Genomic DNA, 371,098 nt, shown 5'->3' on the forward strand with positions numbered 1-371,098 from the left:
CTCCGCACGCTCCAGCGCGTCGGCGACCAGGGCCATGTTGTCCGCGGCGGCGTCGGCCGCCGTGAACCCGTCGACCACCCGCCCCCACAGCGGCTCGCCGTCGAAGGAGACCTGACGCACACCCGCGTCGGACCGCAGCAGACCCTGCCGCTGCCGCGTGACCCGCAACAACCACGCCCGGCGCTTCTGCGCCTGCATCGCGCTCTTGGTGCGCGACTTCAGACTGCTTCCGATGCGGGTACGCACACTCACTTCAATCCCAAACCTTTCGGCGAGTCCCGACGTGGCCTACATGATGGAGGCATCAAGGCGACCAGCGGCAACGAGCGCTGTACCCCCATACGGCGCCACACGCGGAGCGCTCGAGGCTCCTCCAGGGTCAAGCCGCAGGGGGGAAGTTTACAGCAACGGTGTCACATTCCTGTTCGATGACATGGGCCGCCACGACGGACGGAGTTCACACCTTCGTTGCTCGCGTTTGCGACCGTCAATTCCGGCCCTTACATCTCCCGTAAGGGTATTCTTCGGACTTATCCGCTCCTCATGAGATTCCGACCGTTCACGGCCACCCGGCGATCATTTTCGTGACGTAGCACACACTCGCGTTTGAGCGCAGAGTGTTCGGGCGAGCATGCAGACTTACGGTCATGCGTGTACCTTCACTCCCCGAAGTCCGCCGCCTCACGGAAAAAGAGCGAGACGCCTGGTGGACCGTTCTCCTGGTCGATCCCGTCGCCACCCCTCTTGTCCGCTGGACCGCCATGTGGACACGGGTGACCCCGAACCAGATCACCTGGGCCGCCCTGGTGCTCGGCATCGGGGCCGCGGCCTGTTTCGCCCAGGGTGACTGGCAGTGGCTGGTGGCCGGAGCCGTCGTCTATCACGTCAGCTTCATCCTGGACTGCATGGACGGGAAGCTCGCCCGTCTGACGGGGAAGGGCTCGGCGTTCGGCGCCTGGCTCGACTACATCTTCGACCGCGTCCGCGTGCTGGTGTGCGCCATCGCCCTGATGGGCGGGCAGTACCAGCGGACGGAGGACGTCACCTACATATGGCTCGCCGTGGCCGTGGTGTTCCTCGACATGCTCCGCTACATGGACGCGCTGGAGATATGGAAGGTCCGCCTCAACATGCGGCGGCGCCAGCGTGAGCGTGCCGAGGAACTGGGCCTGATCGACACCTCCCAGGACAACGGCTCGGACGACGAGGCCGACGACACCCCGGTGAAGGGCACCGCCAAGGTCCCCGCCCAGCCGACGGCCGGCGACGCCTCCGCGGCCGCCTCCACGCCGCCGGCCGCCCCCGCGCACGTGGTGCCCCCGGCCAAGACCTTCATCACGCGCCTGCCCGGGTACGTGCGTCTGCGCGACTTCCTCGTCAGCCACCGGATCCGCATCCACCTGTTCAGCGGCATCGAGTTCCAGATGACGATCTTCATCGTCGCGCCGCTGCTCAACGCGATCTTCTGGCCGACGGTCGCCGCGGGCGCCCTGCTCCTCGCCTTCGAGGTGCTCGTCGTCTACCGCCTCCTCCTGGCCACCCGCGCCTTCCAGCGCACGATGGCCCGGTACGACCGCCTGGAGGCCGAGATGAGGTCCGAGACGTCCAGCCCGTCGGAGCAGGCCACGCTGGTCTGAGAGGGGGCGTCCCTCCCGGCGGACAGGATCCCGGTGCCGGAGTCCGTCCAGTCGCTCAACAGGTGTTCACCGAGCGGCTGGACGTGTTCCGGGACGGGACCTGCCCGCACTTCCCGGACAGTGTGAATTCCGTGGTGCGGGATCTCCTCGAGAAGGACACGGAATTCACCCGGAACATCTACGTCATTCTTCTCCGCGTGTCGCCCCGGCAGAGTGCGCCGACCCGGCACAGGATCTCACTTGTTACGACAATGCGACGGAAGATGCGACGGTTCCCTGCTCGGGCGGAGATACGCTCGGGCGTCAGACTCCGCGTCGATCATCCGGAGTCGGCTGGTCCCGGCGGCACCTGGCCCCGGACCGTGTCGCAGACTTCTCACGTCTCGCAGACGCTCCCCGAGCAAGGAGAATCCCCGAATTGTCCGCCCGCGATCTCGCGTCCCCACCGCGGCCGTCAGCAGATGGTGCCCCGTCCGTCCCCCACACGCGGGGCGGCTCGCCCGCACCGCCGTCCGGCGGCGGGCCCGCCCCCGCCGCGGGCGGCGCCGGACTGAGGCTGGACATCCAAGGACTGCGCGCCGTCGCGGTCACGCTCGTGGTGGTGGCCCACGCGGGTGTGTCGTCCCTGGCCGGCGGATTCGTCGGAGTGGACGTCTTCTTCGTCATCTCCGGCTTCCTCATCACCTCGCTGATGCTCCGCGAGTGGAAGCGCGAGGGCCGGATCGCGCTGGGCCGCTTCTACGCACGCCGGGCCATGCGCCTGCTGCCCGCCTCCACCCTGGTCGTCATGGCGACGCTGGCCGGGTCATGGCTGTTCCTGGGCCCGCTGCGGTTCGCGGACTACGCCAAGGACGCCATCGCCTCCGCCTGGTACGTCGTCAACTTCCGCCTGGCCGAGACGGGCACCGACTACTTCAACACGGACGTGCCGCCCTCGCCGTTCCAGCACTTCTGGTCGCTGGCGGTGGAGGAGCAGTTCTACCTGATCTGGCCCGTCCTGCTGATCGTCGCGCTGAAGATCTTCCGGCGCCGCGCCCTGCTGGCGATCCCGCTGCTGGCCCTCGCCGCCGCGTCGTTCGCTGTGAACCTGCACCTCACCGAGACGTCCCCGTCCTGGGCCTACTTCGGCTCGCAGGGCCGCATCTGGGAGCTCGCGGTGGGCGCCCTGCTGGCGCTGGTGGCGCACCGGCTGAACGACATCCCGCGCCCGGTCGCCGCGGTTCTCAGCTGGGCCGGCCTGGCCGCCATCGCCTACGCGGCGGTGGCGTTCGACGACCACACCGTCTTCCCCGGCCACAACGCCGTGATCCCCGTGCTCGGCGCGGCCGCCGTGCTGGCCGGCGGTGCGGCGGGCGGCCGGTACGGCGCGGGCCTGGTGCTGTCGCTGCGTCCCGCCGTGTGGGTCGGCGGCGTCTCGTACGCCTGGTACCTGTGGCACTGGCCGCTCATCGTCATCGTGCCCGCGGCCGCCGGGTTCGGCGAGCACGAGGGCCCGCTGCGGCTGATCGCCGCCCTGGGCGGCCTGGTGCTGGCCTGGCTGACGCTGAAGCTGGTCGAGGACCCGATGCGGTTCCACCGGGCGTTCAAGGCGCACGCGGCCCGTGGTCTGTCGCTGGGCCTCGGTCTGTCGGCGGTCGCGGCGGTGGCCGCGCTGGTCGCCGCGCAGTTCCCGCCGAGCCTGTCCTCCGGTGGCGCGCAGCAGAACACCAAGGAGGCGATCGCCCAGGCGCCCGACCCGCAGGCGGCGCTGACCCGGCTGCTGCAGGACCCGGCGGACAAGATGCCGTCCAACCTCTCGCCGAGCGTGCACGACGTGGCGTACAAGCGGACGGCCGTCTACAACGACGACTGCGCGCTGACCATGTCGGACGAGAAGCAGACACAGCCGTGCCTGTACGGCGACAAGGACGGCGACCGCAGCGTGGTGCTGTTCGGCGACTCGCACGTCGCGCAGTGGTTCCCGGCGTTCGACGCGATCGCCCGCGAGCACGGCTGGAAGCTGTACTCGTTCACCAAGAACGCCTGCAAGGTCGCCGACATCACCATCGCCTACAACAACGGCCCCTACTCGTCCTGCGACGACTGGCGTGAGGTGACCATCGACAAGATCCGCGCGATGCAGCCCGATCTGGTCGTCACCTCCAGCTCCAACTCGGCGAAGCTGTGGGGTGAGGGCGACACCGCCACCGAGTGGGGCGATGGCCAGGCGGAGACGTACCGGATCCTCCAGCGGGGCCGTACGCGCGTGCTCACGCTGCTGGACAACCCCTGGCCGAAGAACAACTCGGTGGACTGCGCGGTGGCCAACCCGGACGACCTGTCCACGTGCGCCAACAAGCTGTCCGAGTCCGACAAGCAGCCCTCGGTGACCAAGGCGATCCGCGAGGCGGCGGCCGCCGAGGACGTGGCGGTCATCGACCCCGCCCCCTGGGTATGCGCCCCCTCCGGCAACTGCCCGGTCGTGGTGGGCAACACGCTGGTGTACCGGGACTACGGCCACCTGGCGGACGCCTACGTCGAGGCTCTGACCCCGGTGGTGGAGGAGCGGCTGCTGCGGCTCTTCGGGGCGGACCTGAGCCGGACGCCCGGCAACTGAGCCACCGCACGCACGACACGCGAACCGAGAAGGGCCCGTTCCGTTCGGAACGGGCCCTTCTCGGTTCGCGTGTCGTGCGTGCGGTGCGCCGTGCGGACTAGAACGGCTCGAAGCCGTCGTACTCCCGCTCCGCCTCGTCCCGCTCGGCGTCGCGGTCGCGGCGGCGCTGGGCGGCCGGGCGGGGGGCCTCGAAGCGGTGGTCCTCACCGCGGCGGCCGAGCATCTCCGCGCCGGCGGTGACGGACGGCTCCCAGTCGAAGACCACGGCGTTGTCCTCGGGGCCGATGGCGACGGCGTCGCCGCCGCGGGCGCCCGCCTTCATCAGCTGCTCCTCGACACCGAGGCGGTTGAGCCGGTCGGCGAGGTAGCCGACCGCCTCGTCGTTGTTGAAGTCGGTCTGCCGCACCCAGCGTTCGGGCTTCTCGCCGCGCACCCGGAACACCAGCTCGCCGCCGGCCTCCTCGCGGGTGACGGTGAAGCCGCTGTCGTCGACCGCCTTGGGACGGATGACGATGCGGGTCGCCTCCTCCTTCGGCCGGGCCGCGCGCGCCTTGGCCACCAGGTCGGCGAGCGCGAAGGACAGCTCGCGCAGACCGGTGTGGGCCACGGCGGACACCTCGAAGACGCGGTAGCCGCGCTCCTCCAGGTCCGGGCGGACCATGTCGGCGAGGTCCTTGCCGTCGGGCACGTCGATCTTGTTGAGGACGACGAGCCGCGGCCGGTTGTCCAGGCCGCCGTACTGGCGCAGCTCCTCCTCGATGACGTCGAGGTCGGAGACGGGGTCGCGGTCGGACTCCAGGGTGGCGGTGTCCAGCACGTGCACCAGGACGCTGCACCGCTCGACGTGGCGCAGGAACTCCAGGCCCAGGCCCTTGCCCTGGCTGGCGCCGGGGATCAGGCCGGGGACGTCGGCGATGGTGTAGACGGTCGAACCGGCGGTCACCACACCGAGGTTGGGCACCAGGGTGGTGAACGGGTAGTCGGCGATCTTCGGCTTGGCGGCGCTGAGCACGGAGATCAGCGACGACTTGCCGGCGCTGGGGTAGCCCACGAGGGCCACGTCGGCGACGGTCTTCAGCTCCAGGACGACGTCGCGCAGGTCGCCCGGCTCGCCGAGGAGCGCGAACCCGGGCGCCTTGCGCCGCGCCGAGGCGAGGGCGGCGTTGCCGAGCCCGCCGCGGCCGCCCTGGGCGGCGACGTAGGAGGTCCCGTGGCCGACGAGGTCGGCGAGCACGTTGCCCGCCTTGTCGAGCACCACGGTGCCGTCCGGCACGGGCAGGACCAGGTCCTGGCCGTCCTTGCCGGAGCGGTTGCCGCCCTCGCCGGGCTTGCCGTTGGTGGCCTTGCGGTGCGGCGAGTGGTGGTAGTCGAGCAGGGTGGTCACGGACTGGTCGACGGTGAGGATCACATCGCCGCCGCGTCCGCCGTTGCCCCCGTCGGGGCCGCCGAGCGGCTTGAACTTCTCGCGATGGACGGAGGCACAGCCGTGACCTCCGTTACCCGCGGCGACATGCAGCTCGACGCGGTCCACGAAGGTGGTCATGGAATGTGCCTCCAGTTACTACGGGGTTGTCTCTTGGGTAACACGCGAAAGGCGGACCCGCTTCCCGTAGGGGAAGTGAGGTCCGCCTCGCGAAAGTGTCCGATCAGGCGACCGGAACGATGTTCACGACCTTGCGGCCACGAGCGGTGCCGAACTGCACCGAACCGGCCTGCAGCGCGAACAGCGTGTCGTCGCCGCCACGGCCGACGCCGGCGCCCGGGTGGAAGTGGGTGCCGCGCTGGCGGACCAGGATCTCGCCCGCGTTCACGACCTGACCGCCGAAGCGCTTCACGCCGAGGCGCTGAGCGTTGGAGTCACGACCGTTGCGGGTGGACGATGCGCCCTTCTTGTGTGCCATCTCTCCTCAGTCCCTTACTTCGCAGCCGCGGGGATCTCAGTGACCTTGATCGCCGTGTACTGCTGGCGGTGGCCCTGACGACGGCGGTAGCCGGTCTTGTTCTTGTAGCGCAGAATGTCGATCTTCTGGCCCTTGTGGTGGTCCACGACCTCGGCCTGGACCTTGATGCCGGCCAGCACCCACGGGTCGCTGGTCACGGCGTCGCCGTCGACGACGAGCAGGGTCGAGAGCTCGACCGTGTCGCCGACCTTGGCGGTGGAAATCTTGTCAACCTCGACGATGTCGCCGACAGCAACCTTGTGCTGGCGACCACCGCTGCGCACGATGGCGTACACGCGGATCTCACTCTCACTCGAAGAACGGCACCCCCGCAGGCCAGTCGCCCACGCACATACGCGGGCGACCTCTCCCGGTCGCGGCCCGCGTCCGGGAGGAAGAGGTTTACGGGGATGTGGCGGTCCCGATGGACACGCCGACGGTCAAGGTTACGGGGCCGGAGCCACGGGGGTCAAACCGGACCCCCGTGCGCCCGCGCCGCTCAGTGACCGGCGACGATCTTCCGTCCGCGGGCGAGGTCGTCGTGGTTGTCGATCTCGACCCACGGAACGTCGCCGATCGGCGCCACGTCGATCCGGAAGCCCCGGTTCACCAACTCCTGGTAGCCGTCCTCGTAGTACAGCTGCGGGTCCCGCTCGAACGTCGCCTTCAGCGCGTCCGCCAGCGCCTCCGCGGCCCCGCCCTCGATCAGCGTCACACCGATGTACTCACCGGTCGCCTCCGCCGGGTCCATCAGCTTCGTGATCCGCCGCATGCCCTTCTCCGGGTCGACGACGACCTTCATCTCCTCGTCGGCGAGCTTCTTCACCGTGTCCAGCGCCAGGATGATCTGCTTCCCGTCACCCCGCGCGTCCAGCAGCGTCCGCTCCACCGACACCGGGTGCACCGTGTCGCCGTTGGCCAGGATCACGCCGCCCTTCAGGGCGTCCCGCGCACACCACAGCGAGTAGGCGTTGTTCCACTCCTCCGCCTTGTCGTTGTCGATGAGCGTCAGCTTCAGCCCGTACTTCGCCTCCAGCGCCGCCTGCCGCTCGTACACGGCCTCCTTGCGGTAGCCGACCACGACACCGACCTCGGTCAGCCCGATCTCCGCGAAGTTGCCGAGCGTCAGGTCCAGGACGGTCGCGGCGTCCGGGTCGCCCTCCGCGCCCACCGGCACCAGGGCCTTGGGCAGCGTGTCGGTGTACGGGCGCAGACGCCGGCCGGCGCCGGCCGCGAGCACGAGGCCTATCATCGCGGTCGTTCTCCTTCGGGGACTGAAAAAGCGTGTGGTCCTGTCCCCCGCGGGGGACAGGACCACACAGCGTAGACGCTGGTCAGCTCTCGTCGGCCGCGGCCGTGACGGAGGAGGGCGCCTGCTGCTCGGCAGCGGCCGTCTTCTTCGTCGTGGCCTTCTTCGCCGTCGACTTCTTGGCGGTGGTCTTCTTCGCCGCCGTCGTCGTCTTCTTGGCTGCCGTCTTCTTGGCCGTCGTCGTCTTCTTCGTGGCGGCCTTCTTCGCCGTGGCCTTCTTGGCCGTCTTGCGGGCGGCCTTCTTGGCCGGAGCGGCCTCCTCGGCACCCTCGACGGGCTCGGCGGCCCGGTCGGCCTCCGGCTCGGCGGCGGGCTCCTCGGCGGGCTTCTGCTCGTCCGCCGGGGCGGACGGCAGGACCACGACGGCCGTGTCCTCGGACGCGGTCGAGGTGCTCGGCTTGCGCACCGCGCGACGCCGCGGACGGGCCGGGGCGGCCGCCTCGGGGGCGGCCTCCGGGGCGGCGGCCTCGGCCGGGGTCTCCTCGGCCTTCGGCGCCTCCTCCGTCCTCGCGGACTCGGCGACGGTCACCACCGCGGCCTCGGCGCCCGCCGGGGAACCGGCCGGGGCAGTCGCCTTGCGGGTGGCCCGGCGGCGGGTGCGGCCCTTGGGAGCGGCCTCCTCGGCCTGCGGCACCACGACGTCCTCGGCGGCGGCCGGCTCGGCCAGCGCCTCGGCGGCCGACTCGGGCTGCACGGGACGCCGCGCCTCCTCGGTGGCCGTCACGTCCTGCGCCGTGGGGACGGTCTGCGTCTCCTCGGCGGCGGGCTCCTCGGCGCGCTCCTCGGCCCGCTTGCGGCCGCCCTTGGCGCTGTCGTGCTGCGGGGAGCCCGCGGGCGCGGAGGCCCGACGGCTCGCCCGGCGGCGCGTACGGCCCCGGGACGCGGCGGCCTCCGCCTCGGCGGCGCTGCTGTACAGCTCCTCGTCCGGCGTGAACTCGGGCGCCGGCAGCGCGGCCGGCTCGGCCACCTCGGCGGCGACCTCGGCCGGCGTCTCCGACTCGGCCTCGGCCTCCTGCTCGGGCGTCTCCGCGGCGATCTCGTGCTCGTGCGGCTGGTCCGCCGCGCCGGCCCGGGCGCGCTTGCGGCGCTTGCCGCCGCCGGAGGAGGACGGCTGGTCGAGGTGGACGATGACACCGCGGCCGTTGCAGTGGACGCAGGTCTCGGAGAACGACTCCAGCAGGCCCTGGCCGACCCGCTTGCGGGTCATCTGGACCAGGCCCAGCGAGGTCACCTCGGCGACCTGGTGCTTGGTGCGGTCCCGGCCCAGGCACTCCAGCAGACGGCGCAGCACCAGGTCCCGGTTGGACTCCAGGACCATGTCGATGAAGTCGATGACGATGATGCCGCCGAGGTCGCGCAGCCGCAGCTGGCGCACGATCTCCTCCGCCGCCTCCAGGTTGTTCCTGGTGACCGTCTCCTCGAGGTTGCCGCCCTGGCCGGTGAACTTGCCGGTGTTGACGTCGATGACGACCATCGCCTCGGTCCGGTCGATCACCAGCGAACCGCCGCTGGGCAGCCAGACCTTGCGGTCCAGCGCCTTGGCGAGCTGCTCGTCGATCCGGTACGTGGCGAAGACGTCGACCTCGCTGGTCCACCGCTGCAGGCGGTCGGCCAGGTCGGGCGCGACGTGGGAGACGTAGCCGTGGATGGTCTCCCAGGCCTCGTCACCGCTGACGATGACCTTGGTGAAGTCCTCGTTGAAGATGTCCCGGACGACGCGGACGGTCATGTCCGGCTCGCCGTACAGCAGCGTCGGAGCGGTGCCGCCGTTCTTGGACCTCTTCTTGATCTCCTCCCACTGCCCCTGGAGCCGCTCGACGTCCCGGCGCAGTTCCTCCTCGCTCGCGCCCTCGGCCGCGGTGCGCACGATGACGCCCGCGTCCTCGGGGACGATCTTCTTGAGGATGGTCTTCAGCCGGGACCGCTCGGTGTCGGGCAGCTTGCGGCTGATGCCGGTCATCGAGCCCTCGGGGACGTACACGAGGTAGCGGCCCGGAAGGGAGACCTGGCTGGTGAGGCGGGCGCCCTTGTGGCCGATCGGGTCCTTGGTGACCTGGACGAGCACCGGCTGCCCGGACTTCAGGGCGGACTCGATGCGGCGCGGTCCGCCGGACATGCCGAGCGCTTCGAAGTTGACCTCTCCGGCGTAGAGCACGGCGTTGCGGCCCTTGCCGATGTCGATGAAGGCGGCCTCCATCGACGGCAGCACGTTCTGCACCTTGCCCAGGTACACGTTGCCGACGTACGAGGTGGCCTGCTCCTTGTTGACGTAGTGCTCGACGAGCACGCCGTCCTCCAGGACGCCGATCTGCGTGCGGTCGCCGTGCTGGCGGACCACCATGACGCGCTCGACGGCCTCGCGGCGGGCCAGGAACTCGGCCTCGGTGATGATCGGCACGCGCCGGCGGCCCTGCTCGCGGCCCTCGCGGCGGCGCTGCTTCTTGGCCTCCAGACGGGTGGAGCCCTTGATGGACTGCACCTCGTCGGACGGCTCGGCACCCTTTTCCCGCGGGGGACGGGGCTCGCGGACCTTGACGACGGTGCGCTCGGGGTCGTCGGCGGACGGCTCGGGCTCCCCGCCGCTGTCCCCGGCGCGGCGACGACGGCGGCGACGGCGACGGCTGCTGCTGGAACCGCCGTTGTCCTCGGGCTCCTCGCGCTCGTCGGCGTCCTCGTCGCCCTGCCCGTCGGTGTCCTCGGCGTCCTGCGCGGACTGCTCGCTTCCGGCCCGCTCGGCGGCTTCGGCGTCGCCGTCCTGCTGCTCGCCTCCGTCGGCGTCGGCGGAGTCGCCACGGCGGCGGCGACGGCCACCACGGCGACGGCGACGGCGCGAACCGGACGACTCGTGGTCGTCGTGGTCGTCACCCTCGTCGCTGTCGGCCTGGTCCTCCGCCTGATCGGGAGCTTCCTCGGCGTCGGCCTCGGGGGTCTCCTCGGCGGCTGCCGGAGCGGCGGCCTCGGGCTCGTCGGAGGCGCCCTTGCGGCGACGGCGACGACGGGAGGCGGTGGGCTGCTCCTCCGGGAGCTCCTCGGACTCCTCCTCCGGCTCCGCGGGCTCGGCGAGTCCTGCGGCGGCCTCGGCGGCGGCCCGCTCCGGCGTCTGGAAGCGGGGCTCGGTGAACACCGGCGGCTGGAACACGGCGACGGCGGGACGCGCGGGACGACGCGGGGCGTCGTCGCTGTCCTCGGCCTCGGCGCCGCGTGCGGGGCGCGCGGGCTCGGCGAACCCGGCGGCAGCCTTGCGGACGGCGCGCCGGCGGCGGCGCGGGCCGCCCTCCTCGGCGGGGGTCTGCGCGGCGGGGGTCTCGTCCTGCTTGTCGTTCTCCGTCACCGGGGCCTCCTCGGTGGTCGGGGCGGCCTGCTCGGTCTCGTCGTCGCCCTGTGCGGCGACGGCGTCGGCCGTCGCGTCGGCGGCGGGAGCACCGGCGGGCGCGGACGCGCGCCGAGAGGCACGGCGGCGGGCGCGGCGCGGGGCGGCGTCCTCGGTGTCGGCGGCGGGCTCCGGGGCCGGGGCGGTCTCTTCCGCCGCTTCCGCAGCGGGCTCCTCCGCCTTCGGCTCGGCGGGGGTCTCGGGCGCTGCCTCGGTCACCGGTGCGGTCACGGTGCGCGTGGCACGGCGCCGGGTACGGCGCGGAGCGGCGTCCTCCGTCGCAGCGGCGGCCGGCTCGGCCGGGGCGTCGGCGGTCTCGGGGGCCGCTGCGGGCTCGGGGGCCACGGCGGCCTCGTCGGCGGCCGGAGTACCCGCGGCCGGCTCCGGTGCGGTCACGGTGCGCGTGGCACGGCGCCGGGTACGGCGCGGAGCAGCGTCCTCCGTCACGGCGGCGACCGGCTCGGCCGGGGCGTCGGCGGGCTCGGGGGCCACGGCGGTCTCGTCGGCGGCCGGAGTACCGGCGGCCGGCTCCGGTGCGGTCACGGTGCGCGTGGCACGGCGCCGGGTACGGCGCGGAGCAGCGTCCTCTGTCGCAGCGGCGGCCGGCTCGGCCGGGGCGTCGGCGGTCTCGGACGCGGGCTGCGCGGCGGGGACGACGGTCTCGGCAGCCTCCGCGGACGCCGGTGCTCCGGCGGGCGCGGCCGCGCGGCGGACCACACGGCGACGCCGGGGCGCGGGGGCGGCCCCGGTCTCCTGCTGGATGTCGGTCGCGCCCTCGGCGGCCTGGGGCGTCTCCGCCGGTTCGGCGGGCGCCTCCGCGGCCGGTATGGCCGGCGTGACGGTCTCCGCCGTGCTGCCCTCCGCTGCGGCGGGCGGGCCCGCCGGGCGGGACGCGGCCCTGCGTCGCCGGCGGGGCGGCAGGGTGTCGCTGGGGGTGTTCGGTTCGGAGCCCTCGGTGGGCTCGTTCTCGGTCGGTTCGAGCATGCGGGCGTTTCTCCCGTCAGGCTCCCGGGCGCCGCGCCTGGTCCGGCGATGCCGGTGACGTCCGCGGCCCGCGCTGTGCGCGGTGGCCGCCGTCCGGGGCGCGGGCGCCGCTCGGGAGCTCTCTGTGTCCTGTCTCGCCGGTTCCGTACGCCGAATGCGTACGGCCTGGCGAAAGTCTTCTGGTCGGTGCGCTGCCCGACCCAGGTGGCTCCCGAGTTCGAGGGCGGCGCTTACGACGTCCGTCCCTACGCGGGACCTTCCTTACGCCGGCGCCGTCGCGGCGGCAGTGGCGGCGGCCGTGTGCGGCTCGGTCGCTGCTGCCTCGCGGTCGGGCGCGAGCGGGTCGGTCACCGTGCCGGTCTCTTCATCGAACAGCCCCTGCGCCAGCCTGGTCACCGCTACGGGGACCGGCGGCGCCAGGTCGGCCACGGCGCGGAGACCGGACAGGACGTCGTCGGGTCGTACGGCAGGCGTCACGTGCCGAACAACCAGCCGCAGTATCGCACAGGGCCGGTCGGTCGGCCTATCAGCCGGCGAGGAGTCCGTCGCGGCGTATTCCCCGACGGTTTCGAGGGAGGCGACCGCGGAACGGGCGTCGAAGGTGCGGATGCCGTTCTTCATGCGGCGCTGGACCTCGACGCTCCCGGCCGCCTCGAAGGCGTCCACCGCGCGGCGGGCGTCCTCGGGGGCGACGCCGTCCAGCCGCAGCTCCCACACCGAGGCCGTGAGCCGGTCGGCCAGCCCGGAGGTGCGGGCCTCGACGGCCTCGACGATGTCGAGCCCGGCGGGCATCGACTCGTCGAGCAGGGCCCTCAGAGGCTCGGGGTCCCGTGTCTCGGTGAGCGCGATCTCCAGGTATTCGGCCTCGCTGCCGGTGCCGGTGGGTGCGGCATTGGCGTACGACACCTTCGGGTGCGGCGTGAAACCGGCCGAGTACGCCATGGGCACGTCGGCGCGGCGCAGCGCGCGCTCGAAGGCACGCTGGAAGTCACGGTGGCTGGTGAACCGGAGGCGGCCGCGCTTGGTGTAGCGCAGTCGGATGCGCTGCACCGCGGGTGCGGGCGGCGGGCCTTCGGGCTGTCGCTTGCCCAGTGGATCTTCTCCTTGTCGCAAGGGGGCGCGGGGAGCGCCTTCCCCTTCCAGGGTACGGCCGTACGGGACGGCCCCGGCGGGCCCGGCCGGGCGCCGGGACCGTGTCCCCTTCAGGGTACGTGCCCGTGGGGACGCCGGTTCCCCGGCGTCACCAGCCGGCGGGACGCTCTCCCTGCCCGCCTGTACCCGCTCCGGTACCCCAGGCCGCACCGGGCATGCCGTCCTCATGCCGGGCGGCGGGAGCGTCGAAGGAGACGCACCCGCCGGAGCCCGCCGGAGCACCCTTCACCTCCCGACCGCCGCGTTTACCTGCCGTCCGGCGATCACCGAGAAGTGCCCGCCGGACGTCCTGGCGGACCTGACGGGCAGTCACACGGACGGAACGGAGGGTGTCCCGTGTGACGCGTCCCACGCTGCGCGCGGCGTTCGCGACCGGCCTCAGTACCGCGTCACGGACGGCGCGGCCGACGGGCGCGAGCACGGTCCGGTACACCCAGCGGGCCGGCTCCACGACCGTCCACCGGAAGACGGCGGCGATCGCCCGTCCCACGGCGAGCGAGACGTACCCCGCGACCCGCCAGGCGTGCCCGAGGGCCGCCCCGGCCTCCCGCGCGACGACGGACAGCACCCGGCCGACGGGCGCCAGCACCCAGCGCCACACGGCGTGGGCGGGCCACACCACCAGGACGCGGGCCGTCCAGTACAGGGCCGTGGCGATCCCGGCGACGATCAGCGAGGCCAGTGCGAAGAGCCCCCGGCCGCACCACGCCAGCGCGTGCCCGACAGGAGTGAGCACCCACCGGTACAGCCACACCGACGGCACGACCAGAAGCCGGTGCCCCAGCCGGACCAGGGCGTGCCCGACAGGCGTCAGCACCCTCCGGTACAGCCACCCGGCCGGGACGACGACCAGTACCGTGCCCAGCCACCGCAGCGCGGCCCCGAGCGGCACGAGCACCCAGCGCCAGAGCGCGACGAACGGCCACACGAACACCGCGCGCCCCACCCATGCCAGCGCGCGCCCCACCGGACGGAACACCCTGCGGTCGAGGAACCGCCCCGCGACCACCAGGGCGTCCCACACCATCCGCACCGGCACCACCAGCACGAGCACCACGATCCGCACCGGCATGCGCAGCGCGACGACGAGGCACCCCTCTCCGGCCTGCTGCTCCCGCGACTTCTCCAGATCCATACCTGCGAGGACGCCGGGGACGCCCGCGCGGATCCGAACACGCCCCGGCGGGCTCTTCATATGCTGAAAGGCCCATCGAAAAAAGGAAATTCGGAGCCTTCGACAAACCAATTGTCGCTATGGCCGTTCACTCATTCGCCGCGCATCCAAGTGAAAGTGCCGCCGTTAGTCGCTGTATGAAGGCAAGCAGGTCAGCTCCGCCCCAACTGCACTTCGCACAACCATTGTTGAGTGCTCCCGCCGGCCCGATGAATCAATCCTGACATGAATGATGAACGCTACGACCCGCTCTGGTACAACGCCGACGCAGCGGACCCGTTCACCGAAATGGGTACCGGCCGGCACCGGGCCGGAGCCGTCTACGCGGAGCCCGTCGAGCCCGCCGTGCCGCCCTGGGACCCGGCCGAGGAACTGGCCTATCTCCTCCAGGAGGCCCGCACCGACGAGTACGCCACCCCCACGGTGCCGCCGCCGCGCGAGGAGACCTCGGTCACCGCTCCCCCGGCCGGCAGCCCCATGGGCAATCTGCAGGAGATCACGGCCGAACTGCCGCCCCTGCGCTCCGCGCCGCGCGGCCACCGCAAGCCCCCGCGGCCCCGCCCCGACGCCCTGCGCGTCGCCAGCTACGCCATCGCCGCGATGGCGGCGGTCACCGTGTCGATGGTGAGCGTCTTCAGCGGCGTCGTCACGTACGAGCCGCTGCTCCTCGTCACCACGGCGCACAGCAGCGGCGACTCCTCGTCCTGGTGGCCGATCCTGGTGTACGGCCCCTGGCTGGCCGGCTCCCTCTCCATCCTCCGCGCGGCCCTCCACCAACGACGCGCCCTGCACTCCTGGTTCGTCGTCCTGCTCTTCTCCTCCGTCGCGGTCCTGCTGTGCGTGGCCCAGGCGCCCCGCACCGTGACGGACACGGCGGCCGCGGCCCTCCCGGGCGTCGCCGCCCTGGCCTGCTTCCAGCAGCTGGTCCGCCAGATCACCCTCACCCGCCCGCCCCGCCGCACGGTCAGCCCCCGCCACCGCGTCCGCCCGTTCAACGGCCGCCAGGTCCCGTGACCCGCATATCGCGCACCCATGCGAAACGGAGCAGCGGCCCCCGTGCGGGGCCGCTGCTCCGTTCCATGACTGCGCCCGGCCGTCCGGGCCGCGGTCAGTGCGCGTGACCGCTCGGCACCGGACCCGCGTTCTTGACCGTCAGCGGCAGCAGCTTCTTGCCCGTCGGGCCGATCTGGATCTCGGTGTCCATCTGCGGGCAGACCCCGCAATCGAAGCACGGGGTCCAGCGGCAGTCCTCGACCTCGGTCTCGTCGAGGGCGTCCTGCCAGTCCTCCCAGAGCCAGTCCTTGTCCAGGCCCGAGTCGAGGTGGTCCCAGGGGAGGACCTCCTCGTAGGTGCGCTCACGGGTGGTGTACCAGTCGACGTCCACGCCGAACTCGGCCAGCGCCTTGTCCGCGCACGCCATCCAGCGGTCGTAGGAGAAGTGCTCGCGCCAGCCGTCGAAGCGGCCGCCGTCCTCGTAGACCGCGCGGATGACCGAGCCGATGCGGCGGTCGCCACGGGAGAGCAGGCCCTCGACGATGCCGGGCTTGCCGTCGTGGTAGCGGAAGCCGATCGAGCGGCCGTACTTCTTGTCGCCGCGGATCTTGTCGCGGAGCTTGGCCAGCCGCTCGTCGGTCTCCTCGGCGGAGAGCTGCGGGGCCCACTGGAACGGCGTGTGCGGCTTGGGCACGAAGCCGCCGATGGACACCGTGCAGCGGATGTCGTTGGAGCCGGAGACCTCGCGGCCCTTCTGGATGACGCGCGTGGCCATGTCGGCGATCTGGAGCACGTCGTCGTCGGTCTCGGTGGGCAGGCCGCACATGAAGTACAGCTTCACCTGGCGCCAGCCGTTGCCGTAGGCGGTGGCGACGGTCCGGATCAGGTCCTCCTCCGAGACCATCTTGTTGATGACCTTGCGGATGCGCTCCGAGCCGCCTTCGGGCGCGAAGGTGAGACCGGAACGGCGGCCGTTGCGGGTCAGCTCGTTCGCCAGGTCGATGTTGAACGCGTCGACGCGGGTCGAGGGGAGGGAGAGCCCGATCTTGTCTTCCTCGTAGCGGTCGGCCAGGCCCTTGGCGATGTCACCGATCTCGCTGTGGTCCGCGGAGGACAGGGAGAGCAGGCCGACCTCTTCGAAGCCGGTCGCCTTCAGGCCCTTGTCGACCATGTCGCCGATGCCGGTGATGGACCGCTCGCGCACCGGTCGGGTGATCATGCCGGCCTGGCAGAAGCGGCAGCCGCGGGTGCAGCCGCGGAAGATCTCCACCGACATGCGCTCGTGGACCGTCTCCGCGAGCGGCACGAGGGGCTGCTTCGGGTAGGGCCACTCGTCGAGGTCCATGACGGTGTGCTTGGACACACGCCACGGCACGCCGGAGCGGTTCGGCACGACACGGGCGATCCGGCCGTCGGGGAGGTACTCGACGTCGTAGAAGCCGGGGACGTAGACCCCGCCGGTCTTGGACAGGCGCAGGAGGAGTTCCTCGCGGCCGCCGGGGCGGCCCTCCTCCTTCCATGCGCGGACGATCCGCGTGACCTCGAGGACGGCCTGCTCGCCGTCGCCGATGACGGCGCAGTCGATGAAGTCGGCGATCGGCTCCGGGTTGAACGCCGCGTGGCCGCCGGCCATGACGATCGGGTCGTCGAGGCCGCGGTCCTTGGCCTCCAGCGGGATGCCGGCCAGGTCGAGGGCGGCGAGCATGTTGGTGTAGCCGAGCTCCGTGGAGAAGCTCAGGCCGAACACGTCGAAGGCCTTGACCGGACGGTGGCTGTCGACGGTGAACTGCGGCACACGGTGCTCGCGCATCAGCGCCTCGAGGTCCGGCCAGACGCTGTAGGTGCGCTCGGCCAGGACGCCGTCCTGTTCGTTGAGGACCTCGTAGAGGATCATGACGCCCTGGTTGGGGAGTCCGACCTCGTACGCGTCCGGGTACATGAGGGCCCAGCGGACGTCGCAGGAGTCCCAGTCCTTGACCGTGGAGTTGAGCTCTCCGCCGACGTACTGGATCGGCTTCTGCACATGCGGGAGCAGAGCTTCGAGCTGCGGGAACACAGACTCGGCGGCTTCGGCAGGCATCTCGCGAACCTTCGTGTGGGGTGACTGCTGGTCCCCCGGGCCGGTGCCTCAGGGGCGGGTGACCATCCAGCCTAACCCGCCCGGAGGGGTCTCCCGTACGGCGCTCAGAACGGGAACGCCCGGCTGATCGAACTCCACGCCTCGGGCAGCGCCTCCTCGGCGACCCGGGCGCGGTGCGCCTCACCGGCGTGCAGCACCCCGTAAGTGAAGTCGCTCTCCCCCGCCGCGTGCGCCACGGCGGCCAGCTCGCGCAGGGTGCGGCGGGCCATGACGCTGTCCTGGTGGTCGCCGAGCAGGCCCTGCAGCGACTTCATGTCACGGACCGCGTCCTCGGCGGGTTCGCCGAGCGCGGGTGCGGCGGCCTCGGCGGCGTACCGGGTGCGCTTGGTCTTCTTGCGCGCCTCGTGCAGCGCCGTGTCGCGCTCGGTGCCAGGCGGCAGTTCCAGTGCCTGTTCGACGAGCGCTGTCAGCTTGCCGAAGTCCTTGCGTACGGACTTGGCGAGGACCTTCTCCGGGCGGGCGCCGGCCTTCTTGCGCAGGGGCGGGTCGGCGAGCAGGGCGTCCAGGGCATCGAGGAGGGCGAGGTGGCGGCGCGAGTCGAGGATGGCGACGAGCTCGTGGTGGGCGCCTTTGTGGCGGGCCTCGGACCAGGCGGCGAGGCGCTCGGTGACCGGCCCGTTGACCTGGTCGGCGGGGAGCCGGCCGAGGGCCTGGGTGAGGCGTTCGGCGAGGACCTCCTGGTCGCGGTCCTTGCCCAGCTCGGCGGCCAGCCACTTCAGGTCGGCGGCGACCGGTTCGGTGGCCGTGCGGTCGAGGACGGAGCGGAAGCTGCGGAAGGTGCTGCGCAGCCGGCGGGTGGCGACCCGCATGCGGTGCACGGCGTCGGGGACGTCCTGCCGCACGGCGGGGTCCAGCTCGACGAGGGCGTCGCGCTGGGCGCGGACGTAGGCGAGGACGTGGTCGCCCGCGGTGACGGGGGTGCCGTGCGGGCGGGGGCGGTGCTTGTGCCGGGGTGCGGCCTCGGGGGCGGTGGCGGGGGGTGTGCAGGCGGCGGCCTCCTGCGCGGGGGATCCGGCGGCCGGGGCGTTCTCGGTCTCGGCCAGGGCGCGGGCCAGTTTCGAGGAGGACGACGAGGGCCGTACGCCCGCCTTCCTCAGCCGTTTCTCCACCTTGTCGAGGAAGGCGGGGTCGCCGTCGTCGGCGAGTTCCACCTCGATCTCGGTCCAGCGTGCCTCTCCGCCCCCGCCGGTGAGGCGTTCGGCGTGCACGGTGTCGACGCTGACCTCGGCGAGCAGCCGGTCCTGGTCGTCGAGGAGGTGCCGGACGTCGCGGTCGGAGCGGAGGCGGACCACGGGCCGCAGTTCCCGGTCGCGGACGCGGGAGCGGACGAGGGCGGCGAGTTCGTCCGGGAGGGTGTCGGAGAGCGGGGCGCGGATCTCGTCGCGCACGCCGGGGGCCACGGGGAACTTGAGGTGCCATCCGGCGTCGGCGCCTCCGGTGCGTCGGCGGAGGGTGACGGAGGACGCGGCGAGACGCTGGTCGTCGGTGTCGTGGTAGGTGGCGTCGAGGTGGGTGACGCCCCGGCCGCGCACGGACGCGACGCCGGGGACGCGGGTCAGTTCGGGCAGAGCGGCGTCGTCGGACTCGTACTTCCGCTCGATCTCGCGCTTGGTGTCCGCCATGTACCGAATCTAGTCGCCCGGGGGGCGGAGCGGCAGTGGGCCGCTCCACCCCGGTGAGGCGGGGCCCGGTGTCAGGCGGACATGGGGCGCTGCATCCGGATCGACTGCAGCAGCCCTATCGCCAGCCATACCGCGAACATCGAGGAACCGCCGTAGGACACGAACGGCAGCGGCAGACCGGTGACCGGCATGATGCCCAGGGTCATGCCGATGTTCTCGAAGGTCTGGAAGGCGAACCAGGCGACGATGCCCGCTGCGACGATGGTGCCGTAGAGGTCGGTGGTGTCGCGGGCGATGCGGCAGGCGCGCCAGAGGATGATGCCGAGCAGGCCGATGATCAGCGCGCCGCCGACGAAGCCCAGTTCCTCGCCGGCGACCGTGAAGACGAAGTCGGTCTGCTGCTCGGGGACGAACTGGCCGGTGGTCTGCGAGCCCTGGAAGAGGCCGGAGCCGGTCAGTCCGCCGGAGCCGATGGCGATGCGGGCCTGGTTGGTGTTGTAGCCGACGCCGGCCGGGTCGAGCTCCGGGTTGGCGAACGCGGCGAAGCGGTTGATCTGGTACTCGTCGAGGATCCCGAGCTGCCAGACGGTGATCGCGCCGGCCGCGCCCGCGCCGAGCAGGCCGAAGATCCAGCGGTTGGAGGCCCCCGAGGCGAGCAGCACGCCGAGCACGATGATGACCATCACCATGACCGACCCGAGGTCGGGCATGAGCATCACGATCAGCATCGGCACGACGGCGAGGCCGAGCGCCTGCAGCACCGTGCGGTGGTCGGGGTAGGGCTTGTCGCCCGCGTCGACCCGTGCCGCCAGCAGCATCGCCATGCCCAGGATGATCGTGATCTTCACGAACTCCGAGGGCTGGAGGGAGAAGCCGCCGGGCAGCTTGATCCAGGAGTGGGCGCCGTTGATCGTGGAGCCCAGCGGGGTGAGCACCAGCAGGATCAGGAACACCGAGGCGCCGTACAGCAGGGGGACCGCCGTGCGCAGCCCGCGGTGGCCGAGCCAGATCGCGCCGATCATCAGGGCGACGCCGATGCCGGTGTTCAGCCAGTGCCGGACCAGGAAGTAGTACGGGTCGCCCTGGTTCAGCTCGGTGCGGTTGCGGGTGGCCGAGTAGACCAGCAGCGAACCCAGCAGGGACAGGGCGAGCGCCGCGAGCAGTATCGGCCAGTCCAGCCGGCGGGCCAGGCCGTCGCGGGCGAACACCCGTGTCCAGCCGGTCCGCTCGGGTCCGTATCCGGAGACCTGGAAGCTGTTGACGCCGCCGGTCATGACGCCGTCCTCTCCGGGCGTGCCGCGCGCGGCCGGGGGGCGCGGCGGCCCGGGCGTCCCCCGCCGCGGCCGGGGCCGCCGCCCCGGCGTCGTCCTCGGCGGGTGTCGCGGTTGGTGTTCTCCGGCGACGGGGTCGTGCCCGCCTGCTGCGGGTCGGCCGGGTCGTCGCCCTGCGGGGTGGTGGCCTCGGCGTCGGGCGAGGGCGAGGAGCGGAACTCCTTGGCGAAGTCCTTGGCGATCTTCGGAGAGGTGACGGTGCCGTCCGTGCGGACCTTGGGAAGGGTCTTCTGCGGCTCGGGCAGCAGCGCCTTCTTGTTGTCGATCTCGCCGTCCTCGGACACGCCGTAGAGGGCGTTGTAGATGTTGCGCACGGCGGGGCCCGAGGCGCCGGAACCGGTACCACCCTGGGAGATCGTCATCACGATCGAGTAGTCCTCGGTGTAGGTGGCGAACCACGAGGTGGTCTGCTTGCCGTACACCTCGGCCGTACCGGTCTTGGCGTGCATCGGGATCTTGTCCTGCGGCCAGCCCCCGAACCGCCACGCGGCCGTTCCGCGGGTGGCGACTCCCTCGAGGGCTTCGTCTATCTGCTTGAGCATCTTCTTCGACGTGGGCAGCTTGCCGTGCGCCTTGGGCTCGATCTCCCTGACGGTCTTGCCGTCGGGGCTGATGACGGCCTTGCCGACGGTCGGGTCGTACAGCGTGCCGCCGTTGGAGAGGGCCGCGTAGATGGTGGCCATCTGGATGGGCGTGACCATCGTGTCGCCCTGGCCGATGGAGTAGTTCACCGAGTCACCGGCGCGCAGGCGGTTGCCTTCGAGGCAGTTCTCGTAGGCGATCTGCTCGGCGTAGCTGCCGCCCTTCTTGCCGTACTTGCACCAGGCGTCCTTGTTGGCCTTCCAGTAGTCGGCCTTCCACTGGCGGTCGGGGACGCGGCCGGTGACCTCGTTGGGCAGGTCGATGCCGGTCTCCTTGCCGAGGCCGAACTGGTGGGCGGTCTTGTAGAACCAGTCGTTGGCGTCCTTCTTCGGCTTGTTGCCGCCGTCGCGCTTCCACTCCTCGTGGGAGAGGGAGTAGAAGACGGTGTCGCAGGAGACCTCGAGCGCCCGGCCGAGGCTGATCGGGCCGTGGTTCTGCGACTCGAAGTTCTTGAAGACCTGGCCGCCGATGGAGTACGAGCTGGAGCAGTTGTAGGGGCCCTCGAAGGAGTAGCCGGCCTTGATGGCGGCGGCCGTCGGGATCACCTTGAAGATGGAGCCGGGCGCCGACAGGCCCTGGATGGCGCGGTTCAGCAGCGGGTAGTTGGACTTCTTGCCCGTGAGCTGGGCGTAGTCCTTGGCGGAGATGCCGCCGACCCAGGCGTTGGGGTCGTAGGTCGGGTTGGAGGCCATGGCGACGACGCGGCCGGTCTTGGCCTCCATGACGACGACGGCGCCGGAGTCGGCCTCGTAGTTCCGACCGGTGTTGCGGTCGTGCTGCTTGCGGGCCTCCTTCATCGCCTCGTTCAGCTCGTACTCGGCGATGCGCTGCACGCGGGAGTCGATGCTGGTGACGAGGTTGGCGCCGGGCTCGGCGGGGTCGGCCTCGGCCTGGCCGAGGACGCGGCCGAGCTTGTCGACCTCGTAACGGGTGACGCCGGCCTTGCCGCGCAGCTGCTTGTCGTACTGCCGCTCCAGGCCGGAGCGGCCGACCATGTCGGAGCGCAGGTAGGGCGAGTCGGTGTCCTGGGCCTGCTGGATCTCCTCGTCGGTGACCGGCGAGAGGTAGCCGAGGACCTGGGCGGTGTTGGCCTTGCCGGGGCCCGGGTAGCGGCGCAGCGCCTGGGGCTCGGCGGTGATGCCGGGGAAGTCCTCGGCGCGCTCGCGGATCTGCAGGGCCTGCTTGGGCGTGGCCTCGTCGGTGATGGGGATCGGCTGGTACGGCGAGCCGTTCCAGCAGGGCTGGGGGGTCTCGGCGTTGCACAGCCGGACCTTCATCATGACGTCCTCGGGCTTCATGCCGAGGACGCCGGCCAGCTTGGTGAGGACCGCCTTGCCGTCGTCCTCCATCTTCATGAGGTCCGTGCGGGAGGCGGAGACGACCAGTCGCGTCTCGTTGTCCGCGAGGGGCACGCCGCGGGCGTCGAGGATGGAGCCGCGCACGGCGGGCTGGACGACCTGCTGCACGTGGTTGCCGGAGGCCTCCTTGGCGTACTGGTCGCCCTCGCGGATCTGGAGGTACCACAGCCGTCCGCCGAGGGTGCCGAGCAGGGAGATGACGAGGACCTGGATGACGACGAGCCGGACCTGGACGCGTGTGCTGCGGCCGGTCTCGGGGATGTTGGTCACGCTGCTTCCTCCCCTCTCAGAGCGCGTGCGTGCGGATGGTGACAAGTGGTGAACGACCGGCCGGTGGACGTGCGTTCCAGCAGCGTTCACCCGTACCGGTGAAGTTTCGGGAGGTCACAGGCGCTTGACCCCCTTGATGCGTCCGGCGCGGGCGGAGCGGGCGCGGGCGGCCTTGACCCGCAGGCCGTTGCGCTGGCCGCCGATGCGCAGGCCGGTGCCGCCGGACAGCCAGCCCGAGGAGATGTCGCCGGACCTGCCGGATCCGGTCTCGGCGAGCGGGTCGTTCTCGGCGCGCCGCGCGAGGGCCATCACGCCCGGCACCACGAAGGGCGCGAGCAGCAGGTCGTACAGGGCGGCGGTGAACAGCAGGCTGCTGAGGCCGACATGACGGGCCGCGGTGTCGCCGACGAGGGCGCCGACGCCGGCGTAGAGCAGGGTGGAGCCGACGGCGGCGGCGACCACCACGAGCATCGGTCCGGCCGCCGTCTTCACCTGCCCGCTCTCGGGTTTGACGAGTCCGGCGAGGTAGCCGATGACGCACAGGACTAGGGCGTAGCGCCCGGCGGCGTGGTCGGCGGGCGGCGCGAGGTCGGCGAGGAGGCCGGCGGCAAAGCCGACGAGGGCGCCGCCGACGTGGCCGTAGACCAGGGCGAGTCCGAGGACGACGAGCAGCAGCAAGTCGGGGACGGCGCCCGGGAGGTGGAGGCGGGCGAGGACGCTCACCTGGAGGACGAGGGCGACGACGATCAGCGAGCTGGAGAGCAGGATCCGGTTGACGCGCATGGGGTGACAGCTCCTACTGCTCTGGCTGGTCGGGACCGCCGGCGGGCGCCGAGGGCGTGACGGTGACGGTCACGGTCGGCGTCGGGGTCGGCTTGGGCTTCGCGGGCAGCACCGTGTCGCGGGGGTCCTTCTTCGGCGCCTGCACGACGACGCCGACCACGTCCAGCTTGCTGAAGTTGACGAACGGCGTGACGTACAGGGTGCGAGTCAGGTCGCCGCCGGAGGGGTCGACGCGGGAGACGACTCCTACGGGGACGCCCGGCACGAACGGCTTGTCGGCCTGCGAGCCGAAGGTGACCAGCCGGTCGCCCTTCTTGATCTCCGCCTTGCCGTTGAGCAGTTCGACGCGCAGCGGGCGGTCGCCCTGGCCCGAGGCGAAGCCGAGTTCGTCGCCCGCCTCCATGCGGGTGCCGACGGTGAAGTCGGGGTCGCTGGCGAGCAGCACGGTGGCGGTGCCCGGGCCGACGGTGGTGACGCGGCCGACCAGGCCGTCGCCGTTGAGGACGGTCATGTCGCGCTTGATGCCGTCCTCGGCGCCGGCGTCGATGGTGATGGTCCAGGAGAAGCCCTGGGCCGCTCCTATGGCGATGACCTGCGCGCCCTTGATGCCGTACTGGCCCTTGCCGGCGACGCCGAGCAGCTTGTCGAGCTGCTTGAGGCGGCTGCGGGTGCGGTCGTCGCTGCCGAGTTCGGCCTTGAGCGCCGCGTTCTCCCGTTCCAGCTGGGCGAGCCGGTCGTGGCGGTCGCCGGACTCGCGGACGGCGGTGACGGCGTTGCCGATCGGGTCGACCGCGCCGGACACGCCGTTCTCGATCGGGCCGAAGACCGACGCCGCCGCCTGGCGGGCACCGTCGACCGGCGAATCCTCCCCGCCGCGGATGTCCACCGTGATCAGCGCGAACGCGATGGCGATCAGCAGCACCAGGAGCAGCCGGCTCTCTTTCGTGTCCCTCACGTGCGGCGGCCGTGCCTTCCTCGTCGAGAACGGGTATGAGGTGGTTTCTGTTCAGGTGTCAGGTAGCGCGAGGGGTCTTCGGGACGTCACCGCCCGGACCGCCCCTCGACACCAGCGCTCCGCCGCACAGGAGGGAAGGTCCCGTGCGGCGGAGTCGTGGCGGTGAGTCATCGGCGGGGAGCAGCGTCCAGGACTTGCTGCAGCGCCTCGAACTCCTCGACGCACTTGCCGGAGCCGAGCGCCACACTGTCCAGCGGGTCCTCGGCGATGTGGATCGGCATGCCGGTCTCCCGGCGCAGCCGCTCGTCGAGGCCGCGCAGCAGGGCGCCGCCGCCGGTCAGCACGATGCCGCGGTCCATGATGTCGCCGGACAGCTCGGGCGGGCACTTGTCGAGGGTCGTCTTGACCGCGTCCACGATCGCGTTGACCGGTTCCTCGATCGCCTTGCGCACCTCGGCGGCGGAGACCACCACGGTCTTCGGCAGTCCGGAGACGAGGTCCCGGCCACGGATTTCGGTGTGCTCGTCGGTGTCGAGGTCGTACGCCGAACCGATCGTGATCTTGATCTGTTCCGCCGTCCGCTCACCCAGCAGGAGCGAGTACTCCTTCTTGATGTGCTGGATGATGGCGTTGTCCAGCTCGTCACCGGCGACGCGGATGGACTGGGCGGTGACGATGCCTCCGAGGGAGATGACCGCGACCTCCGTCGTGCCGCCGCCGATGTCCACCACCATGTTGCCGGTGGCCTCGTGGACCGGCAGTCCTGAGCCGATGGCGGCCGCCATGGGCTCCTCGATGATGTGCACCTGACGGGCGCCGGCCTGGGACGACGCCTCGATGACGGCGCGGCGCTCGACGCCCGTGATGCCGGAGGGCACGCAGACGACGACCCGCGGACGAGCCAGATACCGCCGCTTGTGGATCTTCAGGATGAAGTAGCGGAGCATCCGCTCGGTGATCTCGAAGTCGGCGATGACGCCGTCCTTCAGCGGGCGCACGGCGACGATGTTGCCCGGCGTGCGTCCGATCATCTTCTTCGCTTCGGCACCGACCGCGAGGATGCCACCGGTGTTGGTGTTGATCGCGACGACGGACGGCTCGTTGAGTACGATTCCGCGACCCCTGACGTACACCAGCGTGTTGGCGGTCCCGAGGTCGACAGCCATGTCACGGCCGATGAACGACATTGAGTTCCCCATCAGGATTCGTCTGGCCTTCCCACGAGCTTTTGAGGGCTTTTCAGGTCGGCGAGGTGGGTGCGGTGACGCGATGGCGTCCATGGTAGACGTGCCTTCGCGCACACTGTGCGAGGGTCTTCGCCATTGTCATCAGATGGCGCGTCGCCCTGCCTTTGGAGACGGGCCAACGGGGGCATCCGTTCCCCCGAACGCCGTGCATATGCCAGAAAAGGCCCGAGGTCAAAGCTCTCAGACCATGCGAGGTACGACAAACAACCGGGCCGTGTCCGCGACGTGATCGTTATGCGCGGATTTCGTCGCGGCGACACGCCCGCGCGCGGCGGATTCCCCGCGTGTCCGCACGGCCGCACCGGGTCACCGTCGGGGATCGCCCGGAAGGACGGGCACGCCGGTCACGGCCGCGACCGGCGCGCGTCGGGACGCTCAGGCGCGGCCCGGGAAGAAGATCTTGATCTCGCGCGCGGAGGACTCCTCCGAGTCGGACGCGTGGATCAGGTTCTCGCGGACGATGACGCCGAAGTCACCGCGGATGGAGCCCGGGGCGGCGGCGATCGGGTCGGTCGGTCCGGCCAGCCGGCGCAGGCCCTCGACGACCCGCTCGCCCTCGACGATCATCGCGACGACCGGACCGGACGCCATGAATTCCACCAGCGGCTCGTAGAAGGGCTTGCCCTTGTGCTCCCCGTAGTGCTGCTCCAGCGTGTCCTGGTCCAGGGTGCGCAGCTCCAGCGCGGTGATCTTCCAGCCGGCCTTGCGCTCGATGCGGCTGATGATCTCGCCGGTCAGGCCACGACGGACGGCGTCGGGCTTGAGGAGGACGAGGGTGCGCTGGCTCACTGCGGGCTCCTTGCGGGTCAAATGGTGCGGGGCACCGAGATTACCGGGCGTGTCGGACGGCCCGTCACGCAGTGTCGGGCTGTTCCGCCTGTGCGGCGAAACGGGCCTTCGCCTCGTCCACCTTTCGCCCGAAGTGCACCGACGCCCACCACAGCAGCGCGAACACCGCGCCAAGGAAGAACATCATCGGGACGAACACGCCGGAAGCGATGAGCGCGATCTGCAGCGCCCAGCCGAGTGCGACCCCGCCCGGCCTGCCGACCATCCCGCACAGCACGACGGACAGGAACATCGCGATGCCGCAGACCGTCCACACCGTGCCGGTCGACAGGTCGGGCTGCTTCATGGCGACGAGACCGGCGAACCCGATGACGAAGAACTCGCCGATCAGCGTCGAAGAACAGAGCGTACGCACGGGATGTCAGCCCTTCCCCAGGAGCAGCCGGGCCTCGCCGACCGTGATGACGGAACCGGTGACGAGCACACCGCCCCCGGCGAACTCGCCCTCCTCCTCGGCCAGCGTGATCGCGGCCTCCAGGGCGTCCGGCAGCCGCGGCTCGACCTGCACGCGATCCTCCCCGAACACCTCGACGGCGATCGCGGCGAGGGCGTCCGCTTCCATCGCGCGGTGGCTGGAGTTCTGGGTGACGACGATCTCGGCGAAGACCGGCTCGAACGCCTCCAGCAGTTCGCGCACGTTCTTGTCGCCGCTCGCGCCGACCACGCCGACGAGGTTGCTGAACTGGAAGGCCTCGCCGATCGCGGCGGCCGCGGCCCGCGCGCCCGCCGGGTTGTGCGCGGCGTCCAGCACGACGGTCGGCGAACGGCGCACGACCTCCATCCGGCCCGGCGAGGCGACGGAGGCGAAGGCCCGGCGCACGGTGTCGATGTCGAGCGGCTCGGCACGCTGGGCGCCGACGCCGAAGAACGCCTCGACGGCCGCGAGGGCGACCGCCGCGTTGTGCGCCTGGTGGGAGCCGTGCAGCGGCAGGAACACCTCGGTGTACTCGCCGCCCAGCCCGCGCAGCGTCATCAGCTGACCGCCGACGGCGACCTGCCGGTCCAGGACGCCGAACTCCAGGCCCTCGCGGGCCACGGTGGCGTCCAGTTCGACGGCCTTCTTCAGCAGCACCTGCGCCGCGTCCACCGGCTGCTGCGCCATGACGACCGTCGCCTGCGGCTTGATCACGCCGGCCTTCTCGCCGGCGATCTCGCCGGGCGAGCCGCCGAGCCGGTCGGTGTGGTCCAGGTCGATCGGCGTCACCACGGCGACGCCGGCGTCGATGACGTTCGTCGCGTCCCAGGTGCCGCCCATGCCGACCTCGACGACGGCCACGTCCACGGGCGCGTCGGCGAAGGCGGCGTACGCCATGCCGGTCAGCACCTCGAAGAAGGACAGCCGGTACTCCTGCGCGGCGTCGACCATCTCCACGTACGGCTTGACGTCCTGGTACGTCTCGACGAACCGCTCGGCGGAGACGGGCGCCCCGTCCAGGCTGATCCGCTCGGTGACCGACTGGACGTGCGGGGAGGTGTAGCGGCCGGTGCGCAGGTCGAAGGCGCCGAGCAGTGCCTCGATCATGCGGGCGGTGGAGGTCTTGCCGTTGGTGCCGGTGATGTGGATCGAGGGGTAGGTGCGCTGCGGCTCGCCCAGGACGTCCATCAGGGCGGCGATGCGGTCCACCGACGGCTCGAGCTTGGTCTCGCCCCAGCGGGTGGCGAGCTCCGCCTCCACCTCGCGCAGGGCCTTGTCGACCTCGGGGTCGTCGGGGCGAGCCGGGACGTCCGACTGCGGCGGGCCGCCCTGGGTGCGCAGCGTACGGCTGCCTGCCTCGATCACCGCGAGGTCGGGGTCGCGGCGGGTCTCCTCCTCCACGAGCTCCTCGAACTCGTCGAAGGCGTCGTCGGGGTCGGGACCTGCTGAATCTGGGCGCTCGCTCACGGTCCCCAGTCTACGGAGCGGCGCGGGTGGTCCCCCGCACACCCCGGCGCGGCGTCAGCCGAGCCACTTCCGCCGGCCGGGCCGCCGCCCCCACAGCAGGCTCACGGCGAAGGACAGCGTGGCCGCCGCCACCGCGGTCACGGCCAGCGCGGCCGGCGCCCAGGGACCGTCCGGCAGCCGCCCGGCGACCGGCGCCACCAGCAGCCGCACCAACAGCAGATGCACCAGGTACGTCCCGAACGACGCGTCCGACAGTCTCGCCACCAGCGGCCGCACCCGCTCCGGCACCCGCACCCCGGCCACCGTGCCGATCACCGCGAAGGTCAGGGCGGCGACGGCCACGCCCCCGTACGCGGCGGGGTGGCGCACCGTGAGCTGGTACACGGCGAGGGCGGCGAACGCGACGGCCGCGCCCGCGGCCCACAGCGCCCTCGGTCCGAGGCGCGGAGCGGTGAGCAGGACGGCGCCCGCCACCGCGTACACCACCGTGGACAGCGGCACCGACCAGCCCCAGTCGGGCGGGGCCCAGCCGGTGATCTCCCGCACGTCCCCGGCGAGCGCGGGCGCGACCGCGAGGACGACGAGCAGCGCCAGGGACCTGTGGGGCAGGGTGCGCCGGCGCACCACCAGCACCAGGACGCCGAGCAGCAGGAGCAGCGGGACGTAGGCGTACAGGTACCAGAGGTGGAAGGCCGCCTCGACGGAGCCGAGGAGCGCCCGCGCCGCCTCCTCGCCCGTGCCGGCGCCGGATGCGCCGGTGAGGTACGCGCACAGCAGGTAGAGGGCGGTCCACACGGCCATCGGGCGCAGGATCCGGCCGAGCCGGGACAGCAGGCGGGTCTCGTCGGCCACGGGAGCGCCGGACAGCGCGGCCCAGCCGGCCATGGCGAAGAACACCGGCACCGCGAACCGTCCGGCCGTGTCGCCGAGGATGCCGGTGGTGCGGTGGCCCGCGTCGATGAACTCGGCGGAGGCGTGCACCAGGACCACGGCGGCGGTGCACAGCACGCGCAGCAGGTCGATGTCGTGACGCCGTTCCCGGCCGGGGGTGCGGTCCGGCGTGTCCCGGGCGGCGGACGGCACGGCGGCGGGGGACGCGGGAGAGGGCATCGGCGGGGCGCTCCTGGCGGCGGGATCCTGCGGCGGGCGGTTCCGCAGGTTCCCTCTGCCGGGTTACGAGGTCCCCACCACGACGTGAACGGCCCCCGGCCGGTGGGTACCGGTCGGGGGCCGTTCGAGCCGCGAGCCCGTGATCAGGCCTGGGGCAGCCGCTCGAGCTGGGTGCGGATGCGGACGATGTCCTCCTCCGCCTTGGCGAGCCGCGTGCGGATCTTGTCGACGACGTGGTCCGGGGCCTTGGCCAGGAACGCCTCGTTGCCGAGCTTCGCCGTCGCCTGGGTCTTCTCCTTCTCGGCGGCGGCGAGGTCCTTGGCGAGCCGCTTGCGCTCGGCTGCGACGTCGATCACGCCGGACAGGTCCAGTGCGACCTCGACACCGGCGACGGGCAGGGTCGCGGTCGCCGTGAAGGAGTCGCCCTCGGGCTGGAGGCGCAGCAGCTGGCGGATGGCCGGCTCGTGCGCGGCGAGGGCGGTCCCGTCCAGGGTGAGCCGGGCCGGGACCCGCTGGCCGGGCTGGAGGCCCTGGTCGGCGCGGAACCGGCGGACCTCGGTGATCACCGACTGGAGCGTCCCGATCTCCCGCTCGGCGGCCTCGTCGCGGAAGCCGCTGTCGGCCGGCCAGTCGGCGATGACGACGGACTCGCCGCCGGTCAGCGTCGTCCACAGGGTCTCGGTGACGAACGGGACCACCGGGTGCAGCAGCCGCAGCGTGACGTCGAGGACCTCGCCGAGGACGCGCTTGCTGACCTCGGCCGGCTCGCCGCCCGCCTGGAACGTCGTCTTGGACAGCTCGACGTACCAGTCGAAGACCTCGTCCCAGGCGAAGTGGAACAGCGCGTCCGACAGCTTGGCGAACTGGTAGTCGTCGTAGTACGCGTCGACCTCGGCGACGACGGAGTTCAGCCGGGACAGGATCCAGCGGTCGGTGGGCGACATCTTCGACGCGTCCGGCAGCGGGCCCTCGACCGTGGCGCCGTTCATCAGCGCGAAGCGCGTGGCGTTCCAGATCTTGTTGGCGAAGTTCCGCGAGCCCTGGACCCAGTCCTCGCCGATCGGCACGTCGACGCCCGGGTTGGCGCCGCGCGCCAGGGTGAAGCGGAGCGCGTCGGAGCCGTACTTGTCCATCCAGTCCAGCGGGTTGACCACGTTCCCGAAGGACTTGGACATCTTCTTGCCGTTCTGGTCACGGACCATGCCGTGCAGGGCGATGGTGTGGAACGGCGGGGTGCCGTCCATCGCGTAGAGGCCGAACATCATCATCCGGGCGACCCAGAAGAAGAGGATGTCGTAGCCGGTGAGCAGGACGGAGTTCGGGTAGAACTTCGCGAGCGACTCGGTCTGCTCGGGCCAGCCCAGCGTGGAGAACGGCCACAGGCCGGAGGAGAACCAGGTGTCGAGGACGTCGGAGTCCTGGCGCCAGCCCTCGCCGCTCGGCGGCTCCTCGTCCGGTCCGACGCAGACGACCTCGCCGTCCGGCCCGTACCAGACGGGGATCCGGTGGCCCCACCACAACTGCCGCGAGATGCACCAGTCGTGGAGGTTGTCGACCCAGTCGAAGTAGCGCTTCTCCATCTCCTGCGGGTGGATCTTGACGCGGCCGTCGCGGACCGCGTCACCGGCGGCCTTGGCGAGCGGGCCGACCTTGACCCACCACTGCATGGACAGCCGCGGCTCGATGGTGGTGCTGCACCGCGAGCAGTGGCCGACGGAGTGGACGTAGGGGCGCTTCTCGGCGACGATCCGGCCCTCGGCGCGCAGCGCGGCGACGATGGCGGAGCGGGCCTCGAGGCGGTCCAGGCCCTGGAAGGGGCCGTGCGCGGTGATGACGGCGTGCTCGTCCATCACGGCGATGGACGGCAGGTCGTGGCGCTGGCCGATCTCGAAGTCGTTCGGGTCGTGGGCCGGGGTCACCTTGACGGCGCCGGTGCCGAACTCGGGGTCGACGTGCTCGTCGGCGACGACCGGGATGGAGCGGTCGGTCAGCGGCAGCTTGATCAGCTTGCCGACGAGGTGCCTGTAGCGCTCGTCCTCGGGATGGACGGCGACGGCCGTGTCGCCGAGCATCGTCTCCGCGCGGGTCGTGGCGACGACGATCGTCTCGTCGCCCTCGCCGTACTTCATGGAGACGAGCTCGCCGTCGTCGTCCTGGTAGTTGACCTCGATGTCGGAGATCGCGGTCAGACAGCGCGGGCACCAGTTGATGATGCGCTCGGCGCGGTAGATCAGCTCGTCGTCGTAGAGCCGCTTGAAGATGGTCTGGACGGCCTGGGACAGCCCCTCGTCCATGGTGAAACGCTCACGCGTCCAGGCGACGCCGTCGCCGAGGCGGCGCATCTGGCCGCCGATCTGGCCGCCGGACTCCGCCTTCCACTTCCAGACGCGCTCGACGAACGCCTCGCGGCCCAGGTCGTGGCGGGACTTGCCCTCCTTGGCGAGCTCCCGCTCGACCACGTTCTGCGTGGCGATGCCGGCGTGGTCCATGCCGGGCTGCCACAGCGTCTCGTACCCCTGCATGCGCTTGCGGCGCGTGAGGGCGTCGATCAGCGTGTGCTCGAAGGCGTGGCCCAGGTGCAGGCTGCCGGTGACGTTCGGCGGGGGGATGACGATGGTGTAGGGCGGCTTGTCGCTCTTCGCGTCCGCCTCGAAGTAACCCCGCTCCACCCAGCGCTCGTACAGCGGCCCCTCTACGTCGGCCGGCGCGTACTGGGTCGGCAGTTCGGTCGTGGGCGCTGGTGGCTGCTGCTGAGCGTTGTCGGTCACGCGCCCAGTTTAGAGGCGTCACGGTGGTGTCCCGAAACGCGTTTCGTTTGTAACGGTGCGACCCCCGCCGGTCTGGAGTCGTTGACTCTGAGCCAGGATGTCAGCAGAAGTTGAGCGTCTCGAGGGGAACCGAGTCATGAGTCACCAGCAGCCGGGGCCGTACGGCGGGCAGCCGCAGCAGCCCGGTCCGTACGGACAGCAGGGACCTTACGGCGGACAGCCGCAGAACCCGCAGCCCGGCTACGGCTACGGCTACCCCCAGCAGACGCCCCCGCCGGCCCAGCCCGGTTACGGCTACCCGCAGCAGACGCCCTCGCCCGGCTCACCCGGGTACGGCTACCCGCAGCAGCACCCCGGGGTGCCGCCGCAGCAGCCGCAGTACGGACAGCCGCAGTACGGACAGCAGCCCCCGCACGGGCAGCCCCAGTACGGCATGCCGCCCCAGCCCCCCGCCTCCGGCGGTGGCGGCGGCAAGGTGGCCGCGATCGTCGTGGGCGCCGTCGCGGTCGTCACGGCCATCGGCGTCGGCGCGTACCTCCTCATCGGTGGCGACGGCGGCAGCACCGCGTCGGGCCTGACGGACGACGGTCCGCACAAGCTGACCGTGCCGAAGACCGTGCTGGGCGACTACCAGCGGTTCGGTGACGGCTCCGAGGAGAGCGGCTCGAAGACCGCGAAGGACATGGAGAAGAGCGGGGTCAGGAACGGCACCGCCATCCTCGGCCAGTGGTCCACCGCCGACTTCGGGAACTACGACCCGGCCGACCCGAGCACCGCGGGCGACTTCCCCGACCAGTCGGAACTGCTGACCGCCAAGGGCATCACCATGGTGGGCGGTTACGGCGAGATCGCCGACCCCCAGAAGACGCTGGACAAGTTCTTCTCCAACATCCAGGAGCAGGTGGAGGAGAGCGCCGAGCAGAACACCGGGGGCACGGAGAACGCGGAGCTCGTCGGCGAGCCCGAGGTGGTCGAGATCGCCGGTACGGTGGCCAAGTGCCAGTCGACGAAGAGCACCAACGCGCTCACCAAGAAGGAGTCGACGGACTGGTTCTGCGCCTGGGCCGACCGCAGCACGGTCGGCATGGTCTCGCCCGGCGACAACGCCGGCACGGGGGTCGGCAAGGACACTGCGGTCGACCTCACCACCAAGCTCCGCGAGCAGATCCGCGTCAAGGTCTGACGGCACCGCAGCAGCGAACACGAGGGGGAACCCAGTCATGAGCTTCAACCAGCCGGGCCCGTACGGCGGGCAGCCCCAGCAGCCCGGACCGTACGGCCAGCAGCCGGGACCGTACGGCCAGCAGCCGCAGACCCCGCCCCAGCCGCAGCCCGGCTACGGGTACCCCCAGCAGCCCCCGCCCGGCCAGCCCGGTTACGGCTACCCGCAGCAGCCCGGCCAGCCGGGACACCCGGGCGTCCCGCCGCAGCAGCCGCCCTACGGCCAGCAGCCCCAGTACGGCATGCCGCCCCAGCCCCCCGCCTCCGGCGGTGGCGGGGGCAAGAAGGCCGGGATCATCGTCGGCGCCGTCGCGGTCGTCGCGGCCATCGGCGTGGGCGCCTACTTCCTGATCGGCGGCGGCGGGGGCGCCGGCGGCCTGGAGGACGACGGCCCGCACAAGCTGACCGCGCCCGCGTCGGTCCTCTCGGACAAGTACGACCGCCAGGGCCCGGCCCAGGAGGAGTCGGCCAGTTCCAGCGACGAGAAGGACCTGGCGAAGGCCGGGGTGAGCGACGCCACCTCGGTCGGCGCCGTCTACTCCACCACCGACCTCACGAAGCTGAACCCCGAGGACCCGGAGGACCTGGCGAAGCTGCAGAGCGCGGAGAACATCACGTACTTCGGCGTCTACGGCAAGGTCGAGGACCCGGAGAAGGCCCTCGACGTGATGTTCACGCAGATGCACAAGAACACCGACGACAAGAAGGTCAAGCTGGTCGGCGAGCCCGAGTCGGTGTCGCCCGACGGGCTGGACGGCGCCGTGATGAAGTGCCAGGAGGCCGAGACCACGCACCCGGTCACCAAGAAGGAGCAGACGACCTTCATGTGCGTGTGGGCCGACTACAGCACGCTCGCCGTGGTCGAGCCGACCGCCACCGGCAAGACCTACTCGCTCGACGAGTCCGCGGGCCTGGCCGCCGACGTGCGCAAGGACGTGCGGGTCGCCGAGTAGGCGCCTCCACGCATACGGAAAGGGCGTCCGGCGCAGTGCGCCGGACGCCCTTTCCGTGTGCCGGGGTTACGCCGTCTTCTGCTCGCCCGAGCCGCGGCCGCGGGAGTCGCGCGGGATGAGCGTCGGGTTGACGTTGGAGAGCACCACGTCGGCGGTGATGACCACGCGGGCGACGTCCTTGCGGGACGGCACCTCGTACATCACACCCTGGAGGACCTCCTCCATGATGGCGCGCAGGCCGCGGGCGCCGGTCTGGCGCAGGATCGCCTGGTCGGCGATCGCCTCCAGCGCCTCACGCTCGAAGTCAAGCTCCACACCGTCGAGTTCGAACAGGCGCTGGTACTGCTTCACCAGCGCGTTACGCGGCTCGACCAGGATCTGCAGCAGGGCCTCGCGGTCGAGGTTGTGCACGCTGGTGATGACGGGGAGCCGGCCGATGAACTCGGGGATCATGCCGAACTTGACCAGGTCCTCCGGCATGACCTCCTCGAACTGGTCCTTGGACTCCCGCTCCTGCTTGGAGATGATCGTCGCGCCGAAGCCGATGCCCTTGGCACCCGCCCGGCCCTCGATGATCTTCTCCAGGCCGGCGAAGGCGCCGCCCACGATGAACAGCACGTTCGTCGTGTCGATCTGGATGAACTCCTGGTGCGGGTGCTTGCGTCCGCCCTGCGGCGGCACGGAGGCCGTGGTGCCCTCGAGGATCTTCAGCAGCGCCTGCTGCACGCCCTCGCCGCTCACGTCCCGGGTGATCGACGGGTTTTCGCTCTTCCGGGCGACCTTGTCGATCTCGTCGATGTAGATGATCCCGGTCTCGGCCTTCTTGACGTCGTAGTCGGCCGCCTGGATCAGCTTGAGCAGGATGTTCTCGACGTCCTCGCCGACGTAGCCGGCCTCGGTGAGCGCCGTGGCGTCGGCGATCGCGAACGGGACGTTCAGCATGCGGGCGAGGGTCTGCGCCAGCAGGGTCTTGCCGGAGCCCGTGGGGCCCAGCAGCAGGATGTTGGACTTCGCCAGCTCGATGGCGTCGTCACGGCCCTGGGCGCCGCCGTTCTCCCCGGCCTGGACCCGCTTGTAGTGGTTGTAGACCGCGACGGAGAGCGCCTTCTTGGCCGCCTCCTGGCCCACCACGTAGCCCTCGAGGAACTCGTAGATCTCGCGGGGCTTGGGAAGCTCCTCCCAGCGCACCTCGCTGGTCTCGGCGAGCTCTTCCTCGATGATCTCGTTGCAGAGATCGATGCACTCGTCGCAGATGTACACACCGGGCCCTGCGATGAGCTTCTTGACCTGCTTCTGGCTCTTGCCGCAGAACGAGCACTTGAGCAGATCGCCGCCGTCACCGATGCGTGCCACGGTGTGCTTCCCCTTCGCCTGGGAGACGCCGGACATCAATGTCCGACGGCTCCTGGTGCTGCCTTATGTCCGACGGTACCTTGCCTGGCCCCCCGTCCGGGCCCCCCTTGGCACGGTTCACTTTGACGTGGACCGTGCCAAACCGTGCCAAGGGGCGGCAGACGTTACACCCCAGCCCCGCATCAGCGCAGGCTGGAGTTGTCCATCTTCCGGGTGGTGATGATCTGGTCGATCAGGCCGTACTCCAGCGCGTCCTCGGCCGTGAGGATCTTGTCGCGCTCGATGTCCTCGCGGATCTTCTCGAGCGGACGGGTGGAGTGCTTGGCCAGCATGTCCTCCAGCTGCGTGCGCATGCGGAGGATCTCGTTGGCGGCGATCTCCAGGTCGGAGACCTGACCGCGGCCGGTCTCGCTGTACGGCTGGTGGATCAGCACCCGGGCGTTCGGCAGCGCCATGCGCTTGCCGGGCGTGCCGGCGGCGAGCAGGACGGCGGCGGCGGAGGCCGCCTGGCCCATGCACACCGTCTGGATGTCCGGCTTCACGTACTGCATCGTGTCGTAGATCGCGGTGAGCGCGGTGAAGGAGCCGCCGGGGCTGTTGATGTAGACCGAGATGTCCCGGTCGGGGTCCATCGACTCCAGGCACAGCAGCTGCGCCATGACGTCGTTGGCGGAGGCGTCGTCGATCTGCACGCCGAGGAAGATCACACGCTCCTCGAAGAGCTTCGCGTACGGGTCGTACTCGCGGATGCCCTGGGAGGTGCGCTCGACGAAGCGCGGAATGACGTAACGGGACTCGGCCTGCGGACCGGTGTAGCGGCCCTGCGAGCCGGACATGTCCTGCACGGCCTGCATACGGTCGTAGATCCCGCTGCCGGGGAATGCGTTCACGGTGTCTCCTGAAAGGGGCTGAGGCGGTCGGCTGGGGCTGCTGGGGCCCCGGGCTCTGTCACGGGCCCGGGCGGGGTCCTACGGGGCTCGTGGAGCCTCGCAGCACCTCTCAGGCCCCGGTGCCGCCGCCGCCCGGCATGCCGGCGGCCGTGGCGATCACGTCGTCGATGAGGCCGTACTCCTTGGCCTCGAAGGCGTCGAACCAGCGGTCACGGTCCGAGTCACGGGTGATCTGCTCGACCGTCTGTCCCGTGTGCTGGGAGGTGAGCTCGGCCATGCGCCGCTTGGTGTGCAGCAGCCTCTCGGCGTGGATCTTGATGTCCGAGGCGGAGCCGGCGAGGCCTGCGGAAGGCTGGTGGATCAGGATCTCGGCGTTCGGCAGCGCGAAGCGCTTGCCGGGGGTGCCCGCGCTGAGCAGGAACTGCCCCATGGACGCCGCGAGACCCATGGCGATCGTCACCACGTCGTTCTTGATGTACTGCATGGTGTCGTAGATCGCCATGCCGGCCGTGATCGAACCGCCGGGGCTGTTGATGTAGAGGTAGATGTCCTTGTCGGGGTCCGAGGCAAGGAGCAGCAGCTGTGCGGTGATCTTGTTGGCGATGTCGTCGTCGACCGGCTGGCCGAGGAAGATGATCCGCTCGCCGAGCAGCCGGTTGTAGACCTGGTCGCCGAGGCCACCACCGATGGAAGGCTCGCCGGCGGCTGAAGGCATCAGATTCGTCACGTATCCACCTGCTCGTCTTACGACGGCGCCGGGCCGTCTCACGTGTTCCCTGCGGGGCGGGAGCCGTATCGGAGACTCCACTGCCCTGGTATTCATGGACCCTAACGCGCGGGTCCCTTCGGGGAATCCCGGAGATGGTGGTGTTCGCCGGGGGCGTAGTCGGGTGCGGGTGCGCCGTGCCTGCCCGCGCAGTCCCCCGCGCCCCCTGACGGCGTCCCGGCCCCCCCTGATGGCGAGAAGGCCCCGGGGGCACGCCCCGGGGCCTTCTCGGTCGATCACCGTGCCGGGGCTTAGCCCTCGGTCTTCTCCTCGGCCTTCTCGTCGGCCGCGGCCTCGGAGGTCTCGGCCTCGGCGGCCTCGTCCTCGTCGTCCTCGAGGTCGACGACCTCGCCGTTGGTGTCCTTGACCGTGGCCTTCTCGACCACGACGGCCAGCGCCTTGCCGCGGGCGACCTCGCCGACGAGCAGCGGGACCTGGCCCTGCTCCACCACGGCCTGCGCGAACTGGTCGGGGGACATGCCGGAGGAGGCCGCACGCCGCATGAGGTGCTCGGTGAGCTCCTCCTGGTTGACGTTGAGCTTCTCCTGCTTCACGAGCTCGTCGAGAACGAACTGGGTCTTGATGCCCTTGACCGCGGCCTCGCGGGTCTCGTTCTCGAACTCCTCCTCGGTCTTGCCCTGGATCTCCAGGTACTTCGCGAGGTCCAGGCCCATCTGGCCCAGCTGGTGGTGCTCGAGGTTGTGCTTACGGGTGTTGATCTCGTCCTCGAGCAGCTTCTCGGGGACGGGCACCTCGACCAGCTCGAGCAGCTTGTCCAGGACGCGCTCCTGGGCCTGCGTGGCCTGGTCGTACTGCTTCATGTTCTCGAGGCGCTTGCGGCTGTCGGCCTTGAGCTCCTCGAGGGTGTCGAACTCGGAGGCGAGCTGGGCGAAGTCGTCGTCCAGCTCGGGCAGCTCGCGCTTGGCGACCTGGGTGACCTTGACGGTGACCTCGGCCTCCTTGCCGGCCGCCGAGCCGCCCTTCAGCTCGGAGGTGAAGGTGGCCTCGCCACCGGCCTCCAGGCCCTTCACGGCGTCGTCGATACCGTCCAGCAGCTCACCGGAGCCGATCGTGTAGGAGACGCCGCTGGCGACGCCGTCCTCGAGGACCTCTCCGTCGACCTTGGCCTCGAGGTCGATGGTGACCACGTCGCCGTCCTCGGCGGCCCGCTCGACCGGGGTCGTGGAGGCGAAGCGCTCACGGAGCTGCTCCACCGACTTCTCCACGTCCTCGTCGGTGACCTCGACCGCGTCGACCTCGACCTCGATGCCGGAGTAGTCCGGGATCTCGATGGAGGGGCGGATGTCGACCTCGGCGGTGAAGTTCAGCGTCTCGCCGTCCTTCAGCTCCGTGATGTCGACCTCGGGCTGGCCGAGCGGGTTGAGGTCCGCCTCGTTCACCGCGTCGGTGTAGAACTTCGGGAGGGCGTCGTTGACGGCCTCCTCCAGAACCGCACCGCGGCCGAAGCGCTGGTCGATGACCCGGGCCGGGACCTTGCCCTTGCGGAAGCCCTTCACCGTGACCTGCTGGTTGATCTTCTTGTACGCCGCGTCGAGGCTGTCCTTGAGCTCCTCGAAGGGCACCTCGACAGTGAGCCGAACCCGGGTCGGGTTCAGGGTCTCCACGGCGCTCTTCACGGTTCGGTCTCCTTGTGGCTGACTTCTCGGGTTCTGCCGGGACCAGAGCGGTCCGGCCGATTCGCCGCCCGGAGGACTTTCAGAGACACACGGGCGTGCAGCTTGCATAGTAACGGCAGCGGCTGCGGCACCCAAAAGGCGATCACCGATGGTGAGCAGGTGGCTGGTCGGGGTGGCGGGATTTGAACCCACGGCCTTCCGCTCCCAAAGCGGACGCGCTACCAAGCTGCGCCACACCCCGTCTGGTGCGATCCGTAGGGTACATGCACGCGGGCGAAAGGTCCGCCGCCTTTACCGGCGCCGTGTCCGCACGGCGGCCTGCCGGACACGGGGTGTGCGACAAGGACGTACGACCCGCTACGATGCCTGTCAGTGCCGCGGTCACGGACGCGCGGCGCGCACCGTGCGGGCGTAGCTCAATGGTAGAGCCCCAGTCTTCCAAACTGGCTACGCGGGTTCGATTCCCGTCGCCCGCTCTGAACGGCCGAAGGCCCAGGTGAGAGGGTGTGTACCCGCTCCCTGGGCCTTCGTCGTACCCGGACCGGGGGCCTCAGCCGGCCCCGTGCCACCGGGCGAGGTCTCCCGCACCTCTTGTGCGTTCCGCCCCAGGAGCATCGTCCCGGCCTCGCACCCGTCGCGGAAGACGCGCAGCCGCGGGCCCTCGGCGAGCAGGCGCAGCTCCGGCAGCGGATGGCGCCACAGCAGGACGGCGCGCTTCGGTTCCCGGGCACGCCGCAGGGCCGGCCCGGGGTGCCCGGACCGGCCCTGCGGGGCGTCGGTGGGGGCCTCTGCCGCGGGACGGGTCAGAAGCTGATGGAGTTGATCATGTCGGCTATCGAGTCCAGGAAGCGCTGGATGTCGTCGGCCATGCCCGTCGAGGCGAGGAAGAAGCCGAAGAGGACGGCGACGACCGCCGGCCCGGCCTTGATGGAGCCACCTCTCAGCAGCACCACCAGGATGATCGCCAACAGCAGCACCACTGACAGTGAAATGGCCACAACTGATCACACCCTTGTCGGTTCGGCTTCGCCGGCCCGGGCGACGCATCCCCGCGCACCCCGCCAGAACCATCGTGCCACCAACAAGGCCCGCCTAACCGGCGCCTGACACATCGGCCGCACCTCGGTCCCGCCGCCGTCAGCGCCGCTCCGGACACCGAGAGGCAACACCTGTTTGTCGCACGGCAATTCGAAGGAACACCCGCACGGGGAATTGAGCGGCCTCATGGACGCTTACACGGGACTTACGAACGCCTTCTTCTCCGCGCCCTCACATGGTGTTCGCAGGTGATTCGAATAACCCCAATTCCGCCCCGCAGGGGGACATGTCACCGGAGTCGCCACCCGCCCCCATGACCGGACTGATCCCGAACAATCCTGACAAGAACGGCGTCGCGAACGGCAACACGCCACCTCTTCACTTGTGTTGCCCATCACGCCCACGCCATGCACGCATTGCTGAATCCGGGGTACTCGAACGCGATAACCAGGAATGACGTCGGGCGTTTTACGGATTCCCGAAGACGACGCTAGGGTGCCTGAGATGTTCCACGCTGCCTCGTCCCCCGCAAGCGCAGCGAGCTCCCCGATCGCCTCCCCGTTCCACCGCCGGGAGGGCCAGTGACGAACTCGCAGCGACCGTACGGCAACAGCAGGACGCCGCTCCCTCCGGTGCAGTCTCCGGCGGACGGAGTGCCGACCCCGCGCACCAGGACCCCGGAGGGCGCCCGGCCCGCCCCGGGAGGCAGACAGCGCGACGCGTTCTTCGACAACGCCAAGTACCTGGCGATCGTGCTGGTGGCCGTCGGCCACGCCTGGGGGCAGCTCCTGGACGACGGGGCGGTCGAGACGGCCTACCGGGTCGTCTACACCTTCCACATGCCGGCGTTCATCCTCGTCTCCGGCTACTTCTCCCGCAGCTTCGACCTGCGCCCCAGGCACGTCCAGCGCCTGATCACCGGAGTCGTCGTCCCCTACGTCGTCTTCGAGACCGCGTACTCCCTGTTCCAGCGCTACGGCAACGACGAGCCGGGGCACGGCATCACGCTGCTGGACCCCACGTACCACCTGTGGTTCCTGTGCGCGCTGTTCGTGTGGCGGATCACCACGCCGGTGTGGAAGGTGATCAAGCACCCGCTGCCGGTGTCGCTGGTCCTCGCCGCGCTCGGCTCGGTGTCCCCGCAGATCGGCGACGACCTGGAGCTCCAGCGGGTGCTGCAGTTCCTCCCCTTCTTCGTGCTGGGTCTGACCCTGCGCCCCGAGCACTTCCGGATGGTCAAGCGCCGCTCGGTGCGCCTGGCGTCCGTGCCGGTGTTCGTCGCGGCGGCGGTCACGGCCTGGGCGACGATGCCGTACATGCGGCTGGGCTGGCTCTACCACAGCGACTCCGCCCAGGAGTTGGGCACCGCCTGGTGGACCGGCCCGGTCATGGTGTGGGCCACGCTCGGCTGCTCGCTGGTGACGACCGTCTGCTTCCTCGCCTGGGTGCCGCGCCGCCGCATGTGGTTCACGTCCCTCGGCGCGGGCACCATCTACGGCTACCTGCTGCACGCCTTCCTGGTGCGCGCGGGCAACTACACGGACTTCTACGACCAGCCCGCGCTGCACGAGCCGCTCGGTGTGCTCGGACTCACCGTCTTCGCGGCCGCCGCCGTGACGCTGCTGTGCACCCGGCCGGTACAGCGGGCGCTGCGCTGCGTCGTGGAGCCGCGCATGGACTGGGCGTTCCGCCGGGACGCGGGCGAGGCGGCCCGGGTCCGTGAGCAGCCCCGGCCCGCCGAGGTGCGGGCGCCGGGCGAGAAGGTCTCCGTCTAGGTCCCCGCGTCCGGGCCCGAATCCGGGCCCGCGTCCGGACCCGCGTCCAGGCCCAGAAGGGCGCGCATCCGTGCGTACTTGGCGGTCAGCCGGGTGCGGGTGGCGTCGTCGAGGACGGCGAGGCGGGCCGGGTCGGCGTTGTGCGCCAGGTCCGCCTCCTTCACCAGCAGCGCGCCCGGGGTGGCCAGGACGCGGGCCGCGTACTCCTCGGGCGGCTCGCCGGACCGCTTGGTCACGGCGAGCACGATGTCCTTGGTGCGCCGCGTCAACGCCGCCTCGTCGAGCCACGCGCGGCTGAGCCTGTCGTCCTCCACGGCGTCGTGCAGCCAGGCCGCCGCGATCTGCTCGTCGTCGCCGCCCCGGAGCCGTACGCCCTCGGCGACCGCGTGCAGGTGCTCGGCGTAGGGGCGGCCCGCCTTGTCGGTCTGGCCGGTGTGCGCGGCGCGGGCGGTGGCCTCGACCTCGGCCAGGCCCATGATCGGTGTCCGGTTCACGCGACGCGTGTGCCCGGCGCGGCTCATCGTGCCGCGGCCGCGGTGGGGCCCTCGCGGCAGATCAGCAGCAGGGCCCGGTCGTCGTTGACGTCCTTGGCGACGGCCTCGATGAGGTGCCAGGCGGCGCCGTGGAAGCCGCCGGCGACATAGCGGTCGGCCTCGCCGGTGAGCCGGTCGATGCCCTCGACCATGTCCCGGTCGGAGGTCTCCACCAGGCCGTCGGTGAACAGCATCAGCACGTCGCCGGGGCGCAGCGAGCCCTTCACCGGGTCGAACTGGGCGCCGTCGTACACGCCGAGCAGGGGGCCGTCGGCGGCCTTCTCCTCCCAGCGGCCGCTGCCCGCGCTGAGCTGGAGGCCCGGCGGGTGTCCGGCGGAGTAGAGCTCGTAGTCGCCGGAATCCAGGTCGAGGACCAGGTGGATGGACGTGGCGAAGCCCTCGTCCCAGTCCTGGCGGAGCAGATAGCCGTTGGCGGCGGGCAGGAAGTCGTGCGGGGGCAGGCTGCCGAGCAGGCCACCGAAGGCGCCGGACAGCAGCAGGGCGCGCGAGCCGGCGTCCATGCCTTTGCCGGAGACGTCGGTGAGGACGACCTCCAGGGTGCGTCCCCCGTTGGTGCGGGCCGCGACCACGAAGTCGCCGGAGAAGGACTGGCCGCCCGCGGGACGGAGCGCCATCTCCCGGTGCCAGCCCGTCGGCAGCTTGGGCAGCTTGCTCTGCACCCGGATGCGTTCTCGCAGGTCGAACAGCATGGTGCCGCCGCGCCGCCAGGGCACGCCGACCCGGCTGCGGAACTGGGCGACGAGCAGCCCGAAGAAGCCGCAGGCCGCGACGACCAGGACCACGCCGGGTGTGACCCGTGCCACGCCCTCGGTGTAGGGGCCGAGTTGCACGGCCTCCACGATCAGCGCGGTCGCCGCCGCCGCGTAGAGCCCGAGCAGGCTGGCCGGGCGCAGCAGCAGGCCGCCCGCGACGATCGGGATGCACAGGGCGGCCGGCGAGCACCACACGGAGTTGGCGAGGGTGCCCGCGGCGATCAGCGGCACCATGAGGAGCAGGCCGGCGAGCGCGATCCAGTCCGAGCCGTCGCCGCGGAAGTAGTCGACGGCGGCCCGGCGCACGCCGACGCGGGCCCGGTGCCACTGCTTCTTCAACCGGGCCGTGAACGTCTCGGCCGCCGCGCGCCGCTCTCGTCCTGCTGCCATCAGTTCGGGACCCTATCCATCCAACCGGCCGCTTGGCACGGGAGGTCCAGCTTGTCCCCCTGACGGGGACCGGAATCACAGTGAACTTCACCGAGGGCCGTCCCGGGGCCCGCGCGGCGAAAATTGCCTCGCCCCGATTCCGCGGCCCTGGTAGGCATGGCGTCATGGTCGACGATCACATGGGCCCGGCGCCCGAACTGCGCAACCTCCAGCCGGACGAGTGGGACAGCGCCTACGGGAACCTGTTGCGTGCCTTCGGCGGGCTGCCCGAGGCCGACGAGGAGCGCCGACTGTGGCGAGAACTCACCGAGTTCGGCCGTTTCCTGGCCGCCTGGGACGGTGACCGGTGCGTGGCGTCCGGGGGCGCCTTCTCCTTCCGGCTGACCGTGCCCGGCGGGGCTTCGGTGCCCGCCGCGGGCGTGACGATGGTGAGCGTGGCCGCCACCCACCGGCGTCGCGGGCTGCTGACCGCGATGATGCGCCGGCAGCTGGACGACATCCGGTCCTGGGGCGAGCCGCTGGCGGTGCTGACGGCGTCGGAGCCGGCGATCTACGGCCGGTTCGGCTACGGAGCGGCCACCTTCCAGCTGGACGCGGAGATCGACACCCTGCGCGCCGGCCTGTCGGTGCCGGACGGTACGGATGACGTACAACTGCGGTACGCGGATCCGGCCGAGGTGCTGGACGCGTGCGAGGCGGTCTACGCACAGCTGGTGCCGGGGCGTCCCGGGATGCCGGCACGGCGGCCCGGCTGGGAGAAGGTGGGGTTGCTGGACCCGGAGAGCGAGCGGGGCGGGGCGTCTCCGCTGCAGTGCGTGGTCGCCGAGCGCGACGGTGCGACGGTCGGGTACGCGCGGTTCCGGGTGAAGCCGTCCTGGGGGCCGGGCGGGCCCGAGGGCCAGGTGGCGCTGAGCGCCCTGGACGCGCTGGACCCGGCGGCGGGAGCGGCATTGTGGCGGTTCCTGTTCGACCTGGACCTGACGTCGTCGCTGCTGGTGCGGGGGCGGCCGGTGGACGACGCCTGGCAGTACCTGGTGAAGGACGTGCGGCGCTGCCGTCCGACGCTGCGGGACGCGCTGTACCTGCGTCCGGTCGAGGTGGGTGCGGCGCTCGCGGCGCGCACGTACCGCACGCCGGTGGACGTGGTGCTGGAGGTGGAGGACGCCTTCTGCCCGTGGAACGCGGGGCGGTGGCGGCTGAGCGGGGACGCCAAGGGGGCGGTCTGCGAGCCCACCCGGGACGCGGCCGATCTCGCCCTGTCGGTGCGGGAGCTGGGCGCCGCCTACCTGGGCGGGGTGAGCCTGGGCGCGCTGGCCGCGGCAGGGCGGGTGCGGGAGCTGCGGGACGGCGCGCTGGCCGAGGCGTCCGCGGCGTTCGGCAGTGACCCGGCGCCGTGGCTGTCGCACGGCTTCTGACCTGCGGCTCGGGTCAGGCTCGCTGGCAGCCGGGGCACCAGAAGAGGTTGCGGGCGGCGAGATCGGCGGTGCGGATCTCGCCCCCGCAGATGTGGCAGGGCAGGTTAGCCCGGCGGTAGACGTAGACCTCGCCGCCGTGGTCGTCGACGCGCGGCGGGCGGCCCATGGCCTCGGGGGTGTGCTCGGGGCGGACGGTGTCGATGCGGTTGTTGCGGACGCCCTCGCGCATCAGGATCACCAGGTCGTCCCAGATCGCGTCCCACTCGGCGCGGGTGAGGCCCTTGCCGGTCCGGTAGGGGTCGATGCCGTGCCGGAAGAGCACCTCGGCGCGGTAGACGTTGCCGACGCCCGCGACGACCTTCTGGTCCATGAGGAGCGCGGCGATCGTCGTGCGGCTGCGGCTGATCCTGCGCCAGGCCTGTTCGGGGTCGGCGTCGGGCCGGAGCGGGTCCGGGCCGAGCCGGTCGTGTATCGCCCGCTTCTCGGGCTCCGTGATCAGGGCGCAGGTGGTGGGACCGCGCAGGTCCACGTGGGCGGTGCCGCCGGCCAGGCGCAGTCGCACGGTGTCGGTGGGCGGCGGCGCCGGGGCGGGCCCGAAGGTGACCTTGCCGAACAGGCCGAGGTGGATGTGCACCCACTCCGGGTGCCCGGGGTCGCCGAAGCCCAGGAAGAGGTGCTTGCCGTGGGCGTCGGTGGTGCGCAGCGGGGTGCGGTCGAGGAGGGCCGCGGCGTCGCTGAACTTGCCCTGGGGGCTGGTGACGCGCAGGGAGGAGTCCGCCCGGAAGGCCCTGGCGTAGTCCTCGGCCAGCCGGTGGATGGTGTGTCCCTCGGGCACGGTCCCCCTCGCTCGATCCGCTGTCCGTGTCGGGTCGTTACTGCTGCGGGTGGTGCGCCGGGATCGGTGGGAGGTCGCCGGTGGTCTCGTAACCGGAGAGCATGTCGATCCGGCGGATGTGGCGTTCGTCACCGGAGAACGGGGTGTTGAGGAAGATCTCGACGAACTTCGTCGCCTCCTCCTGGCTGTGCATGCGCGCGCCGACGGCCACCACGTTGGCGTCGTTGTGCTCGCGTCCCAGGGCGGCGGTCTGCTCGCTCCACGCCAGGGCGGCCCGTACGCCCTTGACCTTGTTGGCGGCGATCTGCTCGCCGTTGCCGGAGCCGCCGATCACGATGCCGAGGGAGCCGGGGTCCGCGGCGGTCCGCTCCGCGGCGCGGAGACAGAACGGCGGGTAGTCGTCCTGGGCGTCGTAGATGTGCGGGCCGCAGTCGACGGGTTCGTGCCCCGCCTCCTTGAGCCACTCGACGAGGTGGTTCTTCAGTTCGTAGCCCGCATGGTCGGAGCCGAGATACACGCGCATGCGTCGAGTGTGACACGGCCGCTCCGGGGAGGCGGCGCGGGGTGGACGGTGTGAAAAGTGTGAGCCAATCCACAGGACCCCAGGAAAAGCTCGGGTAAAGATTGGAAATCAAAGGTTCCTGTGAAAGTACGCCTCCGTTTCACTGGTTCAGCTCGTACACCGCTCGTACGGGTACCGCTCAACCGGCGCAAAGGAAGACCCCCACATGACTTCGCAGCCGACCCTCACCAAGGCCGGTGACGGCCCCGAGGGCTCCGGAGGCCCGCCCCAGGGCTCCGGACTCCAGGCCGGTCTCAAGAACCGGCATCTGTCGATGATCGCCATCGGCGGTGTCATCGGCGCCGGACTCTTCGTCGGATCCAGCACCGGCATCGCCACCACCGGTCCCGGCATCCTCCTGTCGTACGCGCTCGTCGGCACGCTCGTGGTGCTGGTGATGCGGATGCTCGGCGAGATGTCCGCGGCGAACCCGACCTCCGGCTCCTTCTCCGCGCACGCCGACCGGGCCCTCGGACCCTGGGCCGGCTTCACCATCGGCTGGCTGTACTGGTTCTTCTGGGTCGTCGTGCTCGCCGTGGAGGCGACCGCGGGCGCCGCCATCCTCGAGGGGTGGATACCCGCCGTCCCGCAGTGGGGCTGGGCGCTCATCGTGATGGTGGTGCTCACCGCGACGAACCTGGCCTCCGTCGGCTCGTACGGCGAGTTCGAGTTCTGGTTCGCCGGCATCAAGGTCGTCGCCATCGGCGCGTTCATCGTCGTCGGCGGGCTGGCCGTCTTCGGTGTGCTGCCCGGCGTCGACAGCGAACAGGCGGGCCTGTCCAACCTGACCGGCCACGGCGGCTTCCTGCCCAACGGCGCGGGCGCCATCCTCACCGGCATCCTGCTCGTGGTGTTCTCCTTCATGGGCAGCGAGATCGCCACCCTGGCGGCCGGCGAGTCGGAGGACCCGCAGCGGGCCGTCACCAAGGCGACCAACAGCATCATCTGGCGGATCGGCGTCTTCTACCTCGGCTCGATCCTCGTCGTGGTCTGCCTGCTCCCCTGGGACAGCGAGGCCATCGCCGAGGACGGCTCGTACGTCGCCGCGCTGGACTCGCTGGGCATCGCGCACGCGGGTCAGATCATGAACTTCATCGTGCTGACGTCCGTGCTGTCCTGTCTCAACTCCGGGCTCTACACGGCGTCCCGGATGGCGTACTCGCTCGGCGAGCGCGGGGACGCGCCGAAGGCGTTCGCCCGGACCAGCCACCGGGGCGTGCCGCGCGCCGCGATCCTCGTGTCGGTCGTGTTCGGCTTCGTCGCGGTCTTCTTCAACTACAAGTTCCCCGACTCCGTCTTCCTCTTCCTGGTCAACTCCTCCGGCGCGGTCGCGCTGTTCGTGTGGCTGGTGATCTGCTTCTCGCAGCTGCGGATGCGGAAGATCATCCAGGCGGAGGCGCCGGAGAAGCTGGTCGTGCGGATGTGGCTGTACCCGTACCTGACCTGGCTGAGCATCGCCTTCATCGTGTTCGTGCTGATCTACATGCTCACCGACACCGAGCACGACGGCCGGTCCACGATGCTGCTGACGATGCTGGTCGCTGCCGTGGTGCTGGCCGTCTCCCTGGTCCGGCACCGGATGGCCGGCCGGTCGGCGACCGCCGCCGCCCCGGAACGGGACGAGGCAGGGGTGAGCTGACCCGCACCCCCCGCACGCCGAAGGGCCCGGCGGACGCTCGCACAGCGTCCGCCGGGCCCTTCGGCGTGGGAGGGAGTCGTCAGCGCTTGTCGACGAGCTTCCAGGCGGTGGGCAGCAGACCCATGGCGAGCGCCGCCTTGAGCGCGTCACCGATGAGGAACGGGGTCAGGCCGGCCGCGATCGCGGCGGAGGCGGACATCCCGGTGGCCAGGGCCAGGTACGGCACGCCGACGGCGTAGATGACCGCCGAGCCGAGCAGCATCGTGCCGGCCGTGCGCCAGGCGGAGCGGTCGGCGCCGCGGCGGGCGAGCGCGCCCACGACGACGGACGCCAGCAGCATGCCGAGAATGTAGCCGAACGACGGCATGCCCATCCCGGACCTGCCCTCCGCGAACCACGGCACGCCCGCCATGCCCACCAGCGCGTACACCGCGAGCGAGGCGAAGCCGCGCCGGGCGCCGAGGGTGGTGCCGACGAGGAGCGCCGCGAAGGTCTGGCCGGTCACCGGCACCGGGGAGCCGGGCACGGGCACCGCGATCTGGGCGGCGAGACCGGTGAGCGCGGCGCCGCCGAGCACGAGGGCCGCGTCCCGGACACGGGAGGCGGGGACGAGGTCGGCGAGGACCTGTCCGGGCCGGGCGGAGGTGACGGTGGCGGTGCTCATGGGGACTCCCCGGGGTGAGGGCAAGTGGGAACACGGCGACGCTATACCGGCGCCCCCGCGCCGATCACCAGCAGCGCTCGACAAAGGCTCGATCAGGGACTTGGTGGGCTCCGGACAAAGGAAGGGGGCCACACCTCGTCAGAGGTGACACGGGTCACGGAGGTGACGTGGTGTCGCCGACACGCAGGGACACCGCGACGGCTGTAGGGATCCACCAACGCGGGCCGGTGCGGCCGGGCGGGCCGTCTCGCCCGTCGGTCACGGTCTGGGCAGTGGGCCGGGCCGTTTGCTAGCTTCGGGCCATGGTCGCCCAGTCCCGGAACTTCACCTCGCGTCGCCACGTCGATCTGCGACGCGTGGGCGCGGCTGCCTGTCGCCTCCTCTGACGAGGCGGACGGAGCGGATCCGGCGCGCCTCGACTCCCATACGACGGCGCAGTGTCGGACCCGTTCCCGAGGAAGTTCCCCATGCTTCGTACCGTGGCACCCCCGCCCCACTCCCCCGCCCGCCCGGCGCGTGCCGCCGACCCCGACCGGCGGCGCACCAGTGCCCGCACCGTGCTGCGGTGCGTGCTGGAGCACGGTCCGGTGGCGCGCAGCACCATCGCCCGGCTCACCGGTCTGTCGCCGGCCTCCGTGACCGACCACTGTGCCCGTCTGACGGAGCTCGGCCTGCTCCGGGAGGCCACGGCGCCACGCCGCTCGGGCGGGGTGGGGCGCCCGCATCTGCCGCTCGACCTGGACGGGTCGCGGCTGGTGGTCGGCGGGGTCCATGTGGCGGTGCCGTACACCACGGTGGCGCTGCTGGACCTGCGTGGCCGGGTGGTGGCCGAGCGGCGGCTGCCGCACCCGGACACCGAGCCGGTGCGGGTGCTGGAGCGGGCCGCCGACGCTCTCGCGGAGCTGCTGGAGCGGGTGCCGGAACGGCGGCCGCTCGGGGTCGGCTTCGCCTCCGGCGGCTGGGTGGACCGCGCGGCCGGCACGGTCGTCGACCATCCGCTGCTGGGCTGGCGGGAGGTCCCGGCGCGGGAGTCGCTGCGCGCCCGTACCGGGCTGCCGGTCCATGTGGACGGGCACGCACGGGCGTTGGCGGACGCGGAGCGCCTGTTCGGCCGGGCCGGCGGGAGCGCGCTGCACCTGTTCGCGGGGAACATCGTCGACGCGGCCTTCGCCACCCGTGACGAGGTGCACCACGGGCCGCGGTCCCAGGCGGGCGCGATCGCCCATCTCCCGCTGGCGGGCGGCACCGAGCGCTGCCCGTGCGGCCGGACCGGCTGTCTCCAGGCCGAGTTGAGCGAGCGCACCCTGTGCCGGCGGGCGCGGGAGGCGGGCGTCTGCGACGGGCGCAACCCGCTGCACGTGGTCGACGCGGCGGCGGCCGGGCATCCGGTGGCGACCCGGCTGCTGCGGGAGCGCGCCCGCATGGTGGGGCGCGCGGTCGGACTGCTGACGGACGTCCTCAACCCGGAGAGCGTCATCGTCACGGAGATCGGCGTCATCCACCGCCCGGACTGTCTCGCGGCGCTGCGCGGCGAACTGGACCCGGCGCGCGCGGCGACGGTGACGCCGACGAGTTTCCCGGAATCCGTGCTGGCCGTCGCGGGCGGAGCGGTCGCTCTCGACGTGCTCTACCGGGATCCGCTGAGCGCCTCACCAGAGCGCATTTAATTCAAAAACTCCGAATATTGACATCCCCCTTCGGGGACAAGGAACATGCTGGTCATGAGCTGTCGCACCCTCTGTTGCTGACACGTCGACGCGCGATCCACCGCGGCGTCCTCCTTTCTCGCGCACTTTCTTCTCACGGGCATTTCCGCCCGTGATTCCGCCTGCCTTTCCGTTCTGCGCACACGCTTGTGCGCATTTCCCCGTCCCCGGGAGCTCCCTCATGCCCGCACCACCGGTGGCCGGCCTCGACCGGCGTCTCTTCCTCACCACCCTGCTCGGCGTCACCGCCGCCGCTGCCGGACTGAGCGGCTGCGCGGAGGCCGGGGCCGCGGCCGACGAAGCCGCGCTGAAGGCCCCGCTGGCCGACGAGGTCCCGCCCGGCACCCGGCTGAAGATCTCCTCGTTCGAGAACTTCCAGCAGATCCAGCTGAAGCTCGCCGGCCTCGACGACCTGCCGTTCGAGGTGGCGGAGTGGCTGAACATCGGGGCCGGTCCTGACGTCATCAACGCCTTCCGCGCCAGGTCCCTGGACCTCGCCAACAACGCGGGGATCCCGCCCATCCAGGCCTACTACCAGGGCTTCGACGCCCGGATCGTCGCCGTCAACGTCACCCGCAAGCCCAACTACCTGTTCGCCACGAAGCCCGGCAGCGACATCCGCACGGTCGCCGACTTCAAGGGCAGGCGCCTGGCGTTCTCCCAGGGCCAGGCCCAGGGCGTGGTGCTGCTGCGCGCCCTCAAGGAGGCCGGCCTGGACCACGACGACGCCGAGCTGGTCCCGCTGACCAGCAACCAGTTCCTCACCGCCCTGCAGTCCGGGCAGGTGGACATCGCCCCGCTCGGCAACAGCCAGGCCCCGTCCTATCTGAAGCAGTACGGGCCGAAGGGCGCCCGCACCATCCCCACCGACGTGGTGGACCTGCTCAATCTGCTGTGGGCGCCGGCCGAGGTGCTCGCGGACCGGGCCAAGGCCGCCGCGGTCGCCGCGTACATCCCGTACTGGGCCAGGGGCGCGGTGTGGCAGTACGAGCACCCGGACGTGTGGAACCGGGAGTACTACGTCAAGACGCAGAACCTCACGCTCCCCCAGGCCGAGTCCATCACGGCCCTCGCCAACAAGCCTTACTTCCCGCCGCGCTGGGACGAGGCGATCGCGTGGGAGCAGGAGACCGCCGACCTGCTCGCGGAGGGCGGCTACGTGAAGAAGTTCAAGGTCGACGCCCTCTTCGACCGGCGCTTCGAGTCGCTCGCCGCGCGGGCCGTTCCCGCGGAGTACCGGAGGTGACCGCCGTGACCACGACCACGACCGCCCCCGCACCGCCCGCCGTCGTCGGGGAGGAGCACCAGGTACGGCGACGACGACGGCTCTCGCCCGGCAGACGGCTGCCCGCCACCCGTTTCACCGGTCCGCTGCTCGTGCTGGCGCTGTGGGCCGCCGCCTCCGCCGCCGGACAGCTGGACCCCGGCGCGGTCCCCGCGCCCTGGACCGTGGTGGAGACCGGGATCCGGCTGTGGACCGAGGGCACGCTGACCACCGACGTCCTCACCTCGCTGCGGCGGGCCGGGGCCGGCTTCGCGATCGGTCTGACGACGGGCATCGTGCTCGCCCTGGCCTCCGGTCTCAGCCGCGTCGGCGAGGCGCTGATCGACGGCAGCGTGCAGCTCAACCGCGCGGTGCCCACGCTGGGCCTGATCCCGCTGTTCATCCTCTGGCTGGGCATCGGCGAGACCTTCAAGATCGCGATCATCGCCATCGTCGTCTACATCCCGATCTACCTGAACACCCACGCCGCGCTGTCCGGCATCGACCACCGGTTCGTGGAGCTGGCCGAGGTGCAGGGGCTGTCCCGGTTCGACTTCGTCCGGCAGGTCGTCGTGCCGGGGGCGCTGCCCGGCTTCTTCGTCGGGCTGCGGCTCGGCGTCACCGGGTCCTGGCTGGGCCTGGTCGTCCTCGAGCAGATCAACGCCACCAGCGGACTCGGCTACATGATGTTCCAGGCGCAGAACTACGGCCAGACGGACGTCATCCTCGTCGGTCTCGTCGTCTACGGCCTCTTCGGCCTGGTCTCCGACACCGCCGTCCGCGCGATCGAACGGAGGGTGCTGTCATGGCGCCGCACACTGAGCAGCTGACCCGGCCGGCCGTGCGGCTGCGCGGCCTCACCCGGTCCTTCGAGGGGCGCACGGTGCTCGACGGCGTCGACCTGGACCTGCCCGCAGGGCAGTTCACCGCGCTGCTCGGGCACAGCGGCTCCGGCAAGAGCACCCTCCTCCGCGCGATCGCGGGCATCGACCACGGGGTGGCGGGCAGCGGCACGCTGACCGCGCCCGAGCGGGTGTCGGTGGTCTTCCAGGACTCCCGGCTGCTGCCCTGGCGCCGGGTCCTGCCCAACGTGCTCCTCGGGCTGGACGGCAAGGACGCCGAGGAGCGCGGCCGGACCGCGCTCGCCGAGGTCGGTCTCGGCGGCCGGGACCGCGCCTGGCCGAGCGAGCTGTCGGGCGGAGAGCAGCAGCGGGCCGCCCTGGCCCGGTCCCTGGTGCGGGAGCCGGAACTGCTGCTGGCGGACGAGCCGTTCGGAGCGCTGGACGCGCTGACCCGGATCAAGATGCACGCGCTGCTGCGGCAGCTGTGGGAGCGGCACCGGCCGTCGGTGCTGCTGGTCACGCACGACGTGGACGAGGCGATCGTCCTCGCGGACCGGGTGCTGGTGCTGGAGGACGGCCGCATCGGGCTCGACCTGACGGTCGACCGTGACGGCCCGCACGCCCACGGCGAGTACCGCACCCGGCTGCTGAAGGCGCTCGGCGTCACGGAGGACGCCCCGTGACCGCCCGCCCGCGCCGCCGCCCCTGAAGCACCCCGTCCTCACCACCCCCGCACCGCGAAGGGATCACCCATGCCCAGACAGCTCCATCTGAACGCCTTCCTCATGAACACCGGGCACCACGAGGCGTCGTGGCGGCTGCCCGAGAGCGATCCGTACGCCCACGTCGACCTGGACCACTACGTGCGCCTGGCGCGTATCGCCGAACGGGGCACTTTCGACTCGCTGTTCCTCGCCGACGGACCCCAGCTGTGGAACACGGTCGCCCAGCGTCCCGCCGGGGCGCTGGAGCCGCTCACCCTGCTCACCGCCCTGGCGACCGCGACCGAGCACATCGGGCTGATCGCGACGGCGTCCACGTCGTACAACTCGCCCTACAACCTGGCCCGCAAGTTCGCCTCGCTGGACGTCGTCAGCAAGGGGCGGGCCGGCTGGAACATCGTCACCACCGCCGGCGCCGAGGCGGCCCGCAACTTCGGTCTGGACGCCGAGCCCGCGCACGCCGAACGGTACGCGCGCGCCGCCGAGTTCCTGGACGTCGCGCGGCTGCTGTGGGACAGCTGGGAGGACGACACGGTCGTCGCCGACAAGGCGGCCGGGGTGTGGGGCGACGACGCGAAGATCCACCCGCCGCGCCACCGGGGGACGTACTTCCGGGTGGCGGGCGCACTCAACGTGCCGCGCACCCCGCAGGGGTATCCGCTGCTGGTGCAGGCCGGGTCGTCGGAGGACGGCAAGCGGTTCGCGGCGCGGTACGCGGAGGCCGTGTTCACCGCCCAGCAGACCCTGGCCGACGGCCAGTCCTTCTACGCCGACCTCAAGGCCCGTACGGCGGCGGCCGGCCGCGACCCGGACCACGTCAAAGTGCTGCCCGGCATCGTGCCCGTGGTCGGCTCCACCGAGGCGGAGGCGCGGCGTCTGGAGCAGGTGCTGGAGGAGCACATCGTGCACGAGCACGGCGTGCGCCGCCTGGAGGAGCTGCTGCGCCTCGCCCCGGGGACGCTCGACCTGGACGGCCCGCTGCCCGACGTCCTCCCCCCGGAGGACGAGATCCAGGGCGCCAAGAGCCGCTACACGCTGATCGTGGAGCTGGCGCGGCGCGAACGGCTCACCGTGCGGCAGCTGATCGGGCGGCTGGGCGGCGGGCGCGGGCATCTGACCTTCGCGGGCACGCCCGAGCAGGTCGCCGACACCATCGGCCGGTGGTTCGCCGAGGGCGCCGCCGACGGCTTCAACATCATGCCCGCCGTGCTGCCGTCCGGTCTGGAGACCTTCGTCGACCAGGTCGTCCCGATCCTGCGCGCCCGCGGCCTGTTCCGCGACGAGTACGGGCCCCGGCGGACCCTGCGCGAGCGCTACGGAGTGCCGCGCCCCGCCAACCAGCACGTCACCCCGCACGCCCCCGAGCCGGCTCCCGCGGCCGCGCTCGTCTGACCGCCCCCTGCAGAGAGGAACACCGCTCATGTCCGACCTCCGGATCACCAAGGTCACCGCGAACATCGGCGCCCGGGTCGCCGGCGTCGACCTTTCCCGCCCACTGGACGACGCCACCGTCACCGCGCTGCGGGACGCTCTGAACGAGCACAAGACGCTGCTCTTCGACGACGTCCGCCTCGACGACGCCGGGCAGCAGGCGTTCGTGCGGCACTTCGGCGAGATCACCGGCGCCCATCCGACCGTGCCCGCCGTCGACGGGGCGCCCAGTGTGCTGCCGGTCGACAGCGGGCGCGGGCGCGCGGCCAACAACTGGCACACGGACGTCACGTTCGTCCTCAACCCGCCGCAGGCGACCTCCCTGCGCAGCATCACGATCCCGCCGTACGGGGGCGAGACGCTGATCGCCAGCTCGGCCGCCGCCTACCGCGACCTGCCCGAACCGCTGCGCCGGCTGGCCGACACCCTGTGGGCCGAGCACACCAACGACTACGACTACGCCGTGCCGGAGGAGGCGGTCGACGAGGACGAGGCGGCGCGGCGCGCCCAGTTCACCTCCGTGAAGTACCGCACCGTCCACCCGGTGGTGCGGGTGCACCCCCTCACGGGTGAGCGCGGGCTGTTCATCGGGGGTTTCGCGCAGCGGATCGTGGGGCTGTCGAGGAGCGAGTCGCGCAAGGTGCTGGACCTGCTCCAGGCGTACGTCACCCGTCCGGAGAACGTGGTGCGCTGGCGCTGGGAGCCCAACCAGTTGGTGCTGTTCGACAACCGCATCACCCAGCACTACGCGATCGACAACTACGACGGTCTGCCCCGCCGCCTGCACCGGGTGACGGTCGCCGGTGACGTGCCGGTCGGCATCGACGGCAAGGAGTCGTATGCGATCGAGGGGGACGCCTCGCACTACACGAGCGTGGCGAGGGTACCGGCCGCCGCGTGACGATCACCCCGCAGTGAGCGGACTGTGACCCTCCGCTTGATGGGCGTCCACATGCTGGGCGGCCGCCCCGGGACCGCCGGGCGGCCGCCCAGACTGGGGGCGTTTTTGTCGTCTCCCCCCACATTGGACGAGCCGCGCCCATGCCCCTCACCACGGTCGAGACGCCCGCCGACAGCGACGGCGCCTCCCTCTCGCACGGCCTCAAACAGCGCCACCTGTCGATGATCGCCCTCGGCGGGGTGATCGGCGCCGGACTGTTCGTCGGCTCCGGCGCCGGCATCGCCGCCGCGGGCCCCTCCATCGTGATCGCCTACGCCCTCTCCGGCCTGCTGGTCATGCTGGTGATGCGGATGCTGGGCGAGATGTCGGCCGCGTATCCCTCCTCCGGGTCCTTCTCCTCGCACGCCGAGCGGGCCATCGGCCCCTGGGCCGGGTTCACCGCGGGCTGGGCGTTCTGGGTGCTGCTGTGCACCGCGGTCGGCCTGGAGGGCATCGGCGCCGCGCAGATCGTCCACGGCTGGCTGCCGGGCACGCCCGAGTGGGCGTGGGTGGCGCTGTTCATGGTCGTGTTCTGCGGGACCAATCTCGCGGCGGTGAAGAACTTCGGCGAGTTCGAGTTCTGGTTCGCCGCGCTGAAGGTCGGTGCGATCACCCTGTTCCTGGTGCTCGGCGTGCTGGCGCTCGCCGGCGTGCTGCCGGGCACCGACTCGCCGGGCGGCTCGAACCTCACTGAGCTGATGCCGAACGGCGGCGAGGGCCTGGTCATCGGCCTGCTCGCGTCCGTCTTCGCCTACGGCGGCCTGGAGACCGTGACCATCGCGGCCGCCGAGTCGCAGGACCCGGTGCGCGGCGTGGCGCGCGCGGTGCGCACCGCGATGTGGCGGATCGCCGTCTTCTACGTCGGCTCGATGGCGGTCATCGTCGCGCTCGTCCCCTGGGACTCCCCCGCGGTCGTGGAGAACGGCCCCTACGTCGCCGCCCTCGACCGGCTCGGCATCCCCGGCGCGGGCCAGCTGATGAACGTGGTCGTGCTGGTGGCGCTGCTGTCCGCGATGAACGCCAACATCTACGGCGCCTCCCGCATCGGCTACTCGCTGGTGGAGCGCGGCCAGGGCCCGAAGTGGCTGGGCCGGGTGTCGGGCGGGGTGCCGCGCGTCGCCGTGCTGGCGTCGTCCGTCTTCGGCTTCCTGTGCGTGCTGCTGAGCTACTGGCGGCCGGACGACGTCTTCGCCTGGCTGCTGAACATGATCGGCGCGGTGATCCTGGTCGTCTGGATCTTCATCGCCGTCTCCCAGCTGCGGCTGCGCCGCCGCCTGGAACGCGAGACGCCGGAGCGGCTGACCGTACGGATGTGGGCGTTCCCGTGGCTGACCTGGGTGGCGCTGGCCGGTATGGCGACGGTGTTCGTGCTCATGGCCCGCGAGCCGGACACCCGGGTGCAGCTGTACTCGACGGGTGCGATGACGCTGGCGCTGGCGGCGGCCGGCTACGCCTGGCAGCGGGCACGCGAGCGCCGCTGACACCCCGGACCTACCCGGAAGCCCCCGCGAGATCCCACTCGCGGGGGCTTCCGGTGTACGGCATTCCGGGTCATCGTTACGCAATGGCGACACCCAGAAGACGGACGCTGCTGTGCTCGACCTGCCGCGGCCCTCATCCTCACCGTCTGCTGAACCGGGAGGAGGAGGCTGCGGCCAAGCGACAGCTGGGGCTCCGGGCCGTGTACGACTTCTGGATCTGCGAGAACGTGGTGGACACGGACACCGGCGCACAGTGCCGCACACTGCGCCGGTGGGCCGCGACCAGACCGTTCCCCAAGCCGGTCAAGCTGCTCCCCCCTGACTGACGTCCGTCACAGGTTGCTGAAGTCGGGCCCCTTCGTACGGGTGCGCTTGATCTCGTAGAAGCCGGGGACCGAGGCGACCGCGAGGGTGCCGTCCCAGAGGCGGACTGCTTCCTCGCCCTGGGGGGCGGGGGTGACGACCGGGCCGAAGAAGGCGATCTCCTCGCCGCCGGGGCCGGGGACCGCGATCACCGGGGTGCCGACCTCCTGGCCGACCTTGTCGATGCCCTCCTTGTGGGAGGCGCGCAGCTGCGGCTCGTACGGCGTGGAGTCCCAGTGGTCCATGAGCGACTCGGGCAGGCCGACGTCCTTCAGGGCCGCCGCGACCGTCTCCTTGCCCGGCCCTTCGTCCTGGTTGTGGATGCGGGTGCCGAGCGCGGTGTAGAGGTCGCCGAGCACCTGCGGGCCGTGCTCCTCCTGCGCCGCGACGACCACGCGCACCGGGCCCCAGGCCTTCACCTCGAGCATCTCGCGGTACTCCGCGGGCAGCGTGTCCAGCTTGTCCTCGTTCAGGACGGCCAGGCTCATCAGGTGCCAGCGCACGTCCAGGTCCCGCTGCTTCTGCACCTCCAGCACCCACCGGGAGGTCATCCAGGCCCAGGGGCACAGCGGGTCGAACCAGAAGTCGACGGGCGTGGCGGGAGACTTGTCCGACATGTCGCTCCTCGTGAAGGCAGTGTTTCCCCGTGGCAACGCCGTGGCTCGCCCCGGCCATTCCCGGCTGACCCGCGTCAGGGGCGCATGGCAGGATCGGTCCTGTCCATCCCTGTCGACGACGCATGAGGAGTCCGCCCGTGCCCGGTGAGAACCTGACCCGTGACGAGGCCCGGGAGCGGGCAGCCCTGCTGTCCGTCGACGGGTACGAGGTGTCCCTGGACCTGAGGTCCGCGGTCGGCGAGCACGGCGGCGACGGCCCGCGCACCTTCCGGTCGGTCACCACCGTGCGGTTCCGCTGCGCCGAGCCGGGGGCGAGCAGCTTCGCCGACCTGATCGCGCCGGCCGTGACTGCGGTGTCGCTGAACGGCCGGGACCTCGACCCGGGCCAGGTCTTCGACGGCAGCCGCATCCTCCTGGAGGACCTGGCCGCCGAGAACGAGCTCGTGGTGGACGCGCAGTGCGCCTACTCCCGCACCGGCGAGGGCATGCACCGCTTCGTCGACCCCGAGGACGGCGAGGTGTACCTCTACACCCAGTACGAGCCGGCCGACGCCCGCCGGGTCTTCGCGAACTTCGAGCAGCCCGACCTCAAGGCCCCGTACCGCTTCGAGGTGCGGGCCCCCGAGGGCTGGACGGTGTGGAGCAACGGCTCGGGCGAACTCGCCGACGGCGTCTGGCGGTTCGCGGAGACCAAGCCGATCTCGACGTACATCACGTGTGTCGTCGCGGGTCCGTACCACTACGTCACCGACCGCTACGAGCGGGTCTTCGAGGACGGCACCCGGCTGGAGATCCCGCTGGGTGCGATGTGCCGCAAGGGCCTCGCCCCGCACTTCGACGCCGACGACGTCTTCCTGGTGACCAAGCAGGGCCTGGACTTCTTCCACGACCACTTCGACTACCCGTACCCGTTCGGGAAGTACGACCAGGCGTTCGTGCCGGAGTACAACCTCGGCGCGATGGAGAACCCGGGGATGGTGACCTTCCGCGAGGAGTTCATCTTCCGCGGCAAGGTGACGAGGGCCTCGTACGAGGGCCGGGCCAACGTGATCCTGCACGAGATGGCCCACATGTGGTTCGGCGACCTGGTCACCATGGAGTGGTGGGACGACCTGTGGCTGAAGGAGTCCTTCGCGGACTTCATGGGCGCCTTCTCCCTGGTCGGCGCGACCCGCTTCACCGACGGCTGGATCACCTTCGCCAACCGCCGCAAGGCGTGGGCCTACCGCGCGGACCAGCTGCCCTCCACGCACCCCATCACCGCCGACATCCGCGACCTGCAGGACGCCAAGCTCAACTTCGACGGCATCACCTACGCCAAGGGCGCCTCCGTGCTCAAGCAGCTCGTGGCGTACGTCGGGCAGGACGCGTTCCTGGAGGGCGCCCGCCGCTACTTCAAGCGCCACGCCTACGGCAACACGCGCCTCGGCGACCTGCTGTCCGTGCTGGAGGAGACGAGCGGGCGGGACATGGCCGCCTGGTCGCGGGCGTGGCTGGAGACGGCCGGGGTCAACTCCCTCACCCCGCAGGTGCTGCTGCGTGAGGACGGCACCGTGGACGAGCTGGCCGTCGTGCAGGAGGCCGCGGAGTCGCACCCCGAACTGCGTCCCCACCGGGTCGCGGTGGGCCTGTACCGGCGCACGGACTCGGGCACCCTGGAGCGGTACGCGCAGGCCGAGACGGACGTCGAGGGCCCGCGCACGGTCGTGGCGGAGCTGGCGGGCGCGGACGCGCCGGAGCTGGTGCTGGTCAACGACGACGACCTCACGTACTGCAAGACCCGCTTCGACGACACCTCCCTGGCCACGCTCCGGGAGGCCCTCGGCGACCTCACCGACCCGCTGGCCCGCGCGCTGTGCTGGTCCGCCTTGTGGAACATGACGCGCGACGCGCTGCTGCCGGCCCGGGACTTCATCGCCCTGGTGCTGCGGTTCGCGGGCCGGGAGACCGACATCGGCGTGCTGCAGATGCTGCACGCCTGGGCGGAGTCGGCGGCCGTGCACTACACCGCGCCGGAGCGGCGCGAGGAGGCGGGGCGACGGCTCGCCGAAGGCGCGGCGGAGCAGCTGCGCGCGGCCGGCGAGGGCAGCGAGCAGCAGCTGGCGTGGGCGCGGTTCGCCGCCCGCGTGGCGTGCACCGAGGCCGACTTCGAGCTGCTGGCGTCGCTGCTGGACGGCACGGTGACCCTGCCGGGGCTCGAGGTGGACCAGGAACTGCGCTGGGCGTTCCTGGAGCCGCTGGCCGCGCACGGCGCGGCCGACGAGAAGCGGCTGGACGAGGAGCTGGCGCGGGACGACACCGCGTCCGGCCGCCGTCACCACGTCCGCTGTCTGGCGGCCCGTCCGTCGGAGGCGGTCAAGGCGCAGTGCTGGGCGCAGGTCGTGGAGTCGGACGCGCTGTCCAACGCCCTGGTGGAGGCGACGATCGCGGGCTTCGCCCAGTCGTCCCAGCGGGAGCTGCTCGCGCCGTACGCGGAGAAGTACTTCGCGGTGATCGAGCGGGTGTGGACGGAGCGGTCGATCCAGATCGGCATGGACGTGGTCCGGGGCCTGTTCCCGTCCTACCAGGACTCGCAGGCCACGCTGGACGCGACGGACGCGTGGCTCGCTTCTCACGAGGACGCGGCGCCGGCGCTGCGGCGGCTGGTGCTGGAGGCGCGGGACGATCTGGCGCGTGCCCTGCGGGGGCAGGCGTGTGACGCGGCTGCGGGCTGACGGGGCCAGGGGGGCGTCAGCCCCCCTGCAACCACCGTTACCGAACGCGGGCATTCAGCCCGTAACCCCATCCCCTCACCCGAACGGACCAGCGGCTTTCGGTATCCGAACAGGCGTCCTTTAGTGCGGGCTTGTCCGGGTTCGTCGACGGGCGTGTAACAGGGGTTCGGAAGGCGGCCGGGGACGGGAAATTGCCGGTCATGAACCACAACACCCCTCTCTCCCCGCGCCCCTTGCACCACCTCGCCACCGGCACCGGACGCCGTGTGCTGACCCACACGCAACTGCGGGCACACGGCGTCTCCGCCGCGGAGGCCGGAGAGCAGTGCCGTCCCGGCGGGCCCTGGCAGCAGCTGCTGCCCGGTGTCGTCCTGCTCCACCCCGGACCGCCGACGAGCGAGGAGCGGCTGCACGCGGTGCTGCTGTACGCGGCCCGGGAGCGGACCGTGAGCGTGCCCGTGCAGCCGGGCCGGGACGAGCCGTCGGCCTCTCCCTACGGCGAGGCGATGATCACCGGCCTGGCCGCGCTGACCCTGCACGGCTTCACGTCCGCTCCCCCGCTGCCGTCGCAGGAGACGTTCGACGTGCTGGTGCCGCGCCTGCGCAGGCTGCGGTCGACGGGCTGCGCCCGGATCGTGCGGGCCGCCGCGCTGCCGGTCCCGGAGCAGGTCACGGGCCTGCCGGTGGCGCCGGTGCCGCGGGCGCTGGCCGACGCGGTGGCAGGTCTGAAGGACGCGGTCGTGGTGCGCCGGCTGCTGACGGAGGCGGTGCGCGGCGGGCACTGCGAACCGGCGGCGGTCGTACGGGAGCTGACGGCGGCGAAGCTGCTGCACCGCCCGTACGTGGTGGACGCGGTGGACTCCCTGCTGGCCGAGGGGCGGGCGCTCGCCGAGTCGCGGCTGTACCGGATGGTCCGCGAGTACGGCCTGCCGGACCCGTGCTGGAACGTGGATCTGCGTCTGCCCGGCGGCCCGCACCTGGGCGGCCTGGACGCGTACTGGCCGGAGCAGGCGGTGGCGGTGGAGCTGGACACCCGTGCGCCCCGGCCGGGCGGGCGGCCGGAGGACGACGCCGAGTGGGTGGAGCAGGCCCGCAAGCGCGAGCACCTGGAGCGTCTGGGCATCACGGTCGTGCACATCACCCCGCGCAAGCTGCGGGACGCGGCGGAGCAGCAGGCGGCGGTGGTCCGCACGGCCCTGATGGCGTCGGCGGACCGCGAGCCGGCCGCGTACGTCGTCGTGCTGCCCCGCTAGTGCGGCGGCCCGCCGCGCCGGGGAGGGGACGGCGGACCGCCGGGGACCGCGGTGTGCCCCGGCGGCCGCCCGCGGATCAGTCGCCGCAGTACTCCGCGTCGATCACCGCCTCGGTGTCCCCGCTCCAGTCGCCGTTGAAGTTGAACGCCAGGGAGTGGCGCCCGTCTCGGGTGGTGACGGCGTCGGAGGTGGACCCGTGGATGCCGCCGCCGTGGCCCCAGACGGTCACCCCGCAGCTGAGCTCGGTGCTCATCAGGCCCAGCCCGTAGCCGTGGGTGTCGTCCACCGTCACCGTGTCGGTCATCTTGTCCAGCTGCTTCTTCGGCAGCAGCCGGCCGGTGAGCAGAGCGCGGTAGAAGCGGTTGAGGTCCTCGGAGTCGGAGATCATCTCGCCCGCCGAGAAGGCCATCGACGGGTTGAGCCGGGTGACGTCGTGGACGGGTCCGCTGCCGTCCTCGGTGAGCTTGCCGTAGGCGCGGCTGCTGGGTCCGGGCACGCCGGTGCGGGTGCCGGGGACCGAGGTGCCGGCGAGGTGCAGCGGCGCGAGGACGCGGCGGCGGATCTCCTCGCCGTAGGGGCGGCCGGTGGCCTTCTCGATCACGAGGCCCGCCAGCACGTAGTTGGTGTTGGAGTAGTTCCACCCGGCGCCGGGCGCGAAGTCCGGCTCGTGGGCCGTCGCGATCCGCACCAGTTCCTCGGGCGCGAGGGTGTCGTAGCGGTGCCGGAGGAAGCCGTCCTTCAGGAAGTAGGTACGGCCGAAGTCCTCGTCGGCCGTGTAGTTGAAGATCCCGCTGGTGTGGTTGAGCAGCTGCCGCAGGGTGATCCGGGTGCCGTCGTGGCCGTTGCCGGTGACGAGGCCGGGCAGCCAGGAGTCGACGGTGTCGTCCAGCGACAGCCTGCCCTCGGCCTCCAGCTGGAGCAGCACCGTGGCCACGAAGGTCTTGGTGATGCTGCCGACCCGGTAGCGGTCGCGCGGGGAGCGCGGACGCTCCGTGCGCAGGTCACCCACCCCGGCGGTGGTCGTCCACACGCCGCGCCGGTCCTCCGCCCGCAGTGTCACGCCGGGAACCCCGCCCTGGACCGCGGCCCGCACGGTCCGGGCGGTCGCCTTGTGGTCGCCGGTGTCCCCGGTACGGTCCGCGCCGGGTCCCGCCGCGACCGCGGGGGCCGCGAGGGCCGCCGAGAGGGCCACCGCCACCGCTGCCACCGCCGTCGTCCGCATCCGCTTCCGCATGCTCGTGCCTCCCCTGTCCGTCGTGCCTGGTCGCGGGGAGGGACCGCGCCGAGGGGCGTCGGGGTTGCCGCGACTCGCGACGGTTGATCGGGTTTCGGCCGTTCCGCGCGCCCGCGTGGTCGTCACCTCGGGCCGGCTTCCAGGTGTCCCGACGCGGGGCGTTCGCGCCACAGCCGCAGGGCGGTGTCGACCAGGCGGATGCGGTCGAGGCGGGGGACGGCGTCGAGGGGCTGCCAGGCGGCGTGTTCGGTGGAGCCGCCGACCTCGTCGCGCAGCTCACCGCCGGTGACCCGGCCCTCGTAGAGCAGCCGCAGGCCGTGGTGGTCGGCCGGGCGGCGGAAGCGGCCGGGCAGGGTGCGGCGGCTGGAGTCGATCCCGAGGAGCCCGGTGACCTCGACGAGGTAGCCGGTCTCCTCCTCCAGTTCTCGACGCACGGTGTCGTAGGGGTCCTCGCCGTGTTCCATGCCGCCGCCCGGCAGCACCCACTCGGGGCGGCCGTCGTCGTCCCGCGCCTGTGCGAGCAGGAGCTGTCCTTCGCGCACCACCACGGCGTAGGCCGCCACCCTCAACGTCCGTCGCATCGCCGGACGGTAACCCGGACCGCCCGGGAGGCGCAGGGGAGTATTCGGGCGGGTCCGCACTGTGGACACCCACCCTGCATGAGCATGACGGACTTGTCCGCTTCCGGCGCGAACTCCCCTTACGTGTACCGGGGGTTTTCCCCACACCTCCACCGGCCTTCCGGTCAACCCTCGCCAAACATCAGCCCTTTACGCGAAGCTCATCGATCGTCCGGTAGTGCACTTCCGGACCCCCGCGACCAGGACCGATCACCCCTGGCCGCTCCCGATCGTTCGCTCCTTGCAAGGGATGCCGATGACCAACTCCCCGCAGCGCGCCCCCATATCGGGCACCAGACGCGCGGCCCGCATAGCCGTCGCCGCCGGTCTCGTCGCCGCGCTCTCCGCGGCCGGGCCGGTCCCGCTGGCCCTCGCGGCCGACAGCCCGGCCGCCGCCCCGGCCGACGCGGACGTCAAGTCCGCCCACGACAAGCTCGGCTCGCACGACGCGGAACTGCTCGCCGAGGCCAAGGCCGACGGCTCCAAGCACGTCACGATGATGATCGCGACCGCCCCCGGTAAGACCGCGCAGGTCACGGAGGAGATCGAGGCGCTCAAGGGCGCCTCGGTCGGCCGCTCGGACGACAAGCTCGGTTACGTCCGCGCCACCGTGCCCACCGGCAAGGCCGACGCGGCGATCGCCGCCGCCACCAAGCTCTCCTCCGTGCACGGCGTCGACCTGCGCGACGAGATCCCGCTCGACGACCCGACCCCGGCCGCCGACACCACGAAGGCCACCAAGGGCAAGGGCAAGAGCGCCAAGAGCTACCCGGCGCCCGACCGGAAGACGCCTGCGAAGAACCCGTACAACCCGTCCTTCGAGACGGGCGCCGTGGACTTCGTGAAGAAGAACCCCAAGGCGGACGGCCGCGGCGTCACCATCGGCATCCTCGACTCCGGCGTGGACCTCGGCCACCCGGCGCTGCAGAAGACCACCACCGGCGAGCGCAAGATCGTCGACTGGGTCACGGCGACCGACCCGATCGTGGACGGCGACCAGACCTGGCGCCCCATGGTCAACGCGGTCTCCGGCCCGACCTTCACCTACGGCGGCGCGACCTGGAAGGCCCCGCAGGGCAGCTACCAGATCAGCCTCTTCCGCGAGTCCTACACCGCGGGCGGCGACGCGGCCGGCGACGCCAACCGCGACGGCGACACCACCGACGTCTGGGGCGTGCTCTACGACCCGGCCAAGGGCACGGTCCGCGTCGACCTGAACAACAACCAGGACTTCTCGGACGACACCCCGATGAAGCCGTACAAGGACGGCTTCCAGATCGGCTACTTCGGCACCGACGACCCGAAGACCGACGTCGTCGAGCGCCAGCCGTTCGTCGTGGAGATCCGCAAGGACGTCCCGATGGACCCCTACGGCGGCGACTGGATCGGCCAGAAGGCCGACTTCGTCAACATCGGCGTCATCGAGGGCTCGCACGGCTCGCACGTGGCCGGCATCACCGCCGCCAACGGTCTGTTCGGCGGCAGGATGAACGGCGCCGCGCCCGGCGCCAAGTTGGTCTCCTCCCGCGCCTGCACCTGGTCCGGCGGCTGCACCAACGTCGCGCTCACCGAGGGCATGATCGACCTCGTCACCAAGCGCGGCGTCGACATCGTCAACATGTCCATCGGCGGCCTGCCCGCGCTGAACGACGGCAACAACGCCCGCGCCGAGCTGTACAACCGGCTGATCGACACCTACGGCGTCCAGCTGGTGATCTCCGCGGGCAACTCCGGCCCCGGCGCCAACACCATCGGCGACCCCGCCCTGGCCGACAAGGTCATCTCGGTCGGCGCGTCCGTCTCCAAGGAGACCTGGGCCGCCAACTACGGCTCGGAGGTGAAGACCAAGTACGCGATGATGCCGTTCTCCTCGCGCGGCCCGCGTGAGGACGGCGGCTTCACGCCGACCCTGACCGCGCCCGGCGCGGCGGTCAACACCATCCAGACCTGGCTGCCGGGCGCCCCGGTCGCCGAGGCGGGCTACTCCCTGCCGGCCGGCTACGGCATGCTCCAGGGCACCTCGATGGCCTCCCCGCAGGCCGCCGGCGCCTCCGCCCTGCTGCTGTCCGCCGCGAAGCAGCAGCGCATCGGCCTCACCCCGGCGACGCTGCGCACCGCCCTCACCTCCACCGCCAAGCACATCAAGGGTGTGCAGGCCTACGAGGAGGGCGCGGGCCTGATCGACGTCGTGGACGCCTGGAAGGCGATCCGCAAGGGCGCCACCGCGCACGAGTACACGGTGAAGGCGCCGGTCGACACCGCGATCGACCAGTTCCTGAAGACCCCCGGCTCCGGCACGGGTCTGTACGACCGTGAGGGCGGCCTGAAGGCCGGCCAGAAGAAGACGTACGACATCACGGTCACCCGTACGTCCGGCCCGGACCGCGCCGTGAGCCACAAGCTGGACCTGGCGAACAACGCGGACCGCACCTTCCGCATCGTCGGCGGCGACAAGGTCTCGCTGCCGCTGAACAAGCCGGTGACCGTCAAGGTCCAGGCCCAGTCCCGCACGGCCGGCATCAAGAGCGCGATCCTCGAGGTCGACGACCCGCGCACCGAGGGCGTGGACCGGCAGATCCTCACCACCGTGGTCGTCTCCACGCCGGTGAAGTACACCTACTCGGCGAAGGGCACGGTCCAGCGCAACAGCACGACCTCCTACTTCGTCACCGTGCCCGAGGGCGCGAAGACGCTGGAGGTCGCGATGAGCGGGCTGAAGGCGACGAGCCAGACCCGGTTCATCTCCATCCACCCGTACGGTGTGCCGGCCGACCCGACGTCGACGGTCAACTGCTACCCGAACTACAGCAACCCGGCGAACACCTGCCGCCCCGACGTGCGGTCGTACGCGGCCCCGCAGCCGGGCGTCTGGGAGATCGAGGTCGAGGCGCGCCGCACCTCGCCGCTGCTCGACAACCCGTACAAGCTGGACGTCGCGGTGCTCGGCGCGGCCTTCGACCCGGAGACCGTCACGGTGGCCGAGGCGAAGGTCGGCACCCCGGCCGCCGTCGAGTGGACGGTGACCAACGAGGCCGCCGCGATCGACGGCAAGCTGGTCGGAGGTCCGCTCGGCTCGTCGAAGACGGCCCGCCCGTCGATCGCCACGGGTGACGTCCACACCACCACGGTCGAGGTGCCGGAGGGCGCCGCGTCGCTGGACGTGTCGATCGGCAACGTCTCCGACACCGCCGCCGACCTGGACCTGGCCGTGTACGACGAGGCCGGGAACCGGGTCGCGCAGTCCGCGGACGGCGACTCGGAGGAGTCCGTCTCCATCGCCTCCCCGAAGGCCGGCACGTACACCGTCGAGGTGGACGGCTACTCGGTCCCGGCCGGCACGACGGAGTACGACTACCTGGACGTGTTCTTCTCCGCCACGCTCGGCACCGTCACCGTCGACGAGTCCGCGCCGGTGAAGCTGGGCACGGGCGCCGAGGCCGCCGTCTCGGGCGAGGTCACCGTCGCCGCCGCCGCTCCCGAGGGGCGCGCGTTCTTCGGCCGCGTGCAGCTGGTGAACGCGCGTGACACGGTCGCGGGCATCGGCAACGTGGCGATCGAGAGGGTCGTCGAGTAGTCGCGTACCGCATCGGACAGGAGGGGCGGGCGTCCGTACGGGCGCCCGCCCCTCCGCCGTGTCGCGCCCCGCTCAGTCGCAGCTCGCGGCGCGCGAGGCGGGGAGAGCGGCGGCGATCCCGGCCCGGACGGGGGCGATCTCCGCCTCGCCGACGACCGTCCGGTCCGGGTGGGTGAGGCCGGGGGACAGGCCGACCAGCACCTGGTCGCCCAGGCGCAGCGGGACGTCCGCCGCGTCGTTCCGGACGAAGGTCACCGGCCCGTCGCCCTTGTAGTACCGGCTCGCCGCCAGGGTGACCCGCTGGACGCCGCCGGCGCCCGGCACCTCCTCCAGCGCCGTGACCCTGCCCTCGGCGACGAGGCGGGCGCACGCCAGGTAGCGGGGGCCGAAGGCGGCGGAGCCGGTGTCCTCCTTGGCGTCCGAGGCGAACCCAGGGCTCGCCGAGTCGGCCGAGGAGCCGCCCTGGGCCACGAGCCAGCCCATGCCGAGGACCAGGCCGGCCGCCGCGGCGGCGGCGAGTCCGCCGAGCGCGAGCTTCAGCGGCCGGTACCGGGACCGTCGCCCGAGCGGTGTGGCGGGCGTGGTCCGTGCGGGGCTCGGCCCGGCCGCCCCGGCGTCCTCGGCCGGCCGCTCCCCGGCCGGAGCGGCCTCTTCTCGCCCCGCCAGCGCGTCCCCGATCAGCGTGAGCTGTTCCCGGAGCACCGCGAGGTCCGCGAGGGCGGCGTCCCGTTCCGCGCGGAACGCGGCGTCCTCCCGCAGGCCTTCGGGGAGCTCCTCCCCGAACAGGGCCACCGCGAGGGCGTCCGCCGGATGCCGCTCCCCCGCGTCCGGCCCGGGCGCCTCGTGACGGAGGGTCTCGTGCCCGGCGTCCGCACGGGCCGGCTCTCGGTCGCCGTTGTTGTCGTGGGCGGTCACGTCACACCACCTCGTCCTCGTGCAGGCGGGCGCGCAGGGCCCGTACGGCTGTGTGCAGCCTGCTCTTGACCGTGCCCTCCGGGACGCCGAGCTGCTCGGCTATGGAGCGCACCGGCAGATCGGCGTAGAAGCGCAGCACGACGACCTGGCGCTGCGCGTCGGGCAGCCGGTCCAGGCCCCGGGCGACGGCCAGCGACAGCACGCTGCTCTCCTCCCCGGAGGGCGCCTCGGCGGGCCGCAGCGCGGCCAGCCGCTCCCCCAGCCGCTCCTGCCGCCGCTTCGCCCGGTGCCAGTCCATGGCGAGGTTGGAGGCGACGACCGCCGCCCACGCCGATACGTCCCGCGGCGCCTCCCTGCCGCTCGCGGCGCGTTCCAGCAGCCGCAGACGGACCTGCTGCACCCCGTCCGGCAGGTCCGCCTGCGGCACTCCCCCGAGTGCGAGCACCGCCCGCACCCGGCGTTCCTGCGCCACGTCCAGCGGGTCGTCGTCGGCGACGTACAGCCCGCGGCCGCGTCGGGTTCTTCCGCGCAGCACCGCTCACCCCCTCACGCTGTTTCCCCTACGACGCGGCGGGCGCCCGGAACGTTCGGACGGATCCGGAGGGCGCGCCGAGGCGTACGTCACACCTTCGTGTGGACGGGGTGGGCCTGGGCAGGGGTCCTTGCGGCCGACGGCCCCCGAGGGGGGAATTTCTGCAGCTCAGGGGGGTTGACGCCGAAGGTCCGCAACCGGCGCCCCCAGCCGGTTCGTCCCACTGTGCGGGCGGTCGTGGCAAAGAATTGGACAGCCGGGGCGTGGTCGGCCGCATGATGGAAGCGCCCCGTCCAGGCACATCAGGTACGCGAGAGACGCAGTAGGGAGTCGCCGTGAGGGTCGGAATCGTCGGAGCCACCGGTCAGGTGGGCACGGTCATGCGCAGGATCCTCAAGGAGCGGAACTTCCCGGTCACGGAGCTGCGCCTGTTCGCCTCGGCCCGTTCCGCGGGCACGGAGCTGGACGGCGTGACGGTGGAGGACGCCTCCACCGCCGACTACACCGGCCTGGACATCGTGCTGTTCTCCGCGGGCGGCGCGACCTCCAGGGCGCTGGCCGAGAAGGTCGCCTCGCAGGGCCCCGTGGTGATCGACAACTCGTCGGCCTGGCGCAAGGACCCCGAGGTCCCCCTCGTCGTCTCCGAGGTCAACCCGCACGCGATCGCGAACCGTCCCAAGGGCATCATCGCGAACCCGAACTGCACGACCATGGCCGCGATGCCGGTGCTGCGTCCGCTGCACGCGGAGGCGGGCCTGGAGGCGCTGGTCGTCGCCACGTACCAGGCGGTGTCCGGTTCCGGTCTCGCGGGCGTCGCGGAGCTGCACGGCCAGACGCAGAAGGTGATCGACGAGGCCGACAAGCTGACGCACGACGGCGCGGCGGCCGACTTCCCCGAGCCCGGCGTCTACAAGCGCCCCATCGCCTTCAACGTGCTGCCCTTCGCGGGCAACCTCGTCGACGACGGTCTGAACGAGACCGACGAGGAGCAGAAGCTGCGCAACGAGTCGCGCAAGATCCTGGACATCCCGGAGCTGAAGGTCTCGGGCACCTGCGTGCGCGTCCCGGTCTTCTCCGGCCACTCGCTCCAGATCAACGCCCGGTTCGCCCGCCCGATCAGCCCGGAGCGCGCGACCGAGCTGCTGTCCGAGGCGCCCGGCGTGGTCCTCACGGACATCCCGACCCCGCTGCAGGCCGCCGGCCAGGACCCGTCGTACGTCGGCCGCATCCGCAGCGACGAGACGGTGGAGAACGGCCTGGCGCTGTTCGTCTCCAACGACAACCTCCGCAAGGGCGCGGCCCTGAACGCGGTGCAGATCGCGGAGCTGGTGGCGCAGGAACTGAGCGCCTGACGCCGCAGACACGACCGAGGGGGCGGGCCCGACGTGGGCCCGCCCCCTGACGCGTTCGGAGCGTCTGGCGCCGGCGCAGGGCCACGTCGATCCCGGCCATGCGCTGCCGGGGGGGACGGCGCCGACCCGATGCGGCAGCCGGTCGGGAGGAGCACCTTGCCTACCCGCACCCCGACGTGGCGGACCGCCGGTCGGGAGCCGTCCGGACGGCTCCCGACACAGGGGTATCCCCATGCCTGCGGTTTCGTCATCGCCTGATGCCGATCTCGCGTGGAAGGATGGCGCAACCCACACATATCGAGGAGATGACCGCGTGCCTGGCACAAACCTGACCCGCGAAGAGGCGCAGCAGCGGGCGAAGCTGCTGACCGTTGACTCGTACGAGATCGATCTCGATCTCTCCGGCGCGCAGGAGGGGGGCACTTACCGGTCCGTGACCACGGTGCGCTTCGACGTCGCCGAGGACGGCGCGGAGTCCTTCATCGACCTGGTGGCCCCGACCGTCCACGAGATCACCCTGAACGGTGACGCGCTGGACCCCGCCGAGGCCTTCGCCGACTCCCGGATCACCCTGCCCGGCCTGCTGAAGGGCCGCAACGTGCTGCGGGTGAGCGCCGACTGCGCGTACACCAACACGGGTGAGGGCCTGCACCGCTTCGTCGACCCGGTGGACGACCAGGCGTACCTGTACACGCAGTTCGAGGTGCCGGACGCCCGCCGGGTCTTCGCCAGCTTCGAGCAGCCGGACCTCAAGGCGACGTTCCAGTTCACGGTGAAGGCGCCGGAGGGCTGGACGGTCATCTCCAACTCGCCCACGCCGGAGCCCAAGGACAACGTGTGGGCCTTCGCGCCCACCCCGCGTCTGTCGTCGTACGTCACGGCGCTGATCGCGGGCCCGTACCACTCGGTGCACAGCGTGTACGAGAAGGACGGCCGGTCGGTGCCGCTCGGCATCTACTGCCGGCCCTCGCTCGCCGAGTACCTCGACGCGGACGCCATCTTCGAGGTGACCAGGCAGGGCTTCGACTGGTTCCAGGAGAAGTTCGACTACGCCTACCCGTTCGAGAAGTACGACCAGCTGTTCGTGCCCGAGTTCAACGCGGGCGCGATGGAGAACGCGGGCGCGGTCACCATCCGGGACCAGTACGTCTTCCGCTCGAAGGTGACGGACGCGGCGTACGAGGTGCGTGCGGCCACGATCCTGCACGAGCTGGCGCACATGTGGTTCGGCGACCTGGTCACCATGGAGTGGTGGAACGACCTGTGGCTGAACGAGTCGTTCGCCACCTTCGCCGAGGCCGCCTGCCAGGCCGACGCGCCCGGCTCCAAGTGGCCGCACTCGTGGACGACGTTCGCGAACCAGATGAAGACCTGGGCCTACCGCCAGGACCAGCTGCCGTCCACGCACCCGATCATGGCGGACATCCGCGACCTGGACGACGTCCTGGTCAACTTCGACGGCATCACGTACGCCAAGGGCGCCTCGGTGCTGAAGCAGCTCGTCGCCTACGTCGGCGAGGACGAGTTCTTCCGGGGCGTGCAGGCGTACTTCAAGCGCCACGCGTACGGCAACACGCGCCTGTCCGACCTGCTGGGAGCCCTGGAGGAGACCTCCGGCCGCGATCTGAAGACCTGGTCGAAGAAGTGGCTGGAGACGGCCGGCATCAACGTCCTGCGTCCCGAGATCGAGACGGACGACGCGGGCGTCATCACCTCCTTCGCCGTCCGCCAGGAGGCCCCGGCGCTCCCCGTCGGTGCGAAGGGCGAGCCGACCCTGCGCCCGCACCGCATCGCGATCGGCCTGTACGACCTGGACGAGGCGACCGGCAAGCTGGTCCGCGGGGACAGGGTCGAGCTGGACGTGGACGGCGAGCTGACCGCCGTGCCGCAGCTCGCGGGCAAGCGCCGCCCGGCGGTGATCCTGCTCAACGACGACGACCTGTCGTACGCCAAGGTCCGCCTGGACGAGCAGTCCCTCGCCGTCGTCACCGGACACCTGGGCGACTTCGAGTCGTCGCTGCCGCGGGCGCTGTGCTGGGCCTCCGCCTGGGACATGACCCGCGACGCGGAGCTGCCCGTGCGGGACTACCTGTCGCTGGTGCTGTCGGGCGTCGGCAAGGAGTCCGACATCGGTGTCGTGCAGTCGCTGCACCGGCAGGTGAAGCTGGCCCTCGACCTGTACGCCGACCCGGCCGCCCGCGAGGCGCTGCTGACCCGCTGGACCGACGCCACGCTGGCCCACCTGCGGTCCGCCGAGCCGGGCAGCGACCACCAGCTGGCGTGGGCGCGCGCGTTCGCGGCGACCGCCCGCACCCCGGAGCAGCTGGACCTGCTGGAGGCGCTGCTGGCCGGCACGCAGACCCTGGAGGGCCTGGCCGTCGACACCGAGCTGCGCTGGACGTTCGTGCAGCGGCTGGCGGCGGTGGGCCGGTTCGACGAGGCGGAGATCACCGCCGAGTACGAGCTGGACAGGACTGCCGCGGGCGAGCGGCACGCGGCCACCGCGCGGGCGGCCCGCCCGACGGAGGAGGCCAAGGCGGAGGCGTGGGCCTCGGTCGTCGAGTCCGACAAGCTGCCGAACGCGGTCCAGGAGGCCGTCATCGCCGGCTTCGTGCAGACCGACCAGCGCGAGCTGCTGGCGCCGTACACGGACAAGTACTTCGAGGCGCTGGCGGACGTGTGGGCGTCCCGCTCGCACGAGATGGCCCAGCAGATCGCCGTCGGCCTCTACCCGGGCATCCAGGTCACCGGTGAGACTCTCGACAGGACGGACGCCTGGCTGGCCTCCGCCGAGCCGGGCGCGGCCCTGCGCCGCCTGGTCTCGGAGTCCCGCGCGGGCGTGGAACGCGCCCTGCGCGCGCAGGCGGCGGACGCGGCGGCGACGTCGGCGTAACGCCGTCCCGACACCGAGAAGGGGCGCCCGGCTTCCCGGCCGGGCGCCCCTTCCGTCATGTGGCGGGCCCGGACGGCACGCCCGCCCCGGCGGCCTCCCAGGCCGCCTCGACCATCCGGAAGATCTCGTCCACCGCGGTCTCCGGGTCGTCCGCCTCCCGGGCCAGCGCGAAGGCGTCCACGACGAACCGGGCGACGGCCCGGCACGCGGTGGCGCCGCCCGGCGCGCCCGGTTCCGCGGCGAGGGCGGCCGCCAGGGTCTCCGCGTGCCGCAGCCGCATGGAGCTCTCGTACTCCCGCAGGGCGGGTGAGGCGTCGATCATCCGCCACACGGGGGCGGCCTCGTCGGCCAGGCAGTGGCGCACCAGGGCGAGCGTCTCCTCGCGCAGCGCGGGCACGAGCGGTGCGCCGGGCGCGCGGTCGGTCACCGCGCGGGCGAGACGCCGCTCGAAGTCCGCGTCCCGCTCGAACACCAGGGCCTCCTTGGAGGCGAAGTGGGAGAAGACGGTGGTGACGGCCACGTCGGCCTCGGCAGCCACGTCCCGGATGCCCACCGCGTCGTACCCGCGCTCCAGGAAGAGCCGCAGGGCGGTGTCGGCGATCTTCTGACGTGTGGCGGCCTTCTTGCGCTCTCGACGTCCGGACGGCGGCTGCTCGGGCATGAGCCGAACGCTAGCAGATACAAAACCCTAACGACTTCAATAAACTAACCGTTAGTGTTACGGTCGGCGGCATGAAGAAAGTGAGCTACGCCGAGTTCGGCGGCCCCGACGTCCTTCACCTCATCGACGCGGACGAGCCCCACGCGGGCCCGGGAGAGATACGCATCGCCGTGCGCGCGGCCGGGGTGAACCCCGTCGACTGGAGGATCCGGGAGGGCCAGATGCGTCCCGCTCTCCCGGCGTCACTGCCCGCGGGCGTCGGGCTGGACGCGGCGGGGGTGGTGGACGAGGTCGGCGAGGGCGTCACGGATGTGGCGGTCGGTGACCGCGTCTTCGGCGAAGGGACCGACACCTACGCGGAGTTCGCGGTACTGCACGCCTGGGCCCGGATGCCCGAAGGCCTCTCCTTCGAGGAGGCGGCCGGCTATCCGTCCGTCATGGAGACGGCCCTGCGCATCCTGGGCGAGTGCGGTGTCCGCCCCGGACAGACGCTGCTGGTCAGCGGCGCGTCGGGCGGGGTCGGCTCGGCGGTGCTGCAGATCGCCAGGGACCGCGGCATCACGGTGGTCGGCACGGCCGGGGCGGCCAACCTGGAGTACCTGCGCAGCCTGGGCGCGCACGCCACGACGTACGTCGAGGGCTGGCCGGAGCGGGTGCGGGCGTTCACCTCGGTCGACGCGGCCCTCGACCTGGCCGGCGCGGGCGTCCTGCGCGAGCTCGTGGAGCTCACCGGGGACCCGGCCACGGTGATCTCCATCGCGGACCGCGCCGCCCCCGAGCTGGGCGTCCGCTTCTCCGGCGTCGCGGGCAGCGTCCCGGACGCCCTGAAGGAGACGGTCCGCCTACTCGAACAGGGCGCGCTCCACATCCCGGTGGAGAAGGCCTACTCCCTCGCGGAGGCGGCCGCCGCCCACGCCGACAGCCGGGCGGGGCACACGAGGGGGCGGCGGGTGATCGTGATCTGACCGCACGCGGTGCGGTGGGCCGGGCGGCGCTACACCAGCCCGCCCGGCCGCTTCAGGGCGTCCACGAACGCGGCGAACGCCGGGGCAGGCACGGTGAGGGTGCCGCGGGCCGGCGACTTGGAGTCGCGTATGGCTGTCCAGGCAGGGAGCGACGCGACTTCTACGCAGGCGTTGCCCTCCCCGCCCCCGGAGTAGGACGACTTCTTCCACACGTCGGGCGTCGTCACCACGAACCTCAGAGCTCCTTCGCAAGCCGATGGATGAACGCGCGCGAACGCCCGGGGTCGAGCGCCACCGCCTCCAGCCTACGGAAGAGCGTTCGGTAGCGGAGCAGTTGAGCGGCGGCGTCGACGAACACGGTCCCGTGCGGGCCGTCTCGCACGACGGTGTCCAGCGCACGCACGGGGCCGCCCGCGTACACGACGGCGCCGTCGGCCCCGCCGAAGCCGTCCACGTCGAAGGGGATGACCCGCACGGTGATGTGATCCGCCTCCGACAGGCCGGTGACGCGCAGCAGTTGAGCCCGCGCCTGTGCCCGGTCTCCGACCCGGATGCGCAGCGCCGCTTCATGAACGACCGCCTCGTACGGGACCGGGTCGGCCCGCTCGAGGACGATCCGTCGCCTCATACGGTGCTCCACCCACCGGTCGATCTCCTGCTTCGGCAGTTCGGGGTTGACGTATGAGAACAAGGCCCGCGCATAGTCTTCGGTCTGCAACAGGCCCGGTACACGCAGGAAGTCGACGTCCCACCTGAAGACGGAGTGATGTTCCAGCTCGGCCAGGTCGAGGAACGCCGTCGGCAGCCGCCCTCGGTACTCCTCCCACCAGCCAGGTGTCCGATCGGTGGCCATCGCGACGAGCGCTGCGATCACCTCGTCGTCCTCGCACGCGTAGTGAGCGACCATCCGCCGAAGCCGGTCCTCGCTCACACCCGCCACTCCGGACTCGATCTGGCTGATCTGCACGGAGTTGACCCCGAGAAGGGCGGCCGCCTCCGTCGCCCTGTACCCGGCGGCCTCCCGCAGCTTGCGAAGCTCGGCGCCGAGGCGCTGCTGACGTGCCGTGGGCTGCCGTCTCGGCGGCATCGCCTACCCCTTTCAACGGCCGTGACTGCGTGACTCGTTCGGGGCAGATTACGCGACCCGCTTGCTGCGGCATAAATTTATGACGTACTTTCGGTGACGTACCGATCACTCTATGCACCTGGCCGCGGAAGCGCACCGCCCCGTCCTGCCCTGACGGGCGGCAATGACACCGCCGCCTCCCTCCCCACCGACGCGAGGAGTCCGCATGCCCGAAACCGAACCGTGGGAGTACTCCCTCCACGTCCCGAACGACCCCAGAGCCGTGCCCGTGTGCCGCCGCACGCTCCGCCTCATCCTCACGGTGCACGGCCTGATCGGCCTGGTCGACGTCGCCGAACTCCTCGCGGCGGAACTGGTGTCCAACGCCGTGCGGCACACCAAGAGCCCCGCGGCACTACGCGTACGTTGGTCGCGCACGGGTGTCCTGCGGATCGGGGCCTGGGACGCCGACCCCTCACCCCCCGAGCCTCCCCGGCCCTTCACGCCGGACCCCGACCGCGAGGACGGACGAGGGCTGGCACTGGTGCGGGCCTGCGCCGACGTATGGGGCTGGCAGCCGCTCACCAGGGAAGGCAACCGGGGCAAGGTCGTGTGGTGCGAGCTGGGTTCGCACCACGAAGGTGTCGGCGCGATCGGATACTGACGTCCTGTCGCCTTGCAGGAGGAACCGTGTCGCACCCCCAGCCCCTCACCCCTGAGGACCGACTCGACGCCGCCAAACGGGAGTCGGAGATCCCCCGTATCGTCGCCGTCTGCGGATCGACCCGCTTCATGGCCGAGATGGCCGAGGCCGACCTGCGGGAGACCGCGGCCGGACGGATCGTCGTCAAGCCGGGGTGCGACCTGAAGTCGCCGCACAAGCTCTGGGCCGACCCCGGTGACGCCGAGGCGCTGAAGGTACGGCTCGACGCGCTGCACCGGGCGAAGATCCGGCTCGCCGACGAGGTGCTCGTGGTGGGCGACTACATCGGGGACAGCACGCGCGCCGAGATCGCCTACGCCCGCTCGCTGGGCAGGCCCGTGCGCTTCACGCACCCCGAGGCCGACCCCGAGGGGTGACCCCCGGCCCGGACCGGGGCCGTCGGCGCCGTGCGTCGCGGCAGCTGGCCCGCCACCGTCGCACCGAAGGCCAGGGCCATCCCCGCGAGCTGGAGAGCCGTCAGGCTCTCACTCAGGACCGCCCAGCCGAGCACCGCCGCCGTCAGCGGGGACAGCGGTCCGAGGAGCGTGGCCTGGGTCGCGGTGAGGCGGCCGATGCCGCGGAACCACAGGCAGTACGCGACCGCCGTGTTGACCAGGGCCAGGTAGGCGTACCCTCCGGCCGCGCCGGCGTCCAGGGCGGGCGGGGCGCCCTCCACCAGGAAGGCGAGCGGGGCGATCAGCAGGCCGCCCGCGGTCAGTTGCCAGCCGGTGAGGGCGAGAGGGCCGACGCCCTCGGGCCGGCCCCACTTCTGCGTCAGTACCGTGCCCGCGGACATCGACGCCGTGGCGGTGAACGCCGCCGTCACGCCCAGCGCGTCCAGCGCCCCCGCCGCCTTCAGCACCACCATGCTCACGCCGAGGGCGGCGACGCTCCCGGCCACGACGTCCCGGGGTGCGGGCCGCCGCCCCAGCAGCAGCGCGGACAGGCCCAGCACCAGCAGGGGGCCCACGGAACCGACGACCGCCGCCAACCCGCCCGGCAGGCGGTACGCGGAGAGGAACAGCAGTGGGAAGAACGCGCCGATGTTCAGCGCGCCGAGCACCGCCGCCTTCCACCACCAGGCGCCGCGCGGCAGCACCCGGGCGACCGCGAGGAGCAGCAGACCGGCGGGCAGGGCCCGGACCAGGGCCGTGAACAGGGGGCGCTCCGGCGGCAGGAACTCGGTGGTGACCACGTAGGTGGTGCCCCAGGAGACAGGAGCGAGAGCGGTGAGAGCCGCGACGGCGGCGCGACGGCGCGCGAGCATGGGCACCCCTTTCCAGAAGGTCGGCCACAAGTAGCTTAGCGCTAAGCTACTTGTTCGCAAGCTACTTTCTTGCGGGCAACCCGTGCTCCGCGGATACTCCCCGTCATGAGTGCACGCCCCGAGCCGCGCCACGCGGACCCCGTCGACGCGATCATCGAGCAGTGGGCCCGGGTGCGGCCCGACCTGGACACCGCCGGGATGGAGGTCTTCGGGCGGGTCTACCGGCTCGCGCGCGCCATGGGCGACCGTCACGAGCAGGTGTACGCGCCGTTCGGGATCTCCCGGGGCGAGTTCGACGTCCTCGCCACCCTGCGCCGTGCCGGGGAGCCGTACACCCTCTCACCCCGGCAGCTCTCGGCCACCCTGATGCTCACCACCGGCGGGATGACGGGCCGCCTCGACAAACTGGAGCGCGCGGGACTGCTGCGCCGCTCCCCCGACCCGCACGACCGGCGCGGGCTCCAGGTGACGCTGACCGAGGAAGGGCTGCGGCTGATCGACGAGGCGGTGGTCGCGGGCGTCGCCGAGCAGTCGCGGGCGCTGGCCGCCCTGAGCCCGGAGCGGGCGGCACTCCTCGCGGACCTGCTGCGCGACCTGCTGCTCGCCACCGAGCGCTAGACCCTTCCGTCCGGCCCACCCCGGCGTCGCGGGGTCGGGCCGGCAGAGGACGCACCGCGCCCCACAGCCGGCCTGATCCGAACGAAGGGCCACCCGGCCCACACGCGAACACGCCGAAGGGCGCCGGCGAGGTGCCGGCGCCCTTCGGGAAAGCGCGTGGTGCGGCCGCTCGTACGGACGCGAGCGGCTGCGGGTTCAGGCCTTGGCGTCCGCCTTGGTCCTGACGTTGGAGCTCGTCGGGTCCTTCTTCTGGTGGGACTTGTCGAGAGCCATCACCAGACCGGCGATGACCACGAAGAGCCCGATCGGGGCCAGGACGTAGAGACCCAGCGTCTCGATGACGCTCAGGCCCGTGCCGGGGTCGTCGCCGTCGTCGCGGGTCAGGGCGAGCGCGGGGGACGACATGAGCAGCATCATCAGCGTCGTACCGGCTGCCAGGGCGCCGGCGCGCAGGGCGTTCTTCTTGTCCACGGTCCCCAAAGTATCGAACGCCGTCGGGGGCCGCGCGCCCGGGGTGCCGTACGGGCGCGCGGGCCGGTCAGCCGCCGGGCGGGGCGTCGGCACGGAGCACGTCGACCAGGGCCCGCAGCCGGGGGGACGCGGCCAGGTCCTCCAGGGTCACCGGGCGTCCCTCCGCGTCGGCGACGGGCAGCCGCCAGTTCGGGTACTGGTCCCAGGTGCCGGGCAGATTCTGCGGACGCCGGTCCCCGACGCCGTCCGGCAGCCACACGCCGACCATGCGGGCAGGGGTGCGCAGCAGATAGCGGTACACCGCCTGGATCCCGGCCTCCTCACGGGAGGCGTCGGAGCCGCCTCCGGCCGTCGCGGGCAGCAGCCCCAGGTCCGCCAGCCGCTCCAGCCACTCCCCCACGTCCGCCGCGGCCTCCGCCCGCTCCTCGGCGAGCGGCCGGGTCAGCAGGCCCAGCCGGTCGCGCAGCTCCACGTGCTCGCCGGTGAGGCGGGCCGCGGTGGACGGCAGGTCGTGGGTGGTGGCAGTGGCCAGGCAGTCGGCGCGCCAGCGCTCCGGCGGCAGCGGGCGGCGGTCGCCCTCCCAGTCCCGCTCGAACCACAGCACCGACGTGCCGTACACCCCTCGGTCGCGCAGCGCCTCGCGCACGCCGGGCTCGACCGTCCCGAGGTCCTCGCCGATCACCAGGGACCCTGCGCGGGACGCCTCCAGGACGAGCACGGCGAGCATGGCCTCGGCGTCGTAGCGGACGTACGTCCCCTCCGTGGGCGGGCGGCCCTCGGGCACCCACCAGAGCCGGAACAGGCCCATCACATGGTCGATGCGCAGGGCGCCCGCGTACCGGAAGAGGCCCCGCAGCAGGTCGCGGAAGGGCGCGTACCCGCTCTCGGCGAGGCGGTCGGGGCGCCAGGGCGGCAGTCCCCAGTCCTGGCCGCGCGCGTTGAACGCGTCCGGGGGCGCGCCGACGGACATGCCGGGCGCGAAGTGGTCCTGCTGCGCCCAGGCGTCCGCGCCGGTGGGATGCACGCCGACCGCCAGGTCGTGCACGATTCCGACGCCCATCCCGGCCTCCCGCGCGGCCCGCTGGGCGGCCGTGAGCTGGGCGTCGGTGAGCCAGACGAGCCAGGAGTGGAAGTCGACGCGGTCCCGCAGCTCCTCGCGGGCGCGGGCGGTCTCCGCCGAGCGGGGGTCGCGCAGTGCGGCGGGCCAGCGGCGCCAGTCGGGACCGTGCGCCTCGGCGAGCGCGTACCAGGTGGCGTGGTCCTCCAGGGCCTGGCCCTGCTCGGCGCGGAAGGCGCGCAGGGCGGCGGCGCGGCCGGGGCCGGGCGGGACCGTCCGCACCAGTTCGAGGGCCTCCCGCTTGGCCTCCCAGACGGCGTCCCGGTCGATCAGCTCGCCCTTGCCGAGCACCGCCTCGCGCAGCCGCGCCGCCCGCTCCAGCAGGGCGTGCAGCCGCTCGCGGTCCTCGACGTACGCGAACTCGGGCACGGCCTCGACCCGCAGGTGCACGGGGTCGGGGAAGCGGCGCGAGGAGGGACGGTACGGGGAGGGGTCGGTCGGGGGTCCGGGCACGGCCGCGTGCAGCGGGTTCACCTGCACGAACCCGGCGCCCAGCGCGCGCCCGGCCCACCCGGCCAGCTCACCGAGGTCGGCGAGGTCGCCCATGCCCCAGGAGCGGCGGGAGAGCAGCGAGTACAGCTGCACCAGCAGCCCGTACGAGCGGCTCTCGACCGCGGGCAGCCGGGGCGGCGCGACGATCAGGTGGGAGCGGGCCGTGCGGCCGTCGGGGGCGGTGGCGGTCAGCAGGTGCACGCCGGGCGGGAGGTCCTCGGCCGACGCGCGGGTGCCGCCGTCCTCGGTGCGGATCTCCAGCCGGGTGCCCTCGGGCAGTGCGGCGAGCGCCTCGGGCGGGCGGGCGCCCCGGCCGACGACGGTGGGCGGCAGCAGCCGCTCGGCGATCTCCTGTTCGCGCACGGCCAGGGCGGCGCGGGCGGCCTCCTCGGTGGACGCGTCGACGCCGAGGGCGGCCAGGGCGCGGGTGACGGCGGCGGCCGAGGCCGGGACCGTCGTGTCCGGTGAGGGGCTGTAGGAGGTGGCGACACCGTGCAGCGCGGCGAGCCGGGACAGCGCCTCGGAGGGGGTCCCGTCCGGCCGTGGCCCGGTCACGCTAGGGCTCCGGGCGGTACTGGGCCGGGAAGGAGTCGAGTCCCGCGGAGTCCGAGGAGTCGGAGAAGATGTCGGACTCGCTGGTCAGCGGGGTGGCGTCGGCGAGCGGCGGTTCGCTGGTGAGGGGTTCCGCGTCGGGCAGCGGGGGTTCGCTGGTCAGGGGCGCCTCGGCGCCGGTGCCCTCGGCGCCGAGGAAGCAGTCGTGCGGGTCGCAGCCGGAGTGCTCCGCCTCGGAAGCGGAGGGATCCGCCACGGGTTTGGACAGGACCGGGGGAAAGACGTATGCCGCTGTAGCCACCAAGGGCCTCCTCGTCGAGCCGGACGTGCGGGTCATCTCGCAGCCCTACCCAGTGGACGCGAGCGCAGACGCACAAAGTCGTTCAACGTGAACCTGGTCACATTCTCTTCCCCTACTCTCACTCCACAGGGGGACAAATGCGCCACAACACCCCCTCTGATTGACACGTTCACTCCAGGAGTGGTGGGCTCTGGGCGTCTCGGTAACGGAATGGACACGGCCGCCGGTCGTAGGCCGGCCGGTCCCGGGGGATCAGGAGGGGCCTCGTGCAGCTGTGGCGTGGCAGAACGGCGTCCGCGCGGAGGACCGCACTCGCACTCGCCGTGCTCGCCGGATCCCTGGCCGTCGCGCCCGCCGCCACGGCCCTGCCCGCACCCGATCCGGCCCGGTCGCCCGCCGCCGACCCGGCCGACACGGGCGTCCCCGCGGTCTGGCCGCGCCCGCACTCCCTGCGCGCGAACGGCGCCCCGGTCCGCGTGACCGAGGAGGTCGCCCTGGCCGTCTCGCGGAACGCGGATCCCTACGCCGTGGAGGCGCTGAAGAGCGTCCTGCGGGAAGCCGGCGCGCTCCGGTTCACCGACCCCGGCGCACCGGTGCCCGAGGGGGCGCTCGTAGTGCGCGCGGGCGGCGAACGCGCCTCTGCCGACCCCCGTCACGCCCTCCCGGCGGGCGGCTACACCCTCACCTCCGGCGACGGCTCCGTGACCCTGACCGGGGCGGACGGCGAGGGCCTCTTCCACGCCGTGCAGACGCTGCGCCGCCTGGTGCGCCCGGACGCCACGCTCGCCGCCGCCGTCGTGCGGGACTGGCCCGCCACCGCCGTGCGCGGCATCACCGAGGGCTTCTACGGCACACCCTGGACGCACCGGCAGCGGCTCGGCCAGCTCGACTTCATGGGCCGCGCCAAGCTGAACCGCTACCTGTACGCGCCCGGCGACGACCTGTACCGGCAGGCCCGCTGGCGCGAGCCCTACCCGTCCGAGCGGCGCGCGGAGTTCCGCGAACTGGCCGAGCGGGCCGCCCGCAACCACGTCACCCTCGGCTGGGCCGTCGCGCCCGGACAGGCGATGTGCCTCTCCTCCGACGACGACCTGCGTGCGCTGACCCGCAAGCTGGACGCGATGTGGGCGCTGGGCTTCCGCGCCTTCCAGGTGCAGTTCCAGGACGTCAGCTACAGCGAGTGGCACTGCGGGGCGGACGCCGAACGGTTCGGGTCCGGACCCGAGGCGGCCGCCCGCGCCCAGGCGCACGTGGCCAACGCGGTCGCCCGGCACCTGGAGCGGCGCCACCCGGACGCGCCCGCGCTGTCCCTGATGCCCACCGAGTACTACGAGGACGGCTCGACCGCGTACCGGCGGGCGCTCGCGCGGGAGCTGGACGACGGCGTCGAGGTGGCGTGGACCGGCGTCGGCGTGGTGCCCCGCACGATCACGGGCCGTCAGCTCTCCGAGGCCCGCGAGGTGTTCGCGCACCCGCTGGTGACGATGGACAACTACCCGGTCAACGACTACGCCCCCGGACGGCTCTTCCTCGGTCCCTACCAGGGCCGGGAGCCCGCCGTGGCCGCCGGGTCGGCCGCGCTGCTCGCCAACGCGATGGAACAGCCCGAGGCGTCGCGCATCCCCCTCTTCACGGCCGCCGACTTCGCCTGGAACCCGCGCGAGTACCGCCCCCAGGAGTCGTGGCGGGCGGCGATCACCGACCTGGCCGGCGGCGACGCCCGGCGCGAGAAGGCGCTGACCGCCCTCGCCCGCAACACCGCCTCCTCCGTGCTGGGCGGCGCGGACGCGGCGTACCTGCGGCCGCTGATCGAGGAGTTCTGGCGCACCCGGCCCGCCGCGCGCGGCGAGGGCGACACGACGGCCGCCGGGCGGCTGTGTGCCGCCTTCACCGAGCTGCGCGAGCTGCCCGGCCGGCTGTCCGGCACCTCCCTCTCCGACGAGATCACCCCCTGGACCGGGCACCTCGCCCGCTACGGCGAGGCGGGCACGGCCGCGCTGGACATGCTGCGCGCCCAGCAGACGGGCGACGCTGGGGACGCCTGGACCGCGTACCGGCGGCTGGAGGCGCTGCGCACGGAACTGGAGTCGGCGCGGGTCACGGCCGCCGAGGACGTGCTTGGCCCGTTCCTGAACCGGGCGCGCACCGCGTACCGGAGCTGGGCGGGCGTCGCCCAGGCGCCCGGCGGGAGTGACGGCGGCACGCTGCGGCTGGAGGGCGCCCGGGTGCTGGACACCGTGACCGTGCTGGCCGAACCGGGCACCACCGGCTCCGTCGAGGTGCGTACGGAGGACGGGTCCTGGCGGCGGATCGGTGCGCTGGCCGCGGCCGGTGCCACCGAACTGCGCGCCGGTGAGCGGCCGGTGGACGCAGTGCGGGTCGTGGACGCGGACCCGGAGCGGGTGCGGCACGTGGTGCCGTGGTTCGCCGACGTGCCGGACGCCGTGGTGGAACTGCCCGGCGACCGCGCCGACGCCGACATCGGCCGCACCCGCACGGTGACGGTCACCCTCGGCTCGGCCCGCCCCGAGGACGTGCGGGACCGGCTGACCGTGGACGCGCCCGAGGGCGTCGACGTGCGGGTCCCGAAGGAGCCGCTGTCCGTGCCGCGCGGAACGGAGGTGCGGGTGCCGGTCGAGGTGACCGTGCGGCCGGGCACGCCCACCCGGTCCTACGACGTCCGCCTCGGCTTCGGCGGCGCGGCCCGCACGCTGACCGTGGACGCGGTGCCGCCCGTCGGCGGCCCCGACGTGGCCCGTACCGGCCGCGCGGAGTCCTCGGCCGACGAGACGCCCGACTTCCCGGCGTCGGCGGCCAACGACGGGGATTCCGGCACCCGCTGGTCGTCGCCGGCCGAGGACGACGCGTGGTGGCAGGTGGAGCTGGACCGCCCGGTGCGGCTCGGCAAGGTCGACCTGCGCTGGCAGGAAGCGCACGCCTCGGCGTACCGCGTGGAGGTCTCCCGGGACGGCCGCGCCTGGCGCACGGCCGCGGAGGTCCGCGACAGCCGCGGCGGCCACGAGACGGTCCGCATGGACGAGCCGGACGTCCGCCACATCCGCGTCCAGGGCGAGGAGCGGGCCACGCGGTACGGGTACTCGCTGTGGTCGGTGGAGGCGTACGCGGTCGCGGACTGAGCGCGCGGGAGCCGGGGCGGGTGCGCCCCGGCTCCCTTTTCACTTCCGTCTGACCGTCGATTCTTCACGACCAACTATTCACTCAGTACATGTACTCAGTACATACTGAGCCCATGAGCACCCGTCACATCCTGCTGGGCCTGCTGGCCACGGGACCGAGCCACGGCTACGACCTGAAGCGGCGTCACGACGAACGCTTCCCGCAAGCCCGCCCGCTGGCCTACGGGCAGGTCTACACGACGCTCCAGCGTCTGGTCCGGGACGGTCTCGCCGAGGTCGAGGGCACCGACTCGGACGGCGGCCCGGAGCGGACCGTGTACCACGTCACGGAGGCGGGGGCGCGCGAACTGTCCGGCTGGGCGGCGGAGATCGCGCCGCCCGCGCCGTTCGTGACGAACGAGATCTTCGCGAAGGTCGTCGTGGCCATCCTGTCCGGCGGCGACCCGGCCGCGTACCTGCGGGCCCAGCGCGCCGCCCACATGCGGCGCATGCGCGAACTGACCACCGTGAAGTCGGACCCGGGCGCCGACCTGGCCACCGTGCTCTCGGCGGACTTCGCCCTCAACCACCTGGACGCCGACCTCCGCTGGATGACCACCACGGCGGCCCGGCTCACCACCCTGACCGCGGAGGTCGACGCAGCATGAAGAACACAGGCACGCCCGGGCCGCTCCTCGCGGCCCACGACCTGGTGAAGGCGCACGGCGCGACACCCGCGCTGCGCGGCGCGTCGCTGAGCCTGGGCGCCGGCGAGATCCTCGCGGTCACCGGCGCGAGCGGCAGCGGCAAGTCGACCCTGCTGCACTGCATGGCCGGCATCGTCCGCCCGCACGAGGGCTCGGTGACGTACGACGGGCAGCGGCTCGACCGGTTGCCGGAGAAACGGCTGAGCGAGCTGCGCCGCACCGGCTTCGGCGTGGTCTTCCAGTTCGGACAGCTCATCCCGGAACTCACGGCGCTGGACAACGTGGCGCTGCCCCTGTTGCTGGCCGGTACCTCCCGGCCGCGCGCCCACCAGCAGGCCCGTGACTGGCTGGAGCGGTTCGGGGCGCACGACCTGGCGGCCCTGCGGCCCGGACGGATGAGCGGCGGCCAGGCCCAGCGGACCGCCCTCGCGCGAGCGCTGGTGACCGGTCCGAAGGTGGTGTTCGCCGACGAGCCGACCGGGGCGCTGGACTCCCTGGCGGCCGAGCAGGTGATGACGGCGCTGGCGCACACGGCGCGCGAGGCGGGCACCGCGGTCCTGCTGGTCACGCACGACGCCAGGACCGCCGCGTACGCGGACCGGGAGGTGTCCCTGCTCGACGGCGTGGTCGTGGCGGAGGACCCCGCGCTGGAGGTGACCCCGTGACCGCGGACCTGCGACTGGCCTGGCACCTGGTGCGCGGCTCCGACCGGCACGAGTGGTGGCGGATCGCACTGACCGGCGTCGGGGCGCTGCTCGCCGCCGCGCTCGCGCAGGGCGCGGCGGTACTGGCGTCGGTGCGCGGGCACCACGACTTCCCCGTCGCGCACGGGCTGCTGGACGACCCCGGGGAGCGGTCGGGCGTGATCGCCGCGCTGTTGCTCCTGCTGATCCCCGTGCTCGGGTTCGTCGGGCAGAGCGCCCGGCTCGGCGCGGTCCACCGGGACCGGCGGCTGGCGGGGCTGCGGCTGGCGGGCGCCACGCCGTGGCAGGTGCGGCGGATCGCGGCGGCGGAGACCGGCCTGGCCTGTCTGGCCGGGTCGGCGGCGGCCGGCCTGCTCGCGGCCGTGGTGGTGGCCCGCATGGACGGGCACACCTCGGCGTGGACGTGGGCGGGGGTCGCGGCCGTCGTGCTGGGGATGCCCGTGCTGGGCGCGCTGACCGCCGTACTCGTCCTGCGCCGGGTGGTGGCCTCGCCGCTCGGCACGGTCCGCCGGGTACGGGCGGCCACACGCCCCAAGCCTGCTGCGTTCGGGCTGGTGGCGCTGTTCCTGATCGTCCTGTTCCTGTCGTACGTGGGCCTGGACGCGGGGCGGGGCGGCTTCTCCGCCGCGCCCGCGCTCATCGTCTGCGTCCTCGCCCTGACCGGGGCGGGCGCCGTGTGGCTGGTGGGCGCTTCGGCGCGGTTCACCGGCCGGCTGCTGGCCGCCCGTACGGGGAGCCCGGCGGTCCTCATCGCGGCGGAACGCCTGCGCGACGACCCGTGGGCGGCGGCCCGTACGCACACGGTGGTGCTGCTGGTGACGGTGGCGGGCACGGCCTACACCGGGATCCGGCGGACCCTGCTGGAGGCACTGGGCTCCGGCGGGAGCATGGCGGAGGACCTGGAGTTCTACACCACCGGGATCGACCTGACGGCCGCGGCCATCGGCGTCGGCCTCGTGATCACCCTGGCGGGGCTGGCCGTCGGCACGGCCGAGTCCGTCGCCACCCGCCGCCGTACCCTCGCGGCGCAGGCCGCGGCGGGCGTGCCGCGCGCGGTCCTCGGCCGGGCGCTGCTGCTGGAGACCGCCCTGCCGCTGGCTCCGGGCATGCTGCTCGCGGGCGTCGGCGGCGGCGCGATCGGTCTCCGGTACGCCGCGCTCGCCGAAGGGGGCGGCTGGTCGGCGTCCTGGACGCTCCTGCTGGTGCCGGCCGCCGTCTACACGGCGTCCCTCCTGGCGGCCGCCACCGCCCTCCCGCTGCTGCACCGCACGGTGCGGCCGTCGGAGCTGCGGTACGCCTGACCGGCGACGATCGCCCGGTCCGGGAGGGGCGGGGGGCTTTCCGGGCCGGGGCGGGGCGTAGCGACCGGGACGAGGCGACTCCGGACCGCGCTGCGGCTCCGCTCGTCCCGCCCGGCGTGCGGGCACTCCGGCGCCGGTCGGTCGTCGGCAGGGATTCCGTGCGGGTGTCACTGCGCCTGTACCCGCGCCGAGCCGGACCGGAAGGCCGGACGCCGGACGCGGGGCCCGCAGCGCGGCGCACGCCTCTCACAGCCGGGCGGAAGCGCCGCACGGGTGGCGGGAGCGACCCGCCGGCGCAGGCGGAGTCGCCGGCTGCCGCCCGCCGTCGGGCGACCGCCGGGCGGAGAGCGACGACGCCCCGGCGTCAGCCCTCACTCGTGGACGCCCGCCGTCAGGCGGAGATCCCGTCGATCCGTGCCAGCGCGTCGTCCGCGCCGTACGGCTGGAGGTACGGCAGCCAGCGCGGGTCGCGGTGGCCCGTGCCGATGATGCGCCAGGCCAGGCCCGTCGGCGGGGCGGGCTTGTGGCGCAGGCGCCAGCCCAGTTCGAAGAGGTGGCGGTCGGCCTTCACGTGGTTGCAGCGGCGGCAGGACGCCACCACGTTGTCCCAGACGTGCTTGCCCCCGCGGCTGCGCGGGATGACATGGTCGACGCTGGTGGCGACGCCACCGCAGTACATGCACCGGCCCCCGTCACGGGCGAACAGCGCCCTGCGGGTGAGTGGAACGGGCCCCCGGTAGGGAACCCGCACGAAACGCTTGAGCCGGACCACGCTGGGTGCGGGGACGGTGACGGTCGCGCTGTGCAGATAGGCGCCGGTCTCCTCGAGGCAGACTGCCTTGTTCTCGAGGACGAGCACGAGCGCGCGGCGGAGCGGTACGACACCGAGCGGCTCGTACGACGCGTTGAGGACCAGGACATGCGGCACGGACGGCCTCCTTGTACGCCGGCGGCGCGTGGCTCGCGCCGGGACGATCCGTAGTCAGTTTCCCCTCATGCCTGGTGAACGCGCCACCATGTGCCGGTAACGGGCTGGGAGTGTTTTCGACCACACCCCGGTACATCCCCAGGATCGTGGCCTGTTCAAGCGCAGGTGAGCGCGGTCTCTTCTTCACACATCCCGCCGATCCACTCACAATGCCCCGTTAGTGTGGTGGTTCTGTCCCCACCGGTGACCTGTTCGTGATCCGGCCGGTCTTGACGCCCGCACCGGGGACGGTCGTGCACCTGGAGGTACCCGCCGTGTCCTTGTCAGCCGCCCTGTCGGCAGCCGACCCCTCACCGACCCCCGCGGAGTCGGGGACCCCACGGGTCCCCTCGCTGCAGGACGCCCAGGAGAGCGCCACGAGCGCGGCCGGCTGGGTCGAGGAGAACTGGTCGACGTGGCTCGCCATCGGGCTGCGGGTGCTGCTCATCGTGGTGATCGCGGTGGTGCTGCGCGTGCTCGTGCGGCGGGCCATCACCAAGCTGGTCGACCGCATGTCCCGCTCCAACCAGACGCTGGAGGGCGGCGGCCTCGGAGGGCTCCTGGTCAACGCCGAGCGGCGCCGCCAGCGGTCCATGGCGATCGGCTCGGTGCTGCGCTCCGTGGCGTCGTTCCTGATCATGGGCACGGCCGCGCTGATGGTGCTGGGCACCTTCCAGATCAACCTCGCGCCCCTGCTGGCGTCGGCCGGTGTGGCCGGTGTGGCGATCGGTTTCGGCGCCCGCAACCTGGTCACGGACTTCCTCTCCGGCGTTTTCATGATCCTCGAGGACCAGTACGGCGTCGGCGACACGGTCGACGCGGGCGTGGCCACCGGCGAGGTGATCGAGGTCGGGCTGCGGGTGACGAAGCTGCGCGGCGCCGACGGCGAGATCTGGTACGTGCGCAACGGTGAGGTCAAGCGCATAGGGAACCTCTCTCAGGGCTGGGCGACCGCCAACGTGGACGTCACGGTCCGCGCCGACGAGGACCTGGACCGGGTGAAGGCCGTGCTGAGCGACGTCGCCGAGCGGACCAGCAAGGAGGAGCCCTGGAACGAGCTCCTGTGGAGCCCGGTCGAGGTCCTCGGCCTGGACTCGGTGCTGCTGGACTCGATGGTGGTCCGCGTCTCCGCGAAGACCATGCCCGGCAAGTCGCTCACCGTGGAGCGGGAGCTGCGCTGGCGCATCAAGCGCGCCTTCGACGCGAACGGCATCCGCATCGTCGGCGGGGCCACGGCCACGGAGGACGCCCCGGCCCCCGACCCGACGGCGGGGGTGGCCGCGCCGTCCGCGTACGCCAGCTCCGTGTCCCCGCAGTCGATGGCCGCGTCCCCGCTGCCGGGACCGAACACCGTCAAGTAGCCGCAGGACCACCGAGGGGCGGCGTCCGGATGTCCCGGACGCCGCCCCTTCGCCGTGCCCGGGGCCTGCTCTTGACGCCCGCTCCGCGCCGCGCCTACCGTCCCCTTCAAACAGGAAACTTTCCTAATAGTCGCCCGAGGGCGGCCCGCCCCAGGATGGACGTCCCTGCGGCTCGCTGAGAAGCTGTGCAGTCGACGAAGGGCAGGTGGCGCACCCCATGGCAGGAACAGCCGGCACACCGGGCACCCCGAGCGTCCTGCGCGCCATGAACGACCGTGCCGCCCTGGACCTCCTGCTGGAGCACGGCCCACTGTCGCGCACCCGGACAGGCAAGCTCACCGGCCTGTCCAAGCCGACCGCCTCCCAGCTCCTGGCCCGCCTGGAGGCGGCCGGGCTGGTCCTCGCCACCGGCACCACGGAGGGCCGTCCGGGCCCGGGCGCCCAGCTCTACGCCGTGAACCCGGCAGCCGCGTACGCCGCCGCGCTGGACGTGACCCCGCACCGGATCCGCGCGGCCGTCGCCGACATCACCGGCCGCACCGTCGGACACCACGAACTGCCCACCCCCGGCCGCCGCCCCGCCGTACCCGTCGTCCAGCAGGTCACCGACGCCCTGGACGGCGCGGTGAAGGCGGCCGGACTGACCCGCGGTGACATCCACCGGACGGTGATAGGCACCCCCGGCGCGTTCGACCCGAACACCGGCCGCCTGCGCTACGCCTCCCACCTGCCGGGCTGGCACTCCCCCACACTGCTGGACGAGCTGGCGGCCGCCCTGCCGATGCCGTGCGACTACGAGAACGACGTCAACCTGGCCGCCCTGGCCGAACAGCGGCTGGGCGCGGCCCGCGGCCACGGCGACTTCGTCCTTCTGTGGAACCAGGAGGGCCTGGGCGCCGCCCTGGTGCTGGGCGGCCGGCTGCACCGCGGCTTCACGGGCGGCGCCGGCGAGGTCGGCTTCCTGCCGGTGCCCGGCACCCCGCTGGTCCGCCAGGTCACCAGGGCCAACAGCGGCGGCTTCCAGGAGCTGTCCGGCGCCCAGGCCGTGCCCCGCCTGGCCCGCGAGCTGGGCGTCGAGGACATCCCCGACGGCCCGTACGCCGAGGTGGCGGCGGCTGTGCTGGAGCGCGCCGCGGCCCGCCCCGACGAGGAACCGCACCGCGCGCTGCTCCGCAGCTACGCCACCCGTCTGGCGACCGGCCTGGCCTCCCTGGTCGCCGTCCTCGACCCGGCGCTCGTCGTGCTGAGCGGCACCGCCCTCACCGCGGGCGGCGAGCCGCTGCGCGAGCTGGTCCAGGCCGAACTGGCGGAACTGGCGGCCTCCCGGCCGCGGCTCGTCCTCGCCGGCGTCCGTGAGCACCCCGTGCTGCGCGGCGCGCTGGAGAGCGCCCTCGCGACCACCCGCGACGAGGTCTTCGACACCTCGCGCCGGCCCTGATCCGCGCATCCAGCAGACGTTCGCCGAGGACATCGCCCTCACCGGAGACAAGGGACACCGCATGAAACTCACCGTGGTCGGCGGAGGCTCGACCTACACACCCGAACTCATCGACGGATTCGCACGGCTGAGGGACGTCCTGCCCGTCACGGAGCTGGTCCTCACCGACCCGGCGACGGACCGCCTGGACCTGATCGGCCCCCTCTCCCGGCGCATCTTCGCCCGCCTGGGCCACCCGGGCCGCGTCACCACGACCACCGACCTGGACGCGGCGGTCGAGGGCGCCGACGCGGTCCTCCTCCAACTGCGCGTGGGCGGCCAAGCGGCGCGCCTCCAGGACGAGAAGTGGCCCCTCGGATGCGGCTGCGTCGGCCAGGAGACGACCGGCGCGGGCGGTCTGGCCAAGGCGCTGCGCACGGTGCCGGTCGTGCTGGACATCGCCGACCGGGTCCGCCGCACCAACCCCGACGCGTGGATCATCGACTTCACCAACCCGGTGGGCATCGTGACCCGCGCCCTGCTCCGGGAGGGCCACAAGGCCCTGGGCCTGTGCAACGTGGCGATCGGCCTCCAGCGCAAGTTCGCCGCCCTGCTGGACGTGGCCCCCTCCGAGGTCCGCCTGGACCACGTGGGCCTGAACCACCTCACGTGGGAGACGGCGGTCCACGTGAACGACGAGAACGTCCTCCCGCGCCTCCTCTCCGACCACGGCGAGACGATCGCCGCGGACCTTCGCCTCCCCCTCCCCCTCCTCACCACCCTGGGCGTGATCCCCTCCTACTACCTCCGCTACTTCTACGCGCACGACGAAGTGGTGCAGGAAATGCGCAGCAAGCCCTCCCGTGCGGCCGAAGTGGCCCGCATGGAGCAGGAACTGCTCACCCTCTACGCCGACCCGGCCCTCGACGAGAAGCCGGCCCTGCTCGCGAAGCGGGGCGGGGCGTACTACTCGGAGGCGGCGGTGGACCTGGCGGCGGCGCTCCTCCGCAACGCGGGCTCGCAGCACCAGGTGGTGAACACCCTCAACAACGGCACGCTCCCCTTCCTGCCCGACGACGCGGTGATCGAGGTCCCGGCGACGGTCACCACCAAGGGCGCGGCACCCCTCCCCGTACAACGGCTCGACCCCCTCCTCTCCGGTCTGATGGCGAACGTGACGGCGTACGAGGACCTGGCTCTGGAGGCGGCCCTGCGCGGCGGGCGGGACCGGGTCTTCCGCGCCCTGCTCGCCCACCCCCTGATCGGCCAGTACGCGTACGCCGACCGCCTGACCGACGACCTGATCGCGCACAACCGGGAGCACCTCACGTGGGCCTGACCGCAGCCGTCCTCGCCGTCGACGCGGGCAACAGCAAGACGGACGTGGCGGTGATCGCCCCCGACGGCACGGTGCTGTCCACGGCCCGAGGAGGCGGCTTCCGCCCACCGGCGGACGGCCTGGACAAGGCGATGGAGACCCTCACCGCAGCCGTCACCGAGGCCCTGCGGGCGGCGGGCGCCCCCACGGCCGCCCACACCTCGGCCTGCCTGGCCAACGCGGACCTCCCGATCGAGGAGGAGGAACTCACCGAGGCCATCGCGTCCCGCCGCTGGTCCTCCACGGTCACGGTCCGCAACGACACGTTCGCCATCCTCCGCGCGGGAGTCCCCGAACCTCGGGGCGTCGCGGTGGTCTGCGGCGCGGGCATCAACTGCGTCGGCATGCGCCCCGACGGCCGTACGGCACGCTTCCCCGCCCTGGGCCGCTTCTCGGGCGACTGGGGCGGCGGCTGGGCCCTGGCCGAGGAGGCCCTGTACCACGCGGCGCGCGCGGACGACGGCCGCGGCGATCCCACCGCCCTGGCCACCACCCTCCCCGCCCACTACGGCGTCCCCGACATGCCCGCCCTGATCGAGGCCCTGCACCTCGGCCGCATCCCGCACCACCGCCGCCACGAGGCGACCCCGGTCCTCTTCGCCACGGCGGCCCGGGGCGACGCCGTGGCCCGCGGCGTCATCGACCGACAGGCGACCGAGATAGTCACGATGGCGACGGTGGCCCTCACCCGCCTGGACCTCCTCGACGAGGAGACGCCGGTCTGCCTGGGAGGCAGCGTCCTGGCGGCGGACCACCCCCTCCTCACGGAGGGCATCCGCACCAGACTCCAGGCAGCGGCCCCCAAAGCCGTATCCCACCTGGTGACGGCGCGCCCGGTCCTGGGAGCGGCCCTCCTCGGCCTGGACGACGTGGAGGCCCCACCGGAGGCACACGACCGCCTGCGCGCGCACTTCACGTAACGGGCCGGCCGCATACGGCGGGAGGGGGACGGGGCGGCGTTGCCCGCCCGCAGCGGCCGGCGCGTCCGCACCCTGAGCTGTCCAGGAAGCGCAGCCGCGCCGGACCGAGGACGGGCGGCCCCACCGCGGCCCCGGCCCCCCACCCCACCGTGGGCGCGACAGCAGCCCCACCGAACAGAACGATGCGCCGCAGGCCTCGGACCTCAGCCCCCCTCCCAGACAGGCGCCACGCACCCGCCCACGGGCACAACGTCCCGGAACCGAACGGATTTTCCGGGCGTGTTCCTGGGCAGGGTGGGGGGCGGCGGCCGGAACTTCCGGCCATCACGCTGCAATTGGATCAAGATCGGGCCAAGGCCGGTGCGGATGTCGCCCCCGACGGCGATACTTGCCGCGGAGGATGACCATGGGGGAGGTCAGATGACACACACACCCGATACGGGCGCGCCACCGACGCTGCCCGCGATCCCGCCCCAGCCGTCGTCCCTCCCGGCCCCCGGCAGCAGCACCGCCCCACCCCCCGCACCCGCCTCTCCGCCCACACCCCCCGCCCGCCGCCGCACGGCCTTCGCCGAGGGCGTCGACAAGCTCCGCCACGCCGCCACCACGGAACCCGGCCGCCTCCGCATCATCGGGGCGGTCCTCGCCGCCCTGGTCGTCGCGTTCGGGGCGGTGACGGCCTGGCAGATGACCGACCGGGCGGCGGCCGCGGACGCCGTCCTCACCAGCAGCCAGCCCCTCACTTCCGACGCCGCCGACATCTACCGCTCCCTCGCGGACGCGAACACCGCGGCGGGCAGCGGCTTCCTCGCGGGCGGCCAGGAGTCCGCGGCCACCCGTGACCGCTACGAACGCGACATCGCGACGGCCGCCTCGAAACTGGTGAACGCGGCGGCCAACGCGGCCCCGGGCTCCCCCTCCACGGCCACCATCACCGAGCTCAACCGCCTTCTCCCCGAGTACAAGGGCCTGGTCGAACGCGCCCGCACGTACAACCGCCAGGGATATCCCGTGGGCGGCGCCTACCTGCGCTACGCGAACGAGAAGATGCAGCAGGAGATGCTCCCGGCCGCCCAGGACCTCTACACGATGGAGAACGAACGCCTCCGCGCGGACTACGCGGACGCGACCCCGTACCCCTGGCCGGCGATCGCCCTGGGCCTGGCCACCCTCGCGGCCCTCGCCCGGGTGCAGCGCCGTACGTACCTCCGCACGAACCGCGTCCTCAACCACGGCCTCGTCGCGGCGACGACGGCGACCACCGTCGTGCTCCTCTGGCTCACCGCCGGTCACGCCCTCGCCCGCTCGCACCTCGACGACTCCTACGACCACGGCGTCCGGTCCCTCGCCGTCCTCCACGACGCCCGCATCGCCTCCCTCAAGGCCCGCGGCAACGAGAACCTGACCCTCGTCGCCCGCGGCGCGGAAACGGTGAAGGTCGGCGACACGACCCTCGACGCCTACGACCACGACTTCACCCGCGACATCGACGCCCTCGCCGAGGGTCTGGCCCACGCCCGGCGCCTCGCGGACGACGACACCGGCGCGAAGCCGGTGACCGCGGCCATGGGCAACATGACGGAGTGGAAGAAGCGTCACGCGGCCGCCCGCGAGCAGGACGAGAACGGCAACTACCAGCAGGCGCTGGACATGGTGATCGGCGCGAAGGGCGCGACGGGCGAGTGCTTCGACGCGGTCGACAAGAACCTGGCGACGGCGCTGAAGCACGAGGAGGCCGAGTTCGCGACGGCGGCCGGCGACGGCCGGGACGCGCTGACGGGCCTGCCGACGGGCGCGGCGGTCCTCGCCGTGCTGGGCGCGGCCGGCGCGGTGCTGGGCATCGGCCGCAGGCTCTCGGAGTACCGATGACGGAGCGACGGACGCGACGGACGACGAAGCCGAAGGGGGCCATGACGATGCACGCACGACACCTGCGGGCCCGCCTGAGGGGCTGGGGCGGGGTGGGCGCGATGGCGGCGGCCTGCGCCCTCGCCGTCGTGTTCGCCCTCGCCGTGACCTGCACGGGCTCGGTCGCCTCACAGGCGGGGGCACAGCCGGCGGGCCACCGCACGGCGAAGGCCCTCACCGTCGACGCCGCCCGCGCGGCCGACGACTGCGAGGCCCCCGAGAAACAGACCCTGCCGCCGTCCCGCGCCGACGGTCCCGCCATCACGGCCATCAAGAGCCGCCCGGGCGAGAAGCGCAAACTGGTCGTCGGCGTGGACCAGAACAGCTACCGCTGGGGCTACCGCGACCCGAACAGCGGTGAGAGCGGCCGTCTCGAAGGCTTCGACATCGACCTGGTGCACCGCATCGCCGAGGACATCCTCGGCGACCCCGACGCGGTGCAGTTCAAGGCGATCCCGACCGACCAGCGCATACCGGCGATCCAGGACGGCCGGGTGGACCTGGTGGTCCGCACGATGACGATCAACTGCGCGCGTCTGCAGGACGTGGCGTTCTCCGCGCCGTACTTCAGGACGGGACAGCAGGTGCTGGCGCCGAAGTCCTCCCCGGTCGAGGGCTACGACGAGACCCTCGCGAACCACAAGGTGTGCACGGCGAAGGGCTCGACGGCGTACGCGAAGCTGGAGGAGGACCGCAGGAGCGGCGATCTGCCGGCGTCGACGGACATCTCCACGACCGTGCCGAACCAGCTGGACTGCCTGGTGCGGCTCCAGCTCGGCGAGGTGGACGCGGTCGTCAACGACGGTGCGCTCGCCGCGAGTCAGGCCGCGCAGGATCCGACGGTGGAGCTCAAGGGCGAGGCGTTCACGACCGAGTACTACGGCGTGGCGATGAAGAAGGACGCGGACGACCTGGTCCGCCGGGTCAACCAGATCCTGGTGGACTTCCGGCAGGACACCGCGACCGGCTGGCAGGCGTCCTACCGGAAGTGGCTGTCCGCCACGATGGACGACGACCCGGCCGCGTCGAGGCCCCCGGCCCCGGAGTACCTGCGCCGCAGCTGACCGCACGCCCTGCCCGCCCCGGCCCCCGAGCGAACCGAGCCCGAGAACCGAACCCGAACCGAACCCGAAGCGAACCCCCGAATTCCCCCGCAGCGAGAGGTGATCGATGGCCGACACGGATCCCGCCGGGCCGGTGATGGACCGGGACGAGGTGGACCGTGCGCTGGCGCGGCTCGGCCAGGAGCACGAGGCGATCGAGACCTCGCTCCTCGCCCTGCAGGACCACGCGGGCCGACGACTGCTGGAGGGCGCCCGGCTGACGGGCGTCACCGCCGAGCGGTGGACGTCCACGGAGGCGGCGATCACGCTGCTGTGGACGTACTTCGACGCGTACACGGGCGTGTTGCGCACGGCGCGGGAGATCCGTGCACGGCGCCGCTGGTCCAGCCGCGAGGACCTGGCGGAGCTGACCGAGCTGCTGCGCGGCGAGCCGGTGACCGTGGCGGGGAGCGCCGCCGCGACGGCCAACGCGCCGACGCTGCACGGCGGTCAGGCCGGTCCGCGCGTGCTCGGCGAGCGCTGGTCCCTGTCCGCCCTCGTCGGGCGCATGAACGAGCTGTACGCGTCCTCACTGGACATGGTGGTCGCCGCGGACGCGGTCTGGTCCGCCCTGCCCGCCCGGATCGACCTGCTGTCGGCGGAGCTGCACCGCACGAGCAGACTGGCGCACTCGGTGGGCGTGCGCCCGGGCGAGCATCCGGCGGGCGACGACCTGGAGCGGATCACCCGCACGCTGAAGAAGCTGCGCGAGCGGGTCGTGTCGGACCCGCTGGCATTCTGGAAGCCGGCCGAGGGCAGTTCCGCCCCGGGCGGCGGAAAGCCCGACACCACCGTCTACGACCGTGAGGCCCGCGCCCTGGAGGACGTGCGCCGCGAGATCGACGCGGTGCTGACGGTCCGCCAGGACGCCGAGAAGCGCATCGTCCGCCTCCGCGACGTCCTCTCGCGCGCCGACCGCACGCTCGCCGAGGCGCGGACCGCGCGCGGCGAGGTGCTGGCGAAGATCGCGGCGACGGAGGTGCCGGTGGTCAGCGGCCCGCCGACGGCTCTCCAGGAGCAGCTGTCGACGGCCGCCGAGTACCGCCGGCACGCCCAGTGGCACCGGTTGTCCCCGCTGCTGGAGTCGCTGGAGCAGAAGGCGGAGGACGAACTGCTGCGCGCCCGCGAGTCGCTGACCGCCGTCACGGCGCCGCTCGCGGTGCGCGCGGAGCTGCGCGGACGGCTGGACGCGTACAAGGCGAAGGTGTCCCGGCACGGTCTGGCCGAGGACCCGCTGCTGGTGGAGCGGTACGAGAAGGCGCGCCGCATGCTGTGGAGCGCGCCGTGCGACCTGCGCGCGGCGGAGCAGGCGGTGCTGCGCTACCAGCAGGCGGTGGCGGAGCTGCTGGGCGCCGCGCCCGGGGTGCCGGGGCAGGGGTCAGGGCCGGACGAGCGGAGAGGGCCGGGCACATGAGCGAACCGGGAGAGCAGCGATCCGCGGCGCCCGTCGAGGAGCGGTCCGTCTGCCGGCGCCCCGAGTGCGACGGCACGTACGACGACGTCGGCGGGGGCGAGCTGTACTGCGGCACGTGCGGTCTGGCGCCCGTGGTGTCGCCGACGGGTCTGGTGGCCTCACCCCCGACGGGCATCACGGCGGGCGGGCGCGACTCGCAGGGGGCGCGCTCGGGGAGCGGGGGCACGGGCAGCGGCCGCAGCTCCCGTACGTCCTCGCAGTCGTCGAAGTCCCGCCGCTCCGTCTCCGGGCGGCTGTCCCGCGCCCTGTCCGGCCGGACGGCGGCGGCCCCCTCGGTGTCCGTGCGCAGTTCCGGCTCGGGCGGGCAAAGTTCGGGGCGGGGCCGGCTGGGTGCGGGGCTGGTGCAGGTGCCGCCGATCCCGCGGCCCGATCCGCGGCGGATGGTGCTGGACGACCCGGAGGTGCCGGAGCGCAAGCGGTTCTGCTCGCGCTCGGACTGCGGGGCGCCGGTCGGCCGCGCCCGCAACGGCCGGCCGGGCCGTACGGAGGGCTTCTGCACCAAGTGCGGCCACCCGTACTCGTTCGTGCCGAAGCTGCGTCCCGGCGACGTGGTGCACGGCCAGTACGAGGTCGTCGGCTGTCTGGCGCACGGCGGGCTCGGCTGGATCTACCTGGCCGTGGACCGGGCGGTGGCCGACCGCTGGGTGGTGCTGAAGGGCCTGCTGGACACGGGCGACCAGGACGCGATGGCGGCGGCCATCTCCGAGCGCCGCTTCCTCGCGGAGATCGAGCACGCCAACATCGTGCGGATCTACAACTTCGTCGAGCACCTCGACCAGCGCACCGGCTCCCTCGACGGCTACATCGTCATGGAGTACGTCGGCGGCAAGTCGCTGAAGGAGATCGCCAACGCCCGCCGCACGCCGGAGGGCAGACGCGACCCGCTGCCGGTGGAACAGGCGTGCGCGTACGGCATCGAGGCGCTGGAGGCGCTCGGGCATCTGCACAGCCGCAACCTGCTGTACTGCGACTTCAAGGTCGACAACGCCATCCAGACCGAGGACCAGCTGAAGCTGATCGACATGGGCGCGGTGCGGCGGACGGACGACGACGAGTCGGCCATCTACGGCACGGTCGGCTACCAGGCGCCGGAGGTCGCCGAAGTGGGCCCGTCGGTGGCGTCCGACCTGTACACGGTCGCCCGCACGCTGGCCGTTCTCACCTTCGATTTCCAGGGCTACACCAACGTCTACGCGGACTCGCTGCCGGACCCGGACACCATCGAGGTGTTCCGGCAGTACGAGTCCTTCTACCGGTTGCTCGTACGGGCCACGGACCCGGACCCGGCGCGCCGGTTCGCCTCCGCGCAGGAGATGGCGGAGCAGCTGACGGGCGTGCTGCGGGAGGTCGTCTCGCTCCAGTCGGGGCAGGCCCGCCCGGCGCTGTCGACGCTGTTCGGTCCGGAACTGCGGGTCACGGACGCGGAGTTGTTCCCGCCGCCGGACGGGGACGTGTCCCGGCTGGGCGCCCGCCGCACCCGGACCCGTAAGGGCGCGCCCGTCCCGGCGCCCGCGCTCCCCCCGTCCCCCGCCTCCCTGGTGCGGCCCGTGGACTGCCCCACGGCCGCCCTCGCGCTGCCCGTGCCGCACGTCCAGGCCACCGACCCCAACGCCGGTTTCCTCGCCGGTCTGCTGGCGTCCGCGCCCGGCGAGCTGATCCACGCGCTGGCCGCCGCGCCCGACCCGTCGGCCGAGACCCGGCTGCGCTCGGTACGGGCCCGGCTGGAGACGGGCGAGTGGGCGACCGCCCTGGAGGCGCTGGGCACGCTGGAGGCGGAGGACCCCGACGACTGGCGGGTGGTCTGGTACCGGGGTGTGGCCGCGCTCGTCACCGGCGATCACGAGGGCGCGGCGCTCGCCTTCGACGCGGTCTACGACGCGTTCCCGGGCGAGATCGCGCCGAAGCTGGCGCTGGGGCTGTGCGCGGAGGTGCTGGGGCAGCTGGACAACGCGGCCGAGTACTACCGGCTGGTGTGGTCCACCGACCCGAGCTACGTGAGCGCCGCGTTCGGGCTGGCCCGGGTGCAGCTGGCGGCCGGCGACCGGCACGGCGCCGTGCGGACGCTGGAGTCGGTTGCGGAGTCCTCCATCCACTACACCGCCGCCCGGGTCGCGGCGGTCCGGGCGCGGCTGCGGGGGCGCGCGGCCACCGCGGCCGACGCGCCGTTCCTGGACGACCTGGCCGCCGCCGCGGGGCAGGTCGAGGCCCTGGAGTCGTACGGTCTGGATCCGGCGCGCCGCGAGCTGTTGGCGGCGGAGGTCCTCGGTTGCGGACTGGACTGGGTACTCTCCGGGGGCCAGGGTTCCGCTCCTCCCGCCGGGGGGCGGACGCTGCTCGGCAGCGGCCTGGACGAGCGTGGACTGCGCTTCGGCCTGGAGCGCTCGTACCGCACGCTGGCCCGGCTGGCGCGCAGCGGCGAGGAAAGGATCGACCTGGTGGAACGTGCCAATCGTTACCGCCCCCGGACGTGGGTGTAGTTGATGTCGCAGATGCCCCAGCAGGCCGCGCTGTCGAAATGCCCGAGCTGCGAGGAACCCCTCGAGTCGGGTGATCGTTTCTGCGGCGCATGCGGATACGACTTGTCGGCCGTCCCGGCCCGGCCGTCGGACGACCCGACGATCGCACTGAACGGCACGGTGCCGTCCCAGTCACCCTGGCCCGCCCCCACCCCGGGCCAGGTCCCCCCACGTCCGACCGACCCGCCGCCTCCCGGCCCGCACGCGGCGGCCCCAGGGACCTCGGCACCCGGCACCCCGGCGGCGGACCCTGCCGGACACCCGGCAGCACCCGGAGCACACTTGACCGGACCGCACGCCGGACACCCGGCGTCCGCCGGCCACGCGACGGGCGCGGGCCCTTCGGGAGACGGAGCCGTCCACCAGGCCGTCCCCGGCCCGCACGCCGCGGTCCCGGTCGCCCCCGGGACCGGCGCTCCGGCGTACCCGGCAGCAGCCGACCCGCACCCTGCGGCGCCCGTCGCACGGGCCGCGCCTGCGGGCGACACCACGCCGGAAGACGCTCCCTCCCACCCGGCCGCGGCCGATCCGGCCGCCCTCTCCCCGGGCGCGCCCGCGCAGCAGGGCACCCCCGTGCAGGGACAGCCGGCCGCGTCCGGCACCGGGGTCCGGCTCGACCGGCGGGCGTCCGACGAGGACGGCGGCGGTGGGGACGACTACACCCTTCAGGCGCCCGACCCCCGCGTCGCGCCCGATCCGCACGCCGCCGTATGTGTGGCGTGCCGGGCGGGCCGGGTGGACGACGACGGATACTGCGAGAACTGCGGCCACGCCCAGCCGCGCGAACGGGACCACATGGAACAGGAATGCGGCCCCGTCGCCGCGGTCAGCGACCGCGGTCTGCGGCACCACCGCAACGAGGACGCCTTCGCCGTCGGCACGACCACGCTGCCCGACGGCGCCCCCGTGTCCGTGGCGGTCGTCTGCGACGGCGTCTCCTCGGCCACCCGCCCCGACGAGGCGTCACTCGCCGCCTCCCGCGCGGCGAACGCGTCCCTGCTCGACGCCCTGCCGCGCGGCACGCACCCGCAGCAGGCGATGCACGAGGCGATCCTCGCCGCCTCCGAGGCGGTCAACGCCCTGGTGGGCGAGCAGCCCGCGGAGGCAAGGGAGCACGCCCCGCAGCAGAACGCGCCCGCGTGCACGATCGTCGGCGCCGTGGTGACCGCGGGTCTGCTGGTCGTCGGCTGGGTCGGCGACAGCCGGGCGTACTGGATCCCGGTGGACCGTTCCGCCCCGGCGGCGCGGCTGACCGAGGACGACTCGTGGGCCGCGCAGATGGTCGCCGCGGGCCTGATGGGCGAGGCCGAGGCGTACGCCGACCACCGCGCGCACGCGATCACGGGCTGGCTCGGCGCCGACGCGTACGAACTGGAGCCCCACACCGCGGCGTTCAAGCCGGACCGCCCGGGTGTGGTCGTGGTCTGCACGGACGGCCTGTGGAACTACGCCGAGTCCGCGGACGACATGGCCGAGGCGGTACCCGTCGACGCCGCCGCACACCCCTTGCACGCCGCCCGCGTGCTGGTCGGTCACGCCCTCGACGGCGGCGGCCACGACAACGTAACAGTGGCGCTGGTGCCGTTCCCGGCCGTCCCGCAGGGGGCAGGATCGGCCTGAGGCCGCCCACCGCGCGCCGTACGCGGCACACGCACGCACGCGTGTGCCGCACCCGCGTGCCGCGTACGGCCGGCCTCGCACGGGGAAGCCTCAACGGACCGGAGGGGACCGGTCCGTGAGGACGTCGTCGCCCCGCGCCGTCGGGGCACCGGAGGGGGAGCGAACCAGGCATGGCCATTTTCTCGAAGTCGAACGTGCCGCAGTTCTCGGTGGACGTGTACCAGAACGAGTACCTGCCGGAGGGCGGCCGCGAGGTCAACGCGGTGGTGACGGTCACGGCGACCGGCGGCGGCACCATCGGCAGCGCGGTGGCGGCGCCGCACCTGTACTCGCCCGGCGAGGGCCCGTCGGCGGCGGTGGTGCTGATGGTCGACTGCTCGGGCTCGATGGACTACCCGCCCACGAAGATGCGCAACGCGCGGGACGCCACGGCCGCCGCGATCGACACCCTGCGCGACGGCGTGCACTTCGCGGTGGTCGCCGGCACCCATCTCGCGCGGGAGGTGTACCCGGGCGACGGCCGGCTCGCGGTGGCCGGGCCGGACACCCGGGAACAGGCCAAGCAGGCGCTGCGGAAGCTGAGCGCGGGCGGCGGCACGGCGATCGGGACGTGGCTGCGCCGCGCCGACCGGCTGCTGGCGTCGGCGGACGTGGCGATCCGGCACGGCATCCTGCTCACCGACGGCCGCAACGAGCACGAGTCGCCGGAGGACCTGAAGGCGGCGCTGGACGCCTGCGCCGGCCGGTTCACCTGTGACGCCCGCGGCGTGGGCACCGACTGGGAAGTGAAAGAAGTCACAGGCATCGCCTCTGCCCTGCTCGGCACCGCCGACATCGTCGCCGACCCGGCCGGACTCGCCGCCGACTTCACGCGGATGATGGAGACGGCGATGGGCAAGGAGGTCGCGGACGTCTCGCTGCGTCTGTGGACCCCGGCCGGCGCCACCGTCACGTTCGTCAAGCAGGTCGCGCCGACGGTGGAGGAGCTGACCGGCCGGCGCACCGAGGCGGGCCCCCGCGCGGGCGACTACCCGCTCGGTTCCTGGGGCGACGAGTCCCGTGACTACCACCTCTGCGTGGCGGTTCCGCCCGCCGCCGTGGGCCGGGAGATGCTCGCGGCGCGCGTCTCGCTGGTCATCCCGCACCCCGGGGGCAGCGTGCAGAACCTGGGCGCGCAGGGGCTGGTGCGGGCCGTGTGGACGGACGACCTGGCCGCGTCGACGTCGATCAACCCCCAGGTCGCCCACTACACGGGTCAGGCCGAACTGGCCGAAGTCATCCAAGAGGGGCTGGACCTGCGCAAAGTGGGAGATACGGACGGAGCAACGGCCAAGCTGGGCCGTGCCGTTCAGCTCGCGAACGCCTCCGGCAACGCCGATACTGCGAAACTGCTTGCGAAGGTGGTGGACGTCGTCGACGCCGCGACCGGTACTGTGCGACTGAAGACGAAGGTCGAGGAGGCCGACGAGATGACACTCGAGACACGGTCGACCAAGACTGTTCGTGTAAAGAAATGATCTGCAAGTAAACGAGCCTGACCCCTCGGGGTTGGAGAAACCCGGTCGGAAACGACCGGAAAAGGAGAGGGGGAAGCGCCGACATGCCGACCTGCCCGAACGGACACCAGTCGGGTTCCGACGACTGGTGCGAGGTGTGCGGTCACCGCATGGCGGGTGCCGCGCCTCCACCCCCTCCCCCGCCGCCGGCGCCCGGTGGCGGCTACGGCTTCCCGCCGCCCGGCGGCCCCGGCGGCGCTCCGGGCGGCTACGGCGGCCCCGGCGGTGCTCCGAACGGTCCCGGCGGCCCGGGCGGCTACGGCGGCCCCGGTGCGCAGCCGGAGCTGTGCCCGCAGTGCCGCACGCCGCGTGAGGGCGGTGCGCCGTTCTGCGAGGAGTGCCGGTGGAACTTCCTCACCAACACGGCGACCTCCTACACCCCCGCCGCCCCGCGCCCGCCGGCCCCCGGCCCGGGCGGTCCCGGCGGCCAGGGCGGCCCCGGCGGCCCGTTCGGGCAGCAGCCGCCCCCTCCGTCGTACGGCGGCGGTGACGGGTTCGACTACCAGGGCTCGCGTCCCTCGCAGGTGAACCGGCCCGCCGAGCCGATCCCGCCGGGGCCGCCCGGCTTCGGCGGCGAGCCCTCGCGCCCGGTCCCGCCACCGCCCGGCCCCGGCAACCCGGGCGGCCCCGGCGGACCTAACGGCCCCGGCGCCCCGCAGGCGTTCCACTCCGGCCCCCCGGCGCCTCCCGGCTTCCCGCAGGAGACCGGCCGCCCGCCGCAGGGCGGCGGCCCCTCGTACGGCGGCGGTGACGACGACTGGGTGATTCCCCCGCCGACCGGCGGCCCCGGCGGCGGGCACGGCGGTCCGGGCGGGCACGGCGGTCCGAACGGACCTGGTGGTCCGAACGGCCCCGGCGGGCACGGCGGTTACGGCTACCCGCAGCAGGGCGGCACCCAGGCGCCTCCTGGCCCCGGCGGCTTCCCGCAGCAGCCGCGGCAGCAGCAGGGCCCGGTCACCTGGACGGCGACCATCGGTCCTGACCGTGAGTACTTCATGGCGATGATGCAGCGCTCCGGCCCCGAGGCCGCGGGCCTGAACCTGCCCGCGTACTCGCCCGAGCAGCAGCGCACGCTCACCGGCAACCAGATCACCATCGGCCGCCGCCGGCACTCCACCGGCGACACCCCCGACATCGACCTGTCCACCCCGCCGGAGGACCCGGGCGTCTCGCACCAGCACGCGGTGCTGGTGCAGCAGCCGGACGGCAGCTGGGCGGTCGTCGACCAGAACTCGACGAACGGCACGACGGTCAACGGCTCCGAGGAGCCCATCCAGCCGTTCGTCCCGGTCCCGCTCCAGGACGGCGACCGGGTCCACGTGGGCGCGTGGACGACGATCACCGTCCGCCGGGGCTGAGCACCGCGCGACGGCCGGACGCACCTCGCCGCGAGGCCGTCCGGCCGGGCCCGGCCGCCCCCGCGCAGGGGGCGGTCCTAGGCCTTGAGTCCTATGCCGTGGTGTCTGAGACCATGGACGGCGTGACAGAGATTCGGCGCGGCACGCTTCAGGAGCAGACCTTCTACGAGCAGGTCGGCGGGGAGGAGACCTTCCGCCGGCTCGTCCACCGTTTCTACCAAGGGGTGGCCGAGGACCCGCTGCTGCGGCCCATGTATCCCGAGGAGGACCTGGGCCCGGCGGAGGAGCGCCTCGCGCTGTTCCTCATGCAGTACTGGGGCGGCCCGACCACCTACAGCCAGAACCGGGGCCATCCGCGTCTGCGGATGCGGCACGTCCCGTTCAAGGTGGACCGGGCGGCGCACGACGCGTGGCTCAAGCACATGCGCGACGCCGTGGACGAGCTGGGCCTGTGCGAGGAGCACGAGCAGACCCTGTGGAAGTACCTGACCTACGCGGCCGCCTCCATGATCAATTCCCCGGACTGAAACACCCCCGCCCTGCCGTGGTCACACAGCCGTCACATACCGAACACCCGGCTCCGCATTCCGATCACGATCAGGTCAAAAGCAGTCTCGAACAGGTGCTTCCCGCTCTACCCCTCTGACACGATCCCCGACAGGTCTGGACAACACGGGGGGTAGCGGTGGACGCCGCTGGGGGATCGGCGAGATTCGTGCTCGCGCGCGCTCGGGCGCACCGTCCGCTGCTCGCCGCCGCGCTGCTCACCGTCCTGCTGACCACGGCCGTCCTGGCCACGCTGACCGCCTACTCCACGACGATCGGCGACGCGTCCCTGCGGCACGCGCTGGCGAACCCCCGCGACGCCGCCGGGACCACGCTGCTCGTCAAGGCCGAGTCGCTGCCCGAGGGCGCCCGGCCCGCAGCCGACGCCGCCGTCCGCGGCGCGGCCGAACGTGCCTACGACGGCCTGCCGGTGACGCTGCGCACCCTCGCCCGGTCCGGCCCGTACGGCCTGCCGCCCTCCCTGCGCCCGGCCGACCGGCCCGCCGGGGGCGAGGAGCCCGACCTCACGCACTTCGCGGCGCTCGACCGGACCCAGGTGCGCCTCACCGAGGGCCGCATGCCCTCCGCACGCCCCGCCGGGCCGGAGACCGAGGTCGCCGTCCCCGTCGTCGCCGCCCGTGAGCTGGGCCTGCGGCCGGGCGCCCGGATCACCCTGGACAACAGGATGGAGGGCCCCGCGGCACGGGTGCTCGTCACCGGCCTCTACCGCCCCGCCGACACCTCCGCGCCCTACTGGCAGCTCGACGAACTCGCCGGCCGCGGCATCGTCACCGTCCACTTCACCACCTACGGCCCGCTGCTCACCGACCCCGCCGTGCTGGCCGCGGGGCGGGTGAGCGCGGGGCCCGTGGGCTGGCTGGCGTCGGCCGACTTCTCCGGGATGACCACCGGCCGCATCGACGCGCTGCGCACCGCCATGAAGGAGGGCGTAGCCGCGCTGCCCTCCACCCCGGCCCTGCACGGCTCGGCGACCGCCGCCGGGGACCTGCCCGCCACCCTCGACCGCGTCGAGCGGGCCCTGTTCGTCTCCCGCTCCACACTGCTGGTCGTCGTCCTCCAGCTCGCCCTGCTCGCCGCGTGCGCCCTGCTGCTGGTGGCCCGGCTGCTGACCGCCGACCGCGCGGCGGAGACCCGGCTGCTGCGGGCCCGCGGCGCCTCCCGCTCCCGGGTGGCACGGCTCGCCGCGCTGGAGGCGCTGCTGCTGGCCGTGCCCGCGGCACTGTGCGCGCCGCTGCTGGCGGGCCCGCTCACCCGGCTGCTCGCCGGACGGGGCGCGCTGGCCCGCATCGGGCTCCACCTGGACGCCTCCGTCACGTCGGTCGCCGCGCAGGGCACGGTGTGGCTGGTGTCGGTGAGCGTGGCGCTGGGCTGCGCGCTCGCCGTCACGCTCCCCGCGCTCGCCACCCCGTACGCCCCCGGCCGCGCCAAGCCGCTCCCCGGTCTTGTGCGGGCGGGTGGGGACCTGGGGCTGCTGGCGGTGGCCGGGGTGGCGTACTGGCAGCTGAGCCGCCGCTCGTCCGGGGCCGTCGGCGAGGACCTCGGCGTCGATCCGCTGCTGGTGGCCGCGCCGGCGCTGGCACTGCTCGCCGGCACGGTGCTGACGCTGCGACTGCTGCCCCTGCCCGCCCGGCTCGCCGAACTGCGGGCGGCCCGCAGCAGAGGGCTGTCGGGGGCGCTGGCCGGTTGGCAGCTCGCCCGCCGTCCGATGCGCGGGGCGGGTCCTGTGCTGCTGCTGGTGCTCGCCGTGGCGCTGGGCATGCTCGCGGTCGGCCAGGGCTCCTCGTGGGAGCGTTCGCAGGCCGACCAGGCGGACTTCCGGGCCGGCACGCAGGTGCGCGTGCTGTCCAACGGCACCGAGGGCCCGGGACGCGGCGCCGCCTACGCGGCCGTCCCCGGCGTCCGCTCGGCCACCCCCGCGTCCCGTACGACCGTGTCGCTTTCCGGCGGACGGCAGGCGACGGTGCTGGCGCTGGCCACCGAGGACACCGCCGGCACCCTGCTGATGCGCCCCGACCTGGCGGACGTGCCGGTGCGCACGGCGCTGTCCGGGCTCGCGCCGAAGGGCGCCACGGCGGGCGTGCGCATACCGGCGGGCACCGCGCGGCTGAAGCTGACCGCGTCCCTGCGCGGCGCGGACGCCGCCGCCGACGTGACCGCCACCGTGGAGGACGCGCACGGCACCCCGTACCCGCTCACGTTCGGCGAGCTGCCCCTGGACGGACGGCCGCACGACCTGGTGGTCGATCTGCAGGCCGTCACCGGGGGCCCCGCGGGACCGCTGATCCTGACCGGCTTCCACCTGGGTCTGCCGCAGCCGGTGGGGCCTCCCGAGCGGAGCCGGCTCGCACTCACCGCGCTGACCGCCACGGACACCGCGGGCCGGGACCGCGCGCTGCCGCTGGCGGCCCGCTGGCGGCCGTCGCTCGACGGCGACGGCCCGGACACGGCCGACGACGGTGCCGCTCCGCCGCGGATGGCCGCCGGCGCCCCCGCCACCGTCGACTTCACCGCGACACCACTCCCGCCCGACATGGCCTGGCTGCCCACGGCGGCCCTCTCACTCGACCTGCGCGTCCCGCAGCCGACGGCGCCCGTGGTCGAGGGCGTGGCGACCGACCGGTACCTGGAGTCCGCCGGCGCCCGGGTCGGGCAACGGCTGAGCGTGCAGTTCGGCGGGGGCAGCGTCCCCGTGCGCATCGCCCGCGCGGTGCGGGCGCTGCCCACCACCCCGTCGGACGGGGCGGACGACGACGGCGGTGCCCTGCTGCTCGACCTGGCGTCCGTCAACCGCGCGCTCCAGGCCGCCAAGGGCGAGGCCGTGCTGCCCAACGAGTGGTGGCTCTCCACCGGGCCGGGCGCGTCCTCACAGGTCGCGGCGGCGCTGCGGCAGCGGCCCGACATCGACCCGTCCCGGGTGGTGGTGCGCGACGAGACGGCGGAGCAGTTGCGCGACGACCCGTTCGGCGCCGGCCCCGGCAACGCCTTCACTGCGTCGGCCTTCGCCGCGGCGGCCCTGACGGCGGTCGGGTTCGCGGTGAGCGCGGCCGGGTCGCTGCGGGAGCGGTCCGCCGAGTTCGGGGTGCTCCGCGCCCTTGGCGCCTCCCGGCGACGGCTGGCCCGGGTGGTGCTCGTCGAGCACGCGGTGCTGGTGGGGACGGCGCTCGCGGTGGGCGTGCTGCTCGGAGCGGTGCTGGCCCGCGCGGTGATCCCGCTCGTCATGCTGACCGCCGAGGCCACCCGCCCGCTTCCCGGGGTGCTGGTGGTGCTGCCGCCGCTGCGGGTGGCGGCGCTGCTGGCCGCCGTGGCGGCCGTCCCGCTCGTGATCACGGCCGTCCTGGCCCTGCGCAGGGTCGACGCGGTGTCCTCGCTGCGCGACCGGGGAGGTGAGTGAGGTGACCGAACGGCCCTCCGGACGGCAGCGGGCGGCCGCCTCACGGGTGACCGTGCCCTGGACGCGCACCCGGCTGCGGACCGCGCCGGGCGCAGCGGCGGCGCTCGCGCTGCTGGTGGCGGTGACCGCGTTCCTCGCCGCCGCGCTGCCGCCCGCACTGGACCGGTACGAAGAGGAGGGCATGCGCGGCGCCCTGGAGGCCGCGGGGCCCGCCCGCACCAGCGTCCATGTCCAGACCTCGGACGCCGACATGTATCTGAGCGACGGGCCGTGGGAGGACCTGTTGTCCCAGGAGGCGGTGGAGGGCCCGTTCGCGAAGTTGCTCGCGCTGCCGGGCCGTGCGCTGCCGCTGGACGAGGACCGGTCGTCGGCCGGGGTGCGCACCACCCGGCTCCTGAAGGCCCCGGACCCGTACCTGTCCCAGCCGGACGGCGTCGCCCCGGTGTTCCGCCTCGTCGCCCAGGGCGGCGTCGCCGAGCACTCCCGGCTCGCGCAGGGCCGGCTGCCGAAGGCCCCGGCGCAACCCGGTCCCGGGGTCGCCGCCCTGGAGGCCGCCGTCACCACCGGGACGGCCGAGAAGCTGAACATCCGGGTGGGGTCGGTCGTCCACCTCCCCCGGGCGGAGGGTGACCCGCTCGCCGTGCGCGTCACCGGCCTGGTCGCTCCCCGCGAACCGGACGAGGCCTACTGGTCGGCGCTGCCCGAACTGGGCCGGCCGCACCTCATGGTCACCCAGGGCCCCGTGCCCAGCCAGTACTGGGCCGGCGCCCTGCTGCTGGCGCCGGACGCGGGCCCGGCGCTGCTGGCGACGCCGGGAGCGCCCGCACGGTACTGGACGCTGGCCCCCGACCTCTCGGCCCTCCACGGCCGCGACCTGGAAGCCCTGACGTCGGCCGTCGCCTCCCTGGAGGGCGGGCCGCTGCTGGAGCGGATCACCGCGACCGTCTCACCGAACCTTGACGTGTCCACCGACCTCGACGACGTGCTCGGCGGCTACCGGGGTCTGTGGTCGGCCATCGGTCCTCTCGTCGCGGTCGCCGCCTTCGGCACCGGCACGGTCGCGGTCGTGGTCCTGTGCATGGCGGGCGGGCTGGCCGCCGAGCGGCGCCGCGCCGAACTCACCCTGTTGCGCGCCCGCGGCGCCTCGCTCCGCGGTCTGGCGGGCCGGCTGTTCGCGGAGACCTCCGTGGTCGCCGTGCCCGCCGCCGCCCTCGGTCTGCTGGCCGCCCGGCTCACCGTCGGCACCGGCCGGCCCGCTCAGTCCGCGGTCGCGGCGGGCGCCGTCGCCCTGGTCGCCGCCCTCGCGCTGCCGGTGCGTGCCGTGGCCGTCCACCGTGCGGTGGGGGTGCACACCGGCCGCGAGGACGTGGTCCGGGCCCGTCCGTCCAAGCGGCGCCTGGTCGCCGAGGTGACGCTGCTGGCCGTGGCGGCGGGCGCGGTCCTGACCCTGCGGGCGCGCGGGACGTCCGCCGACGGCGACCCCACGGGCGACGAACTGGTGTCGCTGGCCCCCGTGCTGGTGGCGGTGATCGCCGCCCTGGTGCTGGTGCGCCTGTACCCCCTGCCGCTGCGCGGCCTGGCCCGCCCGGCGCGGGCGATGCGGGGCGTCGTCGGCCCGCTGTCGCTGGCCCGGGCGGGACGCGCCGGCGGCTCCACGGTGCTGCCGCTGCTCGCGCTGCTGACCGCGCTGACCACCGCCGCGTTCGGCGGCTCCGTCCTCACCGGGGTGACCGACGCCCGGGACCGCGCCGCGGTGTTCGCCGTCGGCGCCGACGCCCGCGTCGACAACCTCGCCGAGGGGGCGACGGACGTCGAGGAACGGGTACGGCGCACCCCCGGCGTCGAGGACGTCACCCCCGTGAAGGTCTCCTACACCGCGCTCGCCGGGGACCGGCGGGTGTCGCTGGCCGGGGTCGAACCGGACGCGTACGCGGCGGTGAGCGGCCGCCTGGACGACGGCGCCTTCGACCCGGGAACGTTGAAGGCGGACGGCGAGGACGGTGAGGACGGTGAGGACACGGTTCCCGCCCTGGGGTCCCCCGCGCTGGCGGAGCGGTTCGGCGACGACCCGTTCCCGGTGATCCTGGACGACGGCGACTCGTTCACCGCGCGGGTCGTGGCGGTCCGCACCTGGACGCCGGCGCTCGGCGCGGACGACTTCCTCGTCGTGGACGGCTCCGCCCTGCGCGCCGGCCTCGAACCGCCCACCAGCCTGCTGGTCACCGGCGACGCCCCGGACGCGGCGGCGCTGCGTGAGGCCGCCGGGGACGACGCGCAGGTCCGGCTCCGGTCGGACGTGGTCGCCGCCACCGTCGAGTCGCCCCTGCAGACCGGCGCCGAGCGCGTCTACGCGGCCGCAGTGGCGGCGGGCACCGCCTACGCCGCGCTCGCCCTGCTGCTGACCCTGCTGCGCGCCGCACCGGAACGCGCCGCGCTGCTGGCCCGGCTGCGCACCATGGGCCTCACCCGCGCCCAGGGCAGACGGCTGCTGATCCTGGAGTCGCTGCCGCAGGCGGTGCTCGCCGCGGTGGGCGGCGCCCTCACCGCGTGGGCGGCGATCCGGCTGCTGGCGCCGGGCGTCGACCTGACGACCGTGGCCGTCGCCTCGGGCGCGCCCGCCGCGGGACGTGCCCTGCTGCGCGCCGACCAGCTGTCCCTGCTGGTGCCGGCGCTGGCGGTGGTGGCCCTGACCGTCGGCGTCGCGGCGGCCCAGGCCTGGTGGTCGGGGCGCAGGGGCGCGGTGCGCGAACTCCGGGCGGGTGACGCGCGATGACCCCGCCCGGCTCCGTGTTTCTCCCCGCAGGAGGCTCCCGATGACCTCGGACCCGACCCTCGCCGACCTCACCGAGCGTGTCGCGGCCCGCCGCGACCGGCCCGCGTACGGCCATGACGCGCTCATCACCTGCGACCGTCTGGTCCGCGTGTTCACCGCGGACGGCGTGGAGGTGCAGGCGCTCCAGGGGCTCGACCTGCTGGTGCGGGAGGGCGAGCTGATGGCGCTGGTGGGGTCGTCCGGCAGCGGCAAGTCGACCCTGATGAACATCCTGGCCGGCCTGGACACCCCCACGGCCGGCGCGGCCCGGGTGGCTGGCCGCGACCTGCTGACGATGTCCGCGCGGGAGCGGCTCGCCTACCGCCGTGAGGTCGTCGGCTTCGTGTGGCAGCAGACCTCCCGCAATCTGCTGCCGTATCTGACGTCGGCGCAGAACGTGGCGCTGCCGATGCAGCTCTCCGGCCGTCCCGGCGGACGCTCCCGGTCCGCGCGCCGGGCCCGTGTCGAACGCGCCCTGGAACTGCTGGAGATGCTGGAAGTGGCGGACTGCCGGGACCGGCGCCCGCACGAGATGTCCGGCGGCCAGCAGCAGCGGGTCGCCATCGCGGTGGCCCTGGCGGGCGACCCGGCGGTGCTGCTCGCGGACGAACCGACCGGCGAGCTGGACTCCCACACCGGCGAGCAGATCTTCGCCGCGTTCCGCACGGCCAACGAGCGGCTCGGCACGACCGTCGTGATCGTCACCCACGACCAGGCGGTGGCGAACGAGGTCAGCCGCACGGTCGCCATCCGCGACGGCCGCACCTCGACGGAGGTGCTGCGCCGCAGCGAGGTGGACGAGGCCACCGGTGACGAGAGGGTGGTCGCCCGCGAGTACGCGATGCTGGACCGCGCGGGCCGCCTCCAGCTCCCTGCCGAGTACACCGGCGCACTCGGCATGCGCGACCGTGTGGCCCTGGAACTGGAACCGGACCACATCGCGGTCCGCCCGGACGACAGCGGGCGGGAGGAGCGGTGAGGCGGACGCCGGGCGTCAGCGAACGCTGAGTCCGAGGGCGCCCACGCCCGCCCGCCGCACCGCGACGGACCCGTAGGGCGTCCGCAGCCGCAGCCACGACCCGGACGAGAACAGGGCCTGGTCGTCGCCCCGCAGGAAGCGGAGCGACTGGGCGGCGTGCACGGCGCGCACCGGCAGGCCGGTGTCCGCGACCGTGCGGGACCATATCTCCCGCCCGATGCGGTCGAGTTCGGCGCGCGTGCGCTGCTCCGGCGCCAGCTGCTCGGTGCGGGAGCGGAATTCCGCGACCGAGGCGGCGACGAGCCGACGCAGCCGCTCGGGCTCGGGAAGGCCGGGTTCCGGCTTCCAGCCGCCACGCGGCGGGAGCACCCCGGCCCACGGCGGCCCGGTGACCGCCGCCGGCACGGCCGCGGTGGCGGCGGACTCGTCCACCGACTCCAGCAGCTCACCGGCGGACACGGTCACGTCCAGGGTGACGTCGAGCCCGTTCTCGTACGGCTTGGCCAGCCGCACGGCGCGGATCGCCAGCACCTCGAACGAGGGGGGACGGCCGAAGACCGCGAGCGCCGTGCCGGCCGCCTGGAGGCGGACGGCGGCGCCGCGGTCGTAGTGCAGCAGCCGGGACAGGAAGGCCGCGAGATCCGCGGCCTCCCCCTCGTCGGCGAGGTGGAGGACCGTCATGCGGCGACGGCCTCCTCCTTGTCACCGGCGACGGCGTCGTCCGTGTACTCCCGGAGGAACTCGCGCTCCTCCGCGGTGAGCCGCCGGGGACGCTGTGCCTCGAAGTCGAACGGCACGATCACCGTCGACGCGCGGACGTAGACCAAATCGTCGTCCTTCACCTCGTAGGTGAGGGTGAAGGACGCCGCCCTGATCTCCGTGACCCACAGCTCGATGTCGACCGGGTGGTGCCGGTGCACGAGCTGCCGCTTGTAGTCGATCTCGTGGCGCGCCACCACGGACCCCTGCTTGAAGTCCTTCTCCGGGCGGAACAGGAAGTCGATACGGGCCTCCTCCAGGTAGCGGAGGAACACCACGTTGTTGACGTGGCCGTACGCGTCCATGTCCGCCCAGCGCAGCGGGCAGCGGTAGATGTGCCGCAAGAGATCAGCCCCGGGTCAGCTTCTTGTAGGTGGCACGGTGCGGACGGGCGGCGTCCGGGCCGAGCCGCTCGATCTTGTTCTTCTCGTACGACTCGAAGTTGCCCTCGAACCAGAACCACTTGGAGTCGCCCTCGTAGGCCAGGATGTGCGTGGCCACGCGGTCGAGGAACCACCGGTCGTGGGAGACGACCACGGCACAGCCGGGGAACTCCAGCAGCGCGTTCTCCAGGGAGGAGAGGGTCTCGACGTCGAGGTCGTTGGTCGGCTCGTCGAGGAGCAGCAGGTTGCCGCCCTGCTTGAGCGTGAGCGCGAGGTTGAGGCGGTTGCGCTCACCGCCGGACAGGACACCCGCGGGCTTCTGCTGGTCGGGGCCCTTGAAACCGAACGCGGACACGTAGGCGCGGCTCGGCATCTCGACCTGGCCGACGTTGATGTAGTCCAGGCCGTCGGAGACGACCTCCCACAGCGTCTTCTTGGCCTCGATGTTCTCGCGGCTCTGGTCGACGTAGGAGATCTTGACCGTGTCGCCGACCTTGATCGTGCCGGAGTCGGGCTGCTCGATGCCCTGGATCATCTTGAACAGCGTGGTCTTGCCGGCGCCGTTCGGGCCGATGATGCCCACGATGCCGTTGCGCGGGAGGGTGAAGCTGAGGTCGTCGATGAGCAGCTTGTCGCCGAAGCCCTTGGTGAGGTTGCTGACCTCGACCACGACGTTGCCCAGGCGCGGGCCCGGCGGGATCTGGATCTCCTCGAAGTCCAGCTTCCGCATCTTGTCGGCCTCGGCGGCCATCTCCTCGTAACGGGCCAGACGCGCCTTGGACTTGGCCTGACGCCCCTTGGCGTTGGAGCGCACCCACTCCAGCTCTTCCTTGAGGCGCTTCTGCCGCTTGGCGTCCTTCTGCCCCTCGACCTTGAGGCGGGCGGCCTTGGTCTCGAGGTACTTGGAGTAGTTGCCCTCGTAGCCGTGCAGGCGGCCGCGGTCGACCTCGCAGATCCAGCCGGCGACGTTGTCCAGGAAGTACCGGTCGTGGGTGACGGCCACGACGGTGCCCTCGTACTTGGCAAGGTGCTGCTCCAGCCAGTTCACCGACTCGGCGTCGAGGTGGTTGGTGGGCTCGTCGAGCAGCAGCAGGTCGGGCGCCTCGAGCAGCAGCTTGCACAGCGCGACGCGGCGCTTCTCACCACCGGAGAGGTTGACGACCGGCCAGTCGCCGGGCGGGCAGCCCAGGGCGTCCATGGCCTGCTCGAGCTGCGCGTCGAGGTCCCAGGCGTTGGCGTGGTCCAGCTCCTCCTGCAGCTTGCCCATCTCTTCGAGCAGCGCGTCGGAGTAGTCGGTCGCCATCTGCTCGGCGATCTCGTTGAACCGGTCGAGCTTGCCCTTGACCTCGGCGACACCGTCCTGCACGTTCTCCAGGACCGTCTTCGACTCGTCCAGCGGCGGCTCCTGGAGCAGGATGCCCACGGTGTACCCGGGCGTGAGGAAGGCGTCACCGTTGGACGGCTGCTCGAGGCCCGCCATGATCTTCAGAACGGTCGACTTACCGGCGCCGTTCGGGCCGACGACACCGATCTTCGCCCCTGGCAGGAAGCTCAGGGTGACGTCGTCGAGGATCACCTTGTCGCCGTGCGCTTTGCGCGCCTTGCGCATGGTGTAAATGAACTCAGCCAAGAGAAACCGTCCGGCAACTTGAAATCTGGCAGTGGGCAGATACACCCCATCTTGCCCGACCGCTACCCCTGGGGGGAAACCCGTTCCGCCGGACGCCCCTGACCTGCGGGTTCGCGGCTGCCGGGCGCGGCTCGCCTGTCACTGTCGGTCATCAGCGGTCGGCCCGGGGAGCGCCCCTGAAGTGTGGTGACGTCTGCCGCCGGGACGTCACGGCCGCCTGGCGGGACACACACCGGTCGCGTCGGTCACGGCACCCGACAGCTCCCGTACCGTGCGTGCGCATGACCGACACCGAGATCGAGATCACCGCGGACCTCGTCCGCGACCTGTTGCGGGAACAGCATCCGGACCTGGCGGACCTCGGCATCCGCGAGGTGGCGGGCGGCTGGGGCAACCAGATGTGGCGCCTCGGGGACGAACTGGCGGTGCGCATGCAGCGCATGGACCCCACCCCGGAGCTCCAGCTCAACGAGCGGCGGTGGCTGCCCGTGCTGGCCCCGCGCCTGCCGCTCCCGGTGCCCACCCCGGTGCGGTCCGGCGAACCGTCCGCGCGCTTCCCCAAGCACTGGACCGTGATGACGTGGGTGCCCGGCACTCCGCTCGACCGCTCCTCGATCAGCCGCGGCGACCACGCGGCCGACGCCCTGGCGGGTTTCCTCAGGGCACTCCACGTGCAGGCTCCCGCCGACGCACCCGTCAGCGGTGACCGCGGTGGCCATCCCAAGGAGTGCACGGACGGCTTCGACCGGTTCTTCCACGCCGTCGTCCCCGACGACCTCGCCGACGACGTCCGCGCCGTCTGGGACGACGCCGTCGTGGCGCCCGAGTGGGAGGGGCCGCCCCTGTGGGTGCACGGCGACCTCCATCCGGCCAACGTGGTCGTCTCGGACGGGACGCTCACGGGCGTGGTCGACTTCGGCGACGTCTCCGCCGGCGATCCGGCGTGGGACCTCGCGGCCGCCTGGGTCGTCCTTCCCGCGGGCGCCGCCTCCCGCTTCTTCGACGCGTACGAGCGAGCGGACGCGGGAACGATCCGGCGCGCCCGTGGGCTGGCCGCGATGAAGAGCCTGTTCCTCATGCTGATGGGCAGGAACGGGGACCTGGGTCTTCCCGGAGGCAAGCCGGCGTGGGGACCTGCGGGCCGGGCGGCGCTCGAACGCGTACTGAGGTGGTGACGTGGGCGGGGCGACGGCGGCTGCGCGCTCGGACACCGTCCACAACGCCGCCGACGCCCTGACCGCCGTCCCGCTGGGCATGGCCTCTCTCTCCTCGGCCGGCGCGCGGCCGACCGCCGCCACACCTACGGCTACGGCCGTGCCGAGGATCCCCGACACCCGCCCACTCCTCGGACCGATCGCGCGGCACGGATGCGGCGACCACGCGTGCCACGATCACCCTGACCGTCTCTTCGGCATTTCCGGTAGCGCCCTCCCCCTCGCCACGAGAGGATCACCCCCATGGTTTCGACGGTGGCGAACACGGCGATCGACTGCGCGGACGCGTACCAACTCGCCCTCTTCTGGAGCGAGGTGACCGGGCAGCCGGTCGATCCGGAGGACGGGCCGGCTGACGCCGAAACCGGGATCACGCTGCCCAACGGCACGGCCCTGTTCTTCAACCAGGTGCCGGAGCCGAAGACCACCAAGAACCGGCTCCACCTGTGTCTGCGCCCCGACACCTCACGGGACGCGGAGGTCGAACGGCTGCTGGCGCTGGGCGCCTCCCCGGTCGCCGATCACCGGCGGGCCGACGGATGGGGGTGGGTCGTGCTCGCCGATCCCGAGGGCAACGAGTTCTGCATCCTCCTCGCGGAAGCCGAACGGGCCGCGCTGCCCCCGGTGTCCGCATAGCCTGCACCCCCGCACGAGTGCCCGCATGAGTGCCGCGGCGGAGCGCCCCTTCCTCTTCCTCGACATCGACGGTCCCCTGATCCCGTTCGGATCGGTGCAGCCCTCCCTCACGGAAGCGGCGCCCGGCCACGGCAACCCCCTGCTCGCCCGGCTGGACCCCGGCGTCGGCGCCCGCCTGCTCGCCCTGGGCTGCTCGCTCGTCTGGGCCACGACGTGGATGGAGGAGGCGAACGAGGTCGTCGCCCCGCGCCTCGGGCTGCCGCGGCTGCCCGTGCTGGACCTGCCGGAGGCCGACGAACCGGGCCTTCGCGGCCTGCACTGGAAGACCCGCCCCCTCGTCGAGTGGGCCGGCGGCCGGCCGTTCGTCTGGGTCGACGACGAGATCGGCGCCGTCGACCGTCAGTGGGTCGCCGCCGCCCACCCCGGGCCGGCGCTCCTGCACCGCGTCGACCCGGCCCGGGGTCTCCAGGACTCCGACTTCCGCGCCCTCGGCGACTGGCTCGCCGCCCTCGGCCGCCCGTCGTGAGGCACCGCGGGGCGCGTGCCCCGTGTCCGTCCTCCGTCAGCCGTTGTCGCCGGAGGCGCCCTGCCGTTGGCGGGTGAGGACGAGGCCCGCACCGCCGAGGACGACCAGCGCGATGGCGGTGCCGGTGATCCACGGAGTGACGCTGGACGCGCCGGTCTCGGCGAGGTTGGTGTCCGTGTCCGGGGCGGCGACCGGGGTCGGCGTCGGACCCGAGAGGGTCTGTGTCGTCGTCCCCACCTCGGCGGCCCGCGTACGGCAGTCGAGCATCCCGGTGAAGCGCTGCTGGAAGCCGTCCGGCCCCTCGACGGTGAAGTCGTACGGCTGGTCCTCGTTCAGCGGGACCGTCACCGTGTGGGAGCTGCCGGCCTCCACCGTGTACTCGGCGCCCGCCAGCTTGAAGGGGAACGCGGCGTCGCCCTGGTTGGCGACCGTGACGTCCACCGCGCCCGCGGCGCAGTTCTCGCGGGCCGACACGGCGGGTATCGCGCCCTCCGCGGCCCAGCTGGCGCTCGCCGTCGCGGAGACGGTCGACTCGCTGGACCCGGCCAGGATCTGCGTCTGGCTCCGGCTCTCGGAGACGAGGGCACGGCCGACCGGCACGCTCGTCGCCGCCTGCACGGTCAGCTGGGCGGTGCCCGTCTCCGCGCCCTCCGGGACCTCGACGTACAGCTTGCTGCCGTTGCCGGCGGTGGTGACGGGCTCGCCCTTGGCGTCCACGACGCGTATGCCGGAGGTGGCCGCGTCCGCGGGCGGGGAGACCGTGACGCTGCGCGCGTCGGTGCGGACGGTGACCGGTCCGAGCCGCTCGCCCGGACGGCCGGCGACGACCGGCGGGTCCAGGGTCAGCGACGCCCGCGGCTCCGCCACCTTCCGCGCCTTCTTCTCCAGGTAGTCGGCGAGCTGCTCGGCCTGCGGGTCGAGCGCGTCGACGTCCACGCCGTCGGAGTAGCGCCATATCGCCACCTGGGTGCCGGCCGCGGCGTCCTGCTCGGTGAGCTGGCCCCGGACGCCCGCCTTCTTCGCGAGCGCCGCCAGGTCGTTCACCTGCGGGTAGGAGTGCTCGAGGATCCAGAGGATGCGGCCGGCGTCCTTGTTGGTGCCGAGCGAGGTGCCGCTCCAGGCGGTCTCGTGGTACTTGGCGTCCTGCTGGGTGGGGGTGTGGATGTCGACGCAGTAGGTGTGCAGCATGCCGCCGCCCTCGACGGACATCTCGAACAGACCCGCCGACACCTGCGTGTCACCGGCGGCCCCGTGGATGACGGCCCCGCCGTACGTCTTGAGTCCGTCGATCGTCGCGGCTGCTCCGTTGTGCCGGGGCATCGTCCCGGGGTCGCCCGCGGAGGCCGTACCGGCGCCGGCGAGCACGGTGGCGGCGACGATCCCCGACACCAGCGTCCCCGCCATGAGGCGGGCCGACCCACGTCCGCGCAGACGCCGCGCGGAGAACGAAACAGACACCGATTTCCCTTCCGAGCAGGACCCGTGACGTGGGGGGCGGTCCCACCAGCAGAATCTCCGGCCCCGAGAACCCCCGGAGCCATGCCCGGCATCCTAAGGAGCCCTCGGACAGCGCTTGCCGGTGATCGCGTCGGAGCGATGATCCGAATCGGAATCGTTATCGCCGGGACACGGCTGAACAGGGCTTATCGACAAATCCCCGCAGGACGGTTCGGCATCGATCAGCCGATAAGCCTCGGTTCGGACGGCCACCGTGACGGCTCCCGTCACCGCTGATTTCACGTCACCATGGCTTCTTTCGGCCGGAGTTCACCTGTCGCCTCATCGTTGTCGGCGTCCGGCGCCCTGCCCGTCGCCGACCCGTCGGCCGGCGGTGACGGTGCCGGATCCGTCTCCCAGGCGGGTTCCGGGCGGTCCGACGACGGGTTCGACTCCGGGCGCGGGGCGCGGCGGAAGGCGGTCGTGCCGCGGGTGAGGTCGTGCCCGACGGAGACCGCGTCGATGTCCGCCGACATCCAGTCGGGCTGGCCCTCCCGCGTCTCCGTACGCACCTTCAGCCGTCCCTGCACGATGACCGGTTCACCCACCGACAGGGATGCCGCCGCGTTGGTGGCCAGCTGGCGGTTGGCCCACACCGTGAAGAAGTTGGTGTGTCCGTCGGCCCAGTTGTTCTTCTCCCGGTCCCAGTAGCGCGCGGTGACCGCGATCCGGAACCTCGCGGAGGGTCCGGAGACCGTCTCCCGGTACACGGGCCGCGTCGCCACGTTGCCCACCACGCACACCATCGTCTCGTTCATCGCGTTTCCCTCCCTGGCCCGGACCCCGCCGGCTCCCTCACCGGCGCCGGGCGGATACGCGTACGGGTCCGTCCCGTACGGCTGCCGTCTGGCGCGGTGGCCTCGGAGCACCTCGCGCTCCGTGGTCACCTCGCAGTCAGACTGCCTCCGCCGGGCCGGACCCGCCGAGCCGTGTGGACCGCTCCCACCCTGTGGAAAACTCCGCCACCCGGAAGAGTGGCGTGACGTCCTCGCAGCGGCCGGGCGACGCGACGAACACACCGCGAGGACGAGACCGCCTCAGCGTCCCCCTCCCCCCGTCCCCACTCCCGTTACACGCCCGTACTGCTCCCGCACTTCCCGGTACCGCAGCAGCTCCGCCGCCACCGGATCCAGCACGCGGGCGCGCCCGCACCCCGCCGCCGCCTCCCGCAGCCGTCTCTCCGCCTCCAGCCCGTACCGCCGGGCCGGCCCCCGTGCGGCCATCCGGCAGCTCCACTCGACGAGCGGCCCGCCCACGATCCCGATGACCATCAGCAGCACCGGCACGCCCAGGTTCGGCGCCATGACGCCGATGATCTGCCCGAGCAGCCACAGCCCGCCCACGAACTGGAGGATCGTCATGGACGCCTGGGCGAGCACGGCCACCGGCCACCATCCCGGCCGCGGCGGCCTCCCCGGCGGCAGCCCGGCCCGCACGGCCAGTTCGTCCAGGGCTTCCGGCAGCCCCTGCGACCCGCGCACCGCCGCCTCCCGCACCGCCTGTGCCCAGGCCGTGGGCAGTCCGGTGGAGGCACGGTCGGCGACCGTGCGGACCGCCTGTTCCACGCGCTGCCGTGCCGTGACCTCCTCGTCGGGCCGGCCGCCCAGCGGGACCCTGCCGGTGGTCGGCTCGCGCCGCGCCTGACACCACCGCCACAGCCGCAGCCAGGGGGTGCCGCAGGCGCGGTTGGCGTTGCGCAGCCAGGCCCGTTCGGCCGCCTCGCCCGCCGCGGTGGCGCCCACGGCGTCCGCGAGCCGGTCGGAGAACTCCTCCCGCGCCTCCTCGCTCAGCCCGGTGCGGCGGCGCGTCGCGTACGCGGGCCACAGACGGGCGGCGGTGATGTCGACGTCGGCGGAGATCCGGCGGGCGGGCGCCCCGCGCTCGGCCACGAACCGGGCGAGGGCCTCCCGCAGATCGCCCACCCCGTCCCCGGTGAGCGCCGACAGGGCGAGCACGGTCGTGCCGGGCTCGCCGTACTCCCCCAGCACGATGCCGTCCTCGTCCAGGAGCCGCCGCAGGTCGTCGAGGACCTGTTCGGCGGCCTCGCCGGGCAGCCGGTCGACCTGGTTGAGGACGACGAACATGACCTCGGCGTGCGCCGCCATGGGCCGCAGGTAGCGCTCGTGCAGCATGGCGTCGGCGTACTTCTCCGGGTCGACGACCCAGATCACCGCGTCGACCAGCCCCAGCACCCGGTCCACCTGCTCACGGTGCTCCACGGCCGCCGAGTCGTGGTCGGGCAGGTCGACGAGGACGAGTCCGCGCAGCCGTTCGTCGGCGTCGGTCATGGCCTGGAGGGGGCGGCGGCGCAGCCGGGGCGGGATGCCGAGGCGTTCGATGAGGCTCGCCGCGCCGTCGCTCCAGCTGCACGCGATGGGGGCGGCGGTGGTGGGGCGCCGTACGCCGGTCTCGGAGATCGGCACCCCGGCCAACGTGTTGAACAGCTGCGACTTGCCGCTGCCGGTGGCGCCCGCGATGGCGACGACGGTGTGCTGCCCGGAGAGGCGGCGCCGCGCGGCGGCCTCGTCGAGCACGCGTCCCGCCTGGGAGAGCGTGTGGTTGTCGAGGCGTGCGCGGCTCAGCCCCACCAGCTCGCGCAGCGCGTCCAGACGGGAGGCGAGCTGCGGGTCGTACGACAGGGGGATCACCTTCTGCGGTGTGGAGGCGCGGGGTTCCGCCACGGCGGGCCGTTCCGCCGGAGAGGTCCCGGCGGCGCCGCCCGTGGTGCCGTTCACCCGGCGGGCGATCAGCCCGTCGTCCCAGGCGCCGGCGCCGTCCGCGCGGGAGGGGCGCTCGGGGTGCTCGGTGTGCTCGGAAGCTTCACTGTGCTCGGGGTGCTCGGTGTGGTCCTGGTCAGTGACGGCGGTCACCGGTCACCTCTCCTTCTGCAGTACGGACAACGCGGCGATGAGTTCCGGCTGGGGTTCCGCGTGCACCTCGAGCGTGTCGATCGGGGCGAGCCGGCGTTCGCGTTCGGCGTGCATGATCCGGTCCACGTGGGCGACGAGGAGCCGCCCGCCGCGGTCACGCAGACGCAGCGCGCCATGGGCGCCGATCCGCTCGGCGAGGGTCTCACCGGCGGTCCGGGCGCGGCGGCCGCCGAGCAGGACCGTGGCGACGAGGGCGGTGACCGTCTCCGGCTCGGGCGCGACGCCGCGTTCCAGCTCGCCCACCTCCTCCTCGGCGAGTTCCTCCAGCTCGCGCCGCCAGCGCCGCACGGCGAGGCCGATGCGGTGTTCGACGCTCTCGGGGGCGCTGTCGCGGGCGGCGAGCTCGGGCGCCTCGGCGGCGGGCTCGCGCCGCCACGCCTCGTCGACGCGTTCGTCGGCGGCGGCGACGGCGCACAGCAGGAGCGCGCTGAGGCTCTCCACGAGCGTGTCGAGCAGTTCGCCGGGGGTGCAGTCGAGGGGGAAGGCGCGCCACCTCTTGAGGGCGTCCCCGGCGAGCACGGCCCCGGCCTGCAGCCGCCCCCGCACCCGCGAGTGCTCGCTGTCGTACGCGGTCTCCACCGCGGAGGTGAGGCGCAGTGCGGCGGCGTACTGGGCGGCGGCGGCGCCGGCCAGCTCGGGGAGCCGGGAGTTGAGCGAGTCGAGGATGCCGTAGGCGGTGCGGGCCATGACGTGCTGGCGGGCGGCCGGGTCGAGCGTCTGATGGACGAGCCAGGTGCGCAGCGCGGCGACGGCGGTGCCGGGCAGCAGCCCGCCGCCCCAGGCGGACTCGGGCAGCTCGGGCACGGTGAACCGGGGTACGTCGCCGAGCCCGGCCTTGGTGAGGAGGGCGCCGTACTGCCGTGACACCTCGGAGACCACCTGGTGCGGCACCCGGTCGAGCACCGTGACCAGGCTGACGTCGTACTCCTTGGCGGTGCGCAGCATGTGCCAGGGGACGGCGTCGGCGTAGCGGGCGGCGGTGGTGACCATGATCCAGATGTCGGCGGCGTTGATCAGCTCGGCGGCGAGGATCCGGTTGTCGGAGACCAGGGAGTCGATGTCGGGCGCGTCGAGGAGGGCGAGGCCGGGCGGCAGGGTGTCGGCGGTCTCGACGCGCAGGACGCGCGCGGGGTCCTCGCCGGGCAGCAGCAGGTCGTCGGCGGGGTCCTGGTGGTGGGGCACCCAGACGCGGGTGAGGTCGGGCAGTACGCGCATTCCGCTGAACCAGTGGTGGTCCTCCGGATGGCAGACGAGCACCGGCGTCCGTGTCGTCGGCCGCAGCACCCCGGCCTCGCTGACGCGCCGGCCCACGAGCGAGTTCACCAGCGTGGACTTCCCCGCTCCGGTGGATCCCCCGACGACGGCCAGCAGCGGCGCCCCGGGGTCTCTCAGCCGCGGCACCAGGTAGTCGTCCAGCTGGGCGAGCAGTTCGTCGCGGTTGGCACGCGCGCGGGCGGCCCCGGCGAGGGGCAGCGGGAAGCGTGCGGCGGCGACACGGTCGCGCAGGGCGGAGAGTGCGTCGAGCAGCTGAGGCCGTACGTCCAAGGTCACCACATGCGAAGAATGCCCAATTTCGGGGTAATTCTGAAGCATATGAGCACGCCTGCGCGCCGACAGGACACAAGCGGATGGAAGGGACGTCTGCGGCGCGTGCACAGCCAAGGCATAACGAGTGCACAACACCCGATGCGCCAGAGGCCAAAACGAGTGCACGATTCGTACCTGCCTGCGATCATCAGGACCGCTTCACCGAACCTCCACATCGAGCCACGGAGGCGAGGCGACAGGGACAAGGATGCGGGAGCCCTATCCTTGTCTCCGGCAACGTCACGGACAGGCCCCCACCAGGGCACCACGACGACAGGCCACCACACCCGGCCCCCGTAGCTCAGTGGATAGAGCAGGCGCCTTCTAAGCGCTTGGCCGCAGGTTCGAGTCCTGCCGGGGGCGCAACCCGCCACCAGCCAGAACGCCCCAGAGGGGATCTCCCCTCCAGGGCGCTTCGTGGTTCCGACGGCAACGGCACCGTCGCGACGGGCGGCCGGCGGCGCGGTCACTGATCGAGCTGCGCCGCCAGGAACACCGCGGCCACCGAGGGGCGGACCGCGTACGTCGCCCCCCCAGCCCCCTCGGGAGCCTCCCACCAGTGGAACGGGTAGCGCCGGTCACTGTTGCCGCGCGCCTTGCTCACACCGGCCAGCACGCCTGCCACACGCCGTGCAGGGTCGCCCTCGTCCGGCCCGCCCAGGACGTTGTCGGCCCGCACAAGCAACGATCAGGCCATGCGGATCCGCGGATCCGCGGGTCGGCCCGGGTCGGTACCCTCCCCCGCATGGGGCTCGACATCACCGTGTTGATCGCCGACCGCGCATGGCTGGTGCGGGTCCCGCCCCGGGAGCGGCTGCCACGGCTGAGAAGCGCCTGGTACGCCGACGAGACGGGGTTGTGGGAGCACGACGCTCCGACGGGCGACGAGGGGTGGGCGTGGCCGCAGGAGCCGAACGGCTCCGTCTTCGCCGTGTACGAGTTCCTGCGCACCTCCGGCTCCTTCAAGCCGCACTTCTGGACCGGTCAGCGGTGGGAACGCGTCCGAGGCCACGTGGACCCCCCGCTGCGCGCCGCCCTGGACGCGTTGCTCAGCGGCCTCTTCTGGGACGGTCCGGGCGGTGACGCCGAGCACACCGACACCGCCCTCTTCGGCGATGACGGCCACGGCGTGCTGCTCGCACGGTCGCCGGAGAGCGTGCGGGAACTGGCCGCGGCCTGGGACCTCGCACGACCTCACCTCGCCCGGGTGCGCCGCCCCTTCGCCGAGCGTGCCGCCGTCCCGGACGGCTGGGTCCCCGACTTCGACGCGTTCGTGGACCTGCTGACGCAGTGGGGAGACGTCCTGGCCGAAGCGGGCCGGCGAGGGTGGTGCGTCGTGGGACTGGGCGAGTAGCCCGACTGCGGCCCTGCCGGAAGGGTGCCCGTTGATCGAATCGTTGCCGCCGCGCGCACAACCCCGCACCGCGCCCCTCTGTCCCCTAATCAGCCGCTGAACACCAGCGGGCCACAGGGGAAAGGGAGGGCACTTGAGGACGAGAAGGGCCATGGGGAGCGCGTTGGTGGCCGGCGGGGCCGCGATCGCCTTCACGGCGGTCTCCGCGGTGCCGGCGGGCGCGGCCGAGGGAGGGGTCTCCTTCAGCCACGTCAAGGTGAACGGCGGGAAGCCGATCGTGATCGGGGTCAAGGAGGAGGTCGTGGTGCGCGCGACCTTCCGGATGACGACCAAGCTCAAGCACGACCCGGGGGTGGTCGTGTTCCCCTACCGCGGCGGGCTCGAGTCCGGCGACCAGCTGTGGAACACGATCGAGAACTCCGACTGCAAGGTGGTGAACCGGGCGAAGGGGATCTGCGACTACGAGGAGTTGCTGTACATCGACCCGCGCCATTACGACTTCGGCAACGAGGACGCGGGCGCGTGGAAGACCGCCGGCCGCGTCTGGCTCGCCGGTGACAAGCACGACATCGACGACGTGAAGGTCCCGCTGCAGGTCAAGCGGGCCACCCGTGTCACCGTCAACGCCTCGCCGGAGCCGGTCCGGAAGGGCAGGACGCTCACCGTGACCGGGAAGGTCACCCGGGCCAACTGGGACACGCACAAGTACCAGGCCTACGCGGGCCGCACCGTGAGCCTTCAGTTCAAGGCAGCGGGCGCCAAGGCGTACACCACCGTCAGGAAGGTGAAGTCCAACAAGACCGGCGTGCTCAGGACCACGGTGAAGGCCACCAGGTCCGGCACCTGGCGCTGGGTGTACTACGGCAACTCCACCTCCGGCGCGAAGGCGTCGGCCGGAGACCACGTGGTCGTCCGTTAGACCACGGCCTTCGGCCCGGTCGCCGCAGGGGGGCGCTCGCGCGCGGATGCGCTCCCCCACGCGGGCTCCTACCACCCTGCCCCGGCGGGCGAACACCTGTACCGAGCTGGCGTTTTAGCCGGGATCGCCCACAATTGGGTGGTTAAGCCTGAATAGTGAGTTCACTGGTAAGGATGGAACGGTTCACCACCGTTCCGTTCCGCCCTTCCCGGAGCCGCTCATGCGCACTGCCGTCGTCGCCGCCCAGGCCCCACCCCGTGCGGAGGGACCCCGGCCCGTCCCCTCAGCGCCCGAGCAAGCGGAGGAGCGCGAGCTGACGTTCGGGGGGTTCCGGTACACCTGCCGGATCGTCCGGCAGGGCACGCCGCGGACGGCGCCGTTGCTGCTGCTGGGCGGCTCGTCGCAGGACCGGTACTCCTGGCAGAGTCACGAGAAGTGGCTGGCGCCGCTGTGCACGCTGATCACGGTGGACCTTCCCGGCTACGGCAGTTCGGACTTCCTCCCGGCCTCCTACGACATCGACTTCCTCGGGGACGCCGTGCAGCACACGCTGACGGAGATCGGCGTGCCCGAGGTGAATCTCTTCGGCGGCTGCTTCGGCGAGGTCGTGGGTCTGCGGTTCGCGCAGCGCCATCCGGATTCGGTCCGGCGCATCGTCTTCGGCGCCGCGGCGAACCGGCTCCCCGAGCTCTACAGCGAGGCCGTGCCGCGGCTGACGCAGACGCTGGAGCGGGGTGACATCGAGGGGGCCGCGGAAGGGCTGGTGCGCCTGTTCATGTCGAACCCGGAGGCCGGGAAGGTTCGCCGGCACGCGGCCGTGGCACGGTTGCTCCAGCGGCAGTTCGTGAACCAGACGCAGGACGAGATCAGGAAGGCCGTCGAGCACAACATCCGGTTGGTGACGCACGGCTGCTACGAGCCGCTGCCGGTGCCGAGGGTGCCGACGCTGGTGTTCACCGGGGAGTACGACACGCTGTGCACGCCGGACATGGGGCGGGAGTTCGCAGCGACGATGCCGGGGGCGCTGTTCACCACGGTGAAGGAGGCGGACCACCTCGTCACGGTCGAGCGCCGGGAGGAGTCGGCGGACCTGATCGCCCGCTTCTGCACGGACCGTTCCGTCGAGAGGCTGCCGTACTGCACCGAGGTCGAGGTTCCCTGCCCCGACCACTCCCTTGCCCAGGTGTGACCCCCGAGGCTCCTCACGCTGCAGGCACGGGGATGGGCCGGGACCCCCCGTAGGGTCCCGGCCCATCCCCGTGCCTGGAGACGAACGTCAGAGCTTCTGCCCGTCGACGGTGAGGCTGGTCCCGCAGGAGACGTCGGCGTGCTCACCGGAGCAGCTCTGCCGCACGTCGTTGACCATGCGGACCTTCCCGTACGTCTCGCTGGTGAACTCGCGCTCACCGGTGTCCCTGCACAGGACGTTGCCCTGGCCGTCGTCGGAGCACGCCACCGGGCTCTCTGCGGCGACGGCCTGGCCGCCGCCGAGGCCGAGGAGGACGACGCCTCCGAGCACCGCGGCCACCGCTGACATCTTCTTGGACTTGAACATCTACCTGTTCCTCAACTCGGCGCCGCCTGGACCGACGGCGACGCCGCTTGTCGACACCTTGAACGCCTGACTCGACATGGGATATCCGGCTCGCCCAACGAACCGGGCAGGCTCCGGAGTCCGCGTCGCCCGATGGACGACAGGACCCCGGAGCCTGCCCGGATCACCTCGCAGTGATCACTCGCCGCCGACGGCGAAGCTGCTGGCGCACTCGATGGAGTTCGTCTCGCTGTTCTCGGCGAGGCCCAGACCCAGGATGCCGACGGCCAGGTTGATGTCATCGATCACGATGAGCCCCTTGGCCGAGTTGTCCTGGGGGCAGGCGGTCGACTGCTTGTTGTTCAGCTCCACGGCCGGGTCGTCGCCGGCGTGGCTGACGCCCGCACCGAGGAAGCCGACGCTGCCGAGCATGGCCACAACGACCGCAGCCTTCTGGAACTTGCGCATTGCCTCTCCATTCTTCGATTGACACGGCCCGAACGGACCGGCCAGTGACGGTCGCCACATCTGGCACGACCCTTGCGGAAATTGATAGCAAAACACCGAACGGTGTTGGAAAATGGAAAATTCACTCTGTACCGCTGCCGCCCGCTCAATGGATCCGAACACCGAATTCATGAGCGGCCACGAGATCACCGGCACAGCGTGCTGCGTCGGGCGTTCAGCTCACGGCAAGGTCGCTGGCACAGGTGAGCTCACCCTTGCCGGAACAGCTCTGCGACGTCTTGTTGACAATACGGACGCGGCCGTCCGTCTCCGTGACGCGGTATTCACTCACCTGGACGCAACGAACTTGCCCGTTCTCGTCCTCCGTGCACGTGCCGGGGTTTTCAGCACCCACGGCCTGCACCGCGCCGAATGCGAACAGCGCGACGCCGCCCAGAACACCCATCGCCGCCGCGATCTTCTTCGACTTCACCATGCACCTTTTCTTCGACGGTCCTGGAACAACGGCCGGGCCGGGCAGGCCCGGGTCTCGAACCACGAAAGGGCGAGACTCGGGACCTGCCCTCAGCCACCCGACGGTGGTCAGCGACCGCCCAGAGCCACGCTGGAGGCACACGCGATCGAGTTGGTCTCGGTGTTCTCCGCGAGGCCGAGGCCGAGGAGGGCGCCGACGCCGGCGTTGACGTCGTCGATCGCGACCAGGCCCAGGGTCGAGTTGTCCTGGGGGCAGACCGTGGTCTGCTCGTTGTTGAACTCGAACTCCGGGCCCTCACCGGCGTAGCTGACGCCGGAACCGGCGAACCCAACGGTGCCGAGCATGGCCACGACGACCGCAGCCTTCTGGAACTTACGCATTACCTCTCCGTTTCTCGAGTGGACACAGTCCGTAGCGGACCAGTCACGGAACGCTGTTAACGTAAGCGACGTTTGCGACTTTTGATAGCTGAAACGCCCAGATGCGCATCTTTTCCGCAAACACGCAGGTCAGAGGGGTGTCTAATGACATCAGACGGGCGAACGACACGGCGTGCCTGACGTGCCATCAGGAACAAACGCGCATCAAAGAGTGATCTCTGGACATTCACCGTGACCCGGGCCGCCGTCCCGCGTTGAGCGGTGCGTGCGGCGCTAGTCGTGCTGCCGCGCTTAACCAGTCAGTAAGGAGAACGTGATGTCTCACATCGCGAAGGTCGGCGCAATCGCTCTCGGCACCGGTGCCGTGGTTCTGGGCAGCGCCGGTCTGGCCTCGGCCCACTCGGGCGCCGAGGGTGCGGCGGTCCACTCGCCCGGCGTCGTGTCGGGCAACGTGATTCAGGCTCCGATCCACATCCCCGTGAACGTCTGCGGTAACACCGTGAACGTCATCGGCGCCCTGAACCCCGCCTTCGGCAACTACTGCGTCAACAAGTAACGTCGCGGCGGTCCACGAGTACACGGACGCCCGTCGGAGCACCCAGGAGCCCCGGAGGCCTCGAGCCCCGGGGCTCCTGCACGTTTTCGTTCCGGTGTACGCGAGCTGAACTGTCGACCACGGGTGCGCAAAAGAAATGCGGCCCCCGGTGCCTAGCACCGGGGCCCGCATTTCTTCGCCGTGGCGTCAGGCGTGCAGTCCCACGTCGCCGCGGACCGGCTTGACCTCGTCCACGAGGCCGGCCGCCTCCTTCGCCGTGCCCATCACCGATTCCTGGTCGGTCTCGAGCGTCTTCGAGTCCTGCAGCGGCATCAGCTCGAAGGGAACCGCGGTGCGCAGGCCCGTGTCGAGGCCGGTGGACGCCAGGTCGGTGGAGCCGGCGTACGCGGGCGCGGCGACACCGGCGGCGATCAGGGACCCGGCAAGGACGGCGGCAGCCTTCAGGGACTTCATCGTGTTCCTTTCTTCGGCAACGCAAGTCGCCGGAGTGATTCTGTCGCCGTGCACAACGATCCCCGGCCGGAGCGGAAACCGTGAAATCGAAGATTGCCGAGTCCTCATATGAATTCTATGAACTGATGGAGTGTCCGACGCTCCGGTCGTATGTCAGGAATTCGGCGTCAGGAGTGAGGTGAGCGCGGGCAGCATGCCCGGTGCCGCGGCGGGCTCGGCGGGGGTCGCCGCATCCGAGGGGGCCGCCGGGGCCGCGGGAGCGGGCAGCGTCGTGGCGGTCGGCGTGTCGGTGCCGGCCAGCGCGGCGAGGAGTTCGTCCACCCGCGTCAGCAGCGCGTCGACCGACGTCAGTGCCACATCGACCGGCTCGTCGACGGTGACGCCGTCCACCGACTCCGCGGTGTCCGTGGTCCCTGTGGTGTCCGTGGTGTCCGTGGTGTCCGTGGCGGTGCTCGTGTCGTCCGTCTCCGTCGTCGACGTGCCGCTGGGCTCGGTGGTCGCGGTCGACGCGCTGTCCGCTGCGGCCGGGTCGGACTTCGGCAGCAGCAGGTCCAGGAGTGCGTCCAGGGCTTCCCGTACCGCGCCGAGGCCGTCGGCCGTGGTGCCGTCGGCCTCCTCGGCCGTGGGCAGCAGGACGCCCGTCGTCGGTGTCGTGGTGCCGGGGAGGGCCGGCGCGGCGGGAGTCACGGAGGTGTCGGTGACCGACGTGGCCGACGGGTCGTCGGCCGCCGCCCGGGCGACCGCCTCGCGTGCCGCCGCCGCGAGCCGCTGGGCCTCCGCCATGGGGAGTTGGCCGCCGGGGGCGGACAGGACCGCGTGGAGCAGGTCGGTGACCGGGGTCAGGTCGGTCCGGGCCGTGTCGGACTGCGGCAGCCGTTCGACGAGCGATGCCGCCGGGTCCTGTCCTGGGTGGGAGCCGGCCGCGAGGGCGGCCGGGCCGGTGGTGGTGACCAGGAGGGCGGCGCAGAGGGCGCCGAGTGCGATGCGCCGGGCCGGCAGAGCGCGCATGGAGAGTCCTTTCGCGGGGCTTCGGATCTTGGACCCACCGTCGAAGCGCCCGCGACGCCCCGCAACCGGGCGTACGCCTTTCGGTCCGGGCCGCCGTCACCCTGCTGCGCGTTCCGGCAGATGAGCCGGGGTGCGGGGACCAGGACACGGCAAACCCGGCTTCACGATTCCAACACACTTGCCACCCTTAGGCGATTTTCACCGTGTTTGTCCGTTTCGTGACTAGAGTTGCGGTGCTCCGACGCACCTTCCTTGGGCGGCCGCATCGCACTCGTCCCCGCTGCCCTGCCGCCGCCACCCTTTTGCGAAAGGCTCCGAACGGTCATGCGCCAAACCCTGGGTCAGCTGCTTCGCCGTGCGACGGTGGGCGTCCTCGCCCTGACCGCGCTCTGGGCGCCCTGCGGCCCCACCGCCGTCGCCGCGACCGCCGCGCCCTCAGCGCCGGCTCCGGAGGCGGAGGCACTCCCCTTCGGCGAGCGCTACCGGGCCCTTCAGCACGGCGGCATCGTGCGCGCGGCCAACTCCTCCGCCACCTGCCGAGCCTCGGCGTCCTCCTGCCGCTCGGTGCAGAGCGGCACACGGCCGGGGGTGAACGGCGACTTCGACATGCATTACATCGACATCGACGACGACCCCAACACGTACAACTCCTCGCAGGGAGAGGTGCGGCTGCCCAAGGGGTCGCGGGTGACGTACGCGAGGTTGTACTGGGGCGGCAACCTGCTCGTCGGCGAGCAGAAGCCCACCGAGGACAACGAGCGCGTACTGATCGCCGAGCCCGGCGGCAACTACAAGGAGTTGCTGGCCGACACCGTCGTCGGGCATCGCGTGGCCGGCGGTATGGACGCCTTCCAGGCCTCCGCCGACGTGACGCGGCTGGTGCGGGACAGCGGGTCCGGGCTCTACACGATCGCGCAGATCAACGTGGCCGGCGGACGCTCGACGGCCGGCGCCTGGGGCGGCTGGACGCTGGTGGTGGCGTACGAGAACGCCGCCGAGCCGCTGCGGCACCTGTCCGTGTGGGACGGCTTCGCCCCGCTGAGCGGTGACTCCGGCGCGACGTTCGCGCTGCGGAACCTGCCGTACCCGGCCGACGCCGGGGGCCGGGTGGGCATGGTGGCCTACAACGGCGACCGCGGCACCGCCGGCGACTCCCTCGTCCTGAGCGCGGGGGACACCGCGACCGCGCTCGGCAACGGCGCCAACCCGGCCGACGACGTGCTGAACTCCACCGTCTCCAACCCGGCGAGCGCGCCCTCCTCGCGCGTGCCCGCGTACGCCAACACCCTCGGCTACGACTCGGACGTGTTCGACCTCGGCGGTCTCCTCACGCGCGCAGGCGACCAGGCGTCCTTCCGCCTCACCTCCCAGCGGGACGCCGCGTGGGCCGGCGTGCTCTTCGCCGCAGTCGACGCCCGGCCGTGACTCCGCCGCCCCACCTTCCGACCACCTGCGTCAGTGAGGAAGCCGTGTCCACGGATCCGACACCGCCCGGCCGCCGGCCGCGGGTCGTGCACCTCACCCAGCCCGTGGACGGAGGCGTCGCCCGGGTCGTGACCGACCTGGTGCGGGCTCAGCTGGCGGACGGCATGGACGTCGCCGCCGTCTGCCCGGACAGCCCGCTCGCCGCCGGGCTGCGCTCCCTCGGCGCGCACGTCCACACCTGGGAGGCGACCCGCTCGCCGGGACCCTCGCTGGTGCGGGAGGTGCGGCAACTCACCGACGTCCTGGACGACTTGCGTCCAGACCTGGTGCATGCGCACAGCGCGAAGGCGGGGCTGGCCGGGCGGCTCGCCGTACGCGGGCGCACCCCGACGGTGTTCCAGCCGCACGCCTGGTCCTTCGAGGCCGTCGGCGGGAGCACGGCCGCGCTCGCGCTGCGCTGGGAGCGGTGGGCGGCGCGCTGGGCCTCCCGGGTGATCTGCGTGAGCGAGGCGGAGCGGGACACCGGGGTGGACGCCGGGATCCGCGGCCGGTGGACCGTCGTGCCCAACGGCATCGACCCCGAGCGCTTCCGGCCCGCGGAGGACACGGGCCCGGTCAGGGCCCAACTGGCCGCCCGGCACGGCATGGACGCGGACGCGCCGCTCGTCGTGTGCGTGGGGCGGCTGTGCCGGCAGAAGGGGCAGGACGTCCTGCTGCGCGCCTGGGACGCCGTACGGCGTCGGGTGCCCGGGGCGCGGCTCGTGCTGGTCGGCGACGGCCCCGACGGCGAACGGCTGCGGGCCGCCGCGCCGCGCTCCGTGGTGTTCGCCGGACCCGTGGCGGACGCGGCGGCCTGGTACCAGGCCGCCGATCTCGTCGTGCTGCCGTCCCGTTGGGAGGGAATGGCGCTGGCGCCGCTGGAGGCGATGGCCTGTGCGCGGCCCGTGGTGGTCACGGACGTCGACGGGGCCCGCGAGAGCCTGCCGCCGTCGCTGGCCGGCCAGTGCCTGGTGCCGCCGGAGGACCCGCGGGCGCTCGCCCGGACCGTGACCGCGCTGCTGCTCGACCCGCCGTTGCGCGCCTCCCTCGGCGACCGGGCCCGCCGCCATGTGCTGTCCCTCCACGACGTGCGGCACACCGCGAAGGCGGTCGCCGGCGTCTACCGCGATCTGCTCGGCGCCCGGCCGGCCGGAGCCGGGGCGCACGCGCTCCCGCCCGCCGCCGACGGCGCCGAGGCCGCCCGGACGACACAGCGCGTCGAGCACTCAGAGCACAGGGAGTCCATCCACTCGTGACCGCAGAACGTACCGTGACCTCCCCCGGTGTCGCACCGCGGGAGCACGGATCCTCCCCCGTGTCCGTCATGCCCCCGCGCGGCTCCGGCACCGCTTCCCGGCTGCCCGCAGCCCGGCCACCCGACCGTCCCGCCTCCCCTGTCCCCCTGCTCCTCGCCGACGGTGCGGCGGCCCTGCTCGCCTGGTGGGCGGCAGCCGGGCACTCCTCGTTGCTCCTCGCCCTGCTGGCCGGGGCGTCACTGCTGCTGCGTCCGCGCGACGGGCGGTCGCCGGTGCCGGCGCTGCTGGAGGAACTGCCCTCCCTGTGCGGGCGGGTGGCTGTGGCCTGGCTGGCCGCCGCCGCACTGTGGGCGGCGCTGCATCCGCGGGACGTGCTGTCCGTGGCCGCCGTGCTGACCGGGTTCGCCGTGCAGGTGACGGCGGCCGGCGCACTGCGCGCGCTGGTGCACGGGCGGCGGCGCGCCGCGCTGCTGCGCCACCCCCGCGCGGCGCTCGTCATCGGTCCGGCGGCGACCGCGCAGCGCGTGGCCGCCGCCGTGCTGCGCCATCCGCGCAGCGGGGTGCGGCCGGTGGGGGTGGTCGCCACACAGGGGGACGGTGCCGAGGGGGGCGTTCCCGTGCTGCGGACCGACCAGGAGGTCGAGCGGGCGGTCATCCAGAACGGGGTGCGGGCGGTGCTCGCCGTCGGACCGTCGGTGCGGACCGAACAGGCGGCGCGGCTGCGGTCGTTGGCCTCGTCGGGGTGCGTGGTGTGGGAGGTCGACGCCGACGTGGCTCCGTACCCGGCGCGTGAGCGGGTGGCCGGGTTCGCCTGCCGACGGCTGGATTTCGCGCCGGTGCGGGCCGGCGGCGCGGGCAAGCGGCTGCTCGACATCCTGGTCTCGGGGGCGCTGTTGCTGCTGGTCAGCCCGCTGCTGCTGGTGTGCGCGGTGACGCTGCGGCTCACCGACGGGCCCGGGGTGGTGTTCCGTCAGGAGCGCATCGGGCGGGACGGCAGGCCGTTCACGCTGCTGAAGTTCCGCACGCACCGGCCGGTCGACGAGCACGAGTCGGCGACCCGGTGGAGCGTGGCCAACGAGCACGAGATGCGCCGCTTCTGCCGGATGCTGCGCCGCACCTCGCTGGACGAGCTGCTCCAGCTGTGGAACGTGCTGCGCGGCGACATGAGCCTGGTCGGGCCCCGCCCCGAACGTCCCTTCTTCGTGGCTCAGTTCAGCGAGACGTACCCGGGTTACGCGGCCCGGCACCGGATGAGGACCGGCATCACCGGGCTCGCGCAGATCCACGGGCTGCGCGGGGACACCTCGATCGAGGACCGCGCCCGCTTCGACAACGCGTACATCGACGACTGGTCGCTGTGGCAGGACGTCTGCATCCTGCTGCGCACGGCGGCCACGCTGGTCCGTCCGACGGGGAGCTGACGTCAGGTGAGCCACGTCCCCCTGCTGCCCCTGCCGCGCCGGGCGGCCTGGTTCGCGCCCGTGCTGCCCCTGGTGGCGGTGGTCGCGCTGCTGGGCCTGCCGGTCGCGGACGGCCGCGCGCAGCCCGCCGACGCGGTGTCCGCGCTGGTGGTGGGGTACTGCGTGATCCTGCTGCTGCGGGAGCGGCGGCGTCCGCTGTCGCCGCGCGCGGCGGTGGTGCTGGGACTGCCCGTGGCGGGACTCGCGGTCGCCGCCATGGGCGCGGCCTCGCCGGCGGCGGGGCTCGGCGGGATGGCCCGCTACCTGCAGGTGTTCGTGCTGGTCCCGGCGGCCGTGCTGGTGCTGCTGCGGGGGCGGGCCGACTTCCGAGTGCTGGCCTGGTCGTTCGTGGGCCTGGCGCTGTGGCAGGGGGCCGTCGGCGTGCACCAGTACGTCACCGGGACCGGCGCCTCCTACCAGGGCGAGACGGTCCGGGCGGTCGGCACCTTCGGGGCGCAGGACGTGATGGGCATGGCCACGGCGGTGGCGCTCGGCGTGGTCTGCGCGACCGGGCTGGCACTGGGCCGCACCCCGTCGTGGCAGCGGGCGGCGGCGGCCGGGTGCGCGGTGGCGCTGCTGGTGCCGCTGGCGGTGTCCTTCAGCCGGGGCGCCTGGATCGCGACCGTCCTGACCTGCGCGGTGCAGCTCGCACTGGCAGGGCTGCGGCGGGCGCTGAAGGCGGGGGCGGCCGTGGTGGCGGCGGGGGTGGTCCTCGTGGGCGGCTTCGGGGTGGGTACGGCGATGCTGCAGGAGCGGATCGACAGCATCACGCAGGTCGCCGACGCGCCCGACCAGTCCGTGGTCGACCGGTACACGCTGTGGGCGTCCGCCCTCGGCATGTGGCGCGAACAGCCGCTGACCGGGGTGGGGCTGAAGAACTTCCCCGAGTACCGCGACGGGCACGCCACGCTCGCGCTGTCCTCGGGCAGCGACATCGAGGGCGCCGGGGAGACCTACCACAAGCAGGCGCTGCTCTCCCCGCACAGCATGTACCTGCTGGTGCTCAGCGAGCAGGGGCTGCTCGGCTTCTGCGCGCTCGTGGGGAGCTGGCTGGCGCTGCTGGTGTGCGCGGTGCGCGCGCTCGGGCGGGCCCGGCGGGACGGGTCCGGCCTCGACTGCGCGCTGATCGCCTGCGGCCTGCTGCTGTGGCAGCTCGTCGACTACGTGTACGGCGACATCGGCGGTCCGTCGACCGTCCTGACCGGCGTCGCCCTCGGCCTGACGGCGTGGTGGGGGCTGACGGAACGGACCGCCACGGACGCGGCCCGCCGGGACACTCTCCCCGGCCGGGTGGAAGAGGCGGTGGCCCGATGACGTCCTTCCCCTCCCAGGCCACGGGAACCGCGCCCGGTCCTCGCACGGAGAGCGTGCCGTCCCGCGCGAAGGCCCGCACGGCCGGACCGGCCCGCCCCCAGGGCGACCGGCCCTCCCCCGGTGCGCAAGGCCAGGGCGAGCCGAACCCCTCCCGGCGTTTCCTCGCCCGTGCCGCGCTGGTCACCGCCGCCCTGTCCATCGCCGGGTCGCTGCTCGGGCTGGTCCGGGACCAGTCGCTGGCGCGGCTGTTCGGGGCCGGGAGCGACACCGACGCGTTCCTCGTGGCGTGGACCGTGCCGGAGATGGCGGCGACGCTGCTGATCGAGGACGGGCTGGCGATCGCGCTGATCCCGGCGTTCAGCATGGCGCTGGCCCGGCGCGCGCGGGGCGTCCCCGGTGACCCGGTGCGCGATCTGGTGCGGGCCACGCTGCCGCGGCTGAGCCTGGCCTTCACCGCGGTGGCCGCGCTGGTCGCCGCGGGGGCGCCGTACCTGGTGGCCGTGCTCGCGCCCGGGCTGCCGGACCCGCAGCTCGCCGTGGACTGCACCCGGCTCACCGCGCTGAGCCTGCTGGCCTTCGGGCTCGCCGGGTACTGCAGCGCCGCGCTGCGGGCGCACCGCCGCTTCCTCGCCCCGGCGGCGATCTACGTCGCCTACAACGCGGGGATCATCGCGACGATGTTCGCCTTCGGCGGCGAGTGGGGGGTGCGGGCGGCAGCGGCCGGGGTCGCGGTGGGCGGCTGTCTGATGGTGGCGGTGCAACTGCCGTCGCTGTGGCGGCAGATCACCTCCCGTACGCCCGCGCGGGAATCCGCCGTCGACGGTCCCGCGGACGAGGAGCGGCCGGTGCGGCTGGCGCTGATCGCCGCCGTGCTGCTGTTCGCGCTGTGCCGCCAGTCGCAGGTGCTGGTCGAGCGGTTCCTGGCGTCGTCGCTGCCCGCGGGCGCGATCTCGCACCTCAACTACGCGCAGAAGGTCGCGCAGATCCCGATGACGCTGTCGCTGATGGTGTGCACGGTGACCTTCCCGGTGGTGGCGCGGGCGCTCGCCGACGGGGACACCGCGCGGGCACGGGCCCGGGTCCAGCGGGACCTGGTCCTGGCGTCCTGCGTGGTGCTGCTGGGCATGTGCGCCGTGGTCGCCTGCGCCCCGCAGATGATCGAACTGCTTTTCCAGCAGGGGGCGTTCACCGCAGCCGACACCGCCGCGACGGCGGACGTGATGCGGGTGTACGCGCTCGGGCTGCTCGGCCAGACCCTGGTGGGCGCGCTGGTCCGCTGCTACTTCTCGGCGGGCCGCGCCCGCTGGTACCCGCTGGGCGTGATGGGTGTGGGCATCGTCGCCACGTCCCTGATCGGCGCGCTCGCCGTGGGCCGCTGGGGGGTCGCGGGGATCGCCGCGGCCAACGCCGCCGGCATCACCGTCACCGCCGCCCTGCTGCTGACCGGTCTGCGCGCAACCCCCTCCGACAGCGCGCCGGGCGTCACCGTCGGTGTCCGCCGGGTCCTCGCCGACCTGGGCCGGCCGGTCCTCGCCTCCGTCCTGGCCGTCACCGCCGGGGTGTTCGCCGCCGGCCGCTTCGACGCGCCCGTGGCGGCGCTCGCGGCCGGCTGCCTCGCCGTCACCGCCGTCTTCGTCCCGATCGCCCTGTCCGCCCTGGGCGTGGGCGCCGCCACCGTGCGGCACCGCGTCCGTACCGTCACACGAAGGCTCACACATGGCCGCACCCGTTGAATCCCCGCTCGCCGACCGGCACCCGGCGGCGCGCCGCCCGGCGCCCGTCCCCTGGGTGGCGATGTACCACTCGGTGGGCGACTGCTCCGACGACCCGTACCGCGTCACCGTCACGCCCGACCGGCTGGAGCACCAGCTGACCTGGCTGCGCCGGCGCGGGCTGCGGGGGGTGTCCGTGGCGGAACTGCTCGACGCGCGTGCCCGCGGTGAGGGCGGGGGCCTGGTCGGCCTGACCTTCGACGACGGCTACGCCGACTTCCTCACCGGCGCCCTGCCGCTGCTGCGGCGCTTCCGGTGCAACGCGACCCTGTTCGTGCTGCCGGGGCGGCTCGGCGGCCACAACGCCTGGGACCCGCTGGGCCCGCGCAAGCCGCTGCTGGACGCGGAGGGCATCCGGCGCGCCGCCGGGGAGGGCGTGGAGATCGGCTCGCACGGGCTGACGCACGTCGACCTCACCCGCGCCGACGACACGGTGCTCACGGCCGAGGTGACGGAGAGCCGCGCCCGGATCGCCGCGCTGACCGGCGTCGAGGCGGCGGGCTTCTGCTACCCGTACGGCACGGTCGACGCGCGGGCCGTCGAGGCCGTGCGGAAGGCCGGTTACCGGTACGCCTGCGCCATCGACCCGGGCCCGCTGACCGGCCCGCACGCCCTGCCGAGGGCGCACGTCGGGCAGAACGACACGGCGTGGCGGCTGCACCTGAAGCTGCGGCTGCACCGCTGGCGCCGCCGTCCGGTGGAGGGCGTGTGAGATGAGGGCGCTGCACATCATCACCGGTCTCGGCGTGGGCGGCGCCGAACAGCAGCTGCGGCTGCTGCTGCGTCATCTGCCCGTCGACTGCGACGTGGTGACGCTCACCAACCCGGGGCCGGTCGCCGAGGGCCTGCGCGCCGACGGGGTGCGGGTGCTGCACCTGGGCATGGCGGGCAACCGGGACGTGGGCGTACTGCCGCGCCTGGTCCGGGTGATCCGCTCCGGCGGCTACGACCTGGTCCACACCCACCTCTACCGGGCCTGCGTGTACGGCCGACTCGCCGCGCGCGTGGCGGGGGTGCGGGCGGTCGTGGCGACCGAGCACTCGCTGGGCGACTCCCAGATGGAGGGCCGCGCGCTCACGCAGGGCGTGCGGGCGCTGTACCTGGCGAGCGAACGGCTCGGCTCGGCGACGGTCGCCGTCTCCCCGACGGTGGCGGACCGGCTGAAGCGGTGGGGCGTGCCCGCTCCCCGGATCGAGGTCGTGCCGAACGGCATCGAACTGGACCGGTTCCGCTTCGACCCGGAGCGTCGGGAACGCACCCGCAGGCGGCTCGGGCTGCCGGACGGCGCGTTCGTCGTCGGCGGGGTGGGCCGGCTCGCCCGCGGCAAGAGGTTCGACGTGCTGGTGCGGGCGTTGGCGCGGCTTCCGGAGGACTGCTGGCTGCTGCTGGTGGGCGGCGGCCCCGAGGAGCACCTGCTGCGCCGCACCGCCCACGAGGCCGGTGTGTCCGGGCGGGTGCTGTTCACGGGGGAGCGGCCCGCCGTGCCCGACGGCTCCCCCGGGCCCGACCTCCCCTCGCTCACCTCGGCGATGGACCTGTTCGCCTCCCCGTCCACGGAGGAGGCGTTCGGTCTGGCGGCGGTGGAGGCCCTGGCCGCCGGGCTGCCCGTGCTGCACGGGTCGTGCCCGGCGATCGAGGACCTGCCGCCGGACGCCTCGGCCGGTGCGCGGCGGGTGCGCGGCGGCCCGGAGGAGTACGCCCGCGCGATCGCCGAGGTCCGCGCGGCGGGCCCGGCGCCGCGCACGGCAGCCGAGGCCGCCCGCCACTACAGCATCACCCGCAGCTCGGCCCGCCTGATGGACGTGTACGCGGCCACCGCGGCCGGCCCGTCCCCGTCCCTCAACGTCAAGGAAGCACCGTCGTCATGACCGACACCCCGACCCGTCTGCGTGTTCCGTCCCTGGACCGTGTCCGAAGACTGCCCGCCTGGTCCGCGCTGGTGGCGGGCACGCTCCTCGGCGGCCTGTCCGGCGGCGCGTACGGCCTGCTCACCCCGGCCGAGTACACGGCCACCAGTTACGTCGTGGCCGTCCCCACCGACCAGGCCGGCCCGGAGTCCGCGCGCGGTTTCGCGCAGGCGTACGGGCGGGTGGCCACCCAGCTCGCGGTGCTCGGGGACGCGCAGGTGTGGGCCGGTGTGCCGGTGCGCACCCTGCGGGACGGCGTGCGCACGGCGACCTCGCCGGACGCGCCGATGGTGTCCGTCACGGCCGTCTCCGAGCGTCCCGGTACGGCGGTCGACATGGCGAACGCGGTGGCGCGGGCGCTGACCCGGCACGCGGAGGACACCAAGGACAGCACCCGGGTGCGGCTGGTGCAGTTCTCCCGCGCGGTGAAGCCGTCCGCGCCCGCCTCCGCGTCGCCCGTGGTGACCGCCCTGGTCGGTGCGAGCGCGGGCGGGCTGCTGGGCGGTCTGGCGCTGCTGGCCCGGCCCCGCCGCGGCGGCCGCGACGGGGAACCGGCGCCCAGCGCCTCCGTGCCCGGTCCGGCCTCCGCCGCCGACGTGCCGCGGTGACGGCGGCGGGCCGGGCCGGGACGGCCCCGGCGTCACCCGGAGCGCGACCACCAGTCGAGGCGCAGGCACAGCTTGCCGCCGAGCCAGTGCTCCACCCAGCGTCCGAGGTCCAGCGGCGCGCAGTGGTCCGGCAGCTCCGGTCCCGCGGGCGGCTCGGTGGGCGACGGGGTCTGCGGGTCCTCGGGCGTGCGGCCGAAGAGGGCGTTGCGGAAGACGCGGGAGGCGTCCGGGTTGTCGTCGCACTGCCAGACGCCGTGCGGGCAGTAGTCGGTCACCGTGTGGTAGAGCGGCCGGTGCTGCTGCATCCAGGCGAGCATGCGGCGCATGTACTCGGGATTGTCGCCGTTGCGGAAAAGCCCCCACTCCGGATAGGCGATGGGCTTTCCGTGCGCCTTGGCGAAATCGACGTGCGCCTGAAGGCCGTACGGTTCTTTCACCTGTTCGTCGAAGGACATTCCGCGCGGCTGGTCGTAGGAGTCCATTCCGATGATGTCGACGGTGTCGTCGCCGGGATAGCACTCGGTCCACGGCACGGCGTCACGGCCCCGGTTGGGCGTGAACTCGAACCGGAATTTCTGGCCGGGGACGGAACGCATCGTGGTGACGATGCGGTTCCAGTACTTCTTCCAGTTCGCCGGGTCGGGCCCGCAGCGGTGGGTGTAGGTGATGCCGTTCATCTCCCAGCCGAGGACCAGGACCGTGTCGGGGATCTTCAGCTCGACGAGCCGCTCGGCGAGGGTGCGGAAGTGGTGGTCGAACTCGCCGGCCGCGCCGCGTCGCAGCAGTTCGCGGACCTCGCTGTCGGGCACGCCCGCCTCGTTGCGTTCCTGGAGCGGGACGTTGAGGACGAGCATCCGTTTGTCGTCGGCGTTGCGCCAGCGCGCCCAGTCCTCGAGGAAGCCGACGTCGCCCTCGATGTCCTTCCAGTGGTTGCCGGGCAGGTAGGTGTGGCCGACGCGCAGTTCGGCGCCGCCGAGCCAGCGGCTGAGCTGCTCCATCCGCTGCACGCCGCGCGCGTCGGACGCGAGGAAGGCGCCGAACGGCGGCACGCCCTTCGCCGGGGTGGGCACGGAGGGCGGCCGCACCTCCGGGACGGGCGGAAGCTCGGGCACGGACACGGCGGGAACGTCGACGTCGGGTGTGGGGAAGGCCGACGCGGCGGGCTCGGCGCCCGGCGCGGGCCGGGCGCCCGCGGCGGGTGTGGGGCGCTCGGTGGGGCCCGGCAGCGCGGCCCCCGCGTCGTCCATGGGCGCCGCGCCGGCCACGGGGCCCGCCGCCAGGGCGGCCGACACGGCGACCGCCGCCGCGCCCACGGCCAGGGCCCGGGCCCGGACCCGCCTGTGGTGTGGGGCCATTGGCTGCTCCTCTTCTCGCTCGCGTCCGCCTGCTGCCTGATGCCTCGCTGTTGACGAACAGTCATATGAAGTCAGCCATACGAAATACGACAGTGCCACTGCCACTGCGGCTTTCGAGTGCCGTTCTCGCCCGTGTGGGTGAGACGACGCCAGAAGAAAGTGAGAATGCGTGTCCTTGCTTGACACCCGGGTTCCCGCGGTCGTGCTGCGGATCGACCGGAATCCCTTTCACCACGGCACCCTGGGCGCGGTCCGGTCGCTCGGCCGGGCGGGGGTGGACGTCCATGTCGTCGCCGACTGCGCGGGAAGTCCCGTGGCCCGTTCGCGCTTTGTGCGCCGGCTGCACGCCCCGCCGCCCCCGGACGCGTCCGCGGACGAGGTCCTCGCCGTGCTGCGCCGGGTCGCCGCCCAGGTGGGGCGTCCGGCGGTGCTGGTGCCGATGGACGACGCCACCGCGATCACCACGGCGCGGCTGCGCGAGGAGCTCACCGGCTCCTACCTGCTGCCGGTGATGCCGTCCGCGCTGCCCGAACGCGTCGCGGACAAGGCCGAACTGGCGTCCGTGTGCGCCTCCGTGGGCGTGCCGCATCCGCGCACGGAGGTCCCGGACACCCCGGCGCGGGCCGCCGAGGACGCGCTGCGGCTCGGGCTGCCGGTGGTCGCCAAGTGGAGCCGCCCCTGGCTGCTACCGGCGGGCTCCGGGCTGCGCAGCACCCAGGTGCTGCACACCGCCCGCGAGGCGCGGGAGCTGCACGCGCGCACCGCGGAGGCGGGCAGCCCGCTGCTGCTCCAGGCGTTTCTTCCGCCCGGCACGGACCGGGACTGGTTCTTCCACGGCTACGCCGACCGCACGGGCACGGTGCGGGCCGGCGGGCCGGGCCGCAAGCACCTGTCCTGGCCGCGCGGCGCGGGACTGACCGCGGTGGGCCGCTGGACGCCCAACTCGGAGGTGATCGCGCTGGCCGAGCGCATCACCGGCGAGCTGGGCTACCGCGGGATCTTCGACCTGGACTTCCGCCGCTGCGGCGCCACCGGCCGCTACCACCTCCTCGACTTCAACCCGCGCCCCGGCGCCCAGTTCCGGCTGTTCACCGACAGCGCCGGCCTGGACGTCGTACGGGCGCTGCACGCGGACCTGACGGGGCGTCCGCTGCCGGACGGGGATCCGGTGACCGGCAGGGCGTTCGTGGTGGAGAACTACGCGCCCTTCGCCGCGCTGCGTCCCGGGCCCGGCGGACGCGAACTGGCCTGGTGGGCGGGCGACGACCGCGCCCCGGGCCTCGCGATGTGGGCCCTGTGGGCCCGTCATGTGTCCGGCCGGCTGCGCCGGCGGCTGGGCGCCGCGACCGAGGTGCCGGCGCAGCGCCCGGCGCCCCGGGCGGTCACGCCCTCCCTGACGACCGACAACGAGAAAGCGAGCAGCTGATGATGTACGACCTCCTGGTGGTGGGCGCGGGTCCGTACGGTCTGTCGATCGCGTCGCACGCGGCGGCCGCCGGACTGAACCTGCGTGTCTTCGGCCGGCCCATGGCGTCCTGGCGGGACAACATGCCGGCCGGGATGTTCCTGAAGTCGGAGCCGTGGGCGTCCAACCTGTCCGACCCGTCAGGACGCTGGCGGCTCGACGCGTACTGCACCGAGCAGGGCCTGACCGCCCGTCACGCGCACCCGATCCCGGTGGAGGACTTCGCCTCGTACGGGCTGTGGTTCGCGCGCAACGCCGTGCCCGAGGTGGACGAGCGGACGATCGCGCGGGTGTCGTCGGGACCGGAGGGCTTCAGCGCGGTCGCCGAGGACGGGGAGGTGCTGCACGCGCGGACGGTGGCGCTCGCGGTCGGCGTGATGCCGTTCATCGAGGTGCCGTCGGCGCTGCGCGGGCTGCACCCGGCGCTGGTGACGCACAGCAGCCACCACAGCGACCTGGGCCCCTTCCAGGGCAAGGACGTCACCGTCATCGGCGGGGGCCAGGCGGCGCTGGAGACGGCGGCGCTGCTCGCCGAGCAGGGCACGCGGGTGCGGGTGCTGGCGCGGGCGGAGCGACTGCGCTGGAACGACGTTCCGCCGCCGTGGGAGCGGCCGTGGTGGCAGTCGGCGCGCTCCCCGCACAGCGGTCTGGGTCCGGGCTGGCGGAACTGGTTCTACTCGGAGCGGCCGGGGCTGTTCCGGCGGCTGCCGGAGGCGACCCGGACGCGGATCGCGGCGACGGCGCTGGGTCCGGCGGGCGCCTGGTGGGTGCGGGAGCGGGTGGAGCGCGCGGTGGACCTGCTGCCGGGGCACGAGGTGACGGCGGCAGCCGCGGTGCCGGGCGGGCTGCGGCTGGAGCTGGCCGATCTGTCGGGCGCGCGGCGCACGATGGAGACGGAGCACGTGATCGCCGCCACCGGGTTCAAGGCTCACCGTGACCGGCTGGGGCTGCTGTCGGCGGAGCTGCGCGGTGCGATGACGGCACTGCCCGACGGGTCGCCGGTGCTGGACCGGGGCTTCGAGTCGTCCTACCCCGGGCTGTTCCTCGCGGGTCTGGTGTCGGCGTCCGGGTTCGGTCCGGCGATGCGGTTCGTGCACGGTGCGACGTTCACGGCGTCGACGCTGGTGCAGGGGGTTCGCAGGCGGCTGCGCGCGGCCCCGGTCCGCGGGAGCGTGCCGGTGCCGGCGGGCGCGGGCCGCGGCGGCACGCCGGCCCCGGTGCGCGGCTGACGGCGGCCCACGACGAAGTGTCCCCCGGACCGGTGGTCCGGGGGACGCTTCGTGCCGGGGGCGCGGGCTCCGGGTGGGGTCGGCCCGGTGTCCGCGGGACCGTCAGCGGCGGGCGCCGACGCGGCCGCGGCGGTACAGCATGGCCCCGCCGGTGAGCAGCACGGCGCCGGCGGCGGACGCGGCCATCAGGCCGTCGGTGCCGGTCTCGGCGAGGTGCGGCGGGCCGTCCGGGGTGTGGACGGCCGGCGGCTCGACCGGGGTCGGCGGCGTCTTGACCGTGGGCGGCTCGGGCTTGTCCTTCTCGGGCGTCTTCTCCGGCTCCTTCTCCTCGTGGCCGGACTCGTTGACGCAGGTGTTGTCGCTCGCCGCGTTGAACAGCCCCACGACGTTGACGCTGTTGCCGCAGGCGTTCACCGGCACGTGGATCGGCGCCTGGATGAGGTTGCCGGACAGCAGGCCGGGCGAGCCCTTGGCGGCGCCGACCGCGTGGGCCCCGCCGCTCTCGGAGTGCGAGACGCCCGAGGAGGCCTCGTGGTGGGAGTGCGCCGAGCGGTCCGAGGACTTCTTCTCGCCGTGCGAGCCCTCGGAGACGTTGGCGCAGGTGTTGCCGGAGGCGCTGTTGCCCACGCCGCCGACGGTGACGTCGTTGCCGCACGCGTTCACGGGGGCGTGGACGGGCGCCTGCACGTTGTTCCCGGAGAGCACGCCGGGCGAGCCCTCGGCGCCGCCGGCCGCGGTGGCGCCGCCGGCCTTCTCACCGTGGCCGCCGGACTCGTTGACGCAGGTGTTGTCGGACGCGCTGTTGAAGGCGCCCACGGCGGTGACGGTGTTGCCGCACGCGTTCACCGGCACGTGGACCGGCGCCTGCACGTTGTTCCCGGACAGCACACCGGGAGAATCCTCGGCACCGCCCCCCGCGAACGAGTCGGCGAGGGCGGGGGTTCCGTACAGGGACAGAATGCCCGTGGCGGCAGCGGCCGCCGTGAACACTCCCCTGCTCAGGGTCTGTCGCAATGTGGTTGTCTTCCTGCTTGAAGATGGGAGGCCGGCCCCGGCATGGAGAGAGGCGGCCGAGGCCGCGCGTCACGGCCCCGGCTGTCCTGTGGCCTGTCTCCCTCTCCAACCCTGCTGCGCGGGATCGGTTGCGCAGGTTCACCCGGTCGGCCGCGTGCCCGTCACGCGGCCCGGGGCGTCAGGACACCACGTCCTTGCGCGCGAACCCGCGGAAGGCCAGCGCGAACAGCACGAGCGCGTACGTCACGGACACCGACGCGCCCTGGATCATGCCCGACCATTCCGGGGTGGGCTGGACGGCGTCCGCCCAGGCGAACTGCCAGTGGGCGGGCAGGAAGTGCCGCCAGTCACCGAGGGCGGTGACGGCGTCCAGGACGTTGCCGACGATGGTCAGGCCGACGGCTCCGCCGACCGCGCCCAGCGGGGCGTCGGTGCGGGTGGACAGCCAGAACGCCAGTGCGGCGGTGACCAGTTGCGACACGAACAGGTACGCGACGATCACCACGAGCCGCCCGGCCGCGGTGCCCGGGTCGAGCGTGCCGCCGGTGGGGATGTGCAGCGGGCCCCAGCCGTAGGCGACGGTGCCGACGGCGAGCGCCACCACCGGCAGCAGGATCATCGCGGCGAGGCTCAGGCCCAGTCCGACGATCAGCTTGGACCACAGCAGCCGCATCCGGGGCACGGGCGCGGCGAGCAGGTAGCGCAGGGAGGACCAGCCGGCCTCCGAGGCGACGGTGTCCCCGCAGAACAGGGCGACCGGGATGACCAGCAGGAATCCCGCCGACACGAACAGGCTGACGGCGGCGAAGTTGGCGCCGGACGCGGTGGCCGTGTCCATCAGGTTGATCCGGCTGTTGCGGCCCTCCGGTTCGCCGCCGACCGCGAAGGCGATCACCAGCACGAAGGGCAGCGCGGCGAGGACCGCGCCCATGACGAGGGTGCGCCGCCGCTTGAGCTGGCGGATCAGCTCGACCCGCAGCGGCAGGGTGCGGCCGGCGCGGTAGCCGACGGCGGTCTCCGCGGGGGCGGCCGGCCCGGGAGCCGTGGACTCCTCGGCCCGCTCGGTGAGCGCGCTCATGCGGATCCTCCGATCAGGGTGAGGAAGGCGTCCTCGAGGCGGCGGTGGGGGCCCACGGACGTCACGGGCACCTCCAGCCGGACCAGTTCCGCGATCAGCGCGGGGGCGCTGCCGTCGGCGCCGAGCCGCACCAGCAGCCCTTCGTCGGTGCGGACGGCGGACTCCACTCCGGGCAGCGCGGCGACCTTCTCGGCGAGTGGCTCCTCGACGGGCGTGACGGTGCCGACGAGGAGGGTGTCGCCGGAGCCGACGATGTCGTGGACCGGTCCGGCCTGGACCAGCCGGCCGCGGTCCATGACGACGAGGTGGGTGCAGGACTGCTCGACCTCCGCCAGCAGATGGCTGGAGACGATCACCGTGCGTCCGGCGGCCGCGTACCGGATCATCACCTCGCGCATCTCGCGGATCTGCGGCGGGTCGAGGCCGTTGGTCGGTTCGTCGAGGATCAGCAGGTCGGGCAGGCCGAGCATGGCCTGGGCGATGGCGAGGCGCTGGCGCATGCCCTGCGAGTAGGTGCGCACGGCGCGGGCGAGGGCGTCGCCGAGGCCGGCGATCTCCAGGGCCTCGTCGAGGTGGGCGTCCTCGGGCGGGCGGCCGGTGGCGGCCCAGTACAGCTCGAGGTTCTCCCGGCCGGACAGGTGCGGCAGGAAGCCGGCGCCCTCGACGAAGGCGCCGACCCGGGACAGCACGGGCGAGCCGGGGCGCACCGCGTGGCCGAACACGCGGATCTCGCCGTCGTCGGGCTTGATGAGGCCCATCAGCATGCGCAGGGTGGTGGTCTTGCCGGCCCCGTTGGGTCCGAGCAGGCCGAGCACCTGGCCCTTCTCCACCCGGAACGACAGGTCCCGTACGGCGTACCGGTCGGCGGAGCGTGCGTACCGCTTGCTCAGGCCGGTGATCTGGAGGGGGACGTCGGCCAGATCGGGGTCCGGGGCCGGGGCCGTGGTACGGCGGCGGGCGGTGAGGAGCAGCGCGAGGGCGGTCACGGCGCCGGCGACGGGCAGCCACACCACCCAGGCGGGCAGCGGGGCCGCGGCGGTGGTGACGCCGGGTGCGGTGGGCACGGTGAGGTCGCTCCTCAGCGCCACGGTGTACGTGGCCGGGGCGGCCGGGGAGGCGTAGGCGAGGTCGGTGGAGGCGAGGACGAGCCGCAGCCGGTGGCCCTTGCGGACCTCGTGGTCGACGGCCGGGAGGGTGAGCTCCACGTCCTTGCCGGAGCGGGCGCCCTCGACGCGGACGGGGGTGACGAGCTGGGAGGGCAGTACCTGCTGCCGGCCGTCCGGGCCGACGTCGTAGAGCTTGGCGAAGAGGACGGCGTCGTCGCTGGTGGACCTGACCCGCGCGGTGACGGTCGGGGAGCCGGTGACGTGCAGGTCGCGGGTGACGGGGGCGGACTCGAAGCGGGCGTGCTGGCCCGGGAAGTCGAGGGAGACGCCGATGCCGAGGGAGGAGAGCTGGGAGAGGCCGCCGGAGCCGCCGATGCCGGGCAGGGCGGACACGGCGGGCGGGTTGGCGCCGGCCGGGTTGGCGAAGCGCTGCTCACGGCCCGTCAGCCGCACGGCCCGCTCGCCGCTGTGCAGGCCCGGGTAGGCGTCGGCGCTCGCGCCGCGCAACTGGGCCCGTCCGTCGGTGGAGTCGACGCCTCCGGTGCGGGTGACGCGGAAGGCGGGACCCGTGTCGGCGCCCTTCTCGCCCTTGAGGTAGCGGTCGAACCAGGCGCGGACGCGTGCCTGCAGGCGGTCGGTCTCGGGGTCGCCGCCGTCGTGGCCGCCCGCCAGCCAGTCGACCTTGACGGGGGCGCCGTTGGCGCGGATCGCACGGGCTGCGGCGTCGGCGTGGCCGAGCGGGAACAGGGAGTCGGTCTGCCCCTGCATCAGCAGCGTGGGCACGTCGATGCGGTCGGCGACGGCGGCCGGGGAACGCGCCTCGAGGAGCGCGCGGGCCTGTGCGTCGGGGACGCCGGACTCGGCGACCCGCTCGTACATGGCGCACAGCTCGGGCTCGAAGCGGGCACAGCCGCCGCCGGACGTGACGAAGGCCCCGGCCCACAGCTTCTTGAACACGCCGTCGGGGAAGAGGGCTTCGGCGAGGTCGAAGTAGGTGATGGCGGGGGCCACGGCGTCGACGCGGTCGTCGTACCCGGCGCCGAGGAGGGCGATCGCCCCGCCGTAGGAGTTGCCGGCCATGCCGACGCGGGGGTCGCCGTCCTTGTCGAGCTGGATCTCGGGCTGTTCGGCCAGCCAGTCGAGCAGCCGGGAGACGTCGGCGACCTCGCCCCGGGGGTCGTTCAGCCCGATCTTCCCGGTGGACCTGCCGAAGCCGCGCGCGGACCAGGTGAGGACGGCGTACCCGTCGCGGGCGAGGTCCTCGGCCTGTGCGCGGACGTCCTCCTTGCTGCCGCCGAAGCCGTGCCCGAGCAGCACGGCGGGACGGCCGCCCTCGGGGCCCGCGGTGAAGTAGGAGGTGTCGATGCGCACCCCGTCGTCCGTTGCCATGACGCGGTCGGCCCGGCGCACCCGGGGCTCGTCGTCGGAGGCGACGGCGGTCCAGGTGCCGGCCCCGGCGAGCACGACGACGGCGGCCGCGGCGGCGAGGGCACGCCGGGGCCACGGCCGCCGGAGGCGGGGCAGTCGAAGATCCATGCGTCAACCGTACGGGGTCCACCTGTCGGTCCGTTGTCGACCGGAGACCGAACCTGGGGACCTCCCGGGGGTGTACGCGGCTGCGGCCGTGTACCGCGGTCGCGGTACACGGGCCCGAGGGTTCCGTCAGCCGACGCGGCGCTCCCGGACCCCGTCCGCCTCGAAGTCGTAGATCCGGTCGTTGATGCGCAGGCCGTCGACGGCCCCGATCCACATGTGGTCACGTCCCTTGCCGACGGCGGCGGTGAGGACGGTCGCCTCCTCGCCCCCGTCGTCGAGCGACTCCTTCAAGGCGGCGAAGGTGCACGGGGTCGCCTGGGTGCACTCCGTCTCGTTGCCCGTCAGGTACCAGTGTCCGGTGGTCGTGGCGTTCAGGAACGGGCTCCAGCGGTTGGTCTGGGTGACCGCGTCCGGGACCCACACCATGGTCGAGTAGTCGTCCTGGAGGTCACTCAGGTTCGGATCGATCTCGAACCTGATGTTCGGCAGGTTCCTCGGGCCGCCGTAGGTGACGTTCTCACCGGTCTGGAAGACATGGAAGCCCAGCTCCCGCAGGTCGCGGACCCGGTCGCCGAAGAAGTCGACCTCGTTGCCGAAGTCGGCCTTCTCGCTGGGCGGGGTCAGCGTGGTGGAGTTGTCCGCCACCTCGATGCCCAGGCTGCCCTGCCCGTAGGGCGGTCCGGCTTCCGCTACCGGCACGCCGAACGAGCCGAACGGGCCGTTCCTGAGCGCGGCGACGGGCGAGCCGATCGTGTTGCGGGTGATCACCCCCCAGTGGTCCGCGCCGCTCCCGTTGCCGTGCCCGTCGCCGTCGCCCTTCGGGCTGCCGTCCGCCGAAGCGGGGGCCGTTCCCAGCAGGGCCGCTGCGGCGACCGCGGCGACGGCCGCGGCCACCAGCGTCCCGCCCCGCGTCTTCGCAAAGCGCATCTTCACGCTCACTCCTTGCCTGTGGCTGACGACCGGGCGCTCGCCCGGTCGCGGTCCGGCGGGGTCCCGGCATCCGGTCGGGTCGCCGCCCGCTACAGCGTCCACGTGAAGAAACGGTGAAGGCGCGCCGTCAGGCCCCTTGTTTCGCCCATTCGGTCCGATCAACACGCGAATGGACGCGCCATGGCCGCGCGGAGGAGGCGCACGGAACGCCCCGCGGGCCGGAGCCGTGTGCGGTGAGCACGGCTCCGGCCCGCGGGTGCCGGTCCGGACGGACGGTCAGTGGTTGCGCGGGAAGCCCAGGTCGACGCCGGAGGGGGCGTCCGCCGGGTCGGGCCAGCGGGTCGTGACGACCTTTCCGCGGGTGTAGAAGTGCGTGCCGTCGTTGCCGTAGATGTGGTGGTCGCCGAAGAGGGAGTCCTTCCAGCCGCCGAAGGAGTGGTAGCCCACGGGGACCGGGATCGGGACGTTGACGCCGACCATGCCGGCCTCGACCTCGAGCTGGAAGCGGCGGGCGGCGCCGCCGTCGCGGGTGAAGATGGCCGTGCCGTTGCCGAACGGCGAGGCGTTGATGAGGTCCAGGGCCTCCTCGTACGTGTCGGCGCGCAGCACGCACAGGACGGGGCCGAAGATCTCGTCCTGGTAGGCCTTGGCGGTGGTCGGCACCTTGTCGAGCAGGGAGATGCCGATCCAGTGGCCGTTCTCGTGGCCGTCGACGGTGTAGCCGGTGCCGTCGAGGACGACCTCGGCGCCCTCGTCGGCCGCGCCGGCGACGTAGGAGGCGACCTTGTCGCGGTGGGTCGCGGTGATCAGCGGGCCCATCTCGGAGGCGGGGTCGTCGCCGGGGCCGATCTTGATCTTCTCGGCGCGCTCGCGGATCTTCTCCACCAGCTCGTCGCCGATCGCGCCGACGGCGACGACCGCGGAGATCGCCATGCAGCGCTCGCCGGCCGAGCCGTAGGCGGCGGACACGGCCGCGTCGGCGGCCGCGTCGAGGTCGGCGTCGGGCAGCACCAGCATGTGGTTCTTGGCGCCGCCGAGGGCCTGGACGCGCTTGCCGTTGGCGGAGGCGGTGGTGTGGATGTAGCGGGCGATGGGCGTGGAGCCGACGAAGGACACGGCCTTGACGTCCGGGTGCTCGAGGAGGCGGTCGACGGCCACCTTGTCGCCGTGCACGACGTTGAACACGCCCTCGGGCAGTCCGGCCTCGGCGAGCAGCTCGGCGAGGCGGACGGAGGCGGACGGGTCCTTCTCACTGGGCTTCAGCACGAAGGTGTTGCCGCAGGCGATGGCGACGGGGAACATCCACATCGGCACCATCGCCGGGAAGTTGAACGGGGTGATGCCGGCGACCACGCCGAGCGGCTGGCGGATGGACGCCACGTCCACGCGGCTGGCGACCTGGGTGGACAGCTCGCCCTTGAGCTGGACGTTGATGCCGCAGGCCAGGTCGACGATCTCCAGGCCGCGTGCGACCTCGCCGAGGGCGTCGGAGTGCACCTTGCCGTGCTCGGCGGTGATCAGCTCGGCGATCTCGTCGCGGTGGGCGTCGAGCAGGGCGCGGAACTTGAAGAGGATCGAGGTGCGCTGCGCGAGGGAGGACTGGCCCCAGGTGCGGAACGCCTCCTTGGCGGCGGCGACCGCGGCGTCGACCTCCTCGACGGAGGCGAAGGCGACCTTGGTGGTGACCTCGCCGGTCGCCGGGTTCGTCACCGGGCCGTAGGTTCCCGAGGCGCCTTCGGCGGTCTTGCCGCCGATCCAGTGGTTGACGATCTTCGTCATGACCGAGAACTCCTTCGCAGATGGCGGCGTCGGGTGGAGACGTGCCGTTCGTACAGCTCGTGCGGTGGTGCCGCGGGCGGGCGCGCCGCGGCGGCGGCCACGGGTCCATCCCACCAGGGCCGGGGTGCCGGGCGGGCCCGACACTGTGTCGGCCGTTCGGGTCCCCGAGTGGACACATGGGTCCCGGGGGCGGGCGTCCGGGACGGTCGTACCTCCGGCGCGGGGCCGCGGCGGGCGGGGAGTCGTCGCTCGCACCTCGCTCCTGCCAAAGCGAGGCGGCCTCCCGCGCCGGAGGCGATCTGTGACGGGGCGACGCCGTGGACGCCCCGACGGCCGGGAAGCGCCCGGCGACGGTGGAGGCTCGCCATGACGCTCCCTTCGGACGTCTCGTCCGCCCTGCGGGGTCCGAGGGCTCTCCCCGGTTCTAGCCCCGTCCATGAAGCCCTGTCAATGTTTTGTCCGGACATTCGGACGAGAACGCGTAAGTGGGGGTACGGAAGGGAGCGCCGGTACGGGTCGGAACGTCCCGGAGTCAATGCGCCCCGCCGGTGTGCCGGTGTGCGCCTGTGCGTCACTCCTGTCACAAACGCTCCCGTCGCGTCACGGATGTCACACGCGGGCGGCCCTTCCGTCACACCCGCGCACGAGCCCTCTCCGTGAGCGGAACGGCTCGTTCTCCCGCACGACGCTTGTCGATCGCCAGCGCACGCCCGGCTCCCCCTGACGGCCACCCCCGGCCGCCGCCGTGGCGGGCGCGGGGAGGTGCACACATGACCGAGCTGTGGTCGTACAAGGACATCGCGGCCCACATCAAGGTGCGGCCGGACACTGTCCGTTCCTACCGCAAGCACGGCCTGCTGCCGCCGCCGGACCGGGTGGAGCACGGGAAGCCCTACTGGTACCCCGACACGGTCCGCCGCTGGGTCGCCGCCCGTCCCGGCAACCGCCGGGGCTGACCTCCGCACCACGACGCCGTGCCCCCCGACCACACGGGGGCACGGCGTCCGTGCACGCGCTCAGCGCCAGGGCTCGACCACCGTCACCCCGGCCGCCGGGGCGGCGCCCAGCCCCCCGACCACACCCGGACACAGCGTCCGCACGCCCTCAGCGCCAAGGCTCGACCACCGTCACCCCGGCCGCCGGGGCGGCGCCCATCGCCGCCAGCGCCGCGGGCACCGCGTCCAGGCCGATCACCGAGGTCACCAGCAGGTCGGGGCGGAGCACCCCGGCGCGCACCAGGTCCAGCATCGGCGGGTAGGCGTGGGCGGCCATGCCGTGGCTGCCGAGGATCTCCAGCTCCAGGGCGACTGCGCGGGCCATGGGCACGGGCGTGGTGCCCGTCTCCGAGGGGAGCAGGCCCACCTGGACGTGCCTGCCCCGCCTGCGCAGGCCGTTCACCGAGGCGGCGCAGGTGACGGGAGCGCCCAGGGCGTCCAGGGAGAGGTGGGCGCCGCCGCCGGCCAGCTCACGGACCGCGGCTGCGGGGTCGTCCACGGCGGAGGCGTCCACGCACTCCGCCGCGCCGAACCGCCGGGCCAGCTCGAGGGCGCCCGGTGACACGTCGACCGCGACGACGCGTGCGCCGGCCGCCGCCGCGATCATCACCGCGGACAGGCCGACGCCCCCGCAGCCGTGCACCGCCACCCACTCCCCCGCCGCGACCCGGCCCTGCTGGACCACGGCCCGGTAGGCGGTGGCGAAGCGGCAGCCGAGGGAGGCGGCGGTGGCGTACGCCATGCCGTCGGGGACGGCGACCAGGTTCACGTCGGCGTGGTCGAGGGCCACGTACTGGGCGAAGGAGCCCCAGTGGGTGAAGCCGGGCTGGGTCTGGCGCTCGCACACCTGCTGGTCGCCGGCCGCGCAGGCGGGGCAGGAGCCGCAGGCGCAGACGAACGGCACGGTGACCCGGTCCCCGGCGCGCCAGCGGGTGACCCGGGGGCCCGCCGCCTCGACGACCCCGGCGAGTTCGTGGCCGGGAACGTGCGGGAGGGCGACGTCCGGGTCGTGGCCCTGCCATGCGTGCCAGTCACTGCGGCACAGGCCGGTCGCCTCCACGCGGACCACCACCCCGTGCTCCGCCGGCTCCGGGTCCGCGACCTCGCGTACCTCGGCCGGTTCCCCGTACCGCTCGAACACCACCGCTCGCATGCCAGGTCCCGCCTTCCGGTGATCGCCGCTGTCGGCGGAACGGTATCCCCGGGCCGGCGCGCACCGGTCCCCGGGCCGTCCGGTACCCGCGTTCGCCCGTCCTGGATTCATACCCCCTAGGGGTATAGTGTTGACATGGAGGGTCCTCATGGACCCCTCCGCCCCCCTGCACACCCCACAAGCCCCGACGAGGAGAACGACATGACCTCCCAGACCGACACCCAGGGTTCCGTCACCACCGTCTACAAGGTGACCGGGATGAGCTGCGGGCACTGCGAGGGCGCCGTCTCCGGCGAGATCTCCCAGCTCCCCGGCGTCAGCTCGGTGACGGCCGTCGCCTCCTCCGGCGAGGTGACCGTGGTCTCCGCGGCACCGCTCGACGAGGAGGCCGTGCGCGCCGCCGTAGACGAGGCGGGCTTCGAGCTGGCCGGAACGGTCTGATCCGGAGCCGTACGCCTTCGACAGCACCCCGCGCGGCGTGAACCGGGCCGCACCGGCCACCCGGCAACCGGCACCCCCGGCCGCCCTGGCCCCAACGGCCCTTCCGGCCCGGCGCGCCGCCGCCCGCATCCCGGACGTCCCAGGAGCACGGACATGACCAGCACCACCGCCCCCGAGGCTCCGGCCGCCGCCGGGCAGCCGGCCTTCTCGGAGGTCGAGCTGCTCATCGGCGGGATGACCTGCGCCTCCTGCGCGGCCCGCGTCGAGAAGAAGCTCAACCGCATGGACGGCGTCACCGCCACGGTGAACTACGCGACCGAGAAGGCCCGGATCACCTGTCCGCCGGGCGTCGAGGTCGCCGATCTGATCACCACGGTGGTGAAGACCGGCTACACCGCGGAGGAGCCGGCGCCCCCACGGCGGGACGACAAGGAGGGCACCGCCCCGGGGACCGACCCGGAGACGGCCGCCCTGCGTACCCGGCTGATCGTCTCCGCGCTGCTCGCGCTGCCGGTCGTCCTGCTCGCCATGATCTCCCCGCTCCAGTTCGACAACTGGCAGTGGCTCTCCCTGACCCTCGCCGCGCCGGTCGTGGTGTGGGGCGCCGCGCCCTTCCACCGGGCCGCCTGGACCAATCTGCGGCACGGAGCGGCCACCATGGACACCCTGGTGTCGGTGGGCACGCTGGCCGCGTTCGGCTGGTCGCTGTGGGCGCTGTTCCTGGGCGACGCGGGCGAGCCGGGCATGCGGCACCCCTTCGAGCTGACCGTGTCCCGCACCGACGGCGCCTCCATGATCTACCTGGAGGTCGCCGCCGGGGTCACCGCGTTCCTCCTGCTCGGCCGCTATCTGGAGGCCCGCTCCAAGCGGCAGGCGGGCGCCGCGCTGCGGGCGCTGATGGAGCTGGGCGCCAAGGACGTCACCGTCCTGCGACACGAGGACGGCGAGCGCCGAGCGCCCTCGGCCGAGGGCGGCGCCGGGAGACGGGCTGGCGTACGCGAAGTGCGGGTGCCGGCCGAGAGGCTGTCCGTGGGCGACCGCTTCGTGGTGCGCCCCGGGGAGAAGATCGCCACCGACGGCACGGTCGTGGAGGGCTCCTCCGCCGTGGACGCGTCCATGCTCACCGGCGAGTCCGTGCCGGTGGACGTGACCGTGGGCGACACCGTCACCGGCGCGACCGTCAACGCGGGCGGCCGGCTGGTGGTCGAGGCCACCCGGATCGGCGCGGACACCCAGCTCGCGCGGATGGCGAAGCTGGTGGAGGACGCGCAGACCGGCAAGGCGCAGGTGCAGCGGCTCGCCGACCGGATCGCCGGGGTTTTCGTGCCGGTGGTGCTGCTGATCGCGGCCGGCACCTTCGGGCTCTGGCTGGGCAACACCGGAGACACGGTCGCCGCGTTCACCGCGGCCGTCGCCGTACTGATCATCGCCTGCCCCTGCGCCCTCGGCCTCGCCACGCCGACCGCGCTGATGGTCGGCACCGGGCGGGGCGCCCAGCTCGGCATCCTCATCAAGGGCCCCGAGGTGCTGGAGTCCACCCGGCGCGTGGACACGGTCGTCCTGGACAAGACGGGCACCGTCACCACCGGCCGGATGTCCCTGCGCACGGTGCACGCCGCCGAGGGCACCGACGAGCGGGAGCTGCTGCGGCTCGCGGGCGCCCTGGAGCACGCCTCCGAGCACCCCGTGGCCCGCGCGGTCGCCGCGGGCGCGGAGGAGCGCGTGGGCACGCTGCCCGAGGTGGAGCGGTTCGAGAACGTCCCCGGCCGGGGCGTGCGCGGGCGTGTGGACGGCCGCGAGGTGGCCGTGGGGCGGCTGACCGAGGTGTTCGGGGAGCTGCCGCCGGAGCTGGCGCGGGCCAAGGAGGACGCCGAGCGCGCCGGGCACACCGCGGTGGTGGCCGGCTGGGACGGGGTGGCACGCGGCGTCCTCGCCGTCGCCGACACGGTGAAGGAGACCAGCGCCGAGGCGGTCCGCGAACTGCGGGCGCTGGGCCTCACGCCGGTGCTGCTGACCGGCGACAACCGGGCGGTGGCCGAGGCGGTCGCACGCACCGTCGGCATCGACGAGGACCGGGTGATCGCCGAGGTGCTGCCCGCGGACAAGGCCGACGTGGTGAGACGTCTCCAGAAGGAGGGGCGAAGCGTCGCCATGGTCGGCGACGGCGTCAACGACGCGGCCGCGCTGGCCGTCGCCGATCTGGGTCTGGCCCTGGGCACCGGGACGGACGCGGCGATCGAGGCGGGCGACCTGACCCTGGTCCGCGGCGATCTGAGGGTGGCCGCGGACGCGATACGGCTGTCGCGTCGCACCCTGTCCACGATCAAGGGCAACCTCGTGTGGGCCTTCGGCTACAACGTGGCCGCGCTGCCGCTGGCCGCCGCCGGACTGCTGAACCCGATGATCGCCGGGGCGGCCATGGCCTTCTCGTCGGTCTTCGTGGTGACCAACAGTCTGCGGCTCCGGTCATTTCATTGAGGTCTCAAGTGGGCAGTACCCCTGGAGTCCGGTAAGACCCTCACATAAGCTCTTCACAAGCCTCGCGCATCTTCCTTACGCTTGGGTCTCGTGAGAGGTTTGCGGCCTCCTGCGCAGTGTGGGGACATGTGCAAGAGACGCAGATCACAGTGATCTGAACGTAACCATCGAAGGGGTTCGAAGGTCTAAGTTGGCGATGTCGGGCAGCGTCTTGGGGGGCGCTACCTGGCATCTGGAGATGTCTTGGGGGACTTCTCCAGAGATTGCGTTGCCGGGGCACGTGCCCAGGGAAGCTTTGAGCGGCCCTCCCGACGTGCGTTGTCCCGGCAGACCGCACACCGACGAGTGCGGGCGGGTTCAGGTCCGTCCGTGCTCACACAGCGATTCAGGCGCTGTCCTCACAAGCGCCCGGCCGGATCCCGTGGGGGGAATCCGCACCGGGACATGGGAAGGCGCCCTGGTACGTCGGCCCGTGGGGGGACCGGCGGCCGGGGCGCCTTTTCCTTTGCGGTTGCGGTTGCGGCAAGCCCCCGAAGAGGCGCGTGCAGCACGCCGAAGGGGCGGGGGGAACACGCCGAAGGGGCGCGGGGAACTGCGCGACCAGCCACAGCCGGCCTGCAGTCGCCCACGCCCCTCAGGACACGAACGCTTACGCGCCCGACACCCGCACCGGCAGGTGTCAGCGCTCCTCGACGGGAACGAAGTCCCGCTCGACGACACCCGTGTAGATCTGGCGCGGACGCCCGATCCGCGAGCCCGGCTCCTTGATCATCTCGTGCCACTGGGCGATCCAGCCCGGCAGGCGGCCGAGGGCGAACAGGACCGTGAACATCTCGGTCGGGAAGCCCATGGCCCGGTAGATCAGACCGGTGTAGAAGTCCACGTTCGGGTAGAGGCTGCGCGAGACGAAGTAGTCGTCGGAGAGCGCGTGCTCCTCCAGCTTGAGCGCGATGTCCAGCAGCTCGTCGGACTTGCCGAGGGCGGACAGCACGTCGTGCGCGGCGGCCTTGATGATCTTGGCGCGGGGGTCGAAGTTCTTGTAGACCCGGTGGCCGAAGCCCATCAGGCGGACGCCGTCCTCCTTGTTCTTCACCTTGCGGATGAAGGAGTCGACATCGCCGCCGTCGGCCTTGATGCCCTCGAGCATCTCCAGCACCGACTGGTTGGCGCCACCGTGCAGCGGGCCCCACAGGGCGGAGATGCCGGCGGAGATCGAGGCGAACATGTTCGCCTGCGAGGAGCCGACCAGACGCACGGTGGAGGTCGAGCAGTTCTGCTCGTGGTCCGCGTGCAGGATGAGCAGCTTGTCCAGGGCCGCCACGACGACGGGGTCGAGCTCGTAGTCCTGGGCGGGGACCGAGAACGTCATGCGCAGGAAGTTCTCGACGTAGCCGAGGTCGTTGCGCGGATAGACGAACGGGTGGCCGACCGACTTCTTGTACGCGTAGGCCGCGATCGTCGGAAGCTTGGCGAGCAGACGGATCGTGGAGAGGTTCCGCTGCTGCTCGTCGAACGGGTTGTGGCTGTCCTGGTAGAACGTGGACAGCGCGGACACCACCGAGGACAGCATGGCCATCGGGTGGGCGTCGCGCGGGAAGCCCCGGTAGAAGTTCTTGACGTCCTCGTGCAGCAGGGTGTGCTGCGTGATGTCGTCCTTGAACCCCGCCAGCTGGTCGACGGTCGGCAGCTCACCGTTGATCAGCAGGTAGGCGACCTCCAGGAAGGTGGAGCGCTCGGCCAGCTGCTCGATCGGGTAGCCGCGGTACCGGAGGATGCCGGCCTCGCCGTCGAGATAGGTGATCGCGGATTTGTAGGCGGCGGTGTTGCCGTAGCCGCTGTCCAGCGTCACCAGACCGGTCTGGGCGCGGAGCTTCCCGATGTCGAAGCCCTTGTCACCGACGGTGCTGTCGATCACCGGGTAGGTGTACTCGCTGCCGTCGTACCGCAGTACTACAGAGTTGTCGCTCACGTCTTCCCTCACCGACGTTGTGCCTCATCTTCGAGGTGCCCTGACTGTCTCTACCATCCCCCACTCGGCTCAGGAGAGTGCACTCGGGGTCGACCATCGGGCCTATTGGCGGCACTGAGTGCCGCCAACTTGCCCATCCTGCCCCCTGTGTTCCCCATCCGGAAGCCCTCTGTGACCTTCACGACTCATTTGATCGATCATTTTTTGATGACGGGGCGCTCACAGCGGCCTCGGCCCTCGCCGGGAGGCGGTGTTCTCCGGGTCCCCCGCGCGACGATGCGGAACCGGCGGAACGGGGGCCCGCCCCGGCCGCTCCCCCACCGGCGAGCCGCATGTCGAGGGCCGTGCACCGGCGTCCGGCGGACAGCGTGCGCACCGCCTGGCCGATGGCCTTGCGGGAACCGACCAGGACGACCAGTTTCCGGGCCCGGGTCACCGCCGTGTAGAGCAGGTTGCGCTGGAGCATCATCCACGCGCCCGTGGTGACGGGGATGACGACAGCCGGGTACTCGCTGCCCTGGGACCGGTGGATCGTCACGGCGTAGGCGTGCGCCAGTTCGTCCAGCTCGTCGAAGTCGTACGGCACCTCCTCGTCCTCGTCGGTCAGCACGGTCAGGCGCTGGTCGACCGGGTCGAGCGAGGTGACGACGCCGACGGTGCCGTTGAAGACGCCGTTGGCGCCCTTCTCGTAGTTGTTGCGGATCTGGGTGACCTTGTCGCCGACGCGGAACACCCGCCCGCCGAACCGCCTCTCCGGCAGGTCGGGGCGGGCGGGGGTGACGGCCTGCTGCAGCAGGCCGTTGAGGGTGCCCGCGCCGGCCGGGCCGCGGTGCATGGGCGCGAGGACCTGCACGTCACGGCGCGGGTCGAGGCCGAACTTGGCGGGGATCCGCCGGGCCGCCACGTCGACGGTGAGCCGCCCGGCCTCCTCGGTGTCCTCCTCGACGAAGAGGAAGAAGTCCTTCATGCCGTCGGTGACGGGGTGCTTGCCCGCGTTGATCCGGTGGGCGTTGGTGACCACGCCGGACTGCTGGGCCTGACGGAACACCCGGGTGAGCCGGACGGCGGGGACCGGGCTGCCGTCGGCGAGGAGGTCCCTGAGCACCTCGCCCGCGCCGACGCTGGGCAGCTGGTCGACGTCCCCGACGAACAGCAGGTGGGCGCCCGGCGGCACGGCCTTGACCAGCTTGTTCGCCAGCAGCAGGTCCAGCATGGACGCCTCGTCGACCACCACGAGGTCCGCGTCCAGCGGCCGGTCCCGGTCGTACGCCGCGTCCCCGCCGGGCTTGAGCTCCAGCAGCCGGTGCACGGTGGACGCCTCCGCGCCGGTCAGCTCGGCGAGCCGCTTGGCGGCGCGGCCGGTCGGCGCGGCGAGCACCACCTTGGCCTTCTTGGCGCGGGCCAGCTCCACGATCGACCGTACGGTGAAGGACTTGCCGCAGCCGGGTCCACCGGTCAGCACGGCCACCTTCTCGGTCAACGCCAGCTTGACCGCGGCCTCCTGTTCGGGCGCCAGGTCCGTGCCCGTACGGCCGCGCAGCCAGCCGAGCGCCTTGTCCCAGGCCACGTCCTTGAACGCGGGCATCCGGTCCTGGTCGGTGCGGAGCAGCCGCATCAGCTGGGAGGCGAGGGCGACTTCGGCGCGGTGGAACGGCACCAGGTAGACGGCGGTGACGGGGTCGCCGCCGTCCGGGTCGGGCACCTTCTCCCTCACGACACCGGGGTCCTCGCCGGGGTCCTCCGGCTCGGCGGCGAGTTCGGCGAGGCACTCGATGACCAGGCCGGTGTCCACCTGGAGCAGTTTCACCGCGTCGGCGATCAGCTTCTCCTCGGGGAGGTAGCAGTGGCCCTGGTCGGTGGCCTGCGACAGCGCGTACTGCAGGCCCGCCTTGACCCGGTCCGGGCTGTCGTGCGGGATGCCGACGGACCGGGCGATCCTGTCGGCGGTGAGGAAGCCGATGCCCCAGACGTCGGAGGCGAGCCGGTAGGGCTGGTTCTTCACCACGGAGATGGAGGCGTCGCCGTACTTCTTGTAGATGCGCACGGCGATGGAGGTGGAGACCTCCACGGTCTGGAGGAAGAGCATGACCTCCTTGATCGCCTTCTGCTCCTCCCAGGCGTCGGCGATCTTCCTGGTCCGCTTGGGCCCGAGCCCGGGGACCTCGATGAGCCGCTTGGGCTCCTCCTCGATGACGCGGAGGGTGTCCGTGCCGAAGTGCTGGGTGATGCGGTCGGCGAAGACCGGGCCGATGCCCTTGACCAGCCCCGAGCCGAGGTAGCGGCGGATGCCCTGCACGGTGGCCGGCAGCACGGTCGTGTAGTTCTCGACGTGGAACTGCTTGCCGTACTGGGGGTGCGAGCCCCACCGCCCCTCCATCCGCAGCGACTCCCCCACCTGCGCGCCGAGCAGCGCGCCGACGACGGTGAGCAGGTCGTTCCCACCGCGGCCGGTGTCGACGCGGGCGACGGTGTAGCCGTTCTCCTCGTTGGCGTAGGTGATGCGCTCCAACACGCCTTCGAGCGTGGCGAACCGGCGTTCGCCGGCGGGCGGGGCGGAGGGCTGGGTGGGCATGGCTCGACCGTACCGGGGGGCTGTGACAGGGGTCTCGGGGTTCAGGACTCCTCGTCCCGGTGGGGGTGGACGGGGCGGTGGTGTGCGGCGAGGACGGTGAGCAGGCGGGTGAGTTCGTCGCGCTCGCCGGGGGCCAGGGGGGCGAGGAGTTCGTCCTGCGCCTCGCGGATGAGCGCGTCGAGCCGTTCGAGGCGGCGGCCGCCCGCGGGGGTGAGGGTGATGACGTTGCGGCGGCGGTCGGCGGGGTCGGGGTCGCGGCGGACGCAGTCCGCGTCGGCCAGTTCGTTGAGGACCGCGACCATGTCGCTGCGGTGGATGCCGGTGCGGCGGCTGAGCTCGGCCTGGCTGGCGGGGCCGGCCTCGGCGAGTGTCAGCAGCACCGCGAAGTGCCACTTGTGGGCACCCTCGGCGGCCAGACGCTCACCGACGAGCCGGTCGGCCACCAGTGCGGACCCGGCCAGCAGGCGGCTGGGGACGGCGCGCAGACGGGCGGGCGCGGGTTCCTCCGGTGCCGGGGTCGCACTGGGGCTCATGAGCGGTCCTCCGCGTCTTGTGTTGGTGGGACCAACAGTCTACTTTCGTTGGCAAGACAAACATTGGTGTCACTAACGATTTTCGGAGGCGACCATGATCACGCCGTTCCGCATCGACATCCCGCAGGCCGACCTCGACGATCTCGCCGACCGTCTCGCACGCACCCGCTGGCCCGACGAGATACCCGGGGCCGGGTGGGACTACGGCTTCCCGCTGGCCCGGCTGAAGCAGCTCGCCGAGCACTGGCGCACCCGCTACGACTGGCGGGCGCACGAGGCCCGGCTCAACGAACTGCCGCACCACGTCACGGAGATCGACGGCCAGAACGTGCACTTCATCCATGTACGGTGTGCCCGGCCGGACGCGCTCGCGCTGATCCTCACCCATGGCTGGCCGGGCTCGTTCCTGGAGTTCCTCGAGGTGATCGAACCACTGTCCCGGGACTTCCATCTCGTCATCCCGTCCATCCCCGGATACGGCTTCTCGGGGCCGACCCGGGAGCGCGGCTGGGATGTCGTCCGCGTGGCCCGCGCCTGGGCGGAGCTGATGCGGCGCCTCGGCTACGAGCGGTACGGCGCGCAGGGCGGCGACTTCGGCTCGGGCATCTCCCTGGCGCTGGGTGCGGTGGAACCCGAGCGGGTCGTCGGGGTACACGTCAACTACCTGCCCACCCGGCCCGACCCGGACGCCGATGTCGCCCTGAGCCCTTCGGACGAGGCCCGGCTGGACAAGGTGCGGCAGCTGATGGCGAGCCGCCCGCCGTACCAGGCCCTGCAGGCCACGACCCCGCAGACGCTGGGCTACGCGCTGACCGACTCGCCGGTGGGCCAGCTGGCGTGGATCGCGGAACGGTTCGCGCAGTGGACGGACCCCCGCTCGCCGGTGGACGACGAAAGGATCCTGACGGACGTCTCCCTGTACTGGCTGACCGCCACCGCGGCGTCCTCGGCCCGCCTGCACCGCGAGTCGGCGCGACGGAGCGAGCGGTGCCCGGTCCCGGTGGGTGTGGCGGTGTTCGCCCACGACATCACCCGGCCGGTACGGCCCCTGGCGGAACGGCTGTACGACATCCGCCACTGGTCGGAGTTCGACCGGGGCGGCCACTTCGCGGCGATGGAGGTGCCGGAGGTGTTCGCGGAGGACGTACGGACGCTTTTCCTGGGGTCGGGTGTCGGGGCGGACGAATCCGTCACTTCGCGCGCTGCCCGATCAGGGAGTTGAGAAGGGCCGCTCCCCGTTCGGCGTCGTCGACGCTGACCGCGAAGTCCTTGCCCTTGACCGTGCGGATCACGAGGCATTCGCCGCCGCGCAGCATGACGGTGGTGCCGAGGCCGCTCAGGCGGTAGCCCCAGCCGCCGACCTGCATGGCGGTGCGGTTCTCGGCCCAGGCGGAGGCGATGGCGTCGGCGGTCCAGCGCCGGGTCGGCCAGCCCAGAGGACCGAGGGCGACCTCGAGCCCCTTCTCGGTCACCCGCGCCTGGACGGAGGCGCAGGCGAGCAGTGCGACGGTGGCGAGGGCGAAGGCCGCGGCCGACCACACGGCGTGCAGCCCGGCCAGGCCGCCCATCGCCGCCACCGTCGCCGCGGCCGTGACGATCCCGCACGCGGCCGCCATGAGGTGGAGCCAGCGGTTGGAGGCCCGCGACAGCCACACGAACCGCTGCCCCTCGGGTATCTCCAGCGCCGGCCCGGCCACCGGCGGCACCGTCACCCGCGCCCGGCGGCCGATCAGCAGGGCCACCACGCCCACGGCGACCGCGCCGGCCAGGGTCACGACCACCCAGACCGTCACCGATCCGGCGTCGCGCCAGTCCGTACGGTCCAGATTCGCCCGCACGATGGAAGCCTGAGCGCCGAGGAGCGTCACGCCGGTGAAACCGAGGGTCACACCAGCCCACGAGGGTGCCGCCACCCCGCCAGGGGTTCGGCGGGCGCGCCACAGCATCAGCAGGACGGCGACCGCCAGGGCCAGCCAGAGCAGCGCCGGGAAGAAGGCCGCGGCCCAGAACGGCATCGAGGAGTCCGGATCACCACTCGTCCCCCAGTGGGTCGCCAACCGGTCCGGCAGCCGGTCCCTGGCGGCCAGAGGAAAGGCCACCAGGAGCGCCAGGACTCCTGCGCCCCAGGCGCCGGCCCCCCACAACGTTCCGTTCCCGCGTTCCGTCCGCTCGGTCACGTGACCCCCCTGATCATGTCGATGACGTCGTCCTTGCCGTACCCGAGACGCTCCGCGTCGGCCAGAACCTCACGGATGCGGTCCAACAGCGCCGAGCGGTCGTCAGCCCCCTGAGCCACGGTCACCCCGCGCCCTCTGCGGAACTCCAGCACTCCTTCGTCGCGCAGTGCGCGCAGCCCGCGGAGCACCGTGTTGACGTTCACGCCCAGCGCCTGCGACAGGTCCCGCGCCGGGGGCAGCCGGTCGCCCGGCGCGCACTCCCCTTCGGCGATGGCCCGCCGGATCGCACCGGCCACCTGCTCGTGCAGGGGGCGGTGATCGGCGACGTTCAGTCTCAGCAGCATGGTGCTAATGACGATAGCACCATGTGCGTACTCCGTGCCCGCCTGGTTCTGGCCGCAGCCGTGCACCTCGAAGCGGGAGGGAGCGACGCGGGCCGGCGACGTCCGGCTCGGTCGTCATGCGTGGGCGTCCGGCTCGGGCGGCGTGAGAAGGTGCCGTTCTGCGGCGGATGACGCGGTGCGCGCGTACGCGGAGGAGGCCGGTCTTCCCGTCGAGGACGGGCGGGTTCGGATCGGCTACGTGTAACTGACCACCTTCTTCCCGTCCCTCATGGACCCGCGCTTCGTGTGCATGAGCTTCTGGGCCGCGACGTCCAGGATGAGCAGGCTGTTCGCGGCCCTCGGCCGCGGTCAGGGAAGTGTTCACCGACCTCGCGGCCGGGGCGGACGCGGTGTGCTGCCTCTTCGACACGGAAGACGGCGCACCCGAGCGGGCGTTCTACGGCGACGACGGGACAGCGGACGATGCGCAGGGCAGCGTCCGCTTCCCGGACGAGCACCTCCTGCGGGGGCGTGGCCCGTTCCCGGCCGCTGAACAGCGGTGTCCCGCTCAGGCGGGCCTGTCCTCGGACTTCTTCAGTGCGCTGACGAAGAGGGCGAAGGCCCCGGCGGGGAAGGTGAGAGTGCCCTGGGAAGGGGTCTTGGAGTCGCGGACGGCTATCTGAGTGGGGGAGGGCGCGACCTCCACGCACTCGTTGCCGTCACCAGGGCCCGAGTAGGACGACTTTCGCCAGTTGTGCATGGTTTCCCTACAGCTCCTTAGCCAGGCCGTGGATGAAGTCACGCGACTGTCGCGGGTCGAGCGACGCCGCCTCCACCTTACGGAAACCGGTTCGATAGGTGGTGAGTTGCGCTGCCGAATCGATGAACACCGTGCCGTGCAACGCGTCGCGGACCACCGTGTCCAACCTGGCCAGAGGGCCGCCCACGTATGTCATCGTGCTGGAGGCATGAGGGAAGTCGTCGAGTTCGAGAGGGATCACGCGCAGAGTAATGCGCTCTGCTTCGGACAGTTCCAGCAGTCGCGCCATCTGAGCCCGCGAGGTGGTGCGGTCTGCGACCCTGATCCGTAGGGCGGCCTCATGGATCAGGGCTTCGTACGGGGCAGTGAAGCGTTGCCTCTCCTTACGGTGCCGGATACGCAACTCCAGTTCCTCACCGGTCAGTTCCGGAAGCCTTGCCGAGAAGACGGCACGCGAGTAGTCCTCGGTCTGGAGCAGGCCCGGCACGTAGAGAATCGCCACGTGCCGCAGGAACCGCGCGTGGTGCTCCAGCTCTGACAAGTCGAGGAACGACGTCGGGAGCAGCCCTCGGTACTCCTCCCACCAGCCCTGGGTCCGGTCGGTGGCCATGGCCACCAGGGCGTCGACGAACTCCGCGTCTTCACAGGCGTAGTGGGAAGCCATTCGGCGCACCCGCTGCTCGCTCACACCGGCGAGCGCCGACTCGATGTGCGTGATCTGGGCGGGCGCCACCCCGAGCAGTGCGGCAGCCTGCCGTGAGGTGAGGCCGGCCGCCTCGCGGAGTCTGCGCAGCTCTGTGGCCAGTCTCATCTGACGTGCCGTGGGGTCGCGCCTCTTCACCATCGACCGGCCTTTCCCACTGCTGGGTTGATGCACCTCGTTCGGGGTCAGATTACGCGATCCACTTGCCGCGTCCCTAGATTTAGATCTACGTTCGGTGACGCGACGCACACCGTGCGACACCGGACCGCCGGAAGCGCACCGCTCCGTCCTGCCACAACGGCAGCGGCAACGACACCGGCCCCGCGATCCAACACCCCCCAGCCAGATCGGACTTCCGCATGCCCGAAAGCGACTCGTGGGAGTACTCCCGACACATCCCCAACGACGTCCGCGCCGTCACCGTCAGTCGCCGCACCCTGCGGCTGATCCTCACCGTGCACGGGCTGATCACCCTCGTCGACGTCGCCGAGTTGCTCGCGGCCGAGCTCGTCGCCAACGCCGTAAGGCACACCAAGGGGGCCGCCGCCCTGCGCGTGCGATGGTCGCCGCCGGGGACGCTGCGGATCGGGGCGCGGGACGCCGACCCCTCTCCCCCGGAGCCCCCGGAGTCGTTCGCGGCGGCGCTGGAGCGGGAGGACGGGCGAGGGCTCGCGCTGGTGCGGGCATGCGCCGACGTATGGGGCTGGCAGCCACTGGTCAGGGACGGCAACCGGGGGAAGTTCGTGTGGTGCGAGGTGGGCGCCGCGTAGGGGCGCATCCGGCACGCCACGGCGTGGCGCACCCGCTGCCCGCACCCCCGGCGCAGCCCGACCGGCACCCGGTCACGATTCGGTTGCGTACCCCTCCGCCCCCTTGCCCCCGCCCGATGTAATCGTTTCCAATCCTCCGTGTAATCGATTCCACGAGGAGGTGGGTCGGGCATGGCGGGTATCAAGGACGTCGCCGCCGAGGCGGGGCTGTCCGTGGCCACGGTGTCGCGGGTGCTCAACGGGCATCCGTCGGTCAGCGAGGACGCGCGGCGTCGGGTGACCGACGCCGTCGAGCGGCTCGGGTACCGGCCGAACGCCGTCGCCCGGTCCCTGCGCACCGACCAGACCCGCACCCTCGGGCTGGTCATCAGCGACGTGATGAACCCCTACTTCACCGAGCTGGCCCGCTCCGTGGAGGAGGAGGCCCGCGCGCTCGGGTACAGCGTGATCATCGGCAACGCCGACGAGCGGCCCGACCTCCAGGACCACCACGTCACCACCCTGCTGGACCGCCGTATCGACGGGCTGCTGGTCTCCCCCACCGACGGCGGGTCGCCGGGCATGCTCGGGGCCGCGCGGGCGGGGACGCCGATGGTGTTCGTCGACCGGTGGATCCCGGGCGTCGACGTGCCCGTGGTCAGGTCGGACGGGCGGGCCGCCGTACGCGACCTCGTCGCGCACCTGCACGCGCTCGGGCACCGGCGGCTCGCGATCATCGCCGGGCCCGCCGCCACCACGACCGGCCGGGAGCGCGTGGACGCCTTCCGTGAGGCCCTCGCGGCCCACAGCCTTGAGCTGCCCGACGCCTACATCGGACAGGGCGACTTCCAGGCCGGCAGCGGGCGCCGGGTCACCGAGGGGTTCCTCGACCTGGCCGAACCCCCCGAGGTCGTCTTCGCCGCCGACAACCTGATGGCGCTCGGCGCGCTGGACGCGATCCGCGCACGCGGGCTGCGGGTGCCGGACGACATCGGACTCGCCGCGTTCGACGACATTCCCTGGTTCGTGCACACGGACCCGCCGGTGACCGCGATCGCCCAGCCGACCCGTGAGCTGGGGCGGGCCGCCGTGCGCGCCCTGGTCGACCGGATCGAGGGCAGACCCGGGGCCTCCGTCACCCTCCCCGCCCGGCTCGTCGTACGCCGCTCCTGCGGCGAGAGCGAACCCGGGATCGAGCCTTCCCCCTCCCCCGTACGAAGGAGTACGCCGTGAGCAGCCGCAGTCCTGACGAGTTGCTGCGCATCGAGGGCATCCGTAAGACCTTCCCCGGCGTGGTCGCGCTCGACGGCGTGGACTTCGATCTGCGCCGTGGCGAGGTGCACGTGCTGCTGGGCGAGAACGGCGCCGGCAAGAGCACGCTGATCAAGATGCTCTCCGGCGCCTACACGCCCGACGCCGGACGGATCACCGTCGGCGGCGAGGAGGTGCGCATCAACGGTGCGCAGGACTCCGAGCGGCTCGGGATCGCCACGATCTACCAGGAGTTCAACCTGGTCCCCGACCTGACGGTCGCGGAGAACATCTTCCTCGGGCGGCAGCCGCGCCGGCTCGGGATGATCGACCGGAAGCGGATGGACGCGGACGCCGAGGTGCTGCTGAAGCGCGTCGGGGTCGACGTGTCACCGCGTGCGCGGGTGCGGGAACTGGGCATCGCCCGGCTCCAGATGGTCGAGATCGCCAAGGCGCTCAGCCTGAATGCGCGCGTCCTGATCATGGACGAGCCGACCGCCGTGCTGACCTCCGACGAGGTCGAGAAGCTGTTCTCGATCGTGCGGCGGCTGCGTGAGGACGGGGTCGGGATCGTCTTCATCACCCACCACCTGGAGGAGATCGCCGCCCTGGGAGACAGGGTCACGGTCATCCGGGACGGCAGGAGCGTCGGGCAGGTGCCCGCCTCCACGCCCGAGGACGAGCTCGTACGGCTCATGGTGGGGCGGTCCATCGACCAGCAGTACCCGCGCGAGCGCGCCGACGCCGGCGACGGCGACGCCCTGCTCAAGGTCGAGGGGCTGACGCGCGACGGCGTGTTCCACGACGTCAGCTTCGAGGTGCGGGCCGGTGAGGTCGTCGGCATCGCCGGGCTGGTCGGCGCCGGGCGGACCGAGGTGGCCCGCGCGGTGTTCGGGGCCGACCCGTACGACGCCGGGACCGTGCACGTCGCGGGGGCCCCGCTGCGCCGCCACGACGTGAACGCCGCCATGGCGGCCGGGATCGGGCTCGTGCCCGAGGACCGCAAGGGCCAGGGACTCGTCCTCGACGCCTCCGTCGAGGAGAACCTCGGCCTGGTCACCCTCCGCTCCTCCTCCCGCGCGGGCCTCGTCGACCTCAAGGGGCAGCACGAGGCCGCGGCCCGCATCGCCGGGCAGCTCGGGGTGCGGATGGCCGGTCTCGGCCAGCACGTGCGCACCCTGTCCGGCGGCAACCAGCAGAAGGTCGTCATCGGCAAGTGGCTGCTGGCGAACACCAAGGTGCTCATCCTCGACGAGCCGACGCGCGGTATCGACGTAGGCGCGAAGGTCGAGATCTACCAGCTGATCAACGAGCTGACGGCGGCCGGAGCCGCGGTCCTCATGATCTCCAGCGACCTGCCCGAGGTGCTCGGCATGAGCGACCGGGTCCTGGTCATGGCGCAGGGCCGGCTCGCGGGCGAACTCGACGCCGCCGACGCCACCCAGGATGCCGTGATGGCCCTCGCCGTCGGCACCACTTCCCCCAGCAACGGAACGGAGGCCCCCGGTGGCCACTGACACGCTCAAGAGCAAGCCGGGCGCGCAGGGCGGCGCCACCGGCGGCCTGCGCCGGCTGCTCCTCGACAACGGCGCACTCACCGCGCTGATCGTCCTCGTGGTCGCCATGTCGGCGCTGTCCGGGGACTTCCTGACCGCCGACAACCTGCTCAACGTCGGCGTGCAGGCCGCCGTGACCGCGATCCTCGCCTTCGGCGTCACCTTCGTGATCGTCTCGGCGGGCATCGACCTGTCGGTCGGCTCGGTCGCCGCGCTGTCCGCGACCGTGCTGGCGTGGAGCGCGACGGAAGCCGGGATCCCGGTGGCCCTCGCGGTCGTCCTCGCCGTCGTCACCGGCATCGCCTGCGGCCTGGTCAACGGCTTCCTCGTCTCGTACGGCAAACTCCCGCCGTTCATCGCGACCTTGGCGATGCTGTCGGTGGCGCGCGGTCTGTCGCTGGTGATCTCGCAGGGCTCGCCCATCGCCTTCCCCGACTCCGTCTCCCACCTCGGCGACACGCTCGGCGGCTGGCTGCCGGTGCCGGTGCTCGTGATGATCGTCATGGGGCTGCTGACCGCGTTCGTCCTGGGGCGGACGTACATCGGCCGGTCCATGTACGCCATCGGCGGCAACGAGGAGGCCGCGCGCCTGTCCGGCCTGCGGGTCAAGAAGCAGAAGCTCGCGATCTACGCCTTCTCCGGCCTGTTCGCCGCCGCCGCGGGCATCGTGCTCGCCTCCCGGCTGGCGTCCGCCCAGCCGCAGGCCGCGCAGGGCTACGAGCTGGACGCGATCGCCGCCGTCGTCATCGGCGGCGCCTCCCTCGCGGGCGGCACCGGCAAGGCGTCCGGCACCCTGATCGGCGCGCTGATCCTCGCGGTGCTGCGCAACGGCCTCAACCTGCTGTCCGTCTCCGCGTTCTGGCAGCAGGTGGTCATCGGTGTGGTCATCGCGCTGGCGGTGCTGTTCGACACGCTGCGCCGCAAGGCGGGCGCGACCACCCCGGCGGCCGGCGCGTCCGGCGGGGGGAACCGGGGCAAGCAGGCACTGACGTACGTGATCGCGGCCGTCGTCGCCGTCGCGGTCGTCGGCGCCACCTCGCTGCTGCACGGCGGGTCCTCCCAGGCCGCCAAGCCGAAGGTCGGGCTGTCCCTGTCGACGCTCAACAACCCGTTCTTCGTGCAGATCCGGGACGGCGCCGAGGAGGAGGCGAAGAAGCTGGGCGTCGACCTCACCGTCACCGACGCCCAGAACGACGCCTCCCAGCAGGCCAACCAGCTGCAGAACTTCACCAGCGGCTCGCTGGACGCCGTCGTCGTCAACCCGGTGGACTCCGACGCGGCCGGCCCCTCGGTGCGCGGCGCGAACAAGGCGGACATCCCGGTGGTCGCCGTGGACCGCGGCGTCAACAAGGCGGACACCTCCGCGCTGGTCGCCTCCGACAACGTCGAGGGCGGCGCGCTCGGCGCCAAGGCGCTCGCCGAGAAGCTCGGCGGCAAGGGCACCATCGTCATCCTCCAGGGCCAGGCCGGCACCTCCGCCAGCCGTGAGCGCGGGGCGGGCTTCGCCGCGGGCCTGAAGGACTACCCGGGCATCAAGGTCGTCGCCAAGCAGCCCGCGGACTTCGACCGCACCAAGGGCCTGGACGTGATGACGAACCTGCTCCAGGCGCATCCCGACATCAACGGCGTCTTCGCCGAGAACGACGAGATGGCGCTCGGCGCGATCAAGGCGCTCGGCTCCAAGGCCGGGAAGTCGGTGCAGGTCGTCGGCTTCGACGGCACGCCGGACGGGCTGAAGGCGGTCGAGGCGGGCACGCTGTACGCCTCCGTCGCCCAGCAGCCCAGCGAACTCGGCAGGATCGCCGTGCGGAACGCGTTGCGGGCCGCCGAGGGCGAAAAGGTGGAGAAGATGGTGAAGGTACCGGTGAAGGTGGTCACGAAGGAGAACGTGGCCGGCTTCGAAGGCTGACGTCGGCACGGAGGCGCGGGAGCCGCACCGGCACCGGAGTCTCAGGGGCACACGGGCGGGCGGCCACCACGGCCGCCCGCCCTCCTCAGCGGATCGGGGAGCGATTCATGAACGACTACGACCTCCTGGTCGTCGGCTCGGCCAACGCCGACCTGGTGATCGGGGTGGAGCGGCGGCCGGGCGCCGGCGAGACGGTGCTCGGCTCCGACCTGGCCGTGCACCCGGGCGGCAAGGGCGCGAACCAGGCGGTCGCCGCCGCCCGGCTCGGCGCGCGCACCGCCCTGCTGGCGCGGGTCGGGGACGACGAGCACGGCCGGCTGCTGCTGCACTCGCTGCGCGAGGCCGGGGCGGACACGGTGGGCGTGCTGGTGGGCGGCGCGCCGACCGGCGTCGCGCTGATCACGGTGGACCCGTCGGGCGACAACAGCATCGTCGTCTCGCCGGGCGCCAACGGCCGGCTGACCCCGTCGGACGTACGGGCCGCGGCGAGCCTCTTCCACGCCTCGCGGGTGGTGTCGACGCAGCTGGAGATCCCGCTGGAGACGGTGCAGGAGGTGGTGCGGAGCCTGGCGCCGGACAGCCGCTTCGTCCTCAACCCTTCGCCGCCGCGGCCGCTGCCGTCGGAGGTGCTGGCGGCCTGCGACCCGCTGATCGTCAACGAGCACGAGGCGAAGGTGATCCTCGGCGACAGCGCCGCCGTGAGCGACGAACCGGAGGACTGGGCGCGGCTGTTGCTGGCGAAGGGCCCGCGGTCGGTGGTCGTGACGCTGGGCGGCGAGGGCGCGCTGGTCGCCTCCTCGGCGGGTGTCGTCCGCGTGGCGTCGGTGAAGGTGGAGGCCGTGGACACCACCGGCGCGGGCGACGCGTTCACGGCGGCTCTGGCCTGGCGGCTGGGCACGGGCGAGTCCCTCGCCGAGGCCGCCGCGTACGCGGCCCGGGTGGGTGCGGCGACGGTCACCAAGAGGGGCGCGCAGGTGTCCTTCCCGACGGCGGCGGAGGTCGCGGAGCTGTGAAGAAGCACGGGATCCTCAACCGGCACCTCTCCGGCGCCCTCGGTGAACTGGGCCACACCGACGGGGTGCTGGTGTGTGACGCGGGGATGCCGATCCCCGCGGGGCCGCGCGTGGTGGACCTGGCGTTCCGGGCGGGGGTGCCGTCGTTCGCGGAGGTGCTGGAGGGACTGCTCGGCGAGCTGGCCGTCGAGGGCGCGACGGCGGCGGAGGAGGTACGGGACGCGAACCCGGCGGCGGCGTCGCTGCTGGCCGGCCACTTCCCCGACCTGGCGTACGTCCCGCACGAGCGGCTGAAGGAACTGACGTCCGGGGCGCGGCTGGTGGTCCGCACGGGCGAGGCGAGTCCGTACGCGAACGTGCTGCTGCGGTGCGGGGTCTTCTTCTGACCCGCCCCGCCCTCCGGGACGCGTCCGCCTCCGGGACGCATGCGCACGAACTTCGAGGGGCCCGGTCCGTCGACCGGGCCCCTCGCTTCCCTCCCCCGCCAGGACCTCCCTGAAGCCCCCCCCGGGTCCCCACCCGGAAATCCTGACGCTACGTAGACAGGCGGGGTGGGGGGAGGGTTGTACGGTCCGGCGAGATTTTTTCGGACGGCCCGGAGGGGCTCGGCGGGGCGGGGGCTCAGACGTCGACGTTCTCCTCCCACCGCCGTGCCGTCTCCGCCAGGAGTTCGCGGCCGTCCCTCGCCCACAGCTCCTCGTTGAAGAGTTCGACCTCGATGGAGCCGCTGTAGCCGGCCGCTTCCACGTACCCCTGCCACTCGCGCATGTCGATCGATCCGTCGCCGATCTGGCCGCGGCCGTTGAGGACGCCCTCGGGGAGCGGGGTGATCCAGTCGGCGAGCTGGAAGGTGTGGATGCGGTGCTGGGCGCCGGCGCGGGCGATCGCCTCGGGGGCCGTGTCGTCCCACCAGACGTGGTACGTGTCCACGGTGACGCCGACCTGGTGGGCCGGGAAGCGTTCGGCCAGGTCGAGGGCCTGCGTGAGCGTGGAGACCACGCAGCGGTCGGACGCGAACATGGGGTGCAGCGGCTCGATCGCGAGCTTCACCCCGTGGTCCTCGGCGTAGGGGGCGAGTTCCGTCAGGGCGTCCGCGATGCGTTCGCGGGCCGCCCGCAGGTCCTTCGAGCCTGGCGGGAGGCCGCCCGAGACCAGGACGAGGGTGTCCGTGCCGAGCGTGGCCGCCTCGTCGACGGCGCGGCGGTTGTCGGCGAGGGCCGCCGCCCGCTCCTCCGCGTCGATCGCCGTGAGGAAGCCGCCTCGGCACAGCGTGGTGACCGCCAGGCCCGCATCCCGTACGAGCTCGGCCGCCGCCTCCACGCCGTACTCCTGGACGGGTGCGCGCCACAGGCCGACCGCCGGGACCCCCAGGTCGCGGCAGGCGGCGGCCAGTTCGGGGAGCGTGAGCTGTCTGACGGTCATCTGGTTGATGCTGAAGCGGGCCAGGTCGCTCACGGGGTCACCCCGTACAGGTGCAGCAGGGTCCTCATCCGGTCCTCGGCCAGCTTCGGGTCGGGGAACAGGCCGAGGCGGTCGGCGAGTTCGTAGGCGCGGGCGAGGTGGGGCAGGGAGCGTGCGGACTGGAGGCCGCCGACCATCGTGAAGTGCGACTGGTGGCCCGCGAGCCAGGCCAGGAACACCACGCCGGTCTTGTAGAAGCGGGTGGGCGGCTGGAAGAGGTGGCGGGACAGCTCCACGGTCGGGTCCAGGAGGGCACGGAAGCCGTCCGTGTCGCCGGTGTCGAGGACGCGGACCGCCTCGGCGGCGAGCGGGCCGAGCGGGTCGAAGATGCCGAGCAGGGCGTGGCTGAAGCCCTGCTCGTCGCCCGCGATGAGTTCGGGGTAGTGGAAGTCGTCGCCGGTGTAGCAGCGGACGCCCTTCGGGAGGCGGCGGCGCAGGTCGGTCTCGCGCCGGGCGTCCAGCAGGGAGACCTTGATGCCGTCGACCTTGTCGGAGTGGGCGGCGATGACGTCGAGGAAGGTGCCGGTGGCCGTGTCGAGGTCGGGTGAGCCCCAGTAGCCCTCCAGCGCGGGGTCGAACATCGGGCCCAGCCAGTGCAGGATCACCGGCTCCGCGGCCTGACGGAGGAGGTGGCCGTAGACGTCCAGGTAGTCCTCGGGGCCCCGGGCGGTGGCGGCGAGGGCGCGGGACGCCATGAGGATGGCCTGCGCGCCCGACTCCTCGACGACCGTGAGCTGTTCCTCGTAGGCCGCGCGGACCTCGGCGAGCGTCGCGGGGCCGCCGGGGAGCTGGTCGGTGCCGACGCCGCAGGCGATCCGGCCGCGGGCCGCCTTCGCCTCGGCGGCGGAGCGGCGGATCAGCTCGGCCGCGCCTGCCCAGTCCAGGCCCAAGCCGCGCTGCGCGGTGTCCATCGCCTCGGCGACCCCCAGCCCGTGCGCCCACAGGTGGCGGCGGAAGGCGAGGGTGGCGTCCCAGTCGACGGCGGCGGGCGAGTCGGGGGTGGTGTCCGCGTACGGGTCGGCGACGACGTGCGCCGCGGAGAAGACCGTACGGGAGGTGAACGGGGCGCCGGGGGTGAGGGCGAGGGGCTCGGTGCGGGGCTCGTAGGCGCGCAGGGCGCCGTGCGCGTCGGGGAGGTGGAGGGTCACAGGGCGATCTCCGGTACGTCGAGGCGGCGGCCCTCGGCGGAGGACCTGAGGCCGAGTTCGGCGAGCTGGACGCCTCGGGCGCCGGCCAGCAGGTCCCAGTGGTACGGGGCGTCGGCGTAGACGTGCTTGAGGAACAGCTCCCACTGGGCCTTGAAGCCGTTGTCGAACTCGCCGTTGTCCGGCACCTCCTGCCACTGGTCGCGGAACACCTCGGTGGCGGGGACGTCCGGGTTCCACACCGGCTTGGGGGTGGCGGAGCGGTGCTGGACGCGGCAGGTGCGCAGGCCGGCGACGGCGGAGCCCTCGGTGCCGTCGACCTGGAACTCGACCAGTTCGTCGCGGTGGACGCGGACCGCCCAGGAGGAGTTGATCTGGGCGATCGCGCCGCCCTCCAGCTCGAAGACGCCGTAGGCGGCGTCGTCGGCGGTGGCGTCGTAGGGTTTGCCGTCCTCGTCCCAGCGCTGCGGGATGTGGGTGGCGGTGAGCGCCTGCACGGACTTCACGCGGCCGAACAGCTCGTGCAGCACGTACTCCCAGTGCGGGAACATGTCGACGACGATGCCGCCGCCGTCCTCCGCGCGGTAGTTCCAGGACGGGCGCTGCGCCTCCTGCCAGTCGCCCTCGAAGACCCAGTAGCCGAACTCGCCGCGCACGGACAGGATGCGGCCGAAGAAGCCACCGTCGACGAGGCGCTTCAGCTTGAGCAGGCCGGGGAGGAAGAGCTTGTCCTGGACGACGCCGTGCCTGACGCCGGCCGCGTTCGCCAGGCGGGCGAGTTCGAGGGCGCCGTCGAGGCCGGTGGCGGTGGGCTTCTCGGTGTAGACGTGCTTGCCGGCGGCGATCGCCTTGCGGATCGCCTCCTCGCGGGCGGAGGTCACCTGGGCGTCGAAGTAGATGTCGACGCCGTCGTCGGCGAGGACCGCGTCCAGGTCGGTGGAGAGGTGTTCGAGGCCGTGGCGCTCGGCGAGCGCCTTCAGCGCGTGTTCGCGGCGGCCGACCAGCACCGGCTCGGGCCACAGCACGGTGCCGTCGCCCAGGTCGAGGCCGCCCTGCTCGCGCAGGGCCAGGATGGAGCGGACGAGGTGCTGGCGGTAGCCCATGCGCCCGGTCACACCGTTCATGGCGATACGCACCGTCTTGCGTGTCACGTCGTTCCCTTCGTACGCGGTCCGCGCGCCGCGTACGCAGCACCCGCCCCACGCGCCCCGGGAGGAGGCGGGAGGACTGGTGGACGTGGCAGCAAGCGCTTTCTATGTAGTCAGAAGCTAGCCTCTGGACCGCGTGTGGACAAGACCACTGCCGGCCCGGGCTTGTTCGAGGGGGCGAACAACGGCGCGGATGGCCTTAGGGTCTGGTCGGACAGCTCGGCCGGAACCACCGGCGTGGGCGCGGGTGTGTACGACGGCGTACGGCACGGGCGGACGGCGCGGCGGCGAGGCGGAGGACGACATGACGGTGACCCTGGCGGACGTGGCGGCGCGGGCGCAGGTCTCCCCCGCGACGGTGTCGCGCGTGCTGAACGGGAACTATCCCGTGGCCGCGTCCACGCGGGAACGCGTGCTGAAGGCCGTGGACGAACTCGACTATGTCCTCAACGGTCCCGCCAGCGCCCTCGCCGCCGCCACCTCCGACCTGGTCGGCATCCTCGTCAACGACATCGCCGACCCGTTCTTCGGGATCATGGCGAGCGCCATCCAGTCGGAGATCGGCGGTCCGGGCGGGCGGGCCGGCGGCGAAAGACTCGCGGTGGTGTGCAACACCGGGGGCTCCCCCGAGCGTGAACTGACCTACCTCACCCTGCTGCAACGGCAGCGCGCCGCGGCGGTGGTGCTGACCGGCGGGGCGATCGAGGACGCGCAGCACAAGGCTGCGATGGACGCCAAGCTGAGGAAGCTGGCGGACGCCGGGACGCGGGTGGTGCTGTGCGGGCGTCCGCAGGCGCCGGAGACCGGGGCGATCGCCCTCACCTTCGACAACCGGGGCGGCGGGCGGGAACTCACCGAGCACCTGATCGGGCTCGGGCACCGGCGGCTCGGCTACATCGCGGGCCCCGAGGAGCGCACCACGACCCGGGACCGCCTGGAGGGCCACCGGGACGCGCTGGCCGCGCACGGCATCGAGGAGGACCCGCGCTGGACCGTCCACGGACGCTACGACCGGCGGTCGGGCTACGAGGCCACGCGGGAACTCCTGCGCCGCGACCCCTCGTTGACCGCCGTGGTCGCGGCGAACGACTCCGTCGCGCTGGGCGCGTGCGCGGCGCTGCGGGAGTCGGGCCGGCGCATTCCGGACGACGTGTCGGTGGCCGGCTTCGACGACCTGCCGTTCAGCATCGACGCGGTGCCGGCGCTGACGACGGTCCGCCTGCCGCTGGCGGAGGCGGGGGCACGGGCGGGGCGGATCGCGATGGGGCGGGAGGAGGCGCCGCCCGGGGGGATCGCGTCGGTGCGGGGGGAGTTGATGGTGCGGGGGTCCACGGCGGGGCCGCGGGGCTGACCTTGCGAGGGGCTGGGGATGACGCCCCTCTGGGGCACGGGGAACTGCGCGACCGGCCCCCACCGGCCCGCACGTGCGTACGGGGCGCAACCACTGCTGTAGGGGCACAGGGAACTGCGCGCCCCCCATGTCCGGACGGCGCACAACCACCCCCGCAGGGGCGCGGGGAACTGCGCGCTCAACCCCTACGAACCCGCACATCCGGAGGCCGCGCAACCACCCCCCTGAAGGGGCACGGGGAACTGCGCGACCGGCCACCACCGGCCCGCATCAGGCGAACCGCCGAAGACACCTGCGGCACCGGAGTGACAGAAAGGAGTCGTCCCCGCGCCTCGGGGGTAGTCCCGTATCCATGAAACTGGCGTTCTCCACCCTCGGTGTCCCCGGCCTCCCCCTCTCCGAGGTGACGGCCCTGGCGACCGCGCACGGCTACCACGGCGTGGAGCTGCGCGCCCACCCCGAAGAGCCCGTCCACACGGGTCTCACCGCCGAGCAGCGGGCCGACGCGGCCGCCGCGTTCAAGGCGGCAGGGCTCGACATCCTGGGGGTCGCCGGGTACGCCCGCGTCGCCGCGCCCGGCGACGACGAACCCGTCTTCGCCGAGGTCCGCGCGCTGGTCGATCTCGCGCGGGACATCGGCGCGCCGTACGTACGGGTGTTCCCCGGCGGCGGTGAGGAGCAGAGCGCGGAGGAGGCCGACGCGACGGCCGCGCGGCGGCTGGGGGCAGCGGCGGAGTACGCGGCGGACCGGGGCGTACGGATCCTCATGGAGACGCACGACTCCCACCGCACCGGTGCGGACGCCATGCGGGTGCTGGGGCTGGTCGGGCACCGGCAGGTGGGCGCGCTGTGGGACGTGATGCACACGTGGCTCGGCGGCGAGCAGCCGGTGGACAGTTTCGCGGCGTTGTCGCCGCACCTGGGGTACGTGCAGGTGAAGGACATCGCCTCGGCGGAGGACACGACGCCTGTCGCTCTGGGGGCGGGGGTGCTGCCGTTGACCGACGTCGTCGAGGTGTTGTCGCGGAACGGCTGGGACGGGTGGCTGTGCTGGGAGTACGAGGCGCGGTGGTACCCGGCGGCGGAGCCGCTGCCCGGGTTGCTGGGGGCGGGGCGGGAGCATGTGGCCCGGCTGCTGAACGAGTCCGCCTGAGGGGCGGGGGGTGCGGATCGGGTGCGGGTGCGTTGTGGCTTGTCGCGCAGTTCCCCGCGCCCCTGGAGGGGTGGTTGCGCGCCGTCCGCACGTGCGGGTGCATGGGCGCTGAGCGCGCCGTTCCCCGCGCCCCTGGAGGGGTGGTTGCGCGCCGTCCGCACGTGCGGGTGCGTGGGCGCTGAGCGCGCCGTTCCCCGCGCCCCTGGAGGGGTGGTTGCGCGCCGTCCGCACGTGCGGGTGCGTGGGTGTTGAGCGCGCCGTTCCCCGCGCCCCTTATGGGGCCGGGGCCAGGCCCAGTCTGTGGGCGAGGACGACCGCCTGGACGCGGTCGCGCAGGTGGAGCTTCGCGAGGATGCGGGAGACGTACGTCTTGACCGTTTCCGGGGTGATGGTCAGCGCCGTGGCTATCTCCGCGTTGGAGAGGCCCTCGGCGATCAGCCGGAACACCTCCAGCTCGCGGGGCGTCAGCGTGTCCACCACGTTCTGGCGGGCCGGGCTCGTCGTGTCGCCGGGGCGTACCTGCTGGGCGAAGCGGCCGATGAGGCGGCGGGTGACGGCGGGGGCCAGAAGGGCCTCGCCGCGGGCGACGGTGCGGATGCCGTTGACCAGTTCCGCCGGGGGCGAGTCCTTGAGGAGGAAGCCGCTCGCCCCGGCACGCAGCGCGTCGTAGACGTAGGAGTCGACGTTGAACGTCGTGACCACCAGCACCTTGGGCGCGTCCTCCGTGTCCGGTCCGGCAAGTTCCCGCGTCGCCCGGATGCCGTCGAGCAGGGGCATCCGTACGTCCATGACGACCACGTCGGGCCGCAGCCGCCGCGCGGCCTCGACGGCCTCGTGGCCGTTCTCCGCCTCCCCGACGACCTCCATGTCGGGCTGCGCGGAGAAGATGGTGACGTAGCCGGTCCGCACCAGCGCCTGGTCGTCGCAGACGAGCACTCGGATCGGTGGCTTCGCATCGCTCAATGGGTCACTCCTGAACGGGCTGGGACGGGATCGTCGCGCGGACCTCGAACCCGCCCTCGGGCCGGGGACCGGCCTCCAGTTCACCATCGAGCATCCGCACCCGTGCACGCAGTCCGGCCAGTCCGCGCCCGCCCGTCAGGTCCGGCTTCCGGGGGGCCGGTACACCGGCCGGTCCGTCGGTGGTCACCTCGATGCCGAGGGTCTCCCCGCCGTGCCGGAGCACGACCCGGGTCGGTTCGCCCGTCGCGTACTTCAGGGCGTTCGTGAGGGCCTCCTGCACCACCCGGTACGCGGCCAGCTCCACGTCCACGCCGCGCGGCCGCCGCTCGCCGTGCTCGGCGAACTCGACCGGCTGGCCCGACCTGCGCGCCTGCTCGACGAGATCGCCCACCCGTCCCAGGGCGGGCGCCCGTTCGCCGCCCGTGCGTTCCAGGTCGGCGGACGCGGCCTCACCGGTCGCCTCCAGGACGCCGAGCAGGTACCGCAGTTCGGTCAGCGCCCGGCGGCCGGTGTCGCTGACGGCCGTCAGCCCCTCGCCGGCGCGTTCCGGCGCGGACGTCAGCAGGAACTGCGCGGCGTCGGCCTGGACCACCATGGCCGTCACATGGTGGGTGACCACGTCGTGCAGCTCGCGGGCGATCCGCGCGCGCTCCGCGGCCGACGCCGCCTCCGCCTCCAGCCTCCGCCGCTCGGCCTCCTCCGTACGCCGTCTGCGCATCGAGCTCCCCGCCAGCCGGACCGCGGCCAGGATCAAACCGAACGCGAGGTAGTCCGGTACGTCGTTGGGTGAGCCGAGGCGGTCCAGGACCGCGGCCAGTGCGGCGTAGCCCGCGCTCGCGGCGATGGCCAGACCTCGGCGGAAGCGGACCTGGTGGGCGCCGGCGGAGAACAGGGCCACGTACAGACCCACGCTCGCGAAGGTCGTCGCGTAGCCCAGCGTCTGGTGCGCGGCGAACGCGCCCGCGACGGCGACGAGGCAGGCCGCGGGCCATCGGCGGCGCGCCGCGAGCGGCAGGGTCTGCGCCAGAACCAGCGCGACGCCCAGCGCGTCCGGCGGGCGCTCGGGCAGGTCGCCGATCTGGGCGCCTACGCCGGACAGGGTCGGCACGAAGGCCAGCGCGGTGAGCGTCAGGGCGAGGACGCCGTCCTTGAGGACGGCCTCCTGCTCCTGCCAGCGGTCGAGTGCGGAACGGAGCCGGGGGTGGCTCCATGGAGCCTGCGGGAACGTCATGTCCGTCCTCTCCTACGGTCGGCCCGTGTCGGCGGCGCGTGCGTCGTGGCGGGTCCTGATACGGCCGCCTCGGCGGGCGAGGACGAGCATGGGGACGGCGAGGGCCGTACCGACCAGGACGGGCAGGAGTGACCCCTCCAAGCCGAAGGCGCCGCCGGTCAGGAGGGTGGAGCCGTGGACGTCGACGGTGAACAGGCCCTCGGGGGTGTGCCCGGAGACCGGGATGCCGAGCAGTTGCTCGGTGGTGTTCCAGGCGAAGTGCAGGCCCACGACGAACCAGATGCTACGCCGCCACAGGAACGCGGCACCGAGCAGGACGCCCGCCTCCACGGCGATCGCGACGCCGCTCCACAAGGTCGCGCCGTCGGCGCCGAGGTGGGCCACGCCGAAGAAGAGTGAGGTGACGGCGATGGCGGCCCGGCTGCCCCACAGCTGCTCCAGCGCTTGCAGGGCGAGGCCGCGGAACAGCAGTTCCTCGGTGACCGCAGCGCCGGCCTGGACCATGACGGCGGTCCATACGACCGATATGACGCCGTCGCCTGCCCAGGAGAACGAGTAGCCGCCGAGCGCCGTGATGCACAGGGCGGAGAAGAGGATGAAGCCCAGGCCGACGGCGGCGCCGCGCAGGGTCTCCCGGGCTGCGCCGGGGCGGGCGATCTCCGGGGTGGGACGGTGCGCCACGCGGCGCATGACGAGTGCGTACACGGCGATCGCGGCGGCCGCACCGAGGAGCGGCACGGGGCCGGGGCCGGTCGCCGTGAGGGCGGAGACCAGGCCTACGGCGGCCATTCCTATGAGCATCCAGCCGAGCGGGGCGCGGGTGATGCGGCCCGCGCGGCCGGGCGTGGTGGGTTGTTCCGTCGCTTCCATGGTGGCCTCCCCGGTAGTGGTCGCGCCTTCGGCGACCTGGGAACCACGCTAGGAATTCGGGGGTGGTGGCGGATCACCCCCGGATGGACAACTGCGGTAGCTCTCACGGGGGATGGGGTGGCTGCCCTCGTCGGCTGGGTGCGGGCGGAGTGAGGCGGGGCGCGCAGTCCCCCGCGCTCCTGCGGGGTGGTCACGCGCCGGTCGCCCGTGCGGGTGCGTCGTGGCTGGGCGCGCAGTTCCCCGCGCCCCTCGGAGGGTGGTCACGCGCCGTTCACTCGTGACCGTGCGTCGCGGTTGTGCGCGCAGTTCCCCGCGCCCCCGAGGGGGTCGTCACCGACGGCGTTCTCGATGGCGGGGCCAGGGACGTCAATGCCACCCCGCCCACCAGCAGCGCCGCCGCGCACCACCGTAGGGGGGTGATGGACTCGCCCAGGAACAGTGCCGCCGACGTCATCCCGAAGACCGGCACCAGGAGGGAGAACGGGGCCACCGTGGACGCGGGGTGGCGGTGGAGGAGCCAGCCCCAGGCGCCGAAGCCGAAGACCGTCGCGCCCCAGGCGACGTAGAGGACCGTGCCGGCGCCCGACCAGTCGAGGGAGCGCAGGGCCGCCAGGTCCGCCGACCAGCCCTCGAGCAGCAGGGAGAGGGCGAGCAGCGGGAGCACCGGGACCGTGCTGACCCAGATCATGAAGTTGAGGGCGTCGGGCGGGGACGCCTTGCGGGTGAGGATGTTGGAGACGCCCCAGCAGGCCGCCGCCGCGACGACGAGGGCGAAGCCGGTCAGCGGGCCCGAGGCGCCCTCGTCGACCGCCGCCACGCCGATGCCGGCCAGCGCCACCGCCATGCCCGCGACGCGGACGCGGGTGGGACGCTCACCGAGGAGCACGACGGCGAACAGGGCCGTGAACACCGCCTGGATCTGGAGGACCAGGGAGGACAGGCCGCCCGGCATGCCGACGTCCATGCCGATGAAGAGAAGGCCGAACTTGGCGACGCCCAGCACCAGTCCGACCCCGACGATCCACTTCCAGGCGACCTTCGGCGGGCCGACGAGGAACACCGCGGGCAGAGCCGCGACGAGGAACCGCAGCGCGGAGAAGAGCAGCGGCGGGAAGTGGCCGAGGCCGACCTCGATGACCGTGAAGTTCACACCCCACACGGCGGCGACGAGGACGGCGAGCAAGACATGTGCTGGTCGCATGCGTCGAGCATCACCGGTGACGACACTTCAGCACCAGCGACGATCCCTGCATGGTTGGATGAAGCATCGCTAACCGATCACAGGAGCGGTCATGCTCGACCTCCAGCGTCTGCGCGCCCTGCACGCCGTCTCCGTGCACGGCACCGTCGGCGCCGCCGCCTCGGCGCTCGGGTACACCTCGTCCGCCGTGTCGCAGCAGATCGCCAAGCTGGAGCGGGAGACGCGGACCGTGCTGCTGGAGCGCGAGGGCCGGGGTGTGCGGCTCACCGACGAGGCGCATCAACTGGTGCGCGCCGCACGGGAGCTGATTGCCATCGTGGAGCGCGCGGAGACGGAACTGGAGGAGCGGCGCGGGGTGCCGTCCGGGCGGCTGACCGTCGCCGCGTTCGCCTCCGCCGCGCGCGGGCTGATGCCGCCGGTGCTGGCCGACCTGGCCCGCCGGCATCCCTCGCTGGACACCCGGCTCACCGAGGTGGACCCGCATCTGTCGGTGGACCTCGTCGCCAAGGGAGCCGTCGACCTGGTGGTGGCGCACGACTGGGACATCGCGCCGCTGCCCGCCCCGGCGAACGTGGAGCAGACGGTGATCGGGGACGACCTGTGTGACCTGCTGGTGCCCGAGGACCACCGGTTCGCGGGGCGGACGGGCGTACGGAGGGAGGAACTGGCCGGGGAGCGGTGGATCTGCCAGCCGCCGGGGCGGGTCTGCCACGAGTGGCTGGTGCGGACCCTGCGGGCGGCCGGGCAGGAGCCGGAGATCGTGCACATGGCCGACGAGAACCCGACCCTGGTCGCCCTGGTCGCGGCCGGTCTGGGCATCGCGCTGATCCCCCGGCTGGGACGCGGCCCGCTGCCCGCCGGGGTCGTCGAGGTGCCGCTCGACCCGATGCCCGTACGGCGGCTGTACGCGTTGTGGCGCACGGGCGCGGCGCGCCGTCCGGCGATCGCGGAGACGGTCCGCACGCTGGTGGAGCACTGGCCGGCGGTCTCGGCGCACGGGCCCCGCTGACACGGACACACGGGAGACACAGAACGCCTCGGGAGGGCGGAACCCGTCGCCGCCCCCGTACGTCCCACCGCCGAGCTGCCGGTCCGGCCCGGCGCACGACGCCGTGCCGGAACCCCGCGCCGGCCAGGGCCGCCGTCCCCCCTCGGCGCCCCGCCCCGGCCGGCAGCCCGCCGTCGTCGGCGCCGCCCCCTCCCGCCGCGCCGACGACGGCCCCTCCGGATGCTGCACATGCCCTTGACTGGCAGAAACTTCCCGGATATTCGTGGCCTCCTGGCAGTTTCCTTCAGCGGATCCCCGGTCCCCCGCGGATCACCTTCCAAAGGAGCGCACGTGCCCGACAGCAGCCCCGGATCCACGGCAAGCACCGCCCGTCCGTCCAGACGTACCGTCCTCGCCGCGACGGCGGGCGTCACCTCCGTCCTGGCGGCCGGCGGCACGGTCCACGCGGCCACCGGCGCGCACCGTCCCGACGACCGCAAGCTGCGCGCCCTCATCTCCCGTATGACGCTGGAGGAGAAGGTCGGCCAGCTCTTCGTGATGCGGGTCTACGGCCACTCCGCCACCGACCCGGACCAGGCCGACGTCGACGCCAACCTGTCCGAGATCGGGGTGCGCACGGCGGCCGAGCTGGTCGCCAAGTACCGGGTCGGCGGCATCATCTACTTCGCCTGGGCGCACAACACCCGCGACCCGCACCAGATCGCCGACCTGTCCAACGGCATCCAGAAGGCGTCGCTCGGCCTGCCGCGCGGTTTGCCGGTGCTGATCTCCACCGACCAGGAGCACGGCATCGTGGCCCGCGTGGGCGAGCCGGCGACGCTCATGCCGGGCGCGATGAACGTCGGCGCGGGCGGCTCCCGCTCCGACGCGCGCAACCTGGGCCGGATCGCGGGCCGTGAGCTGCGCGCCCTGGGCATCCGTCAGAACTACTCCCCCGTCGCCGACGTGAACGTCAACCCGGCCAACCCGGTCATCGGCGTGCGCTCCTTCGGCTCCGACCCGGACGCGGTCGCCGGGTTGGTCGCGGCGGAGGTGAAGGGCTACGAGTCGTCCGGTGTCGCGGCCACCGCCAAGCACTTCCCCGGGCACGGCGACACGATCACGGACAGCCATGAGGACCTGCCGTGGATCCACCACACCCGCGAGCAGTGGGAGGAGCTGGACGCGCCGCCGTTCCGCGCGGCGATCGCCGCGGGCATCGACTCGATCATGACCGCGCACATCGTCGTCCCGGCGCTCGACGCGGCCGAGGACCCGGCCACGCTGTCCCACCCGATCCTCACCGGCATCCTGCGCGAGGAGCTCGGCTACGACGGCGTCGTGGTGACCGACTCGCTCGGCATGGAGGGCGTCCGCACCAAGTACGGCGACGACCGGGTGCCGGTCCTGGCGCTGAAGGCGGGCGTGGACCAGCTGCTCAACCCGCCGTCCCTGGACGTGGCGTGGAACGCGGTGCTCCAGGCGGTGCGGGACGGCGAGCTGACGGAGGCACGCCTCGACGAATCGATCCTGCGCGTGCTGCGCCTGAAGGCCCGTCTGGGCCTCTTCGACGACCCGTACGTCACTCAGGCGGGCGTGGACCGGGTCGTGGGCACCCGTTCGCACCTGGCCGCCGCCGACCGGATCGCCGAGCACGGCACGACCCTGCTGGTCAACGAGGGCGGACTGCTGCCGCTGTCCCGCCGCCGCACGCCCAAGGTGCTGGTGGTCGGCGCCGACCCGGCCTCCCCGTCCGGCACCACGGGCCCGCCCACCGGCGTGCTCGCGGACGCCCTGACGGAGCTGGGCTTCACCGCGACCGCCCTGTCCACGGGCACGGCGCCCTCCGCGGCGACGATCGACAAGGCCGTGGCCGCCGCCGGGGACGTGGACGCGGTGGTCGTGGGCACGTACAACGTCACCGCGTCCAGCAGCCAGAAGACGCTCGTCGAGCGGCTGCTGGCGACCGGGAAGCCGGTCGTCGCGGTGGCGATCCGCAACCCGTACGACGTGGCCCACCTGCCCGGCGTGAAGGCGTTCCTCGCGTCGTACTCCTGGACCGACGTCGAGGTGCGCGCGGCGGCACGCGCGATCGCCGGCAAGGTCCGCCCCCGCGGCACGCTCCCCGTCCCGGTCCAGCGCGCGGACGACCCGACGGCGGTCCTGTACCCGGTGGGGCACGGGCTGACGTACTGACACGCGGCTCGCCTCGTCCGGATCTGTGGCTTCTGGACGGTCCGGACGAGGCACCCTGGTCACCCGCGGTCCCGGCGTCTCCCCGGCCGGGCGTAACTCCCCTACGCCACCCGACCGACCCATCACACCCCATATGCGCAAACGACCCCACTTGTCTGGCGTGTCCGGCCGCCGGGCGGTCAGGCTGGGGCGGGGATCTTCCGGGGGGACGACGATGCGGGTGCGCGTATGGGGGCCGGGGGCCGTGGGGGCCCTGGCGGGGGCGGTGCTGCTCGTCGGGTGCCGGGAGGCGCCGCCGGACGCGGCGGGCGGGACGGCGGCCGTGGCGTCGCCCGTGCGGCCGACCGGGTACGGGGCCGTGTTCCTCGACGTCGGCGAGTGCAGTTCCTTCGGGCGCACCAGCTTCACCGAGGTGACCTGCCGCAGCGAGCGCGCGGCGGCCCGGGTGGTGGCCCGGCACGACGGCGCCACGCGCGACGGCCCGCCGTGCCCGCCCGCCACCGACTTCGTGCTGCACATCAGCGAGCGGTGGCCCGCCGCCGACGAGGACGGCGACGGGATGGTGCCGCGCGGCCACGCCTGCATGCGGAACCTCCAGCCGCCGCACCCGGGCGACCCGGGCGGCGGGGGCGGTCCACGCACCGTCGTCGGCGACTGCGTGTACGCCCTCGACGGCGGCAAGGTCAGGGAGACGGCCTGCGACGGAAGCGGGCCCGGGAGGCCGGAGTTCAAGGTGACGAAGGCCGTGGACGCCCGGTCGAAGTGCCCGGCGTCCACGGCCCTCTACGTCCGGCTGGGCGGGGCCTCACCGGTGGGCTGCGCCGTCCCGGTGTGACCCCGCCCCGGCATCACGGACGCAGCGCGTGCCGCGGTTCGACGTCCCGCTTGTCGAGCTTCGCGTCGAACTTCGCCAGCGGCTCGGCGGCCGCCGGGTTCGCCTGGACGGCGTTCGGGGCGACACCCGCCCACTCCAGGATGCGGGCCGTGGCCAGCGCCTTCTCCTTCTCGACCAGGCCGGCCACGTTCGCGCCGTGGTTCATGCCGGGCGCGGTGAGGACGTACGAGTCGCGCGCGCCCTTGCCGAGGCGGAACGGCTCGGCGCCCCACGGGTCGTTCTCGCCGTACACGAACAGCATCTGCCGGGCGTTGTGGCGGACCCAGGTGTCGACGTCGCGCATGGCGTTCGGCTGGAACTTCATGTCGATGGAGCGCGGCACGAAGTTCCGCGGCGGCTGGTAGCCGTAGCGGACGTACTTCTTCTCGATGTGCGGGAAGTGGATGGTCGGCGCGCCCAGCTGGGTGCCGGCCTGGTAGTAGTACGGCGTGTACGGGCTCAGGCCCTGGTCCGTGTAGAACGAGAAGCCGGAGATCGTGTCGACGGAGTTCCAGATCTCGTCGTCCGTCGCGTTCTTGGCGTCCGCCGGGATGTCCTGGCAGTCGGCGACGGTGCTGTACTGCCAGAAGCCCCAGACGTAGTCCAGGACGACCGCCTCGTAGGCGCGGTCCAGGCTGCCGATGGTGTCGAAGGTGTAGCCGTTCTCGGCGGCGTAGGCGGAGTACTTCTTCTCCAGCGGGGCGCGGCGCACCAGCGCCTCGCGCTGCACGCCGTTCAGCCGGTCGCGGCACTCCTTGGTGCCGACGGTGCGGAAGAAGCGGTCGTAGGCCGAGTCCTCCTTGTTCACCACGTCGTTGGGGGCGACGTAGGCGACGACGCCGTCCATGTCCTTCGGGTAGAAGCGCTCGTAGTAGGTGGCGGTCATGCCGCCCTTGGAGCCGCCCGTGGAGAGCCAGTTCTCGCTGTAGATCTTCTTCAGCGCGGTGAAGATGCGGTGCTGGTCGCTGGCGGCCTGCCAGATGTCCAGCTTGCTCCAGTCGGCCGGCTCGGGCCGGGACGGGGTGAAGAAGCGGTACTCCATGGAGACCTGGTTGCCGTCCACGATCTGGGTCGGCTCGGCGCGGCGGGGCGTCGTGGAGACGCTGTAGCCGCCGGTGTAGAAGACGGTGGGCCGCGCGGTGTCCTTGTGCAGCACGGTGATCCGCTGCTGGAACGTGCCCTTGGCGGGCCTGCGGTGGTCGACCGGCTGCGTGTAGTTCAGGACGAAGAAGCGGTACCCGGTGTACGGCTTCTCCTCGATGAGGCTCATGCCCGGGATCGCGAGCAGCCTCTCCTTGATGTCAGTGGTGCCGGTGGCGGCCGGCTCGGCGGCGGTGGCCGCCCCGGCCGTGCCCAGTGTGCCTATGAGCACCGTGAGCGCCAGCAGCCATCTGAGCGCCTTGCGCATGCGCACTCCCCTGTGAGACAGATGTGCGCCGGAAGCTACTCGACCAACTCGTCACCGCACCAGGGGACGTAGGGAAAACCCTGTGCGCGACCGCACAGTGGAGGGGTCAGCAGAGGATCCAGCCGGAACTGACGGAGTCCGCCGCGACCCGGCCGGTGACCCAGACGCAGCGGCGTCCGGCGTGCACGGTCACCGGGCCCGCGTGGTACGCGAACTGACCCTCGTCGACCACGGCCCGTCCGCCGCGCGCCCGCACGCTCACCGCCATCTTCCGCTTCACGCCCTGCTTCTTGGCAACGGTGACGGCGCACACGTATCCGCCGCGCTTGTAGACGAGCACCGACCCCGTGGAGAACGGCAGGGTCCGCACCTTGCGTCCGGGGCACAGCGCGGCCGCCTCCGCCTCCTGGGCCGGCGCCGCCACGGCGAGCAGCCCGGACGTGGTCAGCACCGCAAGACCCAGCGCGAGCCGCCGGTGTATCACTCCTGTGCGCACAGTCGTCCTCCCGTACCGCGCCCGCCGCGTAGGACGGCGTACGCGTGTACGGACGCAGGGCGCGGGTCGCACGGTTGCGCGAGCCGGGGTGCGCCGGCGGAGGTCGGCCGGATCAGGCCGGTGCGGGGACGTCCTCGCCGACGAACGTCCGCCACAACGCGGCGTAACGGCCGCCCTTGCGCAGCAGTTCCTCGTGGGTGCCGTCCTCGGCGACGCGGCCGTGGTCCATGACGATCACCCGGTCGGCGCGGGCCGCGGTGGTCAGCCGGTGGGCGACCACCAGCGTCGTACGGCGGCCGGCGATGCGGTCGGTGGCCGCGTTGACCTGCGCCTCGGTGGCGAGGTCGAGGGCGGCGGTGGCCTCGTCGAGCAGCAGCACGTCGGGGTCGACGAGTTCGGCGCGGGCGAGGGCGATCAGCTGGCGCTGGCCCGCCGACAGGTTGCGGCCGCGCTCGGCGACCTCGTGGAGGTAGCCGCCGTCGAGGGTGGCGATCATCTCGTGCGCGCCGACCGCGCGGGCCGCGGCCTCCACCTCGGCGTCGGTGGCGTCCGGGCGGCCGTAGGCGATGGCGTCGCGCACGGTGCCGGGGAAGAGGTACGCCTCCTGCGGCACGACGCCGAGCCGGTGCCGGTACGCGGTGAGGTCCAGGTCGCGCAGGTCCGTGCCGTCGACGGTGACCCGGCCGCCGGTGGGGTCGTAGAACCGGGCGACCAGCTTGACCAGGGTGGACTTGCCGGCACCGGTCTCGCCGACGAACGCGACGGTCTGCCCGGCGGGGATGCTCAGGTCGACGGCGGTGAGGGCCTCCTCGCCGTCGCCGTAGGAGAAGTGCACGTCCTCGAAGGCGATCTCGCCGCGCAGGGAGGTCACCGGGAGCGGCTTCTCGGGGGCCTTCGTCGAGGTCGGCTCGCGCAGCAGCTCCTGGATGCGGCCGAGGGAGACCGACGCCTGCTGGTAGCCGTCGAAGACCTGGGAGAGCTGCTGCACCGGCGCGAAGAACAGGTCGATGTAGAGCAGGTACGCGACCAGCGAGCCGATCGCCAGCGTGCCGTCGTCGACCCGGCCGCCGCCGACCACGAGCACCGCCGCCGCGGCGACCGAGGACAGCAGCTGCACGAACGGGAAGTACACCGAGATCAGCCACTGGCCGCGGATGCGGGCACTGCGGTAGTCGGCGCTGCGCTCGGCGAACCGGCGGGCGCCGTCCCCCTCGCGGCGGAAGGCCTGCACGATCCGCAGCCCGGCGACGGACTCCTGGAGGTCGGCGTTGACCACCGACACCCGCTCCCGCGCCAGCTCGTACGCCTTCACGCTGGCCCGGCGGAAGAAGTACGTGGCGACGACCAGGAGCGGCAGGGTGGCGAAGACGACGAGGGCGAGGCCGATGTCGAGCGCCAGCAGGGCGACCATGATGCCGAAGAAGGTGACCACCGAGACGAACGCGGTGACCAGGCCGGTCTGTAGGAACGTGGACAGCGCGTCCACGTCCGTGGTCATCCGGGTCATGATCCGGCCGGTCAGCTCGCGCTCGTAGAAGTCGAGGCCGAGCCGCTGGAGCTGGGCGAAGATCTTCAGCCGCAGCGTGTACAGGACGCGTTCGCCGGTGCGTCCGGTCATGCGGATCTCACCGGTCTGCGCCGCCCACTGGGTGAGCACGGTGAGCAGGCCCAGCAGGGCGGCGGCCCAGACCGCGGTCTGGGCGGCGCGGGTGACGCCCTCGTCGATGCCGTGCCGGATCAGGATCGGCAGCAGCAGGCCCATGCCGGCGTCCACGGCGACCAGGGCGAGGCTGATCAGCAGGGGCGTGCGGAAGCCCTGCAGCAGGCGGCGCAGGCCGTAGGAGTCCTCGGGGCGGACGGCGCGGGCCTCGTCGACGTCGGGCACGTCGTCTGCCGGGGGCAGCGCGGCGACCTGTTCGAGGAGTTCCGGGGTGGCCGGGGCGCCGTCCAGCGCGGTGTCCCTGGGCTCGCGGTCGCCGGTCCACAGGCGGGGGGTGACACCCCGCTCGGCGTCGAACTCGGCGTCCAGCTCGGCGCGGACGGAGATGTCCTCCTCGCGCGGCCCTGCGGGCGGGGTGTGGCCCGGGGAGACGGCGCCCAGCTCGTCGGGGTCGGTGAGCAGCCGCCGGTACAGCGGGGAGCGGCGCTGGAGCTCGTCGTGGGTGCCGATGGCGGCGAGGCGGCCGTTCTCGAGGACGGCGATGCGGTCGGCGAGGTTGAGGGTGGAGCGGCGGTGGGCGATCAGCAGGGTCGTGCGGCCGCGCATGACGCTCTTGAGCGCCTCGTGGATCTCGTGCTCGACGCGGGCGTCCACCGCGGACGTGGCGTCGTCGAGGACCAGCAGGCGCGGGTCGGTGAGGATCGCGCGGGCCAGGGCGACGCGCTGGCGCTGCCCGCCGGAGAGGGTCAGGCCGTGCTCGCCGACGGTGGTGTCGTAGCCGTCGGGCAGCTCGTCGATGAACCGGTCGGCCTGGGCGGCGCGGGCGGCGGCCCGGATCTGCTCGTCGGTGGCGTCGGGGCGGCCGTACGCGATGTTGTTGCGGACGGTGTCGGAGAACAGGAAGGAGTCTTCCGGGACCAGGCCGATGGCGGCGCGCAGCGACTCGGTGGTCAGCTCGCGCACGTCGTGCCCGCCGACCAGGACGGCGCCGCCGGTGACGTCGTAGAAGCGCGGCAGCAGCAGGGAGACGGTGGACTTGCCGGAGCCGGAGGAGCCGACCACGGCGAGCGTCTCGCCGGGGCGGATCTCGAAGGAAAGGCCGTCGAGGACCGGCCGCTCGGGGTCGTAGCCGAAGGCGACGTCGTCGAACTCGACGGTCGCCGGGGCGTCGGCGGGCAGTTCCTTCGTGCCGTCGGTGAGGGACGGCTCGGTGTCGATCAGGTCGAGGACGCGTTCGGTGCCGGCGCGGGCCTGCTGGGCGACGGTGAGGACGACGGCGAGCATCCGGACGGGGCCGACGAGCTGGGCGAGGTAGGTGGAGAAGGCGACGAAGGTGCCGAGCGTGATGTGGCCGCGCACCGCGAGCCAGCCGCCGAGGGCGAGCATCGCGACCTGTCCGAGGGCGGGCACGGACTGGAGGGCGGGGGTGTAGCGGGAGTTCAGCTTGATGGTGCGCAGGCGTCCGGCGAACAGGCGGCGGCCGACCTCGCGGAGCTTGCCGGTCTCCTGGTCCTCCTGGCCGAAGCCCTTGACCACGCGGACGCCGCTGACCGCGCCGTCGACCACCCCGGCGACGGCGCCCGCCTGCGCCTGGGCGTACCAGGTGGAGGGGTGCAGCCGGGTGCGGCTGCGCTTGGCGATCCACCACAGGGCGGGGGCGACGGCGAGCGCGATCGCGGTGAGCGGCAGGGACAGCGACGCCATGATGACCAGGGAGATCACGAACAGCAGCAGGTTGCCGATGGTCATCGGCAGCATGAAGAGCAGGCCCTGGATGAGCTGGAGGTCGCTGGTGGCGCGGCCGACGACCTGCCCGGTGGACAGCTCGTCCTGGCGTCTGCCGTCGAGCCGGGCGATCGACCCGAACATCTCGGTGCGCAGGTCGTGCTGGACGTCGAGGGCGAGCTTTCCCCCGTAGTAGCGGCGGATGTACGTCATGACGTAGACGGCGAGGGCGGCGCCGACCAGCAGGCCGGCCCAGGTGCCCATGTCCCGGGTCTTGTCGCCGATGACGTCGTCGATGATCACCTTGGTGATCAGCGGGACCAGGGCCATGACGGCCATGCCCGCGAGGGAGGAGCCGAGGGCCAGGACGACGTTCCTGGGGTGCCGCCACGCGTAGGCGGCCAGTCGTCGTGCCCATCCCCGTTGCGCTGTCACGCGGTGCCCTTCGCTCGTCCTGATCTTCCGGAAGGCTCCAACGCCGCCCGAAGCGGATTTCATCCCTCCGCAACAATTCCGCGGGCGCGCCTTCACGACGCGGCGCCGGATTCTCGTCACGCAATCGACACGCTGTCTCCACGCGCTTGACTGCATGTGCATGCCAGTCTCTCGGGTATCTCCCTTGTGCAACCCGCGTAGATCGGACACCCCACATGCCTGCTGTACGCATACGCCGCCGGAAGGCGGTCGCACTGGCGAGCGCCGCCGTCCTCGCCGGACTCGCCGTCCCCGCCCTGACCCCCGCCACCGCCGGCGCCTCGGCCCCCGCCCACGAGACACCCGCCGCCCAGGCCCGCGTGGCCGCGGTGGCCGACTACGCCGACTACTACGAGGGCGCCGAGGGCAAGACCGGCGAGGCCCTCAAGTCCGCCCTCAACTCGATCATCAGCGACCAGACGAAGCTGTCGTACTCGGCCGTCTGGGACGCCCTCAAGGAGACCGACGAGGACCCGTCGAACAGCGGGAACGTGATCCTGCTGTACTCCGGCGTCTCCCGCAGCAAGAGCGCGAACGGCGGGAACACCGGCGACTGGAACCGCGAGCACGTCTGGGCCAAGTCCCACGGCGACTTCGGCACCTCCACCGGCCCCGGCACCGACATCCACCACCTGCGCCCGTCGGACGTCCAGGTCAACAGCATCCGCGGCAACAAGGACTTCGACAACGGCGGCAGCGCCGTCGCGAACGGCGGGGGCAGCCTCACCGACTCCGACTCGTTCGAGCCGCGTGACGCGGTCAAGGGCGACGTGGCCCGCATGATCCTCTACATGGCGGTCCGCTACGAGGGCACCGACGGCTGGCCCGACCTGGAGCCGAACAACAGCGTGAGCAACGGCTCCGCGCCGTACATCGGCAAGCTCTCCGTACTCAAGGAGTGGCACGAGCAGGACCCGCCGGACTCCTTCGAGCAGCGCCGCAACGACGTGATCTTCGAGTCGTTCCAGCACAACCGCAACCCGTTCATCGACCACCCGGAGTGGGTCGAGTCGATCTGGTAGGCCTCACCGCGGCCGGCCTCCCCCGGACGAAGGGGGCGGCCGGCCCGCCCCAGCGGTGGGTCAGTTGCCCGGACCCCCTCCCGGGACGGCGTCAAGGTCCACCTCGTCACCGCGCGGCACGGAGAGACGCGCTCCCCTGCTGCGGGCGATGCGGTGCACGTCGTGGAGCGCCTCGGCCAGGCAGGCGGCGAGATAACGGAGCTGGGGCGCGGTGGCCCCGGTGTCGCCCAGGAGATCGACTGCGTGGCCGAGAAGGTCGTCGGCCATGCCGAGCTGGACGGCTTCGATCTCGTCGGCGAGGCGGGAGAGACGGCCGGTGCCGGTGTCGTCGGTGACGAGGTAGCAGGGGTTGCCGTCGAGGTTGGACCAGGGGAGGAGACGGGGCCGGGTGCCCGTGGTGGCGGCGACGTCTCGGCTCTCGTAGATCACGCGGCCGTCACCTCGTTGCCCCGCATTCGGCGGGAGCCGACGTCGACACCATGGATACGCCGTGGCCCTACGTCGATGCCGTGCACGGCGAGCCAGAGAGTCCGGCGTCGGGCGCGCTGCTGCCTGGCCTGCGCGCACCGTTCGTGGGCGAGGAGGTAGGGGCGGACGAGCCGGGAGTCCTCGCCGCGGAGGAGATCCTCGTGCGGGGAGGGGCGGCGGCCGGGTGCGACGGGGGCGGGCGCCGCTCCCTCGGCGCGGTGCCGGTTCCCGTGCCGGTGGCGCCCGGAGGCGGGCCACAGGAGCCGCAGCAGCGGCTCGAGGAGGTAGGCGATACGGTGCAACACGTCTTCAACTCCGTTGCGGTTGAGGGCCATGCCCCCGGGCCGTCGGTAGCGGTCGCGGGGGTCTTCCGTGCCCGAGGGCAGGTCGACGTGCATGGACATCGCTGCGTAGCGATCCACTCACAGAGTGAGACGGGCCGGGCTAGGCTCGCCAGAGGGTCGGATGTGACAACGCATCTGTCACACGGGAGGTGACGTTGAGCAACATCTATGGGGAGTGGTTGAAGACGCAGCGCGAGGCGGCGGGGCTGACACAGCAGGAGTTGGCGACAGCCGCCGTCATGACGCGTTCGCACATCGCACATATCGAGGCGGGCCGGCGCACCCCGTCCAAGGAGGACGCGAGACGCCTCGACAGGGCGCTGAACACGGGCGATGTGCTGAGCAGCTTCCTTCCGGACGACGACACCGCTGTCGCGGGATACTTCGAGGCGGCGCTTCAGCTCGAACAGCAGGCGACGATGATCAGGGAGTTCGCCCTGTCGTTCGTTCCCGGCATCCTCCAGACGGAAAGGTACGCACGTGCGGTTCTGAGCATGGCGTTCCCTCCGGCGAGTGAACAGGAACGTGACAGGCGCCTTGTCACACGCCTGGAGCGCGCGAAGATCCTTGCCGACCCAGTGACACCCGTAGTGTGGGCGCTCCTGGATGAAGCGGTGCTACGACGCCGGATCGGCGGCTCGGACGTCATGGCGGAGCAGATCAACCACCTCATCGGGCTCGCCGAGGCCGAGCGGATCCAGCTTCACCTTCTGCCCTTCACATTGGGCATGCATCCCCTGCTGAGCAACATGCTCACGCTGATGTGGTTCGAGGATCAGCCGCCCGTGGCCTACGGGGAGGGCCTGTACATGGGGAAGATCCACGACAGCCCATCAGTCGTTCAGGAGCTGCAGCATCGCTACGATTTCGCACTGGGCAACGCGCTGCCGCTCAAGGAATCACTGGCTCTGCTCAGGGCAACAGCAAGGGACTATGAACATCATGGCTGACCAGGCGATACCGAACGCAGGGGCGCTGAAGGGCTGGCGGAAGTCCTCCTACAGCAACGACCAGGGCGGCAGCTGCCTGGAAGTCCTGGACGGCCACCCGGCCGGCGTCCCTGTCCGCGACTCCAAGGTCCCTGAAGGGCCCGCGCTGGTCTTCCGGCCGGCCGGCTGGACGCCGTTCGTCGCCGCGGTCAAGGACGGAAGCCTCTCCGCCTGACCGATCCCCCGCGATCCTCTCCGTGCTCAGGGTCGACCGACCTCGGCGTGCCAGGCCCGGGCCGCGACCGTCTCGGGGTGGTCCTCGCCCAGGATCGCGGCCCGCTGCTCGGCCACCTCGCGCGCGCTGTCGGCGGCCTCGACCCGCTTGCCCTGTGCGTACTGGGCGCGGCTGAGCTGGATGAGCACGCCGAGGACCAGCGGATGGTCGTGGCCGTAGCCGGCCCGCTGTCCGGCGAGCACCCGGCGGAGGAGGTCCTCCGCCTCGGCTCCCCGGCCGGCGCGCAAGAGCCCCCGCGCCCATGCGTCGCGTGCCCACACGGTCACGAGGTGCTCAGGGCCGAGATGGCGCTCGCTGTCGGCCACCAGTTCCTCGGCGGTCGACAGGTAGTGGTCGAACTCACCTGAAGCGAGGCGTAGTTCCAGCGTCTCGCAGCGGGTCTTGAGGGTGGCGACGTGGTCGTCACCTAGTGCGTCGCGACGGCCGTCCAGCACCATCTCCAGCAGCGTCCGGGCCTCGTCCAGGTCGCCGAGGCGGTGCAGCACCCGCTGCAGTTCGTAGGCCGCGTCCAGCGTACGCGGGTCCCGGGGTCCGAGCGTGCGCAGCGCGTCCCGGTGGACCGGCCGCAGGAGGTCGGCGGCTTCGGCGTACCGGCCGAGCCGGAACAGGATGGGCCCCTGGCCGGTCCGCGCCTCGATGGTCGCCGGGTCCTCGTCCCCCAGGTGCTCCGCGGCGGTCTTCGCGGCCGTGTCGGCCAGGGACAGCGCGGCGGTCCAGTCCCCCGCCTCGTACACCAGCCGTGCGACGCGCGTCGCGGTCCGTACGGATTCCGCCGTCACCAGGCCGTGGCGGTGGGACCGGTGCAGCAGGCCGGTCACGTGCGGTGCCAGAAGCCGTACCTGGGAACGTCCGCGCGCGGACGCGGCGCCCTCGGGCGGCAGCGCCGCCAGCAGCAGCCGGACCGCCACGGTCGCGAGGAGTGCGCGCTGTGCGTCGGACACGCCCGCGGCGACGCTGTCCAGCAGGACCCCGTGGGCCTTCACGCAGCGGTGCCCGTCCGTCTCGACCAACTCGGCCAGCGAGTGGTCCAGGAGCGCGCGCAAGGCCGGCTCGACGCGGTCGGGGGGCAGCGGCGGATCCAGGTGCCCGGGACCGGCGACCGTGCCCTGTGCCGCGGGCATCAGCAGCGACAGCGGGACAGGATCCGCCGCCCAGAAGGACAGCAGCCGCAACAGGGTGGTCGCCTCCGGCAGACCGCTCTCGGCCAGGGTGTCCAGCGACAGCTGCCACGTACGGCTCACCAGGCGGCGGGACTGCCCCGCACCGGTGGCCTGCGCTCCCCGGTCCACCAGGCCCGTCGACTCCTCGCCCAGCCTGCGGTCGTACTCGTCCATGGTCCACGACTCCAGCAACTGGTGGGACAGGTGAGCCCCGGCCAGGGTCAGCGCCAGGGGCAGGCAGCCCAGTCGCCGGGCCACCTTCCGTGCCGACTCCGGTGTACCCGCGTCCGGGGCCAGGTCGCGCAGGACCTGGGTGGCGTCCTCCAGGGGCAGCACGCCGATCCGGTGACTGCTCACCGCCGGGGCGCGCCACAGCGGGGAGGTCGCGTGGCGGGTGGTCACCAGCACCGTCCCCGAAGGGCTCGCGCGCAACCAGGCGCCTTCCTCCAGGACGGCCGGGTCGTCGGCGTTGTCGAGGACCAGCAGCCAGGGTTCCGCCGAGTGGTCCAGGTAGTGCCAGACCAGGTCGGCCGCAGCGCGTCGGCCACCGGCCGCGGCGGCCAGTTCGCCGCCCGTGGCGCCGCGGTCGCCCGCGACGGCGAGCATGCCCGCGCGCAGCGACACCCTTTCGGATGCGTTGACCCACAGGCCGACCCGGCCGTGGTCCCGCACGGCCTCGGTGAACAGGGCGTGGGCCACCGCCGTCTTGCCGCAGCCGCCCATGCCGTGCAGGACCTGGATGTCGCCGCCGGGGCCGGCCACCACCGTTCGCAGGCGTTCCATGACGTCGGTGCGGTCCCGCAGGACGCCGGGTGCGCGGCCGACCAGGGGGAGGCGGACGGAGTCGGGAGCGGCCCGCCTGGGTTCGGCAGGGGGCACCACGTGGCGGCCGAACAGCGGGGCCGCGCCCGGGGCGTAGTGGTGCACGTGTTCTTCGATGTACTGGTCGCCGCCGGTCTGGTAGACCCGGGCGCTGTCCGACGCGTGGCCCTCCATCGGCGTCGGCACACTCATCGGTCGGTGATGTGCTGGTCTCGTCCGGCCTGGTAGATCCGGGCACTGCCCGACGCCCGGGCCTCCATGCGGATCTGCTCCGGCGCGGTGTCCCCGGGCAGCTGCGGGGTCAGCTCGTCCAGGACGCGCCGCAGTTCCTCGGCGGCCTCAGGCCGTGCGAGCAGGAACCGTCGTAGGCGGCCCTGCCATTCGACGGTCAGCTCGGCCTCCGAGTCGGCGTCACCGGCCTGGCGCGCGAGGAGCAGGTCCGCACGGCCCGCTTCCAGCTCCTCACCGATGCTCTCGGCTCGGGCGGGCTGGAAGCGGCGCCACAGGGCGACCATGCCGTCCCTCGCCGACTCCCAGGCGTTCGTCACCATCAACGTGACGACGGTCGTACCCGCCGTCCCTGCCAGTGCGGCGATCTCCGGATCCACGGTTCCCCCCTATGGCCGGCTCCCGATCCTAGGTCCCCGAACCGCACCCGGGGCGGGGTTTTCCGACCGAGGACCCACGTGGAGACCGAGGCGGGCTTCTGAGGCCCGCCTCGGTCTCCACGGTCCGGGCGCCTTCGGCGGGCGGATCGACGGGGTGGGCCCGGGCGCCTGCCGGCCCGGACCGGACACCACCGCCCTCCGCTTCCTCACGCCGGGTACGGCACCGTCTCCCGGGCCGTGCGGAGGGCGCCCGCCCACCAGGAGAGCTGGTCCAGCAGCTTCTTCGCGTAACCCGCGGACTCGGTGTCCTGGGGACGGCCGTCCGCCCACGCCACCCGGTTCAAGGGGAAGGCGAGACCGTCGCGGATCGTCACAGCGTGCAGCTCGCCCATCACGTTCTCCAGGTGCAGCACGGCGTGCCGGCCGCCCGCCCCGCCGCCGTAGCTGACGAAGGCGACGGGCTTGGCCGCCCACTGGGTGTAGTGCCAGTCGATCGCGGCCTTCAGGGAGGCCGGGTAGCTGTGGTTGTACTCGGGCGTGACCATGATGAAGGCGTCCGCGCCGTCCAGCGCCGCCGTGAGCGGGGCCATCGCGGCGGGGCGCGGGTAGGAGGCGCCGGCCACCGACGGGTAGGCGTCCGGCAGGGCCAGGGGGATGTCGTGCTCGGCCAGATCGACGACCTCGACGTCGAATCCGCCGTGCTCGCGGGCCTGCTCCGCGACCCAGGAGCCGACCACGGGACCGAACCGTCCCTCCCGGACGCTGCCGACGACGACCACGAGCTTGTGCGTGTTGATGTCCATGCCGTCCACCCTGGAACCGGCCGCGGGCGGCAGCCAGACCGCGCTCAGGCTGGCCCCCGCAGGGCCATGCTGAGCACTGCGCGCGGGCGGGCCGGCCGTCCTATCCTCGCGGTCATGGGGACACCACTGGGCGACTTCCTGCGGCTCAAGCGTGACAGCACCCAGCCGGAACAGCTGGGGCTCCCGGAGCACGGCCGCCGCCGCTCCCCCGGACTGCGCCGCGCGGACGTGGCGGCACGGGCCGGGGTGAGCGTCGAGTACCTGACCCGGATCGAGCAGGGCCGCGACCGCAACCCCTCGGTGGCCGTGCTGCACGCGCTGTGCGACGCGCTCGCGCTGTCCACGCCGGAGCGGGAGCACGTGCGGTACCTGGCGAAGATCACCGGTGACGAGTGCAGCGGTCACCTCGGGCGTGAGCCCGCCCGCCGTGAGGTCCGCCCGTCCGTGCGGGAGACCCTGCGGCTGCTGGAGCCGGGCGTCGCCGTGGTCACCAACCGGCTGGGCGACCTCCTCACCTGGACCTCCGCCTACGCGGCGGTCGCGGCCGGCACGGGACTGCTGGACGCGGACGAGCCGAACCTCACCCGGTACGTGTTCACCGACCCGCGCGCCCGGTCCCTCTTCCCCGACTGGGACGAGGTCGCCGACGAGCAGGTCTTCGACCTCTGGCTGGGGTCCAGGGCGGAGGACGCGGAATGGCTGGCGGCGGAGCTGGCGCCCGCCGCCGGCCCGGAGTTCACCCGCCGGATGAACCGCCACAAGGTCCCCGAGCGGGGCGTCCTGCGCCTGAGCCACCCCGACGCGGGCCGGCTGCGCCTGCGCCGCGAGTTCCTCGAACTCCCCTCGGACTCCCAGCTGCTGCTGGTCCTCCTGCCTGACGACCGGGCGACGTCGGAGGCGATCGCCCGCCTCCGCGACCGCACGGGGCACGGACGGCTGCGGGCGATCTCGTAGGCGCCCGTCTCTCAGCCCAGGTGCGTCGGCGCGAACATCCTCAGGACCGCCGGGAGGACGACCACCGAGGGGCCCGGGGTGGAGAGGGACTTGGCGAGGTCCTCCTCCAGGGTCTCCGGGCTGGTGCGCAGGCCCGGGACGCCGAAGGACTCGGCCAGGGCCACGTAGTCCGGGCGGGTCAGCTCGGTCGCCGTGGGCTCGCCGAAGGCGTCCGTCATGTACTCGCGCAGGATGCCGTAGCCGCCGTCGTCGACGATCAGCCAGGTGACGTCCAGGTCGTACTGGCGGGCCGTGGCCAGCTCGGCGATCGAGTACAGCGCGCCGCCGTCGCCGGAGACGGCCAGCACCGGGCGGGTCGGGTCGGCGACGGCCGCGCCGAGGGCGGCGGGGAAGCCGTAGCCGAGGCCGCCTGCGCCCTGCGCGGAGTGCACGTGGTTGGGGCCCATCGCGTCGAACGCGGACCACGCCCAGTAGGCGAGGATCGTCATGTCCCAGAAGGACGGCGAGCCGGTCGGCAGGGCGCGCCGCACGGCCGTCAGCACCTGCTGCTCGAGCGCCAGGTCCTGCCCGTCGATGCGGGCCCGCACCCGGTCCAGCAGCTCCCGCACCCGCGCGGGTGCGGTCTCGTCAGCGCGCGGCCCGACGGTCTCCAGGAGCGCCTGGAGGGCGAGGCGGGCGTCCGCGTGGATGCCGATGCCGGGGTGGTTGGACTCCAGCTTGCCGAGGTCGGCCTCGATCTGGATCACCCGGCCGCGGGGCTTGAACGTGTGGTAGTTCGAGGAGAGTTCGCCGAGTCCGGAGCCGACGACGAGCAGGACGTCCGCGTCCTCCAGGAAGTCGGTGGTGTGGCGGTCCTCCAGCCACGACTGGAGGGACAGCGGGTGGGTCCACGGGAAGGCGCCCTTGCCGCCGGGGGTGGTCACCACCGGCGCCTGGATCCGCTCGGCGAGCTGCCGCAGCTTCCCGGAGGCGTCCGAGCGGACGACACCGCCGCCGGCGATGATCGCGGGGCGTTCGGCGCCGGACAGCAGATGCGCGGCGAGCGCGGTGAGTTCGGGGCGCGGGGGCAGCTCGTCCGGGGTGGCGTCCATCGCCGTCACCACCGGCAGGATCGTCTCCGCGAGCAGCACGTCCTGCGGGATCTCCACCCACACCGGCCCGTGCGGGACGGTGAGCGCCGACTTCCACGCCTCGGCGATCGCCGACGGGATCTGGGAGGCCGTACGGACCGTGTGCACGGACTTGACCACCCCCCGGAACGAGGCGGACTGGTCCGGGAGTTCGTGCAGGTAGCCGTGGCGTCCGCCGCCGAGTCCCGCGGTCGGCACCTGGCTGCTGATCGCCAGCACGGGCGCGGACGCTGCCGCCGCCTCCTGCAACGCGGCCAGCGAGGTGAGGGCGCCGGGTCCGGTCGACAGCAGCAGCGGGGCCGCCTCGCCGGTGATGCGGCCGTACGCGTCCGCCGCGAAGCCCGCGTTGTTCTCCACGCGCAGGCCGATGTACCGCAGGTCGGAGCGGCGCAGCGCGTCGAACATGCCGAGCGCGTGCTGGCCGGGCAGGCCGAAGACGGTCGTCGCGCCCAGCCCGGCCAGGGTCTCCACGACCAGGTCTCCGCCGGTACGGCCCGTCATCACGTGGCGCGAAGCGCCCCCTTGAGGGGCGGTGGTCGGGCGACGGGAGGGCGGGTTCAGCGCGGCCTCCGTCTGGGCCGGCGTGGGGCGGAGCTCCAGGTCGTGGTCGTGCGTCACTTGGCGCGGGCCTCCGCGATCTGGCGGGACATGATCGTGGTCAGTTCGTACGCCGTGTGGGACGCGGCGACCGAGGTGATCTCGGCGTGGTCGTAGGCGGGGGCCACCTCGACGACGTCGGCGGAGACCAGGTTGCAGGAGGCGAGGCCGCGCAGGATCTCCAGCAGCTCGCGGGAGGTCATGCCGCCCGCCTCGGGCGTGCCGGTGCCCGGCGCGTGGGCCGGGTCGAGGCAGTCGATGTCGATGGAGATGTACAGCGGCCGGTCGCCGATGCGCTGCCGGAGCTGGTCGGCGACCTCGTCGGCGCCGCGGCGGTAGACGTCCGCGGAGGTGACGATGCCGAAGCCCATCTTCTCGTCGTCGGTGAGGTCCTGCTTGCCGTAGAGCGGGCCGCGGGTGCCGACGTGGGAGAGCGCCTCGGTGTCGAGGATGCCCTCCTCGACGGCCCGGCGGAACGGCGTGCCGTGGGTGTACTCGGCGCCGAAGTAGGTGTCCCAGGTGTCGAGGTGCGCGTCGAAGTGGAGCAGCGCGACCGGGCCGTGCTTCTTCGCGACGCTCCTGAGGAGCGGCAGGGCGATGGTGTGGTCGCCGCCGAGGGTCATCAGGCGGGCGCCGGTGCCGAGGAGGTCGTCCGCGGCGGCCTCTATGGTCTCCACGGCCTCGTTGATGTTGAACGGGTTGACGGCGATGTCGCCGCCGTCCGCGACCTGCGCGAGGGCGAAGGGGGAGGCGTCCTGCGCGGGGTTGTAGGGGCGCAGCAGCCGGGACGCCTCACGGATGGCGTTGCCGCCGAAGCGGGCGCCCGGCCGGTACGAGACGCCGGAGTCGAACGGCACGCCCACGACGGCGACGTCGGCGCGGCCCACCTCGTCGAGGCGGGGGAGCCGGGCGAAGGTCGCGGGGCCCGCGTAGCGCGGCACGCGGGAGGAGTCGACGGGGCCGCGGGGCGTCTCGTTGCTGCTCATGAAGGACTGCTCTCTTTCCTACGCTTCGTCGCGTATGTGCGGACTGCCCACGATGCTACTGGGCGGCCGGGACCTGTTCGGACACGGTTTCGGACACGGTGCCCGGCTCGGGGGCGCGTCCGGCGAGGCGCTCGCGCCAGGCGGCGAGGACGGCCGCGTCGGTCGGGCGGGTGGCGAGGGAGACGGCGACGTAGGCCGCGAGGGAGGCGAGGAGGCCGTAGTAGACGGGCTCGTTGGCGAGGATGCCGTAGGCCGCCATCAGGCCGATCACGGCGAGGCCGCCTACGGCGACGGCGGCGAGGGCGCCCTGCGCGGTGCCGCGCTTCCACAGCAGCCCGCCCAGGATGGGCACGAGCAGCCCGCCGACCAGCAGGTTGTACGCGACGGTCAGTGCCTGGACGACGTCGTTGAGGGCGATGGCGGTGCCGATCACGGCGACGCCCATCAGCAGGATGAACGCGCGGTTGCCCTTCACCTCGTCGTGCTGTTCGCCCTCCGGGCGGACGATGCCGCGCAGCCGCGCCCAGATGTCGTTGTTGGCGACGGTGGCGCAGGCGATCAGCGCGCCGGAGGACGTCGACATCACGGCGGCGAGGGCGGCGGCCAGCACCAGTCCGCGCACGCCGACCGGCAGCTCTTCCTTGACGATGGTGGCGAAGGCGTCGTCGGGGCCGGCGAGCTTCGGGTAGAGCACCTTGGCGGCCGTGCCGATGACGGCGCCCGCGACGGCGTAGGCGAGGCAGTAGGTGCCGGCGACGGTGCCGCCCCAGCGGGCGGTGCGGTCGCTGCGGGCGGTGAAGACGCGCTGCCAGATGTCCTGCCCGATGAGCATGCCGAAGGTGTAGATCAGCACGTAGGTGAAGATGGTCTCGCCGCCGATGCCCAGCGGGTCGAAGTACTCGGTGGGCAGCTGCGCCTTCATCTCGGCGAAGCCGCCCGCCTTGACCACGGCGATGGGCAGCAGCAGGAGCAGCACGCCGATCGTCTTCACGACGAACTGCACCATGTCGGTGAGCGTGATCGACCACATGCCGCCGAGCGTGGAGTACGCGACGACGATCGAGCCGCCGAGGACGATCGCGAGGGTGCGGTTCATGTCGAAGAGGACGTCGAAGATCGTGGCGTAGGCGATCGTCGACGTCACCGCGAGCATCAGGGTGTACGCCCACATGACGAGGCCGGAGATGACGCCGGCCCGGCCGCCGTAGCGCAGGTCGAGCATCTCGGAGACGGTGTAGACCTTCAGCCGGGCGATGCGGGCGGAGAAGAAGACGCTCAGCGCGAGCAGGCCGAGGCCGATGGTGAACACCATCCAGGCGCCGGACAGGCCGTACTGGTAGCCGAGGCCCACGCCGCCGATGGTGGAGGCGCCGCCGAGGACGATGGCGGCCATGGTGCCCGAGTACATGGCGGGGCCGAGCCGCCGGCCGGCCACCAGGAACTCGCTCTTGGACTTGGCGCGGCGCATGCCCCACCAGCCCATGGCCAGCATGCCGGCCAGATAGACGACGATGACCAGGTAGTCCACGGCCATGCGGGGGCCTCCTTCGCGCACTGTCGGTGGCGTGTCGTGCAGACGGATCGCGCTCACCGGCGGCCACGCGGGGACATCCGCCCGTACCCGCGGGGTGCCGGTGACCCGACCTTAGGTGGCCGAAAAGCGGCTGCGAAGTGTACGTTTCATCCAGATCGACAGCCTGGGCTGGAGGAAACGTCCACCATGCCGGACCCTACTGTTCCGCCCACCCCACCCGTCCCCCTGGACGCGCTGCTCACCCGCGCGGACCTGGGCCTGCGCCGGATCGCGGGCCCCGCGGACCCGGCAGTCGTGGTGCACTGGGCGCACACCTCCGAGATGGCCGACCCCTACCCGTACCTGCTGGGCGGCGAGCTGCTGCTGTCGGCGGGCGTGCACGTCCCGGACGGGGCGGGCGCGGGCTACTTCGACGCGTACGTGTCGCGGATCGTCGCGGCGGGCGGGGCGGCGCTCGGTTTCGGTGTCGCGCCGGTGCACGACACGGTGCCAGGGGCGCTGGTGGAGGCGTGCGAGATGCACGGCCTGCCGCTCGTCGAGGTCCCGCCCAGGACGACGTTCTCGGCGGTGGCGCGGGCGCTGTGGCAGCTGATGGCGCAGGCCCGCACGACCGAGCTGCGGCGGGTCACGGAGGCCCAGCAGAGCCTGGCCACCGCCGCCGCCCGCCCGGATCCGGTCCCCTCCGTCCTCCAGCAGCTCGCCCGCCGCCTGGGCGGCCGCGCGGTGCTGTACGGCCCCGAGGGCACACGGCTCGCGGGCGCGGGGCCGGAGCCGGGCGAGGAGGTGCGGACGGCGCTGGCGAAACTCGCGGAGGTCGTCCGGCCGTCGGGGCTGGAGCCCTCGGACGCCCGGCCCTCCTCCGCGTCCGACACGGTGGCCGGTGTGCGGCTGGTCGCGCACGCGCTGGGCAACGGGGAGGGGTTCGTGCTCGGGACGGCCGCCCCGCAGCGGGACGCGGGCGACCACACCATCGCGTCCGTCGCGGCCGTGCTGCTCTCCCTGCTCACCGGCGAACGGCACAGCGGCTCGGGCGCCGGCCGCTCCTTCGCGCTGGTCCGGCTGCTGCTGGGCGCGGCGCCCGTGGAGGTGGCGCCGCTGCTCGGCGGGGACCGGTGGCGGGTGGTGCACGGCAGGCCGGAGGGGCGGACCGCGCCGGACCCGGTGGCCGCGTCCGCGCTGGGCGCCGCCCTCGGCTCGTCCCTGGTGGACGTGGCGGGCGAGGTGGTGCGCGTGCTGGTGCCCGACGGGCGGGCGGTGGAGCGGGTGCCGGGCTGGACGCTCGGCGTCAGCGCGGCGGCGGCCCCCCGGGACTGGCCGGCCGCCGACACCCAGGCCGCCCGCGCCCTGGCCCGCGCCCGCGCCACCCGCACCCCGCTGCTCCGCCACGGCGACCGCCCGACGACGCTGACGGACCTGGTCCCCCCGGCCGAGGCGGAGGCCCACGCCCGCGCCCTCCTCGCGCCCATAAGGCGATCCCCGGCCCTGGTCGACACCCTGCGCACCTGGCTGTCCCTCCACGGCAGCTGGGACCGCACGGCGGTCGCCCTCGACGTGCACCGCAACACGGTCAGGCAGCGGATCGCCCGCTGCGCGGCCCTGCTGGACGCGGACCTGGACGACCCGGACGTCCGAATGGAGCTGTGGTTCGCGTTGCGGCGGACCTAGGGCCTTTCGTTTGGATCATCCCGGCGTCGCGGGGTCTGGCACGCGCATCTGCGGCGTTGTCGTCGTGCCGACTCCCCCACGCTCGGCTTCGCTCGCGCGGGAGGGACCCCCATCGCGTTGACGCCCTCCTCCGCCTTGCAGCTGCACGCACCACACCCCGCTCGGGCCGGACGAAGGCGCACCGCCCTCACAGCCAGGCTGATCCAAACGAAAGGCCCTAGGGCGGGAGGGGGGCCGCGGCGGCCGGTGCCCGGCCCGTCAGGCTCCGCCGGGCCGTCTCCGGTGACCGGCGGGGGCCGCCGGCAGGCCGCGGAGTGTCAGCGCGGCCGGCGGGGGCAGCGGTTCGCCGGCGGCCGGGTCCGCGCGGAACGAGCGGAGCAGGTGGGCCACCAAGCGGCGGGACGCGGCGCCGTCGTCCGGAAGGGCGGCCACGAGACCGCAGTGGGCCACCAGGGCCACGACGACGTCGGACGGGTGGACGTCGGGGCGCATCGCGCCCGAGGCCTGGGCCCTGCGCACCAGGGTCGCGAGGCTCCGCTCGGCCGCCCCCCGGACCCGTGCGTGTTCCGGCGCGGTGTCCGGGAAGGCCTTGAGGAACGCGGACGGGAACCCGCGCTCCTCCCGTTGCAGCGCGCAGACCGTCTCGACCAACTGCCGCAGGCCCGTCCAGGCGTCGTCGGCGGCCAGCGCGTCGGTGAGGGCCCGGCCGCACGTCTCCATCTGCCGTGCGAACGCTCCCCGCACCAGCGCGTCCCGGGTCGGGAAGTGCCGGTACAGCGTCGCCACGCCGACCCCGGCCCGACGGGCCACGGTCGCCATCGGGGCGTCGATCCCGTGCTCCGCGAAGACCGCGCGGGCCGCGGTGAGGAGACGCTCCCGGTTGCGCCGGGCGTCCGCCCGCACCGCGTCCCGGTCCGTCTTCCGAGAGGATTCCGTCGTCACTGTCTCTCGCTTCCGCCGCAAACGGACGATTGCGTCCGCTTACCAGCCTACGGTCGGTGGCGGAACCCGGAACACGACCACGGTGGCGAGGCCGAACGATGAACGACCGCATGATGAAGGCAGTGCTGTACGACCGCTACGGCGGCCCCGACGTGCTCTACGTGGGCCGCGTGCCCCGTCCCGAGCCGGCCCCCGGCGAGGTCCTGGTGAAGGTGCGCGCGTTCAGCGTCAACGGCGGTGAAGTGACCGCCCGTTCGGGTCGGCTGCGCCTCCTGCTCGGCCGGCGTTTCCCCAAGCGCGTGGGACTGGACCTCACCGGCGAGGTCGTCGCGGCGGGCGCCGGGGTCACCGGATTCACAGCCGGTGACCTCGTGTGGGGGGTGCTGGGGCGGACCGGGTTCGGCAGCGCCGCCGAGTACGTGACCGTGTCCGCGGATCGCGTCGGCCGGCTCCCCGACGGTCTCGACCCGGTGGAGGCCGCCGCGCTCCCCGTGGCCACCACGGCCGTCACCGCGCTGCGGCACAAGGCCGGGCTCCGCCCCGGCGAACGGCTGCTCGTCCGGGGCGCGGCGGGCGGTGTGGGCAGCGCCGCCGTCCAGCTCGGACGCGCGTACGGCGCCGAGGTCACGGCCCTCGCCCGCGCGGCCAACCTCGACTTCGTCCGCGGACTCGGCGCGCACGAGGCCGTCGACCACCGGGGGGTGCGGCCGGCGGAGCTGGGCCGCTTCGACGTGGTCCTGGACACCGTCGGGACCGACCTGCGGACCTTCCGGCACCTGCTGGCTCCCGGCGGGCGCATGGTCGCCATCGCCTTCGACCTGGGCAGGCCCCTCGCGTCGCTCGGGTACATCGCGGGCAGCGCGGTCCACGGGCGCGGCCGGGTGCGCTTCTTCAGCGGCGACCCCCGGCAGGCCGACTTCGAAGCCCTGGCCCGCCATGTGGCCGAGGGGGCGCTGCGCCCCGCGGCGGACACGGTCTTCTCCTCCCTGGAGGAGACGGCGGCGGCCCACCGTGCGCTGGAGGCGGGCGGTGTCCGGGGCAAGTACGTGGTCAGGGTGGCGTAGGGCCCGGGCGACCGCCGGAGGGCGCGGTGTGAGTAGCCGTACGCAGTCGTCTGAGTACGTGACGCACGTCCCAGCGCGCGATACGCCAGGGACGCCCCCTGTTCCCTGCCTCACAATGGACGCATGCCGATACCCGGGACCCCCAGCCGCGCCGAACTCGTCGAACACCTGGTCGCCACCCGCATCGCGGGCGAGGTCGCCACGCCCCGCGAGAACAACCTCTCCCACTACCGGAAGCTGGCGAACGGCGACCGGCACTACTGGCTCGGACTGGAGCTCGGCGAGCGCTGGACCGACGAGCAGGACGTGCTCGCGGTGATGGCCGAGCGGGTCGGCGTGAACGACGACCCGGAGCACCGGTACGGGCAGGACACCATCGACCCCGAGCTGACGGTCGACGGCCTGGAGCGGATGGCGGGGCGGCTGCGCAAGGCGGCGGAGGGACGCCAGCGGGTGCTCCTTGCGACCGGTCACCCGGGCGGTCTGCTGGACGTGCACCGGGCGACGGCCGCCGCGCTGCGGGCGGCCGGCTGCGACATCGTGGTGATCCCGGACGGGCTGACCACGGAGGAGGGCTACGTGATGCAGTTCGCCGACGTGGCGGTGCTGGAGCACGGGGCCACGCTGTGGCACACCCACTCCGGCGCGCCGATGAAGACCATCCTGACGGCGCTGGAGCGGGAGGGGAGACCGCTGCCCGACCTGGTGGTCGCCGACCACGGCTGGGCGGGCGCCGCCGGCCAGTACGGCGTGGACTCCGTCGGGTACGCCGACTGCAACGACCCGGCGCTGTTCCTCGCCGAGGCCGAGGGCACCGTCCAGGTCACGGTCCCGCTCGACGACCACGTGACGAGCCCGCGTCACTACGACCCGATGACGGCCTACCTGCTGGCGGAGGCGGGGCTGGCCTGAGCTCCGGCTGCCGGACGGCCGTCCACCACCCGGTCGAAGTACGGCCAGCCGTCCAGCCCGACGTCCCGGACGGCCGGGTGCCGTTCCAGGGCGGGTGCCGCCGCGTCCAGCAGGCGCCGGGCCGTCCCGGGCGCGTGCAGGTTGAGGTACTCGTGGCCGGGGAGCCGAATCACCGCGCCCGCCTCGAAGTAGTCGTTCGACACGATCCGGCGGTCCCCCGGGGCGAACACCAGGGTCAGCCTGCGTCCGGTCCCGGAGCGGTACCCCTCGGTGAAGAAGGACAGCGACAGCCGGCAGTCCTCGTAGGCGGGCAGCACCCGCTGGCGGACGGTCCAGTGCCAGGCCGTGCCGTCGACGACGAGGGTGCGCAGCCTGCGGTGTCTTCTCACCGGGGCAGCGTAGGCCTCCGCTCCGGTGGGGTCACCGGGGTTTCCGCCCGCGAGGTCACTCGTCGCGGGGGACGCGGACCACGCCCTCCTGGATGACCGAGACCGCGAGCCTGCCGTCCTGGGTGTAGATGCGGCCCTGGCCGAGTCCCCGGCCGCCGTGGGCCGACGGGGACTGCTGGTCGTACAGCAGCCACTCGTCCGCGCGGAACGGGCGGTGGAACCACATCGCGTGGTCCAGGGACGCCCCGACCACGTCGCCGACGGCCCAGCCGCCGCGCCCGTGGGCGAGCAGGATCGAGTCCAGCAGCGTCATGTCGGAGACGTACGTGGCGAGCACGACGTGCAGCAGCGGGTCGTCGCCCTCGACCTTGCCGTTGGTGCGGAACCAGACCTGCGAATGCGGGTCGCGCGGTGCGCCGAAGCGGCCGTAGGGCGGGTCGTCGACGTAGCGCATGTCGACGGCGGCGCGGGCGCCGAGATAGCGGTGCACCACGTCCGACGACAGGTGCGGGTAGCTCCGCAGCCGCTCCTCGGAGGTGGGAAGCGTCTCCGGGTCCGGGGACGTCGGCATCGGCTCCTGGTGGTCCAGGCCCTCCTCGTGCGTCTGGAAGGACGCGGAGAGGTGGAAGACCGGCTTGCCGTGCTGGACGGCCACCACCCGCCGGGTGGTGAAGGACCGGCCGTCGCGGATCCGGTCGACGGTGTAGACGATCGGCGCGCCCGGGTCGCCGATGCGCAGGAAGTACGCGTGCAGCGAGTGCGGCGGCCGGTCCGCGGGGACGGTGCGCCCCGCGGCGACCAGGGCCTGCGCCGCCACCTGTCCCCCGAAGACACGGGGGACGGCGGAGGCGCGGGACCGGCCGCGGAAGATGTTCTCCTCGATCTGCTCGAGGTCGAGCAGATCGAGGAGTTCCTGAAGAGCCTGACTCATGGAATCAGTTGTATACGGCAGGGATTTCCGGGACCTTACAGGCCCATGTCCTTGGCGATGATCGACTTCATGATCTCGCTGGTGCCGCCGTAGATGCGGTTGACCCGGTTGTCCGCGTACAGGCGGGCGATCGGGTACTCGTTCATGTAGCCGTAGCCGCCGTGCAGCTGGAGGCAGCGGTCGATGACGCGGTGGGCGACCTCGGTGCAGAACAGCTTGGCGCTGGCGGCCTCGGCGGGCGTGAGCTCGCCGGCGTCCAGGGCCTCGGTGGCGCGGTCGGCGACGGCCTCGGCGGCGTCCACCTCGGCCTGGCAGGCGGCCAGCTCGAACTTGGTGTTCTGGAAGTGGGCGACCGGCTTGCCGAAGACGGTGCGGTCCTGCACGTACTGCTTGGCGAACCGGACGGCGGCCTTGGCCTGGGCGTACGCGCCGAAGGCGATGCCCCAGCGCTCGGAGGCCAGGTTGTGGCCGAGGTAGTAGAAGCCCTTGTTCTCCTCGCCGAGGAGGTCCTCGACGGGGACCTTGACGTCGACGAACGCCAGCTCGGCGGTGTCGGAGGTCCTCAGGCCGAGCTTGTCGAGCTTGCGGCCGACCGAGTAGCCCTCGGACTTGGTGTCGACGGCGAACAGGGAGATGCCGTGACGGCGGTCCTCGGCGGTCGGGGCCGCGGTGCGGGCGCAGACGATCACCTTGTCGGCGTGCACACCGCCGGTGATGAAGGTCTTGGCGCCGTTGAGGACGTAGTGGGTGCCGTCCTCGCTCAGCTTGGCGGTGGTCTTCATGCCCGCGAGGTCGGAGCCGGTGCCCGGCTCGGTCATCGCGATGGCCCACATCTCCTCGCCGGTGACGAACTTCGGCAGGAAGCGCTTCTTCTGCTCGTCCGTGGCCAGCATCTTGAGGTAGGGCAGGGCGAGCAGCACGTGCACGCCGGAGCCGCCGAACTGGACGCCCGCGCGGGCCGTCTCCTCGTACAGGACGGCCTCGAACTTGTGGGTGTCCATGCCCGCGCCGCCGTACTCCTCCGGCACGCTGATGCCGAAGATGCCCAGCTCACCGAGCTTGTAGTAGAAGTCGCGGGGCGCCTGGCCCGCCGCGAACCACTCGTCGTAGACGGGGACGACCTCGGCCTCGATGAAGGCGCGGATGGTCTCCCGGAACGCCTCGTGATCCTCGTTGAAAACCGTACGGCGCACTGTCCGCCACCCCAATCCCTGCGCCTGAACCGGCGCCGCTCTCGCGTACCTGGTTGCTCGCCGTCGGGGTTCCTCAATTGATGGCTGCGGCCCGTTTGGCTAAGCGCTTGCTCAGAGTAAGGTACCGGCGAGTATCCACAGGCGTCCAGACCGGGCGCCCCGTAACGCTCGTCACTCCGCGAGAAGGGCCGCGCCCCTCAGGAGTCCGCCGCCGCCGCGAACGCCCCCCGGGCCATCCGGTGCAGCAGCTCCGCCGTGCCCGCGCGGTCCGGCAGGGAGCCCGGGCGGGTGAGGTGCGGGGTGGAGTTGAGGAGACCGAAGACCGAGTGGACCGCCGAACGGGCGGCGGGCTCGGCGAGGTCCGGGTAGAGGCGGCGCACCACGCCCACCCACAGCTCGACGTACTGCCGCTGGAGCTGGCGCACCAGCTTGCGGTCGGCGTCCCGGAGGCGGTCCAGCTCACGGTCGTGCAGGGTGATGAGCGGGCGGTCGTCGAGCGCGAAGTCGATGTGCCCCTCGATCAGCGAGTCGAGGACCGCCCCGGGAGCCACTCCCCCGGCTCCGTCCGCCTCGGCGAGCCGCCGCTTCGCACCCGTCAGCAGCGACTCGCTGATGCCGACCAGCAGCTCCGCCAGCATCGCGTCCTTGCCCGCGAAGTGCCGGTAGAGCCCGGGTCCGCTGATGCCGACCGCGGCGCCTATCTCGTCGACCCCGACGCCGTGGAAGCCGCGCTCGGCGAAGAGCCGGGCGGCCTCCCTGAGGATCTGCTCACGGCGGGTGGGGGCGTCGGTTCTGGTGGCCATGAAGACGATTCTAGACAGGGAGGTTAGCGGTCGTTAACCTGGAGGAAATGCGTTAACGCTCATTAACACGTGAGGGGACCCGCAGGATGCATGAGGCACCGGAGCTTCACAGCGCGGCAGATCCCGCGTCGGAGGCCTTTCGGGCCAACGAGGCGGCGCACCGCGCCCTCGTCGAGGAGCTGCGCGGCAAGCTGGCCGCGGCGGCTCTCGGCGGCGGCGAGCGGGCGCGCGCCCGCCACACCGCGCGCGGGAAGCTGCTCCCGCGCGACCGGGTGGACACCCTCCTCGACCCCGGCTCGCCCTTCCTGGAGCTGGCCCCGCTGGCCGCCGACGGGCTGTACGACGGGCAGGCGCCGGCGGCCGGGGTGATCGCCGGGATCGGCCGGGTCGCGGGCCGCGAGTGCGTGGTCGTCGCCAACGACGCCACCGTCAAGGGCGGCACCTACTACCCGATGACCGTGAAGAAGCACCTGCGCGCGCAGGAGGTGGCCCTGGACAACCGGCTGCCCTGCGTCTACCTGGTGGACTCCGGCGGCGCCTTCCTGCCGATGCAGGACGAGGTCTTCCCGGACCGGGACCACTTCGGCCGCATCTTCTACAACCAGGCCCGGATGTCCGGCGCCGGCATCCCGCAGATCGCGGCGGTGCTCGGCTCCTGCACGGCGGGCGGCGCGTACGTGCCCGCGATGAGCGACGAGGCGGTGATCGTGCGGGGCCAGGGCACGATCTTCCTCGGCGGTCCGCCGCTGGTGAAGGCGGCCACCGGCGAGGTGGTCACGGCTGAGGAGCTGGGCGGCGGCGAGGTGCACTCGCGGGTGTCCGGGGTCACCGACCACCTCGCCGAGGACGACGCGCACGCGCTGAGGATCGTGCGGCAGATCGTCTCCACGCTCCCCGCGCGCGGTCAGCTGCCCTGGCGGGTGGAGCCGGCCGTCGAGCCCAAGGTGGACCCGGCCGGGCTGTACGGCGCGGTGCCGGTCGACTCCCGCACCCCCTACGACGTCCGCGAGATCATCGCCCGGATCACCGACGGCTCCCGGTTCGCCGAGTTCAAGGCGGAGTACGGGCAGACCCTGGTCACCGGCTTCGCGCACATCCACGGCCACCCGGTGGGGATCGTCGCCAACAACGGCATCCTGTTCTCCGAGTCGGCCCAGAAGGGCGCCCACTTCATCGAGCTGTGCGACCAGCGCGGCATCCCGCTGCTGTTCCTGCAGAACATCTCGGGCTTCATGGTCGGCAAGGACTACGAGGCGGGCGGCATCGCCAAGCACGGCGCCAAGATGGTCACGGCCGTCGCCTGCACGCGCGTGCCGAAGCTGACCGTCGTGGTCGGCGGCTCCTACGGCGCGGGCAACTACTCGATGTGCGGCCGCGCCTACTCCCCCCGCTTCCTGTGGATGTGGCCGAACGCCAAGATCTCGGTGATGGGCGGCGAGCAGGCCGCCTCGGTGCTCGCGACCGTCAAGCGGGACCAGCTGGAGGCGCGCGGCGAGGAGTGGCCCGCGGACGAGGAAGAGGCCTTCAAGGACCCGGTCCGCGCCCAGTACGAGCGCCAGGGGAACGCCTACTACGCGACGGCCCGCCTCTGGGACGACGGCGTGATCGACCCGATGGACACCCGGCAGGTGCTGGGACTGGCCCTGACCGCGTGCGCCAACGCGCCCCTGGGTGATCCCCAGTTCGGCGTCTTCCGGATGTGAGGGGACCCCTGACGATGACTGATCAGATGTTCGACACGGTGCTGGTGGCGAACCGGGGCGAGATCGCCGTCCGCGTCGTCCGCACGCTGCGGTCGCTGGGCGTGCGCTCGGTGGCGGTGTACTCCGACGCGGACGCGGGCGCCCGGCACGTCCGGGAGGCGGACACGGCGGTGCGGATCGGGCCGGCGCCGGCCGCGGAGAGCTACCTGTCGGCGGACCGGCTGCTGGAGGCGGCCGCGCGCACCGGCGCGCGGGCGGTGCACCCGGGGTACGGCTTCCTCGCCGAGAACGCGGAGTTCGCGCGGGCCTGCGAGGCGGCGGGGCTCGCGTTCATCGGACCCCCGGCGGACGCCATCGCCCTGATGGGCGACAAGATCCGCGCGAAGGAGACGGTGAAGGCGGCCGGGGTGCCGGTGGTGCCCGGCTCCAGCGGCAGCGGGCTGACGGACGCGCAGCTCGTCGACGCGGCCCGGGAGATCGGCATGCCGGTGCTGCTGAAGCCGTCGGCGGGCGGCGGCGGCAAGGGCATGCGACTGGTGCGGGACGAGACGCGGCTGGCGGACGAGATCGCCGCCGCCCGGCGCGAGGCCCGCGCCTCCTTCGGCGACGACACGCTCCTGGTGGAGCGGTGGATCGACCGGCCCCGGCACATCGAGATCCAGGTGCTGGCCGACGGCCACGGCAACGTGGTGCACCTGGGCGAGCGCGAGTGCTCGCTCCAGCGGCGGCACCAGAAGATCGTCGAGGAGGCGCCCAGTGTGCTCCTCGACGAGAGGACGCGGGCCGCGATGGGTGAGGCGGCCGTGCAGGCGGCCCGCTCCTGCGGCTACCGGGGCGCGGGCACGGTGGAGTTCATCGTCCCGGGCGACGACCCGTCGGCGTACTACTTCATGGAGATGAACACCCGGCTCCAGGTGGAGCACCCGGTCACCGAGCTCGTCACCGGGCTCGACCTGGTGGAGTGGCAGCTGCGGGCGGCGGCGGGCGAACCGCTGGCGTTCGGGCAGGACGACGTCCGCCTCACGGGCCACGCGGTCGAGGCGCGCCTGTGCGCCGAGGACCCGGCGCGCGGATTCCTGCCCTCCGGCGGCACGGTGCTGCGGCTGCGCGAGCCGCAGGGCGACGGCGTGCGCACCGACTCCGGGCTCACCGAGGGCACCGAGGTCGGCAGCCTCTACGACCCGATGCTCTCCAAGGTCATCGCGTACGGCCCCGACCGGGCGACCGCTCTGCGCAAGCTGCGGGCGGCGCTCGCGGGGACGGTGACGCTGGGCGTGCAGACCAACGCGGGCTTCCTGCGGCGGCTGCTGGCGCACCCGGCGGTGGTCTCCGGCGAACTGGACACCGGGCTGGTCGAGCGCGAGGTGGACTCGCTGGTCGGCGGCGAGGTGCCGGCCGAGGTGTACGCGGCGGCGTCGCTGCTGCGCCAGGCCGCTCTCGAACCTGCCGCGGCGCCCGGCTGGCGTGACCCGTTCGACGCCGCCGACGGCTGGCGGATGGGCGGCGGCCGGGCCTGGACGGCGCACCATCTGCGGGCGGCGGGCCACGACCCGGTGACCGTGCGGGTGCGGGCCACCGCCGACGGCGGCACGGAGCTGCTGCTGCCCGGCGCGGACGCCCCGCTGCGGGCGTCCGCCGGGCCGCTCGACGGGCACCGGTTCACCTGCGCCCTGGACGGCGTCGCGCACACCTTCGCCGCCCTGCCCGACGGCACCTGGCTGGGCCGGGACGGCGACGCCTGGCAGGTGCGGGACCACGACCCGGTCGCCGCGTCCCTCACCCGGGCGGGTCAGGCGGGCGCCGACTCGCTGACCGCGCCGATGCCGGGCACGGTGACGGTGGTGAAGGTCGCCGTCGGCGACGAGGTGGACGCGGGACAGAGCCTGCTGGTGGTGGAGGCGATGAAGATGGAGCACGTCATCTCCGCCCCGCACGCCGGCACGGTCACCGAACTGGACGTGTCCCCGGGCGCGACGGTCGCCATGGACCAGGTCCTCGCGGTCATCGCGCCCGTGGACACCGCGGAACCGGCGGAAGGGGAGACGGCATGAACGCGAGCGAGCTGGGCCTGCCCATGGCCGTGCCGGCCGAAGGGCTGCCCGCGCGGGTGCGGATCCACGAGGTGGGCGCCCGCGACGGCCTGCAGAACGAGAAGGCGACCGTGCCGACGGCCGTGAAGGCGGAGTTCGTCCGCCGGCTGGCCGGCACGGGCCTGACCACGATCGAGGCGACGAGCTTCGTGCACCCCAAGTGGGTGCCGCAGCTCGCGGACGCCGAGGACCTGTACCCGGCGGTGTCCGGCCTGCCGGTCGAGCTGCCGGTGCTGGTGCCCAACGAGCGCGGCCTGGACCGCGCGCTGGCGCTGGGCGCCCGCCGGGTGGCGGTGTTCGCCAGCGCCACGGAGTCCTTCGCCAAGGCCAACCTCAACCGCACGGTGGACGAGGCGCTGGCCATGTTCCAGCCGGTGGTGGCCCGCGCGAAGGAGCAGGGCGTCCACGTGCGCGGCTACCTCTCCATGTGCTTCGGCGACCCCTGGGAGGGCGCGGTCCCGGTCCCCCAGGTGGTGCGGGTGTGCCGGGCGCTGCTCGACATGGGCTGCGACGAGCTGAGCCTCGGCGACACGATCGGGGTGGCCACCCCGGGTCATGTGTCCGCCCTGGTCCGCGCGCTCACCGAGGCGGGCGTGCCCGTCCCCGCGCTGGGCGTGCACTTCCACGACACCTACGGGCAGGCCCTGTCCAACACGCTGGCCGCGCTCCAGCAGGGCGTCACCACGGTCGACGCCTCGGCCGGCGGACTGGGCGGCTGCCCCTACGCCAAGTCCGCCACCGGCAATCTCGCCACCGAGGACCTCGTGTGGATGCTGCGAGGCCTCGGCATCGACACCGGGGTCGACCTCGGCCGTCTGGTCGCCACAAGCGTCTGGATGGCCGCCCATCTGGGCCGGCCCAGCCCGTCCCGCACCGTACGAGCCCTCTCCCACCAGGAGCAGTGACGACATGGACCACAAGCTCTCCCCCGAGCTCGAAGAACTCCGCCGCACGGTCGAGGAGTTCGCGCACGACGTGGTGGCGCCGAAGATCGGCGATTTCTACGAGCGGCACGAGTTCCCGTACGAGATCGTGCGGGAGATGGGCCGCATGGGCCTGTTCGGGCTGCCGTTCCCGGAGGAGTACGGCGGCATGGGCGGCGACTACTTCGCGCTCGGCGTGGCCCTGGAGGAACTGGCCCGGGTGGACTCCTCGGTGGCGATCACCCTGGAGGCGGGCGTCTCGCTGGGCGCGATGCCGCTGCACCTGTTCGGCACCGAGGAGCAGAAGCGCGAGTGGCTGCCCCGGCTGTGCTCGGGCGAGATACTCGGCGCGTTCGGCCTGACCGAGCCGGACGGCGGCAGCGACGCGGGCGCGACCCGGACGACGGCCCGGCTGGACGAGTCGACGAACGAGTGGGTGATCAACGGCACCAAGTGCTTCATCACCAACTCCGGCACGGACGTCACCGGTCTGGTCACGGTCACCGCCGTCACCGGCCGCAAGCCCGACGGCAAGCCCCTGATCTCGGCGATCATCGTGCCGTCCGGCACTCCCGGCTTCACGGTGGCCGCCCCGTACTCGAAGGTCGGCTGGAACGCCTCGGACACCCGTGAGCTGTCCTTCCAGGACGTCCGCGTCCCGGCGGCGAACCTGCTGGGCGAGGAGGGCCGCGGCTACGCGCAGTTCCTGCGCATCCTCGACGAGGGCCGCATCGCCATCGCCGCGCTCGGCACGGGGCTCGCACAGGGCTGTGTGGACGAGTCGGTGAAGTACGCCAGGGAACGGCACGCGTTCGGGCGTCCGATCGGCTCCAACCAGGCGATCCAGTTCAAGATCGCGGACATGGAGATGAAGGCGCACACGGCGCGCCTGGCGTGGCGGGACGCGGCGAGCCGGCTGGTCGCGGGCGAGCCGTTCAAGAAGGAGGCGGCGCTGGCCAAGCTGTACTCCTCGACGGTGGCCGTGGACAACGCCCGTGACGCCACGCAGATCCACGGCGGCTACGGCTTCATGAACGAGTACCCGGTGGCCCGCATGTGGCGCGACTCGAAGATCCTGGAGATCGGCGAGGGCACCAGCGAGGTCCAGCGGATGCTCATCGCCCGCGAGTTGGGCCTGACGGGCTGACCGCCCCCGCACCGCGAACGGCCCGCGCCGCCACTCGGCGCGGGCCGTTGCCGTGCTGCCGGGTGACCTGAATCACGGCGTTCGGCCGGCGTTTCCCGGGGGAGAACACCGGACACCCTCTGGACAGATCGTTTGGTTAGGCTAACCTAACGCTGTTTGTACATCGGTCCCGTACGCACGAAAGCAGACCCTTCCATGCCGAACGCCAGAACCGCACGCCTCTCCCGTCGTGGACTGCTCGCCGCCGGCGGCGCCCTGGGCCTCGGTGCCGTGCTCACCGCCTGCGGGGACGACGACGCGAAGGACGGCGGCGCGGACACGAAGGGCTCCGCCAAGTCCGGCCCCTGGAGCTTCAAGGACGACCGCGGCACCACGGTGAAGCTGGACGAGGCGCCGAAGAACATCGTCGCGTTCACGGGCGTGGCCGCCGCGCTGTACGACTACGGCATCGAGGTCAAGGGCGTGTTCGGCCCGACCACGACCAAGGACGGCAAGGCCGACGTCCAGGCCGGCGACATGGACGTCAGCAAGGTGACAGTCCTGGGCAACGTCTGGGACCAGTTCAACGTGGAGAAGTACGCGGCCCTCGCGCCCGACGTGCTCATCTCGACGATGTTCGACGACGCCGGCACCCTCTGGTACGTACCCGAGGCGTCCAAGGACAAGATCGCCAAGCTCGCGCCCAGCGTCGGCATCTCCGTTTTCGACCGTCAGCTCACCGGCCCGCTCCAGCGGATGTGGGAGCTGGCCGAGTCGCTCGGCGCCGACATGACGGCCGCGAAGGTCACGGACGCCAAGAAGCGGTTCGAGGCGGCCTCGGAGCGGCTGCGCAAGGCCGCCAAGGCCAAGCCCGAGATCAAGGTGCTGGTCGGCTCGGCGAGCCCCGAGCTGTTCTACGTCTCGGGCACCAACCTCTCCATCGACCTGGAGTACTTCAAGGCCCTCGGCGTGAACTTCGTGGAGCCGACGGAGGAGGCCAAGAAGGCCACCGGCGGCTGGTTCGAGAGCCTCAGCTGGGAGAACGTCGACAAGCACAAGGCCGACGTCATCATGATGGACGACCGCAGCTCGGCCATCCAGCCCGCCGACATCACCGAGGCGACCTGGAAGCAGCTGCCCGCCGTCAAGGCCGGCCAGGTCATCGCCCGTTCCACCGAGCCGATCCTGTCCTACGACAAGTGCGTGGCGCCGGTGGAGGCGCTCGCCGAGGCCATCGAGAAGGCCAAGAAGGTCAGCTGACCCCCGCGTAAGGTCCAGCCGCCCCCGACTCGCAGGAGTACGCCGTGACGACTGCCGTGGCCGCCCCGTTCCGTTTCTTCGCCCTCCAGGTCGCCGGGACGCGGCGGATCGGCCCGTCGCTGGTGCGGGTCACCTTCACCGGGCCGGAGCTGCGTGACTTCCGCTCCGACGGGCGTGACCAGTCCCTGTCGCTGTTCCTGCCCCATCCGGGGCAGGACGCGCCCGTCGTCCCGCTGGAGCTCGGGGACGGGTGGTGGCAGGGCTGGCGCGAACTGCCCGACGACGTAAGGGCGGTGATGCGTTCGTACACGCTGCGGGCGCTGCGCACGGACGCCCTGGGGCGGACCGCCGAGATCGACGTCGACTTCGTGCTGCACGGCGTCACCGCGGAGGCGGGCGCGTCCGCCGCGGCCGGCCCGGCCTCCCGCTGGGCCGCCCGCGCCGCCGTGGGCGACCGGGTGCTGCTGCTCGGCCCCGCGATCGCCGACAACCGCGCGATCCGCTTCCGCCCTCCCGAGGACGCCTCTACGGTGCTGATGTGGGCGGACGAGACCGCCCTGCCCGCGGCGGCCGCCGTCCTGGAGTCCCTCCCGGCGGGCATCCGAGCCCACGTCTGGCTGGAGGTGCCGCACGCCGGGGACGTCCAGGAGCTGCCTACCGCGGCGGACGCGGAGATCACCTGGTTCGTGCGGGTGGGCGCCGCCGCACCGGAGGGCCCGCTGGCCCTGGACGCCGTCGGGCAGACGGCCCTCCCCGACGCCGAGCGTGCCTACGTGTGGATCGCGGGGGAGTCCGGCCAGGTCAAGCAGCTGCGCCGGCACTTCGTCCGTGAGCGTGGAGTGGACCGCCGGCGAGTGACGTTCGTGGGCTACTGGCGGCGCGGCCTGACGGAGGAACAGCTCCGCGAACAGGCTTGACCCGTACGCGAGTTGAGGGTTTGCAGCGTCCGGCCATGGACGTGACGACGGTCACGACGGAAACGGGAATGACCGCGGAAAAGTTTGGTTAGGCTAACCTAAGTTGAACCGCACTGGACCTCTCCCCGCACCGGACCGTCCCCACCGGAGGACCCCCACATGCGCTCGCACCTGCTCAACGACACCACCACGGAGCACTACCGACGCTCCGTGACCGAAGGAGTCGAGCGGGTGGCCGCCAAACTCGCCGCCACCGACCGGCCGTTCACCGGCGTCACGGTCGACGACCTCGCCCCGCGCATCGACGCGATCGACCTCGACCAGCCGCTGCGCGACACGACCGCGGTGCTGGACGAGCTGGAGGACGTCTACCTCAGGGACGCGGTCTACTTCCACCACCCCCGCTACCTCGCCCATCTCAACTGCCCGGTCGTCATCCCGGCCGTGCTCGGCGAGGCGGTGCTGTCCGCCGTCAACTCCTCCCTGGACACCTGGGACCAGTCGGCCGGCGGCACCCTGATCGAGCGGAAACTGATCGACTGGACGGCCGCCCGCATCGGCCTCGGCCCCGCCGCCGACGGCGTCTTCACCTCCGGCGGCACCCAGTCCAACCTCCAGGCGCTGCTGCTGGCGCGGGAGGAGACCAAGACCCAGGATCTGGGGAAGCTGCGCGTCTTCGCCTCCGAGGTCAGCCACTTCAGCGTGCAGAAGTCCGCGAAACTGCTGGGCCTCGGGCCCGACGCCGTGGTCGTGGTCCCCGTCGACCACGACAAGCGGATGCAGACCCTCGCGCTCGCCCACGAGCTGGAGCGCTGCGCCGAGGCGGGGCTGATCCCGATGGCGGTCGTAGCCACCGCCGGCACCACCGACTTCGGCTCGATCGACCCGCTGCCGGAGATCGCGGGCCTGTGCGAGCAGTACGGCGCCTGGATGCACGTGGACGCCGCCTACGGCTGCGGACTGCTCGCCTCCCTCAAGTACCGGCACCGTCTCGACGGCATCGAGCGCGCCGACTCGGTCACCGTCGACTACCACAAGTCCTTCTTCCAGCCGGTGAGTTCCTCGGCCGTGCTGGTGCGCGACGCGGCCACGCTGCGCCACGCCACCTACCACGCCGAGTACCTCAACCCGCGCCGCATGGTGACCGAGCGCATCCCCAACCAGGTCGACAAGTCCCTCCAGACCACCCGCCGCTTCGACGCGCTCAAGCTCTGGACGACGCTGCGCGTGATGGGCGCCGACGGCATCGGCGCGCTCTTCGACGAGGTGTGCGACCTCGCCGCCGAAGGCTGGAAGCTGCTGGCCGCCGACCCCCGGTTCGACGTGGTGGTCGAGCCGAGCCTCTCCACCCTGGTCTTCCGCTACGTCCCGGCCGCCGTCACCGGCCCCGCCGAGATCGACCGGGCCAACCTCTACGCCCGCAAGGCCCTGTTCGCCTCCGGCGACGCGGTGGTCGCGGGCACCAAGGTGTCCGGGCGCCACTACCTGAAGTTCACCCTGCTCAACCCCGAGACCACGACGGCCGACATCACGGCCGTCCTCGACCTGATCGCCGGCCACGCCGAGCAGTACCTGGGAGAGTCCCTTGACCGCGCTTGCTGACACCACGGAACCGGCCTACGACTTCGTGGGCATCGGGCTGGGCCCGTTCAACCTGGGGCTGGCCTGCCTGACCGAGCCCGTCGACGAACTCACCGGGGTCTTCCTGGAGTCCAAGCCCGACTTCGAGTGGCACGCCGGGATGTTCCTCGACGGCGCCCATCTGCAGACGCCGTTCATGTCGGACCTGGTCACCCTCGCCGACCCGACCTCCCCCTACTCCTTCCTCAACTACCTGAAGGAGAAGGGCCGGCTGTACTCGTTCTACATCCGGGAGAACTTCTACCCGCTGCGCGTCGAGTACGACGACTACTGCCGCTGGGCCGCCGCACAGCTGAGCAGCATCCGCTTCGGCACCACGGTCACCGAGGTCACGTGGGACGACGCGGCCGAGGTGTACGTCGTGGCCACGTCCACCGGCACGACGTACCGGTGCCGGCACCTGGTCCTCGGCACCGGCACCGTGCCGTTCGTGCCCGAGGCGTGCCGCGGTCTGGAGGGCGGGCTCTTCCACAACGCGCAGTACATGCAGCGCAAGGCGGAGCTGCTGGAGAAGAGGTCGGTCACGATCGTGGGCAGCGGGCAGTCCGCCGCCGAGATCTACTACGAGCTGCTCTCCGGGATCGACGCCCACGGCTACCAGCTCAACTGGGTCACCCGCTCCCCGCGGTTCTTCCCGCTGGAGTACACCAAGCTGACCCTGGAGATGACGTCCCCGGACTACATCGACTACTTCCGCGCGCTGCCCGAGGACACCCGCTACCGGCTGGAGAAGCAGCAGAAGGGTCTGTTCAAAGGCATCAACTCGGACCTGATCGACGCGATCTTCGACCTGCTCTACCAGAAGAACGTGGAGAGCGGAGGGCGCGGCGTGCCCACCCGGCTGCTCACCAACTCCTCGCTCACCTCCGCCCGGTACCAGGACGGGACGTACACGCTCGGCTTCCGCCAGGACGAGCAGGGCAAGGACTTCGAGATCGCCACCGAGGGCCTGGTGCTGGCCACCGGCTACCACTACGAGCAGCCCGCCTTCCTGGAGCCGGTGCGCGACCGGCTGCGCTTCGACGGCCACGGCCGCTTCGACGTCGCCCGCAACTACGCCGTCGACGTCACCGGACGCGGCGTGTTCCTGCAGAACGCGGGCGTGCACACGCACAGCATCACCAGCCCCGACCTGGGCATGGGCGCCTACCGCAACGCCTCGATCATCCGCGAGCTGCTGGGCACCGAGTACTACCCGGTCGAGAAGAGCATCGCCTTCCAGGAGTTCGCCGTATGAGCACCATCGGTACGTTCACGATCCGCCCGCTGGACCCGGAGAAGGACGCGGAGCTGCTGCACCGCTGGGTGACGCATCCCAAGGCGGCGTTCTGGATGATGCAGGACGCGAGGCTCGAGGACGTCGAGCGCGAGTACATGCGCATCGCCGCCCACGAGCACCACCACGCCTACCTGGGCCTGCACGACGGCGAACCCGCCTTCCTGATGGAGAAGTACGACCCCCGGTACGTCGAACTCGTCGGGCTCTACGAGCCCGAGCCGGGTGACGTCGGCATGCACTTCCTGGTCGCCCCCACCGACCGCCCCGTCCACGGCTTCACCCGCGCCGTCATCACCGCCGTGATGGAGGAGCTGTTCGCCGATCCGGCCACCCGCCGGGTCGTTGTGGAGCCGGACGTCGGCAACAAGGCCGTGCACGCCCTGAACGAGGCCGTGGGCTTTGAACCCGAGCGCGAGATCGACAAGCCGGAGAAGCGCGCGCTGCTGAGCTTCTGCACGCGCGAACAGTTCGAGGCCGCCCGAGGAGCTTCCGCATGACCCTGTCCGACGCCGTGGCGCATCTGTCCCCCCACCGCTGGGCGCGGGCCAACCGGCTGCTGATCCGCAAGGCGCTCGCCGAGTTCGCGCACGAGCGTCTCGTCACGCCCGAGCCGGCAGGTGACGGCCGGTACGTCGTCCGCAGCGACGACGGCGGGACCCGTTACACGTTCACGGCCACACTGCGCGGCCTGGACCACTGGCAGGTCGACGCCGACTCGATCGTCCGCCACCGCGACGGCGCCGAGCTGGAGCCGGCGGCGCTGGACTTCTTCGTCGAGCTGCGGAAGTCCCTGGGGCTGAGCGACGAGATCCTGCCGGTGTACCTGGAGGAGATCTCCTCCACCCTCTCCGGCACCTGCTACAAGCTGACCAAGCCGCAGGTCACCTCCGCCGAGCTGGTCGACGCCGGTTTCCAGGCGATCGAGACCGGCATGACCGAGGGCCACCCCTGCTTCGTCGCCAACAACGGGCGGCTCGGTTTCGGCGTCCACGAGTACCGGCAGTACGCCCCGGAGGCCGCGAACCCGGTGCGGCTGGTGTGGCTGGCCGCCCACCGCTCACGGGCCGCCTTCACTGCGGGCGTGGGAATCGAGTACGAGTCGTTCGTCCGCCAGGAGCTGGGCGAGGAGACCGTCGAGGGCTTCCACGAGGTCCTGCGCGCACAGGACCTGGACCCCGCCGACTATCTGCTGATCCCCGTCCACCCCTGGCAGTGGTGGAACAAGCTGTCCGTCACCTTCGCCGCCGAGGTCGCCCGTCGGCACCTGGTGCTGCTGGGCGAGGGCGACGACGAGTACCTCGCGCAGCAGTCCATACGTACCTTCTTCAACCGCTCCCACCCGGAGAAGCACTACGTGAAGACGGCCCTGTCCGTCCTCAACATGGGCTTCATGCGGGGCCTGTCGGCCGCCTACATGGAGGCCACCCCGGCCATCAACGACTGGCTGGCCCGCCTGATCGACAACGACCCGGTGCTGCGGTCCACGGGACTGTCGATCATCCGGGAGCGCGCCGCCGTGGGCTACCGGCACCTGGAGTACGAGCAGGCCACCGACCGCTACTCGCCGTACCGCAAGATGCTGGCGGCGCTGTGGCGGGAGAGCCCGGTGGCGTCCCTGGAGGACGGCGAGTCGCTCGCCACCATGGCGTCCCTGGTCCACGTCGACCACGAGGGCCGGTCCTTCGCCTCCGCCCTGATCGAGCGCTCCGGGCTCACCCCGCAGGAGTGGCTGCGGCGCTACCTGCGGGCCTACTACGTCCCGCTGCTGCACAGCTTCTACGCCTACGACCTGGTGTACATGCCGCACGGCGAGAACGTCATCCTGGTGCTGGAGGACGGCGCCGTGAAGCGCGCGGTCTACAAGGACATCGCCGAGGAGATCGCGGTGATGGACCCGGACGCGGTACTGCCGCCGGAGGTGTCCAGGATCCGCGTCGAGGTCCCGGACGACACAAAGCTGCTGTCGATCTTCACCGACGTCTTCGACTGCTTCTTCCGCTTCCTCGCGGCGAACCTCGCCGAGGAGGGCGTCCTCGACGAGGACGGCTTCTGGCGGACGGTCGCGGAGGTCACCCGCGAGTACCAGGCGTCGGTGCCGGAGCTGGCGGACAAGTTCACCCGGTACGACATGTTCGCCCCGGAGTTCGCGCTGTCCTGCCTGAACCGCCTCCAGCTGCGCAACAACAAGCAGATGGTCGACCTGGCGGACCCCTCGGGCGCCCTCCAGCTCGTCGGCACCCTGAAGAACCCCTTGGCGGCCTTCTGACCGCATCGGACGGACGAGCCCTCGGAGTACGGTCCTCCGGGGGCTTCGTCACACCCTCGGTGCGGGCGCCCTTCAGGGACGCGGTGCTGTGCCGACTGCGGCTCCGCCGCCCGGGCGCGACCAGCCCCGTCCCCGGCCGGCCACCCACCCTCCCCAGCCTCCTCTCCTCCAACTCCCGCCCCGGCCGGGGAACGTGGCGATGAAACAATCCCCCCATGGCGGAAATCACCCAGAAGGACGGCACGTGGACGTTCGACGGCGAAACCTTGCGTCTGACCCCGGGCCGCGACAAGAACGTCGGCCTGCTCCGTCGCACGCTGGGTGAACTGGCGGTGCCGCTGGAGGCGCTGGCGGGCATCTCCCTGGAGCAGGGAAAGAAATCGGGCCGGCTGAGGCTCCGGCTGCGCGACGGCGCCGACCCCCTGCTGCACGCCACCGGCGGCCGCCTCGCCGAGCCGCACGACCCGTACCAGCTGACCGTCGAGTCCGACCGCTACGGCGTCGCCGAGTACTTCACGGAGGAGGTCCGCACCGCGCTGCTGCTGGAGCAGATCCCCTCAGGACCGGTGACCGCCTACCTGCTGCCCGGCCCGTCCCTGCCGCTGGCCGTCTCCGCCGGGGACGGCACGGTGAGTTTCGACGGGGAGCGGGTGCGCCTGGAGTGGAACTGGAAGACGGAGGACGCCAAGTCCGCCGCCGGTCCCCGCACCCTGGCGGTGCAGGACCTGGAGGGCGTGGAGTGGCAGCCGGCGGGCGGCCTGGAGAACGGCCACCTGCGCTTCCTGGTGCGCCACGCGCCCACCAAGGTCCCGGCCAAGTACGACCCGAACGCGGTGGAGCTGTGGGGCTTCAAGAAGGACCCGCTGATGGCGCTGGTCGCCGCCGCCGTCCAGGCCCGCCTGCCGCATCCGGCCGCCCCCTCCGCCCCGGCCCTGGCGGGCCCGGACGCCCCCGGGGCCGACCGGCCCGCACCGGCCGACCGCCCGGAGGACGACCACGACGCACTGCTGCGCCGGCTGCGGGAGCTGGGTGAGCTGCACCAGGCCGGGGTGCTCACGGACGAGGAGTTCACCGTCGCCAAACAGGCGGTCCTGAAGCGGATGTAACCGCCACCCACCGTTCCCTGCCCGAAATCGGGCACGTTTCTTGCGAAACGCTCTTCGGTGCTCCAGGATCATCGGGTGCACGACGAACTTGTCGATCATCTGACGCGGTCCACGCCCCTCAGCCGGGGCGAGGCGCTGCGTGTGATCCAGGACGTGCTCGCCTACTTCGACGAGACGACCGAGGAGTACGTCCGTCGCCGCCACCGCGAGCTCCAGGCCCAGGGCCTGGTGAACGCGACGATCTTCCAACGGATCGAGGCGGACCTGAGATACCGCGCGGTGGCGCCGCCCGAGCTCTCGCTCCGGCAGCTGCGCCGCATCGTCTACGGCTAGGAACATACCTGTATGTGCGGAATCGTCGGTTACATCGGCAGGCGTGAGGTCGCCCCCCTGCTGCTCGAGGGCCTCCAGCGTCTGGAGTACCGCGGCTACGACTCGGCGGGCATCGCCGTGACCTCCCCGAAGGCGGGGGCCCTGAAGACGGTCAAGGCCAAGGGCCGGGTGCGCGACCTGGAGGCGAAGGTCCCGGCGCGCTTCAAGGGCACCACCGGCATCGCCCACACCCGCTGGGCCACCCACGGCGCCCCGTCCGACGTGAACGCCCACCCGCACCTGGACGCCGAGGGCAAGGTCGCCGTCGTCCACAACGGCATCATCGACAACGCCGGCGACCTGCGCCGCAAGCTGGAGGCGGACGGCGTCGAGTTCCTCTCCGAGACCGACACCGAGGTCCTCGTCCACCTCATCGCCCGCTCGCAGGCCGAGAAGCTCGAGGACAAGGTCCGCGAGACGGTCCGTCTGATCGAGGGCACCTACGGCATCGCCGTGCTGCACGCCGACTTCCCGGACCGCATCGTCGTCGCCCGCAACGGCTCGCCGGTCGTCCTCGGCATCGGCGAGAAGGAGATGTTCGTCGCCTCGGACATCGCCGCGCTGGTCGCCCACACCCGCCAGATAGTCACCCTCGACGACGGCGAGATGGCCACCCTCAAGGCCGACGACTTCCGCACCTACACCACGGAGGGCACGCGGACCACCGCCGAGCCCACCACCGTGGAGTGGGAGGCCGCCTCCTACGACATGGGCGGCCACGACACGTACATGCACAAGGAGATCCACGAGCAGGCCGAGGCCGTGGACCGCGTGCTGCGCGGCCGGATCGACGACCGCTTCTCCACCGTGCACCTGGGCGGCCTCAACCTCGACGCCCGCGAGGCCCGCCGCATCCGCCGCGTGAAGATCCTCGGCTGCGGCACCTCGTACCACGCCGGCATGATCGGCGCGCAGATGATCGAGGAGCTCGCGCGCATCCCCGCCGACGCCGAGCCGGCCTCCGAGTTCCGCTACCGCAACGCGGTCGTCGACCCCGACACCCTGTACGTCGCGGTCTCCCAGTCCGGTGAGACGTACGACGTGCTGGCCGCCGTGCAGGAGCTGAAGCGCAAGGGCGCCCGGGTCCTCGGCGTGGTCAACGTGGTGGGCTCCGCGATCGCCCGCGAGGCCGACGGCGGCGTCTACGTGCACGCGGGCCCGGAGGTCTGCGTCGTCTCCACCAAGTGCTTCACCAACACCACGGTCGCCTTCGCGCTGCTCGCCCTGCACCTGGGCCGCACCCGTGACCTCTCCGTGCGCGACGGCAAGCGGATCATCGAGGGCCTGCGCCGCCTCCCCGCCCAGATCGCCGAGATGCTGGAGCAGGAGGAGGAGATCAAGAAGCTGGCGCTGGAGTACGCCGAGGCCCGCTCGATGCTCTTCATCGGCCGCGTCCGGGGCTACCCGGTGGCCCGTGAGGCCTCCCTGAAGCTCAAGGAGGTCTCCTACATCCACGCCGAGGCCTACCCGGCCTCCGAGCTGAAGCACGGCCCGCTGGCCCTGATCGAGCCGGCCCTCCCGACGGTCGCCATCGTCCCGGACGACGACCTGCTGGAGAAGAACCGCGCGGCCATGGAGGAGATCAAGGCACGCAGCGGCCGGATCGTCGCCGTGGCGCACCAGGAGCAGGAGAAGGCGGACCACACGATCGTGGTCCCCAAGAACGAGGACGAGCTGGACCCGATCCTCATGGGCATCCCCCTCCAGCTCCTCGCCTACCACACGGCCCTGGCCCTCGGCCGGGACATCGACAAGCCCCGCAACCTCGCCAAGTCGGTCACGGTCGAGTAATCACCCCCTGAGGGGCGCAGCTGCGCAAGGGCCGCGGGGCTGTGCCGACATGCGCCCCGAAGGGGCGCGGGGAACTGCGCGACCGGCCCCCACCCACCCGCACAGGCCGTGCGACAGGAACGGGCCCCTACGTGTTGCCACAACATGTAGGGGCCCGCCCACATCACCTCACGTCATGGAATGACGACGACAGGCCGCTGCGCCCGCTTCGCCAACCTCCCCGCGACCGACCCGAAAAGCCGCCCCACGAGCCCGTGGGTGGAACCCACGACGATCGCATCGGCCTCGTACTCCCGCCCCACCTCTTCGAGTTCGTGGCAGATGTCCCCGCCCCGCTCGACGAGGATCCACGGCACCTCGGCCAGATAGTCCGCACAGGCGAGCTCCAGCCCCAGCACCTCCGTGCGGTGGTCCGGGACGTCCACGAAGACCGGCGGCTCGCACCCCGCCCACACCGTGGTGGGCAGCCGGTTCGCCACATGGACGATGATCAGTCCGGACCCGGAGCGGCGCGCCATGCCGATGGCGTACGCGAGGGCTCGTTCACTGGACGTGGAACCGTCGAAACCGACCACCACCCCGTGCCGGAAGGCGGGGTCGCACGCATGGCGTGATTCCTCCGCCGCCAGGGGTTCGGACGCCGTCGGATCGGCGACCGGCCGCTTGCGGTCCGCGGGTTCGAAGAATTCGTGACCGGCCATGGCTGTCTCGGGGTTGTGATCCTTTTATGGGGACGACAGTGTGCGGCGGAGCTGTGTCCGGGAAGTATCTTCCCAACCCCATACCCCCAAGGGTACGGCGGCACGCCTCCTCGGCCCAGATCCCGCGCGAGCCGGGAGGCGGGTTCCCCGGAGCATGCACGAGGGTCCGCCCACGACGCAACGGTTGCTGGCCTGTACAGGCGGTTTGCGGGGCATTCGCTTGACACCTGAACCATCCGCACCGGACGCCCCGCACGTGACCGACGGGCGGCCCGCCCGTTGGAACGGTGGAACCCCGACGACTCCCCCGCGACAGGAAGCGCCCGATGCCCCGCCCCACCCACGCCCCCGTCCGGCCCCCGGAGGACGATCTCCTGCACTGGGCGGCGCTCGGGTGCCTCCTGGTCCCCGCGGTCCTCCTGTGGCGCGGCGCGCCCTTCCTCTCGGCGGCCGGCGTGGCCTGTGGCCTGGCGGCCGTCACCGCCGCGTCCCGCGTACTGATCCGCCGCTCCCGGCGCCCGGCCGCCACCCCGCCCCGCTCCCGGCACCTCGGCGCCGGCCCCGGCACTTCGACGCCGGCCCCCGCTCCCGGCGCGTCGGCGCCTCTCCCCACGCGCGGGCGCACGCCCCACGGGACGCCGTAGACTCACCGGCCGGTTGACCGGTTTCCGCGCCCCCGTCCGTCTCTTTTCAGCCAACTTCCGGTTCAGGCGCACCCGGTGCCGTAACCACCCCCCAACCCCCGTTCCACCTGCACGGAAAGCACCGCGCGGGTCCCGCGCACCCTACGTGCTTTGGCCACCACGACGAGGCGCACTTCCCTGCACGGCGCGCGAGTGCAACGCTTCGTGATCGAATGCTTCACGCCAAGTTGCCAAGTCGACAATGCACCGAGTGCCGAACTGGCCACCGGTGCGCGACGGGACACAGTAGATTCGATCTTGACTGTCTTACGGCGGGGGACTCGTGCAGGACCGAGGGGAAACGTGTTGGAGCGACAGACCCGAAGGGAACAGGGCGCCGCGACCACCGAGGGGGGCTTAGCCGGATGAGCCACGACTCCACTGCCGCGCCGGAAAACGCGGCCCGGAAACTCTCCGGGCGCCGCCGCAAGGAGATCGTCGCGGTGCTGCTGTTCAGCGGCGGCCCCATTTTCGAGAGTTCCATACCGCTGTCGGTGTTCGGGGTTGACCGCCAGGACGCCGGCGTGCCGCGCTACCGCCTGTTGGTGTGCGGCGGCGAAGAAGGCCCGCTGCGGACCACCGGGGGCCTGGAACTCACCGCGCCACACGGCCTGGAGGCGATATCCCGGGCGGGCACCGTCGTGGTGCCGGCCTGGCGATCGATCACCTCCCCGCCGCCGGACGACGCCCTGGACGCGCTGCGCCGGGCCCACGAGGAGGGCGCCCGCATCGTCGGGCTGTGCACCGGCGCCTTCGTCCTCGCGGCGGCGGGTCTGCTGGACGGCCGTCCGGCGACCACCCACTGGATGTACGCGCCGACGCTGGCCAAGCGCTATCCGTCGGTGCACGTCGATCCACGCGAGCTGTTCGTGGACGACGGCGACGTGCTGACGTCCGCGGGCACCGCGGCCGGCATCGACCTGTGTCTGCACATCGTGCGCACGGACCACGGCAACGAGGCGGCCGGCGCGCTCGCCCGCCGCCTGGTGGTCCCGCCGCGCCGCAGCGGCGGTCAGGAGCGCTATCTCGACCGGTCTTTACCGGAGGAGATCGGCGCCGACCCGCTCGCCGAGGTCGTCGCCTGGGCGCTGGAGCACCTCCACGAGCAGTTCGACGTGGAGACGCTCGCCGCCCGCGCGTACATGAGCCGCCGCACCTTCGACCGCCGGTTCCGCTCACTGACCGGCAGCGCGCCGCTTCAGTGGCTGATCACACAGCGGGTGCTCCAGGCGCAGCGCCTGCTGGAGACGTCGGACTACTCGGTCGACGAGGTGGCCGGACGTTGCGGCTTCCGCTCGCCGGTCGCGCTGCGCGGCCACTTCCGGCGCCAGCTCGGCTCGTCCCCGGCCGCCTACCGGGCCGCGTACCGGGCACGGCGACCGCAGGCCGAGCGGGGCCACGACGACGGAACCACGCACGGCGCCCAGTCGGGCGGCATCCCGGCCGGCCGGCCGGAGCCCGCGGGGCACTCGATGCCGCAGCAGCTGCACTCGGACGGAGGGGTCCCGCACCAGGCGCGCCGAACGGCGGCGGCCGGCGCACTGGGCTCGCCCCTGACCGCGTCGGCGCCGGGCGTCCCGGGACAGCGCAGCGCGCCCTGACGTGACCGTGACCGCCGTGAGAGCCGGAGGCCGTGTGCCTCCGGCCCTCACGGCTGCGCGGGGCGGCCTCACCGCCGACATCACCCGTGCGGAAGATCCCGGGAATCCCCGCTTCACCACCCGGTCACGCCCGGCGTCACGCACCGTAGGGTGAGACACATGAACGATCGCATGGTGTGGATCGACTGCGAGATGACCGGCCTCTCGCTGTCGGACGACGCGCTCATCGAGGTGGCCGCCCTCGTCACCGACTCCGACCTGAACGTGCTCGGCGAGGGCGTCGACATCGTCGTCCGCCCGCCGGAGCGGGCCCTGGAGACGATGCCGGAGGTGGTGCGCGCGATGCACACCACGTCGGGGCTGCTCGACGAACTGCCGAACGGCACGACGCTCGAGGACGCCGAGCAGCGGGTCCTCGCGTACATCAAGGAGCACGTCAAGGAGCCCGGCAAGGCGCCCCTGTGCGGGAACTCCGTCGGCACCGACCGCGGCTTCCTGCTGCGCGACATGCCGACCCTGGAGAGCTACCTCCACTACCGGATCGTCGACGTGTCCAGCGTCAAGGAGCTGGCCCGCCGCTGGTACCCGCGGGCGTACTTCAACAGCCCGGAGAAGAACGGCAACCACCGGGCGCTCGCCGACATCCGCGAGTCCATCGCGGAGCTGCGCTACTACCGCGAGGCCGTCTTCGTGCCGCAGCCGGGACCCGACTCCGACACCGCGAAGAAGATCGCGGCGAAGCACGTCCTGCCTGCTCACTAGGGCCGTCGAGAGGGCTCAGGGGGGCGGCGAGGAAAGGCGTGCGCGAGCACCCCTTCGGACCCTGTACACTTTTTCTCGGCCGGTCGGGGAAGTCACTGATCTCCCGGAACAGGCCGTGGTGGGTGTAGCTCAGCTGGTAGAGCACCTGGTTGTGGTCCAGGATGTCGCGGGTTCAAGTCCCGTCACTCACCCTCACCGCAGAAGCCGGTGACCTCGACGAGGTCACCGGCTTCCGGCGTTTCCGGCCGGGGCGCGGGCGGCGCCCCCCGCGCCCCGGCCGGACGGGCGCGCTCAGGACGACGCGCGCTCCACCAGTTCCGTCGCCAGCACCACCTGACGCCGCTCCAGCTCCCGCGTCACGGACGGGCGGCGGTCGGCGACCTCGGCGAGCAGCAGGTCGGTCATCGCCCGGCCCATCTCCTCGATCGGCTGGCGCACGCTGGTCAGCGGCGGCTCCATGTGGCGGGCGATCGCGGAGTCGTCGTACCCGACCAGCGCCACGTCGTCCGGGATGCGGCGGCCCGCCTCGCGCAGCGCCTGGCGGGCGCCGGCCGCCGTGACGTCGGAGGCGGCGAAGACCGCGTCCAGGTCGGGGCGGCGCTCCAGCAGGGCCTCCATGGCGCGGCGGCCGCCGCCCTCGGAGAAGTCGCCCGGCTCGATGAGCAGCTCGTCCACCTGGTGGCCCGCCTCGCGCAGCGCGTCCCGGTAACCGTCGACCCGGCGCTGGGCGCCGTAGACGTCCAGTCGGCCCGTGATGTGCGCGACGGTGCGCCGGCCCCGGGAGACGAGGTGCTCGACGGCCTGCCGGGCGCCGCCGTAGTTGTCGGAGTCCACCGAGGTGAGCGTCTCGTCCGCGGAGCGGGGACCGCTGATCACGGCCGGGATCTCCAGCTGGGACAGCATGTCGGGCAGCGGGTCGTCGGCGTGCACCGAGACCAGCAGCACGCCGTCCACGCGGTGCGCCGCCAGGTACTGGGCGAGCCGCTGCCGCTCCCGGTCGCTGCCCGCGAAGATCAGCAGGAGCTGCATCTGGGTGTCGGACAGCGCGGCGCCGACACCGCGGAGCATGTCGGAGAAGTAGGGCTCGGTGAAGAACCGGGTCTCGGGCTCGGGCACCACGAGCGCTATCGCGTCGGTGCGGTTGGCCGCGAGGGCGCGGGCCGCGGTGTTCGGGACGTAACCCAGCTCGGCGACGGCCGCCTCGACGGCGGCGCGTGTGGCTTCGCTCACTCGCGGGGAGCCGTTGATCACGCGCGAAACGGTGCCGCGGCCCACTCCGGCGCGCGCTGCCACCTCCTCGAGGGTGGGGCGGCCACCGCTCCGGCCCCGCACTCCGTGGCTTGCCATCCGCCCCCGCCTTCCTTGTGTGTCACCCTGGCCTGGAATGTAACAGCCCCGGTAGTGACGGTGACCACCCGCGAGGGCGTCCACGTGGGCCCCGGCGTTCCGAAGGGGCGGACCCCCGGGTCAAGTTAACGGGCAGATAACTGAACGCTCTTTGCGGCGTCTGTTCCCTTGACACCCCCGCCCGGACCCGCGACTCTTCAACACATCACTTGTGGGAGCGCTCCCACAGTACCTGACACATACACAACCCGCACGTTCCCCGCCCGAGCCGCAACGCGCAGAATACGGGTCAACAACGCCGTTGGCCGGGGGGTCGGCACGTCAGGGCAACAGGAGGACGCAATGCGAGCACGTACCCTGCCCCTCACCAGGCAGCGGTCGGGCGGGGGGAAGCCCTTCGCCCGCAGGGCGCTGGCGGTCGCGGCCGTCGTGTCGCTGGGCACCGGACTGCTGGCCGGCTGCGCCGACGACGGCGGAGACGACAGCTCCGGTGGTTCCTCGTCCGGCGAGGGCAAGACCACGATCACCATGGGCCTGTTCGGCACCATGGGCTTCAAGGAGGCCGGCCTCTACGCCGAGTACGAGAAGCTCAACCCGGACATCAAGATCCAGGAGAACGTGGTCGAGCGGAACGAGAACTACTACCCCGCTCTCGTCAACCACCTGACCACCAACAGCGGGCTGATGGACGTGCAGGCCATCGAGGTCGCCAACATCGCCGAGGTCGTGGGCACCCAGGCGGACAAGTTCACGGACATGTCCAAGGTCGAGGGTGTGAAGAAGGACGGCTGGCTGCCCTGGAAGTGGGAGCAGGCCACCGCCAAGGGCGGCGAGACCATCGCGCTCGGCACGGACGTCGGCCCGATGGCCATCTGCTACCGCAAGGACCTCTTCGAGAAGGCCGGGCTGCCGAGCGACCGCGCGGAGGTCGGCAAGCTGTGGGCGGGCGACTGGAACAAGTTCATCGCGACCGGTGAGAAGTACAAGAAGGCGGCCGGCAAGGACTCCGTCTTCATGGACTCCCCCGGCGGCCTGCTGAACGCCGTGCTCAGCAGTGAGAAGGAGAAGTTCTACGACGCCTCCGGCGAGGTCATCTACAAGACCAACCCCGCCGTGAAGGCCGCCTTCGACCTGACCGCCGAGGCCGCCGAGAAGGGCCTGGTCCAGTCGCAGACGCAGTTCCAGCCGGCCTGGGACACCACCATCGCCAACAGCAAGTTCGCCACCGTGGCCTGCCCGCCGTGGATGCTCGGCTACATCAAGGGCAAGTCGAAGCCCGACGCGGCCGGCAAGTGGGACGTCGCCGTGGCCCCCAAGTCCGGCAACTGGGGCGGCTCCTTCCTGGGCGTGCCGAAGAGCGGCAAGAACGTCGAGGAGGCGCAGAAGCTGGTCGCCTGGCTGACCGCGCCCGAGCAGCAGGCCAAGCTGTTCAAGGTCCAGGGTTCCTTCCCGAGCGCCCCGGCCGCGTACGACAGCCCGGAGGTGACCGGCGCCACCAACGAGATGACCGGTGACGCCCCGATCGGTGAGATCTTCTCCGCGGCCGCCGAGCAGATCCCGGTCCAGGTGATCGGCCCGAAGGACCAGATCATCCAGCAGGGTCTGACCGACAACGGCGTCATCCTCGTGACGAAGGGCAAGTCGGCCGAGGAGGCCTGGGAGACGGCCACCAAGACCATCGACAACAACCTGGACCAGTGACCCGCATGGCCACCCGCTCCGACATCGCCGCGTCCCCCGTCAAGGGGGGCGCGGCCCCGGGCCGTAAATCCGGCAGCCGCTCCGCGGACAAGGAAGGCCGGCGCAGGGCCAAGCTCTCGCGTCGCTGGCAGCGGGACGCCCGCTGGAGCCCGTACGCGTTCGTCGCCCCGTTCTTCCTGCTGTTCGCGGCCTTCGGCCTGTTCCCCCTGCTCTACACCGGCTGGGCCTCGCTGCACCAGGTCGAACTGACCGCGCCGACCGACATGAACTGGGTCGGTCTGAAGAACTACACGCGGATCTTCGACGACGACTTCTTCTGGAACGCGGCGCAGAACACGCTGACCATCGGCATCATCTCCACCGTTCCGCAGCTGATGATCGCCATGGGCATCGCCCACATCCTCAACTACAAGCTGAGGGCGTCCACGTTCTGGCGGGTCGCGATGCTCGCGCCGTACGCCACCTCGATCGCCGCCGCGACCCTGGTGTTCGTACTGCTCTTCGGCCGTGACTACGGCATGATCAACTGGGCGCTCGGGGCGGTGGGGATCGACCCGATCGGCTGGCAGGACGACAAGTGGCCCGGCCAGATAGCCGTCTCGACGATCATCATCTGGCGCTGGACCGGCTACAACGCGCTGATCTACCTGGCCGCGATGCAGGCGATCCCGCAGGACCTGTACGAGTCGGCGGCGCTGGACGGCGCCAGCCGCTGGCGGCAGTTCCTGCACGTGACGCTGCCCTCGCTGCGTCCGACGATCCTGTTCACCGTGGTCGTCTCGACGATCGGCGCCAGCCAGGTCTTCGGCGAGCCGCTGCTGTTCGACCCCAACAAGGGCGCGTCGGGCGGCGCGGAGCACCAGTTCCAGACGCTCGGCCTGTACCTGTACGAGCAGGGCTGGGTCAACCAGCACCTGGGCCGTGCCTCGGCGATCGCCTGGACCATGTTCGCGATCCTGATCGTCATCGGCCTCATCAACCAGCTCATCTCGCGCCGGCTGCGCGCCAGCAGTTAAGGAGTGTGGCCGTGACGACGACTGTGACGCCCCCCGAGACACCGATCGTCAAGGAGCAGAAGCGCTCGCGCCTGCCGAAGTCGGCGCGGGCCGGCGGGACCCTGCACGGCGGACCGCTCGCGTACGCGATCCTCGCCGTGTTCATGATCGTGTCGCTGTTCCCGCTGGTGTGGACCGCGATCGCCGCGTCCCGCGACAACCAGCGCCTGGCGGAGACCCCGCCGCCGTTCTGGTTCGGCTCCAACCTGTTCAAGAACCTGGAGATCGCCTGGAGCGACGCCAACCTCGGCGAGGCGTTCCTCAACACCACCATCGTGGCGGGCACCTCCGCCGTCACCATCGTGGTGCTGTCGACGATCGCCGGGTTCGCCTTCGCCAAGCTGCGCTTCAAGGGCCGCAACGCCCTGATGCTGGTGGTCATCGGCACGATGATGATCCCGCCGCAGCTCAGCATCATCCCGCTGTACATGATGGTCGCGAAGCTGGACTGGACCGACCAGCTCCAGGCGGTCATCTTCCCGTCGCTGGTGAGCGCGTTCGGCGTGTTCTTCATGCGGCAGTACCTGCTCCAGGCGCTGCCCGACGAGGTCATCGAGGCCGCGCGGGTGGACGGCGCGAGCAGCTGGCGCGTGGTGTGGCACGTGGTCTTCCCCGCCGCACGCCCGGCCATGGCCGTGCTGGGCATGCTGATGTTCGTGCAGGCGTGGAACGACTTCCTGTGGCCGTTCCTGGTGCTGACGCAGACCGGCAACCCGACCGTGCAGGTCGCCGTCGCGGGTCTCGGCCGCGGGTACACGCCCGACCAGTCCCTGATCATGGCGGGTGCGCTCCTCGGAACGCTGCCCCTGCTACTGGTCTTCGCGATCTTCGGCAAGCAGATCGTGGGCGGCATCATGCAGGGCGCGGTCAAGGGCTGACGCCCGCATCCGATTCCGGTGGGGCCGGGACGCCGCCGCCTCGGCCCCCTTCCTTCCTCTCAGGTATCCGTCGGTCTTCCACGACCCCTATGCGACCTATATGGGAGCGCTTCCATGTCTGACTCCGCCACGCCGGCGACCCCGGTGACCTTTCCTCCGGCCTTCCTCTGGGGCGCCGCGACCTCCGCGTACCAGATCGAGGGGGCGGTGCGGGAGGACGGACGTACCCCTTCCATCTGGGACACCTTCAGCCACACGCCGGGCAGGACGGCGGGCGGCGACACCGGTGACGTCGCCGTCGACCACTACCACCGCTACCGCGACGACGTGGCGCTGATGGCCGACCTCAACCTCCAGGCCTACCGCTTCTCCGTGTCCTGGTCCCGGGTGCAGCCCACCGGCCGCGGCCCGGCCGTGCAGCGCGGTCTGGACTTCTACCGCCGGCTGGTCGACGAGCTGCTGGAGAAGGGCATCAAGCCTGCCGTCACGCTCTACCACTGGGACCTGCCGCAGGAACTGGAGGACGCGGGCGGCTGGCCGGAGCGCGACACCGCCTACCGCTTCGCCGAGTACGCGCAGATCGTGGGCGAGGCGCTCGGCGACCGCGTCGAGACGTGGATGACGCTCAACGAGCCCTGGTGCGCCGCCTTCCTGGGCTACGCCTCCGGCGTGCACGCCCCCGGCCGCACCGAACCGGCCGCCGCGCTGAAGGCCGCCCACCACCTCAACCTGGCGCACGGCCTCGGCACCAAGGCGCTGCGCTCGGTGATGCCGGCCCGCAACCAGATCTCCCTCAGCCTCAACACCTCCGTGGTGCGCCCGCTGAACCCGCAGTCCCCTGCGGACCTGGTGGCGGCGCGGAAGATCGACGACCTGTCGGGCGGCATCTTCCACGGCCCGGTCCTGCACGGCGCCTACCCGGAGACGCTGCTGGAGGCGACCTCCTCGCTGACCGACTGGTCCTGCATCCAGGACGGCGACCTGGACACGATCCACCAGCCGATCGACGCGCTCGGCCTCAACTACTACACGCCGACCCTGGTGTCGGCCGCCGACCCCGACGACAAGGGCCCGCGCGCCGACGGTCACGGGGCGAGCGAGCACTCGCCGTGGCCCGCCGCCGACGACGTGGCGTTCCACCAGTCGCCGGGCGAGCAGACGGAGATGGGCTGGTCGGTCGACCCGACCGGGCTGCACGAGCTGATCATGCGCTACCACCGCGAGGCTCCCGGTCTGCCCCTCTACATCACGGAGAACGGCGCCGCCTACGACGACAAGCCGGACGCCGACGGCAAGGTCCACGACCCGGAGCGCGTGGCCTACCTGCACGGCCACCTCTCCGCGGTGCGCCGGGCCATCGACGACGGCGCCGAGGTGCGCGGCTACTTCCTGTGGTCGCTGCTGGACAACTTCGAGTGGGCGTACGGCTACGAGAAGCGCTTCGGCGCGGTGTACGTCGACTACGTCAGCCAGAAGCGGACGCCGAAGTCGAGCGCGCTGTGGTACGCGCGTGCGGCCAAGGCGGGTGAGCTTCCGGACCCCGAGGGCATCTGACCGGTCCTCGGAGTCCGGAGGGAACGGGGCGCGGGGCACGGGGGGCGGGGCGCGGTGGTTTCCGGGGAGTACCGCGCCCCGCTCGTGTGCGTCCGGGCCCTGCCACGCGGGCCCGCGGGCCTGCGGCCGGACGCACGGGTGCCCCGGCCGGGTGGGGGGGGGAAGGTCCGGCCGGGGCACGCGTTCCCCGTTGTCGCGGTGGCTCGTGACGCGTGCGGTCCGCGTCTCAGTTGTAGGCCGCGAACGCCTTCGAGAAGGCGAACTTGTCCTGGAGGACGGAGCTGCAGGTGGCGTCGGCGGCCGGCTTCTCGCCCTCGGGGCACTGCTGGTCGCGGGTGCCGGACCACATCGACAGCCGGCCGAGGCCCTTGGCCTCGGCGAACTCCACCAGCTGGGTGGCGTCCTCGACCGTGAAGATCTCGGTGACGACGTCGTTCACGCCGATCATCGGGTCACCGCGACCGTCTTCCACGCCTCGGCCTCGCCGAGCCCGAGGACGTCCCTGAGCTGTGCCTGGGTGGCGGTGGCGGCCTGCTCGGCGTAGGTGCCCATGTCGTCGCTGTACGCCGGGCCGTAGTCCATCGCCATGATGTTGACGGCGTCGACGCGCACGCCGTTCTCCTTGGCGTCGGCCAGGAGGTTCACGCCGTCCTGGGTGAGCCCCTCCGGCATCACCGGGAGGGTGAAGGAGACGTCCAGGTCCGGGTGGGACTTCTGCAGGGCGGCGATCGCCTGCGCACGGCGGGTGTTGGCCTCCGCGTTCGGCAGCGCGCCGCCCTCGACGTCGAAGTCGACCTTGGTGAGCCGATAGGTGTCGACGACCTCGGTGTAGGCGGCGGTGAGCGCCTCCACCGAACCGCAGGTGGTGCCGAGTTCGGAGCCGGCCGCGCCGCCGAAGGAGACACGGACGTCGCCGCCCGTCTCGCGCAGCGCGCCTATCTGCGCGGCCACCGGGTTGTCGCCGAGGCCGCCGGTGCCGCCCCACCTGGGGGTGCAGCCGCCGCCGTCGGTGACGAACGCGAGGGTGTACTCCTTGACGCCGGTCGCCTCGGCGGCCGCCGTCAGGTCGAACGCCGGGCTGAGGGAGGTGTCGACGTACGGGGCGAAGCCCGCGCCGGCCGCCTTCGTGGAATCGCCGGCCGTCTCGCCCGTGGCCAGTGCGGTGTTCGTGAACAGGAACGCTCCGCCGGCGGCGACGGCCGCGGCCGCCACCGCGCCGATCGCCTTGTTCCTGCCGCTGATCCTGCGCCGGTGCGTGCTCATCGCATGCCTGCCTTCGTTGCCGTTCGTGGGGGGAGGGTGCGGCAGCACGCTAGTGATCCGGAACCGGACAACCCGCCTGATCCGGACGGCGGCAGGGAACCTTAGGGTCCGCTTAAGGAAGGGATCGGGAGCGGTTAAAGGACAGGGCGCCGCGGCCCGTCCTGCGGCGGCGGACGCTCCCCCGGTGCCCGCGCCGACGCGGTGACCGGTCGCGGCCGTCGAGCTGGATCCAGATGCGCACCTCGGTCCCGCCGAGCACCGACCGTCCGATCCGCACATCGCCGCCGGTGGACTCGGCGAGGCGGCGCACGATGTCGAGGCCGAGCCCGGTGGAGCCGTCGGCGCCGGAGCCCCGGCCGCGCGCCATCGCCGCCTCGGGGTCGGCTATGCCGGGGCCCGCGTCGGACACGAGCACGATCACCGCGTCCTCGCCGTTGTGCACGTCGACCGCGAAGGCGGTGCCCTCGGGGGTGTGCCGGAAGACGTTGCCGAGCAGGGCGTCGAGAGCCGCGGCCAGGTCGGCGCGGGCCACGGGGATGCGCACCGGCCGGTCCGCCCCGGCCACCCGCCACTTGCGGCCCTCGTCCTCGGCGAGCGCCGACCAGAACGCCATCCGCTCGCGCACCACCTCGGCCGCGTCACAGCCCGCCCCGGGTCCGGCGGCGGCCGTCTGCGGCTTGGCGTCGCGGGCGGTGCGGATGATGGTGTCGACCTCGCGCTCCAGCTGCTCCACGGCGGCGCGGGTCTGCTCGGCGGCAGGACCCTCGCCCAGGGAGGCGGCGTTCAGGCGCAGCACGGTGAGCGGGGTGCGCAGCCGGTGGGACAGGTCGGCGGCCAGCTCCCGCTCGTTGGCGAGGAGCTGGACGACCTGGTCGGCCATGGAGTTGAACGCCACGGCGGCCAGCCGCAGTTCGGTCGGCCCCTCCTCGGGCACGCGGGCCCCGAGCTTGCCCTCGCCCAGTTCGTGCGCCCCCTCGACCAGCCGCTGGGCGGGCCGCACCATGCGCACGCCCAGCCGGTCCGCGACCGCGACCGAGCCGACGATCAGGGCGGCGCCGACGCCCGCGAGGACGGCCCAGGCCGTGCCGACGCCGTTGGTGACCGCGGACTCGGGGACGAACACCTCGACGACGGCGATCTCACCGGAGCTGAGCGCGACCGGCTGGAGCAGCGCCGAGCCGCCGGGCACGGTGGAGGTGGAGGCGCGGCCCAGCTTCCGCACGGCGGCGATGTCCTCGTCGGAGGCCCGCCGCCGCCCTACGTCCAGGGGCCGTTCGCTGCCGGCGGCCGGAAGGTGCACGGCCATGGCGGTGCCGGAGCCGGCCGAGGCGACGACCCGCTCCAGCTGGGCGCGGTCGGTGGTGATGGACAACGCGGGGGCGACGGCCGCCGCCTCCCGCTCGGCGCCGGCGAAGGCACGGTCGCGGGCCATCTCGCGGATGACCAGTCCGAGCGGGACGGCGAAGGCCACCACGACCATCGCGGTCACCGCCAGCGACACCTTCACCAGGGCCCATCTCATCGCGGTGGCTCCGCTCCGGACGCCTGCACGGATCCGGCCGCGTCGGCCGGGGGCTCCAGCTTCACGCCGACGCCCCGCAGGGTGTGCAGGTAGCGGGGGCGGGCGGCGGTCTCGCCGAGCTTCCGGCGCAGCCAGGACAGATGGACGTCGATGGTCTGGTCGTCGCCGTAGGACTGCTGCCAGACCTCGGCGAGCAGCTCACGCCGGGGCACGACCACGCCGGGCCGTCCGGCGAGGAAGGCGAGGAGGTCGAACTCGCGTCTGGTCAGGTCCAGTCGCGCGCCGTCCAGCTCGGCCTGGCGGCGCAGCGGGTCGACGGTGAGGCCGCCGACCCGGATCACCGGGGAGGGCACGGCCTCGCCGCCTCCGCCGCGGGCGCGGCGCAGCACGGCGGCCATCCGGGCGGAGAGGTGCTCCACCGAGAACGGCTTGATCAGATAGTCGTCCGCGCCGGCGTTGAGCAGCCGCACGATCTCCGTCTCGTCGTCGCGGGCGGTGGCGACGATGACCGGGACGTCGGTGATGCCGCGGAGCATCTTCAGGGCCTCGGAGCCGTCGAGATCCGGCAGTCCGAGGTCCAGGACGACCACGTCGAAGCGGAAATGGGCGACCTCGCGCAGCGCCTCCAGCGCGGTCCCGACGCTGCGCACGGTGTGCGAGGCGTCGGTCAACTGCCGTATCAGCGCCGAGCGTACGAACTGGTCGTCCTCGACCACGAGAACACTTGCCATGGGCGGCACCGTACGCCATGCCGGGCGGGGGCGGCCGGGGCCTGTGGACAACTCCGGACGAGCTTCTCGAAGGCCTGTGGACGGCCGGGTCCGGGCCGTCCGGGGGCGCGACACGGGTGGGGCGTGTGGGGCACTATGGGCCGACGATGCGCAGAGGACTCCTACACGTACTGGCCTGGCTGCTCGCCACGGGCGCGGCGGTCACGCTGTCGTGGTGGGGCGTCAGCACGGTGATGGAGGGCACGGCCTACGACCCGCCGCGTGCCCTGCCGATCCCGGCGGGCGAGGAGAAGGCGCAGGCGGTGTCGTCGTCCACGCGCCGCCCGTCCTCCGGGCCTTCGGAGGACGAGGACGCCGGCCGGACAGAGAAGTCCCGCGAGCCGTCGGGGGCCCCGGCCACCGGGTCCGCCCCGCCGGACCCGGCGCCCTCGCGCACCGCCTCACCGTCCAGGACACCGTCCGCGCCGGAGACGGCCGACGCCGCCGGCGAGGTCAAGAGCTACGACACCCGGGGCGGCCGGGCGGTGTTCGACATCGGGGAGGCGTCCGCGTCGCTGGTGTCGGCGACGCCGGGGGCCGGCTGGTCGATGCAGGTGTGGAAGACGGAGACGTGGATCCGGGTGGAGTTCGCCTCGGGCGCGGACCGGGTGACGGTGTTCTGCACCTGGCACGACGGCCCGCCGCGGGTGGAGGTCGCCACGTACTGAACGCCGTCCCGGGGCGCGTTCAGCGGAAGGCGTCGGCGGGCGGCGGCGGGGACGCGACCGCCTCGAGGTCGGTCACGGGGACCGCCCCGCCGGTGAAGTCGGTGAGGTCCCGGCCGTGCTGGACCCGGCCGGAGTGCGGGTCGGAGGCGGCCCTGCGGGTCAGTTCGGCGAGCGGAAGCGGTGCGTCGGAGGCGACCAGGACCGCGTTGCCGAACCGCTTGCCGCGCAGCACGGCCGGGTCGGCGATCAGCGCGATCTCCGCGAACCGGGCAGCGGCGGTGGCGATCTGGCCGCGCAGATGCGTGAGCGGCGGCCCGTCGGCGAGGTTGGCGGTGTAGATCCCGCCGGGGGCGAGCGCCCTGCGGACCTCGTCGAGGAACTCGGTGGAGGTCAGATGGGCCGGGGTGCGGGCGCCGCTGAAGACGTCGGCCACGACGAGTTCGGCCCAGCCGTCGGGCACCTTGGCGAGCCCTGCCCGGGCGTCCGCCGTGCGCACGCGGATCCGCGCCCTGGGGTCGAGGGGCAGCTCCCGCCGGACCAGTTGGACCAGCGCCCCGTCACGCTCGACGACCTGCTGGGTGGAGCGGGGGCGGGTGGCGGCGACGTACCGGGCGAGGGTCAGGGCGCCGCCGCCGAGGTGCACGGCCCGCAGCGGCTTCCCGGGGGGCGCGGCGAGGTCGACGACGTGCCCGAAGCGGCGCTGGTACTCGAAGGACAGGTGGGTGGGGTCGTCGAGGTCCACGTGCGACTGGGGGGCGTCGTCGATCAGCAGCGTCCAGGCGCGCGACCGGTCGCGGTCCGGGACGAGCCGGGCGGTCCCTCCGTCGACCTGCTCGGTGACGGCCTCGACGGCCGCCTGTCCCCGTCCGCTGTTCCTGCCCCGTGCCATGCGGCCATTGTCCCAGGCGGCGCGTCCGCACCCCGCCGGGGCCCGGCACCCGCCCGCCCGCGGCCCACACCCCCACCGAGGCCGGGAGCCCGCTCGCCCGCCACCGAGGCCCGAAGTCCACTCACCCGCCGAGGCGCCCACACCAGGCCGCCCGCGAGCCGGCTCACCCACCACCGCGCCCCGCCAGGGCGCGAAGTCCGCCCGCCCGCTGCCCACGCCCCCGCCGGCGCCCGCAGGAATGCGCGCCTATCGCCGTCGGCGCCCGGCCTCCCGATCGACCTCGCCGACGCCACCGGCACGCCACCGGCACCGGTGCCTCCACCAGCCCGGGATTCCGGAAGCCCGGAAGAACCGGAAGCCCGCTGCCCGAATCGTCCCCTCAGCTGCAGCTGTCCGCCGCGTCGATCATCCGCTGGGCCTGCCCCAGGGCCTCGCGCAGCACCGCGGGGTCGGTCGCCAGGTCGGCCTCGCCGGGCGGCACCAGCCAGTCGGAGCCCTCCGCCGGGCGGTCGGGCGTCAGGCAGATGCCGCGGCCGTCGGTCTCCGTGCAGACGCTGCCGGGGACGTCCCAGGCGGCCGCGGTGCCGGGCGGCACCAGGAAACCGAGGGTGTCGCACCCTCCGTCGTGCAGCACAGGGCCCACGGCGTCCCCGGCTCCGCGCCGCAGGATGTCCACCGCCTCCAGGCCCTGCCGGGCCGGGACGGTGACCACGTCACAGTCCGGGCCGGCGGGTTCGAGAGGGTCGTTCTTCCGGCTGGTCGTCATCATCCCGGCCTCCACCACACGGATCACGCTCGGACGAGGGGTCGGGAGTCGGGGGGCTCCCGGTCCACGGAGTTCAACGAGCCGCGCCGTCAAGGGCTACGCCGGAAGTCCGCCGCAAAGGATGGCACTTCATGGCAGATCGCGGATGACATATCCGGTATGTAGCCAAACTCAGCGTACCCAGCTCGTCACAGCAGGTACGTTCATGCCCGCCGGAAACAGGGTGGCACTCGGACAAGCCGTCCCGTTTCCGGCATGGTTCGACGGTTCGCAGAGAGGACCCGGCCATGGCGTCGTCAACGGTGCCCTCGTCCCAGCCAGCTCGGCCACCGCGGCCGAATCTCGTCTTCCGGCAACTGCGCGGACCGCGCTCGCCGGCCGAGTTCGCCGCGGCGGTACGGCGGGCCGCCCGCGAGATCGGCGAGCGGGTCAGCTGTGACGCGCGGTACGTGCACCGGGTGGAGGCGGGCGAGATCCGCTGCCCCAACTACGCCTACGAACGGGTGTTTCTGCACATGTTCCCCGGCCGCACGCTGACCGACCTGGGCTTCGCGCCCCGCTCGTCGGTGCGCGGACGCGGGGGCCGGGCCGTCGCGGACCGGCCCGCGGCCCTTCCCGGGAGCCCGGCGAACGCCACGAGTGAGACCAGTGGGGCGTCCGAGCCGTATGAGACGCACAACAGGTACGACCCGTACGACGAGTTCGACCCGCACGACCACGAGGAGAGCGACGTGCTGCGTCGCGCATTCATGACCGGCGGTGGCGCCACGGTGGCCGCCGTCCTGAGCCCGTACGGGCTCGCCCCGGAAGCTTCGGCGGCACAGCGCCCGGCGCGACGTGCGGGGACGTCGGACGCGTGCGCCCTGGAGGAGGCCGTACGCCGGATCCGGGTGCTCGACGACCGCCACGGGGCGGACGGGCTGTACCGCCGTGCGGCCGCCCCGCTGCGGGCCGCGTACGAACTGCTGGAGGCCGGGACGACCCGGCAGCGCACGGCGGACCGGCTGTACGCGGGCGCCGGGGAGCTGGCCATCTCGGTGGGCTGGCTGGCGCACGACTCGGGCCGCTTCGACGACGCGCGCTCGCACTACGCGGAGGCGCTGGCGACCGCCCGGGTGACGGGCGACGCGGCGCTGGAGGCGCACGCGTTCTGCAACACGGCGTTCCTCGCCCGGGACGCGGGCCGCCCCCGGGAGGCGGTGCGGGCGGCACAGGCGGCCCAGCGGGCGGCGCGGCCGCTCGGCTCGCCCCGGCTGATGTCGCTGCTGGCGCTGCGCGAGGCGGGCGGCTGGGCCGGGCTCGCCGACCGCACGGGGTGCGAGCAGGCGCTGGTGCGGGCCCAGGCGTACTTCGACCGCGGGCCCGCGGAGGCGGACCCCGAGTGGATGACCTTCTACGGGGAGGCCGAGCTGGAGGGCCTGAAGGCGCAGTGCTGGTCCACGCTGGGCGACTGGAGGCGCGCGGCGCGGCACGCCCGGCGGGCGGCGGAGCTCCAGAACCCGCACTTCACCCGCAACATCGCGCTGTACACGGCGGAGCTGGCCGACGACCTGGCCCGCGGCGGGCATCCCGACGAGGCGGCGCAGGCGGGGATGCGGGCCCTGGACCTGCTCGGCGAGGTCCAGTCCTCCCGCGTCCGCTCGATGCTGTCCGGCACCTCGCGCGTGCTGCTGCCGCACCGCCGCACGCCCGGCGTCTCGGAGTTCCTGGACCGCCACGCCTCACTGCCGCGCATGGTGTGACGTCACAGGCCGCGGGGCCCCGCCGGCGCAGGGGGAACGCCGGCGGGGCCCCGCGCCGTCCGGGCCGGGTCACGCACCCTTGGCGGCGCGGCCCAGGCGGAGGGCTGAGACGAGGAAGAACACGCCGCCGAGGAAGGCGTAGCCCGCCAGGGTCTTCAGGGAGGCGTCGGCGCCGCCGGCCTGCGCGGCGAAGGACACACCGGCGAGGGTGGAGATGCCGCCGCTCGCGATCATCGCCCACTGCCCGCCCATACGGCGCCGGGTGACGCCCACCACGAGCTGGACCAGACCGGCGGTGACCGCCCAGGCGCCCCAGACGCGCAGCACCGCGGGGATGCCGGAGGTCGCGGCGACGGCGAGGCCGACGGCGGTTGCGGCGCTGAGCGCGATGTTCAGGTACAGGTGCCGCACGGGACCGCCGTCCGCGGCGGCGGAGCGCACGTCGACGACGGCAGAGGCGACGTCGAACAGCGGATAGATCACCAGGAGCGTCGCGCTGAGCGGGCCGAGGGTGTCGGCGGTGGCGAACAGCAGGGCGGCCCAGACGGCGGCGAAGGCGAAGCGCACGAAGTAGAGCCTGCGCAGGGCCGCGGGAGCGGCGGTGGGTGCGGGGGCCGGGGCGGTGGTGACGAGGGTGTCCATGGGGGTGCCTCTCGATGGGCGGAGCCTGTGAGGGAGAACGTTCGGTCTCCTTCGATTGAAGACCACCGCCGCCCATCGGTCAAGACCGAACGTTCTCCCTCATGACTTTGGTACGCTCGCACCCATGAGTCGGGGCACACGAAACGGCAAGCCGTCCGAGGCGCGGACCAGGCTGCTCGGAACAGCCACGAAGGTCTTCTACGCCGAGGGGATCCACTCCGTGGGCGTCGACCGGATCATCGAGGAGGCCCAGGTCACCCGGGCCACGCTGTACCGGCACTTCACCGGCAAGGAGGACCTGGTCCTCGCCTACCTCGACCAGGCCGACCAGGGCATACGGGCGCAGATCACCGGCGCGCTGTCGCCGGACGCCTCGCCGGAGGACGACGTACGGGCGGCGGCGCGGGCCATCGCCGACGGCATCCGCTCCCCCGGCTTCCGCGGCTGCGCGTTCCTCAACGCGGTGGCGGAGTACCCCGACCCGGACCACCCGGTGCACCGGACCGTGCTGGCGCACCGGCAGTGGTTCCTGGAGACCGTCACCGAGCTGCTCGGCCGCGCGGGGCTCGAGCCCGCCGACGCGGCGGGACGGCACTTCGTGATGCTCAGGGACGGCGCGATGGCGGCCGGCTGCCTCTTCGACCCCGAGCTGGTCTGCGAGACCTTCCTGAGCGGCGTCGAGTCGTTGCTCACCAAGGGCGCCCCCGCGCCTCGCGCCTGACGCGCGCGAGGCGATCCGCGTCACGCGCGCACGGGCGCACCGTCAGGGGACGAGGTGCCCCACGTCGTTCCAGCTCTCCAGGGCCGGCTCGCCGTACGCCCACCCCAGGACCGACAGGGACGTCGGGTTGAGGCGGATACGGGCCGCGAAGTCCAGCGGCAGGCCCAGCCAGCGGGCGCCGATCGAGCGCAGGATGTGGCCGTGGGCGAAGACGAGCACGTCACGGTCGGCGGAGCGCGCCCAGGCGACCACCTCGTCCGCGCGGGCCGTCACCTCCGGGAGCGTCTCGCCCTCCGGGACGCCGTCCCGCCAGATGAGCCAGCCCGGGCGCACCGCCTGGATCTCCGCCGGCGTCATGCCCTCGTAGGCGCCGTAGTCCCACTCCAGGAGCGCGTCCCAGTGCCGGGCGCGGTCGCCGAAGCCGGCCAGTTCGCAGGTCTCCCGCGCGCGGGTGAGCGGGCTGGTGCGCACCTCGACGTCCGGCAGCCCGTCGTACGGCTGCCGGTGCAGGCGCTCGCCGAGCAGCTTCGCTCCCTGGCGGCCCTCCTCCAGCAACGGCACGTCGGTCCTGCCGGTGTGCTTTCCGGACAACGACCACGCGGTCTGTCCGTGCCGGGCCAGCAGGATGCGCGGAGCCATGGGGAACCTTCCGGGAATTCACAGGCGGGACCCGTCCATCATCGCTCACCCTGGTCGAGGGCAACCCGGGGGGCGATCTCCGCGTCTATCCGGTTCCGAAGGCATGTACGCGGGAAGACGCGCACACACCGTAGAGTGGCTGGCCGCCGACCAGGACAGCACGAGGACGAAGGGGGAGCGATCGGATGCCGCACGCCGAGACACCGGGCACCGAGGCGGTCCCGGCGACCCGGATGCGCTGGTGGACGGAGCTGCCGCTCATCCTCCTCGTGTACGCCTGCTACTCCGCGGGACGCCTCGTCGTCCGCGGCGACGTCTCCGACGCCGTCGACCACGGCCTGGCGCTGCTGCGGATCGAGAAGGCGTTGTACCTCAACGCCGAGCACCCGCTGAACCGCCTGTTCACCCGCGAACCGTGGATCGGGATACCCGCCGACTTCTGGTACGCCTCCCTGCACTACCTGGTCACCCCGGCGCTCCTGGTGTGGCTGTTCCGCTCCCGCGCCGTGCGCTACCGGGCGGCCAGGACCTGGCTGATGACGTCGACGTTCATCGGCCTGATCGGCTTCACCCTGCTGCCCACCTGCCCGCCCCGGCTGCTCGACCCCAGCCACGGCTTCGTCGACACGATGGCCCAATACAGCTCGTGGGGCTGGTGGGGCGGCGAGGCGAGCGCCCCGCGCGGCCTCGGCGGCATGACCAACCAGTACGCGGCGATGCCCAGCCTGCACGTGGGCTGGGCGCTGTGGTGCGGTGTGATCCTCTGGAAGTACGGGCGCGGACGCTGGGCCAGGACGGCCGCCGTCGTCTACCCGCTGGTCACCACGATCGTGGTGATGGGCACCGCCAACCACTACTTCCTGGACGCGCTCGCGGGCGCCGCAGTGATGGGCGCGGGCTACCTGCTGGCCCCGCACGTGATGCGGTACGCGGACGTGGTCAAGGCCCGCTTCCGCAGCGGTGCGACGGCCGCCCCTGCGGTCTCGTCCGGCACGGATGCCGTGATTGTCAGTGACGGATGCCAGACTTCCGCGGGTGAGCGAATTCCACGGCAGCGGCAGCCCGAGTCGCGGTACGGAGCCGAACCGGGTGCCTCCCCCACGGACGCCGGAGAAGGGGCTCGGGCACCGGCTCGCTGAGCTGCGCGGTCCCGAGGTGAAGGCCAAGGCGCTGGACGCCCGTGCCCTGGCCGCCCTCGCCGCCAACCCGGGCTGCAGACGGCGCGCGATCCTCGACGGCGCCGGGGTGGACAAGGGGAAGCTGGCGAGCGCGCTGGGCTCGCCGTCGGTCTTCGGCCAGTCGCAGTTCGCCTTCGTCCGGGGCAACGCCTTCGAGGCGAAGGTCAAGGCCGACGGCGGCACGGAGCTGCTGCGCCTCGCCGCCGAGAAGCTGGACCGTACGGCCGGGCCGCCCGTGGGCGCACGCCTGCCGGACCTGGGCGCCCAGGACTCCGAGGGCCGCGCGCGGCGCACGGAGGAGGCGCTGCGCGAGGCCGCCGCGGAGCGGGGCGCCTGGACGCTCCTCGACCACCCGATGCTCGCCCTCGACGTGGCGGGTTCCCCCGCGTTCCTGGAGCCGGACGCGGTGGTGGTGCACCCGGACGGCAGCTGGACGGTCGTCGAGATCAAGTCGTTCCCCATGCTGGACGGCGCCGCCGACCCGGCGAAGGTCGGCGCGGCCGCCCGCCAGGCCGCGGTGTACGTGCTGGCTCTGGAGCGGGTCGCGGAGCAGCTCGACCCTGCGCCCCGGGTGCGTCACCGTGTGCTGCTCGTGTGCCCGAAGGACTTCTCCAACCTGCCCACCGCCTCCGCCGTGGACGTGCGCAAGCAGCGCGCGGTGACCTCGCGCCAGCTGGCCCGGCTCACCCGCATCGAGGAGATCGCCGGGACGCTGCCCGACGGCGTGTGCTTCGCCCCGGAGCTGCCGCCCGAGCAGCTCGAGTGGTCCGTGGAGTCCGTCCCGGCGACGTACGCGCCCGAGTGCCTGTCCGCGTGCGAGCTGGCCTTCCACTGCCGTGACCGCTCCCGCGCGTCCGGCGCCGTGACCTCCCTGGGCCGCCCCGTGCGGGCGGAGCTGGGCGGTCTGACCACGGTCGGGGACGTGCTGGCGGCGGCCCGCGGCGAGGCGGGCGACCCCGACGATCCCGCGGTGGCCGCGCTGCGCCGGGCCGCCGCCCTGCGCGCGGAGGCGCTCGCGTCGGCCGCCGAGGGGGCGCGGGAGGTGGCCGGGTGTCGCTGATCTCCACCCTCGCCCGGCTCGAGGCGGTCGACACCGGCCGCGCACAGCCCGCCGCGACCGTCCGGCACCGGCATCTGTCCGAGCGGCCGCTGGTGTTCGTGCCGCTCGTCACCGCCGGTGAGGCGGGCGCCCCGCTCGGCGCGCTGGTGGGCACCGACCGGGACGCGCCGCGGCTGCTGGCGGTGCCGCAGCCGCGCGACCGCGAGCTGCGGTTCGCGTTCCTCGCCGAACTGGCGGACGTCGTCCTGCCGTACGTGGACGGGTTCGCGGACGCCGTGGAGGTGGCCGAGCGCTCGGAGACCGACCCGGAGAGCGGCAAGCGGGTCAAGGTCGAGGTGGATCTGTGCGCGGACGCGCCGCAGCTGGTCGTGCCCAGCCGGGCCGGCGTCGACCTGGTGCGGCTGCTGGGCCGGTCCATGCGGTTCCGGCGCACGGCGGAGCAGGACCCGGAGACGCCGTTCCCTGCGCCGCCCAGGGTGCCGCTGCTCGGGCGGTGGCTCACGCACTTCGGGGAGCGGGCCCGCGTGCCCGGATCCTGTCTCCTGCTCGCGATGACGGACGTGCTGGGACGGCACTGGGCGACCGGCCAGTCCACGCTGGAGGACCAGCACCTGGGGGCTCTGCTCGCCTGGATCGACCCGCCCGAGGGACGCTCCGGTGCGGAGGCCGCCCAGGAGGCGGAGCTGGCGCGGGACGACGACGGGCAGCTGATCTGCCCGCCCGCGGGCCCGGCCACCGACCCGGCGTTCGACAACAAGCTGCTCGCCCCGGCCATCGAGCGCTACGACCGCGCGCGGACGGCGCTCGCCGCCGCCGAGGACGGCGTGGAGGCCGACGACCGGCTGGGCGCGCTGACCGCCGCCGAGCGGGAGATCCGCGCCCTGGTGGAGAGCCGTACGCGGCCCACCTGGGATGCGGTGTGGCGGGGCCTGGACCTGCTGCGGGAGCTTCCGGAGGGCGCGCGCGTGGAGGAGCGCTGGACGCGCGACCGGTGGTCGTTCACCGCCCACCGTGACCGGGTGGCGGCCGGGGAGCCGCCGCAGCCGCGCCGGGACGACGCGGTGACGGCGGCGAACAAGCTGGCGGCCCGCGAGCGGGAGCAGGCGCGTCTCGAGGCGCAGGAGGCGCTCGACGACCCGCTGGTGATGGCGGCGCGGCGGCTCTCCGGTGAGGCGTTTGCCGGGGAGGTGGTCGACGTGGTGATGGCGTACAGCGAGAGCAAGCGGCCGAGCCCGCGCCCGCTGGTCACGGTCCGCACGGACGACCGGCCGCACCTGGGCGAGCGGGTGAAGGCGTACCGCTCGCTGGGCGGGAAGCCGCAGACGGCGGAGTTCGTGGAGTACGCGGCGGGCCCCGAGGACGGTCTGCTGGTGCTGCGGATCATGGACAAGATGGGGCGGGGCAAGGAGCCGGAGCCCGGTTCGGTGCCGGAGAAGGGCGACCGGCTGTGCTTCACGCTCTTCGAGCACGAGCCGCGCGGCGGCGCGAAGCTGCCCGACCCTGAGGAGACCCCGTGGACGCACGGCGGGCCGCCCGGTGAGGAACCCGCCCCCGAGCCCGCCGACCCGGTGACCGAGGAGGATGTGCTGTGACCGCCCCCGTCGAGGAGACGGTGTTCGACCCCGGCTCCGCGGCTGCCCGCGCCACGGACGCGATCCTCCACGACACGCTCCACGGCTCCGCGCGCGGTGTCGTCGTCGACTCCCCGCCCGGCGCCGGCAAGTCCACGCTGGTGGTGCGCGCGGCGCTGGAGCTGGCGGAGGCGGGCCGCCCGCTGATGGTGGTCGCGCAGACGAACGCGCAGGTGGACGACCTCGTCCTCCGCCTCGCCGAGAAGAATCCCGACCTGCCGGTGGGCCGCCTGCACAGCAGCGACTCCGACCCGTACGACAAGGCGCTGGACGGCCTGGAGCAGGTGCGCACGTCGGCGAAGGCGGCGGACCTCGCCGGGCTGCCGGTGGTGCTGTCGACGGCGGCGAAGTGGGCGCACGTGAAGAACGTGGAGCCGTGGCAGCACGCGATCGTCGACGAGGCGTACCAGATGCGCTCGGACGCGCTGCTCGCCGTGGCCGGGCTGTTCGAGCGGGCGCTGTTCGTGGGCGACCCGGGCCAGCTGGACCCGTTCTCGATCGTGGGCGCCGAGCAGTGGGCGGGGCTGTCGTACGACCCGTCGGGCTCGGCCGTCACCACGCTGCTCGCGCACAACCCGGACCTGCCGCAGCACCGCCTGCCGGTGTCCTGGCGGCTGCCCGCCTCGGCGGCGCCGCTGGTGTCCGACGCCTTCTACCCGTTCACGCCGTTCCGCAGCGGCACGAACCACGGTGACCGCGCCCTCACCCTCGCCGTCCCGTCGGACGGTTCGGGCCCGGACCGGGTGATCGACGAGGCGGCGGAGTCCGGCTGGGGCCTGCTGGAGCTGCCGGCCCGCCACACCCCGCGCACCGACCCGGAGGCGGTCGGGGCGGTGGCCCTGGTGGTCCGCCGACTGCTGGACCGGGGCGGCGCGGCGGTCTCCGAGCGCTCCTCCGACCCCACCCCGCTCACCGCGGACCGCGTCGCGGTCGGCACGGCCCACCGCGACCAGGCGGCGGCGATCCGCTCGGCGCTGGCGGACCTGGGCGTGAGCGACGTGACCGTCGACACCGCGAACCGGCTCCAGGGCCGGGAGTACGACGTGACGGTCGTCCTGCACCCGCTGTCCGGCCGCCCCGACGCGACGGCGTTCCACCTGGAGACGGGCCGCCTCTGCGTGCTGGCCTCCCGCCACCGGCACGCGTGCATCGTGGTCTGCCGCGAGGGAGTGACGGACCTCCTGGACGACTACCCGTCCACGGAACCGGTCCAGCTGGGGACGCTGGTGAAGTTCCCGGACGGCTGGGAGGCGAACCACGCGGTGCTGTCGCATCTGGCGGAGCACCGGGTGGCCTGGCGGCGGGCGCGCCACTGAGTGGCACGTTTTTCGAGGCCTCGCTCACGGTGGCGAACCCTCATGTCCGCAGGTGAAAGCGCCCGTGTGCTGGCCGTGTACCACCCGTCGAGGTCACACCGGGACCGCCGGTCGGATGAGGAGGTGAAGGCAATGAGCGTTGCCATCGACCACACCGGGCCCTGGACCGTCGCCGACGTCCTGGCCCTGCCGGAAGACCGCGCCGTCCGCTACGAACTGCTGGGGGAGTCCCTCATCAAGTCCCCCGCCCTCGGCTTCCGCCACCAGAGGGCCTCGTTCCGCCTCCACGAGGCGGTGCGTCGTTACCGCGGAGAGGTTCGAGCGGGAGTACGACCGTCGGAGGCGGCCCACAGGTTACGGGGTGTCGCAAGTCGGCGTACATGACAGGCCGCTTCCCCGGCGCTACGGCGGCAGCGCATGCCCGGGCTTCCCAAGGGGCCGGCTGGCTTCGGTGCCCGCTGGGCTGTGCCCGGGCGGCACTGTTGCAGGCAGAACTGGAGGTCGGACCAGCCGCGCACTACCGGACGCGCACCCCACAACTTCGCCCGACCGCTCCATACGGCTCCCCGATGTCACGTCCTGCCCCCGTTCGCACGGGGTGTACGTGCCCCAGAGCGGTCGAGCACGCATACGACACACCCCCGGCCGGGGGAATAACCGGGGACCACCCCCTGTTCCCCCCACCGCACATGCACCGAGTGCGAGGACGTCCGACAGGAGGCACCCACGTGACCGCAGGCGACGAGATCAGGGGCACGGCTCACGGCACCGCCCCCGTGCCGCTCTCCGTGCTGGACCTGGTGACGGTGGGGGCCGGGCGGACCGCGTCCGACGCCCTGCGTACCAGCGTGGACCTGGCGAAGCTCGCCGAGGCGCGCGGGTTCCACCGGTACTGGGTGGCCGAGCACCACTCCATGCCGGGCGTGGCCTCCTCCTCGCCTGCGGTGATCCTCGCGCACCTGGCCGCGTACACGGAGCGGATCCGGCTCGGGTCGGGCGGTGTGATGCTGCCCAACCACGCGCCCCTCGTGATCGCCGAGCAGTTCGGCACGCTGGAGGCCATGGCGCCGGGGCGGGTCGACCTGGGGCTCGGGCGGGCGCCCGGTACCGACGGCGCGACCGCCGCCGCCCTGCGCCGCACCGACCGGCTGAACGAGGGAGCCGACGACTTCCCGCAGCAGCTCGCCGAGCTGACCCGCTTCCTCGACGACGACTTCCCCGACGGGCACCCCTACCGGCGGATCCACGCCGTGCCCGGACCGGTGCAGGCCACCTCGCCCGGCGGGGTGCAGTCCCCGCACCGGCCGCCGGTGTGGCTGCTCGGCTCCTCCGGGTTCAGCGCCCGGCTGGCCGGCATGCTCGGCCTGCCGTTCGCCTTCGCGCACCACTTCTCCGCGCAGAACACGGTCCCCGCGCTCGACCTGTACCGGGAGAACTTCCGGCCGAGCGAGGTGCTCGACGCCCCCTACGCGCTGATCGGGGTCGCCGCGCTCGCCGCCGACGACGAGAAGGAGGCGCGCCGCCAGGTGCTGGCCGCCGCGCTGAACATGGTGCGGCTGCGCACCGGACGCCCGGGGCTCGTGCCGACGCCGGAGGAAGCGGAGGCGTACGACTTCAGCCCGATGGAGCGGGAGTTCGTGGAGTCGTGGAACGCCAACGTCGTCCACGGCACGGCGGACGAGGTCCGGGCCGGTCTGGACGACCTGCAGAAGCGTACCGGCGCCGACGAGCTGATGCTCACCGCCAACGCGCACGGCGGCGACGTCCGGGTGCGGTCGTACGAGCTGATCGCCGACGCCTACGGTTTGCCGACGCCCGCCTGAACCCCGGGTGTGCCGAGCAGTTCGGAGATGCGGTCGGCCGGGACGGGCCGTGAGTACAGCCAGCCCTGGCCGGTGTCGCAGCCGATCCTGCGCAGCCGGGTGGCCTGCGCGCTGGTCTCCACGCACTCCGCGGTGACGGTCAGCCCCAGACGGTGGGCGAGTTGCACCATCGCCTCGACGATGACCTCGTCCGCCGGGCTGGCCTTTGCGGCGCGGTCCTCGAGCTGGAAGCCGCGCACGAAGGAGCCGTCGAGCTTCAGCACCGACACCGGCAGTCTGCTGAGGTAGGCGAGATTCGAGTAGCCGGTGCCGAAGTCGTCGATGGCGATGCGCACGCCCATGTCGCTGAGGGCCTCGAGCGCCTGGAGGGGCCGGCCCGAGGAGCCCATCACCGCGGACTCGGTCAGCTCCAGCTGGAGCAGGTGCGGGGGCAGCCCGGTCTCCTCCAGGGTGTCGGCGACGTCCGCGACGAGGTCGGAGTCCCAGACCTGACGGACCGCCACGTTTACGCTGACGAAGATCGGCGGCCCGTCCGGGTGCTGGATCTGCCAGTCGCGCGCCTGACGGCAGGCGGTGCGCAGCACCCAGCGGCCGAGCGGCACGATCGAACCGTCCTCCTCCGCCAGGGAGATGAACCGATTCGGCGTGAGTGTGCCGAAGCGGGGGTGGTGCCAGCGGATCAGGGCCTCCACGCCGTGCACGCGGTCGTCGTCCATGCCGACCAGCGGCTGGTACTCCAGGGCGAACTCGCCGCGGTCGATGGCCGGGCGGAGGGAGGAGGCGAGGGCCTGCCGGGTGACGCGGGTGGCGTTGCGTTCGGGGTCGAACAGCGTCCAGCGGGCCTTGCCGTCGGCCTTCGCCCAGTACAGCGTGGTGTCGGCGGCCTGCATCAGCGCGGTGGGGGTGGTGCCGGCGGCGTGCCGCTCGACCACGCCGATGGAGGCGGACACCTTCAGGCGGCGTCCGGACAGGTCGAACGGCTCCTGGATCGCGTCGAGCAGCGACTCGGCGAGGTCGGCGAGCTGTTCGGTCCCGGTGGAATCCTCGACGAGCAGGGCGAACTCGTCGCCGCCGAGCCGGGCGACCAGCGGGATCCCGGCCCGGGCCCGGCCCGCGTCCTGCGCGCACCGGGTGAGCCGGTCGGCGACGGCGGCGAGCAGCTGGTCGCCGACGCGGTGGCCGAGGGTGTCGTTGACGGCCTTGAAGCCGTCCAGGTCGAGGTAGCAGAGCCCGATCCGGCCGGTGCCGCTCTCCGCGTACGACTCCGCCTCCAGGGCGGTGGTCAGGCGTTCGAAGAACAGGGTGCGGTTGGGCAGCCGGGTCACCGGGTCGTGCATACGGAGGTGGCGGAGCCGGGCCTGGAGGGCACGGTGGTCGCTGACGTCGGCGACGGACACCAGGACGCCGCCGTCGTCGGAGGGCAGCGGGGCGACCGTGACCCGCACCCACAGGGCGTGCCCCTCGGGGTGTTTCAGCCGGCGGGTGCAGCGCAGCCGGGCGCGACGGCCGCGCAGCAGTTCGCGGTAGGCGTGCCAGGTGCGGGCGTCGGAGGCGAGGTCGACCAGGTCGGCGGCGACGGCGCCGGTGAGGGTGTCCTGGGCGCGGCCCAGCAGGTCGGCGAGCGCGGCGTTGGCGCCGGTGACCGTGCCTTCGCGGTCGACGACGGCCATGGCGAGCGGGGCGGCGGTGAAGACGGAGCGGTAGGACGGGGGCGCGGGTGACCGCGAGGAGCCGGTCCCGGCCGGCTCCACCGGCTCCACCGGCTCGACCGGCTGGACGGGCTGGACGGGCTCGGCGAACTCGGCACCCGGGGACGCCGGAATCTGACTCTCCGTGACGACCGACCGATTGAGCTCAGTCGCGGGCGTCGGCCCTTCGGACGTTCCGCTCACCACTCGCTCCCGCAGTGCACTCGCTCGCTGTCGGGCAGGAAAACACCTTCCGCATCCGGAAAGTGTGCCGATCATAAAGGCCCGCGTCGGGCCCTTCCAGCCACTGTCCGGCCTCCCAGCCCGTTCCGCATCTCTGCCCGATCGTTTCTGCACGGGTGCGGACGGCTTCTGCCGAGGCTGCGACCAGTTGTGACGTTCCGTGAGTGCGGGCGGGGCGAAGTGCGCGCGGTCCCGCCCGTTCCGCCGCCGTTCTCACCCGACCGGTGCAGTTGAACAGGGCGCAGTACGACAAATCATCCCACTCTGGGTGCGGTGTCCCGCGAACCGTCTCCCGGAGGTCCCCGTGCCGCGTCAGCTCACTCCGGGAGGACTCGGTCGTGAGGCACTGCGACGGCGGCTGGGCCGTTCGGGTTTCCGGCCCCGGCTGCGGACCACGGCGGCGATGTGCACGACGATGTCGGCGCTCGCGGCGACGTCCTTGGTGAGCGTGCCGTCCGGGCCCGAGCCGTTCTCCGCGGAGCCGTGCGTGCTGACCCGGACCGACGCCCACCACTCGGAGGGCCTGGACACCTGGAACGCGGCCTACCCGCGTCCGGCCCGCCGGCTGGACGCGGTGATGGTGTTCCTGTCGTTCCCGGACTCGCACCCGATGACCTCGCCGGACGAGCTGGCCGCCGACCACTTCCCGATGACCAGCCGCTTCTTCGAGCGGTCCTCCTACGGGAAGTTCAGCCTGCGGTCCCATCCGGTGAAGCGGTGGATCCGTATGCCGCGCCCCTCGACGGCGTACGCCGTACAGCGCGACTGGCCGGTGGCGCACCGGGCGGCGTATCTGCGGGACGCGCTCGCCGCGTCCGATCCGCACGTCGACTACTCGGCCTACGACATCGTGTACTTCGTCGCCGATCCGGACGCGCCGGGGGTGGACTCGGACGCCACGAAGGTGGTCAACCTGGACCGGCCGATGCGGGCGGACGGCGCCGACATCCGTCGGGTCGTCACCGTCTTCGAGAACCACCCTCCGGACCGGCTGGTGCTCGCGCACGAGACGGGGCACGTCTTCGACCTGCCGGATCTGTACCACCGGCCGGTGGACGGCAAGGGCGACTGGGACACCCACGTCGGGGACTGGGACCTGATGGGCAGCCAGTTCGCGCTGGCGCCGGATCTCTTCGGCTGGCACAAGTGGAAGCTGGGCTGGCTGGAGCCGCGGCAGGTGCGGTGCGTGCAGGAGGGCGGACCGGTACGGCTGACGCTGGAGCCGCTGGGGGCGGGGCCCGGTACTCCCGTGACGGGCGCGGCCGGGGCGCCGTCGTTCGGGCTGGGGCGCGGCACCAAGCTGGCGGTGGTGCGCACGGGCGCGGACACAGCCCTGGCCTTCGAGGTGCGGGGTCCGTTCGGCAACGACCGCGAGGCGTGCCGGTCGGGGGTGCTGGTCTACCGGGTGTCCAGCGGCACCCGCTCGGGGCGCGGTCCGGTCGAGGTGATCGACGCCCACCCGCGCACCGAGGCGTGCTGGGCGGACTCGGTCTATCCCCCGCTGGCGGACGCGCCGGTCGCCCTGGGCGAGAGCTTCACGGTCCCCGGTGAGTCGGTCCGCGTCGAGGTGGAGGGCCGCACGCCGTCCGGTGCCTGGACGGTGAAGATCACCACGGGCGACCGCACGACGCGGGCGTCGTGAGCCAGGGTCCGCCCCGGCCGACGCCACGCACCCACCTGTCCGCGAAGGCGCGCCCACGGGCGCCCGGCCCGTGCACCCGGGCGGGCCCGCCCCTGGCATCCGCACCCCCGGCGGGCCCGCCCCGGCGTCGGCACCCCGGGCAGGGAGCGGCCCAGCACCCCGGGCGGGCCCTCCCCCGGCATCCGCACCCCGGGTAGGCCCCCGGCATCCGCACCCCCGGCGGGCCCGCCCCGGTATCCGCACCCCGGACCGGCCCGCTCCGACATCCGCGCGCCGACAGCCGAGTTCCGCGTCGCGCCGAGCCGGCGGCGTACGCTCGCCGGCCCTCGGCCCGCCGACCGTGTCGCGTACGTCGCGGGGTCCGCGTCGCCCTGCGTGCAGCGGACGCCCTCCGATCGCGGGTTCACGCGCCTGCGTGCAGCGGACGCCCTCCGATCGCGGATTCACGCGCCTGCGTGCAGCGGACGCCCTCCGATCGCGGATTCACGCGCCTGCGTGCAGCGGACGCCGTCCGCTCGCAGGACCACGGCCCGCCTGCGGCGGACGCCGTCCGCTCGCAGGATCACGGTCGCGAGGCGCCGGCCGCGCGGGACCACCCGCGGAACGGCGCACCGCGCACCCACGGGTCCCGCGGACGCGAAAAAGCCCCCCGCTTGCGCGAGGGGCCTTCCGTGTCGTGCGCCGCCAGGGACTCGAACCCCGGACCCGCTGATTAAGAGTCAGCTGCTCTAACCAACTGAGCTAGCGGCGCCTGCTGACGTCGTAGACATTAGCATCACGATCGGCGGGAGGAAAAATCGATATCCGCACGGCCGAGCGGGCCGCGCGCACCGCCGCCCAGAGCAGTACCTCCGGGCCCGGCAGCCAAGGGCTCCGGCTGTCGGGGGCGACCAGCCAGCGGGCATGGGAGGCCGCGTCGGGGCGTGCGGGTCCGGCCGGTCCGGGGACGGTCACCGCGTCGCCGGCTCCGTGGCACAGCAGGGGCGGGACGCCGTCCGTGCGGCTGCCGTGGGCGCCCCACTCCTCCCACCTCAGCAGGGCGGGCAGCCGCTGGGCCGTGCCCACGGCGCCGAACAGCAGCATCCGGCCCCGGTACTCCGCGACAGGGCCCGAGCCCGGCCCCTCCTCCCACAGGCGGTCCAGCATCCGGCGTCCGAAGATCGCGGGGACGCTCACCACGTCGAAGACGACGCCGCAGGGCAGGACCACCGGGGCGTCCGGCCGCTCGCCCCAGAGGGTGCGGGCGCCGCGCGGGGCGGTGCAGGCCGAGGCGAGCCAGGCCGCACCGTCCGGGGTGACACCGCTGACGTCCGAGACATTCGGTGTGCTGCTCATACAGGTATTTCTACGTGCCGTGAGGGAACGGTTCCGCAGAGTTGCCGGAATCCGGGACGGGAAGCCGGACGGGCGCGTACCCTGGCACCCGGCATATGCCACACCCGTTCGACGGGCCGGACGACCGGGGACCGGCGCGGCTCACACGGGGTCTGCGTGCCCCGGGCCCTCGCTGCCGCGCATCAGGTCGCGGCCGAACTCGACCATCTTCTTCGCGTAGTCCTCGGTCCACTCGGCGCGCTCGGCGATGTCCGCCGTCGACAGCCGGTCGAAGCGCCGGGGGTCGGCGAGCTGGGCCGCCGCGATCGCCTGGAACTCCGTCGCCCGGTCCCCGGCGGCCCGGAACGCGAGCGTCAGCTCCGTGGCCCGCTCCAGCAGCGCGCGCGGATCCTCGATCGACTCCAGGTCGAAGAAGTGCTCGGGGTCCGAGGCCGCCTGCGCGGGCTCGAACAGCAGGGGCGCGGGGCGTAGCCGCGGCTGGTCCGGGCGCGGCATGTGCTCCGCCATGACTTCTCCTTCGTACGTCGCGGTGTCCCCCGGGTGCCGGAGGGCCACCGTCCATTGTCCCGCGCCCCCGCAAGTGGGCGTCCGGCCCGCGGGGGCGCGGACGGGCCCGGCCGTGCGGGCGCGCCGACCGGTGACTACCCAGCTCGCGGGGCGCACAAAGACGGCGACGGGTACGCGCTCCGGGCGCGCGGAAGGACGTACGCCGGCGAAGGTGGTGTTCCTCACGTCCGTGCCGGACGGGCGCCTCCCGTCACACCTGGACGACCGGCTCCCGCGTGAAGAGCGCGCCCAGTTCGGGCGCGTTGACGCGGCGGTCGGCGAGGCGCAGGCCCTCCCAGACGGTGACCTGGTTGGCGGTGAGGACGGGCTTGCCCAGTTCCTTCTCCAGGGCGGGGATGTGGGCGACGGTGTGCAGGGCGGTGTCCGGCAGGAGCAGCGCCTCCGCGTCCGGGGAGTCGGCCGCGCGGGCCAGCGCGAACAGCTCCCGCTCGCCCCAGGTGCCGACCTCGGCCGCCGTGACGATCCCGGAGCTGCGCACCCCGGTGACCTCCGCTCCCCCGGCCCGCAGGAAGTCGGCGAACAGTTGGGCGACGTCGTCGGGGTAGGTCGCGCCGACGGCGACCCGGCGGACCTCGATCTCCCGGATCGCGTGCACGAAGGCGAAGGAGGTGGAGGAGGCGGGCATGCCCGCGGCGAGGGCCAGGCCTCGTACCTGCTGGTGGGCGCCGTCCCAGCCGTGCACGAAGCTGCCGCTGGTGCACGCCCACACCACGGCCTCGACGCCGGCCAGACGCAGCTCCGCCAGGCCGGCCTCCAGACGCTCGGGCGAGCCCATCTCACGCAGCGCGTCCACCCGGTGCGCGTCCTCGCCGATGTCGGTGTGCACCAGGTCCACGCGCACGTCGCTGCCCACCAACTGCTCGATGCGCGGATAGTCGTCCTCCGCGGAGTGTCCGGGGTAGAGGAATCCCAGTGCGGTCATGTCCAGCCTTCCTGCTGCTTCTCTCCTGGTGCGTCCGGCAGCACCGGACCGGGAGCCGCCTGGCCGGGCAGTACGGTCGGCGCCTGGCCCGGCGTGACGGTCCCGGGGCGTGCGGACGCGTCGATCAGCGCCTGATACGGTCCCACCGCCCGGGTACCCAATCGGCGCAGCGCCGCCCACATGGTCACCTGGTTGGCCGAGATGATCGGTATGCGCAGTTCCGCCTCCAGCTGCGGGATCACGTCGTACGTCGGCAGGTTGGTGCAGGAGAGGAACAGCGCGTCGGCCGTCCCGGGCCGGTCGCGGACCGCCTGCCGCGCCATGTCCACCACCTGGCGGTAGGTGACCTTCCAGATGTGCCGGGTCAGCCCCATGTACGCGCAGCCGGTGACGGTGACGCCCGCCCGCGCCACGTAGTGCTCCAGCACCCGGGTGACCGACACCGTGTACGGGGTGACCAGGGCGACCCGGCGCACGTCCAGCTCCACCAGCGCTTCGAGCAGCGCGCCCGAGGTGGTGACCGCGGGGACCGCGCCGGCCCGGCTCATCGCCTCGCACATGGCGCGTTCGCCCACGATCCCGCCGACGAAGCTGCCTGAGGTGCACGCGTAGGCGACGACCTCGGGGGCGACGGCGGTGAGGGTGCGCACCGCGTCGCCCAGCGTCTCGTGCTCGCTGATCAGCCGGGCCAGGTCCAGACCGACCTCGACCGGCACGTACGGGGTACGCGTCACGTGCAGGGAGACACCGTCCGGGATCCAGCGCCACAGCTCCCGGTCCAGCGCGAAGTCGAAGGGGGCCACCACCCCGAGCCCGCGCTGCGGGCTCGGGCCGCCGAGAAAGGAGACGTCCATGACAGGCACCGGCCTCACACTGGGAGACGAGCACACGAAGGAACGCGGAAGGACCCGTGTCGACGACGGTAGGTTCGGGTAGGGGCGCGGTCAATCCACCCGGGTCACCCCCCGGTCAACACCCGGTTAACTCGTCGTCACCGGCCCTCGCCGGGGCCGCCGGACCGCACCGAGCCACCTGGAGACGAGGCCCATGACCACGCCCACGCTGCTCGTCCTGGACGCCGAACCGCTCCCCCGCCTCGGCAGGCTCGCCGGGCGGGTGCGGATCGAGCACGCGGAGGAGTCGACGCTCGCCGAGCGGCTGCCGCACGCGGACGTGCTGCTGGTGTGGGACTTCACCTCGCACGCGGTGCGCCGGGCGTGGCCGGGCGAGGGTCCCCGGCCACGCTGGGTGCACACGGCGAGCGCCGGTGTGGACCATCTGCTCTGTCCTGAACTCGCCGCGTCCGACACGGTGGTCACCAATGCGCGCGGGGTCTTCGACGGGCCGATCGCCGAGTACGTCGCCGGTCTCGTCCTCGCGTTCGCCAAGGACCTGCCGCGGACGCTGCGGCTCCAGCGGGAGCGGACCTGGCTGCACCGGGAGACGCGCCGGGTGGCGGGGACGCGGGCGTGCGTGGTGGGGTCCGGGCCGATCGGCCGGGCGGTGGCCGGCACGCTGGAGGCGCTCGGCGTGAGGACCGCGCTGGTGGGCCGGACGGCGCGGGCCGGGGTGCACGGCCCGGAGGACCTGGACCGGCTGCTGGCGCGCGCCGACTGGGTGGTGGCCGCGGCGCCGCTGACCGAGGAGACGCGGGGGATGTTCGACGCCCGCCGGTTCGGGCTGATGCAGCCCTCCGCGCACTTCGTCAACGTGGGCCGGGGCGAGCTGGTGGTGGAGGACGCGCTGGTGCGGGCGGTGCGCGACCGGTGGATCGCGGGCGCGGCGCTGGACGTGTTCACGGGCGAGCCGCTGGCCGGCGGCAGCCCGCTGTGGGAGCTGGAGGGCGTGGTCGTCTCACCGCACATGAGCGGTGACACGGTCGGCTGGCGGGACGAACTCGCGGCGCAGTTCGTGGAGTTGTACGAGCAGTGGGAGGCGGGCCGGCCGCTGGAGAACGTGGTCGACAAGCGACGCGGGTATGTACCGGGTCACTGACGTCTTCCCAGGGAGTGTGGATGTCCGAGCTCACCGAACTGACCGCGACCCGGCTCCTCGACGGCTACCGCAAGGGCGAGTTCGGCCCCGTGGAGGTGACCCGCGCCGCGTTGCGCCGGGCCGAGGAGATCCAGCCCGAGGTGAACGCGTTCGTGCGGGTGCTCGCCGACGACGCCCTGGAACGGGCGGCAGCCTCCGAGGAGCGGTGGCGGCGGGGTGAGCAACTGGGGCCGCTGGACGGGGTGCCGGTCACGGTGAAGGACATCCTGCTGCTGCGCGGCGCGCCGACCCTGAAGGGGTCGCGGACGGTCGACCCGGCGGGGCGGTGGGACGAGGACGCCCCGTCGGTGGCCCGGCTGCGGGAGCGGGGCGCGGTGTTCCTCGGCAAGACGACGACGCCCGAGTTCGGCTGGAAGGGCGTGACGGACTCCCCGCTCAGCGGGGTCACCCGCAACCCGCACGACCCGACGCGGACGGCGGGCGGGTCCAGCGGGGGCGCGGCGGCGGCCGTGGCGCTGGGCGCAGGGCCGCTGGCGCTGGGCACGGACGGGGGCGGGAGCGTCCGTATCCCGGCGGCGTTCTGCGGCATCTTCGCGCTGAAGCCGACGTACGGGAGGGTGCCGCTGTATCCGGCGAGCGCCTTCGGGACGCTGGCGCACGTCGGTCCGATGACCCGGGACGCGGCGGACGCGGCGCTGCTGATGGACGCGATCACCGCGCCGGACTCCCGTGACTGGTCGGGGCTCCCGTCGGCGCCGGGGCCGTTCTCGGAGACGCTGGGCGGCGGGGTGCGCGGGCTGCGGGTGGCGTTCTCGCCGTCGCTGGGCGGGCAGGTGCGGGTGGATCCGGGTGTCGCGGCCGTGGTGCGGCGGGCGGTGGAGCGGCTCGCGGGACTCGGCGCGTACGTCGAGGAGACCGACCCGGACCTGGCCGACCCGGTGGAGGCCTTCCACGCCCTGTGGTTCGCGGGCGCGGCGAGGGTGACGCAAGCCCTGGGCCGGGAGCAGCGGGAGCGGCTCGACCCGGGACTGCGGGAGATCTGCCGGGAGGGGGGACGGCTGTCGGCGCTGGACTACCTGGCCGCGGTCGACGTCCGGATGGACCTGGGCCGGCGGATGGGGCGCTTCCACGACGCCTACGACCTGCTGGTCACCCCGACGCTGCCGGTCACGGCGTTCGAGGCGGGCGCGGAGGTGCCGCGCGGGTCCGGGCACCGGCGCTGGACCGGGTGGACACCCTTCACCTACCCCTTCAACATGACGCAGCAGCCCGCCGCCAGCGTGCCGGTGGGCCTGGCGGACGGGCTGCCGGTCGGGCTGCAGCTGGTGGCCGCCCGACACCGGGACGACCTGGTGCTGCGGGCTGCGCACGCGCTGTACGAGACGGGGGTCACGCTCTCCGGAAGCTGAGCGTCTCCCCGGCCGCGCCGGTACGCCACAGGTCGTTGCAGGCGTCGGCCAGGGCGTCCAGGCCCTCCACCACCTGACCCCAGACGATGCCGGGGACCCAGCCGACGTCGCCGTTGAGGAGCAGGTTGTTCCGTTCGTAGAAGAGCGCGAGGTCCACCACGGTGCTGCCGGGGCGGACCTCGCGGTCGTAGCCGTAGGACGTGGTGCCCAACTCGGCACCGGAGAAGGTGAAATAGCACAGGTCGCCCGGAATGGGGGTGACTGTGGGGTTTTCCAGGGGTGGCTCCCGGTCCGCGAAGGGCGGGAAGAGGGCGTAGACCTCGTTGCGCGCGTACTTGGCGTGGTAGACGTCGCCGGACAGCGGGAGAGATTTCCAGACGGCTTCGCAGGTGATCGGGGCACGGTCGTCGAGCAGTCGCGCGATGCCGGTGACGTCGCGCCTGACCAGGGAGATCTCGAGGAATCGGTCGGCCATGCACCCCATGGTCCCGTGCCGGTCAAGACCGCCCCACCGCTGAACGGGGCCGAAATTGGCCGGAATAACTCGCATCCGTTCGGGTAGCCGCGCCGCCATGGCTCCACCACTTCAACCACTGAGACGAATAACAGGGACCTCAGGGCCCTCGCGTCGGTCGCTGCTCGCGGGGGTCGCGGCGCTCGGCGCGCTGGGCGCGGCGGGGTGCTCGCGTGTGCCGACGGCGTCCACGACGGACGGAGGCGACCTGCTCGAGCGGCTCAGGGCGGCCGGCGTGGTCCGGCTGGGCATCGCCGGCGAGATCCCGTTCGGCTACATCGACAAGAACGGTGAGCTGACCGGCGAGGCGCCCGAGCTGGCCAAGGTCATCTTCAAACGGCTGGGGGTGGACCGGGTGCAGCCCGTGCCCACCGAGTTCGGCTCGCTCATACCCGGGCTGAACTCACAGCAGTTCGACGTCGTGGCCGCGGGCATGTACGTGAACCCCGAGCGCTGCGAGCAGGTCATCTTCTCCGACCCCGACTACCAGATGCTCGACTCGTTCATCGTCCGCAAGGGCAACCCGCTGGGGCTGCGCGACTACCAGGACGTCGTCGAGAAGAAGGCGAAGTTCGCCACCGGCACCGGTTACGCGGAGATCGCGTACGCGGTGGAGGCCGGCTACAAGGAGAGCGACATCCTGATCGTCCCCGATCAGGTGGCCGGCCTGAACGCCGTCGAGGCCGGGCGTGTCGACGTCTTCGCCGGTACCGCGCTCACCACCCGCGAGGTGGTCAAGAAGTCGGGCAAGGCCGAGGCGACCGAGCCGTTCAAGCCGCTCGTCGGCGGCGAGCCGCACGTCGACGGCGGGGCGTTCGCGTTCCGGCCGACCGAGACCAAGCTGCGGGACGCCTTCAACGTCGAGCTGGCGAAGCTGAAGAAGAGCGGCGAGCTGCTGCGCATCCTCAAGCCGTTCGGGTTCACCGAGGACGAGATGACCGATCTGACCGCGAAGGAGCTCTGCGGCGGATGACTTCCGGACTCTGGGAACGCGTACTCGACGGCGTCTGGGTCACGATCCAGCTGCTCGTGCTCAGCGCCCTGCTCGCCACCGCGGTGTCGTTCGTGGTCGGCATCGCCCGCACCCACCGGCTGTGGATCGTCCGCTTCCTCGCGGGCTTCTACACCGAGGTGTTCCGCGGCACCTCGGCGCTGGTGATGATCTTCTGGGTGTTCTTCGTACTGCCGCCGGCCTTCGGCTGGCAGCTCGTGCCGCTGTGGGCGGGCACCCTGGCGCTCGGCCTGACCTACGGGGCGTACGGCTCGGAGATCGTGCGCGGCGCGCTCGCCGCGGTCGACCCGGCCCAGCGTGAGGGCGGCATCGCCCTCAGCTTCACGCCCTGGCAGCGGATGAAGCTCATCCTGCTGCCGCAGGCGGTGCCCGAGATGATCCCGCCGTTCTCCAACCTGCTGATCGAGCTGCTCAAGGGCACCGCCCTGGTGTCGGTCATGGGCATGGGCGACCTGGCGTTCAGCGCCAACCTGGTCCGCCTGGCGCTGCAGGAGAGCGCGGAGATCTACACGTACATCCTGCTCATCTACTTCGTCATCGCCTTCCTGCTCACCCGGTCGATGCGCGGACTGGAGAAGAAGCTGAAGGCGGGCGTCGGCAAGGCGCCGAAGAAGAAGGCCGCCGCGGTGCGCGTGCCCGAGGGAAGTGGTGTCTCGTGACGTGGGACTGGGGCGCGGTCGCCGACTTCATGCCGTACTTCTGGGACGGTCTGTGGGTCACCCTGCAGATCCTGGTGTTCGGTTCGCTGATCTCCTTCGCGCTGGGCCTGGTGTGGGCGCTGCTGATGCGGACGCCGACGCGCTGGGTGACCTGGCCGGTCGGCGGCGTCACGGAGTTCATCCGCAACACCCCGCTGCTGGTGCAGCTGTTCTTCCTCTTCTACGTGCTGCCCGAGTGGGGGATCACCTTCTCGGCGATGACCACCGGCGTCTTCGCCATCGGGCTGCACTACTCGACATACACGATGCAGGTCTACCGCGCCGGTATCGAGGCCGTGCCGGTGGGCCAGTGGGAGGCGGCGACGGCGCTGAACCTGCCGTTGCGCCGGACGTGGACCGTGGTGATTTTGCCGCAGGCCGTGCGCCGGGTGGTGCCCGCGCTCGGCAACTACGTCATCTCGATGCTGAAGGACACCCCCCTGCTGATGGCCATCACCGTCCTGGAGATGCTCGGCCAGGCGCGGCTGTTCGCCCAGCAGAACTTCCAGTTCACCGAGCCCCTGACGGTGATCGGCGTGGCCTTCATCGTCATCTCCTACCTGGCCTCCCTTGCCCTGCGAGCCCTGGAGCGACGCCTTGTCCACTGACACCCACGCCCCGTTCGAAGAGAAGCCCGAGACCCCGCGCGCGACCGGTGAGCTCATCCGGCTGGAGCGGGTCACCAAGCGCTTCGGGGACCACACGGTCCTGGACAACCTGGACTTCTCGGTGGACGCCGGGAAGCACGTGACGCTGATCGGCCCGTCGGGGTCCGGCAAGACCACGATCCTGCGGCTGCTGATGACCCTGCTGAAGCCGGACGAGGGTGTCATCACCGTCGACGGGCAGCAGCTGTTCCCCGCGCCGGAGAAGCAGGTCCGCGAGGTCCGCAAGAAGATCGGCATGGTCTTCCAGCAGTTCAACCTGTTCCCGAACATGACCGTGCTGCGGAACATCACCGAGGCCCCGGTCACGGTGCTCGGCATGTCCAAGGACGCGGCCGAGGAGCGGGCGCGGGAGCTGCTGGAGATGGTCGGGCTGACCGACCACCTCGACAAGCACCCGGCCCAGCTGTCCGGCGGCCAGCAGCAGCGGGTGGCGATCGCCCGTGCGCTGGCGATGCGCCCGCAGGTGCTGCTGCTGGACGAGGTCACCTCGGCGCTCGACCCGGAGCTGGTGGCCGGCGTGCTGGACGTGCTGCGGGACATCGCCCGCTCCACCGACATCACCATGCTCTGCGTGACCCACGAGATGAACTTCGCGCGGGACATCTCGGACCAGGTGCTGATGTTCGACTCGGGCCGCGTCATCGAGGCGGGCTCGCCGGAGAAGATCTTCAACGAGCCCGAGCACGACCGGACGCGGGAATTCCTGAGCGCGGTCCTGTAGTCACGGAGCGCGCCGGGCGCATCACCCGAGGTCCACGGCCTGGGTCATACCTGTGGCATATGCCAGAGGATCGGCGCCGCAGTTCAGAGGGCCGCAATCTTGTCAACCCCCGCCTTGGAAAACGCCTTTGACGGCTATCGTGGAGGGGATTCGTTGACCGGATTGCGGCCCTACGAGCGAGCGCAGGGGGAAACCGTGGCGCTGAGGCACGAGCCGACCGCGTCGTACCACTCGGTCCAGGACGCGCTGCGCGTCCTGGAGACGGTGGCGCGGCGCGGCACAGGAATCAACGAGACCGAACTGGCCCGCGAGACCGGCATCGCCACGGAGCGGCTGACCACCCTCCTGCGCATGCTGCGCCGCGAGGCCTACGTCGAGCAGATCGCCGACGGCGCCTATGTCACCGGGGCGGCCTTCACCCGCCTCGGCTCCGCCGACGGGCACCGGCAGGCCCTTCGGGACACCCTCCAGCGCACCCTCGACCGGCTGCGCGACTCCGTGGGCGCCGCCGTCTACCTCAGCCGGTACGTCGACGGCGAGGTCCGGGTCACCCAGTACGCCGACTCCCCGGCCACCCCGAAGGTGAACGAGTGGGTGGACTTCCGTTACTCGGCGCACGCCACGGCGGTCGGCAAGAGCCTGCTCACCCAGCTGGACCACGAGGGCCGGCGCGACCACCTGGCCCGGCACCGCCCGGCCCGGCTCACCTCGCGCACCATCACCAGCGACCGCCTGCTGCTGTCGAAGCTCGCCGCGCAGCCGCCGACGGTGCCGGTCCTGGACCTCCAGGAGTACGCGGTCGGCACGGTCTGCGCGGCCGTCCCGCTCACCGCCGGGTCCACGGCGGGATGCCTGGCGCTGTCCCTGCCGCTGGAGCACGCCCACCGGCTGCGCCGGGCCGCCGACGCCCTCAACCGCAACGCCGCCCCGGTGCTGCTGTCGCTGGCGATCTGAGCCTGCGGTCCGGACCTCGGCGGGAGTGGCCCGAGCCTGCGGTCCGGACCTCGGCGGGAGTGGCCCGAGCCTGCGGTCCGGACCTCGGCGGGAGTGGTCGGGAGCACTCTCCCGGACCGGGTATTATTTTTCCCGTCGCCGACCGCGGAAGCGGACGGCGGGAGTCATGCGCCGCTAGCTCAGTTGGTTAGAGCAGCTGACTCTTAATCAGCGGGTCCGGGGTTCGAGTCCCTGGCGGCGCACCGAGAAGGGCCTCTCGTGGGAGCGAGAGGCCCTTTGACGTGCCCGGACATCCGGGGCGACGCCCCGGACCGCTCCTAGAAGGTCACGTCGGAGCAGGCGTAGAACGCGTTGCCCGTGTCGTGGACCGTCCACACCGCGAGGATCACGTGGTGGCCGCTGAGCCCGCTGGGCAGCCGGCCGCTGTGCGACAGGGTCTGCGGCGGACGCTGGCCGTTGTAGGGGACGGTCAGGAACGGCGTGAGGTTGAGGTCGGACCGGGACAGGTTGTGGTTCTCGTTCCAGCCCGGCTTGGTGACGTAGTACTTGAAGTCGGTGGTGGCGTGCATCGCCGTGAACTGCCACCGGAAGGTGTACTGCTGGCCGCCGCTCACCCGGGTGGTGGGCCAGGCGCCGCCGGACGGGGTGCGCGGTGCGTCGAGGGGGGAGAAGGACGCGTTGCCGGCCGAACAGAGCGTGCCGTCGGCGGGGCCTGCCGCCGGGAAGCCCTTCGGGCCCTCGACGCTCTGCGGCTCCCACTGAATGGCGCCGCAGTTGGAGACGCCGCCGTTCTGGCAGAGCTTCTGCCTGCTGACCGGCAGGTCGGTGTAGCCGTGGCCGCTGGCGCCGCCGGAGGAGAGCACGAGCGCTCCGGTCGTGGCCAGTCCCACCGCGGCCGCGTACAGCTTGGTCCGTTTACGCATGCTGCCGCTCCTGGAGTGTGGGGGAGGTGTCAGGGGTGCAGGTCTAGACCAAGTCTCAGGGTAGGGACGGTTGTTGAACATGTCCATACCAATCGCGGAGCCTGTTTTCCCCGGCGGTTCCCCGCCGTTCAGGCCCCGGTCTCGCCCCGGCCCGCGCAGAACGCCACCGTCAGGTCCTTCACCAGCACCTGGCGCTCGTCGTCGTCCAGGTCCAGCAGACCGCGCATGGTCAGCCGGGTCACGGTGTCCTCCACCGAGTCCACGACCGCGCCGATCGCACTCGCCCGGTGCCGGGCGTCCAGCGCCGCGAGCCGGCGCCGGTGCATCGCGGCCGCCACCTCCGGCGCGTACTCCACCCGCAGCGGACGCACCGCGCACACCTCCAGCCCCACCGGCCCGGCGTCCGCCGCCGCCAGCCGGGTCAGCGCGTCCTGCGTCGCCTGCACCGCGCCCCGCCCGGCGCCCGGCGCGGCCACCGGCACCCGCAACAACGCCGCCTCCACGCACGCCCGCAGATACCCCTCGTGGTCCTCGATGCCCAGGGTCGCCCGCGCGGTGTCCCGCACCCGCCACACGACCAGCACCGACACCCGCAGCGCGACCCCGCCCCGGTCCGCCGCCGGGAGCGGCTCGCCCCGCCAGTGCCTCAGCCGCACGTCGACCCGGCGGCGCAGCAGCAGCGGGTTCACCCACAGCAGTCCGGTCCCCCGCACGGTCCCCCGGTAGCGGCCGAACAGCTCCAGCACCCAGGCCCGCCCGGTCCGGCCACGGGCCAGACCGCCGAAGCCGAAGAGCCCGAGCGCCCCGGCCCCGGCGAACGCCGCCCACTGCGCGGGCCCCAGGCCGCCGGCCCCGGCGGACGGTCCGAACGCCTGCGCCGCGAACGGTGGCAGCACCCCCGCCCACCACGCGGTGACCGCGCAGCCCGCCGCGCCGCACAGCCCCGCGAGCACTCCGGCGATGCCCGGCAGCACCCGCGCGGGCCGCTCCTCGACGTCCGGGTCGACGCGGGGCGCGGACGCGCGGGCCCGTACGCCGATGTCCTGCGTGTCCCGGTCATCCTTCTCCGGCTTCTCCGGCTTCTCGGCCTTCTCGGGCGGGGGACGGTGGGCGACGACCGCGGGCCGCAGCTTCACCTCCGCGGGCGGCGCCGAGGGTTCCTCACGGAACAGCAGGTGGACGGGGATCTCGGTGGTGGACTCGGTGTGGATCAGCCGGGCCGGACGGGCGGCCGCGACGGCGGCGTCGGGCCCCTCGGACTCGGGGACGTGCTCGGGGATGTGGGATGTCGTGGTGGTCATGCGTGCCTCCAGCCTCCGCGCCAGATGCGTCACATCGATGGACTCGGGCGGGGCGGACGCCCGGCGCCCCGGTAGGTCGGGTCAGGCGAAGAGCCGGCGCCAGGTCTCCGGACCCGCGGCGCCGCCCGCCGCCCCGTGCGGTGCGGGCGCGGCGAGAAGGCCCACCGGGACAGAAGCGGAACCTCCGTTTGAGCCGTCCGGGACCTCGCCGGACCGTACGCCCGACAGCCCGGGAGCGCCGTCCGCGGCGACGCCCCGCCGCGCCGGCGCCACACCGGCCGCCCCCTCCCCGGCGTCCGTTCCGCCGGGAGCGTCCGGCACGGCGGACGCCGGCGCCCCGCCACCCGGCACGACGGCGTCCGCGCCCTCGGTGACGGGTGGGGAATCCGCCACCGGCGACCCGTCCGGAAGCGTCGGCGAGGCGGGCGCGGCGGTCTCCGGAGCGGCCCCCGCGGCCCCGTCGGTCACGCCCTTGTAGCGGTACGGCACATAGCGCGCCGAGTTGTTCCAGTAGGCGTACGGGGTCGTCATCTTCCGGGTGTGCGGCGGGGTCTGCTCGTAGGCGACGTACTGGGTGCGGGCGGTGTTCGCCCACCCGCCGAAAATGACGACGTGCGAACCGTTGTACGGGTCGGACGCATTGTGGAACAGGAGGATGTCGCCGGGCTGGAGTTCCGCCTTGGTGATTTTGTCGGCGTATTGCGCGAGGCTGCCCGTCCATTCGTTGCCGGGCAGTTTCCAGGCCATCGACACATAGCCGGAGCAGTCCTGCCGGTATCCGTCGGACCAGTAGGAGGACACGCTGTAGGGGACCTTCTGGCTGACCCAGGCGGCGGCCCGCTTGACGATGTCCGTCCGGCTGATCGCGGGGACCGTCCCGGGCGGCAGCGCGGGACCCGTGCGCCCGTCGGAGCCGAACAGCGGGCCCGGCGCACCCTGCCCGCCGCCGCTCCCCTGGTCCGCGGGGACGCCCTGACCCGCGGAGAGCCGGGTGTCCTGGACGGCGACCGCGGGGGCCGGGTGGGCGCCGAGCGCGACGGACGCGACCGCGGCCACCACGAGGGCGGTGTGCCGCGCCGGGGAGCGCCGCAGCCACCGCGCGCGCGGAAGCGGCCGCTCCCGCCCTTCACCCGCGCGGCCGAGGCACGCGCGGTCTCCGGCCGGACCGAATTCCTCGCCCACCGGAGACCCCATGCGATTCCCCTCACATTCCCGGAACGTTTCTCCGCCTCTGCGCACGAGCGTCAGTGTCGCAACGGTCTTTCCGGCGCGCACTTTGACGGTCCGAATGATGTAAAGCACCCCTCCACCGGACGCGCCGGGTGGCGGGGGGCGGGCCGGGGTGGTCACGGGCACCTTCCGGTGTCCTGTAGAGTTCTGCCGTCAGCAGGCGCCGCTAGCTCAGTTGGTTAGAGCAGCTGACTCTTAATCAGCGGGTCCGGGGTTCGAGTCCCTGGCGGCGCACCGACACGACGGGCTCCTCGTTCCACGAGGGGCCCGTCGGTTTTTGGCCGGAAACTCTCTCGCCCCCGTTGAGCGCCCCGCCCTCGCGCCCCGTACGGAACTGTGACATCACAGGACGTCCTCGGGCGTCACAATGACCCCTTATGCCCGGTCTGCACCGTGTTTCGCACCTTGCGATCATGAGGAGTGAACCGGGACCCTAGGTCCCTTCAACGATCCGCGCCGTCGCGGTCGTTGGGGGGACCGGGGGGAGCACCGGCCGTCGGCCGGAACGGGGTGGAGGGACCCCGTTCCCCCGCGCCGGCACCGAAGGGGGATCATGCAACCGGAAGGACACGAAGTCGTGTCTATAAGGTGTGCGTGACGTGGTGACCGCGGTCCGCCACTGACACGTCCGGAGGTCGAGGGGGACCGGCCCGGACGTAAGGAAGCGACGAAACACGCGCTCTTGCCGCGTGTGGGGGGAAGACTCATGACGTCGACGCCGACGGGCGCCCACCGGGACGACGACCCGTCCCAGACCACCCAGCTGCGGGTGCCCGGCCACCGGAACTGGAACACCGGTACGTTCCGCCGGATCAAGAAAGCGCTGCCCAGATACGACTACGAGCACTACAGCCGCCTCGCGGGTCCCCTCACCCAGCCCGATCCGAACAAGCCGTACAAGGTCCAGTACCGCTCGCTGATCTCGCAGGAGCCGCACCGCATCCGCATCGCGCTGATGCTGCTGGCGGCCCCCGTGCTGTCGCTGGTGCTGCTGGTGTGGCTGCTTCAGCCGTCGCACTGGACGGAGCGCGACCACCCGGCGTTCGAGTGGCTGCCCGCCCTCGACGTCGTGATGCTCGTGTCGATCGGTCTGATCGAGTTCTTCCGCTGCATGAACGTGGTGTCCAACGCGCACGCCACGCTCGTCGCCCGGGACCCGGTCCCGGTGGTGCCCGAGACCGGCACCCGGGTCGCCTTCCTCACCTCCTTCGTGCCCGGCAAGGAGCCGCTGGAGATGGTGACGAAGACCCTGGAGGCGGCCGTGAAGATCCGCCACCGGGGCCTGATGCACGTCTGGCTGCTCGACGAGGGCGACGACCCCGAGGTGAAGGCGGTCTGCGAGCGCCTCGGCGTGCACCACTTCTCCCGCAAGGGCGTCGCGAAGTGGAACCAGAAGAAGGGCCCGCACCGCGCCAAGACCAAGCACGGCAACTACAACGCCTGGCTGGACGCGCACGGCGACCACTACGACTTCTTCGCCTCCGTGGACACCGACCACGTGCCGCTGCCGAACTACCTGGAGCGGATGCTCGGCTTCTTCCGCGACCCGGACGTCGGCTTCGTCATCGGCCCGCAGGTCTACGGCAACTACGACAACTTCGTCACCAAGGCCGCCGAGTCCCAGCAGTTCCTCTTCCACGCGCTGATCCAGCGCGCCGGAAACCGCTACGGCTCGCCCATGTTCGTGGGCACCTCCAACGCCGTGCGCATCAAGGCGCTGAAGCAGATCGGCGGCCTGTACGACTCGATCACCGAGGACATGGCGACCGGGTTCGAGATGCACCGGGCGAAGAACCCGGAGACCGGACGGAAGTGGCGCTCGGTCTACACCCCGGACGTGCTCGCGGTCGGTGAGGGCCCCAACGCCTGGACCGACTTCTTCACCCAGCAGATGCGCTGGTCGCGCGGCACGTACGAGACGATCCTCAAGCAGTACTGGAAGGGCTGGTTCACGCTCCCGCCGAGCAAGCTCTTCAACTACACGATGATGATCATCTTCTATCCGATGTCCGCCCTGAACTGGATCCTCGCCGCGCTCAGCTGCGCGCTGTTCCTGGGCCTGGGCGCCTCGGGCGTGAACATCGACCCGGCCGTCTGGCTGATGCTCTACGGCAACGCCTCCGCGCTGCAGATCGGCCTGTACGTCTGGAACCGCCGGCACAACGTCTCCCCGCACGAGCCGGAGGGCTCCGGCGGTGTGGCCGGCATGGTGATGTCCGCGCTGTCGGCCCCGCTCTACGCGAAGGCGCTGATCGACTCGGTGCTGCGCCGCAAGAGCAAGTTCGTGGTCACCCCGAAGGGCGACTCGGCCAGCCCGGACACCTGGTTCGGCACCTTCCGTTACCACTGGTACTTCATTCTGATCTTCGGTGGCTCCATCGCCGCGGGCTTCGTCCTCGGACACTCCCACCCGGCGATGGTCATCTGGGCCACCTTCGCCCTGCTCATCACCGCGGCGCCGATGTTCGCCTGGCGTCACGGGATGCGGCAGGACCGGAAGAAGCCCGGTGCGCACGCGGCGGGGCACCGGCGCGAGGACGCGACCCCGGCCGACGGCGTGCGGATGCCCCAGCAGCAGCACGCCCCGCACCAGCCGCAGCCCCGGCCCCACTGGGCCGGCTCCCACGGCGCACCGGGCGGATCAGGGGGCCCCGAAGGGCCGGGAGGCCCCGGGGGCGGCAACCCCGGTGACGACCAGACCATGCAGATCGCCCTTGGTGGACTTGGGGGACGTAAGGAATGACTGACCGTGCAGGCCGCCGCCGCGCCCGTCGGGTCGCGATAGGCACGGCGGTGGTGCTCGCGCTGGCCGGGATGAACGGCCCGTGGCTCTACCGCTTCGGGTCGGAGAAATACCACCAGTACAAGATCGATCAGCCGGAGTACAAGGCCGCGAACGGCAAGTGGGAGATCGTCGAGTTTCCCGAGAAGTACCGGCAGAACACCATCCACGCGGCGCTGCTGCGCACCGGCAAGGTGCTGCTCGTCGCGGGATCGGGCAACAACCAGGACAACTTCGACGCAAAGAGGTACGACACCCGGATCTGGGACCCGGTCAAGGGCACCGTCAAGAAGGTGCCCACGCCGTCCGACCTGTTCTGCACCGGGCACACGCAGCTCGCCAACGGCAACCTGCTGATCGCGGGCGGCACCAAGCGGTACGAGAAGCTCAAGGGCGACGTGAAGAAGGCCGGCGGCCTGATGCTCGTCCAGAACGAGAACCCGGACAAGCCGATCACCCTCCCGGCGGGCACGAAGTTCACCGGCAAGGAGAACGGCAAGACCTTCGTCTCGAAGGACCCGGTGCTCGTGCCGCGCGCCGAGAAGAACTTCGACCCGGAGACGGGCGAGTTCCTCGGCAACACCCCGGGCGTGGGCCGTATCTACGTCGAGGCGCAGAAGGAGGGCGCCAAGTACGAGACCGGCACGCAGGACAACTACCGGGTGCAGGGGCTCACCGGCGACGACGCCCGCAACACCTACGGCATCGCCGAGAAGCTCGCCCTGGACAAGAAGGACTTCCAGGGGATCCGGGACGCCTACGAGTTCGACCCGGTCGCGGAGAAGTACATCAAGGTCGACCCGATGAAGGAGGCCCGCTGGTACCCGACGCTCACCACCCTGAGCGACGGGAAGATCCTCAGCGTCTCCGGCCTCGACGACATCGGCCAGCTCGTCCCGGGCAAGAACGAGATCTACGACCCGGAGACGAAGGAGTGGGAGTACACCGACAAGGAGCGTCAGTTCCCGACCTACCCGGCGCTGTTCCTGATGCAGAACGGCAAGATCTTCTACTCGGGTTCCAACGCGGGCTACGGGCCGGACGACGTCGGCCGCGAGCCGGGCGTCTGGGACGTGGAGACCAACAAGTTCAAGAAGATCCCCGGGCTGAGCGACCCCGACCTGATGGAGACGTCCGGCACGGTGCTGCTGCCGCCGGCCCAGGACGAGAAGTACATGGTCATCGGCGGCGGCGGGGTCGGCGAGTCCCCGCGGTCCAGTGAGAAGACCCGGATCGTCGACCTGAAGTCCGACGACCCCGAGTTCGTCGACGGGCCGTCACTCGACAAGGGCACCCGCTACCCGCAGGCGTCGGTCCTGCCGAACGACGAGGTGCTGATCTCCGGCGGCTCGGAGGACTACCGCGGCCGCAGCGACTCCAACATCCTCGAGGCGCGGATCTACGACACGGAGAAGAACGAGCTGCGGCGGGTCGCCGACCCGCTGGTGGGCCGCAACTACCACTCGGGCTCGATCCTGCTGCCCGACGGCCGCGTGATGTTCTTCGGCTCGGACTCGCTGTTCGCCGACAAGGCCAACACCAAGCCGGGCGAGTTCGAGCAGCGCATCGAGATCTACACCCCGCCGTACCTGTACGGCGACGAGGAGCAGCCCGATCTCTCCGGCGGGCCGCAGACCATCAAGCGCGGCGGGTCCGGCACGTTCACCTCGCAGGACGCGGCGTCCGTCAAGAAGGTCCGGCTGATCCGGCCGAGCGCCACCACCCACGTCACCGACGTGGACCAGCGCTCGATCGCCCTGGACTTCACGACCGACGGCGACCGGATCACGGTGACCGTGCCGAAGAACAAGAACCTGGTGCAGTCCGGCTGGTACATGCTGTTCGTCACCGACGGCGACGGCACGCCCAGCAAGGCCCAGTGGGTGCAGGTGCCGTAGCGCGCCCGCCGGTACGAGGGAGGGGCGCCGTGCGATCCGCACGGCGCCCCCTCTCGTGTTCCTCGCCGCCCGGCCGCTACGCCGTCGACGCGCGTGCCAGCCCCAGGGCGTACTCCTCCCACCACTCGCCGGCCTTCGGTCCGCCCTTGCACTCGCCGTCCGACTCCCCCGGGCGCTTGATCCACAGGTAGGCGTCGACGAGCGGGTCGGACGTGCGGGCCGTCGGGGTCTCGCCGAGCGCCCGGCCGGGCGGGTTGCACCAGCGTTCGTCCGGATCGCCCCCGGTGTAGGGGCCGTTGCCGTTGCGGCTGGTGTCGACGACGAAGTGCTTTCCGCCGACCTTGGCGGACAGCTCCTTGCCGTAGGCGATGGAGTCCTCGGTGGTGTAGAAGTTCGAGACGTTCACCGCGAAGCCGTCGGCCTGCTCGACCCCGGCCCGCTTCAGCGGCTCGTGGATCTGGTCGGGGTTGCCCCAGCCGGCGTTGCCCGCGTCCAGGTACACCTTGGTGTTCTTCAGGCCCTTGAGCTTGGTGACGGCGCCGTCGAGGAGGTCGTAGCGCTCCTCGTGGAACTCCTCCGGGGTGCAGCCGTCGACGAGGTGCAGCACCGCGTCCGGTTCCAGCACCACCGTCGCCGGGCGGTCCCCGATGCCCTCGGCCACCGCGTCGACGAAGTCCTGGTAGGCGTCGCCGTCGGCGGCGCCGCCCTGCGAGTACTGGCCGCAGTCGCGGTGCGGGATGTTGTAGAGGACCAGCACCGCGCGGCGGCCGGCCTTGTCGGCGCCCTCGGTGAACTCCCGCGCCTGCTCCTCGGCTTTCTGCGGGTCGATCCACTCCGCGACGGGCTGCTCGGCGATCTTCCTGAGCTGCTGCGCCTCGGCCTTCCTGCCGTCCCCCAGCAGCTCGCCGACCTCGCGCGCGGCGGCACCGTCCGGATTGACCCAGAAGGGGTCCGCCTCCTTCGGCTGCTGCGTGACGACGGCCGAGGCCGAGCCCTCCTTGCTGTCGTCGCCCCCGGAGGAACATCCCGCGAGCAGCAGTGCCGCCCCCAGCACCGCTGCGGACGCCCGCCCTCCGGCGAACGCCCCGACCCCCCTGCTGCCGTACATCCAACCCCCCTTGGGTGCACTTGTTCCAAGTGTTCCGAGCCCCAATCCTGGCATACCCCGCGGCCCGCCCGGACGGCCGAGTGCCGCTTGTCCACGGCCTGTTACAGCGGGCCGGGGACGCCGTGGCGCCGTCCGCGCGCGATGTGGCCGGATCCGCGCCCACCTGCGCCGATCACGGAATGCGACCGGTCCGGGACTTGACGTGCGCCGGCCACTGGGCCGGGCCCGGCTTTCCCTCTAGAGTCGTGTGCGCCGGCCGGCCGACCGCGGGCCGGTGCTCCCGCGTGCCATCCGCACACCTCCCGCGCGTCCCGCCGGGTCACCTCCCGCGGCCCGTGCCCCGCGCGGTCGAGGCGGCCCGGCCGACGGCCTCCGGGGAGCAGGCCGCCGGCCGGGCCGAGGGCTGCCGCTCCGCTCACGCGTCGGTGCGGGGCGCCGATGCGTCGGTGAGGTACGCGGAGACGACGACGTTCGCCTCGTAGGCGCCGGCCGCGGTGTCGAAGGCCCCGCCGCAGGTGATCAGGCGGAGCTCGGCGCGCCCGTCGTGGCGTGGGCCGTACGCCTCCCGGGCGTCGAAGCCGTCCCGGTCGAGCACGCGGACGTCCTCGACGGTGAACTCGGCGACCGTGCCGTCGCTGCGGGCCACCCGGATCTCCTGACCGGGCTCCAGCGTGTCCAGCCGGTGGAAGACGGCGGGCCGCGTCTCGGTGTCGACGTGCCCCACCATCACCGCGGCGCCCTCCGCGCCGGGGGCGGCGCCGGCCGCGTACCAGCCGACCTCGCCCGCGCGGTCCAGCGGCGGCGGGTCGGGGGCGCCGCGCTCGTCCAGCCCGCGGGCGACGACCGGGGCGCGCAGGTCCAGGCCGGGAATGTCGAGGGTGAGCGGGTCCGCGGACCTCAGCGGCCGGTGCACGGTGGGCAGGTCGGTCAGGGGCGGGCGTCCGGCCGCCGCCATGTCGCCGGTGGCGGGCCCGGCCGTCCCGGCGGGCACCTCGGTGAGTCCCTGCCCCCACAGCCACAGTCCGAGCAGCAGCGCCACCCAGACCGCGCCGGCGGGCAGCCGTTTCGTCAGGTCGCGCATGATGCCGGTCAACCCGTCCTCCGGCCGCGCCGCGTCTGACGGCGGGCCGCTCGGTGCACGGTGAAGGCGGCGGTCCCGGCCAGGGCGAGGGCGACCACCGTCTGCGCGGTGCCGGGTCCGTGCTGCTCGGGGCCGCCGGCGACGTCCCGCGCGGCGCCGCCCGCTCCGGCGTTCACGGGGGCGACGGGCGAGTGATGCGCGGAGGGCTCGGCGCCCGCGGCGGGCGTGTGCTTCCGGACGACCTCGACGGTGCCCCTGTGCTCCGTGCCGTCGCAGACGACGGTCACCGCGTACGTCCCGGCGGCGACCGTGGACCGCACCCGCCCGTCGCCCGCGAGGCCGTCACCGCCGTCGTCGGGGGTGAGGCGGGCGCCGGACACCAGCGCCGGGGACTGCGCGACCGCCTCACGGGCGTCGCACCCGGTCACTCTGAGGGCGATGTCGCCGCCGGGTGCGGGAGCCGCGGGGGCCACCGAGACGTCCCCGCCGGCCGCCGCGTACGCCGCACAGGCCGCCGGGCCGAACGCGGTGACGGCCAGGACTCCCGCGCAGAGTGCGAGTCGCCGCTTACCCATCGTGAACCTCCAGACACTCTGGAGGTTCCCCCGCCCGGTCCGGCCCCGCACCCTCTTACGCGCGGCACTGGACCGGGCGGGTGAACAAGGTACGGCGAAACGGCCGTACGACTATCGGACGAGGTCGACGATGTCGGCGATGGAGCCGACGACCTCGCTCGGCCGGTACGGGAAGTTCTCCACCTGCTCGGGTCGGGTCAGCCCGGTCAGCACCAGGTACGTCTTCATGCCGGCCTCGATGCCCGCCAGCACGTCGGTGTCCATCCGGTCGCCGATCATCGCGCTGCTCTCGGAGTGCGCCCCGATGGTGTTGAGCCCGGTGCGCATCATCAGCGGGTTCGGCTTGCCCGCGAAGTAGGGCTGCCGGCCGCTCGCCTTGGTGATGAGCGCGGCCACCGCGCCGGTCGCCGGGAGCGGGCCCTCGGTGGAGGGGCCGGTCTCGTCGGGGTTGGTGCAGATGAACCGGGCCCCGGCGTTGATCAGCCGCACCGCCTTGGTCATCGCCTCGAACGAGTACGTGCGGGTCTCGCCGAGGACCACGTAGTCGGGGTCGTGGTCGGTGAGGATGTAGCCGATGTCGTGCAGCGCGGTCGTCAGACCGGCCTCGCCGATGACGTACGCGGAGCCGCCGGGCCGCTGGTCGTCGAGGAACTTGGCGGTGGCCAGGGCGGACGTCCAGATGTTCTCGATCGGCACCTCGAGCCCCAGCCGGCGCAGCCGGGCGTGCAGGTCGCGCGGGGTGTAGATCGAGTTGTTCGTCAGCACCAGGAAAGGCCGCCCGGACTCGCGCAGCTTCTTGATGAAGGCGTCTGCCCCGGGAATCGGCACCCCTTCATGGATCAGCACCCCGTCCATGTCGGTGAGCCAGGACTCGATGGGCTTGCGGTCTGACATGTGCGCGCTCTCCTGCCGTCGTCGGGCCCTGTGGGCCTCAGCCTAAATCGTCCCGGGTGCGGGGCGTCCATGGCCGATCGCGCAGTTCCCCGCGCCCCTGAGGGTGCTTCCGTCGCCGTGCCGCTGACAGCAAAACCCCGCCGTCGCGGGCAGTCGTGCCGCCGCATTGCCGGGTGCGGGTCAGCCGAGGCTTGTCGCGCACTTCCCCGCGCCCCCGAGGGTGCCTCCGTCACGATGCCGCTGACAGCAAACCCCCGCCGTCGCGGGCAGTCGTGCCGCCGCATTGCCGGGTGCGGGTCAGCCGAGGCTCGTCGCGCACTTCCCCGCGCCCCCGAGGGTGCCTCCGTCACGATGCCGCTGACAGCAAACCCCCGCCGTCGCGGGGTCGTGCCGCCGCATTGCCGGGTGCGGGTCAGCCGTGGCCGATCGCGCAGTTCCCCGCGCCCCTGAGGGCGCCGCCGTTGCGGGCAGCCGTGCCGCTGGGGCGGTAGGGGGGGCGCGGCGGCACCCCGTAAGCGCCGGGTTGCGCGATACCCCCCGCCCGGCCCCCACACCGTGGACTGCTCACCCGTCCTGCCCGAACACCGGCGCCAAGACCAACTGCGCCGCCCCCTCGGCAACCCGCGACTCCCCGGACACCAGCCCCACGCCCACACACTCCTCCCCCGTCCGCCGCGCCCGCGCCTCAAGCACCCCCCGCACGCCGTCCAGGAACACCCCCGGCGCCCCCTCCACCGTCCGCCCGCCCACCAGCACCCGGTCGATGTCCAGCAACCCCACCAGATTCGCCGCCCCGGTCCCCAGCACCCGAGCCGCCTCCCCCGTCTCCCCCCGCGCCACCGCCGCCAGGCACAACGCCTCCACGCACCCCCGGTCCCCGCACCCGCACGGCGGCCCGTCCAGCTGCACCACCTGGTGCCCGAACTCCCCCGCCCCGGTCCGCGGCCCCCGGTGCACGCTGCCGCCGACCACCAGCCCGGCCCCCAGCCCCGTACCGAGGTGCAGATAGGCGAAGGACCCGCCCTCGCCCCCGACGGCCAGCCCGAGCGCCACGGCGTTGGTGTCCTTGTCCACCACCACGGGCACACCTCCCAGCCGCGCGGACAGCGCGTCCCGCAGCGGGAAGCCGTCCCACTCGGGGAACCCCGTCACCCGGTGCAGCACCCCCCGCCGATGGTCGAGCGGCCCGGGCAGCGCGACCCCCGCCCCCAGCAGCGACCGCACCCCCGCGGCCTCCGCGCCCAACTCCCCCACCACGGAGGCGACCCGCCCCAGCACCGCCTCCGCGCCCGCCCCCAGGTCCAGCGCCGCGTGCCGCCGCGCGACCACCGTGCCGTCGAGATCCGCCAGCACGGCCCGCAGCTCGTCCCGGTCCAGATGCACGCCCACCGCGTGCCCCGCCTCCGGCACCAGCCGCAGCACCGTGCGCGGCTTGCCGCCCGTCGACGCCCGTCGCCCTGCCTCCGCCACGAGGCCCTCCTCGCGCAGCCGGGCGGTTATCTTGCTGACCGCCTGCGGAGTGAGCCCGGTGCGCTCGGCGAGCTCCAGCCGGCTGATGCCCTCGGCCCCGGCCGTGCGCAGCAGTTCCAGCACCAGCGCGGTGTTGTGGCTGCGCAGGGCGAGCAGATTGGCCCCGCCGCCCGCGCCTCGCATGCCACCGCCGTACGTCCTGTTCACCTGCCCATTGTGTCGCGCCCTTGCACTTTGGCAACAGCGTTGCGAAAGTAGGACGCATGACTGGCACTCCCCTCCGCGTCGGCCTCGTGGGCTACGGCCTCGCGGGTTCCGTGTTCCACGCCCCGCTGATCGCCGCGACCCAGGGCCTCGCGCTCGACACGGTCGTCACCTCGAACCCCGAGCGGCAGGCGCAGGCCCGCGCCGAGTACCCGGACGTACGGGTCGCCGCCTCGGCGGACGAGCTGTGGGCGCGCGCGGACGAACTGGACCTGATCGTCGTCGCGTCGCCGAACAAGACGCACGTCCCGCTCGCCACCGCCGCACTGGAGGCCGGTCTGCCGGTCGTCGTGGACAAGCCCGTCGCGGGCACGGCGGCCGAGGCCCGGGCGCTGGCCGAGCTGGCCGAGAAGCGCGGCCTGCTGCTGTCGGTGTTCCAGAACCGCCGCTGGGACAACGACTTCCTCACCCTGCGCCGGCTGATCACCGACGGCGAGCTGGGCGAGGTGTACCGGTTCGAGTCACGCTTCGAGCGCTGGCGCCCGCAGCTCAAGGGCGGCTGGCGGGAGTCGGGCGACCCGGCGGAGATCGGCGGCCTGCTGTACGACCTCGGCAGCCATGTCGTCGACCAGGCGCTGGTCCTGTTCGGCCCCGTGACGTCGGTGTACGCCGAGGCGGACGTCCGTCGCGAGGGCGCGCAGGCCGACGACGACACCTTCGTCGCGCTCACCCACGAGAGCGGGGTCCGCTCCCACCTGTACGTCTCCGCGACCACCGCCCAGCTCGGCCCGCGCTTCCGCGTCCTCGGCTCGAAGGCCGGTTACGTCAAGCACGGCCTGGACCCGCAGGAGGCCGCGCTGCGCGACGGTTCCCGCCCGGGCGCGTCCGGTACCGGGTGGGGTGCCGAGCCCGAGGAGCTGTGGGGCCGTCTCGGCGCCGGGGAGTCCCCGGTGACCGGCGGCGGCAGCCTTGTCCCCACCCTGCCGGGCGACTACCCCGCCTACTACGCGGCCGTGGCGCGGGCGCTCCTCTCCGACGGCCCGAACCCGGTGACCGCGCAGGAGGCCGCCGCGGCGCTCGACGTCCTCGAAGCGGCGCGCCGTTCGGCCGCCGAGAAGGTGACGGTGACCCTGTGACCACCACCCCGAAGCCGGAGCTCACCCCGACGGTGGAGGACCTGGAGGCGCAGGAACGCCGCCTGGTCTTCCGGCAGTTCACCTACGACGACGCGTGGGCACTCGGCTCCCTGCTGGTGGGGCTGGCGCGTGAGCGGCAGGCGCCGGTCGCGATCGACATCCACCGCGCGGGCCAGCAGCTCTTCCACGCGGCGCTGCCGGGCTCCACGCCCGACAACGACGCGTGGATCGCCCGCAAGCGCCGGGTCGTGGAGCGGTACGGCTCCGCGTCCTACCTGGTGGGCGCGCGGTTCCGGGCGAAGGGCACGACGTTCGAGGAGTCGTCCCGCCTCGACCCGGACACGTACGCGGCGCACGGCGGCTCGTTCCCGATCACGGTCGAGGGCGTGGGCGTCGTCGGCGCGGTGACGGTCTCGGGCCTGCCCCAACTCCAGGACCACCGGCTGGTGGTGGAGGCGCTGGAGCACTTCTTGTCACGGGCCTGACCCGGGTCATCCGACGAGGAGCAGGACGACGAAGAGCAGGACGACGGCCCCCAGCACCGCCGCGAAGACCTTCGTCCTTCCCTCGTCCGAGAGCCGCGCGTGGATCTCCAGGTCTCCGGAGACGCCGCGAAAAAGGTGGTACTCCCGGTTCCCGCTGCCCCGCGGTGTCGCCCGGACGACGGTGAGCCGCTCGATGACGACCGTGCGGTCCTGCTCCCCTTCCTGCTGCCGCAGGTGTGGTGCGAGGACCGAGCGGTGGTCGGCGGAGAGGTCGTCGGGGAGCGGTTCGCCGGCGGCGAGCCGGTCCGTGCGCCAGGCTCCCGCTCCCAGGCCGGCGGCCACGCGCTGGGGCAACGGGTCGGGGTGGGTCACCGATTCGGTCCGTGAGGTCCAGGCGATCCGCCCGGCCGTCCAGGACGTCGTCCGCCCGTGACCGCGGCACGTCTCGCACCGGACGGTCCCGGTCGCGTCGCAGGCCCCGCACGGGATGCGCCCGGGTGTCTCGCACCTGTCGCATCTGACCCTCCCCCAGCCCCGGCATCCGGGGCATGCGCTGTCGGGGTTGTGGCAGGCGTCGCAGGTCACCCGCTGCTCGGGGTGCGCCGCCCGGTGCGCAGGAGAAAGCGCGTCCGGAGGCGGGCTGCCGGGGATACCGCCGTGCTTGAGGTACTGGCTGCACGGGGAGACCCCCGCGCACACGGGACACGGCTGGGACGGCTCGCAGGTGCGGTACGTCATGCCCTTGCAGTCGGCGCACTGCTGCCGGCCGTTCGCGCAGCCGCAGGACCGCACGTTCACCGTGCCGCGCCGGACCAGTTCCACCGGCTTCTCCAAGGGCTTGTCGCGCGGGCCGAGTTCGTAGTCCCGCAGCACGTCGTAGACGGGGCGGTCGGCGAGGCCGACGGAACCGGGTTCGTGCCGTGTCGCCTCGGTGCGCCGTTCGATGTGCCGGGTGACCGAGGCGCGGAGCAGGGGCAGCCGGGTCAGGGTGAAGTCCGCCGCGGTGTGACCGTTTCCTTTCCCCTTGCCACGAGCCAGATACGCGTCCAACCTCGCCCGCACCTCGTCCTCGGACGGATCCTCGGCCACCTTCACGCAGCTCACTCCCCCCTGTTAGGGCCCCGCCCCGCCCGCCGCGGGCGTGACCGGCGTCGGGCGGACCCAGTGTGGCGGGGCGGGGCACGCCGGGGAAGAGCGCGTACGACGGCCCTGCGGGGGAGCGCGGGGACGCCCGCGCTCCCCCGCCGCGGCTACGCCTGCGCCAGCACCTGCCGCTGCCGTCCCAGCCCCGTGACCTCCAGCTCGACCACGTCCCCCGCCCTCAGGTACGGCTTCGGTTCGGGGTGGCCCATCGCCACCCCAGCGGGGGTGCCGGTGTTGATGACGTCGCCCGGGTACAGGGTCATGAACCGGCTGACGTAGCGGACGACTTCCCCGACCGGGAAGATCTGTTCCGCCGTCGTGCCGTCCTGTTTCAGCTCGCCGTTGACCCACAGCCGCAGGGACAGGTTCTGCGGGTCGGGCACCTCGTCGGCGGTGACCAGCCAGGGGCCGAGGGGGTTGAACGTCTCGCAGTTCTTGCCCTTGTCCCAGGTGCCGCCGCGTTCGATCTGGAACTCCCGCTCGGAGACGTCGTGGGCGACGGCGTACCCGGCGACGTGCGCGAGTCCTTCCTCCGCCGAGTCCAGGTACCGCGCGGTCCGCCCGACCACGACGGCGAGTTCGACCTCCCAGTCGGTCTTCACCGAGCCGCGCGGGATCAGCACGGTGTCGTCGGGGCCGACGACGGTGTCCGGTGCCTTGAAGAAGACCACCGGCTCGGCGGGCGGCTCGGCGCCGGTCTCGCGGGCGTGGTCGTGGTAGTTCAGCCCGATGCACACGATCTTGCCGATCCTCGCGAGCGGCGGCCCGGTGCGCAGTCCCGTCGCGTCCAGCGCGGGCAGGTCGCCGGCGGCGGCCGCGCTCCTGATCCGGCCGAGGGCGTCCTCGTCGGCGAGGAGCGTCCCGTCGATGTCCGCGACGAGTCCGGACAGGTCCCGGAGGGTCCCGTCGGGGTCGAGCAGCGCGGGCCGTTCCCGTCCCGCCGTACCGACGCGCAGCAGCTTCATGGTCGTGTCTCCCTCGCTCGCGGGCGCCCGCCCGACGGGGACGACCGGTGCGGCGGGCGCGGCCGTCGGAGGACCGGCCGATCCTCCAGGCCGGGCCCTCCACTCCGCAAGACCCCGTTCACGTGCTGGACCGTGCCCTCCGCCGGCTCACCGGTACAGCACGGACCGCTCGATCACGCTCCACGTCGTGGAGGTGACCACGTAGAGCGCGGCGGCGAGGGGCACGACGGCCACGGTGACCAGGGTGAAGAAGGACATGAACGGCATCACCTTCATGACCCCGCCCATGGCGGCGGCGCCCGGCACCTGCGGGTCCGCGCCCGCTCCCGCCGTGCCCGCCATCGCCGCCGACGCCTCGGTCATGCGGCGGGAGAGCCGGTAGCTGAAGTACGCGACGACCGTGACGACCGCGAAGAGGCCGAGGTACACCAGGCCGGCCCCGCCGAACGCGCCGCCGTCGTCGAGGGCGTCCGCCCACCGGCCGCCGAGGGGCGCGTCGAGCAGCTGGTGGGTGAGCAGGGCGTTGGGCTCGCCGCCGATCGAGCCGCTGGAGAAGAGGTGGTAGAGCAGGAAGAACGCGGGGAGCTGGAGCAGGCTGGGCAGGCAGCCGGACAGCGGGGACACCTTCTCCTCGGCGTGCAGCTCCATCACGGCCTTCTGGAGCTTCTCCGGGTTCTTGCCGTGCTTGCGGCGCAGTTCGGCGATACGCGGCTGGAGCGCGGCCCGCGCCTTCTGCCCGCGCGCGGCGGCGCGGGAGAGCGGGTGGACGAGAAGGCGCACGAGGGCCGTGAACGCGATGATCGCGGCGGCCGCGGCGGACAGGCCGAACAGGGGGCGGAGCAGGTCGGCGAGCTGCTCGACCAGGGTGGCGAAGACAGACAAGGGTGAGCCCTCCGGGGGTCTCGTCGTGCCGGGGGTCCCGGCGCGGCGGACGGCCGGGACGGGACGGGGATGGTCGGCATGACGACCGCGCGCGGGGCGTGCGGAGGGAACGTGGGCAGAACGTCCTGCGGAAGCGCCCTACGCGGCGGTCGTCCGGAGGGCGTGACCGGGCGCTCGGGGGCGGGTGCGCCCCTTGGCGTCGGGATCCCGCTGAGGGAGGAAGGCCGTACGCCGGTCGCGGTCGCGCAGGGCCGTGCGGACCCGGGTGGGCGGCACAGCGGGCGCGCTGCGGGCGGCGATCACGGCGCAGGTGGTGAGGGCGGCGCCGGCCGCCGCGGTCGCGGCGAGCGTGACGTGGACCAGGGAGAGGCCGCCGTCGGGGGCCGGGGTCAGCAGTAGGGCGATCTGGAGCAGCGGGAAGAGCAGGGCGAGGAGGGTGCGCGCGGAGCGCGTGGCCGGCCGTCCCGCGGTCGAGTGCCGGGTGGTGAACCCTGACATGGGCCGTGTCCCCCCTCTCTCCGTCTCTCGGTGCGTCGCGTGCACCGCATTGTGCCAGGTCCCTCTGTCAGCTCGGTGTGAGCCGTCCCTCAGGCGGGGTCGACCTCCACGGGCTGCAGCAGCCGCTTCGGCTTGAGGAGCGCCCGGCTGACCGGGTCGGCCGGGTCCCGGCCGAGGTCCGGTCCCGGCACCACTTCGATGTCGGGGACGGCCACGACGGTTCCACAGGCGGGGCAGTCGCTGTACGGGCCGAGCTCGGTGCCGCAGGCGGCGTGGCGGAAGATCCGCAGCTGCCGCCCGGTGAGGTGCTCGCGGCCCCACAGCCCGAGGGCGCGCAGGGTGGGCCACAGGGCGATGCCCCGGTCGGTGAGGACGTACTCGTCGCGGGGCGGGGACTCCTGGTAGCGGCGCTTCTCCAGGATGCCCTGGGCTGTGAGCGTCTGGAGGCGGGAGGCGAGGACCGCGCGCGGGATGCCGAGGCGGACGAGGAAGTCGTTGTAGCGGCGTACACCGTAGAACGCGTCGCGGATCACGAGCAGCGTCCAGCGTTCGCCGATGACCTCCAGGGCGCTCGCGATGGAGCACTCCTGCGTCGCGTAGTCCTTGCCCTGTGCCATGCCGTCCACTGTAACCACTTTTCCGATTGTTGGTTCAATCAGCGAACCGACTGGTGCTACCCTGGCAGGGTCCCGGTAGGTTCAATTACCGAACCTACACACGCGCCTCTCACCCGCCCCTCCCTCCCCGACCCCGCAGAGGACCCCGACGACATGACCGCCACCCCTGCCACCGCCGCACAGGCGCAGGCCGCCACCGCGCGCGCCGCCGGCCCCGAGTCACCTCCGCGCCCCGGCGCCACCCTGGCCCTGACCAGCGCCGCCACCGCCGTGGCGCTAATGACGTACACCGCCCCGATCGTCACGCTGCCCGCCACCGCGGCCGCCCTGCACACCCCGCTGTCCGCGCAGGCGTGGCTGCTCAACGGCACCCCGCTCGGGCTCGCCGCGCTGCTCCTGGTGGCAGGCAGCCTCGCCGACGACTACGGCCGCCGCCGGATCTTCGTCTGGGGCACCCTGGCGCTCGGCGTCACCACGGCGCTCGGCGCCCTGGCCACCGACACCTGGCTGTTCACCCTGGCCCGGATCGCGCAGGGCGCGGCCAGCGCGGCCCTGCTGGCCAGCAGTCTCGGCCTGATCGTGCACGCCTTCCCGACGGCCGCCGGACGGCTGCGGGCGACGGGCGTGTGGGGTGCCTTCGTCACCGGGGGCATCGCGGTGGGCCCGCTGCTCGCCGCCGGGATACCCGACTGGCGCGCGGTCTACGGCGTCCTCGGCGCCGCCTCCGTGGTGATCGCCCTGCTGGGCACCAGGGCGCTCACCGAGTCGCGGTCCGCGCGCGGCGGCCGGCCCGACTTCGCGGGGGCCGCGACGTTCGGACTCGCGCTCGTCTCACTGGTGGCGGCCCTCACGCTGGGCCGGGACGGCTGGCTGCGGGCGCCGGTGTGGCTGCTGCTGGGCGCGGCCGTCGTCCTCCTCGCCGGGTTCGCGCTGGTGGAGCGGCGCACGGCGACCCCGATGATCGACCTGTCCCTGCTCCGCCACCGCGGTTTCCTCGCCTCGTCCGTGGGCGGCCTGTTCACGGGACTGTCGGTGATCGGCCTGTTCAGCTTCCTGCCTGCGGTGCTCCAGCGGGTGCTGGGGATGTCCGCGATGGACACGGCCCTGCTGACGCTGCTGTGGGCGGGCCTCGCCTTCGTCGTCGCGCTGCAGGCCCGCCGCCTGGCCGGCCGTGTCCCGACCCGCGTCCAGTTGGCCATCGCGTTCGCCCTGCACGCGGTCGGCGTGATCACCATGCTGGGCGCGCTGGACGCGGGCTCCACGGCGCGTTTCGTCCCCGGCATGCTGATCGCCGGCGTCGGCAGCGGCCTGCTCAACGCGGCGCTGCCCCTGCTCGCCGTCGAGTCGGTCCCGGCCGCGCGGGCCGCGATGGGCTCGGGCGCGCAGCAGACCCTGCGGTACATCGGCTCGTGCGCCGGCGTCTCCCTCACCATCGCCGTGGCGACGTCGTCGAGCGGCGGCCCGGCCCGCGGCACGGACATCGCGATGGTGGTGTCCGCGGTGCTGGCGCTGGTCGCGGCGGTGGCCGTGCTGGCGCTGCGGGAACGGTCTTAGGACCGGGGCGGGAACGGTCGTGGGACCCGCGGCGAACCGTCGGCGAGTCGGCCGTGGACCGGCCCCGGAGGGCCCTGGGGCCCTCACTTCTGTCACCTGTCGGCAGTACGGTGTCCCCCATGCGCCCCGACACGCCTGCCGAAAACGTCGACCACATCAACGAGGCCGCCCGTCTGGAGCGGACCGCCGACCGCTACCCCGAGGACGCCGAGGCCCTGCTGCTGCGGGCCGCCGCGCACCGGGAGCTGGCCGGCGACCGCCCGGCCGCCACGGCGCTCTACGACCGCCTGCTGACCTCGGGCGCGGACCTGGACAACCCGTACCTGGTCCGCGCCCTGAAGGCCTCCAACCTGTGGGAGTACGGCCACGAGGCGGAGGCCCGCGCGATCATCGACGGCATCCGCACGGCTTCCCCGCGCGACCCCGCCTCCTGGGTGATCGTCGCGGAGGCGCTGGAGGCGCACGACGAACTGGAGCAGGCGCACGAGACGTTCACCGAGGCGGTGCGCCTGCTGCTGACGGGAGTGAGCGAGCCGCCACGCGCCACGTACCCGCTGCTCTTCGGCCGCCACCGGGTGCGCAGGATGCTGGGCGCGGCGCACGACGAGTGGGACGCGCTCGCCGATTCCGTGCACGGGCACCCCATCGGCCTGGACGAGCTGCACGACCCGAAGCGCGTGTGGTCGCTGGGCTCGGAGAACCCGGAGGAGCTGGAGGCGGAGATCCTGCGGCTGCGCGCGGAGCTGGGCGCGTACCGGGAGGCGCTGTCCCGCCCGTTCCCGGTGGCGGTGCTGCACTGGTCGGCCGACGAGCTGACGGAACTGACGGAGGCTTACCCGGACCTCGCGGAGGAGTACCCGTCCTACGAGGCCCACCTGGCGACGATAGAGGCGGCCCTGCGCGAGTTGGCCGCCTCCGGGACGCCGAACCTGGGCATCGTGCGGGGCACGGTCCCGTCGTACGAGGCGTTCGCCGCGTCGGAGCTGACGTCCCCGTCCGACGCCTCACTCCTCCCCCAGTACGCGACGACGCTGGCGGCGCGGGGTCGCGCGGTGGCGTGGCCGCCGGAGCGGTCGGAGGCGTGCTGGTGCGGGTCGGGTCAGGTGTACGGGGAGTGCCACGGGGAGTAGGCGTTGTTCTGCGCTTTCGCGCTGCACGCTGTGCGCTGACGCGGGCAGGGGCGCGCCCGGCCGCCGGTTCGTCCGGGGCCGGGCGCGCTCGTCGTTGACGGGGTTGTCGCCGCGTTACTTGGCGAGGAAGGCGAGGAGGGCGTCGGTGACCTCCTGGGCGTGGGTCCACAGCAGGCCGTGCGGGGCGCCCTCGACGACGACGTAGTCGGCCTGGGGCAGGGCCCGGTGGAAGGGCTCGCCGGTGGCCTCGATGGGGAGGATCCGGTCGGCGGTGCCGTGCAGGATCAGCGCCGGGACGTCAATCTTCGCCACGTCGGCGCGGAAGTCGGTGGTCCAGGTGGCGACGGCGGCGATGGAGGCGTACGGGGAGGAACCGGCGGCCACGTTCCAGCTGTTGCGCAGGGCCTCTTCGCTGATGCGGGTGCCGAGGTTCTCGTCCAGGTTGTAGAAGTCCCGGTAGAACGCGGTGAAGTAGGCGTACCGGTCCTCGGTGACGGCCTTCTCGATGCCCTCGAAGACGGAGCCGTCGACGCCCGTGGGGTTGTCGTCGGTCTTGAGCAGGTACGGCTCGAGCGAGGCGAGGAAGGCGGCCTTCGCGACACGCTCCGACCCGTACGTCCCGAGGTAGCGCCCGACCTCACCGGTGCCCATGGAGAACCCGACGAGGACCGCGTCGCGCAGGTCCAGGGTCTCCATGACGGTGTTCAGGTCGGCGGCGAAGGTGTCGTAGTCGTACCCGGTGGTCGGCTGACCGGACTGCCCGAACCCGCGCCGGTCGTAGGTGATGACCCGGTAGCCGGCGGCGAGCAGGGCGCGGGTCTGCTTCTCCCAGGAGTGACCGTCGAGCGGGTACCCGTGGATCAGCACGACCGGCTGCCCGGTGCCGTGGTCCTCGTAGTACAGCTCGATGTCGGTGCTGTTCTCCTGGCCGACGGTGATGAACGGCATGGTGTCTGCCCTTCTTCTGTGAGGTCTGGTGTGCGGTGAGCTGATGAAGAAGATAGCGCGCCGTTTAGTTGTGCGCAACTAGATTGCGCACAACTTATTTGGAGGAGGTGGGGCCGGGGGCCGGGGGCCGGGGGCCGGGGGCCGGGGGCCGGGGGCCGGGGGCCGGGGGTGCCGGAGGCCGGGGGTGCCGGAGGCCGGGGGTGCCGGGGCGCCGGGGCGCGGGGGCGCGGGGCGCCGGGGTTACTGGGCGACCGGGCCGGAGGCGGCCGCGGTGGCCCGGAGCAGGTCGCGGACGAGGCCGAGGTCGACGCTGCTGGCCTACGGAAGCGGAGGCAGCTCTTGCCCATGTCCTGACCGGCCAGCCGCTCGGCGAAGGCGTCACGGACGTCGCCGCGGAGGAGGCAGAAGGAGATGTACTGCTTCTGGCCGGCGAACGCGATCTCGGCGACGCCGTCCCGCTGGTACGCGGGCATCCCGTAGGCCATGACCTCCATGAACCCATTGAGTTCGGCCCAGCACAGCTCCCGCAGCCGCGCCAGGACGACCTTGCGGTCGTCAGGGACCTCGGTGAGGTAGGCGTCGACGTGGGGCGCGGGGCTTTGCACCATGCGGTGCGCTTATGACGGGGCTCGGGGCGTGCTCCCACGGCCACGAAGACCTCCGCGCAGGCATCCGACGCCGGCAGAATGCTGGTGTGTCCGGTGTCGTCCCGTCCTCCTCCAGCGTCTCCGCCCGCATGAGCAGGCAGGTGAGCAGGGACACCGGAGCCGAACTGGCCGTACGACGGCTGCTGCACGCGGCCGGAATGCGATACCGCGTCGAGTACCCGGTGCCGGGAATGGCACGACGACGCATCGACGTGGCCTTCACCCGCGCGAAAGTGGCCGTCCTCATCGACGGCTGCTTCTGGCACGGATGCCCGGAGCACGCCACACACCCCAAGTCCAACGCCGACTGGTGGCGCGCGAAGCTGGAGCGCAACATGGCTCGGGATCGGGAGACGACCGAGCATCTGACCGCGGTCGGGTGGACGGTTCTGCGATTCTGGGAGCACGAGGACCCGGAGGACGTGGCCACCCGGGTGAGAGCGGTCGTGGAAGGGCGCCTGGCGGAGCGGGCGGGAAAGCAGGGGGCATGGGGGGACTGACGTTCGTGGACGTGTGCTCGGGGGCGGGCGGACTCGCGCTCGGCCTGGAGCAGGCCGGATTCGAACCGCGGCTGCTCCTGGACGACGACGCTGACGCCGTCGCGACGCTGCGGGCCAACCGGCCGCACTGGAACGTGCTCGACGCCGACCTGCTCGACTTCGACCCGTCCGAGCACCCGGAGAGCTACGACGTGGATCTACTCTCGGCGGGGTTGCCGCGGGTGAAGTCGAGTGCGACCGCCCGACGGGCCGAATCAGGGCGGGAAGAACGCCTGTTGGAGGCAGCGGTCTACCTGGCCCACGCCATCAGACCGCGAGCCGTGATCATCGAGAACGTTCCCGATCTCGCCCACGCGGACAGGTATCAGCGCTTCCGCGACTTCGCGCGCGCCGAACTGGCGCACTTGGGTTACGAGTTCAGCTGGTTCGTCGTGAACGCCGTCGACTTCGGCGTGCCGCAGAACCGTAAGCAGGGTGTGTTGGTGGCCGTCGAGCGACGACGGGCCGAGGCGTTCCGTCCGCCGGCGCCGACAGTGAGGCGACCCGTCACGGTCGGCGCCGCCCTGGGGCCGTCCATGGCGGCACGTGGATGGCCGGACGCAGCCCGTTGGGCCGCGCAGGCCGATCAACCGGCTCCCACCCTCGTCGGAGGCTCGAAGAACCGAGGAGGCGCGGATCTCGGGCCGACCGGGGCCAAACGGAAGTGGGCGACCATGGGTGTCAACGCGCACACGGTGGGCAACGAGGTGCCCGGCCCCGACTTCGTGTGGGATCCCGCGCTCGGCAGGGACACCATGGTGAAGATCACAGTCGAGCAGGCAGCGCTGGTGCAAGGGTTCCCCGAATCGTGGCAGGTCACAGGACTCAAGACCGCCCGGTACCGCCAGATCGGGCACGCGACACCGCCGTCCGTCGGCCAGGCACTGGGCCGGGCCGTCGCCGAAGCGCTGACCAGGGGTCCGGTGGCGCCCGCTGCCGGCTAGACTTCCGCCACATGACCAGCACGCCGCCCCACCAGTCCATCCTCGACAAGCCCTTTGTCCTGGATCTCTTCGCCGGCCCCGGCGGGCTGGACGTCGCCGGTCACACCTTGGGGCTCCCTAGTCTCGGGATCGAGTGGGACAGAAGTGCGTGCCTGACGCGCTACGCGGCCGGCCTGGACACCCTTCACGCCGACGTGAGCGCGGTCCGCCGGGACTCCTTCGAGTCACTGCCGCCGGAGATCAACGTGCTCGCCGGTGGCCCCCCTTGCCAGACGTACTCGGTGGCCGGGAAAGGCGCGGGACGCAAGGCTCTGGACGAGGTCAAGAAGTTCATCGAACGACTCATGGCGGGTGATCCCGACGAGGAGATCGACAAGGAGCTGAAGAACCTCAGCGACCCGCGCACCGCACTGGTGCTCGAACCTCTGCGCTACGCGATCCAGGCGACCCGGAGTCCGAACCGGGGGCGTCGACCGTACGACGTCATCGTCCTGGAACAGGTTCCCTCGGTCGAAGCGCTCTGGAACCGCTACGCCGAAGTTCTGCAGGAGATCGGCCTCCCCGACGGCACCAAGTACAAGGTCGTCGTGGACGTCCTGAGAACCGAGACCTACGGCGTACCGCAGACCCGGTCGCGTGCCGTTCTGATCGCCCGTCGTGAAGGACTCGGTGATCCCTCCTTGCCCGAGCCGACCCACCGCGCCTACGAGGCGAGGGAATGGAATCGCAGAAACGGTGAAGTCGCGTCAGCGACGATCCAACCGACCCTCTGCGACGGGGAGGTGCCCGAACCGGTGGGGAGCATCCCAGAGGACGACGGTCTGGAGCACTGGACGTCCATGGGCGACGCGCTCGCCGAGCCGGTGGGCACGCACCCGGGCCGCAGGACCCCCTTCTTGATCCGGTCGAACTACGGCAGTTCGGGGAACCCGGGGCGACGCGGAGTGCGGACCGACCGACAGCCCGCCACCACCGTCACCGGCCGTATCTCACGCTTCGTGGTCTTCGAGTCCGTCGGTGACCACCGCCCCGACGTCGTCCGGGAAGGTCCGAGGTTCAGCATGAACGAGGCGGGAATGCTGCAGAGCTTCCCACCGGACTATCCGTGGTCGGGCACGGCCAAGGCCCAGCAGGTGGGCAACGCCGTGCCGCCCCTTTTCGGGGCCCACCTGCTGAGCGCGGCGCTCGGTCTTCCCGCTCCGGCCCCGGAGACGATGCGCGAACCGTGGGTTCCCGCCACGGAGGAGCAGCGGGCCAAACTGCGCAGCCACGGCTGCGGAGCGGCGGACGACTGCACCGCCCGCTGCCCTCGTCCCGAATAGCGCCGCTGTATCAGTCCTCGCTCTTCCGGTCCCTGACCGGGGCGGTCTCGAACAGCTCCGTGAAGTAGTCGGTGAGCGTTGTCACGGAACGCTTCGGAACCGGGTCCTCGTCGGGCCCCTCCGGGAGGACATGACGCGAGACCGGTGCAGCCGCCTGCGCCTCCTCGATCCAGGCCCGCAGAGGCATGGGATCCCTGGGCTCGTCGGGCGCGAGGATGTCGTAGATCAAGGTCGCTCCGGCTGCGTTGACTGCGACGCTCAAACCGTCGATCTCCCGCCCTGTGGTGACCTTTCCGGCCCTCAGCAGACGAACCAGGGCCTGGGCCGTGGGACGGTGGTCGATCAGATCCTTCTTGAGAACGCTGTGAATAAGGTCCTGATTGCTGCACGCGACCTCGACCGGCTTGTAGTCCGGCCCGTCCCGGAAAAGCTCAGCTGCCCACCACAGACGAGAAAAGCACTGCCGGTCTCCGGAGCCACTGAAGCGCTCCCCCGCCACCCGCCCTGAGGCCTTTGACAAGTGACGCCACACCACGTAGTCAGGGGCGACGGCCAACGCCAAGTGGTTCCACAACCGTTTCTCCGCCGCCTCCCTCCGCGTCAGACGCAAGGTGGCATGGAGCCGTGGCGCGAGCCAGGCGTCGGCCTTGGTGCGCTCGTCTCGGAACTCGAACATGGCGTCCTCGACCAGGCTGCGGATCGGCTCGACCGACCACCGGGCGTCGTCCTCGGGGAGCGGTTCGACGACCTTGGCGAGGTCGATGCCGCTGTGGACCTCTTCACCTCTGAGCAGGCCGTCGGTGAGGAAAGCGTCCGCAGCCGAGCCGGAGAGCAGCGCCAAACGCTCCGGTACGTGGTGGGGCTGGGTGATCACGTCTCGCTCTCCCTGTTGGTCCGTTCCAGACTGCGGATCATGTAGCCCACCGCCTTGGCGGCCTCGGCCCGCCGGATCGCCGCGTAGTGGATGCGGGTCTGCAACTCGCCCCAGCCCGAGTCACCGGTACGTCGGCGGTGCACCTGGCGCAGGGCCTCCTCGACGTGCACGCCGGGTACGACGTCCGGGAGCATCTCCCGCAGCACCTCGCCCTGCCAGTCGGTCGGGAAGACCGGACCACCGGCGGGATCCACCTCCAGGTCACCGATGGCACCGTGGAACACCGCCGTCCACACGTCCGTGGCCATCTGCGCGACCAGGAGATCGCGAACCTTGCTGTCCACACCGGAGCCGTTGCTGTCCAACAACCCGACGATGCCGTCGATGTCGGTGTTGACGAACACCGTGGGGACACGCGCCGTGGTGTCCACGAGCCAGGGCGCGTCGGCGTAGGCGCGGAGCCATTCCTTGGAGCTCTTGCTGAACGACGCCTTTCGGACGTCCAGTCGCAGACCTCTGACCGGCTCGTCGGAGACGGTGTCGACGATCCAGTTGCGGTCGGTCTCGGTGATCGACCGTCCGCGCACGCCGTCGACCGTTCCCACTGCGTATGCGCTGAGGGAGGCTCGTCCCAGGTGATCGTCACGGAGCAGTTCCAGGGAACCCGACCAGTCGCGGCTGCCCTCGTTGTCACGTGTGAGGGCTGTCGACGTACGGATGTTGGTCTCACCGTCGGTCAACACCCCGAGGACGCGCAGATCGGACCAGGCAGCGTCCGGGGCATCAGCGCCGGGCGGCAGTGTGGCCGTGACACCGATCGTGGCGCTCACCCAGTCCGCGTGGCCCGCGACACCGAGGGCGACGGCCTGCTCCTGGACCGAGTAGGCGCTGGTGTCCAGTGGGTCACGGGTGCCGTCGGTCAGCTTGAGGGCGACCGACGTCACCCTGAGCGTGATCGGGCGGTTGAGCCGCTTGTACGGGTAGATCTTCACGCGTCACGCCCCCTTGCCGGCGCGCAGTTCGAGGACGAGGCGAGTGAGCGTGGTCCGCACGGGATGGCTGGAGACGTCGGTGACGCCCCGGAACTTCGCGCGGCGCGTACCGGGCGGGAAACGCAAGGTCCCACCTTCCACCTCACAGCCGTCGACAGCCACGAGTTCCGCCCAGTCGAGCCTCGGGCGCCCTCCGGAACGGACATCCATCTGAGCGACCGGCACCATCGGGACGATCTCGTCACCGCGCGGAATGCTCACTTCCGCGGCGATCAACCACTCCCCCTGGCCCCCGATCGTCGCCTCGAGCCCGTCCAGCACCGGCACCACCGGGCCGGACGGCACCTTGGCCCTGGGCCGGCTCTTGACGGTCAACGCCTTGCGCAGCGCCTCTCCGCCCTCACCCTTGCTGCGCTTGGGGCGGGCGACGAGTTCTCTCACCGCGCTGTTGACTTCGGTGGTCAGGTTGCTGATCCGCCGATACGCGGAGGGGGACCAGCGCAGGGACAGTTCCTCCGTCTGGCCCCAGCGATCGTGCTCAGGGGGCTCGGCCGCACGCAGGAACTCCTCGGCCTCCTTCGCGAAGGGGGCCGACTCCCCGGCGGCGGCCCCCACCAGGAGAACGGCTTGGAAGGGGTTGGTGCCGAGTGGGAGATTCGGGACCGTGGCCTTCTTGACCGTCATGCGGTTGCCGCGCAGCGAGTGCACTTGATTCTTGGGGGTGTCCTTGTCGCCGGACGCCTCGGTGACCAGCAGGACAGCCTGGTGAGTGCCGAGCGTCCCGCGGGCCCCTCCGGTCAGCGGTAGCTTCAGCGGGACGTTCCTGATCGCCACCTGCCCGGCCTCGGTGAGCCGGTCCACCGTGGTCCCCTCGTAGTGGGCCCGCAAGGCGCGCGTGCGGGAGGGCTGTTCGACGGACGGGTCCACCTTCGTCTCCGCCACGACCTCTTCGCCGTTGCGCAGAGCGCGGACGGAGACCTCCAGCAGCGGGAGCCGACCACCTCCACCGATCATGGCGGCCCAGAAGTCGCGGCCCAGCGCCTCGACCAGTCGACCGTGCATTCTGACGATGTCGCGTGAGTCCTCCGGCCCCTCCTCGTCGCGAGGCTTCCCGTCCTGGTCGTAGACGTCCCCTTCGAGACTGGCCACGTCGTGCGCGCCCACGATGAGGAAGGACGTACCGGGTTCGTCACTGTCCCGGCTCAGATGCAGACGGGCCACGGCCTCCTCGTCCGCCCACCAGGAGCGGGCGACCTCGGCGCCCGGCGTGTCGGGGTCGGGGCGCCCCAACCAGGCGGGCCCCGCGTAGGTGCGTCCGTCGACCTCACGCCAGGGCAGTTCGAGACGGCCGATCACCCGTCGCTCGGTACGCCCCTCGTGCGGCACTGACAGGGTGGAGTTGATGAGCACGAGACCGAGGGCGCTGGTGGCCCACAGCGTGGCCTTGCCCAGGCCGTACGAACCACCGGCGGCGGGACCGGACTTCAGGCTCTCGAGCTGACGCCGGACGACGGCGGCGAACTTGCCGTCCGCGTAGTCGTCACCGATGAGCCCGGAAGCGTTGTAGTCATCGACCCGCAGAAGAACCAGCCGGCCCCTCTCGTACATGTCGCGTACACCGGCGTCGACGACCCGACCGACTTTCTGGTTGCCCGCGCGCTCCGAGACTGCGGAGTAGTGCGGGAAGAGGTCGTTCCAGAGGATCGCGTCACGGAAGGCTTCCAGATGCTCTCCGGTCAGCTCGTGCAGGGTGTAACGAACGCGTACGGGACGACCGTTCTCCGTCAACCGCTCATCGAGACTGTTCTGGCAGGTCTCGCGCGCGAGGATCTGGACGTCGGCGTCGAAGGCGAAGGCCGCGGCGTTGCCCAGGTCGCGACCACCGTCGGGATAACCGGGACGGTGGTACCAGGTGACCGGGAGGCCGGCTCGGGTGTCGGTGGTGCGGGTGTGCAGTGTGCCGACGTCCGTACCGAGCGCGTCGGCGATCTCCCTCATGACGGTCGGGCGAGGGGTCGACCGCCCGGCGATCCACGCGGATACGGCGGCCCGGGTCAACCCGAGCTCCTTGGCCAGTTCGGCCTGCGTCTTCCCTGTGAGCTTCAGCTGCCGGGCCAGCCACGGCCCGAACTCCTCGCTTGTCTCCACGCGCCACCTGCTCTTCCTCGGGTCGTGGAGGGAGGCTAATTTGACGATCACGATCATGTCAACCAGAAGTTAACCGGCCGAAGAGCGGCACCCGGTCCAGTCAGTCAGTCCGATATCACCTGGTTCGCCCCTGATCTCACCCACATCTCTGTTTCACACAAACGGAGGTCGTCAACTCCCTTTAAAGAAAGAGGCATTGAGGCTTGCCGACACCACAGAACACCGGTACCTTCGCCATGTTGGAAAAGCCAACTCGCTCGAGAACCGGTTCGTCCGGGACCGGGCGATCTGGTCAGAGGTGCACCCTCACGCGTTCAACGAGCGTTTGAGGCAACGTTATTGAGAAAGTTCTGGCGGCCGGGTGATCCAGTCGCTACCGTGATCAGCGGGAGCGAATCCCACAACAGGACCAATTCACTTCACGGGGGCGTTACCCGATTACACCCCTGCGCGAATCACAGAAACATCGACCGACAGGGGTGGGGACGATATGAACGAGGACGAGTGTTTTCCCTTACTGCTCTCCCATCGGGAGCGCAGCGCACTTGAGCTGGAAAACGCGGATGTGGTGAGCAAGGTCGAAGTCGTGGACCTCCCAATCCGGCATGAGTTGTCCGAGGACGACTCCTCCACGGGACCGCTCGACCTGGACGGGACGGCTCCGGCGCCTCTGGGCGAGAGCCCTCCCGCCGCCTGATCCCTGCACATCACACCCGTATGACCTGCACGAATTCCCGCCGGGGAGATCTCCGGACCAGTGCGCGTCGACACCATGGGCCGGCTCGCCTACAGCCGGCGAGCCGGCCCACCATCCAGCTTCTCACCACCTTTGACATCAGGAGTGTCGCCACGGTGCCGTCCTCTTCATCAGCGGTGATCAAAACGGTTCTCGAACAGTCGTCACGTGTTCTGCAGACGTATGCGGTTGACCCCGGACTTGTAGCCGAACACGCCAATGGTGAGCGCCGTATCACACAAGGCGGCTACGGCGATCGGCAGCTTTTCGAACTCGTCCAGAACGCGGCCGACGAAATCGCGGACGAACCCGGTGGGCGTGTCCACGTGGTTCTCACGGAATCGCGCCTGTACTGCGCCAACGAAGGCAGCCCGGTCACCCCGGAAGGGGCGGAGACCATCCTTCGAATGAGTATGTCGAAGAAGCGTGGTGGGCAGATCGGACGGTTCGGCGTCGGGGTGAAGTCGGTTCTCGTGGTGACCGACGCGCCGGAATTCTTCAGCCGCACCGGGAGTTTCGGATTCGACCGCGCCTGGTCCTACGAGCAGATCAAGACCGTGCCCGGTGTGACGGAGCGCTACGGACCGGAGTTCGACGCTCCCGTCCTGCGGATGGCCCGCCCGCTCGACATGGAGGCCGAACGTGCCGCCGATCCCGTGCTGGACAAATTGCTGACCTGGGCGACCACGGTCGTTCGGCTCCCGCTGCTCCCGAAGGCGGACAACCGGCTGGGCAAGGACATGCACGGAAACCGTGGCAAGGACCACGGTGAGCCCCGTGAGGAGTTCCCCCTCGGGTTCCAGCTCTTCTCACCCCACGTCGCCGAGGTCGTGCTGGAGGACCACCGTCCCAGGCCCGTGGTGCGCCGGACCCTCACCTCCCGCCAGACCGGTGACCTGCACACCGTGACCGAGGAGCGCACAGGAAAGGCTCTCTCCACGGAGCGGTGGCGCGTGTTCACCACAACGCACGAACCGGGACCCGCGGCCCGCGCGGACGCCGGAGAGCTGCACGACCGGGTCGCACTCGACCTGGCCTGGGCCGTCCCCGCACTGGAACGGGACGCGGAGAGCAACCTGCACGTCAGCCCTCGCTCCCGTGGCCGCGGCAAGTTCTGGTCGTTCTTCCCCACCAAGTACGAGATGTCGCTCAGCGGCATCCTCAACGGAGCGTGGAAGACCAACGAGGACCGGCAGAACCTGCTCGACTCCTCGCCGTTCAACCAGGAAATGATCAAGGTGTCGGCGAAGCTGGTCGTCGACTCCCTGCCCGCACTCTCCCCGGCCGAGGATCCGGCCGCTTACCTCCCGCTGCTCCCCGGTCGTGTGAAGGAGTCGATCAGCTGGGCGGACGAGTTCCTGACCCGGGAGATCTGGGCCCGGACGGCCACCAGTCCCTCTCTGCCCGACCAGGACGGCGTCCTGCACGCTCCCGGGCACCTACGTGTCCACCCGCGTCTGGACAAGGACCTGAGGCAGCTCACGCGATGGCTGCGGATGTGGCACGAGTGCCCCGGACGTCCTTCGGACTGGTTGCACCCGAGCGTGGAGGCCGACGCCCTGCGCTCGGGCAAGGTCGAACACATCCTCGGTGCCGCAGGACACGAACGGGCCGGGGTCCGCGACTGGTTGGAGGCCCTCGTCGCGAACGGCACCGCCGAGGCGTCGGCGGTGGCCGTCCGCATCCTCGCCGACATGATCGAGAAGCGCTCGCCCTTCGCCGAGGAGGCCCGCAAGGCCCACATCGTGCTCACCGAGGAACACGGGATGGTCCCCCCGGTCCACGGCAAGGTGTTCCGCCGAGCCGAGCACCAGGACGGACTCCGCGAGTCCACGGTGTACGTCGTCGACGAGCTCGCCCAGGATCCGTCACTGGCGCATGCGCTCAACGTCCTCGGCATCCGCGAGGCCGACGTGGAGGGCCGGTTCACCAGCGTCCTCGACCAGGGCTTCGACCACTACGGGGAGTCCGACTGGGAGCGCTTCTGGGAGCTGTTCCGTCAGGCCGGCGTTCGTCGGTTGGCCCACAAGGTCCTGGAGCGCGTGCCCGATCCCCGAACGACACTCCGGGTGCGGACGGCCGACAAGCGATTCCGACCGGTCGCGGACTGCATGCTGCCCGGTGCCGTCGTCGACGCCGAGCGCGATCCGAGCGTAGCCGTCGACATGACGTTCCACTCCGACGACGTGTCCTTCCTGTCCTCGATCGGCCTGCTGGAGCGGCCGTCCGGCGGTGTGCAGCCGCGAGCCGATGAGGCCTGGTTCGAGGAGTACCGGGCAGCCGTCCACGCCTCCTACCTCCGTACCCTGGACAGCCGGGCCCCGCGTCCTGCGCTGAACAGGATGAAGGTCGAGGGTGCCGCGATCGGTGGTCCCCTCCATCTCTTCCGCGCCCTGTCCGAGAAGTCCCGCGCCGCCTTCCTGAAAGCGCTGCCCGACGACGCCGTGGTGGACAACTGGACGCGTCAGTTCGGCGCTCAGACCAGCACTCGGCAGGCAGTGATGTCCCCGATCCGATGGATGCTGTGCAAGCACGGCAGGGTCACCACCTCCCAGGGGATCAAGCCGCTGACGGAGGCCGTCGGCCCCCAGCTCGCCGCCTACCGCGACGTACTGCCGGTCGCCGACATCTCCCCCGAGAAGGCCCGCAAGCTGCGCCTGCCGATCACCGTCGACGAGGTTCCCGCCGACCGCTGGGACGCGCTCCTCGCCGAAGTGTCCCGTAGCGAGGACGATGCCTTCGTCGGCGCCACCTATGTGATGCTGACCCGGTTCGGAGCGACTTTCCCCGAGGATTCCCTCACCCGCTGCCGGATCGGCGACACCTGGGGCACTCGCCCGGACAACGAGATCACCCTCGCCGTCGGTGCCGCCGAGTACCGGGCCCTGCAGGCCGAACAGCTCCCCGCCCTGCTCGTGCCGACCGCCGAGGATGCCGAGCTGATGGTCGAGGAGTGGGGCATGCTCCGCTACGCCGACGTGATCAGTCGGGAGACCCGCGAGGTGCCCGAGGGCGACCCCGTCCCCCTCGTCGAGCTGTTCCCCGCGCTGCGGCAGCGCCTGAGCAGCGGCAGCCGGAACAGCATGGTGCAGCGGTGCACCGAGCTCGAGGAGGTCACCCGTACTCCCAACGGCACGCACGCCTCCCCCTTGGACGCCGTGGTCCAGAACAGCACGGTCAAGGTCCGCGTGCCGCGAGAGCCCGAGTCCATGCTCCGGCTGATCGACCGCGAGCTCGGCCTCGGCCTGGGCGCGGCCGGTTGCCGCGCGGTGCTGGAACATCAGGACCGCATGGCCAAGGACACCGCCCTGAAGGCGGCACAGAAGGCCGTTCGTGACGCCGAGGACGTCGTGACCAAACTCGAGCTGCTGATCGGTGCGGACGCACTCCGGGCCGGCCTTCCCGAAGGGCTGATGGACGCCGAACTGCAGGCGACCGGCGGCACGGAACCGTCCGGGCGCCGCATCGCCCAGATGGCTTTCAACGCGCACGGTGACGGGGTGCTCCATCAGCACGCTCGGGACATTCAGGTGCGCTTCCCCAACGCACCGGTGGGATACGGGGGCTCGTCGTCCGCCATCACGTTCGTCTCCGACCTGCGTCTGCCGGTGACCTTCGCCGGTTCCCGGACGCCCTCACCGCCCTCCTCCGAGACGATCGAGGGCCCCCGGGACTTCCCGGCGCTCCACAGCTACCAGGAGGACCTGGTCCGGAACATCTCCACACTGCTCGACCGACTCGCCCCGCAGCGCGGCATGCTGTCCCTTCCCACGGGCGCCGGTAAGACACGGGTCACCGCCGAGGCCGTCATCCGCTGGGTGAAACGGGTCGGTGACCTCAAGGGTCCGCTGCTGTGGATCGCGCAGACCGAGGAACTGTGCGAACAGGCCGTACAGAGTTGGAAGTTCGTCTGGAACAAGGTCGGCGCCGAGCGACCGCTGACCATCAGCCGATTGTGGAGCAGCAACGAGGTCGGGAACGTCGTCGACCACCCTCACCTTGTGGTCGCGACAGACGCGAAGCTGGAGCGCTGCCTGGGCACCGACCAGTACGCGTGGCTGCGTGAACCCGCCCTCGTGATCGTGGACGAGGCACACACCGCCATCTCCAAGCGCTACACGGAGATCCTCGGCCTGTTGGGCCTCACCCAGTACGAGACACGTCGTCATCTGCTCGGTCTGACCGCCACACCGTTCCGCAACACCAACGAGGACGAGACCCGCCGGTTGATCACCCGTTTCGGCAACCGGCGTCTCGACGAGGGCGTGTTCCCCTCCGGCGACCCGTACCGCGACCTGCAGGAGTGGGGCATGCTCGCCCAAGTGGAGCACCGCACCCTGGAGGGAGGGCGGATCACCCTCGACCAGGACGAGAAGACCCACGCCGAGCGGATGGCGATGCTCTCTCGTGCGGCCGAGCAACGGCTCGCCGACGACCACGCACGCAGTCAGCGCATCGTGGAGTCCGTCGCCGCGCTGCCGCCGGACTGGCCGACGTTGCTCTTCGCCACATCGGTCGACCACGCGAAGTACCTGGCCGCCATGCTCAACGACCGGGACGTCCCGTCCGCGGCCGTTGACTCCACGACCAGTACCCAGGACCGTCGGACGCGGATCGAGAACTTCAGGAACGGCCGTATCCGGGTACTCACCAACTACGGCGTCCTCACCCAGGGGTTCGACGCTCCCGCGACCCGGGTCGTGGTGGTGGCACGACCGGTCTACAGCACCAACGTGTACCAGCAGATGATCGGACGCGGTCTGCGCGGTCCCAAGAACGGCGGCAAGGACACCTGCCTGATCCTCAACGTCGACGACAACATCGCGAACTTCGACACCAAGCTGGCCTTCACCCAGTTCGAGCACCTCTGGAGCCGTACGTGACGGACGTCTACCTCGACAGCCCTCCGCTCACCGCCGAGCAACGGGCCGTCGTCGAGCAGCCCTGGGACGCCCGGGTCCTGGTCACCGCCGGAGCCGGGGCGGGGAAGACCCACACGCTGGTGCGGCGGCTCGACGCCCTCTGCGGTCACGACGACCCGGAGGAGGCGCTGGACGCCGGCGACATTTTGGTGCTCACCTTCTCCCGTGCGGCGGCGCGTGAGCTGCGCGAGCGCATCACCCGCCACGGGGACCGGGCCCGCCGGGTGCGTGCCCGGACCTTCGACGCCTGGGCGTACGGGGTGCTCCTCCAAGGACGCCCGGACCGGGACTGGGCCACGACCTCCTTCGACGAGCGGATCAGGGCGGCGGCCGAAGCCGTCGAGGAGGGTGCGCTGGAGGCCGGCGACTCGGTCCCGCCCTCCCATGTGGTGATCGACGAGGTGCAGGACCTGCTGGGCGACCGTCGGGAGCTGGTGGAGGCCCTGCTCGATCGCTACCAGGAGAGCTGTGGTTTCACCGTGGTCGGTGACGCCGCCCAGTCGGTGTACGGCTTCCAGATCGAGAACCCGGCCGAGCGCAATGACGAGACCGGCCGGTTCTTCGAGTGGCTGCGCCGCTCGTACTCCGACGACCTCGTGGAGCTGCGTCTCACCGAGAACTTCCGGGCCGTCACCCCGGAGGCACGGGTGGCGCTGTCGCACGGCCCCCGGCTCCAGAGCGTCCGGGACAGGGACGAGGCCGCCGCGCTCTACGAGGAACTGCGCGACCTCCTCCTGGACCCGGTGAACTCGCTGGGCGCTCTCGCCGACGAGTACACGCTGCAGGGTCTGCGGGACCTCGACGACACCTGCGCCGTCCTCACCCGCGACAACCGGCAGGCGCTGGTGGTCTCCCGGCTGCTCCATGAGCACGGCATCGAGCACCGGTTGCGTCGTCCCCTCGAGCAGCGGCCGGTGCCCTACTGGGTGGCGGAGCTGCTGCGTCGTACCGAGGCGACCGGACTGTCCGAGGAGCGGTTCCGATCCTTGCTGGACCAGATCCCGATGCCTTACGAGCCGAACGCGGGCGCCCTGTGGACGGTCCTGCGACGCGCGACCCGCTCACCCGGGCGGACCGCGCTCGATCTGGACCGGCTGCGCCGTCTGGTCGCCGACGGCCGCTTCCCCGACGACGCGGCCGACCCGGAGACGGCGAGGATCGTCGTCTCCACCGTGCACCGGGCCAAGGGGCTGGAGTTCGACCGCGTGATCGTCCTGGTTCCGCCGACCGTCGCGGAACTGCACAAGCGGTACGGCACCGAGGCGGATCTCCCGGCGGAGGCTCGCGCCCTGTACGTGGCGATGACCCGCGCCCGACAGGACCTCTATCACGTCGACTCCCCGGAGTTGCCGATCATCAAGAGGGCGGGGAACCGCAAGAACGGTCGGCGGTTCGTCGGCGGGTGGCGGTCGTACGACAGATTCGGCGTGGTGGCGGAGGCCGATGACGTCTGCCGGGACCACCCGCCCGGACCCACCGCTGACGCCGTGGAAGTCCAGTCCTACCTGCTGCGGGAGGTGGGCCCCGGCCAGGAGGTGCTGCTGCGCAAGCGCCACGATCTGCCGGTGGGCGAGGCCCAGAGCCCGCCGTACGCCCTGCTGCACCGGGCGCGGGAGATAGGCGAGGCCTCGGAGCGGTTCCGGCAGGACCTGTTCCGGGTGCAGAAGGTGAGCCGGACCTGGGAGCCCTGGTGGCCCGACGAGATCCAGGGCCTGCGGATCGACACCTTGGAGACGGTGACGGGCAGCGTCGCGGCCGGCGCCAACGCCGGCCTGGGCGACCGAGGTGTGTGGATCGTTCCGCGGATCACCGGCATCGGCATGTTCCGCCGGGCCGAGAACGAAGAGGAGCAGCGCGCATGACGCAGATGGCGGGTCGGCACTCCGAGCACTATCGGGTGCGGGACGAAGAACTTCTCGTGGGGTTGCGCAGGGAACTCTTCGGCCCCACCGAAGAGTCCGCGCAGGAGGACCAAGCCGAGGTGCTCCCTCACGACGCGCCGATCGACCGTTACCTGACCGGGGTGCTGTACCCCCGTGCCTCCCGGGAGCGGAGGGCCGAGAACGCCGCCGAGCAGGACGGCCCGGACACCGCGCCCGTTCTTGCCCGCCAGGACGCCGAGGAGGCCGGTGCCGCCCAGGAGGCCGGTGTCTCGGGCGACAAGCGTCCGTCCTCCATGGGTCTGACCTTCGCGGTCGATCCGGCCATAAGCGACACGATCGTGGTGTCGACGCGCGCGTCGGTCTACGAGCCCACCGACGCGGACGGCACCCCGGTCCCGGCCCGCCGCGCCGAGGCCCGGACCGTCGCGGAGCAGCGGGAGCGGTGGCGGCGCAAGGAACTCCGACTACCCGAGAAGATCGTCGATGTGACGGTACCCAACCCGGGTAAGCTGGTCGACCTCGTGCCGGAGAAGGTCGCCCTGCACGTCATCGTCAGGCGCCCTCATCCGGGCACCGGCACAGTCACCGTCACGGTCACGCTCATCAACCGGCAGAAGGTCGGTGAGCGGGACCTCCAGGACGCCTTCGCCCTGTTCCAGTGCGGCCTGGTCATCTGGGCCGCCGACGGTTCCAGCGCTTTCGTCGAGCGCCCCGCCCCGGACTCCGCGCACGACCGCGAGGTCGCCACCAGTCGACTGCTGCACCGCCATGCCCCGACGTTCGCCGTCGGCCACGGCTGCGCCGCTGCCTGGGACTGGGTCCCGTCGCCGATCGGTGTGACCGACAGCGTCCGGGCCGCCGTCCCCGAGGTGCGCAGTGAGTTCGTCCCCAGCGTGGAGGTGTTGCTGACCGACTCGAATCCGGAGATCGACAGCTCGTCGCTGTCGATGCTGGGCCTGGCCGAGAAGCCCGACACCGAGGTCCTGTCCGCTCTGGAGGCACTGGCGACGGGGTACGAGGACTGGATCGCCCGTAAGTCCGCCGAGGCCGACTCACTGGTCGGCAGCTCTCACGAACAGTCTGCACGAGATCAGGTGGAAGCCTGCCGTGAGGCGCTCGGCCGGATCCGTGAGGGCATCGAACTGCTGCGCACCAAACCTGACCTCATGCGGGCGTTCCGGCTCGCCAACCGTGCCATGGCCGACCAACGTGCCCGCAGCGTCTGGGTGAAAGGCGGACGCTGCGGCGGGCCCGATCCGGCCGCCGGCCGTTGGCGTCCCTTCCAGATCGCCTTCCTGCTGCTCTGCCTGGCCGGCATCGACGACCCCGGGCACGACGACCGGGAGGTCTCCGACCTGCTCTGGTTCCCGACCGGTGGTGGCAAGACCGAGGCGTACCTCGGCCTGATCGCCCTGACGTCCTTCCTGCGCCGCATCCGCAAGGGCGCGCAAGGCGGCGGAGTCACCGTCCTCATGCGCTACACGCTGCGGCTGCTCACCCTGCAGCAGTTCGAGCGTGCGGCGATCCTGCTCTGCGCCATGGAACACATGCGGGCCCGCACACCCGAGCTGGGCGACGAGCCGTTCTCCGTCGGCATGTGGGTGGGGCGCTCCGCCACTCCCAACACGCTGGCGGAGGCCGCCGCCAGGCTCGACGAGCTGCGTGCCGACCTCGACAAGCGTCTCGCCACCGAGAATCCCGTCCAGTTGCACGCCTGCCCCTGGTGCGGGACCCGGCTCGACGCCCGGGACTACGAGGTCGACGAGGACGCCAAGCGGATGCACATCCGTTGTCCCGGCACAGACTGCGACTTCACCGGTGGTCTTCCCGTCCACCTGATCGACGAGGCGGTGTACGACGCGCGTCCGACGCTGGTGATCGCCACTGTCGACAAGTTCGCGTCGATGCCGTGGCGTCCGGCGACCTCCGCGCTGTTCAACCTGGACGACCCCACCGACGGCACTCCTCCCCCGGAGCTGATCGTCCAGGACGAGCTCCACCTGATCTCCGGCCCTCTGGGCACGCTCACCGGCCTGTACGAGACCGCTGTCGACGCCTTGGCCGAGCGGCCCAAGGTGATCGCGTCCACGGCGACCATCCGTCGTGCCGCCGACCAGGGCCGGCATCTCTTCGCCCGGGAGGTGCGGCAGTTCCCGCCCGCGGGTCTGGACGCGCGCGACTCGTGGTTCGCGGTGGAGACGCCGCGCGAGGAGAAGGCGAGCCGCCGCTACGTCGGCCTCCTGGCTCCTGGCACCAGTCAGTCCACGCTGCTGATCCGGACGTACGCCACGTTGCTGCACCGGGCCATGCACGCGGACACCGACGACAAGGTGCGCGACGCGTACTGGAGCCTCGTCGGCTACTTCAACAGTTTGCGGTTGCTCTCCGCGGCCGAACTCCAGGTCCACGACGACGTGGTGGCGTATCTCGAACTCCTCGCCGACCGCGAGGGCGTGGCGGTGCGCTCGGTGGCGAACTACTCGGAACTGACCAGCCGGATCGACGCCAGCGACATCCCCACGCGCCTCAAGGGCATCGAGAAGCGTCTGCCCGACGAGGACACGGTGGACGTCCTGCTCGCCACCAACATGATCGCGGTGGGCGTGGACGTGGACCGACTCGGGTTGATGGCCGTCATGGGCCAACCGCAGACGACCGCCGAGTACATCCAGGCCACGAGCCGCGTCGGCCGTGCCCACCCGGGTCTGGTCGCGGTCATGCTCAACGCGGCACGGGCGCGCGACCGTTCGCACTACGAGAACTTCCAGCACTACCACTCGGCCCTCTACCGCGAGGTCGAGTCCACGTCCGTGACCCCGTTCTCCGCCCGCGCGCGTGAACGGGGACTGCACGCGGTGATCGTCGCTCTCGCCCGCACCCTCATCCCGGCCGCCCGCCCGAACGACAGCGCCGGTCAGGTCGAGTCCTACGAGCACGTGCTCCGGGGCCGCATCAGGAACCTGCTCCTGGAGCGCGTCCAGGCGGTCACCCCCTCGGAGGCCGAGGCCGTGGCACAGGGCTTCGACGAGTTCGTCGACTGGTGGTGCCGGGAGGCCGACATCCACGGTGCCTTGCTCTTCGAACCGAAGCGGGGCAGCCGTGCCCCTTCGATCCTGAAGTCGTACGACGACGACTCCGAGGACCGCCAGGCGTGGCGCACCCTGTGGAGCCTGCGCGACGTCGACGCCGAGTCCGCCCTGTTCCTGGAGGGAAGCCGATGACCCCGCCCCCCGCCCGCCGACGTCGAACCGCGGCGAGCGGCACCGCCCCGGCCCACAACCTCCCCCGTCGCGGCACGGTCCGCCGTGCCCAGGCCATCAGCACGTACGGTGTCGGATCGCTCATCGCGGTCGACCACGAGTCGTTCGTCGTCTCGGGCCTGGATCAGGCCGACCAGAGCTGGCGCAAGAACGAGTCGCCCGTCATCCATGAACGACGACTGGCCCGACTCCTCGATGTCGACTACTTCCGGCTGCCGCCGGCGTCCGACGACACCAGCAAGGACGGCCTCCGGGTCCGTCGCTTCCCCCTGACGCATTCCTGTCCCGAATGCAACGACCTGCAGCCGCACCGCGACTTCTCCCCGCCGGTCGGTCGGAGCGTCTGCGGCACGTGCGAGGTGGATCTCGTCCCCTCCCGTTTCGTCGTCGCCTGTGAGGCCGGGCACCTCGACGAGTTCCCCTACTGGCAGTGGGTGCACCGCTCGCCCGACCGTGACTCCACGAGGATCGGCTCATGCGGCGGCAAGCTCAGGATGCGCACGACCGGACGCACCTCCTCGCTCCGCTCCATCGTCATCTCCTGCACCTGCGGTCAGGTGCCCGAGGTGTCGATGGAGGGCTCCTTCCGCAGGAATGCCCTGAAGGACCTGCGCCTCACCTGTCGAGGCGCCCGCCCCTGGCTCGGTACCTCCGCCACGGACCCGAAGGGGTGCGGACTCTCCTTGCGCACCCTGCAGCGCGGTTCCTCATCGGTGTGGCAACCGGTGCTGAAGTCCGCGCTCTCCATCCCGCCGTGGAGCAGCGGCCGTGCGGATCCGCTCGCGGAGCACTGGCCCGCCCTGCGCCAGTTCACAGACCCCGAGCACGTCCGGATCTATCTTCAGGGAGCGTTCAGGGGCGACTGTCCGCTCTCGCTGGACGAGGTCATGGACCTCCTCGATGCGGAGCGCGAGGAGGATCCCGAGGTCGACAGGGCGCCCAGCTTCGACCACCGTTATCGCGCCCTCCGCAACAAGGAGTACGAGCGTCTGTGCTCGGGCAACGACGAGAGCGAACAGTCCCGTGACGAGCAGTTCGTCTGCGAGACCCCGCTCGGCGACCCGAGTGTGCTCCGACCGCTGGGGATCACCGGCCCGATGCTGGTGAAGAAGCTTCGTGAGGTCCGAGCCCTGAAGGCGTTCACCCGTCTCGTCGACGCGGAGTCGACGACCGATCCGAAGGAGATGCCGCTCTCCGAAAAGCCACTGAGCTGGCTCCCGGCGATGGAGGTCCAGGGCGAGGGCGTCTTCCTGCGCCTGGACGAGAGCCGACTGGACGCCTGGGAGAAGGCGCCGGCCGTGGCCGCCCGGATCGAACGCGTGCGGACCGCTCACCAACGGATGCTCGAGCAGCGGGCCGACGACCCGAGCCGGGCCGTGTCGTCCCCGGCGACCCCGCGCATGGTGCTGTTGCACACCTTGGCCCACGTCCTCATCAACGAGTGGAGCCTGGAGGCCGGCTACCCGTCCGCCTCCTTGCGTGAACGCCTGTACGCCGCGGACGACATGGCCGGTGTCCTCGTCTACACGGCGACGAGCGACTCGGCGGGCAGCCTCGGCGGTCTCGTCGCTCAGGGCGAACCGGAGCCCCTCGACCGCGCTGTGCGTTCGGCGATCCGCCGGGCGGAGTGGTGCGCTTCCGACCCGCTTTGCATGGAGGCCGAGGCGGCCGGCTCGATCGGCATCAACCTCGCCGCCTGTCACGCCTGCGTGATGCTCCCGGAGACCAGCTGCGAGCACAACAACGTCCTGCTTGACCGCGCCCTGCTGGTCGGCACTCCGGACGATCGCTCCGTCGGGTTCTTCCAGCAGGTACTGGCAGGCTGAGTCGATCACCCCTGTCGGCTGTTCGACAGGGTCGCCTCGTAGCGGCTCTGCGCGCGGTCGAGCACCTCGTCCGCGTCGCAGCCGCGGACACGGAGCCAGCGGAGGAAGTCCGTGATGACGTCGATCACGGACTCCACCGCCACTGCCCGGCCCACCATGCCAAGACCGGGTTCATGACTCCAGGCCGGTGGCCGCAACGTGGCGTAGGTGTTCAGCAGCGCCTCGGCTCGCGTCACTGAGGGATCCACGGTGCCACCGGCCGTCGACGCGGGTCCGGTGACCACTTCGCACCACGTCACCTTGTGATCGGTGTACAGCTCCACACCCCAGCGGTCCGCCAGCGCGGCGACGAGCGCCATCCCCCGTCCACCCTCGGCGTCGTCCTCCGCGTCCACGAGTGTGGGCAGGGCCCGCGTGTCCGGGTCGCGCACCTCGACGCGCAGCCGTCCCCCGCCCGTCGACAGCGCGAGCGAGGCCGGAGTGCCGGCGCCCACGTGCGTGACGATGTTGGAGACGAGCTCGCTGACGCAGAGCTGCACCGTGTCGACCTGGTCGTCGAGACCCCATGCCGTCAGGTGGATCCCCACGGCGCGGCGCAGGCGGGCGACCTCCTCGGGGTGTGCGGTGAAGGCCATGTCCCACGACCTTCGCGTCACCCGGTGTTCCTGGATCACGACGTCTTCTCCCATCACGTGCGTACGCGACTGTCCCGGAGACGCCCCCCGGTCACTCTCCGTCGCTCCGTGACTCCAGAATGAGCGGATCCCATCCCGTCGTGCAATGTGCACGGCGGGATTCCCACTTCCGTGTGATTGGCATGCGGCGCTCTTGGCAGCAGACTGAACTCTCGCTACGCACCGCAGGTTTGAGGGGAACGTCATGGCCGGTTCACCGACGGCACGCCGTCGGCGTCTGTCGATCGAGCTGAAGAAGCTCCGGGAGAGGAGCGCGCTGACCTGCGCCCAGGTCGGCCAGGCGCTGGACTGGAGCGGTTCCAAGGTCAACCGCATGGAGACGGGCAGCGGGCGGGTCCAGCCCTCGGACGTCGACGCGCTGTGCCGCTTCTACGGCACGAGCGACGAGCTGCGCGAGTTCCTCAAGTCCCTGGCGCGCGAGGCGAAGACGCGCGGGTGGTGGCAGGTGCACGGTGCGGGTGTGCCCGAGTGGTTCAACATCTACATCGGCCTGGAGCAGGACGCCTCCACGCTCCGCCAGTACCAGTGCGAGGTGCTGCCGGGCCTGATGCAGACCGAGGCCTACGCCCGTGAACTCCACACGACCGGCGCCCACATGTCGGCCGAGGACATCGATCGGGCCGTGCGGGTACGACTCGAACGGCAGGAGATGCTGACGCGTCCCGACGCACCCGAGGCCTGGTTCGTCGTGAACGAGGGAGCCGTACGCAACGTCATCGGGGACCGGGAGGTCATGCGGGACCAGCTCGAGAAGGTTCTGGAGGCGACCGCGTTGCCGAGCGTGACCCTCCAGGTGCTCCCCTTCGACTCGGGCACCTATCCCGCGACAGGCTCCTTCACCATGCTCGGCTTCCCGGCCCCGGAGGACCCGGACCTGGTGTACCGGGACGGCATCACGGACGCGGTGTACCTGGAGGGCGAGCATCATGTCCGGGAGTACACGCGGGCGTTCGACGGCCTGCGTGCGGCGGCCCTCAGCCCTCAGCGGTCCGCCCGGCTCGTCCAGTCCGTCGTGAAGGAGTACTCGAAGTGACCACCGCAGCGCCGACCGACCGCGTACTCGTCTGGCACACGTCCTCGTACAGCAACGGCGCGGGCGGTGAGTGCGTGGAGTGTGCGATCACCTCGACGCGCGCTCGTGTGCGGGACACCAAGGAGGTCGACGGTCCGGTGATCACCGTGGCGGGGTCCGCCTGGAGCGTGTTCCTCCAGGCGCTCAAGAGCGGGTGAACGCAGCGCCTTCTGCCAAGGCGCCAGCGTTCGGGCGCAGGGAGGGGCCTACTCCTCTGCCCTCTTCCACTCCCGGGAGAGCAGCCCCAACACCACCTCGTCCACGAACTCCCCCAGCACCCAGGCCGATTTGCGCAGCACTCCCTCCCGCACGAACCCGTTGCGCTCCGCCGCGCCGATCATGCCCTCGTTGTCCGCGAGGGTCTCGATCTGGAGGCGTTGCAGGCCGCGCACGGCGAAGCCGTAGTAGCAGAGAGCCGCCACGACGTCCGTGCCGTAGCCCTTGCCGCGGGCGGCGGGGAGCAGGCCGACGCCGATGTGGGCATTGCGGTTGTGGGTGTCGATGCCCCACAGGTTCGCGGTGCCGATGAGGGTGTCGCCCTCGAGTTCCACCACGGAGAAGGACGCCAGGTTCTCCGGCGGGTTGTCGAAGGCCAGCTGCGGGTCGTTCGCCGTGACCGGACGCCATGGGCGGGCCTCGGCGCGCGCTGCGTTGACCACGTCGTTGTAGAGCTCGGCCCGCAGGACCGGTGTGTCGTCCTCGTGCCGTGCCCGCAGGCCGACCCTGGTTCCCTTCAGCATGCGGCCCTTCCTATCCCGCGCGCAGGCCGGCGGCAAACGATTAAGGCGGGCCGCACGCGCACCGGTTCCGGCACGTCGAAAGCCGGATGTCCCCGACGGCACCCGGGCTTACCCTGGGTCCCATGGAGTGCTTCGCCGCCTTTCGTACGCGTCACTGAGGGCCCCGCTCGCCAGCGCCGGGTCACGGCCGGGAGCGGGCCGATCGATGCCCCCTTCCCTCCTGGGCGTCCAGCCCTCAGTCCGGAAGGCGCACTCCCATGCGCATCCGCGCGTTCACCCCGCAGGACCTCACGGCCCTGACCGACCTGACGATCGAGACGTTCCGGCCGTTCTACGAGGAGTCCTTCCGCCCTCTGGTCGGCGAGACCGTCTTCGCCAACCAGCACGGCGACTGGCGTGACGACTACCGTCGCGAGGTCCCCGGGCTCCACGCCCCCGAGCGGCACCTGTACGTCGCGGTCGCCGAGGCCGACGACGGTGACGGTGACGGTGACGGTGACGGTGACGGTGACGGTGACAGCCTCGCAGGTTACGTGGCCTGGAGCGTCGACCCCGGCCGCCGGAACGGCAGCATCAGCCACCTCGCCGTCTCGGCACAGCACCGCCGCGGCCACCTCGGCACCGCCCTGTGCAAGCACGCCTTCGCGCACATGCGGAGCCTCGGCGCGGAGGTGGTCGAGATCGGCACCGGCGGCGACCCCTTCCACGCACCCGCCCGCGCTCTCTACGAGCGCCTCGGGTGCACGGCGCTGCCGACGGCGGTCTACTACCGGCAGCTCTGACCCCGGTCCGGGGCGGGTGCGGCCTCCGGGCCCGCCCCGGGCGGCACCTGCCTCACTCGGCGCGGCCGGGGAACGCCACCGCCGCGCCGGCCGACCACGGCCAGGCCACCCGTGTCACCGATCACCGATCACCGCCGTCATGCGCGGACCGCCCCGGCCAGTCGCTGACCTCAACGGGACTGCTCAGACGTCCGCTTCGGTGGCCGACTCCTCACCGGGGCGATCGCCTGTCAGCAGCGTCAGTCCACACAGGCCACCGGCCAGCCAACTGAGGAGTACCCACCCACCCCGACCGAAGCCGAAGCAGACGGTGAAGGCGACAAGCGATGCGGTGAGACCCGCAATGGCGGCACGTCGCAGGACGCCGCCGGCAATCCACTCACGGCGCAGCACACCGGAACGCCGCCACATCCACCAGAGGAAGGCTGCGACGACCACGGCTTCCGCCACGACGAACCAGGCGGGGATGGGAGGCAGCTCGTACGTCCCCGCCTCGCCGCGCCAGACGTCCATGAGCCCGGTGACCAGGATGACCGGACCGACCAGGGCGAACACCCCGGCCACGAAGCGGACGAAGCCGACGCCCACCACCGGCGCTCCGCCCCCGCCGAACGGGACGGCGGCGTGGGACAACGCGTGGAAGCGCTGGGCAGCTTGACGGAAGTCCGTCGCGATGATCCAGCCGAAGGCTGTCGCACCAGCCCCCCAAGCCACATCGAACATCCCTCCCCCTTCCGCCATGGGTCCGCCCCGGCCAGTACCGGAACCGAATATGCCCCGCACGGTATGGCGGCATGATCAGCTTCCGCCATGCCGGATCCCGGAAAGGACTCCCACGAAAAGTGCTGAGGGAGAGCAGCAGGCACCCGCCTCAGCCCTCCCCCGTGATCCTCCCCACCGCCTCCCGCGTCACCGACCGGTCCGGCGGGGCGTCGTCGAGGGCGCGGTGGAGGGTGAGGCCCTCGATCAGCGCGTCCAGTTGGCGGGCCGTGTCCGGGGGGAAGTGGGTTTCCAGCAGGGCGCGGCTGCGGCGCATCCAGCGGACGCACAGCGCGCGGTACGGCTCCCGGCGCGCGGCCAGCGTGTACAGCTCCTGGACCAGGACCAGGTCGCGGCGCGGGCCCTCCGAGAGGGTGTGGATCAGGTCGGTGACCGCCTCGCGCGCCTCCGCCGGGGTCGCGGTGCCCGCGAGGTGCCGTTCGAAGACGGCGACCACGTGGTCGGCGTACCCCGTGAACGCCTCCAGCAGCAGCTCGTCGATGCCGGTGAAGTGGTACGTCATCGAGCCGAGCGGCACCCCGGCACGCGCCGCGATCTTGCGGTGGGAGACGCCGGCGACGCCCTCCTCGGCGACCAGGTCGAGCGCCGCCGCGAGGATGCGTTCGCGCCGGCGGGGGTCGGTGTGCCCGGTGGCCATTCGGTCAGAGGGAGCGGACCGGGCGGGCCGGGTTGCCGACCGCCACGACGTTCGCCGGGACGTCCTTGGTGACGACCGCACCCGCGCCGATGACCGAGTTGTCGCCGATGGTCACGCCGGGACAGACGATCGCGCCGCCGCCGATCCACACGTTGTCCCCGATGATGATCGGCCGCGCCGCCTCCAGTTTGTCGCGGCGCGGCTGCGGCTCCACCGGGTGGGTGGGCGTGAGCAATTGGACGTTCGGGCCGATCTGGCAGTCCTCGCCGATGGTGATGGCGGCGACGTCCAGCGCGGTGAGGTGGTAGTTGACGAACGTGCGGGCGCCGACGGTGATGTTGCTGCCGTAGTCGACGTAGAGCGGCGGGCGGATCTCGACGTCCTCGCCGACCGAGCCGAGCAGTTCGGCCAGGACCGTCTTCGCCTGGTCCCGCTCGTCCACGAACGTGGCCTGGTAGCGCGCGGCGAGACGCATCGCGCGCTGCTGCCTGCGGCCGATCTCCGGGTCGTCGGCGATGTACAGGTCGCCCGCGAGCATCCGCTCCAGGTTCGTGCGCGGATCGCCCGCGAAGTGGTCCGTGGTCATGCGTACGATCGTACGCTCCATGCCGTCGTGAGCGTACGAGCACCCGCCCCTGCACACCCCTCATGCCTGACACGGTGTGGCGAGCGCCCCCGCGCCGAGCCGGGCACGAGGGCGCTCGCCGGTGAGGAAGGGGAGCTACGGCGCCGCCGTCACGCCGCCGGTGTCAGCTCCGCCCGGCCGAACAGGAGGGCGTAGCCGGGTGGGAGCTGGTCCAGGATGCGCGTCACCAGCTCGTCGCCGACCAGCGGCGGCAGCACGCTGAGCACGGAGCTGACGTCCCAGCGGGCCGTCGCCGGGGTCGCGCCCTCGATCCGGGCGGCCACGGAGTCGACGAACTCGGCCGCCGTGAGCTGTCGTGTCGCCGGAATCTGGGAGGCGACCACCCGCGCGGCCTCCTCGGGCAGGGCACGGGCCAGGTCGACGCGCTCGTCCCCGACGACGTGGCCGCCGAGGGCGGACAGGACGATGCGGGTGACGCTCTCCGCCTCCGACCGCGTCGGGTACTGCCCGGCCTCCCGCACGGCGTCGACGAGTTCACGCCAGGCGGAGTCCTGGGCCGGGCGCGGGCCGGGTGCCGGGGTGATGTCGTCTCCTGGCTGCGGGACGGCGGACTTCTGCGGCGTCAGCGTGGTCATCCGAAGCTCCTCTCCTTCTCCGGTGTGCGGTTCTGCGTGGGCCGGCCGGCCCGGCGGTCCCGGGCCCCCGACCCGTTCGCGCCGTCGCCCGCCTCCGGGCGTCCGGCGCGTGGCCGCGTCCCGCGGGCGCGACGCCCGCGGGACGCACGGAAGGGGTCGGCCCGGTCAGCCGGTGATCTGCTTGCGGTCGCCGCCCGTGATCTGGATGCGGCGCGGCTTGGCCGCCTCGACCACCGGGATGCGCAGGGTCAGGACACCCGCGTCGTACCTGGCGTCGATGCGCCCGGTGTCCAGGGTGTCGCCGAGGAACAGCTGCCGGCTGAAGTGGCCGGTCGGACGCTCGGAGACCACCGCGTCCGCGTCCTCGGGGGCCGGCGAGCGGCGCTCGGCGCGGACGTTCAGGACGTTGCGCTCGACGTCGAGCTCGATGGATTCCGGGTCGATGCCGGGGATGTCGAAGTGGACGATGAAGTCGTCCCCTGCCCGGTAGGCGTCCATCGGCATCACCGACGTGCTGGTGCCCGGGCCGAAGACCTGCCGCGCGAGACGGTCGAACTCACGGAACGGGTCGGTACGCATGAGCATCACAGTCCACTCCTCTCTGTGAAGTCGCTTGAGCGATGCCCAACGGATCAATTCCTTATATAGCTCATGGGGAGGAAAGTTGACAAGCCTCCACTCAGTTTTGCCCGGGCAGCCGCTCCGGGGCTGGTGAGAGGGGGCGCCACCGGGCGCGTTAGCCTCGGAGGTCCGTGGTTTCCCGCGCCCCGCGCGGGGCGCAGTGGCAGGAGGCAGCAGGCATGGCGAAGGTTCCCAGTTCGGTGGTGGCCGCGAGCGGGCTCGTCGGCGGGTACGGCGTGGCCCGCTGGACCCGTAAGCGGCAGCTCGGCGGGGTCGTGCTCGCCGCCGCCGGGGTCGCCGCCGCCCAGCAGTGGCGCGAGCGGGCCGGCGGGCCGGCGGCCGGTGTGCTGTCGGCGGCGTACGTGGCCGCGTTCGCCGGGTCGCACCCGCTGGCGAAGAAGGTCGGCGCGTGGCCGGCCGTGTTCTCGGTGGCCGGCGCGGTCGCCCTCGCGTCCTGGGCGGTGGCCGACCGGCGGGGCTGAGAGCCTCCGCCGGCCGAACGCCCGTCGAAGCGCCCGTCGAAGCACCTGTCAAGACCCCGCCAGGCCCCGTCAGGCCCCGTCAGGCCCCGTCAGGATCCCGTCCCTCAGGAGCGGGCCGCCGCCTGCTGCGGTTCGGCCGCCGACAGGGGCGTCGCGATGTCCTCCAGCGACCGCCGCTCCGCGTTCACCGCGAGAATCGCCGCCACGACGCCCGCCGCCACCATCAGCCCCGCGCCGATCTGGAACGCGAGCACGGTGTCGCCGACCTTGCCGGTGTTGGTCAGCTCGGCGAAGAGCAGCGGGCCGCTGATGCCGCCGGCGGCGGTGCCGATCGCGTAGAAGAAGGCGATGGACATCGCCCTGGTCTCCATCGGGAAGATCTCGGAGACCGTGAGGTAGGCGCTGGACGCGCCGGCGGACGCGAAGAACAGCACCACGCACCAGCACGCGGTCATCGTCGCCGCGGTCAGCGAACCGCGGTCGAACAGCCACGCCGTGCCGAACAGCAGCACACCCGACAGCACGTAGGTGCCGGAGATCATGATCCGGCGGCCGACCGTGTCGAACAGCTTGCCCAGCAGCAGCGGGCCGAGGAAGTTGCCGGCCGCGATGACCGCGAAGTAGTAGCCGGTGTTCCCTGACGGCACGTCGAAGAACTGCGTGAGGATCGCCCCGAAGCCGAAGGTGATCGCGTTGTAGAGGAACGCCTGCCCGATGAACAGGGCGAAGCCGAGGGTGGAGCGCCTGCGGTAGCGGGCGAAGACGGTGCGGGCGATCTCGGTGAAGGTGGTGCGGGTGCGCTGGTGGATCGTCATCTCGTCGTCGGCGGGCGGCAGTTCCTTGCCGCCCTCGGCCGCGACGCGCTCCTCGATGCCGGAGACGATCCGCTCGGCCTCCTCGTCCCGGCCGTGGATCAGCAGCCAGCGCGGACTCTCCGGGACGTGCCGCCGTACGAGCAGGATGACCAGGGAGAGGACCGCGCCCAGGGCGAAGGTGAGACGCCAGCCGACGTCCGCCGGGAAGATCGAGGTGTTCAGCGCGACGATCGACAGCAGCGCGCCGGCCACCGCGCCGAGCCAGTAGCTGCCGTTGATCAGCAGGTCCACACGGCCCCGGTACTGCGCCGGGATCAGTTCGTCGATCGCGGAGTTGATGGCCGCGTACTCGCCGCCGATGCCGAAGCCGGTGAGGAAGCGGAAGAGGAAGAACCACCAGGTGTCGAAGGACAGCGCGGTCAGCGCCGTCGCGCCCAGGTAGACGGCCAGGGTGATCAGGAACAGCTTCTTGCGGCCGTAGATGTCGGTGAGCCGCCCCCAGAAGAGGGCGCCCAGGCAGGCGCCCGTGACGTAGAGGGCGGCGGATATGCCGGTGACCTCGCCGGAGGTGATGGGCAGTCCGCTGCCGGGCTCGGACAGCCGGGCCGCGATGTTGCCGACGACGGTGACTTCCATCCCGTCGAGGATCCATACGGTGCCGAGGCCGATGACGACGGACCAGTGCCAGCGGGACCACGGCAGGCGGTCCAGGCGGGCGGGGATTCTGGTGGTGACGGTGCGTCCGGACCCGGACTGCGCGGTGGCCATGGGCTCCCTCCTCGACGAAGTGAACCTCGTGTGCCCCGCGCCGGCCGGTTTCACGCCCGGGGCCGTCCCCGGCGGGCGCGGCCCCACGCCCGGGCGGGCGCGCTACGCCCCCAGCGCCCGCGACACCGTGTAGATCAGCAGGCCCGCGAGCGAGCCGACCACCGTGCCGTTGATGCGGATGAACTGCAGGTCGCGGCCGATGTTGGCCTCGATCTTCTTCGTCGTGTGCTCCGCGTCCCAGCTCGCCACCGTGTCCGTGATCAGCGAGGTGATCTCCTTGCGGTACGTCGTCACCACGTACACCGCGGCGCTCTCCAGCCAGGTGTCGACCTTGCCCTGGAGCTTCGGGTCGAGCGACATACGGGCGCCCAGTGACAGCAGGGACGCCCGGAGCCGCAGCCGCAGCTCGCTGCGCTCGTCCTCCGCCGCCGAGACGATCATGCCCCGTACGGCCGTCCAGGCGGACGCGATCAGGTCCTGGACCTCGCTGCGGCCCAGGATGTCGCCCTTGAGACGCTCCACGCGGGCGCGGGTGTCGGTGTCGGCCTGGAGGTCGGTCGCGAAGTCGGTGAGGAAGCGGTCCAGAGCGCCGCGCGCCGGGTGGCTCGGCATGTCCCGCATCTCGGTGACGAAGCGCAGCAACTCCTTGTAGACGCGCTCACCGACCTTGCGGTCCACGAACTTGGGCGTCCAGCCGGGTGCGCCGCCGTGCACCGCGTCCATCACGGCGTCGCTGTGCAGCACGAGCCAGTCGTGGGCGCGGGAGACGACGACGTCCACCCCGCGTTTGTGGGCGCCGTCGGCGACGATCCGCTCCAGCATCTTGCCCATGCCGGGCGCGATCTCCTGGGCGTTGGCCCGGCGGGTGATCGCCTCGCCGACGACGGCCTGCACGTCGGAGTCGCGGAGCACGGTCAGCGCGCCGCGCAGGGCCGCCGACGCCTCGGCGGTGACCCGGTCGGCGTGCTCGGGGACGGAGAGCCAGGCGCCGAGCCGGCTGCCGATGCCGACGGCGCGCAGACGTCTGCGGACGACGTCCTCGGAGAGGAAGTTCTCCCCGACGAAGTCGCCGAGGGCCGTGCCGAGCTGGTCCTTCTTGGTCGGGATGATCGCCGTGTGCGGGATGGGCAGTCCCAGCGGGTGCCGGAAGAGCGCGGTGACGGCGAACCAGTCGGCCAGCGCGCCCACCATGCCCGCCTCGGCCGCCGCGGCCACGTACCCCGCCCAGGCGCCGGCGCCCTGGTGCGAGGCCCACTTGGCGAGGACGTAGACGAGGGCGACGAACAGCAGCAGGCCCGTCGCGGTGAGCTTCATGCGGCGCACGCCGCGCTGCTTCTCCTCGTCCGCGGGGCTGAACGTCGTCATCGCCCGGTTCGTGCCGGCACCGGTGCGGGCATGCTGCTCGGCGGCATCCCGGTCCTCGGTGTCTGCCGTCTCAGTCCGTTCCATCCGCTCCACCCGTTCGGTGATCCCTCACACATTGTCCCTTCCTGACCGACTCCTGGAACGGAACAGGAGTTCCCGGCGTCTGTCCCTGGGGGGAATCCAGGGACGTCACCTAGGGGTACCCCGGGCCGCCCCGGACACCCCGGGCCACGCGGACCGACCACCCGAAGGCACGCCCGAGGCGGGTCCCGGGCCGGTCCGGGCCGGTCCCGCGGCGGGTCCGGGTCAGGCCCGGGTGCGCCCCGGGGTAGGTCCGAGCCGTCCAGGGCCCGCCCGGGTCCGTCCGGGTCCGCCCGGACGATCTTCGGCCGCGTCCCGCGCCCGGCCTCCCCGCCCTGACCCACGATGGTGCGACGGACGGAGCCGCGAGCGGCTCCCGCTTCCCGAGGAGAACAGCACAGCATGACCCGTGACGGGGACACGGCGGTGCCGCCGCGCGCGCCGCAGCCACCCGCCCCGCAGGGGCGGACCGGGCGGTACGCGGCGTTGCTGGCCGCGATGCTCGCGGCCGTGCTCGCCGTGTCCGCCGTGATCTTCGTCGGGGTGTCCGCCGACGGCCTGCGCGGGCGGGACACCGCGGCCCGCGACGGCGGCGGGGCGGGGAACCCCGTCGCGCCCGCCTCCGCCGGGACCTGGGTCACCGCCTGGGCGACCGCGCCGGGTGGCGGCGAGCCCGGCACGGAGACCGCGGGACTCGCCGGCCGGTCCGTGCGGAACGTCGTCCACACCACCGCGGGCGGCACCCGCGCCCGCGTCACCCTGTCCAACCTCTACGGCCGCGCCCCGCTCACCCTCACGCACGCGTCGATCGCCGTCTCCGCCGGCCCGGACACCGCAGCCGCGCTCGCCGGCACCATGCGGCCCCTCACCTTCGCCGGCAACCCGTCGGTCGTCGTCCCGGCGGGCGGACAGGTCGTCAGCGACGCCGTGCGCGTCCCGGTCCCGCGCGACGCGCGCATGCTGATCAGCACGTACTCCCCCGTCCCTTCGGGTCCGGTGACGTACCACAAGCACGCCCGGCAGATCTCCTTCGTCGCCGAGGGCGAGCACACCCGCGACACCACCGGGGCCGCGTACAACGGGCAGAGCACCGTCTGGCGGTACGTCACGGCGCTGGACGTGCTCAGCGACGACTCCGAGGGCACGGCCGTCGTCCTGGGCGACTCCCTCACCGACGGCATCTCGTCGACGACCGGCGCGGACGCCCGCTGGCCCGACGTGCTGTCCGGCCGGCTGCGCGCGGCCCTCGCGTCCGGCCGGGACCTCCCCCGCTACAGCGTCGTCAACGCCGGGCTCAGCGGGAACCGCGTCCTCGCCGACGGGCCCGGCCGGCCGCCGCGCAACGCCGCCGCTCCGCACCGCTTCGAACGGGACGCGCTGGGCCGCGCGAACGTCCGGGTCGTGGTCGTCGTGCTCGGCATCAACGACATCCTCCGCGCACCGGACACCGCCGACCCGGAGCGGATCGTGGGCGGGCTGACGACCCTGACCGGGCGGGCCCACGCGCGGGGGATCAAGGTGGTCGGGGCGACGCTGATGCCGTACCGCGGGCACCGCGGGTGGACCCCGCACGGCGAGGACGTGCGCCAGCGGGTCAACGCGGCGATCCGCGACGGCGGGGTGTTCGACGAGGTCGTGGACTTCGACGAGGCGGTGCGGGACGCGTACGACCCCCGCCGCCTCCGGGCCGGCCACGACTCCGGGGACGGGCTGCACCCCAGCGACGAGGGCTACGCGCGCATGGCGGAGACGTTCGAGCTGAAGGCGCTGAAGGGCGGGGCACCGGCCCGGCTGTGAGCGGCGCCGGGCCGGACCGGCCGGGTCAGCGGTCCTCGGGCCGCCGCTCCCGCTCCTCCCGCGTGCCGTGCAGGTTCAGCGGGTCGTGGAGACGCCGCGACTCCCCCAGCTCCCGGCGGTGCCGCTCGGCGCCGTCCAGATGCTCCTGCCGCTGCCGCTCCGCACGCTCCAGGTGCTCCCGCCGGCGCTCCTCCTTGAGCGCCTGCTTCTCCAGGCGCCGCTCCTCCCGCAGCCGCTGCCGCTCCGCGCGGGGCAGTTTGCGCTGCACACCGACCCCGCCCCAGAAGGCGAGCCCCGTGATGATCACGCGCGGGGCGCCCGGCTCGGCCGGCACGCCCTCCTCGCGGTGGTCGAAGCCGCCCATGATGCCGACGCCGCGCACCACCACCTCCACGCCCGGCGGCACGGTCACGTCGATCCCGCCCATGATCGCGACGGCGTTGATGACGATCTCGCGGTCCGCGAAGTTCGCGTCGCGCAGGTCGATGTTGCCGCCGCCCCAGAACGCGAAGCAGTTGAAGCGCCGGGGCGCCGTCCACCGCCCCTTGCGCTCGAAGCCGCCCATCACGGCGACCGCCCAGGTCGACAGCCCCGACTCGTCCCCGCCGACGATGCGGTCCGCCCAACCGCCGCCCGTCGCCGGATCCTTCATCAGCGAGACGGCGGGCGGGGCCGCCGTGCCCGACCCGGGCAGGTCACGGGTGATGGGTGCCAGTTCCCCGTAGGTGCGCGCCTGATAGGTGGCGTCCAGCCGCTCCTGGAACTCCTCCATGTCCAGGCGGCCCTCGGCGAGGGCGTCCCGGAGGACATCGGCGACCCGTTCACGGTCGGCGTCGGAGGCGCGGAGGTCCGGTGCGGGTGCGTCGTCGGTCATACCCAGCAGCCTACGAGTTGTCCCCGTCACACGGCTACGAGGACTGCGTCGGCGCCCGCCCGGCCCGCTCCGCGTACATCTGCGCGATGACCGCCTCGATGTCGGGCTCCCGCACCGACAGGTCGACCAGCGGGTAACGCTCGGCGATCCGCGTCACCAGCCCGGCCGCCGGCTCCGACGCGGGGAACGCCACCCACTGCCGGGGCCCGTCCACCCGCACCACCCGGGCGGGAGCGGGCACCTCCACCGGCGGGCACTCCCGCTCCAGGTCCACCACCAGCGTCCGCTCGCTCTCCCCCACCTCGTGCAGCCCGGCGAGCGCCCCGTCGTACACCAGCCGGCCGTGGTCGATGACCATCACCCGGGAGCAGACCTGCTCGATGTCCTGGAGGTCGTGCGTGGTCAGCAGGACCGTCGTGGAACGCTCGGCGTTCACCTGCCGCAGGAACTCCCGCACCCGGGTCTTGGAGACGACGTCCAGGCCGATCGTCGGCTCGTCCAGGTACAGCACCTCCGGGTCGTGCAGCAGCGCCGCCGCGATGTCCCCGCGCATCCGCTGCCCCAGCGACAGCTGCCGCACCGGCACCTCCAGCAGGTCGCCCAGGTCGAGCAGTTCGACCAGCCGCGCGAGGTTCTCCCGGTAGCGGGCGTCGGGGATGCGGTACATGCGGTGCATCAGCTTGTACGAGTCGATCAGCGGAAGGTCCCACCACAGGGTGGTGCGCTGCCCGAACACCACCCCGATGCGGTGCGCCAGCCGGGTCCGCTCCCGCGACGGGTCGATCCCGGCGACCCGCAGCCGGCCGCCGCTCGGCGTGAGGATGCCCGTCAGCATCTTGATCGTCGTCGACTTCCCCGCGCCGTTCGGCCCGATGTAGCCGACCATCTCGCCGCGCGCCACCGTGAAGGAGATCGAGTCCACCGCCCGCACCTGGTGCCGCTCGCGCCGCAGCAGCCCCTTGCGCCGGCGCACGTCGAAGACCTTCTCGACCCGGTCCAGCTCGATGAACGCCTCCGGCCGGCCATCCGTGTCCGGTTCGGCTGTCGTCCCCATCCGCCCGCTCAACTCCCCACGCTCCTGTACGACCTCAGTCCCGTCCGCCACGTCAGCCCTGCCAGCGCGCAGCACCCCGCCGCCACCAGCGGCGACGCGAACGCCACCCACCCCGGCAGCGCCAGCGGGTACGGGCGCCCCAGGATGTGCGCGGCGGGCACCCAGTTGACGAAGGCCAGCGGCAGCACGAACGTCACCCCGCGCACCAGGTCCTTCCCGAACACCGCCGGCGGGTACTGCAGCATCGTCGTCCCGCCGTACGTGAACGCGTTCTGCACCTCCGCCGCGTCCTGCGCGTAGATCTGGAATGCGGCGCCCGCCACGAACACCGCCACGAAGATCGCCGCGCCGGACACCACCATCAGCGGCACCAGCAGCGCCTTCGACACCGTCCAGTCGATGTCCGCCGCCACCAGCGCCCAGCCCAGCACCGCCCCGCCCTGCGCGATCCGCCCCAGGCGGCGCAGCGAGAAGCGGTCCCCGCCGACCTGCGCGAGCACCGGCACCGGCCGCACCAGCAGCACGTCGAACGAGCCGTCCCTGATCCGCGAACCGAGTTGCGGCATCGACCCCGCCGCGAGATGCGCGAGCCCGAACGACGTCACCGACGCCGCGTACAGGAACGCCACCTCCGGCAGCGACCAGCCCGCCAGCGAGTCGACCTGCGAGAACATCAGCAGGATCCCGACGAAGTCCAGCCCCGTCATCACCAGGTTGCCGAACAGCGTGAACACGAACGACACCCGGTAGGTCATCCCGGACCGCACCCACATCCCGGCGATCATCCGGTACGCCCGCAGCCCTTCCAGCACCGCGCCGCGCTCAGCCACCCTGCACCACCACCCGGCGCGTGGCCGCCGACTGCACAAGACGGCCCGCCGCGAGCAGCAGCACCGCCCACATCGCCTGGAAGGCGAACGCCCCCGCCACCGCCGTCTCCCCCATCAGCACGTCCGCGGGGACCTGGAGCTGCGCAGCCCACGGCAGCGCCCGCGCCACCTCGCCGAACCCGCCCGGGAAGACGTTCAGCGGCAGCACCATGCCCGAGAAGAACACCCCGAGGATCATCATCACCTGGCTGACGCCCGTGCCGTCCAGCAGCCAGAACACGCTCAGCGCCACCAGATAGCGGATCCCGAAGCTCACCAGCGCCGCCAGCAGCAGCGCCACCGCGAACCACACCCACGTGTCGAAACGCGTCGGCAGCGCCGTCGGGAAGAACAGCCCGCCCACCAGGAACGGCACCACCCCGCGCCCCAGCAGCTGGAACGCCGCCCGGCCCAGGTCGCCCGCCAGCCACCACAGCTGGAGATCCGCCGGCCGGTACAGGTCCACCGCGATCTCACCGGTGCGGATGCGTTCCATCAGCTCCGTCTCGACGCCCCCGCCCTGCAGTGCCAGCGCCGCGAACAGGCACTGCCCCAGCCACACGTACGTCACCGCCTGCGCCTGGTCGTAGCCGCCGAGGTCCGGGCGCTCGTCCCACAGCGCCAGATACGTGTAGACGAGGATCAGCCCGAACACCGTGTTGGTGAACACCCCCGCCGCGGTCGCCGCCCGGTACGACGCGTACCGCCGGAACCCCCGGGCCGCCACGGCCAGGTACAACCATGCCGAACCCACCCCTTTCCACCCCTCCCGCTTCAGACACCGAAGCGCAGGAGCCTAGTCCGGGGAGAGATCGCGCCGCCACGGGTTTCCCGGCCGGTCCTCCGGTCAGGTGAACAGCCGGCGCGGCCGAACGGGCGACACGGCGCAGGACGCACGACGCGCGTCGCCGCCCGGCGAAGGCGGCGACGGGTGCGACAGTCTTCAATAAGAGGCACGCACGAGGCGTACGCACCCATATGAGGCGTACGGGAACGAACGAGGCGAATCAGGAGTCCGTGCACGACATGAGCGACGAGCCGCAGCCGAAGAAGCCCCGCCCGGGCTGGGCATCGCACGAGCCTCAGGCGGCCGACGCGCCCGACGACGCCCGGGACGACACCCGGACGGACGACGCCGACGCCACACGATCGGATGAATCCGACGCGGACAGCGGGGCCGCCACCGCCTCGGACCAGGAGCCCGGCACGGCTTCCGCCGAGAAGCCGGGCTCCGCGGAGAAGCCGGGCCCCGCGGAGGAGCCGGGCTCCGCGGAGGAGCCGGGTCCCGCCCGGAAGCCGGGCGCCGCCAAGGACAAGAAGGCCGCCCGCGAAAAACGCCGCGCCGCCCTCAAGGCCCGCCGCACCGGCTGGCGCCGCGCCGTCCCCACCTGGCGCATGGTCCTCGGCGCGTTCCTCGTCACCGCGCTGCTCGTCGTCGGCGGCTTCCTCCTCGGCTACGCCCTCGTCCAGATCCCCGCCGCCAACGCCCTCGCCACCCAGCAGGCCAACGTCTACCTCTACGCCGACGGCTCCGTCATCGCCCGCGACGGCGAGGTCAACCGGGAGAACGTCAGACTCGCCCAGATCTCGAAGGACGCCCAGCACGCCGTCCTCGCCGCCGAGGACCGCGACTTCTACACCGAGTCCGCCGTCGACCCCCAAGCCATGGTCCGCGGCGCCTGGAACACCGTCACCGGCAAGGGCAAGCAGTCCGGCTCCACCATCACCCAGCAGTACGTGAAGAACTACTACCTGCGCCAGGAGCAGACCGTCACCCGCAAGGTGAAGGAGTTCTTCATCTCCATCAAGCTCGACCGCAACCAGTCCAAGGACGAGATCCTCGAGGGCTACCTCAACACCAGCTTCTTCGGCCGCGGCGCCTACGGCATCCAGGCCGCCGCCCACGCCTACTACGACATGGACGCCTCCGAACTCGACGCCGGACGCGCCGCCTACCTCGCCGCCCTCGTCAACGCCCCCAGCCAGTACGACGTGATCGCGCACCCCGAGAACCGCGCCTTCGTCGAGAAGCGCTGGAACTACGTCCTCGACGGCATGGTCGACGAAGGCTGGCTCGACCCCGCCGAACGCGCCCGCCTCACCTTCCCCGTGCCCAAGCGGACCACCCACTCCACCGGCATGTCCGGACAGCGCGGCTACATCGTCAACGTCGTCAAGCAGCACCTCACCGACAACAAGATCGTCGACGAGGCCGCCCTCGACGCCGGCGGCTACCGCATCACCACGACCCTGCAGAAGAGCAAGCAGGACGCCTTCGTCGAGTCCGTCGACGACAACCTCATGGACCGCCTCGACCAGAAGAACCGCAAGGTCGACACCTACGTCCGCGCCGGCGGCGCCTCCGTCGAACCCAAGACCGGCAAGGTCGTGGCGATGTACAACGGCATCGACTACGTCAAGCAGTACACCCCCAACGCCACCCGCCGGGACTTCCAGGTCGGCTCGTCCTTCAAGCCCTTCGTCTTCACCGCCGCCGTCGAGAACGGCTCCCGCACCCAGGACGGCCGCCGCATCACCCCCCAGACCCGCTACGACGGCACCAGCGAACGCCCCGTCCAAGGCTGGGCCGGCCCCCGCTACGCGCCCGAGAACGAGGACCACGAGGACTACGGCGACATCACGGTCAGCGAGGCCACCGACAAGTCCGTCAACGCCGTCTACGCCCAGATGGCCGTCGACGTCGGCCCCGACAAGGTCCGCGAGACCGCCGTCGGCCTCGGCCTCGCCCCCGACACCCCCGACCTCGACGGAGCCGGACCCTCCATCGCCCTCGGCGTCGCCAACGCCAGCGTCCTCGACATGGCGCAGGCGTACGCGACCCTCGCCAACCACGGCAAGCACACCCCGTACACCCTCGTCGAGAAGATCACCCAAAACGGCCGCGACATCGCCCTCCCCGAGCGGCGCACCCGTCAGGCCGTCAGCCGCGAGGCAGCCGACACCACCACCTCCGTCCTCAAGGGCGTCGTCGAGAAGGGCACCGCCACCGCCGCCCAGACCTCCGGACGCCCCGCCGCAGGCAAGACCGGAACCGCCGAGGAGGACACCGCCGCCTGGTTCGCCGGCTACACCCCCGACCTCGCCACCGTCGTCGCCGTCATGGGCCAGGACCCCGTCACCGCCGGACACAAGTCCCTCTACGGCGCCATGGGCCTCCCCCGCGTCAACGGCGGCGGCGCCCCCGCCGAGATCTGGGGCCAGTACACCCGCGACGCCCTCGAGGGCGACCCCGTCAGCTCCTTCAGCCTGCGGCTCCAGCCCGGCGCCGACGAGAGCCAGCCCCCCGCCCCCGACTCCAGCGGCGGACCGTCCTCCTCCGGCGACCCCTCCTCCTCCGCCACCGAAGTCCCCGACGACGAGGACACCGACAGCGGCACCCCCGAGGACGACAGCGGCAGCAGCGACGACGGCACGGAGAGCGAAGGGCAGGACTCCACCGGCGGCACCTCCACCGGCTCCCCCTCCGGCGGACAGAGCGGCGACACCGGCGACGGCGGCGGCACCGGCACGGGCGGCGGCGGGGACAGCACCGGCGGCGGCAACACCGACGACGGCGGCTCCAACCGCGACGAACTCCCCGGCCCCGGCGGACTCAGCGGCGCCCTCGACGGACGCCGCTGGAACTAGCCCTCGCCAGGTTCTGGCTAGTGGCCGGAGGTCGCCTTCAGACCCACCACGGCCACCAGCAGCAGACAGATGAAGAAGATCCGGGCGGCGGTCACCGGCTCTCCCAGCACCACCATGCCCAGCACCGCCGCCCCGGCCGCGCCGATCCCCACCCACACGCCGTACGCCGTCCCGATCGGCAGCGTCCGCGCCGCGTACGACAGCAACAGCATGCTCGTCACGATGCCGGCGCCCGTCAGCACACTCGGCCACAGGCGGGTGAAACCGTCCGTGTACTTCATGCCGACCGACCAGCCGACCTCCAGCAGACCGGCGACCACAAGCAGAACCCAGGCCATGACAGGCACCTCCGGGACACGACAGCGAAACGGGGGTGCGTCGTCTTTGCCTTCACCCCGGTACGGCGCGTCTCGTCGGGGCCCGCACGGACACGCCACACAGGACGCCGTACGGGACCTCCCACGGTAACCGACCACACGAAAAGAGCCGGTGACGGGTGTCACCGGCCCTCCTGCTCACCGTTCGGCTGCGGCTACAGATACAGCCCGGTCGAGTCCTCCGAACCCTCGAAACGGTCCGCGGCCACCGCGTGCAGATCGCGCTCCCGCATCAGCACGTACGCCGTCCCGCGCACCTCGACCTCCGCACGGTCCTCCGGGTCGAACAACACCCGGTCACCGGGCTCCACCGTCCGCACGTTCTGCCCCACCGCGACCACCTCGGCCCAGGCCAGCCGGCGGCCCACCGCCGCCGTCGCGGGAATCAGAATGCCGCCCCCCGAACGCCGCTCGCCCTCACCGGTCTCCTGCCGCACGAGCACACGGTCGTGCAGCATCCGGATCGGCAGCTTGTCGTGCTGGGAACTGTCGTTTCTGTTGGCGCTCACAGCCTGAAACCTACCTGCCTCGACGACGCACGTACGCGGGAGGGGGACCCGTCCGCCGGCACCTCAGCGCCGCCGCTTACGGGCGCCCAGGGCCAGCAGCCCCACGACCCCCACCACCAGCACGCCCACCGGGACCACCCGATCCAGCCGCGGCGCGCCCGTCTCGTCCACGAACTGCGCCTTCACCTCACTCACCACACGGTTGACGCCCACATAGGCGCGCCCCAGCGTGTGGTCCACGTTCGACACGACCCTGGCCTTCGCGTCACCCACGATCGTCTTCGGGTGCACCCGCACCCCGATCTCGTCCAGGGTCTCCGCCAGCACCGCACGGCGACGCGCGATGTCCGCCTCGATCTGCGCCGGGGTCCTGGTGTCCGCCGTGTCCGCCACCGTGTCGCCTCCACGATCCGCTGTGATGCCTGTGCCGGACAGTCTGTCAGCTTCAGGCCGCGCCGCACTGTCAGGACCCCCGGTTACCCTCGATCCCGGCACCCGATCCACGCAGTGCACGTACGAGGAGACGAGACCGATGAGCGCACGCCTGACGCCCGGGGACGAGGCCCCCGCCTTCACCCTGCCCGACGCCGACGGCAACGAGGTGTCACTGGCCGACCACAAGGGCCGCAAGGTCATCGTCTACTTCTACCCGGCGGCGCTGACGCCCGGCTGCACCAAGCAGGCGTGCGACTTCACCGACAACCTCGACCTGCTGGCCGGGGCCGGGTACGACGTGATCGGCATCTCCCCGGACGCCCCGGAGAAGCTCGCGAAGTTCCGCGAGAAGGAGAGCCTGAAGGTCACCCTGCTCGCCGACCCGGACAAGAAGGTCCTGGACGCGTACGGCGCGTTCGGCGAGAAGAAGAACTACGGCAAGACCTACATGGGCGTCATCCGCTCCACGATCGTCGTCGACGAGGACGGCAAGGTCGAGCACGCCCTCTACAACGTCCGCGCGACGGGCCACGTGGCCAAGATCATCAAGGACTTGGGCATCTGACCCTGCCGCCCCTCGGAAACGGCCTGCACCGGCACACCGGTGCAGGCCGTTCCGCTTTCCGTACGTGACCGTCCGATATCCGGATCGTTACTCCGTGCGAGACCACGAACACATGGACGGAGATACGGAGGGGTTCGATGAGGGCGAGCGCGTACACGCGGGAGCGGCTGGAGGAGGCGGCCCGGGGAGCACGGACGTTGACGGAGGCGCTGGAGCGGCTGGGGGTGGATCCGAAGAGCTGGAAGCGGCGGTACATCTTCGACCGGATGAGGAAGCTGCGGGTGGACGTCTCGCACTTCGAGCGCGAGGGAGCGAAGTGGACAAGGCAGATTCTTGAGCCTGTCGTCGCCGCATCGACGAGCGTCAACGAGGTGCTCCGTCGGCTCGGCCTCGACCCGGTCGGTGGGCACCACACGAACATCTCCCACCGGATCAAGATCTACGGCATCGACACCTCACACTTCACACCAGCCGCTCGTACGGAGCGGCAGCGGTACAACCAGCGCCGCCGGACCGCTGCGGAGATCCTCGTAGAGGACACCTCCGGTCACGTCCGACGCATCCCGGGCCGCCGGCTGAAAAGGGCGATGCATGAACTCGGGGTGGAGGAGCGCTGCGCACTGTGCGGCATCGAGCCGGTATGGCTCGGGGAGCCTCTCCCTCTCGAGGTGGACCACGTCGACGGCAACTGGCGGAACAATCGGATTGAGAACCTTCGCATGCTCTGCCCCAACTGTCACTCGACGACGGACAATTACCGAGGCCGAAGCAAACGGCGGGCCTCGTGATGGCCGGAACGCAGTACACCCGCGAGCGGCTCGTCGAAGCAGCTGCCAGCTGTTCCGACATCGACGAGGTCATCGTCTTCTTCGGCACCCCGCCCTACGGCAATCTCCGTCGGTACCTGCACAAGCGCTTCGAGCACTTCGGCATCGACATCTCCCATTTCCCGCGCGGACAGCGGGGGCCGGTCTCTTCCCTCAGACCAACCACTGACGAGCTGCGGAGTGCCGTCGCTGAGAGCATCTCCATCGCCGGCGCCCTGAACGTTTTGGGCAAACCCAGCAATGGCCGACTACGCGCGCTGTTCCATCAATGGGTGGCAGAAGACGGCATCGACACGTCGCACTTCCTCGGACAGGCGCACCAGCGCGGCAGATCAAGTTCGACAGCCAAAGCCGCCGAGGACATCTTGATCCGGCACGACGGCACACGCCGAACCAAGACCACTCTGCTGCGCCGCGCGCTGCGCGATGTCGGTGTTCCCGAGCTGTGCGCCAGGTGCGGCGTCACACCGGAGTGGCTCGGCAAGCCGATGACCCTGGAGGTCGATCACATCAACGGGGACTGGCGTGACAACCGGCGCGAGAATCTCCGGTTGCTCTGCCCGAACTGTCACGCGGTCACCACTACGTGGTGCAGAGGAGGCCGACGGTCCCGTCTCAGCGCCCAGTAGAGTAAGCACCGCTGCGGGCCCGTACCCCAGCTGGCAAGAGGGCGCCGGTTTAGGTCCGGTGTGTCGTGGGTTCGAGTCCCACCGGGCCCACAGGGAGAAGAGGCTCGACACCGCGACGGTGTCGAGCCTCTCCCGTGTCGTCAGCCCAACAGCTCCCGCACCACCGGCACCAGCGCCCGGAACGCCTTCCCCCGGTGGCTGATCGCGTTCTTCTCGGCCGGGGTCAGCTCCGCGCAGGTGCGTGTCTCGCCCTCCGGCTGGAGGATCGGGTCGTAGCCGAAGCCGTTCGTGCCGGCGGGAGTGTGGCGGAGGGTGCCACTCAGGCGGCCCTCGACGACCCGCTCCGTGCCGTCCGGCAACGCGAGGGCCGCCGCGCACGCGAAGGACGCGCCGCGGTGTTCGTCGTCGATGTCGGAGAGCTGGGCGAGGAGCAGGTCGAGGTTGGCCTTGTCGTCGCCGTGGCGGCCGGCCCAGCGGGCGGAGAAGATGCCGGGGGCCCCGCCGAGGACGTCGACGCAGAGGCCGGAGTCGTCGGCGACGGCGGGCAGGCCGGTGGCCCGGGCGAGGACGTGCGCCTTGAGGAGGGCGTTCTCGGCGAAGGTGACGCCGGTTTCCTTGACGTCGGGGACGTCGGGGTAGGCGTCGGCGCCGACGAGTTCGTGGGGCAGGCCCGCGTCGGCGAGGATCGAGCGGAGCTCGGTGATCTTTCCGGCGTTGCGGGTGGCGAGGATCAGGCGGGTCATGGGCCCAGTATCCCTGGGCCCATGACGGGGGTCCTGGTTACGGGGTGCAGACCTTGGTGAGCTCGCCGGCCGCGTCGGTGACGGGGCTGAGGTCGGGGGTGGTGTCGCCGTTGTCGATGGAGGTGCGGACGTTGGCGACGGCCTTCTCGAGGTCCTCGACGGCCTTGCTGACGTCGGCGTTGTCGGTCTCGTCCTGGAGCTTGCCGAGGTTGCTGTCGACGGAGTCGAGGGCTTCCTCGAGCTGGGTGACGTCGTTGGAGGCGTTCTCGACGGCCTGCTGCATGTCGGTGACGCTCTCGGCCACGGCGTCGGCGGTGCGGACGCAGTCGAGCGCCTTGTCGACGGCGGAGCAGCCGGTGGTGAGTCCGGTGGTGAGCGCGACGGCCGCCAGGGTGGCGGCGACGGCTGCGGTGCGGCGTCGGCGGCTCGCTGCCATGGAACGTTCCCTCCCTCGTCGGGCCGGTGCGGCCCGGTGTGTCGGCGGGCGCGCGGGGGATGCCCGTGCGCCCGTAACCCTTCAGACGCGGCGGCGGTCGGCGCGGTTGCTCGCGCCGACCACGGGTCTTGGGGTGCCTTTTACTTTTCGAGGAGGGTATCGAGTGCGGTGCGCTGGGCGGCGGCGAGTTCGGTGCATCCGGTGACGGCGAGGTCGAGGAGGGCGTTGAGTTCGTCGCGGGCGAAGGGTTCGGCCTCGGCGGTGCCCTGGACCTCGACGAAGCGGCCGTCGCCGGTGCAGACGACGTTCATGTCGGTGTCTGCGCGGACGTCTTCCTCGTAGCAGAGGTCGAGGAGGGGGACACCGGCGACGATGCCGGCGGAGACGGCGGCGACGGTGCCGGTGAGGGGCTTGCGGCCGGGCTTGACGAGTTTCCTGCCCTGGGCCCAGCCGATGGCGTCGGCGAGGGCGACGTAGGCGCCGGTGATGGCGGCGGTGCGGGTGCCGCCGTCGGCCTGGAGGACGTCGCAGTCGAGGACGATCGTGTTCTCGCCGAGGGCCTTGTAGTCGATGACTGCGCGCAGGGAGCGGCCGATGAGGCGGCTGATCTCGTGGGTGCGGCCGCCGATGCGGCCGCGGACGGACTCGCGGTCGCCGCGGGTGTTGGTGGCGCGGGGGAGCATGGAGTATTCGGCGGTGACCCAGCCCTCGCCGCTGCCCTTGCGCCAGCGGGGGACGCCTTCGGTGAAGGAGGCGGTGCAGAGGACCTTGGTGTCGCCGAAGGAGACGAGGACGGAGCCTTCGGCGTGTTTGCTCCAGCCGCGTTCGATGGTGACGGGGCGGAGCTGTTCGGGGGTGCGGCCGTCGATGCGAGACATGGCGCCGAGCCTAGCCGTAGACGTGGCGGGGCCCTTCCCCGTGCTGGGGGAAGGGCCCGGGTGCGGTGGCGGCCGGTGGGGCCGCGGCGCGTGCGTCAGGTGGTGCGGTGGTTCACATCATGTCTTCGATCTCGGCGGCGACGGGGTCGGCGTCGGTGCCGATGACGACCTGGATGGCGCTGCCCATCTTGACGACGCCGTGGGCGCCGGCGGCCTTGAGGGCGGCGTCGTCGACCTTGGAGGGGTCGACGACTTCGGTGCGGAGGCGGGTGATGCAGCCCTCGACCTCTTCGATGTTGTCGATGCCGCCGAGCCCGGCAACGATCTTCTCAGCCTTGGTGGCCATGTTCGTTCTCCCTGATCCGAACCGCTTTGTCGCAGTAACCCACAGTTGGCCCATCTTTGCGAGCGGTCATGTCGTGGTCGCTCGATGATGGGCGTCACGACAGCGGAACCGTCCTGCCTCACTGGTCTACACCACCGGGGGGACTGCCGCCAAACCCTCAGGGCGTCCAGTGAAGGGGACTTGATGAGCACGGTGAGCCCCGCCGGTGCCGACGCCGGCCCGAGCCCTCTGCGGGAGCGCTGGAACCGGTTGTTCCAGGGTCTGCAGAAGATGGGGCGGAGTCTGCAGCTGCCGATCGCGGTGCTGCCGGCGGCGGGCATCCTGAACCGGCTGGGGCAGCCGGACGTCTTCGGGGACGACGGGCTGGGCTGGACGAACGTCTCGAAGGTGATGGCGGGCGCGGGCGGGGCGCTGCTGGACGGTTCGCTGGGGTTGCCGCTGCTGTTCTGCGTGGGTGTGGCCATCGGGATGGCGAAGAAGGCTGACGGGTCGACGGCGCTGGCGGCGGTGGCGGGGTTCCTCGTCTACTTCAATGTGCTGCGGCAGTTCCCGAAGGACTGTCCGGAGGGGTCCGAGGCGGTGCCGAACGTCGGCTGTCAGCTGACGGACGGGACGGTGACGGCGTTCGACTTCCAGAATCCGGGGGTGTTCGGGGGCATCGTCATCGGTCTGACGGCGGCGTATCTGTGGCAGCGGTTCCACCGGACGAAGCTGGTGGACTGGCTGGGCTTCTTCAACGGGCGGCGCCTGGTGCCGATCATCATGGCGTTCGCGGCGATCGTGTTCGCGGCGGTGTGTCTGTGGATCTGGCCGCCGATCGGTGACGCGCTGGAGAGTTTCAGCGACTGGATGACGGGGCTGGGCGCGTGGGGCGCGGGCGTGTTCGGGGTCGCGAACCGGGCGTTGCTGGTGATCGGGCTGCACCAGTTCCTGAACGTGCCCATCTGGTTCCAGTTCGGCACGTACACGACGCCGGACGGCCGGGTGGTGCACGGTGACATCAACATGTTCCTGGCGGGCGACCCGGATGCGGGGCAGTTCCTGTCGGGGTTCTTCCCGATCATGATGTTCGCGCTGCCGGCGGCGGCGCTGGCGATCACGCACTGTGCGCGGCCGGACCGGCGCAAGGAGATCGGCGGTCTGATGCTGTCGGTGGCGCTGACGTCGTTCGTCACGGGCATCACGGAGCCGATCGAGTACTCGTTCCTGTTCGTGGCGCCGTTGCTGTACGCGGTGCACGCGGTGCTGACGGGTGTGTCGATGGCGGTGACGTGGGGTCTGGGCGTGCACGACGGGTTCAGTTTCTCGGCGGGTCTGATCGACTACGTCATCAACTGGAACCTGGCGACGAAGCCGTGGCTGATCATCCCGATCGGGCTGGTGTTCGCGGCGGTGTACTACGTGGTGTTCCGGTTCGCGATCACGAAGTTCGACCTGAAGACTCCTGGGCGGGAGCCGGAGGAGGAGGTGGAGGACGCGACGCGGCGCTGATCTCCTAGGCTGGAGGCGGCTGCGCAAGCCCTCGGAACCTTAAGTTCCGGGGGCTTTTCGGTGTGCCCCCGTGGGGGGCTCTCCGACCCTTTCGGGGAGGCACGGTGCGTAGTCCCGCCGTCGCTGATTCGCGGGTTCCTTACGTGGCCTTCATCGTGCTACAACAGGTCTACACCACTAGTGGTGTAGACCACCACCGATGGAGGAAGTATGAGCACCGCCACCGACTCGGCGGCCCCCGCAAAGAAGCGGGGATCCGGCCTCTTCCAGGGCCTGCAGAAGGTCGGCCGCAGCCTTCAGCTCCCGATCGCCGTCCTGCCGGCGGCGGGCATCCTGCTGCGTCTCGGCCAGCCGGACGTGTTCGGCGCGGACGGCCTCGGCTGGGACAAGGTCGCGGCCGTCTTCGCCACCGCGGGTGGCGCCATCTTCGACAACCTGCCGATGCTGTTCTGCATCGGCGTTGCCATCGGCTTCGCCAAGAAGGCCGACGGCTCGACCGCTCTCGCCGCGCTCGTCGGTTTCCTGGTCTACAGCAACGTGCTGAAGGCCTTCCCCGTCACCGAGGCGAAGGTCCAGGACGGCGCGGACATAGCCGCGACGTACAACAACCCGGGCGTCCTCGGCGGCATCCTGATGGGTCTGCTGGCCGCGATGCTGTGGCAGCGGTACCACCGCAAGAAGCTGGTCGACTGGCTCGGCTTCTTCAACGGCCGCCGCCTCGTCCCGATCATCATGGCCTTCGTCGGCACCCTCGTGGGCGTCTTCTTCGGCCTCGTCTGGGAGCCGATCGGCAACCTCATCTCCGACGCCGGCGAGTGGATCACCGGTCTGGGCGCCGCGGGCGCGGGTCTGTTCGGTCTGATCAACCGTGCGCTGATCCCCATCGGCATGCACCAGTTCGTGAACACCGTCTCCTGGTTCCAGATCGGTGACTTCACCAACGCGGCGGGCGAGGTCGTCCACGGCGACCTGAACCGCTTCTTCGCCGGTGACCCGGACGCCGGCCAGTTCATGTCGGGCTTCTTCCCGATCATGATGTTCGGTCTGCCGGCCGCCGCGCTCGCCATCGCGCACGCCGCCCGTCCCGAGCGCCGCAAGGCCGTGCTGGGCATGATGCTCTCGCTCGCGCTGACCTCGTTCGTGACCGGTGTGACCGAGCCGATCGAGTTCGCGTTCATGTTCATCGCCCCGGCGCTGTACGTGATCCACGCGGTGCTGACCGCGCTGTCCATGGCGATCACCTGGGCGCTCGGTGTGCACGCCGGCTTCACCTTCTCGGCGGGCTTCATCGACTACGCCCTGAACTGGAACCTGGCGACCAAGCCATGGCTGATCATCCCGATCGGCCTGGTGTTCGCGGTGATCTACTACGTGCTCTTCCGCTTCGCCATCGCCAAGTTCGACCTGCCCACCCCGGGACGTGAGCCCGAGGAGGAGCTGGAGGACACCACGAAGGCGTGACGCCTCGCCGTACGACGCGGAAGGCCCCGGAACCGAACAGGTTCCGGGGCCTTCCGCGTCCGCAGGGCTGCCGCGCTCAGATCTCGTACGTCGCCCCCGGCGCCGCCAGTCCCACCGGGCCGTCGTACACCGCGCGCGCGTCGGTGAGGTTGACCTGCGGGTCGGTCCACGGCGGGATGTGCGTGAGGATCAGCCGGCGGGCCCCGGCGCGGGCCGCGGACTCGCCTGCCTCACGGCCGTTGAGGTGCAGGTCCGGGATGCTCTCCTTGCCGTGCGTGAAGGCGGCCTCGCACAGGAAGAGGTCGGCGTCCCGGGCGAGGTCGTCCAGCAGGGGGGTCACCCCCGTGTCGCCGGAGTAGGTCAGCGTCTTCCCGCCGTGCTCGATGCGGATGCCGTACGCCTCGACCGGGTGCGCGACGCGCTCGGTGTGCACGAGGAACGGGCCGATCTCGAAGGTGGACGGCTTGACCGTGTGGAAGTCGAAGACCTCGCTCATGGAGGAGGCCGAGGGGGTGTCGGCGTAGGCGGTCGTCAGCCGGTGCTCGGTGCCCTCGGGGCCGTGGACCGGCAGCGGGGCGCAGCGGCCGCCGTCGTGCCGGTAGTAACGGGCCACGAAATAGGCGCACATGTCGATGCAGTGGTCGGCGTGCAGGTGGCTGAGGAAGATCGCGTCGAGGTCGTAGAGACCGCAGTGGCGCTGCAGCTCGCCCAGGGCGCCGTTGCCCATGTCGAGGAGCAGCCGGAAGCCGTCGGCCTCGACGAGGTAGCTCGAGCAGGCCGATTCCGCGGACGGGAACGACCCCGAGCAGCCGACGACGGTGAGCTTCATGAAGCAGAAACCTCCGCTGGCGGGTGGGAGAAGACGGGGGTCGTGCGGTTCGTCGAGCGTAAGGCGCAAAACCTGCGGTCGCTCCTCCACCAGGCGCTGTTGTGGGCGAACTCACCTGTGCTGTCACCGGTTCGGCTGGAAGGGGCGCGTGCCGCGGCGGGAGGGGGCGCGCGACCTCGGCCCGCGCCGGTACGGTCTGGTCATGAACACGGCCTGGTGGCTCGCACTCGCCGCGGTGGTCCTTCTCGCCCTGGTCACCGCCCTCGTCGACGGCTGGGGCAGAGGCCACCGGCCCCGCAGGGACCGTCGCCGGGAGCGGAGAGACGGGGAGGCGGAGTGAGTCCGCCCGGGACGAAGGAAGGGCCGGGGAGTGTGTCCCCGGCCCTGGCATGTCACGCGTGACGGACTACGCCCAGAGCTGCCCCTGCAGCGTCTCGATCGCTTCTTCCGTCGTCGCCGCCGTGTAGACGCCCGTCGACAGGTACTTCCAGCCGCCGTCGGCGACGACGAAGACCACGTCGGCGGACTCGCCGGCCTTCTGTGCCTTCTTGGCGACGCCGATCGCCGCGTGCAGGGCGGCGCCGGTGGAGACGCCCGCGAAGATGCCCTCCTGCTGGAGGAGTTCACGGGTGCGGGTGACCGCGTCGGCGGAGCCGACGGAGAAGCGGGTGGTGAGGACGGACGCGTCGTACAGCTCCGGCACGAAGCCCTCGTCGAGGTTGCGCAGGCCGTAGACCAGGTCGTCGTAGCGCGGCTCGGCGGCGACGATCTTCACGTCGGGCTTGTGCTCGCGCAGGTAGCGGCCGACGCCCATGAGGGTGCCCGTGGTGCCGAGGCCGGCGACGAAGTGCGTGACGGACGGAAGGTCCGCGAGGATCTCGGGGCCGGTGGTCGCGTAGTGGGCGCCCGCGTTGTCCTGGTTGCCGTACTGGTAGAGCATCACCCAGTCCGGGTGCTCGGCGGACAGCTCCTTGGCGACGCGCACGGCGGTGTTGGAGCCGCCCGCGGCCGGGGAGGGGATGATCTCCGCGCCCCACATGCCGAGCAGGTCGCGCCGTTCCTGCGAGGTGTTCTCGGGCATCACGCAGACCATGCGGTAGCCCTTGAGCTTCGCGGCCATGGCGAGGGAGATGCCGGTGTTGCCGCTGGTCGGCTCGAGAATCGTGCAGCCGGGGGTGAGGCGGCCGTCCTTCTCCGCCTGCTCGATCATGTGCAGGGCGGGGCGGTCCTTGATCGAGCCGGTGGGGTTGCGGTCCTCCAGCTTGGCCCAGATGCGGACCTCGGCGGACGGCGACAGCCGCGGCAGGCGCACCAGGGGGGTGTTGCCCACCGCGGCCAGCGGGGAGTCGTACCGCATACGGATCAGGCCATCCCGCCGGCGACGGCCGGCAGGATCGTCACGTTGTCGCCGTCGCTCAGCTTGGTGTTGATGCCGTCGAGGAAGCGGACGTCCTCGTCGTTGAGGTAGACGTTGACGAACCGGCGCAGCTGGCCGCCGTCCACGATGCGGGCCTGGATGCCCGAATGCCGGGTCTCGAGGTCGGCGAAGAGCTCGGCGAGGGTGTCCCCGTTGCCCTCCACCGCCTTCTGACCGTCGGTGTACTGGCGGAGGATGGTGGGGATGCGGACCTCGATGGCCATGGCTGAGGGCTCCTGTCGGAAGGTGTCGTGGGTTCTTCGTAGGCGCACGGCGGCGCCGCGGCTCATGGCCGCAGACGGCTGCGGAACGTCAACAGATGGCGCTGTTCAGCCTGCACAGGTCGACGTGGAGCCGCGCCACGAGCAGCATGCCCGGCGCGTTGTCGCCCACGTCGAAGAGAACCATGGACTCATCGTATCGATTCCCTGTCGGGGTCCCGGAGTGTGATCCCACATCCCGGACGTGGACCATCCGCCATGCGGGATCAGTACGCGTCGACGACGCGCACCTCCTCCTCCTCGACCTCGCCCTCCACGATCCGGAAGGACCGGAACTGGAAGTCGCCGGCGCCGTCGGTGTCGGCGGTGGAGACCAGCACGTAGTGGGCGCCGGGCTCGTTGGCGTAGGTGATGTCGGTGCGCGAGGGGTAGGCCTCGGTCGCGGTGTGCGAGTGGTAGATGACCACCGGCTCCTCGTCGCGGTCGTCCATCTCCCGGTACAGCTTCAGCAGGTCCTGGGAGTCGAACTCGTAGAACGTGGGCGAGCGGGCCGCGTTCAGCATGGGGATGAAACGCTCGGGGCGGCCGGAGCCCACCGGGCCCGCCACCACGCCGCACGCCTCGTCGGGATGGTCCTCACGGGAGTGGGCGACGATCTGGTCGTACAGGGCCTGGGTGATGGTCAGCATGAGGCTCAGGATAAGCAGACGGGCCGTTCCGTACCGAGGAGTGGTACGGAACGGCCCGTATGCCGGACGCCTTGAGCGGATGGCGGCGGGGAACCCCACGAGTGCTCCCTGTGCGCCGGCGTCCTCCGGGGTGGTCAGCCGACCTTCTCGAACCGGTCCTCGTCGCGGTCCGCGATCGCCGGGTTGCCCTTCTTGAGCACGGTCCAGCCGATGCCCAGGGCGACGGCCCAGCCGGCCGCGACGTAGAGACAGACGCGGGCGTCCGCGTCCGCCGCGATCATGACGGTGACGCCGATCAGGAAGGCCAGGGCGACCCAGCTGAACAGGGCGCCGCCGGGGGCGGGGAAGGACGAGGCGCGCAGCCGCCCGGCGTCGACGGCGTGGCGGTAGCGGATGTGGCTGACGAGGATCATCATCCAGGTCCAGATGCCGGCCGCGGTGGCGACGGAGGTGACGTAGGCGAACGCCTTCTCGGGGACGACGTAGTTGAGGATCACGCCGATGCCCATGAGGGCCACGGAGACGGTGATGCCGACCGCGGGTGTCTTGCGGGCGTTGAGCCGGGCGAAGGCCTTGGGGGCCTCGTTGTTGGCGGCGAGTCCGCGCAGCATCCGGCCGGTGGAGTACATGCCGGAGTTGCAGGACGACAGGGCCGCGGTGAGCACCACGAAGTTGACGATGCCGGCGGCGAGCGGGATGCCGATCTTGCCGAAGGCGTGCACGAAGGGGCTTTCGCCGGCGGAGAACTCGGTCCACTTGACGACGGAGAGGATCACCAGCAGGGCGCCGACGTAGAAGACGATGATGCGCCAGGGCAGGGTGTTGATGGCCTTGGGCAGGGTCTTCTCGGGGTTCTCGGACTCGCCCGCGGTGACGCCGACCAGTTCGACGGCGAGGTAGGCGAACATGACGCCCTGAAGGGTCATCAGGCTGGAGCCGATGCCGTTGGGGAAGAAGCCGTCGTGCGACCAGAGGTTGGAGACGGCGGCGGTGTCGCCGGCGTCGGAGAAGCCGAGGGTGAGCACGCCGAGACCGATGACGATCATGCCGATGATGGCGGTGACCTTGATCATCGAGAACCAGAACTCGACCTCGCCGAAGATCTTGACGGAGATCAGGTTCACGCCGAACAGCACGACGAGGAAGACCAGGGCGCTGACCCACTGGGGGATCTCGGGGAACCAGAAGTGGATGTAGATGGCGGCGGCCGTGAGCTCGGCCATGCCGGTGACCACCCACATCAGCCAGTACGTCCAGCCGGTGACGAACCCGAAGAACGGGCCGAGGAACTCGCGGGCGTACTCGGCGAAGGAGCCGGAGACGGGCCGGTAGAGGAGGAGCTCTCCCAGGGCCCGCATGATGAAGAAGATGACCACGCCCGCGAGGGCGTACATGAGGATGATGCTGGGGCCGGCCTTGGCGATGTTCGCGCCGGCGCCCATGAACAGGCCGACGCCGATCGCGCCGCCGATGGCGATCATCTGGACCTGACGGCTGCCGAGTCCGCGCTCGTACCCCTCTTCAGGGGCTTCGGTGACCTTCGCAGAGGTCATGTGTCGTGCGCCTTTCTCCATGCCGACCCGGGCCGACTGTCGGCCGCGGATCGGGTCGCGATCCCCCCGGACTGATGGAGCTGGGCGGACGCGCGGGCCCGCCCGTGCCTGGCCGGCGGTGACCGGCTCGGTGGCGCACCCGGCCGAACGTTCGGGTGGCGTTCGCCGGGCGGTCGTGAAGGTCTATCACGGGCGACGGGAGGGTCACCTGCCCCGCCTGTGACGCGGGGCACAGGCAAACGGGGACAAACGCGACCCGGGGACGAAAAGGCGGTGGCCCGTTTGACGGAACCGTTATGCGGATTTGAGACACCGTTGAGCGAACACCTGTGCACAAGTTGCAGGCAAAACAGAAAACGGATGGGGCCCGTCCGCACCGGTGCACGGTGCGGACGGGCCCCTTCGGGGGCGGACGGACGCTCAGTTCGCCTTGGCCGTCTCCGGCTCCGCGGGACCGGCGGCCGGCTCCGCCGCACCGGAGCGGCGGTCGCGGACGTAGGTGAGGAAGGAGTTCAGCTCACGCTTGACGACCGGGGCCAGCAGGTAGAGGCCGATGATGTTGAACACGGACAGCAGGAACAGCGCCGAGTCGGCGAGGCTGATCAGCGAGTCGAGCGAGAGCAGCGAGCCCGCGATCACGAACACGCTCCACACCGCCTTGAAGACGATCTCGCTCACCTTGCTGCGGCCGAAGAGGTACGTCCACGCCTTCAGGCCGTAGTAGCCCCAGGTGAGGATCGTGGAGAAGGCGAACAGCAGCACCGCGACGGTCAGCAGGTTCGGGAACCAGGGCAGCACGGTCTCGAAGGCGTCGGAGGTGATGGTGACACCGCCGATCTCGTTGCCCTCGCGGGCCGCGTCCCAGCTGGCGGGGGCCGCGATGACGATGGTCAGCGCGGTCATGGTGCAGACGACGACCGTGTCGATGAACGGCTCCAGCAGGGCGACCAGGCCCTCGCTGGCGGGGTGCTTGGTCTTCACCGCGGAGTGGGCGATCGGGGCGGAGCCCAGGCCGGCCTCGTTGGAGAAGGCGGCGCGCTGGAAGCCGACGATCAGGGCGCCGATGACACCGCCCGCGACACCCTCGGCCTCGAAGGCGCCCTGGAAGATGCTGCCGATGGCGTCGGGCACGGCGGTGACGTTGGCCAGGATGACGATCTGACACGCCACTACGTACATGATCGCCATGGCCGGGACCAGACGGCTGGTGACCGAGGCGATGGAGCGGATGCCGCCGAGCAGCACCAGACCGACCAGGGCGGCGACCACGAGACCGAACAGCACGGCGCCCGCGGAGGACGCCAGGAAGCCGTCCTCGCCGCCGAAGGTCGACGAGATCTGCGCATAGCTCTGGTTGGTCTGGAAGAGGTTGCCGCCGAACAGACCGAAGAACAGGATCATCACGGAGGCGAGGACCGCGAGCACCTTGCCGAGCCTGGCGCCGCCGCGGCCGAAGCGCTCGGCGAGGCCCTTGGGCAGGTAGTGCATCGGACCGCCGGAGACGGTGCCGTCGGGGTGCTGCTCGCGGTACTTCACACCGAGGGTGACCTCGACGAACTTGGTGGCCATGCCGAGCAGGCCGCAGAGGATCATCCAGAAGGTGGCGCCGGGGCCGCCGATGGAGACGGCGACGGCCACACCGGCGATGTTGCCGAGGCCGACGGTGCCGGAGACGGCGGCGGTGAGCGCCTGGAAGTGGTTGACCTCGCCGGGAGAGTCCTTCTCGTCGAAGCGGCCCCGCACGACGTCGAAGGCGAGCTTGAGCTTGCGGGCCTGGATGAGCCCGAACCAGGCCGTGAAGACCAGGCCGGCGATCACCAGCCAGGCGACGATCAGGGGGAGGTCCGTACCGGCGACCGGGACGGTGTAGAAGACGATGTCGCCGACCGTGGTCGCGACAGGGTCGAAGAAATCGCTGACGGCGTCGTCAATGGTCGTGGTGATGGAGTCGAGTGACATCGAACTTCCTCGGGTGGGGCGGGGACGTTCCGGCAGGTGAGGAGTCGGGGACGTTCGGGCATGGCCCGCGTCCCGGTCCGGCGACGGCGATAGGGGGACGCCCCCGGCAGAGGGGGCCGCGTCCGTGTCGGGCAGGCGTGCGCACCGGCGAAGACCGGCTTCGTTGCTCACATCCGCGTCGGCGGCGCAAGCGGGTTGCGAATTCTTACCACGCCCTTACCGGCCCCCACGTGACCCGGGTCACATAGAATTGCCCCTGCGGCACGAATCCGCAGGGGCGGTGACACGATCGTTATTCGGACTTGAGGTTCCTCTGAGCGAACACTTCGCGGTGCTTTCCGGGCCGATCCGGACGTTTCCTACGCCGTCAGCGTCGAGACGAGCGTCTCCTGGAGACCACCCAGCCAGAGGTACGCCATCACCATCGGCTTGCGCGGGTCCTCGTCCGGAAGGTGGAACAGGACGTCGCTGTCGTCCTCGTCGGTGATCTCCAGCCGGGCGCCGATCGCCAGGCGCAGGTCGTTCAGCGCGCCCAGCCAGCGCACGGAATCCTCCGGCGTCAGCTCGAGCACCGCCTCGCCCTCGCCGGCCGCGTCCCTCAGCCCGTCCAGGGAGCGGATCACCGCCAGCGCGTTCTCCCGCTTGCCGGCCCGCAGGTCGTTCTCCGTGTAGCGGCGGAACTCGGCGGAGTGCGCCCGCTGTTCCTCGGCCTTCTCGGGCCGCTCGGTCCCCTCCGGGTCGACGTAGGCGTCGGGGAAGAGCCGGCGCAGCACGGGGTCGGAGGGCGGCTCGCTGGGGCCCTCGGCGAAGAGCTCCGCGAGCGGGTCGCCACCGGACTCCTCGGCCGGGCCGGGGCCGATGATCTCCATCAGCTGCACGGCGAGCGAGCGGATGATGGAGATCTCGACGTCGTCGAGGGCGACGGCCGCGCCGCCGCCGGGGAGCGGTTCGAAGTGTCCTGGCATAAGGGCGGTTCGCTGCTTCCGGTCCAGCGGGCGGGCGCAGGCCACGTCCCGGGCGGTCATGTCCGGCTTCACTTCCGGTCGTGCTGGAGGGTCGCCCACAGGCCGTAGCCGTGCATGGCCTGGACGTCGCGCTCCATCTCCTCGCGGCTGCCGCTGGAGACGACGGCCCGGCCCTTGTGGTGGACGTCGAGCATGAGCTTGGTGGCCTTGTCCTTGGAGTAGCCGAAGTACGTCTGGAAGACGTACGTCACGTAGCTCATGAGGTTGACCGGGTCGTTGTGGACGATCGTGACCCACGGGACGTCGGGCTCGGGTACGGCGAAGACCTCCTCCGCCGACTCGGTGCGTTCGATCTCCAGGGGTGCGGGTGACGTCACACTGCCCATGCTGCCACCGGAGGGGGGTGGTCGCACAAACCGGCCCGCTCACGACCGCCCGCGGAGTCAAATCGTCAGAGTGACGAAATGGGGGTACCATCCTCGCCATGGACACAGCGGACCTTGGATTGCCGGTGAATGTTCCGTCGACGGCACTCTTCACCGACCAGTACGAACTGACGATGCTGCAGGCGGCGCTGAAGGCCGGCACGGCCGAGCGGCACAGCGTGTTCGAGGTCTTCACCCGGCGGCTGCCGCACGGCCGCCGTTACGGCGTCGTGGCGGGCACCGGACGGGTGCTGGACGCGGTGGAGAACTTCCGCTTCGACGAGGGAGTCCTGCGCTTCCTGCGCGAGAAGGCCGTCGTCGACGAGGAGACCCTGGACTGGCTGGCCGGCTACCGCTTCTCCGGCGACATCTGGGGCTACCCGGAGGGCGAGGTCTACTTCCCCGGCTCGCCGGTCGTGCGGGTGGAGGGCAGCTTCGCCGAGTGCGTGCTGCTGGAGACGGTGATCCTCTCGATCCTCAACCACGACTCGGCCATCGCCGCCGCGGCCTCCCGGATGTCCTCCGCCGCCGGCGACCGGCCGCTGATCGAGATGGGCGCCCGGCGCACCCACGAGCTGGCCGCCGTCGCCGCCTCCCGCGCCGCCTACATCGGAGGCTTCTCCTCCACCTCCGACCTGGCGGCCGGCTTCCGCTACAACATCCCCACCGTCGGCACCTCCGCCCACGCCTTCACCCTGTTGCACGACACCGAGCGGGACGCCTTCCGCGCCCAGGTGGACTCCCTCGGCGCGGGAACCACGCTGCTGGTGGACACCTACGACGTGACCGAGGCGGTCCGCGCGGCCGTGGAGGTCGCCGGGCCCGGGCTGGGCGCGGTGCGCATCGACTCCGGCGACCTGCTGCTGGTGGCCCACCGGGTGCGGCAGCAGCTCGACGAGCTGGGCGCCCGCGACACGAAGATCGTCGTGACGTCGGACCTGGACGAGTACGCCATCGCCTCGCTGGCCGCGGCGCCGGTGGACGCCTACGGGGTGGGCACGCAGCTGGTGACCGGCTCGGGGCACCCGACCTGCTCGATGGTGTACAAGCTGGTCGCGCGCGCCGAGTCCGCCGCCCCGGATGCGCCGCTGGTGCCGGTGGCGAAGAAGTCCACCGGCGGCAAGACGTCGATCGGCGGCCGCAAGTGGGCCGCGCGGCGGCGGGACGCGGACGGCGTCGCCGTGGCCGAGGTGATCGGCACCGGTGAGGTCCCGCCCGAGCTGGCCGACCGGCAGCTGCTGGTGCCGCTGGTGCGGGACGGTGAAGTGGTCGCCCGCGAGCCGCTGGACGTGGTCCGCGAGCGGCACGCCGCCGCCCGCGCCGGTCTCCCGCTGTCCGCGACACAGCTCTCGCGCGGGGAACCCGTCCTCCCGACGGAGTACGTGCACCTGCCGTCGGGTAGCTAAAGGCAAGCCACGGCGCGAGTCGTCGCCTGTCCGCGCCGCTCCGTCCCCGGGGCCCGAGGTACGCCCGCCCGGCCCCGCCGCACCCATCCGTCCGCCCAGAGCCGAAGGACACCGACCATGCGCCGCGCACTGATCGTCGTAGACGTGCAGAACGACTTCTGCGAGGGGGGCAGCCTCGCCGTCGCCGGCGGCGCCGACGTGGCCGCCGCCGTGACCGAGCTGATCGGCCAGGCCCCGGCCGGGTACCGGCACGTGGTCGCCACCCGGGACCACCATGTCGACCCCGGCGACCACTTCGCCGACCACCCCGACTTCAAGCGCTCCTGGCCCGCCCACTGCGTCGCCGGCACCGAGGGCGTCGGCTTCCACCCGAACTTCGCGCCCGCCGTGACCTCCGGGGCGGTCGACGCCGTCTTCGACAAGGGGGCGTACGCGGCGGCCTACAGCGGTTTCGAGGGCGCCGACGAGAACGGCACCCCGCTCGCCGAGTGGCTGCGGGAGCGGGAGGTCGACGAGGTGGACGTCGTGGGCATCGCCACCGACCACTGCGTACGGGCCACCGCGCTGGACGCGGTCCGGGCGGGCTTCCGCACCCAGGTCCTTCTCGACCTCACCGCGGGCGTGTCCCGGGAGACCACCGAGCGGGCCCTGGAGGAGATGCGGGAGGCCGGCGTGGAGCTGTCCGGCAAGCCGGCCGTGCAGTGAGCCGGGTCAGGCGGAGGCGGCCGGCCGTTTGATCAGCGCCCGGATCGGGTGCCACAGCTCCACCGACAGCACTCCCCCGGCGGGCGCCGTGCGCCATATCAGGCCGTCGGGATGGTGCAGGACCGCCGTGATCTCGTCGGGCGTGGGCGGCGCGGTGTTCCCGCGCAGGTACACGGCGCGCAGGCCCAGGTTGCGCAGCCTGGTCAGGGCGCGCGCCCGGTTCTGCGAGTGGACCAGCACCCGTACCCCGGCCGGTAGGTCGGCGGCGGGGCTGGGCAGGTTCAGCGCCACCACCACCGTGCCGTTCGGCAGCTTGCAGAAGCCTCCTGCGGCCATGCGGTCATACCCCCGTGTCAGCAGGTGTCAATAAGAGAGCCACAGGAGGCACCTAAACACGGATCGGCGGTGACCCGCCAGGGGGTCACCGCCGATCATGTTCTGACCTGCGAGAACGCTACTTACCGGCCCGCAGGGCCCACCTCGAGCTCGATCGTGGAGCCGTCCTTGGCTTCCTTCTTGATCTTGATCTTGGTGTTGGTGTCAGTGACCTGGACGCTGCCGGTCGGGTTCGCCGGGTCCCAGTAGGTGTTGGTGCGGTCGTTGAAGACCGACACACCCTTCGAGGACGGGATGTACCGGGCGACGTCCGCCTTGTGCAGGGTGATGGCGTCGGTGCGGAACTTGCTGAACGTGGCGTCGTAGGTCTGGATGCGGTTGCGCATCAGCGTGCCGTCGGACCACTTCAGCGCGGTCGGGTGGGAGTCGATCGGGAGGATCAGACCCTTGCCCGGGTGCACGCTGGTGTTGTTGTCCAGCTGGGAGGTGTCCCACTTCCAGATCAGCAGGCCGTTCTGGTAGGCGTAGTGCTCGACCCAGTCCGGACGGCTGTTCGCGAACCCGAAGTTGTACGGGCCGACCTTCAGCGTCTTGTCGTACGAGACGTACTGCCGGTTCTCGGCGATGTAGTACTGCTCGTAGTCCTTGGTGAAGGACGCGCCGATGCGGGAGAAGCCCTTCGCCGTCCAGGCCTCGTCGGCCGTCTCGGCGTTGTCCGTGAAGAGCGCGGTGCCGTCCGCCGTCACCGTGATCGCGTCGGCAGCGAAGCCCTTCAGGGCGACACCGCCGTCGGTCTGGTAGCGGAAGCGCAGGTCGATCTTCTGGCCCGCGTAGGCGTCCAGCGGGTAGACCAGCTTCTTGAAGCCGTCGACCGTGCCGTGCAGGGCGGGCTTGTCGCTGCCGTCCCGCGGGATCGGCTGACCGTCCACCGTGCCGTCCAGGGCGGTCCAGTTGGCGCCGCCGTCGGTGGAGACCTCGGTGTAGAGGAAGTCGTAGTCGGACTCGATCTCGTACCAGCCGTCCAGGGACAGCTCGGCCGACGACCTGCCGGTGAGGTCGACGCTGCGGGTCAGCGTGTTCCGCAGGTCGTCACCGCTGCCGCTCCACCACTGGGTCTCGCCCTCGGCCGGCTCCACGATCTCCGTGGTGACGGCCTTCTTCGGGAGCTGGACGACCAGCGCCTGCTTGTGCTTGGTGTTGTACTCGGCGACGCCCAGCTTGTGCCAGGAGTTGACCCCGGCCTTGGCGGTGTCGTAGTTCAGCCAGCCCAGCTGCAGCTTGTCCCAGGCGGTCATGTCGCCGGGCAGGTCGCCGATCTCGTTCTTGCCGGTGCCCAGCCAGGAACCGGACGACATCAGCGTCCAGAAGCCGGTGGCGTTCTCGCCGCCCTGGGTGTCGTAGAGGTCCGGCAGGCCGAGGTCGTGGCCGTACTCGTGGGCGAAGACGCCGAGTCCGCCGTTCTCCGGCTGGATGGTGTAGTCGCCGACCCAGATCCCGGTGTCGCCGATCTGCGTGCCGCCGAGCTTGTTGTTCTCGGGGCCGGTGGCGCCGGCGTCGGTGCCGAAGGCGTACCAGCGGTGGGCCCAGATCGCGTCCTCGCCCTGGGCGCCGCCGCCGGCGGACTCGTCCTCACCGGCGTGCACGATCTGGAAGTGGTCGATGTAACCGTCGGGCTCGTTGAAGTCGCCGTCGCCGTCGAAGTCGTAGCGGTCCCACAGGTCGTACTGGGAGAGCTGAGCCTTGATCTGGGCGTCGGTCCGGCCGGCGGCCTTCTGCTGCTCGGCCCAGGCGGTGACGCCGTCCTGCACCGCGTACCAGGCGCAGTTGTCGGGCACGCACTTGTTGGAGCCGTAACGGGCCTCGTTGTAGGGCACCTTGACCCAGTCGGAGACCTCGCCGTCGACCGAGTAGCGGCCCGAGGACTGCTTCTCGTAGTAGGTCTTGACCGAGTCGACGCCCTTGCCGGAACCGAAGTACAGGTCCTCGAAGTGCTGCCGGTTGTAGTCCTCCTGCCAGGCCGTGGAGTTGTCGACCTCACGGTCCGGCTCGGCGATCTGGTTGTGCAGGGGACCAGGGGTGCCGCCGTAGCGGCTGTCGATCTTGTCGCCGAACTCCACCAGGATGGTGAAGATCTTGTCCGTCTTCTCCCGGCCGAGCTCGACGTACTTGCTGTCGCCCTTCTTGCCCTTCAGCTGGACGACCTTCGAACCGTCACGGTTCTTGACCGACGTCTTGCCGGAGAGCACCTGGTTGAGCGCCTCCTCGCGCTGGGCCGCCTGCGTCTTGGAGAGCGGGCCCTCGAGGTCGTGGTCGACGTGGTTGTTCGACGCCGGGTCGTGCCGGTCCACAGCGCTGGGACGGTCGGCCGGGTCGGCCGAGTCCGCCTGCGCCACGGTGAACGCAGAGCAGGTGGCGGTGGCCGCCGCAAGGGCCACGCCTATCGCGGCCGCTCTGAACGTCCAGGGTCTACTGGTCACTTGAGATCCCCTCCCGCGTGCCTGCGCGCGGCCGAAGGAGGTTCCGTCTGTGGAAGGTCCCGCGCGCACGTGATCAACGCGTGTAGTCAAGTGACGTCATTTGACTAGAGGTTCGCCAGAAAAAACAGACCTTGACTTGAACAGATCAAACGCGTTATGCGGATCCTCGGTTCGCATTGCGGACAGTTCCGCGCGAAAGCCCGGCGGGCGCGTCCGCCGGCCCCTGTGTGGGGCGCCATGAATCCGTGCGCCCCCTGTGCACCGGCCCTGTAGGTCAGGTCACGCTTACCGTCCGTTCCCCTCGGGCACTCTCGCGGTTAGAGTCGCTTGGCGGAACGCCCTTGAGCCGGTGGAAAGCCAGGCCGACAGCCCCCGACTTCCGAGGACACGATGGCCATGCCCCGTCCGACTGTCGCTCAGTTCGCCTACGGCTCGTGCGCCGTGATCCTGTCGACCTTCGCGTTGCTGCTGCTGTCCGGGACGAGTTCCGGCGCGGGCGTCGCGGCGGTCGCCGTCGTGTCGCTCGCCCTGGGACTCCTGGTGGCCGTGCGCGTGCCGGTCCCCGCGTCCCGTCGCCCCGCGGCGGTCCGGCCCGCGACGCCGCTCCCGGTGCGGGCCACGGTGCCGTCCCCGGCCCGCGAGCAGGTCCGCGAGCCGGTCCACGAGCGCGCGGCGTCCTGACGCACCGCCCGCCCCGCGCAAGGCGGTCCGCGGCCGCGTGGCCGAAGCGGCGGCCCGGCGTCACCGGGCCGTGACCACGACGGTCCTGGCCGCCTTGTCGTGCAGTCCCTGCTTGTAGGGCCGGTCGAAGTAGCTCCAGCCGCCGGAGATCGCCGTCCACACGCAGGCGCAGCAGAAGGCGAACGGCAGCCACAGCACGGCCGCGCGGATCAGCGCGGTCTGCACGGAGGGGTTGGAGCCGTCGGCGAGGTTCGCCACCCGCATGCCCAGCCACTTCTTGCCGAGGGTGCGGCCGAAGCGGACGGCCATGAAGGTGTCGTACGCGATGTACAGGGCGGCGGCGATGACCGACTGGGCGAAGCTGTTGCCGACGTTGACCCGGTCGCCGTCGAAGTTGTACTCGCTGACCCCGACCGGCCAGGTGAGCAGCCAGACGACGATGCCGACGAGGATCATGTCGATGATGCGGGCCAGCGTGCGCCGGCCGCTGTCTGCGAGCGGCGGCATCCCGGCCAGCGGGTCGCCCGGCCCACCGCCGCCGTAGGGGCCGGCGCCGTAAGGGCCGCCGGGGCCGCCTCCGTAGGGGCCGCCGGGTCCCCCGCCGTACGGGCCGCCCGCTCCCCCGCCGCCGTACGGGCCGCCGCCCTCGTAGGGACCGCTGCCGCCCTGACCGGGCGGGGGCGTGGCGCCGGGGGTGTCGTACGGGGAGCCGGAGCCCGGGCCCGGGGCGCCCGGCGGGGGCTGTTTCCTGAACGGGTCGTCGTCCGGCGGCTGCTGCTTCCGGAACGGGTCCTCGTCCGGCGGCTGCTGACCGGAGCCGGGGGGCGGTTCGGTGGTCATGCCCCCGATCCGATCCCGAACCCCGCTCCCCCGCATCCGGCGGGCCGCCGTCCGGAGTACCGGCGCCGCCCGCGCAGCCGACGCGCTGTCAGGCGGCGGCGACGAAGGTGTGCGCGGCCTTGTCGTGCCAGCACTGGCGCCAGGGCTTGTCGAACAGGCACCACAGCACGCCGACGACCCCGACCACGAGCAGTCCGGGCACGCTGTAGACCAGCCAGCGCCGCAGCGCCGCGCCGAACTCCGGGGCCTCGTGCGCCTCGATGTCCCGCACCTCGATGCCCATGAGCCTCTTGCCCAGCGTGCGCCCCCACTTGACGGTGGGCAGCACCTCGAGGAGCACCCCGCCGAGCAGCAGGACGGCGAGGACGATGCCGAGGTGGACGGAGGTGGTCCCGTCGACCAGCCACACCGTGACGGTCCGTCCGGACAGCTTGGCCGCCTCGATCTTCGCGTCGATGTGGTCCAGCGCCTTCATGCCGAGCGGCACGGCGGCCGCGGCGGTGACGGCGCCGAGGACGACCGTGTCGAGCAGCCGGGCGGTCAGCCTGCGGCCCAGCGCGGCGGGCCGGGCGGCGGCCTGACGGCGGGCGGCGGCCTGGAAGACGTCGTCGACCGGGGGCTTCCAGGGCGCGGCCTGCGGTTCCGGGGTGGCGCCGGCGAGCCGGTGCACCTGCTGCGGCCAGGAGGGCTGTCCGCCTCCGGGGCCGGGCGTCAGCGGCGTCGGGGCGGCCGGGGGCGCGGCGGCCGCGGGGGCCGCCGGGGTGGAGGCGGGCCCGGTGGTCTGCGGGGGCACGGCGGGCGCGGTGGCCTGCTGCGGGCCGGACGGCGGGGCGGCGGGCGCGGACGCCGCCCCGGCGGCACGCTCGGCCGCGGCCTTCCCGGCGGTGAAGCCGGGCCGTCCGGCGCCGGGGGCGTCCGTCTCCCCGGCGCGCGGGGAGACGGCGCGGAAGGTCATGGTGCCCTCGTCGGTGGAGGCCGTCGCGCCGCCGGACGGTGCAGGCTGCTGCGAGGAGCCTGCCGTCGGCCTGCGGAAGACGAACGTCCCGTCCGCCCGCGGGGTGTCCGGGGAGGCGGCCGCCGGTCCGGACGCGGCCGGGCCGCCCTGCGCCGCCGCCGAGTCGTGCGGGACGCGAGGGTCGGCGCCCGCGGCGCCCCAGGAGACCCTGCGGTCCTGGTCGCCGCCGAAGCCGGACTGGCGGGAGCGGTCGGCGCCCCAGGCGGAGGCCGGCTCGGGCCGGCTGCCGTGCTGGGCGTCGGCCGGGGACGCCGGGGCGGGCGCGTCGGCCGGGTCCTCGTCGAAGAAGTGAGGGCCGGTCTCCTCGACGGAGGGCACGGCCTGGGCGGCGCCGGGGGAGGCGGCCGGTGCGGCGCCGGGCGGCGGGGCGAGCGGCTCTCCGTCGGCGGGTGCCGGACGGCTGGTGCCCGGCACCCAGGCGGCGCCGTTCCAGTACCGGACGTATCCGGGAATGGAGGGGTCCGGGTAGTACCCCTCGCGGGGCCTGTCGTCTCCGGGTGCCGGGGTTGGGGCGCTCATGTCCGTCGTCCCGTATCTGCTCGAGGGATGGGTCGGGGGCCACCACATCTATCAGACGGGCGGGGGCCGGACGTCCCGTCCGGCCGGACCCCACCCCTTTCGGGCACCTTCTCGTTCAGAACAGCTTGCCCGGGTTCAGAATGTCGAGCGGATCGAACGCGTGCTTGACGGCCCGCTGCATCTCCATCGACACCGGGCCGGCCTCCCGCGCCAGCCACTCCTTCTTCAGCACGCCGACGCCGTGCTCGCCGGTGATGGTGCCGCCGAGTTCCAGGCCGAGCGCCATGATCTCGTCGAACGACTCGCGGGCCCGCCGGGACTCGTCCGGGTCGGAGGCGTCGAAGCAGACCGTCGGGTGGGTGTTGCCGTCCCCGGCGTGGGCGACGACGCCGATGGTCAGCCCGTGCTTCTCGGAGATCCGCTCGACGCCCTCGATCAGCTCGCCGAGCCGGGAGCGGGGCACGCACACGTCGTCGATCATCGTGGTGCCCTTGACGGCCTCCAGCGCGACCAGGGACATCCGGCGGGCCTGGAGCAGCATCTCCGACTCGGCGGCGTCCTCGGCGGGGACGACCTGGGTGGCGCCGGCCTCCTCGCACAGCGCGCCGAGGGCGGCTAGGTCGGCGGCGGGGTCGGTGGTGTCGAACGCGGCCAGCAGCAGCGCCTCGGTGGACTCCGGCAGGCCCATGCGGGCCATGTCGTTGACCGCCTTGACGGTGGTGCGGTCCATCAGTTCGAGGAGGGACGGGACGTGGCCGCCGGCCATGATGCGGCACACCGCGTCGCTCGCGGCGGCGCCGGAGGCGAACTCGGCGGCCAGCACCAGCTGCTCCGGCGGCTTGGGCCGCAGCGCGAGGACGGCGCGGACGACGATGCCGAGGGATCCCTCGGAGCCTACGAACAGGCGGGTCAGGTCGTAGCCGGCGACGCCCTTGACGGTGCGGCGGCCGGTGGTGAGCAGCCGCCCGTCGGCGAGGACGACGTCCAGGCCGAGGACGTACTCGGCGGTGACTCCGTACTTGACGCAGCACAGGCCGCCCGAGGCGGTGCCGATGTTGCCGCCGATGGTGCACATCTCCCAGCTGGAGGGGTCCGGCGGGTAGGCGAGGCCGTGCTCGGCGACCGCGCGGGACAGCGCGGCGTTGATCACGCCCGGTTCGACGACCGCGATCCGGTCGACCGGGTCGATCTCCAGGATGCGGTCCATCTTGGTCAGGGAGAGCACGATGCAGCCGTCGGTGGCGTTGGCGGCGCCGGACAGGCCGGTGCGGGCGCCCTGCGGGACGACCGGCACGCGCAGCTCGGTGGCGGTGCGCATCACGTGCTGGACCTGCTCGACCGTCCGGGGCAGCACCACCACTGCGGGGCTGCCGGCCGGGCAGAAGCTCGCCATGTCGTGGGCGTAGGAGGCCGTGACGTCCGGGTCGGTGAGGACGGCCTCCGCGGGCAGGCCGCCGAGCAGCCGGTCGACGAGAGGTCCGGCCGCCACCGTGTCTTCATCGCGTCGCGCTTCGATACGGCTCACGATCACAGCGTCGCACCCGGGGCCATCGGTGTGAACCCCGTACGGGCGGCCGGGTTCCGACGGAGTGTGATGATCATATGTAGGCGATGCGTGACGCACAGTGTGCGCCATGGACGAACAGCCTCGTGCGCGCCGGCGGAGGTACCGCCGCGCGCTGCTCACGTCGGCCGCCGGGGCCGCCGTGCTGGGCGGAGTGCTGGTGACGCTGCCGTGGGGCGGGCAGGCTCCGCCCCCCGCCCCCACCCCGCAGGAGCGCGCCCTGGCCGCGGTGACCAGCGGCGTCCCGGCCTCGCTGGGCGACCTGGAGGCGCTGACCGCCGAGCGCGAACGGCATCTGCGGAAGCACCCCCGGGACGCGCGCGCCTGGGCCGAGCTGGGCGCGGCCCGGGTGGAACAGGGGCTGCGGCTGGCCGACCCGCGGTACTGGCCGCGCGCCGAGAAGGCGCTGCGCACCGCGCTGGAGGTACGGAAGGACGACGTGCCGGCGCTGCGGGCGATGGCCGTGCTGGCGAACGCCCGGCGCGACCACGCGAGCGCCCGCGCGTGGGGCGAGGCGGCGCGGAAGCTGGAACCCGGGCGGTGGACGACGTACCCGCCGCTGATCGAGGCGTCCGCAGGACTGGGCGACGACGAGGAGACCGGCCGGCTGCTGGAGAAGCTGATGGAGCTGCGCTCGGGCCCGGCGGTGATGGTGCGGGCGGCGGCCGTCTACCGGGACCGGGGCTGGCGGGAGGACGCGGCGGCGAAGCTCGCGGACGCCGCGTCGGCCGCCGGTGAGCCCGCCGAGCGCGCGGCGTACCTGGAGCGGGCCGGTCAGCTCGCCTGGGAGCGCGGCGACCGGGAGGACGCGCTGCGCCACTTCCAGGAGGCGGTGCGCACCGACCCCGACCAGCGGGCGGCCCAGGCCGGGCAGGGCAGGGCGCTGGCGGCGCTGGGCCGCACCACGGAGGCGTTGAGCGCGTACCGCACGGCGCTGGCGAGGCATCCGCGGCCGGAGTACGCGCTGGAGCTGGGCGAGCTGTACGAGTCGCTGGGGATGCGGCCGGCCGCCGAGGTGCACTACGCGCTGCTGCGGGAGCGGGCCCGGGTGGCCGCCGCGCACGGCGCGGACGAGGAGCTGGTGCTGGGCCGGTTCGAGGCCGACCACGGGGATGCGGAGTCGGCGGTGCGGCGGCTGCGGGCGGAGTGGAAGCGGCAGCCGTCGACGGAGGTCGCGGACGCGCTGGGCTGGGCGCTCCACCGGGCCGGGGAGCACGAGGAGGCTCTGCCCTTCGCCGTGCGGGCCACGGAGGGGACGAAGGGCGGGGGCGTGCGCAACGCGCTGTTCGCCTACCACCGGGGGACGATCGAGCACTCCCTGGGGCGGTACGGGGCCGCGCGCCGCCATCTGTCCGAGGCGCTGCGGATCAACCCCTGGTTCTCGCCGCTGCACGCGCCCCGCGCGAAGGAGGCGCTGGCCCGCCTGGGTGAGCCGTCCGTCCAGGCGGGCCCCGAGTCCTCCTGAGGGCGCGGGCGCGCGGCGCCTACAGGTTGCCGCGCTTGGCCTGCTCGCGCTCGATCGCCTCGAACAGGGCCTTGAAGTTGCCCTTGCCGAAGCCCATGGAGCCGTGGCGCTCGATCATCTCGAAGAAGACGGTCGGGCGGTCCTGGACCGGCTTGGTGAAGATCTGCAGCAGGTAGCCGTCCTCGTCGCGGTCGACGAGGATCTTCAGCTCGCGCAGCGTCTCCACGGGCACGCGGGTCTCGCCCGCCCACTCGCCGAGGGTGTCGTAGTACGAGTCCGGGGTGTCCAGGAACTGCACGCCGGCGGCGCGCATCTGGCGGACCGTGTGCACGATGTCGTTGGTGTTCAGCGCGATGTGCTGGACGCCGGCGCCGCCGTAGAACTCCAGGTACTCGTCGATCTGGGACTTCTTCTTGGCGACGGCGGGCTCGTTGATCGGGAACTTGACCTTGAGCGTGCCGTCGGCCACGACCTTCGACATCAGCGCGCTGTACTCGGTCGCGATGTCGTCGCCCACGAACTCCTTCATGTTCGTGAAGCCCATGACCTTGTTGTAGAACTCGACCCACTCGTTCATGCGGCCGAGCTCGACGTTGCCGACGCAGTGGTCGACGGCCTGGAAGGAGCGCTTGGCCGGCGGTTCGACGATCGGGTCGGCGGAGACGTAGCCGGGCAGGTAGGGGCCGTCGTAGCCGGTGCGCTCGACCAGGGTGTGGCGGGTCTGGCCGTAGGTGGCGATGGCGGCCAGCACCACGGTGCCGTGCTCGTCCTTCAGCTCGTACGGCTCGGCGACGGAGGTGGCGCCGTGCTCGATCGCGTAGGCGTACGCGGCGCGGGCGTCCGGCACCTCGATGGCGAGGTCGACGACACCGTCGCCGTGGGCGGCCACGTGGTCCTCGAGGAAGGCGCCCCACTCGGTGGACCGCTTGACGACCGAGGTGAAGACGAAGCGGGCCGAGCCGCTCTCCAGCACGTAGGAAGCGGTCTCGCGGCTGCCGTTCTCCGGTCCGGAGTAGGCGACGAGCTGCATGCCGAAGGCGGTGGAGTAGTAGTGCGCCGCCTGCTTGGCGTTGCCCACGGCGAAGACGACCGCGTCCATTCCCTTGACCGGGAAGGGGTCTGCCTGCCGTGCGGTGTCGGGAGCGGTGTGTGTGGTCTGCGTCATAGGGGCAGGGTGGAACAGCCCTGCAAGGTGCGCAATAGTTCGCCCAGTCACTGGGCAACATGTCCAGCCGAACGCCCGCTCCGACGGGCTTTCTGTACAGGATGACCACTGAGGAGCGCGGTATGGCGATCGATCATCTGGACGGGCGGATCATCCTGCTGCTGGCGCGCGAGCCGCGGATCGGGGTGCTGGAGATGTCCCGCCGGCTGGGGGTGGCGCGGGGGACTGTGCAGGCCCGCCTGGACCGTCTTCAGTCGAACGGAGTCATCCGCGGATTCGGCCCCCAGGTGGATCCCGCGGCCCTCGGCTACCCGGTCACCGCGTTCGCCACCCTGCAGATCAGACAAGGTCAAGGCGCCGACGTACGGGCCCACTTGGCGACCGTCCCCGAGGTGCTGGAGCTGCACACCACCACCGGGACGGGGGACATGCTGTGCCGGCTGGTGGCCCGCTCGAACGCCGATCTCCAGCGGGTGATCGACCGTGTCGTCGGTTTTGATGGCATCGTCCGGGCGTCCACGGCGATCGTCATGGAGAACCCCGTTCCGCTGCGGATCATCCCGCTGGTGGAGCAGGCCGCGCTCGGCGAGTGACCGGACCTGGCCGAGCTGGGGGTGAGCGGATGTGAACTTCTGGGAGTACCTGGAGAGCCGGCACCAGCAGCTGCTCACCGACGCCTACCAGCACGCCAGCGTCGTCTTCCAGTGCATGGTCGTGGCCACCGCCATCGGTGTGCTGATCGGGATCGTCACCTACCGCAGCGAGTGGGCGGGCAACCTCGCCACCACCGTCACCGCGACCCTGCTGACCGTCCCGGCGCTCGCCATGATCGGCCTGCTCATCCCGATCGTGGGGCTGGGCGTGCCGCCGACCGTGATCGCGCTGACCCTGTACGGGCTGCTGCCCATCGTGCGGAACGCGATCGTGGGCCTGCGCGGGGTCGACCCGGCGCTGGTGGACGCGGCCAACGGCATCGGCATGTCCCGGCTGTCCCGGCTGGTGAGGGTGGAACTGCCGCTGGCGTGGCCGCCGATCCTCACCGGGATCCGCGTCTCCACGCAGATGCTGATGGGCATCGCGGCCATCGCCGCCTTCGCCTCAGGACCCGGCCTCGGCAACCTGATCTTCCGCGGGATCGCCTCCCTGGGCAGCAAGAACGCCCTGAACCAGGTGCTCGCCGGCACCCTCGGCATCGTCGTCCTCGCCCTGCTGTTCGACGCCGCGTACGTCCTGATCGGACGGCTGACCATCTCCAGGGGGATCCGTGCCTGAGTCCGGTACGACCGAGGCCGCTCCCCGGTCGGTCGGGGCGACCATCGAGCTGGAGGGCCTCACCAAGCGCTACCCGGGCAGCGACCGGCCCGCCGTCGACAACGTCAGCATGGAGATCGGGGCGGGCGAGACGGTGGTCTTCGTCGGCCCCTCCGGGTGCGGGAAGTCCACCACCCTGAAGATGATCAACCGGCTGATCGAGCCGACCGGCGGCCGGATCCGGATCGGCGGCGAGGACGTCACCGACATGGACCCGGTGAAGCTGCGCCGCACCATCGGCTACGCGATCCAGGCGAGCGGGCTGTTCCCGCACATGACCGTCGCGCAGAACATCGCCCTGGTGCCGAAGATGCTGCGCTGGCCGTCCGGGCGGGTGCGGGACCGGGTGGAGGAGATGCTGGATCTGGTCGGCCTGGACCCCGGCGAGTTCCGCGACCGCTATCCGCGCCAGCTCTCCGGCGGGCAGCAGCAGCGCGTGGGCGTGGCGCGGGCGCTGGCGGCGGACCCGCCGGTGCTGCTGATGGACGAGCCGTTCGGCGCGGTCGACCCGATCACCCGGGACCACCTCCAGGACGAGCTGATCCGGCTCCAGCGGGAGTTGCACAAGACGATCGTCTTCGTCACCCACGACTTCGACGAGGCCATCAAGATCGGCGACCGGATCGCGGTGCTGCGCGAGCAGTCCCACATCGCCCAGTTCGACACCCCGGAGGCGATCCTCACCAACCCCGCCGACGACTTCGTCTCCGGCTTCGTCGGCGCGGGCGCGGCGCTGAAGCGGCTCAACCTCACCCGGGTCGGGGACGTGACGATCACCGACTACCCGACGGTGGGCGTCGACGACCCGCTCGACGAGATCTCCGCCCGGCTGCGCGCCGCCGGCACGGACGAGGTGCTGGTGCTGGACAAGCGGGGCCGCCCCTACAAATGGCTGCGGCGCGGCGACATCGTGCGCGCCCAGGGCTCCCTGGCCCGCGCGGGCGTCCTCGTCCACGACACGGTGACCCGGGACGCCACCCTGCGGGACGCGCTGGAGGCGGTGCTCACCGACAACACGGGCCGCGTCGCGGTGACCGGGCGGCGCGGCGCGTACGAGGGCGTCGTGGACGTGGAGACGCTGATGAACTCCGTGCACGAGCTGCTGGAGGCGGACCGTCTCGAGGCGCGGGAGTCGCAGTCCGGCCTGGAGGAGCAGCGGTCCGCGCAGACGCACGCCGAGCAGGAGGGCGCGCACCCCTCGGGCGACCGCGGGGAGGCCCAGGCGTGAGGACCTCCGAGGGGCGGCCGCCCGGGGACGGGCCCGAGACGCGCGAGGACGCCGGACAGGACGGGGAGGAGGCCACTCCCCCGGTCCGCCCGGCCGTGGCGCCGACGCGGATGACCTGGCAGAAGCTGACCCTGCTGCCGCTGCTGCTGATCGCCGTGCTGCTGGCGACCTGGCTGTGGTTCGAGCAGGCCGACCTGGACGCCCTCACCCGCAACGCGCTGTCGGACGGGCGGGTGTCGAAGGCGCTGTGGCAGCACATCGAGCTGACCGTGATCTCGACGTTCTTCGTGCTGATCATCGCCATTCCGCTGGGCATCCTGCTGACCCGGGGGCAGGCCGGCCGGGCGACCCCGGTGGTGATGACGCTCGCCAACATCGGCCAGGCCACCCCGGCGATCGGTCTGCTGGCGCTGCTGGTGATCTGGATCGGCATCGGCCGCCGGGCGGCCCTGATCGGCATCATCGCCTACGCCGTGCTGCCGGTGCTGTCCAACACCATCGCCGGTCTGCGGGCCAACGACCCGGCGCTGCTGGAGGCGGCGCGCGGAATCGGCATGTCCCCGGTGGGGGTGCTCACCCGGGTGGAACTGCCGCTGGCCGTGCCGCTGATCCTCGCGGGCGTGCGCACCGCGCTGGTGCTGAACGTCGGCACGGCGACGCTCGCCACCTTCGGCGGGGGCGGCGGGCTCGGCGTGCTGATCACCACCGGGATCACCAGCCAGCGGATGCCGGTCCTGGTGGTGGGGTCGGTGCTCACCGTCGCGCTGGCCCTGCTGGTGGACTGGCTGGCCTCGCTGGCGGAGCTGCTGCTGCGGCCGCGCGGGCTGGAGGCGGGGCCGTGAGCGGGCGCCGCGGGGTGCGGCTGATGCCGGCGGCGGTACTGCTGGCGGTGGTGTCGGGGTGCGGGCTGACCAGCGGGTCGCCGATGGTCGACGACGTGGAGCCGGGCACGATCGGCCGGGGGAAGCCGTTGGAGGGCGCCGAGCTCACCGTCACCTCCAAGGAGTTCACCGAGCAGCTGATCCTCGGCGCGATCATGGGCATCGCCTTCCAGGCCGCGGGCGCGGACGTGGTGGACCGGACGGGCATCCAGGGCTCGGTCGGCTCACGGGAGGCGGTCGTCAAGGGCGAGGCGGACGCCGGGTTCGAGTACACGGGCACGGCGTGGATCACGTACCAGGGCAACACCAGGCCGATCCCCGACCCTCGCGAGCAGTGGCTGGCGGTGCGGGACGCGGACGCGAAGAACGGCGTGACCTGGCTGGAGCCGTCGGAGCTGAACAACACGTACGCCCTGGCCATGAACCAGGCCAACTACGAGCGGTACCGCACCCGCACCCTGTCGGAGGTCGCGGAGCTGTCGAAGACGGACCCGGGCGCGGTGACGCTGTGCGTGGAGGGCGAATTCGCCAACCGCGCGGACGGGCTGCCCGGCATGGAGAAGGCGTACGGGATGAGCATCCCGGCAGGGAACATCACGCAGATGGACTCCGGGATCATCTACACGCAGACGGCCAAGGGCGCCTGCACCTACGGCGAGGTGTACACCACCGACGGGCGGATCAAGTCCATGAACCTGGTGGTGATGGAGGACGACAAGAAGTTCTTCCCCAACTACAACGCGGCTCCGACCGTGAACAGCAAGACGCTGCGGAAGTGGCCGGCGATCGCCGAGGTGCTGGCCCCGGTCACGGAGAAGCTGGACAACAACGTGGCGCAGACCCTCAACGCCCGGGTCGACGTCGACGGGGAGGACCCCCACCAGGTCGCGCTGGACTGGATGGTGGCCGAGGGATTCGTGAAGGAGGGGTAGTGGGGGTCAGCAGGCGGGGACCTCGCCGGTGCCCTTCTCCATGGCGACCAGCGCGTCCACGGCGCCCCTGAGCGTGGTCACCGGGACCAGGCGCAGCCCCTGGGGCAGCTCGGCCTCGGCCTCGGCGCACTCGTCGCGGGGGACGAGGAAGACGGTGGCGCCGTCCCGCTTGGCGGCGCGCGTCTTCAGCGGCACGCCCCCGACCGCGCCGACCCGGCCCTCGGCGTCGATGGTGCCGGTACCGGCCACGACCCGGCCGCCGGTGAGGTCGCCGCCGCTGCCGTCGCCGTCCAGCTTGTCGACGATGCCGAGGGAGAACAGCAGTCCGGCGCTCGGGCCGCCGACGTCGGCGAGCTTCAGGGTGACGTCGATGCCCTGGTTCTCGCGGCCCAGGTACTTCAGCGCGGCCCGGGTGGCCTCGTCCTGGGACTCCTTCATCTGCTTCCGGTTGAACTGCTCGATCTCCTGGACGTCGTCCCCGCTGGGGTAGACGGCGTCGCGGGGCATGACCGCCTCGTCCGTGCGGAACCAGCTGTCGATCACCTGCGGCAGGCCGACGCGGGTGTCCGGCGAGGTCGCCTCGATGGTGGTCATCCGCAGCTGGCCGGTGGTCTCCCGTACGGGGGCGCCGGAGATGGTGATGACCTGCCGGCCCTTGTTCTCGCCGAGCACGTCGGCCGTCAGCCCGGGCTGCGCGACGGAGAAGGGCAGCGGCGCGAGCACGGCGGTGGCCAGCAGCGCGGCGGCCGGGGCGGCACAGACGGCCAGGGCCTTGGGACGTGTGAGGCGAGTGAGCACGGAGCCAATCTAACGTGACGGGCGTGGGACCCGGCCGGGGTGCCCGCGGGGGCGGATCCGCGGGCGGGCGCCCCCGCCCGGCGAGTACGGTCAGCGCAGGGCCTCGGCGACCTCACGGGCCGCCTCCACCACCCGCTTGCCGACCCGTTCCGGCACGACGTCCGCCAGCATGACGACGCCCACGCTGCCCTCGACGCCCGTGACACCGACGAGCGGCGCGGCCGCCCCGCAGGCGCCGGTCTCCAGCTCGCCGTGGGTGAGGGTGTAGCCGGGGTCTCCGGGGGCCTTCTGCCGGGCGGCGAGTATCGCCTTGCCCGCGGCGCCGCGGTCCAGCGGGTGCCGGAACCCGGCCCGGTAGGCCACGTGGTAGTCGGTCCACGACGGCTCCACCACCGCCACGGCGAGGGCCTCCGCGCCGTCGACCAGGGTCAGGTGGGCGGTCGCGCCGATGTCCTCCGCGAGGGACCGCAGCGCCGGCATCGCCGCCTCCCGGACCAGCGGGTGCACCTGTCGTCCCAGCCGCAGCACGCCGAGGCCGACGCGGGCCCGGCCGCCGAGGTCGCGGCGGACCAGCGCGTGCTGCTCGAGCGTGGCGAGCAACCGGTACACGACGGTCCGGTTGACGCCCAGTTTCTGGGAAAGCTCGGTGACGGTCAGCCCGTGATCCGTGTCGGCGAGCAGTTTCAGGACCCGTAGGCCCCGGTCGAGCGTCTGAGAGGTCTCCGCGGTCACGACGCCCACTCCTTCAGTGGTGAGGTCGACGGCCCCTCGCGGCAGGTGCGTCACCGGTCCCGGCGGTCACGCGCTTCAGAGGGCCGCCGATCGGCCGGCGGCCCGGACCAGTCCCGGGCACAGTCGCTTCACGGCTGCGCTCCGCGGCGGCGCTGCCACGGGGCGTGTGCGTAGCGGGACAGTAGCGAGCCGGTCCCGCTGAGCGGAAGGCTCCGTCCAGAATCCGGTCATCAGTTGAACAAACTGGTCACTTTTGTCCCGGTACGCACACGAGGGGACCGCTCCCACTCGCTTCCCGTCCACACGTGACACACAGGCGTCTCACCGCATGCGGGTGGCCCACTCCTGCACCTTGGCGATCCGCTGGCGCAGCTGTCCCGCCGTCGCCTCGGCGGACGGCGGGCCACCGCACACCCGGCGCAGCTCCGTGTGGATCACGCCGTGCGGCTTGCCGCTCTGGTGGGCGTAGGCGCCGACGAGCGAGTTGAGCTTCTTGCGCAGCTCCATCATCTCCTTGTGGGAGACCACGGGCCGCCGCTCGGCCGGCAGTTCGAGCAGGTCGGCCTCCTCGGCCGGCTTCTTCTTGCTGTGCGCGATCTGCCGGGCCTGCCGCTTCTGCAGCAGCAACTGCACCTGATCGGGCTCGAGCAGGCCGGGGATGCCGAGGTAGTCCTGCTCCTCCTCGCTGCCCGGGTGGGCCTGCATGCCGAACTCGGCGCCGTTGTACATGACCCGGTCGAAGACGGCGTCGGACTCCAGTGCCTCGAAGGGCAGCATGTCCTGCTCGCCCGTGTCCTCGTCCTGCTGCTTGTTCGCCTCGTCCATCTCCTTCTCGGACTCGGCGTACGGGTCCTCCTCGCCCTCCTTCCTGGGCTTGTCGAGGACGTGGTCCCGCTCGCGCTCCATCTCGTTGGCGAAGCCGAGCAGGTCCGGCACGGTCGGCAGGAACACGGACGCGGTCTCGCCGCGCCGCCTGGACCGTACGAAGCGACCGACGGCCTGGGCGAAGAAGAGGGGCGTGGAGATCGTGGTGGCGTACACGCCGACCGCGAGACGCGGGACGTCGACGCCCTCGGACACCATGCGGACGGCCACCATCCAGCGGTCGTCGCTCGCGCTGAACTCGTCGATCCGCTTGGACGCGCCGGCGTCGTCGGAGAGGACAAGGGTGGCCTTGTGGCCGGTGATGTCGCGGATCAGCTTGGCGTAGGCGCGCGCGGAGTCCTGGTCGGAGGCGATGACCAGGGCGCCGGCGTCCGGGATGGCCTTCCTGACCTCGGTGAGCCGCTGGTCGGCCGCGCGCAGCACGGACGGCATCCACTCGCCGCGCGGGTCGAGGGCGGTGCGCCAGGCCTGGCTGACGGCGTCCTTGGTCATGGGCTCGCCGAGCCGGGCGGCGATCTCGTCGCCGGCCTTGGTGCGCCAGCGCATGTTGCCGCTGTACGACATGAAGATCACCGGCCGGACGACGCCGTCGGCGAGGGCGGAGCCGTACCCGTAGGTGTAGTCGGCGGACGACCTGCGGATCCCGTCGTCGCCCTCCTCGTACGTCACGAACGGAATGGGGTTGGTGTCCGAGCGGAACGGCGTACCGGTCAGGGCGAGGCGGCGGGTGGCCGGCTCGAACGCCTCCAGGCATGCCTCGCCCCACGACTTGGAGTCGCCGGCGTGGTGGATCTCGTCCAGGATCACGAGCGTCTTGCGCTGCTCGACACGGTTGCGGTGCAGCATGGGGCGCACGCCGACACCGGCGTACGTGACGGCGACGCCGTGGTACTCCCTGCCGAGCGGTCCCGCGCTGTACTCCGGGTCGAGCTTGATGCCTATCCGCGCGGCGGCCTCGGCCCACTGCTTCTTCAGGTGCTCGGTGGGCGCGACGACGGTCACCTGCTGCACGACGTGGTGGTGCAGCAGCCAGGACGCCAGCGTCAGCGCGAACGTGGTCTTTCCGGCGCCGGGGGTGGCGACCGCGAGGAAGTCACGGGGCTGAGCCTGGATGTACTTGTCCATCGCCCCTTGCTGCCAGGCGCGCAGCTTGCCGGCGGTGCCCCAGGGGGCACGTCCGGGGAAGGCCGGGGACAGGTGGTGCGAGGCGGTGCCGGCGGTGGTAGTCACGATCTCCGGGAGGGGGGTCGGGCGGCTCTGGTGCGTGGGACGACCGGGCCACCCTACCGATGGCCCACCGCTCCACACGCCGCCGAAGCCCCGGGTCGCCCACGGGTGGGACCCACGTCACAACCCCTTGAGCCGCACGGCGATCTCCCTCACGTCGCCGACCGCCCCGGACGCCACATCCACGACCAGCGTGTACGCGGCGTCCTGGTCGGCGTGCAGCAGGTCGACGCCGTTGAAGGCGAGGAAGGTGGCCGCGGCCAGCCAGGCGGTGCGCTTGTTGCCGTCGACGAACGGGTGGTTCGTGGCGAGGGCGTGCAGCAGGGCGGCCGCCTGCTCGTACGGGTCCTGATAGGCCGGGGTGCCGAACATGCGGGCGCGCGGGCGGTGCACGGCCGAGGCGAGCAGCCCCGGCGTGCGCGCCACCGGCGGGGCGCCGCCGAACGCGACCTCGGCGATCTCCGTGACCTCGTCGACGGTGAGGTGCCGCGTCATTCGCCCAGCCTCCTCAGCAGCTCCGCGTGCTCCGCCGCGAGGCGCTCGGCGACCGCGCGCACCTGCCGGCCCTCCTCGTGGAGGTGGCGGCGCAGCGCGTCCAGCGCGACGTCCTCGGGCGTGAGGTCGTGCGCGTCCGCGAGGTCGTGCAGAGCCTGGAGCAGGGCGGAGTCGGGGCGGAGTACCAGTTCGGACATGGCCGGATGATACTGACCGCGACCAGTCGCTCACACATTGTTCTTGGGCTGCTCCTCCGGGCGAAGCCGGGTGGCTATCCACACCCCCGCCAGCGCCACCGCCGCCATCGGCAGGAACACCGCGGCGAAGGCGGCCGCGTGGGAGCCGGCGGCCTCCGTGGCCGCATGGCTGACGGCGCCCCCGCCGAGGGCGGCGAAGGCGGCGCCGCCGATCGCCAGGAGCAGGACGTTGGAGAGGCCGTCGGAGATCTGGAGGGCGGCGGAGTTGGTGCCGGCCTCCTCGGGGGCGGAGAGCTGGAGCAGCAGCACGCTGGTGGAGGAGACCACCAGGCCCATGCCGAAGCAGCCGAACGCCCACGCGACCGCCAGCGTCCAGGCCGGCACGGAGTGGATCAGCACGCTCGGCGCGGCGGCGATGGCGAACGCGACCAGCAGCATCCCGAGGGACATCAGCCGCTCACGGTGCCGGTCCAGACGCGGCCGGGACTGCACCCAGGACCCCAGCGCCCAGGTGCCGCCGCCCGCCGCGAGGGAGAAGCCGGCCAGCGTCGGGCTGAGTCCCCGCTGGGTGACCAACATCAGCGGCACGAAGGACTCCGCCGCGATGAAGGAACCGGCGGCGACACCGCGCAGCAGCACCACCGACGGCAGGCCGCGCGCCGCCCGCCAGGTGCCGCGCGGGAGCAGGCCGAGGACCGCCGGGACCAGCAGGGCCACGCCCAGCGCGCCCGGCAGCAGCGACAGCCAGCGCAGGTCCTGCGCGGCGTACTGGAGCAGGCCCGCCCCGAAGGAGATCGCCAGGGCCAGCCGGATACGGCGGCGGTCGAAGGAGGCCGGGGCCTCGGCGGCGCCCCCGACCGGGCCGGAGGCGAGCCGCCGGATCTGGGGCAGGGCGAGCGCCAGGGGGAGCACCACGATCACCGGGATGCCGAGGAACACCCAGCGCCAGCCGAGGTGCTCGGTCACCGCGCCGGAGGCCAGCGGGCCGACGATGGACGGGACGACCCACGCGGCCGCGAACGCCGCCATGATCGCCGGGCGCAGCCGCTCGGGATAGGCGCGGCTGACGACGACGTACAGGGCGACGATCACCAGGCCGCCGCCGAGGCCCTGGACCGCGCGGCCCAGGATGAACAGCCACATCGTGCCCGCCGTGCCGCCGATCAGCAGCCCGGCCGCGAAGGAGGCGATGCCCCAGGTGAGCGGGGCGAGCGGGCCGCGCCGGTCGGACCACTGGCCGGACAGCACCATGCCGAAGAGGCTGGTGGTGAAGTACCCGGAGAACGCGAACGCGTACAGCGACACGCCGTTCAGCTCGCGGGCCGCGACGGGCATCGCCGTGCCCACAGCGGTCGCCTCGAAGGCGATCAGCAGCACGACGGAGACGACCCCGATGCTCAGTGCGCGGTACCGGCGGCTGAGGACGGTGTCGTCGGGGACGACGGCCGGGGCGGGAGCGCCGGCGGGCTCGGCGACACCCGTGTCGCGGGGGTTCGGGGCGGTCATGACCGCCAGGGTAAGGTCCACGGCCCTGGTTGACCCCTGTCGGGGGTCGGTTCCGGCACCGGGACCTTGGTCGTAGGACCGGGGCGCCCCCCGCCCTTCGTGAACGGCACATGGCAGTCGTGTTGCACGCCCCGGCGTTCCCTTGAGCACCGCGAGCCGCCCGCCGTACGGTCGATGCACCGGTTCGGGACGGCGGGGCGCCGCACGGCACCCCTCCCCCACCGACACGGCCGTGTGCCCGAGTGGTTCAGGGACTCGCCTGCAAAGCGAGTAACGCGGGTTCGATTCCCGCCACGGCCTCGAGGGAAAGAGCGGGGTGCTTCGACAGCACCCCGCCGCCACCGCACGGCCGTGCGCCCGAGTGGCTCAGGGACTCGCCTGCACAGCATCCATCAGCAAGCTCCGCTCGCGGGGAGTCACGCGGGTTCGATTCCCGCCACGGCCTCAAGCGAAAGGGCGAGGTGCTTCGACAGCGCCCCGCCGCCACCGCACGGCCGTGCGCCCGAGTGGCTCAGGGACTCGCCTGCACAGCATCCATCAGCAAGCTCCGCTCGCGGGGAGTCACGCGGG

General features: G+C 72.3%; 320 protein-coding genes, 10 tRNA genes, 4 pseudogenes and 1 riboswitch. Of the genes and pseudogenes, 164 read left to right on the forward strand and 170 right to left on the reverse strand.

Annotated features, from left to right (window positions below; translation table 11 throughout):
* Positions 1 to 252: pseudogene (locus tag ACF1AG_RS03100) on the reverse strand (sugar phosphotransferase); the annotation flags it as partial.
* Positions 253 to 647: 395 nt separating this feature from the next.
* Here ACF1AG_RS03100 and ACF1AG_RS03105 point away from each other — a divergent pair.
* Together ACF1AG_RS03105 and ACF1AG_RS03110 are read left to right on the forward strand one after the other, a co-directional pair.
* Positions 648 to 1,637: a CDP-alcohol phosphatidyltransferase family protein gene (locus tag ACF1AG_RS03105; RefSeq protein ID WP_359605034.1), complete on the forward strand. Its 990-nt coding sequence runs from the start codon at positions 648 to 650 to the stop codon at positions 1,635 to 1,637.
* Positions 1,638 to 2,055: 418 nt separating this feature from the next.
* Positions 2,056 to 4,233 carry an acyltransferase family protein gene (locus ACF1AG_RS03110; RefSeq protein WP_391809250.1) on the forward strand — a complete coding sequence of 726 codons (2,178 nt, stop codon included), beginning with the start codon at positions 2,056 to 2,058 and terminating at the stop codon, positions 4,231 to 4,233.
* A 97-nt stretch (positions 4,234 to 4,330) separates the two neighbouring features.
* Here the strand turns inward: ACF1AG_RS03110 and obgE are convergent, their stop codons facing one another.
* The 7 genes from obgE to ACF1AG_RS03145 form a co-directional block, all read right to left on the reverse strand.
* Positions 4,331 to 5,776: a GTPase ObgE gene (gene obgE, locus ACF1AG_RS03115; RefSeq protein ID WP_359608079.1), complete on the reverse strand. Its 1,446-nt coding sequence runs from the start codon at positions 5,774 to 5,776 to the stop codon at positions 4,331 to 4,333.
* A gap of 103 nt (positions 5,777 to 5,879) precedes the next feature.
* A complete protein-coding gene (gene rpmA / locus ACF1AG_RS03120) occupies positions 5,880 to 6,134 on the reverse strand; it encodes a 50S ribosomal protein L27 (RefSeq protein ID WP_019523100.1) in 255 nt (84 codons plus the stop codon).
* Between the two features lie 14 nt (positions 6,135 to 6,148).
* On the reverse strand, positions 6,149 to 6,469 hold the full coding sequence (rplU, locus tag ACF1AG_RS03125) for a 50S ribosomal protein L21 (RefSeq protein ID WP_004931419.1): 321 nt from the start codon (positions 6,467 to 6,469) through the stop codon (positions 6,149 to 6,151).
* Between the two features lie 203 nt (positions 6,470 to 6,672).
* Positions 6,673 to 7,425: a sugar phosphate nucleotidyltransferase gene (locus ACF1AG_RS03130; protein ID WP_391809251.1), complete on the reverse strand. Its 753-nt coding sequence runs from the start codon at positions 7,423 to 7,425 to the stop codon at positions 6,673 to 6,675.
* Positions 7,426 to 7,507: 82 nt separating this feature from the next.
* Positions 7,508 to 11,836, reverse strand: a complete 4,329-nt coding sequence (locus ACF1AG_RS03135; RefSeq protein WP_391809252.1) for a ribonuclease E/G — start codon at positions 11,834 to 11,836, stop codon at positions 7,508 to 7,510.
* A gap of 261 nt (positions 11,837 to 12,097) precedes the next feature.
* Complete coding sequence (locus ACF1AG_RS03140; RefSeq protein WP_387794542.1) at positions 12,098 to 12,886, reverse strand: TIGR03936 family radical SAM-associated protein; 789 nt, start codon at positions 12,884 to 12,886, stop codon at positions 12,098 to 12,100.
* A 190-nt stretch (positions 12,887 to 13,076) separates the two neighbouring features.
* Positions 13,077 to 14,123: a hypothetical protein gene (locus tag ACF1AG_RS03145; protein WP_391809253.1), complete on the reverse strand. Its 1,047-nt coding sequence runs from the start codon at positions 14,121 to 14,123 to the stop codon at positions 13,077 to 13,079.
* Positions 14,124 to 14,387: 264 nt separating this feature from the next.
* Between ACF1AG_RS03145 and ACF1AG_RS03150 the strand changes: the two genes are divergently transcribed.
* Positions 14,388 to 15,176: a DUF2637 domain-containing protein gene (locus ACF1AG_RS03150; RefSeq protein WP_359602028.1), complete on the forward strand. Its 789-nt coding sequence runs from the start codon at positions 14,388 to 14,390 to the stop codon at positions 15,174 to 15,176.
* A 94-nt stretch (positions 15,177 to 15,270) separates the two neighbouring features.
* Here ACF1AG_RS03150 and ACF1AG_RS03155 read toward each other — a convergent pair whose 3' ends face one another.
* The 12 genes from ACF1AG_RS03155 to ACF1AG_RS03210 all read right to left on the reverse strand — a co-directional run bounded on the left by ACF1AG_RS03155 (position 15,271) and on the right by ACF1AG_RS03210 (position 32,112).
* Positions 15,271 to 17,235 (reverse strand): TIGR03960 family B12-binding radical SAM protein, encoded by a 1,965-nt coding sequence (locus ACF1AG_RS03155; RefSeq protein WP_359753176.1) that lies wholly within the window; start codon positions 17,233 to 17,235, stop codon positions 15,271 to 15,273.
* A gap of 104 nt (positions 17,236 to 17,339) precedes the next feature.
* Complete coding sequence (locus ACF1AG_RS03160) at positions 17,340 to 18,917, reverse strand: CYTH and CHAD domain-containing protein (RefSeq protein ID WP_359602017.1); 1,578 nt, start codon at positions 18,915 to 18,917, stop codon at positions 17,340 to 17,342.
* 71 nt (positions 18,918 to 18,988) lie between these two features.
* A complete protein-coding gene (gene rodA, locus ACF1AG_RS03165) occupies positions 18,989 to 20,191 on the reverse strand; it encodes a rod shape-determining protein RodA (RefSeq protein ID WP_387794537.1) in 1,203 nt (400 codons plus the stop codon).
* Entirely contained in the window at positions 20,188 to 22,518 is a 2,331-nt protein-coding gene (gene mrdA / locus ACF1AG_RS03170) for a penicillin-binding protein 2 (protein WP_391809254.1), read from the reverse strand. Before mrdA ends, rodA begins: the two co-directional genes overlap by 4 nt.
* Positions 22,519 to 22,632: 114 nt before the next feature.
* The gene (mreD, locus tag ACF1AG_RS03175) at positions 22,633 to 23,301 is read right to left on the reverse strand and encodes a rod shape-determining protein MreD (protein ID WP_359602014.1); all 669 of its coding nucleotides are present in this window, start codon (positions 23,299 to 23,301) and stop codon (positions 22,633 to 22,635) included.
* A gap of 13 nt (positions 23,302 to 23,314) precedes the next feature.
* The gene (gene mreC, locus ACF1AG_RS03180) at positions 23,315 to 24,256 is read right to left on the reverse strand and encodes a rod shape-determining protein MreC (RefSeq protein WP_359753186.1); all 942 of its coding nucleotides are present in this window, start codon (positions 24,254 to 24,256) and stop codon (positions 23,315 to 23,317) included.
* Positions 24,257 to 24,423: 167 nt separating this feature from the next.
* On the reverse strand, positions 24,424 to 25,443 hold the full coding sequence (locus ACF1AG_RS03185; RefSeq protein WP_359602012.1) for a rod shape-determining protein: 1,020 nt from the start codon (positions 25,441 to 25,443) through the stop codon (positions 24,424 to 24,426).
* A 435-nt stretch (positions 25,444 to 25,878) separates the two neighbouring features.
* Positions 25,879 to 26,292, reverse strand: a complete 414-nt coding sequence (ndk, locus tag ACF1AG_RS03190) for a nucleoside-diphosphate kinase (protein WP_359602011.1) — start codon at positions 26,290 to 26,292, stop codon at positions 25,879 to 25,881.
* Positions 26,293 to 26,356: 64 nt separating this feature from the next.
* Positions 26,357 to 26,707, reverse strand: coding sequence for a DUF4233 domain-containing protein (locus ACF1AG_RS03195; RefSeq protein WP_359602010.1), 351 nt, complete (start codon positions 26,705 to 26,707; stop codon positions 26,357 to 26,359).
* 6 nt (positions 26,708 to 26,713) lie between these two features.
* The gene (locus ACF1AG_RS03200; protein ID WP_359602009.1) at positions 26,714 to 28,234 is read right to left on the reverse strand and encodes a folylpolyglutamate synthase/dihydrofolate synthase family protein; all 1,521 of its coding nucleotides are present in this window, start codon (positions 28,232 to 28,234) and stop codon (positions 26,714 to 26,716) included.
* Positions 28,235 to 28,288: 54 nt separating this feature from the next.
* Positions 28,289 to 29,344 carry an acyltransferase gene (locus tag ACF1AG_RS03205; protein WP_359602008.1) on the reverse strand — a complete coding sequence of 352 codons (1,056 nt, stop codon included), beginning with the start codon at positions 29,342 to 29,344 and terminating at the stop codon, positions 28,289 to 28,291.
* 143 nt (positions 29,345 to 29,487) lie between these two features.
* Entirely contained in the window at positions 29,488 to 32,112 is a 2,625-nt protein-coding gene (locus tag ACF1AG_RS03210) for a valine--tRNA ligase (RefSeq protein ID WP_359602007.1), read from the reverse strand.
* Between the two features lie 136 nt (positions 32,113 to 32,248).
* Here ACF1AG_RS03210 and ACF1AG_RS03215 point away from each other — a divergent pair, with 136 nt between their 5' ends.
* Positions 32,249 to 33,295, forward strand: coding sequence for a hypothetical protein (locus ACF1AG_RS03215; protein WP_359602006.1), 1,047 nt, complete (start codon positions 32,249 to 32,251; stop codon positions 33,293 to 33,295).
* A gap of 37 nt (positions 33,296 to 33,332) precedes the next feature.
* Positions 33,333 to 34,286, forward strand: coding sequence for a hypothetical protein (locus ACF1AG_RS03220; RefSeq protein WP_359602005.1), 954 nt, complete (start codon positions 33,333 to 33,335; stop codon positions 34,284 to 34,286).
* A gap of 66 nt (positions 34,287 to 34,352) precedes the next feature.
* Here ACF1AG_RS03220 and clpX read toward each other — a convergent pair whose 3' ends face one another.
* From clpX to ACF1AG_RS03245, 5 genes are all read right to left on the reverse strand, one after another.
* Positions 34,353 to 35,639, reverse strand: a complete 1,287-nt coding sequence (clpX, locus tag ACF1AG_RS03225; protein ID WP_024887532.1) for an ATP-dependent Clp protease ATP-binding subunit ClpX — start codon at positions 35,637 to 35,639, stop codon at positions 34,353 to 34,355.
* Between the two features lie 182 nt (positions 35,640 to 35,821).
* Complete coding sequence (locus tag ACF1AG_RS03230; RefSeq protein WP_359606464.1) at positions 35,822 to 36,529, reverse strand: ATP-dependent Clp protease proteolytic subunit; 708 nt, start codon at positions 36,527 to 36,529, stop codon at positions 35,822 to 35,824.
* 109 nt (positions 36,530 to 36,638) lie between these two features.
* Positions 36,639 to 37,244: an ATP-dependent Clp protease proteolytic subunit gene (locus ACF1AG_RS03235; RefSeq protein ID WP_163080449.1), complete on the reverse strand. Its 606-nt coding sequence runs from the start codon at positions 37,242 to 37,244 to the stop codon at positions 36,639 to 36,641.
* Between the two features lie 302 nt (positions 37,245 to 37,546).
* Positions 37,547 to 38,932, reverse strand: coding sequence for a trigger factor (gene tig, locus ACF1AG_RS03240; protein ID WP_359606466.1), 1,386 nt, complete (start codon positions 38,930 to 38,932; stop codon positions 37,547 to 37,549).
* Between the two features lie 164 nt (positions 38,933 to 39,096).
* Positions 39,097 to 39,173 (reverse strand) — tRNA-Pro (locus ACF1AG_RS03245).
* Positions 39,174 to 39,337: 164 nt separating this feature from the next.
* Here ACF1AG_RS03245 and ACF1AG_RS03250 point away from each other — a divergent pair.
* Positions 39,338 to 39,408, forward strand: a tRNA-Gly gene (locus ACF1AG_RS03250).
* Positions 39,409 to 39,735: 327 nt separating this feature from the next.
* On the opposite strand, the gene ACF1AG_RS03255 is transcribed toward ACF1AG_RS03250, so the two are convergent.
* Positions 39,736 to 39,930: a hypothetical protein gene (locus ACF1AG_RS03255; protein WP_191881493.1), complete on the reverse strand. Its 195-nt coding sequence runs from the start codon at positions 39,928 to 39,930 to the stop codon at positions 39,736 to 39,738.
* A gap of 621 nt (positions 39,931 to 40,551) precedes the next feature.
* Here ACF1AG_RS03255 and ACF1AG_RS03260 point away from each other — a divergent pair.
* Positions 40,552 to 41,745, forward strand: coding sequence for an acyltransferase family protein (locus ACF1AG_RS03260; protein WP_359606468.1), 1,194 nt, complete (start codon positions 40,552 to 40,554; stop codon positions 41,743 to 41,745).
* Here ACF1AG_RS03260 and ACF1AG_RS03265 read toward each other — a convergent pair.
* Both ACF1AG_RS03265 and ACF1AG_RS03270 read right to left on the reverse strand, forming a co-directional pair.
* On the reverse strand, positions 41,742 to 42,221 hold the full coding sequence (locus ACF1AG_RS03265; protein ID WP_359606480.1) for an HD domain-containing protein: 480 nt from the start codon (positions 42,219 to 42,221) through the stop codon (positions 41,742 to 41,744). The genes ACF1AG_RS03260 and ACF1AG_RS03265 overlap by 4 nt on opposite strands.
* A 41-nt stretch (positions 42,222 to 42,262) precedes the next feature.
* On the reverse strand, positions 42,263 to 43,441 hold the full coding sequence (locus ACF1AG_RS03270) for a PP2C family protein-serine/threonine phosphatase (RefSeq protein ID WP_359606470.1): 1,179 nt from the start codon (positions 43,439 to 43,441) through the stop codon (positions 42,263 to 42,265).
* A gap of 164 nt (positions 43,442 to 43,605) precedes the next feature.
* On the opposite strand from ACF1AG_RS03270, the gene ACF1AG_RS03275 reads away from it, so the two are divergent.
* On the forward strand, positions 43,606 to 44,856 hold the full coding sequence (locus ACF1AG_RS03275) for a GNAT family N-acetyltransferase (protein WP_359606472.1): 1,251 nt from the start codon (positions 43,606 to 43,608) through the stop codon (positions 44,854 to 44,856).
* A gap of 13 nt (positions 44,857 to 44,869) precedes the next feature.
* Here ACF1AG_RS03275 and ACF1AG_RS03280 read toward each other — a convergent pair whose 3' ends face one another.
* Positions 44,870 to 45,691, reverse strand: a complete 822-nt coding sequence (locus ACF1AG_RS03280) for an Fpg/Nei family DNA glycosylase (RefSeq protein ID WP_391809255.1) — start codon at positions 45,689 to 45,691, stop codon at positions 44,870 to 44,872.
* Positions 45,692 to 45,728: 37 nt separating this feature from the next.
* Complete coding sequence (locus ACF1AG_RS03285) at positions 45,729 to 46,214, reverse strand: ribose-5-phosphate isomerase (protein WP_359606476.1); 486 nt, start codon at positions 46,212 to 46,214, stop codon at positions 45,729 to 45,731.
* A 205-nt stretch (positions 46,215 to 46,419) separates the two neighbouring features.
* Between ACF1AG_RS03285 and ACF1AG_RS03290 the strand changes: the two genes are divergently transcribed.
* A complete protein-coding gene (locus ACF1AG_RS03290) occupies positions 46,420 to 47,892 on the forward strand; it encodes an amino acid permease (protein WP_359606478.1) in 1,473 nt (490 codons plus the stop codon).
* Between the two features lie 79 nt (positions 47,893 to 47,971).
* On the opposite strand, the gene ACF1AG_RS03295 is transcribed toward ACF1AG_RS03290, so the two are convergent.
* Positions 47,972 to 48,556, reverse strand: a complete 585-nt coding sequence (locus tag ACF1AG_RS03295) for a biotin transporter BioY (protein WP_121721195.1) — start codon at positions 48,554 to 48,556, stop codon at positions 47,972 to 47,974.
* A 302-nt stretch (positions 48,557 to 48,858) separates the two neighbouring features.
* Between ACF1AG_RS03295 and ACF1AG_RS03300 the strand changes: the two genes are divergently transcribed.
* From ACF1AG_RS03300 to ACF1AG_RS03340, 9 genes are all read left to right on the forward strand, one after another.
* The gene (locus tag ACF1AG_RS03300; RefSeq protein WP_350328531.1) at positions 48,859 to 48,942 is read left to right on the forward strand and encodes a putative leader peptide; all 84 of its coding nucleotides are present in this window, start codon (positions 48,859 to 48,861) and stop codon (positions 48,940 to 48,942) included.
* Between the two features lie 81 nt (positions 48,943 to 49,023).
* Positions 49,024 to 50,223: an ROK family transcriptional regulator gene (locus ACF1AG_RS03305; RefSeq protein WP_359607341.1), complete on the forward strand. Its 1,200-nt coding sequence runs from the start codon at positions 49,024 to 49,026 to the stop codon at positions 50,221 to 50,223.
* A 220-nt stretch (positions 50,224 to 50,443) separates the two neighbouring features.
* Positions 50,444 to 51,508 (forward strand): ABC transporter substrate-binding protein, encoded by a 1,065-nt coding sequence (locus ACF1AG_RS03310; RefSeq protein WP_359607343.1) that lies wholly within the window; start codon positions 50,444 to 50,446, stop codon positions 51,506 to 51,508.
* Positions 51,505 to 52,356, forward strand: a complete 852-nt coding sequence (locus ACF1AG_RS03315) for an ABC transporter permease (RefSeq protein WP_387794510.1) — start codon at positions 51,505 to 51,507, stop codon at positions 52,354 to 52,356. The genes ACF1AG_RS03310 and ACF1AG_RS03315 overlap by 4 nt, the downstream gene beginning before the upstream one ends.
* Entirely contained in the window at positions 52,332 to 53,051 is a 720-nt protein-coding gene (locus ACF1AG_RS03320; protein ID WP_359607347.1) for an ABC transporter ATP-binding protein, read from the forward strand. The genes ACF1AG_RS03315 and ACF1AG_RS03320 overlap by 25 nt, the downstream gene beginning before the upstream one ends.
* A 69-nt stretch (positions 53,052 to 53,120) precedes the next feature.
* Complete coding sequence (locus tag ACF1AG_RS03325) at positions 53,121 to 54,482, forward strand: LLM class flavin-dependent oxidoreductase (protein WP_359607349.1); 1,362 nt, start codon at positions 53,121 to 53,123, stop codon at positions 54,480 to 54,482.
* A 28-nt stretch (positions 54,483 to 54,510) separates the two neighbouring features.
* Complete coding sequence (locus tag ACF1AG_RS03330) at positions 54,511 to 55,422, forward strand: TauD/TfdA family dioxygenase (protein ID WP_359607351.1); 912 nt, start codon at positions 54,511 to 54,513, stop codon at positions 55,420 to 55,422.
* A 140-nt stretch (positions 55,423 to 55,562) separates the two neighbouring features.
* The gene (locus ACF1AG_RS03335; protein ID WP_359607353.1) at positions 55,563 to 56,942 is read left to right on the forward strand and encodes an amino acid permease; all 1,380 of its coding nucleotides are present in this window, start codon (positions 55,563 to 55,565) and stop codon (positions 56,940 to 56,942) included.
* An 83-nt stretch (positions 56,943 to 57,025) separates the two neighbouring features.
* Complete coding sequence (locus ACF1AG_RS03340) at positions 57,026 to 57,268, forward strand: hypothetical protein (RefSeq protein WP_359604975.1); 243 nt, start codon at positions 57,026 to 57,028, stop codon at positions 57,266 to 57,268.
* Between the two features lie 6 nt (positions 57,269 to 57,274).
* Here ACF1AG_RS03340 and ACF1AG_RS03345 read toward each other — a convergent pair whose 3' ends face one another.
* Entirely contained in the window at positions 57,275 to 57,922 is a 648-nt protein-coding gene (locus ACF1AG_RS03345; protein WP_359604973.1) for a DsbA family protein, read from the reverse strand.
* A 137-nt stretch (positions 57,923 to 58,059) separates the two neighbouring features.
* Between ACF1AG_RS03345 and pepN (ACF1AG_RS03350) the strand changes: the two genes are divergently transcribed.
* Positions 58,060 to 60,636: an aminopeptidase N gene (pepN, locus tag ACF1AG_RS03350; RefSeq protein ID WP_391809256.1), complete on the forward strand. Its 2,577-nt coding sequence runs from the start codon at positions 58,060 to 58,062 to the stop codon at positions 60,634 to 60,636.
* 200 nt (positions 60,637 to 60,836) lie between these two features.
* Positions 60,837 to 61,889, forward strand: a complete 1,053-nt coding sequence (locus ACF1AG_RS03355) for a hypothetical protein (protein ID WP_359604970.1) — start codon at positions 60,837 to 60,839, stop codon at positions 61,887 to 61,889.
* Between the two features lie 76 nt (positions 61,890 to 61,965).
* On the opposite strand, the gene ACF1AG_RS03360 is transcribed toward ACF1AG_RS03355, so the two are convergent.
* Both ACF1AG_RS03360 and ACF1AG_RS03365 read right to left on the reverse strand, forming a co-directional pair.
* Complete coding sequence (locus tag ACF1AG_RS03360) at positions 61,966 to 63,123, reverse strand: serine hydrolase domain-containing protein (RefSeq protein ID WP_359604968.1); 1,158 nt, start codon at positions 63,121 to 63,123, stop codon at positions 61,966 to 61,968.
* 122 nt (positions 63,124 to 63,245) lie between these two features.
* Positions 63,246 to 63,704: an NUDIX hydrolase gene (locus tag ACF1AG_RS03365; protein WP_359604967.1), complete on the reverse strand. Its 459-nt coding sequence runs from the start codon at positions 63,702 to 63,704 to the stop codon at positions 63,246 to 63,248.
* A gap of 295 nt (positions 63,705 to 63,999) precedes the next feature.
* Here ACF1AG_RS03365 and ACF1AG_RS03370 point away from each other — a divergent pair, with 295 nt between their 5' ends.
* A complete protein-coding gene (locus ACF1AG_RS03370; protein ID WP_391809257.1) occupies positions 64,000 to 67,317 on the forward strand; it encodes a S8 family serine peptidase in 3,318 nt (1,105 codons plus the stop codon).
* A 72-nt stretch (positions 67,318 to 67,389) separates the two neighbouring features.
* Here ACF1AG_RS03370 and ACF1AG_RS03375 read toward each other — a convergent pair whose 3' ends face one another.
* Both ACF1AG_RS03375 and ACF1AG_RS03380 read right to left on the reverse strand, forming a co-directional pair.
* Positions 67,390 to 68,232, reverse strand: a complete 843-nt coding sequence (locus tag ACF1AG_RS03375; protein ID WP_391809258.1) for a hypothetical protein — start codon at positions 68,230 to 68,232, stop codon at positions 67,390 to 67,392.
* 1 nt (position 68,233) lies between these two features.
* Entirely contained in the window at positions 68,234 to 68,767 is a 534-nt protein-coding gene (locus tag ACF1AG_RS03380; protein ID WP_359604961.1) for a sigma-70 family RNA polymerase sigma factor, read from the reverse strand.
* A 332-nt stretch (positions 68,768 to 69,099) separates the two neighbouring features.
* Here ACF1AG_RS03380 and ACF1AG_RS03385 point away from each other — a divergent pair, with 332 nt between their 5' ends.
* Complete coding sequence (locus ACF1AG_RS03385; protein ID WP_359746562.1) at positions 69,100 to 70,116, forward strand: aspartate-semialdehyde dehydrogenase; 1,017 nt, start codon at positions 69,100 to 69,102, stop codon at positions 70,114 to 70,116.
* 313 nt (positions 70,117 to 70,429) lie between these two features.
* Complete coding sequence (pepN, locus tag ACF1AG_RS03390; RefSeq protein ID WP_359604957.1) at positions 70,430 to 73,009, forward strand: aminopeptidase N; 2,580 nt, start codon at positions 70,430 to 70,432, stop codon at positions 73,007 to 73,009.
* Between the two features lie 55 nt (positions 73,010 to 73,064).
* Here the strand turns inward: pepN (ACF1AG_RS03390) and ACF1AG_RS03395 are convergent, their stop codons facing one another.
* Entirely contained in the window at positions 73,065 to 73,670 is a 606-nt protein-coding gene (locus tag ACF1AG_RS03395; protein WP_058916142.1) for a TetR/AcrR family transcriptional regulator, read from the reverse strand.
* Between the two features lie 71 nt (positions 73,671 to 73,741).
* Between ACF1AG_RS03395 and ACF1AG_RS03400 the strand changes: the two genes are divergently transcribed.
* Positions 73,742 to 74,635 (forward strand): NADP-dependent oxidoreductase, encoded by an 894-nt coding sequence (locus ACF1AG_RS03400; RefSeq protein ID WP_359604955.1) that lies wholly within the window; start codon positions 73,742 to 73,744, stop codon positions 74,633 to 74,635.
* Between the two features lie 29 nt (positions 74,636 to 74,664).
* Here ACF1AG_RS03400 and ACF1AG_RS03405 read toward each other — a convergent pair whose 3' ends face one another.
* Together ACF1AG_RS03405 and ACF1AG_RS03410 are read right to left on the reverse strand one after the other, a co-directional pair.
* Positions 74,665 to 74,862: a DUF397 domain-containing protein gene (locus tag ACF1AG_RS03405; protein WP_359604977.1), complete on the reverse strand. Its 198-nt coding sequence runs from the start codon at positions 74,860 to 74,862 to the stop codon at positions 74,665 to 74,667.
* Positions 74,863 to 74,870: 8 nt separating this feature from the next.
* Complete coding sequence (locus ACF1AG_RS03410; RefSeq protein WP_359604953.1) at positions 74,871 to 75,722, reverse strand: helix-turn-helix transcriptional regulator; 852 nt, start codon at positions 75,720 to 75,722, stop codon at positions 74,871 to 74,873.
* 205 nt (positions 75,723 to 75,927) lie between these two features.
* On the opposite strand from ACF1AG_RS03410, the gene ACF1AG_RS03415 reads away from it, so the two are divergent.
* Positions 75,928 to 76,365: an ATP-binding protein gene (locus tag ACF1AG_RS03415; RefSeq protein ID WP_359604951.1), complete on the forward strand. Its 438-nt coding sequence runs from the start codon at positions 75,928 to 75,930 to the stop codon at positions 76,363 to 76,365.
* A gap of 26 nt (positions 76,366 to 76,391) precedes the next feature.
* The gene (locus tag ACF1AG_RS03420) at positions 76,392 to 76,781 is read left to right on the forward strand and encodes a hypothetical protein (protein WP_359604949.1); all 390 of its coding nucleotides are present in this window, start codon (positions 76,392 to 76,394) and stop codon (positions 76,779 to 76,781) included.
* Here ACF1AG_RS03420 and ACF1AG_RS03425 read toward each other — a convergent pair.
* A complete protein-coding gene (locus ACF1AG_RS03425) occupies positions 76,718 to 77,671 on the reverse strand; it encodes an EamA family transporter (protein ID WP_359604947.1) in 954 nt (317 codons plus the stop codon). The two genes, ACF1AG_RS03420 and ACF1AG_RS03425, sit on opposite strands and share 64 nt — an antisense overlap.
* Before the next feature lie 105 nt (positions 77,672 to 77,776).
* On the opposite strand from ACF1AG_RS03425, the gene ACF1AG_RS03430 reads away from it, so the two are divergent.
* On the forward strand, positions 77,777 to 78,289 hold the full coding sequence (locus ACF1AG_RS03430; RefSeq protein ID WP_391809259.1) for a MarR family winged helix-turn-helix transcriptional regulator: 513 nt from the start codon (positions 77,777 to 77,779) through the stop codon (positions 78,287 to 78,289).
* Positions 78,290 to 78,484: 195 nt separating this feature from the next.
* On the opposite strand, the gene ACF1AG_RS03435 is transcribed toward ACF1AG_RS03430, so the two are convergent.
* The 3 genes from ACF1AG_RS03435 to ACF1AG_RS03445 form a co-directional block, all read right to left on the reverse strand.
* Positions 78,485 to 78,760 (reverse strand): hypothetical protein, encoded by a 276-nt coding sequence (locus tag ACF1AG_RS03435; RefSeq protein ID WP_359604153.1) that lies wholly within the window; start codon positions 78,758 to 78,760, stop codon positions 78,485 to 78,487.
* 67 nt (positions 78,761 to 78,827) lie between these two features.
* The gene (malQ, locus tag ACF1AG_RS03440; RefSeq protein ID WP_387794486.1) at positions 78,828 to 80,924 is read right to left on the reverse strand and encodes a 4-alpha-glucanotransferase; all 2,097 of its coding nucleotides are present in this window, start codon (positions 80,922 to 80,924) and stop codon (positions 78,828 to 78,830) included.
* Between the two features lies 1 nt (position 80,925).
* The gene (locus ACF1AG_RS03445; protein ID WP_391809260.1) at positions 80,926 to 81,222 is read right to left on the reverse strand and encodes a hypothetical protein; all 297 of its coding nucleotides are present in this window, start codon (positions 81,220 to 81,222) and stop codon (positions 80,926 to 80,928) included.
* A gap of 266 nt (positions 81,223 to 81,488) precedes the next feature.
* On the opposite strand from ACF1AG_RS03445, the gene ACF1AG_RS03450 reads away from it, so the two are divergent.
* The 4 genes from ACF1AG_RS03450 to ACF1AG_RS03465 all read left to right on the forward strand — a co-directional run bounded on the left by ACF1AG_RS03450 (position 81,489) and on the right by ACF1AG_RS03465 (position 87,050).
* A complete protein-coding gene (locus ACF1AG_RS03450; RefSeq protein WP_359604147.1) occupies positions 81,489 to 84,359 on the forward strand; it encodes a beta-N-acetylglucosaminidase domain-containing protein in 2,871 nt (956 codons plus the stop codon).
* 113 nt (positions 84,360 to 84,472) lie between these two features.
* Positions 84,473 to 85,006 (forward strand): PadR family transcriptional regulator, encoded by a 534-nt coding sequence (locus ACF1AG_RS03455; RefSeq protein ID WP_359604145.1) that lies wholly within the window; start codon positions 84,473 to 84,475, stop codon positions 85,004 to 85,006.
* Positions 85,003 to 85,710 (forward strand): ABC transporter ATP-binding protein, encoded by a 708-nt coding sequence (locus ACF1AG_RS03460; protein WP_359604143.1) that lies wholly within the window; start codon positions 85,003 to 85,005, stop codon positions 85,708 to 85,710. The genes ACF1AG_RS03455 and ACF1AG_RS03460 overlap by 4 nt, the downstream gene beginning before the upstream one ends.
* Positions 85,707 to 87,050, forward strand: coding sequence for an FtsX-like permease family protein (locus tag ACF1AG_RS03465; RefSeq protein WP_359604141.1), 1,344 nt, complete (start codon positions 85,707 to 85,709; stop codon positions 87,048 to 87,050). Before ACF1AG_RS03460 ends, ACF1AG_RS03465 begins: the two co-directional genes overlap by 4 nt.
* Positions 87,051 to 87,441: 391 nt before the next feature.
* Here the strand turns inward: ACF1AG_RS03465 and ACF1AG_RS03470 are convergent, their stop codons facing one another.
* Positions 87,442 to 87,978 carry an HNH endonuclease gene (locus ACF1AG_RS03470; RefSeq protein WP_006133642.1) on the reverse strand — a complete coding sequence of 179 codons (537 nt, stop codon included), beginning with the start codon at positions 87,976 to 87,978 and terminating at the stop codon, positions 87,442 to 87,444.
* Between the two features lie 314 nt (positions 87,979 to 88,292).
* Here ACF1AG_RS03470 and ACF1AG_RS03475 point away from each other — a divergent pair, with 314 nt between their 5' ends.
* From ACF1AG_RS03475 to ACF1AG_RS03545, 15 genes are all read left to right on the forward strand, one after another.
* Positions 88,293 to 89,378: a mechanosensitive ion channel family protein gene (locus ACF1AG_RS03475; RefSeq protein ID WP_359604139.1), complete on the forward strand. Its 1,086-nt coding sequence runs from the start codon at positions 88,293 to 88,295 to the stop codon at positions 89,376 to 89,378.
* A 217-nt stretch (positions 89,379 to 89,595) separates the two neighbouring features.
* Complete coding sequence (locus tag ACF1AG_RS03480) at positions 89,596 to 90,816, forward strand: ROK family transcriptional regulator (protein WP_359604137.1); 1,221 nt, start codon at positions 89,596 to 89,598, stop codon at positions 90,814 to 90,816.
* 61 nt (positions 90,817 to 90,877) lie between these two features.
* Positions 90,878 to 92,134, forward strand: a complete 1,257-nt coding sequence (locus tag ACF1AG_RS03485) for a 6-phospho-beta-glucosidase (protein ID WP_359604135.1) — start codon at positions 90,878 to 90,880, stop codon at positions 92,132 to 92,134.
* Positions 92,125 to 93,093 carry a BadF/BadG/BcrA/BcrD ATPase family protein gene (locus ACF1AG_RS03490; RefSeq protein ID WP_359604133.1) on the forward strand — a complete coding sequence of 323 codons (969 nt, stop codon included), beginning with the start codon at positions 92,125 to 92,127 and terminating at the stop codon, positions 93,091 to 93,093. The genes ACF1AG_RS03485 and ACF1AG_RS03490 overlap by 10 nt, the downstream gene beginning before the upstream one ends.
* A 420-nt stretch (positions 93,094 to 93,513) precedes the next feature.
* Positions 93,514 to 94,962 (forward strand): hypothetical protein, encoded by a 1,449-nt coding sequence (locus ACF1AG_RS03495; protein WP_359604131.1) that lies wholly within the window; start codon positions 93,514 to 93,516, stop codon positions 94,960 to 94,962.
* Between the two features lie 47 nt (positions 94,963 to 95,009).
* On the forward strand, positions 95,010 to 96,065 hold the full coding sequence (locus ACF1AG_RS03500; protein WP_359604129.1) for a glutamate ABC transporter substrate-binding protein: 1,056 nt from the start codon (positions 95,010 to 95,012) through the stop codon (positions 96,063 to 96,065).
* A 106-nt stretch (positions 96,066 to 96,171) separates the two neighbouring features.
* The gene (locus tag ACF1AG_RS03505; RefSeq protein ID WP_359604127.1) at positions 96,172 to 97,518 is read left to right on the forward strand and encodes a hypothetical protein; all 1,347 of its coding nucleotides are present in this window, start codon (positions 96,172 to 96,174) and stop codon (positions 97,516 to 97,518) included.
* Entirely contained in the window at positions 97,515 to 100,055 is a 2,541-nt protein-coding gene (locus ACF1AG_RS03510) for a tetratricopeptide repeat protein (protein ID WP_359604125.1), read from the forward strand. Before ACF1AG_RS03505 ends, ACF1AG_RS03510 begins: the two co-directional genes overlap by 4 nt.
* Positions 100,056 to 101,714 carry a protein phosphatase 2C domain-containing protein gene (locus tag ACF1AG_RS03515; protein WP_391809261.1) on the forward strand — a complete coding sequence of 553 codons (1,659 nt, stop codon included), beginning with the start codon at positions 100,056 to 100,058 and terminating at the stop codon, positions 101,712 to 101,714.
* A 170-nt stretch (positions 101,715 to 101,884) separates the two neighbouring features.
* On the forward strand, positions 101,885 to 103,231 hold the full coding sequence (locus tag ACF1AG_RS03520; RefSeq protein ID WP_359604121.1) for a VWA domain-containing protein: 1,347 nt from the start codon (positions 101,885 to 101,887) through the stop codon (positions 103,229 to 103,231).
* Between the two features lie 83 nt (positions 103,232 to 103,314).
* Positions 103,315 to 104,628, forward strand: a complete 1,314-nt coding sequence (locus ACF1AG_RS03525; protein ID WP_387794465.1) for an FHA domain-containing protein — start codon at positions 103,315 to 103,317, stop codon at positions 104,626 to 104,628.
* A 113-nt stretch (positions 104,629 to 104,741) separates the two neighbouring features.
* Positions 104,742 to 105,155, forward strand: coding sequence for a globin (locus tag ACF1AG_RS03530; protein ID WP_391809328.1), 414 nt, complete (start codon positions 104,742 to 104,744; stop codon positions 105,153 to 105,155).
* A 188-nt stretch (positions 105,156 to 105,343) separates the two neighbouring features.
* Positions 105,344 to 108,586, forward strand: a complete 3,243-nt coding sequence (locus tag ACF1AG_RS03535) for an ABC transporter permease (protein WP_359604603.1) — start codon at positions 105,344 to 105,346, stop codon at positions 108,584 to 108,586.
* A gap of 1 nt (position 108,587) precedes the next feature.
* Positions 108,588 to 111,359 (forward strand): ABC transporter permease, encoded by a 2,772-nt coding sequence (locus ACF1AG_RS03540; RefSeq protein ID WP_391809262.1) that lies wholly within the window; start codon positions 108,588 to 108,590, stop codon positions 111,357 to 111,359.
* 40 nt (positions 111,360 to 111,399) lie between these two features.
* Positions 111,400 to 112,377, forward strand: a complete 978-nt coding sequence (locus ACF1AG_RS03545; RefSeq protein ID WP_359604607.1) for an ABC transporter ATP-binding protein — start codon at positions 111,400 to 111,402, stop codon at positions 112,375 to 112,377.
* Between the two features lie 15 nt (positions 112,378 to 112,392).
* On the opposite strand, the gene ACF1AG_RS03550 is transcribed toward ACF1AG_RS03545, so the two are convergent.
* The 3 genes from ACF1AG_RS03550 to ettA are packed head-to-tail and all read right to left on the reverse strand — an operon-like array spanning position 112,393 to position 115,149.
* Complete coding sequence (locus ACF1AG_RS03550) at positions 112,393 to 113,058, reverse strand: hypothetical protein (protein ID WP_359604609.1); 666 nt, start codon at positions 113,056 to 113,058, stop codon at positions 112,393 to 112,395.
* Positions 113,055 to 113,480: a thioesterase family protein gene (locus tag ACF1AG_RS03555; protein ID WP_359577686.1), complete on the reverse strand. Its 426-nt coding sequence runs from the start codon at positions 113,478 to 113,480 to the stop codon at positions 113,055 to 113,057. The genes ACF1AG_RS03550 and ACF1AG_RS03555 overlap by 4 nt, the downstream gene beginning before the upstream one ends.
* A gap of 4 nt (positions 113,481 to 113,484) precedes the next feature.
* Positions 113,485 to 115,149, reverse strand: a complete 1,665-nt coding sequence (ettA, locus tag ACF1AG_RS03560; protein WP_359604611.1) for an energy-dependent translational throttle protein EttA — start codon at positions 115,147 to 115,149, stop codon at positions 113,485 to 113,487.
* A gap of 281 nt (positions 115,150 to 115,430) precedes the next feature.
* On the opposite strand from ettA, the gene ACF1AG_RS03565 reads away from it, so the two are divergent.
* The 4 genes and pseudogenes from ACF1AG_RS03565 to ACF1AG_RS03580 all read left to right on the forward strand — a co-directional run bounded on the left by ACF1AG_RS03565 (position 115,431) and on the right by ACF1AG_RS03580 (position 117,525).
* Positions 115,431 to 116,324 (forward strand): aminoglycoside phosphotransferase family protein, encoded by an 894-nt coding sequence (locus ACF1AG_RS03565; RefSeq protein ID WP_359604613.1) that lies wholly within the window; start codon positions 115,431 to 115,433, stop codon positions 116,322 to 116,324.
* Between the two features lie 25 nt (positions 116,325 to 116,349).
* A pseudogene (locus ACF1AG_RS03570) lies at positions 116,350 to 116,474 on the forward strand (cation transporter); the annotation flags it as partial.
* 132 nt (positions 116,475 to 116,606) lie between these two features.
* The gene (locus ACF1AG_RS03575; RefSeq protein WP_359604615.1) at positions 116,607 to 116,999 is read left to right on the forward strand and encodes a VOC family protein; all 393 of its coding nucleotides are present in this window, start codon (positions 116,607 to 116,609) and stop codon (positions 116,997 to 116,999) included.
* Positions 117,000 to 117,024: 25 nt separating this feature from the next.
* Positions 117,025 to 117,525 (forward strand): HAD domain-containing protein, encoded by a 501-nt coding sequence (locus tag ACF1AG_RS03580; protein WP_359604617.1) that lies wholly within the window; start codon positions 117,025 to 117,027, stop codon positions 117,523 to 117,525.
* A 36-nt stretch (positions 117,526 to 117,561) separates the two neighbouring features.
* On the opposite strand, the gene ACF1AG_RS03585 is transcribed toward ACF1AG_RS03580, so the two are convergent.
* The 4 genes from ACF1AG_RS03585 to ACF1AG_RS03600 form a co-directional block, all read right to left on the reverse strand.
* Positions 117,562 to 118,983 carry a Cys-Gln thioester bond-forming surface protein gene (locus ACF1AG_RS03585; RefSeq protein WP_359604619.1) on the reverse strand — a complete coding sequence of 474 codons (1,422 nt, stop codon included), beginning with the start codon at positions 118,981 to 118,983 and terminating at the stop codon, positions 117,562 to 117,564.
* A 278-nt stretch (positions 118,984 to 119,261) separates the two neighbouring features.
* Positions 119,262 to 119,780, reverse strand: coding sequence for a single-stranded DNA-binding protein (locus ACF1AG_RS03590; protein ID WP_359604621.1), 519 nt, complete (start codon positions 119,778 to 119,780; stop codon positions 119,262 to 119,264).
* A gap of 279 nt (positions 119,781 to 120,059) precedes the next feature.
* Positions 120,060 to 121,892, reverse strand: coding sequence for a YfjP family GTPase (locus ACF1AG_RS03595; RefSeq protein ID WP_359604623.1), 1,833 nt, complete (start codon positions 121,890 to 121,892; stop codon positions 120,060 to 120,062).
* A 3-nt stretch (positions 121,893 to 121,895) separates the two neighbouring features.
* Positions 121,896 to 123,506, reverse strand: coding sequence for a dynamin family protein (locus ACF1AG_RS03600; RefSeq protein ID WP_359604625.1), 1,611 nt, complete (start codon positions 123,504 to 123,506; stop codon positions 121,896 to 121,898).
* 323 nt (positions 123,507 to 123,829) lie between these two features.
* On the opposite strand from ACF1AG_RS03600, the gene ACF1AG_RS03605 reads away from it, so the two are divergent.
* A tRNA-Arg gene (locus ACF1AG_RS03605) sits at positions 123,830 to 123,902 on the forward strand.
* Positions 123,903 to 124,005: 103 nt separating this feature from the next.
* Here the strand turns inward: ACF1AG_RS03605 and ACF1AG_RS03610 are convergent.
* On the reverse strand, positions 124,006 to 124,218 hold the full coding sequence (locus ACF1AG_RS03610; protein ID WP_359604633.1) for a DUF6416 domain-containing protein: 213 nt from the start codon (positions 124,216 to 124,218) through the stop codon (positions 124,006 to 124,008).
* Positions 124,219 to 124,284: 66 nt separating this feature from the next.
* Between ACF1AG_RS03610 and ACF1AG_RS03615 the strand changes: the two genes are divergently transcribed.
* The 3 genes from ACF1AG_RS03615 (at position 124,285) to ACF1AG_RS03625 (ending at position 127,001) form a co-directional block, all read left to right on the forward strand.
* Positions 124,285 to 124,893, forward strand: a complete 609-nt coding sequence (locus ACF1AG_RS03615) for a hypothetical protein (protein WP_359604627.1) — start codon at positions 124,285 to 124,287, stop codon at positions 124,891 to 124,893.
* 151 nt (positions 124,894 to 125,044) lie between these two features.
* A complete protein-coding gene (locus tag ACF1AG_RS03620) occupies positions 125,045 to 125,812 on the forward strand; it encodes a hypothetical protein (RefSeq protein ID WP_359604629.1) in 768 nt (255 codons plus the stop codon).
* Between the two features lie 220 nt (positions 125,813 to 126,032).
* On the forward strand, positions 126,033 to 127,001 hold the full coding sequence (locus ACF1AG_RS03625) for an alpha/beta hydrolase (RefSeq protein WP_359604631.1): 969 nt from the start codon (positions 126,033 to 126,035) through the stop codon (positions 126,999 to 127,001).
* Positions 127,002 to 127,088: 87 nt separating this feature from the next.
* On the opposite strand, the gene ACF1AG_RS03630 is transcribed toward ACF1AG_RS03625, so the two are convergent.
* The 4 genes from ACF1AG_RS03630 to ACF1AG_RS03645 form a co-directional block, all read right to left on the reverse strand.
* Positions 127,089 to 127,367, reverse strand: a complete 279-nt coding sequence (locus tag ACF1AG_RS03630) for a hypothetical protein (RefSeq protein WP_359607671.1) — start codon at positions 127,365 to 127,367, stop codon at positions 127,089 to 127,091.
* Between the two features lie 177 nt (positions 127,368 to 127,544).
* Complete coding sequence (locus tag ACF1AG_RS03635; RefSeq protein ID WP_102639245.1) at positions 127,545 to 127,814, reverse strand: hypothetical protein; 270 nt, start codon at positions 127,812 to 127,814, stop codon at positions 127,545 to 127,547.
* A 214-nt stretch (positions 127,815 to 128,028) separates the two neighbouring features.
* Positions 128,029 to 128,289: a hypothetical protein gene (locus ACF1AG_RS03640; RefSeq protein WP_359607669.1), complete on the reverse strand. Its 261-nt coding sequence runs from the start codon at positions 128,287 to 128,289 to the stop codon at positions 128,029 to 128,031.
* Between the two features lie 107 nt (positions 128,290 to 128,396).
* Complete coding sequence (locus ACF1AG_RS03645) at positions 128,397 to 128,669, reverse strand: hypothetical protein (RefSeq protein ID WP_359607667.1); 273 nt, start codon at positions 128,667 to 128,669, stop codon at positions 128,397 to 128,399.
* A 316-nt stretch (positions 128,670 to 128,985) separates the two neighbouring features.
* On the opposite strand from ACF1AG_RS03645, the gene ACF1AG_RS03650 reads away from it, so the two are divergent.
* Positions 128,986 to 129,225, forward strand: a complete 240-nt coding sequence (locus ACF1AG_RS03650; RefSeq protein ID WP_033274638.1) for a chaplin — start codon at positions 128,986 to 128,988, stop codon at positions 129,223 to 129,225.
* Between the two features lie 186 nt (positions 129,226 to 129,411).
* Here ACF1AG_RS03650 and ACF1AG_RS03655 read toward each other — a convergent pair whose 3' ends face one another.
* Both ACF1AG_RS03655 and ACF1AG_RS03660 read right to left on the reverse strand, forming a co-directional pair.
* Complete coding sequence (locus ACF1AG_RS03655; protein WP_359607665.1) at positions 129,412 to 129,678, reverse strand: hypothetical protein; 267 nt, start codon at positions 129,676 to 129,678, stop codon at positions 129,412 to 129,414.
* A gap of 153 nt (positions 129,679 to 129,831) precedes the next feature.
* Positions 129,832 to 130,686 carry a hypothetical protein gene (locus ACF1AG_RS03660; protein WP_391809263.1) on the reverse strand — a complete coding sequence of 285 codons (855 nt, stop codon included), beginning with the start codon at positions 130,684 to 130,686 and terminating at the stop codon, positions 129,832 to 129,834.
* A gap of 324 nt (positions 130,687 to 131,010) precedes the next feature.
* Here ACF1AG_RS03660 and ACF1AG_RS03665 point away from each other — a divergent pair, with 324 nt between their 5' ends.
* Genes ACF1AG_RS03665 through ACF1AG_RS03700 form a run of 8 tightly spaced genes read left to right on the forward strand, consistent with a single transcriptional unit; the run spans position 131,011 to position 140,467 of the window.
* Positions 131,011 to 132,111, forward strand: coding sequence for a DUF3344 domain-containing protein (locus ACF1AG_RS03665; protein ID WP_359607661.1), 1,101 nt, complete (start codon positions 131,011 to 131,013; stop codon positions 132,109 to 132,111).
* A gap of 44 nt (positions 132,112 to 132,155) precedes the next feature.
* The gene (locus ACF1AG_RS03670) at positions 132,156 to 133,406 is read left to right on the forward strand and encodes a glycosyltransferase (RefSeq protein WP_391809264.1); all 1,251 of its coding nucleotides are present in this window, start codon (positions 132,156 to 132,158) and stop codon (positions 133,404 to 133,406) included.
* Positions 133,403 to 134,827 (forward strand): exopolysaccharide biosynthesis polyprenyl glycosylphosphotransferase, encoded by a 1,425-nt coding sequence (locus tag ACF1AG_RS03675; RefSeq protein ID WP_391809265.1) that lies wholly within the window; start codon positions 133,403 to 133,405, stop codon positions 134,825 to 134,827. The genes ACF1AG_RS03670 and ACF1AG_RS03675 overlap by 4 nt, the downstream gene beginning before the upstream one ends.
* Before the next feature lie 6 nt (positions 134,828 to 134,833).
* Complete coding sequence (locus ACF1AG_RS03680) at positions 134,834 to 136,180, forward strand: O-antigen ligase family protein (RefSeq protein WP_391809266.1); 1,347 nt, start codon at positions 134,834 to 134,836, stop codon at positions 136,178 to 136,180.
* Entirely contained in the window at positions 136,177 to 137,913 is a 1,737-nt protein-coding gene (gene murJ, locus ACF1AG_RS03685) for a murein biosynthesis integral membrane protein MurJ (protein WP_391809267.1), read from the forward strand. The genes ACF1AG_RS03680 and murJ overlap by 4 nt, the downstream gene beginning before the upstream one ends.
* Positions 137,897 to 138,664 carry a polysaccharide deacetylase family protein gene (locus ACF1AG_RS03690; protein WP_359607380.1) on the forward strand — a complete coding sequence of 256 codons (768 nt, stop codon included), beginning with the start codon at positions 137,897 to 137,899 and terminating at the stop codon, positions 138,662 to 138,664. The genes murJ and ACF1AG_RS03690 overlap by 17 nt, the downstream gene beginning before the upstream one ends.
* 1 nt (position 138,665) lies before the next feature.
* Entirely contained in the window at positions 138,666 to 139,820 is a 1,155-nt protein-coding gene (locus tag ACF1AG_RS03695) for a glycosyltransferase (RefSeq protein ID WP_359607379.1), read from the forward strand.
* Complete coding sequence (locus ACF1AG_RS03700) at positions 139,817 to 140,467, forward strand: lipopolysaccharide biosynthesis protein (protein WP_359607378.1); 651 nt, start codon at positions 139,817 to 139,819, stop codon at positions 140,465 to 140,467. The genes ACF1AG_RS03695 and ACF1AG_RS03700 overlap by 4 nt, the downstream gene beginning before the upstream one ends.
* A 32-nt stretch (positions 140,468 to 140,499) precedes the next feature.
* Here the strand turns inward: ACF1AG_RS03700 and ACF1AG_RS03705 are convergent, their stop codons facing one another.
* A complete protein-coding gene (locus ACF1AG_RS03705) occupies positions 140,500 to 141,822 on the reverse strand; it encodes a glycosyl hydrolase (RefSeq protein ID WP_359607377.1) in 1,323 nt (440 codons plus the stop codon).
* Between the two features lie 169 nt (positions 141,823 to 141,991).
* Between ACF1AG_RS03705 and ACF1AG_RS03710 the strand changes: the two genes are divergently transcribed.
* Together ACF1AG_RS03710 and ACF1AG_RS03715 are read left to right on the forward strand one after the other, a co-directional pair.
* Positions 141,992 to 143,248 (forward strand): ATP-grasp domain-containing protein, encoded by a 1,257-nt coding sequence (locus tag ACF1AG_RS03710; RefSeq protein WP_387794427.1) that lies wholly within the window; start codon positions 141,992 to 141,994, stop codon positions 143,246 to 143,248.
* A gap of 2 nt (positions 143,249 to 143,250) precedes the next feature.
* On the forward strand, positions 143,251 to 144,516 hold the full coding sequence (locus tag ACF1AG_RS03715; protein WP_359607589.1) for an NAD(P)-binding domain-containing protein: 1,266 nt from the start codon (positions 143,251 to 143,253) through the stop codon (positions 144,514 to 144,516).
* A gap of 102 nt (positions 144,517 to 144,618) precedes the next feature.
* On the opposite strand, the gene ACF1AG_RS03720 is transcribed toward ACF1AG_RS03715, so the two are convergent.
* From ACF1AG_RS03720 to mmsA, 5 genes are all read right to left on the reverse strand, one after another.
* Positions 144,619 to 145,530 carry a chaplin gene (locus ACF1AG_RS03720; RefSeq protein WP_359607583.1) on the reverse strand — a complete coding sequence of 304 codons (912 nt, stop codon included), beginning with the start codon at positions 145,528 to 145,530 and terminating at the stop codon, positions 144,619 to 144,621.
* A gap of 178 nt (positions 145,531 to 145,708) precedes the next feature.
* Positions 145,709 to 146,608 (reverse strand): ABC transporter permease, encoded by a 900-nt coding sequence (locus ACF1AG_RS03725; protein ID WP_359607585.1) that lies wholly within the window; start codon positions 146,606 to 146,608, stop codon positions 145,709 to 145,711.
* Positions 146,605 to 149,250, reverse strand: a complete 2,646-nt coding sequence (locus ACF1AG_RS03730; RefSeq protein WP_359607587.1) for an alpha/beta fold hydrolase — start codon at positions 149,248 to 149,250, stop codon at positions 146,605 to 146,607. Before ACF1AG_RS03730 ends, ACF1AG_RS03725 begins: the two co-directional genes overlap by 4 nt.
* A gap of 126 nt (positions 149,251 to 149,376) precedes the next feature.
* Positions 149,377 to 150,177 (reverse strand): hypothetical protein, encoded by an 801-nt coding sequence (locus ACF1AG_RS03735; protein ID WP_359607591.1) that lies wholly within the window; start codon positions 150,175 to 150,177, stop codon positions 149,377 to 149,379.
* 279 nt (positions 150,178 to 150,456) lie between these two features.
* Entirely contained in the window at positions 150,457 to 151,959 is a 1,503-nt protein-coding gene (gene mmsA, locus ACF1AG_RS03740; RefSeq protein ID WP_359603124.1) for a CoA-acylating methylmalonate-semialdehyde dehydrogenase, read from the reverse strand.
* 770 nt (positions 151,960 to 152,729) lie between these two features.
* Between mmsA and ACF1AG_RS03745 the strand changes: the two genes are divergently transcribed.
* Positions 152,730 to 152,915, forward strand: coding sequence for a MerR family transcriptional regulator (locus ACF1AG_RS03745; RefSeq protein WP_359603122.1), 186 nt, complete (start codon positions 152,730 to 152,732; stop codon positions 152,913 to 152,915).
* A 148-nt stretch (positions 152,916 to 153,063) separates the two neighbouring features.
* On the opposite strand, the gene ACF1AG_RS03750 is transcribed toward ACF1AG_RS03745, so the two are convergent.
* A complete protein-coding gene (locus ACF1AG_RS03750; RefSeq protein ID WP_391809268.1) occupies positions 153,064 to 154,107 on the reverse strand; it encodes a zinc-dependent alcohol dehydrogenase family protein in 1,044 nt (347 codons plus the stop codon).
* A 201-nt stretch (positions 154,108 to 154,308) separates the two neighbouring features.
* Here ACF1AG_RS03750 and ACF1AG_RS03755 point away from each other — a divergent pair, with 201 nt between their 5' ends.
* Entirely contained in the window at positions 154,309 to 154,548 is a 240-nt protein-coding gene (locus ACF1AG_RS03755; protein ID WP_359603118.1) for a heavy-metal-associated domain-containing protein, read from the forward strand.
* 153 nt (positions 154,549 to 154,701) lie between these two features.
* The gene (locus ACF1AG_RS03760; RefSeq protein WP_391809269.1) at positions 154,702 to 157,026 is read left to right on the forward strand and encodes a heavy metal translocating P-type ATPase; all 2,325 of its coding nucleotides are present in this window, start codon (positions 154,702 to 154,704) and stop codon (positions 157,024 to 157,026) included.
* A gap of 679 nt (positions 157,027 to 157,705) precedes the next feature.
* Here the strand turns inward: ACF1AG_RS03760 and ACF1AG_RS03765 are convergent.
* The 3 genes from ACF1AG_RS03765 to ACF1AG_RS03775 all read right to left on the reverse strand — a co-directional run bounded on the left by ACF1AG_RS03765 (position 157,706) and on the right by ACF1AG_RS03775 (position 162,100).
* Positions 157,706 to 158,995 (reverse strand): citrate synthase, encoded by a 1,290-nt coding sequence (locus tag ACF1AG_RS03765; RefSeq protein ID WP_024887427.1) that lies wholly within the window; start codon positions 158,993 to 158,995, stop codon positions 157,706 to 157,708.
* Positions 158,996 to 159,173: 178 nt separating this feature from the next.
* A complete protein-coding gene (locus ACF1AG_RS03770; RefSeq protein WP_387794421.1) occupies positions 159,174 to 161,567 on the reverse strand; it encodes an ATP-dependent RecD-like DNA helicase in 2,394 nt (797 codons plus the stop codon).
* A gap of 41 nt (positions 161,568 to 161,608) precedes the next feature.
* The gene (locus ACF1AG_RS03775; RefSeq protein WP_359603112.1) at positions 161,609 to 162,100 is read right to left on the reverse strand and encodes a MarR family transcriptional regulator; all 492 of its coding nucleotides are present in this window, start codon (positions 162,098 to 162,100) and stop codon (positions 161,609 to 161,611) included.
* A 94-nt stretch (positions 162,101 to 162,194) separates the two neighbouring features.
* Between ACF1AG_RS03775 and ACF1AG_RS03780 the strand changes: the two genes are divergently transcribed.
* On the forward strand, positions 162,195 to 163,322 hold the full coding sequence (locus ACF1AG_RS03780; RefSeq protein WP_359603110.1) for an epoxide hydrolase family protein: 1,128 nt from the start codon (positions 162,195 to 162,197) through the stop codon (positions 163,320 to 163,322).
* Here the strand turns inward: ACF1AG_RS03780 and ACF1AG_RS03785 are convergent.
* The 4 genes from ACF1AG_RS03785 to ACF1AG_RS03800 all read right to left on the reverse strand — a co-directional run bounded on the left by ACF1AG_RS03785 (position 163,291) and on the right by ACF1AG_RS03800 (position 166,204).
* Positions 163,291 to 164,277, reverse strand: a complete 987-nt coding sequence (locus ACF1AG_RS03785; protein ID WP_359603108.1) for a DUF1648 domain-containing protein — start codon at positions 164,275 to 164,277, stop codon at positions 163,291 to 163,293. The genes ACF1AG_RS03780 and ACF1AG_RS03785 overlap by 32 nt on opposite strands.
* On the reverse strand, positions 164,274 to 164,621 hold the full coding sequence (locus ACF1AG_RS03790; protein WP_359746432.1) for a GntR family transcriptional regulator: 348 nt from the start codon (positions 164,619 to 164,621) through the stop codon (positions 164,274 to 164,276). Before ACF1AG_RS03790 ends, ACF1AG_RS03785 begins: the two co-directional genes overlap by 4 nt.
* Before the next feature lie 547 nt (positions 164,622 to 165,168).
* Positions 165,169 to 165,360, reverse strand: coding sequence for a DUF397 domain-containing protein (locus tag ACF1AG_RS03795; RefSeq protein ID WP_387794414.1), 192 nt, complete (start codon positions 165,358 to 165,360; stop codon positions 165,169 to 165,171).
* A 7-nt stretch (positions 165,361 to 165,367) separates the two neighbouring features.
* Positions 165,368 to 166,204, reverse strand: a complete 837-nt coding sequence (locus tag ACF1AG_RS03800; protein WP_359603102.1) for a helix-turn-helix transcriptional regulator — start codon at positions 166,202 to 166,204, stop codon at positions 165,368 to 165,370.
* A gap of 218 nt (positions 166,205 to 166,422) precedes the next feature.
* Here ACF1AG_RS03800 and ACF1AG_RS03805 point away from each other — a divergent pair, with 218 nt between their 5' ends.
* The 6 genes from ACF1AG_RS03805 to rbsD all read left to right on the forward strand — a co-directional run bounded on the left by ACF1AG_RS03805 (position 166,423) and on the right by rbsD (position 172,927).
* Positions 166,423 to 166,833, forward strand: coding sequence for an ATP-binding protein (locus ACF1AG_RS03805; protein WP_391809270.1), 411 nt, complete (start codon positions 166,423 to 166,425; stop codon positions 166,831 to 166,833).
* Positions 166,834 to 167,004: 171 nt separating this feature from the next.
* Positions 167,005 to 168,045 carry a LacI family DNA-binding transcriptional regulator gene (locus ACF1AG_RS03810; protein ID WP_387794410.1) on the forward strand — a complete coding sequence of 347 codons (1,041 nt, stop codon included), beginning with the start codon at positions 167,005 to 167,007 and terminating at the stop codon, positions 168,043 to 168,045.
* Entirely contained in the window at positions 168,042 to 169,580 is a 1,539-nt protein-coding gene (locus ACF1AG_RS03815) for a sugar ABC transporter ATP-binding protein (RefSeq protein WP_359603096.1), read from the forward strand. Before ACF1AG_RS03810 ends, ACF1AG_RS03815 begins: the two co-directional genes overlap by 4 nt.
* A complete protein-coding gene (locus tag ACF1AG_RS03820; protein ID WP_359603094.1) occupies positions 169,570 to 171,528 on the forward strand; it encodes a substrate-binding domain-containing protein in 1,959 nt (652 codons plus the stop codon). Before ACF1AG_RS03815 ends, ACF1AG_RS03820 begins: the two co-directional genes overlap by 11 nt.
* A 107-nt stretch (positions 171,529 to 171,635) precedes the next feature.
* Positions 171,636 to 172,541 carry a ribokinase gene (locus ACF1AG_RS03825; RefSeq protein ID WP_391809271.1) on the forward strand — a complete coding sequence of 302 codons (906 nt, stop codon included), beginning with the start codon at positions 171,636 to 171,638 and terminating at the stop codon, positions 172,539 to 172,541.
* Positions 172,538 to 172,927: a D-ribose pyranase gene (gene rbsD / locus ACF1AG_RS03830; RefSeq protein ID WP_391809272.1), complete on the forward strand. Its 390-nt coding sequence runs from the start codon at positions 172,538 to 172,540 to the stop codon at positions 172,925 to 172,927. The genes ACF1AG_RS03825 and rbsD overlap by 4 nt, the downstream gene beginning before the upstream one ends.
* 235 nt (positions 172,928 to 173,162) lie before the next feature.
* Here the strand turns inward: rbsD and ACF1AG_RS03835 are convergent, their stop codons facing one another.
* Genes ACF1AG_RS03835 through ACF1AG_RS03845 form a run of 3 tightly spaced genes read right to left on the reverse strand, consistent with a single transcriptional unit; the run spans position 173,163 to position 176,298 of the window.
* Positions 173,163 to 173,996, reverse strand: coding sequence for a sugar phosphate isomerase/epimerase family protein (locus ACF1AG_RS03835; RefSeq protein ID WP_391809273.1), 834 nt, complete (start codon positions 173,994 to 173,996; stop codon positions 173,163 to 173,165).
* Positions 173,993 to 175,150, reverse strand: a complete 1,158-nt coding sequence (locus tag ACF1AG_RS03840; RefSeq protein ID WP_359603086.1) for a dihydrodipicolinate synthase family protein — start codon at positions 175,148 to 175,150, stop codon at positions 173,993 to 173,995. The genes ACF1AG_RS03835 and ACF1AG_RS03840 overlap by 4 nt, the downstream gene beginning before the upstream one ends.
* On the reverse strand, positions 175,147 to 176,298 hold the full coding sequence (locus ACF1AG_RS03845; protein ID WP_391809274.1) for a Gfo/Idh/MocA family protein: 1,152 nt from the start codon (positions 176,296 to 176,298) through the stop codon (positions 175,147 to 175,149). The genes ACF1AG_RS03840 and ACF1AG_RS03845 overlap by 4 nt, the downstream gene beginning before the upstream one ends.
* Positions 176,299 to 176,599: 301 nt before the next feature.
* Here ACF1AG_RS03845 and ACF1AG_RS03850 point away from each other — a divergent pair, with 301 nt between their 5' ends.
* Positions 176,600 to 177,646: a LacI family DNA-binding transcriptional regulator gene (locus ACF1AG_RS03850; RefSeq protein ID WP_359603082.1), complete on the forward strand. Its 1,047-nt coding sequence runs from the start codon at positions 176,600 to 176,602 to the stop codon at positions 177,644 to 177,646.
* Positions 177,647 to 177,998: 352 nt separating this feature from the next.
* Positions 177,999 to 178,799: a sugar phosphate isomerase/epimerase family protein gene (locus ACF1AG_RS03855; protein WP_359603080.1), complete on the forward strand. Its 801-nt coding sequence runs from the start codon at positions 177,999 to 178,001 to the stop codon at positions 178,797 to 178,799.
* Between the two features lie 273 nt (positions 178,800 to 179,072).
* Here ACF1AG_RS03855 and ACF1AG_RS03860 read toward each other — a convergent pair whose 3' ends face one another.
* From ACF1AG_RS03860 to ACF1AG_RS03875, 4 genes are all read right to left on the reverse strand, one after another.
* Positions 179,073 to 179,762: a response regulator transcription factor gene (locus ACF1AG_RS03860; protein ID WP_359603078.1), complete on the reverse strand. Its 690-nt coding sequence runs from the start codon at positions 179,760 to 179,762 to the stop codon at positions 179,073 to 179,075.
* A 4-nt stretch (positions 179,763 to 179,766) separates the two neighbouring features.
* On the reverse strand, positions 179,767 to 180,993 hold the full coding sequence (locus tag ACF1AG_RS03865) for a sensor histidine kinase (RefSeq protein ID WP_391809275.1): 1,227 nt from the start codon (positions 180,991 to 180,993) through the stop codon (positions 179,767 to 179,769).
* A gap of 12 nt (positions 180,994 to 181,005) precedes the next feature.
* Positions 181,006 to 181,863, reverse strand: coding sequence for a CPBP family intramembrane glutamic endopeptidase (locus ACF1AG_RS03870; RefSeq protein ID WP_359603075.1), 858 nt, complete (start codon positions 181,861 to 181,863; stop codon positions 181,006 to 181,008).
* Positions 181,864 to 182,134: 271 nt separating this feature from the next.
* Positions 182,135 to 183,064 carry an EamA family transporter gene (locus ACF1AG_RS03875; protein WP_391809276.1) on the reverse strand — a complete coding sequence of 310 codons (930 nt, stop codon included), beginning with the start codon at positions 183,062 to 183,064 and terminating at the stop codon, positions 182,135 to 182,137.
* Positions 183,065 to 183,155: 91 nt separating this feature from the next.
* Here ACF1AG_RS03875 and ACF1AG_RS03880 point away from each other — a divergent pair, with 91 nt between their 5' ends.
* From ACF1AG_RS03880 to ACF1AG_RS03890, 3 genes are all read left to right on the forward strand, one after another.
* Positions 183,156 to 184,073: a LysR family transcriptional regulator gene (locus ACF1AG_RS03880; RefSeq protein WP_359603071.1), complete on the forward strand. Its 918-nt coding sequence runs from the start codon at positions 183,156 to 183,158 to the stop codon at positions 184,071 to 184,073.
* A gap of 330 nt (positions 184,074 to 184,403) precedes the next feature.
* Positions 184,404 to 186,248, forward strand: a complete 1,845-nt coding sequence (locus ACF1AG_RS03885) for a glycoside hydrolase family 3 protein (protein ID WP_359606228.1) — start codon at positions 184,404 to 184,406, stop codon at positions 186,246 to 186,248.
* A 214-nt stretch (positions 186,249 to 186,462) separates the two neighbouring features.
* Positions 186,463 to 187,083 carry a hypothetical protein gene (locus ACF1AG_RS03890; protein WP_391809277.1) on the forward strand — a complete coding sequence of 207 codons (621 nt, stop codon included), beginning with the start codon at positions 186,463 to 186,465 and terminating at the stop codon, positions 187,081 to 187,083.
* A gap of 13 nt (positions 187,084 to 187,096) precedes the next feature.
* Here ACF1AG_RS03890 and ACF1AG_RS03895 read toward each other — a convergent pair whose 3' ends face one another.
* The 3 genes from ACF1AG_RS03895 to ACF1AG_RS03905 form a co-directional block, all read right to left on the reverse strand.
* A complete protein-coding gene (locus ACF1AG_RS03895; protein ID WP_391809278.1) occupies positions 187,097 to 188,530 on the reverse strand; it encodes a S28 family serine protease in 1,434 nt (477 codons plus the stop codon).
* A 106-nt stretch (positions 188,531 to 188,636) separates the two neighbouring features.
* Positions 188,637 to 189,026, reverse strand: a complete 390-nt coding sequence (locus ACF1AG_RS03900) for a hypothetical protein (RefSeq protein WP_359606233.1) — start codon at positions 189,024 to 189,026, stop codon at positions 188,637 to 188,639.
* Between the two features lie 112 nt (positions 189,027 to 189,138).
* Entirely contained in the window at positions 189,139 to 192,846 is a 3,708-nt protein-coding gene (locus tag ACF1AG_RS03905) for an ABC transporter ATP-binding protein (protein WP_359606235.1), read from the reverse strand.
* A 215-nt stretch (positions 192,847 to 193,061) separates the two neighbouring features.
* Here ACF1AG_RS03905 and ACF1AG_RS03910 point away from each other — a divergent pair, with 215 nt between their 5' ends.
* Positions 193,062 to 193,907, forward strand: coding sequence for an endonuclease (locus ACF1AG_RS03910; RefSeq protein ID WP_359606236.1), 846 nt, complete (start codon positions 193,062 to 193,064; stop codon positions 193,905 to 193,907).
* A 60-nt stretch (positions 193,908 to 193,967) separates the two neighbouring features.
* On the opposite strand, the gene ACF1AG_RS03915 is transcribed toward ACF1AG_RS03910, so the two are convergent.
* Together ACF1AG_RS03915 and ACF1AG_RS03920 are read right to left on the reverse strand one after the other, a co-directional pair.
* Positions 193,968 to 194,336 (reverse strand): hypothetical protein, encoded by a 369-nt coding sequence (locus ACF1AG_RS03915; protein ID WP_359606238.1) that lies wholly within the window; start codon positions 194,334 to 194,336, stop codon positions 193,968 to 193,970.
* Positions 194,333 to 194,797 carry a hypothetical protein gene (locus tag ACF1AG_RS03920; RefSeq protein ID WP_359606240.1) on the reverse strand — a complete coding sequence of 155 codons (465 nt, stop codon included), beginning with the start codon at positions 194,795 to 194,797 and terminating at the stop codon, positions 194,333 to 194,335. Before ACF1AG_RS03920 ends, ACF1AG_RS03915 begins: the two co-directional genes overlap by 4 nt.
* 77 nt (positions 194,798 to 194,874) lie before the next feature.
* On the opposite strand from ACF1AG_RS03920, the gene ACF1AG_RS03925 reads away from it, so the two are divergent.
* Both ACF1AG_RS03925 and ACF1AG_RS03930 read left to right on the forward strand, forming a co-directional pair.
* Positions 194,875 to 195,669 (forward strand): helix-turn-helix transcriptional regulator, encoded by a 795-nt coding sequence (locus ACF1AG_RS03925; protein ID WP_359606242.1) that lies wholly within the window; start codon positions 194,875 to 194,877, stop codon positions 195,667 to 195,669.
* Positions 195,662 to 195,883: a DUF397 domain-containing protein gene (locus tag ACF1AG_RS03930; protein ID WP_359606244.1), complete on the forward strand. Its 222-nt coding sequence runs from the start codon at positions 195,662 to 195,664 to the stop codon at positions 195,881 to 195,883. Before ACF1AG_RS03925 ends, ACF1AG_RS03930 begins: the two co-directional genes overlap by 8 nt.
* A gap of 26 nt (positions 195,884 to 195,909) precedes the next feature.
* Here the strand turns inward: ACF1AG_RS03930 and ACF1AG_RS03935 are convergent, their stop codons facing one another.
* The 3 genes from ACF1AG_RS03935 to ACF1AG_RS03945 all read right to left on the reverse strand — a co-directional run bounded on the left by ACF1AG_RS03935 (position 195,910) and on the right by ACF1AG_RS03945 (position 199,336).
* Positions 195,910 to 198,117, reverse strand: a complete 2,208-nt coding sequence (locus tag ACF1AG_RS03935) for a tetratricopeptide repeat protein (protein WP_359606246.1) — start codon at positions 198,115 to 198,117, stop codon at positions 195,910 to 195,912.
* The gene (locus ACF1AG_RS03940; protein WP_359606248.1) at positions 198,114 to 198,533 is read right to left on the reverse strand and encodes a hypothetical protein; all 420 of its coding nucleotides are present in this window, start codon (positions 198,531 to 198,533) and stop codon (positions 198,114 to 198,116) included. Before ACF1AG_RS03940 ends, ACF1AG_RS03935 begins: the two co-directional genes overlap by 4 nt.
* A 206-nt stretch (positions 198,534 to 198,739) precedes the next feature.
* Complete coding sequence (locus tag ACF1AG_RS03945) at positions 198,740 to 199,336, reverse strand: NAD(P)H-dependent oxidoreductase (RefSeq protein ID WP_359602901.1); 597 nt, start codon at positions 199,334 to 199,336, stop codon at positions 198,740 to 198,742.
* 114 nt (positions 199,337 to 199,450) lie between these two features.
* Here ACF1AG_RS03945 and ACF1AG_RS03950 point away from each other — a divergent pair, with 114 nt between their 5' ends.
* On the forward strand, positions 199,451 to 200,290 hold the full coding sequence (locus tag ACF1AG_RS03950; RefSeq protein ID WP_359602899.1) for a helix-turn-helix transcriptional regulator: 840 nt from the start codon (positions 199,451 to 199,453) through the stop codon (positions 200,288 to 200,290).
* Between the two features lie 11 nt (positions 200,291 to 200,301).
* Here ACF1AG_RS03950 and ACF1AG_RS03955 read toward each other — a convergent pair whose 3' ends face one another.
* From ACF1AG_RS03955 to ACF1AG_RS03965, 3 genes are read right to left on the reverse strand one after another with little or no spacing between them, the layout of a single operon-like run.
* Positions 200,302 to 202,038, reverse strand: a complete 1,737-nt coding sequence (locus ACF1AG_RS03955; protein WP_359602897.1) for a thiamine pyrophosphate-binding protein — start codon at positions 202,036 to 202,038, stop codon at positions 200,302 to 200,304.
* Positions 202,035 to 203,003, reverse strand: a complete 969-nt coding sequence (speB, locus tag ACF1AG_RS03960; RefSeq protein WP_033274697.1) for an agmatinase — start codon at positions 203,001 to 203,003, stop codon at positions 202,035 to 202,037. The genes ACF1AG_RS03955 and speB overlap by 4 nt, the downstream gene beginning before the upstream one ends.
* A 55-nt stretch (positions 203,004 to 203,058) precedes the next feature.
* Positions 203,059 to 204,537 (reverse strand): sodium:solute symporter, encoded by a 1,479-nt coding sequence (locus ACF1AG_RS03965; RefSeq protein ID WP_359602895.1) that lies wholly within the window; start codon positions 204,535 to 204,537, stop codon positions 203,059 to 203,061.
* 186 nt (positions 204,538 to 204,723) lie between these two features.
* Here ACF1AG_RS03965 and ACF1AG_RS03970 point away from each other — a divergent pair, with 186 nt between their 5' ends.
* Positions 204,724 to 206,202, forward strand: a complete 1,479-nt coding sequence (locus tag ACF1AG_RS03970) for a helix-turn-helix domain-containing protein (protein WP_391809279.1) — start codon at positions 204,724 to 204,726, stop codon at positions 206,200 to 206,202.
* Between the two features lie 258 nt (positions 206,203 to 206,460).
* On the opposite strand, the gene ACF1AG_RS03975 is transcribed toward ACF1AG_RS03970, so the two are convergent.
* Entirely contained in the window at positions 206,461 to 207,144 is a 684-nt protein-coding gene (locus tag ACF1AG_RS03975; RefSeq protein ID WP_359602891.1) for a TetR/AcrR family transcriptional regulator, read from the reverse strand.
* A gap of 98 nt (positions 207,145 to 207,242) precedes the next feature.
* Here ACF1AG_RS03975 and ACF1AG_RS03980 point away from each other — a divergent pair, with 98 nt between their 5' ends.
* A complete protein-coding gene (locus tag ACF1AG_RS03980) occupies positions 207,243 to 208,208 on the forward strand; it encodes an NAD(P)-dependent alcohol dehydrogenase (protein ID WP_359602889.1) in 966 nt (321 codons plus the stop codon).
* Between the two features lie 123 nt (positions 208,209 to 208,331).
* Positions 208,332 to 209,120 carry a phosphatase gene (locus ACF1AG_RS03985; RefSeq protein ID WP_228916738.1) on the forward strand — a complete coding sequence of 263 codons (789 nt, stop codon included), beginning with the start codon at positions 208,332 to 208,334 and terminating at the stop codon, positions 209,118 to 209,120.
* Here the strand turns inward: ACF1AG_RS03985 and ACF1AG_RS03990 are convergent.
* From ACF1AG_RS03990 to ACF1AG_RS04005, 4 genes are all read right to left on the reverse strand, one after another.
* Positions 209,090 to 209,509 carry a hypothetical protein gene (locus ACF1AG_RS03990; RefSeq protein WP_359602887.1) on the reverse strand — a complete coding sequence of 140 codons (420 nt, stop codon included), beginning with the start codon at positions 209,507 to 209,509 and terminating at the stop codon, positions 209,090 to 209,092. The two genes, ACF1AG_RS03985 and ACF1AG_RS03990, sit on opposite strands and share 31 nt — an antisense overlap.
* Before the next feature lie 55 nt (positions 209,510 to 209,564).
* Entirely contained in the window at positions 209,565 to 210,440 is an 876-nt protein-coding gene (gene tesB / locus ACF1AG_RS03995; protein WP_359602885.1) for an acyl-CoA thioesterase II, read from the reverse strand.
* Positions 210,441 to 210,475: 35 nt separating this feature from the next.
* The gene (locus ACF1AG_RS04000) at positions 210,476 to 211,633 is read right to left on the reverse strand and encodes an acyl-CoA dehydrogenase family protein (protein ID WP_359602883.1); all 1,158 of its coding nucleotides are present in this window, start codon (positions 211,631 to 211,633) and stop codon (positions 210,476 to 210,478) included.
* A gap of 197 nt (positions 211,634 to 211,830) precedes the next feature.
* Positions 211,831 to 212,436 (reverse strand): TetR/AcrR family transcriptional regulator, encoded by a 606-nt coding sequence (locus tag ACF1AG_RS04005; RefSeq protein ID WP_359602881.1) that lies wholly within the window; start codon positions 212,434 to 212,436, stop codon positions 211,831 to 211,833.
* Between the two features lie 86 nt (positions 212,437 to 212,522).
* On the opposite strand from ACF1AG_RS04005, the gene ACF1AG_RS04010 reads away from it, so the two are divergent.
* From ACF1AG_RS04010 to glmS, 13 genes are all read left to right on the forward strand, one after another.
* Positions 212,523 to 214,139: a carboxyl transferase domain-containing protein gene (locus ACF1AG_RS04010; RefSeq protein ID WP_359602879.1), complete on the forward strand. Its 1,617-nt coding sequence runs from the start codon at positions 212,523 to 212,525 to the stop codon at positions 214,137 to 214,139.
* Between the two features lie 26 nt (positions 214,140 to 214,165).
* Positions 214,166 to 216,190, forward strand: coding sequence for an acetyl/propionyl/methylcrotonyl-CoA carboxylase subunit alpha (locus ACF1AG_RS04015; RefSeq protein ID WP_359602903.1), 2,025 nt, complete (start codon positions 214,166 to 214,168; stop codon positions 216,188 to 216,190).
* Positions 216,187 to 217,134, forward strand: coding sequence for a hydroxymethylglutaryl-CoA lyase (locus tag ACF1AG_RS04020; protein ID WP_359602878.1), 948 nt, complete (start codon positions 216,187 to 216,189; stop codon positions 217,132 to 217,134). Before ACF1AG_RS04015 ends, ACF1AG_RS04020 begins: the two co-directional genes overlap by 4 nt.
* A gap of 4 nt (positions 217,135 to 217,138) precedes the next feature.
* Positions 217,139 to 218,299, forward strand: a complete 1,161-nt coding sequence (locus ACF1AG_RS04025; RefSeq protein WP_359602876.1) for an acyl-CoA dehydrogenase family protein — start codon at positions 217,139 to 217,141, stop codon at positions 218,297 to 218,299.
* A gap of 195 nt (positions 218,300 to 218,494) precedes the next feature.
* Complete coding sequence (locus tag ACF1AG_RS04030; RefSeq protein WP_359602874.1) at positions 218,495 to 219,538, forward strand: ABC transporter substrate-binding protein; 1,044 nt, start codon at positions 218,495 to 218,497, stop codon at positions 219,536 to 219,538.
* Between the two features lie 44 nt (positions 219,539 to 219,582).
* Positions 219,583 to 220,455, forward strand: a complete 873-nt coding sequence (locus tag ACF1AG_RS04035; RefSeq protein WP_359602872.1) for a siderophore-interacting protein — start codon at positions 219,583 to 219,585, stop codon at positions 220,453 to 220,455.
* A 159-nt stretch (positions 220,456 to 220,614) separates the two neighbouring features.
* Positions 220,615 to 222,057: a lysine decarboxylase DesA gene (gene desA / locus ACF1AG_RS04040; RefSeq protein ID WP_359602870.1), complete on the forward strand. Its 1,443-nt coding sequence runs from the start codon at positions 220,615 to 220,617 to the stop codon at positions 222,055 to 222,057.
* Positions 222,041 to 223,333, forward strand: a complete 1,293-nt coding sequence (locus ACF1AG_RS04045; protein WP_359602868.1) for a lysine N(6)-hydroxylase/L-ornithine N(5)-oxygenase family protein — start codon at positions 222,041 to 222,043, stop codon at positions 223,331 to 223,333. Before desA ends, ACF1AG_RS04045 begins: the two co-directional genes overlap by 17 nt.
* A complete protein-coding gene (locus ACF1AG_RS04050) occupies positions 223,330 to 223,872 on the forward strand; it encodes a GNAT family N-acetyltransferase (protein ID WP_359602866.1) in 543 nt (180 codons plus the stop codon). The genes ACF1AG_RS04045 and ACF1AG_RS04050 overlap by 4 nt, the downstream gene beginning before the upstream one ends.
* Positions 223,869 to 225,641 carry an IucA/IucC family siderophore biosynthesis protein gene (locus ACF1AG_RS04055; RefSeq protein WP_359602864.1) on the forward strand — a complete coding sequence of 591 codons (1,773 nt, stop codon included), beginning with the start codon at positions 223,869 to 223,871 and terminating at the stop codon, positions 225,639 to 225,641. Before ACF1AG_RS04050 ends, ACF1AG_RS04055 begins: the two co-directional genes overlap by 4 nt.
* Before the next feature lie 215 nt (positions 225,642 to 225,856).
* On the forward strand, positions 225,857 to 226,747 hold the full coding sequence (locus ACF1AG_RS04060; RefSeq protein WP_359602862.1) for a DUF4429 domain-containing protein: 891 nt from the start codon (positions 225,857 to 225,859) through the stop codon (positions 226,745 to 226,747).
* A gap of 75 nt (positions 226,748 to 226,822) precedes the next feature.
* Positions 226,823 to 227,080: a hypothetical protein gene (locus tag ACF1AG_RS04065; RefSeq protein WP_006131553.1), complete on the forward strand. Its 258-nt coding sequence runs from the start codon at positions 226,823 to 226,825 to the stop codon at positions 227,078 to 227,080.
* Between the two features lie 12 nt (positions 227,081 to 227,092).
* Positions 227,093 to 228,910 carry a glutamine--fructose-6-phosphate transaminase (isomerizing) gene (gene glmS, locus ACF1AG_RS04070; protein ID WP_359602860.1) on the forward strand — a complete coding sequence of 606 codons (1,818 nt, stop codon included), beginning with the start codon at positions 227,093 to 227,095 and terminating at the stop codon, positions 228,908 to 228,910.
* 173 nt (positions 228,911 to 229,083) lie between these two features.
* Here glmS and ACF1AG_RS04075 read toward each other — a convergent pair whose 3' ends face one another.
* Entirely contained in the window at positions 229,084 to 229,611 is a 528-nt protein-coding gene (locus ACF1AG_RS04075) for a universal stress protein (protein WP_359602858.1), read from the reverse strand.
* Between the two features lie 326 nt (positions 229,612 to 229,937).
* On the opposite strand from ACF1AG_RS04075, the gene ACF1AG_RS04080 reads away from it, so the two are divergent.
* The 4 genes from ACF1AG_RS04080 (at position 229,938) to ACF1AG_RS04095 (ending at position 232,848) form a co-directional block, all read left to right on the forward strand.
* Positions 229,938 to 230,255: a hypothetical protein gene (locus tag ACF1AG_RS04080; protein WP_359602856.1), complete on the forward strand. Its 318-nt coding sequence runs from the start codon at positions 229,938 to 229,940 to the stop codon at positions 230,253 to 230,255.
* 404 nt (positions 230,256 to 230,659) lie between these two features.
* Complete coding sequence (locus ACF1AG_RS04085; protein ID WP_359602854.1) at positions 230,660 to 231,895, forward strand: helix-turn-helix domain-containing protein; 1,236 nt, start codon at positions 230,660 to 230,662, stop codon at positions 231,893 to 231,895.
* 159 nt (positions 231,896 to 232,054) lie between these two features.
* Positions 232,055 to 232,657 (forward strand): oligoribonuclease, encoded by a 603-nt coding sequence (gene orn / locus ACF1AG_RS04090; protein WP_359602852.1) that lies wholly within the window; start codon positions 232,055 to 232,057, stop codon positions 232,655 to 232,657.
* 118 nt (positions 232,658 to 232,775) lie between these two features.
* Positions 232,776 to 232,848, forward strand: a tRNA-His gene (locus ACF1AG_RS04095).
* Between the two features lie 100 nt (positions 232,849 to 232,948).
* Here the strand turns inward: ACF1AG_RS04095 and ACF1AG_RS04100 are convergent.
* Positions 232,949 to 234,004 (reverse strand): LacI family DNA-binding transcriptional regulator, encoded by a 1,056-nt coding sequence (locus ACF1AG_RS04100; RefSeq protein WP_359606426.1) that lies wholly within the window; start codon positions 234,002 to 234,004, stop codon positions 232,949 to 232,951.
* 342 nt (positions 234,005 to 234,346) lie between these two features.
* Between ACF1AG_RS04100 and ACF1AG_RS04105 the strand changes: the two genes are divergently transcribed.
* The 4 genes from ACF1AG_RS04105 (at position 234,347) to ACF1AG_RS04120 (ending at position 239,192) form a co-directional block, all read left to right on the forward strand.
* Complete coding sequence (locus ACF1AG_RS04105; RefSeq protein WP_359606424.1) at positions 234,347 to 235,705, forward strand: extracellular solute-binding protein; 1,359 nt, start codon at positions 234,347 to 234,349, stop codon at positions 235,703 to 235,705.
* A gap of 5 nt (positions 235,706 to 235,710) precedes the next feature.
* Entirely contained in the window at positions 235,711 to 236,721 is a 1,011-nt protein-coding gene (locus ACF1AG_RS04110) for a sugar ABC transporter permease (RefSeq protein ID WP_359606422.1), read from the forward strand.
* 11 nt (positions 236,722 to 236,732) lie between these two features.
* Entirely contained in the window at positions 236,733 to 237,638 is a 906-nt protein-coding gene (locus ACF1AG_RS04115) for a carbohydrate ABC transporter permease (protein WP_387794356.1), read from the forward strand.
* A 114-nt stretch (positions 237,639 to 237,752) separates the two neighbouring features.
* A complete protein-coding gene (locus ACF1AG_RS04120) occupies positions 237,753 to 239,192 on the forward strand; it encodes a GH1 family beta-glucosidase (RefSeq protein ID WP_359606420.1) in 1,440 nt (479 codons plus the stop codon).
* 226 nt (positions 239,193 to 239,418) lie between these two features.
* On the opposite strand, the pseudogene ACF1AG_RS04125 reads toward ACF1AG_RS04120, so the two are convergent.
* The 3 genes and pseudogenes from ACF1AG_RS04125 to ACF1AG_RS04135 form a co-directional block, all read right to left on the reverse strand.
* Positions 239,419 to 240,338, reverse strand: a pseudogene (locus ACF1AG_RS04125) (chitinase); the annotation flags it as partial.
* Between the two features lie 229 nt (positions 240,339 to 240,567).
* The gene (locus ACF1AG_RS04130; protein WP_359606416.1) at positions 240,568 to 241,977 is read right to left on the reverse strand and encodes a HAMP domain-containing sensor histidine kinase; all 1,410 of its coding nucleotides are present in this window, start codon (positions 241,975 to 241,977) and stop codon (positions 240,568 to 240,570) included.
* Positions 241,974 to 242,708, reverse strand: a complete 735-nt coding sequence (locus ACF1AG_RS04135) for a response regulator transcription factor (protein WP_359606414.1) — start codon at positions 242,706 to 242,708, stop codon at positions 241,974 to 241,976. The genes ACF1AG_RS04130 and ACF1AG_RS04135 overlap by 4 nt, the downstream gene beginning before the upstream one ends.
* Before the next feature lie 146 nt (positions 242,709 to 242,854).
* On the opposite strand from ACF1AG_RS04135, the gene ACF1AG_RS04140 reads away from it, so the two are divergent.
* The gene (locus ACF1AG_RS04140) at positions 242,855 to 243,415 is read left to right on the forward strand and encodes a hypothetical protein (protein WP_359606412.1); all 561 of its coding nucleotides are present in this window, start codon (positions 242,855 to 242,857) and stop codon (positions 243,413 to 243,415) included.
* Positions 243,416 to 243,434: 19 nt separating this feature from the next.
* Here the strand turns inward: ACF1AG_RS04140 and ACF1AG_RS04145 are convergent, their stop codons facing one another.
* Both ACF1AG_RS04145 and ACF1AG_RS04150 read right to left on the reverse strand, forming a co-directional pair.
* Positions 243,435 to 244,304, reverse strand: coding sequence for a fused MFS/spermidine synthase (locus ACF1AG_RS04145; RefSeq protein ID WP_359606410.1), 870 nt, complete (start codon positions 244,302 to 244,304; stop codon positions 243,435 to 243,437).
* A 379-nt stretch (positions 244,305 to 244,683) separates the two neighbouring features.
* Positions 244,684 to 245,073, reverse strand: coding sequence for a hypothetical protein (locus ACF1AG_RS04150; protein ID WP_359606428.1), 390 nt, complete (start codon positions 245,071 to 245,073; stop codon positions 244,684 to 244,686).
* Between the two features lie 284 nt (positions 245,074 to 245,357).
* On the opposite strand from ACF1AG_RS04150, the gene ACF1AG_RS04155 reads away from it, so the two are divergent.
* A complete protein-coding gene (locus ACF1AG_RS04155; protein ID WP_359606408.1) occupies positions 245,358 to 246,812 on the forward strand; it encodes a hypothetical protein in 1,455 nt (484 codons plus the stop codon).
* Positions 246,813 to 246,881: 69 nt separating this feature from the next.
* On the opposite strand, the gene ACF1AG_RS04160 is transcribed toward ACF1AG_RS04155, so the two are convergent.
* Positions 246,882 to 247,454: a hypothetical protein gene (locus ACF1AG_RS04160; protein WP_359603340.1), complete on the reverse strand. Its 573-nt coding sequence runs from the start codon at positions 247,452 to 247,454 to the stop codon at positions 246,882 to 246,884.
* Positions 247,455 to 247,578: 124 nt separating this feature from the next.
* Here ACF1AG_RS04160 and ACF1AG_RS04165 point away from each other — a divergent pair, with 124 nt between their 5' ends.
* Entirely contained in the window at positions 247,579 to 248,175 is a 597-nt protein-coding gene (locus ACF1AG_RS04165; RefSeq protein ID WP_359603342.1) for a TetR/AcrR family transcriptional regulator, read from the forward strand.
* Between the two features lie 42 nt (positions 248,176 to 248,217).
* Here the strand turns inward: ACF1AG_RS04165 and ACF1AG_RS04170 are convergent, their stop codons facing one another.
* Positions 248,218 to 248,814, reverse strand: coding sequence for a histidine phosphatase family protein (locus ACF1AG_RS04170; RefSeq protein WP_359603344.1), 597 nt, complete (start codon positions 248,812 to 248,814; stop codon positions 248,218 to 248,220).
* Between the two features lie 185 nt (positions 248,815 to 248,999).
* On the opposite strand from ACF1AG_RS04170, the gene ACF1AG_RS04175 reads away from it, so the two are divergent.
* The 5 genes from ACF1AG_RS04175 to ACF1AG_RS04195 all read left to right on the forward strand — a co-directional run bounded on the left by ACF1AG_RS04175 (position 249,000) and on the right by ACF1AG_RS04195 (position 255,822).
* The gene (locus ACF1AG_RS04175; protein WP_359603346.1) at positions 249,000 to 249,953 is read left to right on the forward strand and encodes a phosphatase PAP2 family protein; all 954 of its coding nucleotides are present in this window, start codon (positions 249,000 to 249,002) and stop codon (positions 249,951 to 249,953) included.
* Complete coding sequence (locus ACF1AG_RS04180; RefSeq protein WP_359603348.1) at positions 249,904 to 251,052, forward strand: hypothetical protein; 1,149 nt, start codon at positions 249,904 to 249,906, stop codon at positions 251,050 to 251,052. The genes ACF1AG_RS04175 and ACF1AG_RS04180 overlap by 50 nt, the downstream gene beginning before the upstream one ends.
* Entirely contained in the window at positions 251,043 to 252,644 is a 1,602-nt protein-coding gene (locus tag ACF1AG_RS04185; RefSeq protein WP_391809280.1) for a hypothetical protein, read from the forward strand. The genes ACF1AG_RS04180 and ACF1AG_RS04185 overlap by 10 nt, the downstream gene beginning before the upstream one ends.
* A complete protein-coding gene (locus ACF1AG_RS04190; RefSeq protein ID WP_387794340.1) occupies positions 252,641 to 253,999 on the forward strand; it encodes an AAA family ATPase in 1,359 nt (452 codons plus the stop codon). Before ACF1AG_RS04185 ends, ACF1AG_RS04190 begins: the two co-directional genes overlap by 4 nt.
* A 689-nt stretch (positions 254,000 to 254,688) precedes the next feature.
* On the forward strand, positions 254,689 to 255,822 hold the full coding sequence (locus ACF1AG_RS04195; RefSeq protein WP_391809281.1) for an LLM class flavin-dependent oxidoreductase: 1,134 nt from the start codon (positions 254,689 to 254,691) through the stop codon (positions 255,820 to 255,822).
* On the opposite strand, the gene ACF1AG_RS04200 is transcribed toward ACF1AG_RS04195, so the two are convergent.
* Complete coding sequence (locus ACF1AG_RS04200) at positions 255,798 to 257,714, reverse strand: putative bifunctional diguanylate cyclase/phosphodiesterase (protein WP_387794336.1); 1,917 nt, start codon at positions 257,712 to 257,714, stop codon at positions 255,798 to 255,800. The genes ACF1AG_RS04195 and ACF1AG_RS04200 overlap by 25 nt on opposite strands.
* A gap of 442 nt (positions 257,715 to 258,156) precedes the next feature.
* On the opposite strand from ACF1AG_RS04200, the gene ACF1AG_RS04205 reads away from it, so the two are divergent.
* On the forward strand, positions 258,157 to 259,395 hold the full coding sequence (locus ACF1AG_RS04205; protein ID WP_391809282.1) for a M6 family metalloprotease domain-containing protein: 1,239 nt from the start codon (positions 258,157 to 258,159) through the stop codon (positions 259,393 to 259,395).
* A gap of 677 nt (positions 259,396 to 260,072) precedes the next feature.
* On the opposite strand, the gene ACF1AG_RS04210 is transcribed toward ACF1AG_RS04205, so the two are convergent.
* The 5 genes from ACF1AG_RS04210 to ACF1AG_RS04230 all read right to left on the reverse strand — a co-directional run bounded on the left by ACF1AG_RS04210 (position 260,073) and on the right by ACF1AG_RS04230 (position 263,073).
* A tRNA-Lys gene (locus ACF1AG_RS04210) sits at positions 260,073 to 260,146 on the reverse strand.
* Positions 260,137 to 260,730: a bifunctional DNA primase/polymerase gene (locus tag ACF1AG_RS04215; protein WP_359746293.1), complete on the reverse strand. Its 594-nt coding sequence runs from the start codon at positions 260,728 to 260,730 to the stop codon at positions 260,137 to 260,139. The genes ACF1AG_RS04210 and ACF1AG_RS04215 overlap by 10 nt, the downstream gene beginning before the upstream one ends.
* A 141-nt stretch (positions 260,731 to 260,871) precedes the next feature.
* On the reverse strand, positions 260,872 to 261,237 hold the full coding sequence (locus ACF1AG_RS04220; RefSeq protein ID WP_391809283.1) for a hypothetical protein: 366 nt from the start codon (positions 261,235 to 261,237) through the stop codon (positions 260,872 to 260,874).
* A 250-nt stretch (positions 261,238 to 261,487) separates the two neighbouring features.
* On the reverse strand, positions 261,488 to 262,219 hold the full coding sequence (locus ACF1AG_RS04225; protein WP_359603362.1) for a decarboxylase: 732 nt from the start codon (positions 262,217 to 262,219) through the stop codon (positions 261,488 to 261,490).
* Positions 262,216 to 263,073 (reverse strand): decarboxylase, encoded by an 858-nt coding sequence (locus ACF1AG_RS04230; protein ID WP_391809284.1) that lies wholly within the window; start codon positions 263,071 to 263,073, stop codon positions 262,216 to 262,218. Before ACF1AG_RS04230 ends, ACF1AG_RS04225 begins: the two co-directional genes overlap by 4 nt.
* 193 nt (positions 263,074 to 263,266) lie before the next feature.
* On the opposite strand from ACF1AG_RS04230, the gene ACF1AG_RS04235 reads away from it, so the two are divergent.
* Together ACF1AG_RS04235 and ACF1AG_RS04240 are read left to right on the forward strand one after the other, a co-directional pair.
* Positions 263,267 to 264,214 carry a D-2-hydroxyacid dehydrogenase gene (locus ACF1AG_RS04235; RefSeq protein ID WP_359603366.1) on the forward strand — a complete coding sequence of 316 codons (948 nt, stop codon included), beginning with the start codon at positions 263,267 to 263,269 and terminating at the stop codon, positions 264,212 to 264,214.
* 20 nt (positions 264,215 to 264,234) lie between these two features.
* A complete protein-coding gene (locus tag ACF1AG_RS04240) occupies positions 264,235 to 265,623 on the forward strand; it encodes an amidase (RefSeq protein WP_359603368.1) in 1,389 nt (462 codons plus the stop codon).
* On the opposite strand, the gene ACF1AG_RS04245 is transcribed toward ACF1AG_RS04240, so the two are convergent.
* A complete protein-coding gene (locus ACF1AG_RS04245) occupies positions 265,604 to 266,098 on the reverse strand; it encodes a DUF3830 family protein (RefSeq protein ID WP_359603370.1) in 495 nt (164 codons plus the stop codon). The two genes, ACF1AG_RS04240 and ACF1AG_RS04245, sit on opposite strands and share 20 nt — an antisense overlap.
* A gap of 97 nt (positions 266,099 to 266,195) precedes the next feature.
* Here ACF1AG_RS04245 and ehuB point away from each other — a divergent pair, with 97 nt between their 5' ends.
* From ehuB to ACF1AG_RS04275, 6 genes are all read left to right on the forward strand, one after another.
* Positions 266,196 to 267,110, forward strand: coding sequence for an ectoine/hydroxyectoine ABC transporter substrate-binding protein EhuB (gene ehuB, locus ACF1AG_RS04250; RefSeq protein WP_359603372.1), 915 nt, complete (start codon positions 266,196 to 266,198; stop codon positions 267,108 to 267,110).
* Positions 267,107 to 267,808, forward strand: coding sequence for an ectoine/hydroxyectoine ABC transporter permease subunit EhuC (gene ehuC, locus ACF1AG_RS04255; protein WP_359603373.1), 702 nt, complete (start codon positions 267,107 to 267,109; stop codon positions 267,806 to 267,808). Before ehuB ends, ehuC begins: the two co-directional genes overlap by 4 nt.
* Complete coding sequence (gene ehuD / locus ACF1AG_RS04260; protein WP_359603375.1) at positions 267,805 to 268,455, forward strand: ectoine/hydroxyectoine ABC transporter permease subunit EhuD; 651 nt, start codon at positions 267,805 to 267,807, stop codon at positions 268,453 to 268,455. Before ehuC ends, ehuD begins: the two co-directional genes overlap by 4 nt.
* On the forward strand, positions 268,445 to 269,236 hold the full coding sequence (gene ehuA, locus ACF1AG_RS04265) for an ectoine/hydroxyectoine ABC transporter ATP-binding protein EhuA (RefSeq protein WP_006131601.1): 792 nt from the start codon (positions 268,445 to 268,447) through the stop codon (positions 269,234 to 269,236). Before ehuD ends, ehuA begins: the two co-directional genes overlap by 11 nt.
* A 195-nt stretch (positions 269,237 to 269,431) precedes the next feature.
* Positions 269,432 to 270,190, forward strand: a complete 759-nt coding sequence (locus ACF1AG_RS04270) for an IclR family transcriptional regulator C-terminal domain-containing protein (RefSeq protein WP_359746282.1) — start codon at positions 269,432 to 269,434, stop codon at positions 270,188 to 270,190.
* 168 nt (positions 270,191 to 270,358) lie between these two features.
* Positions 270,359 to 270,432 (forward strand) — tRNA-Lys (locus tag ACF1AG_RS04275).
* A gap of 75 nt (positions 270,433 to 270,507) precedes the next feature.
* On the opposite strand, the gene ACF1AG_RS04280 is transcribed toward ACF1AG_RS04275, so the two are convergent.
* The 3 genes from ACF1AG_RS04280 to ACF1AG_RS04290 all read right to left on the reverse strand — a co-directional run bounded on the left by ACF1AG_RS04280 (position 270,508) and on the right by ACF1AG_RS04290 (position 273,608).
* Positions 270,508 to 271,113, reverse strand: coding sequence for a lytic polysaccharide monooxygenase (locus tag ACF1AG_RS04280; protein WP_359603379.1), 606 nt, complete (start codon positions 271,111 to 271,113; stop codon positions 270,508 to 270,510).
* Between the two features lie 128 nt (positions 271,114 to 271,241).
* Positions 271,242 to 272,414, reverse strand: a complete 1,173-nt coding sequence (locus tag ACF1AG_RS04285) for an SPFH domain-containing protein (protein ID WP_359603381.1) — start codon at positions 272,412 to 272,414, stop codon at positions 271,242 to 271,244.
* 81 nt (positions 272,415 to 272,495) lie between these two features.
* On the reverse strand, positions 272,496 to 273,608 hold the full coding sequence (locus ACF1AG_RS04290) for a hypothetical protein (RefSeq protein ID WP_391809285.1): 1,113 nt from the start codon (positions 273,606 to 273,608) through the stop codon (positions 272,496 to 272,498).
* A gap of 196 nt (positions 273,609 to 273,804) precedes the next feature.
* On the opposite strand from ACF1AG_RS04290, the gene ACF1AG_RS04295 reads away from it, so the two are divergent.
* The 3 genes from ACF1AG_RS04295 (at position 273,805) to ACF1AG_RS04305 (ending at position 278,324) form a co-directional block, all read left to right on the forward strand.
* Positions 273,805 to 273,878 (forward strand) — tRNA-Lys (locus ACF1AG_RS04295).
* Positions 273,879 to 274,350: 472 nt separating this feature from the next.
* Positions 274,351 to 276,387 carry a glycosyltransferase family 2 protein gene (locus ACF1AG_RS04300; RefSeq protein ID WP_359603384.1) on the forward strand — a complete coding sequence of 679 codons (2,037 nt, stop codon included), beginning with the start codon at positions 274,351 to 274,353 and terminating at the stop codon, positions 276,385 to 276,387.
* Positions 276,384 to 278,324 carry a galactose oxidase-like domain-containing protein gene (locus ACF1AG_RS04305; protein WP_391809286.1) on the forward strand — a complete coding sequence of 647 codons (1,941 nt, stop codon included), beginning with the start codon at positions 276,384 to 276,386 and terminating at the stop codon, positions 278,322 to 278,324. Before ACF1AG_RS04300 ends, ACF1AG_RS04305 begins: the two co-directional genes overlap by 4 nt.
* A gap of 76 nt (positions 278,325 to 278,400) precedes the next feature.
* Here ACF1AG_RS04305 and ACF1AG_RS04310 read toward each other — a convergent pair whose 3' ends face one another.
* The 5 genes from ACF1AG_RS04310 to ACF1AG_RS04330 form a co-directional block, all read right to left on the reverse strand.
* A complete protein-coding gene (locus ACF1AG_RS04310; RefSeq protein WP_391809287.1) occupies positions 278,401 to 279,432 on the reverse strand; it encodes a glycoside hydrolase family 6 protein in 1,032 nt (343 codons plus the stop codon).
* Positions 279,433 to 279,847: 415 nt separating this feature from the next.
* On the reverse strand, positions 279,848 to 280,513 hold the full coding sequence (locus ACF1AG_RS04315; protein WP_359607722.1) for a class F sortase: 666 nt from the start codon (positions 280,511 to 280,513) through the stop codon (positions 279,848 to 279,850).
* An 8-nt stretch (positions 280,514 to 280,521) separates the two neighbouring features.
* Complete coding sequence (locus tag ACF1AG_RS04320) at positions 280,522 to 281,088, reverse strand: hypothetical protein (RefSeq protein WP_387794322.1); 567 nt, start codon at positions 281,086 to 281,088, stop codon at positions 280,522 to 280,524.
* A gap of 111 nt (positions 281,089 to 281,199) precedes the next feature.
* Positions 281,200 to 281,982: an HAD-IIA family hydrolase gene (locus tag ACF1AG_RS04325; RefSeq protein WP_391809288.1), complete on the reverse strand. Its 783-nt coding sequence runs from the start codon at positions 281,980 to 281,982 to the stop codon at positions 281,200 to 281,202.
* A gap of 564 nt (positions 281,983 to 282,546) precedes the next feature.
* Complete coding sequence (locus tag ACF1AG_RS04330; RefSeq protein WP_391809329.1) at positions 282,547 to 283,635, reverse strand: ROK family protein; 1,089 nt, start codon at positions 283,633 to 283,635, stop codon at positions 282,547 to 282,549.
* Between the two features lie 80 nt (positions 283,636 to 283,715).
* Here ACF1AG_RS04330 and ACF1AG_RS04335 point away from each other — a divergent pair, with 80 nt between their 5' ends.
* On the forward strand, positions 283,716 to 284,792 hold the full coding sequence (locus ACF1AG_RS04335; protein ID WP_387794320.1) for a Gfo/Idh/MocA family oxidoreductase: 1,077 nt from the start codon (positions 283,716 to 283,718) through the stop codon (positions 284,790 to 284,792).
* Positions 284,789 to 285,277, forward strand: a complete 489-nt coding sequence (locus ACF1AG_RS04340) for a heme-degrading domain-containing protein (RefSeq protein ID WP_387794318.1) — start codon at positions 284,789 to 284,791, stop codon at positions 285,275 to 285,277. The genes ACF1AG_RS04335 and ACF1AG_RS04340 overlap by 4 nt, the downstream gene beginning before the upstream one ends.
* 6 nt (positions 285,278 to 285,283) lie before the next feature.
* Here the strand turns inward: ACF1AG_RS04340 and ACF1AG_RS04345 are convergent, their stop codons facing one another.
* The 5 genes from ACF1AG_RS04345 to ACF1AG_RS04365 form a co-directional block, all read right to left on the reverse strand.
* Complete coding sequence (locus ACF1AG_RS04345; RefSeq protein WP_391809289.1) at positions 285,284 to 286,372, reverse strand: hypothetical protein; 1,089 nt, start codon at positions 286,370 to 286,372, stop codon at positions 285,284 to 285,286.
* 155 nt (positions 286,373 to 286,527) lie between these two features.
* Complete coding sequence (locus tag ACF1AG_RS04350; protein ID WP_359746260.1) at positions 286,528 to 287,385, reverse strand: fumarylacetoacetate hydrolase family protein; 858 nt, start codon at positions 287,383 to 287,385, stop codon at positions 286,528 to 286,530.
* A 147-nt stretch (positions 287,386 to 287,532) separates the two neighbouring features.
* On the reverse strand, positions 287,533 to 288,267 hold the full coding sequence (locus tag ACF1AG_RS04355; protein ID WP_391809290.1) for a YidC/Oxa1 family membrane protein insertase: 735 nt from the start codon (positions 288,265 to 288,267) through the stop codon (positions 287,533 to 287,535).
* Between the two features lie 138 nt (positions 288,268 to 288,405).
* On the reverse strand, positions 288,406 to 288,765 hold the full coding sequence (locus ACF1AG_RS04360; protein WP_359607679.1) for a DUF6412 domain-containing protein: 360 nt from the start codon (positions 288,763 to 288,765) through the stop codon (positions 288,406 to 288,408).
* 89 nt (positions 288,766 to 288,854) lie between these two features.
* The gene (locus ACF1AG_RS04365) at positions 288,855 to 289,382 is read right to left on the reverse strand and encodes a winged helix-turn-helix transcriptional regulator (RefSeq protein WP_391809291.1); all 528 of its coding nucleotides are present in this window, start codon (positions 289,380 to 289,382) and stop codon (positions 288,855 to 288,857) included.
* A 153-nt stretch (positions 289,383 to 289,535) separates the two neighbouring features.
* Between ACF1AG_RS04365 and ACF1AG_RS04370 the strand changes: the two genes are divergently transcribed.
* Positions 289,536 to 290,936 (forward strand): MFS transporter, encoded by a 1,401-nt coding sequence (locus tag ACF1AG_RS04370; protein ID WP_359607677.1) that lies wholly within the window; start codon positions 289,536 to 289,538, stop codon positions 290,934 to 290,936.
* Positions 290,937 to 291,055: 119 nt separating this feature from the next.
* On the forward strand, positions 291,056 to 292,066 hold the full coding sequence (locus ACF1AG_RS04375) for an SEC-C domain-containing protein (RefSeq protein ID WP_359607675.1): 1,011 nt from the start codon (positions 291,056 to 291,058) through the stop codon (positions 292,064 to 292,066).
* 114 nt (positions 292,067 to 292,180) lie between these two features.
* Here the strand turns inward: ACF1AG_RS04375 and ACF1AG_RS04380 are convergent, their stop codons facing one another.
* Positions 292,181 to 293,014 (reverse strand): alpha/beta fold hydrolase, encoded by an 834-nt coding sequence (locus tag ACF1AG_RS04380; protein WP_391809292.1) that lies wholly within the window; start codon positions 293,012 to 293,014, stop codon positions 292,181 to 292,183.
* Between the two features lie 240 nt (positions 293,015 to 293,254).
* Positions 293,255 to 293,622 (reverse strand): annotated as a pseudogene (locus ACF1AG_RS04385) (iron chaperone).
* Positions 293,623 to 293,750: 128 nt separating this feature from the next.
* Here ACF1AG_RS04385 and ACF1AG_RS04390 point away from each other — a divergent pair.
* From ACF1AG_RS04390 to ACF1AG_RS04400, 3 genes are read left to right on the forward strand one after another with little or no spacing between them, the layout of a single operon-like run.
* A complete protein-coding gene (locus ACF1AG_RS04390) occupies positions 293,751 to 294,161 on the forward strand; it encodes a very short patch repair endonuclease (RefSeq protein WP_359604078.1) in 411 nt (136 codons plus the stop codon).
* Positions 294,149 to 295,144 (forward strand): DNA cytosine methyltransferase, encoded by a 996-nt coding sequence (locus ACF1AG_RS04395; protein ID WP_359604072.1) that lies wholly within the window; start codon positions 294,149 to 294,151, stop codon positions 295,142 to 295,144. Before ACF1AG_RS04390 ends, ACF1AG_RS04395 begins: the two co-directional genes overlap by 13 nt.
* Before the next feature lie 11 nt (positions 295,145 to 295,155).
* On the forward strand, positions 295,156 to 296,466 hold the full coding sequence (locus tag ACF1AG_RS04400) for a DNA cytosine methyltransferase (RefSeq protein WP_359604068.1): 1,311 nt from the start codon (positions 295,156 to 295,158) through the stop codon (positions 296,464 to 296,466).
* A gap of 10 nt (positions 296,467 to 296,476) precedes the next feature.
* Here ACF1AG_RS04400 and ACF1AG_RS04405 read toward each other — a convergent pair whose 3' ends face one another.
* From ACF1AG_RS04405 to ACF1AG_RS04415, 3 genes are read right to left on the reverse strand one after another with little or no spacing between them, the layout of a single operon-like run.
* Positions 296,477 to 297,340, reverse strand: a complete 864-nt coding sequence (locus tag ACF1AG_RS04405; protein WP_359604066.1) for a DUF6339 family protein — start codon at positions 297,338 to 297,340, stop codon at positions 296,477 to 296,479.
* Positions 297,337 to 298,332, reverse strand: a complete 996-nt coding sequence (locus tag ACF1AG_RS04410; protein ID WP_359604064.1) for a hypothetical protein — start codon at positions 298,330 to 298,332, stop codon at positions 297,337 to 297,339. Before ACF1AG_RS04410 ends, ACF1AG_RS04405 begins: the two co-directional genes overlap by 4 nt.
* A 3-nt stretch (positions 298,333 to 298,335) precedes the next feature.
* Positions 298,336 to 300,537, reverse strand: a complete 2,202-nt coding sequence (locus tag ACF1AG_RS04415; protein WP_391809293.1) for a helix-turn-helix domain-containing protein — start codon at positions 300,535 to 300,537, stop codon at positions 298,336 to 298,338.
* Between the two features lie 433 nt (positions 300,538 to 300,970).
* Between ACF1AG_RS04415 and ACF1AG_RS04420 the strand changes: the two genes are divergently transcribed.
* The 5 genes from ACF1AG_RS04420 to ACF1AG_RS04440 all read left to right on the forward strand — a co-directional run bounded on the left by ACF1AG_RS04420 (position 300,971) and on the right by ACF1AG_RS04440 (position 313,107).
* Positions 300,971 to 301,177, forward strand: coding sequence for a hypothetical protein (locus ACF1AG_RS04420; protein ID WP_359604060.1), 207 nt, complete (start codon positions 300,971 to 300,973; stop codon positions 301,175 to 301,177).
* A 155-nt stretch (positions 301,178 to 301,332) separates the two neighbouring features.
* A complete protein-coding gene (locus ACF1AG_RS04425) occupies positions 301,333 to 306,099 on the forward strand; it encodes a DEAD/DEAH box helicase (protein ID WP_391809294.1) in 4,767 nt (1,588 codons plus the stop codon).
* The gene (locus ACF1AG_RS04430) at positions 306,096 to 308,000 is read left to right on the forward strand and encodes a UvrD-helicase domain-containing protein (RefSeq protein WP_391809295.1); all 1,905 of its coding nucleotides are present in this window, start codon (positions 306,096 to 306,098) and stop codon (positions 307,998 to 308,000) included. The genes ACF1AG_RS04425 and ACF1AG_RS04430 overlap by 4 nt, the downstream gene beginning before the upstream one ends.
* Entirely contained in the window at positions 307,997 to 311,242 is a 3,246-nt protein-coding gene (locus ACF1AG_RS04435; RefSeq protein ID WP_359604054.1) for a helicase-related protein, read from the forward strand. Before ACF1AG_RS04430 ends, ACF1AG_RS04435 begins: the two co-directional genes overlap by 4 nt.
* Entirely contained in the window at positions 311,239 to 313,107 is a 1,869-nt protein-coding gene (locus ACF1AG_RS04440; RefSeq protein WP_359604052.1) for a DUF1998 domain-containing protein, read from the forward strand. Before ACF1AG_RS04435 ends, ACF1AG_RS04440 begins: the two co-directional genes overlap by 4 nt.
* Before the next feature lie 5 nt (positions 313,108 to 313,112).
* Here ACF1AG_RS04440 and ACF1AG_RS04445 read toward each other — a convergent pair whose 3' ends face one another.
* Complete coding sequence (locus ACF1AG_RS04445) at positions 313,113 to 313,742, reverse strand: ATP-binding protein (protein ID WP_391809296.1); 630 nt, start codon at positions 313,740 to 313,742, stop codon at positions 313,113 to 313,115.
* Between the two features lie 244 nt (positions 313,743 to 313,986).
* On the opposite strand from ACF1AG_RS04445, the gene ACF1AG_RS04450 reads away from it, so the two are divergent.
* Positions 313,987 to 314,835, forward strand: a complete 849-nt coding sequence (locus ACF1AG_RS04450; RefSeq protein WP_359604048.1) for a helix-turn-helix transcriptional regulator — start codon at positions 313,987 to 313,989, stop codon at positions 314,833 to 314,835.
* Positions 314,832 to 315,032, forward strand: a complete 201-nt coding sequence (locus ACF1AG_RS04455) for a DUF397 domain-containing protein (RefSeq protein WP_359604047.1) — start codon at positions 314,832 to 314,834, stop codon at positions 315,030 to 315,032. Before ACF1AG_RS04450 ends, ACF1AG_RS04455 begins: the two co-directional genes overlap by 4 nt.
* 48 nt (positions 315,033 to 315,080) lie before the next feature.
* Here the strand turns inward: ACF1AG_RS04455 and ACF1AG_RS04460 are convergent, their stop codons facing one another.
* Positions 315,081 to 315,614 (reverse strand): GNAT family N-acetyltransferase, encoded by a 534-nt coding sequence (locus ACF1AG_RS04460; RefSeq protein WP_391809297.1) that lies wholly within the window; start codon positions 315,612 to 315,614, stop codon positions 315,081 to 315,083.
* A 257-nt stretch (positions 315,615 to 315,871) separates the two neighbouring features.
* On the opposite strand from ACF1AG_RS04460, the gene ACF1AG_RS04465 reads away from it, so the two are divergent.
* The gene (locus tag ACF1AG_RS04465; protein ID WP_391809298.1) at positions 315,872 to 316,396 is read left to right on the forward strand and encodes a GNAT family N-acetyltransferase; all 525 of its coding nucleotides are present in this window, start codon (positions 315,872 to 315,874) and stop codon (positions 316,394 to 316,396) included.
* A 183-nt stretch (positions 316,397 to 316,579) separates the two neighbouring features.
* Here ACF1AG_RS04465 and ACF1AG_RS04470 read toward each other — a convergent pair whose 3' ends face one another.
* The 5 genes from ACF1AG_RS04470 to ACF1AG_RS04490 all read right to left on the reverse strand — a co-directional run bounded on the left by ACF1AG_RS04470 (position 316,580) and on the right by ACF1AG_RS04490 (position 319,619).
* The gene (locus ACF1AG_RS04470; RefSeq protein WP_387794288.1) at positions 316,580 to 317,119 is read right to left on the reverse strand and encodes a hypothetical protein; all 540 of its coding nucleotides are present in this window, start codon (positions 317,117 to 317,119) and stop codon (positions 316,580 to 316,582) included.
* Between the two features lie 148 nt (positions 317,120 to 317,267).
* Positions 317,268 to 317,813, reverse strand: coding sequence for a TetR/AcrR family transcriptional regulator (locus ACF1AG_RS04475; RefSeq protein WP_391809299.1), 546 nt, complete (start codon positions 317,811 to 317,813; stop codon positions 317,268 to 317,270).
* 4 nt (positions 317,814 to 317,817) lie between these two features.
* Entirely contained in the window at positions 317,818 to 318,399 is a 582-nt protein-coding gene (locus ACF1AG_RS04480; RefSeq protein ID WP_359604037.1) for a sugar O-acetyltransferase, read from the reverse strand.
* Between the two features lie 149 nt (positions 318,400 to 318,548).
* The gene (locus ACF1AG_RS04485) at positions 318,549 to 319,034 is read right to left on the reverse strand and encodes a DUF2267 domain-containing protein (protein WP_387794285.1); all 486 of its coding nucleotides are present in this window, start codon (positions 319,032 to 319,034) and stop codon (positions 318,549 to 318,551) included.
* A 165-nt stretch (positions 319,035 to 319,199) separates the two neighbouring features.
* On the reverse strand, positions 319,200 to 319,619 hold the full coding sequence (locus tag ACF1AG_RS04490) for an Hsp20/alpha crystallin family protein (protein ID WP_359602641.1): 420 nt from the start codon (positions 319,617 to 319,619) through the stop codon (positions 319,200 to 319,202).
* A 215-nt stretch (positions 319,620 to 319,834) separates the two neighbouring features.
* Here ACF1AG_RS04490 and ACF1AG_RS04495 point away from each other — a divergent pair, with 215 nt between their 5' ends.
* Positions 319,835 to 320,137 (forward strand): hypothetical protein, encoded by a 303-nt coding sequence (locus ACF1AG_RS04495; protein WP_359602643.1) that lies wholly within the window; start codon positions 319,835 to 319,837, stop codon positions 320,135 to 320,137.
* A gap of 104 nt (positions 320,138 to 320,241) precedes the next feature.
* On the opposite strand, the gene ACF1AG_RS04500 is transcribed toward ACF1AG_RS04495, so the two are convergent.
* Together ACF1AG_RS04500 and ACF1AG_RS04505 are read right to left on the reverse strand one after the other, a co-directional pair.
* Positions 320,242 to 321,720: an MFS transporter gene (locus tag ACF1AG_RS04500; RefSeq protein WP_391809300.1), complete on the reverse strand. Its 1,479-nt coding sequence runs from the start codon at positions 321,718 to 321,720 to the stop codon at positions 320,242 to 320,244.
* A 102-nt stretch (positions 321,721 to 321,822) separates the two neighbouring features.
* The gene (locus tag ACF1AG_RS04505) at positions 321,823 to 323,169 is read right to left on the reverse strand and encodes a DUF445 domain-containing protein (protein WP_359602647.1); all 1,347 of its coding nucleotides are present in this window, start codon (positions 323,167 to 323,169) and stop codon (positions 321,823 to 321,825) included.
* A gap of 399 nt (positions 323,170 to 323,568) precedes the next feature.
* Between ACF1AG_RS04505 and ACF1AG_RS04510 the strand changes: the two genes are divergently transcribed.
* Positions 323,569 to 324,963 (forward strand): GDSL-type esterase/lipase family protein, encoded by a 1,395-nt coding sequence (locus ACF1AG_RS04510; protein WP_391809301.1) that lies wholly within the window; start codon positions 323,569 to 323,571, stop codon positions 324,961 to 324,963.
* 25 nt (positions 324,964 to 324,988) lie between these two features.
* Here ACF1AG_RS04510 and ACF1AG_RS04515 read toward each other — a convergent pair whose 3' ends face one another.
* From ACF1AG_RS04515 to ACF1AG_RS04530, 4 genes are read right to left on the reverse strand one after another with little or no spacing between them, the layout of a single operon-like run.
* Positions 324,989 to 325,837 (reverse strand): DUF1707 domain-containing protein, encoded by an 849-nt coding sequence (locus ACF1AG_RS04515; protein WP_359602649.1) that lies wholly within the window; start codon positions 325,835 to 325,837, stop codon positions 324,989 to 324,991.
* Positions 325,838 to 325,871: 34 nt separating this feature from the next.
* Positions 325,872 to 326,891 carry an ATP-binding cassette domain-containing protein gene (locus tag ACF1AG_RS04520; RefSeq protein WP_359602651.1) on the reverse strand — a complete coding sequence of 340 codons (1,020 nt, stop codon included), beginning with the start codon at positions 326,889 to 326,891 and terminating at the stop codon, positions 325,872 to 325,874.
* Positions 326,892 to 326,899: 8 nt separating this feature from the next.
* Positions 326,900 to 327,721 (reverse strand): ABC transporter permease, encoded by an 822-nt coding sequence (locus ACF1AG_RS04525; protein WP_359602653.1) that lies wholly within the window; start codon positions 327,719 to 327,721, stop codon positions 326,900 to 326,902.
* On the reverse strand, positions 327,714 to 328,499 hold the full coding sequence (locus ACF1AG_RS04530; RefSeq protein ID WP_086698653.1) for an ABC-2 family transporter protein: 786 nt from the start codon (positions 328,497 to 328,499) through the stop codon (positions 327,714 to 327,716). Before ACF1AG_RS04530 ends, ACF1AG_RS04525 begins: the two co-directional genes overlap by 8 nt.
* A gap of 287 nt (positions 328,500 to 328,786) precedes the next feature.
* Here ACF1AG_RS04530 and ACF1AG_RS04535 point away from each other — a divergent pair, with 287 nt between their 5' ends.
* The gene (locus tag ACF1AG_RS04535; protein ID WP_391809302.1) at positions 328,787 to 331,408 is read left to right on the forward strand and encodes a transglycosylase domain-containing protein; all 2,622 of its coding nucleotides are present in this window, start codon (positions 328,787 to 328,789) and stop codon (positions 331,406 to 331,408) included.
* Positions 331,409 to 331,425: 17 nt separating this feature from the next.
* Here ACF1AG_RS04535 and ACF1AG_RS04540 read toward each other — a convergent pair whose 3' ends face one another.
* The 3 genes from ACF1AG_RS04540 to ACF1AG_RS04550 form a co-directional block, all read right to left on the reverse strand.
* Positions 331,426 to 331,746: a multidrug efflux SMR transporter gene (locus ACF1AG_RS04540; RefSeq protein ID WP_019525098.1), complete on the reverse strand. Its 321-nt coding sequence runs from the start codon at positions 331,744 to 331,746 to the stop codon at positions 331,426 to 331,428.
* A gap of 34 nt (positions 331,747 to 331,780) precedes the next feature.
* A riboswitch (guanidine-III (ykkC-III) riboswitch) is annotated at positions 331,781 to 331,843 on the reverse strand.
* 97 nt (positions 331,844 to 331,940) lie between these two features.
* Positions 331,941 to 332,294, reverse strand: a complete 354-nt coding sequence (locus ACF1AG_RS04545) for a co-chaperone GroES (RefSeq protein WP_190000829.1) — start codon at positions 332,292 to 332,294, stop codon at positions 331,941 to 331,943.
* Positions 332,295 to 332,357: 63 nt separating this feature from the next.
* A complete protein-coding gene (locus tag ACF1AG_RS04550) occupies positions 332,358 to 332,687 on the reverse strand; it encodes a DUF3618 domain-containing protein (RefSeq protein WP_359602660.1) in 330 nt (109 codons plus the stop codon).
* A gap of 139 nt (positions 332,688 to 332,826) precedes the next feature.
* Between ACF1AG_RS04550 and bcp the strand changes: the two genes are divergently transcribed.
* From bcp to ACF1AG_RS04570, 4 genes are all read left to right on the forward strand, one after another.
* Complete coding sequence (bcp, locus tag ACF1AG_RS04555; protein WP_359602662.1) at positions 332,827 to 333,294, forward strand: thioredoxin-dependent thiol peroxidase; 468 nt, start codon at positions 332,827 to 332,829, stop codon at positions 333,292 to 333,294.
* A gap of 137 nt (positions 333,295 to 333,431) precedes the next feature.
* Positions 333,432 to 334,082, forward strand: a complete 651-nt coding sequence (locus ACF1AG_RS04560; protein ID WP_391809303.1) for an HNH endonuclease signature motif containing protein — start codon at positions 333,432 to 333,434, stop codon at positions 334,080 to 334,082.
* On the forward strand, positions 334,082 to 334,750 hold the full coding sequence (locus ACF1AG_RS04565) for an HNH endonuclease (RefSeq protein ID WP_359602666.1): 669 nt from the start codon (positions 334,082 to 334,084) through the stop codon (positions 334,748 to 334,750). The genes ACF1AG_RS04560 and ACF1AG_RS04565 overlap by 1 nt, the downstream gene beginning before the upstream one ends.
* Positions 334,751 to 334,765: 15 nt before the next feature.
* A tRNA-Leu gene (locus tag ACF1AG_RS04570) sits at positions 334,766 to 334,840 on the forward strand.
* Between the two features lie 50 nt (positions 334,841 to 334,890).
* On the opposite strand, the gene rdgB is transcribed toward ACF1AG_RS04570, so the two are convergent.
* The 4 genes from rdgB to ACF1AG_RS04590 form a co-directional block, all read right to left on the reverse strand.
* On the reverse strand, positions 334,891 to 335,493 hold the full coding sequence (gene rdgB, locus ACF1AG_RS04575; protein WP_391809304.1) for an RdgB/HAM1 family non-canonical purine NTP pyrophosphatase: 603 nt from the start codon (positions 335,491 to 335,493) through the stop codon (positions 334,891 to 334,893).
* 37 nt (positions 335,494 to 335,530) lie between these two features.
* Complete coding sequence (locus ACF1AG_RS04580; protein ID WP_359602670.1) at positions 335,531 to 335,929, reverse strand: hypothetical protein; 399 nt, start codon at positions 335,927 to 335,929, stop codon at positions 335,531 to 335,533.
* Positions 335,930 to 336,069: 140 nt separating this feature from the next.
* Positions 336,070 to 336,807 (reverse strand): ribonuclease PH, encoded by a 738-nt coding sequence (gene rph / locus ACF1AG_RS04585; RefSeq protein WP_391809305.1) that lies wholly within the window; start codon positions 336,805 to 336,807, stop codon positions 336,070 to 336,072.
* A gap of 112 nt (positions 336,808 to 336,919) precedes the next feature.
* Positions 336,920 to 337,153, reverse strand: a complete 234-nt coding sequence (locus tag ACF1AG_RS04590; RefSeq protein WP_033277486.1) for a glucose PTS transporter subunit EIIB — start codon at positions 337,151 to 337,153, stop codon at positions 336,920 to 336,922.
* Positions 337,154 to 337,336: 183 nt separating this feature from the next.
* Between ACF1AG_RS04590 and ACF1AG_RS04595 the strand changes: the two genes are divergently transcribed.
* A complete protein-coding gene (locus ACF1AG_RS04595) occupies positions 337,337 to 338,644 on the forward strand; it encodes a PTS transporter subunit EIIC (protein WP_359602674.1) in 1,308 nt (435 codons plus the stop codon).
* A gap of 210 nt (positions 338,645 to 338,854) precedes the next feature.
* Complete coding sequence (locus ACF1AG_RS04600) at positions 338,855 to 340,105, forward strand: PTS transporter subunit EIIC (RefSeq protein WP_359602676.1); 1,251 nt, start codon at positions 338,855 to 338,857, stop codon at positions 340,103 to 340,105.
* A 76-nt stretch (positions 340,106 to 340,181) separates the two neighbouring features.
* On the opposite strand, the gene ACF1AG_RS04605 is transcribed toward ACF1AG_RS04600, so the two are convergent.
* Positions 340,182 to 340,934: an MBL fold metallo-hydrolase gene (locus ACF1AG_RS04605; protein ID WP_359602678.1), complete on the reverse strand. Its 753-nt coding sequence runs from the start codon at positions 340,932 to 340,934 to the stop codon at positions 340,182 to 340,184.
* A gap of 202 nt (positions 340,935 to 341,136) precedes the next feature.
* On the opposite strand from ACF1AG_RS04605, the gene ACF1AG_RS04610 reads away from it, so the two are divergent.
* The gene (locus ACF1AG_RS04610; protein ID WP_359602712.1) at positions 341,137 to 341,274 is read left to right on the forward strand and encodes a hypothetical protein; all 138 of its coding nucleotides are present in this window, start codon (positions 341,137 to 341,139) and stop codon (positions 341,272 to 341,274) included.
* A 66-nt stretch (positions 341,275 to 341,340) separates the two neighbouring features.
* On the opposite strand, the gene ACF1AG_RS04615 is transcribed toward ACF1AG_RS04610, so the two are convergent.
* From ACF1AG_RS04615 to clpS, 8 genes are all read right to left on the reverse strand, one after another.
* A complete protein-coding gene (locus tag ACF1AG_RS04615) occupies positions 341,341 to 342,291 on the reverse strand; it encodes a PLP-dependent cysteine synthase family protein (protein ID WP_387794273.1) in 951 nt (316 codons plus the stop codon).
* Between the two features lie 5 nt (positions 342,292 to 342,296).
* Positions 342,297 to 342,575, reverse strand: coding sequence for a MoaD/ThiS family protein (locus ACF1AG_RS04620; RefSeq protein WP_359602681.1), 279 nt, complete (start codon positions 342,573 to 342,575; stop codon positions 342,297 to 342,299).
* Positions 342,576 to 342,663: 88 nt separating this feature from the next.
* A complete protein-coding gene (locus ACF1AG_RS04625; RefSeq protein ID WP_019525082.1) occupies positions 342,664 to 342,759 on the reverse strand; it encodes a putative leader peptide in 96 nt (31 codons plus the stop codon).
* Positions 342,760 to 342,838: 79 nt separating this feature from the next.
* Positions 342,839 to 343,261 (reverse strand): M67 family metallopeptidase, encoded by a 423-nt coding sequence (locus ACF1AG_RS04630; protein WP_359602685.1) that lies wholly within the window; start codon positions 343,259 to 343,261, stop codon positions 342,839 to 342,841.
* A 134-nt stretch (positions 343,262 to 343,395) separates the two neighbouring features.
* Positions 343,396 to 344,814: an amino acid permease gene (locus ACF1AG_RS04635; RefSeq protein ID WP_391809306.1), complete on the reverse strand. Its 1,419-nt coding sequence runs from the start codon at positions 344,812 to 344,814 to the stop codon at positions 343,396 to 343,398.
* 420 nt (positions 344,815 to 345,234) lie between these two features.
* Positions 345,235 to 346,773, reverse strand: coding sequence for an alanine/glycine:cation symporter family protein (locus ACF1AG_RS04640; protein WP_391809307.1), 1,539 nt, complete (start codon positions 346,771 to 346,773; stop codon positions 345,235 to 345,237).
* Between the two features lie 359 nt (positions 346,774 to 347,132).
* The gene (locus tag ACF1AG_RS04645; RefSeq protein WP_359602710.1) at positions 347,133 to 347,738 is read right to left on the reverse strand and encodes a DUF2017 domain-containing protein; all 606 of its coding nucleotides are present in this window, start codon (positions 347,736 to 347,738) and stop codon (positions 347,133 to 347,135) included.
* Positions 347,739 to 347,806: 68 nt separating this feature from the next.
* On the reverse strand, positions 347,807 to 348,124 hold the full coding sequence (clpS, locus tag ACF1AG_RS04650) for an ATP-dependent Clp protease adapter ClpS (RefSeq protein WP_359602690.1): 318 nt from the start codon (positions 348,122 to 348,124) through the stop codon (positions 347,807 to 347,809).
* A 98-nt stretch (positions 348,125 to 348,222) separates the two neighbouring features.
* Between clpS and ACF1AG_RS04655 the strand changes: the two genes are divergently transcribed.
* Together ACF1AG_RS04655 and ACF1AG_RS04660 are read left to right on the forward strand one after the other, a co-directional pair.
* Positions 348,223 to 349,569: a nicotinate phosphoribosyltransferase gene (locus ACF1AG_RS04655; RefSeq protein ID WP_359602692.1), complete on the forward strand. Its 1,347-nt coding sequence runs from the start codon at positions 348,223 to 348,225 to the stop codon at positions 349,567 to 349,569.
* 117 nt (positions 349,570 to 349,686) lie between these two features.
* A complete protein-coding gene (locus tag ACF1AG_RS04660; protein ID WP_359602694.1) occupies positions 349,687 to 350,274 on the forward strand; it encodes an isochorismatase family protein in 588 nt (195 codons plus the stop codon).
* 6 nt (positions 350,275 to 350,280) lie between these two features.
* Here ACF1AG_RS04660 and ACF1AG_RS04665 read toward each other — a convergent pair whose 3' ends face one another.
* Positions 350,281 to 350,610 carry a hypothetical protein gene (locus ACF1AG_RS04665; RefSeq protein WP_359602696.1) on the reverse strand — a complete coding sequence of 110 codons (330 nt, stop codon included), beginning with the start codon at positions 350,608 to 350,610 and terminating at the stop codon, positions 350,281 to 350,283.
* Positions 350,611 to 350,732: 122 nt separating this feature from the next.
* Positions 350,733 to 353,087, reverse strand: a complete 2,355-nt coding sequence (locus ACF1AG_RS04670) for an immune inhibitor A domain-containing protein (protein ID WP_391809308.1) — start codon at positions 353,085 to 353,087, stop codon at positions 350,733 to 350,735.
* 390 nt (positions 353,088 to 353,477) lie between these two features.
* Here ACF1AG_RS04670 and ACF1AG_RS04675 point away from each other — a divergent pair, with 390 nt between their 5' ends.
* Positions 353,478 to 353,768 (forward strand): hypothetical protein, encoded by a 291-nt coding sequence (locus tag ACF1AG_RS04675; RefSeq protein WP_391809309.1) that lies wholly within the window; start codon positions 353,478 to 353,480, stop codon positions 353,766 to 353,768.
* 60 nt (positions 353,769 to 353,828) lie between these two features.
* On the opposite strand, the gene ACF1AG_RS04680 is transcribed toward ACF1AG_RS04675, so the two are convergent.
* The 3 genes from ACF1AG_RS04680 to ACF1AG_RS04690 form a co-directional block, all read right to left on the reverse strand.
* Positions 353,829 to 354,608 (reverse strand): RDD family protein, encoded by a 780-nt coding sequence (locus ACF1AG_RS04680; RefSeq protein ID WP_359602705.1) that lies wholly within the window; start codon positions 354,606 to 354,608, stop codon positions 353,829 to 353,831.
* Between the two features lie 88 nt (positions 354,609 to 354,696).
* On the reverse strand, positions 354,697 to 356,142 hold the full coding sequence (locus ACF1AG_RS04685) for an RDD family protein (RefSeq protein ID WP_391809310.1): 1,446 nt from the start codon (positions 356,140 to 356,142) through the stop codon (positions 354,697 to 354,699).
* Between the two features lie 115 nt (positions 356,143 to 356,257).
* Positions 356,258 to 357,673 (reverse strand): FAD-linked oxidase C-terminal domain-containing protein, encoded by a 1,416-nt coding sequence (locus ACF1AG_RS04690; protein ID WP_359605170.1) that lies wholly within the window; start codon positions 357,671 to 357,673, stop codon positions 356,258 to 356,260.
* 103 nt (positions 357,674 to 357,776) lie between these two features.
* Here ACF1AG_RS04690 and ACF1AG_RS04695 point away from each other — a divergent pair, with 103 nt between their 5' ends.
* Positions 357,777 to 359,171, forward strand: coding sequence for a tetratricopeptide repeat protein (locus ACF1AG_RS04695; RefSeq protein WP_391809311.1), 1,395 nt, complete (start codon positions 357,777 to 357,779; stop codon positions 359,169 to 359,171).
* Between the two features lie 19 nt (positions 359,172 to 359,190).
* On the opposite strand, the gene hppD is transcribed toward ACF1AG_RS04695, so the two are convergent.
* Positions 359,191 to 360,336, reverse strand: coding sequence for a 4-hydroxyphenylpyruvate dioxygenase (gene hppD, locus ACF1AG_RS04700; RefSeq protein ID WP_359605174.1), 1,146 nt, complete (start codon positions 360,334 to 360,336; stop codon positions 359,191 to 359,193).
* A gap of 122 nt (positions 360,337 to 360,458) precedes the next feature.
* Here hppD and ACF1AG_RS04705 point away from each other — a divergent pair, with 122 nt between their 5' ends.
* The 5 genes from ACF1AG_RS04705 to ACF1AG_RS04725 are packed head-to-tail and all read left to right on the forward strand — an operon-like array spanning position 360,459 to position 364,688.
* Entirely contained in the window at positions 360,459 to 360,929 is a 471-nt protein-coding gene (locus tag ACF1AG_RS04705) for an Lrp/AsnC family transcriptional regulator (protein ID WP_006134418.1), read from the forward strand.
* Between the two features lie 31 nt (positions 360,930 to 360,960).
* Positions 360,961 to 361,608, forward strand: coding sequence for an ABC transporter permease (locus ACF1AG_RS04710; RefSeq protein WP_359605176.1), 648 nt, complete (start codon positions 360,961 to 360,963; stop codon positions 361,606 to 361,608).
* Positions 361,601 to 362,875 carry an ABC transporter ATP-binding protein gene (locus tag ACF1AG_RS04715; RefSeq protein WP_359750418.1) on the forward strand — a complete coding sequence of 425 codons (1,275 nt, stop codon included), beginning with the start codon at positions 361,601 to 361,603 and terminating at the stop codon, positions 362,873 to 362,875. The genes ACF1AG_RS04710 and ACF1AG_RS04715 overlap by 8 nt, the downstream gene beginning before the upstream one ends.
* Positions 362,872 to 363,717 (forward strand): ABC transporter permease, encoded by an 846-nt coding sequence (locus ACF1AG_RS04720; RefSeq protein ID WP_391809312.1) that lies wholly within the window; start codon positions 362,872 to 362,874, stop codon positions 363,715 to 363,717. Before ACF1AG_RS04715 ends, ACF1AG_RS04720 begins: the two co-directional genes overlap by 4 nt.
* Before the next feature lie 23 nt (positions 363,718 to 363,740).
* The gene (locus ACF1AG_RS04725) at positions 363,741 to 364,688 is read left to right on the forward strand and encodes a glycine betaine ABC transporter substrate-binding protein (protein ID WP_359605198.1); all 948 of its coding nucleotides are present in this window, start codon (positions 363,741 to 363,743) and stop codon (positions 364,686 to 364,688) included.
* A gap of 6 nt (positions 364,689 to 364,694) precedes the next feature.
* Here the strand turns inward: ACF1AG_RS04725 and ACF1AG_RS04730 are convergent, their stop codons facing one another.
* The 6 genes from ACF1AG_RS04730 to ACF1AG_RS04755 all read right to left on the reverse strand — a co-directional run bounded on the left by ACF1AG_RS04730 (position 364,695) and on the right by ACF1AG_RS04755 (position 370,528).
* The gene (locus ACF1AG_RS04730; protein WP_359605182.1) at positions 364,695 to 365,486 is read right to left on the reverse strand and encodes a S16 family serine protease; all 792 of its coding nucleotides are present in this window, start codon (positions 365,484 to 365,486) and stop codon (positions 364,695 to 364,697) included.
* A 90-nt stretch (positions 365,487 to 365,576) separates the two neighbouring features.
* Positions 365,577 to 366,218 carry an IclR family transcriptional regulator gene (locus ACF1AG_RS04735; RefSeq protein WP_086702234.1) on the reverse strand — a complete coding sequence of 214 codons (642 nt, stop codon included), beginning with the start codon at positions 366,216 to 366,218 and terminating at the stop codon, positions 365,577 to 365,579.
* 321 nt (positions 366,219 to 366,539) lie between these two features.
* Entirely contained in the window at positions 366,540 to 368,333 is a 1,794-nt protein-coding gene (locus ACF1AG_RS04740; RefSeq protein ID WP_359605184.1) for a DEAD/DEAH box helicase, read from the reverse strand.
* Between the two features lie 117 nt (positions 368,334 to 368,450).
* Positions 368,451 to 368,825, reverse strand: a complete 375-nt coding sequence (locus ACF1AG_RS04745; protein ID WP_359605186.1) for a type II toxin-antitoxin system death-on-curing family toxin — start codon at positions 368,823 to 368,825, stop codon at positions 368,451 to 368,453.
* A complete protein-coding gene (locus tag ACF1AG_RS04750) occupies positions 368,822 to 369,022 on the reverse strand; it encodes a hypothetical protein (RefSeq protein ID WP_359605188.1) in 201 nt (66 codons plus the stop codon). The genes ACF1AG_RS04745 and ACF1AG_RS04750 overlap by 4 nt, the downstream gene beginning before the upstream one ends.
* A 30-nt stretch (positions 369,023 to 369,052) precedes the next feature.
* Positions 369,053 to 370,528 (reverse strand): MFS transporter, encoded by a 1,476-nt coding sequence (locus ACF1AG_RS04755; RefSeq protein ID WP_391809313.1) that lies wholly within the window; start codon positions 370,526 to 370,528, stop codon positions 369,053 to 369,055.
* Positions 370,529 to 370,756: 228 nt separating this feature from the next.
* On the opposite strand from ACF1AG_RS04755, the gene ACF1AG_RS04760 reads away from it, so the two are divergent.
* Both ACF1AG_RS04760 and ACF1AG_RS04765 read left to right on the forward strand, forming a co-directional pair.
* A tRNA-Cys gene (locus ACF1AG_RS04760) sits at positions 370,757 to 370,828 on the forward strand.
* Between the two features lie 47 nt (positions 370,829 to 370,875).
* A tRNA-OTHER gene (locus tag ACF1AG_RS04765) sits at positions 370,876 to 370,973 on the forward strand.
* Positions 370,974 to 371,098 lie beyond the last annotated feature (125 nt).

This window comes from Streptomyces sp. NPDC014764, from assembly GCF_043082785.1.
GTDB classification, from domain to species: Bacteria; Actinomycetota; Actinomycetes; order Streptomycetales; family Streptomycetaceae; genus Streptomyces; species Streptomyces althioticus.

Excerpts from the sequence above, each read along its gene's own strand:
- ACF1AG_RS03105 (WP_359605034.1), top strand. The coding sequence starts at position 648 with ATGCGTGTACCTTCACTCCCCGAAGTCCGCCGCCTCACGGAAAAAGAG.
- obgE (WP_359608079.1), bottom strand. The coding sequence starts at position 5,776 with ATGACCACCTTCGTGGACCGCGTCGAGCTGCATGTCGCCGCGGGTAAC.
- rpmA (WP_019523100.1), bottom strand. The coding sequence starts at position 6,134 with ATGGCACACAAGAAGGGCGCATCGTCCACCCGCAACGGTCGTGACTCC.
- ACF1AG_RS03130 (WP_391809251.1), bottom strand. The coding sequence starts at position 7,425 with ATGATAGGCCTCGTGCTCGCGGCCGGCGCCGGCCGGCGTCTGCGCCCG.
- ACF1AG_RS03135 (WP_391809252.1), bottom strand. The coding sequence starts at position 11,836 with ATGCTCGAACCGACCGAGAACGAGCCCACCGAGGGCTCCGAACCGAAC.
- ACF1AG_RS03145 (WP_391809253.1), bottom strand. The coding sequence starts at position 14,123 with ATGGATCTGGAGAAGTCGCGGGAGCAGCAGGCCGGAGAGGGGTGCCTC.
- ACF1AG_RS03150 (WP_359602028.1), top strand. The coding sequence starts at position 14,388 with ATGAATGATGAACGCTACGACCCGCTCTGGTACAACGCCGACGCAGCG.
- ACF1AG_RS03155 (WP_359753176.1), bottom strand. The coding sequence starts at position 17,235 with ATGCCTGCCGAAGCCGCCGAGTCTGTGTTCCCGCAGCTCGAAGCTCTG.
- ACF1AG_RS03160 (WP_359602017.1), bottom strand. The coding sequence starts at position 18,917 with ATGGCGGACACCAAGCGCGAGATCGAGCGGAAGTACGAGTCCGACGAC.
- rodA (WP_387794537.1), bottom strand. The coding sequence starts at position 20,191 with ATGACCGGCGGCGTCAACAGCTTCCAGGTCTCCGGATACGGACCCGAG.
- mreD (WP_359602014.1), bottom strand. The coding sequence starts at position 23,301 with ATGCGCGTCAACCGGATCCTGCTCTCCAGCTCGCTGATCGTCGTCGCC.
- ACF1AG_RS03185 (WP_359602012.1), bottom strand. The coding sequence starts at position 25,443 with ATGTCGTTCATCGGCCGTGACATGGCTGTCGACCTCGGGACCGCCAAC.
- ACF1AG_RS03205 (WP_359602008.1), bottom strand. The coding sequence starts at position 29,344 with ATGCCCTCTCCCGCGTCCCCCGCCGCCGTGCCGTCCGCCGCCCGGGAC.
- ACF1AG_RS03215 (WP_359602006.1), top strand. The coding sequence starts at position 32,249 with ATGAGTCACCAGCAGCCGGGGCCGTACGGCGGGCAGCCGCAGCAGCCC.
- ACF1AG_RS03220 (WP_359602005.1), top strand. The coding sequence starts at position 33,333 with ATGAGCTTCAACCAGCCGGGCCCGTACGGCGGGCAGCCCCAGCAGCCC.
- ACF1AG_RS03235 (WP_163080449.1), bottom strand. The coding sequence starts at position 37,244 with ATGCCTTCAGCCGCCGGCGAGCCTTCCATCGGTGGTGGCCTCGGCGAC.
- ACF1AG_RS03265 (WP_359606480.1), bottom strand. The coding sequence starts at position 42,221 with ATGGGCCTGGCCGAGGTCGAGGCCACCGCCCGCGCCGCGCACACCGGC.
- ACF1AG_RS03270 (WP_359606470.1), bottom strand. The coding sequence starts at position 43,441 with ATGGCAGCAGGACGAGAGCGGCGCGCGGCGGCCGAGACGTTCACGGCC.
- ACF1AG_RS03275 (WP_359606472.1), top strand. The coding sequence starts at position 43,606 with ATGGTCGACGATCACATGGGCCCGGCGCCCGAACTGCGCAACCTCCAG.
- ACF1AG_RS03285 (WP_359606476.1), bottom strand. The coding sequence starts at position 46,214 with ATGCGCGTGTATCTCGGCTCCGACCATGCGGGCTACGAACTGAAGAAC.
- ACF1AG_RS03290 (WP_359606478.1), top strand. The coding sequence starts at position 46,420 with ATGACTTCGCAGCCGACCCTCACCAAGGCCGGTGACGGCCCCGAGGGC.
- ACF1AG_RS03295 (WP_121721195.1), bottom strand. The coding sequence starts at position 48,556 with ATGAGCACCGCCACCGTCACCTCCGCCCGGCCCGGACAGGTCCTCGCC.
- ACF1AG_RS03300 (WP_350328531.1), top strand. The coding sequence starts at position 48,859 with ATGGTCGCCCAGTCCCGGAACTTCACCTCGCGTCGCCACGTCGATCTG.
- ACF1AG_RS03305 (WP_359607341.1), top strand. The coding sequence starts at position 49,024 with ATGCTTCGTACCGTGGCACCCCCGCCCCACTCCCCCGCCCGCCCGGCG.
- ACF1AG_RS03310 (WP_359607343.1), top strand. The coding sequence starts at position 50,444 with ATGCCCGCACCACCGGTGGCCGGCCTCGACCGGCGTCTCTTCCTCACC.
- ACF1AG_RS03320 (WP_359607347.1), top strand. The coding sequence starts at position 52,332 with ATGGCGCCGCACACTGAGCAGCTGACCCGGCCGGCCGTGCGGCTGCGC.
- ACF1AG_RS03325 (WP_359607349.1), top strand. The coding sequence starts at position 53,121 with ATGCCCAGACAGCTCCATCTGAACGCCTTCCTCATGAACACCGGGCAC.
- ACF1AG_RS03330 (WP_359607351.1), top strand. The coding sequence starts at position 54,511 with ATGTCCGACCTCCGGATCACCAAGGTCACCGCGAACATCGGCGCCCGG.
- ACF1AG_RS03335 (WP_359607353.1), top strand. The coding sequence starts at position 55,563 with ATGCCCCTCACCACGGTCGAGACGCCCGCCGACAGCGACGGCGCCTCC.
- ACF1AG_RS03340 (WP_359604975.1), top strand. The coding sequence starts at position 57,026 with ATGGCGACACCCAGAAGACGGACGCTGCTGTGCTCGACCTGCCGCGGC.
- ACF1AG_RS03345 (WP_359604973.1), bottom strand. The coding sequence starts at position 57,922 with ATGTCGGACAAGTCTCCCGCCACGCCCGTCGACTTCTGGTTCGACCCG.
- ACF1AG_RS03355 (WP_359604970.1), top strand. The coding sequence starts at position 60,837 with ATGAACCACAACACCCCTCTCTCCCCGCGCCCCTTGCACCACCTCGCC.
- ACF1AG_RS03360 (WP_359604968.1), bottom strand. The coding sequence starts at position 63,123 with ATGCGGAAGCGGATGCGGACGACGGCGGTGGCAGCGGTGGCGGTGGCC.
- ACF1AG_RS03365 (WP_359604967.1), bottom strand. The coding sequence starts at position 63,704 with ATGCGACGGACGTTGAGGGTGGCGGCCTACGCCGTGGTGGTGCGCGAA.
- ACF1AG_RS03370 (WP_391809257.1), top strand. The coding sequence starts at position 64,000 with ATGACCAACTCCCCGCAGCGCGCCCCCATATCGGGCACCAGACGCGCG.
- ACF1AG_RS03395 (WP_058916142.1), bottom strand. The coding sequence starts at position 73,670 with ATGCCCGAGCAGCCGCCGTCCGGACGTCGAGAGCGCAAGAAGGCCGCC.
- ACF1AG_RS03400 (WP_359604955.1), top strand. The coding sequence starts at position 73,742 with ATGAAGAAAGTGAGCTACGCCGAGTTCGGCGGCCCCGACGTCCTTCAC.
- ACF1AG_RS03410 (WP_359604953.1), bottom strand. The coding sequence starts at position 75,722 with ATGCCGCCGAGACGGCAGCCCACGGCACGTCAGCAGCGCCTCGGCGCC.
- ACF1AG_RS03415 (WP_359604951.1), top strand. The coding sequence starts at position 75,928 with ATGCCCGAAACCGAACCGTGGGAGTACTCCCTCCACGTCCCGAACGAC.
- ACF1AG_RS03425 (WP_359604947.1), bottom strand. The coding sequence starts at position 77,671 with ATGCTCGCGCGCCGTCGCGCCGCCGTCGCGGCTCTCACCGCTCTCGCT.
- ACF1AG_RS03430 (WP_391809259.1), top strand. The coding sequence starts at position 77,777 with ATGAGTGCACGCCCCGAGCCGCGCCACGCGGACCCCGTCGACGCGATC.
- ACF1AG_RS03455 (WP_359604145.1), top strand. The coding sequence starts at position 84,473 with ATGAGCACCCGTCACATCCTGCTGGGCCTGCTGGCCACGGGACCGAGC.
- ACF1AG_RS03460 (WP_359604143.1), top strand. The coding sequence starts at position 85,003 with ATGAAGAACACAGGCACGCCCGGGCCGCTCCTCGCGGCCCACGACCTG.
- ACF1AG_RS03480 (WP_359604137.1), top strand. The coding sequence starts at position 89,596 with ATGGCAGGAACAGCCGGCACACCGGGCACCCCGAGCGTCCTGCGCGCC.
- ACF1AG_RS03485 (WP_359604135.1), top strand. The coding sequence starts at position 90,878 with ATGAAACTCACCGTGGTCGGCGGAGGCTCGACCTACACACCCGAACTC.
- ACF1AG_RS03495 (WP_359604131.1), top strand. The coding sequence starts at position 93,514 with ATGACACACACACCCGATACGGGCGCGCCACCGACGCTGCCCGCGATC.
- ACF1AG_RS03500 (WP_359604129.1), top strand. The coding sequence starts at position 95,010 with ATGCACGCACGACACCTGCGGGCCCGCCTGAGGGGCTGGGGCGGGGTG.
- ACF1AG_RS03505 (WP_359604127.1), top strand. The coding sequence starts at position 96,172 with ATGGCCGACACGGATCCCGCCGGGCCGGTGATGGACCGGGACGAGGTG.
- ACF1AG_RS03510 (WP_359604125.1), top strand. The coding sequence starts at position 97,515 with ATGAGCGAACCGGGAGAGCAGCGATCCGCGGCGCCCGTCGAGGAGCGG.
- ACF1AG_RS03520 (WP_359604121.1), top strand. The coding sequence starts at position 101,885 with ATGGCCATTTTCTCGAAGTCGAACGTGCCGCAGTTCTCGGTGGACGTG.
- ACF1AG_RS03525 (WP_387794465.1), top strand. The coding sequence starts at position 103,315 with ATGCCGACCTGCCCGAACGGACACCAGTCGGGTTCCGACGACTGGTGC.
- ACF1AG_RS03530 (WP_391809328.1), top strand. The coding sequence starts at position 104,742 with ATGGACGGCGTGACAGAGATTCGGCGCGGCACGCTTCAGGAGCAGACC.
- ACF1AG_RS03545 (WP_359604607.1), top strand. The coding sequence starts at position 111,400 with ATGACCTCGGACCCGACCCTCGCCGACCTCACCGAGCGTGTCGCGGCC.
- ACF1AG_RS03550 (WP_359604609.1), bottom strand. The coding sequence starts at position 113,058 with ATGACGGTCCTCCACCTCGCCGACGAGGGGGAGGCCGCGGATCTCGCG.
- ACF1AG_RS03565 (WP_359604613.1), top strand. The coding sequence starts at position 115,431 with ATGACCGACACCGAGATCGAGATCACCGCGGACCTCGTCCGCGACCTG.
- ACF1AG_RS03575 (WP_359604615.1), top strand. The coding sequence starts at position 116,607 with ATGGTTTCGACGGTGGCGAACACGGCGATCGACTGCGCGGACGCGTAC.
- ACF1AG_RS03580 (WP_359604617.1), top strand. The coding sequence starts at position 117,025 with ATGAGTGCCGCGGCGGAGCGCCCCTTCCTCTTCCTCGACATCGACGGT.
- ACF1AG_RS03590 (WP_359604621.1), bottom strand. The coding sequence starts at position 119,780 with ATGAACGAGACGATGGTGTGCGTGGTGGGCAACGTGGCGACGCGGCCC.
- ACF1AG_RS03615 (WP_359604627.1), top strand. The coding sequence starts at position 124,285 with ATGGGGCTCGACATCACCGTGTTGATCGCCGACCGCGCATGGCTGGTG.
- ACF1AG_RS03620 (WP_359604629.1), top strand. The coding sequence starts at position 125,045 with ATGGGGAGCGCGTTGGTGGCCGGCGGGGCCGCGATCGCCTTCACGGCG.
- ACF1AG_RS03625 (WP_359604631.1), top strand. The coding sequence starts at position 126,033 with ATGCGCACTGCCGTCGTCGCCGCCCAGGCCCCACCCCGTGCGGAGGGA.
- ACF1AG_RS03630 (WP_359607671.1), bottom strand. The coding sequence starts at position 127,367 with ATGTTCAAGTCCAAGAAGATGTCAGCGGTGGCCGCGGTGCTCGGAGGC.
- ACF1AG_RS03635 (WP_102639245.1), bottom strand. The coding sequence starts at position 127,814 with ATGCGCAAGTTCCAGAAGGCTGCGGTCGTTGTGGCCATGCTCGGCAGC.
- ACF1AG_RS03640 (WP_359607669.1), bottom strand. The coding sequence starts at position 128,289 with ATGGTGAAGTCGAAGAAGATCGCGGCGGCGATGGGTGTTCTGGGCGGC.
- ACF1AG_RS03645 (WP_359607667.1), bottom strand. The coding sequence starts at position 128,669 with ATGCGTAAGTTCCAGAAGGCTGCGGTCGTCGTGGCCATGCTCGGCACC.
- ACF1AG_RS03650 (WP_033274638.1), top strand. The coding sequence starts at position 128,986 with ATGTCTCACATCGCGAAGGTCGGCGCAATCGCTCTCGGCACCGGTGCC.
- ACF1AG_RS03655 (WP_359607665.1), bottom strand. The coding sequence starts at position 129,678 with ATGAAGTCCCTGAAGGCTGCCGCCGTCCTTGCCGGGTCCCTGATCGCC.
- ACF1AG_RS03660 (WP_391809263.1), bottom strand. The coding sequence starts at position 130,686 with ATGCGCGCTCTGCCGGCCCGGCGCATCGCACTCGGCGCCCTCTGCGCC.
- ACF1AG_RS03665 (WP_359607661.1), top strand. The coding sequence starts at position 131,011 with ATGCGCCAAACCCTGGGTCAGCTGCTTCGCCGTGCGACGGTGGGCGTC.
- murJ (WP_391809267.1), top strand. The coding sequence starts at position 136,177 with ATGACGTCCTTCCCCTCCCAGGCCACGGGAACCGCGCCCGGTCCTCGC.
- ACF1AG_RS03690 (WP_359607380.1), top strand. The coding sequence starts at position 137,897 with ATGGCCGCACCCGTTGAATCCCCGCTCGCCGACCGGCACCCGGCGGCG.
- ACF1AG_RS03695 (WP_359607379.1), top strand. The coding sequence starts at position 138,666 with ATGAGGGCGCTGCACATCATCACCGGTCTCGGCGTGGGCGGCGCCGAA.
- ACF1AG_RS03700 (WP_359607378.1), top strand. The coding sequence starts at position 139,817 with ATGACCGACACCCCGACCCGTCTGCGTGTTCCGTCCCTGGACCGTGTC.
- ACF1AG_RS03705 (WP_359607377.1), bottom strand. The coding sequence starts at position 141,822 with ATGGCCCCACACCACAGGCGGGTCCGGGCCCGGGCCCTGGCCGTGGGC.
- ACF1AG_RS03715 (WP_359607589.1), top strand. The coding sequence starts at position 143,251 with ATGTACGACCTCCTGGTGGTGGGCGCGGGTCCGTACGGTCTGTCGATC.
- ACF1AG_RS03725 (WP_359607585.1), bottom strand. The coding sequence starts at position 146,608 with ATGAGCGCGCTCACCGAGCGGGCCGAGGAGTCCACGGCTCCCGGGCCG.
- ACF1AG_RS03730 (WP_359607587.1), bottom strand. The coding sequence starts at position 149,250 with ATGGATCTTCGACTGCCCCGCCTCCGGCGGCCGTGGCCCCGGCGTGCC.
- ACF1AG_RS03735 (WP_359607591.1), bottom strand. The coding sequence starts at position 150,177 with ATGCGCTTTGCGAAGACGCGGGGCGGGACGCTGGTGGCCGCGGCCGTC.
- mmsA (WP_359603124.1), bottom strand. The coding sequence starts at position 151,959 with ATGACGAAGATCGTCAACCACTGGATCGGCGGCAAGACCGCCGAAGGC.
- ACF1AG_RS03745 (WP_359603122.1), top strand. The coding sequence starts at position 152,730 with ATGACCGAGCTGTGGTCGTACAAGGACATCGCGGCCCACATCAAGGTG.
- ACF1AG_RS03750 (WP_391809268.1), bottom strand. The coding sequence starts at position 154,107 with ATGCGAGCGGTGGTGTTCGAGCGGTACGGGGAACCGGCCGAGGTACGC.
- ACF1AG_RS03755 (WP_359603118.1), top strand. The coding sequence starts at position 154,309 with ATGACCTCCCAGACCGACACCCAGGGTTCCGTCACCACCGTCTACAAG.
- ACF1AG_RS03760 (WP_391809269.1), top strand. The coding sequence starts at position 154,702 with ATGACCAGCACCACCGCCCCCGAGGCTCCGGCCGCCGCCGGGCAGCCG.
- ACF1AG_RS03770 (WP_387794421.1), bottom strand. The coding sequence starts at position 161,567 with ATGCCCACCCAGCCCTCCGCCCCGCCCGCCGGCGAACGCCGGTTCGCC.
- ACF1AG_RS03775 (WP_359603112.1), bottom strand. The coding sequence starts at position 162,100 with ATGAGCCCCAGTGCGACCCCGGCACCGGAGGAACCCGCGCCCGCCCGT.
- ACF1AG_RS03780 (WP_359603110.1), top strand. The coding sequence starts at position 162,195 with ATGATCACGCCGTTCCGCATCGACATCCCGCAGGCCGACCTCGACGAT.
- ACF1AG_RS03790 (WP_359746432.1), bottom strand. The coding sequence starts at position 164,621 with ATGCTGCTGAGACTGAACGTCGCCGATCACCGCCCCCTGCACGAGCAG.
- ACF1AG_RS03795 (WP_387794414.1), bottom strand. The coding sequence starts at position 165,360 with ATGCACAACTGGCGAAAGTCGTCCTACTCGGGCCCTGGTGACGGCAAC.
- ACF1AG_RS03800 (WP_359603102.1), bottom strand. The coding sequence starts at position 166,204 with ATGGTGAAGAGGCGCGACCCCACGGCACGTCAGATGAGACTGGCCACA.
- ACF1AG_RS03805 (WP_391809270.1), top strand. The coding sequence starts at position 166,423 with ATGCCCGAAAGCGACTCGTGGGAGTACTCCCGACACATCCCCAACGAC.
- ACF1AG_RS03810 (WP_387794410.1), top strand. The coding sequence starts at position 167,005 with ATGGCGGGTATCAAGGACGTCGCCGCCGAGGCGGGGCTGTCCGTGGCC.
- ACF1AG_RS03825 (WP_391809271.1), top strand. The coding sequence starts at position 171,636 with ATGAACGACTACGACCTCCTGGTCGTCGGCTCGGCCAACGCCGACCTG.
- ACF1AG_RS03850 (WP_359603082.1), top strand. The coding sequence starts at position 176,600 with ATGACGGTGACCCTGGCGGACGTGGCGGCGCGGGCGCAGGTCTCCCCC.
- ACF1AG_RS03855 (WP_359603080.1), top strand. The coding sequence starts at position 177,999 with ATGAAACTGGCGTTCTCCACCCTCGGTGTCCCCGGCCTCCCCCTCTCC.
- ACF1AG_RS03865 (WP_391809275.1), bottom strand. The coding sequence starts at position 180,993 with ATGACGTTCCCGCAGGCTCCATGGAGCCACCCCCGGCTCCGTTCCGCA.
- ACF1AG_RS03870 (WP_359603075.1), bottom strand. The coding sequence starts at position 181,863 with ATGGAAGCGACGGAACAACCCACCACGCCCGGCCGCGCGGGCCGCATC.
- ACF1AG_RS03875 (WP_391809276.1), bottom strand. The coding sequence starts at position 183,064 with ATGCGACCAGCACATGTCTTGCTCGCCGTCCTCGTCGCCGCCGTGTGG.
- ACF1AG_RS03880 (WP_359603071.1), top strand. The coding sequence starts at position 183,156 with ATGCTCGACCTCCAGCGTCTGCGCGCCCTGCACGCCGTCTCCGTGCAC.
- ACF1AG_RS03890 (WP_391809277.1), top strand. The coding sequence starts at position 186,463 with ATGCGGGTGCGCGTATGGGGGCCGGGGGCCGTGGGGGCCCTGGCGGGG.
- ACF1AG_RS03895 (WP_391809278.1), bottom strand. The coding sequence starts at position 188,530 with ATGCGCAAGGCGCTCAGATGGCTGCTGGCGCTCACGGTGCTCATAGGC.
- ACF1AG_RS03910 (WP_359606236.1), top strand. The coding sequence starts at position 193,062 with ATGCCTGCTGTACGCATACGCCGCCGGAAGGCGGTCGCACTGGCGAGC.
- ACF1AG_RS03930 (WP_359606244.1), top strand. The coding sequence starts at position 195,662 with ATGGCTGACCAGGCGATACCGAACGCAGGGGCGCTGAAGGGCTGGCGG.
- ACF1AG_RS03935 (WP_359606246.1), bottom strand. The coding sequence starts at position 198,117 with ATGAGTGTGCCGACGCCGATGGAGGGCCACGCGTCGGACAGCGCCCGG.
- ACF1AG_RS03945 (WP_359602901.1), bottom strand. The coding sequence starts at position 199,336 with ATGGACATCAACACGCACAAGCTCGTGGTCGTCGTCGGCAGCGTCCGG.
- ACF1AG_RS03950 (WP_359602899.1), top strand. The coding sequence starts at position 199,451 with ATGGGGACACCACTGGGCGACTTCCTGCGGCTCAAGCGTGACAGCACC.
- speB (WP_033274697.1), bottom strand. The coding sequence starts at position 203,003 with ATGAGCAGCAACGAGACGCCCCGCGGCCCCGTCGACTCCTCCCGCGTG.
- ACF1AG_RS03965 (WP_359602895.1), bottom strand. The coding sequence starts at position 204,537 with ATGGCCGTGGACTACCTGGTCATCGTCGTCTATCTGGCCGGCATGCTG.
- ACF1AG_RS03970 (WP_391809279.1), top strand. The coding sequence starts at position 204,724 with ATGCCGGACCCTACTGTTCCGCCCACCCCACCCGTCCCCCTGGACGCG.
- ACF1AG_RS03980 (WP_359602889.1), top strand. The coding sequence starts at position 207,243 with ATGAACGACCGCATGATGAAGGCAGTGCTGTACGACCGCTACGGCGGC.
- ACF1AG_RS03985 (WP_228916738.1), top strand. The coding sequence starts at position 208,332 with ATGCCGATACCCGGGACCCCCAGCCGCGCCGAACTCGTCGAACACCTG.
- tesB (WP_359602885.1), bottom strand. The coding sequence starts at position 210,440 with ATGAGTCAGGCTCTTCAGGAACTCCTCGATCTGCTCGACCTCGAGCAG.
- ACF1AG_RS04005 (WP_359602881.1), bottom strand. The coding sequence starts at position 212,436 with ATGGCCACCAGAACCGACGCCCCCACCCGCCGTGAGCAGATCCTCAGG.
- ACF1AG_RS04010 (WP_359602879.1), top strand. The coding sequence starts at position 212,523 with ATGCATGAGGCACCGGAGCTTCACAGCGCGGCAGATCCCGCGTCGGAG.
- ACF1AG_RS04015 (WP_359602903.1), top strand. The coding sequence starts at position 214,166 with ATGTTCGACACGGTGCTGGTGGCGAACCGGGGCGAGATCGCCGTCCGC.
- ACF1AG_RS04020 (WP_359602878.1), top strand. The coding sequence starts at position 216,187 with ATGAACGCGAGCGAGCTGGGCCTGCCCATGGCCGTGCCGGCCGAAGGG.
- ACF1AG_RS04025 (WP_359602876.1), top strand. The coding sequence starts at position 217,139 with ATGGACCACAAGCTCTCCCCCGAGCTCGAAGAACTCCGCCGCACGGTC.
- ACF1AG_RS04030 (WP_359602874.1), top strand. The coding sequence starts at position 218,495 with ATGCCGAACGCCAGAACCGCACGCCTCTCCCGTCGTGGACTGCTCGCC.
- desA (WP_359602870.1), top strand. The coding sequence starts at position 220,615 with ATGCGCTCGCACCTGCTCAACGACACCACCACGGAGCACTACCGACGC.
- ACF1AG_RS04050 (WP_359602866.1), top strand. The coding sequence starts at position 223,330 with ATGAGCACCATCGGTACGTTCACGATCCGCCCGCTGGACCCGGAGAAG.
- ACF1AG_RS04055 (WP_359602864.1), top strand. The coding sequence starts at position 223,869 with ATGACCCTGTCCGACGCCGTGGCGCATCTGTCCCCCCACCGCTGGGCG.
- ACF1AG_RS04060 (WP_359602862.1), top strand. The coding sequence starts at position 225,857 with ATGGCGGAAATCACCCAGAAGGACGGCACGTGGACGTTCGACGGCGAA.
- glmS (WP_359602860.1), top strand. The coding sequence starts at position 227,093 with ATGTGCGGAATCGTCGGTTACATCGGCAGGCGTGAGGTCGCCCCCCTG.
- ACF1AG_RS04075 (WP_359602858.1), bottom strand. The coding sequence starts at position 229,611 with ATGGCCGGTCACGAATTCTTCGAACCCGCGGACCGCAAGCGGCCGGTC.
- ACF1AG_RS04080 (WP_359602856.1), top strand. The coding sequence starts at position 229,938 with ATGCCCCGCCCCACCCACGCCCCCGTCCGGCCCCCGGAGGACGATCTC.
- ACF1AG_RS04085 (WP_359602854.1), top strand. The coding sequence starts at position 230,660 with ATGAGCCACGACTCCACTGCCGCGCCGGAAAACGCGGCCCGGAAACTC.
- orn (WP_359602852.1), top strand. The coding sequence starts at position 232,055 with ATGAACGATCGCATGGTGTGGATCGACTGCGAGATGACCGGCCTCTCG.
- ACF1AG_RS04100 (WP_359606426.1), bottom strand. The coding sequence starts at position 234,004 with ATGGCAAGCCACGGAGTGCGGGGCCGGAGCGGTGGCCGCCCCACCCTC.
- ACF1AG_RS04105 (WP_359606424.1), top strand. The coding sequence starts at position 234,347 with ATGCGAGCACGTACCCTGCCCCTCACCAGGCAGCGGTCGGGCGGGGGG.
- ACF1AG_RS04110 (WP_359606422.1), top strand. The coding sequence starts at position 235,711 with ATGGCCACCCGCTCCGACATCGCCGCGTCCCCCGTCAAGGGGGGCGCG.
- ACF1AG_RS04120 (WP_359606420.1), top strand. The coding sequence starts at position 237,753 with ATGTCTGACTCCGCCACGCCGGCGACCCCGGTGACCTTTCCTCCGGCC.
- ACF1AG_RS04130 (WP_359606416.1), bottom strand. The coding sequence starts at position 241,977 with ATGAGATGGGCCCTGGTGAAGGTGTCGCTGGCGGTGACCGCGATGGTC.
- ACF1AG_RS04135 (WP_359606414.1), bottom strand. The coding sequence starts at position 242,708 with ATGGCAAGTGTTCTCGTGGTCGAGGACGACCAGTTCGTACGCTCGGCG.
- ACF1AG_RS04140 (WP_359606412.1), top strand. The coding sequence starts at position 242,855 with ATGCGCAGAGGACTCCTACACGTACTGGCCTGGCTGCTCGCCACGGGC.
- ACF1AG_RS04145 (WP_359606410.1), bottom strand. The coding sequence starts at position 244,304 with ATGGCACGGGGCAGGAACAGCGGACGGGGACAGGCGGCCGTCGAGGCC.
- ACF1AG_RS04150 (WP_359606428.1), bottom strand. The coding sequence starts at position 245,073 with ATGATGACGACCAGCCGGAAGAACGACCCTCTCGAACCCGCCGGCCCG.
- ACF1AG_RS04155 (WP_359606408.1), top strand. The coding sequence starts at position 245,358 with ATGGCGTCGTCAACGGTGCCCTCGTCCCAGCCAGCTCGGCCACCGCGG.
- ACF1AG_RS04160 (WP_359603340.1), bottom strand. The coding sequence starts at position 247,454 with ATGGACACCCTCGTCACCACCGCCCCGGCCCCCGCACCCACCGCCGCT.
- ACF1AG_RS04165 (WP_359603342.1), top strand. The coding sequence starts at position 247,579 with ATGAGTCGGGGCACACGAAACGGCAAGCCGTCCGAGGCGCGGACCAGG.
- ACF1AG_RS04170 (WP_359603344.1), bottom strand. The coding sequence starts at position 248,814 with ATGGCTCCGCGCATCCTGCTGGCCCGGCACGGACAGACCGCGTGGTCG.
- ACF1AG_RS04175 (WP_359603346.1), top strand. The coding sequence starts at position 249,000 with ATGCCGCACGCCGAGACACCGGGCACCGAGGCGGTCCCGGCGACCCGG.
- ACF1AG_RS04195 (WP_391809281.1), top strand. The coding sequence starts at position 254,689 with ATGCACCGAGTGCGAGGACGTCCGACAGGAGGCACCCACGTGACCGCA.
- ACF1AG_RS04205 (WP_391809282.1), top strand. The coding sequence starts at position 258,157 with ATGTGCACGACGATGTCGGCGCTCGCGGCGACGTCCTTGGTGAGCGTG.
- ACF1AG_RS04215 (WP_359746293.1), bottom strand. The coding sequence starts at position 260,730 with ATGAGCAGCACACCGAATGTCTCGGACGTCAGCGGTGTCACCCCGGAC.
- ACF1AG_RS04220 (WP_391809283.1), bottom strand. The coding sequence starts at position 261,237 with ATGGCGGAGCACATGCCGCGCCCGGACCAGCCGCGGCTACGCCCCGCG.
- ACF1AG_RS04225 (WP_359603362.1), bottom strand. The coding sequence starts at position 262,219 with ATGACCGCACTGGGATTCCTCTACCCCGGACACTCCGCGGAGGACGAC.
- ACF1AG_RS04230 (WP_391809284.1), bottom strand. The coding sequence starts at position 263,073 with ATGGACGTCTCCTTTCTCGGCGGCCCGAGCCCGCAGCGCGGGCTCGGG.
- ACF1AG_RS04235 (WP_359603366.1), top strand. The coding sequence starts at position 263,267 with ATGACCACGCCCACGCTGCTCGTCCTGGACGCCGAACCGCTCCCCCGC.
- ACF1AG_RS04240 (WP_359603368.1), top strand. The coding sequence starts at position 264,235 with ATGTCCGAGCTCACCGAACTGACCGCGACCCGGCTCCTCGACGGCTAC.
- ACF1AG_RS04245 (WP_359603370.1), bottom strand. The coding sequence starts at position 266,098 with ATGGCCGACCGATTCCTCGAGATCTCCCTGGTCAGGCGCGACGTCACC.
- ehuB (WP_359603372.1), top strand. The coding sequence starts at position 266,196 with ATGGCTCCACCACTTCAACCACTGAGACGAATAACAGGGACCTCAGGG.
- ehuC (WP_359603373.1), top strand. The coding sequence starts at position 267,107 with ATGACTTCCGGACTCTGGGAACGCGTACTCGACGGCGTCTGGGTCACG.
- ACF1AG_RS04280 (WP_359603379.1), bottom strand. The coding sequence starts at position 271,113 with ATGCGTAAACGGACCAAGCTGTACGCGGCCGCGGTGGGACTGGCCACG.
- ACF1AG_RS04285 (WP_359603381.1), bottom strand. The coding sequence starts at position 272,414 with ATGACCACCACGACATCCCACATCCCCGAGCACGTCCCCGAGTCCGAG.
- ACF1AG_RS04290 (WP_391809285.1), bottom strand. The coding sequence starts at position 273,608 with ATGGGGTCTCCGGTGGGCGAGGAATTCGGTCCGGCCGGAGACCGCGCG.
- ACF1AG_RS04300 (WP_359603384.1), top strand. The coding sequence starts at position 274,351 with ATGACGTCGACGCCGACGGGCGCCCACCGGGACGACGACCCGTCCCAG.
- ACF1AG_RS04305 (WP_391809286.1), top strand. The coding sequence starts at position 276,384 with ATGACTGACCGTGCAGGCCGCCGCCGCGCCCGTCGGGTCGCGATAGGC.
- ACF1AG_RS04310 (WP_391809287.1), bottom strand. The coding sequence starts at position 279,432 with ATGTACGGCAGCAGGGGGGTCGGGGCGTTCGCCGGAGGGCGGGCGTCC.
- ACF1AG_RS04315 (WP_359607722.1), bottom strand. The coding sequence starts at position 280,513 with ATGCGCGACCTGACGAAACGGCTGCCCGCCGGCGCGGTCTGGGTGGCG.
- ACF1AG_RS04320 (WP_387794322.1), bottom strand. The coding sequence starts at position 281,088 with ATGGGTAAGCGGCGACTCGCACTCTGCGCGGGAGTCCTGGCCGTCACC.
- ACF1AG_RS04325 (WP_391809288.1), bottom strand. The coding sequence starts at position 281,982 with ATGTCAGACCGCAAGCCCATCGAGTCCTGGCTCACCGACATGGACGGG.
- ACF1AG_RS04330 (WP_391809329.1), bottom strand. The coding sequence starts at position 283,635 with ATGCGAGGCGCGGGCGGCGGGGCCAATCTGCTCGCCCTGCGCAGCCAC.
- ACF1AG_RS04335 (WP_387794320.1), top strand. The coding sequence starts at position 283,716 with ATGACTGGCACTCCCCTCCGCGTCGGCCTCGTGGGCTACGGCCTCGCG.
- ACF1AG_RS04350 (WP_359746260.1), bottom strand. The coding sequence starts at position 287,385 with ATGAAGCTGCTGCGCGTCGGTACGGCGGGACGGGAACGGCCCGCGCTG.
- ACF1AG_RS04360 (WP_359607679.1), bottom strand. The coding sequence starts at position 288,765 with ATGTCAGGGTTCACCACCCGGCACTCGACCGCGGGACGGCCGGCCACG.
- ACF1AG_RS04365 (WP_391809291.1), bottom strand. The coding sequence starts at position 289,382 with ATGGCACAGGGCAAGGACTACGCGACGCAGGAGTGCTCCATCGCGAGC.
- ACF1AG_RS04370 (WP_359607677.1), top strand. The coding sequence starts at position 289,536 with ATGACCGCCACCCCTGCCACCGCCGCACAGGCGCAGGCCGCCACCGCG.
- ACF1AG_RS04375 (WP_359607675.1), top strand. The coding sequence starts at position 291,056 with ATGCGCCCCGACACGCCTGCCGAAAACGTCGACCACATCAACGAGGCC.
- ACF1AG_RS04380 (WP_391809292.1), bottom strand. The coding sequence starts at position 293,014 with ATGCCGTTCATCACCGTCGGCCAGGAGAACAGCACCGACATCGAGCTG.
- ACF1AG_RS04390 (WP_359604078.1), top strand. The coding sequence starts at position 293,751 with ATGAGCAGGCAGGTGAGCAGGGACACCGGAGCCGAACTGGCCGTACGA.
- ACF1AG_RS04395 (WP_359604072.1), top strand. The coding sequence starts at position 294,149 with ATGGGGGGACTGACGTTCGTGGACGTGTGCTCGGGGGCGGGCGGACTC.
- ACF1AG_RS04400 (WP_359604068.1), top strand. The coding sequence starts at position 295,156 with ATGACCAGCACGCCGCCCCACCAGTCCATCCTCGACAAGCCCTTTGTC.
- ACF1AG_RS04415 (WP_391809293.1), bottom strand. The coding sequence starts at position 300,537 with ATGATCGTGATCGTCAAATTAGCCTCCCTCCACGACCCGAGGAAGAGC.
- ACF1AG_RS04420 (WP_359604060.1), top strand. The coding sequence starts at position 300,971 with ATGAACGAGGACGAGTGTTTTCCCTTACTGCTCTCCCATCGGGAGCGC.
- ACF1AG_RS04435 (WP_359604054.1), top strand. The coding sequence starts at position 307,997 with ATGACGCAGATGGCGGGTCGGCACTCCGAGCACTATCGGGTGCGGGAC.
- ACF1AG_RS04440 (WP_359604052.1), top strand. The coding sequence starts at position 311,239 with ATGACCCCGCCCCCCGCCCGCCGACGTCGAACCGCGGCGAGCGGCACC.
- ACF1AG_RS04445 (WP_391809296.1), bottom strand. The coding sequence starts at position 313,742 with ATGGCCTTCACCGCACACCCCGAGGAGGTCGCCCGCCTGCGCCGCGCC.
- ACF1AG_RS04450 (WP_359604048.1), top strand. The coding sequence starts at position 313,987 with ATGGCCGGTTCACCGACGGCACGCCGTCGGCGTCTGTCGATCGAGCTG.
- ACF1AG_RS04460 (WP_391809297.1), bottom strand. The coding sequence starts at position 315,614 with ATGCTGAAGGGAACCAGGGTCGGCCTGCGGGCACGGCACGAGGACGAC.
- ACF1AG_RS04465 (WP_391809298.1), top strand. The coding sequence starts at position 315,872 with ATGCGCATCCGCGCGTTCACCCCGCAGGACCTCACGGCCCTGACCGAC.
- ACF1AG_RS04470 (WP_387794288.1), bottom strand. The coding sequence starts at position 317,119 with ATGTTCGATGTGGCTTGGGGGGCTGGTGCGACAGCCTTCGGCTGGATC.
- ACF1AG_RS04475 (WP_391809299.1), bottom strand. The coding sequence starts at position 317,813 with ATGGCCACCGGGCACACCGACCCCCGCCGGCGCGAACGCATCCTCGCG.
- ACF1AG_RS04480 (WP_359604037.1), bottom strand. The coding sequence starts at position 318,399 with ATGACCACGGACCACTTCGCGGGCGATCCGCGCACGAACCTGGAGCGG.
- ACF1AG_RS04485 (WP_387794285.1), bottom strand. The coding sequence starts at position 319,034 with ATGACCACGCTGACGCCGCAGAAGTCCGCCGTCCCGCAGCCAGGAGAC.
- ACF1AG_RS04490 (WP_359602641.1), bottom strand. The coding sequence starts at position 319,619 with ATGCTCATGCGTACCGACCCGTTCCGTGAGTTCGACCGTCTCGCGCGG.
- ACF1AG_RS04495 (WP_359602643.1), top strand. The coding sequence starts at position 319,835 with ATGGCGAAGGTTCCCAGTTCGGTGGTGGCCGCGAGCGGGCTCGTCGGC.
- ACF1AG_RS04500 (WP_391809300.1), bottom strand. The coding sequence starts at position 321,720 with ATGGCCACCGCGCAGTCCGGGTCCGGACGCACCGTCACCACCAGAATC.
- ACF1AG_RS04505 (WP_359602647.1), bottom strand. The coding sequence starts at position 323,169 with ATGGAACGGACTGAGACGGCAGACACCGAGGACCGGGATGCCGCCGAG.
- ACF1AG_RS04510 (WP_391809301.1), top strand. The coding sequence starts at position 323,569 with ATGACCCGTGACGGGGACACGGCGGTGCCGCCGCGCGCGCCGCAGCCA.
- ACF1AG_RS04515 (WP_359602649.1), bottom strand. The coding sequence starts at position 325,837 with ATGACCGACGACGCACCCGCACCGGACCTCCGCGCCTCCGACGCCGAC.
- ACF1AG_RS04520 (WP_359602651.1), bottom strand. The coding sequence starts at position 326,891 with ATGGGGACGACAGCCGAACCGGACACGGATGGCCGGCCGGAGGCGTTC.
- ACF1AG_RS04535 (WP_391809302.1), top strand. The coding sequence starts at position 328,787 with ATGAGCGACGAGCCGCAGCCGAAGAAGCCCCGCCCGGGCTGGGCATCG.
- ACF1AG_RS04540 (WP_019525098.1), bottom strand. The coding sequence starts at position 331,746 with ATGGCCTGGGTTCTGCTTGTGGTCGCCGGTCTGCTGGAGGTCGGCTGG.
- bcp (WP_359602662.1), top strand. The coding sequence starts at position 332,827 with ATGAGCGCACGCCTGACGCCCGGGGACGAGGCCCCCGCCTTCACCCTG.
- ACF1AG_RS04560 (WP_391809303.1), top strand. The coding sequence starts at position 333,432 with ATGAGGGCGAGCGCGTACACGCGGGAGCGGCTGGAGGAGGCGGCCCGG.
- ACF1AG_RS04565 (WP_359602666.1), top strand. The coding sequence starts at position 334,082 with ATGGCCGGAACGCAGTACACCCGCGAGCGGCTCGTCGAAGCAGCTGCC.
- rdgB (WP_391809304.1), bottom strand. The coding sequence starts at position 335,493 with ATGACCCGCCTGATCCTCGCCACCCGCAACGCCGGAAAGATCACCGAG.
- ACF1AG_RS04580 (WP_359602670.1), bottom strand. The coding sequence starts at position 335,929 with ATGGCAGCGAGCCGCCGACGCCGCACCGCAGCCGTCGCCGCCACCCTG.
- rph (WP_391809305.1), bottom strand. The coding sequence starts at position 336,807 with ATGTCTCGCATCGACGGCCGCACCCCCGAACAGCTCCGCCCCGTCACC.
- ACF1AG_RS04590 (WP_033277486.1), bottom strand. The coding sequence starts at position 337,153 with ATGGCCACCAAGGCTGAGAAGATCGTTGCCGGGCTCGGCGGCATCGAC.
- ACF1AG_RS04595 (WP_359602674.1), top strand. The coding sequence starts at position 337,337 with ATGAGCACGGTGAGCCCCGCCGGTGCCGACGCCGGCCCGAGCCCTCTG.
- ACF1AG_RS04600 (WP_359602676.1), top strand. The coding sequence starts at position 338,855 with ATGAGCACCGCCACCGACTCGGCGGCCCCCGCAAAGAAGCGGGGATCC.
- ACF1AG_RS04605 (WP_359602678.1), bottom strand. The coding sequence starts at position 340,934 with ATGAAGCTCACCGTCGTCGGCTGCTCGGGGTCGTTCCCGTCCGCGGAA.
- ACF1AG_RS04610 (WP_359602712.1), top strand. The coding sequence starts at position 341,137 with ATGAACACGGCCTGGTGGCTCGCACTCGCCGCGGTGGTCCTTCTCGCC.
- ACF1AG_RS04615 (WP_387794273.1), bottom strand. The coding sequence starts at position 342,291 with ATGCGGTACGACTCCCCGCTGGCCGCGGTGGGCAACACCCCCCTGGTG.
- ACF1AG_RS04620 (WP_359602681.1), bottom strand. The coding sequence starts at position 342,575 with ATGGCCATCGAGGTCCGCATCCCCACCATCCTCCGCCAGTACACCGAC.
- ACF1AG_RS04625 (WP_019525082.1), bottom strand. The coding sequence starts at position 342,759 with ATGGTTCTCTTCGACGTGGGCGACAACGCGCCGGGCATGCTGCTCGTG.
- ACF1AG_RS04630 (WP_359602685.1), bottom strand. The coding sequence starts at position 343,261 with ATGCTGACCATCACCCAGGCCCTGTACGACCAGATCGTCGCCCACTCC.
- ACF1AG_RS04635 (WP_391809306.1), bottom strand. The coding sequence starts at position 344,814 with ATGACCTCTGCGAAGGTCACCGAAGCCCCTGAAGAGGGGTACGAGCGC.
- ACF1AG_RS04640 (WP_391809307.1), bottom strand. The coding sequence starts at position 346,773 with ATGTCACTCGACTCCATCACCACGACCATTGACGACGCCGTCAGCGAT.
- ACF1AG_RS04645 (WP_359602710.1), bottom strand. The coding sequence starts at position 347,738 with ATGCCAGGACACTTCGAACCGCTCCCCGGCGGCGGCGCGGCCGTCGCC.
- clpS (WP_359602690.1), bottom strand. The coding sequence starts at position 348,124 with ATGGGCAGTGTGACGTCACCCGCACCCCTGGAGATCGAACGCACCGAG.
- ACF1AG_RS04655 (WP_359602692.1), top strand. The coding sequence starts at position 348,223 with ATGGACACAGCGGACCTTGGATTGCCGGTGAATGTTCCGTCGACGGCA.
- ACF1AG_RS04660 (WP_359602694.1), top strand. The coding sequence starts at position 349,687 with ATGCGCCGCGCACTGATCGTCGTAGACGTGCAGAACGACTTCTGCGAG.
- ACF1AG_RS04665 (WP_359602696.1), bottom strand. The coding sequence starts at position 350,610 with ATGGCCGCAGGAGGCTTCTGCAAGCTGCCGAACGGCACGGTGGTGGTG.
- ACF1AG_RS04675 (WP_391809309.1), top strand. The coding sequence starts at position 353,478 with ATGGCCATGCCCCGTCCGACTGTCGCTCAGTTCGCCTACGGCTCGTGC.
- ACF1AG_RS04680 (WP_359602705.1), bottom strand. The coding sequence starts at position 354,608 with ATGACCACCGAACCGCCCCCCGGCTCCGGTCAGCAGCCGCCGGACGAG.
- ACF1AG_RS04685 (WP_391809310.1), bottom strand. The coding sequence starts at position 356,142 with ATGAGCGCCCCAACCCCGGCACCCGGAGACGACAGGCCCCGCGAGGGG.
- ACF1AG_RS04695 (WP_391809311.1), top strand. The coding sequence starts at position 357,777 with ATGGACGAACAGCCTCGTGCGCGCCGGCGGAGGTACCGCCGCGCGCTG.
- hppD (WP_359605174.1), bottom strand. The coding sequence starts at position 360,336 with ATGACGCAGACCACACACACCGCTCCCGACACCGCACGGCAGGCAGAC.
- ACF1AG_RS04705 (WP_006134418.1), top strand. The coding sequence starts at position 360,459 with ATGGCGATCGATCATCTGGACGGGCGGATCATCCTGCTGCTGGCGCGC.
- ACF1AG_RS04725 (WP_359605198.1), top strand. The coding sequence starts at position 363,741 with ATGCCGGCGGCGGTACTGCTGGCGGTGGTGTCGGGGTGCGGGCTGACC.
- ACF1AG_RS04745 (WP_359605186.1), bottom strand. The coding sequence starts at position 368,825 with ATGACGCGGCACCTCACCGTCGACGAGGTCACGGAGATCGCCGAGGTC.
- ACF1AG_RS04750 (WP_359605188.1), bottom strand. The coding sequence starts at position 369,022 with ATGTCCGAACTGGTACTCCGCCCCGACTCCGCCCTGCTCCAGGCTCTG.
- ACF1AG_RS04755 (WP_391809313.1), bottom strand. The coding sequence starts at position 370,528 with ATGACCGCCCCGAACCCCCGCGACACGGGTGTCGCCGAGCCCGCCGGC.